The 458833-nt window shown below is 63.8% G+C and carries 415 protein-coding genes, 8 tRNA genes, 3 rRNA genes, 1 other RNA gene and 8 pseudogenes (2 of these 435 only partly in view); 173 read left to right on the forward strand and 262 right to left on the reverse strand.

What is annotated here, in order from left to right; all coding sequences use genetic code 11:
• The 3 genes in view from KH389_RS24010 to nrdR are tightly spaced (at most 43 nt apart) and all read right to left on the reverse strand, a layout consistent with a single transcriptional unit that may run on beyond the window.
• On the reverse strand, positions 1 to 530 hold the 5' portion of the coding sequence (locus tag KH389_RS24010; protein ID WP_043861895.1) for a riboflavin synthase. 133 nt of this gene lie to the left of the window's left edge; only the first 530 of its 663 coding nucleotides appear in the window; its start codon is at positions 528 to 530; its stop codon lies beyond the left edge, outside the window.
• A 43-nt stretch (positions 531 to 573) separates the two neighbouring features.
• Entirely contained in the window at positions 574 to 1710 is a 1137-nt protein-coding gene (gene ribD, locus KH389_RS24015; RefSeq protein ID WP_213606395.1) for a bifunctional diaminohydroxyphosphoribosylaminopyrimidine deaminase/5-amino-6-(5-phosphoribosylamino)uracil reductase RibD, read from the reverse strand.
• Positions 1707 to 2171 (reverse strand): transcriptional regulator NrdR, encoded by a 465-nt coding sequence (gene nrdR, locus KH389_RS24020; RefSeq protein WP_043861897.1) that lies wholly within the window; start codon positions 2169 to 2171, stop codon positions 1707 to 1709. The genes ribD and nrdR overlap by 4 nt, the downstream gene beginning before the upstream one ends.
• Positions 2172 to 2279: 108 nt before the next feature.
• Here nrdR and KH389_RS24025 point away from each other — a divergent pair, with 108 nt between their 5' ends.
• Genes KH389_RS24025 through trxA (KH389_RS24035) form a run of 3 tightly spaced genes read left to right on the forward strand, consistent with a single transcriptional unit; the run spans position 2280 to position 4289 of the window.
• Entirely contained in the window at positions 2280 to 2726 is a 447-nt protein-coding gene (locus KH389_RS24025) for a YbaY family lipoprotein (protein ID WP_043861898.1), read from the forward strand.
• On the forward strand, positions 2723 to 3385 hold the full coding sequence (locus KH389_RS24030) for a class I SAM-dependent methyltransferase (protein ID WP_054916423.1): 663 nt from the start codon (positions 2723 to 2725) through the stop codon (positions 3383 to 3385). The genes KH389_RS24025 and KH389_RS24030 overlap by 4 nt, the downstream gene beginning before the upstream one ends.
• Positions 3386 to 3416: 31 nt before the next feature.
• The gene (gene trxA, locus KH389_RS24035; RefSeq protein ID WP_054916424.1) at positions 3417 to 4289 is read left to right on the forward strand and encodes a thioredoxin; all 873 of its coding nucleotides are present in this window, start codon (positions 3417 to 3419) and stop codon (positions 4287 to 4289) included.
• A gap of 79 nt (positions 4290 to 4368) precedes the next feature.
• Here trxA (KH389_RS24035) and KH389_RS24040 read toward each other — a convergent pair whose 3' ends face one another.
• The gene (locus tag KH389_RS24040; RefSeq protein WP_213606396.1) at positions 4369 to 4710 is read right to left on the reverse strand and encodes a hypothetical protein; all 342 of its coding nucleotides are present in this window, start codon (positions 4708 to 4710) and stop codon (positions 4369 to 4371) included.
• A gap of 125 nt (positions 4711 to 4835) precedes the next feature.
• Between KH389_RS24040 and KH389_RS24045 the strand changes: the two genes are divergently transcribed.
• The 5 genes from KH389_RS24045 to KH389_RS24065 all read left to right on the forward strand — a co-directional run bounded on the left by KH389_RS24045 (position 4836) and on the right by KH389_RS24065 (position 8703).
• Positions 4836 to 5399: a DUF2796 domain-containing protein gene (locus KH389_RS24045; protein WP_213606397.1), complete on the forward strand. Its 564-nt coding sequence runs from the start codon at positions 4836 to 4838 to the stop codon at positions 5397 to 5399.
• A 1-nt stretch (position 5400) separates the two neighbouring features.
• Positions 5401 to 6120, forward strand: coding sequence for an ABC transporter ATP-binding protein (locus KH389_RS24050; protein ID WP_043861902.1), 720 nt, complete (start codon positions 5401 to 5403; stop codon positions 6118 to 6120).
• Positions 6120 to 7385: an ABC transporter permease gene (locus tag KH389_RS24055; RefSeq protein WP_043861903.1), complete on the forward strand. Its 1266-nt coding sequence runs from the start codon at positions 6120 to 6122 to the stop codon at positions 7383 to 7385. The genes KH389_RS24050 and KH389_RS24055 overlap by 1 nt, the downstream gene beginning before the upstream one ends.
• A gap of 11 nt (positions 7386 to 7396) precedes the next feature.
• Positions 7397 to 7909 (forward strand): DUF3299 domain-containing protein, encoded by a 513-nt coding sequence (locus tag KH389_RS24060; protein WP_043861948.1) that lies wholly within the window; start codon positions 7397 to 7399, stop codon positions 7907 to 7909.
• Between the two features lie 110 nt (positions 7910 to 8019).
• On the forward strand, positions 8020 to 8703 hold the full coding sequence (locus KH389_RS24065; protein WP_043861904.1) for an OmpW/AlkL family protein: 684 nt from the start codon (positions 8020 to 8022) through the stop codon (positions 8701 to 8703).
• Between the two features lie 102 nt (positions 8704 to 8805).
• Here the strand turns inward: KH389_RS24065 and KH389_RS24070 are convergent, their stop codons facing one another.
• A complete protein-coding gene (locus tag KH389_RS24070) occupies positions 8806 to 9735 on the reverse strand; it encodes an NAD-dependent epimerase/dehydratase family protein (protein ID WP_054916426.1) in 930 nt (309 codons plus the stop codon).
• Positions 9728 to 10612: a sugar nucleotide-binding protein gene (locus tag KH389_RS24075; protein WP_043861906.1), complete on the reverse strand. Its 885-nt coding sequence runs from the start codon at positions 10610 to 10612 to the stop codon at positions 9728 to 9730. The genes KH389_RS24070 and KH389_RS24075 overlap by 8 nt, the downstream gene beginning before the upstream one ends.
• Positions 10613 to 10866: 254 nt before the next feature.
• On the opposite strand from KH389_RS24075, the gene KH389_RS24080 reads away from it, so the two are divergent.
• A complete protein-coding gene (locus KH389_RS24080) occupies positions 10867 to 11709 on the forward strand; it encodes an alpha/beta hydrolase (RefSeq protein WP_054916428.1) in 843 nt (280 codons plus the stop codon).
• A gap of 12 nt (positions 11710 to 11721) precedes the next feature.
• Here KH389_RS24080 and KH389_RS24085 read toward each other — a convergent pair whose 3' ends face one another.
• Complete coding sequence (locus KH389_RS24085; RefSeq protein WP_043861908.1) at positions 11722 to 12540, reverse strand: helix-turn-helix domain-containing protein; 819 nt, start codon at positions 12538 to 12540, stop codon at positions 11722 to 11724.
• A 168-nt stretch (positions 12541 to 12708) separates the two neighbouring features.
• Between KH389_RS24085 and KH389_RS24090 the strand changes: the two genes are divergently transcribed.
• A complete protein-coding gene (locus KH389_RS24090) occupies positions 12709 to 14157 on the forward strand; it encodes an alanine/glycine:cation symporter family protein (RefSeq protein ID WP_078481653.1) in 1449 nt (482 codons plus the stop codon).
• 80 nt (positions 14158 to 14237) lie between these two features.
• Positions 14238 to 15230, forward strand: a complete 993-nt coding sequence (locus tag KH389_RS24095) for an asparaginase (protein ID WP_213606398.1) — start codon at positions 14238 to 14240, stop codon at positions 15228 to 15230.
• Between the two features lie 14 nt (positions 15231 to 15244).
• On the opposite strand, the gene KH389_RS24100 is transcribed toward KH389_RS24095, so the two are convergent.
• The 7 genes from KH389_RS24100 to fdnG form a co-directional block, all read right to left on the reverse strand.
• Positions 15245 to 15340 (reverse strand) — tRNA-Sec (locus KH389_RS24100).
• A gap of 6 nt (positions 15341 to 15346) precedes the next feature.
• Positions 15347 to 17260: a selenocysteine-specific translation elongation factor gene (gene selB, locus KH389_RS24105; RefSeq protein ID WP_213607555.1), complete on the reverse strand. Its 1914-nt coding sequence runs from the start codon at positions 17258 to 17260 to the stop codon at positions 15347 to 15349.
• The gene (selA, locus tag KH389_RS24110) at positions 17257 to 18681 is read right to left on the reverse strand and encodes an L-seryl-tRNA(Sec) selenium transferase (protein WP_213606399.1); all 1425 of its coding nucleotides are present in this window, start codon (positions 18679 to 18681) and stop codon (positions 17257 to 17259) included. The genes selB and selA overlap by 4 nt, the downstream gene beginning before the upstream one ends.
• 103 nt (positions 18682 to 18784) lie before the next feature.
• A complete protein-coding gene (fdhE, locus tag KH389_RS24115; protein WP_210014652.1) occupies positions 18785 to 19705 on the reverse strand; it encodes a formate dehydrogenase accessory protein FdhE in 921 nt (306 codons plus the stop codon).
• Positions 19702 to 20355, reverse strand: a complete 654-nt coding sequence (locus tag KH389_RS24120; RefSeq protein ID WP_088514373.1) for a formate dehydrogenase subunit gamma — start codon at positions 20353 to 20355, stop codon at positions 19702 to 19704. Before KH389_RS24120 ends, fdhE begins: the two co-directional genes overlap by 4 nt.
• Positions 20352 to 21299 (reverse strand): formate dehydrogenase subunit beta, encoded by a 948-nt coding sequence (gene fdxH, locus KH389_RS24125; RefSeq protein WP_213606400.1) that lies wholly within the window; start codon positions 21297 to 21299, stop codon positions 20352 to 20354. The genes KH389_RS24120 and fdxH overlap by 4 nt, the downstream gene beginning before the upstream one ends.
• On the reverse strand, positions 21299 to 24364 hold the full coding sequence (gene fdnG, locus KH389_RS24130) for a formate dehydrogenase-N subunit alpha (protein WP_146094976.1): 3066 nt from the start codon (positions 24362 to 24364) through the stop codon (positions 21299 to 21301). Before fdnG ends, fdxH begins: the two co-directional genes overlap by 1 nt.
• Positions 24365 to 24557: 193 nt before the next feature.
• Between fdnG and KH389_RS24135 the strand changes: the two genes are divergently transcribed.
• Positions 24558 to 25130: a hypothetical protein gene (locus KH389_RS24135; protein ID WP_100634175.1), complete on the forward strand. Its 573-nt coding sequence runs from the start codon at positions 24558 to 24560 to the stop codon at positions 25128 to 25130.
• Positions 25131 to 25304: 174 nt separating this feature from the next.
• On the opposite strand, the gene KH389_RS24140 is transcribed toward KH389_RS24135, so the two are convergent.
• Both KH389_RS24140 and KH389_RS24145 read right to left on the reverse strand, forming a co-directional pair.
• Entirely contained in the window at positions 25305 to 25820 is a 516-nt protein-coding gene (locus KH389_RS24140; RefSeq protein WP_043861918.1) for a single-stranded DNA-binding protein, read from the reverse strand.
• Between the two features lie 9 nt (positions 25821 to 25829).
• Positions 25830 to 27224: an MFS transporter gene (locus tag KH389_RS24145; RefSeq protein ID WP_054916437.1), complete on the reverse strand. Its 1395-nt coding sequence runs from the start codon at positions 27222 to 27224 to the stop codon at positions 25830 to 25832.
• 129 nt (positions 27225 to 27353) lie between these two features.
• Between KH389_RS24145 and uvrA the strand changes: the two genes are divergently transcribed.
• Entirely contained in the window at positions 27354 to 30188 is a 2835-nt protein-coding gene (gene uvrA / locus KH389_RS24150) for an excinuclease ABC subunit UvrA (RefSeq protein WP_043861920.1), read from the forward strand.
• 99 nt (positions 30189 to 30287) lie between these two features.
• Here the strand turns inward: uvrA and bfr are convergent, their stop codons facing one another.
• The 56 genes from bfr to tyrS form a co-directional block, all read right to left on the reverse strand.
• Positions 30288 to 30752, reverse strand: a complete 465-nt coding sequence (gene bfr, locus KH389_RS24155) for a bacterioferritin (RefSeq protein ID WP_043861921.1) — start codon at positions 30750 to 30752, stop codon at positions 30288 to 30290.
• A gap of 155 nt (positions 30753 to 30907) precedes the next feature.
• Complete coding sequence (locus KH389_RS24160; RefSeq protein WP_043861922.1) at positions 30908 to 32356, reverse strand: catalase; 1449 nt, start codon at positions 32354 to 32356, stop codon at positions 30908 to 30910.
• Positions 32357 to 32531: 175 nt separating this feature from the next.
• Positions 32532 to 32918 (reverse strand): 50S ribosomal protein L17, encoded by a 387-nt coding sequence (rplQ, locus tag KH389_RS24165; protein ID WP_002555463.1) that lies wholly within the window; start codon positions 32916 to 32918, stop codon positions 32532 to 32534.
• Positions 32919 to 32961: 43 nt separating this feature from the next.
• Entirely contained in the window at positions 32962 to 33963 is a 1002-nt protein-coding gene (locus KH389_RS24170) for a DNA-directed RNA polymerase subunit alpha (RefSeq protein WP_003186012.1), read from the reverse strand.
• Between the two features lie 22 nt (positions 33964 to 33985).
• The gene (gene rpsD, locus KH389_RS24175; protein ID WP_043861923.1) at positions 33986 to 34606 is read right to left on the reverse strand and encodes a 30S ribosomal protein S4; all 621 of its coding nucleotides are present in this window, start codon (positions 34604 to 34606) and stop codon (positions 33986 to 33988) included.
• Positions 34607 to 34621: 15 nt separating this feature from the next.
• Positions 34622 to 35011: a 30S ribosomal protein S11 gene (rpsK, locus tag KH389_RS24180; protein WP_002555466.1), complete on the reverse strand. Its 390-nt coding sequence runs from the start codon at positions 35009 to 35011 to the stop codon at positions 34622 to 34624.
• 30 nt (positions 35012 to 35041) lie between these two features.
• On the reverse strand, positions 35042 to 35398 hold the full coding sequence (rpsM, locus tag KH389_RS24185) for a 30S ribosomal protein S13 (RefSeq protein ID WP_043861924.1): 357 nt from the start codon (positions 35396 to 35398) through the stop codon (positions 35042 to 35044).
• 131 nt (positions 35399 to 35529) lie between these two features.
• Positions 35530 to 35646 carry a 50S ribosomal protein L36 gene (gene rpmJ / locus KH389_RS24190; protein WP_002555468.1) on the reverse strand — a complete coding sequence of 39 codons (117 nt, stop codon included), beginning with the start codon at positions 35644 to 35646 and terminating at the stop codon, positions 35530 to 35532.
• Between the two features lie 28 nt (positions 35647 to 35674).
• On the reverse strand, positions 35675 to 37006 hold the full coding sequence (secY, locus tag KH389_RS24195; RefSeq protein ID WP_043861925.1) for a preprotein translocase subunit SecY: 1332 nt from the start codon (positions 37004 to 37006) through the stop codon (positions 35675 to 35677).
• The gene (gene rplO, locus KH389_RS24200) at positions 37007 to 37441 is read right to left on the reverse strand and encodes a 50S ribosomal protein L15 (protein ID WP_010220318.1); all 435 of its coding nucleotides are present in this window, start codon (positions 37439 to 37441) and stop codon (positions 37007 to 37009) included. It lies immediately after the preceding gene.
• Between the two features lie 3 nt (positions 37442 to 37444).
• The gene (gene rpmD / locus KH389_RS24205) at positions 37445 to 37621 is read right to left on the reverse strand and encodes a 50S ribosomal protein L30 (protein WP_010220317.1); all 177 of its coding nucleotides are present in this window, start codon (positions 37619 to 37621) and stop codon (positions 37445 to 37447) included.
• 2 nt (positions 37622 to 37623) lie between these two features.
• Positions 37624 to 38124, reverse strand: a complete 501-nt coding sequence (gene rpsE, locus KH389_RS24210; protein WP_043861926.1) for a 30S ribosomal protein S5 — start codon at positions 38122 to 38124, stop codon at positions 37624 to 37626.
• Positions 38125 to 38127: 3 nt separating this feature from the next.
• Entirely contained in the window at positions 38128 to 38478 is a 351-nt protein-coding gene (rplR, locus tag KH389_RS24215; RefSeq protein WP_043861927.1) for a 50S ribosomal protein L18, read from the reverse strand.
• Between the two features lie 10 nt (positions 38479 to 38488).
• The gene (gene rplF, locus KH389_RS24220; protein ID WP_043861928.1) at positions 38489 to 39022 is read right to left on the reverse strand and encodes a 50S ribosomal protein L6; all 534 of its coding nucleotides are present in this window, start codon (positions 39020 to 39022) and stop codon (positions 38489 to 38491) included.
• 12 nt (positions 39023 to 39034) lie between these two features.
• A complete protein-coding gene (gene rpsH / locus KH389_RS24225) occupies positions 39035 to 39427 on the reverse strand; it encodes a 30S ribosomal protein S8 (protein ID WP_010220313.1) in 393 nt (130 codons plus the stop codon).
• Positions 39428 to 39635: 208 nt separating this feature from the next.
• Positions 39636 to 39941, reverse strand: a complete 306-nt coding sequence (gene rpsN, locus KH389_RS24230; RefSeq protein WP_043861929.1) for a 30S ribosomal protein S14 — start codon at positions 39939 to 39941, stop codon at positions 39636 to 39638.
• Between the two features lie 13 nt (positions 39942 to 39954).
• Positions 39955 to 40494, reverse strand: a complete 540-nt coding sequence (rplE, locus tag KH389_RS24235) for a 50S ribosomal protein L5 (protein WP_043861930.1) — start codon at positions 40492 to 40494, stop codon at positions 39955 to 39957.
• Positions 40495 to 40514: 20 nt separating this feature from the next.
• Entirely contained in the window at positions 40515 to 40829 is a 315-nt protein-coding gene (gene rplX, locus KH389_RS24240; RefSeq protein WP_008374158.1) for a 50S ribosomal protein L24, read from the reverse strand.
• An 11-nt stretch (positions 40830 to 40840) separates the two neighbouring features.
• A complete protein-coding gene (rplN, locus tag KH389_RS24245; protein WP_002555479.1) occupies positions 40841 to 41209 on the reverse strand; it encodes a 50S ribosomal protein L14 in 369 nt (122 codons plus the stop codon).
• Between the two features lie 23 nt (positions 41210 to 41232).
• Positions 41233 to 41499, reverse strand: coding sequence for a 30S ribosomal protein S17 (gene rpsQ / locus KH389_RS24250; protein WP_008374160.1), 267 nt, complete (start codon positions 41497 to 41499; stop codon positions 41233 to 41235).
• Between the two features lie 2 nt (positions 41500 to 41501).
• On the reverse strand, positions 41502 to 41693 hold the full coding sequence (gene rpmC / locus KH389_RS24255) for a 50S ribosomal protein L29 (RefSeq protein WP_002555481.1): 192 nt from the start codon (positions 41691 to 41693) through the stop codon (positions 41502 to 41504).
• Entirely contained in the window at positions 41693 to 42106 is a 414-nt protein-coding gene (gene rplP, locus KH389_RS24260; RefSeq protein ID WP_003255479.1) for a 50S ribosomal protein L16, read from the reverse strand. Before rplP ends, rpmC begins: the two co-directional genes overlap by 1 nt.
• A 12-nt stretch (positions 42107 to 42118) precedes the next feature.
• Positions 42119 to 42805, reverse strand: a complete 687-nt coding sequence (gene rpsC / locus KH389_RS24265) for a 30S ribosomal protein S3 (RefSeq protein WP_010220308.1) — start codon at positions 42803 to 42805, stop codon at positions 42119 to 42121.
• A 13-nt stretch (positions 42806 to 42818) separates the two neighbouring features.
• A complete protein-coding gene (rplV, locus tag KH389_RS24270; protein ID WP_213606401.1) occupies positions 42819 to 43151 on the reverse strand; it encodes a 50S ribosomal protein L22 in 333 nt (110 codons plus the stop codon).
• A gap of 11 nt (positions 43152 to 43162) precedes the next feature.
• Complete coding sequence (rpsS, locus tag KH389_RS24275) at positions 43163 to 43438, reverse strand: 30S ribosomal protein S19 (RefSeq protein WP_002555486.1); 276 nt, start codon at positions 43436 to 43438, stop codon at positions 43163 to 43165.
• Between the two features lie 16 nt (positions 43439 to 43454).
• Entirely contained in the window at positions 43455 to 44279 is an 825-nt protein-coding gene (rplB, locus tag KH389_RS24280; RefSeq protein ID WP_078481646.1) for a 50S ribosomal protein L2, read from the reverse strand.
• A gap of 14 nt (positions 44280 to 44293) precedes the next feature.
• A complete protein-coding gene (rplW, locus tag KH389_RS24285; RefSeq protein ID WP_009397515.1) occupies positions 44294 to 44593 on the reverse strand; it encodes a 50S ribosomal protein L23 in 300 nt (99 codons plus the stop codon).
• Entirely contained in the window at positions 44590 to 45192 is a 603-nt protein-coding gene (rplD, locus tag KH389_RS24290) for a 50S ribosomal protein L4 (RefSeq protein ID WP_010220305.1), read from the reverse strand. The genes rplW and rplD overlap by 4 nt, the downstream gene beginning before the upstream one ends.
• 12 nt (positions 45193 to 45204) lie before the next feature.
• On the reverse strand, positions 45205 to 45840 hold the full coding sequence (gene rplC / locus KH389_RS24295; RefSeq protein WP_043861931.1) for a 50S ribosomal protein L3: 636 nt from the start codon (positions 45838 to 45840) through the stop codon (positions 45205 to 45207).
• A gap of 81 nt (positions 45841 to 45921) precedes the next feature.
• Complete coding sequence (gene rpsJ / locus KH389_RS24300; RefSeq protein WP_003186070.1) at positions 45922 to 46233, reverse strand: 30S ribosomal protein S10; 312 nt, start codon at positions 46231 to 46233, stop codon at positions 45922 to 45924.
• A 143-nt stretch (positions 46234 to 46376) separates the two neighbouring features.
• The gene (tuf, locus tag KH389_RS24305; RefSeq protein ID WP_043861932.1) at positions 46377 to 47570 is read right to left on the reverse strand and encodes an elongation factor Tu; all 1194 of its coding nucleotides are present in this window, start codon (positions 47568 to 47570) and stop codon (positions 46377 to 46379) included.
• A 30-nt stretch (positions 47571 to 47600) separates the two neighbouring features.
• The gene (fusA, locus tag KH389_RS24310; RefSeq protein WP_043861933.1) at positions 47601 to 49748 is read right to left on the reverse strand and encodes an elongation factor G; all 2148 of its coding nucleotides are present in this window, start codon (positions 49746 to 49748) and stop codon (positions 47601 to 47603) included.
• Between the two features lie 30 nt (positions 49749 to 49778).
• A complete protein-coding gene (gene rpsG / locus KH389_RS24315; protein ID WP_008089143.1) occupies positions 49779 to 50249 on the reverse strand; it encodes a 30S ribosomal protein S7 in 471 nt (156 codons plus the stop codon).
• Positions 50250 to 50369: 120 nt separating this feature from the next.
• Complete coding sequence (gene rpsL / locus KH389_RS24320; protein ID WP_003186084.1) at positions 50370 to 50741, reverse strand: 30S ribosomal protein S12; 372 nt, start codon at positions 50739 to 50741, stop codon at positions 50370 to 50372.
• 203 nt (positions 50742 to 50944) lie between these two features.
• A complete protein-coding gene (gene rpoC / locus KH389_RS24325) occupies positions 50945 to 55144 on the reverse strand; it encodes a DNA-directed RNA polymerase subunit beta' (protein ID WP_054916698.1) in 4200 nt (1399 codons plus the stop codon).
• A 64-nt stretch (positions 55145 to 55208) separates the two neighbouring features.
• Positions 55209 to 59282, reverse strand: coding sequence for a DNA-directed RNA polymerase subunit beta (gene rpoB, locus KH389_RS24330; RefSeq protein ID WP_043861935.1), 4074 nt, complete (start codon positions 59280 to 59282; stop codon positions 55209 to 55211).
• Positions 59283 to 59501: 219 nt separating this feature from the next.
• Positions 59502 to 59867, reverse strand: coding sequence for a 50S ribosomal protein L7/L12 (rplL, locus tag KH389_RS24335; RefSeq protein ID WP_043861936.1), 366 nt, complete (start codon positions 59865 to 59867; stop codon positions 59502 to 59504).
• Between the two features lie 78 nt (positions 59868 to 59945).
• Positions 59946 to 60446: a 50S ribosomal protein L10 gene (gene rplJ / locus KH389_RS24340; RefSeq protein ID WP_043861937.1), complete on the reverse strand. Its 501-nt coding sequence runs from the start codon at positions 60444 to 60446 to the stop codon at positions 59946 to 59948.
• A gap of 200 nt (positions 60447 to 60646) precedes the next feature.
• The gene (rplA, locus tag KH389_RS24345; RefSeq protein ID WP_043861938.1) at positions 60647 to 61342 is read right to left on the reverse strand and encodes a 50S ribosomal protein L1; all 696 of its coding nucleotides are present in this window, start codon (positions 61340 to 61342) and stop codon (positions 60647 to 60649) included.
• Complete coding sequence (gene rplK, locus KH389_RS24350) at positions 61342 to 61773, reverse strand: 50S ribosomal protein L11 (RefSeq protein WP_028944937.1); 432 nt, start codon at positions 61771 to 61773, stop codon at positions 61342 to 61344. The genes rplA and rplK overlap by 1 nt, the downstream gene beginning before the upstream one ends.
• 119 nt (positions 61774 to 61892) lie before the next feature.
• Positions 61893 to 62426: a transcription termination/antitermination protein NusG gene (nusG, locus tag KH389_RS24355; protein WP_043861939.1), complete on the reverse strand. Its 534-nt coding sequence runs from the start codon at positions 62424 to 62426 to the stop codon at positions 61893 to 61895.
• A gap of 9 nt (positions 62427 to 62435) precedes the next feature.
• Positions 62436 to 62804 carry a preprotein translocase subunit SecE gene (secE, locus tag KH389_RS24360; protein WP_043861940.1) on the reverse strand — a complete coding sequence of 123 codons (369 nt, stop codon included), beginning with the start codon at positions 62802 to 62804 and terminating at the stop codon, positions 62436 to 62438.
• 45 nt (positions 62805 to 62849) lie between these two features.
• Positions 62850 to 62925: transfer RNA gene (locus tag KH389_RS24365), tRNA-Trp, on the reverse strand.
• A 53-nt stretch (positions 62926 to 62978) separates the two neighbouring features.
• Positions 62979 to 64172, reverse strand: coding sequence for an elongation factor Tu (tuf, locus tag KH389_RS24370; RefSeq protein ID WP_213606403.1), 1194 nt, complete (start codon positions 64170 to 64172; stop codon positions 62979 to 62981).
• Positions 64173 to 64257: 85 nt separating this feature from the next.
• A tRNA-Thr gene (locus tag KH389_RS24375) sits at positions 64258 to 64333 on the reverse strand.
• 26 nt (positions 64334 to 64359) lie between these two features.
• Positions 64360 to 64433, reverse strand: a tRNA-Gly gene (locus tag KH389_RS24380).
• A 23-nt stretch (positions 64434 to 64456) separates the two neighbouring features.
• A tRNA-Tyr gene (locus KH389_RS24385) sits at positions 64457 to 64541 on the reverse strand.
• Positions 64542 to 64685: 144 nt separating this feature from the next.
• Entirely contained in the window at positions 64686 to 65108 is a 423-nt protein-coding gene (locus KH389_RS24390) for a hypothetical protein (RefSeq protein ID WP_054916720.1), read from the reverse strand.
• Between the two features lie 7 nt (positions 65109 to 65115).
• Positions 65116 to 65862, reverse strand: coding sequence for a pantothenate kinase (locus KH389_RS24395; RefSeq protein WP_043861943.1), 747 nt, complete (start codon positions 65860 to 65862; stop codon positions 65116 to 65118).
• Positions 65852 to 66811, reverse strand: coding sequence for a bifunctional biotin--[acetyl-CoA-carboxylase] ligase/biotin operon repressor BirA (gene birA, locus KH389_RS24400; RefSeq protein ID WP_116052331.1), 960 nt, complete (start codon positions 66809 to 66811; stop codon positions 65852 to 65854). Before birA ends, KH389_RS24395 begins: the two co-directional genes overlap by 11 nt.
• Positions 66812 to 66978: 167 nt before the next feature.
• Positions 66979 to 67094 (reverse strand): 5S ribosomal RNA (gene rrf / locus KH389_RS24405).
• A 138-nt stretch (positions 67095 to 67232) separates the two neighbouring features.
• Positions 67233 to 70123: ribosomal RNA gene (locus KH389_RS24410) — 23S ribosomal RNA — on the reverse strand.
• A 224-nt stretch (positions 70124 to 70347) separates the two neighbouring features.
• Positions 70348 to 70423: transfer RNA gene (locus tag KH389_RS24415), tRNA-Ala, on the reverse strand.
• 7 nt (positions 70424 to 70430) lie between these two features.
• A tRNA-Ile gene (locus tag KH389_RS24420) sits at positions 70431 to 70507 on the reverse strand.
• An 84-nt stretch (positions 70508 to 70591) separates the two neighbouring features.
• A 16S ribosomal RNA gene (locus KH389_RS24425) occupies positions 70592 to 72128 on the reverse strand.
• Together the 16S, 23S and 5S rRNA genes with 2 tRNA genes alongside form the textbook arrangement of a ribosomal RNA operon.
• A gap of 558 nt (positions 72129 to 72686) precedes the next feature.
• A complete protein-coding gene (tyrS, locus tag KH389_RS24430; protein WP_054915947.1) occupies positions 72687 to 73886 on the reverse strand; it encodes a tyrosine--tRNA ligase in 1200 nt (399 codons plus the stop codon).
• A gap of 210 nt (positions 73887 to 74096) precedes the next feature.
• Here tyrS and KH389_RS24435 point away from each other — a divergent pair, with 210 nt between their 5' ends.
• Positions 74097 to 75509: a peptidoglycan DD-metalloendopeptidase family protein gene (locus tag KH389_RS24435; RefSeq protein ID WP_043859836.1), complete on the forward strand. Its 1413-nt coding sequence runs from the start codon at positions 74097 to 74099 to the stop codon at positions 75507 to 75509.
• 3 nt (positions 75510 to 75512) lie between these two features.
• Positions 75513 to 76604: an anhydro-N-acetylmuramic acid kinase gene (locus KH389_RS24440; RefSeq protein WP_043859835.1), complete on the forward strand. Its 1092-nt coding sequence runs from the start codon at positions 75513 to 75515 to the stop codon at positions 76602 to 76604.
• Between the two features lie 55 nt (positions 76605 to 76659).
• On the opposite strand, the gene erpA is transcribed toward KH389_RS24440, so the two are convergent.
• Positions 76660 to 77010 carry an iron-sulfur cluster insertion protein ErpA gene (gene erpA, locus KH389_RS24445; protein ID WP_043859834.1) on the reverse strand — a complete coding sequence of 117 codons (351 nt, stop codon included), beginning with the start codon at positions 77008 to 77010 and terminating at the stop codon, positions 76660 to 76662.
• A 156-nt stretch (positions 77011 to 77166) separates the two neighbouring features.
• A complete protein-coding gene (gene argC / locus KH389_RS24450; protein WP_058541847.1) occupies positions 77167 to 78201 on the reverse strand; it encodes an N-acetyl-gamma-glutamyl-phosphate reductase in 1035 nt (344 codons plus the stop codon).
• Between the two features lie 139 nt (positions 78202 to 78340).
• Here argC and hemJ point away from each other — a divergent pair, with 139 nt between their 5' ends.
• The 8 genes from hemJ to KH389_RS24490 all read left to right on the forward strand — a co-directional run bounded on the left by hemJ (position 78341) and on the right by KH389_RS24490 (position 83694).
• A complete protein-coding gene (gene hemJ / locus KH389_RS24455; RefSeq protein WP_043859832.1) occupies positions 78341 to 78766 on the forward strand; it encodes a protoporphyrinogen oxidase HemJ in 426 nt (141 codons plus the stop codon).
• A 22-nt stretch (positions 78767 to 78788) separates the two neighbouring features.
• A complete protein-coding gene (locus KH389_RS24460; protein WP_054915948.1) occupies positions 78789 to 79745 on the forward strand; it encodes an NAD(P)H-dependent flavin oxidoreductase in 957 nt (318 codons plus the stop codon).
• 27 nt (positions 79746 to 79772) lie between these two features.
• Entirely contained in the window at positions 79773 to 80234 is a 462-nt protein-coding gene (locus KH389_RS24465) for a DUF805 domain-containing protein (RefSeq protein WP_213606405.1), read from the forward strand.
• A gap of 72 nt (positions 80235 to 80306) precedes the next feature.
• Positions 80307 to 81080 (forward strand): SDR family NAD(P)-dependent oxidoreductase, encoded by a 774-nt coding sequence (locus tag KH389_RS24470; RefSeq protein ID WP_043859830.1) that lies wholly within the window; start codon positions 80307 to 80309, stop codon positions 81078 to 81080.
• 73 nt (positions 81081 to 81153) lie between these two features.
• Positions 81154 to 81492 carry a histidine triad nucleotide-binding protein gene (locus KH389_RS24475; RefSeq protein ID WP_058541844.1) on the forward strand — a complete coding sequence of 113 codons (339 nt, stop codon included), beginning with the start codon at positions 81154 to 81156 and terminating at the stop codon, positions 81490 to 81492.
• 65 nt (positions 81493 to 81557) lie between these two features.
• Positions 81558 to 82205: a 2-polyprenyl-3-methyl-6-methoxy-1,4-benzoquinone monooxygenase gene (gene coq7, locus KH389_RS24480; RefSeq protein ID WP_213606406.1), complete on the forward strand. Its 648-nt coding sequence runs from the start codon at positions 81558 to 81560 to the stop codon at positions 82203 to 82205.
• Entirely contained in the window at positions 82202 to 83242 is a 1041-nt protein-coding gene (locus tag KH389_RS24485) for a DUF2157 domain-containing protein (RefSeq protein WP_078480909.1), read from the forward strand. Before coq7 ends, KH389_RS24485 begins: the two co-directional genes overlap by 4 nt.
• Complete coding sequence (locus KH389_RS24490) at positions 83239 to 83694, forward strand: hypothetical protein (RefSeq protein ID WP_213606407.1); 456 nt, start codon at positions 83239 to 83241, stop codon at positions 83692 to 83694. The genes KH389_RS24485 and KH389_RS24490 overlap by 4 nt, the downstream gene beginning before the upstream one ends.
• A gap of 34 nt (positions 83695 to 83728) precedes the next feature.
• Here the strand turns inward: KH389_RS24490 and KH389_RS24495 are convergent, their stop codons facing one another.
• The gene (locus KH389_RS24495) at positions 83729 to 84151 is read right to left on the reverse strand and encodes an OsmC family protein (protein ID WP_043859826.1); all 423 of its coding nucleotides are present in this window, start codon (positions 84149 to 84151) and stop codon (positions 83729 to 83731) included.
• 189 nt (positions 84152 to 84340) lie between these two features.
• On the opposite strand from KH389_RS24495, the gene crp reads away from it, so the two are divergent.
• Positions 84341 to 84985: a cAMP-activated global transcriptional regulator CRP gene (gene crp, locus KH389_RS24500; RefSeq protein WP_213606408.1), complete on the forward strand. Its 645-nt coding sequence runs from the start codon at positions 84341 to 84343 to the stop codon at positions 84983 to 84985.
• Here crp and KH389_RS24505 read toward each other — a convergent pair.
• The 13 genes from KH389_RS24505 to KH389_RS24565 form a co-directional block, all read right to left on the reverse strand.
• On the reverse strand, positions 84982 to 85686 hold the full coding sequence (locus tag KH389_RS24505) for a lipoate--protein ligase family protein (RefSeq protein ID WP_054915952.1): 705 nt from the start codon (positions 85684 to 85686) through the stop codon (positions 84982 to 84984). The genes crp and KH389_RS24505 overlap by 4 nt on opposite strands.
• Positions 85687 to 85738: 52 nt before the next feature.
• Positions 85739 to 86575 (reverse strand): indole-3-glycerol phosphate synthase TrpC, encoded by an 837-nt coding sequence (trpC, locus tag KH389_RS24510; RefSeq protein ID WP_054915953.1) that lies wholly within the window; start codon positions 86573 to 86575, stop codon positions 85739 to 85741.
• Positions 86572 to 87621 (reverse strand): anthranilate phosphoribosyltransferase, encoded by a 1050-nt coding sequence (gene trpD / locus KH389_RS24515; protein ID WP_213606409.1) that lies wholly within the window; start codon positions 87619 to 87621, stop codon positions 86572 to 86574. The genes trpC and trpD overlap by 4 nt, the downstream gene beginning before the upstream one ends.
• A gap of 12 nt (positions 87622 to 87633) precedes the next feature.
• Complete coding sequence (locus KH389_RS24520) at positions 87634 to 88227, reverse strand: aminodeoxychorismate/anthranilate synthase component II (protein WP_043863771.1); 594 nt, start codon at positions 88225 to 88227, stop codon at positions 87634 to 87636.
• 62 nt (positions 88228 to 88289) lie between these two features.
• On the reverse strand, positions 88290 to 89771 hold the full coding sequence (gene trpE / locus KH389_RS24525; protein WP_213606410.1) for an anthranilate synthase component I: 1482 nt from the start codon (positions 89769 to 89771) through the stop codon (positions 88290 to 88292).
• Positions 89772 to 89841: 70 nt separating this feature from the next.
• Positions 89842 to 90657: a phosphoglycolate phosphatase gene (locus tag KH389_RS24530; protein WP_043863769.1), complete on the reverse strand. Its 816-nt coding sequence runs from the start codon at positions 90655 to 90657 to the stop codon at positions 89842 to 89844.
• Positions 90654 to 91328 (reverse strand): ribulose-phosphate 3-epimerase, encoded by a 675-nt coding sequence (gene rpe / locus KH389_RS24535; RefSeq protein ID WP_043863783.1) that lies wholly within the window; start codon positions 91326 to 91328, stop codon positions 90654 to 90656. The genes KH389_RS24530 and rpe overlap by 4 nt, the downstream gene beginning before the upstream one ends.
• A 160-nt stretch (positions 91329 to 91488) precedes the next feature.
• The gene (locus KH389_RS24540; RefSeq protein WP_043863768.1) at positions 91489 to 92316 is read right to left on the reverse strand and encodes an ABC transporter permease; all 828 of its coding nucleotides are present in this window, start codon (positions 92314 to 92316) and stop codon (positions 91489 to 91491) included.
• Positions 92317 to 92327: 11 nt separating this feature from the next.
• Positions 92328 to 93575 (reverse strand): ABC transporter permease, encoded by a 1248-nt coding sequence (locus KH389_RS24545; protein WP_043863767.1) that lies wholly within the window; start codon positions 93573 to 93575, stop codon positions 92328 to 92330.
• A gap of 65 nt (positions 93576 to 93640) precedes the next feature.
• Positions 93641 to 94672 (reverse strand): ABC transporter substrate-binding protein, encoded by a 1032-nt coding sequence (locus KH389_RS24550; RefSeq protein ID WP_054915954.1) that lies wholly within the window; start codon positions 94670 to 94672, stop codon positions 93641 to 93643.
• Positions 94673 to 94712: 40 nt separating this feature from the next.
• Positions 94713 to 95837 (reverse strand): ABC transporter ATP-binding protein, encoded by a 1125-nt coding sequence (locus tag KH389_RS24555; protein ID WP_043863765.1) that lies wholly within the window; start codon positions 95835 to 95837, stop codon positions 94713 to 94715.
• 270 nt (positions 95838 to 96107) lie between these two features.
• A complete protein-coding gene (locus tag KH389_RS24560; protein WP_043863764.1) occupies positions 96108 to 96737 on the reverse strand; it encodes a response regulator in 630 nt (209 codons plus the stop codon).
• A gap of 2 nt (positions 96738 to 96739) precedes the next feature.
• Positions 96740 to 99142 (reverse strand): PAS domain-containing sensor histidine kinase, encoded by a 2403-nt coding sequence (locus KH389_RS24565; RefSeq protein ID WP_100634758.1) that lies wholly within the window; start codon positions 99140 to 99142, stop codon positions 96740 to 96742.
• A 94-nt stretch (positions 99143 to 99236) separates the two neighbouring features.
• Here KH389_RS24565 and KH389_RS24570 point away from each other — a divergent pair, with 94 nt between their 5' ends.
• Positions 99237 to 100241 carry an alpha/beta hydrolase family protein gene (locus KH389_RS24570; protein WP_100634759.1) on the forward strand — a complete coding sequence of 335 codons (1005 nt, stop codon included), beginning with the start codon at positions 99237 to 99239 and terminating at the stop codon, positions 100239 to 100241.
• Here KH389_RS24570 and KH389_RS24575 read toward each other — a convergent pair.
• Genes KH389_RS24575 through KH389_RS24585 form a run of 3 tightly spaced genes read right to left on the reverse strand, consistent with a single transcriptional unit; the run spans position 100238 to position 102697 of the window.
• Positions 100238 to 101002: a TerB family tellurite resistance protein gene (locus tag KH389_RS24575; RefSeq protein ID WP_043863761.1), complete on the reverse strand. Its 765-nt coding sequence runs from the start codon at positions 101000 to 101002 to the stop codon at positions 100238 to 100240. The two genes, KH389_RS24570 and KH389_RS24575, sit on opposite strands and share 4 nt — an antisense overlap.
• A gap of 1 nt (position 101003) precedes the next feature.
• Positions 101004 to 101675: an N-acetylmuramate alpha-1-phosphate uridylyltransferase MurU gene (gene murU, locus KH389_RS24580; protein WP_054915957.1), complete on the reverse strand. Its 672-nt coding sequence runs from the start codon at positions 101673 to 101675 to the stop codon at positions 101004 to 101006.
• Positions 101672 to 102697 carry an aminoglycoside phosphotransferase family protein gene (locus tag KH389_RS24585; RefSeq protein ID WP_213606411.1) on the reverse strand — a complete coding sequence of 342 codons (1026 nt, stop codon included), beginning with the start codon at positions 102695 to 102697 and terminating at the stop codon, positions 101672 to 101674. The genes murU and KH389_RS24585 overlap by 4 nt, the downstream gene beginning before the upstream one ends.
• Positions 102698 to 102827: 130 nt before the next feature.
• Here KH389_RS24585 and KH389_RS24590 point away from each other — a divergent pair, with 130 nt between their 5' ends.
• The 11 genes from KH389_RS24590 to KH389_RS24640 all read left to right on the forward strand — a co-directional run bounded on the left by KH389_RS24590 (position 102828) and on the right by KH389_RS24640 (position 116866).
• Positions 102828 to 105632, forward strand: coding sequence for an LPS-assembly protein LptD (locus KH389_RS24590; RefSeq protein ID WP_213606412.1), 2805 nt, complete (start codon positions 102828 to 102830; stop codon positions 105630 to 105632).
• Positions 105613 to 106929, forward strand: coding sequence for a peptidylprolyl isomerase (locus tag KH389_RS24595; RefSeq protein WP_043863757.1), 1317 nt, complete (start codon positions 105613 to 105615; stop codon positions 106927 to 106929). Before KH389_RS24590 ends, KH389_RS24595 begins: the two co-directional genes overlap by 20 nt.
• Positions 106926 to 107915: a 4-hydroxythreonine-4-phosphate dehydrogenase PdxA gene (pdxA, locus tag KH389_RS24600; protein ID WP_054915959.1), complete on the forward strand. Its 990-nt coding sequence runs from the start codon at positions 106926 to 106928 to the stop codon at positions 107913 to 107915. The genes KH389_RS24595 and pdxA overlap by 4 nt, the downstream gene beginning before the upstream one ends.
• Complete coding sequence (gene rsmA / locus KH389_RS24605) at positions 107912 to 108703, forward strand: 16S rRNA (adenine(1518)-N(6)/adenine(1519)-N(6))-dimethyltransferase RsmA (protein WP_213606413.1); 792 nt, start codon at positions 107912 to 107914, stop codon at positions 108701 to 108703. The genes pdxA and rsmA overlap by 4 nt, the downstream gene beginning before the upstream one ends.
• 114 nt (positions 108704 to 108817) lie before the next feature.
• Positions 108818 to 109198, forward strand: coding sequence for a Co2+/Mg2+ efflux protein ApaG (gene apaG, locus KH389_RS24610; protein ID WP_043863754.1), 381 nt, complete (start codon positions 108818 to 108820; stop codon positions 109196 to 109198).
• Positions 109198 to 110073 (forward strand): symmetrical bis(5'-nucleosyl)-tetraphosphatase, encoded by an 876-nt coding sequence (locus tag KH389_RS24615; RefSeq protein WP_054915960.1) that lies wholly within the window; start codon positions 109198 to 109200, stop codon positions 110071 to 110073. The genes apaG and KH389_RS24615 overlap by 1 nt, the downstream gene beginning before the upstream one ends.
• A gap of 11 nt (positions 110074 to 110084) precedes the next feature.
• On the forward strand, positions 110085 to 110414 hold the full coding sequence (glpE, locus tag KH389_RS24620; protein WP_078480890.1) for a thiosulfate sulfurtransferase GlpE: 330 nt from the start codon (positions 110085 to 110087) through the stop codon (positions 110412 to 110414).
• Positions 110415 to 110695: 281 nt separating this feature from the next.
• Complete coding sequence (locus KH389_RS24625) at positions 110696 to 112618, forward strand: PrkA family serine protein kinase (protein ID WP_043863751.1); 1923 nt, start codon at positions 110696 to 110698, stop codon at positions 112616 to 112618.
• Between the two features lie 123 nt (positions 112619 to 112741).
• Complete coding sequence (locus KH389_RS24630) at positions 112742 to 114013, forward strand: YeaH/YhbH family protein (RefSeq protein WP_043863750.1); 1272 nt, start codon at positions 112742 to 112744, stop codon at positions 114011 to 114013.
• On the forward strand, positions 114010 to 115572 hold the full coding sequence (locus KH389_RS24635) for a SpoVR family protein (RefSeq protein ID WP_043863749.1): 1563 nt from the start codon (positions 114010 to 114012) through the stop codon (positions 115570 to 115572). The genes KH389_RS24630 and KH389_RS24635 overlap by 4 nt, the downstream gene beginning before the upstream one ends.
• 64 nt (positions 115573 to 115636) lie before the next feature.
• A complete protein-coding gene (locus tag KH389_RS24640) occupies positions 115637 to 116866 on the forward strand; it encodes a multifunctional CCA addition/repair protein (protein WP_213606414.1) in 1230 nt (409 codons plus the stop codon).
• Between the two features lie 48 nt (positions 116867 to 116914).
• Here the strand turns inward: KH389_RS24640 and folK are convergent, their stop codons facing one another.
• Complete coding sequence (gene folK, locus KH389_RS24645; RefSeq protein ID WP_043863747.1) at positions 116915 to 117424, reverse strand: 2-amino-4-hydroxy-6-hydroxymethyldihydropteridine diphosphokinase; 510 nt, start codon at positions 117422 to 117424, stop codon at positions 116915 to 116917.
• Positions 117415 to 117768, reverse strand: coding sequence for a dihydroneopterin aldolase (gene folB / locus KH389_RS24650; protein ID WP_043863746.1), 354 nt, complete (start codon positions 117766 to 117768; stop codon positions 117415 to 117417). Before folB ends, folK begins: the two co-directional genes overlap by 10 nt.
• Before the next feature lie 74 nt (positions 117769 to 117842).
• Here folB and plsY point away from each other — a divergent pair, with 74 nt between their 5' ends.
• Positions 117843 to 118412 carry a glycerol-3-phosphate 1-O-acyltransferase PlsY gene (gene plsY, locus KH389_RS24655; RefSeq protein ID WP_043863745.1) on the forward strand — a complete coding sequence of 190 codons (570 nt, stop codon included), beginning with the start codon at positions 117843 to 117845 and terminating at the stop codon, positions 118410 to 118412.
• Between the two features lie 26 nt (positions 118413 to 118438).
• On the opposite strand, the gene tsaD is transcribed toward plsY, so the two are convergent.
• Positions 118439 to 119464, reverse strand: coding sequence for a tRNA (adenosine(37)-N6)-threonylcarbamoyltransferase complex transferase subunit TsaD (gene tsaD, locus KH389_RS24660; protein ID WP_054915962.1), 1026 nt, complete (start codon positions 119462 to 119464; stop codon positions 118439 to 118441).
• A gap of 202 nt (positions 119465 to 119666) precedes the next feature.
• Here tsaD and rpsU point away from each other — a divergent pair, with 202 nt between their 5' ends.
• The 7 genes from rpsU to KH389_RS24695 all read left to right on the forward strand — a co-directional run bounded on the left by rpsU (position 119667) and on the right by KH389_RS24695 (position 129046).
• Complete coding sequence (gene rpsU, locus KH389_RS24665; protein ID WP_002551877.1) at positions 119667 to 119882, forward strand: 30S ribosomal protein S21; 216 nt, start codon at positions 119667 to 119669, stop codon at positions 119880 to 119882.
• A 321-nt stretch (positions 119883 to 120203) separates the two neighbouring features.
• On the forward strand, positions 120204 to 122183 hold the full coding sequence (dnaG, locus tag KH389_RS24670; RefSeq protein WP_043863743.1) for a DNA primase: 1980 nt from the start codon (positions 120204 to 120206) through the stop codon (positions 122181 to 122183).
• 67 nt (positions 122184 to 122250) lie between these two features.
• On the forward strand, positions 122251 to 124104 hold the full coding sequence (gene rpoD, locus KH389_RS24675; protein ID WP_213606415.1) for an RNA polymerase sigma factor RpoD: 1854 nt from the start codon (positions 122251 to 122253) through the stop codon (positions 124102 to 124104).
• A 127-nt stretch (positions 124105 to 124231) separates the two neighbouring features.
• Entirely contained in the window at positions 124232 to 127972 is a 3741-nt protein-coding gene (locus KH389_RS24680; protein ID WP_043863741.1) for a bifunctional diguanylate cyclase/phosphodiesterase, read from the forward strand.
• A 13-nt stretch (positions 127973 to 127985) separates the two neighbouring features.
• A tRNA-Ile gene (locus tag KH389_RS24685) sits at positions 127986 to 128062 on the forward strand.
• Between the two features lie 262 nt (positions 128063 to 128324).
• Positions 128325 to 128618: a hypothetical protein gene (locus KH389_RS24690; RefSeq protein WP_213606416.1), complete on the forward strand. Its 294-nt coding sequence runs from the start codon at positions 128325 to 128327 to the stop codon at positions 128616 to 128618.
• Between the two features lie 2 nt (positions 128619 to 128620).
• Positions 128621 to 129046, forward strand: a complete 426-nt coding sequence (locus KH389_RS24695; protein WP_213606417.1) for a hypothetical protein — start codon at positions 128621 to 128623, stop codon at positions 129044 to 129046.
• Positions 129047 to 129149: 103 nt separating this feature from the next.
• On the opposite strand, the gene KH389_RS24700 is transcribed toward KH389_RS24695, so the two are convergent.
• Entirely contained in the window at positions 129150 to 129755 is a 606-nt protein-coding gene (locus KH389_RS24700) for a hypothetical protein (protein ID WP_213606418.1), read from the reverse strand.
• A 110-nt stretch (positions 129756 to 129865) separates the two neighbouring features.
• Here KH389_RS24700 and KH389_RS24705 point away from each other — a divergent pair.
• The 3 genes and pseudogenes from KH389_RS24705 (at position 129866) to KH389_RS24715 (ending at position 133597) form a co-directional block, all read left to right on the forward strand.
• Positions 129866 to 131016, forward strand: a pseudogene (locus tag KH389_RS24705) (IS3 family transposase).
• A 445-nt stretch (positions 131017 to 131461) separates the two neighbouring features.
• Entirely contained in the window at positions 131462 to 131857 is a 396-nt protein-coding gene (locus tag KH389_RS24710; RefSeq protein WP_244988660.1) for a plasmid mobilization relaxosome protein MobC, read from the forward strand.
• A gap of 1131 nt (positions 131858 to 132988) precedes the next feature.
• The gene (locus tag KH389_RS24715) at positions 132989 to 133597 is read left to right on the forward strand and encodes a sce7726 family protein (RefSeq protein ID WP_213606419.1); all 609 of its coding nucleotides are present in this window, start codon (positions 132989 to 132991) and stop codon (positions 133595 to 133597) included.
• On the opposite strand, the gene KH389_RS24720 is transcribed toward KH389_RS24715, so the two are convergent.
• From KH389_RS24720 to KH389_RS24735, 4 genes are all read right to left on the reverse strand, one after another.
• On the reverse strand, positions 133586 to 134659 hold the full coding sequence (locus KH389_RS24720; protein WP_213606420.1) for a beta family protein: 1074 nt from the start codon (positions 134657 to 134659) through the stop codon (positions 133586 to 133588). The genes KH389_RS24715 and KH389_RS24720 overlap by 12 nt on opposite strands.
• Complete coding sequence (locus KH389_RS24725; RefSeq protein ID WP_201012840.1) at positions 134646 to 135212, reverse strand: ImmA/IrrE family metallo-endopeptidase; 567 nt, start codon at positions 135210 to 135212, stop codon at positions 134646 to 134648. The genes KH389_RS24720 and KH389_RS24725 overlap by 14 nt, the downstream gene beginning before the upstream one ends.
• 7 nt (positions 135213 to 135219) lie before the next feature.
• Positions 135220 to 135807 (reverse strand): hypothetical protein, encoded by a 588-nt coding sequence (locus tag KH389_RS24730; RefSeq protein WP_213607557.1) that lies wholly within the window; start codon positions 135805 to 135807, stop codon positions 135220 to 135222.
• Between the two features lie 470 nt (positions 135808 to 136277).
• On the reverse strand, positions 136278 to 137069 hold the full coding sequence (locus tag KH389_RS24735) for an AraC family transcriptional regulator (RefSeq protein ID WP_213606421.1): 792 nt from the start codon (positions 137067 to 137069) through the stop codon (positions 136278 to 136280).
• Positions 137070 to 137156: 87 nt separating this feature from the next.
• On the opposite strand from KH389_RS24735, the gene panB reads away from it, so the two are divergent.
• The 11 genes from panB to KH389_RS24790 all read left to right on the forward strand — a co-directional run bounded on the left by panB (position 137157) and on the right by KH389_RS24790 (position 148776).
• Positions 137157 to 137978, forward strand: coding sequence for a 3-methyl-2-oxobutanoate hydroxymethyltransferase (gene panB, locus KH389_RS24740; RefSeq protein WP_043863699.1), 822 nt, complete (start codon positions 137157 to 137159; stop codon positions 137976 to 137978).
• Positions 137979 to 138055: 77 nt separating this feature from the next.
• A complete protein-coding gene (locus KH389_RS24745; protein WP_054915967.1) occupies positions 138056 to 138514 on the forward strand; it encodes an Lrp/AsnC family transcriptional regulator in 459 nt (152 codons plus the stop codon).
• A 247-nt stretch (positions 138515 to 138761) separates the two neighbouring features.
• A complete protein-coding gene (locus KH389_RS24750) occupies positions 138762 to 140444 on the forward strand; it encodes a flavin monoamine oxidase family protein (protein ID WP_043863697.1) in 1683 nt (560 codons plus the stop codon).
• A gap of 12 nt (positions 140445 to 140456) precedes the next feature.
• Positions 140457 to 141257 (forward strand): carbon-nitrogen hydrolase family protein, encoded by an 801-nt coding sequence (locus KH389_RS24755; RefSeq protein ID WP_043863696.1) that lies wholly within the window; start codon positions 140457 to 140459, stop codon positions 141255 to 141257.
• 42 nt (positions 141258 to 141299) lie between these two features.
• On the forward strand, positions 141300 to 143636 hold the full coding sequence (gene pqqF / locus KH389_RS24760; protein ID WP_213606422.1) for a pyrroloquinoline quinone biosynthesis protein PqqF: 2337 nt from the start codon (positions 141300 to 141302) through the stop codon (positions 143634 to 143636).
• A 120-nt stretch (positions 143637 to 143756) separates the two neighbouring features.
• Positions 143757 to 143828, forward strand: coding sequence for a pyrroloquinoline quinone precursor peptide PqqA (pqqA, locus tag KH389_RS24765; RefSeq protein WP_008365141.1), 72 nt, complete (start codon positions 143757 to 143759; stop codon positions 143826 to 143828).
• Positions 143829 to 143895: 67 nt separating this feature from the next.
• Positions 143896 to 144807 carry a pyrroloquinoline quinone biosynthesis protein PqqB gene (gene pqqB, locus KH389_RS24770; protein ID WP_054915970.1) on the forward strand — a complete coding sequence of 304 codons (912 nt, stop codon included), beginning with the start codon at positions 143896 to 143898 and terminating at the stop codon, positions 144805 to 144807.
• A gap of 8 nt (positions 144808 to 144815) precedes the next feature.
• Positions 144816 to 145571 (forward strand): pyrroloquinoline-quinone synthase PqqC, encoded by a 756-nt coding sequence (gene pqqC, locus KH389_RS24775; protein WP_058541826.1) that lies wholly within the window; start codon positions 144816 to 144818, stop codon positions 145569 to 145571.
• Positions 145568 to 145843, forward strand: coding sequence for a pyrroloquinoline quinone biosynthesis peptide chaperone PqqD (gene pqqD, locus KH389_RS24780; protein WP_043863692.1), 276 nt, complete (start codon positions 145568 to 145570; stop codon positions 145841 to 145843). The genes pqqC and pqqD overlap by 4 nt, the downstream gene beginning before the upstream one ends.
• A complete protein-coding gene (gene pqqE / locus KH389_RS24785; protein WP_213606423.1) occupies positions 145815 to 146975 on the forward strand; it encodes a pyrroloquinoline quinone biosynthesis protein PqqE in 1161 nt (386 codons plus the stop codon). The genes pqqD and pqqE overlap by 29 nt, the downstream gene beginning before the upstream one ends.
• The gene (locus KH389_RS24790; RefSeq protein ID WP_213606424.1) at positions 146941 to 148776 is read left to right on the forward strand and encodes a S9 family peptidase; all 1836 of its coding nucleotides are present in this window, start codon (positions 146941 to 146943) and stop codon (positions 148774 to 148776) included. The genes pqqE and KH389_RS24790 overlap by 35 nt, the downstream gene beginning before the upstream one ends.
• 97 nt (positions 148777 to 148873) lie before the next feature.
• Here KH389_RS24790 and KH389_RS24795 read toward each other — a convergent pair whose 3' ends face one another.
• The 3 genes from KH389_RS24795 to KH389_RS24805 all read right to left on the reverse strand — a co-directional run bounded on the left by KH389_RS24795 (position 148874) and on the right by KH389_RS24805 (position 151162).
• The gene (locus tag KH389_RS24795; protein ID WP_011063854.1) at positions 148874 to 149032 is read right to left on the reverse strand and encodes a YqaE/Pmp3 family membrane protein; all 159 of its coding nucleotides are present in this window, start codon (positions 149030 to 149032) and stop codon (positions 148874 to 148876) included.
• 163 nt (positions 149033 to 149195) lie between these two features.
• Positions 149196 to 150467: an aspartate aminotransferase family protein gene (locus KH389_RS24800; protein WP_043863689.1), complete on the reverse strand. Its 1272-nt coding sequence runs from the start codon at positions 150465 to 150467 to the stop codon at positions 149196 to 149198.
• Positions 150464 to 151162: an MOSC domain-containing protein gene (locus KH389_RS24805; RefSeq protein ID WP_058541823.1), complete on the reverse strand. Its 699-nt coding sequence runs from the start codon at positions 151160 to 151162 to the stop codon at positions 150464 to 150466. Before KH389_RS24805 ends, KH389_RS24800 begins: the two co-directional genes overlap by 4 nt.
• Before the next feature lie 102 nt (positions 151163 to 151264).
• Between KH389_RS24805 and KH389_RS24810 the strand changes: the two genes are divergently transcribed.
• Positions 151265 to 152185: a LysR family transcriptional regulator gene (locus tag KH389_RS24810; RefSeq protein WP_043863687.1), complete on the forward strand. Its 921-nt coding sequence runs from the start codon at positions 151265 to 151267 to the stop codon at positions 152183 to 152185.
• A gap of 229 nt (positions 152186 to 152414) precedes the next feature.
• On the opposite strand, the gene KH389_RS24815 is transcribed toward KH389_RS24810, so the two are convergent.
• The 9 genes from KH389_RS24815 to bioB form a co-directional block, all read right to left on the reverse strand.
• Entirely contained in the window at positions 152415 to 154193 is a 1779-nt protein-coding gene (locus KH389_RS24815) for an acyl-CoA dehydrogenase C-terminal domain-containing protein (RefSeq protein WP_100634783.1), read from the reverse strand.
• A gap of 122 nt (positions 154194 to 154315) precedes the next feature.
• Positions 154316 to 155599 carry a GGDEF domain-containing protein gene (locus KH389_RS24820; RefSeq protein WP_043863685.1) on the reverse strand — a complete coding sequence of 428 codons (1284 nt, stop codon included), beginning with the start codon at positions 155597 to 155599 and terminating at the stop codon, positions 154316 to 154318.
• A gap of 198 nt (positions 155600 to 155797) precedes the next feature.
• Positions 155798 to 157603: a phenylacyl-CoA dehydrogenase gene (locus KH389_RS24825; RefSeq protein WP_043863684.1), complete on the reverse strand. Its 1806-nt coding sequence runs from the start codon at positions 157601 to 157603 to the stop codon at positions 155798 to 155800.
• Between the two features lie 268 nt (positions 157604 to 157871).
• On the reverse strand, positions 157872 to 158168 hold the full coding sequence (locus tag KH389_RS24830) for a hypothetical protein (protein WP_043863683.1): 297 nt from the start codon (positions 158166 to 158168) through the stop codon (positions 157872 to 157874).
• A 119-nt stretch (positions 158169 to 158287) separates the two neighbouring features.
• Positions 158288 to 158968: a dethiobiotin synthase gene (gene bioD / locus KH389_RS24835; RefSeq protein WP_100634785.1), complete on the reverse strand. Its 681-nt coding sequence runs from the start codon at positions 158966 to 158968 to the stop codon at positions 158288 to 158290.
• Position 158969: 1 nt separating this feature from the next.
• Positions 158970 to 159794 (reverse strand): malonyl-ACP O-methyltransferase BioC, encoded by an 825-nt coding sequence (gene bioC / locus KH389_RS24840; RefSeq protein ID WP_078480862.1) that lies wholly within the window; start codon positions 159792 to 159794, stop codon positions 158970 to 158972.
• A complete protein-coding gene (locus KH389_RS24845) occupies positions 159787 to 160518 on the reverse strand; it encodes an alpha/beta fold hydrolase (protein WP_213606426.1) in 732 nt (243 codons plus the stop codon). Before KH389_RS24845 ends, bioC begins: the two co-directional genes overlap by 8 nt.
• Positions 160511 to 161683, reverse strand: coding sequence for an 8-amino-7-oxononanoate synthase (bioF, locus tag KH389_RS24850; protein ID WP_213606428.1), 1173 nt, complete (start codon positions 161681 to 161683; stop codon positions 160511 to 160513). The genes KH389_RS24845 and bioF overlap by 8 nt, the downstream gene beginning before the upstream one ends.
• 7 nt (positions 161684 to 161690) lie before the next feature.
• The gene (bioB, locus tag KH389_RS24855; RefSeq protein WP_043863678.1) at positions 161691 to 162749 is read right to left on the reverse strand and encodes a biotin synthase BioB; all 1059 of its coding nucleotides are present in this window, start codon (positions 162747 to 162749) and stop codon (positions 161691 to 161693) included.
• Positions 162750 to 162838: 89 nt separating this feature from the next.
• Between bioB and KH389_RS24860 the strand changes: the two genes are divergently transcribed.
• From KH389_RS24860 to rarD, 4 genes are all read left to right on the forward strand, one after another.
• Positions 162839 to 163576, forward strand: coding sequence for a ComF family protein (locus tag KH389_RS24860; RefSeq protein WP_054915979.1), 738 nt, complete (start codon positions 162839 to 162841; stop codon positions 163574 to 163576).
• A 59-nt stretch (positions 163577 to 163635) separates the two neighbouring features.
• Positions 163636 to 164391 (forward strand): TOBE domain-containing protein, encoded by a 756-nt coding sequence (locus KH389_RS24865; RefSeq protein WP_043863676.1) that lies wholly within the window; start codon positions 163636 to 163638, stop codon positions 164389 to 164391.
• A 166-nt stretch (positions 164392 to 164557) separates the two neighbouring features.
• A complete protein-coding gene (locus KH389_RS24870) occupies positions 164558 to 165532 on the forward strand; it encodes a serine/threonine protein kinase (RefSeq protein WP_088514285.1) in 975 nt (324 codons plus the stop codon).
• Between the two features lie 63 nt (positions 165533 to 165595).
• Positions 165596 to 166483, forward strand: coding sequence for an EamA family transporter RarD (rarD, locus tag KH389_RS24875; protein ID WP_054915981.1), 888 nt, complete (start codon positions 165596 to 165598; stop codon positions 166481 to 166483).
• A 15-nt stretch (positions 166484 to 166498) separates the two neighbouring features.
• Here the strand turns inward: rarD and KH389_RS24880 are convergent, their stop codons facing one another.
• On the reverse strand, positions 166499 to 167023 hold the full coding sequence (locus tag KH389_RS24880; protein ID WP_058541817.1) for a glycine cleavage system transcriptional repressor: 525 nt from the start codon (positions 167021 to 167023) through the stop codon (positions 166499 to 166501).
• A gap of 302 nt (positions 167024 to 167325) precedes the next feature.
• On the opposite strand from KH389_RS24880, the gene KH389_RS24885 reads away from it, so the two are divergent.
• Entirely contained in the window at positions 167326 to 169503 is a 2178-nt protein-coding gene (locus KH389_RS24885) for a malate synthase G (RefSeq protein WP_213606430.1), read from the forward strand.
• A 54-nt stretch (positions 169504 to 169557) separates the two neighbouring features.
• Here KH389_RS24885 and KH389_RS24890 read toward each other — a convergent pair whose 3' ends face one another.
• Positions 169558 to 170010, reverse strand: coding sequence for a response regulator (locus KH389_RS24890; RefSeq protein ID WP_054915983.1), 453 nt, complete (start codon positions 170008 to 170010; stop codon positions 169558 to 169560).
• A gap of 202 nt (positions 170011 to 170212) precedes the next feature.
• Here KH389_RS24890 and KH389_RS24895 point away from each other — a divergent pair, with 202 nt between their 5' ends.
• From KH389_RS24895 to KH389_RS24925, 7 genes are all read left to right on the forward strand, one after another.
• The gene (locus KH389_RS24895; protein WP_043863670.1) at positions 170213 to 172147 is read left to right on the forward strand and encodes a DUF294 nucleotidyltransferase-like domain-containing protein; all 1935 of its coding nucleotides are present in this window, start codon (positions 170213 to 170215) and stop codon (positions 172145 to 172147) included.
• A 10-nt stretch (positions 172148 to 172157) separates the two neighbouring features.
• Positions 172158 to 172868, forward strand: coding sequence for a 3'-5' exonuclease (locus KH389_RS24900; protein WP_043863669.1), 711 nt, complete (start codon positions 172158 to 172160; stop codon positions 172866 to 172868).
• A gap of 108 nt (positions 172869 to 172976) precedes the next feature.
• Positions 172977 to 173495: an RNA polymerase sigma factor gene (locus KH389_RS24905; RefSeq protein ID WP_213606432.1), complete on the forward strand. Its 519-nt coding sequence runs from the start codon at positions 172977 to 172979 to the stop codon at positions 173493 to 173495.
• Entirely contained in the window at positions 173492 to 174460 is a 969-nt protein-coding gene (locus KH389_RS24910) for a FecR domain-containing protein (RefSeq protein WP_054915985.1), read from the forward strand. The genes KH389_RS24905 and KH389_RS24910 overlap by 4 nt, the downstream gene beginning before the upstream one ends.
• Before the next feature lie 144 nt (positions 174461 to 174604).
• Complete coding sequence (locus KH389_RS24915; protein WP_213606433.1) at positions 174605 to 177040, forward strand: TonB-dependent siderophore receptor; 2436 nt, start codon at positions 174605 to 174607, stop codon at positions 177038 to 177040.
• A gap of 8 nt (positions 177041 to 177048) precedes the next feature.
• Complete coding sequence (locus KH389_RS24920) at positions 177049 to 178152, forward strand: PepSY-associated TM helix domain-containing protein (RefSeq protein ID WP_078480853.1); 1104 nt, start codon at positions 177049 to 177051, stop codon at positions 178150 to 178152.
• Positions 178142 to 178321 (forward strand): hypothetical protein, encoded by a 180-nt coding sequence (locus KH389_RS24925; protein WP_043863664.1) that lies wholly within the window; start codon positions 178142 to 178144, stop codon positions 178319 to 178321. The genes KH389_RS24920 and KH389_RS24925 overlap by 11 nt, the downstream gene beginning before the upstream one ends.
• 75 nt (positions 178322 to 178396) lie before the next feature.
• On the opposite strand, the gene KH389_RS24930 is transcribed toward KH389_RS24925, so the two are convergent.
• The 8 genes from KH389_RS24930 to glnE all read right to left on the reverse strand — a co-directional run bounded on the left by KH389_RS24930 (position 178397) and on the right by glnE (position 188458).
• A complete protein-coding gene (locus KH389_RS24930; RefSeq protein WP_213606434.1) occupies positions 178397 to 179839 on the reverse strand; it encodes a lipopolysaccharide kinase InaA family protein in 1443 nt (480 codons plus the stop codon).
• Positions 179839 to 180591, reverse strand: a complete 753-nt coding sequence (locus KH389_RS24935; protein ID WP_054915989.1) for a lipopolysaccharide kinase InaA family protein — start codon at positions 180589 to 180591, stop codon at positions 179839 to 179841. The genes KH389_RS24930 and KH389_RS24935 overlap by 1 nt, the downstream gene beginning before the upstream one ends.
• Positions 180588 to 181322, reverse strand: a complete 735-nt coding sequence (locus KH389_RS24940; RefSeq protein ID WP_078480851.1) for a lipopolysaccharide kinase InaA family protein — start codon at positions 181320 to 181322, stop codon at positions 180588 to 180590. Before KH389_RS24940 ends, KH389_RS24935 begins: the two co-directional genes overlap by 4 nt.
• Positions 181322 to 182128, reverse strand: coding sequence for a lipopolysaccharide core heptose(I) kinase RfaP (gene rfaP / locus KH389_RS24945; RefSeq protein ID WP_213606435.1), 807 nt, complete (start codon positions 182126 to 182128; stop codon positions 181322 to 181324). The genes KH389_RS24940 and rfaP overlap by 1 nt, the downstream gene beginning before the upstream one ends.
• Positions 182125 to 183249, reverse strand: coding sequence for a glycosyltransferase family 4 protein (locus KH389_RS24950; protein ID WP_213606436.1), 1125 nt, complete (start codon positions 183247 to 183249; stop codon positions 182125 to 182127). The genes rfaP and KH389_RS24950 overlap by 4 nt, the downstream gene beginning before the upstream one ends.
• Positions 183249 to 184307 carry a lipopolysaccharide heptosyltransferase I gene (gene waaC / locus KH389_RS24955; protein ID WP_054915991.1) on the reverse strand — a complete coding sequence of 353 codons (1059 nt, stop codon included), beginning with the start codon at positions 184305 to 184307 and terminating at the stop codon, positions 183249 to 183251. Before waaC ends, KH389_RS24950 begins: the two co-directional genes overlap by 1 nt.
• 1 nt (position 184308) lies before the next feature.
• A complete protein-coding gene (gene waaF / locus KH389_RS24960) occupies positions 184309 to 185358 on the reverse strand; it encodes a lipopolysaccharide heptosyltransferase II (RefSeq protein WP_043863657.1) in 1050 nt (349 codons plus the stop codon).
• Positions 185359 to 185521: 163 nt separating this feature from the next.
• Complete coding sequence (glnE, locus tag KH389_RS24965) at positions 185522 to 188458, reverse strand: bifunctional [glutamate--ammonia ligase]-adenylyl-L-tyrosine phosphorylase/[glutamate--ammonia-ligase] adenylyltransferase (RefSeq protein WP_088514276.1); 2937 nt, start codon at positions 188456 to 188458, stop codon at positions 185522 to 185524.
• Positions 188459 to 188840: 382 nt separating this feature from the next.
• Between glnE and aceE the strand changes: the two genes are divergently transcribed.
• From aceE to KH389_RS24990, 5 genes are all read left to right on the forward strand, one after another.
• The gene (gene aceE, locus KH389_RS24970; protein ID WP_043863655.1) at positions 188841 to 191486 is read left to right on the forward strand and encodes a pyruvate dehydrogenase (acetyl-transferring), homodimeric type; all 2646 of its coding nucleotides are present in this window, start codon (positions 188841 to 188843) and stop codon (positions 191484 to 191486) included.
• Positions 191487 to 191499: 13 nt separating this feature from the next.
• Positions 191500 to 193137 carry a dihydrolipoyllysine-residue acetyltransferase gene (gene aceF, locus KH389_RS24975; RefSeq protein ID WP_213606437.1) on the forward strand — a complete coding sequence of 546 codons (1638 nt, stop codon included), beginning with the start codon at positions 191500 to 191502 and terminating at the stop codon, positions 193135 to 193137.
• A 317-nt stretch (positions 193138 to 193454) separates the two neighbouring features.
• A complete protein-coding gene (locus KH389_RS24980) occupies positions 193455 to 196148 on the forward strand; it encodes a sensor domain-containing phosphodiesterase (RefSeq protein WP_043863653.1) in 2694 nt (897 codons plus the stop codon).
• A gap of 69 nt (positions 196149 to 196217) precedes the next feature.
• Positions 196218 to 196883, forward strand: coding sequence for a peptide-methionine (S)-S-oxide reductase MsrA (gene msrA / locus KH389_RS24985; RefSeq protein ID WP_043863652.1), 666 nt, complete (start codon positions 196218 to 196220; stop codon positions 196881 to 196883).
• Between the two features lie 9 nt (positions 196884 to 196892).
• Positions 196893 to 197525 carry a glutathione S-transferase gene (locus tag KH389_RS24990; RefSeq protein WP_054915994.1) on the forward strand — a complete coding sequence of 211 codons (633 nt, stop codon included), beginning with the start codon at positions 196893 to 196895 and terminating at the stop codon, positions 197523 to 197525.
• 179 nt (positions 197526 to 197704) lie between these two features.
• Here the strand turns inward: KH389_RS24990 and creD are convergent, their stop codons facing one another.
• The 4 genes from creD to rloA2 form a co-directional block, all read right to left on the reverse strand.
• A complete protein-coding gene (gene creD, locus KH389_RS24995) occupies positions 197705 to 199039 on the reverse strand; it encodes a cell envelope integrity protein CreD (protein WP_213606439.1) in 1335 nt (444 codons plus the stop codon).
• Between the two features lie 94 nt (positions 199040 to 199133).
• Positions 199134 to 200567 (reverse strand): two-component system sensor histidine kinase CreC, encoded by a 1434-nt coding sequence (creC, locus tag KH389_RS25000; protein ID WP_213606440.1) that lies wholly within the window; start codon positions 200565 to 200567, stop codon positions 199134 to 199136.
• Positions 200567 to 201247, reverse strand: coding sequence for a two-component system response regulator CreB (creB, locus tag KH389_RS25005; protein ID WP_123753443.1), 681 nt, complete (start codon positions 201245 to 201247; stop codon positions 200567 to 200569). Before creB ends, creC begins: the two co-directional genes overlap by 1 nt.
• A 141-nt stretch (positions 201248 to 201388) precedes the next feature.
• On the reverse strand, positions 201389 to 201889 hold the full coding sequence (gene rloA2, locus KH389_RS25010) for a retropepsin-like aspartic peptidase RloA2 (protein ID WP_043863647.1): 501 nt from the start codon (positions 201887 to 201889) through the stop codon (positions 201389 to 201391).
• A gap of 180 nt (positions 201890 to 202069) precedes the next feature.
• Here rloA2 and KH389_RS25015 point away from each other — a divergent pair, with 180 nt between their 5' ends.
• Positions 202070 to 202960: an acyltransferase gene (locus tag KH389_RS25015; protein WP_043863646.1), complete on the forward strand. Its 891-nt coding sequence runs from the start codon at positions 202070 to 202072 to the stop codon at positions 202958 to 202960.
• On the opposite strand, the gene KH389_RS25020 is transcribed toward KH389_RS25015, so the two are convergent.
• The 12 genes from KH389_RS25020 to glyA all read right to left on the reverse strand — a co-directional run bounded on the left by KH389_RS25020 (position 202957) and on the right by glyA (position 217441).
• The gene (locus KH389_RS25020; protein ID WP_043863645.1) at positions 202957 to 204114 is read right to left on the reverse strand and encodes a glutathionylspermidine synthase family protein; all 1158 of its coding nucleotides are present in this window, start codon (positions 204112 to 204114) and stop codon (positions 202957 to 202959) included. The two genes, KH389_RS25015 and KH389_RS25020, sit on opposite strands and share 4 nt — an antisense overlap.
• A 9-nt stretch (positions 204115 to 204123) precedes the next feature.
• Positions 204124 to 204819 (reverse strand): DUF1190 domain-containing protein, encoded by a 696-nt coding sequence (locus KH389_RS25025; protein WP_058541810.1) that lies wholly within the window; start codon positions 204817 to 204819, stop codon positions 204124 to 204126.
• A 15-nt stretch (positions 204820 to 204834) separates the two neighbouring features.
• A complete protein-coding gene (locus KH389_RS25030) occupies positions 204835 to 205263 on the reverse strand; it encodes a DUF350 domain-containing protein (protein ID WP_043863643.1) in 429 nt (142 codons plus the stop codon).
• 71 nt (positions 205264 to 205334) lie between these two features.
• Entirely contained in the window at positions 205335 to 205901 is a 567-nt protein-coding gene (locus tag KH389_RS25035; RefSeq protein WP_043863642.1) for a DUF2780 domain-containing protein, read from the reverse strand.
• Between the two features lie 172 nt (positions 205902 to 206073).
• On the reverse strand, positions 206074 to 208428 hold the full coding sequence (locus KH389_RS25040) for a glucose/quinate/shikimate family membrane-bound PQQ-dependent dehydrogenase (protein ID WP_213606441.1): 2355 nt from the start codon (positions 208426 to 208428) through the stop codon (positions 206074 to 206076).
• A 195-nt stretch (positions 208429 to 208623) separates the two neighbouring features.
• Positions 208624 to 209823, reverse strand: coding sequence for a formaldehyde dehydrogenase, glutathione-independent (gene fdhA, locus KH389_RS25045; RefSeq protein ID WP_043863640.1), 1200 nt, complete (start codon positions 209821 to 209823; stop codon positions 208624 to 208626).
• A 124-nt stretch (positions 209824 to 209947) separates the two neighbouring features.
• Positions 209948 to 210805 carry a formyltetrahydrofolate deformylase gene (purU, locus tag KH389_RS25050; protein ID WP_043863639.1) on the reverse strand — a complete coding sequence of 286 codons (858 nt, stop codon included), beginning with the start codon at positions 210803 to 210805 and terminating at the stop codon, positions 209948 to 209950.
• Positions 210802 to 211434: a sarcosine oxidase subunit gamma gene (locus KH389_RS25055; RefSeq protein WP_100634804.1), complete on the reverse strand. Its 633-nt coding sequence runs from the start codon at positions 211432 to 211434 to the stop codon at positions 210802 to 210804. Before KH389_RS25055 ends, purU begins: the two co-directional genes overlap by 4 nt.
• Positions 211435 to 211564: 130 nt before the next feature.
• On the reverse strand, positions 211565 to 214582 hold the full coding sequence (locus KH389_RS25060) for a sarcosine oxidase subunit alpha (RefSeq protein ID WP_213606442.1): 3018 nt from the start codon (positions 214580 to 214582) through the stop codon (positions 211565 to 211567).
• Complete coding sequence (locus tag KH389_RS25065; RefSeq protein ID WP_043863636.1) at positions 214579 to 214908, reverse strand: sarcosine oxidase subunit delta; 330 nt, start codon at positions 214906 to 214908, stop codon at positions 214579 to 214581. Before KH389_RS25065 ends, KH389_RS25060 begins: the two co-directional genes overlap by 4 nt.
• Before the next feature lie 13 nt (positions 214909 to 214921).
• Entirely contained in the window at positions 214922 to 216172 is a 1251-nt protein-coding gene (locus tag KH389_RS25070; protein WP_043863635.1) for a sarcosine oxidase subunit beta family protein, read from the reverse strand.
• A gap of 15 nt (positions 216173 to 216187) precedes the next feature.
• Entirely contained in the window at positions 216188 to 217441 is a 1254-nt protein-coding gene (glyA, locus tag KH389_RS25075; RefSeq protein WP_213606443.1) for a serine hydroxymethyltransferase, read from the reverse strand.
• A gap of 177 nt (positions 217442 to 217618) precedes the next feature.
• On the opposite strand from glyA, the gene KH389_RS25080 reads away from it, so the two are divergent.
• Positions 217619 to 218662, forward strand: coding sequence for a threonine aldolase family protein (locus KH389_RS25080; RefSeq protein ID WP_213606444.1), 1044 nt, complete (start codon positions 217619 to 217621; stop codon positions 218660 to 218662).
• 84 nt (positions 218663 to 218746) lie between these two features.
• On the opposite strand, the gene KH389_RS27885 is transcribed toward KH389_RS25080, so the two are convergent.
• From KH389_RS27885 to KH389_RS25095, 4 genes and pseudogenes are all read right to left on the reverse strand, one after another.
• Complete coding sequence (locus tag KH389_RS27885) at positions 218747 to 219484, reverse strand: methyl-accepting chemotaxis protein (RefSeq protein ID WP_370409087.1); 738 nt, start codon at positions 219482 to 219484, stop codon at positions 218747 to 218749.
• A 171-nt stretch (positions 219485 to 219655) separates the two neighbouring features.
• A pseudogene (locus tag KH389_RS27890) lies at positions 219656 to 220684 on the reverse strand (cache domain-containing protein); the annotation flags it as partial.
• Positions 220685 to 220843: 159 nt separating this feature from the next.
• Complete coding sequence (locus tag KH389_RS25090; RefSeq protein WP_043863631.1) at positions 220844 to 221146, reverse strand: cell division protein ZapA; 303 nt, start codon at positions 221144 to 221146, stop codon at positions 220844 to 220846.
• A complete protein-coding gene (locus KH389_RS25095; RefSeq protein WP_043863630.1) occupies positions 221143 to 221373 on the reverse strand; it encodes a hypothetical protein in 231 nt (76 codons plus the stop codon). Before KH389_RS25095 ends, KH389_RS25090 begins: the two co-directional genes overlap by 4 nt.
• Positions 221374 to 221651: 278 nt before the next feature.
• On the opposite strand from KH389_RS25095, the gene KH389_RS25100 reads away from it, so the two are divergent.
• From KH389_RS25100 to KH389_RS25110, 3 genes are all read left to right on the forward strand, one after another.
• Complete coding sequence (locus tag KH389_RS25100; protein WP_043863629.1) at positions 221652 to 223277, forward strand: methyl-accepting chemotaxis protein; 1626 nt, start codon at positions 221652 to 221654, stop codon at positions 223275 to 223277.
• Between the two features lie 382 nt (positions 223278 to 223659).
• Positions 223660 to 225081 carry a purine-cytosine permease family protein gene (locus KH389_RS25105; RefSeq protein ID WP_244988661.1) on the forward strand — a complete coding sequence of 474 codons (1422 nt, stop codon included), beginning with the start codon at positions 223660 to 223662 and terminating at the stop codon, positions 225079 to 225081.
• Entirely contained in the window at positions 225078 to 225923 is an 846-nt protein-coding gene (locus KH389_RS25110; protein ID WP_078480831.1) for a nitrilase-related carbon-nitrogen hydrolase, read from the forward strand. Before KH389_RS25105 ends, KH389_RS25110 begins: the two co-directional genes overlap by 4 nt.
• Here KH389_RS25110 and gbcB read toward each other — a convergent pair.
• Positions 225920 to 227020, reverse strand: coding sequence for a glycine-betaine demethylase subunit GbcB (gene gbcB / locus KH389_RS25115; RefSeq protein WP_043863626.1), 1101 nt, complete (start codon positions 227018 to 227020; stop codon positions 225920 to 225922). The two genes, KH389_RS25110 and gbcB, sit on opposite strands and share 4 nt — an antisense overlap.
• 282 nt (positions 227021 to 227302) lie before the next feature.
• Between gbcB and gbcA the strand changes: the two genes are divergently transcribed.
• Positions 227303 to 228595 carry a glycine-betaine demethylase subunit GbcA gene (gene gbcA, locus KH389_RS25120; protein WP_104572846.1) on the forward strand — a complete coding sequence of 431 codons (1293 nt, stop codon included), beginning with the start codon at positions 227303 to 227305 and terminating at the stop codon, positions 228593 to 228595.
• Between the two features lie 712 nt (positions 228596 to 229307).
• On the opposite strand, the gene etfB is transcribed toward gbcA, so the two are convergent.
• The 6 genes from etfB to KH389_RS25150 all read right to left on the reverse strand — a co-directional run bounded on the left by etfB (position 229308) and on the right by KH389_RS25150 (position 237049).
• On the reverse strand, positions 229308 to 230078 hold the full coding sequence (gene etfB / locus KH389_RS25125) for an electron transfer flavoprotein subunit beta (RefSeq protein WP_043860354.1): 771 nt from the start codon (positions 230076 to 230078) through the stop codon (positions 229308 to 229310).
• A gap of 10 nt (positions 230079 to 230088) precedes the next feature.
• A complete protein-coding gene (gene etfA / locus KH389_RS25130) occupies positions 230089 to 231309 on the reverse strand; it encodes an electron transfer flavoprotein subunit alpha (protein ID WP_043860355.1) in 1221 nt (406 codons plus the stop codon).
• Positions 231306 to 233255 carry a dimethylglycine demethylation protein DgcB gene (dgcB, locus tag KH389_RS25135; protein WP_043860356.1) on the reverse strand — a complete coding sequence of 650 codons (1950 nt, stop codon included), beginning with the start codon at positions 233253 to 233255 and terminating at the stop codon, positions 231306 to 231308. Before dgcB ends, etfA begins: the two co-directional genes overlap by 4 nt.
• 158 nt (positions 233256 to 233413) lie before the next feature.
• Complete coding sequence (gene dgcA, locus KH389_RS25140; protein ID WP_213606447.1) at positions 233414 to 235474, reverse strand: dimethylglycine demethylation protein DgcA; 2061 nt, start codon at positions 235472 to 235474, stop codon at positions 233414 to 233416.
• Between the two features lie 15 nt (positions 235475 to 235489).
• A complete protein-coding gene (locus tag KH389_RS25145; protein ID WP_054916693.1) occupies positions 235490 to 236020 on the reverse strand; it encodes a 4-vinyl reductase in 531 nt (176 codons plus the stop codon).
• A gap of 51 nt (positions 236021 to 236071) precedes the next feature.
• Positions 236072 to 237049 carry a dipeptidase gene (locus KH389_RS25150; RefSeq protein ID WP_043860376.1) on the reverse strand — a complete coding sequence of 326 codons (978 nt, stop codon included), beginning with the start codon at positions 237047 to 237049 and terminating at the stop codon, positions 236072 to 236074.
• Between the two features lie 246 nt (positions 237050 to 237295).
• On the opposite strand from KH389_RS25150, the gene KH389_RS25155 reads away from it, so the two are divergent.
• The 5 genes from KH389_RS25155 to KH389_RS25175 all read left to right on the forward strand — a co-directional run bounded on the left by KH389_RS25155 (position 237296) and on the right by KH389_RS25175 (position 241150).
• Positions 237296 to 238852 carry an AAA family ATPase gene (locus KH389_RS25155; protein ID WP_185061955.1) on the forward strand — a complete coding sequence of 519 codons (1557 nt, stop codon included), beginning with the start codon at positions 237296 to 237298 and terminating at the stop codon, positions 238850 to 238852.
• Positions 238853 to 238860: 8 nt separating this feature from the next.
• A complete protein-coding gene (locus tag KH389_RS25160) occupies positions 238861 to 239832 on the forward strand; it encodes a hypothetical protein (protein WP_116052369.1) in 972 nt (323 codons plus the stop codon).
• Positions 239833 to 239920: 88 nt separating this feature from the next.
• On the forward strand, positions 239921 to 240331 hold the full coding sequence (locus tag KH389_RS25165) for a lysozyme inhibitor LprI family protein (RefSeq protein WP_213606449.1): 411 nt from the start codon (positions 239921 to 239923) through the stop codon (positions 240329 to 240331).
• An 8-nt stretch (positions 240332 to 240339) separates the two neighbouring features.
• Positions 240340 to 240759: a DUF3010 family protein gene (locus KH389_RS25170; RefSeq protein WP_043860360.1), complete on the forward strand. Its 420-nt coding sequence runs from the start codon at positions 240340 to 240342 to the stop codon at positions 240757 to 240759.
• Between the two features lie 130 nt (positions 240760 to 240889).
• Entirely contained in the window at positions 240890 to 241150 is a 261-nt protein-coding gene (locus tag KH389_RS25175) for a hypothetical protein (RefSeq protein WP_043860361.1), read from the forward strand.
• 102 nt (positions 241151 to 241252) lie between these two features.
• Here the strand turns inward: KH389_RS25175 and gbdR are convergent, their stop codons facing one another.
• Together gbdR and KH389_RS25185 are read right to left on the reverse strand one after the other, a co-directional pair.
• On the reverse strand, positions 241253 to 242356 hold the full coding sequence (gene gbdR / locus KH389_RS25180; protein ID WP_043860362.1) for a choline metabolism transcriptional regulator GbdR: 1104 nt from the start codon (positions 242354 to 242356) through the stop codon (positions 241253 to 241255).
• Positions 242357 to 242749: 393 nt separating this feature from the next.
• Entirely contained in the window at positions 242750 to 244126 is a 1377-nt protein-coding gene (locus tag KH389_RS25185; protein ID WP_213606451.1) for an L-serine ammonia-lyase, read from the reverse strand.
• A 350-nt stretch (positions 244127 to 244476) separates the two neighbouring features.
• Here KH389_RS25185 and KH389_RS25190 point away from each other — a divergent pair, with 350 nt between their 5' ends.
• The 3 genes from KH389_RS25190 (at position 244477) to choV (ending at position 247518) form a co-directional block, all read left to right on the forward strand.
• Positions 244477 to 245424 carry a choline ABC transporter substrate-binding protein gene (locus tag KH389_RS25190; protein ID WP_043860364.1) on the forward strand — a complete coding sequence of 316 codons (948 nt, stop codon included), beginning with the start codon at positions 244477 to 244479 and terminating at the stop codon, positions 245422 to 245424.
• A gap of 70 nt (positions 245425 to 245494) precedes the next feature.
• Entirely contained in the window at positions 245495 to 246343 is an 849-nt protein-coding gene (gene choW, locus KH389_RS25195; protein WP_173925098.1) for a choline ABC transporter permease subunit, read from the forward strand.
• Positions 246340 to 247518 (forward strand): choline ABC transporter ATP-binding protein, encoded by a 1179-nt coding sequence (choV, locus tag KH389_RS25200; RefSeq protein ID WP_043860366.1) that lies wholly within the window; start codon positions 246340 to 246342, stop codon positions 247516 to 247518. The genes choW and choV overlap by 4 nt, the downstream gene beginning before the upstream one ends.
• A gap of 67 nt (positions 247519 to 247585) precedes the next feature.
• On the opposite strand, the pseudogene KH389_RS25205 reads toward choV, so the two are convergent.
• The 6 genes and pseudogenes from KH389_RS25205 to betT all read right to left on the reverse strand — a co-directional run.
• Positions 247586 to 248536: pseudogene (locus KH389_RS25205) on the reverse strand (RHS repeat-associated core domain-containing protein); the annotation flags it as partial.
• A gap of 45 nt (positions 248537 to 248581) precedes the next feature.
• Positions 248582 to 249169: a hypothetical protein gene (locus KH389_RS25210; protein WP_143516602.1), complete on the reverse strand. Its 588-nt coding sequence runs from the start codon at positions 249167 to 249169 to the stop codon at positions 248582 to 248584.
• Between the two features lie 12 nt (positions 249170 to 249181).
• Positions 249182 to 253855, reverse strand: coding sequence for an RHS repeat-associated core domain-containing protein (locus KH389_RS25215; RefSeq protein ID WP_213606452.1), 4674 nt, complete (start codon positions 253853 to 253855; stop codon positions 249182 to 249184).
• Entirely contained in the window at positions 253852 to 256701 is a 2850-nt protein-coding gene (locus tag KH389_RS25220; RefSeq protein ID WP_213606453.1) for a type VI secretion system Vgr family protein, read from the reverse strand. The genes KH389_RS25215 and KH389_RS25220 overlap by 4 nt, the downstream gene beginning before the upstream one ends.
• 87 nt (positions 256702 to 256788) lie before the next feature.
• Complete coding sequence (locus KH389_RS25225) at positions 256789 to 257307, reverse strand: Hcp family type VI secretion system effector (RefSeq protein ID WP_043859617.1); 519 nt, start codon at positions 257305 to 257307, stop codon at positions 256789 to 256791.
• Positions 257308 to 257766: 459 nt separating this feature from the next.
• Positions 257767 to 259770 carry a choline BCCT transporter BetT gene (betT, locus tag KH389_RS25230; RefSeq protein WP_054915558.1) on the reverse strand — a complete coding sequence of 668 codons (2004 nt, stop codon included), beginning with the start codon at positions 259768 to 259770 and terminating at the stop codon, positions 257767 to 257769.
• Between the two features lie 423 nt (positions 259771 to 260193).
• Between betT and betI the strand changes: the two genes are divergently transcribed.
• From betI to selO, 6 genes are all read left to right on the forward strand, one after another.
• Entirely contained in the window at positions 260194 to 260859 is a 666-nt protein-coding gene (gene betI / locus KH389_RS25235; RefSeq protein ID WP_043860369.1) for a transcriptional regulator BetI, read from the forward strand.
• 29 nt (positions 260860 to 260888) lie between these two features.
• Positions 260889 to 262361 carry a betaine-aldehyde dehydrogenase gene (betB, locus tag KH389_RS25240; RefSeq protein WP_043860370.1) on the forward strand — a complete coding sequence of 491 codons (1473 nt, stop codon included), beginning with the start codon at positions 260889 to 260891 and terminating at the stop codon, positions 262359 to 262361.
• Between the two features lie 81 nt (positions 262362 to 262442).
• Positions 262443 to 264140, forward strand: a complete 1698-nt coding sequence (gene betA, locus KH389_RS25245) for a choline dehydrogenase (RefSeq protein WP_213606454.1) — start codon at positions 262443 to 262445, stop codon at positions 264138 to 264140.
• Positions 264141 to 264400: 260 nt separating this feature from the next.
• Positions 264401 to 266143: a potassium/proton antiporter gene (locus KH389_RS25250; protein WP_043860372.1), complete on the forward strand. Its 1743-nt coding sequence runs from the start codon at positions 264401 to 264403 to the stop codon at positions 266141 to 266143.
• Between the two features lie 36 nt (positions 266144 to 266179).
• Positions 266180 to 269512: a mechanosensitive channel MscK gene (gene mscK, locus KH389_RS25255; RefSeq protein ID WP_043860373.1), complete on the forward strand. Its 3333-nt coding sequence runs from the start codon at positions 266180 to 266182 to the stop codon at positions 269510 to 269512.
• Positions 269509 to 270969 (forward strand): protein adenylyltransferase SelO, encoded by a 1461-nt coding sequence (selO, locus tag KH389_RS25260; protein WP_078481683.1) that lies wholly within the window; start codon positions 269509 to 269511, stop codon positions 270967 to 270969. Before mscK ends, selO begins: the two co-directional genes overlap by 4 nt.
• Before the next feature lie 103 nt (positions 270970 to 271072).
• On the opposite strand, the gene KH389_RS25265 is transcribed toward selO, so the two are convergent.
• On the reverse strand, positions 271073 to 271558 hold the full coding sequence (locus tag KH389_RS25265) for a DUF4265 domain-containing protein (protein WP_213606455.1): 486 nt from the start codon (positions 271556 to 271558) through the stop codon (positions 271073 to 271075).
• 155 nt (positions 271559 to 271713) lie between these two features.
• On the opposite strand from KH389_RS25265, the gene trxC reads away from it, so the two are divergent.
• A complete protein-coding gene (gene trxC / locus KH389_RS25270) occupies positions 271714 to 272148 on the forward strand; it encodes a thioredoxin TrxC (protein ID WP_213606456.1) in 435 nt (144 codons plus the stop codon).
• On the opposite strand, the gene KH389_RS25275 is transcribed toward trxC, so the two are convergent.
• Complete coding sequence (locus KH389_RS25275) at positions 272145 to 272915, reverse strand: ParA family protein (RefSeq protein WP_043859929.1); 771 nt, start codon at positions 272913 to 272915, stop codon at positions 272145 to 272147. The genes trxC and KH389_RS25275 overlap by 4 nt on opposite strands.
• A 66-nt stretch (positions 272916 to 272981) precedes the next feature.
• Positions 272982 to 273881 (reverse strand): LysR family transcriptional regulator, encoded by a 900-nt coding sequence (locus tag KH389_RS25280; protein ID WP_213606457.1) that lies wholly within the window; start codon positions 273879 to 273881, stop codon positions 272982 to 272984.
• Between the two features lie 143 nt (positions 273882 to 274024).
• On the opposite strand from KH389_RS25280, the gene KH389_RS25285 reads away from it, so the two are divergent.
• Complete coding sequence (locus tag KH389_RS25285; RefSeq protein ID WP_420831976.1) at positions 274025 to 275266, forward strand: MFS transporter; 1242 nt, start codon at positions 274025 to 274027, stop codon at positions 275264 to 275266.
• A 57-nt stretch (positions 275267 to 275323) separates the two neighbouring features.
• On the opposite strand, the gene KH389_RS25290 is transcribed toward KH389_RS25285, so the two are convergent.
• The 12 genes from KH389_RS25290 to pilM all read right to left on the reverse strand — a co-directional run bounded on the left by KH389_RS25290 (position 275324) and on the right by pilM (position 290826).
• Positions 275324 to 275671 (reverse strand): YgiW/YdeI family stress tolerance OB fold protein, encoded by a 348-nt coding sequence (locus KH389_RS25290; RefSeq protein WP_043859932.1) that lies wholly within the window; start codon positions 275669 to 275671, stop codon positions 275324 to 275326.
• An 87-nt stretch (positions 275672 to 275758) separates the two neighbouring features.
• Entirely contained in the window at positions 275759 to 276259 is a 501-nt protein-coding gene (locus tag KH389_RS25295) for a type II secretion system F family protein (protein ID WP_213606458.1), read from the reverse strand.
• Positions 276260 to 276406: 147 nt separating this feature from the next.
• Positions 276407 to 277471, reverse strand: a complete 1065-nt coding sequence (gene hemE / locus KH389_RS25300; protein WP_043859934.1) for a uroporphyrinogen decarboxylase — start codon at positions 277469 to 277471, stop codon at positions 276407 to 276409.
• Positions 277472 to 277651: 180 nt separating this feature from the next.
• A complete protein-coding gene (locus tag KH389_RS25305) occupies positions 277652 to 279070 on the reverse strand; it encodes an FAD-dependent oxidoreductase (RefSeq protein ID WP_043859935.1) in 1419 nt (472 codons plus the stop codon).
• Positions 279071 to 279103: 33 nt separating this feature from the next.
• Positions 279104 to 283549, reverse strand: a complete 4446-nt coding sequence (gene gltB / locus KH389_RS25310) for a glutamate synthase large subunit (protein WP_078481687.1) — start codon at positions 283547 to 283549, stop codon at positions 279104 to 279106.
• 367 nt (positions 283550 to 283916) lie between these two features.
• On the reverse strand, positions 283917 to 285512 hold the full coding sequence (locus KH389_RS25315; protein WP_043859937.1) for an AAA family ATPase: 1596 nt from the start codon (positions 285510 to 285512) through the stop codon (positions 283917 to 283919).
• A gap of 16 nt (positions 285513 to 285528) precedes the next feature.
• Positions 285529 to 286626 (reverse strand): 3-dehydroquinate synthase, encoded by a 1098-nt coding sequence (gene aroB / locus KH389_RS25320; protein WP_043859938.1) that lies wholly within the window; start codon positions 286624 to 286626, stop codon positions 285529 to 285531.
• 100 nt (positions 286627 to 286726) lie between these two features.
• Positions 286727 to 287245, reverse strand: a complete 519-nt coding sequence (gene aroK / locus KH389_RS25325) for a shikimate kinase AroK (RefSeq protein WP_043859939.1) — start codon at positions 287243 to 287245, stop codon at positions 286727 to 286729.
• Positions 287246 to 287249: 4 nt separating this feature from the next.
• A complete protein-coding gene (locus KH389_RS25330) occupies positions 287250 to 288530 on the reverse strand; it encodes a type IV pilus secretin PilQ (protein ID WP_420831945.1) in 1281 nt (426 codons plus the stop codon).
• Between the two features lie 15 nt (positions 288531 to 288545).
• Entirely contained in the window at positions 288546 to 289451 is a 906-nt protein-coding gene (locus KH389_RS25335; protein WP_213606460.1) for a pilus assembly protein PilP, read from the reverse strand.
• The gene (locus tag KH389_RS25340; protein WP_213606462.1) at positions 289448 to 289978 is read right to left on the reverse strand and encodes a PilN domain-containing protein; all 531 of its coding nucleotides are present in this window, start codon (positions 289976 to 289978) and stop codon (positions 289448 to 289450) included. Before KH389_RS25340 ends, KH389_RS25335 begins: the two co-directional genes overlap by 4 nt.
• A complete protein-coding gene (pilM, locus tag KH389_RS25345) occupies positions 289975 to 290826 on the reverse strand; it encodes a type IV pilus biogenesis protein PilM (RefSeq protein WP_213606464.1) in 852 nt (283 codons plus the stop codon). Before pilM ends, KH389_RS25340 begins: the two co-directional genes overlap by 4 nt.
• Positions 290827 to 291000: 174 nt before the next feature.
• Between pilM and KH389_RS25350 the strand changes: the two genes are divergently transcribed.
• A complete protein-coding gene (locus KH389_RS25350) occupies positions 291001 to 293433 on the forward strand; it encodes a penicillin-binding protein 1A (RefSeq protein WP_173925097.1) in 2433 nt (810 codons plus the stop codon).
• 112 nt (positions 293434 to 293545) lie between these two features.
• Here the strand turns inward: KH389_RS25350 and KH389_RS25355 are convergent, their stop codons facing one another.
• From KH389_RS25355 to rpmE, 3 genes are all read right to left on the reverse strand, one after another.
• On the reverse strand, positions 293546 to 294814 hold the full coding sequence (locus KH389_RS25355) for a malic enzyme-like NAD(P)-binding protein (protein WP_043860148.1): 1269 nt from the start codon (positions 294812 to 294814) through the stop codon (positions 293546 to 293548).
• A 183-nt stretch (positions 294815 to 294997) separates the two neighbouring features.
• Positions 294998 to 295795 (reverse strand): thermonuclease family protein, encoded by a 798-nt coding sequence (locus KH389_RS25360; RefSeq protein ID WP_244988662.1) that lies wholly within the window; start codon positions 295793 to 295795, stop codon positions 294998 to 295000.
• Positions 295796 to 295827: 32 nt separating this feature from the next.
• Positions 295828 to 296043, reverse strand: a complete 216-nt coding sequence (gene rpmE, locus KH389_RS25365) for a 50S ribosomal protein L31 (protein ID WP_043860144.1) — start codon at positions 296041 to 296043, stop codon at positions 295828 to 295830.
• 166 nt (positions 296044 to 296209) lie between these two features.
• On the opposite strand from rpmE, the gene KH389_RS25370 reads away from it, so the two are divergent.
• The 3 genes from KH389_RS25370 to KH389_RS25380 all read left to right on the forward strand — a co-directional run bounded on the left by KH389_RS25370 (position 296210) and on the right by KH389_RS25380 (position 301037).
• On the forward strand, positions 296210 to 298429 hold the full coding sequence (locus KH389_RS25370) for a primosomal protein N' (protein ID WP_213606468.1): 2220 nt from the start codon (positions 296210 to 296212) through the stop codon (positions 298427 to 298429).
• A 177-nt stretch (positions 298430 to 298606) separates the two neighbouring features.
• Complete coding sequence (argS, locus tag KH389_RS25375) at positions 298607 to 300343, forward strand: arginine--tRNA ligase (RefSeq protein ID WP_043860142.1); 1737 nt, start codon at positions 298607 to 298609, stop codon at positions 300341 to 300343.
• Position 300344: 1 nt separating this feature from the next.
• Positions 300345 to 301037 (forward strand): SPOR domain-containing protein, encoded by a 693-nt coding sequence (locus tag KH389_RS25380; protein WP_043860141.1) that lies wholly within the window; start codon positions 300345 to 300347, stop codon positions 301035 to 301037.
• 40 nt (positions 301038 to 301077) lie between these two features.
• On the opposite strand, the gene KH389_RS25385 is transcribed toward KH389_RS25380, so the two are convergent.
• Complete coding sequence (locus KH389_RS25385; protein WP_043860140.1) at positions 301078 to 301500, reverse strand: NINE protein; 423 nt, start codon at positions 301498 to 301500, stop codon at positions 301078 to 301080.
• Positions 301501 to 301656: 156 nt separating this feature from the next.
• Between KH389_RS25385 and KH389_RS25390 the strand changes: the two genes are divergently transcribed.
• Positions 301657 to 302295, forward strand: coding sequence for a C40 family peptidase (locus tag KH389_RS25390; protein ID WP_043860139.1), 639 nt, complete (start codon positions 301657 to 301659; stop codon positions 302293 to 302295).
• Here the strand turns inward: KH389_RS25390 and KH389_RS25395 are convergent.
• Positions 302292 to 303326 (reverse strand): type IV pilus twitching motility protein PilT, encoded by a 1035-nt coding sequence (locus KH389_RS25395; protein ID WP_100634292.1) that lies wholly within the window; start codon positions 303324 to 303326, stop codon positions 302292 to 302294. The genes KH389_RS25390 and KH389_RS25395 overlap by 4 nt on opposite strands.
• 66 nt (positions 303327 to 303392) lie before the next feature.
• Here KH389_RS25395 and KH389_RS25400 point away from each other — a divergent pair, with 66 nt between their 5' ends.
• The 9 genes from KH389_RS25400 to KH389_RS25440 all read left to right on the forward strand — a co-directional run bounded on the left by KH389_RS25400 (position 303393) and on the right by KH389_RS25440 (position 309998).
• On the forward strand, positions 303393 to 304079 hold the full coding sequence (locus tag KH389_RS25400; RefSeq protein WP_054915543.1) for a YggS family pyridoxal phosphate-dependent enzyme: 687 nt from the start codon (positions 303393 to 303395) through the stop codon (positions 304077 to 304079).
• Positions 304080 to 304117: 38 nt separating this feature from the next.
• Positions 304118 to 304936: a pyrroline-5-carboxylate reductase gene (gene proC, locus KH389_RS25405; RefSeq protein WP_116052385.1), complete on the forward strand. Its 819-nt coding sequence runs from the start codon at positions 304118 to 304120 to the stop codon at positions 304934 to 304936.
• A gap of 10 nt (positions 304937 to 304946) precedes the next feature.
• Complete coding sequence (locus KH389_RS25410) at positions 304947 to 305537, forward strand: YggT family protein (RefSeq protein WP_043860135.1); 591 nt, start codon at positions 304947 to 304949, stop codon at positions 305535 to 305537.
• A 95-nt stretch (positions 305538 to 305632) separates the two neighbouring features.
• On the forward strand, positions 305633 to 306772 hold the full coding sequence (gene metX, locus KH389_RS25415) for a homoserine O-succinyltransferase MetX (RefSeq protein ID WP_213606470.1): 1140 nt from the start codon (positions 305633 to 305635) through the stop codon (positions 306770 to 306772).
• A 7-nt stretch (positions 306773 to 306779) separates the two neighbouring features.
• Positions 306780 to 307400, forward strand: a complete 621-nt coding sequence (gene metW, locus KH389_RS25420; protein WP_043860133.1) for a methionine biosynthesis protein MetW — start codon at positions 306780 to 306782, stop codon at positions 307398 to 307400.
• Between the two features lie 26 nt (positions 307401 to 307426).
• On the forward strand, positions 307427 to 307861 hold the full coding sequence (locus KH389_RS25425) for a DUF4426 domain-containing protein (RefSeq protein ID WP_043860132.1): 435 nt from the start codon (positions 307427 to 307429) through the stop codon (positions 307859 to 307861).
• Complete coding sequence (gene rdgB, locus KH389_RS25430; RefSeq protein WP_043860131.1) at positions 307858 to 308454, forward strand: RdgB/HAM1 family non-canonical purine NTP pyrophosphatase; 597 nt, start codon at positions 307858 to 307860, stop codon at positions 308452 to 308454. Before KH389_RS25425 ends, rdgB begins: the two co-directional genes overlap by 4 nt.
• The gene (gene hemW, locus KH389_RS25435) at positions 308451 to 309665 is read left to right on the forward strand and encodes a radical SAM family heme chaperone HemW (RefSeq protein ID WP_043860130.1); all 1215 of its coding nucleotides are present in this window, start codon (positions 308451 to 308453) and stop codon (positions 309663 to 309665) included. Before rdgB ends, hemW begins: the two co-directional genes overlap by 4 nt.
• Positions 309666 to 309674: 9 nt before the next feature.
• Positions 309675 to 309998 carry a DUF3392 family protein gene (locus tag KH389_RS25440; RefSeq protein WP_043860129.1) on the forward strand — a complete coding sequence of 108 codons (324 nt, stop codon included), beginning with the start codon at positions 309675 to 309677 and terminating at the stop codon, positions 309996 to 309998.
• Positions 309999 to 310083: 85 nt separating this feature from the next.
• Here the strand turns inward: KH389_RS25440 and trmB are convergent, their stop codons facing one another.
• The 4 genes from trmB to KH389_RS25460 all read right to left on the reverse strand — a co-directional run bounded on the left by trmB (position 310084) and on the right by KH389_RS25460 (position 312332).
• Positions 310084 to 310806, reverse strand: a complete 723-nt coding sequence (gene trmB / locus KH389_RS25445) for a tRNA (guanosine(46)-N7)-methyltransferase TrmB (RefSeq protein ID WP_043860128.1) — start codon at positions 310804 to 310806, stop codon at positions 310084 to 310086.
• A 9-nt stretch (positions 310807 to 310815) separates the two neighbouring features.
• A complete protein-coding gene (locus KH389_RS25450) occupies positions 310816 to 311610 on the reverse strand; it encodes a thiazole synthase (protein WP_043860127.1) in 795 nt (264 codons plus the stop codon).
• Positions 311611 to 311658: 48 nt separating this feature from the next.
• Entirely contained in the window at positions 311659 to 311859 is a 201-nt protein-coding gene (gene thiS / locus KH389_RS25455) for a sulfur carrier protein ThiS (protein ID WP_043860147.1), read from the reverse strand.
• Positions 311860 to 311960: 101 nt separating this feature from the next.
• On the reverse strand, positions 311961 to 312332 hold the full coding sequence (locus KH389_RS25460) for a DUF423 domain-containing protein (protein WP_043860126.1): 372 nt from the start codon (positions 312330 to 312332) through the stop codon (positions 311961 to 311963).
• 34 nt (positions 312333 to 312366) lie between these two features.
• Here KH389_RS25460 and mtgA point away from each other — a divergent pair.
• Positions 312367 to 313124: pseudogene (mtgA, locus tag KH389_RS25465) on the forward strand (monofunctional biosynthetic peptidoglycan transglycosylase).
• 95 nt (positions 313125 to 313219) lie between these two features.
• Here mtgA and rpoH read toward each other — a convergent pair.
• The 4 genes from rpoH to ftsY all read right to left on the reverse strand — a co-directional run bounded on the left by rpoH (position 313220) and on the right by ftsY (position 317342).
• Positions 313220 to 314074: an RNA polymerase sigma factor RpoH gene (gene rpoH, locus KH389_RS25470; RefSeq protein WP_043860124.1), complete on the reverse strand. Its 855-nt coding sequence runs from the start codon at positions 314072 to 314074 to the stop codon at positions 313220 to 313222.
• A gap of 111 nt (positions 314075 to 314185) precedes the next feature.
• Positions 314186 to 315217 (reverse strand): permease-like cell division protein FtsX, encoded by a 1032-nt coding sequence (gene ftsX / locus KH389_RS25475; protein WP_043860123.1) that lies wholly within the window; start codon positions 315215 to 315217, stop codon positions 314186 to 314188.
• The gene (gene ftsE / locus KH389_RS25480) at positions 315214 to 315885 is read right to left on the reverse strand and encodes a cell division ATP-binding protein FtsE (protein ID WP_043860122.1); all 672 of its coding nucleotides are present in this window, start codon (positions 315883 to 315885) and stop codon (positions 315214 to 315216) included. The genes ftsX and ftsE overlap by 4 nt, the downstream gene beginning before the upstream one ends.
• The gene (gene ftsY / locus KH389_RS25485; RefSeq protein WP_213606472.1) at positions 315882 to 317342 is read right to left on the reverse strand and encodes a signal recognition particle-docking protein FtsY; all 1461 of its coding nucleotides are present in this window, start codon (positions 317340 to 317342) and stop codon (positions 315882 to 315884) included. The genes ftsE and ftsY overlap by 4 nt, the downstream gene beginning before the upstream one ends.
• A 229-nt stretch (positions 317343 to 317571) precedes the next feature.
• Here ftsY and KH389_RS25490 point away from each other — a divergent pair, with 229 nt between their 5' ends.
• The 4 genes and pseudogenes from KH389_RS25490 (at position 317572) to KH389_RS25505 (ending at position 322294) form a co-directional block, all read left to right on the forward strand.
• A complete protein-coding gene (locus KH389_RS25490; RefSeq protein WP_043859990.1) occupies positions 317572 to 318927 on the forward strand; it encodes a M16 family metallopeptidase in 1356 nt (451 codons plus the stop codon).
• Positions 318928 to 319030: 103 nt separating this feature from the next.
• Positions 319031 to 320398: pseudogene (locus KH389_RS25495) on the forward strand (M16 family metallopeptidase); the annotation flags it as partial.
• Positions 320398 to 320994 carry a 16S rRNA (guanine(966)-N(2))-methyltransferase RsmD gene (gene rsmD, locus KH389_RS25500; RefSeq protein ID WP_043859992.1) on the forward strand — a complete coding sequence of 199 codons (597 nt, stop codon included), beginning with the start codon at positions 320398 to 320400 and terminating at the stop codon, positions 320992 to 320994. The pseudogene KH389_RS25495 and the gene rsmD, both read left to right, overlap by 1 nt.
• 304 nt (positions 320995 to 321298) lie before the next feature.
• Positions 321299 to 322294 (forward strand): hydrolase, encoded by a 996-nt coding sequence (locus KH389_RS25505; RefSeq protein ID WP_213606474.1) that lies wholly within the window; start codon positions 321299 to 321301, stop codon positions 322292 to 322294.
• Here the strand turns inward: KH389_RS25505 and KH389_RS25510 are convergent, their stop codons facing one another.
• Positions 322295 to 323149, reverse strand: coding sequence for a sulfurtransferase (locus KH389_RS25510; protein WP_054915562.1), 855 nt, complete (start codon positions 323147 to 323149; stop codon positions 322295 to 322297).
• 36 nt (positions 323150 to 323185) lie between these two features.
• Complete coding sequence (locus tag KH389_RS25515; protein WP_043859994.1) at positions 323186 to 323851, reverse strand: TetR/AcrR family transcriptional regulator; 666 nt, start codon at positions 323849 to 323851, stop codon at positions 323186 to 323188.
• A gap of 88 nt (positions 323852 to 323939) precedes the next feature.
• Here KH389_RS25515 and KH389_RS25520 point away from each other — a divergent pair, with 88 nt between their 5' ends.
• The 3 genes from KH389_RS25520 to KH389_RS25530 all read left to right on the forward strand — a co-directional run bounded on the left by KH389_RS25520 (position 323940) and on the right by KH389_RS25530 (position 326447).
• Positions 323940 to 325367, forward strand: a complete 1428-nt coding sequence (locus KH389_RS25520; protein WP_420831946.1) for a coniferyl aldehyde dehydrogenase — start codon at positions 323940 to 323942, stop codon at positions 325365 to 325367.
• Between the two features lie 239 nt (positions 325368 to 325606).
• Complete coding sequence (gene coaD / locus KH389_RS25525) at positions 325607 to 326086, forward strand: pantetheine-phosphate adenylyltransferase (RefSeq protein ID WP_043859996.1); 480 nt, start codon at positions 325607 to 325609, stop codon at positions 326084 to 326086.
• A gap of 109 nt (positions 326087 to 326195) precedes the next feature.
• On the forward strand, positions 326196 to 326447 hold the full coding sequence (locus KH389_RS25530; protein WP_011531711.1) for a YfhL family 4Fe-4S dicluster ferredoxin: 252 nt from the start codon (positions 326196 to 326198) through the stop codon (positions 326445 to 326447).
• A gap of 9 nt (positions 326448 to 326456) precedes the next feature.
• Here KH389_RS25530 and mutM read toward each other — a convergent pair whose 3' ends face one another.
• Together mutM and KH389_RS25540 are read right to left on the reverse strand one after the other, a co-directional pair.
• Positions 326457 to 327269, reverse strand: coding sequence for a bifunctional DNA-formamidopyrimidine glycosylase/DNA-(apurinic or apyrimidinic site) lyase (mutM, locus tag KH389_RS25535; RefSeq protein WP_058541780.1), 813 nt, complete (start codon positions 327267 to 327269; stop codon positions 326457 to 326459).
• 3 nt (positions 327270 to 327272) lie between these two features.
• The gene (locus KH389_RS25540; RefSeq protein WP_043859998.1) at positions 327273 to 328139 is read right to left on the reverse strand and encodes an HDOD domain-containing protein; all 867 of its coding nucleotides are present in this window, start codon (positions 328137 to 328139) and stop codon (positions 327273 to 327275) included.
• A 137-nt stretch (positions 328140 to 328276) separates the two neighbouring features.
• Between KH389_RS25540 and KH389_RS25545 the strand changes: the two genes are divergently transcribed.
• The gene (locus tag KH389_RS25545) at positions 328277 to 328816 is read left to right on the forward strand and encodes a type 1 glutamine amidotransferase domain-containing protein (RefSeq protein ID WP_043859999.1); all 540 of its coding nucleotides are present in this window, start codon (positions 328277 to 328279) and stop codon (positions 328814 to 328816) included.
• A 76-nt stretch (positions 328817 to 328892) separates the two neighbouring features.
• Positions 328893 to 330089, forward strand: coding sequence for a class I SAM-dependent rRNA methyltransferase (locus tag KH389_RS25550; RefSeq protein ID WP_043860000.1), 1197 nt, complete (start codon positions 328893 to 328895; stop codon positions 330087 to 330089).
• Positions 330090 to 330182: 93 nt separating this feature from the next.
• Here KH389_RS25550 and KH389_RS25555 read toward each other — a convergent pair whose 3' ends face one another.
• Positions 330183 to 331856, reverse strand: a complete 1674-nt coding sequence (locus tag KH389_RS25555) for a DUF4153 domain-containing protein (protein WP_213606476.1) — start codon at positions 331854 to 331856, stop codon at positions 330183 to 330185.
• Positions 331857 to 332091: 235 nt separating this feature from the next.
• Between KH389_RS25555 and KH389_RS25560 the strand changes: the two genes are divergently transcribed.
• The 3 genes from KH389_RS25560 to KH389_RS25570 all read left to right on the forward strand — a co-directional run bounded on the left by KH389_RS25560 (position 332092) and on the right by KH389_RS25570 (position 337282).
• On the forward strand, positions 332092 to 333456 hold the full coding sequence (locus KH389_RS25560; RefSeq protein ID WP_213606477.1) for an APC family permease: 1365 nt from the start codon (positions 332092 to 332094) through the stop codon (positions 333454 to 333456).
• Positions 333457 to 333715: 259 nt separating this feature from the next.
• Positions 333716 to 335557 carry a dihydroxy-acid dehydratase gene (gene ilvD, locus KH389_RS25565; RefSeq protein ID WP_043860003.1) on the forward strand — a complete coding sequence of 614 codons (1842 nt, stop codon included), beginning with the start codon at positions 333716 to 333718 and terminating at the stop codon, positions 335555 to 335557.
• A 333-nt stretch (positions 335558 to 335890) separates the two neighbouring features.
• On the forward strand, positions 335891 to 337282 hold the full coding sequence (locus KH389_RS25570) for an L-cystine transporter (RefSeq protein ID WP_043860004.1): 1392 nt from the start codon (positions 335891 to 335893) through the stop codon (positions 337280 to 337282).
• Positions 337283 to 337350: 68 nt separating this feature from the next.
• On the opposite strand, the gene KH389_RS25575 is transcribed toward KH389_RS25570, so the two are convergent.
• On the reverse strand, positions 337351 to 337869 hold the full coding sequence (locus KH389_RS25575; protein WP_043860005.1) for a dihydrofolate reductase: 519 nt from the start codon (positions 337867 to 337869) through the stop codon (positions 337351 to 337353).
• A gap of 76 nt (positions 337870 to 337945) precedes the next feature.
• On the opposite strand from KH389_RS25575, the gene KH389_RS25580 reads away from it, so the two are divergent.
• Both KH389_RS25580 and KH389_RS25585 read left to right on the forward strand, forming a co-directional pair.
• On the forward strand, positions 337946 to 339325 hold the full coding sequence (locus KH389_RS25580) for a DUF2868 domain-containing protein (RefSeq protein ID WP_244988663.1): 1380 nt from the start codon (positions 337946 to 337948) through the stop codon (positions 339323 to 339325).
• Entirely contained in the window at positions 339318 to 340682 is a 1365-nt protein-coding gene (locus tag KH389_RS25585) for a DUF3482 domain-containing protein (RefSeq protein WP_058541772.1), read from the forward strand. The genes KH389_RS25580 and KH389_RS25585 overlap by 8 nt, the downstream gene beginning before the upstream one ends.
• Positions 340683 to 340760: 78 nt before the next feature.
• Here KH389_RS25585 and KH389_RS25590 read toward each other — a convergent pair whose 3' ends face one another.
• The 6 genes from KH389_RS25590 to KH389_RS25615 all read right to left on the reverse strand — a co-directional run bounded on the left by KH389_RS25590 (position 340761) and on the right by KH389_RS25615 (position 349198).
• On the reverse strand, positions 340761 to 341876 hold the full coding sequence (locus KH389_RS25590) for a TIGR03364 family FAD-dependent oxidoreductase (RefSeq protein WP_213606479.1): 1116 nt from the start codon (positions 341874 to 341876) through the stop codon (positions 340761 to 340763).
• A 112-nt stretch (positions 341877 to 341988) separates the two neighbouring features.
• Positions 341989 to 343014 (reverse strand): putative 2-aminoethylphosphonate ABC transporter substrate-binding protein, encoded by a 1026-nt coding sequence (locus KH389_RS25595; RefSeq protein WP_054915526.1) that lies wholly within the window; start codon positions 343012 to 343014, stop codon positions 341989 to 341991.
• A 39-nt stretch (positions 343015 to 343053) separates the two neighbouring features.
• A complete protein-coding gene (locus tag KH389_RS25600; protein WP_213606481.1) occupies positions 343054 to 344772 on the reverse strand; it encodes a putative 2-aminoethylphosphonate ABC transporter permease subunit in 1719 nt (572 codons plus the stop codon).
• A 1-nt stretch (position 344773) separates the two neighbouring features.
• Positions 344774 to 345838 (reverse strand): putative 2-aminoethylphosphonate ABC transporter ATP-binding protein, encoded by a 1065-nt coding sequence (locus KH389_RS25605; RefSeq protein ID WP_213606483.1) that lies wholly within the window; start codon positions 345836 to 345838, stop codon positions 344774 to 344776.
• 190 nt (positions 345839 to 346028) lie between these two features.
• Positions 346029 to 346898, reverse strand: a complete 870-nt coding sequence (locus KH389_RS25610; RefSeq protein WP_213606485.1) for a LysR family transcriptional regulator — start codon at positions 346896 to 346898, stop codon at positions 346029 to 346031.
• An 8-nt stretch (positions 346899 to 346906) separates the two neighbouring features.
• Positions 346907 to 349198: a heavy metal translocating P-type ATPase gene (locus tag KH389_RS25615; protein ID WP_213606487.1), complete on the reverse strand. Its 2292-nt coding sequence runs from the start codon at positions 349196 to 349198 to the stop codon at positions 346907 to 346909.
• An 84-nt stretch (positions 349199 to 349282) separates the two neighbouring features.
• Here KH389_RS25615 and cadR point away from each other — a divergent pair, with 84 nt between their 5' ends.
• From cadR to KH389_RS25630, 3 genes are all read left to right on the forward strand, one after another.
• Positions 349283 to 349726 carry a Cd(II)/Pb(II)-responsive transcriptional regulator gene (cadR, locus tag KH389_RS25620; RefSeq protein ID WP_043863455.1) on the forward strand — a complete coding sequence of 148 codons (444 nt, stop codon included), beginning with the start codon at positions 349283 to 349285 and terminating at the stop codon, positions 349724 to 349726.
• A 420-nt stretch (positions 349727 to 350146) separates the two neighbouring features.
• Positions 350147 to 350425 carry a hypothetical protein gene (locus KH389_RS25625; RefSeq protein ID WP_058541768.1) on the forward strand — a complete coding sequence of 93 codons (279 nt, stop codon included), beginning with the start codon at positions 350147 to 350149 and terminating at the stop codon, positions 350423 to 350425.
• Entirely contained in the window at positions 350418 to 350693 is a 276-nt protein-coding gene (locus KH389_RS25630; protein ID WP_058541767.1) for a DUF3077 domain-containing protein, read from the forward strand. Before KH389_RS25625 ends, KH389_RS25630 begins: the two co-directional genes overlap by 8 nt.
• Positions 350694 to 350824: 131 nt before the next feature.
• On the opposite strand, the gene KH389_RS25635 is transcribed toward KH389_RS25630, so the two are convergent.
• Genes KH389_RS25635 through KH389_RS25645 form a run of 3 tightly spaced genes read right to left on the reverse strand, consistent with a single transcriptional unit; the run spans position 350825 to position 353454 of the window.
• On the reverse strand, positions 350825 to 351796 hold the full coding sequence (locus KH389_RS25635; protein ID WP_213606489.1) for a thymidylate synthase: 972 nt from the start codon (positions 351794 to 351796) through the stop codon (positions 350825 to 350827).
• 48 nt (positions 351797 to 351844) lie between these two features.
• The gene (gene lgt, locus KH389_RS25640; protein WP_213606491.1) at positions 351845 to 352657 is read right to left on the reverse strand and encodes a prolipoprotein diacylglyceryl transferase; all 813 of its coding nucleotides are present in this window, start codon (positions 352655 to 352657) and stop codon (positions 351845 to 351847) included.
• Between the two features lie 14 nt (positions 352658 to 352671).
• The gene (locus KH389_RS25645) at positions 352672 to 353454 is read right to left on the reverse strand and encodes a sulfite exporter TauE/SafE family protein (RefSeq protein ID WP_043863452.1); all 783 of its coding nucleotides are present in this window, start codon (positions 353452 to 353454) and stop codon (positions 352672 to 352674) included.
• Positions 353455 to 353583: 129 nt separating this feature from the next.
• Here KH389_RS25645 and KH389_RS25650 point away from each other — a divergent pair, with 129 nt between their 5' ends.
• Positions 353584 to 354330 (forward strand): NRDE family protein, encoded by a 747-nt coding sequence (locus KH389_RS25650; protein ID WP_116052393.1) that lies wholly within the window; start codon positions 353584 to 353586, stop codon positions 354328 to 354330.
• 85 nt (positions 354331 to 354415) lie between these two features.
• On the opposite strand, the gene ptsP is transcribed toward KH389_RS25650, so the two are convergent.
• Positions 354416 to 356695 (reverse strand): phosphoenolpyruvate--protein phosphotransferase, encoded by a 2280-nt coding sequence (gene ptsP / locus KH389_RS25655; RefSeq protein WP_043863450.1) that lies wholly within the window; start codon positions 356693 to 356695, stop codon positions 354416 to 354418.
• Positions 356696 to 356717: 22 nt separating this feature from the next.
• Positions 356718 to 357197, reverse strand: a complete 480-nt coding sequence (locus tag KH389_RS25660; protein WP_043863449.1) for an RNA pyrophosphohydrolase — start codon at positions 357195 to 357197, stop codon at positions 356718 to 356720.
• A gap of 140 nt (positions 357198 to 357337) precedes the next feature.
• Here KH389_RS25660 and KH389_RS25665 point away from each other — a divergent pair, with 140 nt between their 5' ends.
• Complete coding sequence (locus KH389_RS25665; protein ID WP_043863448.1) at positions 357338 to 357994, forward strand: histidinol-phosphatase; 657 nt, start codon at positions 357338 to 357340, stop codon at positions 357992 to 357994.
• Positions 357995 to 358068: 74 nt separating this feature from the next.
• Here the strand turns inward: KH389_RS25665 and KH389_RS25670 are convergent, their stop codons facing one another.
• Positions 358069 to 358497, reverse strand: a complete 429-nt coding sequence (locus tag KH389_RS25670; protein ID WP_043863447.1) for a DUF2269 family protein — start codon at positions 358495 to 358497, stop codon at positions 358069 to 358071.
• 40 nt (positions 358498 to 358537) lie between these two features.
• On the reverse strand, positions 358538 to 360052 hold the full coding sequence (ilvA, locus tag KH389_RS25675; RefSeq protein WP_054915520.1) for a threonine ammonia-lyase, biosynthetic: 1515 nt from the start codon (positions 360050 to 360052) through the stop codon (positions 358538 to 358540).
• Between the two features lie 136 nt (positions 360053 to 360188).
• Between ilvA and rpiA the strand changes: the two genes are divergently transcribed.
• Positions 360189 to 360860: a ribose-5-phosphate isomerase RpiA gene (rpiA, locus tag KH389_RS25680; protein WP_213606493.1), complete on the forward strand. Its 672-nt coding sequence runs from the start codon at positions 360189 to 360191 to the stop codon at positions 360858 to 360860.
• A gap of 87 nt (positions 360861 to 360947) precedes the next feature.
• On the opposite strand, the gene KH389_RS25685 is transcribed toward rpiA, so the two are convergent.
• The 4 genes from KH389_RS25685 to KH389_RS25700 form a co-directional block, all read right to left on the reverse strand.
• The gene (locus tag KH389_RS25685; protein ID WP_213606495.1) at positions 360948 to 361850 is read right to left on the reverse strand and encodes an SdiA-regulated domain-containing protein; all 903 of its coding nucleotides are present in this window, start codon (positions 361848 to 361850) and stop codon (positions 360948 to 360950) included.
• A 77-nt stretch (positions 361851 to 361927) separates the two neighbouring features.
• The gene (locus KH389_RS25690) at positions 361928 to 362860 is read right to left on the reverse strand and encodes an SdiA-regulated domain-containing protein (protein WP_213606497.1); all 933 of its coding nucleotides are present in this window, start codon (positions 362858 to 362860) and stop codon (positions 361928 to 361930) included.
• 162 nt (positions 362861 to 363022) lie between these two features.
• Positions 363023 to 363688, reverse strand: coding sequence for a fumarylacetoacetate hydrolase family protein (locus tag KH389_RS25695; protein ID WP_043863442.1), 666 nt, complete (start codon positions 363686 to 363688; stop codon positions 363023 to 363025).
• Between the two features lie 38 nt (positions 363689 to 363726).
• On the reverse strand, positions 363727 to 365124 hold the full coding sequence (locus KH389_RS25700) for an FAD-binding oxidoreductase (RefSeq protein WP_043863441.1): 1398 nt from the start codon (positions 365122 to 365124) through the stop codon (positions 363727 to 363729).
• Between the two features lie 172 nt (positions 365125 to 365296).
• Between KH389_RS25700 and serA the strand changes: the two genes are divergently transcribed.
• Positions 365297 to 366526 carry a phosphoglycerate dehydrogenase gene (serA, locus tag KH389_RS25705; protein WP_043863440.1) on the forward strand — a complete coding sequence of 410 codons (1230 nt, stop codon included), beginning with the start codon at positions 365297 to 365299 and terminating at the stop codon, positions 366524 to 366526.
• Positions 366527 to 366596: 70 nt separating this feature from the next.
• Here the strand turns inward: serA and KH389_RS25710 are convergent, their stop codons facing one another.
• Positions 366597 to 367070 (reverse strand): DUF4399 domain-containing protein, encoded by a 474-nt coding sequence (locus KH389_RS25710; protein WP_213606499.1) that lies wholly within the window; start codon positions 367068 to 367070, stop codon positions 366597 to 366599.
• A 228-nt stretch (positions 367071 to 367298) separates the two neighbouring features.
• Here KH389_RS25710 and KH389_RS25715 point away from each other — a divergent pair, with 228 nt between their 5' ends.
• On the forward strand, positions 367299 to 367838 hold the full coding sequence (locus KH389_RS25715) for a transporter substrate-binding domain-containing protein (protein ID WP_116052395.1): 540 nt from the start codon (positions 367299 to 367301) through the stop codon (positions 367836 to 367838).
• On the opposite strand, the gene KH389_RS25720 is transcribed toward KH389_RS25715, so the two are convergent.
• A complete protein-coding gene (locus tag KH389_RS25720) occupies positions 367835 to 368323 on the reverse strand; it encodes a 2-thiouracil desulfurase family protein (RefSeq protein ID WP_100634264.1) in 489 nt (162 codons plus the stop codon). The genes KH389_RS25715 and KH389_RS25720 overlap by 4 nt on opposite strands.
• A gap of 1 nt (position 368324) precedes the next feature.
• A complete protein-coding gene (locus KH389_RS25725) occupies positions 368325 to 368957 on the reverse strand; it encodes a 2OG-Fe(II) oxygenase (RefSeq protein WP_043863436.1) in 633 nt (210 codons plus the stop codon).
• Between the two features lie 114 nt (positions 368958 to 369071).
• Between KH389_RS25725 and KH389_RS25730 the strand changes: the two genes are divergently transcribed.
• Positions 369072 to 369821 (forward strand): DUF2059 domain-containing protein, encoded by a 750-nt coding sequence (locus KH389_RS25730; RefSeq protein WP_043863435.1) that lies wholly within the window; start codon positions 369072 to 369074, stop codon positions 369819 to 369821.
• On the opposite strand, the gene bipL is transcribed toward KH389_RS25730, so the two are convergent.
• Entirely contained in the window at positions 369822 to 370751 is a 930-nt protein-coding gene (gene bipL / locus KH389_RS25735; RefSeq protein WP_058541761.1) for a phospholipase BipL, read from the reverse strand.
• A gap of 163 nt (positions 370752 to 370914) precedes the next feature.
• On the opposite strand from bipL, the gene KH389_RS25740 reads away from it, so the two are divergent.
• Positions 370915 to 371472 (forward strand): DUF6436 domain-containing protein, encoded by a 558-nt coding sequence (locus KH389_RS25740; RefSeq protein ID WP_213606501.1) that lies wholly within the window; start codon positions 370915 to 370917, stop codon positions 371470 to 371472.
• On the opposite strand, the gene KH389_RS25745 is transcribed toward KH389_RS25740, so the two are convergent.
• The gene (locus KH389_RS25745) at positions 371469 to 372017 is read right to left on the reverse strand and encodes a sugar O-acetyltransferase (RefSeq protein ID WP_043863432.1); all 549 of its coding nucleotides are present in this window, start codon (positions 372015 to 372017) and stop codon (positions 371469 to 371471) included. The genes KH389_RS25740 and KH389_RS25745 overlap by 4 nt on opposite strands.
• 100 nt (positions 372018 to 372117) lie before the next feature.
• Between KH389_RS25745 and KH389_RS25750 the strand changes: the two genes are divergently transcribed.
• Positions 372118 to 374490: a penicillin acylase family protein gene (locus KH389_RS25750; protein ID WP_213606503.1), complete on the forward strand. Its 2373-nt coding sequence runs from the start codon at positions 372118 to 372120 to the stop codon at positions 374488 to 374490.
• 102 nt (positions 374491 to 374592) lie between these two features.
• On the opposite strand, the gene KH389_RS25755 is transcribed toward KH389_RS25750, so the two are convergent.
• The 7 genes from KH389_RS25755 to KH389_RS25785 all read right to left on the reverse strand — a co-directional run bounded on the left by KH389_RS25755 (position 374593) and on the right by KH389_RS25785 (position 382892).
• Positions 374593 to 375486 (reverse strand): ABC transporter permease subunit, encoded by an 894-nt coding sequence (locus tag KH389_RS25755; protein ID WP_043863430.1) that lies wholly within the window; start codon positions 375484 to 375486, stop codon positions 374593 to 374595.
• Positions 375483 to 376364: an ABC transporter permease subunit gene (locus tag KH389_RS25760; RefSeq protein ID WP_173925095.1), complete on the reverse strand. Its 882-nt coding sequence runs from the start codon at positions 376362 to 376364 to the stop codon at positions 375483 to 375485. The genes KH389_RS25755 and KH389_RS25760 overlap by 4 nt, the downstream gene beginning before the upstream one ends.
• A 35-nt stretch (positions 376365 to 376399) precedes the next feature.
• Positions 376400 to 377542: an ABC transporter ATP-binding protein gene (locus tag KH389_RS25765; protein ID WP_043863428.1), complete on the reverse strand. Its 1143-nt coding sequence runs from the start codon at positions 377540 to 377542 to the stop codon at positions 376400 to 376402.
• Between the two features lie 58 nt (positions 377543 to 377600).
• Positions 377601 to 378695 carry a polyamine ABC transporter substrate-binding protein gene (locus KH389_RS25770; RefSeq protein ID WP_043863427.1) on the reverse strand — a complete coding sequence of 365 codons (1095 nt, stop codon included), beginning with the start codon at positions 378693 to 378695 and terminating at the stop codon, positions 377601 to 377603.
• Between the two features lie 164 nt (positions 378696 to 378859).
• On the reverse strand, positions 378860 to 379957 hold the full coding sequence (locus KH389_RS25775; protein WP_043863426.1) for a polyamine ABC transporter substrate-binding protein: 1098 nt from the start codon (positions 379955 to 379957) through the stop codon (positions 378860 to 378862).
• Positions 379958 to 380126: 169 nt separating this feature from the next.
• Complete coding sequence (locus KH389_RS25780) at positions 380127 to 381485, reverse strand: aspartate aminotransferase family protein (RefSeq protein ID WP_043863425.1); 1359 nt, start codon at positions 381483 to 381485, stop codon at positions 380127 to 380129.
• A 48-nt stretch (positions 381486 to 381533) separates the two neighbouring features.
• Entirely contained in the window at positions 381534 to 382892 is a 1359-nt protein-coding gene (locus KH389_RS25785; RefSeq protein WP_213606505.1) for a glutamine synthetase family protein, read from the reverse strand.
• A gap of 603 nt (positions 382893 to 383495) precedes the next feature.
• Here KH389_RS25785 and KH389_RS25790 point away from each other — a divergent pair.
• Positions 383496 to 384872, forward strand: coding sequence for a glutamine synthetase family protein (locus tag KH389_RS25790; RefSeq protein WP_043863423.1), 1377 nt, complete (start codon positions 383496 to 383498; stop codon positions 384870 to 384872).
• A gap of 75 nt (positions 384873 to 384947) precedes the next feature.
• Here KH389_RS25790 and argA read toward each other — a convergent pair whose 3' ends face one another.
• Together argA and argE are read right to left on the reverse strand one after the other, a co-directional pair.
• Entirely contained in the window at positions 384948 to 386246 is a 1299-nt protein-coding gene (gene argA, locus KH389_RS25795) for an amino-acid N-acetyltransferase (RefSeq protein WP_043863422.1), read from the reverse strand.
• A gap of 123 nt (positions 386247 to 386369) precedes the next feature.
• Entirely contained in the window at positions 386370 to 387527 is a 1158-nt protein-coding gene (gene argE / locus KH389_RS25800; RefSeq protein WP_043863421.1) for an acetylornithine deacetylase, read from the reverse strand.
• 120 nt (positions 387528 to 387647) lie between these two features.
• Here argE and KH389_RS25805 point away from each other — a divergent pair, with 120 nt between their 5' ends.
• Complete coding sequence (locus tag KH389_RS25805; protein ID WP_054915510.1) at positions 387648 to 389015, forward strand: CYTH domain-containing protein; 1368 nt, start codon at positions 387648 to 387650, stop codon at positions 389013 to 389015.
• 3 nt (positions 389016 to 389018) lie between these two features.
• Here KH389_RS25805 and KH389_RS25810 read toward each other — a convergent pair whose 3' ends face one another.
• The gene (locus KH389_RS25810) at positions 389019 to 389483 is read right to left on the reverse strand and encodes an Lrp/AsnC family transcriptional regulator (RefSeq protein ID WP_043863419.1); all 465 of its coding nucleotides are present in this window, start codon (positions 389481 to 389483) and stop codon (positions 389019 to 389021) included.
• A gap of 126 nt (positions 389484 to 389609) precedes the next feature.
• Between KH389_RS25810 and KH389_RS25815 the strand changes: the two genes are divergently transcribed.
• The 5 genes from KH389_RS25815 to KH389_RS25835 all read left to right on the forward strand — a co-directional run bounded on the left by KH389_RS25815 (position 389610) and on the right by KH389_RS25835 (position 393625).
• Positions 389610 to 389951 (forward strand): hypothetical protein, encoded by a 342-nt coding sequence (locus KH389_RS25815; RefSeq protein WP_043863418.1) that lies wholly within the window; start codon positions 389610 to 389612, stop codon positions 389949 to 389951.
• Positions 389952 to 390040: 89 nt separating this feature from the next.
• Positions 390041 to 391783: a GspE/PulE family protein gene (locus tag KH389_RS25820; protein WP_054915508.1), complete on the forward strand. Its 1743-nt coding sequence runs from the start codon at positions 390041 to 390043 to the stop codon at positions 391781 to 391783.
• A gap of 83 nt (positions 391784 to 391866) precedes the next feature.
• The gene (locus KH389_RS25825) at positions 391867 to 392787 is read left to right on the forward strand and encodes an SPFH domain-containing protein (protein WP_043863416.1); all 921 of its coding nucleotides are present in this window, start codon (positions 391867 to 391869) and stop codon (positions 392785 to 392787) included.
• Between the two features lie 2 nt (positions 392788 to 392789).
• Positions 392790 to 393239: an NfeD family protein gene (locus KH389_RS25830; RefSeq protein ID WP_213606507.1), complete on the forward strand. Its 450-nt coding sequence runs from the start codon at positions 392790 to 392792 to the stop codon at positions 393237 to 393239.
• Positions 393240 to 393310: 71 nt separating this feature from the next.
• Positions 393311 to 393625 carry a DUF2388 domain-containing protein gene (locus KH389_RS25835; protein WP_043863414.1) on the forward strand — a complete coding sequence of 105 codons (315 nt, stop codon included), beginning with the start codon at positions 393311 to 393313 and terminating at the stop codon, positions 393623 to 393625.
• A gap of 62 nt (positions 393626 to 393687) precedes the next feature.
• Here KH389_RS25835 and gcvP read toward each other — a convergent pair.
• From gcvP to KH389_RS25880, 9 genes and pseudogenes are all read right to left on the reverse strand, one after another.
• A pseudogene (gene gcvP / locus KH389_RS25840) lies at positions 393688 to 396560 on the reverse strand (aminomethyl-transferring glycine dehydrogenase).
• 83 nt (positions 396561 to 396643) lie between these two features.
• A complete protein-coding gene (gene gcvH, locus KH389_RS25845; protein WP_043863412.1) occupies positions 396644 to 397027 on the reverse strand; it encodes a glycine cleavage system protein GcvH in 384 nt (127 codons plus the stop codon).
• Positions 397028 to 397072: 45 nt separating this feature from the next.
• The gene (gcvT, locus tag KH389_RS25850) at positions 397073 to 398155 is read right to left on the reverse strand and encodes a glycine cleavage system aminomethyltransferase GcvT (RefSeq protein ID WP_058541754.1); all 1083 of its coding nucleotides are present in this window, start codon (positions 398153 to 398155) and stop codon (positions 397073 to 397075) included.
• Positions 398156 to 398273: 118 nt separating this feature from the next.
• Positions 398274 to 399896 carry an ABC transporter permease gene (locus KH389_RS25855; RefSeq protein ID WP_196932021.1) on the reverse strand — a complete coding sequence of 541 codons (1623 nt, stop codon included), beginning with the start codon at positions 399894 to 399896 and terminating at the stop codon, positions 398274 to 398276.
• A gap of 151 nt (positions 399897 to 400047) precedes the next feature.
• The gene (locus tag KH389_RS25860) at positions 400048 to 401049 is read right to left on the reverse strand and encodes an extracellular solute-binding protein (protein ID WP_043863409.1); all 1002 of its coding nucleotides are present in this window, start codon (positions 401047 to 401049) and stop codon (positions 400048 to 400050) included.
• Between the two features lie 105 nt (positions 401050 to 401154).
• Positions 401155 to 402372: a 2-octaprenyl-3-methyl-6-methoxy-1,4-benzoquinol hydroxylase gene (locus tag KH389_RS25865; protein ID WP_167400227.1), complete on the reverse strand. Its 1218-nt coding sequence runs from the start codon at positions 402370 to 402372 to the stop codon at positions 401155 to 401157.
• A gap of 36 nt (positions 402373 to 402408) precedes the next feature.
• Positions 402409 to 403605: a 2-octaprenyl-6-methoxyphenyl hydroxylase gene (ubiH, locus tag KH389_RS25870; protein WP_116052403.1), complete on the reverse strand. Its 1197-nt coding sequence runs from the start codon at positions 403603 to 403605 to the stop codon at positions 402409 to 402411.
• Positions 403602 to 404936, reverse strand: a complete 1335-nt coding sequence (gene pepP, locus KH389_RS25875; RefSeq protein WP_043863469.1) for a Xaa-Pro aminopeptidase — start codon at positions 404934 to 404936, stop codon at positions 403602 to 403604. The genes ubiH and pepP overlap by 4 nt, the downstream gene beginning before the upstream one ends.
• 26 nt (positions 404937 to 404962) lie before the next feature.
• Positions 404963 to 405517, reverse strand: a complete 555-nt coding sequence (locus tag KH389_RS25880) for a YecA/YgfB family protein (protein WP_043863406.1) — start codon at positions 405515 to 405517, stop codon at positions 404963 to 404965.
• Between the two features lie 153 nt (positions 405518 to 405670).
• On the opposite strand from KH389_RS25880, the gene KH389_RS25885 reads away from it, so the two are divergent.
• From KH389_RS25885 to KH389_RS25900, 4 genes are all read left to right on the forward strand, one after another.
• Positions 405671 to 405880: a TIGR02449 family protein gene (locus KH389_RS25885; RefSeq protein ID WP_043863405.1), complete on the forward strand. Its 210-nt coding sequence runs from the start codon at positions 405671 to 405673 to the stop codon at positions 405878 to 405880.
• Positions 405877 to 406194 carry a cell division protein ZapA gene (locus tag KH389_RS25890; protein WP_043863404.1) on the forward strand — a complete coding sequence of 106 codons (318 nt, stop codon included), beginning with the start codon at positions 405877 to 405879 and terminating at the stop codon, positions 406192 to 406194. Before KH389_RS25885 ends, KH389_RS25890 begins: the two co-directional genes overlap by 4 nt.
• A gap of 19 nt (positions 406195 to 406213) precedes the next feature.
• A non-coding RNA gene (gene ssrS / locus KH389_RS25895) (6S RNA) lies at positions 406214 to 406391 on the forward strand.
• Positions 406392 to 406477: 86 nt separating this feature from the next.
• A complete protein-coding gene (locus tag KH389_RS25900; RefSeq protein WP_043863403.1) occupies positions 406478 to 407083 on the forward strand; it encodes a 5-formyltetrahydrofolate cyclo-ligase in 606 nt (201 codons plus the stop codon).
• A 16-nt stretch (positions 407084 to 407099) separates the two neighbouring features.
• Here KH389_RS25900 and KH389_RS25905 read toward each other — a convergent pair whose 3' ends face one another.
• The gene (locus KH389_RS25905) at positions 407100 to 407249 is read right to left on the reverse strand and encodes a hypothetical protein (protein ID WP_167400226.1); all 150 of its coding nucleotides are present in this window, start codon (positions 407247 to 407249) and stop codon (positions 407100 to 407102) included.
• Positions 407250 to 407432: 183 nt separating this feature from the next.
• Between KH389_RS25905 and KH389_RS25910 the strand changes: the two genes are divergently transcribed.
• The 4 genes from KH389_RS25910 to KH389_RS25925 all read left to right on the forward strand — a co-directional run bounded on the left by KH389_RS25910 (position 407433) and on the right by KH389_RS25925 (position 412784).
• Positions 407433 to 407882: an EVE domain-containing protein gene (locus KH389_RS25910; protein WP_078480689.1), complete on the forward strand. Its 450-nt coding sequence runs from the start codon at positions 407433 to 407435 to the stop codon at positions 407880 to 407882.
• A gap of 95 nt (positions 407883 to 407977) precedes the next feature.
• Positions 407978 to 408943 carry an HlyD family secretion protein gene (locus KH389_RS25915; RefSeq protein WP_043863401.1) on the forward strand — a complete coding sequence of 322 codons (966 nt, stop codon included), beginning with the start codon at positions 407978 to 407980 and terminating at the stop codon, positions 408941 to 408943.
• Positions 408940 to 411675: a ribosome-associated ATPase/putative transporter RbbA gene (gene rbbA / locus KH389_RS25920; protein ID WP_213606509.1), complete on the forward strand. Its 2736-nt coding sequence runs from the start codon at positions 408940 to 408942 to the stop codon at positions 411673 to 411675. Before KH389_RS25915 ends, rbbA begins: the two co-directional genes overlap by 4 nt.
• Positions 411675 to 412784 (forward strand): ABC transporter permease, encoded by a 1110-nt coding sequence (locus KH389_RS25925; RefSeq protein ID WP_213606511.1) that lies wholly within the window; start codon positions 411675 to 411677, stop codon positions 412782 to 412784. The genes rbbA and KH389_RS25925 overlap by 1 nt, the downstream gene beginning before the upstream one ends.
• Here the strand turns inward: KH389_RS25925 and KH389_RS25930 are convergent, their stop codons facing one another.
• Positions 412785 to 413195 (reverse strand): flagellar basal body-associated protein FliL, encoded by a 411-nt coding sequence (locus tag KH389_RS25930; protein WP_054915500.1) that lies wholly within the window; start codon positions 413193 to 413195, stop codon positions 412785 to 412787.
• A gap of 156 nt (positions 413196 to 413351) precedes the next feature.
• Between KH389_RS25930 and KH389_RS25935 the strand changes: the two genes are divergently transcribed.
• Positions 413352 to 414329 carry an NADPH:quinone oxidoreductase family protein gene (locus KH389_RS25935; RefSeq protein WP_043863397.1) on the forward strand — a complete coding sequence of 326 codons (978 nt, stop codon included), beginning with the start codon at positions 413352 to 413354 and terminating at the stop codon, positions 414327 to 414329.
• A gap of 61 nt (positions 414330 to 414390) precedes the next feature.
• On the opposite strand, the gene KH389_RS25940 is transcribed toward KH389_RS25935, so the two are convergent.
• The 7 genes from KH389_RS25940 to trxA (KH389_RS25970) all read right to left on the reverse strand — a co-directional run bounded on the left by KH389_RS25940 (position 414391) and on the right by trxA (KH389_RS25970) (position 420932).
• Entirely contained in the window at positions 414391 to 414921 is a 531-nt protein-coding gene (locus tag KH389_RS25940; protein WP_054915498.1) for a CbrC family protein, read from the reverse strand.
• An 11-nt stretch (positions 414922 to 414932) separates the two neighbouring features.
• Positions 414933 to 415574: an energy transducer TonB gene (locus KH389_RS25945; protein WP_213606514.1), complete on the reverse strand. Its 642-nt coding sequence runs from the start codon at positions 415572 to 415574 to the stop codon at positions 414933 to 414935.
• A 51-nt stretch (positions 415575 to 415625) separates the two neighbouring features.
• Positions 415626 to 416276 carry a gamma-glutamylcyclotransferase gene (locus tag KH389_RS25950; protein ID WP_043863394.1) on the reverse strand — a complete coding sequence of 217 codons (651 nt, stop codon included), beginning with the start codon at positions 416274 to 416276 and terminating at the stop codon, positions 415626 to 415628.
• A gap of 276 nt (positions 416277 to 416552) precedes the next feature.
• Positions 416553 to 417521 carry a CDP-6-deoxy-delta-3,4-glucoseen reductase gene (locus KH389_RS25955; RefSeq protein ID WP_043863393.1) on the reverse strand — a complete coding sequence of 323 codons (969 nt, stop codon included), beginning with the start codon at positions 417519 to 417521 and terminating at the stop codon, positions 416553 to 416555.
• Positions 417521 to 418987: a 4-hydroxy-3-polyprenylbenzoate decarboxylase gene (gene ubiD, locus KH389_RS25960; protein ID WP_054915496.1), complete on the reverse strand. Its 1467-nt coding sequence runs from the start codon at positions 418985 to 418987 to the stop codon at positions 417521 to 417523. Before ubiD ends, KH389_RS25955 begins: the two co-directional genes overlap by 1 nt.
• A gap of 125 nt (positions 418988 to 419112) precedes the next feature.
• Complete coding sequence (gene rho / locus KH389_RS25965; RefSeq protein ID WP_043863391.1) at positions 419113 to 420372, reverse strand: transcription termination factor Rho; 1260 nt, start codon at positions 420370 to 420372, stop codon at positions 419113 to 419115.
• Between the two features lie 230 nt (positions 420373 to 420602).
• Positions 420603 to 420932 (reverse strand): thioredoxin TrxA, encoded by a 330-nt coding sequence (trxA, locus tag KH389_RS25970; protein WP_043863390.1) that lies wholly within the window; start codon positions 420930 to 420932, stop codon positions 420603 to 420605.
• Between the two features lie 240 nt (positions 420933 to 421172).
• Between trxA (KH389_RS25970) and ppx the strand changes: the two genes are divergently transcribed.
• Complete coding sequence (ppx, locus tag KH389_RS25975) at positions 421173 to 422675, forward strand: exopolyphosphatase (RefSeq protein WP_043863389.1); 1503 nt, start codon at positions 421173 to 421175, stop codon at positions 422673 to 422675.
• Here the strand turns inward: ppx and ppk1 are convergent.
• Together ppk1 and hemB are read right to left on the reverse strand one after the other, a co-directional pair.
• Entirely contained in the window at positions 422662 to 424896 is a 2235-nt protein-coding gene (ppk1, locus tag KH389_RS25980) for a polyphosphate kinase 1 (RefSeq protein ID WP_043863388.1), read from the reverse strand. The genes ppx and ppk1 overlap by 14 nt on opposite strands.
• A 19-nt stretch (positions 424897 to 424915) precedes the next feature.
• On the reverse strand, positions 424916 to 425926 hold the full coding sequence (gene hemB, locus KH389_RS25985) for a porphobilinogen synthase (RefSeq protein WP_043863387.1): 1011 nt from the start codon (positions 425924 to 425926) through the stop codon (positions 424916 to 424918).
• A 207-nt stretch (positions 425927 to 426133) separates the two neighbouring features.
• Here hemB and KH389_RS25990 point away from each other — a divergent pair, with 207 nt between their 5' ends.
• Together KH389_RS25990 and elbB are read left to right on the forward strand one after the other, a co-directional pair.
• Positions 426134 to 426775 (forward strand): DedA family protein, encoded by a 642-nt coding sequence (locus tag KH389_RS25990; RefSeq protein WP_213606516.1) that lies wholly within the window; start codon positions 426134 to 426136, stop codon positions 426773 to 426775.
• A gap of 116 nt (positions 426776 to 426891) precedes the next feature.
• Complete coding sequence (gene elbB / locus KH389_RS25995; RefSeq protein WP_043863385.1) at positions 426892 to 427560, forward strand: isoprenoid biosynthesis glyoxalase ElbB; 669 nt, start codon at positions 426892 to 426894, stop codon at positions 427558 to 427560.
• Between the two features lie 4 nt (positions 427561 to 427564).
• On the opposite strand, the gene KH389_RS26000 is transcribed toward elbB, so the two are convergent.
• Both KH389_RS26000 and KH389_RS26005 read right to left on the reverse strand, forming a co-directional pair.
• Positions 427565 to 428026: a YaiI/YqxD family protein gene (locus KH389_RS26000; protein ID WP_043863384.1), complete on the reverse strand. Its 462-nt coding sequence runs from the start codon at positions 428024 to 428026 to the stop codon at positions 427565 to 427567.
• A 98-nt stretch (positions 428027 to 428124) separates the two neighbouring features.
• Positions 428125 to 429642: pseudogene (locus KH389_RS26005) on the reverse strand (FTR1 family protein); the annotation flags it as partial.
• Between the two features lie 434 nt (positions 429643 to 430076).
• Between KH389_RS26005 and KH389_RS26010 the strand changes: the two are divergent.
• Genes KH389_RS26010 through KH389_RS26025 form a run of 4 tightly spaced genes read left to right on the forward strand, consistent with a single transcriptional unit; the run spans position 430077 to position 433218 of the window.
• Positions 430077 to 431468 (forward strand): COG3014 family protein, encoded by a 1392-nt coding sequence (locus KH389_RS26010; protein ID WP_054915494.1) that lies wholly within the window; start codon positions 430077 to 430079, stop codon positions 431466 to 431468.
• Between the two features lie 14 nt (positions 431469 to 431482).
• The gene (locus KH389_RS26015) at positions 431483 to 431857 is read left to right on the forward strand and encodes a YcfL family putative periplasmic lipoprotein (RefSeq protein WP_043863382.1); all 375 of its coding nucleotides are present in this window, start codon (positions 431483 to 431485) and stop codon (positions 431855 to 431857) included.
• Positions 431858 to 431886: 29 nt separating this feature from the next.
• Positions 431887 to 432474, forward strand: a complete 588-nt coding sequence (gene lpoB / locus KH389_RS26020; RefSeq protein ID WP_043863467.1) for a penicillin-binding protein activator LpoB — start codon at positions 431887 to 431889, stop codon at positions 432472 to 432474.
• Between the two features lie 3 nt (positions 432475 to 432477).
• Positions 432478 to 433218, forward strand: coding sequence for a hypothetical protein (locus KH389_RS26025; protein WP_043863381.1), 741 nt, complete (start codon positions 432478 to 432480; stop codon positions 433216 to 433218).
• 123 nt (positions 433219 to 433341) lie between these two features.
• Here the strand turns inward: KH389_RS26025 and KH389_RS26030 are convergent, their stop codons facing one another.
• From KH389_RS26030 to KH389_RS26040, 3 genes are all read right to left on the reverse strand, one after another.
• Complete coding sequence (locus KH389_RS26030) at positions 433342 to 433974, reverse strand: LysE family transporter (protein ID WP_043863380.1); 633 nt, start codon at positions 433972 to 433974, stop codon at positions 433342 to 433344.
• Between the two features lie 85 nt (positions 433975 to 434059).
• On the reverse strand, positions 434060 to 434647 hold the full coding sequence (locus KH389_RS26035) for a mechanosensitive ion channel family protein (RefSeq protein WP_043863379.1): 588 nt from the start codon (positions 434645 to 434647) through the stop codon (positions 434060 to 434062).
• Complete coding sequence (locus KH389_RS26040; protein WP_213606517.1) at positions 434647 to 436557, reverse strand: ATP-binding cassette domain-containing protein; 1911 nt, start codon at positions 436555 to 436557, stop codon at positions 434647 to 434649. The genes KH389_RS26035 and KH389_RS26040 overlap by 1 nt, the downstream gene beginning before the upstream one ends.
• A 50-nt stretch (positions 436558 to 436607) precedes the next feature.
• On the opposite strand from KH389_RS26040, the gene KH389_RS26045 reads away from it, so the two are divergent.
• Entirely contained in the window at positions 436608 to 437084 is a 477-nt protein-coding gene (locus KH389_RS26045) for a TIGR02444 family protein (RefSeq protein ID WP_058541743.1), read from the forward strand.
• Here the strand turns inward: KH389_RS26045 and KH389_RS26050 are convergent.
• Positions 437060 to 437980, reverse strand: a complete 921-nt coding sequence (locus KH389_RS26050) for an AlgP family protein (protein WP_213606518.1) — start codon at positions 437978 to 437980, stop codon at positions 437060 to 437062. The genes KH389_RS26045 and KH389_RS26050 overlap by 25 nt on opposite strands.
• Before the next feature lie 227 nt (positions 437981 to 438207).
• Here KH389_RS26050 and KH389_RS26055 point away from each other — a divergent pair, with 227 nt between their 5' ends.
• On the forward strand, positions 438208 to 438873 hold the full coding sequence (locus KH389_RS26055) for an FKBP-type peptidyl-prolyl cis-trans isomerase (RefSeq protein WP_213606519.1): 666 nt from the start codon (positions 438208 to 438210) through the stop codon (positions 438871 to 438873).
• A 25-nt stretch (positions 438874 to 438898) separates the two neighbouring features.
• Here the strand turns inward: KH389_RS26055 and KH389_RS26060 are convergent, their stop codons facing one another.
• The 8 genes and pseudogenes from KH389_RS26060 to KH389_RS26095 all read right to left on the reverse strand — a co-directional run.
• Positions 438899 to 439369 (reverse strand): Rsd/AlgQ family anti-sigma factor, encoded by a 471-nt coding sequence (locus KH389_RS26060; RefSeq protein ID WP_043863375.1) that lies wholly within the window; start codon positions 439367 to 439369, stop codon positions 438899 to 438901.
• 232 nt (positions 439370 to 439601) lie between these two features.
• Entirely contained in the window at positions 439602 to 440123 is a 522-nt protein-coding gene (locus KH389_RS26065) for a disulfide bond formation protein B (RefSeq protein ID WP_043863374.1), read from the reverse strand.
• 210 nt (positions 440124 to 440333) lie between these two features.
• Entirely contained in the window at positions 440334 to 441572 is a 1239-nt protein-coding gene (locus tag KH389_RS26070; RefSeq protein ID WP_058541740.1) for a heme biosynthesis HemY N-terminal domain-containing protein, read from the reverse strand.
• Complete coding sequence (locus KH389_RS26075) at positions 441569 to 442702, reverse strand: uroporphyrinogen-III C-methyltransferase (RefSeq protein ID WP_213606520.1); 1134 nt, start codon at positions 442700 to 442702, stop codon at positions 441569 to 441571. Before KH389_RS26075 ends, KH389_RS26070 begins: the two co-directional genes overlap by 4 nt.
• Positions 442703 to 442748: 46 nt before the next feature.
• Positions 442749 to 443516, reverse strand: coding sequence for a uroporphyrinogen-III synthase (locus tag KH389_RS26080; RefSeq protein WP_213606521.1), 768 nt, complete (start codon positions 443514 to 443516; stop codon positions 442749 to 442751).
• Positions 443513 to 444454, reverse strand: a complete 942-nt coding sequence (gene hemC, locus KH389_RS26085) for a hydroxymethylbilane synthase (protein ID WP_043863370.1) — start codon at positions 444452 to 444454, stop codon at positions 443513 to 443515. The genes KH389_RS26080 and hemC overlap by 4 nt, the downstream gene beginning before the upstream one ends.
• A 117-nt stretch (positions 444455 to 444571) precedes the next feature.
• Positions 444572 to 445318 (reverse strand): LytR/AlgR family response regulator transcription factor, encoded by a 747-nt coding sequence (locus KH389_RS26090; protein WP_043863369.1) that lies wholly within the window; start codon positions 445316 to 445318, stop codon positions 444572 to 444574.
• A pseudogene (locus tag KH389_RS26095) lies at positions 445315 to 445422 on the reverse strand (sensor histidine kinase); the annotation flags it as partial. The gene KH389_RS26090 and the pseudogene KH389_RS26095, both read right to left, overlap by 4 nt.
• Before the next feature lie 218 nt (positions 445423 to 445640).
• Between KH389_RS26095 and argH the strand changes: the two are divergent.
• A complete protein-coding gene (gene argH / locus KH389_RS26100) occupies positions 445641 to 447035 on the forward strand; it encodes an argininosuccinate lyase (RefSeq protein WP_043863368.1) in 1395 nt (464 codons plus the stop codon).
• Positions 447036 to 447077: 42 nt separating this feature from the next.
• Here the strand turns inward: argH and KH389_RS26105 are convergent, their stop codons facing one another.
• Entirely contained in the window at positions 447078 to 447740 is a 663-nt protein-coding gene (locus tag KH389_RS26105) for a glutathione S-transferase family protein (RefSeq protein WP_043863367.1), read from the reverse strand.
• A gap of 145 nt (positions 447741 to 447885) precedes the next feature.
• Here KH389_RS26105 and KH389_RS26110 point away from each other — a divergent pair, with 145 nt between their 5' ends.
• From KH389_RS26110 to KH389_RS26120, 3 genes are all read left to right on the forward strand, one after another.
• Positions 447886 to 448170 (forward strand): hypothetical protein, encoded by a 285-nt coding sequence (locus tag KH389_RS26110; RefSeq protein ID WP_043863366.1) that lies wholly within the window; start codon positions 447886 to 447888, stop codon positions 448168 to 448170.
• 88 nt (positions 448171 to 448258) lie between these two features.
• On the forward strand, positions 448259 to 448507 hold the full coding sequence (locus KH389_RS26115) for a TIGR02647 family protein (RefSeq protein WP_043863365.1): 249 nt from the start codon (positions 448259 to 448261) through the stop codon (positions 448505 to 448507).
• 197 nt (positions 448508 to 448704) lie between these two features.
• Positions 448705 to 451554 (forward strand): class I adenylate cyclase, encoded by a 2850-nt coding sequence (locus tag KH389_RS26120; protein WP_213606522.1) that lies wholly within the window; start codon positions 448705 to 448707, stop codon positions 451552 to 451554.
• Here KH389_RS26120 and rnk read toward each other — a convergent pair whose 3' ends face one another.
• The 3 genes from rnk to cyaY form a co-directional block, all read right to left on the reverse strand.
• The gene (gene rnk, locus KH389_RS26125) at positions 451555 to 451974 is read right to left on the reverse strand and encodes a nucleoside diphosphate kinase regulator (RefSeq protein ID WP_043863363.1); all 420 of its coding nucleotides are present in this window, start codon (positions 451972 to 451974) and stop codon (positions 451555 to 451557) included.
• A 153-nt stretch (positions 451975 to 452127) separates the two neighbouring features.
• On the reverse strand, positions 452128 to 452343 hold the full coding sequence (locus KH389_RS26130) for a DUF1289 domain-containing protein (RefSeq protein ID WP_043863362.1): 216 nt from the start codon (positions 452341 to 452343) through the stop codon (positions 452128 to 452130).
• A 1-nt stretch (position 452344) separates the two neighbouring features.
• A complete protein-coding gene (gene cyaY / locus KH389_RS26135) occupies positions 452345 to 452677 on the reverse strand; it encodes an iron donor protein CyaY (protein WP_213606523.1) in 333 nt (110 codons plus the stop codon).
• A 195-nt stretch (positions 452678 to 452872) separates the two neighbouring features.
• On the opposite strand from cyaY, the gene lptM reads away from it, so the two are divergent.
• From lptM to KH389_RS26165, 6 genes are read left to right on the forward strand one after another with little or no spacing between them, the layout of a single operon-like run.
• Positions 452873 to 453007, forward strand: coding sequence for an LPS translocon maturation chaperone LptM (gene lptM, locus KH389_RS26140; protein ID WP_043863360.1), 135 nt, complete (start codon positions 452873 to 452875; stop codon positions 453005 to 453007).
• 13 nt (positions 453008 to 453020) lie between these two features.
• Positions 453021 to 454268, forward strand: coding sequence for a diaminopimelate decarboxylase (lysA, locus tag KH389_RS26145; RefSeq protein ID WP_043863359.1), 1248 nt, complete (start codon positions 453021 to 453023; stop codon positions 454266 to 454268).
• A gap of 4 nt (positions 454269 to 454272) precedes the next feature.
• Positions 454273 to 455103, forward strand: a complete 831-nt coding sequence (gene dapF / locus KH389_RS26150; RefSeq protein WP_043863358.1) for a diaminopimelate epimerase — start codon at positions 454273 to 454275, stop codon at positions 455101 to 455103.
• 13 nt (positions 455104 to 455116) lie between these two features.
• Positions 455117 to 455854, forward strand: coding sequence for a DUF484 family protein (locus KH389_RS26155; protein ID WP_213606525.1), 738 nt, complete (start codon positions 455117 to 455119; stop codon positions 455852 to 455854).
• Complete coding sequence (gene xerC, locus KH389_RS26160) at positions 455854 to 456753, forward strand: tyrosine recombinase XerC (RefSeq protein ID WP_043863356.1); 900 nt, start codon at positions 455854 to 455856, stop codon at positions 456751 to 456753. Before KH389_RS26155 ends, xerC begins: the two co-directional genes overlap by 1 nt.
• Positions 456750 to 457445 (forward strand): HAD family hydrolase, encoded by a 696-nt coding sequence (locus tag KH389_RS26165; protein WP_213606527.1) that lies wholly within the window; start codon positions 456750 to 456752, stop codon positions 457443 to 457445. Before xerC ends, KH389_RS26165 begins: the two co-directional genes overlap by 4 nt.
• A gap of 160 nt (positions 457446 to 457605) precedes the next feature.
• Here the strand turns inward: KH389_RS26165 and sutA are convergent, their stop codons facing one another.
• Positions 457606 to 457929 carry a transcriptional regulator SutA gene (gene sutA / locus KH389_RS26170; protein ID WP_043863351.1) on the reverse strand — a complete coding sequence of 108 codons (324 nt, stop codon included), beginning with the start codon at positions 457927 to 457929 and terminating at the stop codon, positions 457606 to 457608.
• A 465-nt stretch (positions 457930 to 458394) separates the two neighbouring features.
• Positions 458395 to 458833: the 3' portion of an ammonium transporter gene (locus tag KH389_RS26175; protein WP_043863350.1), read on the reverse strand. Its footprint extends 887 nt past the window's final position; the window shows 439 of its 1326 coding nt (coding positions 888–1326); its start codon lies beyond the right edge, outside the window; the stop codon is at positions 458395 to 458397.

Here is a 458833-nt window from a genome sequence, read left to right on the forward strand (position 1 = left end):
CGCCCGGTGCGGTAGTCGGCCATGATGGTTTCAGCGAGGGTGTGCGGCACGATGGTCAGCTCGAACTCGGCGCCATCGACCTGGTTGACCGTGAGGCTGGTGCCATCGACGGTGATCGAGCCCTTGTGGGCGATGTACTTGGCCAGCTCGGCCGGCGCGCGCAGGCGGAACTGGATGGCGCGGGCGTTATCGCTGCGCGAGATGACTTCGCCGACACCGTCGACGTGGCCGCTGACCAGGTGGCCGCCCAGGCGGCTACTGGGGGTCAGGGCCTTTTCCAGGTTGACCCGGCTGCCTACCTTGAAGTCGGCAAAGGCGGTGCAGTCGAGGGTTTCGCGGCTGACGTCAGCCCAGAAACCGTCGCCAGGCAGTTCGACGGCGGTCAGGCACACGCCGTTGACGGCGATGCTGTCGCCCAGTTTCACGTCGCCCAGGTCGAGCTTGCCGGTTTCGACATACACGCGCACGTCGCCGCCTTTGGGGGTGAGTGAACGGATGCTGCCGATGGATTCGATGATGCCGGTGAACATGAGTCCTCCTTCAGAACGGGTCGCGCAAGGCGCAGGCCGCGAATTATACGCCGGGCGCAGGCACAGGAATGGCAGTGACTCGCCAGTCATCGCCTACGGCGCGCATGTCGGTGATGTTGAGGGCCTGCGCTTCGCTCATTCTGGCCAGGGGCCAATCGAGCAATGGGCGGGCACTGGAGCCGAGAAACTTGGCAGCGATGAAGAGCTGGTATTCGTCCACCAGGCCCTGTTGCGCGAAGGCACCGGCCAGGCCCGGGCCGGCCTCCACCAGCACCTCGCTGGCACCACGCCGGGCCAGTTCGCGCAGCAGCGCGGGCAGGTCGACGTGCCCGTCGGTGCCGGGCAGGCTCAGCAGGTCATGGCCGGCCTGGGCGTACTGCGCAACTGGCGCGGCGGCCGTCACCACCAGCACCGGGCCGGCCAGGAAGAACGGCGCCGTCAGCGGCAGGCGCAGGCGCCCGTCGATGAGCACGCGCAACGGTGGGCGGGCCATCGCCAGGGCGGTGCTGTCGGCGTCCAGCCCAAGCTCGTCGGCGCGCACGGTCATGCGCGCGTTGTCGGCCAGCACGCTCTGGGCGCTGGTCAGCACCACGCTGGAGCGCGCGCGCAGACGCTGCACCGCCGAGCGTGCGGCCGGGCCGGTGATCCACTGGCTCTCGCCACTGGCCATGGCGGTGCGCCCGTCCAGGCTCATCGCCAGTTTGACCCGCACAAAGGGCAGGCCGTGTTCCATGCGTTTCAGAAAGCCCGGGTTGAGTGCGCGGGCCTCGGCCTCCAGCACACCGCTGGCAACCTCGATACCGACGTCGGCCAGGCGCTTGAGCCCCTGCCCCGCCACTTGCGGGTTGGGGTCCTGCATGGCCGCCACCACCCGCGCCACACCGGCCTTGACCAGCGCCTCGGCACACGGCGGCGTGCGCCCGTGGTGGCTGCACGGCTCCAGGGTCACATAGGCACAGGCGCCACGGGCCAGCTCGCCGGCCTGGCGCAGCGCGTGCACCTCGGCATGCGGTTCGCCGGTGCGCACGTGCCAGCCTTCGCCGACCACCTGCCCGTCACGCACGATCACGCAACCGACCCGCGGGTTGGGATGGGTGGAATAGAGACCCTTGCGCGCCAGTTCCAGCGCACGGGCCATGTAGTGGGCGTCGAGCACGTCGCGTTCGCTGGGCAGGCTCATTGCTTGGAAGGCTCGCGCGCCAGGCGGTCGATTTCTTCACGAAATTCGTCCAGGTCCTGGAAGCGACGGTACACCGAGGCGAAGCGGATGTAGGCCACTTCGTCGAGCTTTTGCAGCTCGGCCATCACCAGTTCGCCGACGACCAGCGACTTGACCTCGCGCTCGCCGGTGGCGCGCAGCTTGTGCTTGATGTGGGCCAGCGCCGCTTCGAGGCGCTCGACGCTCACCGGGCGCTTTTCCAGCGCCCGCTGCATGCCGGCGCGCAGTTTTTCTTCGTCGAAGGGCTGGCGGCTGCCGTCGGTCTTGATCAGGCGCGGCAGCACCAGTTCGGCGGTTTCGAAGGTGGTGAAGCGCTCACCGCAGGCCACGCATTCGCGGCGACGGCGCACTTGTTCGCCCTCGGCAACCAGTCGCGAGTCGATGACCTTGGTGTCGTTGGCACCGCAGAAGGGACAGTGCATGGTGGCAGGCAACAAAAAAAGGGAGGGTCATGGTAGCGCATCCCACTGGCAAGACAAGCCAAAGCAGTTACCATCCAGTGAGGAAATATCCCCCCGAAGGAATTGATCATGCCCTTTAGAGCGCTCGTTGTGCTCAGTTTTGCCGCCCTGCTGGCCGCCTGCAGCAGCGATGAACCCAAGCCGGTGCTGGCCCCCAAGGCCCCGGTAGCGGCCAAGCAACCTGTGGCCCTGGGCCCGCTGCCGGCCTACCAGCGTGAAATCAGCGGCACCCTGCTCGGCATCCCGTCGGGCGCCGAGGTCGAGCTGGCGCTGCTGGTGGTCGACCCGCGCGGCCGCCCGCAACGCCTGCTGGCCAGCAGCAACCTGGACGCCAACGGCCAGGACCTGCCGTTCCAGCTGCGTTTCAACCCCGAGGCGTTCCCTGCCGGTGCGCGGGTGGAGCTGCGCGGGCGTGCCAGCCAGTCCGGGCAGCTGATCCTGCACCTGCAACCTGTGGCGGTCAGCAGCCCGCAAACCCAGGCCACCGGCCCGCTGCGCCTCGAAAAAGCGCCGTGACCGCGCCGATCCACCTGCAACAGGCGTTGAGCGGGCTGCTGGGGGACGCACGGCTGGTGGTCAGCGAGCTGCCGGCCTGCGACCTCAAGCTGTGGCTGATCGATGCGCACAACATGGACCGCGCGTTCAGCCCCGAGGAAACCCGGCGCATCCTGCACGAGCCGCCCTACTGGGCCTTCTGCTGGGCCAGCGGCCTGGCCATGGCGCGCTACCTGGCCGCCCGCCCCGAGTGGGTGGCCGGCAAACGCGTGCTGGACTTCGGCGCAGGCTCGGGCATTGCCGGCATCGCCGCCGCCCGCGCCGGGGCGCTTGAAGTGGTGGCCTGCGACCTCGACCCGCTGGCGCTGCAGGCAAGCCGCGCGAATGCCGCGCTCAACCAGGTGCAGTTGGGCTACTCCAGCGATTTCTTCGCCGAGGCCGACCGCTTCGACCTGGTGCTGGTGGCCGATGTGCTCTACGACCGCGCCAACCTGCCGCTGCTCGATGCGTTTCTCAGCCGCGGGCACCAGGCGCTGGTGGCCGACTCGCGGGTGCGCGACTTCCGTCACCCCCTGTACCGCCAGCTCGACACCCTGCACGCCCTGACCCTGCCAGACCTGGCCGAACCCCACGAATTCCGCCAGGTGAGCCTGTACCACGCCAGCCGCAGCGCTTTATAGTGTTGCCATTCAAGGATTTGCGAGAGTCGCGATGAGCCAGGAAACCCCGTACATCTTCAATGCCACCAGCGCCGACTTCGACCAGTCGGTGATCCAGAACTCCCACGTCAAACCCGTGCTCGTCGACTTCTGGGCCGACTGGTGCGCGCCGTGCAAGGTGCTGATGCCGCTGCTGGAGAAAATCACCGCCGAATACCGGGGTGAGCTGCTGCTGGCCAAGGTCAACTGCGATGTGGAACAGGACATTGTCGCGCGCTTCGGTATCCGCAGCCTGCCGACGGTGGTGCTGTTCAAGGATGGCCAGCCGGTCGACGGCTTTGCCGAGGCACGCCCGGAATCGGAAATCCGCGCAATGCTCGAACCGCATGTGCAACTGCCGCCACCGGCAGCGGCCGACCCGCTGGTAGTGGCCCAGGGGCTGTTTGCCGAGGGACGCTTCAGCGAGGCCGAGGCGCTGCTCCAGGCCCTGCTGACCGAAGACAACAGCAATGCCGCGGCACTGATCCTGTATGCCCGTTGCCTGGCCGAGCGTGGCGAGCTGGGCGAAGCGCAGACCGTGCTCGATGCGGTCAAGAGCGATGAGCACAAGGCTGCACTGGCCGGTGCCAAGGCGCAGCTGACGTTCCTCAAGCAGGCCGCCAGCCTGCCGGACGTGGCAGACCTGAAGTCACGCCTGGCACAGAACGCCGAGGATGACGAGGCGGCGTATCAGCTGGCAGTGCAGCAGCTCTCGCGCCAGCAGTACGAGGCGGCGCTGGACGGGCTGCTGAAACTGTTCAAGCGCAACCGCGGGTATGAAGGCGGCCTGCCGCACAAGACCCTGCTGCAGGTGTTCGACCTGCTGGGCAACGAGCACCCGCTGGTGCTGGATTACCGCCGCAAGCTGTTTGCTGCGTTGTACTGAGGTCAACCGCCCGCTCCCACAAGGTTACCTACCCGCGCTGTGGGAGCGGGCTTGACCCGCGATGGGATCAACGCGGTGTTCAGCCGACCCAGTGATAGACCGGCGCATCCGCCCCGCTTTCCACCCTCACCTCGCTGCTATGGCGCAAACGCACCAGCAGGCGCTTGCCGGCCGCCGTATTGCCCGCCAACCCCTCCAGCGCCTCCAGCAACTGGGGCCCGTTCAACTGACCGGCCTTGCGCAACACCTCGCGCGCCGCCTGCCACACTGCATCGTCCGGGCGCACCGGCGCCGTCGGTACAGCAGCAACCGCCGGCGCCCCGGCCGCCTGCAACTGCCCGCCCAGCTGCGCCCACTCATGGGGCTCCAGCTCCACGCTCAAATCCACCGGCCATTCGCCGATGTGTCCACGAATACGCACGTTCGCACCCTCCATTCGATCAGGCGCCCATGCTCCCACGAAGTTTCATCCAGCGACACTGGTACGCGGCCGACAAGTTGTTATAACATTTCGAAACTCTTTCAGCGCCTTCCGGAGTTCCGCCCATGCGTCGTCTGCTGCTTGCCTTGCCGTTCGCCCTGCTGCCCCTGAGTCTGGTTTACGCCCATGACGACCATGACCATGAGCATGGCAGCCTGGGCGCCCATGAACATGGCGTGGCGCACCTGAACGTCGCACTCGACGGCAATGCCCTGGAGCTGGAATTCGACAGCCCGGCGATGAACCTGGTGGGCTTCGAACATGCCGCCACTTCCGCCACCGACAAGGCCAAGGTCGCGGCCGTGCGCGCCCAGTTCGAAACACCCTTGGCGCTGTTCGGCCTGAACAAGGCAGCCGGTTGCAGCGAAACCGACCAGGACCTGCAAAGCCCGCTGTTCGGCGACAAGCCGGTGCATGACGAGGATGGCGACGCCCACGATCACGAACACAGCGACATCAACGCCCATTACAAACTCGAATGCACCACCGCGGCCCAGCTCACCCGCCTGGACCTGGCGCCACTGTTCAAGGCCTTCCCCGCCACCCAGAAGATCCAGCTGCAGCTGGTGGGCCCCAATGGCCAGAAGGGCGTGGACCTGACCCCGACCCACAGCGCGATCGACTTCTGACATGGGCCAGGCACTGATCGAACTGTCCCGGCTGGGTTTCGCCTGGCCCGGCCAGCCTGAGCTGCTGGACATACCGGCGTTGCGCCTGCAGGCCGGCGAGTCGCTGTTCCTCAAGGGCCCCAGCGGCAGTGGCAAGACCACCCTGCTGGGCCTGCTGGGCGGGGTGCAGAAGGCCGACCGCGGCAGCATCCGCCTGCTCGGCCAGGAGCTGGGCGCGCTCAGCCAGGGCCAGCGCGACCGTTTTCGCGTCGATCATACCGGCTACATCTTCCAGCAGTTCAACCTGCTGCCGTTTCTGTCGGTACGCGAAAACGTCGAGCTGCCGTGCCGTTTCTCGCGCAGCCGGGCGCAACGCGCCGGCCAGCGCTACGGCAGTGTGGACAAGGCCGCCGCCAGCCTGCTCGCCCATCTGGGCCTGAAGGACCCGGCACTGCTGGCACGGCGCGCCGACAGCCTGTCGATCGGTCAGCAGCAACGGGTGGCCGCCGCCCGCGCGCTGATCGGCCAACCCGAGCTGGTGATTGCCGACGAGCCGACTTCGGCGCTCGATGCCGACACCCGTGAAGCCTTCATCCGCCTGCTGTTCGCCGAATGCCGCGCAGCCGGCTCCAGCCTGTTGTTCGTCAGCCACGACCAGAGCCTGGCACCGCTGTTCGATCGCCAGCTGTCGCTTGCCGAACTCAACCGCGCCGCGCGCCCTGCCAGCGACCTGGAGGCCTGATGTACCTGCTCCGCCTTGCCCTGGCGAGTCTCGCCAACCGCCGCTTCACTGCCCTGCTCACCGCCTTCGCCATCGCCCTGTCGGTGTGCCTGCTGCTGGCGGTGGAGCGGGTACGCACCGAGGCCCGCGCCAGTTTTGCCAGCACCATCAGTGGCACCGACCTGATTGTCGGTGCGCGCTCGGGCTCGGTGAACCTGCTGCTGTACTCGGTGTTTCGCATCGGCAACGCCACCAACAACATCCGCTGGGACAGCTTCGAGCACTACGCCAGCAACCCGCGGGTGAAGTGGGCCATCCCGATCTCGCTGGGCGACTCGCACCGCGGTTACCGGGTGATGGGCACCACCGAAGCCTACTTCGAGCATTACCAGTACGGGCGCAAGCAGCACCTGCAGCTGGCCAGCGGGCGTGCCTTCGCCAGCGACCCGTTCGAGGTGGTGCTGGGCGCCGAGGTGGCCGACGCGCTGCATTACAAACTCGGCGACAAGCTGGTACTGGCCCATGGCGTGGCCGCCATCAGCCTGGTCAAGCATGACGACAAGCCGTTCACCGTGGTGGGCGTGCTGCAACGCACCGGCACCCCGGTGGACCGCACCCTGCACATCAGCCTTGGCGGCATGGAGGCGATCCACGTCGACTGGCACAACGGCGTGCCCGCCCGCGGCGCCGGCCGCGTCAGCGCCGAACAGGCCCGTGGCATGGACCTCACACCCAAGGCCATCACCGCGTTCATGCTGGGCCTGAACAACAAGATCAGCACCTTCACCCTGCAACGCGAGATCAACGAGTTTCGCGGCGAGCCGCTGTTGGCGATTCTGCCCGGCGTGGCCCTGCAGGAGCTGTGGAGCCTGATGGGCACCGCCGAACAGGCGCTGTTCGTGGTGTCGCTGTTCGTGGTGCTGACCGGCCTGATCGGCATGCTCACGGCGATCCTCACCAGCCTCAACGAGCGCCGCCGCGAAATGGCCATCCTGCGCTCGGTGGGTGCACGCCCCTGGCATATTGCAGGGCTGCTGGTGATGGAGGCGTTCACCCTGGCGCTGGCGGGGATTGCCGCCGGGCTGGGCCTGCTCTACCTTGGCATCGCCCTGGCCCAGGGCACGGTGCAGGCCAACTACGGCCTGTACCTGCCGCTGGCGCTGCCCAGCGCCCACGAGTGGAGCCTGCTGGGGATCATCCTCGGCGCCGCCGTGCTGATGGGCAGCATTCCGGCCTGGCGGGCCTACCGCCAGTCGCTGGCCGACGGTTTGTCCATTCACCTGTGAGAACGCCCGTGATACGTCGTGCCCTGCTGTTGTTGCTGTTGATTGCCCCGCCCCTGTGGGCAGGTGAGCCGCGCACGCTGGAATGGCCGCAATTGATCCCCGAGGGTGCACCGGTGATCGTGCCGCAGATGACCCCACTGCACGACCTTTCGCAGTTGAGCAACGCGCTGGCCGGCGAAAGCGGCCCGGCGGCGCAGCAGCAGGCGCCCGACGCGCCGGTGGTGAAGGCACTGGATGGCCAGCAGGTGAAGCTGCCGGGCTACATCGTGCCACTGGAAGTCAGCGAGGAAGGCCGTACCACCGAGTTCCTGCTGGTGCCGTACTACGGCGCGTGCATTCACGTGCCGCCCCCACCGTCGAACCAGATCGTGCACGTGTTCAGCGAAATCGGCATCAAGGTCGAGGAGCTGTACCAGCCCTACTGGATCGAGGGGCCGATGCAGGTCAAGGCTTCCAGCAGCGAGCTGGCCGAGGCCGGCTACCAGATGGAAGCCGAGAAGATCTACGCCTATGAACTACAATAGAAGCCCCGCGCCAGGGCGTTTGCGGTTTCATTGAGCTGCGTCAAGAATCACCGCCTGTCAGCTCCTTACCATTGGACACATTAAATTCTAAACGTCCTTTGGGAGCTTCCATGAACAAGTCCTTGCTCAGCGCCTCGCTCATTGCCCTCGCGCTTGCAGCCCCTGTTGCCCACGCCCACCAGGCGGGCGATTTCATTCTGCGTGCCGGTGCGATCACCACCGCACCGAACGAGGACAGCGGCGATATCAAGCTCGACGGCACCAAGGTTGGCGGCACCAAGGCCACCCTGGACAGCGACACCCAGCTGGGCCTGGCCTTTGCCTACATGCTGACCGACCACATCGGCCTGGAACTGCTGGCAGCCACCCCGTTCCAGCACGAAGTGGGCGTAAAGGGCCTGGGCGCGGGCCTGGACGGCAAGCTGGCGAACATCAAGCAACTGCCACCGACCCTGTCGCTGCAGTACTACCCGATGGAGCCGACCTCCAAGTTCCAGCCTTACGCCGGTATCGGTCTTAACTACACCCTGTTCTTCGATGAAGACCTGAGCAGCAGCCGCAAGGCCCAGGGCTTCAGCAACATGAAGCTCAAGGACTCGGTCGGCCTGGCCGGCCAACTGGGCATGGACTACATGCTGACCGACAACCTGCTGGTCAACGCCGCGGTCTGGTACGTGGACATCGACACCAAGGCCACCATAGACGGCCCAAGCGCGCTGGGCGTGGGCAAGACCAAGGTGAGCGTGGATGTGGACCCATGGGTCTACATGGTGGGTGTGGGTTACAAGTTCTGACCATGAAAAAGCCCCGATCATTCGGGGCTTTTTTTTGGCTGCGATTCCCGTCAGGGAGATACCGCCTGCAGGAGCCGGCGTTGCCGGCGAAGCTTTTTACGTTCAGCGCCCCAGCAGGTGCGCCAGCCCATCGGCCAGTGGCGTCGGCTCGGGCAGGTCGAAGCGCGCCAGCAGCCGCGCATTGTCGGCCCGCGAATGACGGATATCACCCGCGCGCGCCGGCCCGTGATTGACCTCGGGCAACGGCCCTACCACCTTGCGCAGTGCGTCGAGCAACTGGTTCAGCGTGGTGGCGCGGTTCAGCCCCACGTTCACCGCGCCCTCCTGCACCTGCGCCTGTTCCAGCGCCTGCACCAACACCGCCACCAGGTCGGCCACATACAGGAAGTCACGGGTCTGCTCGCCATCGCCAAACAGGTTGATCGGCGTGCCGTTGAGGGCGCGCTCGCAGAAGATGCTGATCACTCCCGAATACGGCGACGACGGGTCCTGGCGTGGCCCGAAGATATTGAAGAAGCGAAACACCACCGGCTCCAGCCCATGCTGGCGACGATAGAAGTCCAGGTACTGCTCGCTGGCCAGCTTGTCCACCGCATAGGGGGTCAGCGGCGCCTTGGGCGTGTCCTCGTCGATGGCCTGGCCTTCACCGTTGTTGCCGTACACCGCAGCGCTGGAGGCAAACAGCACGCGCTTGATGCCGGCCACACGCATCGCCTCGCACACGTTCAGCGTGCCGATGAAGTTGCTCTGGTGGGTCCTGACCGGGTCTTCCACAGAGGCCTGCACCGAGGCCACCGCCGCCAGGTGCACCACGGCCTGGCAGCCCTCGGCGGCCCGGGCCACCAGGGCGGCATCGGCCACGTCGCCCTCGATCAGTTGCAGGCGCGGGTTGTCCAGCTGCAGGTTCAGACGCCGACCGGTAGACAGGTCGTCGAGCACGCGCACCGCGTACCCCTTGGCCAGCAGCGCGTCGCTCAGGTGGGAGCCGATGAAGCCGGCCCCCCCGGTAATCAGGATAGGAGCATCAGCCATGACGATAGAACCGGTCCAGTAGGGTCGGCAGGCCGGCGCGCCAGGCACGCGGCTTGATGCCGAAGGTGTGGAGGATTTTCTTGCAGGCCAGCACCGCGTGCTGGGGTTCTTCGGCAGCATCCGGGCGGGCGGCGTGGGCCTGCGCAGTGGGCGCTTCGACGGCCAGCTGACGCAGTTGCCCGGCTTCGCTGAGGATCGCCTGACCCAGCGCCAGCGGCGTGGTCGCCTCGTTGCCGGCGTAATGGTAGGTGCCCCATAGTGGCGCGCCACAGTCCAGTTGCTTGAGCACCGCCAGGATCACCCGCGCTGCATCGTCGACCGGGGTCGGGTTGCCACGCCGGTCGTCGGCCAGCAGCAGTTCCTGCGAGTGCTCGGCGCGGGTCAGAAAACGCCCCAGCACGCCGTCGACGCTGTCGTCGAGCACCCAGCCAAAGCGCAGCAGCACGTGCTGCGGGCAGGTCGCGCGCACGCTCTGTTCGATGCGCCACAACGCCTGGCCACGTTGGCCGAGCGGTACCGGCTCGTCCTTTTCGCTGTAGGCCGTGGCCCGCGAACCGTCGAATACCCGGTAGCTGGAGGGTTGCAGCAAGATGATGTTGTGGTGCTGGCACAGTTCGGCCAGGCGCTCGACCGCACGCTCCTGCGAAGCCAGGCGCTGCTCGCTCACCGATTCGGCCTGGAACCAGTCGAAGTAGTAGGCCAGATTGATCAGCGCATCGGGGCGGGTGTCATCGAGCAGCTGGGTCAGGCTCGCGGCATCCCAGCCCTGGTCAGGTGGGCGCGGCGCCAGAAAGCCGATATCTTCCTCGGCCCCGAGGCGAATCAGCGCTTGCCCAAGGGCATTTCCACCACCCAACAGCATCAGGCGCATTCGCATAGAGTCAGCAGGTCCGGTCAGATAAATTGAGGGAAAGCGGATATTTTGCGGCTTCCAGCAAGCGAAGTCCAACGCGGGGCCGACTGACGCCAAAGTCTAGAGTGTGTCAGCGCAAAGTGTGACGGGTTCAACGTAGTTCAAGAAATAACCTGCGCGCCCACCAGAAATGCCCGACTGCATCTACTGTAAAAGCGTCAGCCTCGCTGGTTCATGTCGACTTGTCGACCCTTCACCCCGGGCAAGAGGACCGCTTCATGCCGATCAAGACGGCCGCACACGGACGTGAGCGTTGGCAATTCGACGAACCCAGCCCGGGCCGCGAGTGCCTGGTGGTCGAAACGTTCGACGGCTACAGCCAGGAAGGTCGCCTGCTGATCCCCGATATCGAGCACGCGCCGCCGCTGTTCATGCTCGGCGGCGCACGCAGCGACTTCACCCACCTCAACCCGCTGCTGTACCGCCTGCAGGCCCTGGGCATCGGCTCGCTGACCGGCAACCTGTCGGGGCACAGCCTGGCCAGCCTGCCGGGGGCCCGGGCGCCCTCGCTGCACACCAACCTGGCCGAGGCGCTGCGCTTCTTTCGCCACGTCGAGCATCGCTGCAACACCGTGATCGGCCACAGCCTGGGCGCAGCGCTGGCGCTGAAAGTGGCAGCGCACCATGCACGCCAGGTGAACAAGCTGGTGCTGCTGTGCCCGGCGGTCTATGCCGACAGCGCCTACGATGCACCCTTCGGCCCGGCCTTCACCCGCGCCATCAGCACCCCCCACGGGTTTCTCGACAGCGACAGCTACAAGTTCCTGCGCAGCTATCGCGGCCAGGTGCTGCTGGTGCTGGGACAATACGATGGCCTGCTGGCCGCCCACCACGGGCGAACCCCGGGCACGTCGGCAGGCCATGTGGAAATCGACGGCATGCTGCGCTACAGCCCGATCCCGGCCGAAGTCATCCAGGCGCTGAGCGACACCCTACCCCCCGGGCATTTCGAACAGCTGACCCTGCCCGACTGCGACCACGGCATCGCCGCCCACCTGCGCGCCCATCCCCCACAGGCCGGGGCCCTGGCGCAGCAGGTGGCGGCATTCATTCGCCGCTGAGCACGGCGCCCTTCACTCGATCTCGAACAGGCCGTTGCGAATCGGCCCGACGTTGAGCCGTGCGCGCACATCGTCATCGATGCGCGGGTCATCCGGGCGGTACAGCCGGACCTGGCGGTAGGCATTGATGCGGTTGATTTCCGGGCCCAGGTATTCCCATACCACGCGGGTACACGCCGGAGTGCGCCGGTCACCGCTGGAGACGCCGGTCTTGAGGCCGTTGAGCCGGGTGATGCGGCTCTTGAAGCTGGGAATCAGGATGGTCTGGCTCATCTCGTTGACCGTCAGCGATTCGTAGTCGATCAGAAACACCCGGTCCTGCAACTGAAAGGCCGCGCCCAGATAGCGGCAGCGCACCCAGTCTTCGGCCTGCACGTCGGTGCTGCTGGAGCGCTCCTGGCGTTCCTGTCGCTCGAACAGGAACGTGCCGCGTTCTTCGCGCAGGTGCACCAGCGACAGCAGGATGCTGCCCGGCACCGACATGCAGTTGGAATATTCGAAGTAGTAGCCGCAGTAGCGCGACAGATTGCCCTCGTGCTCGCGCAGCGGGCGCAGAAGTTCCAGCAACGGGTCGGCCTGGGCCGGGCTGGCAAGCGCCGAGCTGCGCGCACCGATCAGGCGCGCGAACTGTTCTGGCGGCAGGCCCAGTTCGTAGTCCTCGACGCCGAAGAAGTCGCCGATGCGCTTGAGGTTGTACGCCGTCGGCTGGCTCTGCCCGCTCAGGTACTTGTTGAACTGCGCCCGGTTGATCGACAGCTGCCGGCAAACCTCGGAAATAGAGCGGTAATGGCTGCACGCCAGCTTGAGGTTGGGGCCCAGGTGTTGACTCATTGATCAGGTACCGATTGATGCGATAGGCGCCAGTTTAGCATCAGGTCGCATCAATTCAGAGCAACCCGCGAAATTGTAACGACGTTTGTCATGACCAACCATGCGCCCCCAGGCAAACGGCGCACGCCGTCAGCCACTGTCATTCAGAACAAGAACCGAGGTCACGCCATGCTCGAAGTGCTCAACGATTTCCTTTCGGGGAAGCTCCTTATTGTGCTTATCGTCGGACTGGGAAGCTATTTCACCCTGCGCTCGCGATTTGTGCAGTTTCGCCATTTCATCCATATGTTCGGCGTATTCAAGGAATCGTTGCGCGGCCAGGCGGGCCAGTTGAGTTCGTTCCAGGCACTGATGCTGAGCCTGGCCGGGCGCGTGGGTGCCGGCAACATCGCCGGTGTCGGTATCGCCGTGACCCTGGGCGGCCCGGGCGCGGTGTTCTGGATGTGGGTGACGGCGCTGGTGGGCATGTCCAGCAGCTTCTTCGAATGCACCCTGGCGCAGGTCTACAAGCGCGCCGACGGTGATGGCCTGTACCGCGGCGGCCCGGCCTACTACATCCTGCACGGCCTCAACCTGCGCGCCATGGCAGTGGTGTTCTCGGTGTTGCTGCTGGTGACCTACGGCTTCGCCTTCAACGGCCTGCAGTCGTACACCGTGACCCACTCGCTGCAGAACGCCTTCGGCTTCGCCCCGGAGCACACCGGGATTGCCCTGGCCGTGCTGCTGGCCATCGTGTTCCTGGGCGGGATCAAGCGCATCGCCTCGGTGTCCGACCTGCTGGTGCCGGTCAAGACCCTGGCCTACATCGGCGTTACCCTGTACGTGATCGGCAGCCAGATCGAACACGTGCCGGCCATGCTCGAAACCATCTTCAAGAGCGCCTTCGGCCTGGACCCTGCATTCGGCGGCCTGCTGGGCAGTGCCATCGTGATGGGCGTCAAGCGTGGCGTGTTCGCCAACGAAGCGGGCCTTGGCAGTGCGCCCAACGTGGCCGCCGTGGCGGCAGTGAAACACCCGGGCGCCCAGGGCGTGGTGCAGGCATTCAGCGTGTTCCTCGATACCTTCGTGATCTGCACCTGCACCGCGCTGCTGATTCTGCTGTCGGGCTTCTACACCCCGGGCTTCGAAGGTGACGGCATCGTGCTGACCCAGAACTCGCTGGCTGCCGTGGTCGGTGACTGGGGTCGCCTGTTCGTCAGCGTGGCGCTGTCGCTGTTCGTGTTCACCTGCATCCTCTACAACTACTACCTGGGCGAAAACAGCCTGCAGTTTCTGACCCGCAACCGTGCGGTGCTGATGGTCTACCGTGCCCTGGTGCTGGCGCTGATCGTGTGGGGCTCGGTGCAGAACCTGTCGACCGTGTTCGCCTTCGCCGACATCACCATGACGTGCCTGGCCTTCGTCAACCTGATCGCCCTGGCGCTGCTGTTCAAGATCGGCCTGCGCGTGATGCGCGACTATGACGACCAGCGCAAGGCAGGCATCAAGCAGCCGGTATTCGACTCGGCCAGGTTCCCCGACCTGGACCTGGACACCCAGGCCTGGCCTGCTGTCCAGCCCGCTGAAAGCGCACGCCCTGCCAGCGTGGGCGAAGCTCAAGCTCAAGCGCAACGCTGAGCAACCCTGTGCCGCCGCCCCGTTCGCGGGCGGCAGCCGATTCGCGATGCCCCTTTTCTCACCTGCCTGGAATGCTCACCATGCGCGCGGTCAAGAACCTTCTCGTCCTCTACACCGGCGGCACCATCGGCATGCTGCAAACGCCCCATGGCCTGGCGCCGGCCGGTGGCTTCGAGGCACGCATGCGCGCCTGGCTGGACACGCATCCGACGCCACCCCGGGTGCACTGGCGCCTGCAGGAGATGTCACCGCTGCTCGACAGCGCCAACATGCAGCAGGCCAACTGGCTGGCCATGCAGGCGGCCATCGTCACGGCGGTGACGCGTGACGGCCACGACGGCATCCTGCTGCTGCACGGCACCGACACCCTGGCCTACAGCGCAGCAGCGTTGTCGTTCCTGCTGCTGGGGCTGGATGTGCCGGTTGTGCTCACCGGCTCGATGCTGCCGGCCGGCGCACCGCACAGCGACGCCTGGGACAACCTGCACGGCGCCCTGGCCCTGTTCGAAAGCGGCCTGCAAAGCGGCGTGCAGCTGTATTTCGCAGGCCAGCTGCTGCACGGCGCACGGGCCAGCAAACTGCGCAGCGAGGCCTTCGATGCGTTTGCCGCGCCGGCGCGCCACCGCGAAGGCAGCCGCGCCAGCGCGTTACCCGCGATACTCGGCTATGCCCAACCGCGGGTGCCGGTGAAACTGGCGGTGCTGCCGGTGTACCCCGGCTTGCAGGCCGAGCAGGTGCAGGCACTGGTGGTGAGCGGCGTGCGCGGCCTGCTGCTTGAATGCTATGGCAGCGGCACCGGCCCATCGGAAGATGCAGCACTGATGCAGGCGTTGCAGAAGGCGCGCCAGGGTGGCGTGCTGATTGCCGCCATCAGCCAGTGCATCGAGGGCAGTGTGCTGTTCGATACCTACGCCGCCGGCAGCCGCCTGCGCGAGACCGGCCTGGTATCGGGCGGTGGCATGACCCGCGAGGCGGCGCTGGGCAAGCTGTTCGCCCTGCTGGGCGCGGGGCTGGACATCGACACCGCCGAGCGCTGGTTCGCCCTGGACCTGTGCGGTGAACGGGTGGCCTGAGGCCCCGCGAAAAATGGCGGAAGGCAGCCGGAGTCGAACCTGCCCGGGAACGGCTGCCGTCCCCAACCGGGTTTGAAGCCCGGCCGCGCCACCGGGCGCGATTGCCTTCCTTGAATTCAGTTGTCGCCCGGTTGAGCCAGGGCATTGTCGCGGCGGATGCGGCGCTGGTCGCCCAGGCGCCGGGTCAGGCCGATGCGATCGAAGTATTCCAGCACCTGGATGCTGCGCTTGCGCCCGATACCCAGCGCATCACGAAAAACCGTCACCTGCACCTCATCACCCGCCATGCGCAACAGCATAGCCGCCATTTGCCGCACTGTGGCCTCGGGATAGAACAGATCGCGCACCACCTGGTGCACCTGGCCCAGACGCGCCATCTTGCGCAGCAGCAGCCGTACCTCGGCTTCTTCGCTGCCGGTGGCGCGGGCCAGGTCGCGCACCCAGGGCGGATCGAAACGCGCCGCCAGCAGCAACGGTTGCACCTGTTGCCACAGCGCCGTGTCGGCCTCGTTCAGGCGCGCCTGGTGCGTGGGCAGGTGCAGCCACGGGCCACTGCTGGCAATCGCCTGCTCGCCCAGCAACTCGTCCACCAGGCTGATGAACGCCGGCCGCTCCAGTGCCAGGCTGGCGAAACGGCGCAGGCGGTCGCGGTCAGGGCCGAGCTGGTCGGGTTCGAGCTCGTGAAAACGCGCCAGTTGCGCCAGCACCCGGGCCTTGAGCGCCTGCCATTGCGTCGTGTCGAACAGCAGCGGCCCCTGCCGCGTGGCCACCACCTGCACCTGCGCATCCAGCCGCCAGTGGTTGCGCAAGCGATTGAACTGGCGCTCCAGGCGCTGTGGGTCGAGCCCGCCCGTGCCTTGCGCAAGCAGCGCCGGCAAGGCCTGTTCCAGGCTGTCGGCCGCCGCCAGTGCCTGCAGCTGCGCCAGCCGCTGCGGGCTGCGGCGCTGGCGGGCCGGGGCGAATGGATCGAGTACGCGCCCGCCGCCAAGGGTGCGCTGGGCACTCTGGTCGCGCAGCACCACGGGGTCGCCATGCACCGCCTGCACCGGCGCGTTGACCAGCAGCTGCGCGAACATGCGCGCCCCGGGCGCCAGCCGCTCGCCTTCCAGCAATGCGACGCGGGCGGTGACGTCCTGGGTGCCCAGGTGCAGGTGCACCGGGCTGAAATGCTCGAGTGCACGGGCTTCCCCGGCCAGCAGGTGCAGTTCGATATCCAGCCGCTGAGTGGGCGCATGCAGCCACTCGGCCAGCAGCCAGTCGCCGCGGTGGATATGCTCCAGCGCCAGCCGCTCGGCACTGATGTTCAGGGCCACGCGCTGCCCGGCGAAGGCCTGGGTCGCGACCTGGTTCTGCGCGTGCAGGCCGCGCACCCGCACCGGTTTGCCCGCCTTGCCCAGCAGCAGGCTGTCGCCCACCTGAACCTGCCCGGACAACGCGGTGCCCGTGACCACGATACCGGCCCCGGCCACGCTGAAGGCCCGGTCGATGGCCAGGCGAAAAGCGCCACCCTGGCTACGCGGCTGCAGGGCGTGCTGCGCGGCGAGCAATGCCCGACGCAGTGCCTCGATACCCTGGCCGCTGACACTCGACACCGCGAACTGCGCCGCCCCGGCATACGGTCCCGGCGCAAGCAGCCCGCGCACCTGGGCCTGCACCGCCTGCACCCGCGCCGGCTCGACCCGGTCGCATTTGGTGATGGCCACCAGCGCCTGCGCGATGCCCAGCAGTTCGACGATGGCCAGGTGCTCGCGGGTCTGGGGCATCACCCCGTCGTCGGCCGCCACCACCAGCAGCACCAGGTCGATACCCTGGGCGCCGGCCAGCATATTGTGGATAAACCGCTCGTGGCCCGGCACGTCGACAAAGCCGGTCAAAGGCGCATCCGCCGCCAGCGCTGCATAACGGTAGCCAAGGTCGATGGTGATGCCGCGTTCACGCTCTTCGCGCCGATGGTCGCCAGCCTGGCCGGTGAGGGCTTCGAGCAGCGCGGTCTTGCCATGGTCGATGTGCCCGGCGGTGCCGACGATCACGTGGGCAGTACCGCCAGTTGCGCCAGCTGCGCCAGCCACGCGGGTTCGTCATCCAGCTGGCGCAGGTCGAGCCACAGCGCGTCGTCGTCCAGGCGCCCGAGCACCGGGATGGGCAACGCGCGCAAGGCCGCTTCCAGCGCCAGCAGGCTGCGCCCGCGCAGGCGCTTGGACACCTGTGGGCGCATGCACAGCGCAGCACTGGGCAGGCGTGCCACCGGCTGGCTGCCGCTGCCGATCATGCCCAGTGCAGGCAGCGCGGCAACGCTCCACGACGCGCCCAACGCCTGTGCCATGCGCGGCGCCAGGCGTTCGGCCTGGGCCAGGAACTCGGCTTGCGGCCGGGTCAGCAGGCGCAGGCTGGGCAGGCGCTCGGCCAGGCGGTCGGGGTCGCGGTACAGGCCCAGCACCGCTTCCAGCGCGGCGAGGGTCAACTTGTCGACCCGCAGGGCACGCTTGAGCGGGTTCTTCTTGATGCGCGCGATCAGCGCCTTGCTGCCCACGATGATCCCGGCCTGCGGACCGCCGAGCAGCTTGTCGCCGCTGAAGGTAACGATATCGGCGCCATCGGCCAGGGCCTGACGCACCGTGGGTTCGGCGGGCAGGCCCCAGCGGGTCAGGTCGAGCAGGCTGCCGCTGCCCAGGTCTTCGAGCAGCGGCAGGCCGTGCTGGTGGGCCAGTTGCGCCAGCTCGGCGGTGGGCACATGGCTGGTGAAGCCTTCAATGCTGTAATTGCTGCAATGCACGCGCATCAGCAGGCCGCTGCGCGGGTTGATTGCCGCTTCGTAGTCGCGGGCGTGGGTGCGATTGGTGGTGCCCACCTCGTGCAGCCTGACCCCCGCGCGGGCCATGATGTCGGGGATGCGGAATGCACCACCGATCTCGATCAGTTCGCCGCGCGAAATGATGCCCTCCTTGCGCGCGCCCAGGCTGTTGAGCGCCAGCAGCACGGCGGCGGCATTGTTGTTGACCACGGTCACGGCCTCGGCGCCGGTGAGCTCGCGGATCAGGCCTTCGATCAGGTCGTCACGGTCGCCGCGCTTGCCGCTGTCCAGGTCGAACTCGAGGTTGAGGGGGTGGCGCGCGGCAAGCTGGACGGCCTCGATGGCGGCTTCGGGCAGCAGCGCGCGGCCCAGGTTGGTGTGCAGCACGGTGCCGGTGAGGTTGAACACCCGGCGGATGTGGCTGCGGTGCCGGGCGGCGAGGCGTTCGTTGGTGCGGCCGGCGAGCACCTCGGGGGCCAGTTCGGCAGCGCCGAGCTGGCCGTGGCGGGCGGGCTCGCGCAGGTCATCGAGCAGTTGGCGCAAGGTGGCGAGCACGGCGTCGCGGCCGTAGCGGTCCACCAGGGGAACGCAGGCGGGGCTGCGCAGGAGGGTGTCGATGGAGGGTAGACGGTGGGTGCACTGAGTGACGTTGGAGGACATGCAAAAACGCTCCGGCCTATGTAGGAGCCGGCCTTGCCGGCGAATGGAACACCGCGCAGGGACGGATCCCACAGTGTAGTGCGCCCTTCGCGCAAGGCCGGCCCTACAGGCCTGGGGCCAGCAACAGGTTCGGCGCCAGGCGCTGGTAGCCCTCCTGATCCAGGCGCATGTCCAGTGCCAGACTGGCCAGGTCTGCCGACAGGGCCTCCGATTGCGCATCGCTTTCAAGGTAGACCAGCTTCAGGTAACTGTGGCATTCGGGGCAGCATTCGGCCCGCAACGGCGCCTGCCCGGCGACATGGCGGTCATCCTCCAGGCTGAAGTACTGCAAGCCCTTGCTTTGCTCGCAATACACGCACTTGACCCGCACCGCGTGCCATTCACAGGCACACAACGCACACACCAGGTAGCGCAGGCCGTTGTACTTGCCGCGGTGGCGGATTACCCCCGCCATCGCCGGCGAACCACATGCCGGGCACTGCCCCAGGCTGTCGCCGGGCTTGAGTTCGACGCCGGGCATGGCCAGCAGCCAATGGCTCCACGCCGCCTGCAGCGCGGCCCCCAGAAACGGCACCAGCGCCGCCGGCACCGCGCTGTACTGCCCGCCCAGCAGTGCCAGCGCCCACACCATGCGCTGCCCTGCCCCGGCCTCGCGCAATTGCGTCTGGGCCTGATGCGCCAGCGGCGAAGACGCCTCGTAGCGTTGCAACAGGGCATCCAGCCAGCCCTGCCAGGCGCCCTCGCGCACCAGGCTGTCGGCGGCCAGGGGCGCCAGGCCGTGGGTCACGCACAGTTGCAGGCGCTGCGGGTCGGGCATGGCCGCTGCCGGCGGGTTGTCCAGCAACCCCTGCTGCACGCGGCACAACCCGGCCACGAAGCGCAGGTAGTCGCCCAGCGCATGCCCCTCGGCCAGCAGGTCGAGGCGTTCGGCACGCAGCGCAAACAGCTGAGGCGGCGGCGGGTGCAGAAACGGCGGCGAACTGGCCGACGCCTGGATCTGATCGGGTTCCATCACGGTACTCAAGGCTTGGCTCCTTTGTGCGTGTCGGGCCGCTCGTCCCGAGTGACCTCCCGGTACCATAGCGCATGGTGCTTGCGCGCCCACGCGCGGCTGACCCAGCCATGCAGCATGGCGCTGACCGAGCCCTTGATCCAGATGCCGGCATAGATGTGCACGATGATGCTCAGCACCAGCACGAAGCCGGCCAGGGCATGCAGCAGGGTGGCCAGGCGAATGGTGTCGATACCGAAGTACGCGCTGAAGTAGGCACGCCAGATCACCACGCCACTCACCAGCAGCACCAGCATGCACGCCAGCAGGGTCCAGAACAGCAGCTTCTGCCCGGCGTTGTACTTGCCCACCGGTGGTACGCCCTCCTCCTCGTTGCGGATCACCCGGTCGACCCGGCGCAGCCACTGCCGGTCGGTGGCGGTGATGAAGTTGGCCCGCCAGAAGCGCAGCACCAGCCCCAGGAACAGCACGAACATCAGCACGCCCATGAACGGGTGCAGGATGCGTGTCCACGGCCCGCCGCCGAACAGGTGGCTGAGCCAGAACAGCGCCGGGTGAAACAGCGCCAGCCCCGACAGTGCCGCCATGAAGAACAGGATCGCCACCAGCCAGTGGTTGGTGCGCTCGTTGGCGGTGTAACGCAGTATCGGCTTGTGCTTCATGGCCGTTGCTCCCCTGGTGCGGCGGGCTTGCCCGGGTCATACACATGCACCGACGGGTCGACCTGATGCACGCTGGTGTCAGGATGCTCGTCATCCTCTTCCTCGACCCGCTGCGGGCCGATGCGTACGTAGTGGAAGAACCCGGCCAGCACCGCCGCACCCATGGCCAGCAGCGCCAGCGGTTTGCTCACGCCCTTCCATAGCCCGACCAGCGGGCTGATCACCGGGTTGTCGGGCAGCCCCGCGTACACGCGCGGCGTGTCGGCGTGGTGCAGCACGTACATCACATGGGTGCCACCCACGCCGTCCGGGTCGTACAGACCGGCATGCTCGAAGCCCCGCGACTTGAGGTCGACGATGCGTTCGGCGGCGTGCTCCTGCATGTCGGTCTTGCTGCCGAACACGATGGCGCCGGTGGGACAGGTCTTCACGCAGGCCGGCTCCAGCCCCACGGCCACGCGGTCGGAACACAGGGTGCACTTGTAGGCCTTGTGATCCTTCTGCGAGATGCGCGGGATGTTGAACGGGCAGCCGGTGATGCAGTAGCCGCAGCCGATGCAGTGGTCCTGGTTGAAGTCGACGATGCCGTTGGCGTGCTTGATGATCGCCCCCGGGCTGGGACAGGCCTTGAGGCACCCGGGGTCGGCGCAGTGCATGCAGCCATCCTTGCGGATCAGCCACTCCAGGTTGCCGTCGGCGGTCTCGTGCTCGGTGAAGCGCATCAGCGTCCAGCTTTCAGCACTGAGGTCCTGCGGGTTGTCATAGGTGCCGTGGTTGTGACCCACCTCGTCGCGCAGCTCGTTCCATTCCGAACACGCCACCTGGCAGGCCTTGCAGCCGATGCACTTGGTGGTGTCGATCAGCTTGGCGACCTGCTCCTGCTGGCGCACCGAGGGGGGCAGCGTGGTGGTGGCCGAACGGGCAATGATGTCTTGGCTGGCCATCAGATTTTCTCCACGTTGACCAGGAACGACTTCGATTCCGGGGTCTGTGTATTGCCATCGCCGAGGAACGGCACCAGGGTGTTGGTCAGGTAGCCATGCCGCGTCAGCCCGGTGAAGCCCCAGTGCAGCGGGATACCGACCTGGTGCACGGTCTGGTTGTTGACCTGCAGCGGACGAATCCGCTTGGTGACGACCGCCACCGCCTCGATATGCCCACGCTTGCAACTCACCCGCACCCGGTCGCCGGCCTGGATACCCTTCTGCTGCGCCAGCACTTCACCGATCTCGACGAACTGCTCGGGCTGGGCGATGGCGTTCAGGCGCGCATGCTTGCTCCAGAAGTGAAAGTGCTCGGTCAGCCGGTAGGTGGTGGCCGCGTAGGGGTAGTCCTTGGCCTGGCCGAGGGTGTCCCACACCGAGTCGAAGATGCGTCCGGCCGGGTTGCTGGTGGCCTTCTTGTTGGTGGGGTGCAGCGGGTTGATCCCGATCGGCGTCTCGAAGGGTTCGTAGTGCTCGGGGAACGGGCCTTCGGCCATCTTGTCGACGGCGAAGAACCGGGCCACCCCTTCGGGGTTCATGATGAACGGGTTCATGCCCGCCTCGGGGGGCACGTCGGCCTTGTAGTCCGGGGTGTCGGTGCCGGTCCAGGCCTTGCCGTTCCACCATACCAGGCGTTTTTTCGGGTCCCAGGGCTGGCCTTGCGGAGTGGCCGAGGCACGGTTGTAGAGGATTCGCCGGTTCATCGGCCAGGCCCAGGCCCAGCCCAGGTTCTGCTTCATGCCATACGGGTCGCTGTTGTCGCGCCGAGCCATCTGGTTGCCCTGCTCGGTCCAGCTGCCGCAGAAGATCCAGCAGCCGGACGCGGTACTGCCATCGTCCTTGAGCTGGGCGAACCCCGACAGTTGCTGGCCGCCCTTGAGCGCGGCGCCGGTGGCATCGACCTGATCGGTCACGGCCACGCCGTTGAGCTCCCTGGCCAGCTCTTCGGGGGAGGGTTCATCGGCGACCTTGTACGGCCAGCTGAGGTTGAGCAGCGGTTCGGCAAACGCGCCACCCTCGGCGCGGTAGCGTTCACGCAGGCGCAGGAACAGGTCGCTCATGATGCGCACGTCGGTACGGGTTTCGCCCGGGCCGTCGGCGCCCTTCCAGTGCCACTGCAGCCAGCGGCTGCTGTTGACCAGCGAACCGTCCTCCTCGGCGAAGCAGGTGGTGGGCAGGCGGATGACCTCGGTGGCGATGTCGGCCGTGCTGACGTCGTTGTACGGCCCTGCGTTGCGCCAGAACTCCGAGGTTTCGGTGGCCAGCGGGTCCATCACCACCAGCCACTTGAGCTTGCTGAGCGCGGCAGTGACGCGGTTCTTGTCGGGCAGCGCAGCAATCGGGTTGAAGCCCTGGCACATATAGCCGTGCACCTCGCCCCTGCCCATCATGTCGAACATCTTGAGCACGTCGTAGCCTGGGATGTCGAGCTTGGGCAGCCAGTCGTAGCCCCAGTGGTTCTCGGCAGTGGCGTTGGCGCCATACCAGGCCTTCATCAGGCTGACATGGAACTTGCCGTAGTTCTGCCAGTACGACAGCTGCCCTGGGCGCAGCGGCTTGAGGGCGCGCTTGGCGATGTAGCCGTCGTAGTCCTGCTCGGCATCACCGGGCAGGGTCAGGTAGCCCGGCAAGGAGTTGGACAGCAGGCCCAGGTCGGTCAGGCCCTGGATGTTGGAGTGCCCGCGCAGGGCGTTGACCCCGCCACCCGGCATGCCGACGTTGCCCAGCAGCAGTTGCACCATCGCCGCGCTGCGGATGATCTGCGCGCCGATCGAATGCTGGGTCCAGCCCAGGGCATAGAGGATGGTCATGGTCTTGCCGGGGGTGGAGCAGGTGGCGATCTCTTCCCAGATCTTCTGCATGCTGGCCTGGGGCATGCCGCAGGTCATGCTGGCGAGCTCCGGGGTGTAGCGGCTGTAGTGCTGCTTCATCAGCTGGTAGACGCAGCGCGGGTCCTGCAGGGTCGGGTCGACCTTGGCGAAACCGTCTTCACCCAGTTCGTAGCCCCAGCCGGACTTGTCGGCATAGGTACGCTTGGCCGCATCGTAGCCACTGAACAGCCCGTCCTCGAAGCCGAAGCCGGCTTTGACGATGAACGACACGTCGGTGTAGTTGCGCACGTACTCGTGCTGGATCTGGTCAGTGCTGAGCAGATAGTTGATCAGGCCGCCCATGAAGGCGATGTCGCTGCCGGTGCGAATCGGCGCGTAGTAATCGGCCACCGAGGCGGTACGGGTAAACCGTGGGTCGACCACGATCAGCCGCGCCTGGTTGTGCGCCTTGGCTTCGGTCACCCATTTGAAACCGCACGGGTGCGCTTCTGCTGCGTTGCCGCCCATCACCAGGATCAGGTTCGCGTTGGCGATATCGGTCCAGTGATTGGTCATGGCACCACGGCCGTACGTCGGGGCAAGACTTGCCACCGTCGGGCCGTGTCAGACACGCGCCTGGTTGTCGAACCCCAGCATGCCCAAACTGCGAATGACCTTGTGGGTCAGGTAGCCGGCTTCGCTGGAAGCCGCCGAGGCCGCGAGGAACCCGGTGCTGAGCCAGCGGTTGACGGTCTGGCCCTGGGCGTTCTTCTCGATGAAGTTGGCGTCGCGGTCGGCCTTGACCAGCTCGGCCACGCGGTCCATGGCCTCATCCCAGCTGACGCGCGTCCACTCGTTGCTGCCCGGCTTGCGCACCTGCGGGTACTGCAAGCGGCTGGGGCTGTGGATAAAGTCCAGCAGGCCTGCACCTTTGGGGCACAGGGTGCCGCGGTTGACCGGGTGATCGGCGTCGCCTTCGACGTGGATGATGCTCTGCGCCACGTTCTTGCCCGCATCGCCCTGGCTGTACAGGATCAGGCCGCAGCCGACCGAGCAGTAGGGGCAGGTGTTGCGGGTTTCCTTGGTGCGGGCCAGCTTGAAGTGGCGTATCTGTTCGGCGAAGGCCGGCGTGGGGGCCATGCCCAGCGCCGCCAGGCTCGAACCTCCAAGGCCGATGGCGGCGACCTTGAAAAATTGCCGACGGTTGAGATCCATCGTGCACTCCTGATCAGGTGGTGGACGCGCGGAGCATTGCCGGCGTCTCGTGAACAGTCACGGTGGCGGCCACTGGGTGGTCGTCAATATTCACTCTAGCCAAGATCGGGCCAAGCACCATTAAAACGGATTATCGATGCGTGCAACGGGTGCATAATCGCCAGCCTGACCACCATCGCCAAGGGACTGCATGATGCAATTGGACAAGAACGGGTTGCCGCTGCTGGAGCAGTTTGGCGAAGAAGGTTTTGTGGACTGCGTGTTTCAGGTGCAGCACCTGATGCAGGATGACGTGCACTACCACTTTGACCTGCGTGCCGCGTTCGCCGGGTACTCGGTGGGTGTGCGGGCGCGGCTGCGGCGCGACGTGCAGCCGGGATTCGATGGCGAGATGAACGTGATACAGGCGCACTTCTACAGCGACGGGCTCGAGATCTCGTCGCTGGGCCTGGAGACCGAGCGGTTCATCGAGGCGCTGGCACAGCTGTATGAAATCGAGCTGGTCGATGGCCCCGGGGCGGTCGGCGAGCGCTTCAGCGTGATTGCGCTGCACCAGGCGGACACCGGGCTTGAAGCGGGTGCGGTGCGCCTGAAGGTGTTCGGCAACGACCGTTCGGATTCGGCGCCAGGCAGCTACTACGAAAGCTTCTTCAATGTCGACCTGCCAGCCGGTCATGTGTACTGGAACGAGAAGGACGTGGAGTATCGCGCACCGATGCTCAATGCACTGGCCGGGCTGGTGGGCCAAGGCGTGGCCGCGGCGTGAGTGCTCACGGGCCGCTTCACCTCCTGGCGGCCCGCTAGAGGTACCGCGAGGCCCGCACGTGCGCTGAACATCGCAAGCGTGTCAGGGCCACCGCCCACCGAGGTTTCCCCAGAACGCAAAACGCCCGATGCAGCGCATCGGGCGTTTGTCTTGAAGCGCGGCGTTGGCCAGGGCTCAGAACGGGATGTCGTCATCGAAGCTGTCGAAGTCGGCAGCCGGCTGCGGCGCAGGCTGTTGCGGCGCAGGGCGCTGCTGAGGGGCCTGCTGCGGACGCTGCTGAGGCGCCTGCTGACGTGGGGCCTGGTTGTAGTTGTTGCCACCCTGCTGCGAACCGTCCTGGTTCTGCGGACGACCACCCAGCAGCTGCATGGTGCCCTGCATGTCGACGATGATCTCGGTGGTGTAACGCTTGATGCCGTCCTTTTCCCACTCGCGGGTCTGCAGCTTGCCCTCGATGTACACCTGCGAACCCTTGCGCAGGTACTCGCCGGCAATCTCGGCAACCTTGCCGAACATCGACACACGGTGCCACTCGGTACGCTCGACCTTCTGGCCGGTCTGCTTGTCGGTCCACTGCTCGCTGGTGGCCAGGCTGAGGTTGGTCACCGCGTTGCCGTTGGGCAGGTGGCGAACTTCAGGGTCCTGGCCGCAAGTGCCGACCAAAATGACTTTGTTAACCCCACGGGCCATAACGTTCTCCTAGGCTTGGCACGCCGCGGGCGCCGGGTTTACCAGCAGCTCCAGGGCCGTACGATCCAAAATTTGTGTATCCAGTTTGATATAGATGGCGGCTTCCTCTGCCACCACCACTGCGTCGGTCACACCCGGCACGGCCTTGAGGCGCTCGGTCAAGCCCGCTTCGCGCATCGCTTCTGGCGACAACGGCAAGCGCAGGCTCGTCACGTAAGGTGGTTCGCGCATAGTAACAGCTATGGCCAACCAAAGGGCACAGAGGCCTGCGCACCCCAGGAAAACCACGCTCAAGCCGCCATGCTGGAACAACCAGCCACCCATGATCCCGCCCAGCGCCGCCCCCAGGAACTGGCTGGTGGAATACACCCCCATCGCCGTGCCCTTGCCACCGGCCGGCGACACCTTGCTGATCAGCGAAGGCAACGAGGCTTCGAGCAGGTTGAAGGCGGTGAAGAAGATCACCGTGCCGATCACCAGTGACTGCAGGCTGTTGCCCAGCTCCCAGAAAAACAGCTCTGTGAGCATGAGCACACTGACCGCGCCCAGCAGGACACGTTTCATCTTGCGCTTTTTTTCACCGTAGATGATGAACGGAATCATTGCGAAGAATGAAACCAGCAAGGCGGTGAGGTAGACCCACCAGTGCTCCTCTTTCGGCAACCCGCCACGCTCCACGAACGCCAGCGGCAAGGCGACGAAGCTGGCCATGAGGATGGCGTGCAGCACGAAGATGCCGACGTCCAGGCGCAGCAGGTCGGGGTGACGCAGGGTCGGCCCCAGGGCCTGCTTGGCCACGCCCGACTCGCGGTGCGCCAGCGGGCCGTTGGAGGCCGGCACCACGAAGGCGATCAGGCCGATGCCCACCACCGCCATCGCCGCGGTGGCCAGGAACAACCCCGACAGGCCGAAGGCCCGCGTTACCAGAGGCCCCACGACCATCGCCACGGCGAACGACAGGCCGATGCTCATGCCGATCATGGCCATGGCCTTGGTGCGGTGCTGTTCGCGGGTGAGGTCCGAGAGCAACGCCATGACTGCCGCGGAGATGGCGCCCGCACCCTGCAGGATGCGCCCGGCGATCACGCCCCAGATCGAGTCGGCCTGCGCTGCCAGCACGCTGCCCAGGGCAAAGATCACCAGCCCCAGGTAGATCACCGGCCGACGGCCGATGCGGTCGGAAATGACCCCGAACGGAATCTGCAATACGGCCTGGGTCAGGCCATAGGCACCGATGGCCAGGCCGATGAGCGCCGGCGTGGCGCCCGCCAGGTCCATGCCATAGGTGGCCAGTACCGGCAGCACCATGAACATGCCCAGCATACGGAAGGCGAACACCAGGGCCAGGCCGCCTGCGGCGCGGGTCTCGCTGCCGCTCATGCGTTCGCTGTGGGGATCGTGCATGGATAAACCTCGTGTGAACCGGCGGCGATTCTACCAGTCGGATCGGTTAACGGCATATACGCGACGCTTTGCCGCGTGGTGGCAGCGCGCCGTATACTCCTCCGTTTATGCCCGCCAAGCGAGGCCGCAGTGGACAAGATCCTGATACGTGGGGCACGTACCCACAACCTTAAGAACATCGACCTGACCCTGCCCCGGGACAAACTGATCGTCATCACCGGTCTGTCCGGGTCCGGCAAGTCATCGCTGGCGTTCGACACCCTCTACGCCGAAGGCCAGCGTCGCTACGTGGAATCGCTGTCGGCGTATGCCCGCCAGTTCCTGTCGATGATGGAAAAGCCAGACGTCGACACCATCGAGGGGCTGTCGCCGGCCATCTCGATCGAGCAGAAGTCGACCTCGCACAACCCGCGCTCGACCGTGGGCACCATCACCGAGATCTACGATTACCTGCGCCTGCTGTATGCCCGTGTGGGCACCCCACGCTGCCCCGACCACGACATCCCGCTCGAAGCCCAGACTGTCAGCCAGATGGTCGACCTGGTGCTGGCCCAGCCCGAGGGCAGCAAGCTGATGCTGCTGGCTCCGGTGATTCGCGAGCGCAAGGGCGAGCACCTGGCGGTGTTCGAAGAGCTGCGTGCCCAGGGCTTCGTGCGCGCCCGGGTCAACGGCAAGCTGTACGAGCTGGACGAGTTGCCCAAGCTCGACAAGCAGAAGAAGCACAGCATCGATGTGGTGGTCGACCGCTTCAAGGTGCGCGACGACCTGCAGCAGCGCCTGGCCGAATCGTTCGAGACGGCCCTTAAGCTGGCCGATGGCATCGCCCTGGTGGCGCCGATGGACGACGAGCCGGGTGAAGAGATGATCTTCTCGGCGCGCTTCGCCTGCCCGATCTGCGGCCACGCGATCAGCGAGCTGGAGCCCAAGCTGTTCTCCTTCAACAACCCGGCCGGCGCCTGCCCGACCTGCGACGGCCTGGGCGTGAAGCAGTTCTTCGACATCAAGCGCCTGGTCAACGGCGAGCTGACCCTGGCCGAGGGCGCGATTCGCGGCTGGGACCGGCGCAATGTGTATTACTTCCAGATGCTCGGCTCGCTGGCCGCGCATTACGGGTTCAGCCTGGAGGTGCCGTTCAACGAGCTGCCGGCCGACCAGCAGAAGGTGATCCTGAACGGCAGTGGCAAGCACAACGTCGACTTCAAGTACCTCAACGACCGGGGCGATATCGTCAAGCGCTCGCACCCCTTCGAGGGCATCGTGCCGAACCTGGAGCGGCGCTACCGCGAGACCGAATCGGCCACCGTGCGTGAAGAGCTGGCCAAGTTCCTCAGCACCCAGCCCTGCCCCGACTGCCGCGGCACCCGCCTGCGCCGCGAGGCGCGCCATGTGTGGGTGGGCGAGAAGACCCTGCCGGCGGTTACCAACCTGCCGATCGGCGATGCCAGCGACTACTTCGGCGGCCTCAAGCTGACCGGGCGCCGTGGCGAGATCGCCGACAAGATCCTCAAGGAAATCTGCGAACGCCTGCAGTTTCTGGTGAACGTGGGCCTGGACTACCTGACGCTGGATCGCAGCGCCGATACCCTGTCGGGCGGCGAGGCCCAGCGTATCCGCCTGGCCAGCCAGATCGGCGCCGGCCTGGTGGGGGTGATGTACATTCTCGACGAGCCATCCATCGGCCTGCACCAGCGCGACAACGATCGCCTGCTGGGCACCCTCAATCACCTGCGCGACATCGGCAACACGGTGATCGTGGTGGAGCACGACGAGGACGCCATCCGCATGGCCGACTACGTGGTGGATATCGGCCCGGGCGCGGGCGTGCATGGCGGCCAGATCGTGGCCGAGGGCACCCCGGCCGAGGTGATGGCGCACCCGGACTCGCTGACCGGCAAGTACCTGTCGGGCCGCGTGAAGATCGCCGTGCCGGCCAAGCGCACCCCGCGCAACAAGAAGCTGTCGCTCAAGCTCAAGGGCGCACGCGGCAACAACCTGCAGAACGTCGACCTGGAGATCCCGATCGGCCTGCTGACCTGCGTGACCGGCGTGTCCGGTTCGGGCAAGTCGACGCTGATCAACAACACCCTGTTCCCACTGGCGGCAACCGCGCTCAACGGTGCCAGCACGCTGGAAGCTGCGGCCCACGACAGCTGCGATGGCCTGCAGCACCTGGACAAGGTGGTGGATATCGACCAGAGCCCGATCGGGCGTACACCGCGCTCCAACCCGGCGACCTACACCGGGCTGTTCACGCCGATCCGCGAGCTGTTCAGCGGCGTGCCGGAGTCGCGCTCGCGCGGCTACGGGCCAGGGCGTTTCTCGTTCAACGTCAAGGGCGGGCGCTGCGAGGCGTGCCAGGGCGATGGCCTGATCAAGGTCGAGATGCACTTCCTGCCCGACATCTACGTGCCGTGCGACGTGTGCAAGAGCAAGCGTTACAACCGCGAAACGCTGGAGATCAAGTACAAGGGCAAGAACATCCACGAGGTGCTGGAAATGACCATCGAGGAAGCCCGCGAGTTCTTCGATGCGGTGCCGGCACTGGCGCGCAAGCTGCAGACGCTGATGGACGTGGGCCTGTCGTACATCAAGCTGGGCCAGTCGGCGACCACCCTGTCCGGTGGTGAGGCGCAGCGGGTCAAGCTGTCACGCGAGCTGTCCAAGCGCGATACGGGCAAGACGCTGTACATCCTCGATGAGCCGACCACTGGCCTGCACTTTGCCGATATCCAGCAACTGCTGGACGTGCTGCATCGCCTGCGTGACCACGGCAACACCGTGGTGGTGATCGAGCACAACCTGGACGTGATCAAGACCGCCGACTGGCTGGTGGACCTTGGGCCGGAAGGCGGCTCCAAGGGCGGACAGATCATCGCCTGCGGCACGCCGGAGGAGCTGGCCGAGATGAAGCAGTCGCACACGGGGTATTACCTCAAGCCGCTGCTGGCGCGCGACCGGGCCTGAACTGCAGGAGCCGGCCTTGCCGGCTCCTGCACAGCGGCATGCGGGCACAAAAAAAGGCCATCGGGTACGCCCCGATGGCCTTTTTCGTTGCGCGGCGGATTACATCTGCGATTGCAGGTAGTTCTCCAGGCCCAGCGACTTGATCAGACCCTGCTGCTTCTCCAGCCAGTAGGTGTGATCTTCTTCGGTGTCGGCCAACTGCACGCGCAGGATGTCACGGCTGACGTAGTCCTTGTGCAGCTCGCACAGCTCGATGCCTTTGCACAGCGCAGCGCGCACCTTGTACTCAAGGCGCAGGTCGGCGGCGATCATCTCGGGCACGGTGGTACCGATGTCCAGGTCGTCCGGGCGCATGCGCGGGGTGCCTTCGAGCATGAGAATGCGGCGCATCAGGGCGTCGGCGTGTTGTGCCTCTTCTTCCATCTCGTGGTTGATACGCTCGTAGAGCTTGCTGAAGCCCCAGTCTTCGTACATGCGCGAGTGGATGAAGTATTGGTCACGTGCCGCCAGTTCGCCCGTCAGCAACGTGTTGAGATAATCGATTACGTCCGGGTGACCTTGCATTGCCCTGACTCTCCCTGTGTGAAAGCCATAGTTTGAACCAGGATGACTGTAAGGTCACTGCAAATTGCGCTAAAACCGCTAAAAAAGTGGGTAAACAGTAGTCAATTGCATTGAAAAACCGCCCAGATGAGGGCGGTTCTTCTTATCACTTCGACTTAGGCCAGATTGAGACCCAATGCCTTTGCGATTCCCCCTCCGTAGGCCGGATCGGCCTTGAAGAAGTGCTGCAGCTGACGCTCCACCACATCGCGCGAGACGCTGGCCATGGTGCCGGCGATATTGGCGATCAGCAGGGCCTTCTGTTCATCGTTCATCAGGCGGAACAGCGCACCGGCGTGGCTGTAGTAGTCGGTGTCTTCACGATGATCGTAACGGTCTGCTGCGCCACCGAGGGCCAGTGCAGGCTCAGCGTACTGCGGGGCCTGCTTGGGTGCGTCGGCGTAGCTGTTGGGCTCGTAGTTGGGCGCCGCACCGCCGTTGCTGCCAAAAGCCATCGAACCATCGCGCTGGTAGCTGTTCACCGGGCTGCGTGGGGCGTTTACCGGCAGTTGCTGGTGGTTGGTACCCACACGGTAACGGTGAGCGTCTGCGTAGGCGAATACGCGGCCCTGCAACATGCGGTCTGGCGACAGCCCCACACCGGGGATCATGTTGCTGGGGCCGAACGCGGCCTGCTCGACTTCGGCAAAGTAGTTGAGCGGGTTGCGGTTGAGCTCCAGTTCGCCCACCTCGATCAGCGGATAGTCCTTCTGCGACCAGGTCTTGGTCACGTCGAACGGGTTCTCGGCACGGCTGGCGGCCTCGGCTTCGCTCATGACCTGGATGCACACGCTCCATTTCGGGAAGTCACCGCGCTCGATTGCTTCGAACAGGTCGCGCTGGGCGTAATCCGGGTCGGTACCGGCCAGGCGGGCCGCCTCGGCAGGCGCCAAGTTCTTGATGCCCTGCTTGGTCTTGAAGTGCCACTTGACCCAGGTACGCTGGCCCTGTGCGTTGATCAGGCTGTAGGTGTGGCTGCCGAAACCGTGCATGTGACGGTAACCGTCCGGGATGCCGCGGTCGGAAAACAGGATGGTGACCTGGTGCAGCGATTCGGGCGAATGCGACCAGAAGTCCCACATCATCTGCGGGCTTTTCAGGTTGCTTTGAGGCAGGCGCTTCTGGGTGTGGATGAAGTCCGGGAACTTCAACGGATCACGGATGAAGAACACCGGCGTGTTGTTGCCCACGATGTCCCAGTTGCCTTCCTCGGTGTAGAACTTGAGTGCAAAACCCCGAGGGTCACGCTCGGTATCGGCCGAACCCCGCTCGCCACCCACGGTGGAGAAACGCAGGAAGGTCTCGGTCTGCTTGCCGACGCTGCTGAACAGCTTGGCGCAGGTGTACTGGGTGATATCGCGGCTGACGGTGAACGTGCCATAGGCACCCGACCCCTTGGCGTGCACACGGCGCTCAGGGATGTTCTCGCGGTTGAAGTGCGCAAGCTTTTCAATCAGGTGGAAGTCTTCCAGCAACAACGGACCCCGCGGGCCTGCCGAACGCGAGTTCTGGTTGTCGGCGACCGGCGCGCCACTGGCGGTGGTCAGCGTTTTGTTCTGGCTCATGCACTCTCTCCTTAATCAGACTTTTGCGGCCGGCTAATCGGCGTAGGCAGAAGTATCGACCAGGAACATGACACCATCAAATTCATTACATGACTGAGATCAATAGATTATTTCAATTCATGCAGAAACAAAAAACCGGGCACTGGGCCCGGTTCCTTGTTACAGACTGTTCGCCTTACTCAGCAGCTTCAACCGAGCCACCAACAGGACGATCAACCAGCTCGACGTACGCCATAGGTGCGTTATCGCCAGCGCGGAAACCGCACTTGAGGATACGCAGGTAGCCGCCCTGACGGGTGGCATAGCGCTTGCCCAGATCGTTGAACAGCTTACCGACGATTTCTTTCGAACGGGTACGGTCGAAAGCCAGACGACGGTTAGCAACGCTGTCTTCCTTGGCCAGGGTGATCAGCGGCTCGGCAACGCGGCGCAGTTCCTTGGCTTTTGGCAGAGTAGTTTTGATCAGCTCGTGCTCGAACAGCGACACCGCCATGTTCTGGAACATGGCCTTACGGTGAGAGCTGGTACGGCTCAGGTGACGTCCACTTTTACGATGACGCATGGGTTCATTCCTTACCAAACACTACGTTCGGTGATTACGACGATCAGGCAGTCGCCTTGTCGTCCTTCTTAAGACTTGCAGGCGGCCAGTTGTCGAGGCGCATGCCGAGGGACAGACCACGGGAGGCCAGAACGTCCTTGATTTCGGTCAAGGATTTCTTGCCCAGGTTCGGAGTCTTCAACAGTTCTACTTCGGTACGCTGAATCAGGTCGCCGATGTAGTAAATGTTCTCCGCCTTAAGGCAGTTGGCCGAACGCACGGTCAATTCCAGATCGTCAACCGGACGAAGCAGGATCGGATCGATCTCGTCTTCCTGTTCGACTACCACTGGTTCGCTGTCACCCTTGAGGTCGACGAATGCAGCCAACTGCTGTTGCAGGATGGTTGCAGCACGACGGATTGCCTCTTCAGGATCCAGAGTACCGTTGGTTTCCAGATCAATAACCAGCTTGTCCAGGTTAGTACGCTGCTCGACACGGGCGTTTTCCACCACGTATGCGATACGGCGAACCGGGCTGAACGAAGAGTCGAGCTGCAAGCGACCAATGCTGCGGCTTTCGTCTTCATCGCTCTGACGCGAATCGGCCGGTTCATAACCACGACCACGAGCTACGGTGAGCTTCATGTTCAAGGCGCCATTGGACGCCAGGTTAGCGATTACGTGATCGGGGTTAACGATCTCGACATCATGATCCAGCTGAATATCGGCAGCGGTAACCACCCCCGAACCCTTCTTCGACAAGGTCAGCGTAACTTCGTCACGACCGTGCAGTTTGATAGCCAGGCCTTTCAGGTTCAACAGGATTTCAATGACGTCTTCCTGAACACCTTCGATGGCGGAGTACTCGTGGAGTACACCGTCGATCTCGGCCTCGACTACTGCACAGCCAGGCATGGAGGACAACAGGATGCGGCGCAGCGCGTTGCCCAGGGTATGGCCAAAACCACGCTCGAGAGGCTCGAGAGTGATTTTAGCGCGGGTTGGACTGACGACCTGCACATCGATGTGGCGGGGCGTCAGGAACTCATTTACCGAAATCTGCATGGATGCACCTATTTTCTAGCCCTTACTTGGAGTAGAGCTCGACAATCAGGCTTTCGTTGATGTCGGCAGACAGATCACTGCGAGCAGGAACGTTCTTGAAAACGCCCGACTTCTTCGCGGTGTCTACATCTACCCACTCAACGCGGCCACGCTGGGCGCACAGTTCAAGGGCTTGAACAATGCGCAGCTGGTTCAGCGACTTCTCGCGAACCGCGACCACGTCACCCGGACGAACTTGGTAGGACGGAACGTTTACAGTCTTGCCGTTAACGCTGATCGCTTTGTGCGAAACCAGCTGACGGGATTCGGCACGAGTAGCGCCAAAGCCCATACGATAAACGACGTTATCCAGACGGCATTCGAGCAGTTGCAGCAGGTTCTCACCAGTAGCGCCCTTCGAGGAGGCCGCTTGCTTGTAGTAACCGCTGAACTGACGCTCGAGCACGCCGTAGATACGACGGACTTTTTGCTTTTCACGCAGCTGGGTGCCGTAGTCGGACTGACGACCGCGGCGCTGACCGTGAATACCTGGGGCTGCTTCGATGTTGCACTTCGATTCCAGAGCGCGAACGCCGCTCTTCAGGAACAGATCGGTGCCTTCACGACGAGACAGTTTGCATTTTGGACCAATGTAACGTGCCATTTATCTGTCTCCTGATTACACGCGGCGCTTCTTCGGCGGACGGCACCCGTTATGCGGGATTGGCGTCACGTCGGTGATGCTGGCGATCTTGTAGCCACAGCCGTTCAGAGCACGAACAGCGGACTCACGACCTGGACCTGGACCCTTGACGTTGACGTCGAGGTTCTTCAGACCATATTCCAGCGCAGCTTGACCAGCACGCTCAGCAGCTACTTGAGCAGCGAACGGGGTGGACTTGCGGGAACCGCGGAAACCCGAACCGCCGGAGGTAGCCCAGGACAGGGCGTTACCTTGACGATCGGTAATGGTCACGATGGTGTTGTTAAAGGACGCATGGATGTGGGCGATGCCATCAACCACTGTCTTTTTAACTTTTTTACGAGGACGAGCAGCAGGTTTTGCCATGTCTATATTCCTGTCGATTCGCTGGTGCGATTACTTGCGGATCGGCTTACGCGGACCTTTACGGGTACGCGCGTTGGTCTTGGTACGCTGACCGCGTACTGGCAGACCCCGACGATGACGCAGGCCGCGGTAGCAACCCAGGTCCATCAACCGCTTGATTTTCATGTTGATGTCGCGACGCAGGTCACCTTCAGTGGTGAACTTCGCAACTTCGCTACGCAGCTGTTCAATCTGCTCGTCGCTCAGATCTTTGATCTTCACGGCTGGGTTGACCCCAGTGTCTGCACAGATTTTCTGTGCAGTTGTGCGACCGACACCATAGATGTAGGTCAGCGAGATAACAGTGTGCTTGTTATCTGGAATGTTAACGCCTGCAATACGGGCCATTCAGTGGGACTCCAATTGACAGCTACCTACGCCCCGGAAGCCAAGAAATAGGGCGCGAGATAATATCGCTGTAGAAACAAATAATCAACCCAGCAGCGCACTAGCTGCTGGGTTTGAAGCACAGATCACACTCAGCCTTGGCGCTGCTTGTGACGTGGTTCCGCGCTGCAAATCACTCGCACAACACCTTCGCGGCGAATAATTTTGCAGTTACGGCACAGCTTTTTCACCGATGCACGAACTTTCATCACCAACTCCTCGAACCTTAAGGGTCTCTCAGCGCAGCATTCCGCTGCCACCGTAGCCTTTCAGGTTGGCTTTCTTCATCAGGGATTCGTACTGGTGCGAAACGAGGTGCGATTGTACTTGGGACATGAAGTCCATCACAACCACTACCACAATCAGCAACGAGGTCCCGCCAAGGTAGAACGGAACGTTTGCCGCTACCACCAGGAACTGGGGCAACAGACACACGGCCGTCATATAAAGAGCACCGAACATGGTCAAGCGGGTCAGAACGCCATCAATGTAGCGCGCCGACTGCTCGCCTGGACGGATGCCCGGAATAAAGGCACCGGACTTCTTCAGGTTTTCCGCTACGTCTTTCGGATTGAACATCAACGCCGTATAGAAGAAGCAGAAGAAAATAATCCCTGCACTAAACAGCAGAATATTCAACGGCTGACCAGGAGCGATCGACTGCGAGATGTCCTGCAGCCAGCCCATACCTTCAGACTGACCAAACCAGGCACCCAGCGAAGCCGGGAACAGCAAAATGCTGCTTGCGAAAATGGCTGGGATGACCCCGGCCATGTTCACCTTCAGCGGCAAGTGGCTAGTCTGCGCAGCGAAGACCTTGCGGCCCTGCTGACGCTTGGCGTAGTGAACGGCGATTCGACGCTGACCACGCTCAATGAACACCACAAAACCGATAATCGCTACTGCCAGCAAACCGATAGCGACCAGAGCGAAAATGTTGATATCGCCCGTACGTGCAGACTCGAAAGACTGCCCGATTGCTCTCGGAAGACCGGCGACGATACCTGCGAAAATCAACATCGAGATACCGTTGCCTACACCGCGCTCCGTGATTTGCTCACCCAGCCACATCATGAACATCGCACCCGCCACAAACGTGGAGACAGCGACGAAATGGAAGCCAAAGTCAGCAGAAAACGCTACACCCTGACCGGCCAGGCCGATGGACATGCCAACAGCCTGGACCAGCGCCAGGATAACGGTGCCGTAGCGGGTGTACTGGCTGATCTTGCGACGGCCAGCTTCACCTTCCTTCTTCAACTGCTCCAGCTGCGGGCTGACGGCGGTCATCAGCTGCATGATGATCGATGCCGAAATGTACGGCATGATCCCCAGTGCAAAGATGCTCATCCGTTCCAGCGCGCCGCCGGAAAACATGTTGAACAAGCTAAGAATGGTCCCCTCATTCTGTCGAAACAGTTCCGCCAGCCGGTCCGGGTTGATGCCTGGAACTGGGATGTGTGCGCCTATCCGATAGACGATGATCGCCAGAAACAGAAAACGCAGACGAGCCCAAAGTTCAGACATCCCGCCTTTACCGAGCGAAGAGAGAGCACCTTGCTTAGCCATTTATTCCTCGAACTTGCCGCCAGCTGCTTCGATAGCCGCACGCGCACCTTTGGTGGCTGCGATACCCTTGATGGTGACCGCGCGAGTAACTTCGCCGGACAGCATGATTTTCACACGCTGTACGTTTTGGTTAATCACGTTGGCATCCTTCAAGGATTGCACGGTGACAACGTCGCCTTCCACTTTGGCCAACTCGGACAGACGCACTTCTGCGCGGTCCATGGCTTTCAGGGAAACGAAGCCGAATTTCGGCAGACGACGGTGCAGCGGCTGTTGACCGCCTTCAAAGCCTGGAGCGATGGTGCCACCGGAGCGGGAGGTCTGACCTTTGTGGCCACGGCCACCGGTCTTGCCCAAACCACTACCGATACCACGACCCGGACGATGCTTCTCGCGACGGGAACCCGGCGCTGGACTCAGATCATTGAGTTTCATCGATTAACCCTCGACGCGCAGCATGTAGTAAGCCTTGTTGATCATCCCGCGATTCTCGGGAGTATCCAGGACTTCTACAGTGTGACCGATGCGGCGCAGACCCAGACCCTTAACACACAGTTTGTGGTTAGGGAGACGGCCGGCGGTGCTTTTGATCAGCGTTACTTTGACGGTAGCCATGATCAGCGGATCTCCTCGACGCTCTTGCCGCGCTTGGCAGCAATGGATTCAGGAGATTGCATAGCCTTCAGACCCTTGAAAGTGGCATGAACCACGTTCACTGGGTTGGTCGAGCCGTAGCACTTGGCCAGGACGTTCTGAACGCCAGCAACTTCCAGGACAGCACGCATCGCGCCACCGGCGATGATACCGGTACCGTCGGAAGCAGGCTGCATGTACACCTTCGAAGCGCCGTGGGCGGACTTGGTGGCGTACTGCAGAGTGGTGCCGTTCAGGTCTACCTGAATCATGTTGCGACGGGCAGCTTCCATGGCTTTCTGGATCGCAGCAGGTACTTCGCGCGATTTGCCACGGCCGAAACCAACGCGACCCTTGCCATCACCTACCACGGTCAACGCGGTGAAGGTGAAGATACGGCCGCCTTTTACGGTTTTGGCTACGCGGTTAACTTGAACCAGCTTCTCGATGTAGCCTTCGTCGCGCTTTTGATCGTTATTTGACATAACTTAGAACTCCAGTCCGCCTTCACGAGCACCATCTGCCAGCGCTTTAACGCGGCCGTGGTACTTGAAGCCAGAACGGTCAAAGGCAACTTGAGATACACCGGCGGCTTTCGCGCGCTCAGCTACCAGCTTGCCAACCTTAGTGGCCGCGTCGATGTTGCCAGTGGCGCCATCACGCAGGTCTTTGTCCAAAGTCGAGGCGCTGGCCAGGACTTTGCTGCCGTCGGCCGAAATGACCTGGGCATAGATGTGCTGCGAGGAGCGGAACACGCAGAGACGCACGACTTCGAGTTCGTGCATTTTCAGGCGTGCTTTGCGAGCGCGACGCAGTCGAGTAACTTTTTTGTCGGTCATTTGCTATGCCCTACTTCTTCTTGGCTTCTTTACGACGGACGACTTCGTCCGCGTAACGCACACCCTTGCCTTTGTACGGCTCTGGTGGACGGAAGTCGCGGATTTCAGCGGCCACCTGACCTACCAGCTGCTTGTCGATACCCTTGATCAGGATGTCGGTCTGGCTAGGGGTCTCAGCGGTGATGCCCTCAGGCAGTTCATAATCCACTGGGTGCGAGAAGCCGAGCGCCAGGTTCAGCACGGTGCCCTTGGCTTGCGCCTTGTAACCAACACCGACCAGCTGGAGCTTGCGCTCGAAGCCTTGGCTTACGCCCTGGACCATGTTGTTCACGAGTGCACGGGTAGTGCCGGCCATTGCGCGAGTTTGTTGGTCGCCGTTGCGAGCAGCGAAACGCAGCTCACCAGCTTCTTCAACAACTTCAACGGACGAGTGAACGTTCAGTTCGAGAGTGCCCTTGGCACCCTTCACCGAAAGCTGTTGGCCGACGAATTTGACTTCGACACCGGCTGGCAGCTTAACGGGGTTCTTAGCGACGCGAGACATGCTTATCCCCCCTTAGAACACTGTGCAGAGTACTTCGCCGCCGACACCGGCAGCGCGCGCAGCACGATCAGTCATCACACCTTTGTTGGTGGAGACGATAGACACGCCCAGACCGCCACGTACTTTCGGCAGTTCTTCGACGGACTTGTACTGACGCAGGCCTGGACGACTTACGCGCTTGACTTCCTCGATGACCGGACGGCCTTCGAAGTATTTCAGCTCGATGGACAGCGAAGGTTTGACTTCACTGCTGACCTGATAACCCGCGATGTAACCTTCGTCTTTCAGAACTTTGGCTACAGCCACCTTCAGGGTCGAGGACGGCATGCTTACGACGGACTTTTCAGCCATCTGGGCATTACGGATTCGAGTTAGCATGTCCGCTAACGGGTCCTGCATACTCATGGGCTAGACGCTCCTGATACAAGAAAAATTAGCCTTTCGGCTACTACAGTCACCTGAACACAACGGGCAAAAAACCCGGGCTCAGGTGAGCCGGTCATTCTAGACACATCCCAGAAACGAAACAAGCCCCATAAGGGGCTTGTTTCGTTGCAAGATCACCGGCGGTCGGAAGATCACTCCCCCGCCGCCAGGGCCCTGCCGGTACGTCTTACCAGCTGGCTTTGACCAGACCTGGAACGTCACCGCGCATTGCTGCTTCACGCAGCTTGTTACGGCCGAGGCCGAACTTGCGGTAAACGCCGTGTGGACGACCGGTGATGCGGCAGCGGTTACGCATGCGCGAGGCGCTTGCGTCACGTGGCTGCTTCTGCAGAGCGATCGAGGCTGCCCAACGTTCTTCTGGAGTTGCATTCAGATTAACGATGGTAGCTTTGAGCTCAGCACGCTTCTTGGCGTATTTAGCAACCGTGAGCTGACGCTTCAGCTCGCGGTTTTTCATGCTCTTCTTGGCCATTTTCCTACTCCAATCAGTTGCGGAACGGGAATTTGAAAGCGCGCAGCAGAGCGCGACCTTCGTCATCCGTACGAGCAGTGGTGGTCAGGGTAATGTCCAGACCGCGCAGAGCATCGATCTTGTCGTAGTCGATTTCCGGGAAGATGATCTGCTCTTTCACGCCCATGCTGTAGTTGCCACGACCGTCGAAGGACTTGGCATTCAGGCCGCGGAAGTCGCGAACCCGAGGCAGGGAGATCGCCAGCAGGCGGTCCAGGAATTCGTACATACGATCACGGCGCAGAGTGACTTTGACGCCGATCGGCCAGCCCTCACGGACTTTGAAGCCCGCGATGGATTTCCGAGCGAAAGTCACAACGGCTTTTTGACCGGTGATCTTCTCGAGGTCAGCTACAGCGTGCTCGATGACTTTCTTGTCGCCGACAGCTTCGCCCAGACCCATGTTCAGGGTGATCTTGGTAACGCGCGGAACTTCCATCACGTTCGCCAGCTTAAGTTCTTCCTTAAGCTTGGGAGCAATTTCCTTCCGGTAAATCTCTTTCAGTCGTGCCATGGTCTTCTACCTAGCAGTGTTCAAGCATCAACCGCTTTTTGGGTCGACTTGAAGACACGAATTTTTTTGCCTTCTTCTACTTTGAAACCAACGCGGTCAGCCTTGTTGGTTTCGCCGTTGAAGATGGCGACGTTGGAAGCGTGCAGTGGCGCTTCTTTCTCGACGATACCGCCTTGTACGCCCGACATAGGGTTAGGCTTGGTATGACGCTTCACCAGGTTGATCCCACCAACGACCAGACGGTCGTCAGCGAGAACCTTGAGCACCTTACCGCGCTTACCTTTGTCTTTGCCGGCGATCACGATGATCTCGTCGTCACGACGAATCTTTTGCATGTCGGATCTCCTTACAGCACTTCTGGGGCGAGCGAGACGATCTTCATGAACTTCTCAGTACGAAGTTCACGGGTCACTGGCCCAAAGATACGGGTGCCGATCGGCTCTTGCTTGTTGTTCAGCAGAACAGCAGCATTGCCATCAAAGCGGATGATGGAGCCGTCAGCACGACGGACACCGTGGCGAGTGCGGACTACAACAGCAGTCATCACCTGGCCTTTCTTCACTTTACCGCGAGGAATTGCTTCCTTGACGGTTACCTTGATGATGTCACCGATACCGGCGTAGCGACGGTGCGAACCGCCGAGCACCTTGATGCACATGACGCGACGAGCGCCGCTGTTATCGGCCACATCGAGCATGGATTGAGTCTGAATCATAAAATTTCTCCGACCCCTAGCCCTTAGACTTCAACAGCGCGTTCGAGAACTTCAACCAGTGCCCAGGACTTGGTCTTGGCCAGCGGACGAGTCTCGCGGATGGAGACCTTGTCGCCGATGTGGCACTGGTTGGTTTCGTCGTGCGCGTGCAGCTTAGTCGAACGCTTAACGTATTTACCGTAGATCGGGTGCTTTACGCGACGCTCGATCAGTACGGTGATGGTTTTGTCCATCTTGTCGCTGACGACACGGCCAGTCAGCGTACGGACGGTTTTTTCAGCTTCAGCCATGATCACTTACCTGCCTGCTGGTTGAGCACAGTTTTCACGCGAGCGATGTCACGCTTAACTTGCGAGAGCAGGTGCGACTGCCCCAACTGGCCAGTTGCCTTCTGCATACGCAGATTGAACTGGTCGCGCAGCAAGCCGAGCAGTTGCTCGTTCAGCTGCTGTGCTGATTTTTCACGAAGTTCATTCGCTTTCATCACATCACCGTCCGCTTAACAAAGGAGGTGGCGAGAGGCAGCTTTGCAGCCGCCAAGGCGAATGCCTCACGCGCCAGCTCTTCAGAAACACCCTCGATCTCGTACAGGACCTTGCCTGGCTGGATCTGGGCAACCCAGTACTCCACGGAACCCTTACCTTTACCCATCCGCACTTCGAGAGGCTTCTTGGAGATCGGCTTGTCCGGGAATACACGGATCCAGATCTTGCCGCCACGTTTTACGTGACGGGTCAGGGCACGACGTGCCGATTCGATCTGGCGAGCGGTGAGACGACCGCGAGCAACAGCTTTCAGAGCAAACTCGCCGAAGCTGACTTTGCTACCGCGCAGTGCCAGACCACGGTTGTGGCCAGTCATCTGCTTGCGGAATTTTGTACGCTTTGGTTGCAACATTTGGCGTACCCCTTACTTAGCAGCTTTTTTACGAGGCGCTGGTGCTTGTGGTTTCAGTTCTTCTTGGCGACCACCAATAACTTCGCCTTTGAAAATCCAAACCTTCACACCGATCACACCGTAAGTGGTGTGAGCTTCGTAAGTGGCATAGTCGATGTCGGCACGCAGGGTGTGCAGTGGCACACGACCTTCGCGATACCATTCAGTACGTGCGATTTCAGCACCGCCGAGACGACCGCTCACCTGGATCTTGATGCCCTTGGCACCAATACGCATGGCGTTCTGTACGGCGCGCTTCATGGCGCGACGGAACATCACACGACGCTCCAGCTGCTGAGCTACGCTCTGAGCTACCAGCATACCGTCGAGTTCCGGCTTGCGGATCTCTTCGATATTGATGTGCACAGGCACACCCATTTGCTTGGTCAGGTCCTGACGCAGTTTCTCAACATCTTCACCTTTCTTCCCGATAACGATACCTGGACGAGCGGTGTGGATGGTGATGCGTGCAGTTTGAGCCGGACGATGGATATCGATACGGCTAACGGACGCGCTTTTTAGTTTGTCTTGGAGGTACTCACGCACATTCAGATCTGCGAGCAAATAGTCCGCATAAGTCCGACCGTCTGCGTACCAGACGGAGGTGTGCTCCTTGACGATTCCCAGGCGAATGCCAGTGGGATGTACTTTCTGACCCATCTGATCGACTCCGTTACTTGTCCGCAACCTTGACAGTGATATGGCAAGACCGCTTGACGATGCGATCAGCGCGGCCTTTGGCACGCGGCATGATGCGCTTCAGCGAACGCCCTTCGTTGACGAAAACGGTGGAGACCTTCAGGTCATCAACGTCTGCGCCTTCGTTATGCTCGGCGTTGGCTACGGCCGACTCGAGGACTTTCTTCATGATTTCAGCGGCTTTTTTGCTGCTGAAGGCCAACAGGTTGAGCGCTTCGCCCACCTTCTTCCCGCGGAACTGGTCGGCGACCAAGCGGGCTTTCTGGGCGGAGATGCGAGCGCCCGACAACTTAGCGGCTACTTCCATTTCCTTACCCCTTAACGCTTGGCTTTCTTGTCAGCCACGTGCCCGCGGTAGGTGCGGGTACCGGCGAACTCGCCCAGTTTATGGCCGACCATGTCTTCGTTCACGAGAACTGGGACGTGTTGGCGACCGTTGTGTACCGCGATGGTCAGACCGACCATTTGTGGCAGGATCATCGAACGGCGCGACCAGGTCTTAACTGGTTTGCGATCGTTCTTTTCCGCCGCCACTTCGATCTTCTTCAGTAGGTGAAGATCGATAAAAGGACCTTTTTTCAGAGAACGTGGCACTGTCGTATCCCTCTATTTACTTGCGACGACGGACGATCATTTTGTCGGTACGCTTATTACCACGAGTCTTCGCGCCCTTAGTCGGGAAGCCCCATGGCGATACCGGATGACGACCACCGGAGGTACGACCTTCACCACCACCATGTGGGTGGTCAACCGGGTTCATGGCAACACCACGAACGGTTGGGCGAACGCCACGCCAGCGTTTGGCACCAGCTTTACCCAGCGAACGCAGGCTGTGCTCGGAGTTCGAGACTTCGCCCAGGGTCGCACGGCACTCAGCCAGGACTTTACGCATTTCACCAGAGCGCAGACGCAGGGTCACATAGACACCTTCGCGAGCGATCAGCTGAGCCGAAGCACCAGCGGAACGAGCGATCTGTGCACCTTTGCCCGGCTTCAGTTCGATGCCGTGAATGGTGCTACCCACTGGAATGTTGCGCAGTTGCAGGGAGTTGCCTGGCTTGATTGGAGCCAGAGCACCTGCGATCAGCTGGTCGCCAGCACTCACGCCTTTAGGGGCGATGATGTAGCGGCGCTCGCCGTCTGCGTAGCAGAGCAGTGCGATGTGAGCAGTACGGTTCGGGTCGTATTCGATACGCTCGACAGTGGCGACGATGCCGTCCTTGTCGTTGCGACGGAAGTCGACCATACGGTAATGCTGCTTATGACCACCACCTACGTGACGCGTAGTGATGCGGCCATTGTTGTTACGACCACCAGACTTCGATTTCTTCTCGAGCAGCGGTGCGTGAGGAGCGCCTTTATGCAGCTCCTTGTTGACCACCTTGACCACGAAACGGCGGCCAGGGGAAGTCGGTTTGCATTTAACGATTGCCATGATGCACCCCTTCCTTACTCAGCACTGCTGCTGAAATCGAGATCTTGGCCGGGTTGAAGGGAGATGATCGCCTTCTTCCAGTCATTACGCTTGCCCAGACCGCGAGCGGTACGCTTGGTCTTACCCAGAACGTTCAGGGTAGTCACGCTTTCCACTTTCACGCTGAACAGGCTTTCGACGGCCTTCTTGATTTCCAGCTTGGTTGCGTCGGTAGCAACCTTGAAAACGAACTGGCCTTTCTTGTCAGCCAGAACCGTGGCCTTCTCGGAAACGTGCGGGCCAAGTAGAACTTTAAATACGCGTTCCTGGTTCATCCCAGCAGCTCCTCGAATTTCTTCACGGCCGACACGGTGATCAACACCTTGTCGTATGCGATCAGACTGACCGGATCGGAACCCTGTACGTCACGTACATCGACGTGCGGCAGGTTGCGAGCAGCCAGGTACAGATTCTGATCAACAGCATCAGAAACGATCAGTACGTCGCTCAGACCCATGCCGTTCAGTTTGTTCAGCAGGTCTTTGGTTTTCGGTGCTTCAACAGCGAAGTCCTGAACCACGACCAGACGGTCGGTACGCACCAGCTCGGCGAGGATGGAACGCATTGCTGCGCGGTACATCTTCTTGTTGAGCTTCTGCGAGTGGTCTTGAGGACGAGCTGCGAAAGTGGTACCGCCGCCACGCCAGATTGGGCTACGGATAGTACCGGCACGAGCGCGGCCAGTGCCTTTCTGACGCCATGGGCGCTTGCCGCCACCAGCAACGTCGGAACGGGTTTTCTGCTGCTTGGTGCCCTGACGGCCGCCGGCCATGTAGGCCACGACTGCTTGGTGTACCAGCGTCTCGTTGAATTCGCCGCCGAAAGTCAGTTCGGAAACTTCGATCGCTTGAGCGTCATTTACATTTAGTTGCATGTCAGCTTCCCCTTAACCGCGAGCCTTGGCAGCCGGACGCACAACCAGATTGCCGCCAGTAGCGCCAGGAACGGCACCCTTGACCAGCAACAGATTGCGTTCAGCGTCGACGCGCACTACTTCGAGGGACTGAACGGTCACGCGCTCGGCGCCCATGTGACCGGACATTTTTTTGCCCTTGAATACACGACCAGGAGTCTGGCACTGGCCGATAGAGCCCGGGACGCGGTGGGAAACGGAGTTACCGTGGGTATTGTCTTGACCGCGGAAATTCCAACGCTTGATGGTACCGGCAAAGCCTTTACCTTTCGACTGACCGGTAACGTCTACCATTTGGCCAGCAGCGAAGATTTCTGCATTGATCAAGTCGCCAGCCTGGTACTCGCCTTCTTCAAGACGGAATTCCCAGACACCGCGACCAGCGGCAACGTTCGCTTTAGCGAAGTGACCTGCTTGAGCAGCAGTCACACGCGAAGCGCGACGCTCGCCAACAGTGACTTGCACTGCGCGATAGCCATCAGTTTCTTCGGTTTTGAACTGGGTGACGCGATTCGGCTCGATCTCAATGACCGTGACCGGAATGGAGACACCTTCTTCGGTGAAAATACGGGTCATACCGCATTTACGACCGACTACACCAATAGTCATGTTGTAAACCTCATGAGTGTACGGGGCTTTCACCCGCTATGGCCGCCCATTTCAGAGCGTTACACGACTAAGACCCGAGTCTTAGCCGAGGCTGATCTGCACTTCCACGCCTGCCGCAAGATCGAGCTTCATAAGAGCATCAACGGTTTTATCCGTTGGCTGGACGATGTCCAGTACGCGCTTATGAGTACGGATCTCGTACTGGTCACGCGCGTCTTTGTTGACGTGCGGGGAGACCAGAACGGTGAACCGCTCTTTACGGGTAGGCAGTGGAATTGGACCACGCACTTGAGCACCAGTACGTTTCGCGGTTTCCACGATTTCCTGGGTGGATTGGTCGATCAGGCGATGGTCAAAAGCCTTCAACCTGATACGGATTTGCTGATTTTGCATTGGATTTCAGACTCCAGGCTGCTATTCCCACCGGGCGCACTACGCCCGTTAAAAGGAGGCGTGATTCTATAGACACCCCCACTGAGTGTCAACCCAATAAAAAAGCCCCCGCAAAAGCGGGGGCCTTTCTAAACGATCAACGATTACTCGATGATTTTGGCTACGACGCCGGCGCCGACGGTACGACCGCCTTCACGGATAGCGAAGCGCAGACCGTCTTCCATCGCGATGGTCTTGATCAGAGTGACAGTCATCTGGATGTTGTCACCTGGCATTACCATTTCAACGCCTTCTGGCAGCTCGCAGTTACCAGTCACGTCAGTAGTACGGAAGTAGAACTGTGGACGGTAGCCTTTGAAGAACGGAGTGTGACGGCCGCCTTCTTCCTTGCTCAGAACATAGACTTCTGCGGTGAACTTGGTGTGCGGCTTGACCGAACCTGGCTTGACCAGAACCTGGCCACGCTCAACGTCGTCACGCTTGGTGCCGCGCAGCAGCACGCCGCAGTTCTCGCCAGCACGACCTTCGTCCAGCAGCTTGCGGAACATCTCAACACCGGTGCAGGTGGTGGTGGTGGTGTCACGCAGACCAACGATTTCCAGGGCGTCTTGAACGCGGACGATGCCACGCTCGATACGACCGGTAACAACGGTACCACGACCCGAGATCGAGAATACGTCTTCGATTGGCATCAGGAACGGCTTGTCGATAGCGCGCTCAGGCTCTGGGATGTAGGTATCCAGAGTCTCAACCAGCTTCTTGACAGCGGTGGTGCCCATTTCGTTGTCGTCTTTGCCTTCCAGCGCCATACGAGCCGAACCGATGATGATCGGGGTATCGTCGCCTGGGAAGTCGTAGGTGGACAGCAGGTCGCGAACTTCCATCTCGACCAGTTCCAGCAGCTCAGCGTCGTCTACCAGGTCAGCCTTGTTCAGGAAGACCACGATGTACGGAACGCCAACCTGACGGGACAGCAGGATGTGCTCACGGGTTTGTGGCATCGGACCATCGGCAGCCGAGCAAACCAGGATCGCGCCGTCCATCTGGGCAGCACCGGTGATCATGTTCTTCACGTAGTCAGCGTGACCTGGGCAGTCGACGTGAGCGTAGTGACGAATGGTCGAGTTGTACTCAACGTGAGCGGTGTTGATGGTGATACCGCGAGCTTTCTCTTCTGGAGCGCTGTCGATCTTGTCGAATTCAACGACTGCGGAACCGAAAACTTCGGAGCAGACGCGAGTCAGAGCTGCGGTCAGAGTGGTTTTACCGTGGTCAACGTGACCGATGGTGCCAACGTTGACGTGCGGAAGGGAACGATCAAATTTTTCTTTAGCCACGACAATTAACTCCTAGCCTAAAGGACTGAATCAGCCTTGTTTTTTAACGAGCGCTTCGACGATGTTCGACGGAGCCTCAGCGTATTTGGAGAATTCCATGGAGTAGCTCGCGCGACCCTGGGACATGGAACGAACGTCGGTCGCATAACCGAACATCTCTCCGAGCGGAACTTCAGCACGGACAACCTTGCCGGACACCGAATCTTCCATACCCTGGATCAGACCACGACGACGGTTCAGGTCACCCATCACGTCACCCATGTAGTCCTCAGGGGTCACAACTTCTACCTTCATGATCGGCTCAAGCACCTTACCGCCGCCTTTGGCTGCGAGTTGCTTGGTCGCCATGGAGGCCGCCACCTTGAACGCCATCTCGTTAGAGTCGACGTCGTGGTAGGAACCATCAAACACGGTTGCCTTCAGGCCGATCAGCGGATAGCCGGCAACGATGCCGTTCTTCATCTGCTCTTCGATACCCTTCTGGATCGCCGGGATGTATTCCTTCGGAACCACACCACCCACAACCTCGTTGGTGAAAACCAGGCCTTCGGTGATGTTGCCGTGTGCGTCCACGTCTGGCTGCGAGAAGCGGATCCAGCAGTGACCGAACTGACCGCGACCACCGGACTGACGAACGAACTTGCCTTCGATTTCGACGTTGTCTTTGGTGATCTGCTCGCGATAGGAAACCTGCGGCTTACCGATGTTGGCTTCGACGTTGAATTCGCGCTTCATGCGGTCAACGAGGATGTCCAGGTGAAGCTCGCCCATACCCGAGATGATGGTCTGGCCGGTTTCTTCGTCGGTCTTGACGCGGAACGACGGGTCTTCCTGAGCCAGCTTGCCCAGTGCGATACCCATCTTTTCCTGGTCCTGCTTGGTTTTCGGCTCGACAGCTACCGAAATCACAGGCTCAGGGAAGTCCATACGCTCGAGGATGATCGGCTTGTCGGCGTTGCACAGGGTGTCACCAGTGGTGACGTCCTTCATGCCGATCAGAGCAGCGATGTCGCCGGCCAGTACTTCCTTGATTTCTTCACGCTGGTTGGCGTGCATCTGCACCATACGACCAACGCGCTCTTTCTTGCCCTTGACCGAGTTGATCACGGAGTCGCCGGACTGCAGCATACCCGAGTAAACACGGACAAAAGTCAGAGTACCAACGAACGGGTCGGTGGCAATCTTGAACGCCAGAGCCGAGAACGGCTCGTTGTCGTCGGCATGACGCTCGTCGTAGTCGGCGTCGACCAGCTCTTCCTTTGGCTTCTCGATCAGGTCAGGGTGGATACCCTTGATCGCAGGAATCTCGGTAGGAGCAGGCAGGAAGTCGATAACGGCGTCGAGAACCAGGGGAACGCCCTTGTTCTTGAACGACGAACCACAGACAGCCGGAACGATCTCGCTGGCCAGGGTACGCGCGCGCAGACCGGCCTTGATTTCTTCGACGGTCAGCTCTTCGCCTTCCAGGTACTTGTTCATCAGCTCTTCGCTGGACTCGGCAGCCGCTTCAACCATGTTGGAGCGCCACTCTTGAGCCAGCTCCAGCATATCGGCAGGAATTTCTTCCTCGCGATAGGTGGTGCCTTTGTCGTCTTCGTTCCAGTAGATAGCCTTCATCTTGATCAGATCGACCTGACCCTGGAAGTTCTCTTCCGAACCGATGGCCAGCTGAACAGGAACCGGGGTGTGACCCAGACGGTTCTTGATCTGACCTACGACGCGCAGGAAGTTGGCACCGGCACGGTCCATCTTGTTCACGTATACAACACGTGGAACGCCGTACTTGTTGGCTTGACGCCATACGGTTTCGGACTGTGGCTCAACGCCGGAGGTACCGCAGAACACAACGACAGCGCCGTCGAGTACACGCAGCGAACGCTCAACTTCAATGGTGAAGTCAACGTGGCCGGGGGTATCGATGACGTTTACGCGGTAGTTGTCATACTGACCCTTGGAGCCTTTCCAGAAGGTAGTGACAGCAGCGGAGGTAATGGTGATACCCCGCTCCTGCTCCTGCACCATCCAGTCGGTGGTCGCGGCGCCATCATGCACCTCGCCCAGTTTGTGGCTCAGGCCTGTGTAGAACAGGATCCGCTCGGTAGTAGTGGTCTTGCCCGCGTCAACGTGCGCGCAAATACCAATGTTACGGTAGCGGTTGATTGGTGTAGTACGAGCCATAGAGCCCTCGCAAAAATAGTGATGCCTGAATTAGAAGCGGTAGTGCGAGAACGCTTTGTTGGCTTCGGCCATACGGTGTACGTCTTCACGCTTCTTGACTGCAGCACCTTTGCCTTCAGCAGCATCCAGCAATTCGCCGGCCAGGCGCAGGGCCATAGACTTCTCGCCGCGCTTGCGCGCGTAGTCTACCAACCAGCGCATTGCCAGGGCGTTACGACGGGACGGACGAACTTCGACCGGAACCTGGTAAGTAGCACCGCCAACACGGCGCGACTTCACTTCGACCAGCGGAGCGATGGCGTCGAGAGCTTTCTCGAAGATTTCCAGGGGATCGCTGTTCTTGCGTTCTTTGACCTTGTCCAGCGCACCGTAAACGATACGCTCGGCAACGGCCTTCTTGCCGCTTTCCATCACGTGGTTCATGAACTTGGCGAGAATCTGCGATCCGTATTTTGGATCGTCCAGAATCTCACGCTTGGCTGCTACACGACGTCTTGGCATTGATAAGCCCTCAAACGGTCTTCAGGTTAGCTCGGGACAGGGAACCCAGAGGTTGCGTGCCCGACCTTACTCTTATCGACTCAATAAAATTGATAACTGCAAATTGCTGCAAACGGCCGATTACTTCGGACGCTTGGTACCGTACTTCGAACGACCTTGGTTACGACCTTTGACGCCGGAGGTATCCAGGGAGCCGCGAACGGTGTGGTAACGAACACCTGGCAAGTCTTTTACACGACCGCCGCGGATCAGTACCACGCTGTGCTCTTGCAGGTTGTGGCCTTCACCACCGATGTACGAGGAAACCTCGAAACCGTTGGTCAGACGCACACGGCATACTTTACGCAGTGCCGAGTTAGGTTTTTTCGGCGTGGTGGTGTACACACGGGTGCACACGCCACGACGTTGCGGGCAGTTCTGCAGCGCAGGAACGTCGGATTTCTCGACGATACGCTTACGCGGCTGACGTACCAGCTGGTTGATAGTTGCCATCTACTAGCTCCACTGTTGTCTTGCGACGCTATTGTCTTGCAAGAAAAGCAAAATGGCAGGACGAAGTCCCACCAAATTTAGGGGTACAAGAGTCTAAAGAGGATCTTGCCCCTCGTCAAGGCAAGGCCCCGACATCCCCCACCCTCCCCTTCGCAACAGATTATGTCGCGAAGATCGGGTGAGGGCCGCCAGGGCCCTACGCTTTAGTTGCCGCTGGAGTTCAGCGCTTCGGTCAGTGCAGCTTCCACTTCACTGGCGCTAACACGCAACGGCTTGTCGGCATCACGGCGACGCTTGCGCTCGCTGTGGTAGGCCAGACCGGTACCGGCCGGGATCAGACGACCCACGACCACGTTTTCTTTCAGGCCGCGCAGGTAGTCGCGCTTGCCGGTTACCGCCGCTTCGGTCAGTACGCGGGTGGTTTCCTGGAAGGAAGCCGCCGAGATGAACGATTCGGTGGACAGCGAGGCCTTGGTGATACCCAGCAGTACACGAGTGAACTTGGAGACAAACTTGTCTTCCGCGCCAAGGCGCTCGTTCTCTACCAGTACCTGGGTCAGTTCCATCTGGTCGCCCTTGATGAAGCTGGAGTCGCCCGACTCGGCAATCTCGACCTTACGCAGCATCTGACGCAGGATGGTCTCGATGTGCTTGTCGTTGATCTTCACGCCTTGCAGACGGTAAACGTCCTGGATCTCGTTGACGATGTACTTGGCCAGCGCGCTAACACCCAGCAGACGCAGAATGTCGTGCGGATCGCTAGGACCGTCCGAGATGACTTCGCCGCGGTTCACTTGTTCGCCTTCGAAGACGTTCAGGTGACGCCACTTCGGAATCAGCTCTTCGTACGGATCGCTGCCATCGTTCGGGGTGATGACCAGACGGCGCTTGCCCTTGGTCTCTTTACCGAAGGCGATGGTACCGCTGACTTCAGCCAGAATCGAGGCTTCTTTCGGACGGCGCGCTTCGAACAGGTCGGCAACGCGCGGCAGACCACCGGTGATGTCACGGGTCTTGGACGTTTCTTGCGGGATACGCGCGATAACGTCACCAACACCGATCTGTGCACCGTCAGCCACACCGACCAGGGCGTTGGCTGGCAGGAAGTACTGAGCCGGTACGTCGGTACCTGGCAACAGCAGATCCTTGCCGCTGGCGTCGACCATCTTGATTGCAGGACGGATTTCCTTGCCTGCAGCCGGACGGTCTTTGACGTCCAGAACCTCGATGTTGGTCAGGCCGGTCAATTCGTCGGTCTGACGCTTGATCGTGATGCCTTCTTCCATGCCCACGAAGGTCACGGTACCTTTCATTTCGGTAACGATCGGGTGGGTGTGCGGGTCCCACTTGGCGACGATGGCGCCAGCGTCGACCTTGTCGCCTTCCTTCACCGAAATCACGGCGCCGTAAGGCAGCTTGTAACGCTCGCGCTCACGACCGAACTCGTCGGCAATCGCCAACTCGCCGGAACGCGATACGGCAACCAGGTTGCCGTCGGCACGCTCAACCTGCTTGAGGTTGTGCAGACGAACCATACCGCCGTTCTTCACCTGGACGCTGTCGGCAGCCGAGGTACGGCTTGCAGCACCACCGATGTGGAACGTACGCATGGTCAGCTGGGTACCCGGCTCACCGATCGACTGTGCAGCGATAACGCCGACAGCTTCACCGATGTTCACCTGGTGACCGCGAGCCAGGTCGCGACCGTAGCACTTGGCGCAGATGCCGTAGCGGGTTTCGCAGCTGATCGGCGAACGCACGATCACTTCGTCGATGCTGTTCAGCTCGATGAACTCGACCCACTTCTCGTCGACCAGAGTACCGGCCGGAACGATGACGTCGTCGGTGCCAGGCTTGAACACGTCACGGGCGATTACACGACCCAGTACGCGCTCACCCAGCGGCTCTACAACGTCGCCGCCTTCGATGTGCGGGGTCATGACCAGACCCTGCTCGGTGCCACAGTCGATCTCGGTAACCACCAGATCCTGCGCCACGTCTACCAGACGACGGGTCAGGTAACCGGAGTTCGCGGTTTTCAACGCGGTATCCGCAAGACCCTTACGCGCACCGTGAGTCGAGATGAAGTACTGCAGTACGCTCAGACCTTCGCGGAAGTTCGCGGTGATCGGCGTCTCGATGATCGAGCCGTCCGGCTTGGCCATCAGACCACGCATACCGGCCAACTGACGAATCTGAGCTGCCGAACCCCGGGCCCCGGAGTCAGCCATCATGTACATCGAGTTGAAGGACTCCTGCTCGACTTCGTTGCCTTCGCGGTCGATGACCTTCTCTTTCGAGAGGTTGGCCATCATCGCCTTGGACACTTCGTCGTTCGCCTTGGACCACAGGTCGATGACCTTGTTGTACTTCTCGCCCTGGGTTACCAGGCCGGAGGCGTACTGGCTCTCGATCTCTTTCACTTCGTCGGTGGCAGCACCGATGATGCGGGCTTTTTCATCCGGGATAACGAAGTCGTTAACACCGATGGAAACGCCGGAGATGGTCGAGTAGGCAAAACCGGTGTACATCAGCTGGTCAGCGAAGATGACGGTCTCTTTCAGACCAACCACGCGGTAGCACTGGTTGATCAGCTTGGAGATCGCCTTTTTCTTCATCGGCTGGTTGACCACGTCGTACGACAGACCTGGCGGTACAACCTGGAACAGCAGTGCACGGCCGACAGTGGTGTCGACGATGCGGGTGTTCTTAACGCTGCCGCCATCACGATCGTTCACGGTTTCGTTGATACGAACCTTGATCTTGGCGTGCAGGGCCGCTTCGCCGGCGCGGAATACGCGGTCGACTTCCTGCAGGTCGGCGAATACGCGACCTTCGCCCTTGGCATTGATGGCTTCGCGGGTCATGTAGTACAGACCCAGTACAACGTCCTGCGAAGGAACGATGATCGGCTCACCGTTGGCTGGCGACAGGATGTTGTTGGTCGACATCATCAGCGCGCGCGCTTCGAGCTGGGCTTCCAGCGTCAGCGGCACGTGCACGGCCATCTGGTCACCGTCGAAGTCGGCGTTGTACGCGGCACAGACCAGCGGGTGCAGCTGGATGGCCTTGCCTTCGATCAGTACCGGCTCGAACGCCTGGATACCCAGACGGTGAAGGGTCGGTGCACGGTTGAGCAGTACGGGGTGTTCGCGAATCACTTCGGCAAGAACGTCCCACACCTCTGGCAACTCGCGCTCGACCATCTTCTTGGCAGCCTTGATGGTGGTCGCCAGACCACGCATTTCCAGCTTGCCGAAAATGAACGGCTTGAACAGCTCGAGGGCCATTTTCTTCGGCAGACCGCACTGGTGCAGACGCAGGGTCGGACCTACGGTAATTACCGAACGACCCGAGTAGTCAACGCGCTTACCGAGCAGGTTCTGACGGAAACGACCTTGCTTACCCTTGATCATGTCGGCCAGGGATTTCAGAGGACGCTTGTTCGAGCCGGTGATGGCGCGGCCGCGACGGCCGTTGTCGAGCAGTGCGTCGACCGCTTCCTGCAGCATGCGCTTTTCGTTGCGCACGATGATGTCAGGCGCAGACAGGTCGAGCAGGCGCTTCAGACGGTTGTTACGGTTGATCACCCGACGGTACAGGTCGTTCAGGTCGGAGGTCGCGAAACGACCGCCATCCAGCGGAACCAGTGGACGCAGGTCTGGCGGCAGAACCGGCAGAACGGTCAGGACCATCCACTCAGGCAGGTTGCCCGAGCCCTGGAAGGCCTCCATCAGCTTCAGTCGCTTGGACAGCTTCTTGATCTTGGTTTCCGAGTTGGTCTGCGGAATCTCTTCGCGCAGGCGGCCAATCTCGTGCTCCAGGTCGATAGCGTGCAGCAGTTCGCGGACGGCCTCGGCACCCATGCGGGCGTCGAAGTCATCGCCGAACTCTTCCAGCGCTTCGAAGTACTGCTCGTCGTTCAGCAGCTGACCTTTTTCCAGGGTGGTCATGCCCGGGTCGATAACGACATAGCTCTCGAAATAGAGAACGCGCTCGATATCACGCAGGGTCATGTCCATCAGCAGGCCGATACGCGACGGCAGCGACTTCAGGAACCAGATGTGGGCAACAGGCGAGGCCAGCTCGATGTGCGCCATGCGCTCACGACGAACTTTTGCCAGCGCGACTTCAACACCGCACTTCTCGCAGATCACGCCACGGTGCTTCAGGCGCTTGTACTTGCCGCACAGGCACTCGTAGTCCTTGACTGGGCCAAAGATCTTGGCGCAGAACAGGCCGTCACGCTCAGGCTTGAACGTACGGTAGTTGATGGTTTCCGGCTTTTTTACTTCACCGAACGACCACGAACGGATCATCTCAGGCGAGGCCAATCCGATACGGATGGCGTCGAACTCTTCGACTTGACCCTGGTTTTTCAGCAAATTCAGTAGGTCTTTCAAGGCCTTTCCTCCTGGCGGAGCAGGGAGCGGGCTTTTCAGCCGCGCTCCCGATTCGCGTCACGTGTTATTCGGTTTCCAGATCGATATCGATACCGAGCGAACGAATCTCTTTGATCAACACGTTGAAGGACTCGGGCATGCCCGGCTCCATACGGTGATCGCCGTCCACGATGTTCTTGTACATCTTGGTCCGACCGTTCACATCGTCCGACTTCACTGTGAGCATTTCTTGCAGGGTGTATGCCGCGCCGTATGCTTCCAGCGCCCACACTTCCATCTCCCCGAAACGCTGACCACCGAACTGCGCCTTACCACCCAGCGGCTGCTGGGTAACCAGGCTGTAAGAACCAGTGGAACGCGCGTGCATCTTGTCGTCCACCAAGTGGTTCAGCTTGAGCATGTACATGTAACCAACGGTCACTGGACGCTCGAACTTGTTGCCGGTACGACCGTCGAACAGCTGCATCTGACCGCTTTCCGGCATGTCTGCCAGTTTCAGCATGGCCTTGATTTCGCTTTCCTTGGCACCGTCGAAGACTGGAGTGGCCATTGGCACACCGCCTTTGAGGTTCTTCGCCAGGTCGAGGATTTCCTGGTCGGAGAAGTCTTCCAGGCTTTCCTGACGACCACCGATCTCGTTGTAGATCTCGGTGAGGAACTTGCGCAGCTCGATGACCTTGCGCTGCTCTTCGAGCATGCGGTTGATCTTCTCGCCCAGGCCCTTGGCCGCCAGGCCCAGGTGGGTTTCGAGGATCTGACCGACGTTCATACGCGAAGGTACACCCAACGGGTTGAGTACCACGTCCACCGGCGTACCGTTGGCGTCGTGCGGCATGTCTTCGACCGGCATGATCACGGAGACCACACCCTTGTTACCGTGACGACCGGCCATCTTGTCGCCCGGCTGGATGCGACGACGGATTGCCAGGTAGACCTTGACGATCTTCAGTACGCCCGGTGCCAGGTCATCGCCCTGCTGCAGCTTGCGCTTCTTGTCTTCGAACTTGTCGTCCAGCAGACGGCGACGATCAACGATGTAGGCCTGGGCCTTCTCGAGTTGCTCGTTCAGCGCGTCTTCGGCCATGCGCAGTTTGAACCACTGGCCGTGCTCCAGACCGTCCAGCACTTCGTTGGAGATGACCGAACCTTTCTTCAGGCCGGCACCACCTTCGACGACCTGACCGTTCAGGGCGCTGCGCAGACGTTCGAAGGTTGCGCCTTCAACGATGCGGAACTCTTCGTTCAGGTCCTTGCGGATCTCGTCCAGCTGCATCTTCTCGATGGACAGCGCACGGCTGTCGCGCTCGACGCCATCGCGAGTGAAGACCTGTACGTCGATGACAGTACCCTTGGTGCCGGTCGGCACACGCAGGGAGGTGTCTTTGACGTCGCTGGCCTTCTCGCCGAAGATCGCACGCAGCAGTTTTTCTTCTGGCGTCAGCTGGGTCTCGCCTTTTGGCGTGACCTTGCCGACCAGAATGTCGCCAGCGCCGACTTCAGCACCCACGTAGACGATACCGGCTTCGTCCAGCTTGTTCAGCGCAGCCTCACCCACGTTCGGGATGTCCGCGGTGATTTCCTCTGGGCCAAGCTTGGTGTCACGGGCCACACAGGTCAGTTCCTGGATGTGGATCGTGGTGAAGCGATCTTCCTGAACCACACGCTCGGACAGGCAGATGGAGTCTTCGAAGTTGAAGCCGTTCCACGCCATGAACGCGATGCGCATGTTCTGACCCAGAGCCAGCTCACCCATGTCGGTGGACGGGCCGTCGGCCATGATGTCGCTACGCTGAACCACATCACCCTTGCTCACCAGCGGACGCTGGTTGATGCAGGTGTTCTGGTTCGAGCGGGTGTACTTGGTCAGGTTGTAGATATCGACACCAGCTTCGCCGGTTTCAACTTCGTCATCTGCAACACGCACCACGATACGGCTGGCGTCGACGGAATCGATCACACCGCCACGACGAGCCACGACGCAAACGCCGGAGTCACGCGCAACGTTGCGCTCCATGCCGGTACCTACCAGCGGTTTGTCGGCGCGCAGAGTCGGTACAGCCTGACGCTGCATGTTCGAACCCATCAACGCACGGTTGGCGTCGTCGTGCTCGAGGAACGGAATCAACGACGCGGCAACAGAAACTACCTGCTTTGGCGAAACGTCCATCAGGGTGACGTCTTCCGGCGCCTTGACGGTGAATTCGTTCAGGTGACGGACCGCTACCAGTTCGTCGATCAGTTGCTTCTTCGCGTCCATCGTGGCCGAAGCCTGTGCGATGACGTGATCAGCTTCTTCGATCGCCGACAGGAACACGATGTCGTCGGTAACCACACCCTCTTTCACCACGCGGTACGGGCTCTCAAGGAAGCCGTACTGGTTGGTGCGGGCATAGGCCGCCAGGGAGTTGATCAGACCGATGTTCGGACCTTCAGGGGTCTCGATCGGGCACACGCGGCCGTAGTGGGTCGGGTGTACGTCACGGACTTCGAAGCCTGCGCGCTCACGGGTCAGACCACCAGGGCCGAGTGCCGAGACACGACGCTTGTGGGTGATCTCGGACAGCGGGTTGTTCTGGTCCATGAACTGGGACAGCTGGCTCGAACCGAAGAACTCCTTCACCGCCGCCGCTACCGGCTTGGCGTTGATCAGGTCTTGCGGCATCAGGCCTTCGCTTTCAGCCATGGACAGACGCTCTTTGACCGCGCGCTCTACACGCACCAGGCCAACGCGGAACTGGTTCTCGGCCATTTCGCCGACACAGCGCACGCGACGGTTACCCAGGTGGTCGATGTCGTCGACGATGCCTTTGCCGTTACGGATGTCGACCAGGGTCTTGAGGACCTCGACGATATCTTCCTTGCTCAGCACGCCCGAACCTTCGATCTCGGTACGACCGATACGACGGTTGAACTTCATGCGACCAACAGCCGACAGGTCGTAACGCTCGGCGCTGAAGAACAGGTTGTTGAACAGGGTCTCTGCGGCATCCTTGGTTGGCGGCTCGCCAGGACGCATCATGCGATAGATCTCGACCAGCGCTTCCAGTTGGTTGCTGGTGGAGTCGATCTTCAGGGTATCCGAGATGAACGGACCGCAGTCGATGTCGTTGGTGTACAGGGTCTCGATGCGAACGACCTGAGCCTTGGCGATCTTCACCAGTGCTTCGGTGGTCAGCTCGGTGTTGCATTCGGCCAGGATTTCACCGGTAGCCGGGTGCACGATCGCCTTGGCGGTGGTGCGGCCCAGAACGTATTCCAGCGGCACGTCCAGGGATTTGACACCAGCCTTTTCCAGCTGGTTGATGTGGCGAGCGGTAATACGACGACCCTGCTCGACAATCACCTTGCCGCTGTCGTCATGGATGTCCATGACCGCGATTTCACCACGCAGGCGTTGTGGCACCAGTTCCAGGCTGAGCTTTTCGCCCGCCACGTGGAATACGTTGGTGGTGTAGAACGCGTTCAGTACTTCTTCGGTGGTGTAGCCCAGCGCGCGCAGTAGTACGGAAGCCGGCAGCTTGCGACGACGGTCGATACGGACGAATACACAGTCTTTCGGATCGAATTCGAAGTCCAGCCACGAGCCGCGGTAAGGAATGATCCGCGCCGAGTACAGCAGCTTGCCCGAGCTGTGCGTCTTGCCACGGTCGTGGTCGAAGAACACGCCTGGCGAGCGGTGCAGCTGGGAAACGATAACACGCTCGGTACCGTTGATTACGAAGGTACCGTTTTCAGTCATCAGGGGGATTTCACCCATGTAGACTTCTTGCTCTTTGATGTCCTTGATCGCTTTGTTCGACGATTCTTTGTCGAAAATGATCAGGCGGACTTTCACGCGCAGCGGTACCGCGTAGGTTACCCCGCGCAGTACGCATTCTTTGACATCAAAGGCCGGTTCGCCCAGACGATAGCCAACGTACTCCAGGGCAGCATTGCCGGAGTAGCTGATGATCGGGAAAACCGATTTGAAGGCCGCATGCAGGCCCACGTCGCGGAACTGATCTTTAGTCGCTCCCGCCTGCAAGAATTCACGATACGAATCCAGCTGGATGGCCAGGAGGTAAGGCACATCCATGACGTCCGGCAACTTGCTAAAGTCCTTGCGGATACGTTTTTTCTCAGTGTATGAGTAAGCCATCAGCGTTCCCCAGCTTGGTCACCTGCTTGTTTGGCTTCTCCCGACGGGAGCAGCCAGAAAATCGTGCAAACCCCATGGTTTGCGCCACCGTCATCGGTGGTTACCGCTCGTCATCGGCGCCGACCTGATCGGCTGCCAATAACGGAAAAAGGCCGGTGGCAAAAGCCACCAGCCATCAGCCTTTCGCTTGTCGCTCGGGCTGGAGACGCACAGTCGAAATTACTTCAGTTCGACGGTAGCGCCTGCTGCTTCCAGGTCAGCCTTGGCTTTGTCAGCGGCTTCTTTCGAAACGCCTTCAGCAACGACTTGAGGAGCGGTATCAACCTTTTCCTTGGCTTCTTTCAGGCCCAGGCCGGTCAGTTCACGAACAGCCTTGATCACGTTTACTTTCTTGTCGCCAGCGGCAACCAGAACAACGTTGAACTCGGTTTGTTCTTCAACAACGGCAGCGGCAGCAGCTGGGCCAGCAGCGGCAACAGCAGCGGTAACGCCGAAGGTTTCTTCCATTGCTTTGATCAGCTCAACAACTTCCAGAACGGTTTTCTGGCCGATTGCTTCGATGATTTGCTCGTTAGTCAGAGACATGACTTAAATCCTGTATTGGGGTGACAGCCTACGCAGCCATCAAATTAAACGTATGATTTCGAAAGGGCTTGCGGTGCCTTAGGCAGCAGCAGCTTCTTTCTGGTCGCGAACGGCTGCCAGAGTACGAGCCAGCTTGCTGGTCGCGCCTTGGATCACGCTCATCAGCTTCGCAATGGCCTCGTCGCGGGTCGGCAGGGAAGCCAACACGTCGATCTGGTTTGCGGCAAGGAACTTGCCGTCGAACGCAGCTGCCTTGATCTCGAACTTGCTCTGACCCTTGGCGAACTCAGCGAACAGACGGGCAGCAGCGCCCGGGTGTTCGTTGGAAAACGCGATCAGGGTAGGGCCGGTGAACACGTCGTTGAGGACACTGAATTCAGTGTCGGCAACAGCGCGCTTGAGCAGGGTGTTACGTACAACACGTACGTAAACGCCAGCTTCACGAGCCTCTTTACGGAGTCCGGTCATTGCGCCTACAGTCACACCACGGGCATCAGCCACGACAGCGGACAGAGCGACTTTGGCAGCCTCGTTGACTTCAGCGACGATGGCCTTCTTGTCTTCGAGTTTAATTGCCACGGGTAAAACTCCTGCTTGTTACCGTTTCATCCAGCCGAAGCCGAATGTCGTTTTGGTGTCTGACTCGGTAAGGAATCAGGGGCACCATCTGCGTAGGCTTGAGGTTTAAGGCTTGCGCCGCCTACGGTCTTGGATAGCCCCCGCCAGGCAGGGACCCCAATTTTTGCTGACGGGCGCAATTGCTCGCGCCCATCGCGGTCTTACGCGTTCAGGGAACCTTGATCGATTACCAGACCTGGGCCCATGGTGGTGCTCAGGGTAACGCGCTTGACGTAGATACCTTTCGAGGAAGCTGGCTTGATACGCTTCAGATCAGCGATCAGGGCTTCAACGTTTTCCTTCAGCTTGACGGCTTCAAAGCCGATCTTGCCAACGGAAGTGTGGATGATGCCGTTTTTGTCGGTACGGTAGCGAACCTGACCAGCCTTGGCGTTTTTGACCGCGGTGGCTACGTCTGGAGTTACGGTGCCAACTTTAGGGTTAGGCATCAGGCCGCGAGGACCCAGAACCTGACCCAGCTGACCTACAACACGCATTGCGTCCGGGGAGGCAATAACGACGTCATAGTTCAGGTCGCCGCCTTTCATTTCGGCAGCCAGATCGTCCATGCCTACACGGTCAGCGCCGGCAGCCAGAGCGGCCTCGGCAGCTGGACCCTGGGTGAACACGGCAACACGTACGGTCTTGCCAGTGCCGTGTGGCAGCACGGTAGCGCTACGAACGACCTGGTCGGATTTACGTGGGTCAACGCCCAGGTTAACGGCTACGTCGAAGGACTCGCTGAACTTCACGGTAGACAGTTCGGCCAGCAGCACTGCTGCTTCTTCGAAGTTGTAGACTTTGCCCGCTTCGATTTTCGAAGCGATAGCCTTTTGGCGTTTGGTCAGCTTAGCCATTACACACCCTCCACGTTGAGGCCCATGCTGCGAGCGGAACCGGCGATGGTACGCACGGCCGCTTCCATGTCAGCAGCGGTCAGATCAGCATTTTTGGTTTTTGCGATCTCTTCCAGCTGAGCACGGGTCACAGTACCGACTTTGACGGTGTTCGGACGCGCAGAACCGCTGGTCAGGCCAGCTGCTTTCTTCAGCAGAACCGAAGCAGGGGTGCTTTTGGTTTCGAAAGTGAAGCTACGGTCACTGTATACAGTGATGATCACAGGAGTCGGCAGGCCGGCTTCTTGACCCTGGGTACGGGCGTTGAAGGCCTTGCAGAATTCCATGATGTTCACACCGTGTTGACCCAGTGCTGGGCCGACGGGTGGACTTGGGTTGGCCTGGCCGGCCTTTACTTGCAGCTTGATGTAAGCCTGAATCTTCTTAGCCATGAGCTACTCCAATATCGGGTACAAGCGCCAGAAGGCTCCCCGGATTACTTGCGTTTTATCCCAGTGACGACAAAACCCCGCAGCACATGGGGCTGCGGGGTATGGGATGCGTCGTTCTGCTAGACCTTTTCGACCTGGCTGAACTCAAGCTCCACCGGAGTAGAGCGACCGAAGATGAGCACCGCTACCTGGAGCCGGCTCTTCTCGTAGTTAACCTCTTCGACCGTGCCGTTGAAATCAGCAAACGGACCGTCTACAACACGAACCACTTCACCTGGCTCGAACAGCGTTTTCGGCTTCGGCTTGTCGCTGCCATCGGCAACGCGACGCAGAATGGCCTCGGCTTCTTTATCGGTGATGGGTGCAGGCTTGTCTGCGGTACCACCAATGAAGCCCATGACACGAGGGGTGTCCTTGACCAAGTGCCAAGTCCCTTCGTTCATGTCCATCTGAACCAGCACGTAGCCCGGGAAGAACTTACGCTCGCTTTTGCGCTTCTGGCCATTGCGCATTTCAACCACTTCTTCAGTGGGGACCAGAATCTCGCCGAAGCCATCTTCCATGCCAGCCAGCTTTACGCGCTCGATGAGCGAGCGCATCACATGCTTCTCGTAACCCGAGTAAGCATGCACAACATACCAACGCTTAGCCACAGGACACCCTTAGCCAACAATCAAGGAAATCAACCAGCCGAGCAGGGAATCGAGCCCCCACAACAGCAGCGCCATGACCAGGACAACAGCCACCACAATAAGGGTGGTCTGCATGGTCTCTTGGCGGGTTGGCCATACGACTTTACGAATCTCGGTGCGAGCTTCCTTTGCCAGCGCAAAGAACGACCTGCCCTTTGCAGTCTGCAAGGCAACAAAGCCAGCAACAGCAGCAAGAGCGAGGAGTGCAATAACGCGATACAGAATCGGCGAAGCGGAGTAATATTGATTTCCGACCACGCCTACCACCACCAAAGCGACAACAGCCAGCCACTTGAGCAGATCAAAACGAGAGTCTTGGGCTTCAGACTTGGGAGTCATCTAGGAGGATCCTGTGAAAAGAAAGCCAGACACACAAGGTGAATCTGGCAGGTCAGGAGGGAATCGAACCCCCAACCTACGGTTTTGGAGACCGTCGCTCTGCCAATTGAGCTACTGACCTAAAAGCTTATCAGGCCGACCATTATGCCGGCCTGATCGAGAGAAATCAACTACTTATTCAATAACCTTTGCCACTACACCCGCACCGACGGTACGACCGCCCTCACGGATAGCGAAGCGCAGACCGTCTTCCATCGCGATGGTCTTGATCAGAGTGACAGTCATCTGGATGTTGTCACCTGGCATTACCATTTCAACGCCTTCTGGCAGCTCGCAGTTACCAGTCACGTCAGTAGTACGGAAGTAGAACTGTGGACGGTAGCCTTTGAAGAACGGAGTGTGACGGCCGCCTTCTTCCTTGCTCAGAACATAGACTTCTGCGGTGAATTTGGTGTGCGGCTTGACCGAACCTGGCTTGACCAGAACCTGGCCACGCTCAACGTCGTCACGCTTGGTGCCGCGCAGCAGCACGCCGCAGTTCTCGCCAGCACGACCTTCGTCCAGCAGCTTGCGGAACATCTCAACACCGGTGCAGGTGGTGGTGGCGGTGTCACGCAGACCAACGATTTCCAGGGCGTCTTGAACGCGGACGATGCCACGCTCGATACGACCGGTAACAACGGTACCACGACCCGAGATCGAGAATACGTCTTCGATTGGCATCAGGAACGGCTTGTCGATAGCGCGCTCAGGCTCTGGGATGTAGGTATCCAGAGTCTCAACCAGCTTCTTGACAGCGGTGGTGCCCATTTCGTTGTCGTCTTTGCCTTCCAGCGCCATACGAGCCGAACCGATGATGATCGGGGTATCGTCGCCTGGGAAGTCGTAGGTGGACAGCAGGTCGCGAACTTCCATCTCGACCAGTTCCAGCAGCTCAGCATCGTCTACCAGGTCAGCCTTGTTCAGGAAGACCACGATGTACGGAACGCCAACCTGACGGGACAGCAGGATGTGCTCACGGGTTTGCGGCATCGGACCATCAGCGGCCGAGCAAACCAGGATAGCGCCATCCATCTGAGCAGCACCGGTAATCATGTTTTTTACATAGTCGGCGTGACCCGGGCAGTCAACGTGCGCATAGTGACGAATGTTCGAGTCATACTCGACGTGCGCAGTATTGATGGTGATGCCACGTGCCTTTTCTTCCGGGGCGCTGTCGATCTTGTCGAAGTCAACCTTGGCAGAACCGAAAACCTCGGAGCAAACGCGAGTCAGCGCGGCGGTCAACGTCGTCTTACCATGGTCAACGTGACCAATGGTGCCGACGTTCACGTGCGGCTTGTTACGTTCGAACTTTTCCTTAGCCATCGAGACTGTCCCCCGGTAGAAGTAATAAGCAGATCAAACCGACCATTAAAACAAAGGCAGATATTTTCATATCTGCCTTGTCATATGGAGCTCTTGAGCGGATTTGAACCGCTGACCTCACCCTTACCAAGGGTGTGCTCTACCAACTGAGCTACAAGAGCGTAACACTGTGCAACAACAGCAAACCTGGAGCGGGTAGCGGGAATCGAACCCGCATCATCAGCTTGGAAGGCTGAGGTTCTACCACTAAACTATACCCGCGGAGCTTGCAGCTCTCGCTAAACTGGTGGAGGGAGAAGGATTCGAACCTTCGAAGTCGTAGACGTCAGATTTACAGTCTGATCCCTTTGGCCGCTCGGGAACCCCTCCAATGTGGCCGGCATTTTCTACTCTTGCCGTCCTGCTGTCAAGCTTTTTCTCATTAAAATCTTGAGGTTAGCTACTTTGACAACTGCTTCACTGCGTTACCAACCTAGTGGTCATCGCTGTGGAGCGGGCGCCATTCTATGCAAACTATTCGATAGTTGCAACGCCTTCGCACAACATTATTTTATCTTTTAAGTCTTTGAAATCATGGGAAAGTCCGGCGAGCACCGTTGCGTCCAGCAGGCGACGGCTTTCAGGCGCTATCTGCAGCCACCACCCCTGACTGTCTGGCAGCCTCCCCACTACCTTGCGCGCCCGGATATCCAGGCTGATCAGACGCTGACGAAGGCTATCCAGTAGCTCGGGGCTAGCCAATGCCCCAAGGTAGAGACACTCATTGTCCTTCTGCGATGGCGCCTCGCGAGACTCGCTGAGCAGACGAATACCCTGCTGACTTCCCTTGTAGAGCGACAGCGATGTCACCTCTTTCGCCCTCAACGGTGCCTCCTGCTGGTGCCAGACGTAGTAGACGACATTGAGGACCAGCAATAACAGAAACAACCAGCGCATACACACCTCACTCCAGCGGACAGGCCATCGCCAGGCCTACGAACACCAGGTCGGGAACGATTCGGGCTTGCGGTACCACCTGGTGCAACAGGCCTGCGTCGCCACCGGTAATGAACAGGGTAAAATCCTCACCCCACAATGAGCGCGCCTGCTCGAGCTGAGTCAACACAAATCCATGCAGCATGAGCGTACAGCCGCGCTCTACCGCCTCGACGGTAGAGCGCCCAGGCTGCAGACTCGACAATGCACGCTCGGCGGACTCGTCGTCATAGCGGATACGCCGGGTATGGGTACGCAATTGATTGCGCATCAATGGCATCCCAGGGCAGATGAAACCTCCCAGGTGTTCCCCCTGCGCCGATACGAAATCCGATGTGACAGCAGTCCCCAGATCGATGACCACGCATGCCCTTCTGGCCAGATGGTACCCGCCAAGCAAAGCCAGCCACCGATCGAGCCCAAGACGCTCGTAATCGTCATAGCCATTAGTAACCCCGGCCAATGCAGTTGCCGAGCGCGCGCGCACTATCGACAGCCCGAACGCCTTCACCAGGGCATCACCAAGATGATCGGTCTCTTCTTCTGTACGTACACTGACCAGGCGGCAACGGGCCGGGGTATCGCCCGCAAGCGCCTCAACAGCCTCGATCAGCGCCTGGTTGGTATCGACGATGCCGCCACCAACAACCGATGCGTCGGTGCGGATAACCCGCCACTTGATAAAACTGTTACCGCAATCGAGCTCAAGAATCATCGCGCAACCTCAAACTGAGCTCACCACCACTAAAGCTCTTCTCAACACCTTCGACCTGAAGACGCAGCGCGCCCTGACGATCGATACCGAGCACAACGCCGTCGACCCTGGTGACGCCGGCTATCAACGATACTGCACACCCCTGCCACAGGTGCCCTTGCTCCCACTCCGCCTGCAAGTCGGTAAAACCCGACTGACGATGTCGCTCCAGGTGAACCTGCAGATTCTCATTGAGCAGCGCAACCAGCTGGTTGCGATCAACCTGCTGCCCTGTCTCGAGCCGGACGGATGTCCATGCCTGATCGACCTCGCTGTTGGTCTGCATATTCACGTTCACACCAATACCCAGCACCACATGACAGACATCAGCGGGATCCCCCACAAGCTCAAGAAGAATACCTGCGATCTTGCGACCGTTGGCCAGCACATCATTTGGCCACTTCAAGCCCGCAGCATTCACTCCGACGGACTGAAGGGTACGCATGACCGCCAAACCCACCACAAGGCTCAGGCCTTCCAGTTGCCGCATGCCACCGTCGATACGCAGCACCAGGCTGTAATAGAGATTCTGCGCAAAGGGGCTTGACCAGTTTCTGCCACGGCGACCGCGCCCTGCGCTCTGATGCTCAGCCAGAACCAGAAAGGGTGCCTGGCGACCGGCACTGATCGCGCGCAACGCTTCGGCATTTGTCGAGTCAATCTCTTCATGGATGTGCATTGGCCAGAGCCGGCCGGTGCCGGCACCCTCGATGGCGCTGACGTCCAACAGCGACAAGGGCGCAGCCAATCTGTAGCCCCGCCCTCGCACCTTGTACACCGGCAGACTCAATTCAGCCTCGAGATGCTGCAATTGCTTCCACACGGCGCTGCGGCTGATGCCCAGGGCAGCACCCAAGGCCTCGCCGGAATGGAATCGACCATCCTTGAGGAGTTTCAACAACTTCAGCATGCCAATCTCGACTCACAATGAGGCACGCATGATAGCTATGCGCTGAAGGATTGCATACCTGTTGTAGGACGCGTCCTTACGGAGAAATAGCTGCGTGATCGCAGCTTTTTCAGCCCACAAAAACAAAACCCCTACCTGCAGATGCAGATAGGGGTTTCGGAATTTAATCTTGACGATGACCTACTCTCACATGGGGAAACCCCACACTACCATCGGCGATGCATCGTTTCACTACTGAGTTCGGGATGGGATCAGGTGGTTCCAATGCTCTATGGTCGTCAAGAAATTCTGTTGCCAGAAGGTCTTGTTCAGACACTCCAGCGAATCGGGTATGTGATGTTTGTGAGCTACAAATCTTCGGCTTACTGTGTCTTCACAACACCGCAATCTGGTCGTTCGACGCAAATTGCTTGGGTGTTATATGGTCAAGCCTCACGGGCAATTAGTATTGGTTAGCTCAACGCCTCACAGCGCTTACACACCCAACCTATCAACGTCGTAGTCTTCGACGGCCCTTCAGGGAGCTCAAGGCTCCAGTGAGATCTCATCTTGAGGCAAGTTTCCCGCTTAGATGCTTTCAGCGGTTATCTCTTCCGAACATAGCTACCCGGCAATGCCACTGGCGTGACAACCGGAACACCAGAGGTTCGTCCACTCCGGTCCTCTCGTACTAGGAGCAGCCCCTCTCAAATCTCAAACGTCCACGGCAGATAGGGACCGAACTGTCTCACGACGTTCTAAACCCAGCTCGCGTACCACTTTAAATGGCGAACAGCCATACCCTTGGGACCGGCTTCAGCCCCAGGATGTGATGAGCCGACATCGAGGTGCCAAACACCGCCGTCGATATGAACTCTTGGGCGGTATCAGCCTGTTATCCCCGGAGTACCTTTTATCCGTTGAGCGATGGCCCTTCCATACAGAACCACCGGATCACTAAGACCTACTTTCGTACCTGCTCGACGTGTCTGTCTCGCAGTCAAGCGCGCTTTTGCCTTTATACTCTACGACCGATTTCCGACCGGTCTGAGCGCACCTTCGTACTCCTCCGTTACTCTTTAGGAGGAGACCGCCCCAGTCAAACTACCCACCATACACTGTCCTCGATCCGGATAACGGACCTGAGTTAGAACCTCAAAGTTGCCAGGGTGGTATTTCAAGGATGGCTCCACGCAGACTGGCGTCCACGCTTCAAAGCCTCCCACCTATCCTACACAAGCAAATTCAAAGTCCAGTGCAAAGCTATAGTAAAGGTTCACGGGGTCTTTCCGTCTAGCCGCGGATACACTGCATCTTCACAGCGATTTCAATTTCACTGAGTCTCGGGTGGAGACAGCGCCGCCATCGTTACGCCATTCGTGCAGGTCGGAACTTACCCGACAAGGAATTTCGCTACCTTAGGACCGTTATAGTTACGGCCGCCGTTTACCGGGGCTTCGATCAAGAGCTTCGCGTTAGCTAACCCCATCAATTAACCTTCCGGCACCGGGCAGGCGTCACACCCTATACGTCCACTTTCGTGTTTGCAGAGTGCTGTGTTTTTAATAAACAGTCGCAGCGGCCTGGTATCTTCGACCGGCATGAGCTTACGGAGCAAGTCCTTCACCCTCACCGGCGCACCTTCTCCCGAAGTTACGGTGCCATTTTGCCTAGTTCCTTCACCCGAGTTCTCTCAAGCGCCTTGGTATTCTCTACCCAACCACCTGTGTCGGTTTGGGGTACGGTTCCTGGTTACCTGAAGCTTAGAAGCTTTTCTTGGAAGCATGGCATCAACCACTTCGTCGCCTAATGGCAACTCGTCATCAGCTCTCGGCCTTAAGATCCCGGATTTACCTAAGATCTCAGCCTACCACCTTAAACTTGGACAACCAACGCCAAGCTGGCCTAGCCTTCTCCGTCCCTCCATCGCAATAACCAGAAGTACAGGAATATTAACCTGTTTTCCATCGACTACGCTTTTCAGCCTCGCCTTAGGGACCGACTAACCCTGCGTCGATTAACGTTGCGCAGGAAACCTTGGTCTTTCGGCGTGGGAGTTTTTCACTCCCATTGTCGTTACTCATGTCAGCATTCGCACTTCTGATACCTCCAGCAAGCTTCTCAACTCACCTTCACAGGCTTACAGAACGCTCCTCTACCGCATCACCTAAGTGATACCCGTAGCTTCGGTGTATGGTTTGAGCCCCGTTACATCTTCCGCGCAGGCCGACTCGACTAGTGAGCTATTACGCTTTCTTTAAAGGGTGGCTGCTTCTAAGCCAACCTCCTAGCTGTCTAAGCCTTCCCACATCGTTTCCCACTTAACCATAACTTTGGGACCTTAGCTGACGGTCTGGGTTGTTTCCCTTTTCACGACGGACGTTAGCACCCGCCGTGTGTCTCCCATGCTCGGCACTTGTAGGTATTCGGAGTTTGCATCGGTTTGGTAAGTCGGGATGACCCCCTAGCCGAAACAGTGCTCTACCCCCTACAGTGATACATGAGGCGCTACCTAAATAGCTTTCGAGGAGAACCAGCTATCTCCGAGCTTGATTAGCCTTTCACTCCGATCCACAGGTCATCCGCTAACTTTTCAACGGTAGTCGGTTCGGTCCTCCAGTCAGTGTTACCTAACCTTCAACCTGCCCATGGATAGATCGCCCGGTTTCGGGTCTATACCCAGCGACTAAACGCCCTATTAAGACTCGCTTTCGCTACGCCTCCCCTATTCGGTTAAGCTCGCCACTGAATATAAGTCGCTGACCCATTATACAAAAGGTACGCAGTCACCTAACAAAGTAGGCTCCCACTGCTTGTACGCATACGGTTTCAGGATCTATTTCACTCCCCTCTCCGGGGTTCTTTTCGCCTTTCCCTCACGGTACTGGTTCACTATCGGTCAGTCAGTAGTATTTAGCCTTGGAGGATGGTCCCCCCATATTCAGACAAAGTTTCTCGTGCTCCGTCCTACTCGATTTCATGACTAAGAGATTTTCGCGTACAGGGCTATCACCCACTATGGCCGCACTTTCCAGAGCGTTCCGCTAATCTCAAAGCCACTTAAGGGCTAGTCCCCGTTCGCTCGCCACTACTAAGGGAATCTCGGTTGATTTCTTTTCCTCAGGGTACTTAGATGTTTCAGTTCCCCTGGTTCGCCTCTTGCACCTATGTATTCAGTACAAGATACCTGACTTATGCCAGGTGGGTTCCCCCATTCAGAGATCTCCGGATCAAAGTCTGTTTGCCGACTCCCCGAAGCTTATCGCAGGCTACCACGTCTTTCATCGCCTCTGACTGCCAAGGCATCCACCGTATGCGCTTCTTCACTTGACCATATAACCCCAAGCAATCTGGTTATACTGTGAAGACAACATTCGCCGAAAACTTGTAATTACTCACAAATTTTACCTTAGCCTGAACACACACCAGTGAAAGTGCTGTCCAGTCTATCTTTCTATCACATACCCAAATTTTTAAAGAACGATTCTGATAAAGTTCAGAAATCAATATTCGAAGCGAATATTCATTTCTAAGCTTTGACAAACTAGCAAGCGGGGTGGTGGAGCCAAGCGGGATCGAACCGCTGACCTCCTGCGTGCAAGGCAGGCGCTCTCCCAGCTGAGCTATGGCCCCAGCAAATTGGTGGGTCTGGGCAGATTCGAACTGCCGACCTCACCCTTATCAGGGGTGCGCTCTAACCAACTGAGCTACAGACCCAATCGAAGGTTGCTAACCTAATCGTCTTCTTCAATGAATCAAGCAATTCGTGTGGGAGCTTATGAGACAGCTGATGTCGTCGATTAAGGAGGTGATCCAGCCGCAGGTTCCCCTACGGCTACCTTGTTACGACTTCACCCCAGTCATGAATCACACCGTGGTAACCGTCCCCCCGAAGGTTAGACTAGCTACTTCTGGTGCAACCCACTCCCATGGTGTGACGGGCGGTGTGTACAAGGCCCGGGAACGTATTCACCGCGACATTCTGATTCGCGATTACTAGCGATTCCGACTTCACGCAGTCGAGTTGCAGACTGCGATCCGGACTACGATCGGTTTTGTGAGATTAGCTCCACCTCGCGGCTTGGCGACCCTCTGTACCGACCATTGTAGCACGTGTGTAGCCCAGGCCGTAAGGGCCATGATGACTTGACGTCATCCCCACCTTCCTCCGGTTTGTCACCGGCAGTCTCCTTAGAGTGCCCACCATAACGTGCTGGTAACTAAGGACAAGGGTTGCGCTCGTTACGGGACTTAACCCAACATCTCACGACACGAGCTGACGACAGCCATGCAGCACCTGTCTCAATGTTCCCGAAGGCACCAATCCATCTCTGGAAAGTTCATTGGATGTCAAGGCCTGGTAAGGTTCTTCGCGTTGCTTCGAATTAAACCACATGCTCCACCGCTTGTGCGGGCCCCCGTCAATTCATTTGAGTTTTAACCTTGCGGCCGTACTCCCCAGGCGGTCAACTTAATGCGTTAGCTGCGCCACTAAAATCTCAAGGATTCCAACGGCTAGTTGACATCGTTTACGGCGTGGACTACCAGGGTATCTAATCCTGTTTGCTCCCCACGCTTTCGCACCTCAGTGTCAGTATGAGCCCAGGTGGTCGCCTTCGCCACTGGTGTTCCTTCCTATATCTACGCATTTCACCGCTACACAGGAAATTCCACCACCCTCTGCCCTACTCTAGCTCGCCAGTTTTGGATGCAGTTCCCAGGTTGAGCCCGGGGATTTCACATCCAACTTAACGAACCACCTACGCGCGCTTTACGCCCAGTAATTCCGATTAACGCTTGCACCCTCTGTATTACCGCGGCTGCTGGCACAGAGTTAGCCGGTGCTTATTCTGTCGGTAACGTCAAAACAGCAAGGTATTCGCTTACTGCCCTTCCTCCCAACTTAAAGTGCTTTACAATCCGAAGACCTTCTTCACACACGCGGCATGGCTGGATCAGGCTTTCGCCCATTGTCCAATATTCCCCACTGCTGCCTCCCGTAGGAGTCTGGACCGTGTCTCAGTTCCAGTGTGACTGATCATCCTCTCAGACCAGTTACGGATCGTAGCCTTGGTGAGCCATTACCTCACCAACTAGCTAATCCGACCTAGGCTCATCTGATAGCGCAAGGCCCGAAGGTCCCCTGCTTTCTCCCGTAGGACGTATGCGGTATTAGCGTTCCTTTCGAAACGTTGTCCCCCACTACCAGGCAGATTCCTAGGTATTACTCACCCGTCCGCCGCTGAATCGAAGAGCAAGCTCTTCTCATCCGCTCGACTTGCATGTGTTAGGCCTGCCGCCAGCGTTCAATCTGAGCCATGATCAAACTCTTCAGTTCAATACTGCTTGGGTTTTGAGAAAACCCTAAACTTGGCTCAGCATTCTCAAATGACTTACTTTCAAATCTTTCGATTTTCGTGCAGTCACTTGTGATGCTGATAATCTTTCTGACTATCAGTCTGAGCTCACAAGCACCCACACGAATTGCTTGATTCAGTTGTTAAAGAGCGGTTGGTCAAGAACTTTTCGTCTCAACCGAGGCGCGCATTCTACGCTTTCCTCAGAGTCTGTCAAGCGTTTATTTTGAAGTTTTTCGTTTCACTTCAAACACTTGACTCGCTTCGATCTCTCGTAGCGGGAGGCGAATTCTACAGCGTTACAACCTGCTGTCAACCACCTTTTTCACCGCTGCCGATCTTTCGATCGAAGCACCTCCAGCCTGACCTGAAACGTCCAACTCATTGATATTCAAGGAGTTTTTCGTTCCGACTGCGCCGGAAGTGGGGCGAATTATAGAGAGATTAAATCGTGCGTCAAGGGCTAATTTGAAACTTTCGCAAAACAAAGCAAACCAGCCCTTCTCTATATAGGAAGGGCGGCTTACGCCGCCCTCTCTTTATTCAGCCTTCAGACTGATACGTGCAAACGCCTTCTTGCCCGCCTGACACACATGGGTGGAGCCCAGCTCGAAGACGAAGCCACGATCAACGACCTCACCATCGACCTTCACGCTTCCTGCCGCCAGCAGATCACGGGCTGCCGCCGAGTTCTTGACCAGGCCCGCCTTGTTCAGCACAGCAGAAATCGGCATAGCCTCGGCAGCCAGCACGTCGATCTGCGGCAGGTCCTCCGGCAGCTCGCCATCCTTCATGCGATTACCCGCTGCGCGGTGGGCATTGGCCGCAGCCTCCTCACCATGGAAGCGTGCCACGATCTCTTCAGCCAGCTTGATCTTGATATCCCGCGGGTTGGCACCAGCAGCCACTTCAGCACGGAACCCATCGATCTCTTCCATGGAGCGAAAGCTCAGCAGCTCGAAGTAACGCCACATCAACGTATCAGGGATCGACACCAGCTTGCTGTACATCACCCCTGGTGCTTCCTGGATACCTACATAGTTACCCAGCGACTTGGACATCTTCTTCACGCCATCCAGCCCTTCGAGCAATGGCATGGTGACGATGTTCTGCGCCTCCTGGCCGTAGCCACGCTGCAGCTCGCGCCCCATCAGCAGGTTGAACTTCTGGTCGGTACCGCCCAGCTCGACATCGGCCTTCAGCGCCACCGAGTCATAGCCCTGCACAAGCGGGTAGAGGAACTCGTGAATCGCGATCGGCTGATTGCTGGTATAGCGCTTGTCGAAGTCGTCGCGCTCGAGCATGCGCGCCACGGTGTACTGTGAAGCCAGGCGAATGAAGTCGGCCGGGGTCAGCGCGTCCATCCAGGTAGAGTTGAACGCAACCTCGGTCTTGGCCGGATCAAGAATCTTGAACACCTGCTGCTTGTAGGTCTCGGCGTTCTCCAGCACCTGCTCGCGGGTCAGCGGCGGGCGTGTGGCGCTCTTGCCGCTCGGGTCACCGATCATGCCGGTGAAGTCGCCGATCAGGAAGATCACCTGATGCCCCAGTTCCTGGAACTGGCGCAGCTTGTTAATAAGGACGGTGTGCCCCAGGTGCAGATCCGGCGCAGTCGGGTCGAAACCCGCCTTGATCCGCAGCGGTTGCCCGCGCTTGAGCTTCTCGACCAGTTCGGCCTCGACCAGTACCTCTTCCGCACCACGCTTGATCAGCGCTAGCTGCTCTTCAACCGACTTCATAACAGACCCGCAAGGCTCAGATTCAAAGGGCCCCAACCATACAAGATCAGCCATCAAATACAAGTTTTTGCCCCGGATGTGACCGCACACCCGACTGATGACGTCTGCGCGCTTGCGCTGAAGGGGATTTGGTTATATTTTATACAGTTATTTCATCTTCATCATGTCATTCATCTTTTCCAATCCATCTTTTTCAAAGTCAATCTACCTATGACCAACGAACCGACTAAAGCGCCTCCGCTTTATCCGAAGAGCCACCTGTTGGCCGCCAGCGGTATCGCCGCCCTGCTCAGCCTGGCCTTGCTGGTGTTCCCCTCCAGCGAGGTCGAAGCCAAGAAAACCACCCTTAACCTCGAGCTGGAATCCCCTGCCGAGCAGTTGAAGCAACAGGAAACCACCCAGGCCGACGTCCGCGAAGAAACCACCGCCTCGCCGTTCGCCCAGATTGACACTGCCCCCGCGCCCACCGAAGAAACCGCCAAGACCGAACCCACCCCAACTGCCGAACCCGCCAAGGATCCAAGCCACCGCGAAGTCACCGTGGCCCGTGGCGACACCCTGTCGACACTGTTCGCCAAGGTCGGCCTGCCGGCCAATGTGGTGCACGAGGTGCTTGCCAGCAACAAGCAGGCCAAGCAATTCAGCCAGCTCAAGCATGGCCAGGTACTGGAAATCGAACTGGACAAGGACGGCCAACTGGCCAGCCTGCACAGCAAGGTCAGCGATCTCGAGACCATCCGCCTGACCAAGGGCGACAAGGGCTATGCCTTCAACCGTGAAATCACCAAGCCTGTGGTTCGCTCGGCCTACGTGCACGGCGTCATCAAGAGTTCGCTGTCGGCTTCCGCGCAGCGTGCCGGCCTGAACCATTCGCTGACCATGGACATGGCCCGCATCTTCGGCTACGACATCGACTTCGCCCAGGACATCCGCCAGGGTGACGAATTCGACGTGATCTACGAACAGAAAGTGGTCAATGGCAAGGTGGTCGGCAACGGCAACATCCTGTCGGCACGCTTCACCAACCGCGGCAAGAGCTTCACTGCGGTGCGCTATACCAACAAGCAGGGCAACACCAGCTACTACACCGCCGACGGCAATAGCATGCGCAAGGCGTTCATTCGTACCCCGGTGGACTTCGCCCGCATCAGCTCGCGCTTCTCGGCAGGTCGCAAGCACCCTATCCTGAACAAGATCCGCGCCCACAAGGGCGTCGACTATGCAGCGCCGCGCGGCACGCCGATCAAGGCCGCCGGTGACGGCAAGGTACTGCTGGCCGGTCGTCGTGGAGGCTACGGCAACACCGTGATCATCAAGCACGGCAATACCTACCAGACCCTGTACGGGCACATGCAGGGCTTCGCCAAGGGCATCAAGACCGGCGGCACGGTCAAGCAGGGCCAGGTGATCGGCTACATCGGCACCACGGGGCTGTCCACCGGGCCGCACCTGCACTACGAGTTCCAGGTCAATGGCGTGCACGTCGACCCGCTCGGACAGAAGCTGCCAATGGCCGATCCGATCGCCAAGGCTGAACGCCAGCGCTTCCTGCAGCAAAGCCAGCCGCTGATGGCGCGCATGGAACAAGAGAAGGCCACCATGCTGGCCTCGGCCAAGCGCTAAGCCATGGCCCTGTATCTGGGAGTGATGTCCGGCACCAGCCTCGATGGCCTGGACATCGCCTTGATCAGACAGGAGCAGCGTCTCACGCTGCTCGCTACCCATTACATTCCGATGCCCCAGGCGCTGCGCGACGACTTGCTCGCGCTGTGCGCCAGCGGCCCCGACGAAATTGCCCGCGCCGCCCTGGCCGAGGCTGCCTGGGTGAGACTGGCCGCCGAGGGCATTCAGCAATTGCTGGCCGAACAGCACCTGCAGCCTGCAGATATCCGCGCTATTGGCAGCCACGGACAGACCATTCGCCACGAGCCTGCCCAGGGTTTCACCGTGCAGATCGGCAACCCGGCGCTGCTGGCAGAGCTGACCGGGATTACAGTGGTCAGCGATTTTCGCCGCCGCGACGTGGCTGCCGGCGGCCAGGGGGCCCCCTTGGTGCCGGCCTTTCACGAAGCGCTGTTCGACAATCAGGGCGAGCGCCTGGCAGTACTCAACGTCGGCGGCTTCAGCAACCTGAGCCTGATCGAGACCGGCAAGCCGGTCAGCGGCTTCGACTGTGGCCCGGGCAACGTACTGCTGGATGCCTGGATCAACGAGAAACAAGGTCACGGCTATGATGCCGACGGCGCCTGGGCGGCCACAGGCCACGTCATCCCCGGGCTGCTCGCCAGCCTGCTCAGCGATCCGTTCTTTGCCGGCACCGGTCCCAAGAGTACCGGCCGCGAGGTGTTCAACCTGACATGGCTGCGCAAGCACCTGGCCGGCCAGCCTCCCGGCAGCGATGCCGACGTGCAGGCCACCCTGCTCGAACTTACCGCCCATAGCATCGTCAGCTCGCTGCAGGCGGCGCAGACAGCCACCCAGGCGCTGTTGGTCTGTGGCGGCGGCGCCCACAACGGCACACTGATGAAGCGTCTGGCCTGCCTGCTGCCCAACGCCCGGGTCAGCAGCACTGCCATCAACGGCGTCGATCCAGACTGGGTGGAAGCCATGGCGTTCGCCTGGCTGGCACACTGCTGCCTGGAGGGCATCGCCGCCAACCGCCCCAGTGTTACTGGCGCCAAGGGCCTGCGCGTCCTGGGCGCGATCTACCCCGCCTGAACGCACACAGCAAAACGCCGCGCAGAGGCGCGGCGTCAGCAGTACTGCCTGTAACTCAGATCGAGAACGAAGAGCCGCAACCGCAGGTGGTGGTGGCGTTCGGGTTCTTGATGACGAAACGCGAACCTTCCAGACCTTCCTGGTAGTCCACTTCCGCGCCCGCCAGGTACTGGAAGCTCATCGGGTCGACCACCAGGGCAACACCCTCGCGCTCGACGATGGTGTCGTCTTCAGCCACATCTTCGTCGAAGGTGAAGCCGTACTGGAAGCCCGAGCAACCGCCACCGGTCACGAACACGCGCAATTTGAGGCGATCATTGCCCTCTTCATCGACCAGGGTCTTCACCTTGTGCGCGGCACCCTGCGTGAATTGCAAAATCGTGGGGGTGAAGGATTCGACGCTCATGCTGACTTTCTCCCGGCGCTGTTGCCGCCTTAATGCGTGATGACGCGCATTATCCGCTTCTCCGAGAAAATCGGTCAACAATAGAAGCAGCGGCAGGCCGCAAGCGACAAGCGGCAAATGCCGCCCTATGCCCGATTGCAGCCTGCCAGTTGCGCCTTAAGGCATCAGCCCGGCGTGGGACAGGCCCATACGCTCGTCCAGACCGAACAGAATGTTCAGGTTCTGTACCGCCTGGCCCGAGGCCCCCTTCACGAGGTTGTCGATTACCGACAACACCACCACCAGATCACCCCCTTGCGGGCGATGCACGGCAATGCGGCATACGTTGGCCCCGCGCACACTGCGGGTTTCCGGGTGGCTGCCGGCTGGCATCACGTCGACGAACGGCTCATTGGCGTAGCGTTTTTCGAACAGCGCCTGCAGGTCGACCGAGGTGTCGGCGACGGTGGCATACAAGGTCGAATGAATACCGCGGATCATCGGCGTCAGGTGAGGCACGAACGTCAGGCGGACATCACCACCGGCTGCCCGGCGCAGGCCCTGACGGATCTCGGGCAGATGGCGGTGGCCTTTCACCGCGTAGGCCTTCATGCTTTCACCGGCTTCACAGAACAGCGAGCCAACGCTGGCACCGCGGCCCGCACCACTGACCCCAGACTTGCAGTCGGCAATCAGGCGCGAGGCATCAGCAATGCCCGCTTCCAGCAACGGCAGGAACCCCAGCTGGGTCGCGGTGGGGTAGCAACCCGGCACGGCGATCAGGCGGGCGCTGCGGATCTGCTCGCGGTTCACTTCCGGCAGGCCATACACCGCATCCTTGAGCAGCTCTGGCGCGCCGTGGGGCTGGCCGTACCACTGCGCCCACTCATCGGCGTCCTGCAGTCGGAAGTCGGCCGACAGGTCGATGACCTTGGTGCCGGCTGCCAGCAACTCGCCGGCCAGTGCATGGGCCACGCCGTGCGGGGTGGCGAAGAACACCACGTCACAGGCCGCCAGGGTCTTGGTGTCCGGCACGCTGAAAGCCAGGTTGTCGTAGTGGCCACGCAGGTTCGGGTACATCTCGGCCACCGGCAGGCCCGCTTCGGAACGCGAGGTGATGACTGCCACTTCAGCCTGTGGATGCTGTGCCAACAGACGCAGCAGCTCGACACCGGTGTAACCCGTGCCGCCGACGATACCGACCTTGACCATATACCTGCCCCTTTCAACGAACCGACTGGAAAACCACGGATAATATGGGCCCACAGCCTTGGTAACAACCGTTCGGGTGACGCCTGCACACACAAGCCACTACTATCTGACGACCGTGAACCTGAAGGACTACCTAAAAATGCTGTTTCTCTGGATCAAAGCCCTGCACATCGTCAGTGTCGTCTGCTGGTTTGCCGGCCTGTTCTACCTCCCTCGCCTGTTCGTCTATCACGCCCAGAGCCAGGACACCATCAGCCAGGAACGCTTCGTCACCATGGAGCGCAAGCTGTACCGCGGCATCATGGGCCCGGCAATGATCGCGACCTTCGTGTTCGGCATCTGGCTGCTCAGCCTCAACCCCGACTTCCTCAAGCAGGGCTGGATGCACGCCAAGCTGACCCTGATCATTCTGCTGACCGGCTACCATCACATGTGCGGCGCCAACGTGAAGCGCTTCGCGCGCGGCGAAAACACCCGCAGCCATGTGTACTTCCGCTGGTTCAATGAAGTGCCTGTGGTCATCCTGTTGCTCATCGTCATCCTGGTCGTGGTCAAACCGTTCTGATTCTCCACTCCGAGAGCCCGCCATGTCATTGCCCGCCCTGCTTGAACAACGCCTGCGCCTGCCCGTGGTGGTAGCGCCGATGTTCCTGATTTCCAATCCACAGCTGGTCCTGGCCTGCTGCAGCAATGGCGTGGTGGGCAGCTTCCCGGCGCTCAACCAGCGTGACAGTGCCGGCTTCAGGGCCTGGCTGGAGCAGATAGAGGCGGGTCTGGCCGGGCTCGACAACCCCGCGCCCTATGCGGTGAACCTCATCGTGCACCCCAGCAACCCGCGCCTGCAGGCCGATCTTGCGATCTGCATCGAGCACCGCGTGCCCATCGTCATCACCAGCCTGGGTGCGGCAAAGGAAGTGGTCGATGCCGTCCACGGCTATGGCGGCCTGGTGTTCCATGACGTCACCACCCGGCGCCATGCCGAGAAAGCCGCCGAGGCCGGCGTGGACGGCCTGATCGCCGTGGCGGCGGGCGCCGGTGGTCACGCCGGTACGTGGAGCCCTTTTGCCCTGATTGCCGAAATTCGCCAGTTCTTCGACAAGACGCTGCTGCTGGCAGGCTGCCTGAACCGCGGCCACGAAGTTCTGGCCGCGCAACTGCTGGGCGCAGATCTCGCGTACATGGGCACCCACTTCATTGGCAGTACCGAAAGCCAGGCGCCTGACGCCTACAAACAAATGCTGCTGGATGCCAAGGCAGCCGATATCATCCACACCGCCGCAGTGTCCGGGGTGCCGGCCAGCTTCATGCGTCAGAGCCTGGAAAATGCCGGGTTCGACCTCAACGCTCTGGGCAAGTCGGGCGAAAGCCGGCTCAAGCCACTGGATGACGAGGCCAAGGCCTGGAAGACCGTATGGTCCGCCGGCCAGGGCGTCGGCGCCATCGACAGCCTGGGCACGGTTGATCAACTGATCGCTCGACTCGACCACGAATACCGCCAGGCCCAGGCCGCGGCGATCCAGCTGGGCCAGCACCGGCCTGGCTGAACCACTCTCAACGGCAAAGGAAGCCCGATGCGCGACACCTACATCAACCCCCTTCAACTGAACAACGAAAAGCTCAGGGTCATGAGCGTGCGCGGCCGCATTGGCAGGGTGCGGCTACTGGCCTGGAGCCTGGTGCTGATTGGCGCAGTGTTCGGGACGGTGCTACTGGTCGCACTGATGTCCTCGCTCTCCAAAGACCTGGCCGCCGCCATCGTGCCGATGTTGCTGGCCGCCAAGATCTTCAGCCTGGTGTTCATCGCCCGGCGCCTGAACGACCTGGGCTTCAATGGCTGGTACAGCCTGTTGACCCTGATCCCCTACTACATCGGCAACCTGGTTTTCCTGGCCCTGCTGTTGATTCCCGGCAACCCCGCCAGCAATCGTTACGGGCCGCCACCGCCCCCCAACACCAAGGCGGTTATCGTGGTGGCCTCGCTGTGGATACCGTTCATGGCGTGGGGTATCTACATGACTGTCCTCAACGGCTGACCGCAGCCTTTACCCGCTCCAGTCTGTAAACTAGGCGCCAGCCGCACCGCCCCCTGCCGATTGGAGAACTGCATGACCCGTTACGCCATGATCACCGGCGCCTCCAGTGGCCTGGGCCTGGCATTGGCCGAGGCCCTCGCGCGCCGGGGGCGCAACCTGATACTGGTGGCCCGGCAGCGCGATCTGCTGGAAAGCATCGCCCTGGAACTGACCCAGCGCTTCGGCGTGGAAGTGCTGCTGCGCGCCTGCGACCTGGGCGAGCCATTGCGCCTGTCCGGCTTTCTGCTGGAGCTCGAGGAAGGCGACAGACAGATCGACCTGCTGGTCAACTGCGCCGGCATCCGCACCTACGGACACTTCCTGGCCCAGGAATGGGGCGACGAGCAGGACATCATCGAGGTCAACATCCTCGCCCTCACCCGCCTGTGCCATGCGCTGGGCAACGCGATGGCGGTGCAGGGTGGCGGGCAGATCCTCAATGTCGCGTCGCTGGCCGCCTTCGCCCCCGGCCCCTGGATGACCACCTATGCGGCGAGCAAGGCTTATGTGCTGCATTTTTCCGAAGGCCTGCGCGAGGAACTCAAGCAGACCGGCATCAAGGTTTCGGTGTTATGCCCCGGCCCGGTTCGATCGCCGCTGCGGCGCATCCCCCGGCTGGACAACGGCAACCGCTGCATGAGCCCCGAGGAAGTGGCCCTGTACACCGTGCGCGCACTGGAAAAGAACCGCGCACTGATCATCCCCGGTCGGCGCAACCGCTGGCTGGCCGCCAGCCCGCGTTGGCTGTCGCGCTGGCTTGCGCGCAAGCTGGCCGGTGCAATCAACCGGGCCTACTGCCCACGCTGAAGCGAATCGGCACTGGGCGAGCAAGCGGCGCCTGAGTACACTCAAGCCCGAACCCCACCATGGAGCAAGCGTTGTGGAAACTCTGTTCACCAAGATCATCAACCGGGAGATTCCGGCCAGGATCATCTACGAGGACGACCAGGTTCTGGCCTTCCACGATATCGCCCCCCAGGCGCCGGTGCACTTTCTGGTCATCCCGAAAAAGCCGATCCGCACCCTCAACGACCTCACCGAAGAAGACAAAGGTCTGGCCGGTCATATCCTGTTCACCGCCCAGCGACTGGCCAAGGAACTGGGTTGCGAGGAAGGTTTCCGCGTGGTGATGAACTGCAACGAGCAGGGTGGACAGACCGTCTACCACATCCACATGCACGTGCTCGGCCAGCGCCAGATGACCTGGCCGCCGGGCTGATCCAACGCAAGCCCTGTCATCTGGATTGGGTTAGACTGTCGGGCACATTCTTGCGGAGGTGCCCGATGGCTACCGAACGTCACTATTCGCCGCTCGACCGCTTGTTGCTGCAGGCCGATACCGCCATGCGCACCTTGCTCCCCTTCAGCGGCCAACCGTCCCGCCCGACGCCTGCGATCATCCAGCCAGACGCCGACCTGAGCGACGACCAGACCCGCCACGTCGCCGGCCTGATGCGCATCAACCACACCGGTGAAGTCTGTGCCCAGGCGCTGTACCAGGGCCAGGCCCTGACTGCCAAGCTGCCGCAGGTACGCAAGGCGATGGAACATGCCGCCGAGGAAGAAATCGACCACCTGGCCTGGTGCGAGCAACGCATCCGCCAACTGGGCAGCCACCCGAGCGTTCTCAACCCGCTGTTCTATGGCATGTCGTTCGGCATCGGCGCTGTCGCCGGCCTGATCAGCGACAAGGTCAGCCTCGGTTTCGTCGCGGCCACCGAGCACCAGGTGTGCAAGCACCTGGACGAGCACCTAGAACAGATCCCGGCCGAGGACGAAAAGTCCCGCGCAATCCTCGAACAGATGCGCGTTGATGAAGAGCAGCACGCCGAGTCGGCACTGGATGCCGGCGGCTTTCGCTTCCCCGCACCGGTCAAGTTCGGCATGAGTCTGATGGCCAAGGTCATGACCAAGAGCACCTATCGAATCTGATGGAACACTTCGATGCCAGGGACCTGGCCCGCGCCGTCGATGCCGGCGTACTGAACCCGGGCCAGGACAAGGCCCTGCTTGAATTCCTCAAGCGCCAGCCCGCACAACGGCCCAGTTTCCAGCTGGCCCATGTCGCGTTCTACTTCGGCGCCCTGCTGATCATGGGGGCCATGGGCTGGCTGCTGAGCGAGGCCTGGATGCGCATCGGCGACAGCGCACTGTTGCTGATCGCGTTGGCCTACATGGCCGTGTTGACTGGCGGTGGCCTGGCACTTCAGCGCCGCGGCCAGCGTATTCCTGCCGGTCTGCTGGCAGCGGTGGCGGTCAGCATCGTACCGCTGGCGGTGTTCGCCCTCGAGCGCCTTACCGGCTTCTGGCCCCTGGACGATACCCAGACTCACTACCACAGCTACTACACCTACGTGCAGGGCGGCTGGCTGCTGATGGAAGCGGCCACCGTGATCGCCGGCCTGCTGATGCTGCGCCTGATCCCCTTCCCGTTCATCGTGATGCCCATCGCCGTGGCGCTGTGGTTCATGTCAATGGACCTGACCGAGTGGATCTACGGCGAGCCGTTCAACTGGGCGCAACGCCAGAAGGTTTCGCTTTGGTTCGGCCTCGGTCTGTTGCTGGTGTTCCTCGGCATCGATGGCCGAACCCGCGAGGACTATGCGTTCTGGGGTTATCTGGCCGGGCTGCTGGCCTTCTGGGGCGGGCTGACCTCGATGGACAGTGACAGCGAGTTCGGCAAGGCGCTGTACTGCCTGATCAACCTGGGGCTGATGGCGGTCGCCGTGCTGCTGCGCCGGCCATTGTTCATGGTGTTCGGGGCCATGGGCGTTTCGGCCTACCTTGGCTACCTGTCGTATGACGTATTCGCCGACTCGCTGCTGTTCCCGGTAGTGCTGAGCATGATCGGCCTGGGGGTCATCGGCCTTGGCCTGCTCTACCAGAAGCATCGCGAACGCCTGAGTACAAACCTTCGCGCACTGCTGCCGAATGGCCTGCTCGACCTGTTGCCGGGGCTTCGTCGATGAGGGTGCGCCTGCTGCTGATTCGAGCGCTGCAAAGCATGGGGTTGGTGCTGGTGGGCTACCTGTTCATCTTGGCGATGACCGCAAGCCTGCGCGAAACGCCCTTCAGCATGGCACTGCCCTATCTGGGCGATTCCGACAACAGCGCGCTGGACCTGGCGCTGTTCTGTGTACCCGGAATGCTGCTGTTCGTGTTGCTGGGCAGCATCATCCGCCGGCGCCGCGTATTGGGCGGCGTGTTTGCTGCCATTGCGGCCGTCAGTGCCTGGCTGCTGTGCGAGCTGTTCTCCACCGCGTTCGGCAATACCTGGAGCACAAGCGAAGTACTCGGGCTGCTGGTGCTGAACCTGCACTGGTGGTTGCTGGCGCTGGTACCGGGGCTGATGCTGCTGTTTGCGCTGGAGCGCTTCGCCAGCAAGGCTGGCTCCTATAAGGGAAGCGGCATCCGCCTGTAGGAGCCGGCGTTACCGGCGAATGGCCACGCAACGATCAACCCAGCTCGACAATCTCGTAGGCGTGGGTGATCTCGACCCCGGCGCGCCCCAGCATGATCGATGCCGAGCAGTACTTCTCGGCCGACAACTCCACCGCGCGCTTGACCTGGGCCTCCTTCAGGCCGCGGCCCTTGACCACAAAGCGCAGATGAATCTTTGTGAACACCTTGGGGTCCTCGTCGGCCCGCTCGGCCTCGAGAAACGCCTCGCAGCTCTCTACCGCCTGGCGCGATTTCTTCAGAATGCTCACCACGTCGAAATTGCTGCAGCCACCCAGGCCCAGCAGGAGCATCTCCATCGGCCGCACGCCCAGGTTGCGCCCACCACTCTCGGGTGGGCCATCCATGACCACTACATGGCCACTGCCCGATTCGCCAAGAAACATGGCTTCGCCTGCCCACTGGATACGCGCCTTCATCACCCGGATTCCCTTGCTTTGAAAAAGGCTGTCAGCTTAGACCTTGCGCGCACGTGCGAAAAGGCTAAGCGTTCGAGTAAATATGCCGATACACCTACAGGCGTCTGATAAGCTGGCGCCAAACTGCTGGCACCTGCGCCCAGCGGTCGACAAGAATGCCCACGCGTCGCGTCTTTCCAGGATTCAGCCATGGTTGCAACAACCCTTCCAGCCAAGATCAAGAACATCGACAAGTTGCTCGCCCACTGCCAGCGTCGCCGCTTTGCAGCCAAGAACAACATCATCTGCGCTGGTGATCGGGCCGATACCCTGTCGTTCATCATCAAGGGCTCGGTGACCATCCTGATCGAGGACGAGGAAGGCCGCGAGATGATCATCGCCTACCTCAACAGTGGCGATTTTTTCGGTGAGCTGGGCCTGTTCGAACCCATCGGCAAGGAACACCAGCGCAGCGCCTGGGTACGCGCCAAGACCGAATGCGAAGTGGCTGAAATCAGCTACGAGAAATTCCGTGAACTGGCCCGCCAGGACCAGGACATCCTTTACGCCCTGGGCAGCCAGATGGCCCAGCGCCTGCGCAACACCACGCAGAAGGTCGGCGACCTGGCGTTTTTCGACGTGACCGGTCGGGTGGCCCGTTGCCTGCTGGAGCTGTGCAAGCAGCCCGATGCCATGACCCACCCCGACGGCATGCAGATCAAGATCACCCGCCAGGAAATCGGCCGCATCGTCGGCTGCTCGCGAGAGATGGTCGGCCGCGTGCTCAAGGACCTCGAAGAACGTAACCTGGTGCATGTCAAAGGCAAGACCATGGTGGTCTTCGGCACCCGTTAATCGCGCTCGATCGCCGCGATCACCTGCGAGTAGGCCTGCTCCAGGCGCGCCAGCAGCGGTGCCTGGGGCACCACTTCATGCAGGGCGATATGACTGTCGGCGCGGCAGCGCTGCTCAAGCTCGCAGCATTCATTAAAGCGATTGACTGCCGCCACCATCGACTCGCGCTCGTTGTCCAGCAGCAAGGCGCCATGCACCAGCACCACCGGGCGCTTGCCGCCCAGACCCTGACGCCAGCGCTGCGCCGTGCCGACCAGCTTGCGACCATTGAGGTTGACGTTGTAGCGCCCATCGCAGAACGCCCCCTCGATCTCCCCCACCGACGCCAGCCCGCCCCATTCGCGCAGCACCTCGCAAAGCGGCAGGCACAGCCGCTCGTAGGCCTTCTCGATACGACCGTGATCACCCTCGCTGCGCGGCGCCACATACACCAACGCGATATTGATCGTCGCAGCCGACTGCGGCACTGGCTCACCGCCGGTCTCGCGCAGCAGCACCGGCCAGCCGGCAACGGCCAATTCGGTGCAGGCGGCCTCGAAACCTTCCAGCCGGCTCATGCGCCGCGGCATCACCAGCGCGCGGTCCGTCGGCTGCCAGAACAGCAGGCCATGTTGCTTTTCGCCCTTGCACACAGCCGCCAGCAGGTCCTGCTCGGCCTGCAGGCCCGCCTCCACCGTCACCGCAACAGCTTGATCAGTCATCACACCCACCTTGTCGATACAAAAAAGCCGGCAACGCCGGCTTCAGTGTGGATCAGTCCAGGCCTTGCGCCGGGTTGTGCACCACGCGCTCGGGGAAGAACAGGCGCTGCAGTTCCAGCCCCGGGTGCTCGGCACGCATGAACGCTTCGCCCACCAGGAACGAGTAGACCTCGTTGATCTCCATCAGCTCGACGTCTGCCCGATTGAAAATGCCACTTTCGGTGATTGCCAGGCGATCACGCGGGATGCGCGGCAGCAGGTCGAGGGTGGTTTCCAGGCTCACCTCGAAGGTGTGCAGGTTGCGGTTGTTCACGCCCACCAGCGGTGTATCCAGGGTTTTCAGCGCACGCTCCAGCTCGTCGCCGTCGTGCACTTCGACCAATACATCCAGCCCTACGCTCTTCGCCGTGGCCGCCAGCTCGGCCATCTTCACGTCATCCAGCGCCGAGACGATCAGCAGCACGCAATCGGCACCCAGCGCACGGGCCTCGACGATCTGATAAGGATCGATCATGAAGTCCTTGCGGATCACCGGCAACGTGCACGCGGCGCGCGCCTGCTGCAGGTATGCATCGGCGCCCTGGAAGTAATCGATATCGGTAAGCACCGACAGGCAGGTGGCCCCGCCCTTTTCATAACTGACGGCAATGTCGGCCGGCACGAAGTCTTCGCGAATCACGCCCTTGCTCGGCGATGCCTTCTTGATCTCGGCGATCACTGCCGGCTGCTTGCGCTTTGCCTGCTCGATCAGCGCATTGGCGAACCCGCGCGGCGCATCGGCGACGGCCGCCAGGCGCTCGAGTTCAGCCAGGCTGACGCGGGCACTGCGCTCGGCCACTTCCTGAACCTTGCGCGCCAGGATGTTTTCCAGAACCGTCGGTACGCTCACTCTTCATTCTCCTGCTTGAATACCGCGGTAAAGGCGCCCAGCTCTTCGAGCTTTTCTCGCGCCAGCCCGGTGTGCAGTGCATCATGGGCCAGCTCGACGCCTTGCTTGAGGCTCATGGCATGGTCGGCGGCATACAGCGCAGCGCCGGCATTGAGCACGATCATTTCTGCCGCCTTCTGACCGTTTTCGGTCTTGCGGCGCCCCAGGGCATCGCGAATCAACTCCAGCGACGCGGCCGGGCTGTCTACCGCCAGGCCGTGCAGGCTCTGGCTCTTCATGCCCAGGTCTTCGGGCTCTACCCAGTACTCGGTGATTTCGCCGTTCTTCAGTTCCGCAACGAAGGTCGGCGCGGCCAGGCTGAATTCGTCCAGGCCGTCCTTGGAGTGCACCACCAGCACATGCTTGCTGCCCAGGCGTTGCAGCACCTCGGCCAGCGGCCGACACAATGCCTGGGTGAACACGCCGACCACCTGGTGCCTGACCCCGGCCGGATTCGTAAGCGGGCCGAGCATGTTGAACAGCGTGCGCAGCCCCAGGTCACGACGCGGGGCGGCGGCATATTTCATCGCCTTGTGGTGGGTCTGGGCGAACATGAAGCCGATACCGACGCTGTCGATGCAACGCGCGACCTGCACCGGCGTCAGGTTCAGGTAGATACCGGCGGCCTCGAGCAGGTCGGCGCTGCCGCTCTTGCCCGATACCGCACGGTTGCCGTGCTTGGCCACGGTGCAGCCGGCAGCGGCCACGACAAATGCCGAGGCGGTGGAAACGTTGAAGATATTGGCGCCGTCGCCTCCGGTACCGACCACATCGACCACCTGGTCCAGGGTCTGCAGTTCTACCTGGTCGGCCAGCTCGCGCATCACCGATACCGCACCGACGATCTCGTCGATGCTTTCGCTCTTCATGCGCATGCCCATCATGAAGGCGCCGATCTGCGCCTCGCTGCACTGGCCGGTCATGATCTCGCGCATCACATCGCGCATTTCCTCGGTGCTCAGGTCCAGGTGACCGACGATGCGGCCCAGCGCGCTCTTGATATCCATGGTGTCAAATCCTTAGCGGCGGCCGCCGGTCTGCTTGAGGAAGTTGGCGAACAGCTCGTGGCCCTGCTCGGTGAGGATCGACTCGGGGTGGAACTGCACCCCTTCGATGTTCAGTGTCTTGTGACGCAGGCCCATGATCTCGTCGACCGAGCCGTCGTCCAGGGTGGTCCAGGCAGTCACTTCCAGGCACTCGGGCAGCGTTTCGCGCTTGACCACCAGGGAATGGTAGCGGGTCACCGTCAACGGGTTGTTCAAGCCTGCGAACACACCCTGGTCGATGTGCGACACGGGGCTGGTCTTGCCGTGCATCACCTGGCGCGCCCGTACCACATCACCGCCAAAGGCCTGGCCGATGGACTGGTGGCCCAGGCACACGCCCAGGATCGGCAGTTTGCCGGCAAAGTGCAGGATGGCTTGGAGCGATACACCGGCCTCGGTCGGGGTGCACGGGCCAGGGGACACCACAATGCGCTCGGGCTGCAGTGCCTCGATCTGGGCGATGGTCAGTTCGTCATTGCGAATGACCTTGACCTCTGCACCCAGTTCGCCGAAGTACTGCACGACGTTGTAGGTGAAGGAGTCGTAGTTGTCGATCATCAGTAACATCTGGGTCAACCTCTTGAGTCTGGCGACTCTGAATTCTGTGTTGCGCCGCAGCGGCGCCCTTCTCAGCTGAGCGGTGTCTGTTCAGCCAAGGCTACCGCGCGGAACATCGCCCGACGCTTGTTGATGGTTTCTTCCCACTCCAGCGCCGGCACCGAGTCGGCGACGATGCCGCCACCGGCCTGCACATGCAGCTCACCGTCCTTGATCACGGCGGTGCGGATGGCAATGGCGGTGTCCATGTTGCCGTTCCAGGCCAGGTAGCCGACGGCGCCGCCGTACACGCCACGCTTGACCGGCTCCAACTCGTCGATGATTTCCATGGCGCGGATCTTCGGCGCCCCCGACAGGGTACCGGCGGGCAGAATGGCACGCAGCGCGTCCATCGCGCTCAGGCCCTGCTTGAGCTGGCCGGTGACGTTGGACACGATGTGCATCACGTTGGAGTAACGCTCGATCACCATCTTCTCGGTGACCTTGACCGAGCCGGTTTCGGAAACGCGGCCGGTGTCGTTGCGGCCCAGGTCGATCAGCATCAGGTGCTCGGCGATCTCCTTGGCGTCCGACAGCAGGTCCTGCTCCAGCGCTCGGTCGGCCTCCTCGTTGGCACCACGTGGCCGGGTGCCGGCGATCGGGCGCACGGTGACCAGGTTGTCTTCGACCCGCACCAGCACTTCCGGCGAGCTGCCCACCACATGGAAGTCGCCGAAGTTGAAGAAGTACATGTACGGCGTGGGGTTGAAGCAGCGCAACGCGCGATACAGGTCGATGGGCGCGGCCTTGAAGTCGATGGACATGCGCTGCGAGGGCACCACCTGCATGCAGTCGCCGGCCAGGATGTACTCCTTGACGGTATCGACGGCGCGTTCGTAGTCGGCCTGGGTGAAGCTTGAGCGAAACTCCGGCTCAGCAGCCAGAGGGCCACCCAGGGCCAGGCCGCGACGCGGGGCGATCGGCTGGCGCAGTTGTTCAAGCAGTTCTTCAAGACGCGCCAGGCCATTCTCGTAGGCGTTGTCCTGGGCGGGGTCGGCCAGCACGATGGCGTGCATCTTGCCGGCCAGGTTGTCGAACACCACCACGGCGTCCGACACCATCAGCAGGATGTCCGGCACGCCCAGCGGATCGGGATTCGGACACTTGCCCAGGCGCTTCTCTACATAGCGCACGCAGTCGTAGCCGAAATACCCCACCAGGCCACCGTTGAAGCGTGGCAGGCCGTCGATGGTCGGTACGTTGTAGCGTTCCTTGAACGCCTCGACGAAGGCCAGCGGGTCTTCGACTTCATGCTGCTCGATCTCGACACCGTCATGGGTGATGCGCACCTGATGGTCATGCACGCGCAACACGGTGCGACATGGCAGGCCGATGATCGAATAACGCCCCCACTTCTCGCCGCCCTGCACCGATTCGAGCAGGTAGGAGTTGGGCTGGTCGGCCAGTTTCAGGTAGATCGACAGCGGCGTGTCGAAGTCGGCCAGGGTTTCGCAGGCCAGGGGAATGCGGTTGTAGCCGGCAGTGGCCAGGCGCAGGAATTCTTCGCGGGTCATGATAGCCTCGTGGCAATGGGGCAATAGGTCGTACAGGCAAACGCGCCGGATCAGGCCGGCCAGAAAAAAGTCAGGCGCGCCAACGCCAACGGGCCAGGGCCTTGATGACTTTCATCCAGAGTTTGCCGGGTGCCACCACGATGGAATCTCTATCAGGGGGGGATTGATCGTCCGACATTAGCTCAGTGGCCGAATCTAAGCAACCAGGCAGCAGCGCGCGCAGGTCATCGATCACCAGCGCGGGCGACTCCTCGCTGATCGGGCGGCCATGGTTGTAGCCGTAGCTGAGCGCCACGCATTGCACCCCTGCCGCCCGGGACGCCAGCACATCACTGCGCGAGTCGCCCACGAACAGCGCCTGGGCCGGCGCCACGTTGGCCATCTGCATCACGAACAGCAATGCGGCGGGGTCGGGTTTCTTCTGCGGCAGGGTGTCGCCGCCGATGATCCAGCGAAAGTATCGCCCGATCTTCATCTGGTCCAGCAAGGGGGCGACGAAGCGCTCCGGCTTGTTGGTGATCAGGGCCATTTCCACGCCCTGCTTGTGCAGCCACTTGAGGGTGTCACGCACGCCGGGGTAGACCACCGTCAATTCATGGTTGTCGGCATAGGCCTGCATGAACAGCTCGAGCCCGCGCGCGGCCTCATCGTCGTCCACCCCGGCATGCTCGATGCTGCCGGCCAGGGCGCGGCGCACCAGCACCTGCACGCCATTACCGACCCATTCGCGCACGGCGGCGACACCGGCGGGCTGGCGCCCCATTTCGAGCAGCATGTGATCCACGGCGGCCGCCAGGTCCGGCACCGAATCGATCAGGGTGCCATCCAGGTCGAACATCACCAGCTTGGGCAGGCCCCCGGGGAACAGCTGCTCGAAGCCGCTCATGGGCGGGCCAGGGCCAGTTCGGCGTGCATCCTGGCGATCACCTCTTTGTAGTCCGGGGCATTGAAGATCGCCGAGCCGGCCACGAAGGTGTCGGCGCCAGCAGCGGCGATTTCACGGATATTGTTGACGTTGACCCCACCGTCGATCTCCAGGCGGATATCACGCCCGCTGGCATCGATCAGTGCGCGGGCTTCGCGCAGCTTGTCGAGGGTGGCCGGAATGAACTTCTGGCCGCCAAAGCCCGGGTTGACGCTCATGAGCAGGATCATGTCGACCTTGTCCATCACGTACTTGAGCGCATCCAGCGAGGCAGCCGGGTTGAACACAAGGCCCGCCTTGCAGCCGCCGTCACGGATCAGCTGCAGCGAGCGATCGACGTGCAGGGTGGCGTCGGGGTGGAAGGTGATGTAGGTGGCGCCGGCTTCGATGAAGTCGCCGATGATGCGGTCCACCGGGGTGACCATCAGGTGTGCGTCGATCGGCGCGGTCACGCCGTACTTGCGCAGGGCGCTGCACACCATCGGACCGATGGTCAGGTTGGGAACGTAGTGGTTGTCCATCACGTCGAAGTGGACGATGTCGGCGCCGGCTTCGAGCACCTTGTCGACTTCTTCGCCCAGGCGGGCAAAGTCGGCTGAGAGGATGGAGGGGGCAATAGCGTAGGGCTGCATGGCGCACCTGTTGGGCAGAATCACGGTGGCGCGCATTGTACCTCAGGCAAACCGTCAGGGGCTGACTGGCATCAAGCCTGGATCAGGATCGGTGGTGCCCACTTCGCCGGCAAGGCTGGCTCCTACAGGAGCCAGCCCTGCCGGCGAAGGGTCATCTGTTTCAGCCCGGCTGTTGGGTACGCAGCTTCTCGCCACGCCCGCGCAGCCATTCCAGGGTCAGCAACAGCACCACCGAGAACGCGATCAGCAAGGTCGCCGCTGCAGCAATGGTCGGGCTCAGGTTCTCGCGGATACCGCTGAACATCTGGCGTGGCAGCGTGGCCTGCTCCGGCCCGGCGAGGAACAGCGTCACCACCACCTCGTCGAACGATGTCGCGAAGGCGAACAGGGCCCCCGAGATCACACCCGGGGCGATCAGCGGCAGGGTCACCCGGCGGAACGTGGTGACCGGCGAGGCGCCCAGGCTGGCCGCAGCCCGTACCAGGTTGTGGTTGAAGCCTTGCAGGGTGGCCGACACCGTGATGATCACGAACGGTACACCCAGCACCGCATGCACCAGAATCAGCGAGGTGAAGCTGTTGCCCAGGCCCAGCGGGGCGAAGAACAGGTAGCTGGCCACACCGATGATCACCACCGGTACTACCATCGGCGAGATCACCAGCGCCATCACCAGCGATTTGCCGGGGAAGTCGCCACGGGTCAAGCCGATCGAGGCCAGGGTGCCGAACACCATCGCCAGCAGCGTCGCGGCCGGGGCCACGATGATGCTGTTCTTGAGGGCGCGCATCCACTCGGCCGAACCGAAGAAGTCTTGGTACCACTGCAGCGAGAAGCCTTGCAGCGGATACACCAGGAAGCTCCCCGAGTTGAACGACAACGGGATGATCACCAGTACCGGCAACACCAGGAACAGCAGCACCAGCCCGCAAAGGATGCGCAAACTGTAGTACCAGACCCGTTCGACGGGCGACATGTAAGGGCTCAGCATGACAACGCTCCTCAGCTCAGACGCAGGCGGCTTGCGCCAACCAGCCAGCTATAGATCAGGTACAACAGCACGGTGGCCAGCAACAGCAACCCGCCCAGTGCGGTGGCCATGCCCCAGTTGATGCTGGTGTTGGTGTAGAAGGCGACAAAGTAGCTGACCATCTGGTCGTTCGGGCTGCCCAGCAGTGCCGGGGTGATGTAGTAGCCGATCGCCAGGATGAACACCAGCAGGCAACCTGCGCCGACGCCGGCATAGGTCTGCGGCAGGTACACCCGCCAGAAGCTGGCGAAAGGATGGCAACCCAGGGAGATCGCCGCACGCATGTAGGTCGGGGAAATGCCCTTCATCACGCTGTAGATCGGCAAAATCATGAACGGCAGCAGAATGTGGACCATCGAGATGTACACGCCGGTACGGTTGAACACCAGTTCCATCGGCTTGTCGATCAGCCCCAGCGCCATCAGGCCGCTGTTGATCAGCCCCCCGGACTGGAGCAGCACGATCCACGCCGCCACCCGCACCAGGATCGAGGTCCAGAACGGCAGCAACACCAGGATCATCAGCAGGTTGCTCTGCCGGGTCGGCAGGTTGGCCAGCAGGTAGGCCAGCGGGTACGCCAACGCCAGGCAGATGACGGTGATCACCAGGCCCATCCACAGGGTGCGGGCAAAGATGTCGAGGTAGATGGCCTGGTCCGGGGTGGTCGGCGCCAGCTCGCCCAGGTCATCGATACGATGGTCCACCGAGGCCAGCAGGTAGAACGGCGTCACGCTGCTGGTGTTGCGGCGGATCGCCTGCCAGTAGGCCGGGTCGCCCCAACGCTCGTCCAGCTCCTGCAACGCATCCTTGTAGGATTGCGGCTCGGTCTTGAACGGCAGGGCCCTGGCAGTCTTGGCCAGCAGGCTGCGGTAGCCGGCCAGCTCCATGTTCAGACGCTTGGAAACATCGCCCAGGGTCTGGTTCTTGCGCGATTCGGCGAGGTCTTCGCTGAGGGCCTTGTACACGTCCTCGCCAGGCAGGCTCTTGCCGTCCCATTCAGCCACCGCGGCGACGGTGCGCGGCAAGCCGCCAACCACCTCGGGGTTGCCGACGCTCTTGTACAGCAGCGCGGCGATCGGCACGATGAAAACCAGCAGCAGAAACACTGCCAGCGGTGCGATCAATGCTTTTGCCTTCCAGCGGTTGACGCGTTCAGCACGCGCCAGGCGCTTCTTGAGGTTGGAACCTGCGCCTTCGTTCAGGGGCACTGCGATGGCCATAGCGAACTCCGAAAATCTTGGAAACAAGAGGCGTCAGCACGATGCCGACGCCCCATTGGCACGGCTTACTTGGCCGCCCAGGCGTTGAAGCGTTGTTCCAGCTGCTCGCTGTTGTCAGCCCAGAACACCACGTCGATCTGCACCTGATTGGCGATGTTCTCCGGCGTGGTCGGCATGTCCTTCTTGACCTCGTCCGTCAGCAACGCCACGGCCTTGCTGTTGGCCGGACCGTAGGCGATGTTCGAGGAGAACACCTTCTGCTGCTCGGGCTGGATCGAGAAGGCGATGAACTTCTTGGCGTCCTCGAGGTTTTTCGCACCCTTCGGAATGGCCCAGGCATCGAAGTCGTAGATACCGCCGTTCCATACCACCTTCAGGTTGCTTTCCTTCTGCACCGCAGCGATGCGACCGTTGTAGGCCGAGCTCATCACCACGTCGCCCGAGGCCAGGTACTGCGGCGGCTGTGCACCTGCTTCCCACCACTGGATGTTTGGCTTGAGGGCGTCGAGCTTCTTGAAGGCGCGGTCCTGGCCTTCCTTGGTGCCCAGCACCTTGTAGACGTCTTTAGGTGCCACACCGTCGGCCATCAGCGCGAATTCCAGGGTGTACTTGGCACCCTTGCGCAGGCCGCGCTTGCCCGGGAATTTCTGGGTATCCCAGAAATCCGCCCAGCTGGTGGGCGCAGTCTTGAGTTTGTCGGCGTTGTAGGCCATGACGGTCGACCACACGAAGAAGCCCACGCCACACGGCTGGATGGCGCCGGCCACATAGTCGGACTCATCGCCGAACAGGGCCGGGTCGAGCTGCTCGAACATGCCTTCGTCACAACCGCGAGCCAGTTCCGGCGACTCCACTTCCACCAGGTTCCAGCTCACGCTCTTGGTGTCGACCATGGCCTTGACCTTGGCCATTTCACCGTTGTAGTCGGCGGGGATGATCTTGCCGTTGCCGGCCTTTTCCCACGGCTCGTAGAACGCCTTGACCTGGGCGGCCTTGTTGGCCCCCCCGAATGCGACCACGGTCAGGTCGGCGGCGATGGCCTGGCTTGCTGCGAACAGGCCCAGGGTCAGAGCGGTCAGCTTCAAGTGTTTGTTCATTATTGTTCTCTCCGCGTTGCTGGGATGGGTGAGGCGATCCTCACTGGGCTTCCAGAATAGGATCGAGTGCGCGACCGTGCTCGACCTCCCAGCCCAGTGGCACCACATCGCCCACGGCCAGGGCCGGGTCGAGTTCGGCGATGGGTTGCTTCACGAAGAAGTCCGCCTTGCCGCACACTTCCAGACGCACCCGCACGTGGTCGCCCAGGTAGATGAATTCGGCCACCCGCCCAGAGAAGCGGTTGACGCAGCTTTCGCTGTGACCGTTCAGGCGCACGCGCTCCGGACGGATCGACAGGGTGACCGGCTCGCCCGGCTGGCCGACGTTGACGGCCAGTGCCTCGACCTTCTCGCCACGGGGCAGCGCCACCAGGCAGCGATCGCCGGTCTGGCTGAGCAGGCGCCCGTTGATACGGTTGTTCTCGCCGATGAAGTTGGCCACGAAGGTATTCTTCGGCTCTTCATACAGGGTGCGCGGGTCGGCGATCTGCTGGATTTCGCCCTGGTGGAACACGGCCACGCGGTCGGACATGGTCAGCGCTTCGCCCTGGTCGTGGGTCACGTAGACCACGGTCACGCCCAGACGCTGGTGCAGGTGCTTGATTTCCATCTGCATGTGTTCGCGCAGCTGCTTGTCGAGGGCGCCGAGTGGTTCGTCCATCAGTACCAGTTGCGGTTCGAACACCAGGGCGCGAGCCAGCGCAACACGCTGCTGCTGGCCGCCGGAAAGCTGGCCGGGGTAGCGCTGGGCGAAGGTTTCGAGCTGCACCATGTTCAGCACGCGCTTGACCCGCTCGCTGATGTCGGTCTTGCTCAGGTTGCGCACGCTCAGCGGGAAGGCCAGGTTCTCGGCCACGGTCATGTGCGGGAACAACGCATAGTTCTGGAACACCATGCCGATGTCGCGCTTGTGCGGCGGCACGTTGTTGATCGAACGCCCGTCCAGCAGGATCTCGCCGGCGGTAGGGGTTTCGAACCCTGCCAGCATCATCAGGCTGGTGGTCTTGCCCGAGCCCGAGGGGCCGAGCAGGGTCAGGAACTCGCCTTTGCGAATATCCAGATTCAGGTCTTTGACGATCAGCGACTCGCCGTCGTAGCTCTTCTGCACACCACGGAAGCTGACCAGCACTTCGCCGGTTGCAGCGTTCGAATTCACCTCACTCATACCTGCACCTTCTTGTTGGATGACTGCTGTGACCCAAGACTAGAGAAGGCAGAAGGTGGCGCAAATCGGGGGTGCTGAGAGAATGCCATCAGCCGGATGGAAACTTGCGGGTAGGGATTGCCCTACAAGGGTGGCGTTTTCAGACACGTTGATAGCCGTGCTGCCCCCTTCGCTGGCAAGCCAGCTCCCACAAGATTTGTCGGTACACGCCGAACCTGTGGCGGCTGGCTTGCCAGCGAAGGGATCAACCCTATGTCGTTTTTGGAACACTCACACCAGCTTGTGCTCCATCGCATACTTCACCAACTCCGCCAGCGAAGTCACATTCAGCTTCTGCATCAGGCGCGCCTTGTGGGTGCTGATGGTCTTGTTGCTCAGCGCCAGCTGCTGGGCAATGTCGTTGACGTTCGCCCCCTGGGCCAACCGTTCGAACACCGAGAACTCGCGCTCCGACAGCATCGAGTGCAGGGGGCGCGAATCCGTCAGCCCCACCTCGAACACCATGCGGTCGGCCAGGTCCGGATCGATGTAGCGCCCGCCCCCCGCCACCCGGCGAATCGCGGTCAGCAGCAGCGCCGGATCACTGTCCTTGGTCGCGTACCCCGCCGCGCCGATCTTCAGCGCCCGCGCCGCCATCTGCGCTTCGTCATGCATCGACAGCACCAGGATCGCCGGCGGCGCGCTCAACGCGCGAATTCGCGGTATCGCCTCCAGCCCGTTCACCCCCGGCATCGAGATATCCAGCAACACCACCTCGCATTCGGTGTGGCGCAAGGCTTCGAGCAACTGCTCGCCATTGCCGGCCTCGCCCACCACCTGCATGTCCTTGGCCAGGCCGATCAACTGCTTGATGCCCTCGCGCACGATGGTGTGGTCTTCGGCAACCAATACTCGAATCACTGTCAGCTCCTGTCGTTGTTCAGGGGGATGCGTACGCTCAACGTGGTGCCCTCGCCCGGTTCGCTGTCCAGGCGCATGCTGCCGCCCAGCATCAGCACGCGCTCGCGCATGCCCACCAGGCCGAACGAGGTCGGGCGCTGGTCACTCTGCACGAAACCCACGCCGTCGTCGCTGATGGTCAGGCACAGCATCGCACCGTCCAGGCCCAGGTTGATCTGCACAGTATGCGCGTGGGCGTGGCGCATGACGTTGGTCAGGGCCTCCTGCAGAATGCGGAACAGGCTGGTGGCCTTGGCGTCGCTGAGCGGCGGCAGGTTGTCCGGTACCTCGACCAGGCACGGGATCTGCGTACGGGCCTCGAAACGCCGGGCCTGCCACTCGATGGCCGAGGCAATGCCGGCATCCAGAATCGGCGGGCGCAAGGCCGTGGCGACGTCGCGCACCAGCTGGAACAGCTGCGCGATCAGGCGCTTCATGCTGCCCAGGCGCTCGTTCAGGCCCGGGTCCAGCCCGGCATAGGCCAGCTCGCACATCGAGGTTTCCAGCTTGAGCACGGTCAGCATCTGCCCGAGCTCATCATGCACCTCGCGGGCGATCCGCGCTTTCTCTTCCTCGCGCACGCTCTCCAGGTGCGCCGACAGTTCGCGAAGTTGCTCCTGAGAGCGCGCCAGTTCCAGCTCGGCGCGCTTGCTCTGGCTGATGTCCCATACCACCCCGTCCCACACCACGCGGCCGTCGCGCAGATTGCGGGTACTGGCCTTGATGTCGGCCCAGCGCTGCTCACCCTGGCGCGTGACGATGCGGCCCTGCCACGACCAGTCCTGGTCGGTGGCCAGCGCCTGGTCCTGCACGCGGTGATAGTCGGCGCGGTCTTCGCTGTGCACCAGGTTGCGCAAGCCCATGTCCGGGTGCTGCAGTTCGATGGGCGAGTAGCCGACCAGGGCCTCGCTGCCTTCGCTGATATAGGGGAACTCCAGGTCGCCGATCGCCGGGTTGCGCTCCAGCCGGAACACCAGCCCCGGCACGTTGCCGGCAATGCCCTTGAGCCGAGCCTCGCTCTCGCGCAGCGCCGCCAGGGCACGGCGGCGCTCGGTGACGTCATTGATGAACACCACCAGGTATTCGGCATCGCGAAAGCGCAAGAAGCTCAACGACACATCCACCGGTACCAGGCTGCCATCGGCGCGCAGGCACTGGGTCTCGAAGCGCTGCGCCGCCTCGTCGCTGGCCCGTGCACGCTTCCACAGGTCCAGCCAGCGGTCCATGTGCAGGTTGGGCTCGATATCGATCAGCGGGCGATCGTTCAGCGCCCCCGAGGTATAGCCGAGCATGTTTTCGACCGCGCGGTTGGCGTAGCGCACATGGCTGTCCCAATGCACCCACAGGATGCCCACGGTGCTCTGGTCGAGGGAGAACTGGCTCAGGCGCAGCGCCTCTTCGCGGGCCAGGCGCTTGGCGATGTTTTCCCGCGCAGCCAGCAGATTGAGTTCCAACTGCTGTTGCTGGCGCCGCTGCCAGATCACGATGAAGACGCAGCTGAAGAACAGCGCCGCGAACAGCAACGCCAGGTTCTGCCAGAACCCCGGTGACTCGCTCAGGCGCGGGTAGCGGGGTTGCAGCCAGCGGTTGTGCAATTGCTCCAGGTCCTTGGCCGGGATGGCCTGCAGGCCGACCTCGATGATGTCGGCCAGTATCGGCCAGTCACGCCGCGAGCCCACCCGCAGCAACTGCGGCAAACCGATGTCGCCCACCACCACCAGATCGCTGAATTCGTTCTCGCGCGACAACCGGCTCAACTGCGCTTCATCCAGCACCGCGTAGCGCACCTGCTCGCTGAGCAACAGCTGCAAGGCCTGGCGCTCGGCCGGCACGCCTTGAAGATTCAGGTTGGAATAGGTCGCGCGCAGATAGTCGGCCAGTGAACTGGGCATGCGCACTGCCACCCGCTCGTTTTCGGCGAGCCGCTCCAGGTCCACTGCCATCGAGCCGTTGCGCGGGCCCACGATCAACTGCGGTACGCGCATGTAGGGGTCGCTGAACAACCAGCGACGCAGGCTGGCCGGGGTCTGGGTCAGCCCTGGCGCCAGGTCGATCTCGCCGCCGGCCAGGGCATGCTCGAGCGCGGCCTGGTCGGGGAAGTTGCGCCACGTCAGGTCCAGGTCCAATGCCCTGCCCAGCCAGTTCATCAGCTCGACGTTGACACCCGACAGCTGCTGCAGGCGCCGGTCGAACTGCGCGAACGGAGCCTGCAACACCAGGCCCACCCGCAAGCTGCGGTGCTGGTCGAGCCATTGCTGTTGCGCCGGGGCCAGGCGTACCGCAGCCGGTACGGATGCCTGCTCCGCGTTCGCCATAAAGGGCCAGCACAAGCAGCCGATAAACAACAGGCAGCGCAAACGCATCATCTTGAATCTCGTCAATGAAGGGACCGCCATCGAACATGGCCGTCGTCGACAAATACCATTAGGCTGCCGGTATCACTCTGGCCTGGATCGATCAATGTTCGTACTCAAACGCACGGCGCTTTCGGCGCTATGCCTGTCCTTGATACTACCTTGTACCGCACAAGTTCTGGCGCAGGAAACGCCGGCCGCCGACGCCGATGCCGCGCCGGCCACGCGCCAGGCGCTGTCCGAGCGCAGCCAAGAAGACGCCCAGGCCCTGGAGCGGCAATTGCCCAAGGACGAGCAGCAAACCCTGCAGGCCGGCAGCGACAGCTTCCTGGCCCTGTGGAAACCTGCCAACACCCCGGCACCCGAAGGCGTGGTGATCATCGTCCCGGGTGCCGGCGAGAGCGCCGACTGGCCACGCACCGTCGGCCCCCTGCGGCGCAAGTTCCCCGATGCAAAGTGGGCCAGTCTGAGCCTGAGCCTGCCGGATCTGCTGGCCGAGAGCCCGGTGGCCCGCAAGGAAACCCCGGCACCGCCCCCGCAACCGGACAAGGACGTGAAGGGCGCACCGGCCAAGGCCACGCCGGCCGATGCCAATGCCAACATCGCCCAGGCCACCGCAGCAGAAACCGAAAACAGCGAAAGCGCCGAAGCGCCCGCCAGTACCGATCCGGCGGCCAGTGAAAAGGCCGACGCCGAGCGTATCTTCGCCCGCCTGGATGCCGCCGTCGCCTACGCACAGCAGCAGAACGCACGCAGCGTGGTGCTGCTGGGCAGCGGCAGCGGTGCCTATTGGTCAGCCCGTTACATCAGCGAACGGCAACCGCCGCAGGTGCAAAAGCTGGTGATGGTCGCTGCGCAGAACCCGGCCCGCGTCGAACACAGCCTCGACAGCCTGGCCGCCACGCTCAAGCTGCCGACCGCCGACTTCTACTATGCCAACCAGGCCGGCGCCAGGCAGGCGGCCGTGAACCGCCTGCAGGCCAGCAAGCGACTCAAGGACAGCAGCTACCACCAGGTCGCCCTGACGGCCATGCCCGGCAACCAGGCTGCCGAGCAGGAGCAACTGTTCCGCCGCATTCGCGGCTGGCTGAGCCCGCAAGCGGTCGACTAGAAGCCGCGCCGCTTGCGTACCACCGCGTAGGCCTGATGCAGGTCGCGGGTACGCTCGGTGGCGTCGCGCACCTGTGCCGGGCTCGCGCCGCTACCCACCAGTTTGTCCGGATGATGCCGGCTGAGCAGGCGCCGGTAGGCCTGCTTGACCTGTACAGGCTCGGTCTCGGGTAACACCCCCAGCAAGCGCAGGGCCTCGGGATAGCTGATGCCCTGATTGCCCAGGGCCGCCCGGTGCGGCTCGTAGTCGCTGGCCAGTGCCTGCACCCGGGTCGTCGACCAGCCCAACTGCTGCCCCCACTGCATCAACAGTTCGCGCTCGTGACGCCCTACCCGGCCATCGGCCCAGACCATGCGCCAGCAGGCACGCAGCAAGCCTTCGGCAGCATGGGGTTGCTGCTTGAGGCGACGCAGGTGCGGATGCAGGCGCTCGCTGCCGCTCTTGCCCCGGTTGAATGCGGCAATCGCGCGCAGACGTGCCGGTTCGCTCATCTCCAGGCGCTGCATTTCCTGACGCGCCTGCTGGATATGTCCGTCGACCACCCGCCCTTCACTCTTGGCCAGGCGCCCAAGCAGCACGAACAGCACTTCGTCGTCGCGCAGCACCGCGCGCCCGCCCAGACGCTCGCGCAGGTGCGCCCAACTGTGCAGTTGCAGACGGCGGTCCATCGCCTGACCGAGCAATGCCCCCAGCAACGCCCCTGGAATGCTGGCGATGGCAAAACCCGCTCCGGCACCAATCACTGTGCTCGGCCACAACATGTCAGCGGCGCTCGGCGAGCAGGCGCTCGACTTCGGCAAGGCGTTCGAGGGTACCCACATCCACCCACTGGCCAGTGAAATGCTCCCCACTGACCAGGCCCTTGGCCATCGCCTGGCGAAACAGCGGTGCCAGCTTGAAGGCGCCGGCCTGGCAACCGTCGAACAGTTCCGGGTGCAGCACGGCGATCCCGCTGTAGGTCAAGGTCGGCGAAACCGCGTCGGCATCCTTGACCTGCCCGGCCTGCAGGCGGAAATCACCTTTGCCGTGATGGCCCGGGTTGTCCACCAGCACCAGGTGCGCCAGCCCGGACAGCGACGCAGGCAGGCGGCTGAAGTCGTACTCGGTCCAGATGTCGCCGTTGATCAGCGCAAAAGGCGCGTCGCCAAGCAGCGGCAGCGCCTTGTAGATCCCGCCACCGGTTTCCAGTGGTTCGCCTTCGGCGGAATAGCGGATGCTCAGGCTAAGTTGCGCGCCATCGCCCAGGTGCTCTTCGATCTGCTGCCCCAGCCAGGCATGATTGATCACCACCTCGGTGAAGCCCGCCCTCGCCAGGGCGCGCAGGTGATACTCGATCAACGGCACGCCGGCCACCGGCACCAGTGGCTTGGGTGTATGCAGGGTCAGCGGGCGCATGCGCTCGCCCTTGCCTGCGGCCAGAATCATCGCCTTCATGCGCGCGCCCCGCCTGCGGCCTGCAGGCTGTCGATCAGTTCATCCAGCTCGGCCAGCTCAGGGCGGCGGGCGATCACTTCATCTATATAAGCAAAGAACCGCGGCACATCGGCCAGGTAGCGCGGCTTGCCGTCACGGTGGCAGATGCGCGCGAAGATGCCGATCACCTTGAGGTGGCGCTGCACGCCCATCAGGTCGCTGGCACGCTGGAAGTCCTCGAAATCGGCCTGCACCGGTACGCCCAGAGCCTGCGCCCGCTGCCAGTAGTCCTTGAGCCAGCCCTCTACCCGTGCCTGCGGCCAACTGAGGAAGGCGTCCTTGAACAGACAGGTGATGTCGTAGGTCACCGGGCCGTACACCGCATCCTGGAAATCCAGCACGCCCGGATTGGGCACACTCTGCATCAGGTTGCGCGGCATGTAGTCACGGTGCACCAGCACCTTGGGCTGGGCCAGGGCGCTGTCGATCAGCAGGGTGCTGATGCGTTGCCAGGCCGCCTGCTGCTCATTATTCATCTGCAGGCCCAGTTCACGGCCCACGTACCACTCTGGGAACAGCTCCAGCTCACGGCGCAGCAGGGCCACGTCATAACTGGGCAACGGCGCCTGCATCGGCAGTTGCTGGAAGGCCAGCAGCGCCTGGATGGCATCGTCGAACAGGCCATCGGCGTTGTCGCTGGTGATCACATCGAGGTAGGTGTGGTTGCCCAGATCACTCAGCAGCAGGAAGCCGCGCTCGAGATCCTCAGCGTGAATTTGCGGCACATTGACCTCGGCGCTGGCCAATAAACGAGCAATTTCCACAAAAGGCCGGCAGTTTTCCTGCGGCGGCGGGGCATCCATCACAATAAAACTGCGTCCTTCGGCGGCCCAGCGGAAGTAGCGGCGAAAGCTCGCGTCGCTGCTGGCAGCGGTCAGGCAGCCCGCTGGAACCGGACCCCAGCCCTGTTTATGGAAAAGATTTGCCAGCTGTTCGGCCAGCCATACATTCAGGTGTTGCAGGCGTACATCATGTTCGGGCATTACATGGGTCTCCGACGGCCCTAGCCGTCAAGCGGGTCATGCTTTATTATCCAGCATCTTTTTCAGACCATCGAGAGGCGTGCGGCCCCACACGCGGGCAGATGGCACGCAGGAAGCCCGGACTAATAAGATGGCATTGAAATCCCCCGCGTTTCGTAAAAAATTCCCGTTGCTCGTCACCGGCGGTCTGCTGGCGATGCAACCCCTGGCCACGTCGTACGTGGTGGCTGCCGAGCAGTTCGACTGCCAAGTTTCCGCTGCCGGAGGTTGGGACTGCAAGCCCAAGACCAGCACCGCGAACCTGCCACCACGCCCTGTGCATGACGGTGCGGCGGTCAGCTCGGCCGGCGAAACGCCTGCCCAGAGCGCCGACGGCAGTGCCGAAGCGGCGGGCAAAGGCCCAGCACTCGTCACCGAAACCAAGGGGCGCGGCCTGAAGGCACGCAGCGCCGACTACAGCCATCTGGACTGGGTACCACGCGATCAGCTGACCCCTGCCCAGCTCGCCGAAGCCGGCCCGTATTGCTCCGGTGCCTACATCGAGCCAACCCGTCCGGGCATGGATGACACCACGCCCAAGGACGAGGCGCCGACCTTCATCGGTGCCAAGGTATCGCGCTACCAGCAGGAGCAGCAGATCGCCACCCTCGCCGGTGACGTGGTGATGCGCCAGGGCAGCATGCAGGTCGAGGCCGACGAGGCCAATCTGTATCAGGCCGAGAACCGTGGCGAACTGAGCGGCAACGTCAAGATCCGCGACAATGGTTCGCTGGTGGTTGGCGATCACGCCGACATCCAGCTCGACACCGGTGAAGCCAAGGTCGACAACGCCGAGTACGTGATGCACAAATCGCGTATCCGCGGTAACGCGCTGTACGCCAAGCGTGCCGAAAACGCGATCATTCGCCTCAAGGACGGTACCTACACCACCTGCGAGCCGAACAGCAACGCCTGGCAGCTCAAGGGCAACAACATCACGCTGAACCCGGCCACCGGTTTCGGTACCGCGACCAACGTCACCTTGCGGGTCAAGGATGTACCGGTGTTCTACACCCCGTACATCTACTTCCCGATCGATGACCGTCGCCAGTCCGGCTTCCTGCCGCCATCGTTCAGTACCAGCAGCGACACCGGCTTCATGCTGGTCACGCCGTACTACTTCAACCTGGCACCGAACTACGACGCCACCTTGTATCCACGCTACATGGCCAAGCGCGGCCTGTTGATGGAAGGCGAGTTCCGCTACCTGACCAAGTCCAGCGAAGGGCAGTTCGGTGGTGCGTGGCTGAATGACGAGGAGGACGAGCGCAAGCGCCAGTCCGACTACAAGGAAAAACGCTGGCTGATCAACTGGCAGCACAAGGGTGGCCTGGACGAGCGCCTGATGACCGAAGTCGATTACACCGACATCAGCGATCCGTACTATTTCCAGGATCTGGAATCGGATCAGATCGGCGTACAGAGCCAGGACTACATCAACCAGCAAGGTGCGTTGACCTATCGAGGCGACGATTACACTGCGCGGTTGAATGTGCAGGACTACAAGCTGGCGACCATCAGCAAGATCACTCCTTACGGGCGCCTGCCGCAGGTTACGTTCAACGGCAAGCTGCCGTACAACCCTGGTGGCCTGGACTTCGCCTACAAGACAGAGTTCGTACGCTTCGAGCGTGATCTACGTAACGGCAATTTCATTGATAAAAATGGTAACCCAGAACTTCGTTATGACGAACGAGTCAGGGGCTTGGCTCGCTCCAACGGCAATCGAATCAACGCCGTACCTGAGGTCAGCCTTCCGATGGAATGGAGTTATGGCTTTATCAAGCCGTCCGTTAAGTATGCCTACACCCGGTACGACCTTGATCTAGACCAGCAAGGCAAAGACTTTCTGGCTAGTAACCAGAACTTGAACTCGAACACTCGAGAGTCGTTCAACAGCTCACAAAGTCGTAACGTACCGATCTTCAGTGTCGACAGCGGCCTGTATTTCGACCGTGATACCCAGTGGTTCGGCAACAACTACCGTCAGTCTCTGGAACCACGTCTGTTCTACCTGAACGTGCCATACAGGGATCAGAACGACATCCCGGTATTTGATACCAGCGAAAGCACGTTCAGCTACTCATCCCTGTTCCGTGACAATCGCTTCAGTGGTTCAGACCGCATCGGCGACGAGAACAAGCTGTCGCTGGGCGTAACAAACCGCTGGATTGAAGAAAACGGCTTTGAACGTATGCGCTTCAGCATCGGTCAAGCTATGTACTTCAAGGACCGCAAGGTTCAGTTGCCCGGCATCTACTATAAAAACCGTGAAGACGCGCAAGCCAATGTTTCGCCCTACGCGCTGGAGCACGAATATCGCTTTAACCGAGACTGGAGCTTGAGATCCGACTTCAACTGGGACCCGGACAGCCACAGCACACGCTCCGGCAGCACCATGTTCCACTACCAGCCGGAAGACAATGTCAACAAGATCGTCAACCTGGGTTATCGCTATCGTAACGACACAGTGCGTTACAACCAGAGTACCGGCCAATGGCAGGTGGGTGGTGGCGACTACGGCACCCCAGGCCAACCGGGCTACGTCAAGGACTACTACAAGATCCAGCAGCATGACTTCTCCGTCATGTGGCCGATCGTTCCGCAGTGGACCGCAATCGCCCGCTGGCAGCACGACTACAACCGCAACCGCACCCTGGAAGCCATGGGCGGTTTCGAGTACGACAACTGCTGCTGGAAGCTGCGTCTGATCAACCGCTACTGGGTCGATTACGACGAGTCCAGCCAGGACGCACCCTCCAACGAAAAAGGCGACCATGGGATCTTCCTGCAGATCGTGCTGAAAGGCCTCGGTGGTGTAGTGGGTAAAAAGGTCGAAACTTTCCTCGACGAAGGCATTCAAGGTTACCGTGCACGTGAAGACCAAGCTTATTGACTGTCTGCGCCCGCTGATGCTGGGCGCTGTATTACTGAGCAGCACCGCGCACGCCGCGGTGCAGACCCTGGACAAGGTGGTGGCCATCGTCGACAACGACGTGGTCATGCAAAGCCAGCTGGACCAGCGCGTGCGCGAGGTCGAACAGACCATCGCCAAGCGCGGCGGCGCCACACCTCCGCCCGGCGTGCTCGACCAGCAGGTGCTGGAGCGCCTGATCGTGGAAAACCTGCAACTGCAGATTGGCGATCGTTCCGGCATCCGCATCACCGACGAAGAACTCAACCAGGCCATGGACACCATTGCCCAGCGCAACGGCATGAACATGAGCCAGTTCCGTGCGGCCCTGGCCCATGACGGCCTGTCGTTCGATGACGCCCGCGAGCAGGTCCGTCGCGAGATGATCATCAGCCGCGTGCGCCAGCGCCGGGTAGCAGAACGCATCCAGGTTTCGGAACAGGAAGTGAAGAACTTCCTCGCCTCGGACCTGGGCAAGATGCAGTTGTCCGAAGAGTTCCGCCTGGCCAACATCCTGATCCCGACCCCGGAAAGCGCCAACTCGGCGGCTATCCAGGCGGCTGGCCAGCAAGCGGCCGCGATCTACCAGCAGCTCAAGCAAGGCGCCGACTTCGCCCAGCTGGCGACTGCCCGTTCGGCCAGCGAGAACGCACTGGAAGGTGGCGAGATGGGCTGGCGCAAAGCCGCCCAGCTGCCACCTCCTTTCGATCGCCTGCTCAGCACCATGGCTGTGGGTGACGTGACCGAGCCTGTACGCACACCGGGTGGCTTCATCATCCTGAAGCTGCAGGAAAAGCGCGGCGGCCAGACACAGCTGCGCGACGAAGTGCATGTTCGCCACATCCTGATCAAGCCAAGCGAAGTGCGCAGCGAAGCCGCCACCCAGCAACTGGCGGAAAAGCTCTATGAACGCATCAGCGCCGGCGAAGATTTCGCCGAGCTGGCGAAGAGCTTCTCCGAAGATCCGGGTTCAGCGCTCAATGGCGGCGACCTCAACTGGGTCGATCCGAACGCACTGGTACCCGAGTTCCGCGAAGTCATGGCCAGCACCCCTCAGGGTCAGCTGTCCAAGCCGTTTCAGACCCAATACGGCTGGCACGTACTGGAAGTCCTGGGCCGTCGCTCCACCGACAGCACCGAACAGGCACGCGAGCAGCAAGCCATGAACGTGCTGCGCAACCGCAAGTACGACGAAGAGCTGCAAAGCTGGCTGCGTCAGATCCGCGACGAAGCCTATGTTGAAATCAAGCTTCCTGGCGCCGACCAGGCAGCCCAGTGAAACACCAGCGCTTCGCCCTGACACCCGGCGAGCCGGCCGGCATAGGACCTGACCTGTGCCTGCTGCTCGCCGAGCACGCCCAGCCCCACCCCCTGATCGCCATTACCAGTCGTGACCTGCTCGTCGAGCGGGCCGCGCAACTGGGCGTGGCCGTCACGCTGCTGCCTGTCAGCCCCGACGCCTTCCCGGATGCGCCTGCCCCTGCGGGCAGCCTGTACGTGTGGGACACGCCGCTGGCAAGCCGGGTAGTCGCCGGGCAGCTGGACAAACGCAACGCCGCCTTCGTACTGCAAACCCTGACCCGTGCGGGCCAGGGCTGCCTTGACGGGCACTTTGCCGGGATGATCACCGCGCCCGTGCACAAGGGCGTGATCAACGAAAGCGGCATTGCGTTTTCCGGGCATACCGAATTCCTCGCCGAGCTGACCCACACTGCGCAAGTGGTGATGATGCTTGCCACCCGCGGGCTGCGCGTGGCCCTGGTGACCACGCACCTGCCGCTGCGCGCAGTGGCCGACGCCATCACCGCCGAACGCCTGGAGCGGGTCACGCGGATCCTGCATGCCGACCTGCAGAGCAAGTTCGGCATCGCCCAGCCACGCATCCTGGTGTGCGGGCTCAACCCGCATGCGGGTGAAGGCGGCCACCTGGGCAGCGAAGAAATAGACATCATCGAACCGACATTGGCGCGCCTGCGCAGCGAAGGCATGGACCTGCGCGGCCCGTTGCCTGCCGACACCCTGTTTACCCCCAAATATCTGGAGCACTGCGACGCAGTGCTGGCGATGTACCACGACCAGGGCCTGCCGGTGCTCAAGTACAAGGGCTTCGGCGCCGCCTTGAACGTTACCCTGGGCCTGCCGATCATTCGCACATCGGTGGACCACGGCACTGCCCTGGACCTTGCCGGCACCGGCAGGATCGACACCGGCAGCCTGCAGGTAGCACTGGAAACCGCCTACCAGATGGCCGAGACCCATTTATGACCGAGCAATACCAACACAAGGCGCGCAAGCGCTTCGGCCAGAACTTTCTGCACGACGCCGGCGTCATCGACCGCATCCTGCGCTCGATCAGCGCCAAGGCAGGTGAGCGCCTGCTGGAAATCGGTCCGGGCCAGGGCGCCCTGACCCAGGGCCTGCTCAACAGCGGCGGCCAGCTGGATGTGGTGGAACTGGACAAGGACCTGGTACCGATCCTCAACCAGCAGTTCGCCGGCCGTGACAACTTCCGCCTGCACCAGGGCGATGCGCTCAAGTTCGACTTCACCAGCCTGGGCGCCGCGCCGCGCAGCCTGCGGGTGGTCGGCAACCTGCCGTACAACATCTCCACCCCACTGATCTTTCACCTGCTGGCCAACGCTGGGCTGATCCGCGACATGCACTTCATGCTGCAGAAGGAAGTGGTCGAGCGCCTGGCCGCCGGCCCGGGCGGTGGCGACTGGGGCCGCCTGTCGATCATGGTGCAGTACCACTGCCGCGTGGAACACCTGTTCAACGTCGGCCCGGGGGCGTTCAACCCACCGCCCAAGGTCGATTCGGCCATCGTGCGCCTGGTACCCCACACCACCCTGCCGCACCCGGCAAAGGATCATCGCCTGCTCGAGCGCATCGTGCGCGAAGCGTTCAACCAGCGCCGCAAGACACTGCGCAACACCTTGAAGGCCCTGCTCAGCAGCGACGAGATCGCCGCCGCCGGTGTCGATGGCAGCCTGCGCCCCGAGCAACTGGACCTGGCCGCCTTCGTGCGCCTGGCCGACAAGCTGGCCGAATAGCCGCAGTAACACCTGATAACGGCCGGTCATGCCCGCATGACTGGCCGGCAACCCCGCCGATAGCCTAGACTGATGCCATTGCCGTATTCGCGTCTGTTGCCAAGGCCCTCTTGAATGTCCGATCCCCGCTATCAGGTCGACGTCGACGTCGTCACCCGCTTCCTCAAAGAACATTCCGATCCCGAAAACGACCGCTTTGCCTTTGCCTACACCATTACCGTGCACAACAACGGTTCGGTGGCGGCCAAGCTGATGTCGCGTCACTGGCTCATCACCAATGGCGATGGCCAGGTGGAAGAGGTCAAGGGCGCCGGGGTGATCGGTCAGCAGCCGCTGATCGAGCCTGGCCAGAGCCACACCTACAGCAGTGGTGCCGTGCTCAGCACCCAGGTGGGCACCATGGAAGGCAGCTATCAGATGTTCGCCGAGGATGGCATCCGTTTCGAGGCCCCGATCAAGGCGTTCCGCCTGGCCGTACCCGGGTCGCTGCACTGATGGCGGTGTATGCCGTCGGCGATCTCCAGGGCTGCCTGCAACCGCTCAAATGCCTGCTCGAGCGGGTGAACTTCAACCCGTCGGTCGACCGCCTGTGGCTGGTCGGCGACCTGGTCAACCGCGGCCCCGAGTCGCTGGAAACCCTGCGCTATCTGTACGCCATGCGCGACTCGCTGGTGTGCGTGCTGGGCAACCACGACCTGCACCTGCTGGCCGCCTGGCATAACATCGAGCGCCTGAAGAAAAGCGACACCCTGCGCGAGATTCTCGACGCCCCGGATGCCGACGAACTGCTCGACTGGCTGCGCCGGCAAAAGCTGCTGCATTACGACGAGCAGCGCGGCGTGGCGATGGTGCATGCCGGCATTCCACCGCAGTGGACCCTGGGCAAGGCGCTGGAGCTGGCTGGCGAGGTCGAAGAAGTGCTACGCGATGACAATCGGCTCAAGCTCTATCTGGACGGCATGTACGGCAACGAGCCGAACAAGTGGAGCAAGAACCTGGGCGGGGTCGAACGCCTGCGGGTCATCACCAATTATTTCACCCGCATGCGCTTCTGCACCGCCGAGGGCAAACTGGACCTCAAGGGCAAGGAAGGCGCCGACACCGCCCCACCCGGCTACAAACCGTGGTTCGCCCACAAGGGCCGTCGCTCGCGTCACGTGAAGATCATCTTTGGACACTGGGCAGCCCTCGAGGGCCGCTGCACCGAGCCAGGCGTGTACGCACTGGATACCGGCTGCGTGTGGGGCGGTGCGATGACTCTGTTCAATGTCGATACCGGCCAGTACCACCGCTGCGAGTGCACCGAAGAAGGCACCGTTCGCCCGCTGGCCAGCCCCGTGCAACCGGCTAGAATAGCCGATCAATCCTGAAGGACCCGCCCATGAGCGAATTCAAACGTATCCCTCCAGAGCAGGCTCAGGCGCTGCGTGCGCAAGGCGCCGTGGTGGTCGATATCCGCGACCAGCCCACCTTTGCCAACTGCCACATCACCGGCGCCCGCCACCTGGACAACCAGTCGGTCGCCGATTTCATCCGCGGCGCCGACCTCGACGCCCCCACCGTGGTGGTCTGCTACCACGGCAACTCCAGCCAGAGCGCGGCCGCGTATCTGGTCAGCCAGGGTTTTTCCGACGTCTACAGCCTCGACGGCGGCTTCGAGCTGTGGCGCGCCACCTTCCCGGCAGAAACCGCCCAGGGCTCTGCCGAATAATTTTTTTGTTGGCCTGCAGCCCGCGCCCTGCGCGGGCTCGCGCCAGACCAGACGAACGGTCGTGGCGAACTAATCGCCCAACCGCCCTTGACCTCGCCGATTACCAACTATCCTTAAGCCCAGGCCATCCAAAAAGGGGAGAGCCGGTACACCGGCGTGCGGGTCATCGGTAAGGTTCCAAGGGTGTTCTGGGGGGTATACAGCAGGCGGCAGTGCCGTCTGCATGCCAGCATCAACTGATCGATCCGACGTCGGCTCCACGTATCGAGCGAGGTGACGTCATGAGTATTTTTAGCCACTTCCAACAACGTTTCGAGTCCACCCGTCAGGAAGAGCTCTCGCTGCAGGAGTATCTTGAGCTCTGCAAGCAGGACCGTAGTGCCTATGCGTCGGCGGCCGAACGCCTGTTGATGGCTATTGGTGAGCCGGAACTGGTCGACACGTCGAACAATTCGCGGCTGTCGCGGATCTTCTCCAACAAGGTGATCCGGCGCTACCCCGCCTTCGAAGACTTCCATGGCATGGAAGAATGCATCGACCAGATCGTTTCCTACTTCCGCCATGCCGCACAGGGCCTGGAGGAAAAGAAACAGATCCTCTACCTGCTCGGCCCGGTGGGTGGCGGCAAGTCGTCCCTGGCTGAAAAACTCAAGCAACTGATGGAAAAGGTGCCCTTCTACGCCATCAAGGGCTCGCCGGTGTTCGAGTCCCCGCTGGGGCTGTTCAACGCCACCGAGGACGGCGCCATCCTCGAAGAGGACTTCGGCATCCCGCGCCGCTACCTGAACACCATCATGTCGCCCTGGGCGACCAAGCGCCTGGCCGAGTTCGGCGGCGACATCAGCCAGTTCAAGGTGGTCAAGCTCTACCCCTCGATCCTCAACCAGATCGCCGTGGCCAAGACCGAGCCGGGCGACGAGAACAACCAGGACATCTCGGCGCTGGTGGGCAAGGTCGATATCCGCAAGCTCGAGGAATTCCCGCAGAACGACGCCGACGCCTACAGCTATTCGGGCGCACTGTGCCGGGCCAACCAGGGCCTGATGGAATTCGTCGAGATGTTCAAGGCACCGATCAAGGTCCTGCACCCGCTGCTCACCGCCACCCAGGAGGGCAACTACAACAGCACCGAGGGCCTCGGCGCCATCCCCTACTCCGGGATTCTGCTGGCCCACTCCAACGAATCGGAATGGCACAGCTTTCGCAACAACAAGAACAACGAGGCGTTCATCGACAGGATCTACATCGTCAAGGTGCCGTACTGCCTGCGCGTGAGCGACGAGATCAAGATCTACGACAAGCTGCTGTTCAACAGCTCCCTGGCCAAGGCCCACTGCGCACCCGACACCCTGAAGATGCTGGCCCAGTTCACGGTGCTGTCGCGCCTCAAGGAGCCGGAGAACTCGAATATCTACTCCAAGATGCGCGTGTATGACGGCGAGAACCTCAAGGACACCGATCCGAAGGCCAAGTCGATCCAGGAGTACCGCGACTCGGCCGGTGTCGACGAAGGCATGAACGGTCTGTCGACCCGCTTCGCCTTCAAGATCCTGTCCAAGGTGTTCAACTTCGACCCCCATGAAATCGCGGCCAACCCGGTGCACCTGCTGTACGTGCTGGAGCAGCAGATCGAACAGGAACAGTTCCCGGCCGAGGTGCGCGAGCGCTACCTGCGCTACCTCAAGGAATACCTGGCACCGCGCTACATCGAGTTCATCGGCAAGGAAATCCAGACCGCCTACCTGGAGTCCTACAGCGAATACGGGCAGAACATCTTCGACCGTTATGTGCTGTACGCCGACTTCTGGATTCAGGACCAGGAGTACCGCGACCCCGAAACTGGCGAGATCCTCAACCGCATCGCCCTCAACGAGGAGCTGGAGAAGATCGAGAAACCGGCTGGCATCAGCAATCCGAAGGATTTCCGCAACGAGATCGTCAACTTCGTGCTGCGCGCGCGGGCCAACAACAACGGCAAGAACCCAACCTGGCTGAGTTACGAAAAACTGCGGGTGGTGATCGAGAAGAAAATGTTCTCCAACACCGAAGACCTGCTGCCGGTCATCAGCTTCAACGCCAAGGCGAGCAAGGAGGACCAGCAGAAGCACAACGACTTCGTTACGCGAATGGTCGAACGCGGCTACACGGACAAACAGGTCCGGCTGCTCTCGGAATGGTACCTGCGGGTCAGGAAATCGCAATAAGCGGCAAGCGTCAGGCTGTCAACTGCAAGCCCGGAGTATGCGCCGGGCCTGCAGCGACAGCGCTGCCCATCTTGAAGCTAGAAGCTTGAAGCTTGCAGCTACTGCCTACTCCCGGAGGGGCCTATGAGCTATGTGATCGACCGACGCCTGAACGGCAAGAACAAGAGCACGGTCAACCGCCAGCGCTTTCTGCGGCGTTACCGTGACCACATCAAGAAGGCCGTCGAAGAGGCCGTGAGCCGTCGCTCCATCACCGACATGGAGCATGGCGAACAGATCAGCATTCCTGGCCGGGATATCGACGAACCGGTACTGCACCATGGACGCGGCGGCAAGCAGACCGTCGTACACCCGGGCAACAAGGAGTTCACCGCCGGCGAGCATATCGCGCGCCCGCAGGGCGGCGGTGGAGGCGGCGGCAAGGGCAAGGCCGGCAATTCCGGCGAAGGCATGGACGAGTTCGTCTTCCAGATCACCCAGGAAGAATTCCTCGAGTTCATGTTCGAAGACCTCGAGCTGCCCAACCTGGTCAAGCGTCACCTGACCGGCACCGACACCTTCAAGACCGTGCGCGCGGGCATCAGCAATGAAGGCAACCCCTCGCGCATCAATATCATCCGCACCCTGCGCTCAGCCCATGCGCGGCGCATTGCGCTGTCGGGCAGCAGCCGCGCCAAACTGCGCGCCGCCCAGGAAGAGCTGGCACGCCTGAAGCGCGAAGAGCCGGACAACTTCGGCGATATCCAGGAAATCGAAGGGGAAATAGAACGTCTGAGTGCACGTATCCACCGCGTACCCTTTCTCGACACCTTCGACCTCAAGTACAACCTGCTGGTCAAGCAGCCCAACCCCAGTTCCAAGGCCGTGATGTTCTGTCTGATGGACGTGTCCGGCTCCATGACCCAGGCCACCAAGGACATCGCCAAGCGCTTCTTCATCCTGCTGTACCTGTTCCTGAAGCGAAACTACGACAAGATCGAGGTGGTGTTCATCCGCCATCACACCAGCGCGCGCGAAGTGGACGAGGAAGAGTTCTTCTATTCCCGCGAGACGGGCGGCACCATCGTCTCCAGCGCCCTGAAACTGATGCAGGAAATCATGGCCGAGCGCTATCAGGCCAGCGAATGGAACATCTACGCGGCCCAGGCTTCGGACGGTGACAACTGGAACGACGACTCGCCCATCTGCCGCGAGATCCTCACCAAGCAGATCATGCCGTTCGTGCAGTACTACACTTACGTCGAGATCACCCCTCGCGAGCACCAGGCCTTGTGGTTCGAATACGAACGCATCGGCGAAGCCTTCGCCGATACCTTCGCCCAGCAGCAGCTGGTGTCGGCCGGCGATATCTACCCGGTCTTCCGTGAACTCTTCCAGCGCAGGTTAGCCACATGACCGCCAGAGAGCAGAAGCGCCAACCCCTTTCCACCGGGTCCGAGTGGACGTTCGAGCTGATCCAGGCATACGACCGCGAAATCAGTCGCCTGGCCGAGCGCTACGCCCTGGACACCTACCCCAACCAGATCGAGGTGATTACCGCCGAGCAGATGATGGACGCCTATGCGTCGGTCGGCATGCCGCTGGGCTATCACCACTGGTCATACGGCAAGCATTTCCTGAGCACAGAAAAATCGTACAGTCGCGGCCAGATGGGCCTGGCCTACGAAATCGTGATCAATTCCGACCCCTGCATCGCCTACCTGATGGAGGAGAACACCATCTGCATGCAGGCGCTGGTGGTAGCGCACGCGTGCTACGGGCACAACAGCTTCTTCAAGGGCAACTACCTGTTCCGCACCTGGACCGACGCCAGCTCGATCATCGACTACCTGGTGTTCGCCAAGCAGTACATCACCCAGTGCGAGGAGCGCCACGGCATCGACGCGGTGGAAGACCTGCTGGACTCCTGCCATGCCCTGATGAACTACGGCGTCGACCGCTACAAGCGGCCCTACCCGATCTCCGCCGAAGAAGAGCGTCGCCGCCAGAAAGACCGCGAAGAACACCTGCAAAAGCAGATCAACGACCTGTGGCGCACCATTCCCAAGGGCACCGACAAGTACAACGAGAAAGACAATGCGCGCTTCCCGGCCGAACCGCAGGAAAACATCCTGTACTTCATCGAGAAGCACGCCCCGCTGCTCGAACCCTGGCAACGCGAGATCGTGCGCATCGTGCGCAAGATCGCACAGTACTTCTACCCGCAACGCCAGACCCAGGTGATGAACGAAGGCTGGGCGACCTTCTGGCACTACACCCTGATGAACGACCTGTACGACGAGGGCCTCGTGACCGAGGGCTTCATGATGGAGTTTCTGCAGTCGCACACCAGCGTTGTGTTCCAGCCAGGCTTCGACAGCCCCTATTACAGCGGCATCAACCCCTATGCCCTGGGTTTTGCCATGTACCGCGACATCCGGCGCATGTGCGAGCACCCCACAGAGGAAGACCGCCGGTGGTTCCCCGAGATTGCCGGCAGCGACTGGCTGTCGACCATCAAGTTCGCCATGAGCAGCTTCAAGGACGAGAGCTTCATCCTGCAGTACCTGTCGCCCACGGTGATTCGCGACCTCAAGCTGTTCAGCATCCTGGACGACGACCAGAAGGACGACCTGCTGGTACCGGCCATCCACGACGAAGCAGGCTACCGCACCATCCGCGAGATCCTGGCCGCGCAATACAACCTGGGCAACCGCGAACCCAACGTGCAGATCTGGAGCATAGACCGGCGTGGCGACCGCTCGCTGACGCTGCGTCACCAGCAACATGACCGCAAACCGCTGGGCGACTCCACCGACGAGGTGCTCAAGCACCTGCACCGCCTGTGGGGCTTCGACATCCATCTGGAGACCCTGCAAGGCGACCAGGTGATGAAGACCCACCACGTCCCCCCAAAGGGCGAACACGGCGAAGGTGACTACGGACGGCTGGACCTGGCTGTCGTCCACCTGTAGCCGCCCGCGCCAACCTCCGTTGTGGCCAGACAGGGTATCCTGTGGCCTCAACGGAGGTTTTTTCATGCAGATCTATAAAGTCGGTGGTGCTGTGCGCGACCGCCTGCTGGGCAGGCCGGTCACCGATATCGACTGGGTGGTGGTGGGTGCGACGGTCGAGCAGATGCAGGCCCAGGGCTACCGTCCGGTGGGGGCCGACTTCCCCGTCTTCCTTCACCCTCACAGCGGTGAAGAATATGCACTGGCGCGTACGGAGCGCAAAAGCGGGCGCGGCTATGGCGGCTTCACCTTCCATGCCAGCCCCGAGGTCACACTGGAAGAAGACCTGGTGCGGCGCGACCTGACCATCAATGCAATGGCCGAGGACGAACAGGGCCAGATCACCGACCCGTACAAGGGCCAGCAGGATCTCCAAGACCGGATTTTACGCCACGTTTCCCCCGCGTTCGCCGAAGATCCCCTGCGCGTGCTGCGCGTAGCGCGTTTCGCTGCGCGCTATGCCGGGCTGGGTTTCCAGGTAGCCCCCGAAACCCTCGCACTGATGCGCGAGCTGAGCGAGTCGGGTGAACTGCAGGCCCTTACCGCCGAGCGCAGCTGGAAGGAAATCGCCCGCGCCCTGATGGAAGAGCAACCCCAGGTGTTCATTCAGGTGCTGCGTGATTGCGGGGCGCTGAAGCAGTTGATGCCCGAACTCGACGTGCTGTTCGGCGTTCCGCAACCTGCGGCGCATCATCCTGAAATCGACACCGGCGTGCATACCCTGTCGGTGCTGGAGCAGGCGGCCCGTCACAACCAGCCGCTGACGGTACGCTGGGCCTGCCTGCTGCATGACCTGGGCAAAGGCCTGACCCCCGAAGAGGAGTGGCCGCGGCATATCGCCCATGAGCACCGCGGGCTGAAGGCGATCAAGGCGGTCAACCAGCGCTTCAAGGTACCGCGCGACTGCCAGGAACTGGCCTTGCTGATGGGCGAGTACCATACCCATGGCCACCGGGCCCTGGAGCTGAAGGCATCGACCTTGCTGGAGTTGCTGCAGCGCTTCGACGTGTACCGGCGCCCGCAACGCTTTGAAGAGTTCATCGCCGCGTGCGAGATGGACGCGCGCGGGCGACTGGGGTTGGAGGAGCGTGATTATCCACAGGCCGCCTACCTGCGTGGCGCAGCAGACGCCGCGCGGGCAGTGGCGGTGCAGCCACTGGTAGAGAAGGGCTTCACCGGCCAGGGCCTGGGCGAGGCGATCAAGCGCGAGCGGCTGAATGCGCTCAAGGCCTACAAGGAAAGCGCCAAACCCTGAATCGTTAGGCCGGCAAGGGCGGCGATTCCTGATTGCCGCCCCTGACCGTTAGTCCAGCGGCAGCGCCTTGCCATTCCAGGTGAATGGCACCGGTTCGAGTACCTGGTCGATCTGCGCCTGCTGCCACAACTGGGCCATGCTCTTGCCTGCTCCAGGGTGCACCAGTTCCGGCGCGATCAACGACAATGGCCACAAGACGAACGCATTCTTGAGAATTTCGGCCCTTGGCAACACTAGGCCGTCGAAACTGCCGTGCAGGTCACCATACATCAGCACGTCGATATCCAACGGCAGCCCCTTGCGATCCGGAGCATAACGGCCGTTGTCGGCCTCGATGAACTTCAGGCGACGGTCCAGTTCAAGCAATGGCAGGTCGGTCAGGCCGGTGACCACCAGATTGAAAAACGGCCCGCTCTTGATGCCCACCGCCTGGCTTTCGAACACCGTCGAGCAGCGCATGTCCCTGAGCATCGCAGCCAGCGCATCGAGCCCGGCGCCGAGGTGCCGCTCGCGCTCGATGTTGCTGCCAAGGCCTAGGTATACCGGGGTCAGAGACATCCGCGCTCGATCTCCACGCCCACCCCGCTTGCCGCCGCGATGGCGCCAGGCTTGGTCAGCTTCAGTTGCAGCCAGGGAATCTGGAACTCGTCCATCAGCACCTTGGCCAGGCGTTCGGCGAACGTCTCGACCAGCTCATAGCTGGCCTGTTCGGCAAATGCCTGGATACGTGCCGTGACGCTGGCATAGTCCAGGGCCAGGCTCAGGTCGTCGCCGGCCGCCGCCGGGCGATTGTCCCAGGCGAACCGCAGGTCCAGGCGCAGGCACTGGCGAATACCGCGTTCCCAGTCATAGGCGCCGATCACGGTGTCGACTTCCAGCCCTTCGATGAACACTCTGTCCAAGCACTTCTCTCCACAGCACGACAAGGGCGCCTTGCGCCGCTAGAATCAGGGCGTCCTCGCCTGGAATAGTTAGCATGTTTTGGTTACTGGCGTCGCTCGCCTACCTGCTCGGCTCGCTGTCCTTCGCCATCGTTCTCAGCCGCCTGAGCGGCAGCCCCGACCCGCGTGCCTGCGGCTCAGGCAATGCTGGCGCCACCAACATGCTGCGTCTGGCAGGCCGCAAGCTGGCGATCCTGACCCTGCTTGGCGACCTGTGCAAGGGCCTGTTGCCCGTGCTGATCGCCAGCCTGGTCGGCCTCAACGAGCAGCAGCAGGCCTGGATAGGCCTGTGCGCGGTGGTCGGCCACCTGTTTCCGCTGTACTTCCGCTTTCGCGGCGGCAAGGGCGTGGCCACTGCCGCCGGCGTGCTGCTGGGGCTCTACCCCCCGGCCGCCCTGCTGGCCATCAGCGCATGGCTGCTGACCTTCTACCTGACCCGCACCAGCTCGCTGGCCGCCTTGATCGCAACGCCCCTGGCCCTGCCCCTGCTGGCCTGGCGCGAGCCCGAGGCGTTGCTGCCGATGAGCGTGCTGACCGTGCTCATCGTATGGCGCCATCGCGGCAATCTACGCGACCTTTTTGCCGGGCGCGAACGGCATTTCTGAGGCGTTCACATGAGCGGCGCTCATGCTCACAGCCCCTGCAACTGCTCCATCGGCCAGCGTGCCTGCACGCTGATCGCCAGGGTTTCCCGCTGCCCGGCCGCCAGACGCTGGCACCCGGCATAGGCGATCATCGCGCCGTTGTCGGTGCAGAACTCGGGGCGCGCGTAGTACACATTGCCCTTGAGCCCGGCCAGCATCTCCTCCAGCGAGGCACGCAGGGCCTTGTTGGCACTCACTCCACCTGCGATCACCAGGCGCTTGAGCCCGGCCTGCTTGAGGGCGCGCTTGCACTTGATGGTCAAAGTCTCCACCACCGCCTGCTGGAACGCCAGAGCAATGTCGCAACGGGTCTGCTCGGTGTCGTCCCCGGTACGCTGGCACTGCTGCCAGGTGTTCAGGGCAAAGGTCTTCAGGCCGCTGAAGCTGAAATCCAGGCCCGGACGATCGGTCATCGGCCGCGGGAACACGAACCGACCCGGCACGCCCTGCAGCGCCAGGCGCGCGATCTCCGGGCCACCGGGATAGTTCAGGCCCATCATCTTGGCCGTCTTGTCAAACGCTTCGCCGGCCGCATCATCGAGGGACTCGCCAAGCAGTTCGTACTGGCCGATGCCATCTACACGTACCAACTGCGTATGGCCGCCCGACACCAGCAAAGCGACGAACGGAAATTCCGGCGGTTGCGCCTCGAGCATCGGTGCCAGCAGGTGGCCCTCCATGTGGTGCACGCCCAGGGCCGGGATGCCCCAGGCAAAGGCCAGCGCCTGGGCGCACGAAGCCCCCACCAGCAGCGCCCCGACCAGGCCAGGGCCTGCCGTGTAGGCGATGGCGTCGATCTCGGTGGCCACGCAGTCGGCCTCGGCCAGCACCTGGCGGATCAACGGCAGCATGCGCTTGACGTGATCACGCGAGGCCAGCTCCGGCACAACCCCGCCATACGCGCGGTGCAGGTCGATCTGACTGAACAGTGCATCGGCCAGCAGGCCGCGTTCGCTGTCGTATAATGCGACACCAGTTTCGTCGCAGGATGTTTCCAATCCCAGTACTAGCATGGGTTTGCGCCTTGTTGGGGCTGAATTCGAAGGCGCGCATGATAGTCCTCGCTCCCGGTGCCGACCAGCGGTTTTCGATCAGAGGCTTTGCATTCAGGCCAGCTAAGGGTTAACATCCGCAACCCTTAAAAACCGACGTTCTCCAGTGCACATATTTGCCACGAGTTCGTTGACCCCCGGTAATGAATGAAGGTAGCTCTGGATGCCAGCCGTCAAAGTTAAAGAGAACGAACCCTTCGACGTAGCTCTGCGTCGTTTCAAGCGCTCCTGCGAAAAAGCCGGTGTACTGGCTGAAGTTCGTAGCCGCGAATTTTACGAGAAGCCAACTTCCGAGCGTAAGCGCAAGGCAGCAGCCGCTGTCAAACGCCACGCCAAGAAAGTTCAGCGCGAACAGCGCCGCGCCGTTCGTCTGTACTGATACAGCCGTTCGTCGCCAGCTTCTGCCATGCCCGGTGCAAGCCGGGCTGTCGGCAGTTGATGCTGTTTCCTCTGGCCTGGACCTTCGGGTCGAGCGCCTGAGATGCCCAAACTGCTATGCAGCAAGGGCAAGCCTGCCTTACACGTCAGACCTGGCCTTACCGCCAGCAGTGCACGTCACCCCTGACGAGCCTTCACCGGCTGCAGACGAGCACACCCCCTTTCCTTTTTTGTGTCACGTCATTCGAGCTTGCATCGAATGCGTCGCTGTTCCCGCAGCATTAGCGATTACACTTGATTGTCGCCTGATGACGAGAGTGCCATGGCCGGGCTGATTCCCCAGAGTTTTATTGACGACCTCCTCAACCGCACCGACATCGTCGACGTGGTGAGTTCGCGTGTAAACCTGAAAAAGTCCGGCAAGAATCACACGGCCTGCTGCCCGTTCCACAAGGAGAAGACCCCCTCCTTCAGCGTCAGCCCCGACAAGCAGTTCTACTACTGCTTCGGTTGCGGCGCCGGCGGCAATGCCCTGGGCTTCATCATGGACCACGACAACCTGGACTTCCCCCAGGCTGTCGAAGAGCTGGCCAAGGCCGCCGGCATGGAAGTGCCGCGCGAAGAGAGCAGCCGCGGGCAAAAGCCCCGCCAGCCCACCGATTCGCCGCTGTACCCGCTGCTCGAGGCCGCTGCCGAGTTCTATCGCCAGGCCCTGAAGAACCACCCGACACGCCGCTCGGCCGTCGAATACCTCAAGGGCCGCGGCCTGTCCGGCGAAATCGCTCGCGACTTCGGCCTGGGCTTCGCGCCGCCGGGCTGGGACAACCTGTTCAAGCACCTGAGCAGCGACGCCCTGCAGCAAAAGGCCATGGTCGACGCCGGCCTGCTGATCGAGAATGCCGAGACCGGCAAGCGCTATGATCGCTTCCGCGACCGCGTGATGTTCCCCATCCGCGACAGCCGTGGCCGGGTCATCGCCTTCGGTGGGCGGGTGCTGGGCGACGACAAGCCCAAGTACCTGAACTCCCCCGAAACCCCTGTGTTCCACAAGGGCCAGGAGCTCTACGGACTGTACGAGGCACGCAAGTTCAACCGCAACCTCGACGAGATCATCGTGGTCGAGGGCTACATGGACGTCATCGCCCTGGCCCAGCAAGGTTTGCGCAATGCCGTGGCCACCCTTGGCACCGCCACCAGCGAAGACCACCTCAAGCGCCTGTTCCGCGTGGTGCCCAGCGTGCTGTTCTGCTTCGACGGCGACCAGGCCGGCCGCAATGCCGCCTGGCGCGCCCTGGAAGCCACGCTGTCGAGCCTGCAGGACGGGCGCAAGGCGCGCTTTCTGTTCCTGCCCGAAGGCGAAGACCCGGACACCCTGGTGCGTGCCGAGGGCACCGACGCCTTCCGTGCGCGCATCAACCAGCATGCTCAGCCGCTGGCCGATTACTTCTTCCAGCAACTGACCGAAGAAGCCGACCCGCGGTCGCTCGAAGGCAAGGCGCACATGGTGACCCTGGCCGCGCCGTTGATCGACAAAGTGCCCGGTGCCAACCTCAAGGCCCTGATGCGCAACCGCCTGCGCGAAATAACCGGCCTGGACCTGCACCAGGTCGAACAGCTGGCCCACAGCGCCCCCAGCGAGGCGCCACCGGCGTACGACCCGGGCATCGACTACGATGCGATTCCCGACTACAGCCCGGATTACAGCGACTTCCACCAGCCCGAGCATTTCCAGCCGCAGCAGCAACAATGGACGCCAAGCCAGGGCGGGCAGAAGAAGAAGTGGGAAGGCAAGCCCTGGGACAAGAAGGGCAAGCCGTGGGACAAGAACGGCAAACGCGACTTCCAGCCACCGCCGCGGGTGCCGACGTCGGTGGAACCGCCGACCTTGAGCGCCCTGCGCACCCTCATGCACCACCCACAACTGGCCAAGAAGGTCGAGGATGCCAGCCATTTCGCCGCTGAAGAGCATGTGTATGCCCAGTTGCTGGTGGCGTTGCTCGAAGCCTTGCAAAAGAATCCTGAGCTACGCTCCTTACAGCTGATCGCGCGTTGGCACGGCACCGAACAGGGCCGATTGTTGCGCGCATTGGCAGAAAAGGAATGGCTGATCGATGCCGATAACCTTGAACAACAGTTTTTCGACACCATAACTAGTTTGTCCGCTCGCCAACGCGAGCGCAGCCTGGAACATCTGCTCAGGAAAGCACGTCAAAGTGAGTTGAGCGCAGACGAGAAAAATCAGCTGCGTGACCTGTTAAGCCGGAATGTTCCCGCACAAACCCCGACCTCAACTGGCGCGTGAGGTCCTAGCTCGGGTATAATCCTCGGCTTGTTTTTTGCCCGCCAAGACCTTCAGTGGATAGGGTGTTATGTCCGGAAAAGCGCAACAGCAGTCTCGCATCAAAGAGTTGATCACCCGCGGTCGTGAGCAGGGCTACCTGACTTACGCGGAGGTCAACGACCACCTGCCAGAGGATATTTCAGATCCGGAGCAGGTGGAAGACATCATCCGCATGATCAACGACATGGGGATCAACGTATTCGAGAGTGCTCCGGATGCGGATGCCCTTTTGTTGGCCGAGGCCGATACCGACGAAGCCGCCGCCGAAGAAGCTGCCGCAGCGTTGGCGGCCGTGGAGACCGATATCGGTCGCACGACAGACCCGGTGCGCATGTACATGCGTGAAATGGGTACCGTCGAGCTTCTGACCCGCGAAGGCGAAATCGAAATCGCCAAGCGTATCGAAGAAGGTATCCGTGAAGTGATGGGCGCCATTGCGCACTTCCCGGGCACCGTCGACTACATCCTCGGCGAATACGACCGCGTCACCACCGAAGGTGGCCGTCTGTCCGACGTGCTCAGTGGCTACATCGACCCGGATGACGGCATCGCGCCGCCGGCCGAAGTACCGCCGCCTGTCGATCCGAAAGCCCCGGCCAAGGCCGATGCGGACGACGACGAGGAAGAAGAGAAGGAAGGCGCCAGCGATGAAGAGGACGAGGTCGAAAGCGGCCCCGATCCGGTCGTCGCCCAGCAGCGTTTCGGCGCTGTCGCCGACCAGCTGGAAGCAACCGCCAAGGTCCTGAAGAAGCACGGTCGCCACAGCAAGCAAGGTATTGCCGAGCTGCTGCAACTGGCCGAGCTGTTCATGCCGATCAAGCTGGTACCCAAGCAGTTCGAAGTACTGGTGGAGCGCGTGCGCAGCGCCCTGGAGCGCCTGCGCGCCCAGGAACGCGCCATCATGCAACTGTGTGTGCGTGATGCCCGCATGCCACGTGCCGACTTCCTGCGTCTGTTCCCGAGCAACGAAGTGGACACCACCTGGAGCGGCGATCTGTCCAAGCGCAGCGCCAAGTGGGCCGAAGCACTGGGCCGCCTGGACGCCGATATCGTGCGTTGCCAGCAAAAGCTGATCGACCTGCAGGAAGAGACCGGCCTGACGATCACCGAGATCAAGGACATCAACCGTCGCATGTCGATCGGTGAGGCCAAGGCCCGCCGCGCGAAGAAAGAGATGGTCGAAGCCAACTTGCGTCTGGTGATCTCCATCGCCAAGAAGTACACCAACCTTGGCCTGCAATTCCTCGACCTGATCCAGGAAGGCAACATCGGCTTGATGAAAGCGGTGGACAAGTTCGAATACCGTCGTGGCTACAAGTTCTCGACCTATGCCACCTGGTGGAACCGTCAGGCGATCACTCGCTCGATCGCCGACCAGGCCCGCACCATCCGTATTCCGGTGCACATGATCGAGACGATCAACAAGCTCAACCGCATTTCCCGGCAGATGCTGCAGGAAATGGGTCGTGAACCGACCCCGGAAGAGCTGGGTGAGCGCATGGAGATGCCTGAGGACAAGATCCGCAAGGTACTGAAGATCGCCAAAGAGCCGATCTCCATGGAAACCCCGATCGGTGACGACGAAGATTCGCACCTGGGTGACTTCATCGAGGACTCGACCATGCAGTCGCCAATCGATGTGGCCACGGTCGAAAGCCTGAAGGAAGCGACCCGGGACGTGCTCTCCGGCCTGACCGCACGTGAAGCCAAGGTGCTGCGCATGCGTTTCGGTATCGACATGAACACCGACCACACCCTCGAAGAGGTAGGCAAGCAGTTTGACGTGACCCGCGAGCGGATCCGTCAGATCGAGGCCAAGGCGTTGCGCAAGCTGCGCCACCCGACGCGAAGCGAGCATCTGCGCTCCTTCCTCGACGAGTAATGACGAACCCCGGCAAATGCCGGGGTTTTTCTTTTTCAGGCCCTGACGTTTTAACCCCTGCGTTCTTCGCCCTTCGGTCAAACCCCCGTCTACACTCGAATCTATCCACTTGAGTGACGAGGCCGCTATGCCCAGACTGCCGGCCCTCGTGCTGCCCCTCCTGCTGATGTGGAGTGCAGCGGCCGGCGCCTTGACCCTGAACGACGAAGAGAAAGCCTGGCTCAGTGCGCATCCGCAGCTGCGCCTGGGCGTCGACGCATCCTGGCCACCCTTCGAATACCGTGACCAGGACGGCAAGTACCAGGGATTGGCCGCCGACTACATTGCGTTGATCCAGGAGCGCCTGGGTGTTGTGTTCACGCCGATCGAGCCGAGCAGTTGGTCGGCCGTGCTCGAACAGGCCCGGCAGGGCCAGCTGGACCTGCTGCCCGGCATCATGTCCACCCCCGAACGCCAGGGCTACCTGGCCTTCACCCGCCCTTACCTCGACTTCCCCATCGTGATCCTGGCCCACGAAGGCGGGCCCAGGCCCCGTGACCTCAAGGAGCTGTACGGCCTGAAAGTCGCCGTGGTGGAGAACTACGCCCCACACGAACTGCTGCGTACCCACCACCCCGACCTCAACCTGGTGGCGCTGCCCAATGTCAGCTCGGCGCTTCAGGCCCTGGCCACCGACGAAGTCGATGCTGTGGTCGGCGACCTCGCCTCCAGCGTCTGGAGCCTGCGCCAGCTAAAGCTCGAAGGGCTCTACGTCAGCGGCGAAACCCCTTACCGCTACCAGCTGGCCATGGCGGCCCCGCGCCAACAGAAGATGCTGATCGGCATCCTCGACAAGGTGATTGCCGACATGAGCCCGGCCGAGCTCAGTCATATCCAGGAGCGCTGGGTCGGCAAAGTGCTGGAAAACAGCAACCGCTGGCGCGACCTGCTGCTCTACGGCCTGCCCGGCATCCTGCTGCTGGTGGCGATACTGGCGGCGGTGATGCGCGTCAACCGTCGGCTAAGCTCGGAAATTTCCCGGCGCATAGCCCTGGAACAGGAGCTGCGCAGCAGCGAGTACCACTACCGCGGCCTGGTCGAGAGCCTCTCGGCGATTGCCTGGGAAGCCGATGCCAACAACTTCACCTACAGCTATGTCTCGCCCCACGCCGAAGACCTGCTCGGCTACCCGATCAGCCAATGGCTCAAGCCCGGCTTCTGGCGCGACATCCTGCACCCGGACGACGCCCTCTGGGCCCAGGCCTACTGCGACAGCGAAACCGCCGCCGGCCGCGACCACAGCCTGGACTACCGGGTGATCCGCGCCGATGGCAGGGTGCTGTGGGTACGCGACATCGTCAGCCTGATCGAGCATGGGCACACCCCGGTGATGCGCGGGCTGATGATCGACATCAGCGAAACCAAGAACACCGAGCAGGCCCTGCGTCTGTCGGAGCAGAAATTCGCCTCGGTGTTCCAGCAATGCCCCGACATCCTGCTGATCGCCCGGGTCAGCGATGGCTGCCTGCTGGAGGTCAACGAAGCCTTCGAGGACCAGATCGGCCTGAGCCAGGACCAGGTGATCGGCCGCACCGCCGCCGAGCTCAACCTGTGGGGCATCGAAGACCAGGGGCCAGCCCCGCTGCAGCGCCTGCAGGGCGGCAACATCCGCAACCTCGAAATGCCTTTTCGGCGCAGCAACGGCCAGCTGTTCACCGGGCTCACCTCGGCGGAGATCTTCGACCTGGACAGCACCCCGGCGCTGGTGGTGGCGGTGCGCGACATCAGCCAGCTCAAACAGACCCAGGAGCAACTGCAGACCTCCGAAGAAAAGTTCGCCAAGGCCTTCCACGCCTCGCCTGACGGCCTGCTGCTGTCGCGCCAGAGCGACGGGCTGCTGATCGAGGTCAACGACGGGTTCTGCCGCATCACCGGCTTCGATAGCCAGGTACTGGACCACAGCACCCTGGAGCTGGGCATCTGGGTAGACCTCAACGAGCGCCGGCAACTGCTCGAGCTGCTGAACCGAAACGGCTTCGTACGCGACTTCAGCTGCCACATCCGCCGCGCCGACGGGCAGATCCGCCTGTGCGAAGTCTCGGCGCGGCCGCTGCCGATTGCCGGCGTGGACTGCATGCTGACCATCGCCCGCGACATCACCGAACGCCATCTGATGCAGGAAAAACTGCAACTGGCGGCCACTGTGTTCGAAAACACGGCCGAAGGCGTACTGATCACCGACATCGACCAGCACATCAGTGCGGTCAACCGCGCGTTCAGCGAAATCACCGGCTACAGCGAGTTCGAAGCGCTGGGCCAGACCCCGCGCCTGCTCGCCTCGGGCCAGCACGACAGCGCCTTCTACGCCGCCCTGTGGCACCAGCTGACCGCCGAGGGTCACTGGCAGGGCGAAATCCAGAACCGGCGCAAGAGCGGCGAGCTCTACCCTGCGTGGCTGACCATCAGCGCCGTGCGCAATCACGAGCGTGAGATCACCCACTTCGTCGCCGTGTTCGCCGACATCTCCAGCCTCAAGCATGCCCAGGCCGAGCTCGACTACCAGGCCCACCATGACCCCCTCACCGGCCTGCCCAACCGCACCCTGTTTGAAAGCCGGCTGCAGGCCGCACTCAGCAGCCCACAGCCTTCGGGTCGCCAGGGCGCGGTACTGTTCCTCGACCTGGACCGCTTCAAGCACATCAACGACAGCCTCGGCCACCCGGTCGGCGACCTGCTGCTCAAGGCAATCGCGCAGCGCCTGAAAGAACAGGTGCGCGACAACGACACCGTGGCACGCCTGGGCGGGGACGAATTCATCATCCTGCTGCCCGGCCTGCACCAGCCAAGCGATGCCGAGCATATCGCCAACAAGCTACTGGCCTGCTTTGGCGCACCGTTCCAGGCCGGCGAACACGAGTTCTTCACCAGTGCCAGTATCGGCACCAGCCTGTACCCCCAGGACGGCACCGACGTGGCCTCGTTGATCCGCAACGCCGATGCGGCCATGTACCGCTCCAAGGCCAAGGGGCGCAACCGGGTCGAGAGCTACACCCGCGACCTGACCGCCCAGGCCGCCGAGCGCATCGCGCTGGAGCACGAACTGCGCCGCGCCATCGAGCGCAAGGAACTGAGCCTGAGCTACCAGCCCAAGTTCAGCCTCAAGACCCAGAGCCTGGTGGGCGCCGAGGCACTGATTCGCTGGCGCCACCCGACCTTCGGCGACGTACCGCCGGAGCACTTCATCTCGCTGGCGGAAGAAAATGGCATGATTCTGCAGCTGGGCGACTGGGTGTTGGAGCAGGCGTGCCGGCAGATGCAAGCGTGGAAGCACAGCTACCTTGCGTTCGGGCCACTGTCGGTCAACCTGGCGGGCGCGCAGTTGCGTCAGCCGTTGCTGGTACAGCGCATCGAGCAATTGCTGCGCACTCACCAGCTCAAGGCCGGCGACCTTCAGTTGGAGATCACCGAGAACTTCATCATGAGCCAGGCCGAGGAGGCGCTGGCCATCCTGCACCAGCTCAAGCGCATCGGTGTACAACTGGCCATCGACGACTTCGGCACCGGCTACTCCTCGCTCAGTTACCTCAAACGCCTGCCTCTGGACATCCTCAAGATCGACCAGTCGTTTATCCGCGGCCTGCCGGATGACCCGCACGATGCGGCAATTGCGCGGGCGATCATTGCGCTGGGGCGCAGCATGCAGCTGACCATCATCGCCGAGGGCGTGGAGAACCAGGCGCAGCAGCAATTTCTGGCGGCCGAGGGTTGCGAACAGATCCAGGGCTACATCGTCAGCCTTCCGCTGGCGGCGCCTGAATTCGCCGCGACCTTTCTACGCCGGGCAGTTTCGGATCTTTCGGATAGCACAGCCTCGAAACCCTCGCTATAATCCGCGACCACTGGGGCCTATAGCTCAGTTGGTTAGAGCAGAGGACTCATAATCCTTTGGTCCACGGTTCAAGTCCGTGTGGGCCCACCAATAAAATCAGTGGCTTACGCTAATTCAGGTAAGCCACTGTGATGTAGCTAGGAAGTTTTTTACCCGTTTCCTCCCCGTTTCCGTTTCTTAGAATATGGGGCACGGGCGTCTCACGCCTGCTTGTGCAGCGCATAGGGGGCGAGAGCATGGCTATCAGACCCAACGCAGCTCCATCCGTACGTGCTCAGTGCAGTAACGTTTGCCGAGAGAGTGCTAAGAGGACGGCATGGGGGCAAGCTGACCCAGACGTAAGGAGACAAAAATGCATGTGGTAATTTCATGGGATATCCATGGCCAGCATCACTGGAATGAAATCAATGAAAAGCTTAAAGCTTGCATTGCTTCACGCTCTTGGGTAAAGCCTCTTAACACACTATATGTCGTACAAGTTTGGTCAATTCAAGATCGAGACGCAATCATTGAAGCGATGACTAATGTCGCAAGACAGCACCCAAGCGATGTTCAAATTTTATGCACACCAGTAATGACTGGTGGCTCTTACAATGGCTGGCTGCCTGAAAACATGTGGAATGAGATAAATTTACGGACGAATTAAGCATGACCAGATTTATTCCGAGGCCGCATGGTAGCTCAACCTCAATTCATGCCGACCCTAGTACGATCGCCCCATCAGCACCAACTCAGAACCCGAATACATCAGAAGCTTTCAACGTAGTAGTCTCAATTCCAGACAACATCCAGATTCGCATGGTAGACGCAAGCGCTCTTGGCGACTATGAAGTCTGGGTTTTTATTGCCTCAATAGTATCGAATTTTGTAATTGGCTTTTTAATTTCCTACATCCAGGAAGCGAAAGCCGGGTCTGCGAGCGCAACTTATGTACTCTGGAATACTATCGCATTCAGCATATTGCTAGCAATTTCTTTAGGCGTGGCTATTTTCAAAAGGATAGCGCTTAGAAAGAAGGGACGACAAATTTCACTTAAAACAAGCGGTGCTACGGACGTAACGGTGAGAAACTGAAGGCTAGCTGTTCGTAAGTCGGCGCAAAAGTATAAGAAATCTTGACCACCACGACCGCTGGGAGGATAAATAGCTTTATCCTCCCACTGGCCTAGCTCGCACATTACGTACTTTTAAACATGCCGTGGATACCCATAAACTGGATATTCAAGAAGTGGTCATTTTTTATAAGAGTAGCTATCTGATTCGTTCTGAACATGACAGGGCGAGCGTTGATTGAGCCGTCCCACGCCTGAAACGAAAATTTCTCTGCCTCTTCATACCCAACCCCCCAATACTCTACGAACGCATTGAGGAACGTCGCGATAGCAATGAGCGCCGCCTTTGCATCTTCGTGAGTATAAAGCTCGAAGTCTCCAGCAAGCAGCTTATGCTTGGTATCCTTCCCCTTTCTTGGCGGGGGCTTTATTTCTGTATGAGTTATGCCCTCAGGCCCAACTTTTGTCTCAATTATTGCCTTCCTAGAGTTTACCTTAGGATGAACCATGTTGTTTCTATTAACGATCATTTTGACGACAGCCTGGATATGAGCATCACCACGAGGCAGCTCTTTATTTGTGTGCCACTGCAATAAAAAATCAAATTTATCCAGCGTCTTAAGCTTATCTAGCTCCTTCGAAAACTTGTCGTTAATCTCAATTGGTTGAAGAAACGAGTTAGCCGCTGCCTCAAGCGCACAGTTCACGGACAGGATCGACGCCTTAGCCATTGCGCTATTCAGATCCGAGTTATCACAGGCGACGGCAGCCTCATACTGTAGTGGTCTAATGATTCCCGACACCCATTTAGGCGAGAATGCTCGCCATAGAGAGGTGTCTGATGACCAAGCAACGTCGTACCTTTACGCCCGAGTTCAAACGCGAAGCTGCCAGCCTGGTGCTCGACCAAGGCTACAGCCACATCGAAGCAGCCCGTTCGCTCGGCTTGGTGGAGTCGGCCCTGCGTCGATGGGTCAACCAGCTCCAGCAAGAGCGAGGCGGTGTCACTCCGACCAGCAAGGCGCTGACGCCCGAGCAGCAAAAAATCCAGGAATTAGAAGCCCGAATCAATCGGCTGGAACGGGAAAAATCGATCCTAAAAAGGCCACCGCGCTCTTGATGGCCGAGGAACACGAGCGTTCGCGTTAATCGATCAGCTCCGCTCTGAAGAGCCTGTTGATCTGTTGTGCTCGGTATTTGAAGTCACCCGATCTTGCTACTACGCGCACTGCCGAAAACGTCGAATTCCCGACGTTGAGCAGCTGGTTTTACGCAGCCGAGTGAACGAACTGTTCACCTAAAGCCGCAGCGCGGCGGGCAGCCGAAGCATCATGTTCATGATGCGCGAGGACGGCATAGAAATTGGGCGCTTCAAGGTGCGTAAGCTGATGAGCGAAATGAAGCTAATCAGTAAGCAACCCGGTTCACATGCCTACAAAAAAGCGACGGTCGCGACCAGATATCCCGAACGTGCTGGATCGAGCGTTCACCGTATCGGCACCAAACGAAGTTTGGTGCGGTGACATCACTTATGTCTGGGCTCAAGGTCGCTGGCACTATTTGGCTGCCGTCATCGATCTATTCGCCCGCCGCGTGGTGGGCTGGGCATTTTCAGCGAAGCCCGATGCCGACCTTGTGATCAAGGCATTGGATATGGCCTATGAACAGCGTGGTCGGCCACAGAGCGTGCTGTTTCACAGCGACCAAGGCAGCCAACACGGCAGCCGAAGCTTCCGTCAGCGGCTGTGGCATTATCGGTTCAAACAGAGCATGAGTCGACGGGGAAACTGCCACGACAACGCGCTGATGGAGCGGTTGTTTCGCAGTTTGAAAACAGAATGGGTGCCAACAGTGGGATACATGAGTGCTTTCCTGGCACAGCAGGATATTGGTCGGTTTTTGATGCAGCGCTACAACTGGCAACGGCCACACCAATTCAACGGCGGACTAGCGCCCGCCGTGGTTGAAGAAAAACTTAACGCCCGTGATTAGTTGACCACTACACTGGGCCGTCTGTCCGGCCTGTCGATCTGTTTAGAAATCGCACCCAGCACGGTTGTACCGTTCTTGGGGTGACTATGCGCCAGTCTTACCCGGTGTAGGCCCCGTCTTTTAAGGGCCGCGTCCATAATGCATTGAGCATCAGCGAGACGAGACGAGACGAGACGATTACAGCGTTCATTGAATTAGACCAAAGCACTGCACTTTGGGGATATCTATTATCTCACTTTGGCTCACTATCTGACAGTGCCATACATCCCAAATTCTTCGTCATGAGGAAATCTCGATTGCTACAAACTGCAGGATAGGCTAACCGCCGGTAAAGTGTGCGCACACTATATTGAACCAAGCGACATGTGGTCCACCTACTCAACGGAGACTAATGTATGGACAAGTCCGGTCGAACCATAAATAAAAGGAGGGGATCGAGCATCAGTTGCTGAGGCCAAATAAGAATGCGCAAACAAAAACGCATCAGCAGATTGAGATCGGGAGTGAGGGAAAGGTACGCTTTGAGATACTGCTTACCAACTCTGAAAAAACAGCCATCAAAGAAATGGCAGATGTTGAGCGTTGTTCTTCACGCCGCTGGATCATTGATGCTATCCGGGTAGGCCTAACCCACGAGCCTCAATTCAAGATGACTGAAATAGACGCATTGGATGAGTCTAATTACCATCTACTTGCACTTGGCCGCAATCTCAACCAGATAGCCCGACAACTGAATGAAGGGCACTACGAACCAATTACCGTGGAGAGAATCAACGCCATTAGTCATATCATAGAAAAGCATGCAGACATGGTAAGTAGTGCCATTCGCGCTAGCTTATAACGTTGGCGAATAACTCCGATGACGTGAGTGGGTGATACTCCCTTGAAACTATCAAACTCAGCTCCAAAATAAATCTGTCACTAGGAGCCCAGCACTAGCACCACAGGCATCCGCATGAAGCGGCTATAACCACGTTGGCAATATATGATTGCCAAATCTCTACCTAGGACACTAAAATTCCAAGCTTTTATTCAGAAAGGACCGCAGAGTACGCTCTCGCACCGAAATTCATAAAGCTATAGGAGCCTCTAGGACCCGCAGTACCTGTTTTTTCTCTGGACGTAGAGAGGACACACTTATCGCATTTGACTCATTATCTGGAGAACGCTTTCACCTAGATGCGTTTTTTGCAAGACGTCCAAAGATCAATGAAGCTAACAGTCTCACCATTAACGGAAAAATCAACAAAAGGCTTTTCCGTGTCGCTGAATGCGCGTCGAAGCTGGGAATTAAAACTGTATGTGGAAACTCCTTAACCAATAATATTTTTGATCAGTCGCACGCGGCATCACTGTGGTTTGACATTAGTCATATGGCCGCTGAGCAGGACATTCAGTTTACGTGTGAGGTAAGTCGTGATTTAGCGCTAGAATCGCTTCATGGTGATATACAGCCTGCAACCCCATCTACCCTCATCTCTGGCGTCGCCAACAGCCGAGTCATGGATTGGGCAGAAGTAACGAATATTATGCGTGAACTACCAAGGCTCGCGGACGACTTTCAAACTAGGCAATTTATATTTCTTTCACAGACGTGGCGTGTGAAACCGCTTTACTTTGTAATACGTCGAACATAGCGGAGATTCCACGAACACAGTAAATTTAAAACTGCTTCAAAAGCACGCAAAGTAAACCATTGAATTCTGATATATTTCTACTTATGAGAAGCTAGACCACACTACGAATTACATTGACATAGCTAACCAGAGATAAGCAAAATAGCCTTTCGACAGAATGGTGAATGCGTGATGTAGCCCTTAGCTGCGCTGACATTCGCCAGAGACACGCGATTGACGCGTCCTCTGCAGCGACGACAAACGCGAAACTGTACATATAACTCTACGAATAGCTCCTTTTAGATTACATCAAAAATGAAAGCAAGACAGATGAAATTATTGAAAATGAAACAAGCATGAAAGAGATTGATATTAAAAAAATGCTTGGATACCACTTACTCAAAGAAAATACTACACAAGCTATTTTCTATGAGTACTCGTTCCATTTTGGACGCCGACGAGCAGATTTGATTAGCGCTGAAGAAGGAATGATTATTGGATATGAGATCAAATCCGCATTTGATCGAATTGACAGGCTCGCCGACCAATTGAGTTCGTACACGCAGCTTTTTGATTTTGTGTATGTTGTGTGCGACAGTAAAAACATCAGCGCAATTCGAAAGCTCACGCCCGAACGCATTGGAATTTATCTATGCACACCAACAGGGGTAAAAAGAATACGAAAAGCAAAGCAGATTAAGAACTTTGACTGCATAACAACTCTTGACGCCGTGCCTATTGACTGCTTGCGCCGAACATTTAAAACGACTGGAAAGTCAAAGCTGGAAATCTGCGAACAGATCTCTAAAACTAGCAAAAGAGAGGAAATTAAGATTTTCTTCAGGCAATACATCATCCAGAAGTACGGAGCTCAAACCGCCCATCTCCAAGGAGAGTTAAGCAGCAGCATAATGCTGGATGATGTATACTCGCTAAGTTTAGCACCAAACAAATTAGGCACTTAGCAGTTTAACGCGTCTAATCATATAGTTACAGGCCCTAACAGATATCCAGAACGACGGACTGATCCCCGACGGAGTGTTTTTAGATGCGCTATCTATTTCAGCGTCACCCCAGCTATGATTGGTTGAGTACATAGGATCAACTAGAACTTGCTTCGCACACAAAACATAAGAACCGGCATCCCTACGCTTTCGGTAGTAATAGAAAGTCGTATCCGTACCGAAGTCTATTCGAGGTACGAAGGTTCCACCCCGCATTTCAATTTGCTTAACGTTAATAGACGCAAAATCACCAAACTGAAGACTAGGTCTATTGTGCTTCAGCGAAACAAATAGCGAATGTTCATAAATTTCAAACTTCCCATATGCATCCCCTTTGCCCTCTTGAGCCACCTGATAGGGAAAAGAACCTGCAACGCAAACTACTCTCTCTAACCATTCCTGAGAGTTTGGCATCCTGGATATCGTATCAAAGGCTCTTTGATAGGCATCGGCCACGGCAGCCAGGCCATCGTCCTTCACTTTTTCTCTAATACATCCTTCATCCAAAAGAACGTATAACCGAGAATCCTTTAACTCAGAGGCAACGGTACTTATAATTTCCTCATATTCTTCGGCGTCCAAATGTGCAGGAAGACGCAGCGCCATCTTCTTGTACTTATTTGTTACAGAAGAAACGAATGACTTGGCCTCATTCAAGTCCTCATCTAATTCATAGTTAATATGAATCACTGGAACAATATTTGGACCACAATTCAAATCCAACCAAATCCGCCAACTTTCATAGCCATTAGCCGGACAAAGAATGCTTTCAGTTTGTTCGTTTTTTTGTTTTTCGTCAGTTGTCACATCCAAAATATAGGGCATATCACCCTGGATATTTTTGATTTGATCCAAACGTTTTAGGATGTCGCCAAATGAGTTTTTCTTAGTTATTCTAGACTTGGTTATTTCATAAACAGGAAGCATCTTACGCCTGTACAAAACGTCGACCGCTGAGATAGCTCTAAGCTCCGCATCCTTCGTTTTAAGCACAGGAAAATAAATTAAGCTATTCCAATCCATGCCCTTTCATTCCTAAATTTTTTGCTCGAACTCGCACAGCAAGAGTCGAAACTTTAAAGTACTGGGCTATAGCCTCGATGCTCCCAGCAAACAATCGAACTTTTTCTTTGAATGTTGGCTCAGGCATTAGAAGCTCACTAGCGAAGCGATTAGCTTCAGCTTCCATAGGATTACTTTCGCCATTTCGGAAAAAGTTTAGATCTTGAAATTCTTTTTGCTGCCATCTATGACGGCAATAATGGCCAATTTCATGAGCAATTGTGAAACGCTGCCTATTCGGGTGGTGAAGTGCATTCACCTTGACAACCCAACCGTCTTTATTTTCTAAACGACTCAACACCCCAGAAATTTCATCTTTCATGGGGACACTAAGTAGCTCGACACCTAAAACCGACAGTAACTTTTGCACATCCAAAGGAGAGGTTTCAACGCCTTTACGCTTAGCCAGCTCGAGCAGTTGAGCCACGGTAAACGTTTCAGCAGAGCTGCTGTCATCACTCACATTCGAGGACGCAACTAAATTAGGCTTAACGTTTTTCCGAATAAAGGCCATTTCTCACCTACTCACTAAGCTTGCCGTCGCCACCAGAACAGTTTTCGGTCTCATCCATTTCTGCGAGCCGATTACTCACTTCCAGTATAGCATCTTTATGAGCATTTATTCTAGCTTCGTGATCAGAGAGCGAATCCAGTATATCCCCGTATGTAGCATTGATTTTTACAATCTCTTTCTTTGCTCTCTTCTCGATTATTTTTGTAAACTCACCAGCTTTACAATATTCATCGAAGTGGGCCTTTGATTCTTTAACAACCTCAGCCTTGGACGAGCTTCTTATAATCACAAATGCCCCACCCACAATCGCCGCATTCAAGGCAATTAGAACACTTATCATAGTCTGATAAAACGACACCTGCATCGACCAAAGACTGTCTACGGATATTAGAGATTTTTCTTTAACCATTCTGGCAATCACCAATTGCTCGTACGGATCAAGCTCAGTGATTTCTTTGCTCGGAACATACTGCGAATGGCTGATAATCATCTCGCTGATCGGTGCAAAATGAAGTATGGCTAATGCTGCCAACAGGCCTATACAAGTGGCTAACAATGTAGGGGCAAGAATATGCTTGGCTTGCAAGTCGTTCATCCTTGATAGCAGAGCAGTGACGAGGCGAATAGGGCTCATAGACATCAGAGGGCCTCGGGCGGTAAATGCAAAAGATGGCGTTTTGATCCTACTAGGCAGATTCGCCTATGTCCATGCACCGTATAGCCTATTGATATCATCGATACTCATGCTTCTGCGAGGGGGCAGATCAATCGGCCAATGCTACCTACTCGGTATCAGGCCCCATCAATGCCTAATAGGTGCAGCGTGGGTACATCACGGTACAGTACTCAGCTTTAGCAACCTCCGCAAAACTACGCTCAATGCCGCGAAATACGGGGCCTGCAGCTATGCCAACCTACGTTCACCTACGAACGATTTCGCTAGGCATAACACATCGCTCAGCAACTCATAATCCTTTGGTCCACGGTTCAAGTCCGTGTGGGCCCACCATACTCAAAGCCGCGCATTACGCGGCTTTTGCGTTTCCGGCCCTCAGAACCTCACAATCACATCCCCAAACTGGCCGCATACACCCCCGGCGTCTTCCCATAGTGGCGCTGAAACAACCCGATGAACGCCGACACCGAGTCATACCCCAGTTCATTCGCCAGCCGAGTCACGCTCATGCCCTGCGCCAGCAACGGCAATGCGGCCAGCAAGCGCAGGCGCTGGCGCCATTCACGGAATGAAAGCTGGGTCTGCGCCTGAAACAGGCGCACCAGCGTGCGCCGCGATGCCCCCACCTGCTGCGCCCATTGCTCGAGGGTGCGGTTGTCCCCAGGCTCGACCTGCAGTGCATCGGTGATCCGGCGCAGGCGCGGGTCGCTGGGCAGCGGCAGGCTGAACGGTGCTTCGGCCAGCCCCTGCAACTCGTCCACCAGCACCTGCAGCAGGCGCGCCTGCGGCCCGTCGTCAGGGTAGTCGGCGGGAAAGTGGCTGACCCGTTCGATCAGCTCGCGCACCAGCGGCGTCACCTGCAGTACCGCGCAGTCACGGCGAGCGCCCGGCAGCACCGCGGCATCCAGGTACAGCCCGCGAAACGCCAGCGCCTGCTCACTGAACGCCGTGTGCTGCACCCCTGGCGGAATCCACAACGCGCACTGCGGCGGCAGCAGATAGCTGTGGCGCTCGGTCAGCACCTGCATGATCCCGGCGCTGGCATAGGTGAACTGCACCCAGTCATGGCTGTGCATCTGCACTTCATAACCTGCCGGTATGCCGAACATGCGCCGCTGCACCGGGCGCGAAAGCGCCAGCGGTACGGGCGGCACCTGCGGTATCTGTCCCGCTTGCGGCATCAGCTGTCCCCTTTGCTCAAGTGAGCCAAAAGTGCCGATGGTAGCCTGCGCCGCGACCCGTTGCACAACCTGATCGGAGACTTGTCGATGAGCACCCATGTACGTCAAAACCGCCTGACCATTCCCGCCATCCAGCAGCGCAAGGGCGCCGGCAGCCTGGTGGTGCTGACCGCCTACAGCCTGCCCATGGCCCGCTGGGTGGATGCCCATGCCGACCTAATCATCGTCGGCGACTCGGTGGGCATGGTGCTGTACGGCATGCCCAGCACCCTGGGCGTGACCCTGGACATGATGATTGCCCATGGCCAGGCGGTGATGCGCGGGGCAGAGCGCGCCTGCGTGGTGGTCGACCTGCCGTTCGGCTGCTATCAGGCCTCGCCGGAGCAGGCATTTGTCAGCGCCGCCCGGGTGCTGCGCGAAACCGGTGCACAGGGCATCAAGCTCGAAGGCGGCGCCGAAATGGCCCACACCGTCGAATTTCTGGTGCGCCGTGGCATTCCGGTGATGGCGCACGTGGGCCTGATGCCGCAGCAGGTCAACAGCATGGGCGGCTTCAAGGCCCAGGGGCGGGATGAACAAAGCGCAACCAAGGTGCGCGACGATGCCTTGGCCATGCAGGCGGCGGGGGCGTTCTCGGTGGTGCTCGAGGGCATCGCCGAGCCGCTGGCCCGCAGCCTGAGCGAAGCGTTGCACATCCCCACCATCGGCATTGGCGCATCCCCTGCGTGCGATGGGCAGGTGCTGGTGACCGAGGACCTGCTGGGCCTGTTCGGCGAGTACCAGCCGCGCTTCGTCAAACGCTATGCCGAGCTGCAACCGCAGATCGAACAGGCACTGGAGCACTACGCCCGCGAGGTGCGCAGCGGGGAGTTCCCGGGGCTGGAGCACTGCTTCAAGGCCGCGCCCTGATAGCACCAGCGTGGACAGTGGGTCGATTAGCTGCCTTAATCGGCCCACTTCCCAAGCGAAAGAAACGATCCCTGTCCATGCCCACCCGCCCTGTCGCCCTCGATGAAATCGACCGTCAACTGATCGCCGCCCTGCAGATCAACGCCCGCGAAAGCGTGGCCATGCTTGCCCGGCAACTGGGCATTGCCCGCACCACCGTGACCTCGCGCCTGGCGCGCCTGGAGAAAACCAACGTCATCAGCGGTTACGGCGTGCGCCTTGGCCAGCGCGTGATCGACGGCGGCCTGCAGGCCTATGTGGGCATCACTGTGCGCCCCCGCTCGGGCAAGGAGGTGGTACGCCGCCTGAGCGCCATGGGGCAGATCCAGCAGTTGTGTGCGGTCAGTGGCGAGTTCGACTATGTGGCGTGGCTGCGCAGCGATTCGCCCGAACAACTGGACCAGTTGCTCGACCAGATCGGCAGTGTCGAGGGCGTGGAGAAAACCACCACCTCGATCATCCTCAGCAGCAAGGTGGACCGCGGCCAACCGGTTTGACATGGGTTAGCGGGGAACAGATAGGGCCCTTCGCTGGCAAGCATGCTAACGGTGCTCGCAAACCTGTAGGAGCCGGCCTTGCCGGCGAAGGCATCACTCTGCTCAAGCATCCCGTCACAATGACAAAAATCCCCACAAAACGACGACACTCTGCATCTTAATAACCAACACCCTCCCCTCGTAGAATGACCGCCAGCATTTCCTATACTCAAGCTCCGCTCCCCGCGCAGCCCTGGCAAGGTCTCCCATGAACAAGAACAATCGCCACCCCGCCGACGGCAAAAAACCGGTCACCATCTTCGGCCCGGACTTCCCCTTCGCCTTCGACGACTGGATCGAGCACCCGGCCGGCCTGGGCAGCATTCCCGCCGAGCGCCACGGTGAGGAGGTGGCCATCGTCGGTGCCGGCATCGCCGGCCTGGTGGCCGCCTACGAGCTGATGAAGCTGGGCCTCAAGCCGGTGGTGTACGAGGCGTCTAAAATGGGCGGGCGCCTGCGCTCGCAGACCTTCTCTGGCGCCGAAGGCATCGTCGCCGAGCTGGGTGGCATGCGCTTCCCGGTGTCTTCCACGGCCTTCTATCACTACGTCGACAAGCTGGGCCTGGAGACCAGACCCTTCCCCAACCCGCTGACCCCCGCCTCCGGCAGCACGGTGATCGACCTCGAGGGCCAGACCCACTACGCCGAAAAACTCAGCGACCTGCCGGCACTGTTCCAGGAAGTCGCCGATGCCTGGGCCGATGCGCTGGAGGATGGCGCACGCTTCGGCGACATCCAGCAGGCAATCCGCGATCGCGACGTGCCGCGGCTGAAGGCGCTGTGGAACACCCTGGTGCCGCTGTGGGACGACCGCACCTTCTACGACTTCGTCGCCACCTCCAAGGCCTTCGCCAAGCTCAGCTTCCTGCACCGCGAAGTGTTCGGCCAGGTGGGCTTTGGCACCGGCGGCTGGGACTCCGACTTCCCCAACTCGATGCTCGAGATCTTCCGCGTGGTGATGACCAACTGCGACGATCACCAGCACCTGGTGGTGGGCGGTGTCGAGCAGGTGCCCCTGGGCATCTGGCGGCATGTGCCGCAACGCTGCGCCCACTGGCCGCAAGGCACCAGCCTCAGCTCGTTGCACCGTGGCACGCCACATTCAGGGGTGAAAAGCATCGCCCGCGCCGACGATGGGCGCCTGGCCGTTACCGACACCTGGGGCGTCACCCGCCATTACGCCGCGGTGCTCACCACCTGTCAGAGCTGGCTGCTGACCACCCAGATCGAGTGCGAGGAGTCGCTGTTCTCGCAGAAGATGTGGATGGCCCTGGACCGCACCCGCTACATGCAGTCGTCCAAGACCTTCGTGATGGTCGACCGCCCGTTCTGGAAGGACAAGGACCCGCAGACCGGCCGCGACCTGATGAGCATGACCCTCACCGACCGCCTCACCCGCGGCACCTACCTGTTCGACAACGGCGACGACAGGCCGGGGGTGATCTGCCTGTCGTACTCGTGGATGAGCGATGCGCTAAAGATGCTCCCGCACCCGGTGGAAAAACGCGTGAAACTGGCGCTGGACGCCCTGAAGAAGATCTACCCCAAGGTCGATATCGCCGGGCACATCATCGGCGACCCGATCACCGTGTCGTGGGAAGCCGACCCGCATTTCCTGGGGGCGTTCAAGGGCGCCCTGCCCGGCCATTATCGTTACAATCAGCGCATGTACGCGCACTTCATGCAGCAGGACCTGCCTGCCGAGCAGCGCGGCATCTTTATCGCAGGCGACGACGTCTCCTGGACCCCGGCCTGGGTCGAAGGCGCGGTGCAGACTTCGCTCAACGCGGTATGGGGCATCATGAACCACTTCGGTGGCCGCACCCACGCCGACAACCCCGGCCCTGGCGATGTATTCAACGAGATCGGCCCGATCGCCCTGGCCGACTGAAAGGAGAGACCCATGCGCATAGCCCTGTACCAGGGCCAGCCCCACCCGATGGACGTGGCCGGCAACCTCGAGCGCCTGCACCAGCAGGCGCAGCTGGCGGCGGCACGCGGCGCCGAACTGCTGGTGTGCCCCGAGATGTTCCTCAGCGGCTACAACATCGGCAGCGAAGCGGTCGCACGCCTGGCCGAGCCGCAGGACGGCGCATCGGCCATGGCCGTGGTGGAAATTGCCCAGGCCAACCGCATCGCCATCGTCTACGGCTACCCCGAGCTTGGCGAGGACGGCCAGGTGTACAACAGCGTGCAGTTGATCGACGCCCACGGCAGCAGCCTGGCCAACTACCGCAAGACCCACCTGTTCGGCGGGCTGGACCGCGCCATGTTCAGCCCCGGCCCCGACCATTTCCCGGTGGTCACGCTCAATGGCTGGCAGCTGGGCCTGTTGATCTGCTACGACATCGAGTTCCCGGAAAACGCCCGCCGCCTGGCCCTGGCCGGGGCCGAGCTGATCGTAGTGCCGACAGCCAACATGCAGCCCTACGATTTCATCTGCCAGTTCACCGTGCGCGTACGCGCCCAGGAGAACCAGTGCTACCTGGTGTATGCCAACTACTGCGGCGCCGAGGAGCAGATCCACTATTGCGGCCAAAGCAGCATCATCGGCCCGGACGGCAGCCTGCTGGCCATGGCCGGGCATGAGCCCACGCTGCTGGTGGCCGACCTCGAGCTGCAACGGGTGCACGAAGGCCGCGCCAGCACACCGTACCTGCACGACCTGCGTGTGGAACTCCACGGCGGCCCGCGCAAGCACTGATTTATCCGCTAGCATGACGGTTCGCACGTTACCGGAGCCGTCATGTCCTGCGCCCACCTCACCCTGCCCAACGGCCTGCACGTCACCCTGCGCCATGCACCGCGGCTCAAGCGCTGTGCAGCGGCAGTGCGGGTGCGCGCCGGCAGCCACGATGCTCCCAACGCCTGGCCGGGGCTGGCGCACTTTCTCGAACACCTGTTCTTTCTCGGCAACCCGCGCTTTGCCATCGACGACGCCCTGATGCGCTACGTGCAGCGCCAGGGCGGCCAGGTCAATGCCAGCACGCGGGAGCGCACCACCGACTTCTTCTTCGAAGTGCCGGCTGCCGCCTTCGAGGGGGGCATCGAGCGCTTGTGTGAAATGCTCGCCAACCCCCAGGCCGACCGTGCGCAACAGCTGCGCGAGCGCGAAGTGATCCATGCCGAGTTCATTGCCTGGGCGCGCAACCCCGAAGCGCAGCGTCAGCACGCACTGCTGCAGAGCGTGTCGGCGCAGCATCCGCTGAGCGGTTTTCACGCTGGCAACCGCTACAGCCTGCCGGTACCCGACGCGGCCTTCCAGAGCGCCCTGCAAGCTTTTCACCAACGCTACTACCAGGCCGGGCAGATGACCTTGAGCCTGGTCGGCCCACAGCCGCTGGCCACCCTTGAAGCCCTGGCCATGCAGTACGGCGCCGTCTTCGCACCCGGGCAGCCCATCGAACAAGGCCCGGCACCGGCGCTGCAGCTTCGCGCTGCGCGGGTTGAACAGCTGCCCGGGCAACGGGATGTGCTGCTCGGCTATGAACGGCTGCCCGCCGGCGCTGCCCAGGCGATCGCCTTTCTCGACACCTGGCTTTCGGACACCCGCCCGGGCGGGCTGCTGGCCGCTTTGCGCGAACGGCACTGGCTGGAGGATTTCAGTTTTTCGGCATTGCATCAGTTCGCCGCACAGGCACTGCTGCATGCACGCTTCAAGCTCAATGACGCGGCACCTGCCGACCAGGTCGAAGACCTGTTCCGGGACTGGCTGAGCTTCTTGCGCGATGCCGACCTGACGGCGCTGAACAGCGAATATGCACGTATCCAGCAGTCACGCGCGCTGGCCGCCGGCGCCCTGGAACTGGCGCGCCGCGACAGCAGCGGCCAGCCATTCAGTGCACTCGACGCCCAGGGCCTGGCGGCACTGCAAGGCCTGCTCGAACCCTTCACCGAGCAAGCCCGCCAGCCCTGGCGACTGCCACCTGCCGAGCCCTTGCTGGCCGTCGGGTTCAGCGATGTACCCGCCACGCCGACACCCGCCGGGGTTATCCACAGCCCGGCGCTGCCGGCTGTGCGGCAGTACGGCGTGATCTACCTGCGCTGGCAGGTGCGCTCGGCGTTGCGCGCGCGGCTGTGGCGCGTACTCGAAGGTGCCCTGCGCCCACTGGTCGAGCGCGCCACCCGCGCCTCGGTGGAGCTGCAATGGAGCGAGTGCGAGCACCTCTGGCAACTGCGCTGCGCCGGGTCACCGCCCGCCGTGGTCGCAGTCGTCGAGCAGGCATTGGCGCTGCTGCGCCTGCCTGCCGCCCAGGACTGGAGCGCAGGCTCAGGCACCGAGCCGGCGCTGATCCCGATCCGCCTGCTGCTAAAGCAGTTGCCGGGCTATATCGTCGGGCGTGCCCCGGGGCCATTGCCGACCTGCCTGATCGCCCAGCCCGAGCTGGATGCGCTCTGGCAGAATGCCCGCTGGCAGGGCATGACCTGCGGCTTCACCGAAGCGGTGCAGCCGGCGCTGAATGCGCTGCTGGCCCAGGTACCGGGACAGCCGGGCATGGCCGAGCCGATCACCGGCGATGCCACAGGGCCCTGGCAGCATGTGCCGCTGCCCGAAGGCGAGCACGCACTGCTGGTGTTCTGCCCCGCCCCGCCCGGCAGCGAGGCGGTGTACCGGCTGCTGGCACATCGACTGCAAGGGCCCTTCTACCAGCGCCTGCGGGTGGAGCTGCAACTGGGCTATGCAGTGTTCAGCGCATTGCGCCAGGTGCAGGGCCATACCGGCCTGCTGCTGGGCGTGCAGTCGCCCAAGGCCGACCCGGCACAGATTCTCGAGCACATGCGCTGCGTGGTCGCAGGCTTCACCCATGACCTGACCGATGATGCCGAGGCGCGTCAGGCCCTGGCGGCGCAGTTCCACGAACCGGACATGGGCAATGCCGACGTCGCCGAATGGGCCTGGCAGGCCCGGCTGGCCGGCAGCGACGCCCCCAGCCTGGACACGCTGCGACAACAGCTGCTGGCCGTCACCGCACAGCAGCTCGAACACGCCGCCCGGCACCTGTTCGACAACGCCCTGTACCTGGCCAGCGCCGCACAGGGCGGATTGTTACCGGCAACGCAACAGCCTTTCTCGCAGGTTTAACCAAACTGTCCATTAATTTTAGTAAGATGGCGCTACCCGGGCCGTTGTAACCCCTTGTTTCAAAGGGGGGCCTAAATATGTAGCCACCCGCCCCCAGACCTATCCGGAAGGAGTACTCCCATGTGGACCAAACCTGCTTACACTGACCTGCGTATTGGCTTTGAAGTGACCATGTATTTCGCAAGTCGCTGAGTCTGCTTGCGGTACAACGCCTCGGTCAGCCGGGGCGTTTTCATTTTTGGACGCAGCAGGAGTGGCCATGTACATCCAGATTCTAGGTTCCGCCGCCGGCGGCGGTTTCCCGCAGTGGAACTGCAACTGCGACAACTGCAAGGGCTTTCGCGACGGCACCTTGCGCGCCAGCGCACGCACCCAGTCCTCGATCGCACTGTCCGACGACGGGGTGCACTGGGTGCTGTGCAACGCCTCGCCGGACATCCGCGCGCAACTGCAAGGCTTCGCCCCCATGCAGCCGGCCCGCGCCCTGCGCGACACCGGGATCAACGCGATCATCCTGCTCGACAGCCAGATCGACCACACCACCGGCCTGCTCAGCCTGCGCGAAGGTTGCCCGCACCAGGTGTGGTGCACCGACATGGTCCACCAGGACCTGAGCACCGGCTTCCCTCTGTTCACCATGCTCAGCCACTGGAACGGTGGCCTGCAGTGGAACCGCATCGAGCTCGAAGGCAGCTTCGTGATCGAGGCGTGCCCGAACCTGCGCTTTACCCCGTTCCCGCTGCGCAGCGCCGCGCCGCCCTACTCGCCGCACCGCTTCGACCCGCACCCGGGCGACAACCTGGGGCTGATGGTCGAAGACCTGCGCACCGGCGGCAAGCTGTTCTACGCCCCGGGCCTTGGCCAGTTCGACGACAAGCTGCTGCAACTGATGCACGACGCCGATTGCCTGCTGGTCGACGGCACGCTGTGGGAGGATGATGAGATGCAGCGCCGCGGTGTCGGTACCCGCACGGGCCGCGAGATGGGTCACCTGGCACAGAATGGCCCCGGCGGCATGCTCGAGGTACTCGAAGGCTTCCCCGACCAGCGCAAGGTACTTATCCACATCAACAACACCAACCCGATTCTCGATGAAGACTCCGCCGAGCGCGCCGAACTGGCCCGCCGCAACGTCGAAGTGGCCTTCGACGGCATGAGCATCGAGCTGTAGGAGCCCCCATGAGCGAAGCCGTACCGCTTTCCCCCGCCGCGTTCGAGCAGGCCTTGCGCGCCAAGGGCGCCTACTACCACATCCATCACCCCTACCACGTGACCATGTATGAAGGCCGCGCCAGCCGCGAGCAGATCCAGGGCTGGGTCGCCAACCGCTTCTACTACCAGGTCAACATCCCGATGAAGGATGCGGCGATCCTGGCCAACTGCCCGGACCGCGAGATCCGCCGTGAGTGGATCCAGCGCCTGCTCGACCACGACGGCGCCCCCGGCGAAGACGGCGGCATCGAAGCCTGGCTGCGCCTGGGCCAGGCCGTGGGCCTGGACCCCGACCAGCTACGCTCGCAGGAGCTGGTGCTGCCCGGCGTGCGCTTCGCGGTCGACGCCTACGTCAACTTCGCCCGCCGTGCCAGCTGGCAGGAAGCGGCCAGCAGCTCGCTGACCGAACTGTTCGCCCCGCAGATCCACCAGTCACGCCTGGACAGCTGGCCACAGCACTATCCCTGGATCGACCCGGCCGGCTACGAGTACTTCCGCACCCGCCTGGGCCAGGCCCGGCGCGATGTGGAGCATGGCCTGAGCATCACCCTGCAGCACTACACCACGGTGCAGGGTCAACAACGCATGCTGGAGATTCTTCAGTTCAAGCTCGATATTCTGTGGAGCATGCTCGACGCCATGAGCATGGCCTATGAACTGAACCGCCCGCCCTACCACAGCGTCACCAGCGAGCGGGTGTGGCACAAGGGGATCACCTTATGAGTTTCGACCGTTCGAAGACGCCGCACTGGCGCCCCGGCTACCGCTTCCAGTACGAACCGGCGCAGAAGGGCCATGTGCTGCTCTACCCCGAAGGCATGATCAAGCTCAACGAAAGCGCCGCGCTGATCGGCGGGCTGATCGACGGCAAGCGCGATGTGGCCGCGATCATTGCCGAGCTGGACGTTCAATTCCCCGGTGTACCCGAACTCGGTGACGACATCGAGCAATTCATGGAGGTCGCCCGTGAGCAACACTGGATCGTCCTTGAGTGAGGTACCGGCCAAGCCCGCAGTCGGCCTGCCGCTGTGGCTGCTGGCCGAGCTGACCTACCGCTGCCCGCTGCAATGCCCGTACTGCTCCAACCCGCTGGACTTCGCCGAGCAGGGCAAGGAGTTGAGCGCCGAGCAGTGGTTCAAGGTGATGGCCGAGGCGCGTGAAATGGGCGCCGCGCAACTGGGCTTTTCCGGCGGCGAGCCACTGGTGCGCCAGGACCTGGCCGAGCTGATCGGCGAGGGGCGCCGCCTGGGCTACTACACCAACCTGATCACCTCCGGCATCGGCCTGACCGAACAGAAGATCGCCGACTTCAAGCGCGCCGGGCTGGACCACATCCAGATCAGCTTCCAGGCCAGCGACGAACAGGTCAACAACCTGCTGGCCGGCTCGAAGAAAGCGTTCGCGCAGAAGCTGGAGATGGCGCGCGCGGTCAAGGCCCACGGCTACCCGATGGTGCTGAACTTCGTCACCCACCGGCACAACATCGACAAGATCGACCGCATCATCGAGCTGTGCATCGCCCTGGAAGCCGACTTCGTCGAGCTCGCCACGTGCCAGTTCTACGGCTGGGCCAAGCTCAACCGCGCCGGCCTGCTGCCCACCCGCGCGCAGCTGGAGCGCGCCGAACGCATCACCAACGAATACCGCGAGAAACTGCAGGCTGCGGGCAACCCGTGCAAGCTGATCTTCGTCACCCCCGACTACTATGAAGAGCGGCCCAAGGGCTGCATGAACGGCTGGGGCAGCATCTTCCTCACCGTCACCCCGGACGGCACCGCACTGCCGTGCCATGGCGCACGCCAGTTGCCGGTACAATTCCCCAACGTGCGCGAACACAGCATGCAGCACATATGGTATGACTCGTTCGGCTTCAATCGTTTTCGCGGTTACGACTGGATGCCCGAGCCGTGCCGCTCCTGCGACGAGAAAGAAAAGGACTTCGGCGGCTGCCGCTGCCAGGCCTTCATGCTGACCGGCGACGCCAGCAATGCCGACCCGGTTTGCGCCAAATCGGCGGACCACGGGATCATCCTCGCTGCTCGGGAGGAGGCCGAAACCGCCACCCAGACCATCGACCAGATGACCTTCCGCAATGATCGAAACTCTCGTCTCATCGCCCGCGGCTGAGCGTTTCAGCGCACAACAGGCGGTTGCCGCCGGCACCGACTACGCCGAACTCAAGCGCAGCCCGCTGGGGCTGTTCTGGAACGAGTTTCGCCCCCAGGACGGTGGTTGCCGCATCTGGCAGTGGCGTGACGGCCAGGCCCGCTGCCTGACTCCCGATGGCTTCAGCGTGCGCAGCCGCGTCTACGAGTATGGCGGCGGCGGTTTCTGCCTGAGCGACGACGGGCTGGTGTTCGTCAACGAAGCCGACCAGCAGCTCTACAGCCAGGGGCTCGGCGGCGGGCAGCCGCAGCCGCTGACCCACGGCCCGTGCCGCTACGGTGACCTGCGCTGGGGCGCCGGCCAGGTGCTGGCGGTTGAAGAAGACGCCGATGTGCACCGGCTGGTATCGATCGCCGCCGGCACCCGCACGGTACTGGCCGAAGGCGCCGACTTCTATGCCGCTCCCACCCTCAGCGCCGACGGCCAGCGCCTGGCCTGGATCGAATGGAGCCGCCCGCACCAACCCTGGACTGCCACCCGCCTGCTGTGCGCCGAACGCCGCGATGCACACACCTGGGAAGCGCCGCGCTGCATCGCCGGCAGCGAGGCGCAACCGGAATCGCTGCAGCAGCCGCGCTTCGATGCCGACGGTCGCCTGTACTGCCTGTCGGATCGTGACGGCTACTGGCAACCCTGGGGCGAAACCCCGCAGGGCTGGGCAGCACTGCCGGCCGAGCGCGCCGACCATGCTGGCGCACCGTGGCAACTGGGCGCCAGCACCTGGCTGCCCCTGGACGACGGCGGGTATCTGGCGAGCTGGTTCGAGGGCGGCTTCAGCCGCCTGGGCGTGCATCATGCCGATGGCACCCTGGAAGACTTCAGTGACGTCTACACCCGCTTTCGCTGCCTGGAGATCGACGACCGGTACCTGTATGCCATCGCCGCCTCTGCCGTCAGCACGCCCGCCGTCATCGCCATCGACCGCCACAGCCATGCCGTTCAGGTGCTGGCCGGCGGTGCGATGCCCTTGCCCAGCGAACAGGTCAGCCAGCCGCGCAGCATCACCTACCCCAGCGGCGATGCCCAGGCGCACGCCTTCTTCTACCCGGCCATGAATGGTGTCGAGGCGCCGCCGCTGGTGGTGTTCGTGCATGGCGGACCGACCTCGGCGTGCTTCCCGGTGCTCGACCCGCGCATCCAGTACTGGACCCAGCGCGGCTTTGCAGTGGCCGACCTCAACTACCGTGGCAGCAGCGGCTATGGCCGCGCCTATCGCCAGGCCCTGCACCTGCGCTGGGGCGAAGTGGACGTGCAGGATGCCTGCGCGGTGGTCGACTTCCTGGCAGGGCAAGGGTTGATCGACCCGACGCAGGCGTTCATCCGCGGGGGCAGCGCCGGGGGCTACACCACGCTGTGTGCGCTGGCGTTCCAGAATGTGTTCCGTGGCGGGGCGAGCCTGTACGGGGTCAGCGACCCGCTGGCGCTGACGCGCGCCACGCACAAGTTCGAAGGCGATTACCTGGACTGGCTGATCGGCGACCCGCAGCAGGATGTGCAGCGTTATCAGGCGCGCACGCCACTGCTGCATGCCGCGCAGATCAAGGTGCCGGTGATTTTCTTCCAGGGCGAACTGGATGCGGTGGTGGTACCGGAGCAGACCCGTTCGATGCTGGCGGCGCTGAAGGCCAACGGGGTGCGTGCCGAAGGGCATTTCTACCCGACCGAGCGGCACGGGTTCCGGACGGCAGCGAACCTGGCGCATGCGCTGGAAGAAGAGTGGAAGTTCTACCGGGAGGTTCTGTCACGGCCATTGCCATTGTAGGAGCCAGCCTTGCTGGCGAATGTCCCAGCGCGGTCCTAACCGTACAGGCCCATTCGCCGGCAACGCCGGCTCCTACAGGCGATGGCCGCGACGCGGTCTAGCGCTTGGCGATGATGTACACCGCGTGCACGATCCCCGGAATGTAACCGCACAAGGTGAGCAGGATGTTCAGCCAGAAGGCGCCACCAAAACCCACCTGCAGGAACACGCCCAGCGGCGGCAACAGAATGGCGAAGATAATTCGGATCAGGTCCATCGGGCAGCTCCTTGTCTAAAGTCCTAACTACAGACTGCAAGCACCCCCCACTGGTTCAAATAGCCATCCCCCATAAAAAAACGCCCCAGGCCAAAAGGATCAGGCCCGGGGCGATGCGCAGGAACGCGAGACGGTTCGTTGAATTCGGTACGGCGCTACCGGGTCAGGCACGCCGCTGGTTGAGTTGCGCCGTGTGCACACGGGCAAAGGCACGCGCCAGGCGCAGCAGCATTTCGTCGATGTTGCCGCGGCTGACGGTCAGCGCCGGCGAAAAGCGCAGCACATTGGCCTGCGCCGCATTGAGCAGCAGCCCTTCCTGCAGCGCCGCCTTGACCAGGGCTGCGGCCGAGTCGTCGCTCAGCTCCAGGCCCCACAGCAAGCCCTGGCCGCGCACCTCGCCCTGGCCATAACGCCCCGCCAGGTGGCTCAGGCCATCACGCAGGTGCCGCCCCGACGCCTGCACCTGCTCCATGAAGCCCGGCTCCAGCACGGCATCGAGAATCGCCAGGCCCGCCGCACTCATCAGTGCATTGCCATGGTGACTGCCTTCCAGCTCGCCGGCCTCGGCGCAGCAGGCCGTACCCCGCGCCAGCAGGGCGGCCAGCGGCACACCGCCGCCCAAGCCCTTGCCCAGGGTGATGATGTCGGCGCGCACGCCGTAGGTCTGCTCGGCCAGCAGCGCGCCGCAACGGCCCACGCCGGTCTGCACCTCATCCAGGATCAGCAGGATGCCCAGTTCGCGGCACAGGCGCTCGACACCCTTGAGGTACTGCTGGGTGGCCGGGATCACCCCGGCCTCGCCCTGGATCGGCTCGAGCATGATCGCCACGGTACGCGAGTCCACTGCTGCATGCAGCGCGGCCAGATCGTTGAACGGCACCTTGCTGAAACCCGGCAGGCCCGGCTCGCAGCGGTTGCACGCCGACGGGTCGGAGGCCGACAGCGCCCCCAGGCTGCGCCCGTGGCAGCTCTGGCGCGCAGTGATGATGTGGTAGGCGCCATTGCGATGCAGCTGGCCCCACTTGCGCGCCAGCTTGATCGCACCTTCGCAGGCTTCGGCACCACTGTTGAGCAGGTAGGCCTGATCACTGCCGGTGCTCTGGCACAGGCGGTTGACCAGGCTCAACAGGCCACGGTTATGAAAGCCGGCGCCGGGGTTGATCAATGCCTGGGCCTGGCTGCTCAGTGCCTGCACCAGCGCCTTGGGGCTGTGCCCGAGGCTGTTCACCGCGCAACCCTGGGTGAAATCCAGATAGGCGCGGCCTTCGTTGTCCCACAGCCATGAACCCTGGCCGCGCACGAACACCTGTGGCGCACGCTCGGTGGCCGGCATCAGGCATTCCCGCGACAGCTGCTCGGCCTGGGCCAGTGCCACCGGCGCCGGTGCCTGCTCGGCAGCGCGCGCCGCCTGGCGACGCAGATTGAACAGGTTCATGCGCGCAGCCCTTCCAGCGGCAGGCCAAGCAGGCGCGCGGCCCAGTCCTCGACCTGGCCGCTGCGCAGGCGCTTGATCGCGATGTCGCGCCAGCGTGACGAGAGGGCCGGACAATCCACCAGCTTTTTCAAACCCGCATGCTCCAGAGGTTCACGGTAAAAAGTATGCAGTGCCCAGGCCACGGTCAGGCCCGGATAGCTGCGTTGTATCAGTTCGAACGGCTCGTCGGCGCTGACGAAGCCAGGCTTGAGCACCCGGTAGAACCAGCCGCAGCGCAGCGCGTCCTGCGCCTGTTGCGGCAGGTTCGGCAAGCCCCAGCGATGGCTCAGGCGGTAGCACGGCGAGCGCGGCTGGCTGACCTGCAGCAGCGCCCCGCCCCAGCGGAACATGTCGCCCAGGCAGACGTGCTCTTCGGTAAGGCCGCGGGTCGAGAGGTTTTCGCCAAAACCCGGCGCGCACCAGTCGATCTGTGGATAACGTCGCCGCCACCAGGCGTAGTGCTCGGCCGGATAGTGGTGCAAGGCCCGCTCGGGGCCGGTATGGAAGCGCGGGTCGCCGTGTTCGTCGCTGCCCAGCCCCTGTGGCCATAACCACAGCCTTCTTGCAACCTGTTCCTTATCGATATCGGTGAGTAACCCATAACCGACATTTTTTGCCTTGCCTATGTAAACGCCATCCACATACACGGTATTCATCGCGCCTTCTGGCCCTGTAAACCTTGTGAATACGGGATAGACTAGGCTTCTCGCGGGCCTTCGGCCATTTCGTTTTTCGAGCTTTTTTGATAAGTATTGCTTATGGATTTTCGCCAACTGCGTTATTTCGTCGCGGTGTACGAAGAAGGCCATGTGGGCCGGGCCGCCGAACGCCTTTCACTGTCGCAGCCAGCGCTGTCGCAGCAGATCCGCCAGCTCGAGCACAGCCTCGATGTGAGCCTGTTCGAACGGGGCAACAAGCGGCTGCTGCCGACCCTGGCCGCACACACCCTGTACAACCACGCCCTGCCCCTGCTCGACGGCCTGCAGCGCGCCCGCGAGGCGTTGCGCAACTTCCGCGGGCAGGCCTTGCGGACCCTGGCCATCGGCGTGCTGCAGACGGTACGGCCGAGCCTGGTGCCGCAACTGCTCGACCGCCTGCGCAAGGCGCAACCACACCTGGTGGTGCAGATCTACGAACTGTCGGGGCTGGAGATCGAACGGCGCCTGCTCAACGGCACCCTGGACATCGGCATCAGCTACCTGCCGCCGCGCCAGCCGGGCCTTCACGGCCTGCTGCTGTACGAAGACGAGTTGCAACTGGTGATCCCGCACACGCACCCGCTGCGCGAATTCAAGAAGGTCTCGCTCAAGCAGGCCGCCGAACTGCCCATGCTGATGCTGGGCGAAGAGTTCCAGGTACGCCAGATCTGGCAGGCGCAACTGGCCAACCTCGGGCGCCGCCCGCAGGTGCAGGCCGAGATGAACAACATGGGCGGGATTCTTGACAGCCTGGCGCATACCTCGCTGGCAACCGTGTTGCCGGGGCGTGCGCGCGACGCCACGGACGATCCAGAGCTGCTCTGGAAGCCGCTGAGCGAGCCGCGGGTGCCATTGAAGGTAGGCCTGGTGTTTCGCGATGCGCAGCGCCAGCAGGCGTCGGTGGAGTTGCTGCGCAATCTGCTGGAGGAAGAGATCGACCCTCGCCAGATCGGCGGTTCACCTCTGGATGTGCTCGGCTAGAAAAAACCCGGGCAAAAGAAAACCCCGCCGAAGCGGGGTTTTGCAGACTGTTTCCCTGACATCCTTTTCGTCCCGCCGTCCTGGCAGGAAATCCTTCCGTGTCCCTGTTATGTACTGTGCGCATCCTGCGCGACGTCCATGAGGTGAAGATTAGCTGTGGATCCAATCTTACGGAAGAGGCCAAACGTCACCACGTCATGTAAGCAAATGCTTACATGACGCCGTCAGCTCAAAACTGTTCCGCGTCGAGCAGGTACAACGACTCGCTGCCCGCCTTCACCGAAGCGCTGAGCGAGTGAATACGCGGCAGCAGGCGGGCGAAGTAGAAGCGCGCGGTGCCCAGTTTGCTGGCGTAGAAGTCGTCCTCACCCTGTTTGGCCAGGGCCGTGCGGGCCATCAGTGCCCACATGTAGGCATAGGCGGTGTAGCCGAAGGCGTGCAGGTACTCCACCGACGCCGCGCCGATTTCGTTGGGGTTCGCCTTGGCGCGGTCGAGCACCCAGGCGGTCAGTTCGTCGAGGCTGTCCAGCGCCGTCTCCAGCGGTTTGACGAACTCGCCCAGCGCCGTGTCGGCGGTGGCGATGAAATGGCGGATCTCGTCGGCGAACAGCTTGTAGAACGCCCCGCCGCTGCCCACCACCTTGCGGCCCATCAGGTCCAGGGCCTGGATGCCGTTGGTGCCTTCGTAGATCTGGGTGATGCGCACGTCGCGCACCAGTTGCTCCTGGCCCCACTCGCGAATGTAGCCATGGCCGCCGAACACCTGCTGGCCATGCACGGTCACTTCCAGGCCCAGATCGGTGAGAAACGCCTTGGACACCGGCGTCAGCAGCGCCACCAGGTCTTCGGCGCGCTTGCGGGCCTCGCGGTCTTCGCTGAACTTGGCGGTATCGAGCTGCATCGCAACATAGGTGGAGAAAGCCCGGCCGCCTTCGTTCAGTGCCTTCATGGTCAGCAGCATGCGCCGCACATCGGGGTGCACGATGATCGGGTCGGCAGTCTTGTCCTTGGCCTGGGGCCCGGTAGGTGCACGGCTCTGCAGGCGGTCGCGGGCGTATTCGATGGCGTTCTGGTAGGAACGCTCGGCCGATGCCAGGCCCTGGATGCCGACCCCCAGACGCTCGTAGTTCATCATGGTGAACATCGCTGCCAGGCCCTTGTTCGGCTCGCCGACCAGGTAGCCCACGGCGCTGTCGAAGTTCATCACGCAGGTGGCCGAGGCCTGGATGCCCATCTTGTGCTCGATGGAGCCACAGGTGGCCGGGTTGCGCTCGCCCAGGCTGCCATCGGGGTTGACCAGGAACTTGGGCACCAGGAACAGCGAGATGCCCTTGGGCCCGGCCGGGGCGTCAGGCAGCTTGGCCAGCACCAGATGGATGATGTTCTCGGTCAGGTCGTGTTCGCCGCCGGTGATGAAGATCTTGGTGCCGGTGACCTTGTAGCTGCCGTCGGCCTGCGGCTCGGCGCGGGTACGGATGATGCCAAGGTCGGTACCGGCGTGGGGCTCGGTCAGGCACATGGAGCCGGCCCAGACCCCGGCGTACATGTTGGGCAGGTACCGCGTCTTGAGCTCTTCGCTGGCATGGGCGTTGATCGACAGGCAGGCACCGGCGGTCAGCATCGGGTACAGGCCGAAGGCCAGGCTCGAGGAGTTGACCATCTCTTCGACCTGGGCAGAGATCACCTTGGGCATGCCCATGCCGCCATAGGCAGGGTCGCCGCCCACGCCCACCCAGCCGCCATCGGCGTAGGTGCGGTAGGCATCGATGAAGCCGGCCGGGGTGCGCACGGCGCCGTTGTCCCAATGGCAGCCCTCTTCGTCGGCGCTGCGGCTCAGCGGAGCGATGCGCTGGCTGGTGACCTTGCCGGCTTCCTCGAGCACCGCCAGTGCGGTTTCTTCGTCGACCGCCTCGGCCAGCCCGGGCAGTTGTGCCCACAGCCGGGATACTTCGAAGACTTCGTTGAGGACGAAGCGCATATCGCGCAGGGGCGCTTTATAGTCAGCCATGGCAACCTCTCACACCTTGAGTCGGGACGGCCCCGCAGGGCCGCTACACAGTTGCGAGCCAGTGTAACCTAACAACTTTTGTGACACATAGGGTCATCTGGCGACCGCATAGTCACTTCTGGTCACGCCGTGCGCACCGCTCCACGCTTGCTCTGGTGGCCGTAGGTCATGGTGCAGTTACGCCCCGCTCCCTTGGCACTGTACAGCGCCTGGTCGGCCGACTTGAGCACCTCATCGGGGCTGCGGTGCTCGGGCAGGCGCTCGGCGGCACCGATGCTGATGGTCACCGACACGCTGCTGGCCCCGGCCGCCCCACGGCGTTGTCGCCCCTGCTGGTCGTCCTGGGGGCGGCTGTCCTGGTTACGCAGCTGGATATTGTAGTTGGCGATCACCTCGCGCACCGCCTCCAGGTGCGGCAGGCATTCCTCGATGGTCTTGGCCGCGAACACCAGGGCGAACTCCTCGCCGCCATAGCGGTAGGCGCGGCCCCCGCCGGTGACCTTGGACAGTTTGCTGGCCACCAGGCGCAGCACCTGGTCGCCCACGTCGTGCCCGTGGGTATCGTTGAATTTCTTGAAGTGGTCGACGTCGGTCATCGCCAGCACATAGTTGCGCCCCAGACGCTGCATGCGCTCGTTGAGCGCGCGGCGCCCCGGCAGGCCGGTGAGCTCGTCGCGAAATGCCATCTGGTAGGCCTCGTGGGAGACCGCGGCGGCGATCATCAGCATCACCTGGCTGCACATGATGTTCAGGGTGAAGGGCAGGATGAAGGTCTGCGGCAGCATCCAGAAGATCCCCATCAGACCGATCACCTGCGCCGCATGCAGCGGGCGCGGTTCGCGCAGGTACTGCACCACCAGCAGGATGAAGGCGAGCAGAAACACCGGGTAGGCCAGCTGGATCAGGCTCATCCACTGACCGTGCAGCGCCGGCCAGCGGATTTCCGCGAGCCAGTTGAGCAGCGCCTGCGGGTAGCTCTGCTCCAGCCCCAGCGCCGTGCTGCCGACCGCCAGCAGCACGGCAAAGCGCGCCACCATGTCCTGGAACAGGTGCGTGCGCTCCTGCCAGGCGCCGTACAGCGCAAACAGGATGGGCAGCAACAGGCACACCAGGTGGAACACCACGGCGGCGTCCTGGCGTACCACGCCATTGTCGCGGTAGTAGTCGGTCTGGGTGTCGAGCAGGAAGTAGGCGATATACACCGTGACCATCAGGAACAGTTCACGCTGACGGCGGTAGACCGTGCAGTAGGCCCCGCCCAGCAGCAGCACCAGGGTTGGCAGCACGTTGAACAGCGAGGTGAAGAAGACGTTGAGGTCTCTGACATAAGCAGCGGCGAGCCCCGACACCAGCAGGAACAGTGACGGCAGAAAATGGCTCAGTCGTACAGCGGATAAACGAAACAAGGGAATCTCCGACCCGGCAGATCAAGTAATGGCATTGTGCCTTTAATGTGTCGGCAGCGCACATGAATAGATGAATATGCCGGCAGCACTTGTAACGGCAGGGTAGGAGCAGGGCTTAGCACGTATTCGTTTCAGGTTCTGACTAGCGCATAAAAAAACCCGCCGGTAAGGGCGGGCTTTCTTGCTTCAGGCGATGACTCAGTACGAGAGGCCGAAGTGCTCTTCGTTCATGTCCATCAGGTTGCTCGCGCCCGACAGCATGGTTTCCACATGCGTGCGGGTCCGCGGCAGGATGCGCTGGAAGTAGAAGCGAGCGGTCTGCAGCTTGGCGGTGTAGAACGCCTCTTCGCTGGTGCCGGCAGCCAGTTTCTCGGCGGCCAGGCGCGCCATGTCGGCCCAGAAGTAGGCCAGGCAGGCGTAACCGGAGTACATCAGGTAGTCCACCGAGGCGGCACCGACTTCTTCGCGGTCCTTCATAGCGGCCATGCCGACCTTCATGGTCAGTTCGCCCCACTCCTTGTTCAACTTGGCCAATGGCGCGACGAACTCGCTGATGGCCTCGTTGCCTTCGTTGTTCTGGACGAACTTGTGCACGATCTTGGTGAAGCCCTTGAGCGCCTCGCCCTGGGTCATCAGCACCTTGCGGCCCAGCAGGTCCAGCGCCTGGATGCCGGTGGTGCCTTCGTACAGCATCGAGATGCGGCTGTCGCGAACGTTCTGCTCCATGCCCCACTCGGCGATGAAGCCGTGGCCGCCGTAGATCTGCACGCCGTGGTTGGCCGACTCGAAGCCGACTTCGGTCATGAACGCCTTGGCGATCGGGGTCATGAAGGCCAGCAGTGCGTCGGCCTTCTTCTTCTCTTCTTCGTCCTGGCTGTACTTGACGATGTCGACCTGCTTGGCGGTGAAGTACACCATCGCGCGGTTGCCTTCGGCGAAGGCTTTCATGGTCAGCAGCATGCGACGCACGTCCGGGTGGACGATGATCGGGTCAGCCGCCTTGTCCGGCGCCTTGGGGCCGGTCAGCGAACGCATCTGCAGGCGGTCGCGGGCATACTTCAGGCCACCCTGGAACGCCACTTCGGCGTGGGCCAGGCCTTGCAGCGCGGTACCCAGGCGAGCGGTGTTCATGAAGGTGAACATGCAGTTCAGGCCCTTGTTGGCCGGGCCGATCAGGTAGCCGGTGGCGGCGTCGAAGTTCATCACGCAGGTGGCGTTGCCGTGGATGCCCATCTTGTGTTCGATGGAGCCACAGGAAACGGCGTTGCGCTCGCCCACACCGCCTTCGGCGGTCGGCAGGAACTTGGGCACGATGAACAGCGAGATGCCTTTGGTGCCGGCCGGTGCATCGGGCAGGCGCGCCAGCACGATGTGCACGATGTTGTCGGCCATGTCGTGTTCACCGGCCGAGATGAAGATCTTGGTGCCGGTGACCTTGTAGGAACCGTCGGCCTGAGGTTCGGCCTTGGTGCGCAGCATGCCCAGGTCGGTACCGCAGTGCGGTTCGGTCAGGCACATGGTGCCGGTCCATTCGCCGGATACCAGCTTGGTCAGGTAGGTGTTCTGCTGCTCGGCGGTGCCGTGCTCGGAGATGGTGTTCATCGCGCCGTGCGACAGGCCCGGGTACATGCCCCACGACCAGTTCGACTCGCCGACCATTTCGCTGACCGCCAGGCCCAGCGACTCGGGCAGACCCTGGCCGCCGTGATCGACGTCATGGGCCAGGCTCGGCCAGCCGCCTTCGACGAACTGCTTGTAGGCTTCCTTGAAGCCGGTGGGGGTCTTAACGCCCGACTCGCTCCAGGTGCAGCCTTCCAGGTCGCCCACACGGTTCAGCGGGGCCAGTACCTGTTCACAAAACTTGGCGCCTTCCTCGAGGATCGCATCGACCATGTCGGGGGTGGCGTCCTGGCAAGCCGGCAGGCTCTGATAGTGCGCTTCGTAGCCCAGCAGTTCATCGCGAACGAAACGAATATCACGCAAGGGGGCTTTGTAATCAGGCATAGCGATGAACCTCTGCTGATGGATCCTTGAATAGGGAGACCGCGACATACACCGACCAGCTCTAGGCGGCTTTCGGTCAAACAGTTGTTTGAAACATACGTTTACGCTGAAACCTTGTCAAGCACCCCCATGAGGGCATTTCTGCCATGGCAGGCTACGCTCCGGCCCCGCTCGCCAGAACGCAGGCACGACAAGGCGCCCGGCCTTGGGCCAGGGCGTCGAGTCAGGATGTAGGGGTAAAACCGGGAAGATGCGAGGGCCGGCTGGCTCAGGCGTAGGTATCGATCAGCGTGCCGAGCATTTCGTCGGAGGCCTTGGCCACTTTGACACCCAGCTCGACCTGATGCTTGCCCAGGGCAAGTTCGACGGTGCTGGTGGCCAGGTCCATCTGCTGGCTGCGGTCGACCGAGCGCAGGCGTTCGGCCTGGTAGTCGCTGGACTGGCTGGTGGCAGCACGTTCGACAGTGGTGTTGGCGATCTGGCTGGCGGCCTGATCGACGCGGTTCTGGCCGCTCTGAATGGCGCCCAGGCCGGCATAGAATGCGGAACTGCCCGAGATTTCCATTTCAAACTCTCCAGGTGACGGAAGGCACAGATGATATCAACGGCCCCTATTGAAGCAGACAACCCGGCAAAAGGCCCGTCAAAAACACTAATGGCACAGTGCCCTTCAATAGACTCAGCCTAGTCGAGCAAATCCAGCTGCAGGTATGCGGCCACCGCCTCGGCACTGGCCACCTTGAGTTTTGGCACCCGGCCCAGGCAGGGGGCCGGCAGGCGTTCGGCAAGCGAAGCCAGGTTCTCCTCCAGGCGCGAGGTGCGCGGCTCGATGATGTTCGCCACCCAGCCGGCCAGTTGCAGGCCATCGCGGGCAATCGCCTCGGCACTGAGCAGCGCATGGTTGATGCAACCCAGGCGCACGCCTACCACCAGGATCACCGGCAGCTTGAGCGCAATCGCCAGGTCCGACAGATTGGCCTGATCGGACAACGGCACCCGCCAGCCACCCGCCCCTTCGATCAGGGTGAAATCGGCGTTGTGCGCCAGCACCGCGCGCATCGGCGCCAGCAACGCCTGCACGCTCAGCGCAACACCCGCCTCGCGGGCCGCCAGGTGCGGGGCGATGGCGGGCTCGAAGGCAAACGGGTTGAGCTGCGCATAGGGCAGCGTGAGGCTGCTTTGCGCGATCAGGGCCAGTGCATCGGCGTTGCGCAGGCCCTTGGGGGTCACCTCGCAGCCCGACGCTACAGGCTTGGCCCCAAGGGTACTCAGGCCGGCAAGACGTGCCGCATGCAGCAGGCCGGCGGCAATGGTGGTCTTGCCCACATCGGTATCGGTGCCGGCGATGAAATAGGCAGCATGCATCTCAATCCCCCTGGTGCTGCGGCTTGTGCAGTACCGCATAGACTACCTGATAGGTGGCGGGCAGTCCCTGCGGCTGGCGAAAGCGCTCGTAGGCCTGCAGCAGGCCCTGCATGCGTGCCCTGCCGGTCAGGCCGGCGGGGCGACCGGGGTTGAGGTTGTGTGCGCCCAGCGCCTTGAGCTCATGGGTCAGGCTGCGCACATCGGGGTAATGCAGTACATGGGGCCGGGCCTCCAGCCCGAGCACCTGCAGCCCGCTGTCGGCACACAGACGCTGGTAGTCCGCCAGAGGGCGGAAGCGATTGACGTGCACCAGCCCGTCCACCGCCTGCCAGCTTTCACGCAACTCGAACAGCGTGCCCACGCACAGGCTGGCGAACGCCAGCACGCCCCCAGGCTGCAGAACCCGCTGCGCTTCACGCAGCACCGCAGCCAGGTCGGCGCACCACTGCACCGCCAGGCTGGAGAAGATCAGCCCGGCGCTGCCATCACGCAGCGGCAGACGCTCGGCATCGCCCGCCACATGGTAATGCGCGCCCCCCAGCTCACGGGCATGCAGCAGCATGCCTTCGGCGATATCCACCGCTACACCCAGCCCTTGTGGATAACGTTGCTGCAAGTGCCGGCTGAAATGCCCGGTGCCACTGCCCAGATCGATCCAGCAACGCGGTTGCAAATCGGCGGGCAGCTGCGCCAGCAGATGAGCGCCCACCGCCCGCTGCAACGCGGCGACACTGTCGTAGCTGGCTGCAGCACGGGAAAACGAGGCCGCCACCTGGCGCTTGTCGGGCAAGGCGCCGGGCAGCCTGGGCAGGGAAAGATCAGTCATCGCCACTCTCGTGCAGGAAGGTCTTGATAAAGGTCGCCAACGCCTGGGCGTGCTCCAGCAGGAAGGCGTGGGCGCTGTCCTCGACAATGCCCACCTCGACGTCCTGCAGCAGTTCGAACAGCGCCTTGGCCGCCTCGACCGGCACCAGCGCGTCGCTGCCTGCGAACAGGTGCAACTGCGGGCCGCCGAAGTTGCTCAGCGCAGCCCGGGTATCGAGTTTCCGCAATACCTCCAGGCCCGTGGCCAGGTACAGCGGGTCGGTTGCCGGCACCCCCACCTCCAGCAACCGCGCCAGGCTGCGCGGCGCCTGGGCGCCCTGGCTGCACAGCGACTTGAAGCGCTTGAGCGTCACTTGCGTATGGCTACGGCAACCGTCGAGAAAGGTATTGAAGGTGTCGGTCGGCATGCCATGGGGCCAGTCCGCACGGGCCACGAAGCTGGCGTTGCTGCCCATCGTCACCAGCCCGCAGCAGTGATCGCCGCGTCGCGCCGCCAGCTCGGCGGCGAGCATGCCGCCCAGCGACCAGCCTCCCAGCCAGGTGTCGGTAGGCAGCGTGCGGTCCAGGTGATCCAGCCATACAGGCACGTCACTGCCATCCAGCTCCGGCAGAGGCATCAGCTCCACGTGCAGCTTGGCATCCAGGGCGCGCAAGCTCGCGGCCAGCGGCTCCAGTGCAGCGGTACCCAGGCCCCAGCCCGGCAACAGAATCAGTCGATCACGCATCAGCAGGCTCCAGCAGCGAATGACACTCGGCCAATGCATTCAACAATAGCTGTACCTGCGAGGCGCTGTGGGCGGCGGTCAGGGTCACGCGCAGCCGGGCACTGCCGGCCGGCACCGTCGGTGGACGGATCGCCGTGACCATCAGCCCGCGTTCGCGCAACATCGCCGACAGCCGCATGGCCCTTGCGGCATCGCCGATCAGAATCGGCTGGATCGGCGTGAAACTGTCCATCAGGTGCAGGCCGATCTGCTCGGCGCCCTGACGGAACTGGCGGATCAGCGCAGCCAGGTGCTCGCGGCGCCAGTGCTCGTCACGCAGCAGTTGCAGGCTCCTGAGCGTGGCGCAGGCCAGGGCCGGTGGCTGGCTGGTGGTATAGATGTACGGGCGGGCGAACTGGATCAGGCACTCGATCAATTCCTCACTGCCGGCGACGAACGCACCGGCGGTACCGAAGGCCTTGCCCAGGGTGCCGACCAGCACCGGTACCTGCCCCATGTCCAGGCCGAAATGCTCCACCACGCCACCGCCGTGGCGGCCCAGGGTGCCGAAGCCATGGGCATCGTCGACCATCAGCCAGGCGCCCCTGGCCTGCGCCTGGGCAGCCAGCGCCGGCAGGTCGGCGATGTCGCCGTCCATGCTGAACACGCCATCGGTGACCACCAGCGCATTGCCGCTGGCCTTGTCCAGGCGCTTGCCGAGGCTGTCGGCATCGTTGTGCAGGTAGCGGCTGAAGCGCGCGCCACTGAGCAACCCGCCATCCAGCAGCGAAGCATGGTTGAGGCGATCCTGCAGCACGCTGTCGCCCTGCCCCACCAGCGCGGTCAACGCACCCAGGTTGGCCAGGTAGCCGGTGGTGAACAGCAGCGCGCGCGGGCGACCGGTAAACTCGGCCAGTGCCAGTTCCAGTTCATGGTGCGGCGAGCTGTGGCCGATCACCAGGTGCGACGCCCCGCCGCCCACGCCCCAACGCTCAGCGCCGGCACGCCAGGCGTCGATCACCTCGGGGTGGTTGGCCAGGCCCAGGTAGTCGTTGCTGCAAAACGCCAGCAACGGCGTGCCGTCCACCATCACCTGCGGCCCCTGCGGGCTCTGCAGCAGGGGGCGCTGGCGATACAGCGCCGCAGCGCGCCGTTGTTCCAGGCGCGCACTCAGATCAAAGCTCATGGCGACCTCAGGCGGAGGCGGCGTCGTAGAACAGCTCGCTGCTCTTCTGCTCGATCAGCGCCTGCTCGATGGCCGCCTGGTGCACCTCGTCGGCGTGCTCTTCGCGCGCTTCAGGCTGGATGCCCAGGCGCGCGAACAGTTGCATGTCCTTGTCGGCCTGCGGGTTGGCGGTGGTCAGCAGCTTCTCGCCGTAGAAGATCGAGTTGGCCCCGGCGAAGAAGGCCAGTGCCTGCATCTGTTCGTTCATCGCCTCGCGCCCGGCCGACAGGCGCACATGGGACTGCGGCATGAGGATGCGCGCCACTGCCAGCATGCGGATGAAGTCGAACGGGTCGACGTCTTCGGCATTCTCGAGCGGCGTGCCCGCCACCTTCACCAGCATGTTGATCGGCACCGATTCGGGGTGCTCCGGGAGGTTGGCCAGCTGGATCAGCAGCCCGGCGCGGTCGTCCAGCGATTCGCCCATGCCCAGGATCCCCCCCGAACAGATCTTCATCCCGGCATCGCGCACATAGGCCAGGGTCTGCAGGCGCTCGCCGTAGGTGCGGGTGGTGATGATGCTGCCGTAGAACTCCGGCGAGGTGTCCAGGTTGTGGTTGTAGTAGTCCAGGCCGGCCTGGGCCAGGGCCACGGTCTGCTCCTGGTCGAGCTTGCCCAGGGTCATGCAGGTTTCCAGGCCCAGGGCCTTGACCCCTTTGACCATCTGCAGCACGTAGGGCATGTCCTTGGCCGACGGGTGCTTCCACGCCGCGCCCATGCAGAAGCGCGTGGAGCCGATGGCCTTGGCCCGGGCGGCCTCCTCCAGCACCTTCTGCACCTCCATCAGCTTCTGTTTTTCCAGGCCGGTGTTGTAGTGACCGGACTGCGGACAATATTTGCAATCTTCCGGGCAGGCGCCGGTCTTGATCGACAGCAGGGTCGAGACCTGAACGCGGTTGGCGTCGAAATGCGCGCGGTGAACGGTCTGCGCCTGAAACAGCAGGTCGTTGAACGGTAGCTGGAACAGTGCTTTGACTTCGGCCAGGGACCAGTCGTGACGAAGCGTTGCAGTTGTGCTGGCGCTCATGGGTGTTTCCTTGTTTAGGCTTGTACTGGCGCCGGGACAGGAAAGCCCGCCAGCGCATCACGGATAGCTCGCATAGTTAAGGAAGCGCCATGCACTGTCAACCACACCTTAAACAACTGGTTTACAACTGGCTAAATATCAACCAAGCATGTTTGCTGTGCGATGAACCTGCCCAGCAGTCACACCCCATTTGCGTGGCCTGCGAGGCCGAACTGCCCTGGCTGGAAGAATGCTGTCGAACCTGCGCGCTGCCCTTGCCGATGCATGGCCTGACCTGCGGCCAGTGCAGCCGCCGCCCACCCGCCTTCACCCGGGTCGAGGCGCCCTGGCACTACGGCTTCCCGGTGGATGCACTGATCACCCGCTTCAAGCACCAGCGCCAGTGGCCGCTGGGCCGATTGCTGGCGCAACTGCTGGGCAACTGGCTTGCCTACCGCTTTGCCGAAGACCTGCCGCGGCCCGGCCTGCTGTTGCCGGTACCGCTGGCGCGCCGGCGCCTGCGCGAACGCGGCTTCAACCAGGCTGCGATGCTTGCCCAGTGGTTGGCCGGGCAGTTGGAGATCGCCTGCGAGCCACGTCTGCTCCAACGTCCGCAAGAAACGGCGGCCCAGCAGGGGCTGACGGCCAAGGCGCGCAAGCGCAACCTGCGCCACGCCTTTGCCCTGGCCGATTCGGCGGCGATCAGGGGGCAGCATGTGGCGATCGTCGACGATGTGCTCACCACCGGCGCCACTGCGCAGGCGTTGGCCAGCCTGTTGCGGGCGGCGGGTGCCACGCGGGTGGACGTATACTGCCTGGCACGCACGCCCAAGCCCGGCGGCGCTTGACTTGCGCCGGGGCGGCGGGCACTTTCTGGGCCATCCCTGCCCCGACTGCGTGCCCGCCCATGTCCCTGCCTGCCCTGTTGACCCAACATATCGTCCGTCGCCCGCAACGCATCGCCCTGCTTGCCCACATCGCCGAGCAGGGGTCGATCACCCGGGCGGCCAAGAGCGCCGGCATCAGCTACAAGGCCGCGTGGGATGCCATCGACGAGCTCAACAACCTGGCCGCCAGCCCGCTGGTGGAACGCAGCGTGGGCGGGCGCGGCGGCGGTGGGGCGAAACTGTCGCTGGAGGGGCAGCGGGTGTTGCGCCTGTACCAGAAGCTGCAACTGTTGCAGGCGCAGGTGCTGGAAGCGGCCGAAGACTCCGACGATCTCGACCTGCTCGGGCGCCTGATGCTGCGCACCAGTGCGCGCAATCAGTTGCATGGGCGGGTCAGCGCCATTCGCGCGCAGGGCCGCATCGACACCGTGGAGCTGACCCTGGCCGGGGGGTTGCGCATCGAGGCACAGATCACCCATGACAGCACCTTGCGCCTGGAGCTGGAACCGGGCACGCCGGTGGTGGCGCTGATCAAGGCCGGCTGGCTGGAGGTGGCGATGCCCGGGCCGGCGCAGGTCAACCAGTTGAGCGCCGTGGTACAGGAACTGATCGATGACCCGCAAGGGACTACCGAGGTGCGCCTGAGCCTGAGCAACGGCCAGACGCTGTGCGCATTTGCCGAGCCGCAGTGGCTGCTGGACAACCGGGTGGCGGTAGGCAGTGAAGTGGCAGTGCGGTTCTCGCCGGCGTATGTGCTGCTGGGTACGCCGCTCTAGATTATTGGGGCTGCAGCACAGCCCATCGCGGGTCAAGCCCGCTCCCACAGGTTCAGCGATTTCCTTGTGGGAGCGGGCTTGACCCGCGATGGGGCATGCAGCGTCCCCGGGGTGCTGTACCATGGCTCTCATACGCCCGGCCACCCGTCGCGCTGCAGGAGTTCCCATGTCACACCCCTTCGATACCCTTACCCCCGACCTGGTCCTGGACGCTGTCGAAAGCATCGGCTTTCTCAGCGACGCTCGTGTTCTGGCACTCAACAGCTACGAGAACCGTGTCTACCAGGTGGGCATCGAAGACGCCGAACCGCTGATCGCCAAGTTCTATCGCCCCGGCCGCTGGAGCAACGCGGCGATTCTCGAGGAGCACGCCTTCACCGCCGAACTGGCCGACTGCGAAGTCCCCGTGGTCGCCCCGCTGGTGCACAACGGCCAGAGCCTGTTCGAGCATGCAGGCTTTCGCTTCACACTGTTCCCGCGCCGTGGCGGCCGCGCGCCGGAGCCGGGCAACCTCGACCAGCTGTACCGCCTCGGCCAGTTGCTCGGTCGCCTGCACGCGGTCGGCGCCACGCGCCCGTTCGAACACCGTGAAGCGCTGGGCGTGGCCAACTTCGGTCACGCCTCCCTCGCCACCCTGCTCGAAGGCAACTTCGTGCCGCGCAGCCTGCTGCCGGCCTACGAGTCGGTGGCCCGCGACCTGCTCAAGCGCGTGGAGGACGCCTACGCCCGCACCCCGTACAAGAGCATCCGCCTGCACGGCGACTGCCACCCGGGCAACATGATGTGCCGCGATGAGGTGTTCCACATCGTCGACCTGGACGACTGCCGCATGGGCCCCGCCGTGCAGGACCTGTGGATGATGCTCGCCGGCGATCGTCACGAGCGCCTGGGCCAGCTGGCCGAACTGATGGATGGCTACAACGAGTTCCATGATTTCGACCCCCGCGAACTGGCCCTGATCGAACCGCTGCGCGCCCTGCGCCAGCTGCACTACAGCGCCTGGCTGGCGCGCCGCTGGGACGACCCGGCGTTCCCGCGCAGCTTCCCGTGGTTTGGCAGCGAACGCTACTGGGGCGACCAGGTCCTGGCCCTGCGTGAGCAGACCGCCGCACTGGCCGAAGAGCCGCTGAAATTGTTCTAGAACCTGCTGCCAGACTGTCTACAATAGCCGGGTTTTAGATAGCTGCCTAAGCAAGGAATCAGCATGCAAGCCGCCAACCCGCGCCGCGGGTACATACTGGGCCTGACCGCCTACATCATCTGGGGCTTGTTCCCCATCTATTTCAAAGCCCTGCAGAACGTGCCCGCCGTGGAAATCATCGTGCATCGGGTGCTGTGGTCGGCCCTGTTCGGCTCGATCCTGCTGCTGTTCTGGAAGCACCCGGGCTGGTGGCGCGAACTGCGCGACAACCCGCGGCGCCTGGCAATCCTGGCCCTGAGCGGATCGCTGATCGCGGGCAACTGGCTGACCTATGTGTGGTCGGTGAACAACGGGCGCATGCTCGAGGCGAGCCTGGGTTACTACATCAACCCGCTGGTCAACGTGCTGCTGGGCATGTTGCTGCTGGGCGAGCGTCTGCGCCGCCTGCAGTGGGTGGCGGTAGGCCTGGCGGCAGTGGGGGTGGCGCAGCAGGTGTGGCAGGTGGGCAGCCTGCCATGGGTGTCGCTGGTACTGGCGCTGAGCTTCGGCTTCTACGGGCTGATCCGCAAGCAGGCGCCAGTGGCGGCGTTGCCGGGGCTGGTGGTGGAAACCTGGATGCTGGTACCGCTGGCCATCGGCTGGCTGCTGCTCAACCCCATGGCCCACAGCGCCCAGGCCAGCTTCTACAGCACCAGCGACGCGCTGTGGCTGGCCGCCGCCGGGCCCGTCACGCTGATACCGCTGGTGTGCTTCAACGCCGCCGCGCGGCATCTGCCTTACACCACTCTGGGCTTTCTGCAGTACCTGGCGCCGACCCTGGTGCTGCTGCAGGCGGTGCTGCTGTTCGACGAACATCTGTCGAGCAGCACACTGGTGGCGTTCATGTTCATCTGGGCCGGCCTGGCACTGTACAGCGTGGATGCCTGGCTGAGCATTCGCCGGCGCACCTGAGCGCTACGCCACCCCCTACGCCGACTCTTCGGGGCGCAGCTTGAGCTCCACCATCAGGTCGTCGGCCAGGGCCTCCAGGCGCTTTTGCAGGTCATCCAGCGACAGCGTCAGCGGCAGGGCCAGCAGCGCATCGGCGTGAAACAGCGGCTCGCTGCTCATCGGCGCGGGCCGCACGTCGGTACTGAAGCGCTCCAGGTTCACCCCCTGTTCGGCCAGCAGCCGGGTGATGTCGCGCACGATGCCGGGGCGATCGTTGCCCACCAGCTCCATCGCGATCGGCTTCCAGGTGCACGACGGCTCGATGCCGCTTTCGGCGATCAGCACGCGAATCCCGTGCTTGCCCAGCGCCTGCAACGCCTCCACCAGTTCGTCATAGGATTCGGCCGGTACCGCGACGCGCAGGATGCCGGCGAATTGCCCTGCCATGCGCGACATGCGACTCTCCAGCCAGTTGCCGTTATGCTCGGCGATGCATTCGGCCACCCGCTCCACCTGGCCGGCGCGGTCAGGGGCAATCACGGTCAAGACAAGATGATCCACGCGCCAGTCCTCTCTCCAGCCCCCGAATACCGGGGGCGCCGATCAAGTATAGGCAAGGCGCGGCAACCTGCCGCAGCGGGCTCGAACAACAAATCGTGTACTGTTTTTAGATTTATCTGGAACAATTCACTCGATTTTTGAGAACATGCCCGCTCCCAGAACGACGTTTTGCGACCAAATGGTCGCAAAACGGCGTATTTAGTCTGATTTTCCCAAGCGCAGCGCTTCATGTAGTATGCCGCGACGCGCACTACAAAAATGTTGAAACAAGAGCTGAATAGCTGAGCAGAGTGAGGCAAGCAATGACTGAACACGTTCAAGTCGGTGGCCTTCAGGTCGCCAAAGTCCTGTTCGACTTCGTGAACAACGAAGCCATTCCCGGAACCGGCGTCAACGCCGAGCAGTTCTGGATCGGGGCAGAGAAGATCATCAACGACCTCGCTCCAAAGAACAAAGCCCTGCTGGCCAAGCGTGACACCCTGCAGGCGCAGATCGACGCCTGGCACCAGGCGCGCAAGGGCCAGGCCCACGATGCTCCGGCTTACAAGGCCTTCCTCCAGGAGATCGGCTACCTGCTGCCAGAAGCGGCGGACTTCCAGGCCTCCACCCAGAATGTCGATGACGAGATCGCTCGCATGGCCGGCCCGCAGCTGGTAGTGCCGGTGATGAACGCACGCTTCGCCCTCAACGCCTCCAACGCCCGCTGGGGCTCGCTGTACGACGCGCTGTACGGCACCGACGCCATCAGCGAAGCCGGTGGCGCCGAGAAGGGCAAGGGCTACAACAAGGTACGCGGCGACAAGGTCATCGCCTTCGCCCGCGCCTTCCTCGACGAGTCTGCGCCACTGGCGACCGGCTCCCACGTCGATGCCACCCGCTACAGCATTGCCGATGGCAAGCTGGTGGTCACCCTCAAGGGTGGCAGCAACAGCGGCCTGCGCGACGACGCGCAACTGGTCGGCTACCAGGGCGATGCCACGGCCCCTGTCGCCGTGCTGCTGAAAAACAACGGCCTGCACTTCGAGATCCAGATCGATGCCAGCACCCCGGTCGGCCAGACCGACGCCGCCGGAGTCAAGGACGTGCTGATGGAAGCCGCCCTGACCACCATCATGGACTGCGAAGACTCCGTGGCCGCGGTGGATGCCGACGACAAGGTGGTGATCTACCGCAACTGGCTGGGCCTGATGAAGGGCGACCTGGCTGAAAGCGTGAGCAAGGCCGGCCAGACCTTCACCCGCACCATGAACCCGGACCGCGAGTACACCGCGCCCAATGGCGGCTCGCTGAGCCTGCATGGCCGTTCGCTGCTGTTCGTGCGCAACGTCGGTCACCTGATGACCATCGACGCGATCCTCGACAAGGATGGCAACGAAGTGCCCGAAGGCATCCTCGATGCGCTGGTCACCAACCTGGCTGCGGTGCACAACCTCAACGGCAACACCACCCGCAAGAACAGCCGCACCGGCTCGGTGTACATCGTCAAGCCGAAGATGCACGGCCCTGAAGAAGCCGCCTTCACCAACGAGCTGTTCGGTCGCGTCGAAGACGTGCTGGGCCTCAAGCGCAACACCCTGAAGGTCGGCATCATGGACGAGGAGCGCCGTACCACGGTCAACCTCAAGGCTTGCATCCAGGCCGCCAGCGAGCGCGTGGTGTTCATCAACACCGGCTTCCTCGACCGTACCGGCGACGAGATCCACACCTCCATGGAAGCGGGCGCCGTGGTGCGCAAGGGCGCCATGAAAACCCAGAAGTGGATCGGTGCCTACGAGAACAACAACGTCGACGTGGGCCTTGCCACCGGCCTGCAGGGCCGCGCGCAGATCGGCAAGGGCATGTGGGCCATGCCTGATCTGATGGCCGACATGCTCGAGCAGAAGATCGCCCACCCACTGGCCGGTGCCAACACCGCCTGGGTGCCGTCGCCGACCGCCGCCGCGCTGCACGCGCTGCACTATCACAAGGTCGACGTGTTCGCCCGCCAGGCGGAGCTTGCCAAGCGTGCGCCGGCCTCGGTCGACGATATCCTGACCATTCCGCTGGCCACCGACACCAACTGGTCGGACGAAGAGATCCGCAACGAACTGGACAACAATGCCCAGGGCATTCTTGGCTATGTAGTGCGCTGGATCGACCAGGGCGTGGGTTGCTCGAAAGTGCCGGACATCAACGATGTGGGCCTGATGGAAGACCGCGCCACCCTGCGGATTTCCGCGCAGTTGCTGGCCAATTGGCTGCGTCACGGCATCATCAGCGAGGCGCAGGTGATCGAAGGCCTCAAGCGCATGGCGCCGGTGGTCGACAAGCAGAACGCCAACGACCCGCTGTACCGCCCGATGGCACCGGACTTCGACAGCAACATCGCCTTCCAGGCGGCGGTCGAGCTGGTGATCGAGGGTGCGAAGCAGCCGAACGGTTATACCGAGCCGGTACTGCATCGCCGTCGTCGCGAGTTCAAGGCGCGCAACGGGCTGTAAGCTCGTTACAGCGCTGCCTGACGCACCCCTTCGCTGGCAAGCCAGCGAAGGGGTTCAGCCGATGCCCAGCTCATGCCTCACCAGCTTCACCAGCTTTTCCAGCTTCTCCTGGTCGAGCGGCTTGAGCAGAAAGTCGACCACGCTCAGGTGCATTGCCGCAATCGCGTCCTGCACCTTGGCATCGCCCGACACGATGATGATCGGCAACGCGGCCTGGTCCGACTCACGAATCTGCTCGATGAACTCGATGCCCCCCACCGGCTGCATGCGCAGGTCGGTAATCAGCAGCCCGATCCTGGGTTCGCGCTTGAGGTAGTCGAACGCCACCGTGGTGTTTTCTGCGGCAAGGCAACGAATGCCATGGGCCTTCAAGTAACTCGCCAGCGCTTCGCGCGACCCTTTGTCGTCTTCGACGATCAGCACCTTGGGCAGCGCGGTCCCGCGCGCAGTCACGCTCGCCAGCGCCTTGCGCTCGGCTTCGCTCAGTATGTCGTCGGCTTCGGGCATGGCTGTTCCATCGTAAAAATATCCGTTGAATCAAGTTCAGACCGCAAACGCATGTGCCGCAACCCGCCTTTCGTCGGATAATTGACGCTTACCCACTTTAGACAAACGTCCAATGGGCACTGCGCACCCCGCGGCCGACCATGCAGCACGATAAAAACAAATGCTCGGCCCTCGGCGCCGACGCACAGATGCGGTAAAGCTCATGAGCAAGATGGACGCCTTCGACCAGGCCGGCAAAACCGCAGTACTGCAGAATATTCACGGCACCATGCAGTTCCTGCAACGCTTTCCTCCCTTCAACCAGATGGAAAACGCCCACCTGGCGTACCTGGTGGAACAATGCCAGCTGCGCTTCTACGCCAGCGGTGAGAGCATCATCAAGCCTGCCGACGGACCCGTCGAGCACTTCTACATCGTCAAGCAGGGACGCGTGGTGGGCGAGCGCAACCATGCCGCCACCGGCACCGAGACCACCTTCGAGATCACCGGAGGCGAGTGCTTCCCGCTGGCCGCCCTGCTGGGCGAGCGCGCCACCCGTACCGAACACCTGGCCGCCGAAGACACCTTCTGCCTGCAACTGAACAAGGCGGCGTTCATCCGCCTGTTCGCACTCTCAGAAGTGTTTCGGGATTTTGCCCTGCGGGGTGTCAGCAGCCTGCTCGACCAGGTCAACCAGCAGGTCCAGCGCCGCGCAGTTGAAACCCTCGGCAACCAGTATTCGCTCAATACCCGCCTGGGTGAGCTGGCCATGCGTCATCCGGTCACCTGCGCCCCAGATACGCCCGTACGCGAGGCCGTACGCCTGATGCACGAGCAGCAGGTGGGCAGCATCGTGATCGTCGACGAGCAGCGCGCACCGGTCGGCATCTTCACCCTGCGCGACCTGCGCCAGGTGGTGGCCGATGCCAGTGCCGACTTCGCCGCGCCGATCGCCGCGCACATGACCGCCGCGCCTTTCTACCTCAGCCCCCAGGCCAGCGCCTTCGACGCCGCCATCGCGATGACCGAGCGCCATATCGCCCATGTGTGCCTGGTGCAGGACCAACGCCTGTGCGGGGTGGTCTCCGAGCGCGACCTGTTCTCGCTGCAGCGGGTCGACCTGGTACACCTGGCGCGCACCATCCGTCACGCCGCGCGGGTCGAGAACCTGGTGTCGCTGCGCGGCGAGATCGGCCAGCTGGTCGAGCGCATGCTCGCCCATGGCGCATCGTCCACCCAGATCACCCACATCATCACCCTGCTCAACGACCACACCGTGTGCCGGGTGATCGAACTGGCGATCCAGGACAAGGGCGACCCCGGCGTGCCGTTCAGCTGGCTGTGCTTCGGCAGCGAAGGCCGCCGCGAACAGACCCTGCACACCGACCAGGACAACGGCATCCTGTTCGAGGCACGCGACGCGGCCCAGGCTGCCGAGATCCGCGCCCGCCTGCTGCCGCTGGCGCAGCACATCAACCAGGGCCTGGCGCAGTGCGGCTTCACCCTGTGCAAGGGCAACATCATGGCCGGCAACCCCGAGCTGTGTCTGTCGAGGGCCGAGTGGGCACGGCGCTTTGCCGCGTTCATCCGCGAAGCCACCCCCGAGAACCTGCTGGCCTCGAGCATCTATTTCGACCTGCGCGTGGTGTGGGGTGACGAACAGGCGTGCGAACAACTGCGCCAGGGCATCCTCGACCAGGTCGCCGACAACCGCCTGTTCCAGCGCATGATGGCCGCCAACGCCCTGCGTCAGCGCCCGCCCGTGGGGCGCTTTCGCGAGTTCGTGCTGACCCGCAGCGGCAACGATAAGGCCGCCACCCTCGACCTCAAGGTGCAGGGCCTCACGCCCTTCGTCGACGGCGCGCGCCTGCTGGCGCTGGCCAATGGCGTGCACGCCAACAACACCCTGGAGCGCCTGCGCCAGCTGGTAGGCAAGGAAGTGATCGACCCGCTCGATGGCGGCGCCTATGAAGAGGCCTACCACTTCATCCAGCAGACCCGCATGCAGCAGCACCAGTTGCAGACCCGCCAGAACCTGCCCTACTCCAACCGCGTCGACCCCGACAGCCTCAACGACCTGGACCGGCGCATCCTGCGCGAATCGCTGCGCCAGGCCCAGCGTCTGCAAAGCAGCCTGGCCCTGCGCTACCAACTATGAGCGACCTGTCATGAGCCTGTTCGCCTGGCTGCGCCCCAGCCAACCCGCACTGGACGCCGCCCAGCAGCAGCGTCTGGCCCAACTGCCCGGCCCAGCCCCGCTGCAGGACCACACCCTGCGCGCCCAGCGCTGGGTGGTGCTGGACCTGGAAACCACCGGCCTGAACCTGAACCGCGACCAGGTGCTGTCGATTGGCGCGGTGGTGATCGAGGACGGCGCCATCGACTTCAGCCAGCAGTTCGAGCGCACCCTGCACCGGCATGACCACAAGCCGGGCCCCAGCGTGCTGATCCATGGCCTGGGGCCCAGTGCGATTGCCGCCGGCTGCGTGCCGGCCGATGCACTGCTCGACCTCATGGCGTTCATCGGCGACAGCCCGCTGCTGGCGTTCCACGCCGGCTTCGACCAGCGCATGCTCAGCCGCGCCCTGAAGGACAGCCTGGGCTACCGCCTGCAGCACCCGTTCATCGACGTGGCCGAGCTGGCCCCGCTGCTCAACCCCGACGTGGTGTTGCGCGACGCCGGGCTCGACGACTGGACCGCACACTTCGGCCTGCAGGCCGGTGAACGCCACCACGCCAGCGCCGATGCACAGGTCACTGCCGAACTGGCACTGATCCTGTTCAGCCAGGCGCGACGCCAGCACATCGACAGCCCGCTGCTGCTGGAGCATCGCCTGCAAGGCTGGCGCCGGCGACGGCAACACAGCCACGGCTTCTGACCAGCCCCCGGATACGTCATCCGATGAGCGTTAATTGCACAGTGCCAGCGGCTCTGACACAATCGCGAATAATTCTCGTTAGTTAACGCATCTATTCCGGGGAACACCTTGCCGTCAGTGCAAAGCCCACACGGTGAGCTGGTTGGTGCGCTGTACCGTGACCATCGCGGCTGGCTGCTGGGCTGGCTGCGGCGCAACGTCGCCTGTGCCGAGCGCGCCGAAGACCTGAGCCAGGACACCTTCGTGCGCCTGCTCGGGCGCGAGCAACTGCCCGCACCACGCGAGCCGCGGGCGTTCCTGGCCGCGGTGGCGCGCGGCCTGCTGTTCGACCACTTTCGCCGGGCGGCACTGGAGCAGGCATACCTCGCCGAACTGATGCTGATCCCCGAAGCCGAGCAGCCCTCACCGGAAGAACAGCACCTGATCCTCGAAGACCTCAAGGCCATCGACCGCCTGCTGGGCAAGCTGTCGAGCAAGGCGCGCGCCGCGTTCCTGTACAACCGCCTCGACGGCATGGGCCATGCCGAGATCGCCGAGCGCCTGGGCGTGTCGGTGTCGCGGGTGCGCCAGTACCTGGCCCAGGGCATGCGCCAGTGCTATGTGGCGCTGTACGGCGAGCCGAAATGAACGGCTTCAGTAGCAGGCCGGTATCGGCCAAGGTGCTCGATGCCGCCATCGCATGGCAGCTGTGCCTGGATGCGGGCAGCGCCGAGGAGCGTGCCGATTTCGAGCGCTGGCACGCGGCAGACGAAGAACATGCGCGGGCCTGGATGCAGCTGGGCATGCTCAACCAGCGCTTCGCCGCGGCGGCCGGCCCGGCGCGCAAGGCCCTGGGCGAAACCCGGGCCGGCCTGCGCCAGCGCGTGCGCAAGCTGGGCAGCGGGCTGGCCAGCATCGTGCTGGTGGGCGGCCTGCTCGGCTGGCTGAGTACCCACCAGAGCCTGGACTACTGGCTGGCCGACCAGCGCACGGCCACCGGCGAGCAGCGCAGCCTGCGTCTGGAGGACGGCACCCTGCTCAGCCTCAACACCCATTCGGCGGTGGATGTTCGCTTCGATGGCCAGCAGCGCCTGATCGTGCTGCGCGAAGGCGAGATTTCCATCGAGACCGGGCACAAGGATGACCGTCCGTTCATCGTCGCCACGGCCGACGGGCGCCTGCGCGCACTGGGCACACGCTTCCTGGTGCGCCTGGAAGACCAGGGCACGCGCCTGAGCGTGTTGCAGTCGGCGGTGGCAGCCAAGCCGCAGGACAGCGGCGACGAGCAGATCGTGCGCGAAGGCCAGCAGGTGATGATGAGTCACGACCAGCTGGGCAGCATCGATCCGCTGGCCCTGGGCGCCGACGCCTGGACCCACGGCATGCTGGTGGTCGACAACGTGCGCCTGGATGCGCTGGTGCAGGAGCTGGGGCGTTACCGCAGCGGCTACCTGGGGGTGTCGCCGGAGGTGGCCGGGTTGCGCATTACCGGCAGCTTCCCGCTGCACGACACCGACCTTGCGCTGCAGTCGCTGCTGCCGACCTTGCCGGTGCAGGTGCAAAAGCGCACGCCATGGTGGGTGACGATCGTGGCCAAGGGCGAGACCCCGTAAAACGCCTTCGCCTGCAACGCCCTCCTGCAGGAGCGGTCGTTGCCGGCGAAGGCCTCAACATTATTTTTTACCCACCCCCTGACACTTTTCCCTTTTCACTCGGCATGGAAGCTAGTTAGCACTATTGCGCCGAGGAACCGCTGCATGTCCCGTCCCCTTGAAAAGCTGTTGCGTCATTGCCTGCTGACCCTGGCCCTGACCAGCACCGCCGCCATCGCCGCCGAATCGAGCGCCGCGCGCAGCTACAGCCTGCCCGCCGGGCCGTTGTCGACCACCCTCAACCTGATCGCCAGCCAGGCCGGCATTGCCCTGACCCTGGACCCGAGCCTGGCCAGCGGACGCACCTCGGCGCCGGTCAGCGGCCAGTACGACGGCCTCGGCGCCCTGCAGGCCGCCCTGCGCGGCACCGGCCTGCAACTGCAGCAGAGCAGCGCCGGCACCTACAGCCTGATCGCCGCCCCCGAAGGCAGCCTGGCCCTGCCGGAAACCAGCATCAACGCCGCCGGCGACTACGAGAGCGCCTGGGGCCCGGCCACCGGCTACGTCGCCACCCGCACCGCCGCCGGCACCAAGACCGACACTCCGATCGTCGAGGCGCCACGCTCGATGTCGGTGATCACCCGCGAACAGCTCGACCAGCGCCAGGTGCTCAACCTCAACGACGCGCTGCGTTACACCGCGGGCGTGCAAAGCAGCGGCTATGGCTCGGACTCGCGCGCCGACTGGCTGCGCGTGCGCGGCTTCGACCCCACCCAGTTTCTCGACGGCCTGCCGCTGCCCAAGGGTTCGTTCGCCAACCCCAAGGTCGAACCCTGGAACCTGGAACGCATCACCGTACTGCGCGGCCCGGCCTCTTCGGTGTATGGCCAGACCCCGCCCGGCGGCATGCTCGACATGCTCAGCCGACGCCCGCAGGCCGAAAGCGTGCACCAGATCGAAGCCCAGGTCGGCAGCAACGAACACCGGCAGATCAACTTCGACAGCACCGGCAAGATCGACGACGCCGGCCAGTTTCTGTACCGCGTCAGCGGCGTGGTACGCGACAGCAACGCACCGGTCGACCATATTCCCGACAAGCGCTACAACCTCGCCCCCAGCCTGACCTGGAACGTCGACGACGACACCAGCCTGACCTTCATCTCGCAGTTCACCCGCGACGATACCGGCATCACCGGGCAGTTCCTGCCCTTGCAGGGCACCCGGCTGGCCTCGCCTGCCGGGGCAAAGATTTCCCACCACAAGAACCTCGGTGAGCCGGGCTGGGATTTCTACGACCGCACCTACTACGCCCTGGGCTACGCCTTCGAGCACCGCCTCGACGACGTATGGCAGCTGCGCCAGAACCTGCGCTACACCAAGAGCGACCTGTCGTTTCGCGCGGTCAACGTGGCCACCTTCAACACCGTAGAACCCGACGGCACGGTCAACCGCGAGGCCGGCATCGTCAACGAAGACATCAGCCAGTTCGCCGTCGACAACAACCTGCAGGCCAACTTCAGCACCGGCGCGCTGGAGCACACCCTGCTGCTGGGCCTGGACCACCAGCGCTCCAACACCAACTACCAGTGGCTGTATGGCGGCTCGTACAACTACGACGCCAACGGCAACATCAGCGGTATCAACGTGCCGCCGATCAGCGTGATCCGGCCGGTGTATGGCGCCGACATGTCCAACGTGAACTATTTCGCGCTGCAGGACTACGGCCAGAAAACCCGCCAGACCGGCGTCTACGTGCAGGACCAGATCGCCCTGGACAACTGGCGCCTGACCCTGGGCGGGCGTGAGGACTGGATTCACACCGGCACCACCTTCCACAACAAGGGCGACGCCACCAGCACCCAGCGCGACAAGGCCTTCACCGGCAACGTGGGCCTGAGCTACGTGTTCGACAACGGCCTCACCCCGTACCTGTCCTATACCGAGTCGTTCCAGCCGACCACCGGCGCCAACGTGGATGCGGCGCAGTCGTTCAAGCCCACCGAAGGCCGCCAGTACGAAGTGGGCGTCAAGTTCCAGCCGGTGGGCAGCAACACCCTGCTGACCGCTGCCGCCTACGACCTGCGCCAGAGCAACGTGAAGGTCACCGAAGGCAGCATCTCTCGCAGTGTCGGTGAATTGCAGGTGCGCGGCATCGAGCTGGAAGCCACCAGCGCCGTCACCGACAACCTCAAACTGGTCGGCTCCTACACCTACACCGATACCGAGATCCGCAAGGGCGTGCCTGGCGAAGTCGGCAACCGCATGGCGCTGATCCCGCGCAACCAGGCCACCCTGTGGGCCGACTACACCTGGCACGCCGGCCCGCTGGACGGCTTCGGCATGGGCGCCGGGGTTCGCTATGTCGGCGATACCTACGGCAACACCGCCAACACCGAGGTGGCGCATGTAGGCTCCTACACCGTGTACGACGCTGCCGTGCACTACGACCTGGGTCGCCTGGACAGCAGCATGAAGGGGCTGAGCGTGGCGGTGGAAGCCAAGAACCTGTTCAACAAGGACTACCTGGCCAACTGCGACGGGTTCTGGTGCTACTACGGCGACCAGCGCAACGTGGTCGCCAGCGTGAACTACACGTTCTAGGGCCAACGATGAAGAGCCAAACCATACGTCGCTGGTCGTGGGTGCATACCTGGAGCAGCCTGGTGTGCACGCTGTTTCTGCTGTTGCTGGCACTGACCGGGCTGCCGCTGATCTTCCACCACGAGATCGACCACCTGCTGGGCGATGCGCCCGAGCTCAAGGTAATGCCGGCCGACACACCCAGACTCGACCTGCAGGCCCTGGTGCTCAAGGCCCAGGCCCATCGCCCGGGCGAGGTGATGCAGTACTTCGGCTGGGACGAGGACGACAGCAACGGCGTGATCGCGATCATGGCCGCCACCGCCGGTACCGAGCCCAACTCGTCGCACACCTTCATGCTCGACGGGCGTACTGGCGAGGTGGTGGAGATGCCCTCGGCCAACGGCGGCTTCATGCTGACCATGCTGCGCCTGCATGTGGACATGTTCGCCGGCTTGCCGGGCAAGCTGCTGCTGGCCTTCATGGGCCTGCTGTTCGTGGTGGCGATCATCTCCGGGGGGGTGCTGTACGCGCCATTCATGCGCAGGCTGAAGTTCGCCACGGTACGCCACGACAAATCGCGGCGCCTGCGCTGGCTCGACCTGCACAACCTGATCGGCATCGTGACCCTGACCTGGGCGCTGGTGGTGGGCGTGACCGGGGTGATCAGCGCGCTGTCCGACCTGGTCATCGCCGCCTGGCGCAACGACAGCCTCAGCGCGATGATCGCACCGTACCGCGATGCACCGCCGCTGACCGCACTGGCCCCGGCCAGCCGTCTGCTGGACATTGCCGCCGAGGCGGCGCCGGGCATGCAGCCGGACTTCATCGCCTTCCCCGGCACGCGCTTTTCCAGCGAGCACCACTATGCGGTGTTCATGAAGGGCAGCACCCACCTGACCGCTCACCTGCTGACCCCGGTACTGATCGATGCCAGCACCCTGCAGGTGACGGCGATTGGCGAGCGGCCGTGGTACATGGACGCGATGGGCCTGTCGCAGCCGCTGCACTTTGGCGACTACGGCGGCCGGCCGATGCAGATTCTATGGGCGCTGCTGGATGTGCTGACGATCATCGTGCTCGGCAGCGGCGTGTATTTGTGGTGGGTGCGCAGGCGACGTGATGAAGCGTGAATCGAGGTTCTGGAAGGTGTTCGGCATGCCGGGCCTGATTGCCCTGCTGGGCGCAGTGGGGCTGTTCGCGGCGCTGCTGGGGGATGGCCCGTGGGATGTGCTGGCGTGGGTGGGGCTGGCCCTGCCGGTGGGATACAGCCTGCGAGGTTTTTGGCCGGCCGCGCGATAGTCTTGGTCGGCAAGGCCGGCGCCTGCAAGGTTTCACGTCGTCTGCAGGAGCCGGCCTTGTCGGCAAAGGCGCAGGTCAGTCAGCCAGTTTCGGCAGGCACTCATCCAGCCGCTGGTGCAACGCACTGTCCGCCGGCCAGTTGCGCAACAACCGCGCCCGGTCACGGGCGAAGGCCTTGGCGAAACTGAGTTGGGTGGCGTGCTGGCACATCGCATCAAGGTCGATCAGCGACCATTGACCGTCCTGCCAGAACAGGTTGTGACCCTTCAGATCGCCGTGGCTGATGCGTTCGCCCATCAGCTGCTGCAACAGGGTCTGCAGCGCTTGCAGCTGCTCCTCTGGCACCTCGGCGCTGTCGACGTAGGGCGCAAAGCTCTCGATCAGGTCCGGCCCGTCGGCATACTCGGTCACCAGGTACGCACGGCTGCGCAGCCCCAGCACGCGCTGCTCCAGCACCGCCAGCGGCCTGGGCGTGGCGATGCCGAGGAACTCCAGGCGATGCCCTTCGATCCACGAATGCCAGGCCCGGCTGGGGCGCCAGAAGCGCTTGAACCAGTGGGCGGTGTTCTTGATGTTGTAGCGCTTGAGCACCAGGCTGCGACCGCCCGCCTCGACCCGTGCCACGCTCGCCGCGCCGCCAGTCTTGTACAGGTGGCCCTGGTCGATTAGCGCGTCGGCCTGCTCCAGCACCGGCAGCATGGCCGCCACCTCCGATCGACGGATCGCGCGCAGGCCCGAGGCCCCGCGCTGCACGCTGAACAGCGTGCACTCGCGACCGGCCTTGTCCAGGTAGTCCTTCAGACGCCAGCTGCGCACCTTGTCGATCTGCTTCTGCAAGGCTTCCAGCGGCAGCGCATGCTCGCCGTTGACCAGCACGTAGTGCACCAGCAGTTCCTCGACGAAGGGCTCCAGGCGCTTGGGCAACTGCGCAAAGAATACCCCCAGGTTCTGCAGCACCTGCTGACGCGACAGCGGCTGGCCCGGGGTTTCGGCCTTCACCCCCGCGCCATCGATCAGGTACAGCTCCCCGCCATGGCGCAGCAGGTTGTCCAGGTGCAGGTCGGCCTGCCACAGGCCCTTGGCATGCATCTGCGCCACGGCGCGCAGGGCTTCGCCCAGCACTTCCTGCTGGGCATCGGCAAGCACCGGCAGGCCCTCGACCGCCGCCCAGGCATCCGCCAGGCTGTGGGCGTGCTCAAGAAATTCGAACAGCAGCCAGCCGCCCTCGTCTTCACGCAGGCCGTCGGCCAGCAGCAACGGCGTGGTCAGCCCCTGGCTGGCCAGCAGGCGCGCACCGTCCAGTTCGCGCTGGAAGTGGCGGGCGGCGCTGCTGCCCACCAGCAGCTTGGCCAGCACCGGCTTGCCACGCCAGATCCCGGCACCGACATACCGCTGCCCCGGCAGCACCCGCAGCAGGCTGAGCAGTTGCAGCTCGGCCGGCCCGGCGGCGTCGGCCAGGGCAATGCTCAATGGCAGTTGCGGGCTGCGCCCGGCGTCCTTGAGTTCAGACAAACGCATCAGCGGGCCTCTTTTTCACGACGGCGATGCAGCAGGCGCTGCAGCCAGGTATCCACCAGCGTACTGTCGGCCGGTTGCTCCAGGTAGGCGGCCAGCATCAGCCGTACATCGCTCTCGCTCCATGCGCCAGCACGACGCAGCAGCGGCTCCAGGTCCTTGAGGCGATCACGCTGGCCCAGCAGCAGCGGCCGGGTTTTCTCCAGGTCGATCAACTGCGCCTGCCAGCCTTCGCTGCGCTCGCGCAAAAAGATGTGCTTGGGGTAGAAGCAGCCATGCACCTGCCCCGCCGCGTGCACCGTGCGGGCCAGTTCGCCACAGGCGCGCAGGATGCCCTGGCGCTGCTCCAGGGCCAGTTGCGGCCACTGCCCGAGCAGGTGGTCAAGATCGCTCCAGTCATCCAGCGCACGGGTCATCAGGATCGCGCGGCGCTCGCCGTCGACCCGGCGCTCGGCGTAGAACACCGCCTGCAAGGCCGGGATCTGCAGCTTCTGGTAGCGCTTGATGTTGCGAAACTCGCGGGCGAAGGTCGGCTCGCCGAAGGGGCTGTGCAGGGTGCGCGTGAGGTAGTCGCTCTGGCGCTTGAGGTAGAACCCTTTGCCCTCCAGCTCCAGGCGGTACACGCGGCTCCAGCCGCCGCGCCCGGTGTTGGGCTCGTCCACGGCGTCCAGCTGCAGCGCCCACAGCGCCTCGAAGCTGTTCAGGCCGTGGCGTTCAAGCAGTGCAGCTTCGGCACTGGCCAGGAAATCACTCATTCGCGCCCCTCGAAAAACGTCACGACGTGCCGCACGCGGCGCTTGTCCGACGCGTTCAGGCGATCGCGACGGCGATATTGCAGGTAGAACCGCAGGCGCTGGGTGGCCGACAGGTGATACTTGGCCACCTTGTCCAGGCAGGCGAGGTCCTTGGTGATGCGATAGCGCAGCATGAAGCCGACCCAGAACGCACCGGTCGGGCAGTCGATGAAGAACAGCATGCCCTTGTCATCGACCAGCAGGTTGCGCCACTTGAGGTCGTTGTGGGTGAAGTGATGGTCGTGCATCACCCGCGTGTGGCGGGCCAGCTGTCGGCTGACATGGTCGACCCAGCCGGCATCTGCCAGGCGCGGATCGTTGCGCTTGGCCAGCGCCGAGAGGTCCTCGGTGCGCGGCAGCTCGCGCGTGATCATGGCGCCCCGGTGGAAGGCGAAGCCGCGCCGTTCCAGGCCGCAGGCCACCACCTCGGCGGTGGGGATGTCCCACTTGGCGAACTGCTTGAGGTTCTGCCACTCGGCCTTGATCCGCGGGCGCCCCAGGTAGCGGCGCAGGCCCTTGCCGGCGCCGGTGTAGCGCTTGACGTAGTAGTTCACCCCGCCGCGCTCCACGCGAATCACTTCGCTGAGCGGGTCGTGGGTGAGGCGTTCGCCCTTGAGCGCGAACACCGCATCGATGCTGCCGAAATCCTGTGCCAGGGCCGAGTAGGCCGGCTCCAGTGTCCAACCCGCCATCAGAGCGCGTCCCCATACCGTTGTTTACGCTCGTAGAGCTTGTTTGCCTTGCCCTCCAGCCAGCGCAGCAAGGTGGCGTGCTCGGCCAGGATCTGGCGCAGCGGCTGCTGGAAGTAGCCGCGCAGAAAGCGCAGCTTGTCGCGTCGGGTCAGGCCGATGTCCAGCGCCGAGAAGTACAGCGCGGCCAGGTCCTTGTCGCGCCAGCGTCGGGAAATGCTGGCGCGGGTCTGGGCCCGGTGCAGGTCGATCATCGACAGCCTGAAGTCGTCCGGGGTTACCGGGCGGTCGGTGTGCAGCAGAAAGTGGCAGATGTAGCAGTCGCGGTGGTTGACCCCGGCGCGGTGCATCATGCCGGTCATGCGCGCCACCTCGGCGATCAGCGCGCGCTTGAGACGCGGCGCCGGCGGCGTCCTGACCCAGTCGAGGCTGAAGTCCTCGAGGCTGACGGTGGGCGCCAGCTCCTCGGTGACGATGAACGAATGCTGGGTCGCCGGGTTGCTGCCGCGTTCGCCGTAGGCCACCGCGGTCATGGTCGGCACCCCGACTTGGTGCAGGCGCTGGATGGCCTGCCATTCCTGGCCGGCACCGAGCACCGGCAGCTTGGCGGTGAACAGGTTCTTGAAGATCTCGCCCCAGCCGATGCCGCGGTGGATCTTGACGAAATAACCGTTGCCCTCGACCTCGGTGCGCAGCGTGCGCCGGCCTTCCAGCTCGCGGTACACCTCGCCTTGCAGGGCCTCGACGGCGTCGAAGGCATCGCGCCCGGCCCACAGGCGCTTGAAGGGTTCAGCCAGTATCAGTTTCATGCGCGCTCCTGCGCCAGGATCACGTCGGCCGCATGCTGCGGCATGCTGTACAGGTCGGCGGTGTCGGCGAATGCCAGGCCGTTGCGGCCCCAGTCGGCACGCGCCGCATCGTCTTCGAGCATACGTTGCAGGTAGCGGTTGAGTTGCTCCTGCTCGAACGGCTCGTCGAGCACCAGGCCGGCATCGGCCTCAGCGATGTAATGGGCATAGCCGCACACTGCCGAAACCAGTACCGGCAACCCGGCCACCACGGCTTCGAGCAGCACGGTGCCGGTGTTCTCGTTGTAGGCCGGGTGGATCAGTGCGTCGGCCCCGAGCAGAAAGCGCGGGATATCGCTGCGGCCCTTGAGGAACTGCACCTGCTCGGTCAGCCCCAGGGTCGCGCTCTGCAGCTGGAACACCTTGGGGTCGTCCTGGCCGATGACCATCAGCCGGGTGCGCTTGCGCAGGCTGTTGGGCAAGGCGGCCAGCGCCTTGAGGCTGCGGTCCACGCCCTTGGTCTTGAAGCCCGAGCCGATCTGCACCAGCAGGCGCTCGTCGTCCGCCAGGTTGAACTCGCGGCGAAACTCGGCGCGGATCTCGGCGGCATTGGCCGGCGCCCGGCGGTCCTGGCTGATGCCCGGGGGCAGCAGGTGGAAGCGCTCGGCGGGGGTGCCGTAGTGCTTGACGAACAGCGGCTGCTGGACCTCGGAGATCATCAGGATCTGGGTCTTGGCGTCCTTGCCGAACACCGCACGCTCGTACTCGGCAAAGTGGCGGTAGCGGCCCCAGCGGCGGTACAGCGAGTGGCGCAGGTTCTGCGCCTTGTCCTCGAAGCAGCCGTCGGCGGCGTAGTACACGTCCAGCCCCGGCATCTTGTTGAAGCCGATCAGGCGGTCGACCGGGCGCCTGGCCAGGTCGGCCTGCATCCAGTCGGTGAGCTTCTCGTTGCGCCGATGGTTGAACAGCGCCTTGACCGGCGCCACCAGCACTTCGAAGCCCTCGGGCACGTCGCCCTCCCAGATCAGGGCATACACCCGGATCTGGTGGCCACGGCGCTGGCACTCCAGGGCGATGCGCATGAAGTCACGCTGCAGGCCGCCGAAGGGGAAATACTTGTAGAGCACAAAGGCCAGTTGCATCAACGCACATCCTCTGCCCGCAGCAACGCGCTCAACTGGCTCGCCACACGCTCGGGGTTCAGGCGAGTGAAGCACAGCGGCCACTCGCGTTTGAGATCGAACCGGCGCCGGTCGTCGGCGCTCGGCTTGTAGGTGCACTTCTTCTGCAGGCACGGGGCGCAGGGGAAGTCACTGCCCAGGTGCACCTGGGCCTTGCCGTAGGCCCCGGTCAGGCCCGGGTTGGTAGGGCCGAACAGCGACAGGGTAGGCACATCGAGTGCCGCCGCCAGGTGCCCAAGGCCGGTGTCGACGGCCACGCAGGCCTTGGCGGCAGCCAGCACCCGGGCGACCCCGGCCAGGTTCAGCCTGGGCAGCACCTGGGCGTTCTTCAGGCCCTGGGCGATGCGCTCGGCGCGGGCCTTTTCGGCCGGGTTGCCCCATGGCAGGCAGATATGCAGGCCGGCACGCCCCAGGCGTTCGGCCAACTGGCGCCAGTACAGTTCGGGCCAGTGCTTGGTGTCCCAGGTGGTGCCATGCAGGAACACCACGTAGGGCTTGGTGGGTATCTCTTCCAGGCGCGAGCGATCCAGGCCGTAGTCACCCAGCCCCGAGGGCAGGTCGTAGCCCAGCGCCAGGGCGAACAGCTGGCGCACCCGCTCCACCGCATGCTGCCCGCGGGCCACCGACAGGCGCCGGTCGTAGAAGCGGCTGGCCAGCCCCTCGCGTGCCGAGTAGCGGTCCAGCCCGGCCACCGGCGCCTTGACGTAGCGGGTCAGCCAGGCGCTTTTCACCAGGCCCTGGGCGTCGATCACCAGGTCGTACTTGCGCTCGCGCAGGCGCTTCTTGAACTGGCGCCATTCGCCGTTCTTCAAGGTTTGCCAGAGGTTCTTGCGCCAGCGACGGATGGCCACCGGGATCACGTGATCGACCGCAGGGTGCCAGGTGGGGATTTCGGCGAAGCCTTCCTCGACCACCCAGTCGAAGCGGATGCCGGGAATGGCGTGCGCCGCGTCGGTCAGTGCCGGCAGCGCGTGGATGACATCCCCCAGCGAGGAGGTCTTGATCAGCAGTACCCGCAACTTAATCGACCTCGACCGTGACGTCGACCAGCGACGGACCGTTGAGCCGCTGCAACGCCGAGGCCACCGCCTCCGGTTCCAGCAGACGCAGGCAATTGTAGTGGCCGAAGCGGCAGGTGCGGTCGAAGCACGGGCTGCATTCCAGCCCCAGGCGCACCACCTCGACCTGGTCGGCCAACGGTGGGGTGAAGCCCGGCGAGGTCGACCCGTACACCGCCACCAGCGGGCGATTGAGCGCTGCAGCCACGTGCATCAGCCCCGAATCGTTGGACACCACCGCATCGCTGCACGACAGCAGGTCGATCGCCTCGGCGAGCGAGGTCTCGCCGCTGAGGTTCACCGACTCTTCACGCAGGCCCGGGATCAGCCACTCGCGGATCGATTCACCCACCGCATGGTCGTTTTTGGAGCCGAACAGCCACACCTGCCAGCCTTCGCGAATCTTGATTTCCGCGACCTTGGCGTAATGCTCCGAGGGCCAGCGCTTGGCCTCGCCGAACTCGGCGCCGGGGCACAGCGCCAGCACCGGGCGGTCCAGGCTCAGGCCGAACTTGGCCAGCGCCGCATCGCGGCTGGCGGTCTCGATCTGCAGGCTGGGGCGCGGGTAGGGTTTGGGCAGCTCGGCACCGGCGGGGTAGCCCAGGGCCATGAAGCGCTCGATCATCAGCGGGTAGCGCGCCTTGTCGAGGGTGCGCACATCGTTGAGCAGGCCGTAGCGCAGCTCGCCACGCCAGCCGGTGCGCTGCGCGATACCGGCAAAGAACGGCACCAGCGCAGACTTGAGCGAATTGGGCAGCAGGATCGCCTGGTCGTACTGACCGGCCAGCGACTTGCCGATGCGCCGGCGCGTGGCCAGTTCCAGCGCGCCGTGGCCGAGCGGGAAGCTCAAGGCCTGGCGCACTTCGGGCATGCGCTCGAGGATCGGGCGGCTCCATTCGGGTGCCAGCACATCGATCACGCACGCGGGGTGACGCTGCTTCAGCACATGGAACAGCGTCTGCGCCATTACCATGTCGCCCACCCAACTGGGCCCAATGATCAAAATTCTCATGCTTTATCCAGAAACGATCAGGGAGGCTACAGCCTGTTTTCCAACAGCCTGGCCTCCCCTCTTTATAATCAGGCGTGGTGCGACCAGTGTACGCCACTCAGTGTAGGACGTGGTCGCCGCCGCTTCATTGCGCCGTATCGCCTGGTGGCTGTTCAGCCCGCGTTCAGGTCAACCCCAGCTCGCCCCAGATGCGCCGTACCTGCCGGCGCTCGTCGACGAACTGCCCGGCGTCGATCACCCCGGCCTGCTTCTGCAAGGCCTGGCGGTGCGCGGCGGAGCGGAAGGCCTTGTACACTTCACGCAACAAAATTGCATCGCTGGCCGGCATCAGCCCGACCTCCTCCAGCCCTTCGAGAATGCGGATGTTGTCGGTGTAGCGCAGCAGTGCCGGGTGCGTGTGGGACCAGGCCAGGGCCGCGTATTGCACCATAAATTCAATATCGACGATACCACCGGCATCCTGCTTGATATCGAAGGCAACCCCGCTGTCGAAGGCGTTGGGCCCAAGCCCGGCCTGGGTCGCCCGGGTGCCGAGGTTGTCGCGCATCTTGGCGCGCATGTCGCTGACTTCGGCCCGCAGCTTGTCCAGGTCGCGGGCCTGTCCCAGCACCTGCGCCCGCACCCCCTCGAAGGCCGCCCCCACCTGCGGGCAGCCCACCAGCACCCGCGCACGCACCAGTGCCTGGTGTTCCCAGGTCCAGGCCTCGTTGCGCTGGTAGCGCTCGAAGGCGCCCAGCGAACTCACCAGCAAACCCGAAGCGCCGGACGGGCGCAGGCGCATGTCCACGTCATACAGCTGGCCGGAGTTGGTCTGGGTGGTCAGCAGGTGAATGATGCGCTGACCCAGGCGGGTGAAGAACTGCGCACTGTCGATGGGCTTGGCGCCATCGGTCTCGGCCTGGGGGTCACCGTCGTGGATGAACACCAGGTCCAGGTCCGAGCCGTGGCCCAGCTCGATGCCGCCGACCTTGCCGTAGCCGACGATGATGAAGCCGGGGTCGCACAGGCTGCCATCGCTGCGCCTTGGCTGGCCATGACGCGCCACGGTCTGGCGCCAGGCCAGGGCCAGCACCTGGTTGAGAATGGCTTCGGCCAACCAGGTCAGGTAGTCGCTGACCTTCATCAGCGGCAGGTTGCCGGCGATTTCCGAGGCGGCCACGCGCAGGCTGTGGGCCAGCTTGAAGTGACGCAGCGCTTCCATCTGCTGTTCAAGGTCATCCTCGGGGATGCGCGTGAGACGCTCGCGCAGCTCGGCGGCCAGCTCCGGTGCTTGGGGCGGGCTGAACAGGCGGCCTTCGTTGAGCAGTTCATCGAGCAGCAGCGGGAAGCGCGTGATCTGCTCGGCGATCCACGGGCTGGCGGCGCACAGGGTCAGCAGGCGGCGCAACGCACCGGGGTTTTCGGTCAGCAGCACCAGGTAGGCCGAGCGCCGCGCCACGGCCTCCACCAGCGGCAGCACGCGTTCGAGCACCAGGTCCGGGTCGGCGTGCTCCACCGCCTGCGCCAGCAGGCGCGGTATAAAGGCATCGAGGCGTTCGCGGCCCAGGCGCTGCATGGCACGCAACTGCGGGCTGGCGCGCAGGCTGGCCAGCTGCTTGAGCGCCCTGGCCGCATCGGCGAAGCCGGCGTCGGTCAACTGGCGGCAGGCGGCCTCTTCGTCCTGGGCTTCTTCCCACAGCGGCAGCCACTCGCCACCGACCACCACTTCGCCCTCTTCGCCTTCCTCTTCATCGGGGTCGGCGATCACCTGGCGGAAGTGCCAGTCGATGCGCCCGCGCCAGTGCATCAGTTGCGCGTGGAAGCTCGCCCAGTCGGCAAAACCGAGCATGAAGGCGATACGTGCGCGGTCCAGTTCGTCGTCGGGCAGCATCTGGGTCTGGCGGTCGGCGATGGCCTGGATGGCGTGTTCGGTATAACGCAGGAACTCATAGCCCTCGCGCAGCTCGCTCACCACCGCCGGCGGCAGGTAGCCCTGGCCTTCGAGCGTCGCCAGCACCTTGAGCAACGGTCGCTGCTGCAGGCTCAGGTCGCGCCCGCCGTGGATCAGCTGGAACGCCTGGGCGATGAACTCCACCTCGCGGATGCCACCGGCGCCCAGCTTGATGTTCTCGGCCATGCCCTTGCGCCGCACCTCCTGCTGGATCAGCTGCTTCATGGTGCGCAGCGCCTCGATCGCCGAGAAGTCCAGGTAGCGCCGGTACACGAACGGGCGCAGCAGGTCCTGCAGCTGCGCGCCGGCCTGCTGGTCGCCGGCCACTACGCGGGCCTTGATCATGGCGTAGCGTTCCCAGTCGCGGCCCTGGTCCTGGTAGTACTGCTCCAGTGCATTGAAGCTGAGCACCAGCGCGCCGGACGAGCCGTAGGGGCGCAGGCGCATGTCGACGCGGAACACGAAGCCGTCGACGGTGATCGGGTCCAGCGCCTTGATCAGGCGCTGGCCCAGCCGGGTGAAGAACTCCTGGTTGTCCAGCGGGCGCTTCACGCCCACGGTTTCGCCGCCCTCGGGGTAGGCGAAGATCAGGTCGATGTCCGACGACAGGTTCAGTTCCACCGCCCCCAGCTTGCCCATGCCCAGCACCACCATCTGCTGGGGCAGGCCGCTGCGATTGCCGGTGGGGGTCCCGAACTGCGCGCACAGGCGCGGGTACAGCCATTGATACGCCTGGTCGATGGCGGCATCGGCCAGGTCGGACAGGTCGCGGCAGGTCTGCACCAGGTCGGCCTGGCGGGTCAGGTCGCGCCAGATGATGCGCACCTGCTGGCGGGTGCGCTGGCGGCGCAGGTTGCGCGCCAGTTCGTCTTCGCTGCCGGCGGCCTGCGCCGCACCGGCCACCTGGGCACACAACTCGCCGGCGGCGAAGGCGCGGTCGAGCTCGCCGCTGGCGGCCAGGGCCAGCAGCATCGCCGGGTCGCGCACGCTCTGTTCAAGCACGAAATCGCTGGCTGCCGCCACGCGGGCGAACTCGGCCCAGCGCTGCTCGTTCCAGTCGTCCAGGCTCAGCCCGTCGACGGCCGCGACGGCGTTGCGCAAAGAGGTGGCATTACGGCTGACCAGCGGTTGCAGGGCAGCGGGCAGTTCGGCCAGCAGGGGCAGGCTCATGGTCTATCCTTGATCGGCGAAAAGGGTTGGTGGCACTTGGGCAAGGGAACTCGGCGTACGGTTCGACTGTCGTACAAAGGTCATAAATAGCTGAAAAACGTAATTCTTTGATAGAAATCATCGCAAACAACCGCATGCCGACCAGTTTTTAACCACCGGTATCGTTTTATCCCACAACCCGAACAGGGGCTACGAGCCTTATCCGTGTAGTTTTACTACTGCTTTTTTACTGTCAACGCATGTAATGAGGATCGATTTGTAGTAAAACTACACGCCGCCGGTACAACGCCCGGTAATCCAAGAATTTCATGTCGTCTGCCCAAAAGGCCAGTCGCAAACTCAGGCAACCGATTCTGGAAGCCTTTCCGCCCTGGAGCAAGCCATGCAAGACCTCGATCCCGTCGAAACCCAGGAATGGCTGGACGCCCTGGAGTCGGTTCTCGACAAAGAAGGCGAAGACCGCGCTCACTATCTGATGACCCGTATGGGCGAGCTGGCCACCCGTAGTGGCTCCCAGCTGCCGTATGCCATCACCACGCCATACCGCAACACGATTCCCGTCACCCACGAAGCACGCATGCCTGGCGACCTGTTCATGGAACGCCGCATTCGCTCGTTGGTCCGCTGGAACGCGCTGGCCATGGTAATGCGCACCAACCTGAAAGACTCGGACCTGGGCGGCCACATCTCCAGCTTCGCCTCCAGCGCCACGCTGTACGACATCGGCTTCAACTACTTCTTCCAGGCCCCGACCGACGAGCACGGCGGCGACCTGATCTACTTCCAGGGCCATGCCTCGCCGGGCGTCTACGCCCGTGCCTTCATGGAAGGCCGCATCAGCGAAGACCAGATGAACAACTTCCGTCAGGAAGTCGATGGTCAAGGCCTGTCGTCCTACCCGCACCCGTGGCTGATGCCTGACTTCTGGCAGTTCCCGACCGTGTCGATGGGTCTGGGCCCGATCCAGGCGATCTACCAGGCACGTTTCATGAAGTACATGGAAAGCCGCGGCTACATCCCTGCCGGCAAGCAGAAGATCTGGTGCTTCATGGGCGACGGCGAGTGCGACGAGCCGGAATCCCTGGGTGCGATCTCCCTGGCAGGCCGCGAGAAGCTGGACAACCTGATCTTCGTCATCAACTGCAACCTGCAGCGCCTCGACGGCCCGGTTCGCGGCAACGGCAAGATCATCCAGGAACTCGAAGGCGTGTTCCGTGGCGGTGGCTGGAACGTCAACAAGGTGGTCTGGGGCCGTTTCTGGGACCCACTGCTGGCCAAGGACGTCGACGGCATCCTGCAGCGGCGCATGGACGAAGTCATCGACGGCGAGTACCAGAACTACAAGGCCAAGGACGGCGCGTTCGTCCGTGAGCACTTCTTCAACACCCCGGAACTCAAGGCCATGGTCGCCGACCTGTCCGACGACGAGATCTGGAAGCTCAACCGTGGTGGCCACGACCCGTACAAGGTCTATGCAGCCTACCACCAGGCGGTCAACCACAAGGACCAGCCTACGGTCATCCTGGCCAAGACCATCAAGGGTTACGGCACCGGTGCTGGCGAAGCCAAGAACACCGCGCACAACACCAAGAAGGTCGACGTCGACAGCCTGCGTCACTTCCGCGATCGTTTCGACATCCCGGTCAAGGACGAAGACCTGGAGAACCTGCCGTTCTTCAAGCCTGAAGAAGGCAGCGCCGAAGCCCGTTACCTGAGCGAGCGCCGTTCTGCCCTGGGCGGTTTCGTGCCACAGCGCCGGGCCAAGAGCTTCAGCATCCCGACCCCGCCACTGGAAACCCTCAAGGCGATCCTGGACGGCTCGGGCGACCGTGAAATCTCCACCACCATGGCCTTCGTGCGCATCCTCGCGCAGCTGGTCAAGGACAAGGAAATCGGCCAGCGCATCGTCCCGATCATCCCGGACGAAGCGCGTACCTTCGGTATGGAAGGCATGTTCCGCCAGCTGGGCATCTACTCGTCCGTCGGTCAGCTCTACGAGCCCGTCGACAAGGACCAGGTGATGTTCTACCGCGAGGACAAGAAGGGCCAGATCCTCGAGGAAGGCATCAACGAAGCCGGCGCCATGTCGTCGTTCATCGCCGCCGGTACCTCGTACTCGAACCACAACCAGCCGATGCTGCCGTTCTACATCTTCTACTCGATGTTCGGCTTCCAGCGTATCGGCGACCTGGCATGGGCCGCTGGCGACAGCCGCACCCGTGGCTTCCTGATCGGCGGTACTGCCGGGCGTACCACCCTCAACGGTGAAGGCCTGCAGCACGAAGACGGTCACAGCCACATGCTGGCCGCGACCATCCCGAACTGCCGCACCTATGATCCGACCTACGGCTACGAGCTGGCGGTGATCATCCAGGACGGCATGAAGAAGATGACCGAAGAGCAACAGGACGTCTTCTACTACATCACCGTGATGAACGAGTCCTACCAGCAGCCTGCCATTCCGGCCGGTGTCGAGGAAGGCATCATCAAGGGCATGTACCTGCTCGAGGAAGATACCAAGGACGCAGCGCACCACGTCCAGCTGATGGGCTCCGGCACCATCCTGCGCGAAGTGCGTGAAGCGGCGAAGATCCTGCGTGAAGAGTTCAACGTCGGTGCCGACGTGTGGAGCGTCACCAGCTTCAACGAACTGCGTCGCGACGGCCTGGCCGTGGAGCGCAGCAACCGCCTGCACCCTGGCCAGAAGCCCAAGCAGACCTACATCGAGGAGTGCCTGGGCGGCCGCAAGGGCCCGGTCATCGCCTCTACCGACTACATGAAGCTGTTCGCCGAGCAGATTCGTCAGTGGGTACCGAGCAAGGAATTCAAGGTCCTGGGTACCGATGGCTTCGGTCGCAGCGACAGCCGCAAGAAGCTGCGTCACTTCTTCGAAGTCGACCGTCACTTCGTGGTGCTGGCTGCCCTGGAAGCCCTGGCTGACCGTGGCGAGATCGAACCGAAGGTCGTGGCCGATGCCATCACCAAGTTCGGCATCGACCCGGACAAGCGCAACCCACTGGACTGCTGAGGAGTATTTTTAAGTGAGCGAACTCATTCGCGTACCTGACATCGGCAGCGGTGAAGGTGAAATCATCGAGCTGTTCGTCAAAGTCGGCGACCGTATCGAAGCCGACCAGAGCCTGCTGACCCTGGAGTCGGACAAGGCCTCCATGGAGATCCCGGCCCCCAAGGCCGGTGTGATCAAGGCCCTGAAGGTCAAGCTGGGCGACCGCCTGAAAGAAGGCGACGAACTGCTGGAACTGGAAGTCGAGGGCGCCGCTGCGGCGCCCGAGGCACCGGCTGACGCTGCGCCTGCCGCCGAACAAAAGCCTGCTGCCGCCCCGGCTGCAGAGGCTGCCCCGGCACCGGCCGCTGCACCTGCGGCTGCCACTGTGCAGGACATCCACGTGCCGGACATCGGCTCGTCGGGCAAGGCCAAGATCATCGAGCTGCTGGTCAAGGTCGGCGACAGCGTCGAAGCCGACCAGTCGCTGATTACCCTGGAGTCCGACAAGGCCTCGATGGAAATCCCGTCGCCGGCTGCCGGCGTGGTGGAAAGCATCGGCGTCAAGCTCGAAGACGAAGTCGGCACTGGCGACTTCATCCTCAAGCTCAAGGTCCAGGGCGCCGCCGCGCCAGCAGCGCCTGGCGCTGCTGCACCGGCTGCCAAGGCTGAAGCGGCCCCGGCTGCTGCGCCTGCCGCCGCACCGGCTGCCAAGGCCGAAGCCGCACCGGCCCCGGCCGCTGCGCCAGCGCCAAGCGGTGCCAAGGTTCACGCCGGCCCTGCCGTGCGTCAGCTGGCCCGCGAGTTCGGCGTCGAGCTGAGCGCCGTGGCTGCCAGCGGCCCGCACGGCCGCGTGCTCAAGGAAGACGTGCAGGTGTACGTCAAGGCCATGATGCAGAAGGCCAAGGAAGCACCGGCTGCCGGCGCGACCGGTGGTGCGGGCATCCCGCCGATCCCGGCAGTCGACTTCAGCCGCTTCGGTGAAACAGAAGAAGTGCCGATGACCCGCCTGATGCAGGCTGGCGCCACCAACCTGCACCGCAGCTGGCTGAACGTGCCGCACGTGACCCAGTTCGACAGCGCCGACATCACCGAGCTGGAAGCCTTCCGCGTTGCGCAGAAGGCCGTGGCCGAGAAAGCCGGCGTCAAGCTGACCGTGCTGCCCTTGCTGCTCAAGGCCTGTGCGCACCTGCTCAAGGAACTGCCGGACTTCAACGCGTCGCTGGCCCCTAGCGGCAAGGCGATCATTCGCAAGAAGTACGTCAACGTCGGTTTCGCCGTGGATACGCCAGACGGCCTGCTGGTCCCCGTGATCAAGAACGTCGACCAGAAGAGCCTGCTGCAGCTGGCTGCAGAAGCGGCGGCCCTGGCTGAAAAGGCCCGCACCAAGAAGCTTTCTGCCGACGACATGCAGGGCGCCTGCTTCACCATCTCCAGCCTCGGTCACATTGGCGGCACCGGCTTCACGCCGATCGTCAACGCGCCGGAAGTGGCGATCCTGGGTGTGTCCAAGGCCACCATCCAGCCGGTGTGGGATGGCAAGGCGTTCCAGCCAAAGCTGATGCTGCCGCTGTCGCTGTCGTACGATCACCGCGTGATCAACGGTGCCGCTGCCGCGCGCTTCACCAAGCGCCTGGGCGAGCTGCTGACCGACATCCGCACCATGCTGCTGTAACTGCTGCCCGCCGTGCTCCCCTGCCGGGGAGCACGGACACTGTTTTCGAGCTGCCACGCTCGTACCTCAACCCCGCCATCTGGCGGGGCTTTTTTTGCCTGCGATTCATGCCGTGCCGCTCAACGTCCCACCTTGAGCGGCACCGCCAGACGCAATCCGTCGCGGCATTACTGAAGAATTTGTACCTGTCAGCCGATACAGATCAAGCCAGGCCACTCTATTGCTTGTCAGCCTCAAGCACATGATGCAACCTTGCTCAAACGCGTAGCAGCACTTCGCCCAGCCCGCGCCAACAGCCTTCTTGAAGCGAGCTTCCCATGAAAAGCCAACCTGATGCCGCCAGCCGTACGGTGGCCGAGGTAGTGACGCAGTTGCCGGTGCCTTCGCGGCTCGGCATGCTGCGTTTCGAGCGGCTGAATGAGGCCAGCTGGGCCATGCTGTTCCTCGACCCGGGCTGCGAGCGTCAGTTCGGCCAGGCGGCCGTCGACCTGTGTGCGCTGATCGGCTCGCCCTATGCCAGCCTGATGGAGCCCGAGGCACGCTACAAGCTGCACGACACCATCGAGCTGCAACTGGCGCAGCGTCCGTACTACCTGGTGCGTTATACCCTGCACACCAGCCTGGGCCCGCTCAATATGCTGGAGCTGGGCGAAGCCTACCGGCAGCACAACCGCCAGTTGCTGCGCGGCTATCTGCTGGTGCTCGATGCCCAGCCCAACGACACACCCGACCTTTCGGCGGCAGAACTCGAAACCCGCAACAACCGCCTGCAGATCGCCCTGCAGCTCAACCAGCAGGCGCAGCAGGAACAGCTCGAGCACCTGGAGCGTGTACGCGCCCAGCAAGACCTGATCCTGCGCCTGGCGCGCCAGCGCTACAGCGCCGACAACTCGCTGCAGGAAGCCGCCGAGCTGATCACCCGCAGTGCCTGCGAAATCTACAGCATCGACTGCGCCAGCATCTGGTACCTGGAAGGCCAGCAACTGGAACCGATCTCGGCGTTCTACCGCGCCACCCAGGAGTACCGCCTGCCCGAGGCGATCGATGCCGGGCGATTTCCCGACTACCTCGAGGCGCTGCACACCAGCCGCGCCATCGATGCGCACAACGCGGCGCGCGACCCACGCACCCGCGAAATCTCCGAGAGCCTGCGCCAGCGCGGTATCCACGCCATGCTCGATGCCAGCATCCGCATCGACGGCCAGGTGGTCGGCGTGCTCTGCCTGGAACACAGCGGCTCGACCCGGGCCTGGCAATCGGATGAAATCGCCTTTGCCGGCGAGCTGGCCGACCAGTTCGCCCAGGTCATCAACAACCACAACCGGCGCACCGCCACCAGCGCCCTGCACCTGTTCCAGCGCGCGGTGGAACAAAGCGCCAACGCCTTTCTGCTGGTCAACCGCGATGGCGTGGTGGAATACGTCAACCCCAGCTTCACCGAGATCACCCAGTACACACCCGAAGAGGTGCATGGCCACCGCCTGTCCGAGCTCACCGCACTGGAGAACCTCAGCGAGCTGCTGTTCGACTCGCCATCGAGCCTGGCCATGGGCAACAGCTGGCAGGGCGAATTCAAGAGCCGGCGCAAGAACCTCGAGCCCTACTGGGGCCAACTGTCGATCTCCAAGGTGTATGGCGACAACCGCGAGTTGACCCACTACATCGGCATCTACGAAGACATCACCCAGAGCAAGCTGGCCCAGCAGCGCATCGAACGCCTGGCCTACACCGACAACCTCACCAGCCTGGGCAACCGCCCGGCGTTCATCCGCAGCCTCGACGAGCGCTTCGAGCGCGACAGCGACAGCCCCATCTGCCTGCTGCTGGTGGACATCGACAACTTCAAGCGCATCAACGACAGCCTCGGGCACCAGACCGGCGACAAGCTGCTGATCAGCCTGGCCCGGCGCCTGCGCAACAGCCTGAGCCCCGGTGGCAGCCTGGCGCGTTTTGCCAGCAACGAGTTCGCCGTGCTGCTGGAGGACAGCAGCCTGGATGCCGGCCAGCAGGTGGCCCAGCAGTTGCTCAACACCCTCGACAAGCCGATGTTCGTCGACAACCAGCTGATCAGCGTGACCGGCTCGGTGGGCCTGGCGTGTGCGCCGCTGCACGGGCGCGACCCGCAGACCCTGATGAAGAACGCCGGCCTGGCCCTGCACAAGGCCAAGGCCAACGGCAAGCACCAGGTGCAGGTGTTCACCGAGGCGCTCAACGCCGAGGCCAGCTACAAGCTGTTCGTGGAAAACAACCTGCGCCGCGCCCTGACCCAGAACGAACTGGACGTGTTCTACCAGCCCAAGCTGTGCCTGCGCAGCGGCCGCCTGCTCGGCCTGGAGGCCTTGCTACGCTGGAACCACCCGGAGCGGGGCATGATCCGCCCCGACCAGTTCATCAGCGTGGCCGAGGAAACCGGGCTGATCATCCCCATCGGCAAGTGGATCGCGCGCCAGGCCTGCCGCATGAGCCAGCTGCTGAGCACCGAGGGCATGGGCAACCTGCAGGTGGCGATCAACCTGTCGCCCAAGCAGTTCTCCGACCCGGAGCTGGTCAGCTCGATCGCCAACATCCTCAAGGAAGAAGCCCTGCCGCCACACCTGCTGGAACTGGAACTGACCGAGGGCCTGCTGCTCGAAGCCACCGAGGATACCCACCGCCAGCTCGACGAGCTCAAGCAACTGGGCCTGACCCTGGCCATGGACGACTTCGGCACCGGCTACTCCTCGCTCAGCTACCTGAAGAAATTCCCGATCGACATCATCAAGATCGACCGCAGCTTCATCCACGAGATCCCGGACAACCAAGACGATATGGAAATCACCTCGGCAGTGGTGGCCATGGCTCACAACCTCAAGCTCAAAGTGGTGGCCGAAGGCATCGAGACCGCCGAACAGCTGGCGTTCCTGCGCCGCCACCGCTGCGACGTCGGCCAGGGCTACCTGTTCGACCGGCCGATCCCCGGCAGCGAGCTGATCGAAAAACTCAAGCGCTATCCGCGTGGCCCAATCGCCTGACAGCGGCGAAACACTCGGGCACACTACGGGTCTACCCCCTACACATCCTGCCTTGAAGAGGAACCGCCCATGGTCCTGCGCTCGGAGATTCTGGTGAACAAAAACGTACTGCCTGCCGCCGAACAGGCGCTGCCGGGTCGCGAGACCCCGATGACGCTGCCCGAGAAGCATTTCGTGTTCGAAGACACCCCGCTGCTGGGCCCGTTCTTCGAAGACGTCGATTTCGCGATCTTCGGCCTGGGCTGCTTCTGGGGTGCCGAGCGGCGCTTCTGGCAGCGTGAAGGTGTGGTCAGCACCGTGGTCGGCTACGCCGGCGGTTTCACCCCCAACCCCACCTACGAAGAAGTCTGCTCGGGCCTGACCGGCCACACCGAAGTGGTGCTGGTGGTGTTCGACAAGGCCAAGGTCAGCTACCAGGACCTGCTGACCATGTTCTGGGAGCTGCACAACCCCACCCAGGGCATGCGCCAGGGCAACGACGTCGGCACCCAGTACCGTTCGGCCATCTACTGCACCAGCCCCGAACAGCTGGAACTGGCCGAGGCCAGCAGGCAGGCCTACCAGGCCGAGCTGAACAAGGCCGGTTTCGGCCAGATCACCACCGAGATCGCCCAGGCACCGACCGTGTACTTCGCCGAGGCCTATCACCAGCAGTACCTGGCCAAGAACCCGAATGGCTACTGCGGCATCGGCGGCACTGGCGTGTGCCTGCCACCCAGCCTGCAAGGCAACTGAGGCCACGCCATGAGCACACCGAGCATGACCCTGTTCCATGCCGCCGCCTCGCCGTTCGTGCGCAAGGTTCGCGTGCTGCTGCACGAAACCGGGCAGGCCGAGCGGGTAGCCCTGCATCCCGTCGACCTGAGCCCGATCAAGACCGATGCCGAGCTGAACCTGGGCAACCCGGCGGGCAAGATCCCGGCGTTGCGCCTGGAGGACGGCACGGTGCTGCATGACAGCCGCGTGATCGTCGAGTTTCTCGACCATCAGCATGTGGGCAACCCGCTGATCCCGCGCGAGGGCCCGGCGCGCTGGCGGCGCCTGACCCTGGCGTCGCTGGCCGATGCGATCATGGACGCGGCGGTGGTGGCGCGCTACGAGACCTTCCTGCGCCCTGAGGACAAGCGCTGGACGCCGTGGGTCGACGCCCAGCAGGACAAGATCCGGCGCGCGCTGGCGCACCTGGAAGACGAGCACCTGGCCGAACTGGCCTCGGTGTTCGACGTAGCGGCAATCGGGGTGGCCTGCGCGCTGGGCTACATCGACCTGCGCCTGCCGGACCTTGGCTGGCGCGAGCGCCAGCCGAACCTGGCAGCCTGGTATGCCGAGGTGAGTCAGCGCGAATCGATGCTAAAGACCGCCCCTTCTGTGGCCTGATCGGGCCTCATCACGGGTCAAGCTCACCCCCACAGATCTGCTGCTGCCCTTGAGGCTTGTACCGGACCTGTGGGAGCGGGCTTGACCCGCGATGAAGTCGACGCTGATCTCGGCAGCCCAGATCAATCTGATTTCCCCCACCATCACAGCCCCCAGCGTGCGTTCCTCTCTCAACCCGCTCATTTCAAGATCCCCTGCCCAACCTGATACCAGTCCAGGCGGCGTGTCAGCACCATGAACACCCCAAGCAGGCCGAACAGCAGCAACGAGCCCATCAGCAGCGCGTAGTCCTCGGCGCCCAGCAGCCCGTAGAGCATCGCGTACAGCACCAGCAACCCCGCCGCAAACCCCAGCCCGCGCACCAGGCTGCGCAGCACGTGGCACAGGTAGAAGCCGATCAGCAGCACGCAGCCGCCCGCCGACAGCGCATACGCCAACCCGAACCCCAGGTGCTCCGACAACGACAGCAACAGCAGGTAGAAGAACGCCAGGGCCACACCCACCAGCGCGTACTGGATCGGGTGCACGCTGAGGTTCTTGAGAATCTCGAACAGGAAGAACCCGGCAAAAGTCAGCGCAATGAACAGCAACGCATACTTGATCGCCCGCTCGCTCTTGAGGTACTGGTCCACCGGGTCGACGAAGCTCACGCCGAAACTGCGCCCGTGAAAGTCGTCGCAGGCGTTGTTGACCACGCACTGGGTCAGCGCATCCTCCAGGTTGGTGGAGAAGAACGAGGTCTGCCAGCGCGCGCTGAAGCCGTGGGCGTCGATCTCGCGGCTGATGGGCAGGTAGTTGCCGATGAAGCTTGGATGCGGCCAGTTCGCCGCCATGTTCACCGTGGTGCTGCGCCCTACCGGCAGCACATGCAGGCGCCCGGTGCCCTGCAGGCTCAGGTCGAAGGCGTAGTCCAGGCGGGTCTCGGCGCGGCCGTCGAGGTCGGGCAGCGTCACGTGCACACCGCCGCCCAGCCAGCCCAGCCCCGTGCCCGCGGCGAAGGCCAGCAACTGGCCATTCACGTTCAGTTCCAGGCTCTTCTCGATACCGCGGATATCGCTGATGCCCACGGCCAGAAACGCCGGGTCGAAGCGGTAATCGTCGAAGTCTTCGGTGATGCCCCACTGCGCCGGCACCTTGAATTGCCCGCTGATGCGGTTGTCGGCGTGGAACAGGCGCGCCTGGTAGATGCCCCGCGAACGCAGCTCGGTGTCGACCTTGGCGTCGACCTCCAGGGTTTCGGGCAGAAAGTACAGATGCCCGGCCACCGTGCTGGTCTGCTGCTGGGTGCTGCCATCCACGGTTTTCCAGGTGCGCTGGATCTTGCGGTACGGCACCACCAGCAGCGGCCCGCTGATCTGCTGGCTGTAGCTGGAGCTCTGGGCGATGTCCTCGACCACACTGTCGCGCTGCTGCTGGCGGTCCTGGATCAGGCCGCCGATCATCAGCAGGGGTATCAGCAGCAACACGATCAGAAAGGCGATGGCGCCCAGTTTGATGCTCAGGGTTCGGTTCATGGGCAATGGCTCCGGTTTCGATGGAGCCAGTCTGCCCGCCGTGCATGGAGCGGGTTGGGCGCTTGTGTGGAGTTATGTGGAGAGTGCGTGGAGCTCAGCCCAGCCGCTCGTTGGGCAGCCACAGGCGCACCCGCACGCCGTCCTCGACGTTGGCCACCTCCAGCGAGCCGCCATGCAGCTGCATCACTTCCTCGACGAAGTTCAGCCCAAGGCCTGTGCTCTTGCGCCCCGTGCCCGGGCGCGGCAGCGAGTAGAAGCGCTCGCTGAGCCGGCCCAGGGCATAGTCCGGGATCGCCGCCCCCTGGTTGTACAGGCTCAGCGCCAGCCGTGGGCCCCGTGTCTCCAGGTCGACCACCAGCAGGCCGCCCGGCGGGGTGAAGTCCAGGGCGTTCTCCAGCAGGTTGCCGATGGCCTGGCGCAGCAGAAACGGCTCGCACAGCAGCCGCACGCTGGCCGGTACCCGCTGGCGCACCTGCAGGCCGGCGCTTTCGATGCGCGCGCTCTGGGCCAGCAGCACCTCGTCCACCAGCGCCGCCAGCGGCACCTGCTGCTGGTCTTCCAGGCCCTGGCGCTGCTCGACCTGGGCCAGGTCCAGCAGCCGCTCGATCAACTGCTGCATGCGCGCGCTCTCGCTTTCGATATTGCTGGCAAAGCGTTGGCGCTGCTCGTCGCTCATCGGCCCCTGCAGCAGCTCGCTGGCCCCGCGAATCGCCGCCAGCGGGCTTTTCAGCTCGTGGGTCAGGGTGTGCACGTAGCGCTCCACATACGCCCTGCCCTCCAGCTGCGTGCGCATGCGCTCCACCGCACCGGCCAGTTGCGCCAGCTCGCCGCCGCGGTAATGCGGCAAGGCCACGCGTTCACCCTCGCTGACCGCCTGCGCATAGCGCGTCAGCCGACGTAGCGAGCGCGCCAGCCACCACGACAGCCCGGCGCCCACCAGCAGGCCCAGCACGATCAGGCCAAGGCCCAGGTTGAACAGGCGCCGCTCGGAGCGATCGATGTACGGCTGCAACGACTTGTTCGGCTTGGCCACGGTGACCACGCCGATGATCTTGCCGGCATCGATGATCGGCGCCGCCACGTGCATCACCGACGACTCCGGGTCGTCCGGATCGCTGCGGGTGGAGCGGGCGCCATACTCGCCGCGCAGGGTCAGGTACACGTCGTTCCAGCGCGAATAGTCCTGGCCCAGGGCTTCGCCGCTGGAGTCGAGCAACACCTTGCCGTTGACGTCGGTGACGTAGATGCGGTGGTTGACCTCGTTCTTGGCCAGGCCCCAGATATCGGCCCTGGGCTGGCGCTTGCCGTAAGCCTTGAGCAGCTCGGGCAGCCGGCCCTGGCCGAGGGTGCCGGCCTTGACCTCGTCGCGCAGAATCTCGGCCAGCAGGTTGGCGGTGTCCACCAGGGTTTCCTCGGTGGACTGGCGCACACCCGGGCGCACCTGTTCGCGCACGGTGTTGAGGATGAAGTAGCCGGTCAGCCCGACGAACAGGAAGTACACCAGGAAGATGCGGATGCCCAGGCGCATCAGCTGTGCCCGGGGCTGTAGCTGTAGCCCAGGCCGCGGTGGGTCTGGATAGGTTCGGCGTCGGCCTGCACGGTCCGCAGCTTGGCGCGCAGGCTCTTGATGTGGCTGTCGACGTTGCGCTCGTAGCCGGCCTCGGCCGGCACGCCGGTGGCATCCAGCAGTTGCTCGCGGCTGAACACCCGTTCGGGTTGTTCGAGCAGGCATTGCAGCAGGCGAAATTCGTGCCGGGTGAGGTTGAGCGATTGACCGCGATAACTGATTTGCAGGCGCTGGGAGTCGATGCTGAAGGGCGTCTCGGGGGCCTCGGGTTCGCTGCGCGGGGTCATGCGCTTGAGGATGGCGCGTACCCGCGCCGCCACTTCACGCGGGCTGAAGGGTTTGACCACATAGTCGTCGGCACCGATCTCCAGGCCCACCACGCGGTCGATCTCCCCATCGCGGGCGCTGAGGAACATCACCGGCACCTCGCTGAAGCGGCGCAGCTGGCGGCAGGTTTCGAAGCCGTTGATATCCGGCAGGCCGATATCGAGGATGATCAGGTCAGCCGGGCGCTGACGCTGCTGTTCCAGCGCGGCGCTACCCAGGGTCACCCATTCGGTGCTGTGACCGTCGCCTTGCAGGGCAAAGATCAGGGTGTCGGCGATGGCCGCTTCGTCTTCGACAATCAGTATGTGGGGCATGGGCGGTGCAGGCCTGGCAGGTTTGGGTGCACTTGTAGGGGATTATCCCTCGACTGACAAGGCCCTGTCGCGGCTCAAGCCCGCTCCCACGGGAGAACGACGGCCCTTGTGGGAGCGGGCTTGAGCCGCGATGGATTCAACTCAGCATTCAGGCTTGCCCGCCGTGAACCGGCGCGCCGGGTTCACCGCCGCGCCGAACTCGCGCAGCGCCTTGGCCCCGATCAGCAGCGGGTAGTTGAAGCTGCTGCGGTCGGTCAGGTTGACCTCCACCGTGCGCTTGACGTCGCCCAGGCACAACTCCAGCTCCACCACCGGACGCTTGGCCGGGTCGGGTGCTTCGCCGTCCTCGTCTTCATCGGCGCGGCTCTTGATCTTGCTGATGCGCGCCACCTTGTGTTCATACACCTTGCCGTCGGCATCCTTGGTCGCCAGGCGGAACCGCACCCAGTCCTCACCATCACGCTTGAAGCGCTCGATGTCCTTGGCCGACAGCGACGCGGTCAGCGCGCCGGTGTCCATCTTGGCCTTGAACGTCTGGTCGAGGTCCGCCACGCCAATGTATTCATAACGGCCATACAGGGTCGGCTCGGCGGCCATCACCGGCAAGGCCAGCAGGGAAAGCAGTGCAAGTACGGATTTCACCGGGTCAGCTTCCTTGAGAAAAGTCTGTGTTTAGACTGCCGCAGCAGCATAGGTTCGTCGCCACAGGGTATTCAACACAATGTGAAACATTTGTCCGCGCCGTGGGCTGCCCAGAATTTGGCCTGAACCGAATCCCTGCTTATCATGGCCGACCGCCTAACCGAAAATCAGAGTTTTCTTATGCGCCGCCTGCTTACCGGCAGTCTTGTGACCCTGCTGCTCTTGCTCAACACCCTGGTGCTGATCGGCCCGTTGCTGGTCTTCGCCCTGCTCAAGCTGGTACTGCCCGGCCGCTACCGCGACTACGCCTCGTGGGCGGTGATGTGGATCGCCGAGACCTGGGCCGAGATCGACAAGCTGATCTTCGCCCTGTGCATCCCCACCCGCTGGGACGTGCGCGGCGCCGCCGACCTGCGCCTGGACACCTCCTACCTGATGGTCAGCAACCACCAGAGCTGGGTGGATATTCCCGCGCTGATCCAGGTGTTCAACCGGCGCATTCCGTTCTTCAAGTTCTTCCTGAAAAAGGAACTGATCTGGGTGCCGTTCCTGGGCCTTGCCTGGTGGGCGCTGGACTACCCGTTCATGAAGCGTTACAGCAAGGCCTTCCTCGAACGCCACCCGCACCTCAAGGGCCAGGACCTGGAGATCACCAAGGCCGCCTGCGAGCTGTTCAAGCGCCAGCCGGTGACCGTGGTCAACTACCTCGAAGGTACCCGCTTCACCCCGGCCAAGCGCGATGCCCAGGGCTCGCCGTTCCGCCACCTGCTCAAGCCCAAGGCCGGCGGCGTGGCGTTCGTGCTCGCCGCGCTGGGCGAACAGCTCGACGCCCTGCTCGACGTGACCCTGGTGTACCCCGGCGACACCGCGCCGGGGTTCTGGGACCTGGTCAGCGGTGCAGTGCCGCGAGTGATCGTGGACATCCAGGTACGCGCACTGGACCCGGCCCTGTGGCGCGGCGACTACGAGAACGACCCGCAATTCCGGCGCAGCGTACAGGACTGGGTCAACCAGCTGTGGCACGACAAGGACGCGCGCATCGAGCAACTGCGCCAGGAGCTGCGCCGCTAGCCGATGATCGCGTGGGGCACGAAGCGGCTGCTGTCCTTGGTGATCAGCGAGTTGTCCTCGCGAATGCCGATGCCTGCCGGCTGATCGCCAACCACCCAGCTGCCGATCACCGTGTGGCTGCCGGCAAACCGTGGCAAGGCATGAAACTGCTGGATCACGTGGGGGCCACTGCCATACGGCCCCTCCTCCTTCACCCGCTGCCCGTCAGGGGTATGAATCTCCACATTCGCCCCCTCCCGCGAGAAGAACGGCTTGCGCACCCACCCCGGCGCCAGCGGCCGTTCGGGCGTGGCGTCGATGAATGCGGGCAGCAGGTTCGGGTGCCCTTCGTGCTGCTCCCACAGCAGCGCCAGCATGCCCTTGTTCGACAGCAGCGCCTTCCAGGGCGGCTCGACGAACAGCGTGCCGCTGCCGGCAATCGCCGGGCCATAGCGGTCGTGGAACATGTCTTCCCACGGGTAGAGCTTGAACAGGCTGGGGATCGGCGCCCCACTGCGGTCGATGAAACGCCCGGCCGGGTTCAGGCCGATGTCTTCCACATCGATCAGGCGTGTATCGAGCCCGGCGGCGGTGGCAATGTCGCACAGGTACTGCACCGTGCCACGATCCTCCAGCGAGTCCCTGACCGAGGCAAAGTAGAACGGCGTGGCAAAGGTGTTGGCGCCGAACACCTGGCCGAGCTTCTCTTCAAGGCTGTTGAACTGGTCGGCATCGGCCGGCAGTACGCCGCGCTGCATCTGCTGCTCAAGCCACAGGTACTGGAAGAAGCCGGCCTCGTACAGCGAGGTGGGTGTGTCGTAGTTGGCTTCCAGCAGCTTGGCCGGGCCATGGCCGTCGTAGCTCAGGTCCATGCGCCCGTAGAAATGCGGGTGCCCGTCGCGCCATGAGCGGCGGATCAGGTCGCGGTAGTCACGCGGGATGGCCAGGCGGTCGAGCAGCTCTTCGCTGTCCACTGCCCGCGCCACCAGGTCCATGCACAGCTCGTGCAACTGGCGGGTGGGTTCTTCGAGGTCGTCCTCGATCTGGCGCAGGGTGAACTGGTAGCACGCCGACTCGTCCCAGTACGGCTCGTCGCCGAAGGTGTGGAACCTGAAGCCGTAGTGTTCGGCGGTGGCTTTCCAGTCCGCGCGCGGGGTGCAGGCAATACGTTTCATCGCCCGCCCTCAGGAACCGAAACCGAAGCCGCCACGGCCTGGTACATGGGCCGCGAAGCCGGGGTGGCTGCCCACCGTCCAGGGCCGTGCCGAGGCCATGAAGCGCGCCGGCAGCACCGACGCATGGGCATCGGCACCAGCCCCGCCGTTGAAACGGCTGGACGGCGCGTGGTCCTCGACCAGCCCGGCATACTGGTTGCCGCTGTTGACCTGGTCGGTCAGCGAGCTGGCCCTGAACCCTTCGCGCCCTTCACGCTCGTGGTAGATCGCCTCCGACAGGTAGCGCGGCTCGACATTGACGTAGTCGTAGCGGCCACCGCCGCCGCCATACACGGCCGACGAGGTGGTGCTGGAGGTCTGGTTCAGCCCGTCGTCATACACCTGGCGCTCGGTGGTCAGGGCGAAGCCTTGCATGCGCGGCATGTGAAAGCTCGCGCCCTGACCTGGCTCGCACTGCTCGAAGCTGGCCAGGCAGTCTTCCAGGCGGGTGAAGCGTGGGGCGTTGGCATCGTGGTGCTGGCGGGCGACGTTCCAGGCGTTGTCGCACACCGAACGGCTTACCCCGGCCAGGGCGCAGCTGTCGACGTCCTGGTAACGCTTGACCTCGCTGACCACGCGGGTGGCGCTGCGATCACTGTCACAGGCGGCCAGCGCCAGCGGCAGGCTGCCCAGGGCAATCAGCCGAATGCTCGTGCTGCGTTTCATGGCTGTGCTCCGCTGTCAGGCCGCTGGGGTCATGCACGCGGCATTGAGCATGCCGATGCCGATGGCCACGGCGGCCAGCAGGATGGCGGCCGCGTTTTCCTGACGGCGGATACGCTCGTCCATGCCCTTGACCACCACGCTGACCACCACGAACGCGAGCAACTGCACGGCGCCGGCGATCACCGACCACAGCAGGAAGTCGAGCAGCGAGATCGAATGGGAGATGGCCCCGGACACGGGGATGGCGAAACCCAGCAGCGCACCGCCCAGGGCGATGGCGGCAGCGCTGTTGCCTTCGCGGATCAGGGCAAATTCGTTGTAGGGGGTCAGGCGGGTATAGATGAACGCATAGAGCGCGAACAGCACGGCGGCGCCGGCCATGTAGAACAGAAAACCCAGCACGGCATCGGCCGGCAGGGACATCTTCAGGGCATCCATGAACATCGGGGTCGCACTTCCTTGCTTGAACGGGGCGGGACGTATACCACACCGCCCCGCCTCGGCAAACCGCCGGCTTACACCGAAGGCACGGCGGCCGGGGTGCCCCAGATGCCGCCCAGGCTCTGCAGCAGCGAACCGGCCACGCCCTGCTGGCCCAGGTACTGCAGGATCAGCGGGGCGAACTGGGCGATCATGCCGGTGTTCATGCCCAGGGCGCCGAAGGCGTTGTTCAGGTCGTCGGTGTCCTTGACGTTGCCCAGTGCGTTGCTCAGGGCCGAGGAATTGCCGCTCTTGCCGAGCAGCTCGCCCAGGCCGCTGAGGCCGCCCAGGGCATTGTCGCCGGACAGCAGGTCAAGGCCGGGCACGGCCTTGCTCAGTTGCGAGTAGTCGCTGCTGCTGAGCTGATGCCTGGCCAGGCCCAGCAGCGCGCCGGTGCCGCCAATGGCCTGTTCGGGGGTGATATCGAGTTGGTCGCCCAGGGTATTGAGCAGGTTGGCCGAGGGGGCCGGGGCTTGAACGGCAGCGTCCTGCTGTTTGTTGCCTTGCATGGCAGATACGGCGTTGGCGGCATCGTTGAGATTGAAGGCCAGGGCCGAGGTGGTGGCGAGTGCCAGCAGGGAGAGCAGTGCGAAACGTTTCATGGGGCGGACCTCGTAGGAAAGCGAGGTTTCGACCCGTATCTGCGGTGAATGTTCCGCCGTCATCGACTGTAGGAGCCGGCCTTGCCGGCGAAAACAGCACCGCGATATCAGGGGTACGCGGTGGCCGCTTTCGCCAGCAAGGCTGGCTCCTGCAACAGAATGGCAACCCGCCCTAGGGCAAGGCGTACGCAATCACGTAATCACCCCGATCCGGGGACTGACGCGCACCGCCAGCACTGATCAGGATGTATTGCTTGCCGGTCTTGGGCGACACGTAGGTCATCGGCCCCGACTGGCTGCCCACCGGCAGACGCGCCTTCCAGATCTCGTTGCCGTTGCCCGAGTCGAACGCACGCAGGTAGAAGTCCTGGGTGCCGGCAAAGAACAGCAGGCCCGACTGGGTCGACAGCGAAGCGCCCAGGGTCGGCATGCCGATCGGGATCGGCAGGTGCATGCGGATGCCCAGCGGCCCGGTGTCCTGCACGGTACCGACCGGCACCTGCCACATCAGTTTCCTGGTCTTCAGGTCGATGGCCGACATGGTGCCGAACGGCGGCTTCTGGCAAGGAATACCGGCCGCGGACAGGAAGCGCTGGCGCATCGCGCCATACGGCGTACCGTCCTGCGGCACCACACCCATCTCGATGCCGCTGGCACCTTTGGGAATGTCTGCACGCGGGATCATGTAGTTGGCCAGGCCCAGACGCATGTCGTTGACGAACATGTAGTTGCTGGTCGGGTCGACCGACACGCTACCCCAGTTCATGCCACCCAGCGACCCGGGGAACTGCAACGCCGGGTCCAGCCCTGGCGGGGTGTACACGCCCTCGTGGCGCATGCCCTTGAACGAGATGCGGCACAGCATCTGGTCGAACGGGGTCGCGCCCCACATGTCCGACTCTTTCAGGGTCTGGTTGCCGATCGACGGCATCTCTACCGAGAACGGCTGAGTCGGCGAATAACGCTCGCCCGGCACGTTGCCCTGGGGCACCGGCTTCTCTTCGACCTTGGCAATCGGCACGCCGGTTTCACGGTTGATCACGAAGATCTCGCCCTGCTTGGTCACCTGGGCCAGCGCCGGTTGCACGCCACCCTTGTCATCCGGGATGTCGTACAGCAGCGGCTGGGCCGGCAGGTCGAAGTCCCACAGGTCGTGGTGGGTGGTCTGGAAGTGCCAGCGCACCTGGCCGTTCTTCACGTCCAGCGCCACGATCGAGGAGCTGTACTTGTCGTCCAGTTCGGTACGGGTGCCGGCGAAGAAGTCCGGGGTGGCGTTGCCGGTCGGCAGGTACACCAGGCCCAGCTTGGCGTCATAGGACATCGCCGACCACACGTTGGGCGTGCCACGGGTGTAGGTCTGGCCTTCGGGCGGACGCTTGGTGATGTTCGGGTTGCCCGGGTCCCAGGCCCAGGCCAGCTCGCCGGTCCGCACGTCAAAGGCACGCACCACGCCCGGCGGTTCGCCGGTGGAGAAGTTGTCGGCCACGCGGCCACCGACGATCACCACATCGCCGGCCACCAGCGGGGTGGAGGTCTGCTGGTAATAGCCCGGTTTGATCTCGCCCATGTCGACGCTCAGGTCGACCACGCCGTTATCGCCAAAGTCGGCACATGCTTCGCCGTTTTCGGCGTTGATCGCGATCAGGCGGGCATCGCCGGTGGGCAGGAACAGGCGCTTGGCGCAGGCCTGCGGGCCGGCGTCGGCGGCCAGCGGGGTTTCGGAGTAGCCCAGGCCACGGCAACGCTGCCAGTTCGGCGCGCTGCCCTTGGGGTCGAACATCCAGCGCTGCTTGCCGGTGTCCACGTCCAGGGCGAAGACCTTGCCGTAGGCGGTGCAGGAATACAGGGTGTCGCCGATCTGCAGCGGCGTGTTCTGGTCTTCGGCACCGGCGCCGGTGCTTTGCGGCACGTCACCGGTATGGAAGGTCCAGGCCACCTGCAGCTTGTCGACGTTGCCCTTGTTGATCTGGTCCAGCGCGGCAAAGCGGTTGCCGGCGGTGGTGTTGCCCCAGTGCGCCCAGTCCTTCTGCTCGGTGCCCGGCTTGACCGGCTGCACCGCAGGCTCGCTGCTGGCGGTGACCACGTGGGTGGGCACGAACATGTAGCCCAGGGTGGCGACCACGCCAACGGCCAGCACACCGGCCACCGCGAACGCGCCACGCCCGGCCGCACGACCGTCGGCGCGTTGCAGGCTCGGGAACACCAGCGCGATGACCAGGCCGATCACGGCAAAGGTCAGTACCCGCGAGACCAGCGGCCAGAAGTCCAGGCCGGCATCCCACACCGCCCAGATCGCGGTGAGTACCAGGGCCACCGCGTACAGCCAGGCGCCCGACGGCTTGCGCCGCGCGATCAGCACACCGCTGACCAGCATCGCCAGGCCCATCAGAAGGAAGTACCAGCTACCACCGAGGCTGCTCAGGTACGCACCGCCCCCTGCCAGCACCAGGCCGATCAGGGCGATCAGGATGCCCAGACCTCCCAGCAGCCACTTTGCGGTGCCCGGAGCACCTGCCTGTTCGTTCATGTGATTACCGTCCTAAACGTAGTGAAAAACCACCGTCAACAGTTGGCCGACCCAATCCCGAGCATAGTCGGCGCATTTAGGTAGCTTGCTTGTTAACCAGTTAGTACGTTTAAGGGTAACAAAAAATTGCGGGCTACTGCGACAATTTGTCTGTCAGCCCGGCTTCAGGGGCCTGAAACCGGGTAGACATTGGTCTTACGCTGCGCTGAACAGCGTGTGCGGGTCGATCACGAATTTCTTCGGCACGCCGGCATCGAACTCGCCGTAGCCCTCGGGCGCCTGATCCAGGCTGATGACCTGCACGCCGACCACCTCGGCGATGTTGATGCGGTCCCACATGATGGCCTGCATCAGGGCGCGGTTGTACTTCATCACCGGGGTCTGCCCGGTGTGGAAGCTGTGGGACTTGGCCCAGCCCAGGCCGAAACGGATGCTCAGGCTGCCCATCTTGGCTGCGGCATCCACCGCACCCGGGTCTTCGGTCACGTACAGGCCGGGGATGCCGATCTTGCCGGCGACCCGCACCACCCCCATCAGCGAGTTGAGCACCGTGGCCGGCGCCTCGTGCTGGGCCCCGGCATGCCCGTGGCCACGGGCCTCGAAGCCCACCGCATCGACCGCGCAGTCCACCTCCGGCTCGCCCAGCAGGTTGGCGATCTGTTCGTGCAGCGGGGTGTCCTGGGACAGGTCGGCGACCTCGAAGCCCTGGGCCTTGGCATGGGCCAGACGTACCGGGTTCACATCACCGATGATCACCACCGCCGCGCCCAGCAGCCGCGCCGAGGCGGCAGCGGCCAGGCCGACCGGGCCGGCACCGGCCACGTACACCGTGCTGCCGGGGCCGACACCTGCGGTGACCGCACCGTGGTAGCCGGTGGGCAGGATGTCGGAGAGGCAGGTCAGGTCGCGGATCTTCTCCATGGCCTTGTCGCGGTCGGGCAGCTTGAGCAGGTTGAAGTCGGCGTAGGGCACCAGCACATACTCGGCCTGCCCGCCGGTCCAGTCGCCCATGTCGACATAGCCGTAGGCGCCGCCGGCGCGGGCCGGGTTGACGCTCAGGCACACGCCGGTGTGTTGTTCCTTGCACGAGCGGCAGCGCCCGCAGGCCACGTTGAACGGCACCGAGACCAGGTCGCCCAGTTGCAGGTTCTCGACGTCACGGCCTTTCTCGATGACCTCGCCGGTGATTTCGTGCCCCAGCACCAGGCCGGTCTGGGCGGTGGTACGACCGCGCACCATGTGCTGGTCGGAGCCGCAGATATTGGTGGAGACCACCCGCAGGATCACGCCGTGTTCGATCTTGCGCCCACGTGGGTCCTGCATTTTGGGATAGGGGATTGTTTGCACCTCGACCTTGCCTGCGCCCAGGTACACCACACCACGATTGCCAGACATGCTTTCACCTCGCTCGATTGTTGTTATGTCGCGCTGAATGTTCTGTCCGTCTTTCGGGCCTCATCGCGGGTCAAGCCCGCTCCCACGGTCCCTGTGGGAGCGGGCTTGACCCGCGATGCACCCGCTACAGCACCACCGTGCGATTGGCGTTCAAAAACACCCGCCGCTCGATGTGATACCCCACCGCCCGCGCCAACGTCAGGCATTCGATATCGCGCCCGCGGGCAATCAGGTCTTCAGGGTAGTGGCTGTGATCCACGGCTTCCACGCCCTGGGCAATGATCGGGCCCTCGTCCAGGTCGTTGTTGATGTAATGCGCCGTGGCCCCCACCAGCTTCACGCCCTTGTTGTAGGCCTGGTGATACGGCTTGGCGCCCTTGAACCCCGGCAGCAGCGAGTGATGGATGTTGATCGCCCAGCCATCCAGGCGTCGGCACAGCTCCGGCGACAGCACCTGCATGTAGCGCGCAAGGATCACCAGCTCGGCGCCGGACGCCTCGATCACCTGCAGCACCTTGCGCTCCTGCGCCGGCTTGTCCTGCGGGTCGAGGGCAAAGTGGTAATAGGGGATGCGGTGCCAGTGCGCCAGCGGCTCCAGGTCCGGGTGGTTGGAAATCACCGCCACCACGTCCATCGCCAGCTGGCCGATGCGCTGGCGGTACAGCAGGTCGTTGAGGCAATGATCGGCCTTGGACACCATGATCACCACCTTGGGCCGGTGCCTGGGCGCAGTCAGCTCGAAGGTCATGCCGAACGCTTCGCCACGGGCGGCCAGGCCTGCGCGAAAGGCCTGCTCGTCGAATGCCTCGGGCTGGCGAAACTCCACCCGTATGAAGAACCGCGCCGACAGCCGGTCATCGAACGAATGATGCTCGGTGACGTAGCACTGCTGCTCGTACAGGTAGCGCGTCACCGCGTCCACCGTACCCAGCAGGCTGGGGCAGTCGGCGGTAAGGATCCAGGTGTCCGGCGCACGGCTCATGAGGCGATGCTCAGGCCATGTTCGGCGCAGGCATCCTGCAGCCACAGCCACCAGTAGTCGCTGAAGCTGCGCCGGATCAGCAGCTCCCAGGTGTCCTCCCCGGTGCGCCGGATCACCAGCTGGGACTTGGCGAACACCGTGCCCACCGCCTTGCCCACCGGGAAGTTGTTGGGGTGCACGTCGTAGCTGGTGGACTTCATCAGCACCTCGCGCACCCTGGGCCCGCTCAGTTCGAGCAGGGTCTGCCCGCCGCTGACGTTGACCACCTGGATGTGTTGCCCGTCGAGGGCTTCGCGCAGCTTCTGCTCGGCGGCCAGCTCCTCGCCACCGGGCACGATCAGCAGCCACTCGTCGGGGCCCATCCACTGCAGCGAGGCCTCGCCGCTGGCGACCACGGTGAGTGCGACCGGCAGTTCCAGGCCCAGCGCTTGTTGCACGCCGCTGACGAAAGCCGGGTCGTGGGCGTTGCCGCGCAGGGTCAGGTGGCCGAGGAACTTCTTCTCGCGCAGGGTCACGCCGGGGTTCTTGCGGCCCTTGCCGACCAGGCTGGGCAGGTCGGCGTGATGCAGGGGTGATTCGGCCCTGGCGTCAGTCTCGGGGCGTTGCGGGTAGACGTTGATTGCGCTCATTACATACCTGCCTTGAATTCAGTAGTGCTGTGATCTCTTTGTAGGAGCCGGCCTTGCCGGCGAAGCCCGCGACCCGGTTGCAACCCGGTGCGCGGTGGTCGCTTCGCCAACAAGGCTGCTCCTGCAACCATCAGATGTTCTGCCGCTCACCCTTCGGATCAAAGAACACCGAGGCGCAGATCTCGGCCTCGATCACGCTGCCATCGGCCTGCGGCGAAAACACCCGCTCGCCCATGCGTTTGAGCCCGCCCTTGACCACCCCCATGGCAAACGAATAGCCCAGCGAGTTGCTCGCGTAGCTCGAGGTCACGTGCCCCACCATGTCCATCGGAATCGGCTGTTTGGGGTCCAGCACCAGCTGCGCGCCCTCGGGCAACCACTGGCTCGGGTCCACCGGCTTGAGCCCCACCAGCTGCTTGCGGTTCTCGCGCACGCAGTCTTCCCGGTTCATGCCGCGCCAGCCGATCCACGAGAACGGCTTGGTGCGCCCCACGCACCAACCCATGTTCAGGTCGTCCGGGGTCATCGAGCCGTCGGTGTCCTGGCCAACAATGATGAAACCTTTCTCGGCGCGCAGCACGTGCATGGTCTCGGTGCCATAGGGGGTGAGGTTGTACGGCTTGCCGGCGGCAACGATCTGCTCCAGCACGCCCATCGCGTAATTGGCCTGCACGTTCACTTCATACGACAGCTCGCCGGTGAACGAGATGCGGAACACCCGCGCCGGCACCCCGCCCACCAGGCCCTCCTTCCAGCTCATGAACGGGAAGGCGTCCCTGTCCAGGTCGATGTCAGTCACTTCAGCCAGCAGCTTGCGGCTGTTGGGCCCCGACAGGGTCAGCGTGGCCCAGTGGTCGGTGACGGAGGTGAAGTACACCTTCAGCTCTGGCCATTCGGTCTGCTGGTAGATCTCCAGCCATTGCAGCACCCGCGCCGCGCCGCCGGTGGTGGTGGTCATCAGGAAGTGGTTGTCGCCCAGGCACGCGGTCACGCCATCGTCGAAAACCATGCCGTCTTCCTTGCACATCAGGCCGTAGCGCGCCTTGCCCACGTCGAGCTTGGTCCAGGCGTTGGTGTAGATGCGGTTGAGGAACTCACGGGCGTCCGGGCCCTGAATGTCGATCTTGCCCAGGGTCGAGGCATCCAGCAGGCCGACGCTGTCGCGCACCGCCTTGCATTCACGGGCCACCGCCGCCTGCAGGTCTTCGCCGCCGCGGGGGAAATACCACGGGCGCTTCCACTGGCCGACGTCCTCGAACTCGGCGCCGTTCTTCACATGCCAGGCATGCAGCGCGGTGAAGCGCACCGGCTCGAACAGGTGGCCGCAATGGCGCCCGGCCACCGCGCCGAAGGTCACCGGCGTGTAGTTGGGGCGAAACATGGTGGTGCCCATCTGCGCAATGCCGATGCCCAGCGAGCGTGCGGCGATCGCCAGCCCGTTGATGTTGCCCAGCTTGCCCTGGTCGGTGCCGAACCCCAGCGCGGTGTAGCGCTTGACGTGCTCCACCGACTCGAAGCCTTCGCGGGTGGCCAGTTCGATAGCGGCCGCAGTCACATCGTTCTGCTGGTCGACGAACTGCTTGGGTGCCCGCGCGGTGTTGCGGTCATGGGGCACCTGGAAGAGCGCCACGGTGGGCTCCTCCGGACGCACCAGCACCTTGGGCAGGACGCCCTCCACTGCCTTGAAGCCGGCCTCGGTGGCCGCACGCACGCCGCCTTCGAAACCGTCGGCCAGCGCATCGCCCAGGGCGAACACGCCATTGACGCCACCCACGCACACGCGCTTCTGCGGCGCTTCGCCGGGCACGAAGCCGAGAATGTCGTCGCGCCACAGCGGCTTGCCGCCCAGGTGCGAAGCCAGGTGCACCACCGGGCTGTAGCCGCCCGACGTCGCCACCAGGTCGCAGTCCAGCCATTCGCCGGGGCTGGTGACCTGGTGTGCGGCCACGTCGATGGCTGCCACCCGCGCTGCCGTCACATGCTTGCTGCCGCGCGCCTCGATCACCGCGCTGGAGGTGAGGATGCGAATGCCCTTGGCACGTGCCTCCTCCACCAGCGAGCCACGCGGGTTGTGCCGCGCATCGGCGACCGCGACCACCTTGAGCCCGGCGTCGTGCCAGTCCAGCGCCACGCGATAGGCGTGATCGTTGTTGGTCGACAGCACCAGCTTGCGCCCCGGCGCCACGCCATAACGGCGCACGTAGGTAGATACCGCGCCGGCGAGCATGTTGCCCGGCACATCGTTGTTGCCGTACACCAGCGGCCGCTCGTGGGCACCGGTGGCCAGCACCACACGCCCGGCGCGCACACGGTGCATGCGCTGGCGCACCCGGCCGATGGGTGCGCGGTCGCCCAGGTGATCGGTGAGGCGCTGGTGGATCGTGAGGAAGTTGTGGTCGTGGTAGCCGTTGACCGTGGCCCGCGCCAGCAAGGTGACCTCGGGCATGCCCTGCAGCTCGTCGATCACCTTGGCCACCCACTCGGCGGCGGGCTGGCCGTCGAGGGTCTCGCGGGTATCGAGCAGGCTGCCGCCGAACTCCTCCTGCTCGTCGGCCAGGATCACCCGCGCCCCGCTGCGCCCGGCTGCCAGTGCCGCAGCCAGCCCGGCGGGGCCTGCGCCGACCACCAGCACATCGCAGTGGTGGTTCATGTAGTCGTAGCTGTCCGGGTCGTTTTCCAGCGGCGAACGGCCCAGGCCCGCGGCCTTGCGGATGTACTTCTCGTAGGTCATCCAGAACGACTGCGGGTACATGAACGTCTTGTAGTAGAACCCCGGCGGCATCAGCTTGCCGCCGACCTTGCCGAGGATGCCCATCACGTCGGTGTTCACGCTGGGCCAGCCGTTGGTGCTGGTGGCCACCAGCCCGGCGTACAGCGCCTGCTGGGTAGCGCGCACGTTGGGTACCTGGGTGGCCTCGCTGGCACCGATCTGCAGGATCGCGTTGGGCTCTTCGCTGCCGGCGGCGATGATGCCGCGTGGGCGCGAGTACTTGAAGCTGCGCCCCACGATGTCGACGCCATTGGCCAGCAGCGCGGCGGCCAGGGTGTCGCCCTGGTAGCCCTGGTAGCGCTGGCCGTTGAAGGTGAAGTCGAGGACCTGGCTGCGGTCGATACGACCGCCGTTGGGCAGACGATAGCGCTGGCTCATACCTTTTCTCCCTGGCCGGTGACAGCCAGCTGCGGGACGTTTTCCTGGGCGCGCGCCTGGGGCCTGGCACCAATCGGATAGGTTTCGAGAATCTCGTAGGTCACGGTGTCGCGGGTGGCGTTGAAGTACTGGCGGCAGCCCGCGGCATGGATCCACAGCTCGTGGTGCAGGCCGCGCGGGTTGTCACGAAAGAACAGGTAGTCGCCCCACTGCTCGTCGGTGCAGGCATTCGGGTCCAGCGGGCGCGGAATGTGGGCCTGGCCGGCGGCATGGAATTCTTCCTCGGAGCGCAGTTCGCCGCAGTGGGGACAGAAGATGTGCAACATGGAGTGTCTCCTGTTAGTGGGCGACAGCGGCAGCGCCGTGCTCGTCGATCAGGGCGCCGTTATGGAAACGGTCGATGGAAAACGGCTTGGCCAGTGCATGCATCTCGCCGGTGGCCAGGCTTGCGGCGAACACGTGGCCCGAGCCCGGCGTGGCCTTGAAACCGCCGGTACCCCAGCCGCAGTTGAAGAACATGTTCGCCACCGGGGTCTTGGAGATGATCGGGCAGGCGTCCGGGGTGGTGTCGACGATGCCGCCCCACTGGCGGTTCATGCGCACCCGCGACAGGATCGGGAACATCTCGACGATGGCCTGCAGGGTATGTTCGATCACCGGGTACGAACCGCGCTGGCCGTAGCCCACCCAGCCGTCGATGCCGGCGCCGATCACCAGGTCGCCCTTGTCCGACTGGCTGATGTAGCCGTGCACCGCGTTGGACATGATCACGCTGTCGATGATCGGCTTGAGCGGCTCGGACACCAGTGCCTGCAGCGGGTGCGACTCGATGGGCAGGCGAAAGCCGGCCAGCCTGGCCATGTGCCCGGAGTTGCCGGCGGTGACCACGCCCACGCGCCGCGCACCGATGAAGCCCTTGTTGGTCTCGACGCCGACCACCGCGCCGTTTTCCTTGCGAAAGCCGATCACCTCGGTCTGCTGGATCAGGTCCACGCCCAGGGCATCGGCGGCACGCGCATAGCCCCAGGCCACGGCATCGTGACGCGCCACGCCGCCGCGCCGCTGCACGGTGGCGCCGAGAACCGGATAACGGGTGTTTCTGGAGCAGTCCAGGTGCGGAATCTCGTCGGCCACCTGCTTGCTGTTCAGCAGTTCGCCGTCCACGCCGTTGAGCCGGTTGGCGCTGACCCGGCGCTCGGAGTCGCGCATGTCCTGCAGGGTGTGGCACAGGTTGTAGACCCCGCGCTGGGAGAACATGACGTTGTAGTTGATGTCCTGGGACAACCCCTCCCAGAGCTTCATCGCGTGCTCATAGAGGTGCGCCGACTCGTCCCACAGGTAGTTGGAGCGCACGATGGTGGTGTTGCGCGCGGTGTTGCCGCCGCCCAGCCAGCCCTTCTCGACCACCGCCACATTGGTGATGCCGTGCACCTTGGCCAGGTAGTAGGCGGTGGCCAGGCCGTGCCCGCCGCCGCCGACGATGACCACGTCGTAGACCTTCTTCGGGGTGGGCGTGCGCCACATGCGCTGCCAGTTCTCGTGGTGGCTGAGCGAGTGCTTGAAAAGGCCGAAGCCCGAATAGCGTTGCATGGTCTGTTACTCCACTCAGCGGTAAACCGGAAAATCCGCACACAGTGCCGACACGCTCCTGGCCACGTCGGCCTCGACATCGGCATCGCCCAGGTGGTCGAGGATGTCGCAGATCCAGCCGGCCAGCTCCGTGCACTGGGCCACCTTGAAGCCACGGCTGGTGACGGCCGGGGTGCCGATGCGCAGGCCCGAGGTGACGAACGGCGACTGTGGGTCGTTGGGCACGGCGTTCTTGTTGACGGTGATGTGGGCGCGTCCCAGGGCGGCATCGGCGTCCTTGCCGGTCAGGCCCTGGCGGATCAGGCTGACCAGGAACAGGTGGTTGTCGGTGCCACCGGACACCACGTCGAAACCACGCTCGATGAACACCGCAGCCATCGCCCGGGCGTTGTCGATCACCTGTTGCTGGTAGGCCTTGAAGCCGGGCTCCAGGGCCTCCTTGAAGCACACCGCCTTGGCCGCGATCACATGCATCAGCGGGCCGCCCTGCCCGCCGGGGAACACCGCGGCGTTGAGTTTCTTTTCCAGCGCTTCGTTGGCCCTGGCCAGGATCAGCCCGCCACGCGGGCCACGCAGGGTCTTGTGGGTGGTGGTGGTGACCACGTCGGCATAGGGCAGCGGGTTGGGATACAGGCCCGCCGCGACCAGCCCGGCGACGTGGGCCATGTCGACGAACAGGTAGGCGTTGACCTTGTCGGCGATCTGGCGAAAGCGTGGGAAATCGAGGGTTTTGCTGTAGGCCGAAAACCCGGCAATGATCATCTTCGGCTGGTGCTCGACGGCCAGGCGCTCGACCTCGTCGTAGTCGATCAGGCCGGTGCGGGTGTCGATGCCGTATTGCACGGCGTTGTACAGCTTGCCGCTGAAACTGACCTTGGCACCGTGGGTGAGGTGGCCGCCGTGGGCCAGGCTCATGCCCAGCACGGTGTCGCCGGCCTGCAGCAGGGCCAGGTACACCGCGGCGTTGGCCTGGCTGCCGGAGTGCGGCTGGACGTTGGCATAGTCGGCGCCGAACAGCTGCCTGGCACGATCGATGGCCAGTTGCTCGACCTTGTCCACGTGCTCGCAGCCGCCGTAGTAGCGCTTGCCCGGGTAGCCTTCGGCGTACTTGTTGGTCAGGCCGCTGCCCTGGGCCTGCATCACGCGCTTGCTGGTGTAGTTTTCCGAGGCGATCAGTTCGATGTGGTCTTCCTGGCGCTGTTCCTCGGCGTTGATCGCCGCCAGCAGTGCATCGTCGTAACCCTGGATCTGGTCGTGCTTGGTGAACATCGCATCTCTCCCGGCAGTGGCATGGACAGCGCCCTTTGGCTGCGATGGTAGGGCTGGCGCGGGCCGTCCAGATGCCTGCGCACGCCACGCAAAGGTGCGTTTACGACATGGGCCTTGTAGTCGGCGATTTGATAGTTGGTTTAGAGTGCTTGCCTGCGTCGACCACAGGACAGTGCAATGACAGAAAAAAGCCAGCAATTTGCCAGCGACAACTATTCCGGCATCTGCCCCGAAGCCTGGGCGGCGATGGACAAGGCCAACCAGGGCCACGAACGCGCCTACGGCGACGACCAGTGGACCGCCAAGGCCTCCGACCACTTTCGCAAACTGTTCGAGACCGACTGCGAGGTGTTCTTCGCCTTCAACGGCACCGCCGCCAACTCCCTGGCCCTGTCGTCCCTGTGCCAGAGCTACCACAGCGTGATCTGCTCCGAGACCGCCCACGTCGAGACCGACGAATGCGGCGCGCCGGAGTTCTTCTCCAACGGCTCCAAGCTGCTCACCGCCCGCAGCGAAAACGGCAAGCTCACGCCGGAGTCCATCCGCGAAGTGGCGCTCAAGCGCCAGGACATCCACTACCCCAAGCCACGCGTGGTAACCATCACCCAGGCCACCGAAGTGGGCAGCGTGTATCGGCCCGAAGAGCTCAAGGCGATCAGCGCCACCTGCAAGGAGCTGGGCCTGAACCTGCACATGGACGGCGCGCGCTTCAGCAATGCCTGCGCGTTCCTGGGCTGCTCGCCGGCCGAACTGACCTGGAAGGCCGGCATCGACGTGCTGTGCTTTGGCGGCACCAAGAACGGCATGGCGGTGGGCGAGGCGATCCTGTTCTTCAACCGCAAGCTGGCCGAAGACTTCGACTACCGCTGCAAGCAGGCCGGGCAACTGGCGTCGAAGATGCGCTTTCTGTCGGCGCCGTGGGTAGGGTTGCTCGAAGACGGTGCGTGGCTGCGCCATGCGCAGCACGCCAACCACTGCGCGCAGTTGCTCAGCGGGCTGGTGGCGGACATCCCGGCGGTGCAGTTGATGTTCCCGGTAGAAGCCAACGGGGTGTTTCTGCAGATGCCGGAGCCGGCACTGGAAGCGCTGCGCGCCAAGGGCTGGCGGTTCTACACCTTCATCGGCAGCGGCGGCGCACGGTTCATGTGCTCGTGGGACACCGACGAGGCACGGGTGCGCGAGCTGGCGGCGGATATTCGTGCAGTAACGCTGGGTCGCTGATGGCCCCTTCGCCGGCAAGGCCGGCCCCTACAGACACCGCCAACCTGTAGGAGCCGGCCTTGCCGGCGAAGCAATCACCCTGATCTAGAGCCTGAACCCACCCATCTGCCGCGCCAGGTCATCAGCCAGCCCGCGCAACGCCTGGCAATCCACCCGACACGCCTCCACCTGCGCCACCGTCTGGCGCGCCAGGTCGGAAATCCCCTGCACGTTGCGGTTGATCTCCTCGGTCACTGCCGACTGCTCCTCGGTGGCAGTGGCCACCTGCAGGTTCATGTCGGTGATGTGCTCCACCTGCCCGGTAATGGTGGTCAACGACGCTCCGGTCTGCTGGCTCGACGCCACGCCGGTGCCGGTCGCCGCCTGCCCCGCCTGCATCGACGCCACCGCGCTGCCCGCCCCCTGCTTGAGGCGCTGGATCATCTGCTGCACCTCGTCGGTGGACACCTGGGTTCGCTGGGCCAGGGTACGTACCTCGTCGGCCACCACAGCGAAGCCACGGCCCATCTCCCCGGCCCGCGCCGCCTCGATCGCCGCGTTCAACGCCAGCAGGTTGGTCTGCTCGGAAATGCTGCGGATCACCGCCAGCACCTCGTCGATGGACGCCACCTCCTGTGCCAGTTGGCCAACCGCACTGGCCGCCACGCCGATCTCGCCCGACATGCCTTCGATGTGCGCAATCGAGCGCTGCACCACCTCGCGCGCCTGCAACGCTTCGGTGCGCGCGGTCTGCGAGGCGTGCGCGGCCTGGCCGGCATTCTGCGCGATGTCCTGCACGGTGAGGCCCATCTGGTGCACGGCAGTGGCCACCATCTCGGTCATCTCCTGCTGGCGATGGGAGCGCGCGGCGGTGTCCTCCACCACCGCGCTCACCTGCCCCACGGCGCTGCGCAGGTGCTCGGTGGTGCGCAGCACCTCGCCGATCAGGTCGCGCTGGCTGTCCAGAAAACGGTTGAAACCCCGGGCCAGGTCGCCCAGTTCATCGGCCCGCGACTCGTCCAGGCGCTGGGTCAGGTCGCCACCGCCCTGGGCAATCGCGGTCAGCGCACCGGTCACCCGGCGCAGCGGGCGCACGATGCCGCGCGCCAGCCATACCACCAGCAGCAGCGACAGCAACGCCACCGCCGCGCCGATCAGGCTGGTGAGCCACACGGCCTGGTTCACCTGGGCGTAGATCTGCGCCTCGGGCACCTCGGCCACCAGGGTCCAGTTCAGGTCGCGCAGCGGCAGGCTCAGGGCCAGGTAGGTCTCGCCATCGCGCTCGAAGCGGCTCTGCTGCAGGCCCTCGTGCGGGGTCAACGCACGCTGGGCGGCGCCTTCGCCGATCTGCTCGGCCAACTGGCGCTTGCCGCTGAACTCGGACTGCGGGTGCACCTGGATCAGTCCATCGCCGCGCACCAGGAACACCCGGCCGCGCTCACCGAAACTGAAGTCGTGGATCAGTTGGGACAACTCGGTCATGCGCAGGCCCAGCCCGGCAATGCCCACCAGCTGGCCGGCTTTTTCCACCCGAAAGTCGATGAACAGCGCCAGGTCGCCACTGCTGATGTCCGTGTCGATATTGAGCAGGCGCGGCTTGCCACTGTCGATGAACCCGAAGAACCACGAGTCCTTCGGGTTGTCGCGGCTCAAGGTGCGGTCCAGCCCGCCCTGGTTGTAGTAGTGATTGCTGCGCGTGGCGGCGAACAGCGCGGTGAACGCCTGGTTGTGCACACGCACCGACTCCAGGTACTCGACGAACGCACCGGCCTGTTCGGGGGGCTCCCCCGCTGCCAGCCAGTCGCGCAACAGGGTGTTGTTGGCAATGTCGGCCGCCGCCGTCAGAGGCCGGCCCAACATGCGCTCGATATCGTTGCGCATGGCCTCGATGCTCGCCGGCAGCGCCGTCTCCACCAGGTAGCGCTCGGTCAGTCGATTGACCGCCACGGTGTAGATACCAACCACGATCAGAATGCTCGCCACCAGGGCCGCGCCCATGCTTGCGATCAATTGCCACTGGATACTGCGCCGCCAGAACTGCATGAATTTCCCCTGAGTTAAACCAGCCGTGTACCGCGAACACCAGGCCAATTGTATACAACAGAAAATACAATGCTAGCAGTCAGCCACACTCGGGCCGCTCACTGCCCCCAGGGGTCAGTGAGCCAGCACAGTAAAGAGGGAATGCACGCGAGGGGGAAATCAGCTGTTGCCGATTGTCCGGGCAATGACGTCGACCGTGGCGCTGACTTGCTCTTGATAACGGTCGAGGGCTTCCTGATGTGCCTGTTGCAGTTCGATCTGCTGCGAGCACAGGTTCAGGGCGGCCAGCACCAGCAACTTGTCGCCGATCAGCGACGGGTACTTGCGCTTGGTATCGGCCAGGGAGGCCTTGAGCATCTGCACCGCCTGCGCCAGGGTCTGCTCCTGACCTTCAGGGGCCTTGATCGAATAGTCATTGCCCATTATCGACACGACATTGATCGACTGCGCGGTGGTCTTCATGCGGTAACGGCGCCGCCACCGGCACGTTCAACCAGCGCCTGGATACGCGCGGCGGTTGCACCTTGCTTCTCTTCCTGCTCCATCAGGCTCAGTTGCAGGCTTTCGTTCTCGTCCTTGGCCTGGGCCAGTTCGTCGCTCAGCTGCGCGTTGCGCTCGGCCAGGTCGAGGTTCTTCTGCACCAGGTCGTTGACCAGTTGCTCCAGTTGACTCAGGGATGTTTCCAGCATGATTGCGTTCTCACGGTTTTTCAGGGGGCGCACACGATAAAGAAATCTCACCGCACTCGCCAGGGATATCGGGGCCAGAGCCTCGACCGGGTGCAGATTGACCCGTCGATCGGCAACCGGTTCCAGCGCTTGGTCGGATGCCGGGGTGAAAAAAATGACCGGTGGTTCACATTTAGTTACATGCCCCCTCAAGTCTGCCCTGCTTTGACCGATAGGCAATAAGAGTTGCCCCACGACGCATGGACCGCGCGCATTCCTATTCCCTGCCGGATAAAACCATGTCATTACGTAACATGAACATCGCCCCGCGCGCACTTCTGGGGTTTTCGCTGATCGGCGCCCTGATGCTTGCATTGGGCATCTTTGCCCTCAACCAGATGGGGCAGATACGCAAGGCCGGCGAAGCCATCGAACAGATCAGCGTGCCCAGCATCACCAACCTCGACCAGCTCACCCAACTCACCCTGCGCCTGCGCACGTTGTCCTACCGCCTGCTGCTCAACCGCGAAGCCGCCACCCTGCAGGACACCGTGCAACTGCTGGCCAAGCGCAATGCCCAGATCGACGAAGCGCGCCGGGCCTACGAGCCACTGATCGAAGGCGACGAGGAACGGGGCGCGTACAACCAGTACGTGCAGCTGCTCAACCAGTACCGCCAGCTCGAAAACCGCATGGTAAGCCTGTCGCAGGCCGGTGATGTGGAAGCACTGCGCAGCCTGATCAACCACGACCTGCTCGACAACTCCGAGCAGATCAGCGCAGTCACCGATCGCCTGGTCAAGATCAACACCGATCAGACCCGTGTGACCAACCAGACCGCCGCCACGCAATACGACACGGCCTTCACCCTGGTGATCGTGCTGCTGGTGGCCGCCACCGCACTGACCCTGCTGTGCGCGCTGCTGCTCACCCGCAGCATCGTCAAGCCGATCGACGAAGCGCTGCAGGCGGCCGAGCTGATCGCCGATGGCAACCTGACCAAACCGATCAACACCACCGGTACCGACGAAGCGGCGCGCCTGCTGCACGCCATGGGCAAGATGCAGCACAAGCTGCGCGACACCCTGCAGCAGATTGCCGGCTCCGCCACCCAGCTGGCCTCGGCGGCCGAAGAGCTGAATGCAGTCACCGACGAAAGCGCACGCGGCCTGCAGCAGCAGAACAACGAGATCCAGCAGGCCGCCACTGCCGTCACCGAGATGACCAGCGCGGTGGAAGAAGTGGCACGCAACGCGGTGAGCACATCCGAGGCGTCCAAGCAGGCCACCCGCTCGGCCGGCGACGGTCGCGACCTGGTCATGGAGACCGTCAGCGCCATCGAGCGCATGAGTGCCGACGTGCAGGGTACTGCCGAGCTTATCGGCAACCTGGCCGGCGAGTCGCGTGACATCGGCAAGGTGCTCGATGTGATCCGCGGCCTGGCCGACCAGACCAACCTGCTGGCCCTCAACGCCGCCATCGAGGCGGCGCGTGCCGGTGAAGCCGGGCGCGGCTTCGCCGTGGTCGCCGACGAAGTGCGCGCTCTGGCCCACCGGACCCAGCAGTCGACCAGCGAAATCGAGCGCATGATCGGCAGCATCCAGGGCGGTACCGAACAGGCGGTGAACTCGATGCGCCACAGCACCGAACGCGCCGAGTCGACCCTGAGCATCGCCCGCGGCGCCGGCCTGTCGCTGGAGACCATCACCACCGCGGTGGCCGAAATCAACGAACGCAACCTGGTGATCGCCAGCGCCGCCGAAGAGCAGGCCCAGGTGGCCCGCGAAGTGGACCGCAACCTGGTGAACATCAACGACCTGTCGGTGCAGTCGGCCACCGGGGCGCACCAGACCAGCGCCGCGAGTGCCGAACTGTCTCGCCTGGCGGTGGGCCTGAACGGCCTGGTCGCACGCTTCAGCGTGTAGGTCGCCACCGGGCCCCGGCGCAGTGCGCGCCGGGCGCCCGGTTTTTTTCGATCGGCCCCCGCTCGCCGTCGAAAACACTATCTCGTCAGACTTATCTAAAGTTGCTCACAAACTATTCCTAATATTAAGTAGGAATATTCACTGCACTTTAACTTCGGCATAAAAAACCTCACGCCGCACGATAACTTTTCGCAATAACCTCCCCGCATTGCAGACTGGCATAAATACCAGTTTACAAATCAGAATGGCTCTACATCGGACATTACAGACACTTTCAGGCAAGTACCTGCGCGCTCGCTGAAAGTGTGTCGTTGTTCCGTTAGTTGCAGCTTCATCTAACCTCATCAGCATTGAAACTTTCGCCCGAATGCCTGGGAACGCCATGAACAATGCGGCACCTGCACCTGAAACGTCAGGCCTGAAGATAGAAACCCGTACCATCCACCCGGTGCCCCTCGACGAGCGTCACGGCAAGGCCTGGCACCTTGGCCCCTTCTGGTTCACCGGCAACTTCGTACTCACCACCATGGTCACCGGCTTCGTCGGGCCCGCCCTGGGTCTGGCCGCCTGGCAGGCGGTGCTGGCGATCCTGCTCGGGGTGGCCCTGGGCACCCTGTGCATGGCCCTGCATGCCAACCAGGGCCCGCGCCTTGGCCTGCCACAGATGATCCAGTCCCGTGCCCAGTTCGGCCTGCGAGGCGCCGTGCTGCCGTTCATGGCGGTGGTGTGCGTGTACATCGGCTTCAACGTGTTCAACGTGATCCTGGCCACCGATGCGCTGACCACTGTGCTGCCGGGCAGCGATGCCTTCTGGTACGCACTGCTGATCGCGGTGGCCGTGGTGATCGCCGTGGTCGGGCACGACCTGCTGCACACCGTGCAGCGCTGGCTCACCTACCTGCTGATCGGCGTGTTCGGCCTGCTCACCCTGGCAGCGCTGCTGTTGCTGGAGGCCGACACCGTTCAGCGCCAGCTGCAGTTTTCCTGGTCGGGCTTTCTCATCCAGCTGTCGGCCGCCGCCGGCTACCAGATCAGCTACTCGGTGTATGTCTCGGACTACTCGCGCTACCTGCCGCCCAGCACCTCGGCGCGCAAGGTGGTGCTGTGGACCTATCTGGGCGCCGCGGGCTCTGCGGTGTGGCTGATGTCGCTGGGCGCGCTGGTAGCCTCGGCAGTGGTGGCGCCCGAAGCCATCAGCAGCCTGCAACACCTGGGCAACCGCTTCCTGCCCGGCTTCGGCACCTTCGCGATCCTGATGGCGGTGCCGGCGCTGGTGGGCATCATGGCCGTCAACTGCTACGGCGCGCTGCTGACCGGCATCAGCGCGATCACCGCGTTTCGCCCGCTGGCGCCGGGGCTGGCCGGACGCGCCCTGGGCCTGGGCGGCATTGGCGCGCTGGTGTACCTCACCGCCATCGCGTTGCCCGACAGCTACCTCGACAGCTTCAACCTGTTCCTGCAACTGATGCTGTATGTACTGGTGCCCTGGAGCGCAATCAACCTCACCGACTACTACCTGTTGCGCAAAGGCAACTACGTGATCCCGGCCATGTTCGACCCGGCGGGCGAATACGGCCAGTGGGCCTGGCCCGGCATCCTGGCCTACCTGGGGGGGCTGCTGGCGATGCTGCCCTTCGTGTCGCTGGCCGGCGTGCAAGGGCCGGTGGCGGTGGCGTTGTCCGGCGCCGACCTGGCCTTCGTTCCCGGCTTCATCGTTTCGGCCCTGCTGTACTGGCTCCTGATGCGCCACCTGCCCGGCATCCCGCCGCCCCCGGTCGCCGAGCGCAAGGCGCCGCAGCCATGACCCCATCCCCGCAAACCGTGCGTGTCGGGTGCTACCAGTTGGCGCCCACCATTGCCAATCCAAGCTACAACCTCGACCGTACCCGGGTGGCCATCGCCGAGGCCGCCGAGCGCGGCGCGCAACTGCTGGTACTGCCCGAGCTGGCGCAGAGCGGCTACGCGTTCTACGACCGCGAAGAGGCCCACGCGCTGTCCGAGCCCCGTGACGGGCCGACCCTCGAGGCCTGGGCCCGGCAGGCCGCCAAGTACCAGATCATCGTGGTGGGCGGCTTCTGCGAGCGCCTGCCCGACGGCCAGGTGGCCAACAGCTCGGTGCTGATCGAGCCCGACGGCCGACGCACCTTCTACCGCAAGGCCCACCTGTGGGACCGCGAAACGCAGATCTTCACCCCCGGCAGCGAGCCGCCGCCGGTGGTGGACACCCACCTTGGGCGCATCGGCATGATGATCTGCTACGACCTGGAGTTTCCCGAATGGGTGCGCCTGGCGGCGCTGCGCGGTGCCCAGCTGCTGTGCGCACCGGTGAACTGGCCGGACACCTCCCGGCCCGGCTTCCAGCGCCCGGCCGAGGTCATCCGGGTTCAGGCCAGCGCCTCGGTCAACCGGCTGTTCGTCATTGCCTGCGACCGCTGTGGCGAGGAGCGCGGGGTTGGCTGGGTGGGCGGCTCGACCCTCACCGATGCCGACGGCTATGTGCTCAAGGGCGGCAAGCGTGTCGGCAAGAAGCAGCTGCTGCTGGCCGACATCAGGCTGGGCCAGGCACTGGACAAGCAGATCAGCGACCACAACCACGTGCTGGCCGACCGGCGCCCTGCGCTGTACCACGAGCTGCTGCGCGACTAGAACTCGATGCGCACGTCACCACGCGGCACGCTGCAGCACGACAGGATATAGCCTTCGGCCTCGTCGTCCTCGGTGATGCCGCCGTTGTGCTCCATGTCCACCTCGCCACCCAGCTTGAGCACCTTGCAGGTGCCGCAGATACCCATGCCGCAGGCCTTGGGGATCATCAGCCCGAGCTTGGCGGCTGCCGCATGCACCGTCTCGCCCGGCGCCACGCGGATGCTCTTGCCGCTGGCGGTGAACTCCACCTGGTGCTGGTCGGCCACGTCCACTTCGGCGGCCTCGGCGGCCTGCTCGGCGTTCTCTACCGCATCGGCCTTGGCCTCGGGCGGCGTGGCGCCGAACGACTCCTCATGGTAGCGCTGCATGTCATAGCCGCTGGCTTCGAGCATGCGCTTGACCGCGTTCATGTAGGGCGTGGGCCCGCAGCAGAAGATCTCGCGTTCCAGGTAATCGGGCGCGATCAGCTCCATCAGCTTCTGGTTCAGGTAGCCGCGATAACCGGCCCATGCCTCGCCCAGGCCATGCTTCTCGCAGATGATGTGCAGGCTGAAGTTGTCGATCCGCGAGGCCATGTGCTCCAGCTCGCGGTGGTAGATGATGTCCTTGGGCGAACGCGCGCTGTGCACGAACACCATGTCGACATTGGCATTGGTGTCATAGAACCAGCGCGCCATGGACATCACCGGGGTGATGCCCACCCCGCCGCTCAGGTACAGCACCCTGGGGCTGGGGAAGTCCATCGCGTTGAACAACCCCACCGGCCCGTGCACGGCCAGCTCCTGGCCTTCATGCAGGGTGTCGTGCAGCCAGTTGGAAACCTTGCCGCCGGGTACGCGCTTGATGGTCACCGAAAAGCTGTAGGGCACCGAGGGCGAGCTGGAGATGGTGTACGAGCGCATGATCGGCTGACCGTCGATTTCCAGCTCCAGGGTCACGAACTGCCCGGGCTTGAAGAAGAACAGGATCGGCTGGTCGGCCATGAAGCAGAAGGTGCGCACATCCCAGGTTTCCTGAATGACCTTGACGCAGCGCACGGTATGCCGGCCGTTGGCCCAGGTCTGAGTGGTCACCGGGTTGAGGAAGTTGTTCGACATGCTCGTCTCCGCGGCCGATCGGGGCCTGTTATGGCGACGATGATGCGCAAGGTGCAGGCGGCGCACATTCCTGTTCGCGACATCGGCGTACTTATCGCGACCAGCCCCCGCCCACAAGGGCTCGCGCGTCGGAAACGGATCTGGCCATGTCGCCCATGGGCATGGTTGCCGGCGCGGGCGAACGCACACTCCATCGCACATCAACCTGCTGTCTGAGCCCTGCGTCGCCACACGAACGATTAGCCACTTTCGCGGCCCGCACGGGCCATGAGGACCTGAACGATGGACGTCACCGCAACCTTGAGCCTGGGCGACCCACTGGACGCTGCACGCAAGGCCACCGCCGACATGCTGCAGACCCGCGAGCGCACCTTCTCGCTGCCGCAACCCTTCTACACCGATGAGCGGCTGTTCCAGATCGACATGCAGGAGATTTTCCACAAGGAATGGCTGATTGCAGGCATGACCTGCGAGATCCCGGCCAAGGGCAACTACCTGACCCTGCAGATCGGCAAGAACCCGATCATCGTGATCCGCGGTGCCGAGGGCAAGGTGCATGCCTTCCACAACGTGTGCCGCCACCGTGGCTCGCGCCTGTGTACCAGCGACAAGGGCAAGGTGGCCAAGCTGGTGTGCCACTACCACCAGTGGACCTACGAGCTGGACGGGCGGCTGCTGTTCGCCGGCACCGAGATGGGCGACGACTTCGACATGCAGCAGTACGGTCTCAAGCCGGTGAACGTGAAGACCGCCGGTGGCTACATCTTCGTCAGCCTGGCCGACAACCCGCCGGCCATCGATGACTTCCTCACCACCCTGGCCCATTACATGGAGCCCTACGACATGGAGAACACCAAGGTGGCGGTGCAGACCACCCTGATGGAAAAGGCCAACTGGAAGCTGGTGCTGGAGAACAATCGCGAGTGCTACCACTGCAACGCCTCGCACCCGGAGCTGCTCAAGACCCTGCTCGAATGGGACGACGTCACCGACCCGCGCGCCGACCAGGCGTTCAAGGATCACGTGGCGGCCAGCGCTGCGGCGTGGGACGCGGAGAAGATCCCCTATGCGCATGCCAGCTTCGGCCTGCGCAACCGTATCGTGCGCATGCCCCTGCTCAAGGGCACGCTGTCGATGACCCTGGACGGCAAGCTGGGCTGCCAGAAACTGATGGGGCGCATCCAGAACCCCGACCTGGGCTCGATGCGCATCCTGCACCTGCCGCATTCGTGGAACCACTGCATGGGTGATCACATCATCGTGTTCACGGTATGGCCGATCAGTGCCCAGGAGAGCATGGTCACCACCAAGTGGCTGGTGCACAAGGATGCGGTTGAGGACGTGGACTACGACCCGGCACGCATGCGCCAGGTGTGGGACGCGACCAACGACCAGGACCGGCGCCTGGCCGAAGAGAACCAGCGCGGCATCAACTCGACGGCGTACCAGCCGGGGCCGTATTCGAAAACCTACGAGTTTGGCGTGGTGAATTTCGTGGACTGGTACAGCGAGCGGATGCTGAGCAACCTGGGCGCGGCGCCGGCGCCGTATCTCAAAGGTGTGGCGGCGCAGTAATACTGGGGCCGCTTTGCGGCCCATCGCGGGTCAAGCCCGCTCCCACAAGGGCCGCGTAGATCTTGTGGGAGCGGGCTTGGCCCGCGATGAGGCCGGTGCCAACTGTACAAATTTTGAACAACACCCGCAAACCCCAGCCCCTACTGCCCCATACCTACTCCACCAACACTTTATCCACAGCCACACCCACAGCAATTGTGGGCAACCCTTGTGGAAAACTTCCGCCCAGCGCCCTTCAATCCACAGCGTGCAATAGATCAAAAAGTGATCAAACCTCTGTAAGCCTTTGAATACGTGCCCCCCAGCACTGCACGAACACCTTATCCACAAAGCCGCCAACAGACTTTGTGTGCAAGTATCCCTCTTTGCAAAACCCATGTGGATAAACCGCCGAAACCCCCGATTTTCGCTGCCGCGTGAGTATTTCGCGGTGGATTGACGAGGTTTTGTGCGTTTTTTGATCAAATAGCTGAACACCTTTAACCACGTGGCCTGCAGCCATGTCCGAACAGATTATCCACAGAGCCGCCAACAAGGATTGTGAGCAAAACTGCCGTCTCGCTGAACGACGGGCATGAAAAAACCGCGAAAAATTCGCGGCGTGCATTGATCACTATTTGAACAATAGCCTGCAGGCCACGTATTACGTGGCCTGCAGCCATAGGCAAACACTTTATCCACAGAACCGCCAACAGACTTTGTGCACAACCCTTCAGCGCAGCACACCCTCCTCCACCAACAGCTTCAGGATCGCCTCGGCGCCTTCGCTCGGGGTCACGCCCTTGAGTACCTGTCCACCGCCGCCACTGGCCTTCGCCGTGGCGGCTTTCATGCGGTCGGCACCGCTCTTGGCCTTGATTACCTTGAGGCGTTTGGGCCGGGGTCTGGCCGGCTGCAATACAGCATCTGTGAATAACTCGTCCTCCACCACCGCCACCTCATGGGCCGCCAACAGCCCGCGTTGCGCCGGCCCATAGGCGCTCTGGCGCGGCACCGGCGCGGCGTTATCCACAGTGGCGAGCATCGGCAGGCGCACGCTCAGGCGGCGCCGCTGCCCCCGTGGCAGGGCCTGCAGCACCTGGGCCACGCCATTGTGGATGGATTCCACCTGCGCCAGCCCCACCACCAGCGGCCAACCCAGGCGCTCGGCCAGCAGAAACGGCAGCATGCCCGAGCCTTCGCCGGTTTCGGCCTGGCTGCCGCTCAGCACCAACTGCGCCCCCGCCTCGCGCAGGTAGTCACCGAGCACGCCCAGCACATCGGCGCCTGCGGGCTGCTGCAACACGTCCAGCTGCGCCAGCCCCATGCCCAGGTACGCGCGCAGCGCAGGCTCGTGCGGGTCGCCGGCATGCAGCACCTGCAGGTTATCCCCAGCCAGTTGCAACCCCAGTTCCACAGCCCGCGCATCCTGTTCGGCGCGGCGCATGCGCCCCGAGGTGGGGTGGGCGCCGATCGAGACCAGGCTGATGACCTTGGTGTTCATGAATGCCCCCTCAGGCCGCATCGCGCCGGGCGCTGTTGCGATAGTTGTCCACAGCCTCGATCAGCGCCTGCAAAATCGCCGCGCTGTCGCCGATGACCGCCAGGTCGGCACGCTTGATCATGTCGCAGCCGGGGTCCAGGTTGATCGCCACCACTTTGTCGCAGGCACCGATGCCCTGCAGATGCTGGATCGCCCCGGAGATACCCACAGCCACATACACCCGCGCCGTGACCCAGGTACCGGTGGCCCCCACCTGGCGATTGCGCGGCATGAAGCCATCGTCCACCGCCACCCGCGAGGCCCCTTCGGTGGCCCCCAGCGCGGCGGTGGCCCTGTGGAAAAGTGCCCAGTCCTTGACCCCGTTGCCGCCCGACAGGATGAATTCGGCCTCGGCCATGGCGATGGTGGCCGGGTCCACCGGCACCGGTCCGAGGTCTTCGATACGCGCCAGGCTGCGCGCCGCGCCTGTGGACAACTCCACCGGCAGGGCTTCATGGCGGGTTTCGCTGACCGGCTCCGCACATTCGGCCGCCGCCAGGATCAGGCGCGCCAGCCCGCGTACCAGGTCCTGCTGGCCAGCCCCGGCGCGCCCGCTGCACAGCCCGTCCTTGACCTGCCACACTCGCGTGGCCGGGCGCTCGCCCAGCGCCGCGGCAAGGCGCCGGCCCAGCTCGCCGCCACCGCTGCGGCTGTCGGGCAGCAGCCAGTGGCGCGGGTTGAACTGGTTATCCACAGCCCGCAGGCCTTGCACCCGCTGCTCCGGTGCATAACCTGCGAACGCGTCACCGTCGATCTGCAGCAGGCGGTCGACGCCGAACGTGCCGAAGGCGGTTTCCTTGTGCTCGCCAAACACCACTGCCAGCACCGCGCCGTCGCTGCCGGCCAGGCCGTGGGCCAGCCCGAGCACATCCCGGTCGTGGCTGCTCAGGCGCCCGCCGACCATGTCCGGCACCACCACGATGTAGAACGCCGGCAACGGCACCTGATGCAGCGGCACCAGCACCTCGGCGGCGGCGCTGCGCTTGCTCGTAGCGCCCTGGCTGGCGCCGCTGCGATCGATGCGCTTGATCCCATTGGGGCCGATGAAACCCACCGCATGCGGGTTCTTGCGCAGCACGCCATTGGGCCCCATCCACTGCGTCTGTTGGGCCTGCATGGCTGCGTGCAGCGGGTGCAGACGGTTGCGTGCAATCCACTCGGCACGCGGGTCACGCCGGATGATGTCGCTCATGGGTCCACCTGCGCAGGTTCTGGTTGGCTTGCTACCGGCGTGCTGGCAACCGTCGCTTCACGCAGCGCGTCGGCCACCAGCTCGGCCAGGTCCTTGATCTGCGGGCGTGGTTCGACCACGCCTTCGAGCATCGCGGTGCACTGCGGGCAGCCCACGGCCACCACCTCGGCGGCGGTCTCGCGGATGTCCTGCATGCGCATGTCGGGAATGCGCTGCTTGCCCGGAATGTCGGTGATCGGCGCACCGCCACCGCCGCCGCAGCAACGCGAGCGAAAGCCGGAGCGCGCCATCTCGCGCACCTCGATGCCCAGCGCACGCAGCACCTGGCGCGGCGCCTCGTACTCGCCGTTGTAGCGGCCCAGGTAGCACGGGTCGTGATAGGTCACGCTGGCGCCCTTGTGCGGCGCCAGGTCGAGGCGGCCGGCGGCGATCAACTCGGCGATGAAGCTGCTGTGATGCTGCACCTGGTAGTGCCCGCCCAGCGCGCCGTATTCGTTCTTCAGTACATGGAAGCTGTGCGGGTCGCAGGTGACGATGCGCGTGAAGCGGTACTGCGCCAGGGTCCGGATATTGCGCCGGGCCAGTTGCTGGAAGGTGGCCTCGTCGCCCAGCCGGCGGGCCACGTCGCCGCTGTCGCGTTCCTCCAGGCCAAGCACGGCAAAGCCTACATTGGCCGCCCTGAGCACCTTGACGAAGGCGCGCAGGGTGCGCTGGTTGCGCATGTCGAAGGCGCCGTCACCCACCCACAACAGCACGTCGGTGCCGTGCACCTCGCCCAGCACCTCGAGGTCGAGGTCGGCGGCCCAGTTCATGCGCCCGCCCGGGGCGAAGCCGCCGGGGTTGTCGGTGGCGATCAGGTTGTCCAGCACCTCGGCGCCCTTGTTCGGCGTGGCGCCTTTTTCCAGGGTCAGGTGGCGACGCATGTCGACGATCGCATCCACGTGCTCGATCATCATCGGGCACTCTTCCACGCACGCCCGACAGGTGGTGCACGACCACAGCGTGTCGGCATCCACCAGGCCGTCGACGATCGGCTGGTGCGGGTTGCCGCCGTGTTCGCCGAGCGGTTTGCCGGGGTACGGGCTGCCGGCAAACTTCGCATCGGTGCCACCCGCCAGGCCCACCACCATGTCCTGGATGAGTTTTTTCGGGTTCAGTGGCTGGCCGGCGGCGAACGCCGGGCACGCGGCCTCGCATTTGCCGCATTGCACGCAGGCGTCGAAGCCAAGCAACTGGTTCCAGGTGAAGTCCCTGGGTTTTTCCACACCCAGCGGTGCGCTCGGGTCTTGCAGATCCAGCGGCTTGAGCCCGGTGGAGCGTCCGCCGCCGAAGCGTTCGGCGCGCCGGTGCCAGGCCAGGTGCAGGGCACCGGCGAAGGCGTGCTTCATCGGCCCGCCCCAGGTCATGCCGAAGAACAGCTCGCTCACACCCCACAGCACGCCCAGCCCGAGCAAGGCCACCAGCACCCAGCCACCGGTACCTTCGGGCAGGATGCCGGCTACCGGCAGAGTGGCGATGAAGAAGCTGGCGGAAAACACCAGCAGGCTTTTCGGCAGGCGCATCCAGGGGCCTCTGGACAGGCGCGCGGGCGGGTTCAGCCGGCGCCTGTAGACGAACAGCGCACCGCCGAACATCAAGGCGGTGGCCACCAGCAGGGCGTAGCCGAGGAGGCGGTTGTGCAGGCCGAAACCGTGCACCAGGATCGCCAGTACGGCGGCCAGCACGAAGCCGCCGGCGGTGGCGACGTGGGTGTTGGCCATGTACCTGTCGCGGGCAACCACGTGGTGCAGGTCGACCATGTACCGGCGTGGCATGGCCAGCAGGCCCTTGAGCAGCTCGACCCGCGATGGCCGGCCTTGGCGCCACATCCGCACGCGCCGCAGCGCGCCGAGCACGGCCAGGCCGAGGGCGGCAAACAGCAGCAGGGGTAGCAGGGTGTTCAACATGGGAAGCTCCCACACTCGATATGATCGGTTGCACACACTGTGGGAGCGGGCTTGACCCGCGATGGCGGCACGCCTGACACACCGCAGTGCTTGCATCGCGGGTCAAGCCCGCTCCCACAAAAAGCCCGAGCGACCGGGACAATCGGTTCACAGAGCGATCAGAAATCCTTGCACAGGCGCAAGGCGTCGTAGATCGCCGCATGGGTGTTGCGCTGCGCCACGCAATCGCCGATCCGGTACAGCAGGTACCCCTCCCCCGGCTGGCTCAATATCGGCTGCGGCTCAATCGCGAACAGCGCCTCCACATCGATCTGGCCCTTGTTGCGCGAGCCCTCCTTGAGTGCGTAGTACAGGGTCTCGTCGGGGCGCACACCGTTCTCGATCACCACCTGGTCGACCACCCGCTCCTCCCGTGCCCCGGTGTATTCGTTCTCCAGCACTGCCACCAACTTGTCGCCCTCGCGGTAGACCTTCTCCAGCATCAGGTCGCCGGTCATGATCACTTCCTTGGGGTACAGGCTGCGGTAGTAGGTGGGGAACGAGGTGCCGCCAATCGCCACTCCCGGCTTGATGTCGTCGGTGACGATCTCCACCTGGCTGCCCTTGTCGGCCAGAAAATCCGCCACCGACATGCCGGTGAATTCGCAGATGGTGTCGTACACCAGCGCGGTCTTGCCCGGCGCCACCGTGCCGTCGAGCACGTCCCAGCTGCTGACCACCAGGCCCTCGGCCGCGCCCCAGTGCTCGTTCTGCTCGATGAACGGGTGCCCGCCCACCGCCAGCACCACCACGTCGGGGCGCAGGTCCATGAGGGTGTCGACGTCCGCCGCCGTACCCAGGCGCAGGTCGACCTTCAGCCGCGCCAGCTCCAGCTGGTACCAGCGCGTGATGCCGGCGATCTGGTCGCGTTGCGGAGCCTTGGCGGCGATGCTGATCTGCCCGCCGATCGCCTCCTTCTTCTCGAACAGGGTCACGTCATGCCCACGCTCGGCCGCCACCCGCGCCGCCTCCATGCCGGCCGGGCCGGCACCGACCACCACCACCTTGCGTCTGGGGCCGGTGGATTTCTCGATGATGTGCGGCACGCCCATGTATTCCCGCGAAGTGGCGGCGTTCTGGATGCACAGCACGTCCAGGCCCTGGTACTGGCGGTCGATGCAGTAGTTGGCGCCCACGCACTGCTTGATCTGGTCGATCTGGCCCATCTTGATCTTGGCGATCAGGTGCGGGTCGGCGATGTGCGCGCGGGTCATGCCGACCATGTCCACGTAGCCGCCCTCCAGAATGCGCGTGGCCTGGTTGGGGTCCTTGATGTTCTGCGCGTGCATCACCGGCACGCTCACCACCTCCTTGATGCCCGCCGCCAGGTGCAGGAACGGCTCGGGCGGGAAGCTCATGTTGGGGATCACGTTGGCCAGGGTGTTGTGGGTGTCGCAGCCCGAGCCGATCACGCCGAAGAAGTCCAGCATGCCGGTAGCGTCGTAGTACCTGGCGATTTCCTTCATGTCCTCGTGGCTGAGGCCATCGGGGTGGAACTCGTCGCCGCAGATGCGCATGCCCACGCAGAAGTCGGGGCCGACTTCCTCGCGCACCGCCTTGAGCACTTCCAGGCCGAAGCGCATGCGGTTCTCGAAGCTGCCGCCCCATTCATCGGTGCGCTTGTTGACCCGCGGGCTCCAGAACTGGTCGATCATGTGCTGGTGCACTGCCGACAGTTCCACCCCGTCCAGCCCGCCTTCCTTTGCGCGGCGCGCGGCCTGCGCGTAGTTGTCGATCACGCGCCAGATCTCCTCCGGCTCGATGGTCTTGCAGGTGGCGCGGTGCACCGGTTCGCGGATGCCCGAGGGCGACATCAGGGTCGGCCAGTGATAGCCGTCCCAGCGCGAGCGCCGGCCCATGTGGGTAATCTGGATCATGATCTTGGCGCCGTGCTTGTGCATGGCGTCGGCCAGGTTCTGGAAGTGCGGGATGATGCGGTCGGTGGCCAGGTTGACCGAGGCCCACCACTGCTGCGGGCTGTCGATGGCCACTACCGACGAACCACCGCAGATGGCCAGGCCGATACCGCCTTTGGCCTTCTCTTCGTAGTACTTCACGTAGCGCTCGGTGGTCATGCCGCCGTCGGTGGCGTACACCTCGGCGTGTGCGGTGCTCAGTACCCGGTTGCGGATGGTCAGCTTGCCGATCTGCAGCGGCTGGAACATTGCTTCGAAAGCCATGGCGGGTTCCTCGACTTACAGGGGCTTGACGATGAACAGGCCGTCGTCGTGGCCGTGTTCCGAACCGCCGTAGACCTGCTCGGCGACCGTGCGAAGGGGGCTGCCGCGGGCCGCCAGGATCTGGTCCATGGCGCCGGCGAACCAGCCGGTGAACATGTAGTCGACCTTGCGCCCGACCTTGCCGTACACATAGACGAAGGCCGAGTGTTCGAGCCTGACGCTGGCGGTACCCCTGTCGAGGTCGATGTCCTGGATCGTGAACAGCCCCCAGCCGCGTTGCGACAGGCGCTTCATGTAGTGCTCGAACACCGCCACGCCCTGCAGGCCGTGGCATTCGGCCTCCTTCTCGCACCAGTGCCAGGCCGACTTGTAGCCGGCCTTGTACAGAATCTCGGCGTAGGCGTCGGCGCCCAACACCTCTTCAATGCCCATGTGGTTGTTGACGAAGAAATGTCGCGGCACGTACAGCATCGGCAGCGCGTCGCTGGTCCACACACCGGTTTCGCTGTCGACTTCGATGGGCAATTGCGGGGCGATCTTGGCCATGGAAACTGAACTCCATAAAAGAAAAAGGATGCGGCTGGGTGAGGCGTGGGGTTACTCGCCCCAGACGTCTTTCAGGACATTGACCCAGTTCTCGCCCATGATCTTGCGCACCACCCGCTCGGGGTGGCCGCGCTTGAGCAGGGTTTCGGTGAGGTTGGGAAATTCGCCCACGGTGCGGATGCCCAGCGGGTTGATGATCTTGCCGAAGCTGGTGAGGCGGCGCGCATAGCCCTTGTCGTGGGTCAGGTACTCGAAGAAGTCCTGGCCGTGGCCCTGGGTGAAGTCGGTGCCGATGCCGATGGCGTCTTCACCCACCAGGTTCATCGTGTATTCGATGGCCTCGGCGTAGTCGTCGATGGTCGCGTCGATACCCTTGGCCAGAAACGGCGCGAACATGGTCACGCCGACAAAGCCGCCATGGTCGGCGATGAACTTCAACTCGGCATCGGACTTGTTGCGCGGGTGCTCCTTGAGCCCGGAGGGCAGGCAGTGGGAATAGCACACCGGCTTTTTCGATTCGAGGATGACTTCCTCGCTGGTTCGGGAGCCGACGTGGGACAGGTCGCACATGACCCCCACGCGGTTCATCTCGGCGACGATTTCGCGACCGAAGCCGGACAACCCGCCGTCGCGCTCATAGCAGCCGGTACCCACCAGGTTCTGGGTGTTGTAGCACATCTGCACGATGCCCACGCCCAGCTGCTTGAAGATCTCCACGTAGCCGAGCTGGTCCTCGAAGGCATGGGCGTTCTGGAAGCCGAAGAGGATGCCGGTCTTGCCCTGCTCCTTGGCCTTGCGGATGTCGGCGGTGGTGCGTACCGGCAGTACCAGGTCGCTGTTTTCGCGAATCAGCTTCTGGCTGGCGACGATGCTGTTGATGGTGGCCTGAAAGCCCTCCCACACCGAGACAGTGCAGTTGGCGGCAGTGAGGCCGCCCTTGCGCATGTCCTCGAACAGCTCGCGGTTCCACTTGGCGATGATCAGCCCGTCGATAACGATGCTGTCTGCGTGCAATTCGGCCGGGCTCATCAGGCTGTCCCCTTGTATGACGTTGCGGCGCCGAATCGTCTGCCGGCGCTTTGGGGCCAGCATATGCCTAGGCGCCAGGTCGCCAGGATGCAAAAACGACAGGGGAATTGCCGAAAACGTCAAGGTGCGACAAAGGCCGGCATGGCCATTGGCCGTTGGCCGCTTTCGCGACGCGCAAGAATCGGCTCAAATAGCGGTTTGCCCGACGCCCGCCCGGCGTCGTGTTCAGACAAGGAATGCCAGACCATGCTGACGTCGATCGAACAGGACGGCCACGTCCTTCACCTGCGCACGCGGGAAAGCTTCAACCTGTTCGACATTGATTCGGTGTCGCTGATCATCGGGCCCAACGGGTCGGGCAAGAGCCGCTTTCTGCAGCGCACGGTAGAGCAGTTCGCCAGCCGCAGGCTGCCGGATTTCGGCAGTGACTGCCAACTGGTGTTCAACTATGTCGATCAGCGCAAGCCTCAGGACTGGGGCGTTGTGTATTACACGCCGGTGCAGAACCGGATCGCCTTTCGCGCGCAGAAGCACTTTGTCGATGCATCACAGCGTCGGGAGCAGGATCTGCTTCAACTGTATGAACACCGCGAAATCATCGAGAGCTTCGGGCTGAAGATAAACCTGCTGGTCAAATTGCGTGCAGATGAAAAAAAGGTCGGTGATTTTCTGGCCTTGGCACTGGTGGAGGATGAAAAGGGCCGCTATGCCAGCAAGCGCCACCAGCCGCAGCTGCGATCGATACGCGATCTGAAGGCGCGCCTGGAGCGGTTTTCCGACTTCAACGGCGATCAGCGCGAGCTGACGTACCTGCAGAATCAGTACAAGCGTGAACTTAGCCTTCTGAGTGGCTATGTGCTGGACGACCTGCGCACGAGGGAGCCCGCGGCATCAAACGTCCTGACGGCACTCTGCGCCACGTTCCACCACATGCAGAAACAGAACTACGACATTCTGAGCTACATCGCGCTGATCGACGAACACTTGCCCTCAAGCTACTTCCAGCACATTGACCCTGGCTCCTTGCAACAAAAGAAACACGTGGGAAGCCGCCGCCTGTTCAGGTACATCCTCGAACGCCTGGACAACTTCGCATTCGAAAAAGGCCCACGTGGCGTGTACCAGTACGCCTTGACCAATGAGCAGGAGCGCCTGCATTTTGCCTCGGATCGGGAAGGGCCGTTCGAAATGGTCCTGCCTGGCATGAGCTCCGGCCAATGGGCGATCTTCAACCAGATCATTTCCCTGTACGAAGCGATCAAGCGCCTGGCCGCGCCGCCAGCCGGCAACCGCGCCTCCCCGCGCGAGCCGATCACCAAACTGCTGGTGCTGATCGATGAAGGCGACGCCTTTTTGCACCTGGCGTGGCAACGCAAGTACATCTGGCAAATGAACAAATTTCTCAGCGAGTGCAAGCACACCTTCGGACTGACCCTCCTGCAATTGATCATCGCCTCCCATTCCCCGCTGCTGGCTTCCGATGTGCCCGGCGAATTTGTGTGCCAGTTGAACCTGGAGGACCACGCGCAAAACAAAGGCCGGGCCGCGAGCAACGATGACTTCATCGAGCCCGACACCACCTCGCCCTCCTTTGCCGCACCGCTGCACGCCATCCTCAACCGCTCCTTCGGCGCTGTCACTATCGGCGAATTCGCCGTGCGCCGGATTAATGCCGCGATTGCCGCGCTGAAAGCCGGCACATATGGCCCTCAGGAGAAGTACCTGATATCGGTGGTGGACGACCCGATCATCCAGCGCGAACTGCAGCGCCTGGTGCCGCACACAGAGCACCAAAGCCAATGATCATTTCCATGCCCGACAACTGGCGTGCGGCAAGGCCGCGGCATACGCAGTACCTGCAGGAACGGATTACGGCGTTCGTCAACAACGATCGTCCCAAGGCAAAGAACTGGTACAGCCGCACCTTTGTGGCTGATGTCGAAAAGGCCATCCTCTCGGACAGCCGCGCGCAAATGGAATGGTCCATTCATGAGTTGCTGGACTGTCGGCAGTTCATGACGGATGAGGTCTACGCCGATCTGCTCAGCGACCTCAAGCGCGTGTTCAATTACGACACGTTCAGTGCCAAACCCCGAAAGCCCATGCCTGACCACTGGGACGCCTACGCCTTGTGTGCCAGCTCGCAACTCGCCACCTGCCCGTACTGCAACTACAACTATGCGCACACCCTGTTCAGGGACGGCCAGGGGGCGATGCGTCCAACGCTCGACCACTTTTATCCCAAGGCGCTTTACCCGCACCTGGGCCTGACCCTCGCCAATCTCATCCCCAGTTGCTACGCGTGCAACTCGTCGCTCAAAGGCGAAGCGGACTTCTTCCTCCACAAGCACTTGCACCCTTATTTCGACCAGGAGTCCGTCAACTTCGAGTGCTACCACCCGGAACACGACTTTGTTTCGGTGCTCATGGCGTTTGATGCCATCCAGGGCTCGCTGTGCGTAGAACTGCAGCCCCGTGCCGATTGTGACCTGACCCGCAACAGCGTCTCGCTGTTTGCCCTGCGCCAGCGTTATGCCCGGTTCAGCAAGGAAGGCATCAATTTCATCGCCGCCCAATTCGCTATCGAGGCCCTGTTGAGCAACCTGAACACGGCCAGCCGCTGGGACCCGGGCGAATACCTGGACCTGGAGCAGGTAACGCTGCGTACCCGCCTGTTGCGTTTCGAGCGCTCGGAGTACAGGGAGTACCCTTTGGGCAAGATGTACGCCGATCTTTTCGACCAGTTTCATCGAGGCTGGGAGGACCTGAATGAAACCGCTTAGCGTCGGGCGACGGGTCTCTGTCATTTAGCCTGGCACTGAGCGAGAATCGACCCCCACCTTCCACACACCGGTTGCGAGGATGTCGCTGATGAAATCGATGGTATGGCTGCTGCTGGCGCCGTTGGCCTTTGCCGTGCACGCCGAGGAAAGTGACGCTCCCACCCCGTGCGACAACGTCGAGACGGCCCAGCAGAACTACGCCTGCGCCGCCTACAGCCGTACGGTTGCCGAACGCGAGCTGAACGCCGCCTTCGGCGACCTGCTCGAACGCATCAAGGAACAGTATGCCGGCCAGGGTGCGAAGATCACCGAACTGAGCAGCCGCCTGAACGCCGCCCAGAACCTGTGGAAGCAAGTACGCGACGCCGACTGCAAGGTCGAGACCTTCGACAGCACACCGGGCAAGGAGTACGACGCCGCACTGAACACCTGCCTGGCGCAACGCAGCGACGACCGCTCCGAATACCTGCAGTCCCTTGGCCTGCAAAACTCCGATTGAGGCACCCCATGAAAATCTGCGGCATCGAAATCAAGGGCAGCGAAGCCCTGCTGGCCGTGGCCAGCCTGGACGCCGGCCAGCCCGTGCACGTTGGCGTGGCCACCAAGAAGATCGGCCTGGAGGATGACGAGGATGCCGCCCAGGTAAAGGCATTCGCCGCACAGGTCAGAGCCTTTGTCAGCGAGCATGGCATCGGGCAATTGGCGATCAAGAAGCGCAGCAAGAAGGGCGACTTTGCCGGCGGCCCGACCACCTTCAAGATCGAGGGCGTGCTGCAGTTGCTGGACAACTGCACGGTGGAGCTGGTGTCGCCACAGACCGTCAGCGCCCAGGCCAAGAAGCACAATCTCGAGCTGCCGGGAACGCTGAACAAGTATCAGCATGAGGCCTACAAGAGCGCCTGTGCGGCGCTGCTCAAGCGCGGCTGAGGGCGCCTGCGCACGTCACTGATCTAGCCAAAAACGACCTGTTCATAGGTATGCCGGCCATGCCCCTTGTCGCCACCGCGCAGCGCTCCCAGAATCGGGGCACCCTTCGCCTCGAACAAGGACAACCGCCATGATGCACGCCGATTTGATCGATCAGGACGACCTGCTGGGCCAACTGCGCGCCCTGGGCTTCGAGATGCCTGCCGGCGCCAGCGCCGAGCAGGCCTGCGAATGTGCGGTACGCGGCTTGAGCGCGGAACGCGCCCGGGCCCTGCGCGGCCTGGTGGAGCAGTTGTACACCGGCAGCGCGACGATCCTGCCGGCGGTGCGCCAGGCGATCGACAAGCAGTTGCTGCCGGCGCTGGCGAACCACAAAAGCCTTCACGGTTGACCCCATCGCGGGCCAAGCCCGCTCCCACAGGCGCTTCACTGCCCTTCAGAGCAGCGATGTACCGGTGGGAGCGGGCTTGACCTGCGATGCGGTCGGCCTGGTCTACAGCCTCACACTGGCAAACGTCGACTCATTGCGCGCCTGACTCAGCGCCGACATCGGCCCGGCCAGCGGCGACAGCACCAGCGCCTGCGGCAGCGGCATCATCGCCACCTGCTGGGCCGTGTTCGAGCCTACCCGCTCATCACGCGGCGGTATCCCGAAGTATTCCCGGTAGCACTTGGAAAAGTGCGGCGTGGACACGAACCCGCACACCGACGCCACCTCGATGATCGACATCGGCGTCTGCTTGAGCAGCTGCCGCGCACGAATCAGCCGCAGCTTCAGGTAATAGCGCGACGGCGAACAATGCAGGTACTTCTGGAACAACCGCTCCAGCTGACGCCGCGACACCGCCACGTACACCGCCAGTTCGTCCAGGTCGATCGGCTCTTCGAGGTTGGCCTCCATCAGCGCCACGATTTCCTGCAGCTTGGGCTGGTTGGTACCGAGCATGTGCTTGAGCGGCACGCGCTGGTGGTCCTGCTCGTTGCGGATACGCTCGTACACGAACATCTCCGAGATCGCCGCCGACAGCTCGCGGCCATGATCGCGGCTGATCAGGTGCAGCATCATGTCCAGCGGCGCGGTGCCGCCCGAGCTGGTGAAGCGGTTGCGGTCCAGGGTAAACAGGCGCGTGCTCATGCTCACCCGCGGGAAGGCCTCCTGCATCGCGGCCAGGCACTCCCAGTGCACGCTGCAATCGAAGCCATCGAGCAGCCCCGCACAGGCCAGCGCCCAGCTGCCGGTACACACCGCCCCCAGCCGACGCGACTGGCGGGCCTGGCTCTGCAGCCAGGTCACATGTTCACGGGTCACGGTGCGCTGGATGCCGATGCCGCCACACACGATCACGGTGTCCATCGCCGGCGCCGCATGCATCGCCGAATCAGGAGTGATCTGCAGGCCGTCGCTGGCCCACACCTGACCGCCATCCACGCTCAGTGTGCTCCAGCGATACAGCTCGCGACCCGACAACTGGTTGGCCATGCGCAGCGGCTCGACCGCGGAGGCCAGGGAGATCAGCGTGAAGTTGTCCAGCAGCAGGAAACCGATGGATTGGGGGGTGCGGTTCTGGTTTGGGGTTGCGGAGTTGTACGACGTCATCGCGATCTCTCCTCACACAATGCAGGGTGTGCCTCAGGCTCGGGCTTTTTGTCATGGCCCCGGTTCGATTGCAGGGGCTTTGCCAAACCCAACGCAAATGCCATGCCCAAACTTGAATACGCATTCAACAACACCTGAAAACGACATCGCGATGTGTCTAGTTCGCCCACGCCCGCAGGGTCGCTTTTAAACGCAAAAGGCCGGGCCAAAGCCTGTCTGTAGTCCCGTTGTGAAATTGGGTAGCACTTGTGGGAAGGATGCCCAGAAACGACAACGCGCGGTGTCACCGCGCGTGCTGGAAGGGGTGGCCTGGCCAGTGAATCGCCATCGGCCGGGGCGCGCCAAAACGCAGCGCACGCTCAAAGCGATGGGCCAAAACGGCGCAGCCACGCCTCAGCATTCGATGGCGTTCACCGCCAGGCCGCCGCGAGAGGTTTCCTTGTACTTGTCGTGCATGTCGGCGCCGGTGTCGCGCATGGTGCGGATCACCCGGTCGAGGGAGATGAAGTGCTCGCCGTCACCGCGCAAGGCCATCTGCGCGGCGTTGATCGCCTTGACCGCGGCAATCGCGTTGCGCTCGATGCACGGCACCTGCACCAGCCCGCCGACCGGATCGCAGGTCAGCCCCAGGTTGTGTTCCAGGCCGATCTCGGCGGCGTTCTCCAGTTGCGCCGGGGTGGCCCCGAGCACTTCGGCCAGGCCCGCCGCCGCCATTGCGCAGGCCGAGCCGACCTCACCCTGGCAGCCGACTTCGGCGCCGGAGATCGACGCATTCTTCTTGCACAGGATGCCCACCGCCGCCGCGCCCAGAAAGAAGTCCACCACGCTGGCTTCGCTGACCTCGTCGCTGAAGCGCATGTAGTAGTGCAGCACCGCCGGGATGATGCCTGCCGCGCCGTTGGTGGGGGCGGTGACCATGCGCCCGCCTGCGGCGTTTTCCTCGTTGACCGCCAGCGCATACAGGTTGACCCACTCCATGGCACTGAGGGTGGAGCCGATCACGTTGGGCTTGCCCAGTTCCTGCAGGCTGCGGTGCAGGCGTGCCGCGCGGCGGCGCACATTGAGCCCGCCCGGCAGGATGCCCTCGTGGCGCAGGCCGTTTTCGACACAGGCCTGCATGGCCCGCCACAGGGTCATGAGCCCGGCACGAATTTCAGCCTCGCTGCGCCACACCTTTTCGTTCTCCAGCACCAGTTGCGACACGCGCAGGTCGTGCTGCCGGCACAAATCCAGCAGCTCCACGGCACTGTTGAAGTCGTAGGGCAGCACGGTGGTGTCGGCGTCCAGCACACCGCTGGCTGCCTGCGCCGCGTCCACCACGAAGCCGCCGCCCACCGAGTAGTAGGTATCGCGGTGCAGCTCGCCCTGCTCGCCCTCGGCGATCAGGGTCAGGGCGTTGGGGTGGTACGGCAGGTTCTCGTCCAGCAGGCGCATGTCGCGGGCCCAGACGAAGCCGACCGGCCAGCGTCCGTCCAGCAGCAGGCTGTCGGTTTCGCGCAGCGTGGCGATGCGCGGGGCGATCTGCGCCGGGTCGATGGCGTCCGGCCATTCGCCCATCAGGCCCATGATCACCGCGTTGTCACTGCCGTGACCGATGCCGGTGGCCGACAGCGAGCCGTACAGGCGCACCTCGATACGCCGCACCCGGGCCAGCAGGTTGCGCTCGCGCAGCCCCTGCACGAACAGCGCCGCGGCGCGCATCGGGCCGACGGTGTGCGAGCTTGAAGGGCCGACACCGATCTTGAACAGGTCGAACACACTGATGGCCATGCCGCGTACCTCTGGCTGCTACGCTGAAAAGGCGGCAATCCGCCGGTTTCGCGCATCATCAGGCTTTTGTCAGCGACCACGACGTCTGCAACCGACGCGCTCTTGTCCAGCAGCGCCGCCCGTTGCCAGGGCAGGACCTGCGCCGTTTTTTTGCGGTGCACATGCGCCAGAACCGCGTTTTTCGAGGCCGACGACACTGTAAGCGACCTCATTGGCACTGGATGCGACCCTGCCTGTACTGGATACGACGCACCCGGTAGGCGTTTGATTTTCGCTGTTAGATGATCGGTACCGACTCGATTGCACGGCCCCTGTCCCGTGGGACATCCGAAAAAAACCAGGAGTCCACCATGAAAGGTTCACCCCCGCTGTTGCTGGCCGCGCTGCTGAGCCTGCCGGCGCTGGCCCAGGCCGTGGAGCCCGAGCAGTGCCACACCGTCAACTTCTCCGACGTCGGCTGGACCGACATCACCGTGACCACTGCAGTCACCAGTGCGGTGCTCCAAGCGCTCGGCTACAAGACCCGCACCACCATGATCTCGGTACCGGTGACCTACAAGTCGCTGGCCGACGGCAAGAACATGGACGTGTTCCTCGGCAACTGGATGCCGACCATGGAAAACGACATCAAGCCGTACCGCGATGCCGGCACCGTCGAGACCGTGCGTGCCAACCTGGAGAATGCCAAGTACACCCTGGCCGTGCCCCAGGCGCTGTATGACAAGGGCCTGAAGAACTTCGCCGACATCGCGAAATTCAAGAAGGAGCTGGACGGCAAGATCTACGGCATCGAGCCGGGCAACGACGGCAACCGCACCATCCAGAGCATGATCGACAAGAATGCCTTCGGCTTGAAGGACGCCGGCTTCAAGGTGGTGGAGTCGAGCGAGGCCGGCATGCTCGCGCAAGTCGACCGTGCCCAGCGCCGTGGCACCGACGTGGTGTTCCTCGGCTGGGAACCGCACCCGATGAACACGCGCTTCAAGATGAAATACCTCGAAGGCGGCGACGACTTCTTCGGCCCCGACTACGGCAAGGCCACCGTGCTCACCAACACGCGCAAGGGCTACAGCCAGGAGTGCAGCAACGTCGGCCAGTTGCTCAAGAACCTCTCCTTCACCCTGGACATGGAAAGCACCCTGATGGGCAAGGTGCTCGACGACAAGGTCAAGCCCGACGCCGCCGCCAAGGCCTGGCTCAAGCAGAACCCGCAGGTGCTCGACACCTGGCTGGCCGGCGTGACCACCGTGGATGGCAAACCGGGCCTGGAGGCGGCCAAGGCCAAGCTGACGCAGTAAGCACGCCCCGCGCCGGGGGGCGATTGCCCGGCGCGGGTTGTTTCCAATCCCTTGCAGGTGGACGCTCGCTATCATGCTGATCGATCAAAAAATACCCCTGGGCCAGCACATCGCGGCCTTCGTCGAGTGGTTGACGCAACACGGCGCCAACTACTTCGACGCCTTCGCCGAGGCGCTGGAGTTCATGATTCACGGGGTGACCGGGGCGCTGACCTGGTTCAACCCATTCGTCCTGATTGCCCTGGTGGCCCTGATCGCTCACCTGATCCAGCGCAAATGGGCGCTCACCGTATTCTGCGCGCTGTCGTTCCTGCTGATTCTCAACCTCGGCTACTGGCAGGAAACCATGGAAACCCTGGCCCAGGTGCTGTTCGCCACCTTCGTGTGCGTGGCCATCGGCGTGCCGCTGGGCATCCTGGCGGCACACAAGCCGATGTTCTACACCGCCATGCGCCCGGTACTCGACCTGATGCAGACGGTGCCCACGTTCGTGTACCTGATCCCGACCCTGACCCTGTTCGGCCTGGGCGTGGTGCCGGGGCTGATCTCGACGGTGGTGTTCGCGATTGCCGCGCCCATCCGCCTGACCTACCTGGGCATCCGCGACGTGCCGCAGGAACTGCTGGATGCCGGCAAGGCGTTCGGCTGCTCGCGGCGCCAGCTGCTCTCGCGCATCGAGCTGCCGCATGCCATGCCCAGCATCGCGGCGGGGGTCACCCAGTGCATCATGCTGTCGCTGTCGATGGTGGTGATCGCCGCGCTGGTGGGCGCCGACGGTCTGGGCAAACCGGTGGTCAACGCACTCAACACCGCCGATATCGCGCTGGGCTTCGAGGCGGGGCTGGCGATCGTGCTGCTGGCGATCATGCTCGACCGTATCTGCAAGCAACCGGACGCACCGGCAAGGAGTGAAGCATGAGCATCATTCGCTTCGAAGAGGTCGACGTGATCTTCTCGCGCCACCCGCGTGAGGCGCTCAGCCTGCTGGACCAGGGCCTCACGCGTGAACAGATCCTGAAGAAGACCGGCCTGGTGGTCGGCGTCGAGAAAGCCAGCCTGGACATCAACAAGGGCGAGATCTGCGTGCTGATGGGCCTGTCGGGTTCAGGCAAGTCGAGCCTGCTGCGCTGCATCAACGGCCTGAACACGGTGAGCCGCGGCAAGCTGTTCGTCGAGCATGAAGGCGCACAGATCGACATTGCCCACTGCACCCCGGCCGAGCTGAAGATGATGCGCACCCAGCGTATCGCCATGGTGTTCCAGAAGTTCGCCCTGATGCCCTGGCTGACGGTACGCGAGAACATCAGTTTCGGCCTGGAGATGCAGGGCCGGCCCGAGAAGGAGCGGCGCAAGCTGGTGGACGAGAAGCTCGAGCTGGTGGGCCTGACCCAGTGGCGCAACAAGAAGCCCGACGAGCTGTCGGGCGGCATGCAGCAGCGCGTGGGCCTGGCCCGGGCGCTGGCGATGGACGCCGACATCCTGCTGATGGACGAACCGTTCTCGGCGCTCGACCCGCTGATCCGCCAGGGCCTGCAGGACGAGCTGCTTGAGCTGCAACGCAAGCTGGCCAAGACCATCGTGTTCGTCAGCCATGACCTGGACGAGGCCCTAAAGCTCGGCAGCCGCATCGCGATCATGAAGGACGGGCGCATCATCCAGTACAGCAAGCCCGAGGAGATCGTGCTCAACCCGGCAGACGAGTATGTGCGTACCTTCGTCGCGCATACCAACCCGCTCAACGTGCTGTGCGGGCGCAGCCTGATGCGCACGCTGGACAAGTGCAAGCGCATCAACGGTTCGGTATGCCTGGACCCGGGTGGTGATTCTTGGCTGGACCTGGCCGAGGGCAACACCATCAGGGGCGCGCGCCAGGGCGTCAACGGCATGGCCTTGCAGAACTGGGCGCCCGGCGAGGCGGTGGAGGGGCTGGAGCGAAAGCCGACGCTGGTGAATGCCAATATCGGTATGCGCGAGGCGTTGCAGATTCGGTATCAGACGGGGAACAAGCTGGTGTTGCAGGAGGGGAATCAGGTGGTGGGGATATTGGGCGACAGCGAGCTGTATCACGCGTTGTTGGGCAAGAATCTGGGATGAAGCGGATGGCTTCTTCGCCGGCAAGGTCAGCGCATGACTTGCCAGCGAAGGGGCCGTGAGGGCAAGACGCCTGTGCCACCGGCCCAAAGGTGCCCGGTTCAAACAGGTAGTGCACCGTTCGCACGGTGTCGCCGTCGTATTGCGCCGGGCTGCTTTCCCACGCCAGGCGGTCGCCGTCCCAGCCGTACAGCGTGAAACCACACCCCAGCTCGCGCTGCTTGCGCTCATGCTCGTTGCGGTTCCACTGCGAGCCGGCCTCACGGCGTGGCTTGTAATGTGCGCTAGAGTGTTTGAACAATCGCCGGCCCAAGGCATCGTAGGCAAACTCCACCGCCAGTCGCGCATCCTCGAAATGCACCAGGCGGCCGAACAGGTCCCAGCGCAGGCGACTGTGGCGGCCGTTATGCCAACGCTAAATCTGGTTGCCTCGGTCGTCTTATTCGTAATGGGTACCGGCGTACTCACGCAGCAGGTAGTCCATCAGCTTGGCGCGCTTGGGGTCCTAGCCCAGCGGGCGGTGGGCCTGCTGCACAGTGTCATCCAGCAGGTTGCCGGCCGGATCGAACGCAAAGGGCTCCACCCCCAATCGGCTGACGGCACTCAGCAACCGGCCAACCGGGTCGTAGCGATAAGACAAAGGCCCCCGCCGGGTGTCGTCGATATCCGTAAGTTGACCCGCCGCGTCGCAGGCTATACGTACGCTTGAGCACCGTACTTTTGTCATCGCTACGGCCCAGCAACTGTTCGTGCAACCGCCTCATCGGATCCCAGCTCTGAGTCAACAGCAGATGATTGCCCCCTGATGACGCGCCACCTCGCGGTGCAGGTCGTCACGCTGTAGCTCAAGAGGTCGTGCTCATCTAGGCGCATGCCCCAGCAAGTGACCGCTGCCGTAGGTCAGCCAGCTGACCCGGTGCCCATTGGCGCGCACTGTCGCAACCCACTGGTTTACCACGTCATACTCTTGCGTCCACATCGCCACCACCGCGATATGCAAGCTCAGGTTGTGCTGCTGTTCAGGTACCCGTTATTACGATTTTAGTTTCCGCTGATAACTGTGACTTCAAGAGGACCGTAGAAAGTCAACCAGCTTACGAAGTGCACCTATTCGAGTTTCCTTTGAAATTGCATGCAGTTTTTCAGCCGAATAGAACTCCATTGTCGCACGTACCATTCCAGTTGAAAGATCAGAGAATCTAGTCGAAAAAAAATCGCTTTCGAGCGTAACAACCCTATACGACCCCCTTTTACTCCTCCGACTAAATCTCAGTACTTTCCCTCCCTGTAAAATAACGGCCCCATCCTTTAGATCGTCATCAAAGAAATAGAACTCAAAACCATTACCCCACTTTAAGCTCCTATGGTATTTAAGAAGCGACACCAGCCTAACACCAACAGTTTCGAACCCCAAACCTAGCCTTTCATCACAAAAAAAATAATTCTTAACATTTATATCTACCCATTTACCACCATGATTTATAGAGTTCCACCTTTCGTACATATGAAAATCTGAAACAAACCCTGTTAGATCATATCCTCCCATCACAAGATCACTCACCCCCCATCCTTTGAGCCGAAAAACATCGGGAGAATCATCTAGCGCCTCACTTAAAAACAACTCGAACAACTTAAACAGATCAACCTTTAACATAATATTTCCACCCTACCTCACAACCGGATTAGTACCTGACTCATGATGTCGAGTCAAAATATCTCTAACCTGCACAAACTCGGACGACCTGTCCACATCTGGATATTTACTTATGGCGGCCTCAGACGCCTTGATCATTCGACGTGAATTTTTAGGGTCATCAAGATACTCAACAACGCATTTACATATCTTTTTCCACTGCGACGAAGATACATTCCTAGTGACTTTATCAGCCGGCTGCAGCACTATATTTTTCTGGTCTGCACTAGGCGCTAAGGTGACGTGTCCTCCTTTTCGTAATCCATCCCCGCCCACATTTACATGTACACCTCTAGCGAGGGCATCAGGGGAGGCGGTATTCGCTGAAATTTCATATCCAGCCAATCCCAGCGGATCCACCCACCCAACCGGATTCGGCGCATACACATACAGATTCAACCCACCCGCATAACTGATCGGGTCTTTACTGACAAACCGCCCCACCCCGGGATCATAGTAGCGATGCCGGTTGTAGTGCAGGCCCGTCTCATGGTCGTGGTACTGCCCTTGGAAGCGAATCGGGTTCTTCACCCCTTGCTGCTGCGCCCATTCCGAACGCTGCTCCTTCACTTCTCCCCAGGCCTTGTACTGCGCCGACCACGCCACCTGGCCGAAGTGATCGGTCAGTTCCTGAGGCGTACCCAGGTGATCACACTGGTACCACGCCAGCGCAGCGAAGGGCTTGGCCAGCGGCACAAAGGTCCAGACCGGATCGTCATCGATGTTGTACGGCTGACTAGAAGTCGGCTGGGCAATCAACCGAATCCCTTCATGCCGCACCGCCTGCGCCACCGGCACGAAGCTGCCCGGCTCGAACAGGTAGTGCACCGTACGCCCGGTGTCGCCCTCGTACTGCGCCGGGCTGCTCTCCCACGCCAGATTGTCGCCGTCCCAGCCGTACAGCGTGAAACCACACCCCAGCTCGCGCTGCTTGCGCTCATGCTCGTTGCGGTTCCACTGCGAGCCGGCTTCGCGGCGCGCTTTGTAGTGCGCGCTGGAGTGCTTGAACAGGCGCCGGCCCAGTGCATCGTAGGCAAACTCCACCGCCAGTCGCGCATCCTCGAAGTGCACCAGGCGATCGAACAGGTCCCAGCGCAGGCGACTGTGGCGGCCGTTATGCCAGCGCTGAATCTGGTTGCCACGCTCGTCGTACGCGTAATGCGTACCGGCGTACTCACGCAGCAGGTTGTCCACCAACTTGCTGCGTTTGGGGTCCTGGTCCAGCGGGCGGTGCGCCTGCTGCACGCTGTCGTCGCGCAGGTTGCCTGCGGGGTCGAATGCAAAGGTCTCCACACCGAGGCGGCTGGCAGCCTGCAACAGCCGCCCCACCGGATCGTAACGATAGGCCAGCGGCCCGCGCCGGGTATCGTCGATGTCGGTCAGTTGCCCGGCCGCGTCATACACATACGCACGCTTGAGCAGCGTGCTGTTGTCATCGCTACGGCCCAGCAATTGCTCCTGCAGACGCCCCATCGGATTCCAGCGCTGGGTCTGCAGCAAGTGATTGCCTTGATGACGCGCCACCTCACGGTGCAGGTCGTCACGTTCATAACTCAACAGGTCATGGTCATCCAGACGCAAGCCGAGCAAATGACCACTGCCGTAGGTCAGCCAACTGACCCGATGCCCGTCCGGGCGCAACGTCGCCACACGCTGGTTGAGCACGTCGTACTCGTGCTTCCACACTGCAACCACCGGGGCCTGCAACCCGAGGTAATGCTGGTGCTCGCGCACCAGGTTGCCGGCCGGATCATGGAACCACTGCACACGGCTCTGATCGTTGCTGGCCATGATCAGCTGGCCGTTGCCGTCGTAGGCGAACGTCTCTCGCTGGCTCAGGTTGCTCTGGCTGCTGAGGCTGGCGCTGCGCTCGGTAAGCCGGCCCATCGCATCGAAACGCAGGCTGATGCTGCGCTCGCCATCAAGGGTGCTGTGCAAGCGGCCGGTAGACGCCTCGTAGGTGTAGCGCGTGGCGCGCCCGTCAAAGCCTCGCTCTTCCAGCAACCGGCCCATGGGGTCGTAGTGAAAGTGCGCGCGGCGTTCGTTTTCGTTCTCCAGGGCCACCAGCCGCCCCACCGGATCCCAACGGTAGTGCAGGGTCTGTTGCGCTGCATCGACCCGCTCGCTGATCAGGCCGGCGGCGTTGTAGCGCCAGGTGGTACACCGGTCCAGGGCGTCGAGGTGAGCGAGCAGACGCCCCTCGGCATCGCGCTCGAAGCGCTCCTCGGTGTTGTCCGGGTGCGTGACCAGCGACAGCTGTCCCGCCTTGTAGGCGTACTGGGTCGTGTGCCCGGCCGCGTCGGTGAACTGCACCAGGTTGCCGTTGTCGTCGTACGCCCATGCACTGAGCTTGCCCGAGCAGTCGGTGTACTTCAGCAACTGGCCGGCGGCGTTGTACTCCATGGCCTTTTCATTGCCGTTGGCATCCTTGATCGCGCTTACCAGACCGCTTGGGGTGTAGGCGTACTCGGTCTTGTTGCCCAGCGGATCGGTCGCTTCGAGCAGGTGGCCGCGCTCGTTGTAGTCGCGCAGCCACAGGCCGCCTTCGGCATCGCGGATCTTGATCAGCTGGCTCTGGTCGTCATAGGCGTAATGCACTGTCGTGTGGTCGGCACGAATATGCTGCAGCAGGTCGCCACAGTCGCTATAGGTGTAGCGATCCTGACTGCCATCGGGGTGCACGTGCCGGATGACGTTCTTGGCCTGGTCGCGAAAGAACCATTCGCTACGATCATCCGGATGGCGGATGCGGTAGGTGTAGCCCAGCAGGTCGTAGTAGTGCCAGGTCTCATGCCCCAGCGCATCGGTGACATAGGTGAGCCGGATGTTCTCATCCCACTCCAGCCGCGTGTCGAAGCTGCCGTCGTCTGCCCATTCACGTACTGCCCTGGCATCCGCGCCACTGCCTTGCCATTGCAGGTTCATGCCGCGCCCGGTGCGGTCGGTGTAGCGTGTTATCAGGTGATGCTGGTACTGGTAGTTCCAGGCCGCGCCATGTTCGTCCTGCGCATGGCACAGGTCGCCGGCCGCATCGTAGTGGTAGGCGCACAGCTGTCGCAGCACCTGCCCGTCGCGGATCTCCCACAGGCCGGTCAGACGGCCGTGCTCGTCGATCAGGGTGCCCAGGTGCAGGTGGACGTCGGTCAGTTCGTCCTGGTAGGTGATCACATCCGACAGCACCGGCAGGTCGTTGTGGCGGTGCTCATGGTGCAGCATGACGCCCGCGCCGTTGCGCAGCACCACCTGCTTGAGCACAAAGCGCTGACCGTGGCGCACATACGTTTCCTTGCGGTCGTAGCCCCGGCACAACAACAGCTGATGCTCGCCAGTACGAATCAGCGTGAAATTCTCGACCGCGTCGTAATGAAAACCACTGACCTTGGGTATCGGGTAGGCGTGGCTGCGCCCATCCGCGTCATGAAACACCAGACCGTCATCGACACAATCGAACCGCGTGGTGAACTCGGTGATCCAGCGCGCGCCCATCACATCTTTGTCATAGGCTTCCAGTGCCGAGCAGTAGGTACGGGTCCACTCCAACGCAAACGGCCCTGGCAGGCTGAAGTCGGTGTGCTGCAGCGACTCTGCGCCCGTGGCAAAGCTGATGCTCTTGCAAGTGCCGGGACAGCTGCCGTTTTTCTGCGGCTTGGGCCGACGCCGGCCGCGCATCTGGCGGCGTACCACCTCCAGTGCGCCCATCCCAGCTATCAACGTCACGGTACTGACCGCCTCGGGTTTGACGTTGCCAGCCACACTGTTGTTGTGAACCCACCATTCATCCGCCGCATCCGCCATGGCCATGCGCAGGGATTCGAGGGAGTTGGGGTCGTTCGGGTCGGCAAGTTTCTTCAGTTGCTGGCGCACCCGGGGGCCCATGTCCCGTAGCGTTCTGATGTACGGCGCTACCAGTGCCTTGGCCTTGTCGGGCACAAACTGCTTGGCGACCGCATTGGCCAGGCCTTTGGCCCCGGCCTTGTAGCTGCTCGCCACTGCGCTGAGGAAGTTGGCGACGGTGGACTCGGGGTCGTGCCACCACGTGCTCAACTCCAACTCGGCGCTGTCCAACTCACCCTGGGCATCGAACGTGCCATTAACCATTGCGTCGAGGCCGCTGGCCAGGTCGTTGAGCATCCCTTCGCAGAACGTGCCGCAATCCTCCAACAGCGTGGGCAGCATACCCTCGGTCTGGTCGAGGAAATTGTCGATGGTGCCAACGATCGAGGCGTTCAAATGCCCGACAGCCACTGCGATCAGTGCGTCGCCCAGTGTTTTCTTGCCGTGCTGACGCGCCAGCGCCAGCATCGGGCGCAGGGTCATGCGTGCGGCTGCCATATTGGGTGGGGCGGGAATCACGCCGATAAGGTTGATCCCAAGGCTGACCCAGACCAGCGGGTCCACCTCGACGCTTTCGCTCAAGGTGACGATGTCACTGAGCGTATCGACCAGCGCCATGATGTTGCCGATCACCGGCACACAACCGGCAAAATGCTGCAGCCGCTCAAGGGTGATCATGTCGTCGCTGATTGCGCGCAGCCAATCATCGATATGCGCCGCCGCCAGGCCCATGTCTTCAAGGGCCACCTGATCCAGTGGGACGATGGCTACCTGAGGTTCACGATGGTTTGCAGCCGTACTTTCAGTGGTCATGACAGCATCTCGCCCATCAGCAACGCCGGGGTTTCAAAAGAAGAGGTAGAGGACAACGTCGCGGGCAGACCTGGCAGGTCACTCGCCCTTTTCGCGGTACCCAACAGCTCGACGGCAGAGGGTGCGGCCGCCATCAGCAACTGCGGCACGCCCTTGCTCGCGGCCTGTACGGTGGTCTGCACCTGTTGCACGGCCTGCACGCCGCCTTTCACGGCATGCATCGCCCCCATTGCAGCACTCGCCAGCGTCTTGGCTTGCGCCGCGACATTTTCGCCACGCGGCACAATGGGCTTGGCCGGTGTGGCGAAGTAGCTGCCAACACTCCAGGTGTCCGCAGGGTCACGGCCGAATCGCACACTGACGGGCCCCGACGCAGCGCCGGCCACACTCATGAAGCCCTTGGCATCAAGTGCACCCGGGAGGCGGGTGCCCATCGCGTCGACTACCTCGAAGTCGCCTTCCTTGACGCCTTCAAGGGTGGCGTACTTATTGAACAGCTCCAGGCTGCCCTTGCCCGGCTTGGGCGGCTCGGGGAAGGTCCCGGCCAGGCTCTTGGGCCCCATATGGGCGAAGTTCGCCGCGTGCGCGGTGTACGGCCCGGTGGTCACGTGGGTGATGCCGCTGGCGTTGTAGGTGGTGGCACTGCCGCCGCCCTGTACCACCAGTTCGGTCTTGGCTGTCAGCGTGATGCGGTCGGCATTGGCAGTGATGTCGAGCTTGGCCAGCAGGTTGATGTTGTCTTTCAGCGCTTTGATATCGATGTCGCCCGACGCCGCCACCAACCGCCAGCCCATGTTCTGCACGAACAACCGCATGCCCTGGCTGGCACTGGCCAAGAGGCGCTTGCCGATCGAGAGACTCGTATGCCCGGTGCTGCTCAACGCCAGATGTTCACCGGTCGCGACATGCGTCGAGCGTGGCGTGGTCAGGGCGATGCCCGCCGGGCTGGCCAGCACCAGGTGCGGTTCGCTGAACTCGGGAAACTCGTTGGCGCTCTGGTTGGTCGGGCCGCTGCCGACGATGCCCTGGTGCTGCGCATGCAGGGCCTTGGCCACCTCGTCCTGGTCGCCCGCCTCCTGCGCCTGTACCTCGCGCGCCTGCTGGCCAAAGCCGTCCTGCTGCTCGCTGGCGGTGGCCAGGCGTTCGGCGGTCTCGGGCAGGTCCTTGTGGTGCTTGGCTTCGTGATGGCGCGGCTCGGTGGTCAGCAGCAGGCCCGCCGCCGCACGCACGGCGCCATGCCGGTCGGTGCGCAGTTCAAAACCCTCACCGCGCGGCTGGCCGCCCGAGGGGCGCGGGTGGGTCAGGTAGCCCAGGTTGATCGCACTGGCGCCGTGGTCGCTGCGCAACGCGATGCTGATCTCGCTGGTGGTGTCGTCGATGCGCAGCTCGTTGCTGCGGCTGCCCTTGTATTCCTTGCTCTTGACCGTGGCCAGGGTCTTGAAATCGGGCAGCCGGTACGGCGGCAGGTTGGCGCCGTGGTACAGGCAACCGGTGATCAGCGGCTGGTCGGGGTCGCCTTCCAGAAAGGTGATCAGCACCTCCATGCCGATACGCGGCAGCGAGATGGCGCCGAAGCTGCTCTGGCTGGCCCAGTTGGAGGCCACGCGCATCCAGCAGGTGGTCTTGTCGTCCGACTGGCCTTCGCGGTCCCAGAAGAACTGCACCTTGACCCGGCCGTACTCGTCGCAATAGATCTCTTCGCCTTCCGGGCCGGTCACTACAGCACGTTGCGCACCCAGCACTTTGGGCTTGGGATGCCTCAGCGGCGGTCGATACGGCACCTCCCACGGCGTGGCGCAGAAGCGGTTGCGATAGCCCTGGTGGAAGTCGTCCTTGAGGTCGGTGACGTCGCTGCTGATCACCTCCTCGAGCACCTGCGGCTGCTTGCCTTCGTGGATGATTTCGGTGAGCAGCCACAGGTCGTTCCAGGCCGGGTTGGCATGCTCGGTCAGGCTCAGAAAATGCCCGCTGACCAGGCTCGGCTGGTCGCTGCGGCCCTCGACCAGGCGGTAGTCGCTGCGGTGGCGCTCCAGGGCGCGGGTGGCCAGGTGCTTGCCGCGCGCGCGGTCGCTGAAGCGCGCCGGGTAGTCGTAGTCTTCCAGGTCCGGCGCGGCGCCGCTGTCGGCGTCGCTTTCGAGCTGGATGCGCGGTTTGGTGAAGTCGTAGTCGCGCCGCGTGGTGCGGCTGGTGCGCGTGGCCAGGCGCAGGCCGAAGCGCTTGATCACCGGCACGTCGGCCACCAGCCCGGTGTCCTGCTGGTAGGCCACCGGGGCCAGTGTGGGGAATACGGTCTGGTCGTCGCCGAACACCAGCGCATGGCCCTGCGGGCTGTGCTGGAAGTGGTAGTGGATGCCCTCCTCCTCGCACAGGCGCTGGATGAAGTGCAGGTCGGACTCGTCGTACTGCACGCAGTACACCCGCTCGGGGTACACCGCGCCGAGCACGAAGCGGTGGTCGCTGGCGAGGATGCCGTGCTCCTCGAGCACCTGGGCGATGATCTGCGGCACCGTCTTGTGCTGGAAGATGCGCTGGTTGATGCGGTGCGCCAGGTACGCCAGCTGCGGGCGCAGCACCAGCCGGTAGCGCGACAGGCGCCGCCCGGCTTCGCCCTGCGCGGCGCTGTAGACCAGCCCGTGAATGCCGCTGCCGCTGGGCGACAGCTGCAGGAAGGCGAGCGTGTGCAGGAGGGATTCGAGGTTCAGCGACGCCCGTTCACTGACCAGCTCCAGTTCGAATTCGAACGGCTGGCTGAGCGCTTCGCGCCCGCTGAACGACAGCACCTGAAAGTCGCTGTCGACCCCGTCCAGGGTCAGGGTGAAATGGGGCTGGTTGGCCGCTGAGAACATCCGATGTTCCTCCCGCTGCAAAAACTGGGGTGACAGGCTGCCCCGGCCGGCCATGCTGGCTGGCCGGGGCAGTGAACTAACGCAGGCTTAGCCGGCGACCGGGGTGCGCCAGTCGTCCGAGCCGGAGGTACCGGACACTTCGTGGGTCCAGGTGATCTTGCGGTAGGTGAAGTGCACGTCTTCAAGGTGGGTGAAGTGCGCGTTCGCCGGGTCCTGGCAGTTGTGCATGTAGTCCTTGATGTCGACGATGATCGCGTCTTCGAGCTTGGTGGTGAAATAGTGCTCCTGGGTGCCGGCCGCCGAGGTGCGGTACCAGTGGATGACGATTTCGGTCAGGCGCTCGCCGGAGGTCAGCGCGGCCAGCAGCAGGGGCGACGCCTTGTCGAAGACCTTGGTGATGACCACCGGCTTGTGCACGCGCTGGCCGGTCGGCTGACCGGACTGCGGGTCGCGCGGGATGATCACTTCGTGGTTGAAGCCCTGGACCATGACCTGGTCTTCGTGGCCTTCCTGGTAGGTGTTGCCGACCGAATCGGCGGTGAAGGCACCGGCGGTGATCAGGCCTTGTTTGGTGCCGGTGACGGACATGTAGGCAGGTGTTGCCATGGGGGTTTGCTCCTTGCAAAAAGTGAAGCCGGACAGGCGAAAAATGCCGTGCGGCTGCAAGGAGACAGTTCAAGACCCGTGCCAACTTAAATTTAGTTGTTGTTAATCAGTAGCTTGTGTTTTTACTGTACGTTTTTTGAGCACTTTTAGGCGAGAAAACCCGAAAAAGTGCGCAACTTCTTGCGCAGTACTGTGCAAGAAGTTGCGCAGTTGGCTGCAGACCACGTTTATTATGGCCCGCAGCAATGTATGCACAGGGTTATCCACATTTGAGTGCGCAAGAAGTTGCGCAGTTGTTAAAAGTCGAGAATCGACTTTTTCGTGCTTTCCCTGGTCGCCAGCCAGCAAACCTTTTAATTTATTTATCGTTCGTCAGCGCTGTAGAACGCCAACGCATCGCCAGCAAAAAAAAGGCCCTGCCGTCACCGGCAGGGCCCTTCTTCATTCAGCTATCTGCCATCAGCTGTACACACGCCCCAGCAACTGGCGATGGCTCTCGAACTGATCCAGCACGTCGCGGGTGATCTGCTCGACGGTAAAGCCCATCAGGTCGTACTCCTGGCTGCCGTTGTGCAGGTACACCTCGGCCCGGTAGTAACGCTGGCGCACGTCGCCTTCACCCTGCGCCGGCGCTTCGCTCGGCGCCGCCAGGTAGCCGTCCAGGCTCACTTCGTAGACGAACGGGTTGCCCTCCTCCATCTCGATGCGCAAGCCCATCGCCTCGCGAGACTGGCCGACGCGGCTCTGCACCTGCAGGCCCATGCCCTGCAACTGCACCGCCGCCTCTTTCAGCGCCGGGCTCACCTGCTTGTCCATGAAGCGCTGCACCATCGCCTGGGTCGGCTGCAGGTCCAGCTGGGTGAGGCGCTCGCTGAAGCCGCGACGGCCACGCGCCGCCAGTTCGGCCTGCTCCTGCTCGACCTGGGTGTCCTGTTTCATGGCCTTGAACAGGCCGAACATGAACACCACCAGCACCACCGAGAACGGCAGCCCGGCCAGTACCACCATGGTCTGCATGGCCTGGAAGTTGCCCACCAGCAACAGCCCGATGGTCACCAGGGTGATGATCGCCGACCACAGGATACGCAGCCAGTGCGGGGCATCCTCGTCCACGTCGCCGCCCTTGCACGACAGGTTGGCCATCATCACCGCGCCCGAGTCAGCCGGGGTGAGGAACAGCACGAAGCCGACGAACACCGCCACACCAACCACGATCTTGGCCGCCGGGAAGTGCTCCAGCAGCTGGTAGATCGACATCGCCGGTTGTTCCACCGCCGTGCGCCCAAGCTCCACCGCACCGTGGTTGATCACCAGGTCCAGCGCGGTGTTGCCGAAGATCGACAGCCACGCCAGGGTAAAGCCCAACGGAATCAGCAGCACGCCGGCCACCAGCTCGCGCACGGTGCGGCCACGGGAGATACGCGCGATGAACATGCCCACGAACGGGGCCCAGGAAATCCACCAGGCCCAGTAGAACAGGGTCCACAGGCCCAGCCAGCCTTCGGACCTGGCGTTGTTGCCTTCGTACACGTAGAGGTCGAAGGTCTTGAGGATCACGCCGTTGAGGTAGTCGCCGATGTTCTGCACGAACCCGTTGAGCAGGTGCAGGGTGTCACCGAACAGCAGCACGAACAGCAGCAGGCCGCTGAACAGCAGGATGTTCAGGTTGGACAGGCGGCGAATGCCGTTCTCCACGCCCGACACCGCCGCGATCGTGGCCACGGTGCTCATCACCAGGATCACCATCAGCAGGTTGGTGTTGCTGTGCTGCATGCCGAACAGGTACTCCAGGCCCGAGGACACCTGCATCGCACCGATGCCCAGGTTGGTCACCAGGCCCAGCAGGGTCACGAACATGCCGAAGATGTCCACGGTGTGCCCGGCAGCCCCCTTGACCCAGCGCTCACCCACCAGCGGGTACAGCGCCGAACGCAAGGCCAGTGGCTGGTTGTGGCGGTAGGCGAAGTAGGCCACGGCCAGGCCCACCAGCGCATAGATCGCCCAGCCGTGCAGGCCCCAGTGCAGGAAGGTCAGCTGCATGCCCTGGCGTGCGGCCTCCAGGCTGGCCGGCGCACCGGCAGGCGGGTTGAAGTAGTGGTCCAGCGGTTCGGACGCGCCAAAGTACAGCAGCGAGATACCGATACCGGAGGAGAACAGCATGCCGGCCCAGGCACCGTAGCTGAAGTCGGGCTTGTCGTCCTTGCCGCCAAGCTTGAGCTTGCCGTAGGAGGAAAACGCCAGCCCGATGACGAACAGCAGGTAGCCGCCGATCACCAGCATGTAGTACCAGCCGAAGCTGCGCGACAGCCAGGCTTGGGCTTGGCCGAGAATTTGACCGGCCGTGTCCGGGGCGGCGATCAGCAAGGCAGTCAACAACAGGATCAGCAGCGCCGTGGTGTAGAACACCACGCTGTTGACCCGGACCCTCTCGGCAGGGGTCTTTATCAGGGAGGCAGAACTCATTGCACAGATGCTCCAGGCAGTGCGAGAGAAAACACGAAACGACCCGTCACCCGCGCAATTGGTGCAATAGCCCCACTGCGTCAGGTGTTATAAAAGCACCTTGAAAAACCGTGATCCCAAACCGATTGCGTTGAAAAAAACAGAAAAAGGGTCCCGATCCGAGGGCCCGCCGAACGGTGCGACACCGCTGGGCAATTCTGATCAACGTTTCGTTTAAACCCGTGCACGCCTTGCATTACGGGGGTTACACGTCTTTTTAGGGTGCCAATCGGCGTCAGTGACGGGCCACAAAAACCTGTCAATGGCGCGAATTGTCGCAGAGCTTATTCTTTGTTGATTGAACGTTCAATCAAAACAAAATAGACTGGTCTTCGCCGAGTCAGCCGCCTGTCGTCTGCCCGAAGGCCTGAGGAGATTTGCCAGATGCCCAAGGTCGGTATGCAACCCATTCGCCGCCAGCAGTTGATCGAAGCCACGTTGATGGCGGTAGACCAGGTCGGCATGGGGGACGCCAGCATTGCGCTGATCGCCCGTTTGGCCGGTGTGTCGAACGGCATCATCAGTCACTACTTCCAGGACAAGAACGGCCTGATCGCAGCGACCATGCGGTACTTGATGAACGTGCTGATCGACAACGTCGCGGCACGTCGCCAGGCGCTCACGGAGGACACCCCGCGCGCCCACCTGAAGGTGATCGTCGAGGGCAACTTCGACGCCAGTCAGGTCAACGGCCCGGCAATGAAAACCTGGTTGGCCTTCTGGGCCGCCAGCATGCACCAGCCGTCTTTGCACCGGTTGCAGCGGATCAACGATCACCGCTTGTATTCCAACCTGTGCTGCCAGTTCCGCCGTGTGTTGCCGCTGCCCGAAGCCCGCAGCGCGGCCCGCGGGCTGGCTGCCCTGATCGACGGGCTGTGGCTGCGCGGCGCGCTGTCGGGAGATGCCTTCGATACCGACCAGGCGCAGCAGATCGCTTACGAATACATGGATTCACAACTGGCTAAACAGAGCAGCCCGGCTCTACAGGACCCGGCCTCTGAACCACTGCGCGTCGCGAGTGCCAAACAAGCAGGAGCACAGCGCGGATAGCCGACACACACTGCACTTGCGAGGACACTATGGCCCGTTTCGAAACGCAAAAACTCTACATTGACGGTGGTTATGTCGACGCTTCCAGCGGCGCCACCTTCGACGCCATCAACCCGGCCAACGGCGAAGTCCTCGCCCAGGTGCAACGTGCCAACCAGGCCGACGTGGAGCGCGCAGTGGAAAGCGCCGAGCGCGGCCAGAAAGTCTGGGCGGCCATGACCGCCATGCAGCGTTCGCGCATCCTGCGCCGCGCCGTCGACATCCTGCGCGAACGCAACGACGAGCTGGCTGCACTGGAAACCCTGGACACCGGCAAGTCCTACTCCGAAACCCGCTACGTCGACATCGTCACCGGTGCCGACGTGCTCGAATACTACGCAGGCCTGGTGCCGGCCATCGAAGGCGAGCAGATCCCGCTGCGCGACAGCTCGTTCGTGTACACCCGTCGCGAGCCGCTGGGCGTGACCGTGGGTATCGGCGCCTGGAACTACCCGATCCAGATCGCCCTGTGGAAATCCGCCCCGGCCCTGGCCGCCGGCAACGCGATGATCTTCAAGCCCTCGGAAGTCACTTCGCTGACCACCCTGAAACTGGCCGAGATCTACACCGAGGCCGGCCTGCCGGACGGCGTGTTCAACGTACTGACCGGCAGCGGCCGCGACGTCGGCACCTACCTCACCGAACACCCGCGCATCGAGAAGGTCTCGTTCACCGGCGGCACCGCCACCGGCAAGAAGGTCATGGCCAGCGCCTCGAGCTCCTCGCTCAAGGAAGTCACCATGGAGCTGGGCGGCAAGTCGCCGCTGATCATCTGTGAAGACGCCGACCTGGACCGCGCCGCCGACATCGCGATGATGGCCAACTTCTACAGCTCGGGCCAGGTGTGCACCAACGGCACCCGCGTGTTCATCCCGGCCTCGCTCAAAGCCGCCTTCGAAGCCAAGATCGCCGAGCGCGTGGCGCGCATCCGCATCGGCAACCCGCAGGACGAGAACACCAACTTCGGCCCGCTGGTCAGCTTCGCCCACATGGAAAGCGTGCTGGGCTACATCGCCAAGGGCAAGCAAGAAGGTGCCCGCGTACTGTGTGGCGGCGAGCGCCTGACCGACGGCGAGTTCGCCAAGGGCGCCTTCGTGGCCCCGACCGTCTTCACCGACTGCCGTGACGACATGACCATCGTCAAGGAAGAGATCTTCGGCCCGGTGATGAGCATCCTCTCCTACGAGACCGAAGAAGAAGTCATCCGTCGCGCCAACGACACCGACTACGGCCTGGCCGCCGGTGTCTGCACCAACGACATCAGCCGCGCGCACCGCATCATCCATCAGCTGGAAGCGGGCATCTGCTGGATCAACGCCTGGGGCGAATCGCCGGCCGAGATGCCGGTCGGTGGCTACAAGCAATCCGGTGTCGGCCGTGAAAACGGTGTCAGCTCGCTGGCCCAGTACACGCGGATCAAGTCGGTACAGGTCGAGCTGGGCAACTACGCCTCGGTGTTCTAAGCACCCGTGTAGCCGCGCCCGGGCCGCCAGGTCCGGGCGCCTCCCCCGCTCCCCTGCTCACTGCCTATGAGGGTACGCAACATGTCCCACGTTTTTGACTACATCATCGTCGGGGCCGGCTCGGCCGGTAACACCCTGGCGACCCGCCTGACCGAAGACGAAGGCGTCACCGTATTGCTGCTGGAAGCCGGCGGCCCGGACTGCCGCTTCGACTTCCGCACCCAGATGCCGGCCGCACTGGCCTTCCCGCTGCAGGGCCGACGCTACAACTGGGCCTACGAGACCGACCCGGAGCCGCACATGGACGGCCGCCGCATGGAATGTGGCCGCGGCAAGGGCCTGGGCGGCTCCTCGCTGATCAACGGCATGTGCTACATCCGCGGCAACGCCATGGACTACGACGGCTGGGCCAAGCTGCCAGGCCTGGAAGACTGGTCTTACCTGGACTGCCTGCCGTATTTCCGCAAGGCCGAAACCCGTGACATCGGCCCCAACGACTACCATGGCGGCGAAGGCCCGGTGAGCGTCACCACGCCAAAAGCCGGCAACAACCCACTGTTCCACGCCATGGTCGAAGCCGGCGTGCAGGCCGGTTACCCGCGCACCGAAGACCTGAACGGCTACCAGCAGGAAGGTTTCGGCCCGATGGACCGTACCGTGACGCCCAAGGGCCGTCGCGCCAGCACCGCCCGCGGCTACCTGGACACCGCCAAAAAACGCTCGACCCTGACCATCGTCACCCATGCCCTGAGCGACCGCGTGCTGTTCGAAGGCAAGCGCGCCGTGGGCGTGACCTACCTGGTGGGCGCCAGCGAGGAGCGCGTCGAAGCCCGTGCCCGCAAGGAAGTCATCGTGTGCAGCGGCGCCATCGCCTCGCCACAGTTGCTGCAGCGCTCCGGCGTGGGCCCGGCGGCCCTGCTCGAAAGCCTGAACATCCCGGTGGTGCACGACCTGCCGGGCGTGGGCGAGAACCTGCAGGACCACCTCGAACTGTACCTGCAGTACGCCTGCACCCAGCCGGTGTCGCTGTACCCGTCGCTGCTCTGGTACAACCAGCCGGCCATCGGTGCACAGTGGCTGTTCGCGGGCACCGGCATCGGCGCCAGCAACCAGTTCGAAGCCGGCGGCTTCATCCGCTCGCGCCCGGAATTCGAATGGCCGAACATCCAGTACCACTTCCTGCCGGTGGCGATCAATTACAACGGCAGCAACGGCGTGCAGGAACACGGCTTCCAGGCGCACATGGGCTCGATGCGTTCGCCTAGCCGCGGGCGTATCCAGCTCAAGTCCAAGGACCCGCGCCAGCACCCGAGCATCCTGTTCAACTACATGGCCACCGAGCAGGACTGGCAGGAGTTCCGTGACGGTATCCGCCTGACCCGCGAGATCATGGCGCAGCCGGCGCTGGACGCCTACCGTGGCCGCGAGATCAGCCCCGGTGCCGACGTGCAGACCGACGAGCAGCTGGACACATTCATCCGCGAGCACGCCGAGACCGCGTTCCACCCATCGTGCTCGTGCAAGATGGGCATCGACGAGATGGCGGTGGTCGACGGCCAGGGCCGCGTGCATGGCATGCAGGGCCTGCGCGTTGTGGATGCCTCGATCATGCCGATCATCACCACCGGCAACCTGAACGCGCCGACGATCATGATGGCCGAGAAGATCGCCGACAAGATCCGTGGCCGCCAGCCATTGCCGCGCAGCACGGCCAAGTACTATGTGGCCAATGGTGCACCGGTGAAGGGCAAGCCGATGCGTGAGGTGCCGCAGGCTTAAGACCCTGCTACCCCCATCGCGGGTCAAGCCCGCTCCCACAGAGACCAATGTGATCCTTGTGGGAGCGGGCTTGACCCGCGATGGGGGCGGTACATTCACAGCAGATCAAGCACCCCTGCGGTGCTTTTTTTGTGCCCGCGATAATCGCTTTACAGCCCGCCAACCTCACAGGTTAGAATCCTTGGCACGCGACCTGCTAGCTGAAGTCAGGCAAAAAGCAAGTCGCGCCTCTTTCTGCAATCCCCCCTGGAGTACTGCCTTTGGATGCGTCCACCATCAATAGCCTGTTCTTGATCGGCGCATTGCTGGTAGGTGCAAGTATCCTGGTCAGTTCACTCTCCTCGCGCCTGGGCATCCCGATCCTGGTGATCATCCTGGCAGTGGGCATGGTTGCCGGCGTCGACGGCGGCGGCATCATCTTCAACAACTACCCGACCGCCTACCTGGTGGGCAACCTGGCACTGGCCGTGATCCTGCTCGACGGCGGCCTGCGCACCCGCGTCTCGAGTTTCCGCGTGGCCCTGTGGCCGGCGCTGTCGCTGGCCACGGTGGGGGTGATGATCACCACCGGCCTCACCGGCCTGGCCGCCGCTTGGCTGTTCGACCTGAGCCTGATGCAGGGCCTGCTGATCGGCGCCATCGTCGGCTCCACCGACGCCGCCGCGGTGTTCTCGCTGCTGGGCGGCAAGGGCCTCAACGAGCGGGTGACGGCCACCCTGGAAATCGAGTCGGGCAGCAACGACCCGATGGCGGTGTTCCTCACCGTGACCCTGATCGAGATGATCGCCAGCGGCCAGAACGGCCTGCACTGGGGCCTGCTCGGCCACCTGGTGCGCGAATTCGGCATCGGCAGCCTGCTGGGCCTGGGCGGCGGCTGGCTGATGCTGCAGCTGGTCAACCGCATGAACCTGGCCGGCGGCCTGTACCCGATCCTGGTGATCAGCGGCGGCCTGGTGGTGTTCGCGCTCACCAACGCCCTGCACGGCAGCGGCTTCCTGGCCGTGTACCTGTGTGGCCTGGTACTGGGTAACCGGCCGATCCGCAGCCGCCACGGCATCCTGCACATGCTCGACGGCATGGCCTGGCTGGCCCAGATCGGCATGTTCCTGGTGCTGGGCCTGCTGGTCACACCCCACGACCTGCTACCCATCGCGCTGCCGGCCCTGGGCCTGGCGCTGTGGATGATCCTGTTCGCGCGGCCGCTGTCGGTGATGATCGGCCTGCTGCCATTCAAGGCCTTCCATGGCCGCGAAAAGGTGTTCATCTCGTGGGTCGGCCTGCGCGGCGCGGTGCCGATCATCCTTGCGGTGTTCCCGCTGATGGCCGGGCTGCCGCATGCCCAGCTGTACTTCAACCTGGCCTTCTTCATCGTACTGGTGTCGCTGCTGGTGCAAGGCACCAGCCTGCCGTGGGTGGCGCGCCTGCTCAAGGTGACCGTGCCGCCCGACCCGGCGCCGATCTCGCGCTCGGCCCTGGAAGTGCACATCACCAGCGAGTGGGAGCTGTTCGTGTATCGCCTGGGTGCGGAGAAGTGGTGCATCGGTGCCGCCCTGCGCGAGCTGAAAATGCCCGAAGGCACGCGTATCGCTGCCCTGTTTCGCGGTCAGCAACTGCTCCATCCGTCGGGAAGTACCACCCTCGAAGTCGGCGACCTGCTGTGCGTGATCGGCCACGAACACAACCTGCCGGCGCTGGGCAAGCTGTTCAGCCAGGCGCCGCAACGCGGCCTGGACCTGCGTTTCTTCGGCGACTTCGTGCTCGAAGGTGACGCAGAACTGGGGGCTGTAGCGGCGTTGTACGGTTTGCAGCTCGACGGCCAGGACCCGCACCAGCCGCTGGCGCACTTCATCGAGCAGAAGGTCGGCGGCGCACCGGTGGTGGGCGACCAGATCGAATGGAACAACACCCTGTGGACCGTTGCGCTGATGGAAGGGAACAAGATCCTCAAAGTGGGTATCAAATTCCCCGAAGGTTCTCGACCCGGCCCCGGGTTGTTCCTTTAAACTTCGATTCTCTGCCCGGTTCTACGACGTCTGCCTATGTCCCTGCGCACTGTTGTTAGCGCAGCCCTGCTCGGGCTGTGCCTGTCCCTCTCCTTCGCCCAGGCGGCGGAACCCCCCACCACGGCAAGCGTCCAGCACAGCCTGGACAAGATCGCCGAGCGCAAGCTGCCGGAGGCCGACCAGAAGGCCCTGCAGCAAGTGCTGGAGCAGACCCTTGGCCTGCTGGCCTCGCGCGACGACTACGACAAGCGCCTGGCCGCGCTCAAGCAGCAACTGGCCGACGCCCCGCGCCAGACCAGCGAAAACCAGCGCGAGCTGACCCGGCTCAAGGACACCAAGACCCTGCCCGTGGCGCAGCGCTACGCCAGCATGGGCGTGCCGCAACTGGAGCAGTTGCTGTCCGAGCGCACCACCCAGCAGGGCGAGCTGCAGAAGGCGCTGTCCGAAGCCAACAGCCTGATCATCAACTCCCAGACCCGCCCCGAGCGCGCCCAGGCCGAGATCAGCAGCAACCAGACCCGCACCCAGCAGATCAACAGCATCCTCAAGCTGGGCAAGGACAACGGCAAGAGCCTCTCGGCCGACCAGCGCAACCAGCTCAATGCCGAACTCGCCTCGCTCAACGCGCTGACCCTGCTGCGCCGCCAGGAACTGGCCGGCAACAGCCTGCTGCAAGACCTGGGCAACAGCCAGCACGACCTGCTGATCGAGCGCGCCACACGCCTTGAGCAGGAGATCCAGGACCTGCAGACGCTGATCAACCAGAAGCGCCTGGCGCAGTCGCAGCAGACCGTCACCGAACAGTCCATCGAGGCACAGAAGGCCGGCGGCAGCAGCGTGCTGGCCACCGAAAGCGCCACCAACCTGAAGCTGTCCGACTACCTGCTGCGCAGCACCGACCGCCTCAACGAGCTGACCCAGCAGAACCTGCAGACCAAGCAGCAGCTCGACAGCCTGACCCAGGCCGACCAGGCACTGGACGAACAGATCAGCGTGCTCAAGGGCAGCCTGTTGCTGTCCAAGATCCTCTACAAGCAGAAGCAGGCCCTGCCGCACCTGAAGGTCGATCGCGACCTGGCCGACCAGATCGCCGACATTCGCCTGTACCAGTTCGAGGTCAACCAGCAGCGCGAGCAGATCAGCAGCCCCAGCAGCTACGTCGACAAGCTGCTGGCCACCCAGCCGCCCGACAGCGTCACCCCGCAGTTGCGCAAGGCCCTGCTGGAGGTGGCGATCACCCGCAGCGATTTGCTGGAGCGGCTCAACCGCGAGCTGAGCGCCCTGCTCAACGAATCCATCACCCTGCAACTGAACCAGAAGCAGCTGCTGAGCACCGCACAGAACCTGCGCGGCACCCTCGACGAACAGATGTTCTGGATCCCCAGCAACAAGCCGCTGGACTTCGAATGGCTGCGCAGCGTGCCCGAACGCCTGCAAAAGCAGGTGGTGAGCCTGCCGTGGGGGTCGGGCATCAACGAACTGGCCGACGGCCTGACGCAGCGCCCGCTGCTGTTCCTGCCGCTGCTGTTGCTGATCGGCGCCCTGCTGTGGCGGCGCAAGTACCTGTATGCGCGGCTGAACAAGGTTCACCAGGATGTGGGCCACTTCAAGCGTGACAGCCAGTGGCACACGCCCCAGGCCATTCTGATCAATATCCTGCTGGCGATGCCGCTGAGCCTGGGCCTGGCGCTGTGCGGCTATGCGCTGCAGATCGACGCCCGCGGCCAGAACGCCAACCTGGGCGCCGCGCTGTGGCAGATCGCCCAGGCCTGGCTGGTGTTCTACACCGCCTACCGGATTCTGGCGCCCGGCGGCGTGGCCGAGCTGCACTTTCGCTGGGAAAAGGCCCAGGTCGAGTTCCTGCGCGGCTGGATCCGCCGCCTGGGCAGCGTGGTACTGGCGCTGGTCGGCGTGGTGGCGGTGGCCGAGCACCAGCCCTCGGCGCTGGCCGACGACGTGCTCGGCATCGGTGTGGTACTGACCTGTTACGCACTGATGGCCTGGCTGCTCAGCCGCCTGCTGCTGAGCAGCCCCGCGCACCGCAATACCTCGCTGTTTCGCAAGGCCGTGGGCGTGGCGTTCACGGCGCTTCCGGTGGCGCTGTTCATTGCCGTGTGCTTTGGCTACTACTACACCGCACTCAAGCTCACCGACCGCCTGATCGACACCCTGTACCTGCTGATGTTCTGGCTGGTGATCGAGGCAGCCTTCGTGCGCGGCCTGGCCGTGGCCGCCCGGCGCCTGGCCTACCAGCGCGCACTGAGCAAGCGCCAGGCCACCAAGGAAGGGCTCGATGGCGAGGTGATCGTCGAGGAGCCGACCCTGGACATCGAGCAGGTCAACCAGCAGTCGCTGCGCCTGATCCGTCTGGCCCTGCTGGGCGGCTTCATCGCCGCGCTGTACTGGGTGTGGGCCGACCTGATCAGCGTGTTCGCCTACCTCGACAACATCACCCTGTACGAGTACACCAGCGGCACCGGCGCGGCCATGAGCATGGTGCCGATCAGCCTGGGCGACCTGCTCGGGGCACTGGTGATCATCGGCATCACCTTCGCCCTGGCCGGCAACCTGCCGGGGCTGCTCGAGGTGCTGGTGCTGTCACGCCTGAACCTGGCCCAGGGCAGCGCGTATGCGACCACCACGTTGCTGTCGTACGTGATTGCCGGGGTGGGCTTCGTCACCACGCTGTCGACCCTCGGCGTCAGCTGGGACAAGCTGCAATGGCTGGTGGCGGCGCTGTCGGTGGGCCTGGGCTTCGGCATGCAGGAGATCTTCGCCAACTTCATCTCCGGCATCATGATCCTGTTCGAGCGCCCGGTGCGCATCGGCGACACCATCACCATCGGCAACCTGTCGGGCACGGTGAGCAAGATCCGCATCCGCGCCACCACCATCACCGACTTCGACCGCAAGGACATCATCGTCCCCAACAAGACCTTCATCACCGGCCAGTTGATCAACTGGTCGCTGACCGACACCATCACCCGCGTCACCCTCAAGCTGGGCGTGGACTACGGCTCGGACCTGGACCTGGTACGCACCCTGCTGCTGCAGGCAGCCAACGAGAACCCGCGGGTGCTCAAGGAACCAGCACCGATCGTGTACTTCCTGAACTTCGGCGAGAGTACCCTGGACCACGAACTGCGCATGCACGTGCGTGACCTGGGCGACCGCAACCCGGTACTGGACGAGATCAACCGCTACATCAACAAGGAATTCAAGCGCCAGCACATCAACATCTCGTTCCGCCAGATGGAGGTGTACCTGAAGAACATGCAGGGCCAGGAGTACAAGATGGTACCGGTCGAAGCGCCGAACAAGACCGTGCTGCCCGAGCCCCCCACCGATGCGCCAGGAGATGGCCGTTGAAATCCCTCGACGAACTGACCTTCGACAACCGCTTCGCCCGCCTGGGCGATGCGTTCTCCACCCACGTGCTGCCCGAGCCGATTGCCGAGCCGCGCCTGGTCGTGGCCAGCGACGCGGCCATGGCACTGCTCGACCTGGACCCTACCGAGGCGCATTCCCCGGTGTTCGCCGAGCTGTTCAGCGGACACAAGCTGTGGGCCGAGGCCGAGCCGCGGGCGATGGTGTATTCGGGGCATCAGTTCGGTTCGTACAACCCGCGCCTGGGTGACGGTCGCGGGCTGTTGCTGGGCGAGGTGTACAACGATGCCGGCGAGCACTGGGACCTGCACCTCAAGGGTGCCGGGCAGACGCCGTATTCACGCATGGGCGATGGCCGTGCGGTGTTGCGCTCGTCGATCCGCGAGTTCCTCGCCTCCGAGGCCCTGCACGCGCTGGGCATCCCCAGCAGCCGCGCGCTGTGCGTGATCGGCTCGAGCACGCCGGTGTGGCGCGAAACCCAGGAGCGCGCGGCGATGGTGCTGCGTCTGGCGCCCAGCCATGTGCGCTTTGGCCACTTCGAATACTTCTACTACACCCGCCAACCCGAGCAGCAGCGCGAGCTGGCCGAGCACGTGCTCAACCTGCACTTTGCCGAGTGCCGCGAGCAGCCCGAGCCGTACCTGGCGATGTTCCGTACCATCGTCGAACGCAATGCCGAGCTGATTGCGCGCTGGCAGGCCTATGGTTTCTGCCACGGGGTGATGAACACCGACAACATGTCGATCCTGGGCATCACCTTCGACTTCGGGCCGTTTGCCTTCCTCGACGACTTCGATGCCGGCTTCATCTGCAACCATTCCGACGACCAGGGGCGCTACAGCTTCAGCAACCAGGTGCCGATCGCACACTGGAACCTGAGCGCGCTGGCCCAGGCGCTGACGCCGTTCATCAGCGTCGAGGCGCTGAAGGAAACGCTGGGGCTGTTCCTGCCGTTGTACCAGGCCCATTACCTGGACCTGATGCGTCGACGCCTGGGGCTGACCGAGGCGCGCGATGACGATTCGGCGCTGGTCGAGCGCTTGCTGGGGCTGATGAACAAGGGCGCTGTGGACTACACGCTGTTCTTCCGCAAGCTGGGTGATCAGCCGGCGGCGCAGGCCGTGCGGGTGGTGCGCGACGATTTCGTCGACCTGGCCGGGTTCGATGCCTGGGCGGTGGAGTACCTGGCGCGCCTGGACCAGGAGCCGGGCAATGCCGAAGGCCGACGCGCGCGGATGCACGCGGTGAACCCGCTGTACATTCTGCGCAACTACCTGGCGCAGCGTGCCATCGAGGCGGCTGAAGGCGGGGATTACGAGGAAGTGCGACGCCTGCACCAGGTGCTGACACGGCCGTTCGAGGAACAGCCGGGGATGCAGGCCTACGCCGAACGCCCGCCCGAGTGGGGCAAGCATCTGGAGATCAGTTGTTCATCCTGAGAACGCAGCGCCTGCTTCGCGGGTCAAGCCCGCTCCCACAGGTACTGCGGTGTTCTTGTGGGAGCGGGCTTGACCCGCGATAGAGCGCGCAGCGCTCGCAGCTTCAGTTGTCGACCCACCAGTTCAGCAACGTCTCATCCTCGTCGTCATCGAGGTTCTGGTAGATGTTGGCGTAATACCACTGCACCCCCGTCGCCTCCCGAAACCGGTCGAACACCGGGCGAATCGCCTCGAACCCATTGCTCGCCGGCACTGCCAGCGTCAGGTTGCCTTTGTAGCGACCGTCCAGCGTGCCGCCCAGCAACGTCTGCACCTCGCTTTCCAGCGTGTCGACGGCATCCTGGGGCAGCTCGTTGGCGTAGACATGGATGCAAAAATTGCCACCCCGGCGCACCACCTCGACATGCTGATCGGGGATGGCCGTGCAGATGATGTCGCCGCGCGCCATGTTCAGCGCCAGCCCCGGCGACGACAGCAGTTCATAGGTATGTTCGCCCACTTCGCGCACCGGCACGCTTTCGAACACCGGCTCGCCGTTCTTCTTTCTGTCGACGAATACACGAATGTGCGGTGAATGCTGGCAATCCATCGGTCTGTCCCTGGCCTGTTCAGAAAGGCCGCATGCTAAACCATTACAGCCTCTTCGCCAGCATCGCTGGCTTATCTGGCAGGCTATGGCATCTTGCAATCCACCCTCATCACCTCCAGATACCCAACATCACCTGACGCATCCGGACTCCCACCATGACCGACCCCCTCCACATCCCCTGTCCCCACTGCAACGGCCTCAACCGCATCCCCGCCACACGCCTGAGGGACGCACCCAAGTGCGGGCGCTGCAAGGGTGAGGTGCTATTGCATAAACCATTCGAATTGAAACAGGGCGACTACGCCAGCCAGATCAAGGGCGACCTGCCATTGCTGATCGATGTGTGGGCCGACTGGTGCGGGCCCTGCAAGGCGTTCGGCCCGGTCTTCGAACAGGCCGCCGGCCAACTGGCCGGACGCTGCCGCCTGGCCAAGCTCGACAGCGAAGCCAATCAGCAACTGGCCGGGCAACTGGGCATACGCTCCATCCCCAGCCTGATCCTGTTCAAGAACGGCCGCGAAGTGGCGCGCCAGAGCGGCGCCTTTCCACTCCAGCAACTGCTGGAATGGCTGCGCAGCCAAGGGGTCTAGGCGTTTTCCAGCAGCGTATGCAGTTCGACGAACTGCTGGGTCAGCTTGTGCCGCGGTTCCAGGTGAATCAGCGGCAGGCTGGCCTGGTGGGACTCGCGCATCTTCACCGAGCTGTTGAGATACACCGGCAGCACCGGCAAGCCTTCGGCAATCAGTTCGTCGAGCATCTGCTGCGGCAGGCTGGCGCGCGCCTGGAACTGGTTGACCACGATGCCCTCGACTTCCAGGCCCTCGTTGTGGTCTTCCTTGAGCTCTTCGATCTCGGCCAGCAGGCCGTACAGCGCCTGACGCGAGAAGCTGTCGCAGTCGAAGGGGATCAATACGCGATCGGCGGCTATCAACGCTGAAACCGCATAGAAGTTCAACGCAGGCGGGGTGTCCAGGTAGATGCGGTCGTAATCGTCGGAGAGCTCGTCCAGCAGCTTTCGCAGCTTGTTGATCTTGTGCTTGGCCTCGAGCTTGGGCTGCAGGTCGGCCAGCTCTGCCGTGGCGGTCACCACATGCAGGTTGTCGAACGGGGTTTCATAGATGTCGACCTTGTTTTTCTTGGCGAACGGCCCCGAGGACAGGGTCTGCTTGAAGAAGTCGGCAATACCCATGGGAATGTCCTCGCCGGTCAGGCCGGTGAGGTACTGGGTCGAGTTGGCCTGGGCGTCCAGGTCGATCAACAGGGTTCGATAGCCTTCGTTGGCACTGACTGCCGCCAGGTTGCAGGCAATGCTCGACTTGCCCACGCCACCTTTCTGATTGAACACCACGCGCCGCATGAACAGACCTCCATGTGAAAGGAACTACCGAGTATGTGGGGGTTGCGCCGGTTTAGCCAGTGCCTTTCAGCCCTGCGCCTGGGCCTGGCGGATCAACAGTTCGGTGAACGCCCGGGCCATCGCCGACACGTCCTCGCGCCGCTGCGCCAGCCATACCGCTGTCACCGCGTCGGCGTCGAGCAAGGTGCGGTATACCACCCCGTCGATGCGCATGCGCTTGAACGACGCCGGCAGCACCGACACCCCAAGCCCCGCCGATACCAGGCCGATGATGGTCATGGCCTCGCCTGCCTCCTGGGCAAAGTGCGGGCTGAAGCCGGCCGAGCGCGCCAGGCTGAGCAACTGCGCGTGCAGGCCGCTGCCGTAGCTGCGCGGGAAGAACACGAACGGCTCCTGGGCCAGGGCCGCCAGCGGCAGGCCCTGCTCGTTGCCCTGGGCCAGCGGGTGCGCGGCATTGAGCACCGCCACCAGCGGCTCGCGGAACAGTTCGGTGATCACCACGCCATCGGGCACGCTCATCGGGCGCATCAGGCCGACCTCGATGGACTCGTCGAGCAAGGCATCCACCACGTCGCGGCTGCTCATTTCCTTGAGGTTCAGGTGCACCGCCGGGAAGCGCTGGCGAAACGCATTGATGGCCTTGGGGATGCTGGAGTTGAACGGCGCCGAGGAGGTGAAGCCGATCTTCATCTCGCCCAGCTCGCCGAGCTGGGCACGCCGCGCCACGTCGGCGGCCTTGTCGACCTGCGCCAGCACCTGGCGCGCCTCGTCGAGAAACAGCCGGCCGGCTTCGCTGAGTGCCACCCGTCGGTTGGTACGCTCGAACAGGCGTGCACCCAGCTCCTGCTCCAGGGCCTGGATCTGCTGGCTCAGCGGCGGTTGAGAGATGCCCAGTTGCTGTGCGGCACGGCCAAAATGCAGCTCTTCGGCCACGGCGATGAAGTAGCGAAGGTGGCGCAGTTCCATGGCAACTCCAATAGGTCGTAAAACCTCTTAAACAGGTCGAACAATATATTGGAAAAGATCAATAGCCAGCTATATGCTTTTTTCACTGCCTGCGAGGCCGTGCCCCTTTCGAGGTCCCCGTGAAAACTGCTGTTGCCCATGAGCTGCCCCCTGCCCCGGCGAACACCGCCGCCCCCCTGAACGAAAGCTGGATCGAGAAAGGCACCCCTGCGTTCATGCGCACGGTGCTGGCATTGTTCTGTGGCGGCTTTGCCACCTTCGCCCTGCTGTACTGCGTGCAGCCGATGATGCCGCTGCTGTCCCACGAGTTCTCCATCAATGCCGCCCAGAGCAGCCTGGTGCTGTCGGTGTCGACCGGCCTGCTGGCGTTCGGGCTGCTGGTGACCGGGCCGATTTCCGACCGCGTCGGGCGCAAGCCGGTGATGGTGTTCGCCCTGTTCTGCGCCGCGCTGTGCACCATCGCCAGCGCATTGATGCCCAGCTGGCACGGCGTGCTGGCCATGCGTGCCCTGGTGGGCCTGTCGCTGAGCGGGCTGGCGGCGGTGGCCATGACCTACCTGAGCGAAGAGATTCATCCGCAGCACATCGGCCTGGCCATGGGGCTGTACATCGGCGGCAACGCCATCGGCGGCATGAGCGGGCGCCTGATCACCGGGGTACTGATCGACTTCGTCAGCTGGCACACCGCGATGCTGGTGATCGGCGGCCTGGCACTGGTCGCGGCGGCAGTGTTCTGGAGGATCCTGCCCGAGTCGCGCAACTTCAGTGCACGCTCGATGAACCCACGCAGCCTGCTGAACGGCTTCACCCAGCACTTTCGCGACGCCGGGCTGCCGTGGCTGTTTCTGGAAGCGTTTCTGCTGATGGGCGCCTTCGTCACGCTGTTCAACTACATCGGCTACCGGCTGCTCGCCGAGCCGTACCACATGAGCCAGGCGCTGGTGGGGCTGCTGTCGGTGGTGTACCTGGCAGGCATCTACAGCTCGGCGCAGATCGGCGCACTGTCGGACAAGCTGGGGCGGCGCAAGGTGTTCTGGATGAGCATCCTGCTGATGTTCGGTGGGTTGCTGCTGACGCTGTTCTCGCCCCTGGTGCTGGTGATCGTCGGCATGCTGGTGTTCACCTTCGGCTTCTTTGGCGCGCATTCGGTGGCCAGCAGCTGGATCGGCCGGCGTGCGCTCACGGCCAAGGGGCAGGCCTCTTCGCTGTACCTGTTCAGCTACTACGCGGGGTCGAGCGTGGCGGGCACGGCAGGCGGGGTGTTCTGGCATTACGGTGGATGGAACGGCATCGGGCTGTTCATCGGCAGCCTGCTGGTGATCGCACTGCTGGTGGCGTTGCACCTAAGCAAGCTGCCGGCGCTTCCGGGGAATGTGAAGGGCTGATACCCCTCGCCGGCAAGGCCGGCTCCTACCAGGAGCCGGCCTTGCCGGCGAAGCTGTTCAGTTGATGATTTCGACCAGGTCGACATCGATCTCGCGGGACATCAGGTTCTTCTCGACCTCACCGGTCAGCTTGACCTTGGTCTTGTCGTTGAAGGCCACCGCCGGCAAGTCTTCGTTGTCGATCTCGACGGTGATGGTGCCGCTGGCATCCTTGAATTCGTACTTGTCGTCGTTGTTGAGCTTCTTGACCACAAAGCCCTGCAGTACCACCGGGGTATCGTCGGCGGCGTCGTTGGCTGCCGCGACCGTGGTGACCGGCTGGGCGCCAGGGCCGGTGTAGCCGGCGGCCATCGCGCCAGTGGTGAACAGCGGGGCAAGCAGCAGAGCCAGGTAACGAGTTTTCATGGTGGGCATTCCGTTTCAAGTGGGGATGCGCTCAGGTTAATCCCCACGCCTGAACTGAAGCTTAATGCGCGATGGTGGGAAACCCGATCAGGCCAGCAACGCGGTGAGGCTCAGAATCGGCATAAGGATGGCCAGCCCGATGAACAGCATCACACCGCCCGTCATCGCCAGCATCAATGGCTCAAACAAGCCCAAGGCTCGTTCAACCCTTACGCCCGACAGCAAACCGTGCCACCTCAGGCGACGCCGCAGTGCATGCAACGCGAGCCGTGCGAACACGCCGGCGGCGACCATCACACCGGCAAACGGCAGCGCAAAGCGCTGCCCGCTCTCGTTCAGCGCCATCGAAATGCGGATCGTGGCCGGCAACGCCTGCTGGTGATGGGCGAATATCTGCACGACATCAGGGATCACGACACCCAGCAGGAACGCGAAGATGGCCAGCACGGCGCACATCAGTATCGCCGGATACAGCAACGCCAGGCGGATGCCCTGACGCGTCAGTTGCTGGTTGTCACCGTGCTCGGCAAGCCGTTGGCAGGTTGCCGCCAGCAGGGGATGCTGTACTGCGCGGGTATCCTTGGGCACGGGTTCCTTCCTTGAATGGCACGGCTGTGCATCGAGGTCGGAATGGTAAGGGAGGGGGCTTGGACGGGCAGTAGGACGGATCGGCGGGGGAGCGTGAAAAGTCAGTGGCGGGGCCGCGATACGCGGCACCCGCCAGGCAGTTGCCCGTTACTGGTGGTACTGCGCAGACAGTTCGTGCACGGCGTGGATGAAGGCACCGGCATGTTCCGGATCGACTTCCGGGGTGATGCCATGGCCCAAGTTGAACACGTGGCCGGTACCGTGGCCATAGCTGGCCAGGATACGCCCGACTTCGGCGCGGATGGCCTCGGGCTTGGCGTAGAGCACGGTCGGGTCCATGTTGCCCTGCAGGGCCACCTTGCTGCCCACGCGCTGGCGCGCCTCACCGATGTCGCAGGTCCAGTCCAGGCCCAGGGCGTCGGCGCCGGCATCAGCAATGCTTTCCAGCCACAGGCCGCCGTTCTTGGTGAACAGGATCACCGGCACCTTGCGCCCTTCGTGCTCGCGGATCAGGCCGCTGACGATCTTGCGCATGTAGGCCAGGGAGAACTCCTGGTACGCCGCCGCCGACAGGTTGCCACCCCAGGTGTCGAAGATCTGCACGGCCTGTGCGCCGGCCAGGATCTGCCCGTTGAGGTAGCTGACCACCGACTGCGCGAGCTTGTCGAGCAGCAGGTGCATGGCCTGCGGGTTGTCGTAGAGCATGGCCTTGGTCTTGCGAAAGTCCTTGGACGAGCCGCCTTCGACCATGTAGGTGGCCAGGGTCCACGGGCTGCCGGAGAAGCCGATCAGCGGCACACGGCCGTTGAGCTCGCGGCGGATGGTGCTGACCGCATCCATCACGTAGCCCAGGTCCTTTTGCGGGTCGGGGATCGGCAGCGCCTCGATGTCGGCCAGGGTGCTGATGACTTTCTTGAAGCGCGGGCCTTCGCCGGTTTCGAAATACAGGCCCTGGCCCATGGCATCAGGGATGGTCAGGATGTCCGAGAACAGGATCGCGGCGTCCAGCGGGTAGCGGTCCAGCGGCTGCATCGTGACCTCGCAGGCGAACTGCGGGTTCATGCACAGGCTCATGAAGTCACCGGCCTTGGCGCGGCTGGCGCGGTACTCCGGCAGGTAGCGGCCGGCCTGGCGCATCATCCACACCGGGGTGACGTCTACGGGTTGCTTGAGCAGGGCGCGCAGAAAACGATCGTTCTTCAAGGCAGTCATGTCGGCATCCGGAAAAAAAGTGGGGGCATTTTCTCAGACACCAACGTAAAAGGCACGGTATGAACCGTGCCTTTTGTCTATCGACCTGTGGTAGGTCAATAGATTTAGTTAAAAGCTTCGCCGGCAAGGCCGGCTCCTACAGGTTTGGCAGGAGCCAGCCTTGCCGGCGAAGAGGCCCGATCAGACCTCCAGGTAGTCCAGAATCCCCTCGGCGGCATTGCGCCCCTCGAAGATAGCCGTCACCACCAGGTCCGAACCGCGCACCATGTCGCCACCGGCAAACACCTTGGGGTTGCTGGTCTGGTGCTTGAAGCGGTTCTGCTCCGGCGCCACCACACGGCCCTGGCTGTCGGTCTGGATGCTGAACTGCTCGAACCACGGCGCAGGGCTGGGGCGGAAACCGAAGGCGATGACCACGGCGTCCGCCGGGATGATCTCTTCGGAACCCGGGATCGGCTCGGGGCTGCGACGGCCACGGGCATCCGGCTCGCCGAGACGGGTCTCGACCACCTTCACGCCCTCGACCTTGTCTTCACCCACGATCGCGATCGGCTGGCGGTTGTAGAGGAACTTCACGCCCTCCTCCTTGGCGTTCTTCACCTCCTTGCGCGAGCCGGGCATGTTCGCTTCGTCACGCCGGTAGGCACAGGTCACGGCCTTGGCGCCCTGGCGGATGGAGGTACGGTTGCAGTCCATCGCGGTGTCGCCGCCGCCCAGCACCACGACCTTCTTGTCCTTCATGTCGACGAAGTCTTGCGGGGACTTTTCAAAGCCCAGGTTGCGGTTGACGTTGGCGATCAGAAAATCCAGCGCGTCGTGCACACCCGGCAGGTCTTCGCCAGGGAAGCCACCCTTCATGTAGGTGTAGGTGCCCATGCCCATGAACACCGCATCGAACTCCTCGAGCAGTTGGTCCATGGTGACGTCCTTGCCCACCTCGGTGTTCAGGCGGAACTCGATGCCCATGCCGGTGAAGACTTCGCGGCGGTTGCTGAGCACGGTCTTTTCCAGCTTGAACTCGGGGATGCCGAAGGTCAGCAGGCCGCCGATCTCGGGGTTCTTGTCGAACACCACCGGGGTTACCCCGCCGCGCACCAGCACGTCGGCACAACCCAGGCCCGCAGGGCCGGCACCGATCACCGCGACGCGCTTGCCGGTGGGCACCACCTTGGACATGTCCGGGCGCCAGCCCATGGCGAAGGCGGTGTCGGTGATGTACTTCTCCACCGAGCCGATGGTCACCGCGCCGAAGCCGTCGTTGAGGGTACAGGCACCCTCGCACAGGCGGTCCTGCGGGCACACCCGGCCGCACACTTCAGGCAGGGTGTTGGTCTGGTGCGACAGCTCCGCAGCGGCGAGGATGTTGCCCTCCGACACCAGCTTGAGCCAGTTGGGAATGAAGTTGTGCACCGGGCACTTCCATTCGCAGTACGGGTTGCCACAGCCCAGGCAGCGGTGGGCCTGTTCGGCCGACTGCTGGGGTTTGAAGGGCTCGTAGATTTCCACGAACTCTTTCTTGCGTTGACGCAACAGTTTCTTCTTCGGATCCTTGCGCCCGACCTCGATGAACTGGAAGTCATTACTCAGACGTTCAGCCATGTTCAAAACCTCATCAAACTCTTCAGGCGCATATCACTGCGGGTTGGCACGGGTGCTGGACAGCAGGTTCTTCAGGTTGGCCGCCTTCGGCTTGACCAGCCAGAAGCGACGCACGTAATCATCCAGGTTTTCCCAGAGCTCACGACCCCATTCGCTGTTGGTTTCTTCGACGTATTCACCCAGCACGCGCTGCAGGTGGCTGCGATAAGCCTCCATCGCCTCGCCGCTGATACGCTGGATCTCCACCAGTTCGTGGTTGACCTTGTCGACGAAGCTGTTGTCCTGGTCGAGCACGTAGGCAAAACCACCGGTCATCCCGGAACCGAAGTTGTAACCGGTCTTGCCCAATACGCAGACAAAGCCCCCGGTCATGTATTCACAGCAGTGATCGCCCGTGCCCTCGACGATGGCGTGGGCACCGGAGTTGCGCACCGCGAAGCGCTCACCCGCGGTACCGGCGGCGAACAGCTTGCCGCCCGTGGCGCCGTACAGACAGGTGTTGCCGACGATGGCGCTGTGCTGGGTTTCGAACGGGCTGCCCGCTGGCGGCACGATCACCAGTTTGCCGCCGGTCATGCCCTTGCCGACATAGTCGTTGGCATCACCTTCGAGGTACATGTTCAGGCCACCGGCGTTCCACACCCCGAAGCTCTGCCCGGCAGTGCCCTTGAAACGGAAGGTCAGCGGCGCCTTGGCCATGCCCTGGTTGCCGTGCAGGCGGGCAATTTCACCGGAGATCCGCGCGCCGATGGAGCGGTCGCAGTTGCAGATATCCAGCTCGAACTCGCCGCCGGCCAGGTCACGGATCGCCGGCAGGGCCATCTGCACCATCTTCTCGGCCAGCACGCCCTTGTCGAACGGCGGGTTGCGGTCCACTTCGCAGAACTGCGGCTTGTCGGCCGGAACGTGCGGGCTGCCCAGCAACGGGCTGAGGTCCAGGTGCTTCTGCTTCTCGGTTTCACCGGGGAGCATTTCCAGCAGGTCGGTACGCCCGATCAGCTCGCCCAGGCTGCGCACGCCCAGCCTGGCCAGCCATTCACGGGTTTCCTCGGCCACGTAGGTGAAGAAGTTGACCACCATGTCGACGGTGCCGATGTAGTGGTCCTTGCGCAGTTTTTCGTTCTGCGTGGCCACGCCGGTGGCGCAGTTGTTCAGGTGGCAGATGCGCAGGTACTTGCAGCCCAGGGCGATCATCGGTGCGGTGCCGAAGCCGAAGCTCTCGGCGCCGAGGATCGCGGCCTTGACCACGTCCAGGCCGGTTTTCAGGCCGCCATCGGTCTGTACCCGCACCTTGCCGCGCAGGTCGTTGCCGCGCAGGGTCTGGTGGGTTTCGGCCAGGCCCAGTTCCCACGGGGCACCGGCATACTTGATGGAGGTCAGCGGCGAGGCGCCGGTACCACCGTCGTAGCCGGAGATGGTGATCAGGTCGGCATAGGCCTTGGCCACGCCGGCGGCGATGGTGCCTACCCCGGCTTCGGCCACCAGCTTGACCGAGACCAGCGCCTGCGGGTTGACCTGCTTCAGGTCGAAGATCAGCTGCGAGAGGTCTTCGATCGAGTAGATGTCATGGTGCGGCGGTGGCGAGATCAGGGTCACGCCCGGCACCGCATAGCGCAGCCTGGCGATCAGGCCGTTGACCTTGCCGCCCGGCAGCTGGCCACCCTCGCCCGGCTTGGCGCCCTGGGCCACCTTGATCTGCAGCACTTCGGCGTTGACCAGGTATTCGGGGGTGACGCCGAAGCGGCCGGTGGCCACCTGCTTGATCTTGGAACTGCGGATGGTGCCGTAGCGGGCCGGGTCTTCGCCGCCCTCACCGGAGTTGGAGCGCGCACCCAGGCGGTTCATCGCCTCGGCCAGGGCTTCGTGGGCCTCAGGCGACAGCGCGCCCAGGGAAATACCCGCCGAGTCGAAGCGCTTGAGGATGGCCTCCAGCGGCTCGACTTCGCTCAGGTCCAGCGGCTGCTCCAGGGTTTTCACCTTGAGCAGGTCGCGGATCATCGACACCGGACGCTTGTCGACCAGTGCGGTGTATTCCTTGAACTTGGCGTAGTCGCCCTGCTGCACGGCGGCTTGCAGGGTATTGACCACGTCCGGGTTGTAGGCGTGGTATTCACCACCGTGCACGAACTTGAGCAGGCCGCCCTGCTGGATCGGCTTGCGCGGGCTCCAGGCTTCGGCGGCCAGCAGCTTCTGCTCGTTCTCGATGTCGACGAAGCGCGCGCCCTTGAGGCGGCTGGCCACGCCACGGAAGCTGAGGTTGACCACTTCCTCGGACAGGCCCACGGCTTCGAACAGCTGCGCGCCCCGGTAGGAACCGATGGTCGAGATGCCCATCTTGGAGAGGATCTTGAGCAGCCCCTTGGAGATGCCCTTGCGGTAGTACTTGAACACTTCGTCCAGGTCACCGAGCACTTCGCCGGTGCGGATCAGGTCGGCCAGCACTTCGTAGGCAAGATACGGGTACACCGCCGAGGCGCCGAACCCGATCAGCACCGCGTAGTGGTGTGGATCGCGGGCGGTGGCGGTCTCGACCAGGATGTTGCTGTCGCAGCGCAGGCCCAGTTCGGTCAGGCGATGGTGCACGGCGCCCACGGCCAGCGACGCATGCACCGGCAGCTTGCCGGGTGCGATATGACGGTCGCTCAGTACCAGCTGGGTCTTGCCGCTGCGCACGGCTTCTTCGGCCTGTTCGGTGATGTTGCGCACGGCCGCTTCCAGGCCGATGCTTTCCTCGTAGTTGAGGTCGATCACCTGGCGTTCGAAGCCCGGGCGGTCGAGGTTCATCAGCGAGCGCCACTTGGCCGGCGAAATCACGGGCGAGCTGAGAATCACCCGCGAGGCGTGCTCGGGGGATTCCTGGAAGATGTTGCGCTCGGCACCCAGGCAGATCTCCAGCGACATCACGATGGCTTCGCGCAGCGGGTCGATCGGCGGGTTGGTGACCTGCGCGAACTGCTGGCGGAAGTAGTCGTAGGTGGAACGCACGCGTTGCGACAGGATCGCCATCGGCGTGTCGTCGCCCATCGAGCCCACGGCTTCCTGGCCCTGCTCACCCAACGGGCGCAGCACCTGGTCACGCTCCTCGAAGGTGACCTGGAACATCTTCATGTACTGCTTGAGCTGGTCGCCGTCGTAGCTGGCCACGCCCTGGTCGTCGCTCAGGTCGGCCTGGATGCGCAGGGCATTCTGGCGCAACCAGCGCTTGTACGGGTGGCGCGACTTGAGGCGGTTGTCGATCGCATCGGTGTCGAGGATCTGGCCGGTCTCGGTGTCGACCGCGAAGATCTGCCCCGGGCCCACGCGGCCCTTGGCGATGACGTCTTCGGGCTTGTAGTCCCACACGCCGATTTCCGACGCCAGGGTGATATAGCCGTTCTTGGTGGTGACCCAGCGCGCCGGGCGCAGGCCGTTGCGGTCGAGCAGGCACACGGCATGGCGGCCTTCGGTGAGCACGATGCCCGCCGGGCCGTCCCAGGCTTCCATGTGCATGGAGTTGTATTCATAGAACGCGCGCAGGTCGGGGTCCATGGTCTCGACGTTCTGCCAGGCCGGCGGTACCAGCATGCGCACGCCACGGAACAGGTCGATGCCACCGGTGACCATCAGCTCGAGCATGTTGTCCATCGACGAGGAGTCGGAGCCCACGCGGTTGACCAGCGGGCCGAGCTCTTCCAGATCCGGGATCAGGTCGTTGGCGAACTTGGTACGCCGCGCCTGGGCCCAGTTGCGGTTGCCGGTGATGGTGTTGATCTCGCCGTTGTGGGCGAGGAAGCGAAATGGCTGGGCCAGCGGCCATTTGGGCAGGGTATTGGTGGAGAAGCGCTGGTGGAACACGCAGATCGCGGTCTGCAGGCGCTCGTCGCTCAGGTCCGGATAGAAGGCGGTGAGGTCCGCCGGCATCATCAGGCCTTTGTAGATGATGGTCTTGTGCGAAAAGCTGCAGATGTAGTGTTCGGCATCGGCGGCGTTGGCCACCGACGAGCGACGCCGGGCACTGAACAGCTTGATCGCGAATTCCTGATCGCTTAGGCCTTCGCCACCGACGAACACCTGCTCGATCTGCGGCAGGCGCTCCAGCGCCAGGCGACCGAGCACGCTGGTGTCGATCGGCACCTTGCGCCAGCCCACCAGGCTCAGGCCGGCAGCGAGGATCTCGCGGTTCATGTTGTCGCGCGCGGCTTCGGCCTTGGCGGTGTCCTGGTTGAAGAACACCATGCCGACCGCGTACTGGCGGGGCAGCTCGCTGCCGAACTGTTCCAGGGCCACGGCCCGCAGGAACCGATCGGGCTTCTGCATCAGCAGCCCGCAGCCGTCGCCGGTCTTGCCGTCGGCGTTGATCCCACCACGGTGGGTCATGCAGGTCAGGGCCTGGATAGCCGTTTGCAAAAGGTGGTGGCTGGGTTCGCCCGTCATATGGGCGATCAGGCCGAAACCACAGTTATCCTTGAATTCTTCGGGATGGTACAGACCTGTTTTCATAGACACTTTCTCACCAGGTTCGCCTCTCACCAAGGCAAATCTCTTTTTAATACAACCACTTACCATCCACGCCGAACGAACGTCAGCTTTGCGGGGGCAATACGGATGCCATTGTTGCACAGCGACAGTGAGGCCCACAAATTTACTGACGCATCAGTGAAAATCCATGTCGCATTTTTGAATGTTTTTATACAAGAATCCGTGGTAACGGAATTGCTTGAGTCTGAAGCGTTTCAGCCTGGACTGCAACACGGGCTTGTGGCCGGCAGTCTGGGACAGAAAAGCCTGCCGCGTGTTACGCAGCAGGCTAGACCGGGGTTCAGGAGTCGCTCAGCAGGTGGCGGGGGTAGTGCCACCCGACCATGTATCAGCGGGTCGCAGCCAGTTCTTGTTGGACGCTGGCAACGGTACGAGGCCAAGGTTTACCAGCCTGGACCTTGGCTGGCAAGGTTTTGATTGCAGCGACGGCTGCATCGCGGCTGGAGAAGTTGCCGTAGGTGATCACGTACAGGGGTTTGCCCTGCAGGGTTTTCTTGAAGTAGCGATAGTCGCCACCCTCGGCCTTGACGAACGCCTGGGCCGATGCCTCGGAACTGGTGCCCAGGATCTGCACCACGTAATTGCCTGGCGCCTGGCCGCTGTACCAGCTACCGCCCGCAGCGGGCTTGGCAGCGGGTTTTTCCGCAGGTTTGGGTGCCGGCTTGGCCGTGGCCACCTGCACGGGCGCAGGGGCGGGCTTGGCGGCAGGTGCAACCGGCTTGCTGGCCACTGGCGCGGCAGGCTGTTGCGCCGGTACAACCGGCTGGGCCATCGTAGGCGCCGGGCCTGCAGTGACACCGGCGGGCGGTGCAGTGGTGGTAACGGTAGGCGGCTGCAGTGCAGTGTCGCCAGCCGGGCCGGATTCCTCGCCATCACCCATGCCGGCCGCCTCGGCCAGCGGGCCGCGCATCACCGGCTGGGACTGGCCCACCAGTGGCAGCGGCATCGGCTGCGAAGAACCGGCGAACTCGATGGCCGGGCCACCGTTGTTCGACTGGGCATTGCCCGGCTTGCCCTGGCCCAGGGGCAGTTGCGCCTGCTCGGCAGGCGCAGTGGCCGGCGCCTGGTCGCCCTTCTTGGGCATCAGCACGGCTGCCGCCACGGCAACCACTACCACGGCAGACAACGCCAGCACGTGTTTCTTCGGCATATTGAACCCCATTGATGGTCGCTTCACCGGCGAGCGGGTGGCGAGCATGGCTTCGATCATGGTATCGCGGGCCACCTGGTTGATTGCTCCAGGCCAGCCGTCCGAGTTTTCGTGAATCTCGGCGATCTGCTCGCTGGTGAACACCTCGATGCCACGCCCGGCACCTTCCAGACGCTGCTCCAGGTATTCCCGGGTTTCGTCCTCGGTGTAGGGCTGCAACTCGATGACGTGGAAACGCTCCTGCTCGGCATTGAGTTCATCCAGGGCTGCGATCAGTGACGGCTCGCCGAACAGGAACACGTGCGGGCGACCTTCCGGTGTGCCCGCCGCCAGTTCCAGCAAGGCTTGGAGTGCCGACTCGCCAAGTTGTTCCGCATCGTCCACCAGCAAGTAGACTTCCTGACCGGTCAGCGCCAGCTGCACGATCTGGGCGAGGATCTCGGTGACTTGCGCCTTGGCCACGTTCAGCGACTGCGCTACCTGGGCCAGCAGGCCGGCTGCATCGCCGGCGCCACGCGCCGAAACCACCACGCTGAGCACCGACTGCTTGTTGGTGCTGGCCACCAGGGCCTGGCGCAGCAGGGTCTTGCCGCTGCCCAGAGGGCCTGTGACCACCAGCAGCAACTGGCTGTAGCGGGCCAGGTGATGCAACTGGCCCAGCACCGGCTTGCGCTGGGCAGGGAAGAACTTGAAGCCAGGCACCCGCGCAGCGAAGGGGTCATGGTTCAACTGGTAATGGCCGAGAAAGGCCTCGTCGGCATGCAAACTAGTCATCGAACTCTCGTCAACCTCAAAGCTGGGCCACGATTGCGCGGTAATCCGCCGCCAGCGTGGCCTGAAGAATCTCTTGCGGATAGTCGTCGGTCACCACGGCTTCGCCCATATGGCGCAGCAGGACCAGGCGCAGACGACCGTCGAGCACCTTTTTATCGACCGCCATGTGTTCCATGAAATGGGCCGGGGTCATTTCGGCCGGAGGCACCACCGGCAGGCCGGCGCGCTGGAACAGGCGAATGCCGCGGTCGCGCTGCGCCTGGCTGATCCAGCCCAGGCGCATGGACATTTCCAGGGCCATTACCGTGCCAGCCGCCACGGCTTCACCGTGCAACCACACACCATAGCCCATGTGGGTTTCGATGGCGTGGCCAAAGGTGTGACCGAGATTGAGCGTGGCACGCACGCCCGACTCGCGCTCGTCAGCCCCCACCACGGCCGCCTTGGCCTCGCAGGAGCGCTGGATGGCGCGGGTCAGTGCAGCCTGGTCGAGCGCACGCAGCGCATCGACATTGTCTTCGAGCCAGCCCAGAAACGGCTCGTCGCAGATCAGGCCGTACTTGATCACCTCGGCCAGGCCCGCCGACAGCTCGCGCGGCGGCAGGCTCTTGAGGCTGGCGGTATCGATCAGCACTGCGTTGGGCTGATAGAAGGCACCGACCATGTTCTTGCCCAGCGGGTGGTTGATGCCGGTCTTGCCGCCCACCGACGAGTCCACCTGGGACAGCAGCGTGGTGGGCACCTGGATGAAGTCCACGCCGCGCTGGTAGCAGGCGGCGGCAAAGCCGGCCATGTCGCCGATGACCCCGCCGCCCAGGGCGATCACGGTGGTGCGACGGTCGTGACGTGCCGTCAGCAGGGCGTCGAAGATCAGTTGCAGGGTTTCCCAGTTCTTGAAGGCCTCGCCGTCGGGCAGCACCACCGGCAGTACCGAATAGGCCCCCAGGCTGTGGGTGAGGCGTTGCAGGTAAAGGGGCGCGACAGTCTCGTTGGATACGATGGCGACCTGCTTGCCGGCAATGTGCGGCGCCAGCAGTTCAGGCTGATCCAGCAGGCCTTCGCCGATGTAGATCGGGTAGCTGCGTTCGCCCAGTTCGACCTTAAGTGTCTGCATGTGTCCCCACAAAGAACAAAGGCGCGGCATCGAAGACCCGACCCGCGCAATAACGAAGTGCCCTGCCAGGGCATGACTGGCCGCCGAGGATAGTCAAGCCTTAACGGGGCGGCAACTTCTGCAAGCGCTCCAGAATATCCAGAACCACCATGCGCGGCGGCCGCTCGTCGGTTTCCACCACCAGGTCGGCGATTTCCCGATAAAGCGGGTCGCGCAACTCGAGCAAGGCACGCAGCGTGGCCTCCGGGTTGGCCGTGCGCAGCAGCGGACGGTTGCGGTCGCGGGCGGTACGCCCCACCTGCTGCTCCACCGAGGCGTGCAGATAGATCACGCGCCCCCCGGCATGCAGCGCCGCACGGTTGGCATCGCGCATCACCGCGCCGCCGCCGGTGGCCAGCACCACGCCGTCGGCCTCGCACAGCTCGGCGATCATCGCCTGCTCGCGATCACGAAAGCCGGGCTCGCCTTCCTTGTCGAAGATCCACGGGATGTTGGCGCCCGTGCGCAGCTCAATTTCCTTGTCGGAATCCTTGAACGGCAGGCGCAGCTCTTTGGCCAGCAAGCGACCGATGGTGCTCTTACCGGCACCCATCGGCCCTACAAGTATCAAATTTCGCACAGAATCAACGACTCACAGCAATCGCCCGGTCACTCATGATACGCGGAGTCAGGAAGACCAGCAGCTCGGATTTTTTCTCTTGGATGACAGCGCGACGAAACAGCCGCCCAACATACGGCACATCGCCGAAAAATGGCACCTTGTCGACAACATTACTTTGCACGGTGGCATACACCCCGCCGATCACGATGGTCTCGCCATCCCCCACCTGAACCTTGGCATTCACCTCGTTCTTGCGGATCGGCGGCACGCTGTTGAGGGCATTGAGGTAGTCCGGCTCGTCCTTGGTGACCTTGACCGTCATGATCACCCGGTTGTCGGCCGTGATCTGCGGGGTCACCTCCAGCGACAGCGAGGCCTCGCGAAAGGTGGTGGACGTAGTGCCGTTGGCCCCCGACTCCTGATACGGCACCTCGGTACCCTTGAGGATGCGCGCGGTTTCCTTGTCGGCGGTGACCACCTTGGGCTGGGAGATGATTTCGCCATTGCCGGTCTTTTCCATCGCGCTGAGCTCCAGGTCGAGCAGCACACTGTCGCGCACCAACCCCAGGCCGATACCCGAGGTGGCCCGTTCCACCCCCAGGTCGACGAACGGCAGCCCGTCGGCGGCCAACCCGCCTGCGCGCAGGCCGCCGCCCAGTTGCACCGCCCCGCCCCAGCGCACCCCCAGGCTTTTTTCGTAATCGACATTGGCCTCGACGATGCGCGCCTCGATCATCACCTGGCGAACCGGTACATCGAGCTGCGCGAGCAGCCGCCGCAGGTAGGCCAGGCGTGCCGACGGCTGGCTGGCAATGATGGTGTTGGTGCGCTCGTCGACCGTGATCGCGCCGGGGTCGTCGTCCTCGACCATGGCCTGGAACAGCTGCACGATGTCCCCGGCCCGCGCATGGCTGACCGTGAGCAGTTCGCGCACCAGCGTGGGCGGGGCCTGCGCAGCACGGGTCAGGGTATCGTGCCCGGCCAGTTCGGCCAAAGGCGCCACCAGCAGCACGTTGCCCTCCTGACGCCGACCCAGGCCCTTGCTGCGCAGCACCAGGTCCAGTGCCTGTTCCCAGGGCACCTCGTGCAGGCGCAGGGTCACCTTGCCCTGTACTGCATCACTGGCCACCAGGTTGACCCCGGTGAAGTCGGCCAGCACCTTGAGCACCGAACGCACCTCGACATCCTGGAAACTCAACGACAGCGACTCGCCGCCATACCCTGCCCCCTCGGCCCCAAGCCCTGCACCTGCTACCGGCAGCGCCACCATCAGTACCGCACACAGGCGGAACATCCTGTTCATCCACGACCTCCCTGGTCAGTTGACGACGTGTCGAGCCACCCCATTGGCTTCGATCACCTGCGAGCGCTCCACCCAGCCGGCGCCCTCGACCCATACCTGCTCCTCGAGCTCGACCTGCTGCGCATCGATGCGCACCACCCGCCCCTTGTCCGGCCCCAGCCGGTCACCTTCGCGCAACGGGTACAGCGCCCCCGCAACACGGATCAACGCGACCCCGCCGCGACGGTCGGCCAGGTGCCCGACCAGTTCCATCTGTTCCAGCGGCACGTGTTCCAGCGCAAATTCGAGCGCTGCGGGCGGCGGCGCGGCAAAGGGATCGCGCGCCTCCGCCAGCACCGGCGCCGGCTGCGCCACGGGGTCGACCGGCAGGCCGGACGCATAGGCCTTGAGGTGCATCTGCAGACGCAGCTGCCCACGCCCCGCCTGCGGCGCCAGGTGAAGGTCATGCAGGGTCACGCGTTCAGGCAGTGTGGCCAGGGCGTCGACAAAACCGGCCAGCGCGGCGAAGTCGCCCACCACCTGCAGGTGCACCGGCATTTCGGCATGCAGGGCCTGCGGGTGCGCCGGCAACACTTTCACCTGCTCGAACACCAGGCCCCGCCCGGCCCGGGCGACAGCCTGCAGCAGGCCAGGCATGCCGCCCGCTGGCAGCAGCCGGGCCTGGGCCTCCCGCAGGCGTTGCTCCAGGCCGAGCAAGCGGGCCTGCTGCTCGTCCAGCCGGGCGACCTGCTCTGCCTGCGCCTGCCAGGCCTGCTGCAACTCGGCTCCACGCGCCAGCGCCCGCTCAAGCGAAGCGTTCGCCCCGCGCAGGTGCAGCCCATAACCGCTACCGAGCGCCAGCAGCAGGCAAGCCGCCAGCAACAGCGCCTTGTACCGCCGAGGCCACGCTGCCATCAGGTACCAGTCGAGAGCCGGGCTCATGGCTGCACCTGCGCACGGAGGTGGAACACCTCGCCGGCGGCGGTGGCCTTGATCTCCTGCAACTGCACAGCGCCCAGGCCAGGGGCCTGATCCAGATTGCGCAGCAGTTGAGTGACCGACGCCCGCCCCTGTGCCACCCCCTCCAGGCGCAGCGCGCTGCCCTCGAGCGCCAGTGCAGTCAGTTGCAGCCCTTGTGGCACCCGCGTGGCCAGCGGTGCAAGCACCTGACCACCTGGGGATGCGGCGCGCAGCACGGCATCCAGCCCCTGGATGCGCTCCTGCAGCGCATCGCCCCGGGCGGTCAGGTCGGCCAGTTCCGCCAGCGGGCCCTCAAGCCGTGCGATGGCATCGCGCAGGGCCGCATTGGCCTGCCCCTGCTGCGCCAGGCGATAGGCGCCATGCCGGTCCAGCAGCACCACGATGGCGACCCCCAGCAGCAGAGCCACCAGCATCAACCCCTGCAACTGCCGCACACTGCGCTGGCGTTGCCAGGCCCGCCACGGCAGCAGGTTGATATCGCGCCTCACGGTGCACGCCTCATCGCCAGCCCATAGGCCAGCGCCAACGCGGGTTCGGCGGCATCGAACACCGTGGTTTCGATACCCAGCCGACGCTGCACTTCCAGCGCCCGGGCCGAATCGGCAGCCGCCCCGGTCAGCACCAGCCGCGCCGGTGCAGGGCCCTCCAGGGCCTGCAACCAGCGTTCGATGCAGGCAGCCAACGCCTGCGGCACATCGGCCGCTGCACCCGCGTCGGCACGCCATGCCTGGTGCTGTGCATGCAGCGCCCAGTGCCCTGGCTCGACCCGCACCACGGCGACCGCGTCATCGTCCGCCCCGACCGCGCGCAACAACGCCAGGCTGTCGGTCTCGACCACCCGCGCACGCAGGCCTGCCAGCTCCAGTGCCGCCTCCAGCCCATCGAGCCAGCCCTGATGACAGGCATACACCCCCACCGCCTCGTAGCACGGGTCGTGCGCGACCGAGCCGCGGCACTCGAAATCGAAGGCCGCCTCGTCCAGGGCAAAGGGTATGAAAGGTTCGGCCTCATGGCACAGGCGGGCAAACAGGGCATCCTCTGCCAGCCCCGCCGGCACCTGCACGGTCTTGCTCAGCACGGCCGTGGCCGGAATCGCCAGCGCCGCCTCGCGCAAGGTGGCACCGCTGCGGGCCAGGGCATCGCCCAGCACCTGCGCCAGCTGTGCCGGGTCGGCCACCCGGCCGTCCTGCAGCACGCCCGCCGCCATCGTCTGCACGGCCTGCGCACGCACCTCGAAGGACCCTGCCACCTGCCGCAGCTGCAGCAATCGCACCGCGCAACATGAAATATCGATACCCAGCAGTGAACCGGCATCCTTGCCGAAACGTCCAAACATTGGCTTTCCCTGGCATCCGCCTGCTTCGACCGGCCCCCAGACAGGGCACCGGTCAGCCCGTGCACCGCGCAACCCACGCGGCACAGTGAAAATTGCTTATAATGCCCAGCGTTTTTTCTCGTCGATCAGCCCTGCGCTCAATCCATATTTCAAACTGGACACCCCAAAGCCTTGATACGCCTGCTGAAGTTCTTCTGGTGGTCTTTCGTCGCAGTCATCTGTGCCGTCGTGCTCGGTCTGAGCGGCGCGTTTCTGTATCTTAGCCCCAGCCTGCCCTCGGTAGAGGCCCTGAGAAGCATCCAGTTGCAGATCCCTTTGCGGGTATACAGCAGCGATGGAAAGCTGATTGCCGAGTTCGGCGAGATGCGGCGTTCTCCCATCCGTTTCGCCGACATTCCCCCGCATTTCATCCAGGCTTTGCTGTCCGCCGAAGACGACAACTTCGCCAATCACTATGGGGTCGACCCCAGCAGCCTGATGCGCGCTGCAACACAATTGCTCAAGTCCGGACACATCCAGACCGGCGGCAGCACCATCACCATGCAGGTGGCGAAGAACTTCTTCCTCAGCAGCGAACGCAGCTTCTCGCGCAAGACCAACGAAATCCTGCTGGCCCTGCAGATCGAGCGCGAGCTGACCAAGGACGAGATCCTCGAGCTGTACGTGAACAAGATCTACCTGGGCAACCGTGCCTACGGCATCGAAGCCGCAGCGCAGGTGTACTACGGCAAGTCGATCCGTGACGTGAGCCTGGCGCAGATGGCGATGATCGCCGGCCTGCCCAAGGCACCGTCGCGCTTCAACCCGCTGGCCAACCCGACGCGCGCCAAGGAACGCCGCGACTGGATCCTGGGGCGCATGTACAAGCTGGGCAAGATCGACGAAGCCAGCTACCAGGCTGCCCTGGCCGAACCGATCAACGCCAGCTACCACGTGCCGACGCCCGAGGTGAATGCCCCGTACATCGCCGAGATGGCCCGCGCCGAGATGGTCGGCCGCTACGGCAGCGACGCCTACACCGAAGGTTTCCGCGTGACCACCACGGTGCCGAGCGACCTGCAGGAAATGGCCAACAGCGCCGTGCTCGATGGCCTCAGTGCCTACGACCACCGCCACGGCTACCGCGGCCCCGAGTCGCGCCTGCCGGGCAAGACCCAGGCCGCCTGGCTGCAGGAACTGACCAAGCTGCGCCCACTGGGCGGGCTGGAACCGGCCATCGTCACCCAGGTCGACAAGACCGGCCTGCAGGTGCTGACCAAGTCGGGCCAGACCGAGACCGTGGCCTGGGATACCATGAAATGGGCCCGCCCATTCCTCAACACCAACAGCCAGGGCCGCGCCCCGCAGCAGCCGGGCGATGTGGCCCAGGTCGGCGACGTGATCCGCGTGCAACGCACCGGCGAAGGCGAACTGAAGTTCAGCCAGGTGCCGGGCGCCCAGAGCGCACTGGTGACCCTGGACCCGAACAACGGCGCCATCCGCGCTCTGGTGGGCGGCTTCTCGTTCGAGCAGAGCAACTACAACCGCGCCATGCAGGCCAAGCGCCAGCCGGGCTCGAGCTTCAAGCCGTTCGTCTACAGCGCGGCGCTGGACAACGGCTACACCGCCGCCAGCCTGGTCAACGACGCCCCCATCGTGTTCGTCGACGAGTACCTGGACAAGGTGTGGCGACCCAAGAACGACACCAACACCTTCCTTGGCCCGATCCGCATGCGCGAGGCGCTGTACAAGTCGCGCAACCTGGTATCGATCCGCCTGCTGCAGGCCATGGGCGTGGACAAGACCATCGACTACATCGCCCGTTTCGGCTTCAACAAGCAGGACCTGCCGCGCAACCTGTCGCTGGCGCTGGGCACCGCGACCCTCACGCCGATGGAGATCGCCACCGGCTGGAGCGCGTTTGCCAACGGCGGCTACAAGATCACCCCGTACCTGATCGACCGCATCGAAAGCCGCAATGGCGAGACGCTGTTCACCGCCAACCCGCCCAGCGTGCCTCGGGGGCATCAGGACGAGGCCGGGATTGGCGCCGCCGAAACGCCGATCGTCACCGATGCGGCACTGGGCGCCGACGTGAGTGCGGTGGCGCCGCAGGTGCCGGCGGTGGCCGAGCAGATCATCGACGGACGCACCAGCTACATCCTCACCAGCATGCTGCAGGACGTGATCAAGCGTGGCACCGGGCGACGTGCCCTGGCGCTGGGGCGCACCGACCTGGCGGGCAAGACCGGTACCACCAACGAGTCCAAGGATGCGTGGTTCTCCGGCTACAACGCCGACTACGTGACCACCGTATGGAGCGGCTTCGACCAGCCCGAGACCCTGGGCCGTCGCGAGTATGGCGGTACCGTGGCGCTGCCGATCTGGATGAGCTTCATGGGCGCCGCGCTCAAGGACAAGCCGATGCACACGCTGCCGCAGCCTGAAGGCATCCTCAGCCTGCGGGTGGACCCGGTGAGCGGCCGTGCGGCCACGCCGAGCACGCCTGATGCGTACTTCGAGCTGTTCAAGGCCGAAGACACCCCGCCGTCGGTCAACGAGCTGGGTGGCAGTGCGCCAGGCAGCCCGCTGCCGGCGGACGAGTCGGCGCCGATCGATCTGTTCTGATGGGGTAACCCGGGGGCTGCCCTGCAGCCCATTGGCCAGCACAATTACCAGCCCCAAACAAAAAGCCCCGACTCTCGCGAGCCGGGGCTTTTTGCTACAACGCTACAACGGCTCAGCCGTTGAACACGTCATCCACGCTCTTGAGCGGGTAGTTCTTCGGATACGGCAGGGTCGCCACACCGCTTTCGATCGCAGCCTTGGCCACGGCATCGGAAACCACGGTGATCAGGCGTGCGTCCATCGGCTTCGGAATGATGTACTCACGACCGAATTCCAGCGCGTCGACGCCGTAGGCAGCGCAGACTTCCTTGGGCACCGGCAGCTTGGCCAGGTCTTTCAGGGCGTTGGCGGCAGCGATCTTCATCTCTTCGTTGATGCGCTTGGCGCGAACGTCCAGGGCACCACGGAAGATGAACGGGAAGCCCAGTACGTTGTTGACCTGGTTCGGGTAGTCGGAACGACCGGTGGCCATGATCACGTCGCTGCGGGTGGCGTGGGCCAGCTCCGGCGAAATTTCCGGGTCCGGGTTCGAGCAGGCGAACACGATCGGATTCGGTGCCATCGACTTGAGGCCTTCAGGGCTCAGCAGGTTCGGACCGGACAGGCCGACGAACACGTCAGCGCCTTCCAGGGCATCGGCCAGGCTGCGCTTGTCGGTAGCGTGGGCGAACACCGCCTTGTACTGATTCAGGTCGTCACGGCCAGCGTGGATCACGCCGGTACGGTCGACCATGAAGATGTTTTCGATCTTCGCGCCCATGCTCACCAGCAGCTTCATGCAGGAGATGGCCGCAGCACCGGCGCCCAGGCAGACGATCTTGGCATCGGCGAGGGTCTTGCCCGCGATTTCCAGGGCGTTGATCATGCCGGCCGCGGTCACGATCGCGGTGCCGTGCTGGTCATCGTGGAACACCGGGATGTCGCACTGCTCGATCAGCGCGCGCTCGATCTCGAAGCACTCGGGTGCCTTGATGTCTTCCAGGTTGATGCCGCCGAAGGTGATCGAGATGCGCTTGACGGTGTCGATGAAGGCCTGCGGGCTTTCGGCATCGACTTCGATGTCGAACACGTCGATACCGGCGAAACGCTTGAACAGAACACCCTTGCCTTCCATCACCGGCTTGGACGCCAGTGGGCCCAGGTTGCCCAGGCCGAGGATGGCGGTGCCGTCGGAAATGACTGCTACCAGGTTGCCCTTGCCGGTGTACTGGTAGGCCAGCTCCGGGTCACGGGCGATTTCACGTACTGGCTCGGCAACACCCGGGCTGTAGGCCAGCGCCAGGTCGCGAGCAGTCGCGGTCGGTTTGGTGAGCTCTACGCTCAGTTTCCCCGGACGAGGCTGAGCATGGTATTCGAGAGCGGCAGTTTTCAAATCTGACATGATGGGCATTCCGCTTTTACTGTTCTGACGGACCGCCGAGGATACGCAAAGAGCAATGGGCCGACAAGACTGCCCGGTCACTTGTGTCAAGGCCTTTAGCCTACGACTTTAAGCCAAGAGCCGCAGCCCGCAAGGCTTTCAGTGTGTACAATCCATTTTTAAAATGTTCACAATTTATTATCTTTATTGTCTTTCCAGCATCGTCGGGTCGGTGAGTGGCAGCATCCAGCGCGCCTGACCCGGCTTGAGCCCGCCCTTGCGGGAACGATCCAGCACCCAACCGCGGGCTTCGACGCGTCGGCCTTCGAGACCGCCGGTGAAATCAGGCGCAAAATTGCGCGACAACCTGGCCGGCACCTGAAGCACCAGCGAATGGCCCAACTCGATCCAGATGGCGCCACCCCTGTGCTCGACCGACTGAACCTGGCCAGCGACCAGCGCAAAGCCGGCCTGGCGCAGGTGCCCCGGCGCGATCACCGGCGGCTGGCCCCACAGCCCCGCGCGGGCGCTGCGGGCGGCCTGTTCAGCCTGTTGATGGCAGTCGCGCAGGGCGATGTTGGGCGCTACCGCGATGCGATAACCCAGACCCTCACCCAGCAGTTGTTCTTCCAGATTGTGACCAGAGCGGTCGAACACATGGGCCAGGGTGCGCTTGTATTTGTCGCGCGGCTCTGTACCCGGCAGCAGCTCGACCCGCCCGCCACTGGCCTTGACCAGGGCCTGCAAACGCTGGCGCGCGGCCACCGCATAGGGCTCGCTGGGCCGCCCCTTGCGCCCGATCTCGGGAGCATTGATGCCGATCAGGCGCACATTGCGCCCATCCTTCAGACGCAAGGTATCGCCGTCGATCACCTGGCGTACCGCAACGCTCTGCACCCCGCCCTGGAGGTCGGCCGGCAGCGTACACAGCGCCTGCGCCGGCAACTGCCAGATCGCGGCCACAAAAAAGGCGCCCACCAGGGACGCCTTCTTCAACAGCATTGCCAAGCCCATGGGGCCAGCTTCGCGCCGTCTTACTTCTTGGCACCGAACATGCCGAAACGGTCGGCGAACTTCTGTACGCGGCCGCCGGTGTCCAGCACTTTCTGCTTACCGGTGTAGAACGGGTGGCACTCGTTGCAGACGTCGGTGGCCAGTGGGGCGCACAGGGTCGAACGGGTCTGGAACACATTGCCGCAGCTGCAGGTGACTGCGACTGCTTCATAATTCGGATGAATTTCTGGTTTCATGGTCACTTCCTCGACTGCGTGCCGCCACCCAACACCATTGTTGAATACCGCACGTAATTAGGCGGCGAATAATACCAGAGCATGCCATCAGCGCAAGTTGTCGCTTGTACCGACTGTCGTCTGCTAGGCTCGGCGGCTACCGAATTGCCCTTCAGAGACCCTGCGCGTGTCCGACGTCATCCTTCGCCTTGCCTTGCCCTCGCCCCTGCGGCGGTTGTTCGACTACAGGGCCCCGGCAAGCATGGCGCACACCGCATTCACCCCCGGCATGCGCCTGCGCGTGCCGTTCGGGCGCCGCGAGATGATCGGCATCCTGGTGGAGGTGTGCGAGCACAGCGAGGTGCCCGCAGACAAACTCAAGCCCGCCATCGCCCTGCTTGACCCGGTATCGCCGATACCGCCAGCCCTGTTCAAGCTGTGCGTGTGGACCGCGCAGTACTATCAGCACAGCCTGGGTGACACCCTGAGCTGGGCGCTGCCGGTGCTGCTGCGCCAGGGCGAGCCGGCCGAAGCGCACCAGGAACGCTTCTGGCAGGTGGCCCCGGGGGCGCGCCACGACGACCCGCGCATCGCCCGCGCACCGCGCCAGCGCGATGCCCTGGCCACCCTCGCGCAGCATCCGCACGGCGTGGCCCACGGCCTGCTGAGCAAGCTCAAACTGAGCAAGGACAGCCTCGACCTGCTGCTGGCCAAGGAGCTGGTGCAGGTGGAGGTACGCCGGCATGCCCCGCCGGCGCGCCACGAACACTGGCTGGCACAGCCCGAACTGCCGCTCAACGATGAACAGAAGGCGGCGTTTCAGGCGGTGCAGGCAGGGTTCGGCAGCTTCCATGCCTTTCTGTTGGCCGGGGTCACCGGCAGCGGCAAGACCGAGGTCTACCTGCAACTGATCCGCGAGACCCTGGAGGCCGGCAAGCAGGCGCTGATCCTGATTCCGGAGATCAACCTCGGGCCGCAGACCCTGGCGCGCTTCGAGCAGCGCTTCAATGCGCGCATTGCCCTGCTGCATTCGGCAGTCAACGACCGCGAACGCCTCAAAGCCTGGCTGGCAGCCCGTGATGGCGAGGCCGACATCATCATCGGTACCCGCTCGGCGCTGTTCACGCCCATGAAGAACCCGGGCCTGATCATCATCGACGAGGAGCACGACGGCTCCTACAAGCAGCAGGAAGGCCTGCGCTATCACGCCCGCGACCTGGCCCTGGTGCGCGCGCACCAGGAGCACATCCCGATCCTGCTGGGCTCGGCCACGCCATCGCTGGAAAGCCTGCACAACGCCTACTCCGGCCGTTACGGCCTGCTGCGCATGAACCACCGCGCCGGCGGCGCCAAGGCGCCGCGCTTCCTGCGCCTGGACGTCAAGAGCCGGCCCCTGGACAGCGGCATCAGCGGGCCGATGCAACAGGCCATCGGCCAGACCCTGGCCGCAGGCCAGCAGGTGCTGGTGTTCCTCAACCGTCGCGGCTTTGCCCCCACGCTGCTGTGCCACGACTGCGGCTGGCTGTCGGAATGCCCGCGCTGCGATGCGCGCATGACCGTGCATCAGCGCTCCGGCGAACTGCGCTGCCACCACTGCGGCTATGACGAACGCGTACCGCGCCAGTGCCCGCAGTGCAACCATGTGGACCTGCGCCCGGTAGGTGCAGGCACCGAGCGCGCCGAAGAGCGCCTGAGCATTCTGTTTCCGGATATACCGGTGCTACGCGTGGACCGCGACAGCACCTCGCGCAAGGACGCGATGAACCAGCTGTTCGCCACAGTGCAGCGCGGCGAGCCGTGCATCCTGGTCGGCACCCAGATGCTGGCCAAGGGGCACCACTTTCCGCGGGTCACCCTGGTGGCGATCCTGGATGCCGATGGCGGGCTGTTCTCCGGGGATTTTCGCGCCAGCGAGCGCATGGCCCAACTGATCGTGCAGGTGGCAGGGCGTGCCGGGCGTGCAGAGGAGCCAGGCAAGGTGATCATCCAGACGCACCTGGCCGACCATCCTCTATTGGTACAGCTTACCGAGCAGGGCTATTTCGCGTTTGCCGAACAGGCCCTGAGCGAGCGCCGCGCCGCCGGCCTGCCGCCCTTCGCGCACCTGGCGCTGCTGCGCGCCGAGGCGCACAAGCCGGGGCAGGCCGAGAGCTTTCTCGACGAGGCCTGCAGCGCCGCCGAGCAGTTGCTGGCAGAGCACGACCTGCACGGCATCGAGCTGCTGGGCCCGGTGCCGGCGCCGATGGAGCGACGGGCGGGACGTTTTCGTGCGCAATTGTTGTTGCAGGCCAATGCAAGGGCATCCTTGCATCGTCTGATGAGCGCCTGGCTGTTAGTGTTGGAGCAGATGCCGAGCGGGCGACAGGTGCGCTGGTCGCTGGATGTGGACCCGGTCGACCTGTACTGACCGCTTCGTCGGCAACGCCGGCTCCTACAGGTTTGATGAGCCCTGGCCCTCTGCAGAGCCTGCATTGTCGGCCAAAGGGCCCTAAAGGTTGGCAACCTCGCCCCGGCAACGGATAATACCCAGTTTTTCCACCTGCGCATCCAGGCGCCGCCGCGCTTGCGGTCGAAAGAGAAGCCCATGAAAGACACCATTCGCCAGCTGATCCAGCAAGCCCTCACCCAACTCGTCAACGACGGTGTGCTGCCTGACGGGCTGACGCCGGCGATCCAGGTGGAAAACGCCCGGGACAAGACCCACGGCGATTTCGCCAGCAACATCGCGATGATGCTGGCCAAGCCCGCCGGCCTCAAGCCGCGCGACCTGGCCGAGAAACTCATCGCCGCCCTGCCCGCCGACCCGCAGGTCAGCAAGGTGGAGATCGCAGGCCCGGGCTTCCTCAACTTCTTCCAGAACACCCAGGCCCTGGCCTCGCGCCTGGATGCCGCACTGGCCGACGCCAGGCTCGGCGTGCACAAGGCCGGCGCCACGCAGAAGGTCGTGATCGACATGTCGGCGCCCAACCTGGCCAAGGAAATGCACGTCGGCCACCTGCGCTCGACCATCATCGGCGACGCCGTGGCCCGTGTGCTGGAGTTTCTCGGTGACGATGTGGTACGCCAGAACCACGTGGGCGACTGGGGCACCCAGTTCGGCATGCTGATGGCATACCTGGAAGAGAACCCGATCACCAGCGAAGAGCTGTCGGACCTGGAGAACTTCTACCGCGCCGCCAAGAAGCGGTTCGACGAGTCCAGCGAGTTCGCCGACCGCGCCCGTGGCCTGGTGGTCAAGCTGCAGGCCGGCGACCCCGAGTGCCTGAAGCTGTGGACCCGCTTCAAGGACATCTCGCTGTCGCACTGCCAGAAGACCTACGAGCTGCTCAACGTCAAGCTGACCATGGCCGACGTGATGGGCGAAAGCGCCTACAACGACGACCTGGCCAATGTGGTCGAGGACCTCAAGGCCAAGGGCATGCTGGTGGAAAGCAACGGCGCCCAGTGCGTGTTCCTCGACGAGTTCAAGAACGCCGAGGGCGAGCCGCTGCCGGTGATCATCGTCAAGGCCGACGGCGGCTACCTGTACGCCACCACCGACCTGGCCGCCGTGCGCTACCGCAGCGGCGTGCTCAAGGCCGACCGCGCCCTGTACTTCGTCGACCAGCGCCAGGCCCTGCACTTCCAGCAGGTGTTCGCGGTGGCCCGCAAGGCCGGCTTCGTGACCCACCCGATGGACATGGAGCACATGGGCTTCGGCACCATGAACGGCGCCGACGGCCGCCCGTTCAAGACCCGCGACGGCGGCACCGTGAAGCTGATCGACCTGCTCAACGAAGCCAAGGAGCGTGCCTACGCCCTGGTCAAGGAGAAAAACCCGCAGTTGCCAGAAGAAGAACTGCGCGCCATCGCCAAGGTGGTGGGCATCGGCGCGGTCAAGTACGCCGACCTGTCCAAGCACCGTACCAGCGACTACAGCTTCAACTTCGAGCTGATGCTCAACTTCGAAGGCAACACCGCGCCGTACCTGCTGTACGCCTACACCCGCGTGGCCGGCGTGTTCCGCAAGCTGGGCAAGGGCTTCGACCAGGTCGAAGGCGAGATCCGCTTGCAGGCACCGCAGGAACAGGACCTGGCCGCGCGCCTGGCGCAGTTCGGCGAAATCCTGAACAACGTCGCCGAAAAAGGTACCCCGCACGTACTGTGCAGCTACCTCTACGACGTGGCCGGCCTGTTCTCCAGCTTCTACGAGAACTGCCCGATCCTCGCCGCAGAAACACCCGAACAGCAGCAGAGCCGCCTGCGCCTGGCCGCCCTGACCGGTCGCACCCTCAAGCAGGGCCTGGAACTGCTTGGCCTGGAAACCCTGGAGCGCATGTAAGTTGGCTGCCAAGAAAAAACCTGCTCCCAAGCGCGGCGCAAGCCGCTACCAGGCACCGGCCAAGCAACCGATACCGGGCTGGATGTGGCTGGCCATCGGCCTCACGGTCGGTGCGTTCATCGTGTTCCTGATGAAACTCGAGCCCAGCCGCGACGAGGTCAAGCGCACCAAGCCTGAAGCCCAGCAGAAGGCCGAGAAGATCGCCGAGGCGAACAAGACCGCGCCGAGCCCGCAGCAGCCGGTCAAGCCCAAGTACGATTTCTACACACTGCTGCCCGAGTCGGAAGTGATCGTGCCGCCCGAAGCCGTGCCGGAGAAAACCCCGCCGGTACCGGCGCAGCCACCGGTGACCCCGGCCGAGGCAGCCAAGATCGACACCGCCCGCGCCCAGGCCGCGCTGCTGGGACAGACCCCGCCACCGGCACCGCCGGTGATCAAGCCGGCCGCCACCACGCAGTTCTACCTGCAGGCGGGCTCGTTCCGCAAAGAGGCCGATGCCGACAAGGTGCGTGCGCAGATCATCCTGCTCGGCCAGGCGGTGAAGGTGGAGTCCGGTACGGTGAAGGAAGAGACCTGGTACCGCGTGCTGGTCGGCCCGTTCAGCAATCGCGAACAGCTGACCGTGGCGCAGAAGCAACTGGCCGGCAGCGGCTTCAACAACCTGCTGCTGCAACAGCGCCAGATACGCCAGTAACCCCGATGTTCGGCGGCCCGCAGCAGCGGGCCGCCTGCTTTCAGGCCCGCGCCTGCACGTTCTTGAGCGATACCTGGGTGTTCAGCGTCCAGAAGTCGTACAGCACCCCCAGCAGAAACAGCCCGCCGGTAAAGGCATAGATCACGCCGCTGATCCACTTGCCCTGGTACATGCGGTGCACGCCGAATATCCCCAGGAAGGTCAGCAGGATCCAGGCCAGGCTGTAGTCCAGCGGGCCGGCGTGAAAGCGCAGGTCGGCCTCGCTGTCCATCTTCGGGATCAGGAACAGGTCGATCAGCCAGCCGATACCGAGCAGGCCCAGGGTGCAGAACCAGATGGTGCCGGTCACCGGCCTGCCGTAGTAGAAACGGTGCGACCCGGTAAAACCGAAGATCCACAGCAGGTAGCCGAGGACCTTGCTGTGGGTGTCCTGGGGCTGCGCCTGTTGCTGATAACTGTTCATTCATAGCCTCCACGGTTTAGAGAGAAATTTTCTAAGAAAAAATGTGACTTTTACGTGCTCAGCCGACGTATGGCGCCTCTGCAATCGACCAACGGACCAGAATTCGATCAAAAAGCTGTTATAAAGTTGCGCGCTTAACCAACAAGAGCCCTGCCCATGCGACCTTTTTTCAAGACATGGCTGACTGTTTGCCTTTTATTGCCACTGGCCGCCCACGCCACCAACCGTGAGCAACGTCTTCCCAACGGCTTCAACGTGCACACCACCAGCACTGCAGCCGTACGCTCGACCAAGGGCGCCCACGCCAAGGTCACCTCGTCCGCCGCCTCTTCCAAGGTCGCCAAGACCACCCGCCAGGTCGCCTCGATGCCGGCCAAGCAGAGCAGCGATGTGCTCAGCCGCGCGGTGAACGTGCTGGGCACTCCGTACCGCTGGGGCGGCAGCAGCCCGAGCAAGGGCTTCGACTGCAGCGGGCTGGTCAAGTACGCCTTCAACGACATCGACGAGGTCGACCTGCCGCGTACCTCCAACGCCATGGCCAGCGGCCACGGCGTGAAAGTCGACCGCAAGGATCTCAAGCCCGGCGACCTGCTGTTCTTCAACATCAAGAGTCGCCGCGTCAACCACGTGGCCATCTACCTGGGCAACGACCGCTTCATCCACGCGCCACGGCGCGGCAAGCGGGTCAGCATCGATACCCTGAACAAGCCCTACTGGCAGAGCCACTACGTGGTCGCCAAGCGCGTACTGCCCAAGGAGCAGCCGCAAACCCAGCTGCGCCTGGCCAAACGCTAGACCTGATCGGGCGAACGCGCGTTCGCCCTGGCCGTTTCCAGGCTGACGATTCCCCGCCTCACCAGGCCCTGCAGGCTGCTGTCCAGGGTCTGCATGCCCAACGCCGCGCCGGTCTGCATGGCCGAATACAGCTGCGCCACCTTCCCCTCGCGAATCAGGTTGCGCACCGCCGGCGTGGCCAGCAGGACCTCGTGCGCGGCCACTCGTCCGCCTTGCACCCTGGGCACCAGCACCTGGGCCACCACCGCCTGCAAGGCGTCGGCGAGCATCGTGCGCACCAGGGCCTTCTCCTGCGCGGCAAACACGTCCACCAGCCGGTCAATGGCCTTGGCCGCCGAGGCGGTGTGCAGGGTCGCCAGCACCAGGTGGCCGGTTTCGGCGGCGGTCAGGGCCAGGCGGATCGTCTCCAGGTCGCGCAGCTCGCCAAGCATGATCACGTCCGGGTCCTGGCGCAGCGCAGCCCGCAGCGCCTGGGCGAACCCCTGGCTGTGACGCCCCATCTCACGCTGGCTGAGCTGGCTGCGCAGCGGGCTGTGGATAAATTCGAGCGGGTCTTCCAGGGTCAGGATATGCACGGCGCGCTCGCGGTTGAGGTGATCGACCAGCGCCGCCAGGGTGGACGACTTGCCTGAGCCGGTGGGGCCGGTCACCAGCACCAGCCCGGCCGGCGACTCGGCAATGCGACGAAACACCTCCGGCAGCTGCAGGCTCGCCAGCGTCGGCACCTGGTCGGGTATCAGGCGCAGTACCGCCGCCGGCCCGCGCACCTGCACGAAGGCGTTGACCCGAAAGCGCCCCAGCCCGGGCACGGCCACGGCAAAGTCCAGGTCCTGCAGCCTGGCGAAGTCCTCCTGCTGCTGTGGGCTCATGAGCTGCGCCAGCAGGGCATGCAGGTTGTCGCTGCTCAACGCCGCCGGCCCCAGCGGCTGCATCTGCCCGTCACGGCGGATCATCGGCGCACTGCCGGCCGCCAGGTGCAGATCGGAGGCGCCTTCCCTGAGCGCCAGGGCCATCAGCCCGGTCATGTCCATAACACTCCCCAAACATCGCCAAGCAGGTAGAATGCCGCAGACCCGAACAGCCGCTGGCGTTGATCCATGTCCACCATAGCAGACAACCTTTCCACGCTTGCCGACCGCATCCGCAGCGCTGCACAGGCCGCCGGGCGTGACCCCGGGCAGGTCCGCCTGCTGGCCGTGAGCAAGACCAAGCCGGCTGCCGCGATACGCGAAGTGTATGCGGCCGGCGTGCGCGACGTGGGCGAAAACTACTTGCAGGAAGCCCTGGCCAAGCAGCTCGAATTGACCGACCTGCCCTTGACCTGGCACTTCATCGGCCCCATTCAATCGAACAAGACGCGAGCAATCGCCGAGCACTTCGACTGGGTACATTCGGTGGACCGACTGAAAATCGCACAACGCCTCAGCGAACAACGCCCTGCCGGGCTGCCCGCACTGAATGTGTGCGTGCAGGTCAACGTCAGCGGCGAGGCCAGCAAATCGGGCTGCAACCCCGACGAGCTGCCGGCGCTGGCCCAGGCCATCGCGGCGCTGCCGCACCTGAAGCTGCGCGGCCTGATGGCGATTCCCGAACCCACCGACGACCCGGCCGCCCAGGCGGCCGCATTCGCCCGTGTACGCCAATTGCAGGACAGCCTGAACCTGGGCCTGGACACCCTGTCGATGGGCATGAGCCACGACCTGGAAGCAGCGATTGCCCAGGGCGCGACCTGGGTGCGCATCGGCACCGCCCTGTTCGGTGCCCGCGACTACGGCCAGGCCTGACCCATGCATCGTTCACCTTCTTCAACCAAGGACCTGACATGAGCAAGACTCGAATTGCCTTCATCGGCGCCGGCAACATGGCCGCCAGCCTGATCGGCGGCTTGCGCGCCCAGGGTGTGGACGCCGCGCAGATCCGCGCCAGCGACCCGGGTGCCGAGACGCGCGCCAGGGTGCACGCCGAACACGGCATCCAGCTGTTCGAAGACAACGCCCAGGCCGTCGATGGCGCCGACGTGGTGCTGATCGCGGTCAAGCCGCAAGCCATGAAGGCGGTGTGCCAGGCGCTCAAGCCAAGCCTCAAGCCCAACCAGCTGGTGGTGTCGATTGCCGCCGGCATCACCTGCGCCAGCCTGCGCAACTGGCTGGGCGAGCAACCGCTGGTACGCTGCATGCCCAACACCCCGGCGCTGCTGCGCCAGGGCGTCAGCGGTCTGTACGCCACCGAGCAGGTATCGGCCGAACAACGCGCCGAAGCCGAGCAACTGCTCTCGGCAGTGGGCGTGGCCCTGTGGGTCGACAGCGAACAGCAACTGGATGCAGTGACCGCGGTCTCCGGTAGCGGCCCGGCGTATTTCTTCCTGCTGATCGAGGCGATGACCGCAGCCGGCGAAAAACTCGGCCTGCCCCGCGACGTCGCCTCCCGGCTGACCCTGCAAACCGCCCTGGGCGCGGCGCACATGGCCGTGGCCAGCGATGTCGAGGCCAGCGAACTGCGCCGGCGCGTCACCTCCCCCAATGGCACCACCGAGGCGGCGATCAAGTCGTTCCAGGCCAACGGGTTCGAGGTGCTGGTAGAAAAAGCACTGGGCGCCGCGGCGCACCGCTCGGCCGAAATGGCCGAACAACTGGGCAACTAAGGAGCTCTGCATGAATGCACTTTCGGGCGCCGCGATCTTCGTGGTGCAAACACTGGTCAGCCTGTACCTGGTCATCGTGCTGCTGCGCTTCGTGCTGCAGCTGGTCAAGGCCAACTTCTACAACCCGCTCAGCCAGTTCGCGGTGCGCGCCACCCAGCCGCTGCTCAAGCCGATCCGGCGCATCATCCCCAGCGTGTTCGGGCTGGACACCTCGTCGCTGATCCTGTCGATCGTGATCCAGGCGCTGCTGATGGCGTTCGTGCTGATGGTCACCTACGGCACCTTCGGCGACATCCCGCACCTGCTGATGTGGGCCGTCATCGGCGTCACCTCGCTGTTCCTGAAGATCTTCTGGGTCGCGATGATCGTGATGGTGATCGTGTCGTGGATCGCCCCCGGCAGCCACAACCCCGCCGCCGAGCTGGCCTACCAGATCAGCGAGCCGGTGCTGGCACCGTTTCGCAAGCTGGTGCCCAACCTCGGAGGCCTGGATATTTCGCCGATCTTCGCCTTCCTGGCGATCCAGGTGATCCAGTCGTTCGTGATGCCGCCGCTGGCCGCCTACGCCGGAATGCCGCAGGAACTGTTCCGCATGATCTGACCCGCACCACCCCCGGCCGCAAGCCGCGCCATGTTGCTTGCCGCTGGGGGTGGCGGTCTTTAGACTTACGCCTCATTCAAGCGTGAGCAGGGTCGATGTCCACTGTCTTTCCCGAAGATTCGGTCGGTCTGGTAGTACCGCAACTGGCGCGATTCGATGAGCCCCTGGCCCTGGCCTGCGGTCGCTCGCTGGCCAGCTACGAGCTGGTCTTTGAAACCTACGGTACCCTCAACAGCGCGGCCAGCAATGCCGTGCTGATCTGCCATGCCCTGTCCGGGCATCACCATGCCGCCGGCTACCACAGCCCCGACGACCGCAAGCCGGGCTGGTGGGACAGCTGCATCGGGCCGGGCAAGCCGATCGATACCAACCGCTTCTTCGTGGTCAGCCTGAACAATCTCGGCGGCTGCAACGGCAGCACCGGCCCCAGCAGCGTCAACCCGGCCACCGGCCAGCCCTACGGCGCCGACTTCCCGGTACTCACCGTGGAAGACTGGGTGCACAGCCAGGCGCGCCTGGCCGATCGCCTGGGCATCGGCAAGTGGGCCGCCGTGGTGGGCGGCAGCCTGGGCGGCATGCAGGCGCTGCAATGGACCATCACCTACCCCGACCGCGTGCGCCACTGCCTGGACATCGCCTCGGCACCCAAGCTGTCGGCGCAGAACATCGCCTTCAACGAAGTGGCGCGCCAGGCCATCCTCACCGACCCCGAGTTCCACGGCGGCTCGTTCCAGGCCGAAGGCGTGATCCCCAAGCGCGGGCTGATGCTGGCGCGCATGGTCGGGCACATCACCTACCTGTCGGATGACTCGATGGGCGAGAAATTCGGCCGCGAGCTCAAGAGCGACAAGCTCAACTACGACTTTCACAGCGTCGAGTTCCAGGTCGAAAGCTACCTGCGCTACCAGGGCGAGGAGTTCTCCGGGCGTTTCGATGCCAACACCTACCTGCTGATGACCAAGGCGCTGGACTACTTCGACCCCGCCGCCAGCCACGGCGGCGACCTGGCCGCGACCCTGGCCCACGTCACCGCCGACTACTGCGTGATGTCGTTCACCACCGACTGGCGTTTCTCGCCGGCGCGCTCGCGGGAGATCGTCGATGCGCTGATCGCCGCGCGCAAGAACGTGTGCTACCTGGATATCGACTCGCCGTATGGCCACGATGCCTTCCTGATCCCGACCCCGCGCTACATCACGGGATTCACGAACTACATGAACCGCATCGTCTGCTGAGGACCCCATGAGAGCCGACCTGGAAATCATCCAAGACTGGATCCCCGCCGGCAGCCGGGTACTCGACCTCGGTTGCGGTACTGGCGAGCTGCTCGCCTCGCTGCGTGACACCAAGCAGGTGGCTGGCTACGGCCTGGAAATCGACCCCGACAACATCGCCCAGTGCGTGGCCAAGGGCGTCAACGTCATCGAGCAGGACCTGGACAAGGGCCTGGGCAACTTCGCCAGCAACAGCTTCGACGTGGTGGTCATGACCCAAGCCCTGCAGGCCGTGGAGTACCCCGACCGGATCCTCGACGAAATGCTGCGCGTGGGCCGCCAGTGCATCATCACCTTCCCCAACTTCGGCCACTGGCGCTGCCGCTGGTACCTGGCGACCAAGGGTCGCATGCCAGTGTCGGACTTCATGCCGTATACCTGGTACAACACGCCGAACATCCACTTCTGCACCTTCGAGGATTTCGAGGCGCTGTGCAGCGAACGTCGCGCCCAGGTGCTCGACCGCCTGGCGGTCGACCATATGCACCGGCATGGGTGGGCGAGCAAGCTATGGCCTAATCTTCTAGGGGAGATCGGCATTTACCGTGTCAGCAGCCCGGGCCTGCAGGAACACAAGGTCGCGGTTTGAACAACCCACACTGGAGGAGACAGATCATGGGTCGCTTGTTGAGCTTTTTACTGGTTGCCTGCCTGAGCACGACGGCGCTTGCTGCCGATGCGATCAAGGGCGAGCGCAAGGAAGTCTTCGGTGACACCACGGTGCACTACAGCACCTTCATCTCCACCTTCCTGCAGCCGGACATCGCCAAGGCGGCGCAACTGGTGCGCAGCAAGAACCAGGGCGTGATCAACGTGTCGGTGATCAAGGCCGGCAAGCCGCAGGTGACCCAGGTCAGCGGCAGCGTCAAGGACCTGAGCAGCCGCACGGTGCCGCTCAGCTTCAAGCAGATCACCGAACAGGGCGCGATCTACTACATCGCCCAGTTCCCGGTGGAGCAGCAGGAAACCCGCACCTTCACGATCAATGTTGCAATTGGTGGCAAGACCGAGACCATCAGTTTCAACCAAGAGCTCTTCCCAGGCGAATGATGAACATCCAGCAACTCGTATTGGCCAGCCACAACGCCGGCAAACTCAAGGAACTGCAGGCCATGCTCGGTGACACCGTGCAACTGCGTTCGATTGGCGAATTCAGCAGCGTCGAGCCGGAGGAAACCGGCCTGTCGTTCGTCGAGAACGCCATCCTCAAGGCGCGCAATGCCGCACGTATCTCCGGGCTGCCGGCCCTGGCCGACGACTCGGGCCTGGCGGTGGACTTTCTCGGTGGTGCGCCGGGCATCTACTCGGCGCGCTACGCCGATGGCCAGGGCGACGCGGCAAACAACGCCAAGTTGCTCGAGGTACTCAAGGACGTGCCGGACGCCGAGCGCGGCGCGCAGTTCGTATGCGTGCTGGCGCTGGTACGCCATGCCGACGACCCGCTGCCGATCCTGTGCGAGGGCCTGTGGCATGGGCGCATCCTGCACCAGGCCAGCGGTGCCCACGGCTTTGGCTACGACCCGCTGTTCTGGGTACCGGAGCGCGACTGCTCCAGCGCCGAGCTGAGCCCCGCCGACAAGAACCAGATCAGCCACCGCGCCCGCGCCATGAGCCTGCTGCGTCAGCGCCTGGGCCTGCAATGACCGACCGCACGCCGGCACAGCCACTGCATCTGGGCGAGGCTGGCTTCAGCTCCAACGCACCACGGGCGGCACTCGCGCAGCTGCCGCCGCTGTCGCTGTACATCCATATCCCGTGGTGCGTGCGCAAATGCCCGTACTGCGACTTCAACTCCCATGCCGCCACCCCGCAGCTGCCGGAAGAGGCCTACGTCGACGCCCTGCTCGCCGACCTCGACCAGGAGCTGGGCGCGGTGTACGGGCGACCGATCAGCTCGATCTTCTTTGGCGGCGGTACCCCGAGCCTGTTCAGTGCCCGTGCGCTGGGCCGCCTGCTGGCGGGCGTGGAGCAACGCATCCCGTTCGCCGCCGACATCGAGATCACCCTGGAGGCCAACCCCGGGACCTTCGAGCAGGAGAAGTTCAAGGCCTACCGGCAACTGGGCATCAATCGCCTGTCGATCGGCGTGCAGAGCTTCCAGCAGGCCAAGCTCCAGGCGCTGGGGCGCATCCACAACGGTGACGAGGCGGTGCGTGCGGCCGGCATGGCGCGTGCGGCGGGGTTCGACAACTTCAACCTGGACCTGATGCACGGCCTGCCCGACCAGTCGCTGGACGATGCGCTGGGCGACCTGCGCCAGGCCATCGCGCTCAACCCTACCCACCTGTCGTGGTACCAGTTGACCCTGGAGCCGAACACGGTGTTCTGGAACCAGCCGCCGCTGCTGCCCGAGGACGACATCCTGTGGGATATCCAGGAGGCCGGGCAGGCGCTGATGGCCGAGCACGGCTACCGCCAGTACGAAGTGTCGGCCTACGCCCAGCCAGGGCGCCCGGCGCGGCACAACCTCAACTACTGGAGCTTTGGCGACTTCATCGGCATCGGCGCCGGTGCCCACGGCAAGCTCAGCCACCCGGACGGGCGCATCGTGCGCACCTGGAAGACCCGGCTGCCCAAGGACTACCTGAACCCGGCCAAGGCGTTCAAGGCGGGCGACAAGCTGCTGGCGGTGGACGAACTGCCGTTCGAGTTCCTGATGAACGCCCTGCGCCTGACCGAGGGCGTGGAGGCCGCGCTGTTCGCGCAGCGTACCGGCCTGCCGCTGGAACAACTGGCGGCTGCGCGCCGTGAAGCCGAACAAAAGGGCCTTTTGCAGGTCGAACCGACGCGGCTGGTGGCGACACCGCGGGGCCAGCTGTTTCTCAACGACCTGCTGCAGTATTTCTTGACCTAAGGATAGCGAATGGACCTGGTACTCGACCTGCTCTCGACCGTCTCCCGCTGGAGCCGCAGTAACCTGTCGGAGATCTCTCTGGCGCTTGTAGGCTGTTTGCTGGTGTTGTTCGGCACCGACATCAAGGGCTGGGTCGAACAGCGCCTGGGCGGGCTGGCAGGTGCGTTGCGCGTGCCGTTCATGGCCCTGCTGGTGCTGATCGGCAGTGGTGCGGCGTTGATCTATGCCACGCCGTGGGTGGTACGCGGGCTGAGCCAGTTCAACAACTATGCACTGGCGCCGGTGCTGCTGGTGGTGCTGGTGTTGCTTGGCGTGGTCGCAGACCGCCGCTAGAAGCTTCGCCAGCAAGGCTGGCTCCTACAGGATCTCGCTGAATCTGTAGGAGCCGGCCTTGCCGGCGAATGGCCGTGATGCGGTCTTAAGCCAGCTTCTCGAACTTCAGATCCCACACCCCATGCCCCAGGCGCTCGCCACGGCGTTCGAACTTGGTGATCGGACGCTCGGCAGGGCGAGGTACGCACTTGCCGTCTTCGGCCAGGTTCCTGTACCCCGGCGCGACATTCATCACTTCCAGCATGTACTCGGCGTACGGTTCCCAGTCGGTCGCCATGTGGAACACCCCGCCCACCTTCAGCTTGCTGCGCACCAGCTCCGCAAATTCCGGCTGCACGATGCGACGCTTGTGGTGACGGCTCTTGTGCCACGGGTCCGGGAAGAACAGCATCAGGCGGTCCAGGCTGTTGTCGGCCACGCACTTGTTCAGCACTTCGATGGCATCGCAGTCATACACCCGCAGGTTCTGCAGGCCCTGGGTCAGCACGCCATTGAGCAGCGCGCCCACGCCCGGTCGGTGCACTTCGACACCGATGAAGTCCTGCTCGGGCGCGGCGGCAGCCATCTCCAGCAGGGAATGGCCCATGCCGAAGCCGATCTCCAGGGTGCGCGGCGCCGAACGGCCGAACACCTGGTCGTAATCCACCGGGCTGTCGGCCAGTGGCAGCACGAACAGCGGCGCGCCCTGGTCCAGGCCGCGCTGCTGGCCTTCGGTCATGCGCCCGGCACGCATCACGAAACTCTTGATGCGGCGGTGTTGGCGTTCTTCGCCTTCGGCGGTGATCGGCGATTCTTGCGATTCAGTCATCAGGGGCTCTTACTTGATCAGACCATCCAGCGGCGACGAGGCGCTGGCATAGAGTTTTTTCGGCATGCGGCCGGCCAGGTAGGCCAGGCGGCCTGCCACGATGGCGTGCTTCATGGCTTCGGCCATCATCACCGGTTGTTCGGCATGGGCGATGGCGGAATTCATCAGCACTGCCTCGCAGCCCATTTCCATGGCAATGGTGGCGTCCGACGCGGTACCCACACCGGCATCGACCAGCACCGGCACTTTCGATTCCTCGAGAATGATGCGCAGGTTGTACGGGTTGCAGATGCCCAGGCCCGTACCGATCAGGCCTGCCAGCGGCATGACCGCGATGCAGCCGATTTCGGCCAGCTGACGCGCGATGATCGGGTCGTCGCTGGTGTAGACCATCACGTCGAAACCGTCCTTGACCAGCACTTCGGCGGCCTTGATGGTTTCGATCACGTTGGGGAACAGCGTCTTCTGGTCGGCCAGCACTTCGAGCTTGACCAGATTGTGCCCGTCGAGCAGTTCGCGGGCCAGGCGGCAGGTGCGCACGGCCTCGACCGCGTCGTAGCAGCCGGCGGTGTTCGGCAGGATGGTGTAGCGGTCCGGTGGCAGCACGTCGAGCAGGTTCGGCTCGCCCGGGTTCTGGCCCAGGTTGGTGCGGCGCACGGCGACGGTGACGATCTCGGCACCCGAGGCCTCGATGGCCAGGCGGGTTTCTTCCATGTCGCGGTACTTGCCGGTACCGACCAGCAGGCGCGACTGGAAGGTACGACCGGCCAGCGTGAAGGGCTTGTCGCTACGAACATTGCTCATCGGTAATCCTCTTGAAGGTTGAGGGACTTGCAGGTGAAGCGCGTGGGCCTAGCCGCCGCCGATGGCGTGAACCACCTCGACCTGGTCGCCTTCGCGCAGGGCGGTGGCGTCGTGCTGGCTGCGCGGCACGATGTCCAGGTTCAGCTCCACCGCCACCCGGCGACCTGCGAGGTCGAGCCGGGTCAGCAGGGCCGCGACGCTTTCGCCGTCGGGCAATTCGAAAGGTTCACCGTTCAGTTGAATGCGCATGCGCACGGCCGCCATTGTTTTTAGGGGCCCGCATTCTAGCCCCTATCCGGGGCTGAACCCAAGGCCAAGCGGCGCCATTCGTCTCGATCCGGACCCGCGGGTCAACCCAGGCGCCAGGCCGCCAGGCCCAGGCACAGCCAGCCGCCGAGGAAGGCCAGGCCGCCAAAAGGGGTGATGATGCCGAGCTTGCCGATGCCACTCAGGGTCAACAGGTACAGGCTACCGGAAAACAGCACGATGCCCAGGCAGAACAGACCACCGGCCCAGGCCGTGAGTCGCCCGGGCAGGTGCGCCCAGAGCACTGCCACGCCCAGCAGGGCCAGGGCGTGCACCAGCTGGTAGGTGACGCCGGTATGGAAGATCGCCAGGTACTCCTGGCTCAGGCGGCCCTTGAGGCCATGGGCGGCGAAGGCACCGAGGGCCACACCGGTAAAGCCGAAAAAGGCGGCGAGCAACAGAAAGCTGCGAAGCATGCGCAAGACTCCTTGGGGGCACAGGGTCTGTATAATGGCCCGCTCATTCGGTTCGGCCAAGCCATCTCTATGCTTTCATCCCTGATCCGCCGCCTCACCCGCGCCCTGCTCTGGTTCGCCGTTGCCAGCGTGTTGCTGGTGCTGCTGTTTCGCTGGGTACCGCCGCCGGGCACCATGCTGATGGTCGAGCGCAAGGTGGAATCGTGGGTCGACGGCCAGCCCATCGACCTGCAACGCGACTGGCGCCCATGGGGCGAGATCTCCGATGAACTGAAGGTGGCGGTGATTGCCGGCGAGGACCAGAAGTTCGCCGGGCACTGGGGTTTCGACTTCAATGCCATCCAGGCCGCACTGGCACACAACGAGCGTGGTGGCACGCTTCGCGGCGCCAGCACGCTGAGTCAGCAGGTGGCCAAGAACCAGTTCCTGTGGGCAGGCCGCAGTTGGCTGCGCAAAGGGCTGGAGGCATGGTTTACCGCACTGATCGAGCTGCTGTGGTCCAAGGAGCGCATCCTGGAGGTGTACCTCAACAGCGCCGAGTGGGATGACGGCGTATTCGGCGCCCAGGCAGCGGCCCGCCATCACTTCGGTACCGATGCGAGCAAGCTGACGCGCCAGCAGGCCAGCCTGTTGGCGGCGGTACTGCCCAGCCCGCGCAACTGGAGCGCAAGCCGGCCCAGCAGCTATGTGGCGCGACGGGCGGCGTGGATTCGTCAGCAGATGAGCCAGCTGGGCGGCAGCGGCTACCTGGTGCAACTGGATGAGCCGCGCAAGGCGCCCTGGGCCAACTGAAACAAAGAGGGCCCCTTCGCCGGCAAGGCCGGCTCCTACAGGGATTGTTGTAGGAGCCGGCCTTGCCGGTGAAGGGGCCCTCAGGGTCCCGCAGATCAGGCAGCGATCAGGGCTTTGACCTTGTTCATCGCATTCTTCTCCAGCTGCCGGATACGCTCGGCCGACACGCTGTACTTGGCCGCCAGGTCATGCAGCGTGGCCTTCTCTTCGGCCAGCCAGCGCTGGTACAGGATGTCGCGGCTACGGTCGTCCAGGCCTTGCAGCGCCTCGTGCAGGTTGTTCGAGGAGCTGTCGCTCCAGTCCGCATCCTCCAGCTGACGTGCCGGGTCGTAACGGTGGTCTTCGAGGTAGTTGGCCGGCGACTGGAACGCGCTGTCGTCGTCCGCCTCGCTGGCCGGGTCGAAGGCCATGTCCTGACCGGTCAGGCGGCTTTCCATCTCGCGCACTTCACGCGGCTCCACACCCAGGCTTTCGGCCACACGATGCACTTCATCGTTGTTCAGCCAGGCCAGACGCTTCTTCTGGCTGCGCAGGTTGAAGAACAGCTTGCGCTGCGCCTTGGTGGTCGCGACCTTGACGATGCGCCAGTTGCGCAGGATGAATTCGTGAATTTCGGCCTTGATCCAGTGCACGGCAAAGGACACCAGGCGCACACCCATCTCGGGGTTGAAACGCTTGACCGCTTTCATCAGGCCAACGTTGCCTTCCTGAATCAGGTCGGCCTGGGCCAGCCCGTAGCCCGAATAGCTACGCGCGATATGTACGACAAAACGCAGGTGGGCGAGCACCATCTGCCGAGCCGCCCCCAGATCCTGCTCATAGTAGAGACTCTCGGCCAGTTCACGCTCCTGCTCGGGCGTCAGCAATGGAATGCTGTTGACCGTGTGCACATAGGCCTCCAGGTTCGCACCCGGGACCAAGGCATAGGCAGGTTGCAACGAAGTGGTCATACGAAAAAACCTCCGACTCACTGAATTGTGCCATCAGGCACTGCCATCATTGACCGGGAACCGCGAAACAAGTTCCCGAAATACACGATAGTCAATGACGGCTGGAAGACACTATCGCGGTGCAAGCTCACGCAGATGCCGAGCGACCGCAATCCAAGCACCGATATACCCTAACAGCACCGCCCCAAGCAAGAGCGACAGACCATCGGCAGGCGGCACCCCGGCCAGCGAGAAATCGCTGCCGTACAGACCCGATAGCCCGACGACCGCGTCATCCAGCCAGTTGAGGCCGAACGCCAGCACCCCCCAGGACAGTACGCCTGCCCCCAGGCCATACAGCGCGCCCATGTACAGGAACGGCCGGCGCACGTAGGCATCGGTACCGCCCACCAGCTTGATGACCTCGATTTCGGTACGGCGGTTCTCGATATGCAGGCGAATGGTGTTGCCGATGACCAGCAGCAGCGCCGACACCAGCAGCACGGTCAGGCCGAATACAAAGCGATCACCCAGCTTGAGGATCGCCGCCAGCCGCTCCACCCACACCAGGTCGAGCTGGGCCAGCTCCACCTTGGGCAGTTCGGCCAGGCGTTGGCGCAGGGCCTCCAGCGCTGGCTTGTCGACTTCGGCCGGGGTCACCACGACCACGCCAGGCAAGGGGTTCTCCGGCAGCTCGCGCAAGGCCTCGCCCAGCCCGGACTGCTGCTGGAACTCGTCGAGGGCCTGTTCACGGCTGACATACTCGGCATCGGCCACCCCCGGCATGCCCTTGATCTGGGTACGCAGGGCTTCGCCTTCGCTCACGCTGGCGTCAAGTTTGAGGTACAGCGAAATCTGCGCTGCACGCTGCCACGAGCCGCCAAGGCGCTCGACATTGCTCAGCAGCAGCGACAGCCCCATCGGCAGGCTCAGGGCCACGGCCATCACCAGGCAGGTGAAGAAGCTGCCGATCGGCTGCTTGCCCAGGCGACGCAGGCTGTCGAGCAGGCTGGAGCGATGGCTTTCCAGCCAGGCGTGCAGCAGCGTGCTGAAATCCGGGCCGTCATCGTCATCATCACGGCGCTTTTTCTGTTTCTGAGGGCTTGGCTCGGCTGCCGCAGGGGCCACCCGCTCGGACACCTTGGGACTACGTGTTGCACTCATTGCCCGGCCTCCCCATCGCCGATCAAGCGGCCGCGCTGCAGGGTCAGCATGCGATGGCGCATGCGCGCGATCAGCGCCAGGTCGTGGCTGGCGATCAGCACGCTGGTGCCCAGGCGGTTGATATCTTCGAAAACACCCATGATCTCGGCCGCCAGGCGCGGGTCGAGGTTGCCGGTGGGTTCATCCGCCAGCAACAGGGCCGGACGGTGCACGATGGCACGCGCAATGCCCACCCGTTGCTGCTGGCCGGTGGACAGGTCGCCGGGGAACAGCTGGGCCTTGTCCGACAGGGCCACACGCTCCAGCGCCGCGTCCACACGCTTGGCCACCTCGACCTTGGACAGGCCCAGGATCTGCAGCGGCAGGGCGACGTTGTTGAACACGGTACGGTCGAACAGCAGCTGGTGGTTCTGGAACACCACGCCGATCTGGCGACGCAGGAACGGGATCTGCGCGTTGCTGATCTGACCAAGGTCCTGGCCGGCCAGCAGCAGCTTGCCGCTGGTCGGGCGCTCCATGGCCAGCAGCAGGCGCAGCAAGGTGCTCTTGCCCGCGCCGGAATGGCCGGTGACGAACAGGAACTCGCCCCGACGCACCCGAAAACTCAATTCATGCAGGCCAACGTGACCGTTAGGGTAACGCTTGGCGACCTGTTCGAATCGGATCATGAAGGCTCCCGCTCGGCGAACAAGGCTTGTACGAAGGGCTCGGCTTCGAAGGTGCGCAGGTCATCGATGCCTTCGCCCACACCAATGTAGCGGATCGGCAGGCCGAACTGCTTGGCCAGGGCGAAGATCACCCCGCCCTTGGCGGTGCCGTCGAGCTTGGTCAGCGCCAGGCCGGTGAGCTCCACGCTCTGGTTGAAGTGCTTGGCCTGGTTGATGGCGTTCTGGCCGGTGCCGGCGTCCAGCACCAGCAGCACCTCGTGCGGCGCGTCGGCGTCCAGCTTGCCGATCACGCGGCGAACCTTCTTCAGCTCTTCCATCAGGTTGTCTTTGGTGTGCAGGCGACCGGCGGTGTCGGCGATCAGCACGTCGATGTTGCGCGCCTTGGCCGCCTGCACCGCGTCGAAGATCACCGAAGCGGAGTCGGCGCCGGTGTGCTGGGCGATCACCGGGATCTGGTTGCGCTCGCCCCATACCTGCAGCTGCTCCACCGCGGCAGCACGGAAGGTATCGCCGGCGGCCAGCATGACCTTCTTGCCTTCGAGCTGGAGCTTTTTCGCCAGCTTGCCGATGGTGGTGGTCTTGCCGGCGCCGTTGACGCCGACCACCAGGATCACGAACGGCTTGTTCGCGGCATGCACCTTCAGCGGCTGTTCGACCGGCTTGAGCAGGTCGGTCAGCTCGCCCTGCAGCGACTTGTACAGGGCATCGGCATCGGCCAGCTGCTTGCGTGCGACCTTCTGGGTGAGGCTCTGCACGATCACCGAGGTGGCCTCGACGCCAACGTCGGCGGTCAGCAGGCGGGTCTCGATCTCTTCGAGCAGGTCGTCGTCGATGACCTTCTTGCCCAGGAACAGGCTGGCCATGCCCTCGCCAATGCTGGCGCTGGTCTTGGACAGGCCCTGCTTGAGGCGGGCGAAGAAGCCGGCCTTGGTGGTGGTTTCAGGCGCCGACGGGGCGGCCTCGGGAACAGGCAGGGCGACCTCGGTGGCCGCAACAGGTGCGGGCGGCACCACTGCAGGCGGCTCGACCACCGGCTCGGGTGCGCTGTACTGCGGTACAGGCTCGATCACCGGCTCGGGCGCGGCGTACTGCGGCGCAGGCGCTTCAACAGGCTCGGGCGCAGCGTACTGCGGGGCAGGCTCGGGGGCTGGGCGCTCGGGAATCGGCGGGGGGACGTGGGGCTCGAGGTCGGCCACCAGCGCCACCGGCTCTTCGGGCACCGGCAGCACCAGGCTGCTGGGGTGATCCTCGACGGCGACGGGCGCGCTCGCGACCGGGGCGGGCTCGACGGCTACCGGCTCAGGCAAAGTCGGGGCGATAGGCTCCAGCGCCTCTGGCACTGGGGTTTCGGGCTGTTCGACAACAGGTTGCTGGGGCTTTTTGCGCAGCCAGCCGAACAGGCCTTTCTTTTCACCGGCCGCGGCCGGGGTCTTTTTGTCGTCGTTGGAACCAAACATGGAAGACGGCTATCTCAGGGTAGCGATGCGCCAGTGTGGCGCCTCAAAATTCTTCTAACGCAGAACAGACTATGGTCAAGCCGACTGGTTCATGCGCAACATTTTGTCGGGACGCCTGCAACGCTTGATCTCGACAGGCATGGTCGTCAGGCAACCGGATCAGTATCCTAGCACCTCCTAGCCCGCCGACGCTAAGGCCATGCGGGCAGCCCTACAGGTTGAATCATCAATGAATGCTCTAGCCCGCCGCGCCGCCGGCCTGCTGCTCAGCACAATTGTCATGCCCCTGGTGGCGGTTGCCGCCGACGTCCAGCCCACCCATGAATTCACCCTCGACAACGGCCTCAAGGTCATCGTGCGTGAAGACCATCGCGCCCCGGTGGTGGTATCGCAGGTCTGGTACAAGGTCGGCTCCAGCTATGAGACCCCGGGTCAGACCGGCTTGTCCCATGCTCTGGAACACATGATGTTCAAGGGCAGCAACAAGCTGGGGCCTGGCGAAGCCTCACGCATCCTGCGTGACCTGGGCGCCGAAGAGAACGCCTTCACCAGCGACGACTACACCGCCTACTACCAGGTGCTGGCCCGCGACCGCCTGGGCGTGGCCCTGGAACTGGAAGCCGATCGCATGGGCAGCCTGCGCCTGCCGCCCGAAGAGTTCAGCCGCGAAATCGAGGTCATCAAGGAAGAGCGCCGCCTGCGAGTCGACGATCAGCCCAACTCCAAGGCCATGGAGCTGTTCAGCGCCATGGCCCACCCGGCCAGCGGCTACCACACCCCGACCATCGGCTGGATGGCCGACCTCGAACGCATGAAGGTCGAAGAGCTGCGCCACTGGTACGAAGCCTGGTACGTGCCCAACAACGCCACCCTGGTGGTGGTCGGCGACGTCACCGCCGACGAGGTCAAGGGCCTGGCCCAGCGTTACTTCGGTGCCATCCCCAAGCGCGCCACACCCCCTGCCAAACTGCCGCTGGAACTGGCCGAGCCGGGCCTGCGCCAGCTCACCGTGCATGTGCGCACCCAACTGCCGAGCCTGATCTACGGCTTCAACGTGCCGGGCCTGGCCACCGCCAAGGACCCGCGCAGCGTGCACGCCCTGCGCCTGATCGCGGCCCTGCTCGACGGCGGCTACAGCGCGCGCATGGCCACCCGCCTGGAACGCGGCCAGGAACTGGTGGCCGGCGCGTCGGCCAGCTACAACCCGTTCACCCGTGGCGACAGCCTGTTCGTGCTCTCCGCGGTGCCCAACACGCAGAAGAAAAAGACCCTGGCCGAGGTCGAAAGCGGCGTCTGGAAGCTGCTCGACGAGCTGAAAACCACCCCGCCAACCGCTGAAGAGCTGGAGCGCGTGCGCGCCCAGGTGATCGCCGGGCTGGTCTACGACCGCGACTCGATCAGCAGCCAGGCCACCACCATCGGCCAACTGGAGACCGTCGGGCTGTCGTGGAAGCTCATCGACAAGGAGCTCGACGAGCTCAAGAGCGTGACCCCGGCCGACATCCAGAGTGCCGCCCGCACCTATTTCACCCGCGAACGCCTGAGCGTTGCGCATGTATTGCCCGAGGAGCAGGCGCATGACTGAGCACACCACCCCACGCCACACCCCGAAGGGCCGCGGCGTATTCGGCGCGTTGCTGCTGAGCGCCGTGTGCCTGGCCGGCCCCGCCCATGCCGACACCGCGGCCGCCAAGCCCGGCGCCAACCTGCAATCGCTGGCCGAGCTGGACGGCAAGGCACCGAGCCGACGCAACCTCGACATCAAGACCTGGAACACCGCCGAAGGCGCCAAGGTGCTGTTCGTCGAAGCCCACGAACTGCCGATGTTCGACCTGCGCCTGACCTTCGCCGCCGGCAGCAGTCAGGACGGTAACCTGCCGGGCCTGGCCACCCTGACCAACGCCATGCTCAACGAAGGCGTGGCGGGCAAGGACGTCGGCGCCATCGCCGCCGGCTTCGAAGGCCTGGGCGCGGATTTCGGCAACGGTGCCTACCGCGACATGGCGGTGGCCTCGCTGCGCAGCCTGAGCGCCAAGGACAAGCGCGAGCCGGCCCTGAAGCTGTTCGCCGAAGTGGTGGGCAAGCCGACCTTCCCTGAAGACGCGCTCAAGCGCATCAAGAACCAGATGCTCGCCGGCTTCGAGTACCAGAAGCAGAACCCCAGCAAGCTGGCCAGCATCGAGCTGTTCGAGAAGCTCTACGGCAAGCATCCCTACGGGCACCCCAGTGATGGCGACGCCAGGAGCATCCCGCCGATCACCCTGGACCAGCTGCGCGCTTTCCATGCCAAGGCCTATGCCGCCGGCAACGTGGTGATCGCACTGGTCGGCGACCTCAGCCGCACTGAAGCCGAGGCGATTGCCGCGCAGGTCTCCGCCGCGCTGCCCAAGGGCCCGGCGCTGCCCAAGCTGGCACAACCGAGCGAACCCAAGCCGGGCGTCAACCACATCGACTTCCCGTCCAAGCAGACCCACCTGATGCTGGCCCAGCTGGGCATCGACCGCGCCGACCCGGACTACGCGGCCCTGTCGCTGGGCAACTCGATCCTCGGCGGCGGCGCCTTCGGCACCCGCCTGATGAGCGAAGTGCGCGAAAAGCGCGGCCTGACCTACGGCGTGTACTCGGTGTTCAGCCCGATGCAGGTGCGTGGCCCGTTCATGATCAACCTGCAGACCCGTGCCGAACTCAGCGAAGGCACGCTCAAGCTGGTACAGGACATCCTGCGCGACTACCTCAAGACCGGCCCCACCCAGCAGGAGCTGGACGATGCCAAGCGCGAACTGGCCGGCAGCTTCCCGCTGTCCACCGCCAGCAATGCGAGCATCGTCGGCCAACTGGGGGCCATCGGCTTCTATGACCTGCCGCTGAATTTCCTCGAGGACTTCATGCAGAAGTCCCAGAGCCTCACCGTCGAGCAGGTGCGTGCTGCCCTCAACAAGCACCTGGCCGCCGACAAGATGGTCATCGTGACCGCCGGGCCGAAGGTGGCGCAACAGCCGCTGCCACCGCCCACTGACAAACCCGCCGAGCAGCCGCTTGGCGTACCGGAGCATTAATGGCCAGTCCATCCGCCAAATCCAAGGCCGCCGCCCACGGCGGCCAGGGCCAGTTGCGCATCATCGCCGGCGAGTGGCGCAGCCGCCGCCTGAGCTTTCCTGACGCACCGGGCCTGCGCCCTACCCCCGACCGGGTGCGCGAAACCCTGTTCAACTGGCTGACCGCGCACATCGAGGGCGCCCGCGTGCTGGATGCCTTTGCCGGCAGCGGCGCGTTGTTTCTCGAAGCGCTGTCGCGCGGCGCGGCCTCGGCCGTGGCGCTGGACAGCAACCGCGCCGCCATCGAGAACCTCAAGGACAACCTGGAGCTGCTGCGCTGCCCCACCGGGCAGGTGATCCAGACCGACGTGGTGCGCTACCTGCAAGGCGAACCCAAGGCCCCGTTCGACGTGGTGTTCCTCGACCCGCCCTTCCACCAGGACCTGCTGCCGGCCACCTGTGCGCTGCTCGAAGAGCGCCACTGGCTGGCCGAGCACGCGTGGATCTACACCGAAAGCGAAACCGCGCCGTCGACCCTGCAACTGCCGGGCAACTGGCGCCTGCACCGGGAAAAGAAGGCCGGTCAGGTGCACTATGCCTTGTGGGAGCGCGGCTGAACGTCGCCCCGCCTCCAGCAAACTGCGGCCGCCGCCTGAGGTGCTTTGCCTGATCGTGCTCCGGCGCTCCCCAGGCACGGCACCGATCACCAACCGGCTTGTGCGTGCCGCCTGCACCACCGCCGGGCTGCTGACCCTCAGCAGCCCGGCACTCGCCCAGCACACCCTTCCACGACCTCAGCCTCGCCAACCCACAGCCCTTGCCCGAAGTGACGCCTGCTGAATATGCTTTGGCGGCAGCAGACCTGCGCTTGCGCACATACACTGATCACAGGGTCTGCCGCCCGCTCAAGAGACCTCGACGATGTCCAGCGCCACCCCACCCCCGTTCAAGCCAGCCACCGGCCTGCGCAACCCCCATGTGCAGACGCTCTGGGGCCCGCTCTGGCGCAAGTCGCCACCGCTGGCGCATCGGCGCGAGCGCCTGTGGCTGGCCGACGGCGATTTCCTCGACCTGGACTGGCACGGCCCGCTTGCCACCACCACGCCACTGGTGGTGGTACTGCACGGCCTGACCGGCTCGTCGACCTCCCATTACGTCATCGGCCTGCAGCGCGCCCTGGCGGCGCAGGGCTGGGCCAGCGTGGCGGTCAACTGGCGCGGATGCTCGGGCGAGCCGAACCTGTTGCCGCGCAGCTACCACTCCGGCGCAAGCGAAGACCTGGCCGAAGTCATCGCCCACCTGCGCACCCAGCGCCCGCAGGCACCGCTGTACGCGGTGGGTTATTCGCTGGGTGGCAACGTGCTGCTCAAGCACCTGGGGGAAGCGGGTACGGCCAGCCAGTTGCAGGCGGCCGTGGCGGTGTCGGTGCCGTTTCGCCTGGACCAGTGCGCCGACCGCATCGGCCTGGGGTTTTCACGGGTGTACCAGGCGCACTTCATGCGCGCCATGCTGGGCTACGTGAAGGACAAGCAGCGCCACTTCCAGCACCACGGTCACCATGAGGGCCTGGCAACCCTGGATCGCCTCGGCCCGCTGAAAAACCTGCGCACCTTCTGGGATTTCGACGGCCGCGTGACCGCGCCGCTGAACGGCTTCAGCGACGCCCACGACTACTACCAGCGCTCGTCGAGCCGCTACTACCTGGGTGAAAACCGCACGCCCACGCTGATCATCCATGCCCAGGACGATCCGTTCGTGTTCAGCCACAGCCTGCCAGGGGCCGCCGAACTGGCCAGTCAGACCACCCTGGAGCTGCACCGTCATGGCGGTCACGTGGGCTTTGTCGACGGCAGCCTGCGCCAGCCCGGCTACTATCTGGAGCGGCGCATTCCACAGTGGCTGGCCAGCGGGGCCTGATCAGTCGCCCTTGGCCACCGGACGCTGCGGGTCGGTGATCCACTCGCTCCACGAACCGGCGTACAGCCGCGCCAGCGGATAACCGGCCAAAGCCAGGGCGAACAGGTTATGGCAGGCCGTCACCCCCGAGCCGCAATAGGCCACCAGCGCCTGCGGCTGGCGCGTACCGAGCAAGGCGGCAAAGCGCTGCTTGAGCTGCTGGGGCGACAGAAAACGACCATCGGGCCCCAGGTTGTCGGTGAAGGCCGCGCAATGCGCACCGGGGATATGCCCGGCCACCGGGTCGATGGGCTCCACCTCGCCGCGAAAACGCGGCAGCGCACGGGCGTCGAGCAGGGTCAGGTCGGGCGTGCCCAGGCCATTGGCCAACTCGGCGGCGTCCAGCACCAGGCTCGCATCGGGCTGCCCGCTGAAGTTGCCTTCACGCTTGTCACAGGCATCCAGGCTCAGCGGCAAACCGGCCGCGTGCCAGGCCTTGAGCCCGCCATCGAGGATCGCCACCCCGTCGCGCTTGCCCAGCCATGCCAGCAACCACCAGGCCCGCGCGGCAAAGGCTCCGGGGCCATCGTCGTAGAGCACCACGTCGCTGTCGTTGTCGATGCCCCAGCTGCGCAGCCGTTGGATCAGTTGCTGCGGGTCGGGCAAGGGGTGGCGACCGGTCACACCCTTGACCACCGGCCCGCTCAGGTCACGCTCCAGGTCGGCGAAGTGCGCGCCGGCGATATGCCCTTCGGCATAGCTGCGCTGGCCATAGTCGACGTCTTCCAGGGCAAAGCGACAATCGAGAATCACCAGCTTCGGAGCGCCCAGGCGCTCTGCCAGTTGCTGGGGTGCGATCAGTTGCGCGAGTGGCATGTCGGTCTCCATATCGATTCAAAGGGGGTGGGCGGCCTACTGTTCCAGTGCCTGGTCCAGCGGCACGTAGAATTCCTTGCACAGCGCATCCACTGCAGGGCGCGCGCTGGCGGTGACGAAACCGAGCTCCAGCACCAGCACCTGGTACACGCCGCGCTTGATCGCCTCTTCGCTCAGGTGCGCGGAGTGCTCGCGGGTGGTGCACAGAAAGCGCACCCAGGAGGTCAGCACGATCCAGGCATTGAGGGTCAGCGATTCGATCTGCACGGTGTCCATGGCCACGATGTCGGCCTCGACGAAACCTCGGTAGATGGCCTGGCCCTGCAGCAGGCAGCGCTGCGAAAAACGTCGGTAGCGCGCAGCCAGGGTCGGGTCGTGGCCGAGCAGGTGTTCGAGGTCGCGGTGCAGGAAGCGGTAGTTCCACATCGCCGACAGCAGCGCCTCGAGGTAGAAGCGCTTGTCCTCGACGGTGGCGGCGCGCCCCTGGGGCGGGCGCAGAAAGCCTTCCACCAGCGCCTCGTACTGGGTGAACAGCACGGCGATGATCGCCTGCTTGTTGGCGAAGTGGTAATAGAGGTTGCCAGGCGAGATTTCCATGTGCGCAGCAATGTGGTTGGTGCTGACACTGCGTTCACCCTGCTGGTTGAACAGCTCGAGGCTGTTCTGCACGATGAGCTCGCGGGTCTTGATGCGCGGTGCCATGGTCAGCTCCAAAGGCATGAGCTTGAAGGAATAGGCTTATCTTACGGCGTATCCGCCACGGGATGTACCACCTGCACAACCGGCGTATATGCTCCAGGCACACTTGCCCTGCCATGGAGCCCGCATGCCCCTCCAGACCCTGTTCGAACAGCAGCGCCGGGCCTTTGCCGGGCTGCCCATGGCGCCGGCGGCGCAGCGCCTGCAGTGGCTTGCCAGCCTGCGCCGGCTGCTGCTGGCGAACCAGTCGGCCCTGGTCGCGGCGATCGACCGCGACTTTGCCGGGCGCAGCGCCGACGAGACCCAGCTGGCCGAACTGATGCCCAGCGTGCAGGGCATTCGCCACGCCGAGCGCCACCTCAAGGGCTGGATGAAGCCGGTGCGGCGCACGGTGGGCCTGGCGTTCCAGCCGGCCAGCGCGCGGGTGCTGTACCAGCCGCTGGGCGTGGTGGGCATCATCGTGCCGTGGAACTACCCGCTGTTTCTGGCCATCGGCCCGCTCACCGCGGCGCTGGCAGCGGGCAACCGGGTGATGCTCAAGCTCAGCGAAGCCACCCCGGCCACCGCGGCACTGCTTCAGCGCCTGCTGGGCGAAGTGTTTCCCGACGACCTGGTCAGCGTGGTGCTGGGCGATGCTGGCGTGGGCGAGGCCTTCTCGCGCCTGCCGTTCGATCACCTGCTGTTCACCGGCGCCACCAGCATCGGCCGCCAGGTGATGGCGGCGGCAGCCACCAACCTGACCTCGGTGACCCTGGAGCTGGGCGGCAAGTCGCCGGCCATCGTGTCGGCCAGTGTACCGCTGGCCCAGGCGGCCGAGCGCATCGCCTTCGGCAAGACCCTCAACGCCGGGCAGACCTGCGTTGCCCCGGACTACGCGCTGGTCCCGCGCGAGCGCCTGGAGGGCTTCGTGCAGGCCTATCGCGAGGCAGTGCTGCGGTTTTATCCACAGGTGCGAAACAACCCGGACTACAGCGCGATCATCAATGTGCGCCACCTGGCGCGCCTGGAAGGCTATTTGCGCGATGCCCGCGACAAGGGCGCCAGCGTGCTCGACCTGTACCCTGGCGAAGCCCGCGAAGGTCGGCGCCTGCCGCCGCAGGTGCTGCTGCAGGTCGATGACAGCATGCAGGTGATGCAGGACGAGATCTTCGGCCCGCTGCTGCCGGTGGTGCCCTATGACAGCCTGGCCGAGGCGCTGGCCTATGTGAACCAGCGCCCGCGCCCGCTGGCGCTGTACTACTTCGGCCACGACCGTGCCGAGCAGCGGCGGGTGCTGGAGCAGACCCATTCCGGCGGCGTGTGCCTGAACGACACCCTGCTGCACGTGGCCCAGGACGACCTGCCGTTTGGCGGGGTCGGGCCGTCGGGGATGGGCAACTACCACGGGCACGAGGGCTTCAAGACCTTCAGTCATGCCCGGGCGGTGTTCGCCAAGTCGCGGGTGAATGCGGCGCGGCTGATCTATCCGCCGTATGGGAAGGCGCTGCAGCGGTGGGTCTATCGTCTGTTCATTCGCTGACGTTGCAGCGACCCCATCGCGGGTCAGGCCCGCTCCCACAAAGAGATGCATAGCCTGTGGGAGCGGGCCTGACCCGCGATGGGGTCGATACTTTCAAGGCACCAGACACTCGGCCTGCAGCGGGTGACAAGCATTATCACGCCTGTCTATAGTGCCTTGAGCCGGCGATGGCGACTTGGCCGACCGCAGCTGCTGCGATACCATCCGACTCCCAAACGCACTCCTGCCAGGACGACGCGATGAACCGAGTGTTGTACCCAGGTACATTCGACCCTATTACCAAAGGCCATGGCGATCTGGTCGAGCGGGCCTCCCGGCTGTTCGACGAGGTGATCATCGCGGTCGCCGCCAGCCCCAAGAAGAACCCGCTGTTCCCCCTGGAACAACGGGTAGAGCTGGCGCGTGAGGTCACCAAGCACCTGCCCAACGTGCAGGTCATCGGCTTCTCCACGCTGCTGGCGCATTTCGCCAAGGAGCAGCAGGCCAATGTGTTCCTGCGCGGCCTGCGCGCGGTTTCGGACTTCGAGTACGAGTTCCAGCTGGCGAACATGAACCGGCAACTGGCGCCCGACGTCGAAAGCCTGTTCCTGACGCCGTCCGAGCGCTATTCGTTCATATCCTCGACCCTGGTGCGCGAAATCGCGGCGCTGGGCGGCGATATCACCAAGTTCGTGCACCCGGTAGTGGCTGACGCCCTCACCGAGCGCTTCAAGAAGTAGCCGCGCCCGCATCGAAAACCGCGCCCGCGTGCACTGCGGGCGTTAATGCGGCACAATTGTGCCCATTGGTTTTCATATGCCCGGGCCTGACGCCCCGGCCGGAGTCCCCATGTCCCTGATCATCACCGACGATTGCATCAATTGCGACGTCTGCGAACCCGAGTGCCCGAACGCCGCCATCTCCCAGGGCGAAGAGATCTACGTGATCGACCCCAACCTGTGCACCCAGTGCGTTGGCCATTACGACGAACCGCAGTGCCAGCAGGTCTGCCCGGTCGACTGCATCCCGCTGGATGAAGCGCACCCGGAAACCGAAGACGAGCTGATGGCCAAGTACCGCAGGATCACCGGCAAGGCCTGATACAGGCCGCTAGGTCTGGCAGCGCGGGCAGAACACGCTGGCGCGCTGGCCCAGGGTCACGTTGCGCAGCACCGTGCCGCACACCTTGCACGGTTCTTCCCCGCGCCCGTACACGAACAGTTCCTGCTGGAAGTAGCCCGGCTGGCCGTCGCCGCCGATGAAGTCGCGCAAGGTGGTGCCGCCACGCTCGATGGCGGCGGCCAGGATGCGCTTGATCTCGATGGCCAGGCGCAGGTAGCGCGCCCGCGAAATGCCCCCGGCCGGGCGCCGCGGGTCGATGCCCGCCGCGAACAGCGCCTCGGTCGCATAGATGTTGCCCACCCCCACCACCACCGCGTTGTCCATGATGAACGGCTTGACCGCCATCGAGCGCCCGCGCGACAGCTGGAACAGCCGCTCGCCATCGAACAGGTCGGTCAGCGGCTCCGGGCCCAGGCGCAGCAGCAGCTCGTGCTGCAACGGGTCGGGGGCCCAGAGCATCGCGCCAAACCGGCGCGGGTCGGTGTAGCGCAGCGCCAGCCCCGACTCCAGCTCGATGTCCACATGCTCGTGCTTGGCCGCCGGCAGGCCGATCTCCACCAGCCGCAGGTTGCCCGACATGCCCAGGTGGCTGATCAGCGTGCCCACCTCGGCGTTGAGCAGCAGGTACTTGGCACGCCGCTCCACCGACACGAAGCGCTGCCCCGACAGGCGTACGTCGAGGTCTTCGGGTATCGGCCAGCGCAGTCGCCGTTCACGCACCACCACACGGCTGACACGCTGCCCTTCAAGGTACGGCGCAATGCCGCGGCGGGTGGTCTCGACTTCAGGTAGCTCGGGCATGGGTCAGTGCGCACCCATTTCGCGGATGGTCTGCTTGAGGTTCTCGAAGTCGTACTCCGACAGGCCCACGTAGTCGAGCACCAGGTGCCCGACGGTGTTCCATTCGTGGTCCACGCTCTGGTTGCCCAGCACCCGGTACGAGCTGCAGATGTGCTCGGCCATCTTCAGAATGGCCAGCAGGTTCTTGAGCTGGGTGTTGCGCGCCGAGTCGTCGCTGAACACCGCCAGGGCATTGTGGTGGTTGGCGATGGCGGCACTCACGTGCTCGGGCAGGCGCCACGACTTGGCCGTGTAGTAGCCGACCACGGCGTGGTTGGTGTTGAACGTGCGGTTCTCGGTGTCGACCACGCGCTTGTCGGGGCCGGCCTCGGCGTAGGCCTGCTCCAGGGTATGCATGTAGTCGGGGAAGCGCTTGTGCATCAGCGGCACGCCGCAATCGTGGAACAGCCCCAGGGCATAGGCTTCGTCCACCGCCTGCGAGCCGATGCGCTTGGCCAGGGTCAGGCAGGTCATGGCCACGTCCTGGGCGGTATCCCAGAAGCGGTTGAGCGTGACGATGGTGTCGTCGCTCATCTCGCCCTTGATCGACTGCGCGTTGATCAGGTTGATGATCGAGCGGCTGCCCAGCAGGTTCACCGCGCGCTGGATCGAGGCGATCTTGTTGGTCAGCCCGTAGTACGGCGAATTGACCAGCTTGAGCAGTGCGCCGGAAAGGCCCGGGTCCTGGGAGATCAGCTTGGCGATGGTCTCCAGGTCCGGGTCGGGCATGTACTGCTCGAACTGCAGGTCGACCATGATCTGCGGCTGGGGCGGTACGCTGATGCCCTGCAGGGCTTGCTGGATCTGTTCGGCGGTAAGTTCCTGGGACATAGATACACACTCGGGGCTGAAGGGCGATTCTAACCCTGCAGGCGGGCCGGGAAACACCCGTTGATGGATTCAGAAGGAACTTTGCCTGCCCCAGGGCTGCCTGCTTACTACAGGTTCAACTCAACAGGAGCACGCAGATGACGACCCAACTGAACGGCAAGCGCGTGGCCATGCTGGTCACCGACGGCTTCGAGCAGGTAGAACTCACCGGGCCCAAGCAGGCCCTCGAGCAAAGCGGCGTGCGCGTCGACATCCTCTCGGCCAAACCGGGCACGGTCAAGGGCTGGAACCACGACAAGCCCGCCGACGACTTCACTGTGGACAACACCTTCGACAAGGCCGACGTCGCGGTCTACGACGCCATCGTGCTGCCCGGCGGCGTGCAGAACTCCGACACCATACGCATCGACCCCGGCGCCCAGAAGCTGGTCAAGGCCCACGACGCCAGCGGCAAGCCCCTGGCGGTGATCTGCCATGGCGCCTGGCTGCTGGTGTCGAGCCAGTTGGTCAAGGGCCGCAAGATGACCAGCTACAAGACCGTGCGCGACGACATCACCAATGCCGGCGGGCAGTGGCAGGATCAGGCCGTGGTCATCGACCGCAACCTGATCAGCAGCCGCCAGCCCGACGATATTCCCGCCTTCAACACCCAGCTGCTGCGCGCTTTGGGCGCCTGATCGGCTATTTGTCGCCGGCCGAGCCGCGTGCCCGGCCGACGCGCTATACTCCCGCTCTTTTTTCCGGAGCGACGTCATGTCCCTGCCCAGCCTTCGCCTCAAAGCCAACGCCGACCGCCGCCTGCGCGCCGGCCATCTGTGGGTGTACAGCAACGAAATCGACGTCGCCGCGACCCCGCTGCATGGCTTCAAGGCCGGCGACCAGGCGGTGCTCGAAGGTGCCGGCGGCAAGCCGCTGGGCATCGTCGCCATGAGCCCCAACAACCTGATCTGCGCGCGCCTGCTGTCGCGCGACGCCAAGCTGGCCCTGGACAAGTCGCTGCTGGTGCACCGCATCAACGTGGCCCTGTCGCTGCGCGAGCGCCTGTTCGACAAGCCGTTCTACCGCCTGGTGTACGGCGACTCGGACCTGCTGCCGGGCCTTGTGGTCGACCGTTTCGGCGACATCCTGGTGGTACAGCTGGCCTCGGCCACCATGGAACAGCACAAGGACGACGTGATCGCCGCCCTGGTGCAGGTGCTCAAACCCACCGGCATCCTGTTCAAGAACGACTCGGCGGCGCGTGATGCCGAAGGCCTGAACCGCTACGTCGAAACCGTGTTCGGCCTGGTGCCGGAGTGGGTGGCGCTGGAAGAGAACGGCGTCAAATTCGAAGCGCCGGTGATGGAAGGCCAGAAGACCGGCTGGTTCTACGACCACCGCATGAACCGCGCACGCCTGGCACCCTACGTCAAAGGGAAGCGCGTGCTCGACCTGTTCAGCTACATCGGTGGCTGGGGCGTGCAGGCCGGTGCGTTCGGCGCCAGCGAAGTGTTCTGTGTGGATGCCTCGGGCTTTGCCCTGGATGGCGTGGAGCGCAATGCGGCGCTCAACGGCATTGCCGAGAAGGTCACCTGCGTGGAAGGCGATGTGTTCGAGGCGCTGCGCGAGCTCAAGGCCGCTGAAGAGCGTTTCGACGTGATCGTGGCCGACCCGCCCGCGTTCATCAAGCGCAAGAAGGACCTGAAGAACGGCGAAGGCGCCTACCGCCGCCTGAACGAGCAGGCCATGCGCCTGCTGAGCAAGGACGGCATTCTGGTCAGCGCCTCGTGCTCGATGCACCTGCCCGAAGACGACCTGCAGAACATCCTGCTGACCAGCGCCCGCCACCTGGACCGCAACATGCAGCTGCTCGAACGCGGCGGCCAGGGCCCGGACCACCCGGTGCACCCGGCGATCCCGGAAACGCGCTACATCAAGAGCATCACCTGCCGGCTGCTGCCCAACAGCTGATCGCGCTGAATGAAAATCCCGGCCAGGTGCCGGGATTTTTTTTGCCTGTAACGGCCTTTCGCCGGCAAGGCCGGCTCCTGCAGGCAGGTGCACTCAATCGCGCTGCGGGTAAGGCATCATTCCCAGTTCTCGCCCGTCGATCACCAGGGTCTTGTAGCGCGGTTTCGCCAGCTTGAGCGTGCCCGCCCGAATCTGCTCGATCAGTGCGCGCCCCGTGCCGATCCCGTCCACCCGCGCATAATCACGCCAGAAGCCCTCGTGACGCGCATATACGAACGCCGACGTCGAGTACTCGTGCTTGGGAACCACCAGCACTTCGTTGACCCCATCGTCATCCAGGTCCACCTGCCAGGCAGCACACCCCGAACTGCCGCATTGGCTCTCGATCAGGGTCAGGTTGAGCATCTGCGCACTGTCCTCCGGCGCAGGCCCGATCCATTCCAGCTTGGGTCCGTACTCACGCGGCGACATGCTCACCGGTTCGGCCTCCAGCAGTCGATCGGCCAGCAGCTCGCGGCTTGACGCATCCAGGATCTGCCCCTCCTTGACCAGGCGCGACAACCGCTCGAACTGCTCGATCCCCGGCTTGCCGAGCCGGTAGCGCAATGCGCGCGCATCGAACGCATCCGCCGAGGTGCGCCCGCTCAACAGCCGCTCCATCTGGTTGGTGGCGCTGTAGGTCAACGGGTTGAGCACCGGCGTGAACACCAGCATCAGCACCACGAAACTCAGCAGCGCGATCAACGGGTTGCTGCGCCGCAAGCTGCCCAGCCACACCGCCTGGCGCGGGCGAATGGCCCACAGCGCGGCCAGGCTGTGCACCAGCGCGATGCCGATCAGCAGCATCGCCAGAAAGCGCTGCGGGGTCAGGCCGTACTGGTCGATGCGCAGCCAGCTCGAGTAGCACGCCAGCGCCATCAGCAGCGGCAGGCACACAAGGCTGGCGTTCACCAGCAGCTTCAGGGGCCTGGCATAACCGGCATCGTGCTCGCCGTCCTGGAACACGCCGTTGAGCAGAAACAGCGTACTGCCCACCAGGCACAGCAGGATGCTGGTGGAGTAACCGGTGTTGAAGATCGGCGCGACCCCGGTCACCGCCAGCGCCAGAGTGAACACCACCGCAATCAGCGAACACAGCGGCAGCAGGTAGCGGCACACAGTGAGCAGCACATTGCGCAGCAGGCCGATGGCCTTGTCGTTCTGGCGCCCCATGCGGATGCCCAGCGAGAAGAAGATCGGCAGGCACACGCAGATGAATTCGAGCGAGGCGAAGATATCGCTGAGCACCGGCGCGCCCAGAATCGTGAACAGCCGCCCGCACAGCCACAGCAGCAACCAGAACGCCAGGGTCACCAGCAGCGCCAGCAGCACGATGAAGGCATTGTTCCAGGCGTGCTGGTACAAGTCCTGATAGCGCAGGCGATTGCCGTCGCGGGTCGGCCAACTGAGGATGAACGCCGCGCCGATATAGGCCAGCACCAGCGAGGCCGGTATCCAGCGCATCCATAGCCAGCCGTCGGCCGATTGCGCATACAGCCAGGCGGACACGCTGGCCATCAGCAACGCCAGGCCGGCCACCAGCAGCCAGGTGCCGCGCTGACGCACCGCGCCGCCCAGCAGTTGCAGATTGATGCCGCCCACCAGGGCCAGCGTGGCGCAGAACACCGCGAGCACAGGGTTGCGGTAATGGATGAAGGTGAGCAGCAGCGCCCCCTGTACCAGGGCGATGGCGAGGTAATACAGCACGGAGCGGTTTAGCACGGGCATTCCAAGTCCTTTTGCGAGGGGTGATGCACAAGGCGCGCAGTCTAGGGCCAGGCGACCCCGCACGGCTAGAGCATGTCGACTTCATTGCAGTGCCGCACAGGCCCCATGCAGCCATGCACATATATCGATAAAAATCCAGGCCAATAATCCATAAGGGCAAATTTTTCATTGATCCAGGCGACATAAGCAGATAAAAATCGACTCAATCAAAATAAAAACAATGCAGGTTCGACCCATGTCCTCTATCGACCGCTCTCATCCTGGCACTTCAGATACCGCTCGACTGCGCCGCGTGCTGGGGCTGCCCGCCCTGGTGTTCTTCGGCCTGGTGTACATGGTGCCGCTGACCATCTTCACCACCTACGGCATCGTCACCGAGCTCACCGGTGGCCGCACCGCAGGCGCCTACCTGGTGACCCTGCTGGCCATGCTGTTCACCGCGACGTCCTACAGCTTCATGGTCAAACGCTTCCCGGTGGCGGGCTCGGCCTACTCCTATACCCACCTGGCGTTCGGCCCCAACATCGGCTTTCTGGCCGGTTGGTCGCTGCTGCTCGACTACCTGTTCATCCCGATGATCAACTACCTGCTGATCGGGCTGTTCCTCAACATCGCCTTCCCGGCCCTGCCGGTTTGGGGCATCATCGTCGCCGCCATCGCCCTGGTGACCGTGCTCAACGTGATCGGCATCCATTCGGTGGCCAAGGCCAGCAACCTGATCGTGGGCGCGCAGATCATCTTCATCGGCGTGTTCGCCGCACTGTCGATCAAGAGCCTGCACGGCGCGCCCATCGACCTGCTGTCGCCCCTGCTCGGTGACGGCACCCGGCCCGGGTTCAGCCACCTGATGACCGGGGCAGCGGTACTGTGCCTGTCCTTCCTGGGCTTCGACGCGGTATCGACCCTTGCCGAGGAAACCCGCGACCCGCAACGCGATGTGCCGCGCGCCATCCTGCTCACCACCCTGGGCGCCGGGCTGCTGTTCACCGTGCTGGCCTACGTCAGCCAGCTGGTACTGCCGGGCAGCCACTTCGCCAACGTCGATGCGGCAGCCAATGAAGTGATGTTCAAGGCCGGCGGGCAGTTCCTCGCCAACTTCTTCACCGCGGCCTTCGTGGCCGGCAGCCTGGGTTCGGCACTGGCCTCGCAGGCTGCGGTGTCGCGCATCCTGTACACCATGGGCCGCGACCAGGTGCTGCCACGGCGCTGGTTCGGGCGCCTTTCGCCACGCTTCGGCACCCCGGTGTTCGCCACCCTGGTGGTATCGGTGTTCTCCCTGCTGGCACTGGTGATCGACCTGACCACCCTGGCCTCGCTGATCAGCTTTGGCGCGCTGGTGGCGTTCTCGGCGGTGAACCTGGCGGTGGTGCGCACGCACCTGGTCGATCAAGCCTGCCACCGCAACCTCTCGGGGCTGCTGCGTTACGGCGTGGTGCCGCTGGTGGGCATGAGCCTCACGCTGTGGCTGTGGACCAGCCTGTCGGCACTGACCCTGACCATCGGCATGACCTGGTTCACCCTCGGCCTGGTGTACCTGGGCGTGCTGACCGGCGGCTTTCGCAAGCGCGTGAAGCTGGTGCACTTCTCCGAGGCCGGCTGAACGCCATGGCGGTTGGGCGGCCCGCGCGCAGCGAAAACGCCCAACCGCCCAATGCGCCATTCCTTCCCGCCGCCAGCGGTGTAGAATCGGCCTATTCATCGCCAGTCATCCCCGGCGGGTTTATGAGCTCTGGTCGAGCCCTCGGCGATCCCGTGGTGTTTTCGGCCTCATCCGTACCAGCGGCCACCTGCCTTCGGTGCAAAGGACAAGAGAAGCTCACTCCCCTTTTTGTTACCTGATTAGCCGCCAGGAGTGCTTCATGCCTGATTACCGCTCGAAAACGTCCACCCACGGTCGCAACATGGCCGGCGCACGCGCCCTGTGGCGCGCCACCGGCATGAAAGATGCCGACTTCAAGAAGCCGATCATTGCCATCGCCAACTCCTTCACCCAGTTCGTCCCGGGCCACGTGCACCTGAAGGACCTGGGCCAGCTGGTGGCCCGCGAGATCGAGCGCGCCGGTGGCGTGGCCAAGGAATTCAACACCATCGCCGTGGATGACGGCATCGCCATGGGCCACGACGGCATGCTGTACTCGCTGCCCAGTCGCGAGATCATCGCCGACTCGGTCGAGTACATGGTCAACGCCCACTGCGCCGACGCCATCGTGTGCATCTCCAACTGCGACAAGATCACCCCCGGCATGCTGATGGCCGCCCTGCGCCTGAACATCCCGGTGATCTTCGTGTCCGGCGGCCCGATGGAAGCCGGCAAGACCAAGCTGGCCAGCCACGGCCTGGACCTGGTCGACGCCATGGTGATTGCCGCCGACAGCTCGGCCAGTGACGAAAAGGTCGCCGAATACGAGCGCAGCGCCTGCCCTACCTGCGGTTCGTGCTCCGGCATGTTCACCGCCAACTCCATGAACTGCCTGACCGAAGCCCTGGGCCTGGCCCTGCCGGGCAACGGTTCGACCCTGGCCACCCACAGCGACCGCGAAGAGCTGTTCCTCAAGGCCGGCCGCACCATCGTCGAACTGTGCCAGCGCTACTACGGCGAGAACGACGAGTCGGTACTGCCGCGCAACATCGCCAACTTCAAGGCGTTCGAGAACGCCATGATGCTCGACATCGCCATGGGCGGCTCGACCAATACCATCCTGCACCTGCTGGCCGCCGCCCAGGAAGCCGAGATCGACTTCGACCTGCGCGACATCGACCGGTTGTCGCGCAGCGTGCCGCAGCTGTGCAAGGTGGCGCCGAACATCCAGAAGTACCACATGGAAGACGTGCACCGCGCCGGCGGCATCTTCAGCATCCTCGGTTCGCTGGCCCGTGGCGGCCTGCTGCACACCGACCTGCCGACCGTGCACAGCCGCAGCATGGAAGAAGCCATCGCCAAGTGGGACATCACCCAGACCGACGACGAAGCGGTGCACCACTTCTTCAAGGCCGGCCCGGCCGGCATCCCGACCCAGACCGCGTTCAGCCAGTCGACCCGTTGGGAAACCCTGGATGACGACCGCGAGAACGGCTGCATCCGCAGCTTCGAGCACGCCTACTCCAAGGAAGGCGGCCTGGCCGTGCTGTACGGCAACATCGCGCTGGATGGCTGCGTGGTGAAGACCGCAGGCGTCGACGAGTCGATCCATGTGTTCGAAGGCAACGCCAAGATCTTCGAAAGCCAGGACAGCGCGGTACGCGGCATTCTGGCCGACGAAGTGCAGGCCGGCGACATCGTGATCATCCGCTACGAGGGGCCGAAAGGCGGCCCGGGCATGCAGGAGATGCTGTACCCGACCTCTTACCTGAAGTCCAAGGGCCTGGGCAAAGCCTGTGCGCTGCTGACCGACGGGCGCTTCTCGGGCGGCACCTCGGGCCTGTCCATCGGCCATGCTTCGCCGGAAGCGGCAGCAGGGGGCGCGATTGGCCTGGTGCGCGACGGCGACAAGGTGCTGATCGACATTCCCAACCGTTCGATCAACCTGCTGGTCAGCGATGAAGAGCTGGCGGCGCGGCGTGTCGAGCAGGACAAGAAGGGCTGGAAGCCGGTCGAGCAGCGTCCGCGCAAGGTGACCACCGCACTCAAGGCCTACGCCCTGCTCGCCACCAGCGCCGACAAAGGCGCTGTGCGCAACAAGGCGATGCTGGACGGTCTGTAAGGTCTGGCAAAATAAAGAACCGGCGCCCAGGCGCCGGTTTTTTTTGCCTGCGGTGCGGTGTTCGCCGGCAACGCCGGCTCCTACAGACGCCGTGGCCCCCGTAGGAGCCGGCGTTGCCGGCGAAGAGGCCGGTACAGAGGGCGGCAACATCTGCCCCTTACACCCCAGCCCCGCATCTGTTTTCGTCCGTCTTTGCTTGCCGAGGAATATGGTTATTCCAAAACCATCTATCTAAATTCCATTTAGATCTAATTTCGTTGTTTTTCAGGCTGTTAGCATTTCTGTTCGCAATCGCGCACAGACGCGACGCCCCGCCCTTTGTCTGGAGCTTCAATGAACCTGCCGCTGTTTCTCAACCTGCTGGTGTTCGCAGCCTTGCTGCTGGGCCTGGCGCAAACCAGCAAGACCTCCTGGAGCCTGGCCAAGAAAGTGCTGGTCGGCCTGATCGTCGGCGTGCTGTTCGGCAGTGCCCTGCATGCCATCTACGGTGCCGGCAGCCCGGTCCTGAAAAGCACCATCAGTTGGCTCGACCTGGTCGGCAACGGCTATGTGGGCCTGCTGCAGATGATCGTCATGCCGCTGATCTTCGTCTCGATCCTCAGCGCCGTGGCACGCCTGCACAACGCCTCGTCGCTGGGCAAGATCAGTTTCCTGACCATCGGCACCCTGCTGTTCACCACGGCCATCGCCGCGTTGATCGGCATCGGCCTGACCAACCTGTTCGGCCTCAGCGCCGAAGGCCTGGTGGCCGGCGTGCAGGAAACCGCGCGCATGCAGACCATCCAGAGTGACTACGCGGGCAAGGTTGCCGACCTCAACATCCCGCAACTGCTGCTGTCGTTCATCCCCACCAACCCGGTGGGCGACCTGGCCCGGGCCAAGCCGACCTCGATCATCAGCGTGGTGATCTTCGCCGCGTTCCTCGGTGTGGCCGCCTTGCAACTGCTCAAGGACGACGCCGACAAGGGCAACCGTGCGCTGGTGGCCATCGACACCCTGCAGGCCTGGGTGATGCGCCTGGTACGCCTGGTGATGAAGCTCACCCCGTATGGCGTGCTGGCGCTGATGACCAAGGTGGTGGCCAGCTCGAACCTGGACGACATTCTCAAGCTGGGCAGTTTCGTGGTGGTGTCGTACATCGGCCTGGGCCTGATGTTCTTGGTGCACGGTGTGCTGCTGGGCCTGGGCGGGGTCAACCCGCTGCGGTTTTTCCGCAAGGTATGGCCGGTGCTGACCTTTGCCTTCACCAGCCGCTCCAGTGCGGCGAGCATTCCGCTGAGCATCGAGGCGCAGACCCGTCGCCTGGGCATCCCTCAGGCGATTGCCAGCTTTGCCGCCTCGTTCGGCGCGACCATCGGCCAGAACGGTTGCGCAGGCCTGTACCCGGCGATGCTGGCGGTGATGGTGGCCCCGGCGGTGGGCATCGACCCGCTCGACCCGCTGTGGATCGCCACGCTGGTGGCCATCGTGACCCTGAGTTCGGCCGGGGTGGCCGGGGTGGGTGGCGGTGCGACCTTCGCCGCGCTGATCGTGCTGCCGGCGATGGGCCTGCCGGTGGAGCTGGTGGCGCTCTTGATCTCGGTCGAGCCGCTGATCGACATGGGCCGCACGGCACTGAACGTGAGTGGTGCGATGGTGGCCGGTACCCTGACCAGCCAGGCCATGGGGCAGACCGACAAGGTGCTGCTGGAGGCCGATGAGCATGCGCAGTTGACGCATAGCTGAAGACCCCTTCGCCAGCAAGGCCGGCTCCTACAGCAATCGTGTAGGAGCCGGCCTTGCCGGCGAATGCATCAACGCCGCTCCCACACCTCGAAGTGATAAGCCGGCTTGTCCCCTTCAGCCGCATTGGCCTGGGTCGATTTCATCGCCCACTGCTGTGCATCCACCTCGGGGAACCACGCATCCCCCACCGGGCTGAGCTCGACCCGCGTCAGGTACAGCCGATCCGCCAGCCCGCGTTCCAGCGCCTGCCCGTACAGCTGCGCACCGCCGATCAGCATCAGCTCGTTCACACCGTGCTCCAGCGCCCACTGCTCGGCCCGCACGATGGCCTCATCCAGCGAACCGAACACCTCGGCGCCCTCCAGCACCAGGCCCGGCTGACGGCTGACCACCAGGTTCAGACGCCCCGGCAAGGGGCGCCCCAGCGAATCCCAGGTCTTGCGACCCATGATGATCGGCTTGCCCAACGTGGTGGCCTTGAAATACTTGAAATCCCCCGGCAAATGCCAGGGCATGCTGTTGTCGATGCCGATGACGCGGTTCTCGGCGAGGGCCGCGATCAGGCTGAGAGGCAGTGATGTTTTCATGCCCGCGAGGATAGCAAAGCCCGCTGGCCGATGCGTGGGTTATGCTTTGGGCAGTTTTGATCAATGGAAGCTGGGTGTGACTGGACTGACTGACCTGGACAAACGCTGGCTCACCGAAGCCGTGCGCCTGCGTGAAGAACATGCCGGCGCGCTGGAAGACCAGGAAGCCAACCGCCGCGCGCGCCAGCAAGGCGGCGACCTGGCTGCACGCATCGAACACCGCGCCCTGTGGCTGGCCGAACGCGACGGCCTGCGCGCCGCGCTGGGGCGCTGGAAAGCCGGGGCGCGCCTGGCGCTGCTGGCCCTGCTGCTGCTCGCCGTGCTCAGCGGCGCCGGCCTGGCCTTCGCCGGGCTGGGCGACGGTCAGCGCCCGGTCAACGTGTTCTGGGCGCTGGGCAGCCTGCTGGGGCTTAACCTGCTGATGCTGCTGAGCTGGGCTCTGGGCTTTGCCCTGGCCGGCGACCATGGCGCCAGCCTGGGGCGGCTGTGGCTATGGCTGAGCGAAAAGTTCGCCCGCGATGCCAAGGCCGCGCACCTGGCCCCTGCCCTGCTGGTGCTGCTGCAACGCCAGCGCCTCAACCGCTGGCTGCTCGGCCTGCTGGTGCACGGCCTGTGGCTGCTGGCGCTGGCCAGCGCCCTGGTGGTGATGTTGATGCTGCTGGCCACCCGGCGTTATGGCTTTGTGTGGGAAACCACCATCCTCGACCCCGACACCTTCGTCGGCCTGACCCAGGCCCTCGGCACCCTGCCCGCGCTGCTGGGTTTCAGCGTGCCGGACGCGGCCATGATCCGCGCCAGCGGCGCCAGCCAACCGGCGCTGGAGCTGGCACGCCAGTCGTGGGCCGGCTGGATGCTCGGCGTGCTGGTGGTGTACGGCCTGCTGCCGCGGCTGGTGCTCGCGGCCCTGTGCCTGTGGCGCTGGCACAGCGCGCGCCGGCGCCTGGGCCTGGACCTCAACCTGCCCGGCTACAGCGCCCTGCGCGACGTGCTGATGCCCAGCAGCGAACGCCTGGGGGTCAACGACCCTGCCCCGCAGGCCTTGCCCGAAATCACCCGCAGCGAAGGCGACGCACCGGCCGAGGGCGCCTTGCTGGTGGGCCTGGAGCTCGACGACCAGCGCCCCTGGCCGCCCGCCCTGCCAGCCTCGGTGACCAACGCCGGCATCCTCGACAGCCGCGAATCACGCAACAGGCTGCTCGAACAGCTGAGCCGCTTCCCGCCCGCGCGCCTGGCCATCGCCTGCGACCCGCGCCGCTCGCCCGACCGGGGCAGCCTGGCGCTGCTGGCCGAGCTTGCGCGCAGCGCCGGGGCCACGCGCATCTGGCTGTTGCAGGCGCCACCCGGCCAGGCACTGGACGCCGACCGCCTGGGCGACTGGCACCAGGCGCTGGAGCAACTGGGCCTGGCCTACGCCGACAGTGCCCCCCTCAACTGGCTGGAGCATGGCCATGACTAAGCCGTTGAAACTGGCCGTGGTCGGCCACACCAACGTCGGCAAGACCTCGCTGCTGCGCACGCTCACCCGCGACGTGGGTTTCGGCGAAGTCTCGCACCGCCCCAGCACCACCCGGCATGTGGAAGGCGCACGGCTGTCGGTGGAGGGCGAGCCGCTGCTGGAGCTGTACGACACCCCGGGCCTGGAGGATGCCATCGCGCTGCTCGATTACCTGGAGCGTCTCGATCGGCCCGGTGAGCGGCTGGACGGCCCGGCGCGGGTCGAGCGTTTTCTGCAAGGCAACGAGGCGCGCCAGCGCTTCGAGCAGGAGGCCAAGGTGTTGCGCCAGCTGCTGGCCAGTGATGCCGGGCTGTACGTGATCGACGCCCGCGAGCCGGTGCTGGCCAAGTACCGCGATGAACTGGAAGTGCTGGCCGGTTGCGGCAAACCGCTGCTGCCGGTGCTCAACTTCGTGGCCAGCAACGAGCATCGCGAGCCGGACTGGCGCGAGGCCCTGGCACGCCTGGGGCTGCACGCACTGGTGCGCTTCGACAGCGTGGCCCCGCCGCAGGATGGCGAGCAGCGCCTGTACGAAAGCCTGGCCTTGCTGCTGGAGAATGCGCGCCCGGCCTTGCAGCGCCTTATCGATGACCAGCAGGCCCAGCGTGTAGCACGCCAGCACAGCGCCAAGCGCCTGATTGCCGAACTGCTGCTCGATTGCGCAGCGTGCCGGCGTAGCGTGATCGCCAGGCCGGAGGCCGAGGCAGCGGCGATCAGCGAGCTGCATCAGGTGATTCGCCAGCGTGAACAACGCTGCGTCGAGGCGCTGCTCAAGCTGTATGCGTTTCGCAAGGACGACGCCAACACCGGCGAGCTACCGCTGCTGGACGGGCGCTGGGGCGATGACCTGTTCAACCCCGAGACCCTGAAATTGCTGGGCGTGCGCCTGGGCAGCGGGGTTGCCGCGGGCGCGGCGGCCGGTGCCGGGGTCGACCTGCTGGTCGGCGGCATCACCCTGGGGGCGGCCGCACTGGCCGGGGCGATTGCCGGGGGTGCGCTGCAGACGGCACGCAGTTACGGTTCGCGGCTGATGGGCAAGCTGAAGGGCCAGCATGAACTGACGGTGGACGACGGGGTGCTGCGCTTGCTGGCGTTGCGTCAGCGTCAGTTGCTGGCAGCGCTGGAGGGGCGCGGGCATGCGGCGACAGCTCGCATCAAGCTGACGTTGCCCAGCGACAAGGGCTGGCGCGAGGGCAAGTTGCCGGAGGCGCTGAGCAAGGCGCGGGCGCACCCGCAGTGGTCGTCGATGAACCCAGGGGCCAAACTCGGCCAGGCGGAGCGGCAGGAGCAGATCGACAGTCTTGTGCAGGAGCTTTAAGGCCAATCGCGGGTCAAGCCCGCTCCCACAGAGAGTGTGCGATCCCTGTGGGAGCGGGCTTGACCCGCGATGGCGGTCTCAGATCAGACGTGCAATATGCCCCTCCGCCAACGCCGGCCCCACGCTCATCCCCACCCCGCTGTGCATCAGCGCCGCACTCACCCCCGGCGCTACCGCCAGCAGCGAAAACGGCCCCGGCCCACCCGAGCCGTACACCCCCTGCCAGCGCTCCAGCACCTCGATGCGCCCACCCAGCGTCTGCTCGGCCAGCTCGATCATCCAGTTGTCCACCTGCTCGGCATTGAACGGCGACGCATCGCTGCCGTAGGCATGCGAATCGCCGATGATCAGCTCGCCATGGGGCGTCGGGCTGATCAACAGGTGAATGCCGTTTTCCAGCAGGTGCGGGCTGCCGGCCTGTATCTCGGCGCGCAGGGCCTGCGCCTGCGGCAGGTCGGCATACGCTCCGTAATGCAGGCAGCTCAACCCGGTCAGCAGCGAATGCTGCAGGTCCAGGCCGAAGCATGGCCGGGCGCGCAGCATCTGCAGGCGACATACCTGCGGCTGCAACTGCGCCATCGGCTCGGCGAGCAGCGTCTGGTAGTCGTGCCCGCTGCACACCACGATATGCTCGCCGCTGAAGCGACCGGCGGTGGTGGTCAGAAACCCCGGCTCCACCTCGCGCACCAGCGTGGAAAAGTGGAACTCGACGCCCAATTGCTCGCGCAGGTAGTTGACCAGCGCAGGGATGGCCTCGCGCGAGTACACCTGCTGATCGTCCAGCCCACGCAGGGCGGCGCGATGATGGCGGAACTGGCCGTCGTACAGCGCATCGAGCGCGGCGCCCTGCAGCAGTTCGACCGGGTAGCCGTGCTCGAGTGCACGCCCGTTGCAGAAGGCTTCGAGCAGGTCTTGCTCCAGCGCGGTGCGGGCCAGCAGCAGCGAGCCGTTGCGCTTGAGCGCAAAGCCGGCGTGCTCGGCCCAGTGGGCCCAGATGACGCGGCTGGCCTTGGCCAGTTCGAGCATCTGGCCGGGCGGCTGGCCGCTGACCAGGGCCTGGCCGAAGTTGCGAATGGAGGCGCCCAGCGGGGTGGCGCTGCGTTCGAACACCTTGACCCGCAGGCCGCGCCGGGCTGCGGCGTAGGCGTGGGACAGGCCGAGGATGCCGGCGCCGACGATGAGAAAATCTGACATGGGGGTTCCCTTCAGGATTGTGGTGCGGCCATCGCGGGTCAAGCCCGCTCCCACAAGGACGGCGATGATCCCTGTGGGAGCGGGCTTGACCCGCGATGAATGCGAAGCGGATTTACTGCTGCGCCACCTTCTCCGACTTGCCGTCATAGCGCTTGCGCCACTCGGCCAGAATGCTGTCGCGGTTCTTCGATGCCCAGCCGAAGTCGTTCTTGATCAGACGCTGCTCGTAATCGGCCGGCAACTCGGTCTGCGGCTTGGCAATGCCCGGCTGCGCCAGCACCGCGAAGTTCTCCTTGTACAGCTCCATCGCCGCCGGGCTCGCCGAGAAGTCGGCCAGGCGCTTGGCCGCGGCTTCATGCTGACTGCCCTTGATCAGCGCAGTGGCCTCGATCTCCCAGCCCAGGCCTTCCTTGGGCAGCACGATATCCAGCGGCGCGCCCTGGCGCTTGAGCTGCACCGCCGGGTACTCGAACGAGATGCCGATCGGGAACTCTCCCGCCGCCGCCAGCTTGCACGGCTTGGAACCGGAGTGAACGTACTGGCCGATGTTCTGGTGCAGCTCGTCCATGTACTGCCAGCCCTGCTTCTCGCCGAAGGTCTGCAGCCATGCGCTCACATCCAGAAAACCGGTGCCGGACGAGGCCGGGTTGGGCATCACGATCTTGCCCTTGTACTCGGGCTTGGTCAGGTCCTGCCAGCTCACCGGCTTGCTCAGCCCCTGCTTCTCGGCCTCGATGGTGTTGAAGCAGATGGTCGCCGCCCACACGTCCATGCCCACCCACGCCGGCGGGTTGGCCGCATCGCGGTAGTTGGCGCCGATCTTGTCCAGGTCCTTGGGGGCATAGGTCTGCAGCATGCCCTGCTGGTCGAGGATCGCCAGGCTCGACGCCGCCAGGCCCCACACCGCGTCGGCCTGCGGGCGATCCTTCTCGGCCAGCAGCTTGGCGGTGATGATGCCGGTGGAGTCACGCACCCACTTGATCTCGATATCCGGGTTGGCCTTCTCGAAGGCCTGCTTGTAGGTCTTGAGCTGTTCGGCCTCCAGCGCGGTGTACACGGTGAGCTGGGTGTCGGCGGCCTGGGCCTGCACGGTCACGGCAGCGAGCACGGCAGCGGCAAGAGCAAGTGGCTTGAACATGGTGCGGTTCCTTTGAGCAGTACAGGGTTGGAAGAGCAATCAGTGGCCCGGCGCGCGCTGGCGCCAGGCCTGGGAGCGTTTGAGCAGGCCACGCGAGGCCCACGCCAGCAGCAGTGACACGCCGGCGCTGGTCAGCAGGATCAGGGTGGACATGGCGGCGGCGCCGCCGACGTTGCCGGCATCGTCCATGTTCAGTACCGCTACCGCGGCCAGGATGGTGTCGGGGCTGTAGAGGAAGATGGCCGCCGACACGGTGGTCATCGCCGAGACGAACAGGTAGCGGATGATGTCCAGCAGCGCTGGCAGGCAGATCGGCACGGTAACCCGCGCAAAGTGGCGGTACAGCGGGGCCTTGAGCGACAGCGCGGCGGCCTCGAACTCGCTGTCGAGTTGGCGCAGTGCAGTGGTGGCGGTCATCTGCGCGGTGGTCAGGTAGTGCGCGATGGTGCACACCACCAGCAGCGTCATGCTGCCGTAGAACACATGCAGCGGGTTGCCCGGCAGGTTGAAGAAGAACACGTAGCCCAGCCCCAGCACCAACCCCGGCACGGCCATCGGCACGAAGCTGAGCAGGCGCAGCAGCAGGTTGAGACGGCCTCTGGTCTTCTCCATCAGGTAGGCGCCGCTGAAGATCACCGCGCTGCCGATCAGGGCGGTGCCCAGCGCCATGGTGATGCTGTTGCGGTAGGCCAGCCAGCCGCCGCCGGCGGTGTCGTCGAACTGGTAGTGCTTGAGCGACAGCGACAGGTTGTAGGGCCAGAACTTGACCAGCGAGGAGTACACCGCCATGCCCACCACCAGCAGCAGAATGGCGCACACCAGCAGCACGATGGCCAGGAAGCACGCATCACGCCGGCGGCTGGGGGCCGGCTCGAACACCTGGGCGCGACCGCTCATGGCATCGCCCTGGCGCCGGCGCAGCCAGGCATCCACCGCAAAGCTGAGCAGCGCCGGCACCAACAGCACCATGCCGATCAGTGCACCACGGCCGAACTGCTGCTGGCCCACCACCGCCTTGTAGGCTTCCAGCGCCAGCACCTGGTAGTCGCCACCCACTACTACCGGCACGCCGAAGTCGGTGATGGTGAGGGTGAACACCAGGCAGAACGCGGCGAACACGGCCTGGCGCGTGGCCGGCCAGGTGATGCTGGTGAACGCGCGGCGTGGCCCGGCGCCCATGCTGGAGGCCGCATCGAACAACCGTGCATCGGCCAGCGACAGTGCCGAGAGCAGGATCATCAGCGCATGCGGGAAGGTGTAGATGGCCTCGCCCAGCACGATGCCCCAGAAGCCATAGATATTGTCGCTGAGCAGCCCGCGCAGCAGGCCCTGGTTACCGAACAGGTACACCAGCGCGATGGCCGGCAGCATCGAAGGCGCCAGCAGCGGCAGCAGCGAGATCCCGCGCCAGATGCGCTTGCCCGGAATCAGCGTGCGTTGCAGCGCATAGGCGAACAGGTAGGCGGTGGGCACCACGATGGCCGCCACGCTCAGCGCGACGGTGAGGCTGTTGCCCAGCAGCCAGTGGAAGTTGGCGCTGGCGAACAGTTCGCGGGCCGCGACCAGCCCGCCGCCCTGCCCGGCATCGCTGCTGAAGCCGCGCCAGAAGATCGCCAGCAACGGCAGCAGCACCGCGACGGTCAGCAGCACCAGCAACAGCCATTTGCCGCCGGTCACGAACAGGCGATCACCCAGCGCGACGCCGCCGGTGGTCTTGGCCTTCGCAGGTGCGATCGGCAGGCTTATCGGCGCGCCCATGTCAGGCAAACACCTGCAGGCTGCGCGGTGGCAAGGCCACCCAGATATCCTGCGAGCCCAGGCGCGGCATCGACTCGGGCGCCACCTCGGCGGTGAGTGCGTGGCCGGGCAGTTGGTTGAACTCGAAACTCATGCGGCAGCGATTGCCGAGGAAGGTGATTTCCCGCACGCGGGCCGGGAACAGGTTTTCTTCATGCACCGGTGGGTTGACGCTGATCGCCTCGGGGCGGCAGAACAACCGGCCACTGTTGGCCGCGCCCGCACCGGGGGCCAGGCGCAGGTTCATGTCACCCACCTGGGCATGGCTGTCGCTGCGCTGCTGGAATGGCAACCAGTTGCCCTGGCCGACGAACTCGGCCACGAACGGCGTGGCCGGCTTGTCGTAGATGGCCTGCGGGGTGTCGTACTGCTCGACCTGGCCGTTGTTCATCACCGCAATGCGGTCGGCCATGAGCATGGCCTCGTCCTGGTTGTGGGTGACCATCAGGGTGGTGATGCCAAGTTGGCGTTGCAGCTGACGCAGCTCGCTGCACAGGTGGTCGCGCACGCGGGCATCGAGGGCCGACATGGGTTCGTCGAGCAGCAGCAAGGAGGGTGCCGGAGCGAGTGCGCGGGCCAGGGCCACACGTTGTTGCTGGCCGCCGGAGAGCTGGCCGGGGTACTTCTTCTCGCTGCCGCGCAGGCCGACCAGGTCGAGCATGTCGGCCACGCGCTGACGGGATTCGTCGCGGCTGCTGGCGGTCAGGCCGTAGGCGATGTTGGCTTCGACGGTGAGGTTGGGGAACAGCGCGTAGGACTGGAACAGAATGCCGTAGTCGCGGGCCTGGGGCGGCAGCTCGGAAATGTCGCGGTCACCGATGTAGAGGGTGCCGCGGTCCTGGCGTTCGAGCCCGGCGATGCAGCGCAGCAGGGTGGTCTTGCCGCAGCCGGAGGGGCCGAGCAGGCACACCAGTTCGCCGGCGGCGATGTCCAGGGACACGTCGTGCAGCGCGGTGAAGGCGCCGAAGCGTTTGTGGATGCCGCGCACTTTCATCTGTGCGCCGGGGGTTGCGAGTACGTTGTTCATGCCGGGACCTCACTGAACGAGTGAGGGCCATGCTAGGCGGGCAATGCGAAGGTTCTGTGGCGGTGGGGCAAAAGCGGGTGATAGTGGTATAGGCAGATTTTGTAGGGTTGCTGCGCAGCCCATCGCGGGTCAAGCCCGCTCCCACAACGATCAGCGCGTACCTTGTGGGAGCGGGCTTGACCCGCGATGGCTATGGACCAGACGCCGATACTTCCTGGGCCAGGCCGAGAAAGGCAGCAGGCAACCGCGCCTGGCGCCGTTCCTTGAGGCAGTACAGGTACTCATGCATCACCGGCGCACCCTCCAGCGCCAGCACCTTCAGCTCCGGGTTATGCGGCACCTCGTGGCGGGCGATGATGCTGATGCCGATGTTGCGCAGCACCGCCTCGCGGATCGATTCGCGGCTGCCGATCTCCAGCAGCGAGCCCACCTTCACCCCCGCCTCGTCGAGCATCTGCTCGGTGAGCCGGCGCGTGGTCGAGCCCTGTTCGCGCATCAGCAGGCAATGCCCGCCCAGCGCACTCAGCGGCACCGCCTCACGCGAGGCCAGGGGATGGTTGCGGTGCACTGCCACCACCAGCGGGTCGACGCCCAGCACCCGCCGCACCAGCCGCGCATCCTCCACCAGCTGTGACGAGGCCGCCATGTCCACGCGGTAATCCTCCAGCCACTCCAGCACCTGCTGCGAGTTACCGATCTCCACCGACAGCTCCACCTGCGGCAGGCGCTCGCGGAAGATCTTCACCAGGTCGAGAATGTAGTACGGCGCGGTGGCCGCAATGCGCAGGCCGCCCTGCCCCTGGCCGCTGTTGCGCAGGAAGAACTCGATATCCGACTCCTGCTGCATCAGCGCCTTGACCATCGGCATCAGCCGCGTGCCGTCGTCGCTCAGGGTCAGGCGGCGACCACCGCGAAAGAACAGCTCGACCCCGTGCTGGGCCTCCAGGTTGCGGATCTGCGTGGTCACCGTCGGCTGGCTGAGCCCGAGTTTCTTCGCCGCCAGGGTAATGCTGCCCAGGCGGGCCACCATGTAGAACGCCTTCAACTCGGAACTCAACATACCGCCTCTTACTTTCTGAGCAGGCGCAAGCCGTTGAATACCACCAGCAAGCTCACGCCCATGTCGGCGAACACCGCCATCCACAAGGTCGCCATGCCGGTGAAGGTGATCGCCAGGAAGATCGCCTTGATGCCCAGGGCCAGAACGATGTTCTGCACCAGGATCGCCGCGCTTTGCCGCGAGAGCCTGACGAACGCCGGGATTTTGCGCAAGTCGTCATCCATCAGTGCCACGTCTGCGGTTTCGATCGCGGTGTCGGTACCGGCCGCCGCCATGGCAAACCCGATCTCGGCGCGCGCCAGCGCCGGGGCATCGTTGATGCCGTCGCCGACCATGCCGACCCGATGGCCCTGGGCGTACAGGTCTTCGATGGCCTTGAGCTTGTCGGCCGGCAGCAGGTTGCCGCGAGCCTCATCGATGCCCACCTGCGCGGCGATGGCCTCGGCGGTGTGCGGATTGTCGCCGGTGAGCATGACGGTCTTGATACCCAGTGCATGCAACTGCGCAATCGCCTCGCGGCTGCTTTCCTTGACCGTATCGGCCACGGCGAACAGCGCCAGCGGGCCGGAGGCGTCGAGCAACAGCACCACGGTCTTGCCCTGGCGCTCCAGCTCATCGAGCTGGGCTTCCAGTTCGGGCGAGCACAGGCCCAGTTCCTCGACCAGGCGATGGTTGCCCAGGTGGTACAGCACGCCGTCGATCTTGCCGCCCACGCCACGGCCCATCAGGGCCTGGAACTCGCTGACCTCGGCCAGCGGCTGATCGGCGTATTGCTGTGCGATGGCCATCGACACCGGGTGATCGGAACGAGCGCCCAGGCTCGCGGCAATGTGCTGGGCGCGGCCTTCGAAGCGCGCATCGAGCACGCGGTAGTCGGTTTGCACCGGTTTGCCGTGGGTGATGGTGCCGGTCTTGTCCAGCGCCAGGAAGCTGAGCTTGCGCCCGCCCTCCAGGTACACGCCGCCCTTGATCAGGATGCCCTTGCGCGCTGCGGCGGCCAGGCCGCTGACGATGGTCACCGGGGTCGAGATCACCAGCGCGCACGGGCACGCCACCACCAGCAGCACCAGCGCACGGTAGATCCAGTCGAACCACAGGCCGCCGAAGAACAGCGGTGCCACCACGGCCACCGCCAGTGCCAGCACGAACACCACCGGGGTGTAGATGCGCGAGAACTGGTCGACGAAGCGCTGGGTCGGGGCGCGGGCGCCCTGGGCTTGCTCCACGGCCTTGATGATGCGGGCCAGGGTCGACTGGCCGGCGGCGGCGGTCACGCGGTACTCCAGCGCACCGGACTGGTTGATGGTGCCGGCGAACACCTTGTCGCCGGGGCCCTTCTCCACCGGCAGGCTTTCGCCGGTGATCGGCGCCTGGTCGATGCTGGACTGGCCTTGCAGCACTTCGCCGTCCAGGCCGATACGTTCGCCTGGGCGCACGCGCACGGTGGCGCCAAGGGCCACCTGGCGCACGTCGACCTCCTGCCATTGGCCGTTGGCTTGGCGCACGGTGGCCAGGTCCGGGGCCAGTTGCATCAGGCCGCCGATGGCGTTGCGTGCACGGTCCAGCGAGCGCGCCTCGATCAGTTCGGCCAGGGTGAACAGCACCATCACCATGGCCGCTTCCGGCCACTGGCCGATCAGCACGGCGCCGGTCACGGCGATGCTCATCAGTGCGTTGATGTTCAGGTTGCGGTTCTTCAGGGCAATCCAGCCCTTCTTGTAGGTGCCCAGGCCGCAGCCGAGGATGGCCGCCAGCGCCAGCAGGGCCACGGCCCATTCCGGGGCGGCATTGGTAAAGTGGACGATCTCGGCGGCGAGTGCGGCGACACCGGACAGCGCCAGCGGCCACCAGGCTTTCTTCGGCGCAGCCACTGCGTCGCTGCCGGCCTCGCCCGCATCGTCGAGCGGTTCGGCGTGCATGCCCAGCGAGGTGATCGCCTGCTCGATGCCGCGGGTGTCGGGGTGGGTATGCGTGACGCCGAGGATACGGTTGATCAGGTTGAATTCCAGCTGCTCGACGCCGTCGAGCTTGCCCAGCTTGTTCTGGATCAGGGTCTGCTCGGTCGGGCAGTCCATGGCCTCGATCCGGAAGCGGCTCAGCCGCGCATCGCTGCTGGTGGTTTCACGCAACTGCACCAGGGCCGGTGCGGCGGCGCCGGAGCAGCAGCTGCCGTGGGCAGGCGCGGCAGGCGCGGGGCTGGCGTGGTCGTGGTCCGCGTGGTCGTGGGCATGATCGTGGCTATGTTCATGCTTGTGATCGTGCGCGTGGCCGACGTGGTCGGGGCTGACAGGCTGGTTCATGTGGTTCATCCCTAAAGGTCCTGTTGCCAAGTGAACACCCTGTAGCCACTATAGGGTCAAGCAACCAACCGAGGTATTTTGCAGATGAAGATCGGAGAGCTGGCCAGGGCCACCGACTGCCCGGTGGAAACCATTCGCTACTACGAGCGTGAAAGCCTCTTGCCAGAGCCTGCGCGCAGCGAGGGCAACTACCGGCTGTATACCCAGGCGCACGTGGAGCGGCTGACCTTCATCCGCAACTGCCGCACGTTGGACATGACCCTGGAAGAGATCCGCAGCCTGCTGCGCCTGCGCGACAGCCCGGAGGACCAGTGCGAAAGCGTGAATGCGCTGATCGACGAGCATATCCAGCACGTGAAGGCGCGCATCGACGGGTTGGTGGCATTGCAGGGGCAGTTGCTGGAGTTGCGCCAGCATTGCCGGGCGCAGGAAACGCAGTGCTCGATCCTGCAGCATCTGGAGGTGAACGGTGCGGTGACAGCCCCGGAGGCTGAGCATTCGCATGTGGGGCGCAGTCATGGGCACTGACTGAGGGCCCTTTCGCCAGCAAGGCTGGCTCCTACAGGGGATCGCGGTGATCCTTGTAGGAGCCAGCCTTGCTGGCGAAGCGGTATAGCGCGCTTACACGGCCATCCTTCGTCTGCGATCACATGGGTCAAAAAATTTCCAGTCTAAATGCTTTCAGAACTATCCTACGCAAGCTGCCACCCTTTCTCCGTTGCTGAGAAGGCACATCAAGGCTAGTTTTCCCTAGTCGTCGATTTGGCGACCGGGTGTGAGAGCCCGTCCTTGACCTGATGGCAGCTTTGTCATGGCAGCTGTGCGCGGGCAGACTTTGGTCTGGCCGGGTTCCTAGGTCTCCGGTCTCTCACCCCGCGTACGGCTGCCACCCTACATCCTGTGAGAGGGATTGGGCGGTAGCTCCTGAGTGAACCTAGGAGTTACGCCATGAAAAAGATCGTCCCCGACCCGCCTGTTCTACACCCATTCACCAGCCCCTACTTCTCCATCCACAGCGACCTCGTTACCGCTGACTCCCTTGCCTTCGCTAGCGAATTGATGCGCGGCATCCATGAAACCACCAATGAATTCTGTAGAACCCACGCCAATGATCCAAGCCACAGTATGCTACTGAGTGTGCTGCATTCGGCCGAGATGGCTAAAGCGTTGGTAGAGCATGCACTAGCCAACCTGCTAACTCTGGAACAAGGATTTCTGCATGAGTAACGGCCCGCAAGCTGGCACAGGCGAGACGATAGGTGCCGCGACGTTCATTCGAAGCCAAAACCCACCTACAGAACTCTTCCGAATCGTCCCCGGCATCCCCTGCGATTACGCACTGGAGCAGGCTTCGATCATGCTCGGCTGCGTGCACAAGCTCATTCTGAACGGTGTGATGGATGACGATGGCGCAGCGGTGTGGGCAGCTTATTACCTCAGCGGGTTCGCCAAGGCGCTGATCGATGATGCGGAGTTGGGGATGAAGCAGGCGTAACGGCGCATTGTGCGCCAAGGCTACAAACTGGACGTTAATTGACAGCCCTTTCGCCAGCAAGGCTGGCTCCTACAGGGGATCGCGGTGACCCTTGTAGGAGCCAGCCTTGCTGGCGAAGCGGTATGGCGCGCTTAAACCGCCATCGGCGCCGTCATCGGCGCATGGTGCTCGTAGCCTTCCAGGCTGAAGTCGCTCGGCTCGATCTTCTCCAGCCACTCCGGCTCGTACACACCCGTCTTGGCATACTCCGGGACACGCTCGGAGATCACCAGCTTCGGCGCCGCCAGCGGCTCGCGCTTGAGCTGTTCGGTGAGCATGTCCAGGTGGTTCTCGTACACGTGCGCATCACCGATGAAGTAGGTGAACCAGCGCGGCGTGTAGCCGGTCAGGCGGCCCACCAGCGACAGCAGCGCGGCGCCTTCGGTGAGGTTGAACGGCGTGCCCAGGCCCAGGTCGTTGGAGCGGATGTAGAGGGTCAGGGAAATCTCCTTGGTCTCCACATTCGGGTGGAATTGGTACAGCAGATGGCACGGCGGCAACGCCATCTCGTCCAGCTGCGCACAGTTCCAGCCATGGAACAGGATGCGGCGGCTGCCCGGGTCGTTGTGGATGGTGTCGATGCACTGGCGAATCTGGTCGATGGCCTTGTACAGCACCACGAACGCCTCGCCCTCTTCTTCTGCCTCGGCAATCTTCACGAAGCCATTGCTCTGCGCCAGCTCGATGGCCGCCGGGTTGCTCAGCGGGATGCGCTTGTAGGCCGGCCACTGGCGCCATTGCACGCCGTAGATCTCGCCCAGGTCGTCATGCCCCTGGCGGAACGGGTTGGCCAGCCACTGGGCGTTCTCGTTGGCGTTCTGGTCCCAGACCTTGCAGCCCAGTTCACGGAATTCGCCGGCGTTCTTCACGCCACGCAGAAAGCCCACCATCTCGCCGATCGCCGACTTGAACGCCAGACGGCGGGTGGTGATGGCCGGGAAACCCTTCTGCAGGTCGAAACGCAGCATGGCGCCCGGCAGGCTGATGGTGCGCACGCCGGTACGGTTGCCCTGCAGGGTGCCGTTCTCGATCACATCACGCACCAGCTCTAGATATTGCTTCATGTCTTACCTGTCTCGATACCGGCAGGGGCCAGGCCCCTGCCGGGAAAATTAAAGCGCGGCGCCCTTGGCACTCGGCGCGCGGCGGTAGGCCAGCCAGATCAGCGCGATACCGGCGACGATCATCGGCACGCACAGCACCTGACCCATGGTCAGCCAGCCGAAGGCCAGGTAACCCAGCTGCGCATCCGGCACGCGCACGAACTCGACGATGAAGCGGAAGATGCCGTAGAACAGCGCGAACATCCCGGAAACCGCCATGGTCGGGCGCGGTTTGCGCGAGTACAGCCACAGAATCAGGAATAGTGCCACACCTTCCAGGGCGAACTGGTACAGCTGCGACGGGTGACGCGGCAATTGTGCCGGGTCGCTGAACGGCGGGAACACCATGGCCCACGGCACGTCGGTGGCCTTGCCCCACAGCTCGGCGTTGATGAAGTTGCCGATGCGCCCGGCACCCAGGCCGATCGGCACCAGCGGCGCAACGAAGTCCATCAGCTCGAAGAACGACTTGTTGTTGCGCTTGCCGAACCACAGCGCCGCCAGCATCACGCCGATGAAGCCGCCATGGAACGACATGCCGCCCTTCCACACCTCGAAGATCAGCGTCGGGTTGGCCAGGTACGCGCTCAGGTCATAGAACAGCACGTAGCCCAGGCGCCCGCCGACAATCACGCCCATGGACAGCCAGAACACCAGGTCGGAGAGTTTCTCGCGGCTCCAGGTGAGGTCGAAGCGGTGCAGCCGGCGCGACGCCAGCAGCCACGCGCCGCCGATGCCGATCAGGTACATCAGGCCGTACCAGTGGATTTTCAGCGGCCCGATGGCCAGTGCCACGGGATCGATCTGCGGGTAAGGCAGCATGGTGACTCCTCTCGTTAAAGCAAAAAGCTCAGGCCTACACAGAACAGCAGTGCGGCGAACAGCCGCTTGAGCAGGCGTGGCGACAGTTTATGCGCCAGGCGCGCACCGAAACGGGCAAAGAACATGCTGGTCAGGGCAATCCCGAGCAGCGCCGGCAAATACACGAAGCCCAGGCTGTTGGGCGGCAGGTGCGCCTCGTCCCAGCCCAGCACGATGAAACTCAGGGCACTGGCCACCGCAATCGGAAAACCACAGGCCGAGGACGTGGCCACCGCCTGCTGCATGGGCAGGCTGCGCCAGGTCAGGAAGGGCACGGTGAGCGAGCCGCCGCCGATGCCGAAGATCGCCGAGGCCCAGCCCACCACGCCGCCGGCGGCGGTCAGGCCAAGCTTGCCGGGTACGCCGCGGCTGGCCTTGGGCTTGAGGTCCAGGGCCATCTGCACGGCCACCAGCAGGGCGAACACGCCGATGATCTTCTGCAGGTGCGGGCCCTGGATCAGCGAGGCGGTCTTGGCCCCTACCCCGGCGCCGAGCAGGATGCCCACGGTCATCCACACGAAGATCGGCCACTGCACCGCACCACGGCGGTGGTGCTCGAGGATGGCGTTGACCGAGGTGAAGACAATGGTCGCCAGCGACGTGCCGACTGCCAGGTGGGTCAGCACCGAGGCGTCGAAGCCCTGCAGGGTGAAGCTCAGCACCAGCACCGGCACGATGATGATGCCGCCGCCCACGCCGAACAGCCCGGCCAGTACACCTGCACAGGCGCCCAGCACCAGATAGATCACAAATTCCATTGTCGACCCCCAAAATCAGTTCGGCATGGTAACGGAAGGTGGGCCTGTGGCTCTAGTGAAGACACGTTTAGTCGATGGATAGCGAACGCCAGTGTGGGTAGAGTGGCTGAAAACACTGGGAGCGAACCTATGTGTCTGATTGCTTTTGCATGGCGCCCGGGGCATGCCCGGCCGCTGATCGTCGCGGCCAACCGTGACGAGTTCTATGCCCGCCCCAGCCAGGCGCTGGGGGCGTGGGAGGATGCGCCGGGGGTATATGCCGGACGTGACCTGGAAGCTGGCGGCAGCTGGCTAGGGGTCGGACCGGGCGGGCGCTTTGCGGCGCTGACCAATATTCGGGACCCGCAGCAGGCGCAGGGTGCGCGCTCGCGCGGCGAGCTGGTGGCGGGGTTTCTGCGCGGCGAGCTGGGGGTGGAGGCTTACCTGGACCATGTGGCCAGCCGCAGCAGCCAGTATTCGGGATTCAACCTGCTGGTAGGGGACGCCGGGCAGCTGGGGTACCTCAATGCGCAGGAGGCGGCGCCGGTGCTGCTGGCCGAGGGGGTGTACGGCTTGTCGAATGCCGGGCTGGATACGCCGTGGCCGAAACTGCTGAAGATGCGGGCTGCGCTCGAAGACCAGCTGCAGGACCCGCGACCACAGCGGCTGCTGGCGTTGCTGGGGGATGAGCAGCAGGCCGAAGAGGCCGAGCTGCCGCAGACCGGTGTGGGGCTGGCGACCGAGCGGTTGCTGTCGAGCGTGTTCATTGCCAGCCAGAACTACGGGACGCGGGCGAGTACGGTGTTGATTGTCGAGGCGGATGGCAGCAGGTTGATGGTGGAGCGCAGCTTTGGGCCGTTTGGAGGGCAGCTGGGAGAGGTCACCCTGCAGGTTTGACGCTTTCGCCGGCAAGGCCGGCTCCTACATCGACCTCCTGTAGGAGCCGGCCTTGCCGGCGAAGGGCCGCGAAGCGGTCCCGGCTTCACAGGGTCTTGGAAGCCCCAGGATTGATCATCCGCGACAGCCCCAGGTTCTTCAGCGCCAGTTGCAGCGAGCTGTGGATAACCTGCGGGTTATCGATACCCATCGCCTGCTCCAGCAATTCCCTGGATTTGCTCATGCTGATCTGACGCAGCATCCATTTCACTTTCGGCAGGTTGGTGGCGTTCATCGACAGGCTGTCGAAGCCCATGGCCATCAGCAGCACCGCCGCTGCCGGGTCGCCAGCCATCTCGCCACAGATGCTCACCGGCTTGCCCTCGGCATGCGCCGCGGTCACCACGTGCTGCAAGGCCTGCAGCACCGCAGGGTGCAGGTAGTCATAGAGGTCGGCCACCCGCGGGTTGTTGCGGTCGACCGCCAGCAGGTACTGGGTCAGGTCGTTGGACCCCACCGACAGGAAGTCGACCATGCGCGCCAGCTCGCGGGTCTGGTAGACCGCCGCCGGAATCTCGATCATGACCCCCACAGGCGGCATCGGCACGTCGGTGCCTTCGTCGCGCACCTCGCCCCAGGCGCGGTGGATCAGGTGCAATGCCTCTTCCAGTTCGTGTATCCCGGAGATCATCGGCAGCAGGATGCGCAGGTTGTTCAGGCCTTCGCTGGCCTTGAGCATGGCGCGGGTCTGCACCAGGAAGATCTCCGGGTGGTCCAGCGTCACGCGGATACCGCGCCAACCCAGGAACGGGTTGTCCTCCTTGATCGGGAAGTACGACAGCGCCTTGTCACCCCCGATGTCCAGGCTGCGCATCGTCACCGGCAACGGGTGGAAGGCCGCCAGTTGCTCGCGATAGATCGCCAGCTGCTCCTTTTCGCTGGGGAAGCGCTGGTTGATCATGAACGGCACTTCGGTACGGTACAGCCCCACCCCTTCGGCGCCGCGCTGCTGCGCCCGCGCCACGTCGGCCAGCAGCCCGGTATTGACCCACAGCGGCATGCGGTAGCCATCGAGCGTCTCGCACGGCAGTTCGCGCAAGGCGTCCAGGCCCTGGGCCAGCTGGCGCTCCTCCTCGACCACTTCGGTGTAGTGCTTGCGCAGCACTTCGCTGGGGTTGGTGTAGACGTCGCCCTTGTAGCCGTCGACGATCATCTGGATGCCGTCGACCTTCGAATATGGCAGATCGACCAGGCCCATCACCGTGGGGATGCCCATGGCACGCGCCAGGATCGCGACGTGGGAGTTGCCCGAGCCGAGAACCGACACCAGCCCCACCAGCTTGCCTTCGGGTACTTCGCCGAGCATGGCCGGGGTCAGCTCTTCGCTGATCAGGATGGTGTTGTCGGGGTACACCAGGGTCAGCTGGCGGGCTTCCTGCAGGTAGGCCAGCAGGCGCCGGCCCAGGTCTTTGACATCGGAGGCGCGCTCGCGCAGGTAGGCGTCGTCCATCAGCTCGAAGCGGTTGACGTGCTCGCCCACCACCTGGCGCAAGGCGCCCTGGGCCCACTGGCCGGTCTTGATGACCTCCACCACCTCGCCGCCCAGGGCGACGTCTTCGAGCATCATCAGGTACACGTCGAACAGCGCACGCTCTTCGGGGCGCAGCTGGGTGGCGAGCTTGGCCGAGAGGTTGCGCATGTCGCTGCGCACGCCTTCGAGGGCGTTGTTGAACAGTTTGAGTTCGGCGTCGATGTCGGTGACGGTCTTGTCCGGCACCACGTCCAGGTCGGCCGGCGGCAGCATCACCACCGCCGTGCCCACCGCCGCCCCCGGCGAGCCCGGCACGCCGACGAACTTGGCTTCCTGGATACCCTTGCCCTGGCGCCCCAGGCCGCGAATCGAGCCGGTGGCCTCGGCATGGGCGATAACCCCGGCCAGCTGCGCACTCATGGTGACCAGGAAGGCTTCTTCGCCCTCGTCGAACTGGCGACGTTCCTTCTGCTGGATGACCAGCACGCCCACCACGCGGCGGTGGTGGATGATGGGTGCACCGAGGAAGGAGGCAAAGCGCTCTTCGCCGGTTTCGGCAAAGTAGCGATAACGCGGGTGATCGGCGGCGTTTTCCAGGTTCAGCGGTTCTTCGCGGGTACCCACCAGGCCCACCAGGCCTTCGTTGGGGGCCATGCTGACCTTGCCGATGGAGCGCTTGTTCAGGCCCTCGGTGGCCATCAGCACGAAGCGGTTGCTCTCCGGGTCGAGCAGGTAGACGGAACACACCTGGCTGCCCATGGCTTCTTTGACGCGTAACACAATGATCCCCAACGCCGTCTTGAGATCCTTGGCGGAGTTAACTTCCTGGACGATCTTGCGCAGCGTATTGAGCATGGCTCGGGGTCGAACTCCGTCGTCAGTCGCGCGCCAGCAGGCGCGGGGCAAGCTCTTTGAGAGCGCGGCGGTAAACCTCGCGCTTGAATGTCACCACCTGGCCCAACGGATACCAATAGCTGACCCAGCGCCACCCATCGAATTCCGGTTTACCGGTCAAATCCATCCGCACCCGCTGCTCGTTGGACACCAGGCGCAGGAGGAACCATTTCTGTTTCTGGCCGATGCACAGCGGTTGGCTGTGGGTACGCACCAGGCGTTGGGGTAAACGATAACGCAACCAGCCACGGGTGCAGGCAAGAATTTCAACATCCTGCCGCTCCAGGCCCACTTCTTCATTCAGCTCGCGGTACAGGGCGTCTTCCGGCGTTTCCTCGGGGTTGATCCCGCCTTGTGGAAACTGCCAGGCATCCTGGTTGATCCGTCGAGCCCATAGCACCTGCCCGAGATCATTGGTCAGAATGATCCCGACATTGGGGCGAAAACCATCGGGGTCGATCACGGCAGCAACCTCGCAAACGCATGTCGCCGCATTGTTCCACAAAGCTTGCAACGCCAGCAACGCGCCGCTCCACCTTATGTGCATAGCAGATAAAAGTCCGTATTCTGTGGGCCTTTTCAGATGTTATGCGAGTGACTTCGATGCGCCTGGCTTTATTCGATCTGGACAACACGCTTCTGGGTGGCGACAGCGACCACGCCTGGGGCGATTACCTGTGCGAACGCGGGATTCTCGACCCCATCGCCTACAAGAACCGCAACGATGCGTTCTACCAGGACTACCTGGCCGGCAAGCTGGACCAGGGCGCCTACCTTGAATTCACCCTGGAGATCCTGGCCAGGACCGAAATGGCGCAACTCGACGAATGGCACCGCGACTTCATGCGCGACTGCGTCGAGCCGATCATCCTGCCCCAGGCCCTGGCGCTGCTGCAAAAGCACCGTGACGCGGGCGACAAGCTGGTGATCATCACCGCCACCAACCGCTTCATCACCGGCCCGATTGCCCAGCGCCTGGGCGTGGAGACCCTGCTGGCCACCGAGTGCGAGATGGTCGACGGTCGCTACAGCGGGCGCAGCATCGACGTGCCGTGCTTCCGTGAAGGCAAGGTGACGCGCCTGAACCGCTGGCTCGAAGAGAATGGCTTGAACCTGGACGACAGCTACTTCTATAGCGACTCGATCAACGACCTGCCGCTGCTGGAGCAGGTGGCCAACCCGGTGGCGGTGAACCCGGACCCGACCCTGCGTGCCGAAGCCGAGAAACGCGGCTGGCCGGTGATCAGCCTGCGCGATTGAGGTGTGACCATTCGCCGGCAAGGCCGGCCCCTACAGCGCAACGGGTGTAGGAGCCGGCCTTGCCGGCGAAGGCATCAGACGGGTTTTGCACCCATCAGCCCGGCAATCGCGATGAAGCACACGGCGCAGAACACCGCCAGGCCCAGCGTCACCTTCGGGTTGCCTGCGCCCGGCGCCGTGCGCAGCCGGTTAAGGCGCACACTCAGCCAGAACCAGCAGAACGCCCCCACCGTATAGATCAGGCTGGAGCCCAGCACCCAGGTCTGCCCCAATGGCCAGCCGATCAGGTGCACCAGCCACCAGCCACTGAACGGCATGCTCACCAGGCATACGCCCATCAGCAACCATACGAACAGCAAAGGCCGCTGCAACAGGCGCGTGTGCGCAGTCACGTCACCCTTGCGTCGTGCCAGCCAGACCCACAGCGCCAGGCCCAGGGCACTGCCCAGCAGCACGACCGTGGCCAGTACGTGGGCGATTTTCAGGCTTGTCAGCAATTCCATGTCTTCTTATTCCTCAGGCGTTGCCCAACAGCGTAGCCGCTCAGCCCAGAAACAGCCGGTACGCCGGGTTGTCGGTTTCATCCCAGTACGGGTAGCCGATCTTGGCCAGTGCCGCCGGCACCAGGTGGCGCTCATCATCCGGCACCTGCAGCCCGGCCACCACGCGACCATCGGCCGCGCCATGGTTGCGGTAGTGGAACATCGAGATGTTCCAGCGCCCACCCAGCTTGTTGAGGAAGTTGAACAGCGCGCCCGGCCGCTCCGGGAACTCGAAGCGCAGCACCAGCTCGTCGCTGACCCGCGCAGCGTGCCCGCCCACCATGTGGCGGATGTGCAGCTTGGCCAGCTCGTTGTCGGTCAGGTCCAGCACCGGAAAACCCTGCGCGGTCAGGCTGTGCAGCAGGGCACTGCGCGGGTCGGTGTCGGGGTGGGTCTGCACCCCGACAAAGATGTGCGCCTCGCCGTCGGCGTGGTAGCGGTAGTTGAATTCGGTGATCTGGCGCTTGCCGATGGCCTCGCAGAACGCCTTGAAGCTGCCCGGCTGTTCGGGGATGGTCACTGCGATGATCGCCTCGCGGCCCTCGCCCAGTTCGGCGCGCTCGGCCACATGGCGCAGGCGGTCGAAGTTCACGTTGGCACCGGAATCGATGGCCACCAGGGTCTGCCCGGTCACACCTCGCAGCTCAACGTATTTCTTGATGCCGGCAACGCCCAGCGCGCCGGCAGGTTCGGTGATCGAGCGGGTATCGTCGTAGATGTCCTTGATGGCCGCGCAGATCTCGTCGGTGCTGACGGTGATCACCTCGTCCACATGATCCTTGCAGATGTCGAAGGTGTGCTGGCCGATCTGCGCCACCGCCACGCCATCGGCGAACAGGCCCACCTGGGGCAGCACCACGCGCTCGCCGGCGGCCATGGCGGCCTGCAGGCAGTTGGAGTCGTCCGGCTCGACGCCGATCACCTTGATCTCGGGGCGCAGGTATTTGACGTAGGCGGCAATGCCGGCGATCAGGCCGCCGCCGCCCACCGGCACGAAGATCGCGTCCAGCGGCCCGGGGTGCTGGCGCAGGATCTCCATGGCCACGGTGCCCTGCCCGGCGATGGTGTGCGGGTCGTCATAGGGGTGGATATAGACGAAGCCCTTTTCGTCCACCAGCTTGAGCGAGTAGGCCAGCGCCTCGGGGAACGAATCGCCATGCAGCACCACCTTGGCGCCCCGCGAGCGCACGCCTTCGACCTTGATCTCGGGGGTGGTCTTGGGCATCACGATGGTGGCCTTGATCCCCAGTTCACGGGCGGCCAGCGCCAGGCCCTGGGCATGGTTGCCGGCCGAGGCGGTGACCACGCCCCGCGCCAGTTCCTCGGCGCTCAACTGCGCCAGCTTGTTGTAGGCGCCGCGGATCTTGAACGAGAACACCGGCTGCAGGTCCTCGCGCTTGAGCAGCACGTGGTTGCCCAGGCGCTTGCTGAGCTGGCCGGCCGGTTGCAGCGGGGTTTCGACGGCGACGTCATAGACGCGCGAGGTGAGGATCTTCTTGACGTACTGTTCGAGCATCGGGAACGCATCACTGGGCAGCTGGGCGGGGCCTCGGAGTCTACCGCAGCGCCCGGTCGGGCGACCACAGCCAGTCTGTGGTTTTAGCCGCTATACTACGCGCCCTCACGATACCCCTGCCCGCTCCGGAGCCCGCATGACCCAGGACCAACTCAAACAGGCTGTCGCCCAGGCCGCTGTCGATTTCATTCTGCCCAAGCTCGATGACAGGAGCATCGTCGGCGTCGGCACCGGTTCGACCGCCAACTGCTTCATCGACGCCCTGGCGCTGCACAAGGGTGCGTTCGATGGTGCGGTCGCCAGCTCCGAGGCCACGGCTGCACGCCTGAAGGGCCACGGCATTCCGGTGTACGAGCTGAACACGGTCAGCGACCTGGAGTTCTATGTGGACGGTGCCGACGAGAGCGACGAGCGCCTGAACCTGATCAAGGGCGGTGGCGCAGCCCTGACCCGCGAGAAGATCGTCGCGGCCGTGGCCAAGACCTTCATCTGCATTGCCGACGCGAGCAAGCTGGTGCCGGTACTGGGCGCCTTCCCGCTGCCGGTCGAGGTGATCCCGATGGCGCGCAGCCATGTGGCACGTCAGCTGGTGAAACTGGGCGGCGACCCGGTGTACCGCGAAGGCGTGGTGACCGACAACGGCAACATCATCCTGGACGTGTTCAACCTGCAGATCACCAACCCGGTGGAGCTGGAAACCCAGATCAACGCGATCGTGGGCGTGGTGACCAACGGCCTGTTCGCGGCGCGCCCGGCGGACCTGCTGCTGCTGGGGACCGCGGACGGCGTGAAGACCCTGACCAGGTAAGCTTGCGGGGCGGCCTCATCGCGGGCCAAGCCCGCTCCCACAGGTTCGGTGTGATCTTGTGGGAGCGGGCTTGACCCGCGATACAGCCTACTCGGTCTTCTTGAATACGTAGAACAGGTTCGGCTCGCTCACCACATACAGCGTCCCGGCATCGTCCAGCGCAATCCCCTCGGCCTGCGGCACGCTCGCCTTCAACCCGGCAGACCCCTTGCGCAGCGACAGGCTGCTGATCGGCTTGCCCTTCACGTCCAGCTCCAGCACCAGTTGCGATTCGTCCGACAGGGCCAGCAGATGCCCGCTGCGCTCGTCGAACTGCAAGCTCGACAGGTCTCTCACGAACAACCGCGAATCACGCTTGCGGTCCTGCACCACGTGCACCGCATAGGGCTGCTCCGGATTGTCATGGGGAAACCCGTGCACCTCGTAGATCAGCATCGGGTCGCGCTCCTTGGCCACGAACAGGCGCTTGCCGCCCGAGTCGTAGGCCAGCCCCTCGAAACCCTTGTTGCCGTTCAGGCCGATGCCCAGGGTAAGCTGCTCGGCATCCTTGGCATCCAGGAACGCGGTATCGGGCGCCACATGCACCCGGATCAGGCGCTGCTCGCGCTCGTCGGTGATCACGAAACTGCCCGGCCCCACATACTCCACCGCCTCGGGGTCGCCGAAACCGGTCAGGGGGATGCGCCGCACGATGCGCCCCTCCAGCGACAGCTCGATCAGCTCGGGGTTCTTGTTGGTGACCGTGTACAGGCTGTTGCGGTCCGGGTCGAAGGTCAGCGCCGAAATATCCGCCTCCAGCCCCTCGACCGGGCGTGCCTCGACCACCACCTGGTAGCGGCTCAGCCCCATGCCCTGCTCGGCCGGCTGCCACCAGGCCTTGAGGTCGAACCAGGCACGCTCGAACACGCGGTGCTGCTGCCCCGCCACGCCCAGGGCGGCAAGGGCCAGCAGACTGAAAACAAGAAAGACCAGGGGCAGGTAACGACGCATTCGGGAAGACTCGGCAGGGTTCGGGCGTCATCTAACCATAGCCAACTGAATCGAAGCTTAATGCCACTATGCGGGAGTCACTGCTTGCGAAAGCGGTAGAACAGGTTCGGCTCACTGACGATGTACAGGGTGCCCTGGTCGTCCATGGCCACGCCCTCGGCGCGAGGGATGCGCTTTTTCAGGCCGTTGAAACCGCCGAGCAGGGTCATGAAGCTGACCTGCTCGCCCCGCTCGTCCAGCTCCAGCAGCATGTTCGAGTCGGCCGACAGCACCAGCATGTGCCCGGTACGCGGGTCGACCCCCAGCGCCGAGAGGTTGCGCAGGTCCAGCTCGTCACTGGGCAGCGGCTGCTTGTCGCCGGTCAGCGGCGAACGGCCGTCGGTGCGCCAGGTGAACAGCCGCGGCGGACGCTCCTCGCCCAGCACGAGGCGCTGGTTGCGCGGGTCCCAGGCAATCGCCTCGAAGGCCTTGTTCTGATTGGCCGAAGGGCCCAGGTCGTATTGCGTGAAATCCTTGATGTTCAGTGCCTGGGTGCTGTCGTCCAGGCTGACGATGGTCATGGTGTGATCACGCTCGTCGACAATGGCCAACCGCCCGTCCGCCAGCACCGCAACCCCCTCGGGGTTGCTCCAGCCGTGAAGTGGCAGCTTGCGCAACACATCGCCGTCCAGGGTCAGCTCGACCAGGAACGGGTTCTTGCCCATGACGGCGAACAGGGTCTTGCGCTTTGGGTCGTAGGCCAGGTCGGAGGCCTCGTCGTCCTCCATGCCCGGCAGCACCTTGGCGTCGATATCGACCGTATAGCCCGGCAGCCAGATACTGGCCTGCTGTTCGCTCACCGACTCGAAACGCTCCTGCAGCCACAGCAGGCCACGGTCGTCCCAGTGCATGGCGATAGCCACGCCATAGCCGATCACCGCAGCCGTCACCAGCCAGGTAGACCAGCGCAACAGGAGACGACGCTTGCGCACAGGAGGGAGCGAACCGCTGGAAGGATAAGGTGTGGCCATCAGGTATTCCCGTTGTTTTTTTAGCCTGGCACGCAACACGCAGGCACGTTCACAAGGTTGATTCGCGGGGATTATCCGGATCATTTGTGAAAAAAACGGCAACGCCCGATCAAAGGCCGGGGAAAAGGTGGCAGTCGGCTATCGACTGCCACCCGGGGCAGGTCAGCGAACGCTGCCCTCGAAACGGCTCACACCGGGCAGTTCCAGCACCAGCTCATCGCCAGCGCTCAGCGGCCCGACGCCGGCCGGCGTACCGGTAAGAATCACGTCACCCGCCTGCAGCGCGAACTGCGAGGCCATGTGCTGGATCATCGGCACGATCGGGTTGAGCATCAGCGCGCTGTTGCCGTCCTGGCGCACCTCGCCGTTGATGCTCAGGCGAATGCCGATATCGGCCAGGTCCTCGAATGTGCTGCCAACCACGAAGGGCGTCAGCACGCAGGCGCCGTCGAAGCACTTGGCGCGCTCCCAGGGCAGGCCCTTTTCCTTGAGCTGCGCCTGCAGGTCACGCAGGGTCAGGTCCAGTGCCGGGGCGAAGCCGGAGATGGCGTCGAGCACTTCTTCTTCGGTAGGCGCCGGCGACAGCGACTTGCCCAGCAGCACCGCGATTTCCGCCTCGTAGTGCACCGAGCCACGCTCGGCCGGGATCTTGAACCCGCCTTCCAGCGATACCACGCAACTGCCCGGCTTGATGAACAGCAGCGGCTCGGTCGGAATCGGGTTGTCCAGCTCTTTGGCGTGCTCGGCGTAGTTGCGACCGATGCACACCACCTTGCCCACCGGCAGATGAGTACGCGTGCCGTCTACATACTGGTGCTGATAGTTCATTGCCGACTCCTGGAACGATGTTATTGGCGCTGCGGGGTTCACTCGACGGCGAAGATCTTGCCCGGGTTCATGATCCCGTTGGGGTCGAACACCGCCTTCACTGCCTTCATGTACTCGATCTCGACCGGCGAACGGCTGTAGGTCAGGTAGTCACGCTTGGTCATGCCCACGCCGTGTTCGGCCGAAATCGAGCCGTTGTACTTCTCTACCGTCTCGAACACCTGCTTGTTGACCACCGCGCAACGGGAGAAGAACTCGTCCTTGCTCATGTCGTCGGGCTTGAGGATGTTCAGGTGCAGGTTGCCGTCGCCGATGTGGCCGTACCACACCACCTCGAAGTCGGGGTAGCGTTCGGCGACGATCGCGTCGATATCCTTGAGGAACGCCGGCACCTTCGACACGGTTACCGAAATGTCGTTCTTGTACGGGGTCCAGTGCGAGATGGTCTCGGAGATGTACTCGCGCAGCTTCCACAGGTTCTGCAGTTGCTGCTGGCTCTGGCTCATCACGCCGTCCAGTACCCAGCCCTGCTCGACGCAGTGCTCGAAGGTGGCCAGGGCTTCGTTGGCCACTTCCTCGGTGCTGGCTTCGAATTCCAGCAGCGCGTAGAACGGGCAATCGGTCTCGAACGGCGCAGGCACGTCACCGCGGCCCAGCACCTTGGCCAGGGCCTTGTCGGAAAGAAATTCGAAGGCGGTCAGGTCGAGCTTGCCACGGAAGGCGTGCAGCACCGGCATGATGGAGTCGAAATCAGGCGTGCCCAGCACCATCGCGGTGAGGTTGTTGGGTGCCCGGTCCAGGCGCATGGTGGCCTCGACCACGAAGCCCAGGGTACCTTCGGCGCCGATGAACAGCTGGCGCAGGTCGTAGCCGGTGGCGTTCTTGATCAGGTCCTTGTTCAGCTCGAGCAGGTCGCCCTTGCCGGTCACGACCTTGAGGCCAGCTACCCAGTTGCGGGTCATGCCGTAGCGAATCACCTTGATACCGCCGGCATTGGTGCCGATATTGCCGCCAATCTGGCTGGAACCTGCCGACGCGAAGTCGACCGGGTAGTACAGGCCCTTGTCCTCGGCAAAATTCTGCAGCTGCTCGGTGATCACGCCAGGCTGGCACACCACGCTGCGGTCGAATTCGTTGAAGTCGAGAATCTGGTTCATGTAGTCGAACGCCACCACCACTTCGCCATTGGCAGCTACTGCTGCAGCCGACAGGCCGGTGCGCCCGCCCGACGGCACCAGGGCGACCTGGCGCTGGTTGGCCCAGCGCACGATGGCCTGAACCTGTTCGGTGCTCTTGGGGAACACGATGGCCAGGGGGGCTGGAGCAAAATGCTTGGTCCAGTCCTTGCCGTACGCATCAAGTGAAGCAGCGTCGGTCAGGACCTTTCCAGGCTCAACCAGGGTCATCAGCTCATCCAACAGCGCACGATCGGTCATCTACAGAACTCTCGAACAATTCATGGTCACCCTGAGCACGTTTCACGTGCCAGGGATGGGCGTAAACAGGGGTGCCTATGCTAGCATACGCACCCCCGCAGATCGTGCCGAAAGCCGATGCTGCGAGCGCTTCTTTCCCTGCCATTTTTCTCCGGGACACAGGTTTACGCAGATGAGCAAGACTTCTCTCGATAAGAGCAAGATCAAGTTCCTTCTCCTCGAAGGCGTCCACCAATCCGCCGTGGACGTCCTCAAGGCCGCCGGGTACAGCAACATCGAATACCTCACCGGCTCCCTGCCGGATGCGCAACTGAAGGAAAAGATCGCCGATGCCCACTTCATCGGCATTCGCTCTCGCACCCAGCTGACCGAAGAGGTCTTCGACTGCGCCAAGAAACTGGTCGCTGTCGGCTGTTTCTGCATCGGCACCAACCAGGTCGACCTGGACGCCGCTCGCGAGCGCGGCATCGCCGTGTTCAACGCGCCTTACTCCAACACCCGTTCGGTTGCCGAGCTGGTACTGGCCGAAGCGATCCTGCTGCTGCGCGGCATCCCCGAGAAGAACGCTTCCTGCCACCGTGGCGGCTGGATCAAGAGCGCGGCCAACTCCTTCGAGATCCGTGGCAAGAAGCTGGGCATCGTCGGCTACGGCTCGATCGGCACCCAGCTGTCGGTACTGGCCGAAAGCCTGGGCATGCAGGTGTTCTTCTTCGACCCGCTGACCAAGCTGCCGCTGGGCAACGCGACCCAGGTCGCCAGCCTGCACGAGCTGCTGGGCCTGGCCGACATCGTCTCGCTGCACGTTCCTGAGCTGCCATCCACCCAGTGGATGATCGGCGAGAAGGAAATCCGCGCGATGAAAAAGGGCGCGATCCTGATCAACGCCGCCCGTGGCACCGTGGTCGAGCTGGACCACCTGGCCGCCGCGATCAAGGACAAGCACCTGATCGGCGCCGCCATCGACGTGTTCCCGGTAGAGCCGCGCTCCAACGACGAGCAGTTCGAAAGCCCGCTGCGTGGCCTGGACAACGTGATCCTGACCCCGCACATCGGTGGTTCCACCGCCGAGGCCCAGGCCAACATCGGCCTGGAAGTGGCCGAGAAGCTGGTCAAGTACAGCGACAACGGTACCTCCGTGTCGTCGGTCAACTTCCCTGAAGTGGCCCTGCCGGCGCACCCGGGCAAGCACCGCCTGCTGCACATCCACCAGAACATTCCGGGCGTGCTCAGCGAGATCAACAAGGTGTTCGCGGAAAACTCGATCAACATCTCCGGTCAGTTCCTGCAGACCAACGAGAAGGTCGGCTACGTGGTGATCGACGTCGATGCCGAGTACTCGGACCTGGCGCAAGAGAAGCTGCAGCACATCAACGGCACCATCCGTTCGCGCGTGCTGTTCTAAACGCTTCGCCGGCAACGCCGATCCAAATGAAAAAGGCGACCCTCGGGTCGCCTTTTTTCATGCCCGCGATTTACTTCAAGGTCACGGTGATCTTCTTCGATTCCACGCTTGGCTTGAACGGCACGTGGAACTTGTCGCCCAGCACCAGTTGCAGGGTGTGCTTGCCAGGGGCCAGGGTCAGCTGGGTTTCGGTCTGCGCCTTGCCAAAGTGCAGTACCTGCGGGCCGGCGGGCAGCGGCTGGCCGTTTTCCGGCATCAGGCTGGTGGGCAGCACCTGGTCGGCAGCCGGCGCCTTGTCGACGTCCACCAGCAGGTGATGATGGCCGCTATGCGGGGTGGCGTCGCCGGCCGGCTTGAGTTCCATGCCTTCGATGCCAAACTTGACGGTGAAGGTCTTGTCGACGGTGGCGCCATCGGCCGGGGAAACGATGAATACCTTGGCATCCTTGGGTGGTGCCTGGCTCACCAGGCCTTCGGCGGCGGCCAGCGCGGACACGCCCATCAACAAACCAGCGACGGCAGCACGCGAAAATAGGCTTTTCATTCACTTCTCCTGTGATTTACTTCGGTAACCCTTACCCCTGAATACCAGGGCAACGGTTCATTACGATAGATCAATTGCGCCAAGGCAAGCTTTAAAAACGCCACGGAAAAATCTTCCCTGGCATCTAACATCCTCGGCCAAGTGCGGTCCTAGACACTGTTCGACCGCGACACACACAAAAAGTCGCGGCGACCGGACTCACTGCCAAAGACCAGGAAAGGGGCTTAGATGCGTTTGACTATTGGGGTACTGCTCACGGCCCTGCTGACCCCGTTGGCCCATGCCGAGCTGATCGACGAGGTCAACGATCGAAATGAACTGCGTATCGCGATCAGCGCCGATTCCTCGACCAATATCCGCAAGCAAGGCCAGTGGACCGGCTTCGAGATCGGGTTGGGCCAGGCGTTGGCCAAGGAGTTGGATGTAGGGGTGGAGTTCGTGCCCGTCGACCATGACGAGTTGCTGGACGGTGTGGAAAGCGGCCGTTACGACATCGCCCTGGACCAGATCACCGCCAGCCCCGAGCTCAAGCAGCGCCTGGGTGTCAGCGAACCCTATACCGACGGTGACGACGACAGACGCTATGTGATGCCCTTCCAGAAGGACAACCCGGCCTTCGAGAAAGCCTTGAACGCCGCCCTGCAGCGCATCAAGGACAACGGGCGCATGACCGAGCTGGCGCAGCAGGCGGCGCGGCCCGCTGTCGAGCCCCAGGCCCAGACCCACACCGAAGCGGCGGATGCTGCCGTGGACACCGACGCACCTTAAGCGTCGAGGGCTCCCAGGGCCTGCACGGCCGCGTCCAGCTCCAGTTCGCTGAACACCTGCACCCCGGCCCGGCGCAACAGCGCCGTGGTCACGCCCTCACCTTCCACCCTGGTGCCGCTGAACGTACCGTCATAGGTCAGCCGGTTGCCACAGGACGGGCTGCCCGACTTGAGCACGGCCACCCTTATGGCGTGGCGCTGCACCAGTGCCAGCGCCAGGTGCGCGCCCTGCACGAACGGCGCGGTCACGTCCTCGCCGGCTACCGTCACCACCCGGGCCTGGCCCTCCAGCACCGCACTGCCCTGCCCACCGGGAATTTCCGCAGGTGGCCGCGGGGTCGGCAGGCCGCCGGCGACCTCGGGGCACAACGGCACCACGCGACCCTCCCGCTGCCAGCCCTGGAGCACATCCGGATGCCCGCTGGCGCGACCGTCATAGCGCACCGGCTGCCCCAGCAGGCAGGCGCTGACCAGAACCTTGTGCATGCTAGAAGGGCTCGTTGCCGCGCCGACGGAACCAGCCGGTGAGCGACAACCGCTCGCGGTTGGCCGGCAGCACTTCGTGGGGGATCTCGCCGGAGAGGAACACCACCAGGCAACCGCCGGTCGGCTGCACATCGTGTTCCACATTGTCCTTGAGGGTCATGCGCAACTGCCCGCCATGTTCGGGCAGCCAGTCTTCGTTGAGGTAGATCACCGCCGAGACCATGCGCCGGTCGTCGTCGCGAAAGCGGTCCAGGTGCTTGCGGTAGAAGCCGCCGGGCGGGTACAGGGCGAAGTGGCACTCGAAGTCTTCCAGGCCCAGGAACAGGCCGCGGTTCATCGCTTCGCGCAGGCCGTCCATCAACCCCAGGTACTGGTCGCAGGCGTCCGAGTCACCGGGTTCGAGCCACTGGATATGGTCGTTGCGAATACCTTCGCGCACTTCCTGCGCGGGCCCTCGCCCGACCCCCGCAGGGGCCAGTTCGCCCTCGGCGGCGCGGCGGCGGCACTCGGCCGCCAGTGCCCGCGTCAGCGGGGCCGGCAGGAACAGGTCGTGCTGCGACCAGCCACGGGTGGCCAGGTCGTCGACGATGCGCGACAGCAAGGGGTGATCAAGGGATATCTGCATGCCGCGCATAGTATCGAGCCGCCAGCAAAACCGACAGCGCCACTTGGCCGAGAGTGTGCATTGGCGTCTCGACAAAGCCCCGCCGGGCCACGGACAATAGCGGCCTGCCGACAGGAGTCCTGAATGCGCCGTTTGTTTTTTCTGCTGTTGATGATCTGCACCACGCCTGTCCTGGCAGATACCCACGACCAACTGTACAAGGTTGCCGGGTGGCCGGAGCAGCGCGCCCACTTCACCGATGCCCTCGATGCCGCCCAGCAGCGCTATCGCAGCAGCCTGCCGCCTGCAGTCTTCCAGGCCCTGGTGAACAACAGCAACCAGCGTTTCGAACCCACCGCCGTCGACCGCCGCGCCGAAGCCCAGTTGCGCGCCAACCTCAGCGACCCCAAGCCTGCGCTGGCGTTTTTTCAATCCCCCCTGGGGCGCAAGATCGTGGCGGCCGAGCTGCTGGCCACCCGCCGTGACCAGTTGGCCAAGAATGCCAAGGGCCTGCCCAAGATCGAGGCCAGCGACAGCCGCCTGCTGATCATCGGCCACCTGGCCCAGGCCCTGCCGGCCCGCGAGGCCGGTGCCGAGGTCAGCCTGGCGATTGCCGGGGTGGCGGCCGACAGCCTGAGCCAGATGATCCCCGGCCTGCTCGGTGGCAGCCAGGCCCAGGGCCTGCTCGACGGGCAGCGCCAGCGCCTGATGCAGCAGATCGAGGCCGACCTGAACAACACCCTGCTGTATGTGTATCGCGGGCTGTCGGATGCCGAACTCGATGCCTTTGCAAGCTTTGCCGAATCGCCCGAAGGCAAGGCGTACTATGCCGCCGCCCTGGCCGCAATCCGGGCTGGCCTGGCGGTCGGTCAGAGCACCTCGGACCTGCAGTGATCAGCCCAGGCGCTGGCCGATGAAGGCAAAGTAGTCTCGGCGTATTGCCGGCAGTTCGTTGACCAGGTGGTGGCGGGCTTCGGGCATCAGCAGAATCTGCGGTTCGGCGAACTTGGCCTTGAGCACCTCAAGGTTGTACGGCCAGTCCACAGTCATGTCGGCCTGCCCCTGCACGATCAGCGGCTGGCGCGGGCTGCATGGCGCCACCTCGATACGTTTGACCCACGCCATCAGCGCCCCGACCCAGGCGGTGGGCAGGCGCCGCGGCTGCAGCGGGTCGGCCTGCAGGAACGGCAAAAAGGTCGGGTCGTTGCTGTTCTCGCTGAAGCGCCGCTCGATGCCGGTGACGAAGTGGCGCAGCACCTGATAGCTGAATTTCGACCAGCGCCACGCACGCGGGCGTACCAGCGGCGCCAGCAGGATCACCTGGCCCTGGGCCGGGCTGTGCGCGCCGTGGTGCAGCAGGTGGTCGACCAGGATGGCGCCGCCGGTGCTCTGCCCGCACAGGTGCCAGGGTTGCGGCAGGTTCAGCGCCTGGCCCTGCTCGAACAGCGCCTGCAGCACGTCCTGATACACCGCAAAGTCATCGATGCTGGCGCGCTCGCCACTGGACAGCCCATGGCCCGGCAGGTCGCAGGCGATGACCGCGAACTGCCGGGCCAGAGCCCATTCGATGGCGTGGCGGTAGAGGCCCATGTGGTCGTAGAAACCGTGCAGCAATACCAGCGTCGCCACAGGCGCGGCGGGCAGCCAGACCTGGGCGACCAGCTCGAAGCCTGCGGTGTCGAAACGCCCCAGCCAGCTGTCGACGCCGGGAATGTCCAGGCTGTAGAAATGCCGGTACGCCTGCGCCTGGGTCGACAACGGCTGACGCGCGGCCAGCGGTTGCAGGCTGGCACGCAGGGAGTCGGGCTGGAATGACGCGGGCATGGAAGTTACCAACAACGGGGCAAAGGATTGACCTGTGATATTCATCTGTTGCGAACGGCGTGGCAAGCTGGGGGACTTTTTTGTTGCCTGTGCCGCCCCCTCGCCCGTAGGCGCCGGCCTTGCCGGCGAAAAGATACACCCCTTTCCAGAATTGGTACCCCCGATGCCCCGCCACCTGCTCACCGGCCTCACCCTGCTCCTCTGCGCCGCCGGCCTGTGGTGGGCCTACGACAGCTTCCAGGGCCGCTACCTGCGCCCCTTCGACAACCACACCGCACTGTTCGCCGGCGACACTCTGCGCCTGCCGGAAGACATCGCCGGCCCCGGCCCCGGCCGCCTGGTGCACTTCTGGGACCCGGCCTGCCCCTGCAACGTCGGCAACCAGCAGCACCTGGCCGAGCTGACCGAGCACTTCGCCGCCCAGGGCGTGGAGTTCTACGTGGTGCAAAAGCCCGGTACCCACGGCCAACTGCCCGCCACCCTCGGCGCGCTCAAGCCACTGGCCGATCTGCCCGGCGCCGAGCACCTGCCGGCAAGCCCTGCGGTAGCGATCTGGGACCGCAACGGCCAGCTCGCCTACTTCGGCCCCTACAGCGAGGGTGCCACGTGCAATTCGAGCAACAGCTTCATCGAGCCCATTCTGCTGGCCCTCACCCAGGGCCGCAGCGTGAACGCCACCCACACCCTGGCGGTGGGCTGCTATTGCCCCTGGGCCGGCTAGCGTACCCGTGCCGGATTGCCCATCGCTGTCGCCCCCGCCGGCACATCGCGGGTCACCACTGCGCCCGCGCCGATGATCGCATCATCACCAATGCTCACCCCTGGCAGAATCAGCGCACCGGCACCGATCCACACGTTGCTGCCGATGTTCACCGGGCGCCCGCTCTCCAGCCCCGAACGGCGGATGGCCGGATCGCGCGGATGGTCGGCGGTGAGGATCTGCACACCGGGGCCGATCTGGCAGTCATCGCCGATGTGCACCTGCACCACGTCGAGGATCACGCAGTTGAAGTTGACGAACACGTTGGCGCCCAGCGTGATGTTGTAGCCGTAGTCGCAATGAAACGGCGGCCGGATCACCGCGCCTGCCCCCACCTTGGCGAAGTGCTCGACCAGCAGGGCATGACGCTGCTCGTTGAGCAGTTCGGGGGAATGGTTGTAGCGGTACATCCAGTGCTTGTTGGCGATCTGCTCGGCCTGCAGCTCGGGACAGCCGGCATGATAGAGCTGGCCGGCGAGCATTTTCTGCTTTTCACTGAGGTTCATCGGACCGTGGCTTCCTGGGATGGGTTAAGTTGCAGGGTCTATCCTGTGCCGAACATCTGACCGGCCAGGGCAAGGAACGATCCTCGCACAAGGAGCCCCGATGAAACGCAGCCTTACCCTTCTTGCGGTGCTCATCGCCGCCGTCGCCGGCGGCGGCTACTGGTATGCCCACAGCAAGTTGCCGCAACGCACCGGCGAAGTCACCGTGGCCGGCCTGCAGGCGCCGGTAAGCGTGCGCTACGACCAGCGCGGCGTACCGCACATCCAGGCGCAGAACGAAACCGACCTGTACCGCGCACTGGGCTACGTGCACGCCCAGGACCGCCTGTTCCAGATGGAAATCACCCGGCGCCTGGCCAATGGCGAACTGGCCGAGGTACTGGGCCCCAAGCTGGTGGAGACCGACACCCTGTTCCGCAGCCTGCGCATTGCCGAGCAGGCGCGCAGCATGGTCGCCCGCCAGGACAGGCAATCCCCGGCCTGGCTGGCCCTGCAAGCCTACCTGGAGGGCGTGAACGCCTGGCAGGACTCGCACCCCAGGCCCGTGGAGTTCGATGTGCTGGGCATCACACCGCGCCCGTTCACCGCCGAGGACACCCTGAGCATCGCAGGGTTCATGGCCTACAGCTTCGCCGCCGCGTTTCGTACCGAGCCGCTGCTGACCTACGTGCGCGATCACCTGGGCAAGTACTACCTCAGCGACTTCGACCTGGGTTGGGACCCCGAAGGCGCGGTGCAGACCCCGCCACACCTGGCCGCCGCCGACTGGCGCAGCCTGGGCCGCATCGCCCAGGTCAGCCACCAGGCGCTGGGCGATGCGGGCCTGCCGCAATTCGAGGGCAGCAACGCCTGGGCCGTCAGCGGCAGGCTCACCGCCAGTGGCAAGCCGCTGCTGGCGGGCGACCCGCATATTCGCTTCTCGGTGCCGTCGGTGTGGTACGAGGCCGAACTGTCGGCGCCGGGCTTTCACCTGTACGGCTACCACCAGGCGCTGAACCCGTTCGCCTCGCTGGGACACAACCGCGAGTTCGGCTGGAGCCTGACCATGTTCCAGAACGACGACCTCGACCTGATCGCCGAGCAGGTCAACCCGGACAACCCCGAACAGGTGAAGATCCACGGCCAGTGGCACGACCTCACCTCCACACAGCAGCAGGTCCGGATCAAGGGGGAAGACCCGCTCACCCTCACCCTGCGCCGCTCGCCGCACGGGCCGATCATCAACCCCGCCGTCAGTGGGCATGAAAACGGCACGCCGATCGCGATGTGGTGGGCATTCCTGGAAACCGAGAACCCGATCCTGGAGGCCTTTTACGACATCAACCGCGCCAACACCCTGGACAGGATGCGTGCGGCCGCCGCCAAGATCCACGCCCCCGGCCTCAACCTGGTATGGGCCAACGCACAGGGCGATATCGGCTGGTGGGCGGCAGCGCAGTTGCCGATCCGCCCGGATGGGGTGAACCCGGCGTTCATTCTCGACGGCAGCACGGCCCAGGCCGACAAGCTCGGCTTCTACCCGTTCAGCGCCAACCCGCAGCAGGAGAACCCCGCCGCGGGCTACATCGTCTCGGCCAACTTCCAGCCGGTGTCGCCCACCGGCATGGTCATCCCCGGCTACTACAACCCGCCGGACCGCGGCCGCCAGCTCAACAACAACCTGGCCTCGCCCGGCGTGAAGTGGGACCTGCACAACAGCCAGGCGTTGCAGCTGGACACGGCCACCGCCTATGGCCCGCACCTGCTCACACCGCTGCTGTCGGTACTGCGCCAGGTGGTCACCGACGTACACGAGCGCGAGCTGGTCGAGCAACTGGCCGCGTGGCGCGGCGACTACCCGGTGGAATCGACCAGCGCCACACTGTTCAACCAGCTGCTGTACGAATTCGCCCGCGCCGCCACCCATGACGAGCTCGGTGACGAATGGTTCGAGACGCTGCTGTCGACGCGCATGGTGGATACCTTGCTGCCGCGCCTGGCCGCGGACGTGGATTCGCAGTGGTGGGCGCGCAAGGGCAGCAACGCGCACAGTGACCGCGAAACGGTGGTCAAGCTGGCCTGGGACAACACCCTGGCGCACCTGCGCACCACCCTGGGCAAGGACCCGGCGAACTGGCAGTGGGGCAAGGCGCACACGTTGACCCACGGGCACCCGCTGGGTGCGCAGAAGCCGCTGAACCTGCTGTTCAACGTGGGGCCATTCGCGGCGCCGGGCGCGCATGAGGTACCGAACAACCTGTCATCCAGAATCGGCCCGGCACCGTGGCCGGTGACCTACGGGCCATCGACGCGGCGCGTGATCGATTTCGCCGATGCGGGGGCGGCGCTGAGCATCAACCCGCTCGGGCAGAGCGGCGTGGTGTTCGACAGGCACTATGCCGATCAGGCGCAGGACTATATCGACGGCAGGTATCAGCGGGCGCTGATGGGGTTGGCGGGGGAGACCGAGGGGACGTTGCGGCTGGTGCCCTAGTGCTGCTGTGCAGCCCATCGCGGGTCACGCCCGCCCCCACAGGGGTCTGCGGTGTTCGCAAAACCTGTGGGAGCGAGCGTGACCCGCGATGGCTTTTTCAGATCAGGCCGAGACCTGCGCCGCAGTGGCGCGGCGCACGTCCGGCTGCTTCCACGAATCCGCGGCGCTTTCTTCGATGGCTTGCTGGATCGCGCGCTTGCGGCGCTCTTCGGCACGGCGGCTGAAGTACCAGACCATGAAGGTCACCAGCGACACGCTGAGCAGGATCAGGCTGGCCACCGCGTTGATCTCCGGCTTCACGCCCAGGCGCACCGCCGAGAACACTTCCATCGGCAAGGTGGTCGAACCCGGCCCGGACACGAAGCTGGCCAGCACCAGGTCGTCCAGCGACAGTGCGAACGACATCATGCCGCCCGCCGCCAGCGACGGCGCGATCATCGGGATGGTGATCAGGAAGAACACCTTCCACGGCCGCGCGCCCAGGTCCATGGCCGCCTCTTCGATGGACAGGTCCAGCTCGCGCAGGCGGGCCGACACCACCACCGCCACATAGGCGGCGCAGAACGTGGTGTGAGCGATCCAGATGGTGACGATGCCGCGCTCCTGCGGCCAGCCGATCATCTGCGCCATGGCCACGAACAGCAGCAACAGCGACAGACCGGTGATCACCTCAGGCATTACCAGCGGTGCGGTGACCAGGCCACCGAACAGCGTGCGCCCCTTGAAGCGGGTCACGCGGGTCAGTACGAACGCCGCCAGGGTACCCAGCGCCACCGCGGCCACCGCGGTGTAGCAGGCGATCTCCAGCGAGCGCATCACCGAGCCCATCAGCTGGGTGTTGTCGAGCAGGCCCACGTACCACTTCACCGACCAGCCCCCCCACACCGTCACCAGCTTGGAGGCGTTGAACGAGTAGATCACCAGGATCAGCATGGGCAGGTAGATGAACAGCAGGCCTACCACCAACATCAGTTTGGAGAAACTGAAACGCTTCATGCCCTGCCCTCCATCTCTTTGGCCTGGCTGCGGTTGAACAGCAGGATGGGCACGATCAGGATTGCCAGCATCACCACCGCCAGGGCGGATGCCACCGGCCAGTCACGGTTGTTGAAGAATTCCTGCCACAGCACCTTGCCGATCATCAGGGTTTCCGGGCCGCCCAGCAGCTCGGGGATCACGAACTCGCCCACCACCGGGATGAACACCAGCATGCAGCCGGCCACGATGCCGTTCTTGGACAGCGGCACGGTGATTTTCCAGAAGCTGTTGAAGGTGCTCGAACCCAGGTCGGACGCCGCTTCCAGCAGGCTCTGGTCGTGTTTGACCAGGTTGGCGTAGAGCGGCAGGATCATGAACGGCAGGTACGAATAGACCACGCCGATATACACCGCTAGGTTGGTGTTGAGGATCTGCAGCGGCTGATCGATCAGCCCCAGCCACATCAGGAAGGCATTGAGCAGCCCGTTGTTGCTGAGGATGCCCATCCACGCATACACGCGGATCAGGATCGCCGTCCAGGTCGGCATCATGATCAGCAGCAGCAACACGGTCTGCATTTCCTTGCGCGCGTTGGCGATGGCGTAGGCCATCGGGTAGCCGATCGCCAGGCACAGGATCGTGCTGATCAGGGCCATCTTCAACGAGCCCAGGTAGGCCGCGATGTACAGCTCGTCCTCGGTCAACAGGCCATAGTTGGCCAGGTTGAGTACCAGCTGCACCTTGTCTTCGAGGTAGGTGAAGATCTCGGTGTACGGCGGGATCGCCACGTCGGCTTCGGCAAAGCTGATCTTCAGCACGATGAAGAACGGCAGCATGAAGAACAGGAACAGCCACAGGAACGGCACCCCGATCACCAGGTGACGCCCTTCGGGTATCAATCGCTGAAACGCTCGCTTGAGCTTGCGCGCTGTCATGACCGCAGGACCACGCCGCTGTCGTCTTCCCACCACACGTAGACCTGGTCATCCCAGGTCGGCCGGGTGCCCTGGCGCTCGGCGTTGGCGACGAACGACTGCACGATCTTGCCGCCTGGCAGCTCCACGTAGAACACCGAATGGCCACCCAGGTAGGCGATGTCGTGCACCTTGCCATGGGACCAGTTGAACTCGAAGCTCGGCTGCTCGGTGGTCACCAGCAGTTTTTCCGGACGCAGCGCATAGGTGATGCGCTTGTCTTCGACCGAGGTGGTCACACCGTGGCCCACGTAGATCTTGCGCTCGAGCTCGGGGCTGGCGATCAGCGCGTGGCCCTCGGCGTCCTCGACCACTTCGCCTTCGAACAGGTTGACGTTGCCGATGAACTCGCACACCAGGCGGCTGGTGGGGGTTTCGTAGATATCGATGGGGCTGCCGATCTGGGCAATCCAGCCCAGGTGCATGATCGCGATGCGCTGGGCCATGGTCATGGCCTCTTCCTGGTCGTGGGTCACCATCACGCAGGTCACGCCCACGCGCTCGATGATCTCCACCAGTTCCAGCTGCATCTGCGAACGCAGTTTCTTGTCCAGCGCACCCATCGGCTCGTCGAGCAGCAGCAGCTTGGGCCGCTTGGCCAGCGAACGGGCCAGGGCCACACGCTGACGCTGGCCACCGGAGAGCTGGTGCGGCTTGCGCTTGGCGTACTGGGTCATGTGCACCAGCTTGAGCATCTCGGCCACCCGCGCCTCGATCTCGTCCTTGCTCATGCGGTCCTGCTTGAGGCCGAAGGCGATGTTGTCGGCCACGCTCATGTGCGGGAACAGCGCGTAGGACTGGAACATCATGTTGATCGGCCGCTCGTAGGGCGGCATATCGGTGATGTCCACGCCATCGAGGAAGATCCGCCCTTCGGTCGGGCGCTCGAACCCTGCCAGCATGCGCAGCAAGGTGGACTTGCCCGAGCCGGAGCCACCGAGCAGCGCGAAGATCTCGCCCTTCTTGATCTCCAGGGACACATCGTCCACCGCTACGGTTTCGTCGAACTTCTTTGTAACCCGGTCGATCTTGACCAGCACCTGTTTAGGTTGCTGATCGCCTTCTAGGGCTTTCTTATAGGCACCGGAGGCAACTGCCATGTGTGAAACTCCCAACAAGATTTTGGTGCCCGCCCCTGCCGTGACGGGCCCTGGATAGTTACTTGCCCGACTTGATCTTGGTCCAGCTTCGGGTCATCAAACGTTGCACTTTGGGGGGTAACTCTGAGTTGACGTACAGCTTGTCCAGCACCTCTTGCGGTGGGTAAACCGCTGCGTCGGTTCGCACGCTCTGGTCCATGAGTTCGCCAGCCTTGGGGTTCGGGTTGGCGTAACCGACGTAATCGCTGACCTGGGCGATGACCTCAGGCTTGAGCAGATAGTTGATGAAGGCGTGGGCCTCTTTGACGTTCTTGGCGTCCTTGGGAATCGCCAGCATGTCGAACCAGAGGTTGCCGCCTTCCTTGGGGATCGCGTAGGCGATTTCCACGCCCTTGCCCGCCTCTTCGGCGCGGGACTTGGCCTGGAACACGTCGCCGGAGAAGCCGGCGGCCACGCAGATGTCGCCGTTGGCCAGGTCCGAGATGTACTTGGACGAGTGGAAGTAGGTCACGTAGGGCCGTATGGCCAGCAGCTTCTTCTCGGCGTCGGCGTAGTCCTTGGGGTTGGTGCTGTTGGGGTCGCGGCCCATGTAGTTGAGCACCGCCGGCAGCATCTCGTCGGCCGAGTCGAGGAACGCCACGCCGCACTTGGAGAGCTTCTTGATGTTTTCCGGCTCGAACAGCACGGCCCATGAATCGATGGTGTCGGTTCCCAGCGCGGCCTTGACCTTCTCGACGTTGTAGCCGATGCCATTGGTGCCCCACAGGTAGGGGACCGCGTACTGGTTGCCCGGGTCGTTCTTCTCCAGGCGCTTCATCAGGGCCGGGTCGAGATTGGAATAGTTGGGCAGCAGCGTCTTGTCGAGCTTCTGGAACGCGCCCGCCTTGATCTGCTTGCCGAGGAAATGGTTGGACGGCACCACCACGTCATAGCCGGTGCGACCGGCCAGCAGCTTGCCTTCCAGGGTTTCGTTGGAATCGAAGACGTCCTGCACCGGCTTGATGCCGGTCTCCTTTTCGAAGTCCGCAAGGGTGGTCTGGCCGATGTAGTCCGACCAGTTGTAGATATGCACCGTGGGCGCCGCCTGGACACTGATCGCCAGCGTCAGGCTCGCTGTGGCCAGGACGGCCTTGCGAAAATGTGAAGTAGACAAGTGGGAGGTCCTCTACAAAAGTGCCCGAGTCGTTTGGCAGATACGCCTGCGGTACCGGCAAACCGGCGCGCAACTTACCTTCGATACACCCATCGAGCAAAAAGAATTTGCCCTCGAGCCCCGTTCAGGCACTGTTTTTCAGTGCCTGACGGGAAAAACCGGATTTATTTGCCCGATTTGATCTTGGTCCAGCTGCGGGTGATCAGGCGCAGGGTGCCTGCATCCAGGTCGCTGATCGCGTACAGGTGCTTCTTCACTTCATCCGACGGGTAGATGCTCGGGTCGCCGGAGATGTCCTTGTCCACCAGAGCGGTGGCTGCCTTGTTGCCGTTCGGGAAGCGCACGGCGTTGGTGATCTCGGCCATGACTTCCGGCTGCATCAGGAAGTCCATGAACTTGTAGGCTGCTTCGACATTGGTGGCGTCCTTGGGAATCGCGACCATGTCATAGAAGGTGCCGGCGCCTTCTTTCGGAATGCTGTAGGCCAGCTTGACCTTGTCGCCCGCTTCGTGGGCACGGGCCTTGGACTGCTCCAGGTCACCCGAGTAACCCACGGCCACGCAGATGTTGCCGTTGGCCAGGTCCGAGATGTACTTGGAGGAATGGAAGTACGCCACCGATGGGCGAATGCTCAGGAACAGGTCTTCGGCGGCCTTCAGGTCTGCCTTGTCCTTGCTGTTGGTCGGCTTGCCCAGGTAATGCAGGGCCGCCGGGATCATTTCGGTCGGTGCGTCGAGGAAACTCACGCCGCAGCTCTTGAGCTTGGCGATGTTTTCCGGCTTGAACACCACGTCCCACGAGTCGATCTTGTCGACGCCCAGCGCGGCCTTGACCTTCTCGGGGTTGTAGCCGATGCCGATGCTGCCCCACATGTACGGGAAGGCATGCTTGTTGCCCTGGTCACTGGCATCGCCCACGGCCTTGAGCAGGTCTTCGTCGAGGTTCTTCCAGTTCGGCAGCTTGGACTTGTCCAGCTCCTGGTACACACCGGCCTTGATCTGCTTGGCCAGGAAGTTGTTGGACGGTACCACCACGTCGTAGCCCGACTTGCCGGCCAGCAGCTTGGCTTCCAGGGTTTCGTTGCTGTCGAACACGTCGTAGACCACCTTGATGCCCGACTGCTTCTCGAACTTGGCGATGGTGTCCGGCGCAATGTAGTCGGACCAGTTGTAGACGTGCAGCACCTTGTCGTCCGCCTGAACAGCACCGGCCATCAACCCCGCGAGGGTAGCGGCCAACAGCGTCTTGCCCATTTTCTTCATGCGTAATGCTCCAGAATTTTTTATAGAAACCATCTGTTCAGCGACCGACTCGTTCGGCGCAAGCGCTGGGCGACTGAAACAGTCGCTAGTCTGGCAAGATCCACGGCGCGGTTTCAACCAGAGTGCGCCGCAGATCGCCATTCAACCCAAGGCTGAGCCTAGCACCTGCTCACTTCAACGCTTCGAGCGTCAGGTCCAGGCATTTGCGTGCCTTTTCCACCAGCTCGTCGATCTCCTCGCAGGTGATGACCAGCGGCGGCGCGATGATCATGGTGTCGCCCACGGCGCGCATGATCAGCCCGTTGTCGAAGCAGAACTGGCGGCAGATCATGCCCACGCCCTTGCCCTCGTAACGGGTGCGGGTCGCCTTGTCCTTGACCAGCTCGATCGCGCCGAGCATGCCCAGGCCACGGACCTCGCCCACCAGCGGATGATCGTTCAGCTCACGCAGACGTTTCTGCAAATACGGTGCCGTTTCTGCCTGAACGCGCTCGATGATTTTCTCGTCGCGCAGGATCCGCAGGTTTTCCAGGGCCACCGCTGCCGCCACCGGGTGGCCGCTGTAGGTGAAGCCGTGGTTGAAGTCGCCGCCCTCGCTGAGCACGGCCGCCACTTCGTCACGCACGATCACGCCGCCCATGGGGATGTAGCCCGAAGTCAGGCCCTTGGCGATGGTCATCAGGTCGGGCTTGAGGCCGTAGTAGTCGGTACCGAACCACTGGCCGGTACGACCGAAACCGCAGATCACCTCATCGGCAATGAACAGGATTTCGTACTTGGCGAGGATTTCCTTGATCTTCGGCCAGTAGGTTTCTGGTGGGATGATCACCCCGCCAGCACCCTGGATCGGCTCGGCGATAAAGGCGGCCACGTTGTCTTCGCCGACCTCGAGGATCTTCTTCTCCAGTTGCTCGGCGGCCCATACGCCGAACGCGTCCGGGGTCATGTCGCCGCCTTCGCCGAACCAGTACGGCTGCGCAATATGCACGATGCCCGGCAGCGTACCGCCCTGCTCGTGCATGCCGCTCATGCCGCCCAGGGCAGCGCCGGCCACGGTGGAGCCGTGATAGCCGTTGACCCGACCGATGATCACCTGCTTCTGCGGCTTGCCCTTGAGCGCCCAGTAATGGCGGACCATGCGCAGGTTGGTGTCGTTGCCTTCGGAGCCGGAGCCGGTGAAGAACACATGGCTCATGCCCGCAGGGGCCACCTCGGTGATCGCCCGGGCCAGCTCCAGCGCCGGCGGGTGGGCGGTCTGGAAGAACAGGTTGTAGTACGGCAGCTCGCGCATCTGGCTGGCTGCCGCCTCGGCCAGTTCTTCACGGCCGTAGCCGACGGCCACGCACCACAGCCCGGCCATGCCGTCGAGGATCTTGTTGCCCTCGCTGTCCCACAGGTGCACGCCCTTGGCCTTGGTGATGATCCGCGGGCCTTTTTCCTTCAGCTGCTTGTAGTCGCTGAACGGCGCCAGGTGATGATCACGACTCAGGTCTTGCCACTCGCGGGTTTGCGGGTTCTTGACGCTCATGTGCTTCTCCGATGACTGACGGCCGCGCTCCTGCGGCCCCGGGGTTTATCAGACCGCGAACAGCAGGAACTCGCGTTCCCAGGAGCTGATCACGCGTTTGAAATTTTCATGCTCGGCGCGTTTGGTGGCGACGTAGCCTGCGATGAATTTCTTGCCCAGGTACGGCTCCAGCGCGCTGCAGTTCTCCATGCGTTCAAGGGCGTCCTCGATGGTCAGCGGCAGGCGCAGGTTGCGCCGCTCGTAACCGCGGCCCTTGACCGGCGCGCTGGGGTTGATGCCTTCGACCATGCCGATGTAGCCGCACAACAGGCTGGCGGCAATCGCCAGGTAAGGGTTGGCGTCGGCGCCGGGCAGGCGGTTTTCCACACGCCGGTTCTGCGGGCCGGCATCCGGCACGCGCAGGCCCACGGTGCGGTTCTCCTCGCCCCACTCCACGTTGACCGGCGCCGAGGTGTCGGGCAGGAAGCGGCGGAACGAGTTGACGTTGGGGGCAAACAGCGGCAGCACCGACGGGATGAACTTCTGCAGGCCACCGACGTGGTGCAGGAACAGCTGGCTCATGCTGCCGTCTTCGTTGGAGAAGATGTTCTTGCCGGTGTTCACGTCGATGATGCTCTGGTGCAGGTGCATCGCACTGCCCGGCTCGCCGGTCATGGGCTTGGCCATGAAGGTGGCGGCGACGTTGTGCTTGAGCGCGGCCTCGCGCATGGTGCGCTTGAACACCAGGAACTGGTCGGCCAGCGACAGCGCGTTGCCGTGACGGAAGTTGATTTCCATCTGCGCGGTGCCGTCCTCGTGGATCAGCGTGTCCAGGTCCAGGTGCTGCAGTTCGCACCAGTCGTAGACGTCCTCGAACAGCGGGTCGAATTCGTTGGCGGCCTCGATGGAGAACGACTGGCGACCGGTTTCGGGGCGACCGGAGCGACCGATGGGCGGCTGCAGCGGGAAGTCCGGGTCCTCGCAGCGCTTGGTCAGGTAGAACTCCATCTCCGGCGCCACGATCGGCTGCCAGCCTTTGTCGGCGTAGAGCTTCAAGACCTTCTTGAGCACGTTGCGCGGCGACAGCTCGACCGGGTTGCCCTGCTTGTCGTAGGTGTCGTGGATCACCTGCGCGGTGGGCTCGATGGCCCATGGCACCAGGAATACCGCGTTCTCGTCGGGGCGGCAGATCATGTCGATGTCGGCCGGATCGAGCAGCTCGTAATAGATGTCATCGTCGACGTAGTCGCCGGTCACCGTCTGCAACAGCACACTTTCGGGCAGGCGCATGCCCTTTTCGGCAATGAACTTGTTGGTGGGGGAGATCTTGCCGCGCGTGATACCGGTGAGGTCGCTGATCAGACACTCGACTTCGGTGATCTTGTGCTCTTTCAACCAATCGGTGAGCTGGTCGAGGTTGTTACTCATAAATACCTCAGGAGGTAAATGTCTGGACTGACGTCAGGACGCCCAGGCTGGGCCGTCCTGCTCATTCTGGATGCCGCACGACGCTAAAGCAAAGCACCTGCCACGGGGCGAACGCGCAGGGCAATACCCGCTGGGCCGCCTGGCCGGCTATAGTGGTGGCAGTCGATTACAGAAGAGGGTGCGATACCGGGCATGCAGCCCAGGCCGTCAATTATTGCGGCCAGGTGGCGGCGCACGGCCACGCGGTATCTGCCGTGGGTGCGGCGGGCGTGCAGACCGATCCGCGCGGTGCGGCCGGTGACGCCGATTGTCGGCTGGCGAGACATGTAACCCCCGGTATTATTGCTGTTATGGGTTGCAACCGAGCTTAGCCTTGTTCATTTTTTTACACAACACCCCTGTAAAAAATAGAATACGGCCCGCTCAAAGTCGCTGTCTCGCTACCAAAGCAGGCCTTGTCGACGCCCTCATTTGCAGCAAAAATGCCGCTTCAGCGCCGTTTTAGGGCATGATGGGGCTGGCTTGACTTCAGCAGGGCTTTCGCGTTGACTGAACCTGCAAGCCCCCATTGATTGATATTTTTAACAACAAAGGTGTTGCATCATGTCGGTACCCCCGCGTGCCGTTCAGCTTAACGAAGCGAACGCGTTCCTTAAGGAACATCCTGAGGTTCTCTACGTTGACCTTCTGATTGCAGATATGAATGGTGTGGTGCGTGGCAAGCGCATCGAACGCACGAGCCTGCACAAGGTTTACGAGAAAGGCATCAACCTGCCGGCCTCCCTCTTCGCCCTGGACATCAACGGTTCCACCGTCGAAAGCACCGGCCTGGGCCTGGACATCGGCGATGCCGACCGTATCTGCTATCCCATCCCCGGCACCCTCTCCAACGAGCCCTGGCAGAAGCGCCCTACCGCGCAGCTGCTGATGACCATGCACGAGCTCGAGGGCGAGCCGTTCTTCGCCGACCCGCGTGAAGTGCTGCGCCAGGTGGTGAGCAAGTTCGACGACCTGGGCCTGACCATCTGCGCCGCGTTCGAGCTGGAGTTCTACCTGATCGACCAGGAGAACGTGAACGGCCGTCCACAGCCGCCGCGCTCGCCGATCTCGGGCAAGCGTCCGATCTCCACCCAGGTGTACCTGATCGACGACCTCGACGAGTACGTCGACTGCCTGCAGGACATTCTGGAAGGTGCCAAGGAACAAGGCATCCCGGCTGACGCCATCGTCAAGGAAAGTGCCCCGGCGCAGTTCGAAGTGAACCTGCACCACGTGGCCGACCCGATCAAGGCCTGCGACTACGCGGTACTGCTCAAGCGTCTGATCAAGAACATCGCCTACGACCATGAGATGGACACCACCTTCATGGCCAAGCCGTACCCTGGCCAGGCGGGCAATGGTCTGCACGTGCATATCTCGGTGCTGGACAAGGATGGCAAGAACATCTTTACCAGCGAGGATCCCGAGCAGAACGCCGCATTGCGTCACGCGATCGGCGGTGTGCTCGAGACCCTGCCGGCGTCGATGGCGTTCCTGTGCCCGAACGTCAACTCGTACCGCCGTTTTGGTGCCCAGTTCTACGTGCCCAACTCCCCGACCTGGGGCCTGGACAACCGTACCGTGGCCTTGCGCGTACCGACCGGCACGCCGGACGCCGTGCGCCTGGAGCACCGTGTGGCCGGTGCCGACGCCAACCCGTACCTGCTGATGGCAGCCGTACTGGCGGGCGTGCACCACGGTCTGACCAACAAGGTCGAACCGGGCCCGGCGATGGTGGGCAACTCCTACGAGCAGAACGAGCAGAGCCTGCCGAACAACCTGCGTGATGCACTGCGCGAGCTGGACGACAGCGAGATCATGGCCAAGTACATCGATCCGAAGTACATCGATATCTTCGTGGCCTGCAAGGAAAGCGAGCTGGAGGAGTTCGAACACTCCATCTCCGACCTTGAGTACAACTGGTACCTGCACACCGTGTAAGGTCCATTCGCCGGCAAGGCCGGCTCCTACAGGGTCGATGTGACCGTGTAGGAGCCGGCCTTGCCGGCGAAGCCCTTAAAGCGCCTTCTCGAAGATCTTCGAATTGCGCTGGTAGTTGTACAGCGAAGCCCGCGCCGCAGGCAGCCGCTCCACCTCGCTGGGCACGAAGCCGCGTTCGCGGAACCAGTGCGCCGTGCGCGTCGTCAGCACGAACAAGGTCTTCAAGCCCATCTCCCGCGCCCGTGTCTCGATGCGCTCCAGCAACTCGTCGCCACGCCCGCCATGCCGGTATTCCGGGTTCACCGCCAGGCACGCCAACTCGCCCGCCTCCGAATCGGCGATCGGGTACAGCGCCGCGCAGGCAATGATCATCCCCTCGCGCTCCACCACACTGAACTGCTCGATCTCGCGCTCCAGCACCTCGCGCGAACGCCGCACCAGGATGCCCTGCTCTTCCAGCGGGCTGATCAGGTCCAGCAGGCCGCCGACATCCTCGATGGCCGCCTCGCGCACCTTCTCGAACTGTTCCTGAGCCACCAGCGTGCCGCCACCGTCACGGGTGAACAGCTCGGTGAGCAGCGCACCGTCCTCGGCATAGCTGACGATGTGGCTGCGCGCCACACCGCCACGGCAGGCTTCGGCGGCCGCGTCCAGCAACTCGCCCTGATAGTCCGAGCCCAGGCGCTGCAGATGCGCCGGCACCTGCTGCGGGCGCAGCTCACGCACCAGCCTGCCGCTCTCATCCATCAGCCCGCGCTCGGCGCCGAACAGCAGCAGCTTGTCGGCCCCCAGCTCGATGGCCGCACGGGTGGCGACGTCTTCGCAGGCCAGGTTGAAGATCTCGCCGGTGGGCGAATAGCCCAGCGGCGACAGCAGCACGATGGAGCGCTCGTCGAGCAGGCGATTGATGCCCTTGCGATCGACCCGGCGCACTTCGCCGGTGTGGTGATAATCGACGCCTTCGAGCACGCCGATGGGGCGCGCCGTGACCAGGTTGCCGGCGGCCACGCGCAGGCGCGAACCCTGCATCGGCGACGCGGCCATGTCCATCGACAGGCGCGCCTCGATGGCGATGCGCAGGTGGCCGACCGCGTCGATCACGCATTCCAGGGTGGCCGCATCGGTGATGCGCAGGCCGTGATGGTAGTGCGCGCTCAGGCCGCGGGCGGCCAGGCGGCTTTCGATCTGCGGGCGCGAACCGTGCACCAGCACCAGGCGCACGCCCAGGCTGTGCAGCAGCACCAGGTCGTGGACGATATTGCCGAAGTTGGGGTGCTCGACCCCGTCACCGGGCAGCATGACCACGAAGGTGCAGTCGCGGTGGGCATTGATGTAAGGCGAAGCATGACGCAGCCAATTGACGTATTCGGGCATAACCAGAGCCTGTAGAAACCTGTGGAAAAAGGACAAGAACGGAAAAGCACACAGCGCTCGAAGGGTTATCGTCGCAACAGGTCTGGCGTCACGCGCGTTCTCCTTGGGTAAAAACGGTTGAAATCAGCGGGCAATTACCGGGTTGAGGCAATAATGCCCGATCAACTCACGCAATAGACGCACGGTAGGCTCCAGGCGTGACATTTCGAGGTACTCGCCCGGCTGGTGGGCACAGCTGATGTCGCCGGGGCCCAGCACCAGGGTTTCGCAGCCCAGACGTTGAAGATAAGGCGCCTCGGTACCAAAGGCCACCGCCTCGGCCGTATGCCCGGTAAGACGCTCGGCCACGCGCACCAGTTCGGCGTCGGCGGCCTGCTCGAACGGCGGCACCTCGGGAAACAGCGGCGCGTAGTCGATCTTCACCTGGTGCTGTTCGGCCAGCGGCGCCAGCTTGCTGCGGATCGCCGCACGCAGCACTTCCGGGTCCATCCCCGGCAACGGACGCAGGTCGAATTCCAGGGCGCACTGCCCGCAGATACGGTTGGGGTTGTCGCCACCGTGGATGCAGCCGAAGTTCATGGTCGGCTGCGGCACGCTGAACTGGGCGTTGCTGTACTGCTGCTGCCATTGCCGGCGCAGGCCCATCAGCTCGCCCATCACCGCATGCATCGCCTCCGAGGCGCTGTGGCCCAGGCTCGGGTCGGACGAATGACCGCTGCGCCCGAGGATATCGATGCGCTCCATCATCACCCCCTTGTGCAGGCGGATCGGGCGCAGCCCGGTCGGCTCGCCGATCACCGCTGCACGGCCCAGCGGGCGGCCGGCGTCGGCCAGGGCGCGGGCGCCGGACATCGAACTTTCCTCGTCGCAGGTAGCCAGGATCAGCAGCGGCTGCCTGAACGGCTGCTCGAGCAGCGGGCGTACCGCCTCGATCACCAGGGCGAAGAAGCCCTTCATGTCGCAACTGCCAAGGCCCACCCAGCGCCCGTCAACCTCGGTCAGCTTGAGCGGATCGGTCTGCCACAGCTGCGGGTCATAGGGCACCGTGTCGCTGTGCCCGGCCAGCACCAGGCCGCCGGGGCCGCTGCCGTAGCTGGCCAGCAGGTTGAACTTGCCCGGCGTCACCTCCTGCAGCTCGCAGGCAAAACCCAGGTCACCCAGCCAGGTGGCCAGCAGGTCGATCACCGCGCGGTTGGACTGGTCCAGGCTCGGCTGGGTGCAACTGACCGACGGCGTGGCGATCAGGGCGGCGAACTGGTCTTTGAGCGGCGGCAAAGGCATGCGCATTCTCCTCGGTACGAGGCCCATCATAGGGCTATCGGGCACCTGGAATAAACCGTCAGCGGCCGACTCCTGTACACTGCACGGCCAAGACGCACCCAGTCATCGAGCCTGCCAGCAATGAACAAAGAAACCGAACTCAAACTGCGGGTCAGCCGCGAGACCCTCGCTGCCCTGCGCGAACACCCGTTGCTGAAGAAGCGCAACAAGTCCGGCTGGCAGCAGCGCGAGCTGCTCAATCAATATTTCGATACCCCAGAACGCGACCTGGCCGCAGCCAAGGTGGCCCTGCGCCTGCGCCGTGACGGCGACGTGGTGATCCAGACCCTCAAGGCCCGTGGCCACAGCACCGCCGGGCTGTCGGTACGCAACGAGCACGAATGGCAGCTGCCCAAGGCCAAGCTCGACCTCAAGAAGCTCGACGAGCAGGTATGGCCGGCCGAGCTGGCCGACCTGGACAAGAAGACCATCAAGCCGCTGTTCAGCACCGACTTCACCCGCGAGTACGCCGAAATCGCCTGGGGCCGTGGCAAGGCCAAGGTGGTCATCGAGGCTGCGCTGGACCTGGGCCATGTAGTGGCCGGCAAGCAGAAGGAAGCCATCTGCGAGCTGGAGCTGGAACTGCGTGAAGGCGACCCGGCCGCACTGCTGGAACTGGCCGCCGAGCTGGCCGCCAGCCTGCCGCTGATGCCGTGCGACATCAGCAAGGCCGAACGCGGCTACCGCCTGCTCGACCCCTCGAGCTTCGCCGTGAGCCTGCCGCCTGCTGAACTGAACGCCGAGATGCCGCTGGACGATGCCTTCGCGGCACTGGCCTGGCACCTGCTGGGCAGCAGCCAGCGCCTGGCCGAGCAGTACCTGTTCAACGGACACTGGCGCCTGCTGCAGGACTGGGTCCAGAGCCTGGCCGAACTGCGCGCCCTGCTCGGCAGCCTGGGCCAGGCCGCGCCACGCCCGACCACCAGCGCCCTGCGTGCCAGCCTCGACGCCCTGCTCGAGGACTGGCGCCCGCTGGTGCTGGCCGGCAACGACGACGAAGACGTGCGCCGCGCGGCGCCCGAGCAGTTCGCCGAAGAACTGCTCGACACTCGCTGGGGCCAGTTCTCGCTGGACACCTCGCGCTGGCTGCTGGCCCGTGGCTGGACCGTCGAGCGCAACAAGCGTGGCGACCGCCAGGGCGCTGCGCAACTGGGCAACTGGCTCAAGGTGCTGCTGTCGGACGAAGCCAACGCGCTGCAACTGCCGCTGTACCACCGCCAGCCTGAAGACCTGGCCGAACAGCTGCCGCGCATCGAGCGCCTGCTGGCCTGGCTGCACCATGCCCGCCAGGTGCTGGAAAGCCCCGACCTGGACCGCCTGTTCGGCGAGCTGAACAAGCTGCACGAACTGGCCAGCCTGCCAATCAGCGACGACGTGCTCGAAGCCCGTGTGCATCAGGCCATGGCGGTGTTCCAGAGCCGCGGCTGGAAGCACCTGCTGCGCAAGTGACGGCTACACCGGCAAGCTGGTCGTGGACTTGATTTCGGACAAGGCCACGATCGAGTTGACCTCCTGGATCCCCGGCACCATCGACAGCTTTTCGAAGAAGAATCGTTCGTAGGCTTCGATGTCCGGGGTGACGATGCGCAGCAGGAAGTCCACTGCGCCCATCAGCACATAGCATTCCAGCACCTCGGGAAACTCGCGGATCGCCTCGGTGAATTCGGCGAAGTTGGTCCGCCCGTGGGCGTTGAGTTTGACCTCGGCGAAAATCTGCGTGTTCAGGCCGATCTTCTTGCGATCGAGCAGGGTCACCTGCCCGCGAATCACCCCCTCCTCCTTGAGCCGCTGGATCCGCCGCCAGCACGGCGACTGCGACAGGCCGACCCGTTCGGCAATCTGTGCGCTGGACAGCGACGCATCCTCCTGCAGCAGAGCCAGGATACGTCGATCGTAGGCGTCCAGTTGGCTTTGCATGTTTTATCCCCTCAAGGCGCCATTAATGAATCGAACAATGCGCAGATTACGCAGATCGCTCGATCATAGAGAAAAAATACCCGGTTGAAGATGTAAAAATTCCTCCATCGAAACCGGAGATTTCCCATGAGCGCCCACGAACGGCTGGACAGCCCCGTCACCCCGCTGCGCAGCGATGTCTGGGCCGCCAATGCTGCGCACAGCAGCGTGCGCTACAGCCTGCAGGTGGAAGCCGAGCCGGACAGCCTGTGCCGCGTGCTCAACCTGTTTGCCCTGCAGTTCCTCACCCCGCACCAGGTACAGATGCAGCAGCAGGACGACCTGTTGAACCTGGAGATCGGCGTAGCCGGGCTGAGCTGGCACCGCGCCGAACTGATTGCACAGAAAATGCGCAACCTGATCTGTGTCGCCCAGGTCAGCGTCGAGCCTCTGGCGGCCTCGCGCATGCCATTGCAGCAGGCACGCTGAACAGAAAAATCCGGCAACCCTTGCGACAGGCCCTGTGGTCCGCTGGCAGCTAGCCTTGGCTGGCCGTCCGACCTTCGCAAGGAAGCCCCATGCCTGCCACGCCGCCCGATCGCTGGCTCGACCTCGACACCCTGCTCGCCGAACTGCTCGCCCAGCAACGCATCAGCCCCGCCTGTGCGCGCCCCTGGCCGCAGGCTGCCAATGAACCCACACATCCGCTGGAGCGCATCGCCCGACGCGGCCTGAACGACCTGCAACGCCCCGGCCATACCCTGGACCTCGATGCCCTGGGCGAATGGCTGGGCCGCCAGGCCGGCCAGCGCCATGTGCGCATCGACCCCCTGGCACTGCAGGCAGCCAGCCTCGGCGGGCTGATGTCGGCCGCATTCGCGCGGCGTCACCAGATTCTGGCCATCGCGGTGGATGCCCACACGGTGACCGTCGCCAGCGCCCAGCCCTACGTACGCAGCTGGGAGCGCGACCTTGGGCAGGTGCTGCAACGCAGGGTGCAGCGGGTGCTGGCCAGCCCGGTGCAGATCCGTGAGCTGAGCCAGGCGGTGTTTCGCCTGGCCCACTCGGTCAGTGGTGCCAGCCAGCAGGCCGTGCCCGGGCCCGAAGGCGCCAGCCTCGAGGCACTGCTTGACCTGGGCAACAGCGCAGGCGACGTCGATGCCAACGAGACGCACATCGTCGGCATCGTCGACTGGCTGTTGCAGTACGCCTTCGAGCAGCGCGCCAGCGATATCCACATCGAGCCGCGCCGCGACCAGGGCCACCTGCGCCTGCGCATCGACGGCCTGCTGCACCCGGCCTACCAGTTCCCGCCGGCGGTGACCCTGGCGGTGGTCAGCCGGCTCAAGAGCCTGGGGCGCATGAACGTCGCGGAAAAGCGCCGCCCGCAGGATGGCCGCATCAAGGCCCGCTCGGCCGCCGGCGCCGAGGTCGAACTGCGCCTGGCCACCCTGCCCACCGCGTTCGGCGAGAAACTGGTACTGCGTATCTTCGACCCGCACCTGCTGCATCAGGACTTCACCCAGCTGGGCCTGGACGGCGAGGCGCTGCAGCACTGGCAGGCGATGCTGCGCCAGCCCCACGGCATCATCCTGGTGACCGGGCCGACCGGCTCGGGCAAGACCAGCACCCTGTACGCCACCCTCAAGCAACTGGCCACGCCACAGGTCAACCTGTGCACCCTCGAAGACCCGATCGAACAGCTCGAGCCGGCCTTCAACCAGATGCAGGTGCAGCCCGGCATCGACCTGGGCTTTGCCAACGGTGTGCGTGCGCTGCTGCGCCAGGACCCGGACATCATCATGATCGGCGAGATCCGCGATGCCGACACCGCGCAGGTGGCGATCCAGGCCGCGCTCACCGGCCACCTGGTGCTCTCGACCCTGCACACCAACGATGCCTGCGGCGCCGTCGGGCGCCTGCTGGAACTGGGCATCGCGCCGTACCTGATCCGTGCCACGCTGGTCGGCGTGCTGGCCCAGCGCCTGGTGCGCACGCTGTGCCCGGCGTGCAAGGTGGCGCAGCCGCTCGACATGGCGCACTGGCGCGAACTCGACCCGCAGGCGCCGCTGCCCACCGCTACCTGCCAGGCTGAAGGCTGCCGCGATTGCCGGTACACCGGCTACCGGGGCCGCACCGGCCTGTTCGAGCTGCTGCCTGTGAGCCCACGCCTGCGCGAGCAGCTGTCGGGCGACGTCGACCTGGCAAACCTGCGCCGCCAGGCCCGGGCCGAGGGGCTGGGCAGCCTGCGCACCAGCGGCGCGCAAAAAGTCGCCGCAGGGCTGACTACACTGACAGAAGTGATTCGCGTTACTGCATGAAATGAAATGATCCGGCGCTGGCCTGCACAGCTGACCACATGCCAAGCTTGCGCACTTTCAGTCCTGCTGACCAAGGAAACGTCATGCAAATCGGAATGGTAATGCTGTTGTTCGTGGGCCTGGCCCTGGCGCTGGTGTTCATGGGGTTCAAGGTGGTGCCGCAGGGTTTCCAGTGGACCGTGGAACGCTTTGGCCGCTACACCACCACCCTCAAGCCGGGCCTCAACATCATCGTGCCGGTGATGGACCGCATCGGGCGCAAGATCAACATGATGGAAAGCGTGCTGGACATCCCGCCGCAGGAAGTCATCACCGCCGACAACGCCACCGTGCAGATCGATGCGGTGTGCTTCTTCCAGGTGGTCAACACGGCGCAGGCCGCCTACGAGGTCAACAACCTCGAGCACGCCACCCGCAACCTGCTGCAGACCAACATCCGTACCGTGCTCGGCTCCATGGAACTGGACGCCATGCTCAGCCAGCGCGACGCCATCAACGAGCGCCTGCTGCGCACCGTGGATGAAGCCACCGCACCGTGGGGCATCAAGATCACCCGTATCGAGATCAAGGACATCAGCCCGCCGGCCGACCTGATGGCCGCCATGTCCGGGCAGATGAAAGCCGAGCGGGTCAAGCGTGCGCAGATCCTCGAAGCCGAGGGCCTGCGGGCGGCTGCCATCCTCACCGCCGAAGGCAAGAAACAGGCGCAGATCCTCGAGGCCGAGGGTGAGCGTCAGGCGGCCTTCCTGGAATCGGAGGCCCGCGAGCGCCAGGCCGAAGCCGAAGCCCGCGCCACCCAGGTGGTGTCCGAGGCCATCGCCAACGGCAATGTGCAGGCCATCAACTACTTCGTGGCGCAGAAATACGTCGACGCGCTGGGCAAGCTGGCCTCGGCCAACAACAGCAAGGTGGTGCTGATGCCGCTGGAAGCCAGCCAGGTGATCGGCGCCGTCGGCGGCATCGGCGAGATCGTGCGGGCCACCTTCGACGGCAAGAAGGGCTGAGCATGTGGGACTACCTGCAACACCTGTCGTTCTGGGACTGGCTGGCGCTCGGTACGCTGCTGCTGATCCTGGAGGTGTTCGGCGCCGGCGGCTACCTGCTGTGGATCGGGGTGGCGGCGGCGGGCGTGGGCGTGATTACCTTCGTCGTCCCGCAGTTGCCGTGGACCTTGCAGTTCCTGCTGTTCGGCCTGCTGTCGGTATTCACCGCAGTGTTCTGGTGGCACCGTCAGCGCAGCAATGCCAGCCCCAGCGATGCGCCGGGGCTGAACATGCGCGGCCAGGAACTGATCGGCCGGACCTTCGTGGTGCAGGAGGCCATCGTGGGCGGTCGCGGCAAGATCAAGGTCGGCGACGGGGTGTGGATGGTCCGCGGGCCGGACATGCCGGTGGGCACCCCGGTGCAAGTGCTGTCGCAGGACGGCGCGATACTGCAGGTTGGCCCCGCACCGTAGGCCCTGGGGAACTTGCCTGGGGAAATCACGATCCAACGCACCATAATAGCCCCCACACTGGAGTAAGCCCCATGCGCGTCAAACTTGCGGTTGCCACCCTTGCCTTGTTGTCGCTGCCGGTTGGCTCGGCGATGGCTGATGGCTTCTGGCGTGATGTGATTTCGTCCGGTGCCACCACCGGCTCCACCTACCTGACCTTCAAGGACCACAAGCTGGTGGTGGCGGCGCAGGAAGATGCCAGCAGCTATGTGGCCAGCAACGGCCAGATCAGCGGGCCGTATCTTGAGGCTGCCATGCAGCGTGTGCGTGCCGAGCAGCCAGGGCTGCAGGTCAGCGACATGGAGCTGGCCAATGCGATCCTGGCGCAGAATGCCGTGACCGAGTAATCACCTCGCCGGCAATGCCGGCTCCTACAGGAGCCAGCCTTGTCGGCCACGAGGCCCTGGCCTCAGCGATAATCCTCCACCGGCACACACGCACAGAACAGGTTGCGGTCCCCGTACACGTTGTCCACCCGGTTCACCGCCGGCCAGTACTTGTGCAGCCGCGCATGGTGGCTCGGCGCAACACCCTGTTCGATCGAGTAAGGTCGTTCCCACACCCCCAGCACATCCGCCAAGGTATGCGGCGCCCGCTTGAGCGGGTTGTCCTCGGCTGGCCAGTTGCCGTTCTGCACCTCTGCAATCTCGGCCCGAATCTTCAGCATCGCCTCCACGAAGCGGTCCAGCTCGGCCTTGGACTCGCTCTCGGTCGGCTCCACCATCAAGGTGCCCGGCACCGGGAACGACATGGTCGGCGCATGGAACCCGTAGTCCATCAGGCGCTTGGCCACATCCTCTTCGGTGATGGCGGTCAGCGTCTTCAAGGGCCGCAGGTCGAGGATGCACTCATGCGCCACCCGCCCATTGCGCCCGCGGTACAGCACCGGGAACGCCCCGCCCAACTGCTGGGCCAGATAATTGGCCGACAGGATCGCCACCTCGCTGGCATCGGCCAGTTGCGGCCCCATCATGGCGATGTACATCCAGCTGATCGGCAGGATGCTCGCACTGCCCCAGGGCGCCGCACTGACCGCGGTGTTCTGCGGGTCGGGCCCGGGCACCGGCACCACCGGATGGCTGGCCACGAACGGTGCCAGGTGTGCACGCACGCCGATCGGGCCCATGCCCGGCCCGCCACCGCCATGGGGAATGCAGAAGGTCTTGTGCAGGTTCATGTGCGATACATCGGCACCGATGTCCGCCGGCCGCGCCAACCCGACCTGGGCATTGAGGTTGGCGCCATCCATGTACACCTGGCCACCGTGGCTGTGGATAACCTCGCAGATCTCACTGATGCCTTCCTCGTACACACCGTGGGTCGACGGGTAGGTGGCCATCAGGCAGGCCAGACGCTCACCTGCCGCCTGGGCCTTGGCCTTGAGGTCGGCCAGGTCGACGTTGCCCGCCACATCGCATTCCACGATCACCACCTGCATGCCGGCCATCTGCGCAGACGCCGGGTTGGTGCCGTGCGCCGAGGCCGGGATCAGGCAGATATCGCGCTGACCCTGCTGGCGGCTGCGGTGGTACTTGCTGATCGCCAGCAGCCCCGCGTATTCACCCTGGGCACCGGAGTTGGGTTGCATGCAGATGGCATCGAAACCGGTGATCGCGCACAGCCAGCGCTCCAGCTCGTCGATCATCGCGGTATAGCCCTGGGCCTGGCTGAGCGGCGCGAACGGGTGCAGGTTGGCGAAGGCCGGCCAGGTGATGGGGATCATCTCGCTGCTGGCGTTGAGCTTCATGGTGCACGAGCCCAGCGGGATCATCGACTGGTTGAGGGCCAGGTCCTTGTTCTCCAGCTGCTTGAGGTAACGCAGCATCTCGGTTTCGCTGTGGTGCAGGTTGAACACCGGGTGCGTCAGAAACGCCGACTGGCGCTGCAAGGCGTCGGGGATGCCGCTGTGCTGCGCCTGGGCATCCAGCTCGGCCACGCTCAGCCCATGGTCGGCGCCCAGAAAGATGCCGAACAGGCGCAGCACCGTGGCCTCGTCGCAGGTTTCATCCAGGCTTACGCCCAGGTGCCCGCGGCCCAGGATGCGCAGGTTGATCTGCGCGGCCTCGGCGCTCTGGATGATCGCGGTCTGGCTGCCGCCGACGTCCAGGGTCAGGGTGTCAAAGAAGTGCTCGTTCAAGCGCTTGAGCCCCTTGGCTTGCAGGCCGGCAGCCAGGATCACCGTGAGCCGGTGCACCCGCTGGGCGATGCGCCTGAGCCCTTCGGGCCCGTGGTACACGGCATAGAACCCGGCGATGTTGGCCAGCAGCACCTGCGCGGTGCAGATGTTGGAGTTGGCCTTCTCGCGGCGGATGTGCTGTTCGCGGGTCTGCAGGGCCATGCGCAGCGCCAGGTTGCCGCGCGCGTCCTTGGAAACGCCGATGATGCGCCCTGGCATGGCGCGCTTGAAGTCGTCGCGGCAGGCAAAGTAGGCCGCGTGCGGGCCCCCGTAGCCCATGGGCACGCCAAAGCGCTGGGTCGAGCCGAGCACCACGTCGGCGCCCTGCTCGCCCGGCGGGGTCAACAGCACCAGGCTCAGCAGGTCGGCGGCGACGCAGGCCAGCGCCTGCTGGGCATGCAGCTGCTCGATGGCCGGGCGCAGGTCGTGCACCCCGCCGTGGGTGTTGGGGTATTGCAGCAGCGCGCCGAACACCCGGTGCTTGTCCAGGTTGTCCAGCCCATCGACGATCAGCTCGAAGCCGAAGCCCTCGGCGCGGGTCTGCAATACGGACAGGGTCTGCGGGTGGCAATGTTCATCGACGAAGAACGCATTGCTGCGCGACTTGGCCATGCGCCGTGCCAGAGCCATGGCTTCGGCAGCAGCCGTCGCTTCGTCGAGCAGCGAGGCATTGGCCAGGTCCAGCCCGGTCAGGTCGATGACCATCTGCTGGTAATTGAGCAGCGCCTCCAGGCGACCCTGGGCGATCTCCGGCTGATAGGCGTATAGGCGGTGTACCAGCCGGGGTTCTCCAGCACGTTGCGCAGGATCACCGTGGGCGTCAGGGTAGCGTGGTACCCCATGCCGATCAGGCTGGTCCACACCTGGTTCTGCTCGGCGTAACCGCGCAGTTTTGCCAGGGCGGCCTGTTCATCAAGCGCCGGGGGCAGTTCCAGCGGGCGGTTCAGGCGAATGCCCGGCGGGACGGTCTGCTCAATCAGTTCACTGCGACTGCTCAGGCCCAGGGCCTGCAACATCGCCTGCTGCTCGGCCGCATCCGGGCCAAGATGACGACGCAGGAACGGGTTGGGATCGTGCAGTTGGCTCAGGGACGGCGACTGGGACATAGCGGCTCTCTCTTCCAAGACCAAGCCTCGAGGGGTCGAGGCTTATTGAGTCTAGGAAGGGATTGCCGTTCGTGCGGGAAAAACTACTCGCCGATGGCGGCCTTGTAGCCGGCAGCGTCCAGCAACTGCTCCAGCTCTGCCGGGTTGGACGGCTTGAGCTTGAAGATCCAGCTGGCGTAAGGATCGTTGTTCAGGTTCTCAGGGCTGTCGCTGAGGTCTTCGTTGACCGCGATCACTTCGCCGCTGACCGGCGCGTAGATATCCGAAGCGGCTTTCACCGACTCCACCACCCCGGCGGCGTCCTTGGCCGCGAACACCTTGCCGACCTCGGCCAGTTCGACGAATACCACGTCGCCCAGGGCTTCCTGGGCGTGGTCGCTGATGCCCACGGTGACGGTACCGTCGGCTTCCAGCCTGGCCCACTCGTGGCTCTCGGCAAAACGCAGGTCGGCGGGGATATTGCTCATAGTGTCTTTCCTCAACAGGTCAGCGGTCGGCCCGCCGGAATGAATTCAGATCAGGATCTTGCCCTGGCGCACGAAGGTCGGCTTGACCACCCGTACCGGGTACCACTTGCCGCGAATTTCCACCTCGGCGCGGTCGGCGGTAGCCACCGGCACGCGGGCCAGGGCAATCGCCTTGCTCAGCGTAGGAGAGAAACTACCACTGGTGATCTCCCCTTCGCCAATCTGTGCGATTCGCACCACCTGATGCGCACGCAGTACACCGCGTTCCTCGAGCACCAGGCCGACCAGTTTCAGCTGCACGCCTGCGGCCTGTTCGGCCTCCAGCGCACGGCGTCCGATGAAGTCGCGGTCGGCCGGTTCCAGGGCGATGTTGTGGGCCAGGTTGGAGGTCAGTGGCGAGTGTGCCTCGTCGATGTCCTGTCCGTACAGCGTCATGCCCGCTTCCAGGCGCAAGGTATCGCGCGCGCCCAGCCCGCTGGGGGCAATACCGGCGCCGACCAGGTCGTTGAAGAACGCCGGGGCCTGCTCTGCCGGCAGGGTGATCTCCAGGCCGTCTTCGCCGGTGTAGCCGGTACGCGAGATGAACCAGTCGCGACTGCTGCGGCCTTCGAAGGGGGCCAGTTCACGAATCAGCGCCGCACGGTCACTGCTCACCAGTTCGGCCAACTTGTCCCGCGCATGCGGGCCCTGCACAGCGAAGATCGACAGTTCGGGACGCTCGCGCACCTGCACGTCGTAGTCGCCGATATGGGCCTGCAGCCAGGCCAGGTCCTTGTCGCGGGTGGCGGCGTTGGCCACCAGTCGGTAGCCGTCGTCGGTGCGGTAGACCAGCAGGTCGTCGATCACCCCGCCCTGTTCGTTGAGCAGGGTGCTGTACAGGGCCTTGCCGTGGGCATTCGGGCTGGCCACATCGTTGGCCAGCAACCAGCGCAGCCAGGGCGTGGCCTGGGCGCCGTGCACATCGATCACGGTGAGGTGCGAGACATCGAAGACCCCGCAGTCGCGGCGCACCTGGTGGTGCTCCTCGACTTGCGAGCCGTAATGCAGGGGCATGTCCCAACCGCCAAAATCGACCATCTTGGCGCCAAGCGCCAGGTGCAGGTCATAAAGAGGCGTACGCTGTCCCATGGGTTTCTCCTTCCGGGCGTGGCGAGGCTGCGGCTGAGGGCAGCGTTTCAGCTACCCGGTGCTGATCGGCCGCAGCGAATGCCGCGCATTGTAGCCGCAAGGGCGCAGCCTTACACCCTCAGTGACTCTGACCCGGGTGACGCGCCGAACGCCTTATCAAACCGATGACCGGCAGCAGCCCCACCAGCACCAGCGTCAACGCCGGCAGCGAGGCACGCGACCACTCGCCCTCGCTGGTCATCTCGAATACCCGCACCGCCAGGGTGTCCCAACCGAACGGGCGCATCAGCAGGGTGGCGGGCATCTCCTTGAGCACATCGACGAACACCAGCAGCGCCGCGCTCAGCGCACCCGGCACCAGCAGCGGGAGATACACCTTGAAAAACAATCGCGGGCCGCTGACCCCGAGGCTGCGCGAGGCCTCCGGCAGCGAGGGCCGGATGCGCCCCAGGCTGTTTTCCAAGGGGCCGTAGGCCACGGCGATGAAGCGCACCAGATAGGCCAGCAGTAGTGCCGCCAGGCTGCCCATCAGCAGCGGCCGGCCGGCACCGCCAAGCCAGCTCGAAAGCGGCACCACCAGCTGGTTGTCGAGGTAACTGAAGGCCAGCATGATCGACACCGCCAATACCGAGCCGGGCAAGGCGTAGCCCAGGTTGGCCAGGCTGACCCCGGCGCGCACCACACGGGTGGGGGCCTGACGTCGGGCAAACGCCAGCAGCAGTGCCACCGCCACGGTGATCAGCGCAGCCATGGCGCCCAGGTACAGGGTATGCAGGATGAGCGCGCCATAGCGCTCGTCGAGGTCGAAACGCCCGCGCTGCCAGAACCACACCAGCAACTGCAGCACCGGGATAACGAACGCGCAGGCGAACACCAGCAGGCACCAGCTGCTGGCAGCCAGCGCCTTGACCCCGTGCAGGTGGTACAGCGCCGCCACCCGGGGCCGCTCGTTGCTGCTGCGTACCGCACCGCGGGCCCGGCGCTCGCCGTACAGCACCAGCATGACGGCCAGCAGCAACAGGCTGGCGAGCTGGGCGGCGCTGGAGAGGCTGAAGAAGCCGTACCAGGTCTTGTAGATGGCGGTGGTGAAGGTGTCGAAGTTGAACACGGCCACCGCGCCGAAGTCGGCCAGGGTTTCCATCAGCGCCAGCGCCACGCCCGCGCCGATCGCCGGCCGCGCCATGGGCAGGGCCACGCGCCAGAAGGCTTGCAGCGGCGATTGCCCGAGCACCCGCGCCGCTTCCATCAGGCCCTTGCCCTGGGCCAGGAAGGCGGTACGTGCCAGCAGGTAGACATAGGGGTAGAACACCAGCACCAGCACGATGATCACCCCGCCGGTGGAGCGCACGCGCGGCAGGCGCATGGGGCCGAACCATTCGCGCAGCAGGGTTTGCACCGGGCCGGAGAAGTCCAGCAAACCGACGAAGACGAACGCCAGCACATAGGCGGGGATGGCGAAGGGCAGCATCAATGCCCAGTCGAGCCAGCGTCGGCCGGGGAATTCGCACAAGCTGGTGAGCCAGGCCAGGCTCACGCCCAGCACGGTGACGCCGACGCCCACGCCGAGGATCAAGGTCAGGGTGTTGCCCAACAGGCGGCTCATCTGGGTGTCGAGCAGGTGCGACCAGATCTGCAGGTCGATGCTCTGCCACGACAGCACCAGCACGCTCAGCGGCAGCAGCACCAGCGCGCAGACGGTGAAGACCAGGGGGTACCAGCGGCGTTGGGCGGGGTGTGACACGGGGGGAGATCTCTGGCGAAGGTGAGAGCGACCGCGTTGCGGTCTATCGCGGGTCAAGCCCGCTCCCACAAGGGCCACGGTGATCCCTGTAGGAGCGGGCTTGACCCGCGATGGGCCCCGACAGGGGCCCCGCAAGAATAAAGCCTTGCGCTCAGTTCCAGCCAGCCCGATCCATCAGGCGAATCGCTTCAGCCTGACGCTTGCCCGCCACTTCCACCGGCAGGCTGTCGGCCTTGAACTTGCCCCACGCCGCCACTTCTGCCGAAGGTTCCACCTTGGGGTTGGCCGGGAACTCCTGGTTCACATCGGCGAAGATCTTCTGCGCCTGCGGCCCGGTCATCCACTCCACCAGCTTGATCGCGGCCTCCTTGTGCGGCGCGTGCCGGGTCAAGCCGATGCCCGACAGGTTGACGTGCACGCCACGGTCGGCCTGGTTGGGCCAGAACAGCTTGATCGGCAGCTGCGGCTGCTCCTTGTGCAGGCGGCCATAGTAGTAGGTATTGACGATGCCCACGTCGCACTGCCCGGCCTCGATGGCCTTGAGCACTGCCACGTCATCCGAGAACACGTCGGTGGACAGGTTGTTCACCCAGCCCTTGAGGATCTCTTCGGTCTTCTCGGCGCCGTGGGTTTCGATCAGGGTCGCGGTCAGCGACTGGTTGTAGACCTTCTTGGCGGTACGCAGGCACAAGCGCCCTTCCCATTCCTTGCCGGCCAGCGCCTCGTAGGTGCTCAGCTCCTCGGGCTTGACCCGGTCGGTGGCGTAGGCAATGGTCCGCGCGCGCAGGCTCAGGCCGGTCCAGTCATGGGACGAAGCGCGATACTGCGGGGGAATGTTGGCGTCGATCACGGCCGACTTGATCGGCTGCAGGATACCCATCTGCTCGGCCTGCCAGAGGTTGCCGGCATCCACGGTCAGCAGCAGGTCGGCGGTGGCGTTGCTGCCCTCGGCCTTGATGCGCTGCATCAACGGCGCTTCCTTGTCGGTGATGAACTTGACCTTGACCCCGGTTTCCTTGGTGTAGGCATCGAATACCGGCTTGATCAGCTCGTCGATGCGCGAGGAATACACCACCACCTCGTCCGCCGCCTGTGCGGTACCGCCCAGCAGGGTGAGCGCCAGGGCGGCGAGTAGATGCTTGCGTGGCAACATGAAGGCGGTCCTCGGAATGCGGGAGAGGCGCAAATGGTAGTGAATGCCATTTGCCTTCTCAACCGAACTGCCAAGGGAGGAGTTACCAGATGTTGCGGTGCCGCCTCAGGCCCGTGCCAGCTCCGGCAGGTCGCCGCTCAGCCCCAGCGCCTGGCGCACGAACAGCGCCTTGGCCTCCGGCAGTTGCTCCACCCACTTCAGGCCACTGTTGCGCAGCCAGCGCAGCGGCAGCGGGTCGGCCTGGAACAGGCGCTCGAAGCCCTCCATTGCGGCCATCAAGGCCAGGTTGTGCGGCATGCGCCGTCGTTCGTAGCGGCTCAGCACGCGCACGTCGGCCAGGCGCTCGCCGCGCTCATGGGCATGCTGCAGCACTTCGGCCAGCACCGCCGCATCCAGAAAGCCAAGGTTCACGCCCTGCCCGGCCAGCGGGTGAATGGTGTGGGCCGCATCGCCGATCAACGCCAGGCCCTCGGCCACGTAGCGCTTGGCATGGCGCTGGCGCAGCGGTACGCACAGCCGTGGGTCGGCCGCCAGCACCGTGCCCAGGCGGCCCTCGAAGGCCCGCTCCAGCTCGGCGCAGAAGGCTTCGTCCGGCAGGGCCATGAGGCGCTCGGCCTGCGCAGGCGTGGTCGACCACACGATGGAGCACCAGTGCTGCTGGCCGTCGCGCAGCAGTGGCAGAAACGCCAGCGGGCCGTCATCGGTGAAGCGCTGCCAGGCCGTGGCCTGGTGCGGCTCGGCACAGCGTACGCTGGTCACGATGGCGTGGTGCAGGTAGTCCCACTCACGGGTTTGGCAGCCGGTCAGGCGGCGCACCGCCGAGTTGGCTCCGTCAGCCGCAATCACCAGCGGCGCGCGCAGGGTGCGGCCATCGGCCAGGGTCAGCAGCCAGTCGTCGCCACTGCGGCGCATCTGCTCCAGGCGGGCGTTGGCCAGCAGGCCGATCTCGCTGTCGTGCAGGCGCTGCAGCAGACCGTCCTGCACCACGCGGTTCTCGACGATGTGGCCGAGCACCTCGGCGTGCACGCTGGCGGCCGAAAAGTGGATCTGCCCGGTGCCGCTGCCGTCCCACACGTGCATGTCCGAATACGGGCTCAGGCGCCGCTCGCGTATGTGCTGCCAGGCGCCCACGCGCTCGAGGATGCGCTGGCTGGCCATCGACAGCGCGCTGACTCGCGGCTCGAAGGGCGCCTGTGCATCGAACGGCTTGACCGTCAGGGGGCTGCCGTCGAGCAGCAGGATGTCCAGGCCACTGTGCTGCAAGGCCAGGGCCAGGGCGCTACCGACCATTCCGGCACCGACAATCAACAGATCTGCGCGCATTTCCATGCTTTCAAGCCCGATAAAGAGAAGAAGGGGTCATTGGCCAGGCTGGTCCGGGCGTGTACCCAGGCCCATGGCCTGGCGGGCGAACCAGCGCTTGGCCGGGGGCAGCAGGTCCAGGCCCAGCAGGCCCAGGTTGCGCCCGGTGGCGAGCAACGGCTGGCCGCTGCCGAACAGCCGCGTGACCTTGTCGGAGAAGCCCACGGTCAGGTCCTGGTCCAGGCGCTGGCGCTCGCGGTAGGCCTGCAGGGTCGCCAGGTCGCCCGGTACTTCAGGCCCGGCCAGCAGACCGTCGGCCAGCGACTGCACGTCGCGCAGCGACAGGTTGAAACCCTGCCCGGCAATCGGGTGCAGGCTGTGCGCGGCGTTGCCCAGCACCACCAGGTGCGAGCGCACCTGCTCCTGGGCCTCGACCAGCGACAGCGGGTAGAGGTGACGCGCGCCCACCTGGCGCAAGGTGCCCAGACGGTAGCCGAACACGCCTTGCAGCTCGGCCAGGAAGGCTCGTTCGTCTATCTCGGCCAGCCGTCTGGCATCCATTCCGGCACGGGTCCAGACCAGCGCGCAGCGGTTTTCCGGCAGCGGCAGCAAGGCCATCGGGCCGTCATCGGTGAAGCGTTCGAACGCCTGCCCGCAATGGGCCTCGCTCGGGGTGATGTTGGCGATCAGCGCACTCTGGTTGTACGGGCGCTGGCTGACGTGGATGCCCAACTGCTCGCGCAGCCCGGAACGCCCGCCGTCGGCCAGTACCGCCAGGTCGCAGTCCACCGTGGTGTCGTCATCCAGTGTCAGGCGGTAGCCGTCGGCCAGCGGCTGCATCGCGCTGACCTGCGCCGGGCAGCGCCAAGTCACCACCTCGGCATCCAGCCCCTGCCACAGGCACTGGCCGAGCCAGGCGTTCTCGACCACGTAGCCGAGTGCCGGCACGCCTTCTTCCAGGGCGTCCAGGCGGGTGGCGCCAAAGCGGCCACGGTCGGACACCTGGATCTGGCGGATCGGTTCGGCGCGGCGGCTGATCGGCTGCCACAGGCCCAGACGCTCGTAGATCTGCCGGGTACCGTAGGAAAGCGCCGAGGAACGTGCGTCGTAACTGGGCTGGAAGCTGTCGCCGGGGGCGAACGGCTCGATCAGCAGGATCTTCCAGCCACGCGCCCTGGCCCCGGCCTGCAGGGCCAGCGCCAGGCTGGCACCGACCAGGCCGCCACCGATGATGGCAAGGTTGACCCGGCTCATGCGGCGTGGCTGCGTGCAGCCGCCATCAATGCTTCGATTTCGGCCACCGTGCGCGGTACGCCGGAGGTCAGGATTTCACAGCCCTGCTTGGTCACCACTACGTCGTCCTCGATTCGTACGCCGATACCGCGCCACTTCTTCGCGACGCTCTGGTTGTCGGCAGCAATGTAGATGCCCGGCTCCACCGTCAGGGCCATGCCCGGCTCCAGCACGCGCCACTGGTCGGCGACCTTGTACTCGCCGACGTCGTGCACATCCAGCCCCAGCCAGTGACCGGCGCGGTGCATGTAGAAGGCCCGATGGGCCTCGGCCTCGATCAGCGCCGGCACGTCGCCCTTGAGCAGCCCTAGCTCCACCAGCCCTTCGGTGATCACCTGCACGGTGGCCTCGTGGGCATGGTTCCAGTGCTTGCCCGGTGCAATCGCGGCAAAGGCTGCAGCCTGGGCCTTGAGCACCAGCTCGTAGATCGCTTTCTGCTCCGGCGAGAAGCGCCCGCTGACCGGGAAGGTGCGGGTGATGTCGCTGGCGTAGCAGTCGATCTCGCACCCAGCGTCGATCAGGACCAGGTCGCCGTCCTTGAGCAGCGCGTCGTTCTGCTGGTAATGCAGGATGCAGGCGTTGCGACCCGATGCCACGATCGAGCCGTAGGCCGGCATCTTCGCCCCGCCCTTGCGGAACTCGTAGTCCAGCTCGGCCTCCAGGCTGTATTCGTGCAACCCGGCGCGGCAGGCCTGCATGGCCCGCACATGGGCGCGTGCCGAAATCGCCGCGGCCTCGCGCATCACCTTCACTTCCGTGGCCGATTTATACAGGCGCATGTCGTGCAGCAGATGATCCAGCGCAACGAACTCGTTCGGTGGCTGGGCGCCGAGGTTGGCCTTGGAGCGGATCACGTTGATCCACTCCATCAGGTGGCGGTCGAATTCGGGGTGGCTGCCCATGGCCGAGTACACCCGGTCGCGGCCTTCGATCAGGCCCGGCAGGATGTCGTCGATGTCGGTGATGGGGAACGCATCGTCCGCGCCGTATTCGCGTATCGCGCCTTCCTGGCCGGCGCGCAGGCCGTCCCACAGCTCGCGCTCGGGGTTGCGCTCGCGGCAGAACAGCACGTACTCACCGTGCTCGCGGCCGGGGATCAGCGCAATCACCGCCTCGGGCTCCGGGAAGCCGCTGAGGTACTGGAAGTCGCTGTCCTGGCGGTACACATGCTCCACGTCGCGGTTGCGAATGGCCACCGCGGCCGCGGGCAGGATGGCGATGCTGTTGGGTTCCATCTGCGCCATCAGCGCCTTGCGACGACGGGCATACTCCGCTTTGGGGATATGGGCTATTGGCACGAGGAACCCCTGTTCGGCATTTAGTGCAAGGAAGGCTTGGGCGCAGGCGCCTGTGGCTTGGCCAGCTCGGAGAACAGCAGCATCGGTGCGACGCGCAGGTACTCCATCACTTCCATATAGTCGCTTTCGCCGTCTTCGGATTCTTCCAGTGCATCCTGGACCTGGGAAATGGCATCCAGGTCACCCAGCACTTCCTTGGCTTCGGCACTCAGGCTCAGGCCTGCCGAGTTGAGGCCGAAGCCGTACAGGAAGCCTTTGCACCACTCGCCCAGGGCGATGGCACGCTCGGTCAGCGGGGCATCGTCGGTGGGCAGCAACAGCACGACGGTGACTTCTTCACCGGTGAGTTCGCCCTTGACCATCTCCTGCAGGCCGATCAAAGCGTTACGAACATTGTCTACAGGATCGACTTCCAGCAGGTGGGCCGCATCGGCCAACCAGCCGTCGGCATCGAAGCCGGCGCCGGCGCAGCTGCGCCCGAGCAACAAGCCGTGAAGCTCGGCAGGCGAAACAGGGTGACCGTTGCTGGTGAGCAAGGTGGCAAAAGCGGTGTATGGCGAATTCGTAATGGGCATGGGCAGCTAGGCGCCAGACGGCGCAATGACTAGAATGAAGGCCTTGTATCCTAGCACCGGCAGGCGCGCCAAGACCATCGACGCCGCCAATTCGGGGCATGCCGGAACTTAATGAGCGGGTAAGACCCGTCTGACAAAAGCGAGTGGCACGTCATGCCAGAGAACGACCTGCAAGCGCTGATGGGCCGATTCGAGCTGTTGATCGAACGTGTCGAGCAACTAAAGCGGCAAAATGCACTCCTATTAGCTCAGGAAAAATCCTGGCGCGAGGAGCGCGCCCACCTCATCGAAAAAAACGAGATCGCCCGGCGTAAGGTCGAATCGATGATTTCGCGGCTCAAGGCCCTGGAGCAAGACTCATGAGTTCAAGCAATAGCGTCACCGTTCAGATCCTCGACAAGGAGTATTCGATCATCTGCCCGCCGGAAGAGCGCAGCAACCTGGTCAGCGCAGCGCGCTACCTGGACAGCAAGATGCGCGAGATCCGCAGCAGCGGCAAGGTGATCGGCGCCGACCGTATCGCGGTGATGGCGGCGCTGAACATCACCCACGACCTGCTGCACAATCAGGAGCGCCCGCAGGCGCCCACCGGCGGTGCCACCCGTGAACAGGTGCGCGACCTGCTCGAACGTGTCGATCAGGCATTGGCCGACGACGCGGGTTCAAAACCGGCCTGAGTTTCGGGTATACTCCGACCACTCCCTGGAGTGCTTGCCAGTCGGTCATGTCCCTGAGCCGATACGCACAACCACGGGGGTTGCACGTGGGGCCGGTGTGCATGTCCGCTTGACGGAAAGCCTTAACGCCTCCTGTAATCTCCACCTTGAACTTTCGGGTTCAAGGGCTACACCGACAGCGGTTCGTCGGGGAGCCTGAATTCTCCAGCCTGCGCCCGCCCAGCGGCGCACGCACATGCACTGCCACCCCTGCGTGGCAGTCGCCCCAGGGACCGCCCGTGCCATGACCGACACCGCGCCGCTTACCCGCCCCCAACTTCGTCGTCTGCTCCGTGATGCCCGCCGTGCCCTCAGCCCGGCCGAACAGCGCCGTGCCGCGCGCGGCCTGTACCGGCAACTGGCGCAGCACCCGCTGTTTCGTCGTGCCCGGCACATTGCCCTGTACCTGCCCAACGACAGCGAGATCGACCCGCGCCTGCTGCTGCGCGAAGCTCAACGTCGAGGCAAGCATACCTACCTGCCGGTGCTGCACGCCTGGCCCAGAACCCGCATGGCCTTCCAGCGCTTCGAGCACGGTGAAAAACTGCGCCCCAACCGCTTCCGCATCCCCGAACCACGCATCAATCTCACACGCCAGCGACCCACCTGGGCACTGGACCTGATCCTGCTGCCGCTGGTGGGTTTCGACGAGACGGGTGGGCGACTGGGCATGGGCGGCGGGTTCTATGACCGCAGCCTGGCGTATCAGGGGCGGCGCAAGGCCTGGAAGAAACCCCTGCTGCTGGGGCTGGCGCACGAATGCCAGAAAGTGCAACGACTGGCCCAGGCCAGTTGGGACGTGCCGCTGCAGGGCACGGTATCGGACAGGGGGTGGTACCTGGCACCCTGAACGGGCGCCGCAAGGCTCAACGCTTGACGGGGGTCGGGGCGGCCGGCATCTCGTAGGCGGCTGTTTCGAGTTTCTGTTCCCACAGGCTTTGTGCATAGCCGGTGGTGACCACACCCAGGCCAAACAGAAAAACGAGCACCCAGAGCAAATCCGGTTTGCGATTCATCGATTGCCCCCCTCAGGCAAACTCATCACGATGACAGCAACGGTTTTTATTATGCCGTGCAGCAGCGTCAAGCTTAAAATGCGCGCATTCTCCGACAACCTGGTGCCACACGCAAACGTTGACGCCAACCGGCTGTCGGTTTCATGCAACAGGTTATTTCAAACTTTGTCTGGAGCGTCAACGATGGCCTACTGGCTGATGAAATCCGAGCCCGACGAGCTCTCGATCGAAGACCTCGCCCGCCTCGGCCAGGCGCGCTGGGACGGGGTGCGCAACTACCAGGCGCGCAACTTCATGCGCGCCATGGCGGTGGGCGACCTGTTCTTCTTCTACCACTCCAGCTGCCCCGAGCCCGGCATCGCCGGTATTGCCCGCATCACCACCGCCGCCTACCCCGACCCCACCGCACTGGACCCCGAGAGCCACTACTTCGACGCCAAGGCCAACGCCGAGAAGAACCCGTGGAGCGCAGTGGACGTGGAGCATGTGGAAACCTTGCGCAAGGTGCTGGGCCTTGGCTACCTCAAGCAACAGGCGGCACTGGCCGAACTGCCACTGGTACAGAAGGGCAGCCGCCTGTCGGTGATGCCGGTGACGGACGAACAATGGGCCGCGGTGCTCGCACTACGTTAATTTCGCGTAAGATGCCCACTCGTTTGATACGTATCAACCCGCCACGGTAGGCAAAACGTCAGACTCTGACGTCAAACGCAGCAGGATGCAGGTGCATGTCGATGAGCCAACACACCCCCAAACTCTTTGCCGGCGCGCTGATTGCGCTGCTGGTGGCAGCCGGCGGCCTGGGCTACTGGAAGTCCATGCACGACCGTCTGCCCGAAGGCCTGAGCATGGGCAACGGTCGCCTTGAGGCCACCGAGGTGCAGATCGCCACCAAAGTGCCGGGGCGCCTGGCCGAAGTGCTGGCCGACGAGGGCGACGTAGTGCACAAGGGCCAACTGCTGGCGCGCATCGACACCCGCACCATGGAGGCCCAGCGCAACCAGGCCGAAGCCGAAGTGCTGCGTGCCCGCGAGAACTACGCGGCCGCCCAGGCCACCGTGCAGCTGCGCCAGAGCGAACAGCTGCTGGCCAGCCAGGAACTCAAGCGCGTGCGCGAACTGTTCCAGCGCAAGTACTCCAGCCAGCAATTGCTCGACCAGCAGCAGGCCCGCTACGACACCAGCAATTCAGCCGTGGTGGCAGCGCGAGCGCAACTCGCGGCAATCAAGGCCGCCATCGGTGCCGCCGAGGCCCAGGTGGCCCAGCTCACCAGCGAAATCGACGACAGCAGCCTGCGCGCGCCCATCGATGGCGTGATCCAGCTGCGCCTGGCCGAACCGGGCGAAGTGCTCGGGGCCGGCGGGCGCGTACTGCTGCTGATCGACCCCAGCGACCAGTACATGAACCTCTATCTGCCCGCCTCCACCACCGGCAAGCTGACCGTGGGCGACCAGGCGCGCATCGTGCTCGATGCCCTGCCCGACCGCGCGCTGCCGGCCAAGATCAGCTTCGTGGCAGCCAAGGCGCAGTTCACCCCCAAGCAGGTGGAAACCCGTGACGAGCGCCAGAAGCTGGTGTTTCGCGTCAAGCTGCGCCTGACCGAGCCCAGCGCGGTGCCCCAGGCCAAGCCCGGCATGCCCGGCGCCGGCTATGTGCGTAGCGCCCCCGTGGACTGGCCGGCCAACCTGCAATGACGGCCCTGGCGCTGCAGGCGCGTGGCATCAGCCACCGCTACGGCTCCCTCGAGGCCCTGCAGGACATCTGCTTTGAACTGCCGGCAGGCACCCGCTGCGGCCTGATCGGCCCGGACGGTGCGGGCAAGTCGAGCCTGCTGGGGCTGATTGCCGGGGTCAAGAAGCTGCAACAGGGCGAGTTGCAGGTGCTGGACGGCTCGATCCGCCAGCGCCGCCATCGCAACAGCCTGTACCCGCGCATCGCCTTCATGCCCCAGGGCCTGGGCGGCAACCTGTACCCTGAGCTGTCGATCAGCGAGAACATCCGCTTCTTCGCCACGCTGTTCGGCCTGAGCCGTTCCGAGTGCGACACGCGCATGCACGCGCTGCTGCTGGCCACCGACCTGGAACGCTTTGCCGAGCGCCCGGCAGGCAAGCTCTCCGGGGGCATGAAGCAGAAACTCGGGCTGTGCTGCGCACTGATCCACGAGCCCGACCTGCTGATTCTCGACGAGCCCACCACGGGCGTCGACCCGCTGTCGCGCCGGCGCTTCTGGGAGCTGGTGGAGCAGGTGCGCAGCGAGCGTCCGCAACTGACCCTGCTGGTGGCCACCGCCTACATGGAAGAGGCCGAACAGTTCGAGCACTGCCTGATGCTCGACCGTGGTCGCCTGATCGCACAGGGGCTGAGCCGCGAGCTGGCCGGCGCCACCGCCAGCGGCAAGCTGGACGACGCCTTCACCTGCTACCAGAGCCAGCAGCAGGATGACCGCAGCCGCACCCAGGCGCCGCTGGTGATCCCGCCACGCCCGGCCGACGACGGCGACATCGCCATCGAGGCCCATGAACTGACCCTGCGCTTCGGCGACTTCACCGCAGTGAACAAGGTCAGCTTCGCCATCGGCCGTGGCGAGATCTTCGGTTTCCTGGGCTCCAACGGCTGCGGCAAGACCACCACCATGAAGGTGCTCACCGGCCTGATGCCGGCCAGCGAAGGCAGCGCCACCCTGCTCGGCCGCCCGGTCGACGCCAAGGACCTGGCCACGCGCAAGCGCGTCGGCTTCATGTCCCAGAGCTTTTCGCTGTATGGCGAACTGAGCGTGCGTCAGAACCTCGAGCTGCACGCACGCCTGTTCGACCTGAACAAGGCCGACAGCACCCCGCGCATCGCCGAACTGATCGAGCGCTTCGACCTGGGCGACATTGCCGCCCAGCAGTCCGGCGCCCTGCCGCTGGGCCTGCGCCAGCGCCTGTCGCTGGCCGTGGCGGTGCTGCACCGGCCTGAAGTGCTGATCCTCGACGAACCCACCTCCGGCGTCGACCCGGCCGCACGCGACGACTTCTGGCGCCTGCTGATCGAGCTGTCCCGCGAGCAGGGCGTGACCATCTTCCTGTCCACCCACTTCATGAACGAGGCGCTGCGCTGCGATCGCATCTCGCTGATGCACGCCGGCCGTGTACTGGCCTGCGATACCCCGGCCGCGCTGCAACAGCAGTTCGGCGGCCAGACCCTGGAAGACGCCTTCGTCACCTGCCTGGAACAGGCGCAGAACAGCAGCCCGGCGCCGACCGAGGCCCAACCGGTGAGCACCACCGCCGAGACCGCCAGCCCGCCACCCCGCAGCGGCTTCAGCTTCGTGCGGCTGTTCGCGGTAGCCACCCGCGAAGGCAAAGAGCTGCTGCGCGACAAGGTGCGCCTGGCCTTCGCCCTGCTCGGTGCGCTGTTCATGATGGTGATCTTCGGCTATGGCATTTCGCTGGACGTGGAGAACCTGGCATTCGCGGTCTACGACCAGGACCAGAGCCCGCAAAGCCGTCTGTACCTGGAAGCGTTTCGCGGCTCGCGCTACTTCGCCGAACAGGCGCCGATCCGCGACGCCGCGCAACTGCACAAGCGCCTGCAACGCTCGGAAATCAAGCTGGCGCTGGAGATTCCCCCCGGCTTTGGCCGCGACCTGAATGCCGGGCGCCAGCCGGTGGTGGCGGCCTGGCTCGATGGCGGCATGCCGTTTCGCGCCGAAACCAGCCGCAACTATGTGGAGGCCGTGCATCAGGCCAACCTCGAACAGCTCGCCGCGCTGAGCAGCCGCGCACAACCAGGCCAGGCAGCGGTGAAACTTGAAACCCGCTTTCGCTACAACCAGGACGTGATCAGCGTGAACGCCATCGGCCCCGGGGTGATGGCGCTGATCCTGGCATTCATTCCCGCGATGCTCACGGCACTGGGCATCGTGCGTGAAAAAGAGCTGGGCTCGATCACCAACTTCTACGCCACGCCGCTCACGCGCCTGGAGTTCCTGCTCGGCAAGCAGGCCCCGTACCTGCTGGTGAGCCTGGTCAACCTGGCGTTGCTGGTGGCGATGAACCGCTGGCTGTTCGGCGTGCCCTTCAAGGGCAGCGCGCTGGCCCTGGCCTGCGGCGGGGTGCTGTACCTGCTGGCCACCACCAGCCTGGGGCTGCTGATCTCGGCATTCACCCGCACCCAGATCGCGGCGATCCTGGGCACCATGATCATCACCAGCCTGCCGACCATCCAGTTCTCCGGGCTGATCGTGCCGCGCTCTTCTCTCGATGGCGCGGCAGCACTGATGGGTCAGCTGTTCCCGGCCGGCTACTTCCTCGACATTGCCGTCGGCACCTTCACCAAGGCCCTGGACCTACGCGAACTATGGCCGCAGTGCCTGGCCCTGTTCGGGTTCTTCGCCGGCTTCACCGGGCTGAGCCTGATCATGCTGAAAAAGCAGGAGGTCTGATGCAGCGCCTGGCCCATATCTACCGCCTCGGTCTCAAGGAGCTGACCAGCCTACGCCACGACAGCGTGCTGCTGCTGTTTCTGCTGTATGCCTTCAGCGTGGCCATCTACATGCCCGCCGCCGGCTCTGTGATCGGCGTGCACAACGCCAGCGTGGCCATCGTCGACGAAGACCACAGCCTGGTCTCGCGCAAGCTGGGCGAGGCGCTGCAACCGCCGGAGTTCCAGCCGGCGGTGACGCTGCCCTACGACCAGCTCGACCAGGCCATGAACAGCGGCCAGTACACCTTCGTGATCAATATCCCGGTGAACTTCCAGAGCGACCTGCTGGCCGGGCGCACCCCGGAACTGCAGGTGAACGTCGACGCCACCGCCATGAGCCAGGCGTTCATGGGCGCCGGCTACATCGGGCGGATCTTCGAACGCGAGCTGCTCGACTACGCCAAGCAGGCCGTGCAGAGCCCGGCGCTGCTGAGCCCACGGGCGCTGTTCAACCCCAACCTGGAGGGCGGCTGGTTTCTGGCGGTGATCCAGATCGTCAACAACATCACCATCCTGGCCATCGTGCTGACCGGCACTGCGCTGCTGCGCGAACGCGAGCATGGCACCCTCGACCACTTGCTGGTACTGCCACTGACGGCACTGGAAATCATGCTGGCCAAGATCGGCAGCAACGCGCTGGTGGTGGTGCTGTGCACCTGGGTGTCGCTGGAGGTGGTGGTCAAGGGGGCATTGGGAGTGCCGCTGGCCGGCTCCATGGGGTTGTTCCTGGGCGTGACCGCGCTGTACCTGTTCGCCAGCACCGCGCTGGGGATCTTCCTCGCCACACTGGCGCGCTCGACCCCGCAGTTCGGCTTGCTGGCGATCCCGGTGATCATCCCGATGCTGTTGCTGTCGGGCGGCAGCACGCCGCTGGACAGCATGCCGCAATGGCTGCAGTGGGTGATGCAACTGTCACCCTCCACCCACTTCGTCAGCCTGGGTGCCGCGATCCTGTTCCGCGACGCCAACGCATCGGTGGTGTGGCCGGACCTGCTGGCGCTGGCGGCGATCGGCCTGGCGTTCTTTGCGATCGCCCTGGCACGCTTTCGCCGCAGCCTGGCCTCGTGACTACTGCACGATCAGGTTGTTGAACAGCAGGTCGGCCACAACCGGCCGGCCTTCTTCGCCGTTGAGCACCTGCTGCACCTGCTTGAGGGCTTCCTGGCGAAGGTGTTCCTTGGCCTCGACGTTGCTCATGCCGTCCAGGCTCTGCTGGGTGAACAGGGCCACCAGCTGGTTGCGGATCAGCGGTTCGTGGTGCTTGACCGCGGCCGCATCCACATCGTTGTCCACGCGCAACGCCACATCGGCCTTGTACACGCGCAGCTTGGGGCCGCCATCAAGGGCATAGTTGCCCACCAGTGGCGGGGTCAGGGAGATGTACGACACCTTCGGCGCGCCCTCTCCGTCCTTGGCTTCTTCGGCCATGGCCGCCGCTGGCAGCATCAGGGCCAGTACCATCAAGATCCACGCTTTCACCAATTCGCTCCTCAAACAGTTGGCGCCAGCATACCCAGCGCCTTCGCCAAACCCAAGCCCGGGCTTATGCCGGCTTATCAGGCCGGGGCATGCTCGTTGACCCGACACCCTGCCCACCTACACTTATCGGCCACCACCCGCAAAGGAATAGCCCTGATGAAAGCCGTGTTGTGCAAAGCCCATGGTCCGGCCAGCGACCTGGTCCTCGAAGAGGTCGCCAGCCCCGTGCCCAAACGCAATGAAGTGCTGGTGCAGGTGCATGCGGCGGGGGTCAACTTCCCCGACACCCTGATCATCCAGGGCAAGTACCAGTTCCAGCCGCCACTGCCGTTCTCGCCGGGTGGCGAAGCAGCAGGGGTAGTGCTGGAGGTGGGCGAAAAGGCCGGGCCGTTGCAGGTGGGCGACCGGGTGATGGCGCTGACCGGCTGGGGCAGCTTTGCCGAGCAGATCGCGGTGCCGGGCTACAACGTGATGCCGATCCCGGCGCACATGGACTTCGCCACGGCTGCCGCATTCGGCATGACCTACGGCACCTCGATGTACGCGCTCACCCAGCGCGGGCATCTGCAAGCCGGGGAAACCCTGCTGGTGCTGGGCGCGTCGGGCGGTGTCGGGCTGGCGGCGGTGGAGATCGGCAAGGCCCTGGGCGCGCGGGTGATCGCAGCGGCCAGCAGCGCCGACAAGCTGGCCGTGGCCAAGGCTGCCGGTGCCGACGAGCTGATCAACTACAGCGAAAGCGGCCTCAAGGACGAGATCAAGCGCCTGACCGGTGGCCAGGGCGTGGACGTGGTTTTCGACCCGGTGGGCGGCGAGCTGTTCGAGCAGGCGGTGCGCGGGCTGGCGTGGAACGGACGGATGCTGGTGGTGGGGTTCGCCAGCGGGCAGATCCCGCAGTTGGCGGTGAACCTGACGCTGCTCAAGGGCGCGGCGGTGCTGGGGGTGTTCTGGGGTGCGTTCGCGCAGCGCCAGCCGGCGGATAACGCCGCGAACTTCAAGCAGCTGTTTGCGTGGCATGCCGAGGGCAAGCTGAAACCACTGGTGTCGCAGACCTACCCACTGGCCGATGCCGGGGCTGCAATCGAGCAGTTGGCGGGGCGCAAGGCGGTGGGCAAGCTGGTGGTGTCTGTGCGATAGCCAAGCCCGCTCCCGCGCTGCCCTGTGGGAGCGGATTTGACCCGCGATAGAGGCGTGAACGTCAGCTCATGTCCCAGGCCAGCAGCACCTGCTTGCACCCACGGCACACGAACTTGTAGAACCCGGTATCCCCGCCCGGCGCATACCCCACCGCGGCCCACGACCAGTCCTCCACGGTCATGCCGTTGTACTCGGCCCAGTGCTCCCGGGTCGCCGGCGTGGCCTCACTGATGTCCTCGGCGCTGGCGTCCCCGTGGAACTCGCAGGCGTCACCGCAATGGTGCATCCACTGGCTGTCCTGCCATGTGGGATAGCCCGGCGTGCGATAGGCGATCTCGTCGAGCACCTCAGGCTTTATGCCCGCCTCCCCCATCGCATACACATCATGGAAACTGCCGTCGTAGCGCCTGGCCGCCGAACCATCGGCGATGCACCACGGGCAGATATCGCCCTCGAGTGTCTGCGCGGTGTACAGCGTGCCGTCATACAGGTAACCACGCGCCTGCCCGCAGCACACGCAAGCCTCGCTGCTGGCCACGATGTAATGAACCTTGCCGGGGTAATAGGTAAAGACCGGAAGTGGTGTTGTCATGGCACTCCTTCTCACAGCTGCTTGAGCGCAAGGTCACGCAGTTGCTGCGGCCAGGCGTCGATGAACATCAGGTCGGGCTGCCCGGCGCAGCGCCGCTCGATAGACGGCAGCGCTGCCTCGAACGCCTGCTGCGCCTGCTTGAACTGCAGCAGGGTGGGCGATGCGGGTGACGTCCTGGCCAGCAAGCCGATGGACGTGGCCACGCTGTCCATCTGCCACAGCGGCTGATGCGAGCGGATCTGACGGTAGGTGGCCAGGTAGTAACTGAACAGCTTGCACTGCAGCTGCGGCAACGCGGCCTGGGCATCCAGGGTCATCGCCATGGACTGCTCATCCATGCGAAAGAGCAGGCTCTGCACCACATCGGTTTTCAGCGGCTCGCCCGCGGCCACCGTCCAGGGTTCGAACCGCACCTTTGCGATGGCCGCTTCTGCAGACGCACTGAACAACGCATGATCACTGTGCTTGACGGTTACATGGCTGACCGAGCCATCGCGCGAATCGACCTGGTAGCCGATGCGCACAGCGCCCTCCAGGCCCACCAGCCTCATGGCCCTCGGGTACACCGGGGCCGGGGGCTGCGCGAACGTGGGCACATGCTCGGCCTGCACGGCGCAGCACCAGCACAATAGTATTCCAAACCAGCGTTTCATCCCTGATTCCCAACACGTCCATTGATAAGGGGCGCGATGGTACCGCAGGCTTCACGCCTTGTCCGCCGAATGACAACGCTTGAAGCGTGCCTCCAGGTTGCGGTCGGGCATGGCATGGGTGCGCAGCGCCGAAAGGGTCTGCTCGACATAGTCGCGGGTGGTGCCGTAGCGACCCTTGGCGCTGGCCAGGATATGGCTGAGCAAGGTGTCGGGCAGGTTGCCGGCATAGCACGGCAAGTGCCGCTCCAGCACGAAGCCCAGTGCCTGCACCTTGCTGCCGTCCTCGAGGCGGCAGTTGAGCCAGTGCGGACGGTACGCCGGGTACGGCATCTCGCGCTGCCACAGCGCCAGCAATGAATCCTCCAGGCGCTCTTCGGGCAGCCGATAGGCAAAGCCGCTGCACGAGCCACCACGGTCCAGACCGAACACCAGCCCCGGGCACTCCGGAGTGCCGCGGTGCTCGTGGGACCACAGGTACAGGCCGCGATGATAGCCATGCACGCGTGCGCGCCGGCGCTCGGCCGCGCTGCATTCCGGTCGCCAGATCAGCGAGCCATAGGCAAACAGCCAGACCGGGCCGCCCTGATGGCGGGACATGGTGTGATCAACCGATTGTCGAAGTTGCTCGTGGGTCAGTTGCTGACCGAAGTCGAGCACCGGAGGGTACGCCAAACTCGAGGGTGCAGTTTCAATTGCCGACATGATCGCCGCCAGAATTCCTCGTGAACTACTGAAGTGGCCCACTGTAAAGTCATTGCACTAACAATACATCGACCGTACGGCAGATGGCCGCTCGAATACAAGCCCCCGTTGCAAACAAAGCCCCCAGCACCGGGGCTTTCAGGCCTGCTGTTTCAAGTGTAGTAATAGTTTTTGGCGGTGCTTGCAATAATTAACGCGGCCAGCACTTATAACCAACGAGGCACAATCGGGTTATTTGAATCGGCGCGTTATTGCAACGCGCCGTTATTACCTAAGTTAGCCGCGCGGGGCATAAGCGAATACATCGGCGCGCATCTGGTGTGCGTCCATGCCAGCGTCCACCAGGGCATCGAGGGTGGCGTAGATCATGGTGGGCGAGCCACTGGCATACACGTGCACGCCCGCAAGGTCGGCAATGTCTTCGCAGACGGCCTCGTGCAGCAGTCCGCAGCGCCCCTCCCAGCCGCACAAGTCGCTCACTACCTTGTGCAGGAACAGGTTGGGCAGCGTTGCCCACTCGTCCCAGTGCTCGATCTGATAGAAGTCTTCCGGGCGGCGCACTCCCCAGTACAGGTGCACCGGGTGCTTGAAGCCGCTGGCCCGGCAATGTTCGATCAGGCTGTGCATCTGCGCCATGCCGGTACCGGCAGCAATCAGTACCAGCGGCCCGTCCGGCAGTTCGGCCAGGTGCGTGTCGCCAAACGGCAGCTCCACCCGCGCCATGCGGTTGCGCTGCAACTGTGCGATCAGTTCCAGTGCACTGCTCTCGCGGGCCAGCACGTGCAGCTCCAGGTCACGCCCGCTGTGTGGCGCCGAGGCCAGCGAGAACGCGGCCTTGTCGCCAGCTTCGCGCTCGATCATCAGGTACTGCCCGGCGTGGTAGCGCGGCGGCTTGCCGGCCGGCGCGCGCAGACGCACGCGCCACACGTCGCCGCCCACCTCGACACATTCGCTCAACTGGCAGGCCAGCTTGCGCACCGGCAGCTCGCCCAGGGCCAACACGCCATCCCACAGCAACACGCAATCCTCCAGCGGCTCGGCGATGCAGGTGTACAGCTCGCCATGGTCCTTCACCTCGCCATCCTGGCGCACACGGCCTTCCACCAGCAGTGCCGCGCACACATGGCAATTGCCATTGCGGCAGCTCTGCGGGCAGTCATAGCCCAGACGACGGGCCCCATCCAGTATGCGCTCACCAGGGTTCAGTGCCAGCACCGCCCCGGAGGGCTGCAAGGTAACCTGCATCAGTCTATTCCCAACTGTGTCCACAGCTCATCGATGCGTCGGGTGACGGCCTCGTCCTTGACGATGACACGCCCCCACTCGCGGGTGGTTTCGCCCGGCCACTTGTGGGTGGCATCCAGGCCCATCTTCGAGCCCAGGCCGGAAACCGGCGAGGCGAAGTCCAGGTAGTCGATCGGCGTGTTGTCGATCATCACGGTATCGCGCTTGGGGTCCATGCGCGTGGTGATGGCCCAGATCACGTCGTTCCAGTCCCGCGCGTTGATGTCGTCGTCGGTGACGATCACGAACTTGGTGTACATGAACTGGCGCAGGAACGACCACACCCCCAGCATCACGCGCTTGGCGTGCCCTGGGTACTGTTTTTTCATGGTGACCACCGCCATGCGGTACGAGCAGCCTTCAGGCGGCAGGTAGAAGTCGGTGATCTCGGGGAACTGCTTCTGCAGGATCGGCACGAACACTTCGTTCAGCGCCACGCCCAGAATCGCCGGCTCGTCAGGCGGACGCCCTGTGTAGGTGCTGTGATAGATCGGCTTGGTGCGGTGGGTGATGCGCTCCACGGTGAACACCGGGAAGCTGTCGACTTCGTTGTAGTAGCCGGTGTGATCGCCATACGGGCCTTCGGGCGCCATCTCGCCGGGGTGGATCACGCCTTCGAGGATGATCTCGGCGGTGGCGGGCACCTGCAGGTCATTGCCGCGGCACTTGACCAGCTCGGTACGGTTGCCGCGCAGCAGGCCGGCGAAGGCGTACTCGGACAGGCTGTCGGGCACCGGGGTCACCGCGCCGAGGATGGTCGCCGGGTCGGCGCCCAGTGCCACGGCCACCGGGAACGGCTGGCCAGGGTGCTTCTCGCACCACTCGCGGTAGTCCAGCGCGCCGCCACGGTGGCTCAACCAGCGCATGATGACCTTGTTGCGGGCGATGACCTGCTGGCGATAGATACCCAGATTCTGGCGGTCCTTGTTCGGACCTCGGGTCACGGTCAGGCCCCAGGTGATCAGCGGCGCCACGTCGCCCGGCCAGCAGTGCTGGATCGGCAGCGCGCCAAGATCGACGTCGTCCCCCTCGATCACCACGTCGTGGCAGGGCGCATCCTTGACCACCTTGGGCGCCATCGAGATGACCTTCTTGAAGATCGGCAGCTTCGACCAGGCGTCCTTCAGCCCCTTGGGCGGCTCGGGCTCCTTGAGGAAGGCCAGCAGCTTGCCGATCTCGCGCAATTCGCTGACCGACTCGGCGCCCATGCCCATGGCCACGCGCTCCGGGGTGCCGAACAGGTTGCCCAGCACCGGAATGTCGTAACCGGTAGGGTTCTCGAACAGCAACGCCGGGCCCTTGGCACGCAGGGTGCGGTCGCAGACCTCGGTCATTTCCAGGATCGGGGAGATGGGGACCTGAATGCGCTTGAGTTCGCCGCGCTGTTCCAGGCCGCGGATAAAGTCGCGCAAATCGCGATACTGCATGCGGGAGCCTCGTGTTCGCCGTAGCGGTCGGGGTGCAAAGTGTAGCGCCGAACCCCGCCCGCCAGAATAGACAATGTACAGATAGCAAAAAGCCGGGTTTCCCCGGCTCTTGCGTACCGCCCGTGTTACTTGCGCTTCATCGACAGGAAGAACTCGTCGTTGGTCTTGGTCTGCTTGAGCTTGTCGACCAGGAACTCGATGGCAGCGATCTCGTCCATCGGGTGCAGCAGCTTGCGCAGGATCCACATGCGCTGCAGCTCGTCGTCGGCGGTCAGCAGCTCTTCGCGACGGGTACCCGAACGGTTGATGTTGATGGCCGGGAACACGCGCTTCTCGGCAATGCGACGGTCCAGGGGCAGTTCCATGTTGCCGGTACCCTTGAACTCTTCGTAGATCACTTCGTCCATCTTCGAGCCGGTCTCGACCAGCGCGGTGGCGATGATGGTCAGCGAACCGCCTTCCTCGATGTTACGTGCAGCACCGAAGAAACGCTTCGGCTTCTCCAGGGCGTGGGCGTCGACACCACCGGTCAGCACCTTGCCGGAGCTCGGGATCACGGTGTTGTAGGCACGGGCCAGACGAGTGATCGAGTCGAGCAGGATGACCACGTCCTTCTTGTGCTCGACCAGGCGCTTGGCCTTCTCGATGACCATCTCGGCCACTTGCACGTGACGGGTTGGCGGCTCGTCGAAGGTGGAGGCGACCACTTCGCCGCGCACGGTGCGCTGCATCTCGGTCACTTCTTCCGGGCGCTCGTCGATCAGCAGCACGATCAGGTGGCACTCGGGGTTGTTGCGGGTGATGTTGGCCGCGATGTTCTGCAGCATGATGGTCTTGCCCGCTTTCGGCGGGGCGACGATCAGGCCGCGCTGGCCCTTGCCGATCGGCGCGCACAGGTCGATGACGCGACCGGTGAGGTCCTCGGTGGAACCGTTGCCGGCTTCCATCTTCAGGCGCTTGTTCGGGAACAACGGCGTCAGGTTTTCGAAGAGGATCTTGTTCTTCGCGTTTTCCGGACGGTCGTAGTTGATGGTGTCGACCTTGAGCAGCGCGAAGTAGCGCTCGCCTTCTTTGGGCGGGCGGATCTTGCCGACGATGGTGTCACCGGTACGCAGGTTGAAGCGACGAATCTGGCTGGGCGAGACATAGATGTCGTCCGGGCCGGCCAGGTACGAAGCGTCAGCCGAACGCAGGAAGCCGAAACCGTCCTGGAGAATCTCCAGCACGCCGTCACCGGAGATTTCCTCGCCGCTTTTCGCGTGCTTTTTCAACAGGGAGAAAATCACGTCCTGCTTGCGCGAACGGGCCATATTTTCTATGCCCATCTGTTCGGCCAATTCGAGCAGATCGGTAATCGGCTTTTGCTTGAGTTCAGTCAGATTCATAAGGGGAATGACGTAATCATGTAAGAAGGGGGAATTAAGCTTCTGGCTTAATGAAGCCGCGCCGCAGAGAAGGCGACAGGATCGCGTACTAATTCGAATTGAGGTGCGTCGGCGACGGCGTGCAGGGGGCACTGAAAGAAACAGTGCGAGGCCGAATGTATCACTTGCATTTTCTGGCGTCTAGTCACCAGACAGAGAAAAGCCCCGACGAATGCGGGGCTTTTTTCGACTCAGATATTGGCGTCGAGGAACGCCTGCAGCTGAGACTTGGACAATGCGCCGACCTTGGTCGCCTCGACATTGCCGTTCTTGAACAGCATCAGCGTCGGGATGCCACGCACGCCGTGCTTGGCTGGGGTTTCCTGGTTTTCGTCGATGTTCAGCTTGGCGACGGTCAGTTTGCCCTCGTAGGTAGCGGCGATGTCGTCCAGAACCGGAGCGATCATTTTGCATGGGCCGCACCATTCAGCCCAGTAGTCGACCAGCACCGGACCTTCAGCCTTGAGCACGTCGGCTTCGAAGGTGGCGTCGGTGACGTGTTTGATAAGATCGCTGCTCATGGAAGTCTCCAAGGTCGTAAGCAAAAAAACGTGGCCCATCATAGCCGCCATCGCCGTAGACAGGAAGCCACGCGCGATTGACTGTAACTATAGTTGTGCGAGACGTTGCATATCGACTGTCACACAAAAGTCATAAAAAAGACTCGCAACTGCGTCAGGTCAAGCCTTGCCACACTGCGCGTTGGCGTCGGCGGCGGATCGTGGCACGATTGCCGGGTTATCGACCGAGAACCCATCACCATGCCGCAAAACCCAGCCAAGAATCTGTCCCTGATAGCCGCCATCGACCTGGGCTCCAACAGTTTTCACATGGTCGTGGCCAAGGCCCACCACAACGACATTCGCATCCTGGAGCGGTTGGGGGAAAAGGTTCAGCTGGCCGCCGGCATCGACGAAGAGCGCCAGCTCAGCGAAGAGTCCATGCAACGCGGGCTCGACTGCCTCAAGCGCTTCGCCCAGCTGATCAACGGCATGCCTGACGGCGCGGTGCGCATCGTCGGCACCAACGCCTTGCGCGAAGCGCGCAACCGCGGCGAATTCATCCGCCGCGCCGAAGCCATTCTCGGACACCCGGTGGAGGTGATTTCCGGCCGTGAAGAAGCACGCCTGATCTACCTGGGCGTCTCCCATACCCTCGCCGACACCCCCGGCAAGCGCCTGGTGGCCGACATCGGCGGCGGCAGTACCGAATTCATCATCGGCCAGCGCTTCGAGCCCCTGCTACGCGAAAGCCTGCAGATGGGCTGCGTGAGCTTCACCCAGCGTTACTTTCGCGACGGCAAGATCACCCCGGCGCGCTATGCCCAGGCCTACACCGCCGCGCGCCTGGAGCTGATGAGCATCGAGAATGCCCTGCACCGCCTGACCTGGGATGAAGCCATCGGCTCCTCTGGCACCATCCGCGCCATCGGCCTGGCCCTGAAGGCCGGCGGCATGGGCAATGGCGAGGTCAACGCCGAAGGTCTGGCCTGGCTCAAGCGCAAACTGTTCAAGCTGGGCGATACCGACAAGATCGACTTCGAAGGGGTCAAGCCCGACCGGCGCACCATCTTCCCGGCGGGCCTGGCGATCCTGGAGGCGATCTTCGACGCGCTGGAACTGCAACGCATGGACCACTGCGAAGGTGCCCTGCGCGAAGGCGTGCTGTACGACCTGCTGGGCCGCCACCACCACGAAGACGTGCGCGAGCGCACCCTGACCTCGCTGATGGAGCGCTACCACGTCGACCAGGGCCAGGCGGCACGGGTCGAGCGCAAGGCGCTGCATGCCTTCGACCAGGTGGCCAAGGCGTGGGATCTTGAAGACGGGATCTGGCGCGAACTGCTGGGCTGGGCGGCCAAGGTGCACGAAGTGGGACTGGACATCGCCCACTATCATTACCACAAGCACGGCGCCTACCTGATCGAGCACTCCGACCTGGCCGGCTTCTCCCGTGAAGACCAGCAGATGCTGGCACTGCTGGTGCGCGGGCACCGGCGCAACATCCCCAAGGACAAGTTCGCCGAATTCGGCGACGACGGCGTGAAGCTGATTCGTCTGTGCGTGCTGCTGCGCTTCGCGATCCTGTTCCACCACATCCGCGGCACCCAGCAGATGCCGACGGTCAAGCTGCATGCCGCCGGCCAGAGCCTGGATGTGGAGTTCCCGGCCGGCTGGCTGGAACAGAACCAGCTGACCCAGGCCGATTTCGGCCTGGAAGCCGAATGGCTGGCCCGGGTCGGCTTTACCCTCAGCGTACGATAAGCACCGGGTTGCTCAGGCGCTCGAGCAGAGTGGCCTGGGCACTGCGCGGGTTCTGGTTGCCGGTCGGCGTGCTGCGCACATAGCGGCCGTCCGACTGCAGCAGCCACGCGTGGGTGTTGTCGGTCAGGTACCCCTCCAGCTCCTTCTTCACCCGCAGGATCAGCTTCTTGCCCTCCACCGGGAAGCAGGTCTCGACACGCTTGTCGAGGTTGCGCTCCATCCAGTCGGCACTGGAAAGGAACATCTGCTCTTCCCCGCCATTGAGGAAGTAGAACGCCCGGGTGTGTTCCAGGAAGCGCCCGATGATCGAGCGCACGTGGATGTTGTGCGAAACGCCCGGAATGCCCGGACGCAGGCAGCACATGCCACGCACCACCAGGTCGATGCGCACGCCCGACTGGCTGGCCTTGTACAACGCCTTGATGATCTTGGGGTCGGTCAGCGAGTTGAACTTGGCGATGATGTGCGCCGGCTTGCCTTCCAGGGCGAACTGGGTCTCGCGCGCGATCATGTCGAGCATGCCCTTCTTGAGGGTGAACGGCGCGTGCAGCAGCTTCTTCATGCGCAGGGTCTTGCCCATGCCGATCAGCTGGCTGAACAGCTTGCCGACGTCCTCGCACAAGGCGTCGTCGGAGGTCAGCAGGCTGTAGTCGGTGTACAGGCGGGCGTTGCCGGCGTGGTAGTTGCCGGTACCCAGGTGCGCATAACGCACGATCTCGCCGGCCTCGCGCCGCAGAATCAGCATCATCTTGGCGTGGGTCTTGAACCCGACCACGCCATAGATCACCACCGCACCCGCCGCTTGCAGGCGGCTGGCCATCTGCAGGTTGGACTCTTCGTCGAAACGCGCGCGCAGTTCGATCACTGCGGTGACCTCCTTGCCGTTACGCGCCGCATCCACCAGCGCGTCGACGATCTCGGAGTTGGCGCCGCTGCGGTACAGGGTCTGGCGCACGGCCAGCACGTGCGGGTCTTTCGCCGCCTGACGCAGCAGGTCGACCACCGGGGTGAACGACTCGAAGGGGTGCATCAGCAGGATGTCCTGCTTGCTGATGACACTGAAAATGTTCTCGCTGTTCTGCAACAGCTTGGGAATTGCCGGGGTGAACGGGGTGTACTGCAGCTCCGGGTGGCTGTCCAGGCTGGTGATGCTGAACAGGCGCGTGAGGTTGACCGGGCCATTGACCTGATACACCTCGTGCTCGCTCAGGCTGAACTGCTTGAGCAGGTAATCGGACAGGTGCTTGGGACAGGTATCGGCCACTTCCAGGCGCACCGCATCGCCATAGCGACGCGAGAACAGCTCGCCACGCAGGGCACGGGCCAGGTCTTCGACGTCCTCGGAGTCCAGCGCCAGGTCGGCGTTGCGGGTCAGACGGAACTGGTAGCAGCCCTTGACCTTCATGCCCTGGAACAGGTCGTCGGCGTGCGCATGGATCATCGACGACAGGAACACGTAGTTGTCGCCGGGGCCACCGACGTCTTCCGGCACCTTGATCACCCGCGGCAGCAGACGCGGCGCCGGAATGATCGCCAGGCCCGAATCACGGCCGAACGCATCGATGCCTTCGAGCTCGACGATGAAGTTCAGGCTCTTGTTCACCAGCAGCGGGAACGGGTGGGTCGGGTCCAGGCCGATCGGGGTAATGATCGGTGCGATCTCGTCGCGGAAGTAGCGGCGCACCCAGGTCTTGAGCTTGGTGGTCCAGTGACGCCGGCGGATGAAGCGAATCTGGTGCTTTTCCAGCTCCGGCAGCAGCACGTCGTTGAGGATCGCGTACTGGCGGTCCACTTCGCTGTGCACCAGCTCGCTGATGCGCGCCAGCGCCTGGTGCGGCTGCAGGCCGTCGGCGCCGGCCTGCTCGCGAGCGAAAGTGATCTGCTTCTTCAGGCCCGCCACACGAATTTCGAAGAACTCATCCAGGTTGCTGGAAAAGATCAGCAGGAACTTCAGTCGCTCCAGCAGCGGGTAGGACTCGTCCAGCGCCTGCTCCAGCACGCGGATGTTGAACTGCAGCTGGGACAATTCGCGATGGATGTACAGGCTGCTGTCGTCCAGGCCCGGCACGGCAATCGCCGGCACCGCCGGGGCCGGAGCCACCACGGGCGCCTCGGCTTCGACCACCGGCGCGGGCTCGAGGTCCGGCGGGGTTTCGACCAGTTGCTCGGGCACCGGCTGGGCATCCTTCACTTCGACTTCGGTAAGTGCTTCGTTATTCATCTAGCGTTCCTGAAGGGCGTTACTGCCCTCTCATCAATTGTGCGGCGCGAACAGCGAAATAGGTCAGGATGCCGTCGGCGCCCGCCCGTTTGAAAGCGGTGAGGGATTCGAGGATAACCCCTTCCGAGAGCCAGCCGTTCTGGATCGCGGCCATGTGCATCGCGTACTCGCCACTGACCTGGTAGACGAAGGTCGGCACCTTGAACTCGTCCTTGACCCGCGCAAGGATATCCAGATACGGCATGCCTGGCTTGACCATTACCATGTCGGCGCCTTCGGACAGGTCGGCGGCCACTTCATGCAGGGCCTCGTTGGTGTTGGCCGGGTCCATCTGGTACGAGGCCTTGTTGGCCTTGCCCAGGTTCAGCGCCGAGCCGACCGCGTCGCGGAACGGGCCGTAGTAGGCGCTGGCATACTTGGCCGAGTAGGCCATGATGCGCACGTTGACATGACCGGCCAGCTCCAGGGCTTCACGGATCGCCTGGATCCGCCCGTCCATCATGTCCGACGGGGCCACCACCTGGGCGCCGGCCTCGGCATGCGACAGCGCCTGGCGCACCAGGGCGTCGACGGTGATGTCGTTCTGGACGTAGCCTTCCTCGTCGAGGATACCGTCCTGGCCGTGGGTGGTGAACGGGTCCAGTGCCACGTCGGTGATCACCCCCAGCTCCGGGAAGCGGTCGCGCAGGGCGCGGGTGGCGCGCTGGGCAATACCGTCCGGGTTGTAGGCTTCGGCGCCATCCAGCGACTTCCTGTCCAGCGGGGTCACCGGGAACAGGGCCAGGGCCGGAATACCCAGCTTCACCCACTCCTCGGCGGCCTGCAGTAGCAGGTCGATGCTCAGGCGCTCCACGCCCGGCATCGAGGCGACTTCCTCGCGACGGTTTTCGCCGTCCAGCACGAAAACCGGCAGGATCAGGTCGTCAACAGTCAGTGTGGTTTCGCGCACCAGGCGACGGGAAAAGTCGTCACGGCGGTTGCGACGCAGGCGAGTGGCAGGAAACAAACGGTTAGCGGGGGTAAAGCTCACGGCAGACTCCTGAGCCCGCGCAGGCGGGCGAGCGCGACAGTTATAAGCAGCCATTATGACGCCCGTATGACGACCTGAGGCAACCCTGCGACTTATGGACGCATTCATTCTCCTTGTAGGAAATGTTCACGTCGAGACACATTTGGACACTTTCCCTAAAGCCTCCCAGGGGGTAGGCTGCGCGTTCATTTCGCCAGCACCCAGAAAATGCTTGAACAATTCCTGCAGGATTTCGGCTATTTTGCCCTTTTTCTAGGCACCTTTTTTGAAGGTGAGACCATACTGGTTCTCGCCGGATTTCTTGCGTTCCGTGGCTACATGGATATCAACATGGTGGTGCTGGTTGCCTTCTTCGGCAGCTATGCCGGCGACCAGCTGTGGTACTTCATGGGGCGTCGTCACGGGCGCAAGCTGCTGGCGCGCAAGCCGCGCTGGCAGATGATGGGGGACCGTGCGCTGGAGCACATCCGCCGCCACCCCGACATCTGGGTGCTGAGTTTCCGTTTCGTCTACGGCCTGCGCACGGTGATGCCCGTTGCCATCGGCCTGTCCGGCTACCCGCCGCGCCGCTACCTGCTGCTCAACGGCATCGGTGCCGCAGTATGGGCACTGGCCCTGGGCGCGGCCGCCTACCACTTCGGCGCCATCCTCGAAGGGCTGCTGGGCAACGTGAAGAAGTACGAGCTGTGGGTACTCGGTGCCCTGGTGGTACTGGGCGCCCTGCTGTGGCTGCGCCGGCGCTTCAAGGCCGCCCGCATTGCCCGCCAGGAAGCCGCCGAGGCCCAGGCCGAACTGGCACGGGCCCAGGCCCGGGAGCAGCCCACTGGCGAAGGTGGCGACCGGCCATAGGCCTGGCTGCTCGCTCTCACGACTGAACACTCCCCCTGCATTGCGATCTATGTAGAGAGCCTGGCGAGAATGGCCAAATCAGGGGACATTTAGCGCCTTGAACGGGAGTAGTGAGCATGACCAAGAAAAAAGTTGCGGTGATCCTTTCCGGTTGCGGTGTGTACGACGGTGCCGAAATTCACGAGAGCGTCATCACCCTGCTGCGCCTTGACCAGCGTGGCGCCCAGGTGCAGTGCTTTGCACCGAACATCGCGCAGATGCATGTGATCAACCACCTTACCGGCGAAGAGATGCCCGAAACGCGCAACGTGCTGGTGGAGTCGGCGCGCATTGCGCGCGGCGAGGTCAAGGACCTGCGTGAAGCGAATGCGGACGACTTCGACGCACTGATCGTGCCCGGTGGCTTCGGCGCTGCGAAAAACCTCTCCAACTTCGCCGTGGAAGGCGACAAATGCTCGGTCAACCCCGATGTGCTCGCACTGGCCGAAGCCTTCGCCGAAGCGGGCAAGCCGGTGGGCCTGATCTGCATTTCGCCGGCCCTGGCGGCCAAGATCTACGGGCCAGGCGTGGTCTGCACCATCGGCAACGATGCCGACACCAGCGCGGCCGTGGTCAAGATGGGCGGCACCCATGAAGAATGCGATGTGCACGACATCGTCGAAGACACTCAGCGCAAGCTGGTCAGCACCCCCGCCTACATGCTGGCGCAGAGCATCGGCGAGGCGGCGGGCGGGATCTACAAGCTGGTCGACCGGGTGCTGGAACTGACCCACGAGGCCGACTGAGGCATCACTGCGGGTAGGCGCGTGCCAACCGCGTGAGAATGCGGTCCAGCGCATTGGCGAAGGCCTGTTTCTCACGCTCGCCGTAGGGCGCCTGCCCACCACCGACCTGGCCCTGCTCGCGCAGGTCGGTGAACAGGTTGCGCACCGCCAGCCGCTCGCCCATGTTGCGCTCGTCGAATTCGCGACCACGCGGATCGAGCGCGGCCACCCCCTTCTTGACCAGCCGATCGGCCAGTGGCACATCGCTGCAGATCACCAACTCGCCGGGCACGGCGTGTTCCACCAGGTAGTCGTCGGCAGCATCCGGCCCGCTGGGCACCACGATGAGCCTGACGCAGGCAAAGGCCGGCTTGATCTGGCCCTGGCCGGCGACCAGCACCACCTCGAACTGGCGCTTGAGGGCAAATTTGACCAGTTGGTCCTTGGCCGCCTTGGGGCAGGCATCGGCGTCGATCCAGACACGCATGGTTGGGTTATCCACCGCAAAGAGAACAAGGCGCACAGTATCCCTGCATTGGCGCGGCGTTGCAGCATTCGCCGACAAGCCAGCGCAGGGGCCCTCGATCAGTGCACCGAAACCCGCCGCCCTGCCAGCCAGCTGCGCCCGTACAACACCGCAATGGCCACCAGCGCCAACGCCTGCGCGGCCAGTGAATACGCATCGGCATGAATCCCCAGCCAGTCGAAGTCGAAGAACGCCACCGGCCGCGTACCGAACACCCCCGCCTCCTGCAACGCCTTCACCCCATGCCCGGCGAACACCACCGACAACGCGCACAGCAGCGCCGCGTTGATGCTGAAGAACAGCGACAGCGGCAACTTCGCCGACCCGCGCAGAATCACCCACGCCAGACCCACCAGCAGCACCAGCGCCGTCGCCCCGCCGGCCAGCACCGCATCGTGCGCCGCAGGCCCGGCCTGCAGCCACAGGGTTTCGTAGAACAGGATCACCTCGAACAGTTCGCGGTAAACCGAAAAGAACGCCAGCACGGCAAAGCCGAAGCGGCCGCCGCCCCCCACCAGGCTGCTTTTGATGTAGTCCTGCCAGGCCGCCGCATGGCGCCGGTCGTGCATCCACACCCCCAGCCACAGCACCATCACGCAGGCGAACAGGGCGGTGCAGCCCTCCAGCAGTTCACGCTGTGCGCCCCCCACGTCGATCACGTAGGCAGCCAATGCCCAGGTGGCAAAGCCCGCCACCAGGGCCAGCGCCCACCCCACGTTGACGCTGCGCACCGCCGACTGCTGCCCGGTATTGCGCAGGAAGGCCAGAATCGCCGCCAGCACCAGGATTGCCTCCAGCCCCTCGCGCAGCAGAATCAGCAGGCCGGAGATGAAGCTCAGCGACCAACTCAGGCCATCGCCACCCAGCAGCTTGGCCGATGCTTCGAGCTTGGCCTTGGCCGCCGCCAGGCGTTGCGTCACCTGCTCCACCGGCAAGCCGTCCTGCAACCCCTGGCGGTAGGCCATCAGGTCCTTTTCGGTGTTCTTGCGCAGGTTGGCATCGACGTTGTCCAGGGCGCTTTCCACCAGCTCGAAGCCCTCCAGGTACGCCGCCACCGACAGGTCGTAGGCCTGCTCGTGGTCGCCGGCACGATAGGCGGCCAGGCTCTGTTCGAGGGTGGTGGCGGTGTAGTCGATCAGTTGGCCAGGGCCGCGTTGCGCCGCTGGCGGCTTGGCGCGCTGGGCGCGAAAGGCGGCCGCCGCCTCGCCACCCTGGGTGTCACGCACCTGCGCCGGGGTGAGCTGCGCCAGCTCGGCCAGGCTGAAGCGCCGGTCGGCCTGCACAGCACCAGGCTCGGCGCTGAAGCCGGCAATGTAGCTGGCCACATCCCAGCGCTGGCGCTCGTCGAGCTGGTCGGCGAACGCCGGCATGTCGCTGCCCTCGATGCCCTGCTCCATCACCCGGTACAGCTCGGCCAGGCTCAGGGTGTCGAGCCGCGCCGCCTGGCGCAGATCGCCCGGCGGTGGTTCCAGCCCCAACCCCGCAGGCCCATCGCCGGCGCCGCCGTCACCGTGGCACACCGAACAGTGCTGGGCGTACAGCGGTGCACCGCGGGCCGGGTCCGGGGTAATCACCGGCGCTAGCGGCGCGGCACTGCTCAAGGCACTGCCGAGGGCCAGCAGCGGCCCTAGCAGCCAGGCGAACACACGGGGGCGGGGCGTCATGGGAGCCAATCTCGAACAGGAATGAGGAGGATTGCATTGTTCACTTCCACTTGCGCCGGCTCAAGCACCACCCGGAAGTTTCATGAAAAATTTTGAAACAAGTTTATCTCCTACCCCGGGAATCGACTTATTCCTACACCGCACGGGAAATGTGACTACTGGCACATCCAAGAAAAAATGCAGCACAAGGCCATTAATTAGCCAGTCATTGCGTCTATAATGCCGCGCCTTTCGTTATAGCGAATGGAAATACAGGCTCCTCTGCTAAGAGGATTTGGAACTAGCGTCCAAAGGGATCACCGCCACTCGCCGGCGCCTAACGTCACTTTTCAGGGAAGAGATTCAAGATGGCCTCCCGTGTCCTCACCGTCGCCACGCTGTGCGCGATCGTCCAACTGACGGGCTGCGCAGCGTTTCGCAGCTACGACAGCGAACTCCAGGAAACCAACCAGCAGCTGGCCAGCGGCAACGTCGACGCGGCCCTGGCCCTGCTGGAAAAGAACAACAAGGGTGAGGACAAGGACCTTCTCTACTACTTCGAGAAAGGCGAACTGCTGCGCTCCAAGGGCGACCTGAGCGGTAGCCAGGATGCCTGGCGCGAAGCCGATAGCGTGGTGTTCAAGTGGGAAGAGTCGGTGAAGCTGGACACCGCCAAGTACCTGAGCCAGTTCGGCAGCTACCTGGTCAACGACAAGGTGCGCCGCTACGAAGGCTACGACTACGAAAAAGTCATGCTGACCACCCAGATGGCCCTGAACCTGCTGGCGCAGAATGATTTCGACGGTGCCCGCACCGAAATCAAGAAAACCCACGAACGTGAGGCCGTGATCGCCGAGCTGCGCGACAAGGAATACCTCAAGCGCGAAGAAGAGGCCGAGAAGGAAGGCGTCAAGACCGAGTACAAGGACCTGCAGGGCTACCCGGTGGCCGCCCTGGACGCGCCTGAAGTGGTCGGCCTGAAGAACAGCTACCAGAGTGCGTTCAGCCACTACCTGTCCGGCTACGTATACGAAGCACTGGGCGAAAAAGGCCTGGCTGCACCGGGCTACCGCAAGGCGGCCGAACTGCGCCCGAACACCGCGCTGCTCGAGCGTGCGCTGCTCGACCTCGACAAGCCTGCCGCCAAGGGCGCCGACAGCGACGTGCTGATCGTGGTGCAGAGCGGCCTGGCGCCGGCCCGCGACTCGGTGCGCATCCCCCTGCCCCTGCCAATCAGCGGCAATCTGGTGATCACCCCGCTGTCGTTCCCGATCATCAAGGAAGACACCTCCACCGCGCACTTCAGCGAGATCTACCTGAACGACAAGACGCTCTCGCTGACCGCGCTCAACAGCACCACCGCCATGTCGCGCCGCGCGCTGCGTGACGACATGCCAGGCATCATCCTGCGCACCAGCGTGCGCGCCATCACCCGTGGCGTGGCGCAAAAGCAGCTCAACGACGTCAACCCGCTGGCTGGTCTGGCCGTGGGCATCGCCTCGGCCGTCACCGAAGGCGCCGACACCCGCACCTGGCGCACCCTGCCGGACGACACCCTGGTTGCCCGCGTGCGCCTGGCCCAGGGCGAGCACCAGCTGAGCCTGCCGTCGAACCTGGGCGGCAGCAAGATCGCCGTGAAGATCGATCGCCCCTATCAGGTCGTGGCCCTGCGCGTCGTGGGCAACCGCGTCTACGCCGGTGGCCCGGCCCTGCAAGTCACCCAGCCTGCGCCGGCCGCCGCCGTCGCCAGCCTCAAGTAAGCCAAGGAATCGCCATGCGCCTCAAGCTTCTCGCCGCGCTCGCCACCGCCACCCTGCTGGCCGGCTGCGCCACCCCACCACCGCCCGCACCGGGCAGCGCCGCCAGCAAGGTGGTCGTGATGGGCAAACTGAGCAACATCGATATCGGCCCGATGCGGGTTGCCCGCGAAAACGGCTTCATGACCGTCAAGGTCTCGCTGACCAACACCAGCCGCAGCAACAAGACGATGTTCTATCGCTTTGCCTGGCTGGGCAACGACGGCTTCCCGGTCGCCAGCGAAGAAAGCTGGAAGACCCTGAGCCTGTACGGCTCGCAGTCCACCGTACTGCCAGCGATTGCCCCGGTCCCCCAGGCCACTGACTTCCGCATTGAAGTCCAGGCCCAGTAATTTTCAATTTTCAGGAGATGCTCAACATGATGTTCGCTCGTTTTTCCCTGCTGGCCGTAGTGGTCGCGCTGGCCAGCGGCTGCGCCAACAACTCCCCTGTACTGGGCGGCAAGAACATTGGCTACGGCGACAGCAAGGCCGTTGAACTGGTCACCAACGAGTTCGGTTCCACCGACCTGCAGATGATCGCCGAAAGCATGACCCGCTCGCTGGCCCAGTCCGGCATCCTGCAGGGCCGTCCGGTGGTTCAGGTCTACGACGTGAAGAACAAGACCAGCGAGTACATCGATACCCGCGAGATCACCACCTCGATCAAGACCCAGCTGATGAAGACCGGCACCGCCCGCTTCGCCAGCGACAACAACCAGATGCAGAGCCAGGTCGACCAGCTCAAGCTGCAGAACCAGAGCGGCCTGTACAAGAAGAACACCGTGGCCAAGACCGGCAACATGATCGCTGCCAAATACCGCCTGGAAGGGTCGATCAGCTCGATCGTCAAGCGCAGCAGCGACTACAAGGACGTGTTCTACAAGTTCAGCCTGCAGCTGATCGACGTGGAAAGCGGCCTGGCCGAGTGGATGGACGAAAAAGAAATCCGCAAGACCACGGAGCGCTAAGCAATGCGTGCATGGATGGGCATCATCGGCCTGGCTTGCGCGTTCGGCGTGCAAGCGGCCCCCAAGGTAGCGGTCACCGACCTGGCTTATCAGGAGCGCGTGGAGCAGTACATCCACATGGTCTCGGCGAGCAGCAACTCGAATGCGAGCATGTACCACGCCAACGCGTCGTCCAGCTACAGCGAGTTCGAAAGCAGCCAGAGCTACATCGAGCAGACCGAGCTGCGCAAGTTCAGCGGTGACATCAAGGGCGAGATCCTCAAGTCCGGCATGTTCCAGCTGGTGCAGGGCACGCCGTACACGGCCAAGGCCAAGCAGGACGTGTATGACGTGATCGCGCGGATCAAGGCGGGCAACTACAAGGGCGCCGACTACGTACTGTTCGGCACCCTGTCGGATATCGACTTCCAGCGCGATATCACCTCGATCGACAACACCAACAGCTACTCGGCGATCCTGGGCCTGACCCTGGTGGCCGATTTCAGCCTGATCAACACCCGTACCTACGAGATCACCTCGGCGTTCACCGCCATGGGTGAAGGCCAGGACACCAAGCTGGTGAACAGCCAGGACGTGCGGGTCAGCCTGAACCGTCCGCGGGTGGTGCGTGAAGTGTCCAAGGAACTGGGCATGGATGTGGCCAGACAGCTCAAGGAGCAGCTGGTGGGTGTGATGCCGGATCAGGAACGTGCGCCGATGCGCAACAACCTGCCGCCGGATGAACCGGCGCAGATCTTGCGCTGAGCATGCAAAAGGCGACCCTCGGGTCGCCTTTTTTATTGGGTGTCTGTGCTGGCCTCTTCGCCGGCAACGCCGGCTCCCACAAGAACAGTGGTGACCCGCGATGGAAGGCGCAGCCTTCCGGTCTTAGACCGGCGCCCGGCGAATGGTCGCCAGCAATGTCGCCGCACCCAGGAACAACCCGGCAAACGTGCGGTTCATTCGCCGCTGCTGCCGGGGCGTGCGCAACAGGCGCAGCACCCGCGCCGCCAACCCGGTATAACCCGCCATCACCAGCAGGTCCACCGCCACCATGGTGCCGGCGATCGTCAGGTACTGCGGCAGCAGCTCGGCATGCGGATTGATGAACTGCGGCAGCACCGCAAGCATGAAGATCAGCGCCTTGGGGTTGCTGACGTTGACCAGAAAACCACGGAACACCAGGCTCAGCGGCTTGCCGATGGGGCGTACCGTCGAGTCGTCGGCCAGGTCTGCCGGCAGCGCTCGCCACTGTTTCACGGCCAGGTAGATCAGGTAGGCAACGCCAAACCATTTGATGACCTGGAACGCGGTAGCCGAGGCAGCGAGTACCGCGCCCACGCCGGCGGCAATGATCGCGATCTGCATCACCAGCCCCAACTGCAGGCCCAGCGCGTTCCAGTAGCCGCGCCAGAAGCCGTACTGCAGGCCGCAGGACATGGACGCAATGGCCCCCGCCCCCGGCGAAAGACTGATTACCCAACAGGCAGCAAAAAAAGCCAACCACGTTTCCAGCGACATCACACACCTCGGCCCGGACCCTTGTTCAAGGGTTCCACGCTAATGCGCCGCTGAAAAAATCACCACATTTTTTTGCAGCCGGTGTTCAGGCCCCGGGTTTCGGGCTTTCGCTTACCACGGCCAGGCCGTCCGAACCGCGCCAGCGGCGCACGCTCTTCTGGAAGAACTGGCTGTTGGGCACCTGCACCAGTGCGCCGCCCGCCTCGGGCAGTTCGACCAAGGTGGTGAACAGCAGGTTGATCGCGGTCACGCGGCCCTTGACCCCCGGCTTGTCGAGTGTCTCGACCAGCTCGACAACGTCGCCGATGCGAAACGGCCCCACGGTGAAGATCAGCACCGCGCAGAGCAGGTTGGACAGTACGCTCCACATCGCGAAGAAGGCCACCGCCGCCACCGCGACAAAGCCCGACAGGGCCGTCCACAGCACCGTGGCCGAAACACCCAGGCGCTCCAGCACGAAGATCAGCGCGCTGCCCATGATCAGCCAGCGCAAGCCGCCGCGCAGCGGCACCATCAGCTCCGGCGGCAACGGGTAACGCTCGCTCAGGCGAGTCAGGCAGCGCGCCACCAGGCGTTGCAGCAGGTACGCCGCGACCAGGATCAGCAGTATCTGCAGGCCCATCCAGAAGGGGCCGATCCACTCGACCGGCAGCAATCCCTGCATCGACTCCATCAGGACAACGCCTCCAGCTCGGCCTGCATGCTTTCAAGCACTTCGAGCGCTTGCATCCAGGCTTCTTCCAGCTCGCCTTCGCGCACCTTCAGCTTGGCCTGGCGGGCCAGCAGCTCGCGCAGCTCGTCCTTGCGCGCCGCTTCATACAGCGCGCTGTCGCTCAGGCTGGCATCGACCCCGGCCAGCTCTTCATGCAACTTGGCCAGCTCGGCTTCGAGCTTGTCGGCCTGGCGCTTGTGCGGGGCCAGTTGCTGGCGCAACGCCGCCGCAGCCTGGCGCTGGGCCTTCTTGTCGGTCTTGTCGGGGTTGACCGGTGTGATGCTGACCGGGGCATTGCGCTGACGATACTCGACCAGCCAGCGGGTGTAGTCGTCGAGGTCGCCATCGAAGGTCTCGACCTTGCCGTCTGCCACCAGCAGGAAGTCGTCGGTGGTGCTCTTGAGCAGGTGACGGTCGTGGGACACCACCAGTACCGCGCCACTGAACTCCTGCAGGGCCATGGTCAGTGCCAGGCGCATCTCCAGGTCCAGGTGGTTGGTCGGTTCGTCGAGCAGCAGCAGGTTGGGCCGCTCCCAGGCAATCAGCGCCAGGGCCAGGCGGGCCTTTTCGCCGCCGGAGAAGTTCAGCACCGGCTCGTCGATGCGCGCACCGCGAAAATCGAAACCGCCGAGGAAGTCGCGCAGGGTCTGCTCGCGCTCGGTGGGGGCCAGGCGCTGCAGGTGCAGCAGGGGGCTGGCCTTGCTGTCCAGCGAATCGAGCTGGTGCTGGGCAAAGTAGCCCACCACCAGGTTCTCGCCGCGCACCAGGCGTCCGGCCAGCGGCTCCAGCTCGCCGGCCAGGTTCTTGATCAGGGTCGACTTGCCGGCGCCGTTGGGGCCCAGCAGGCCGATGCGCGCACCCGGGGTGAGCTGCAGCTTGACCTTCTCCAGCACGGTCTTTTCGCCATAGCCCAGGCGGGCTTCGGCAAGGTCGAGCAGCGGGCTGGAGATCTTCTCGGACTCGCGGAAGGTGAAGTCGAACGGCGAGTCGACATGCGCCGCCGAAAGCTCCTCCATGCGCTCCAGTGCCTTGATGCGGCTTTGTGCCTGGCGCGCCTTGGTGGCCTGGGCCTTGAACCGGGCGATGTACTTTTCCATGTGGGCGCGTTGCGCCTGCTGCTTCTCGTACGCCTGCTGCTGTTGCGCCAGGCGTTCGGCACGGGCGCGCTCGAAGGCGCTGTAGCCGCCGCGGTAGAGGGTCAGCTTGCACTGTTCCACGTGTGCCACGTGGTCGACCACCGCATCCAGGAAATCGCGGTCGTGGGAAATCAGCAGCAGCGTGCCGGGGTAGCTCTTGAGCCAGTCTTCAAGCCACAGGATCGCATCCAGGTCCAGGTGGTTGGTGGGCTCGTCGAGCAGCAGCAGGTCGCTGGGGCACATCAGTGCCTGGGCCAGGTTCAGGCGCATGCGCCAGCCGCCGGAGAAGTCGCCGACGCGCCGGTCCATCTGTTCGTTGCTGAAGCCCAGGCCGGCCAGCAGCTTGCGAGCGCGGGCATCGGCGGTATAACCGTCGGCGCTGTCGAGCTCCACATGCAGGCGGGCCAATGCATTGTTGTCGTGCGCGGCCTCGGCGGCTGCGAGCGCAGCCTGTACCTCGCGCAGGCGCACGTCGCCATCGAGCACGTAGTCCACCGCCAGGCGATCGAGGGTATCGACCTCCTGGCGCATGTGCGCGATGCGCCAGTCGCCGGGCAGCTGGCATTCGCCCGAATCGGGCGTGAGCTCACCGCGCAGCAAGGCGAACAGGCTGGATTTGCCGGCGCCGTTGGCACCGATCAGGCCGGCTTTCTGGCCGGCGTGCAGGGTCAACTCGGCGCCTTCTAGCAGGCGCTGGGGACCACGCTGTAAAGTGAGGTTCGAAAGTCTGATCATAATGGCCGCGGAGTCTACCAGCTTCGATGGCAACTGGCGCGAGTAGGACCATGCACACCGACCTGTGGAATTTCGCTCTGCACCTGTACGCCCGGCCGGGCGTGGAGGCTGCCTGCCTGGCCTTGCAGGACGAAGGGGCCGATGTGTGCCTTCTACTGTGCGGGGCGTGGCTTGAAGCCGGCAGGGCCGGGGTGACCCCCGAGCGCGTACAGCACCTGCAACAGCTGGCCGCTGCCTGGCAGCAGCATGTGGTGACACCGCTGCGTCAACTGCGCCGGCAATGGCGTGCAGACGCGCAGCACGACCCGCAGCTGACGCACTTGCGCGAGCAGGTCAAGGCACTGGAACTGGAGGCGGAGCGAACATTGCTGGCGCGCCTGCAACAGGCTAGCGAAGGCTGGATGAATCAGGGTGTGGCAGGTGACTGGCTGGCCGTGCTGGCCCCCCAGGGCACCCGGCACCACGACGCGCTGCAGGTGCTGCGCGTCGTGGCGGTGGCGGATCAGGAAGCAGTCGAGGGCGACTGAGTCACTGGGGTCGTCACGGGTGCAGCGGCAGGCGAAGCAGCAGGTGCGGCTGTGGTGGCCGCAGCAGGTGCTGAAGTCGCCGGTTTGGCAGCAGCGGGTTTGGCGGCCGGCTTGGCAGGGGCCTTGGCAGCAGCAGGCTTGGCAGCTGGCTTGGCCGGAGCCTTGGCAGCGGCGGGTTTGGCAGCTGGCTTGGCGGCTGCAGGTTTGGCAGGCGCCTTGGCCGCAGCAGGTTTGGCAGCTGGCTTGGCGGGCGCCTTGGCAGCGGCAGGTTTGGCAGCTGGCTTGGCGGGGGCCTTGGCGGCTGCGGGTTTGGCAGCAGACCTTGCCGGAGCCTTGGCGGCTGCAGGTTTGGCAGCTGGCTTGGCCGCGGCTGGCTTGGCCTCGGCAGTTTTGGCCGCTGGCTTGGCGGCGGCTTTGGTAGCGGCTGGCTTGGCTGCAGCCTTGCGGGCCGGGGCCTTGGTGGCCGACTTGGCCGCTACCGGAGCAGCCTTGGCCGAACGCGAGGTCAGGGCCTTGGACGCTGCTTCCTGCACCTTGCCGACGCCTTGGGCGAGCTTCAGGCTTTCCTGCGCATCACGCTTGAGCTGCACGATGTACAGGCGGGTTTGCGACTGGCGATCCTTGAGCGAATCGAGCAGGGTTTCCAGTTCGCCTACGGCGCCCTTGGCCTTGTTCTGCGCCTTGTTCTTGCCGGCGACCGCAGCGTCCTGAAGTTTGAGACGCGACTTGTGAAGTTTTTCCTGCGCCTTGCCCCGTTGTTTTTCCAACTTGGCCAACAGTTTTTCAGCATCAGCCAGTGCTTGCGAGCAGGCACTTTCCAGATGCTCGAGCAAACTGCCCGAGAGTTGATGTAGCAGGTGTAATGGCGTACTGACTGGCTTCTTACTGGCCGACATGGCTTACCTCCTGGCTGACGAGAATGCGGCTCATACTAGACCTTCTGCTGCTACCGCCGCTAGGGCATGTTGACAGTAAGTAGGACGCCGCGTTGCATGCCTGGGCAAAGTTGTTATGGCTGCAGCTGCGCACAAGTGTAGATGCTGTTAAAAAGGCTGTCGGAATTTGCTCTATGCAAAGATTCATCCGGCCCTCACCATGCACTCAAACCACCTGGAGTGAGCCTGTGCCACGCTACCTGTTACTGCCCTTGCTGCTCGCCCTGCCCTGCGCATTCGCAGACACCACCGAGCCACCGGCAAGTGCTCACGACCTGTCCTATAGCGTCGGCGCCAGCCTGGGTGAACGGTTGCGCAACGAGATGCCCGAGCTGCAGCTCGATGCCTTGATCCAGGGGTTGCAACAGGCCTACGCGAACAAGCCCCTGGCAATCAGCCAGGCACGGCGCGAAGCGATTCTCAGCCAGCACGAGGCCCAGGCCAGCGAGGCCGCCGAGCAGTCGCAGGTGGAAATGCTGATGGCGTTGGAAACCCGTTACTTGGCCACCGAACGCGCCCGTGCCGGAGTACGAGAACTACCCGAAGGCGTACTGGTGACCGAACTGGTCAAGGGCAATGGTGCCTCACCCAGGGCCGATGGCCGGGTGCAGGTACGCTACGTCGGCAAGCTGCCCGATGGCAGCGTGTTCGACCAGAGCGAACAACCGCAGTGGTTCAGCCTCAAGAGTGTGATCGAGGGCTGGCAGGTGGCGTTGCCACAGATGGCTGTCGGGGCGAAATGGCGTGTGGTGATTCCGTCGGCCAAGTCCTACGGAGCCGATGGCGCAGGCGATCTGATTCCGCCGTTCACGCCACTGATCTTCGAGATCGAACTACTGGGGGTTGCCGACTGAATGTCGGCAACGGAGGAGACAGGGATCAGGCCTGGACGGCCTCTTCTTCCTTGTGCGCGTTGTGCAGCACTTCGATCAGGCAATCCTCAAGCTCGAAGCGCTCGTGGAGCAGGCTGCCCAGCTCGCTGAGCTTCTTGGCGAAGCGCTCCTGGTCGGTACAGTTGCCCTTGTCGCAGTGATCGTTGAAAGCCGACGCGATATCGGTAATGGCACTGATACGAGGGCTGATCTGCTTCGCCAGTTCCAGGCCCTTGTCATCTCCGAACGCCTTGGCTTCAGCCACCAACTGCTCACTGACCTCGAAGTGCCAGGCGGAGACGTAATCGACCAGTATCGCGCAGAAGCCGAGGTTCTTGTCCTTGTCCGCAAAAGCCGGTTTGGCATCGCGCAATGCGCGAAAGGCCGTGACCAGTTCGGCCCGCTCGTCCAGCCAGCGGTCAATCAGCTTGTGAACCCCACCCCAGCGTTCCTGAGCATTCTGACAACTATCTAACATGGCGGTGTCTTCCCTTCTGGGTCATGCCGCTGCGCCCCGTCGTGCGAGGTATGCACAACAAAGGGAGAAAGCAGCAGAACGGCATCGAGCAGCAGTGTTTTGGGTATGCGTGCAAGGGAGATTATTCCCGCGCGCCCTTGCCTTCAAGGTACGCAGGCGACAAGTTTCATACAAGTGTTTAATCGCCGCACCCGCGGCCATCGGTCGATTGCCTGGCCCCCGCCGGCAAGCGTCAGGGTTTCAATGACTTGCCCGTGGCCGCTGGCTGCACGTACAGCAGCCGCGCCAACGCCAGCGCCGCCAGCAGCAGGAAGGCCAGGAGGCTCCACTCCGGCAGGCTCAGGTCCAGAAAGCTCCAGGTGATCGAAGCGCAATCGGCCGAACCGAGCAGCATGGCGTGCAGCACGTCGGCAAGGCTGCCTTGCTCGATGAGCGCACCGAGGGGCATCGAGCAGGCCTCACCCGCCGCCACCCCGCTGCCCTGCAACCAGATCTGGCGCACCGCCAGCAAGCCGCCCCCCAGCGCCAGGCCCAACGCCGCAGCCGCATAGCGACGCGCACCCGGCTGACCCGGTGCATGCAGGCGCGCGGCCAGGCAGACACCGGCAAACACAACCAGCAATACACGCTGGCTCTGGCACAGCGGGCAAGGCACCAGCCCTTTGGTGAATTCGAGGTAAAACGCACCGGCGAGAATCAGTAACGACGCGACGAAAGCCAGGGAGAACAATGAGCGCAAACAGGCCAATGGCATGGCAAGTCCAGGTGCGGGAAAGACATGTAACAACGGTAGAGGAAAATCGAGCCTTGTTTCAAGGCACGACAGGCGCGATAAATCGCTGAAACATAAGGGAAGTGTCGAAGAGTTGAGGTGGATATTTCCTCTGTAACTCAGCGAAAAGTTACCCACCCCCGCAACCAGCCAAACAGTACGGGTTTAACCTGGGGCTAAACCCGTACGACGTCAGGCCCGGACGGCTTCAGGCAGAGGCAAGGCCAGCAGGCGCTCATCCAACAGGCCCAGGCCCTCCTGAAACAGCTGGTTGCTGCGCTCGGTGTCGCCCAGGCCGGCCAGCAGACGGGCCAGCTCGGCGCAGGCCTCAGGGTTGCGCTGCCGGCGCAGGCTGTCTTCGAAGTAGTCGCGCGCCTTGCCCCACAGACGATTCTGCAGGCTCAGACGACCCAGGGTCAGCAACAGGCTGGGATCGTCCGGGTGCTGCTTGAGCCAGCCCTCGGCCGTCTGCAACTGACGCGCCGGGTCGCCGCCTCGCACCAGCCCGTACAGCCGGGCCAGGTGGCTTTCGTATTCGCGCTGCAGGGCCGTACGCAGGACCTTCTCGGCGTCGCTTTCGGCGCCCAGCTGGCGCAGTTGCTCGGCATACGCCAGCACCAGTTGCGGCTCCTGGCGTTGTGCCGAGGTCAGTTGCTGCCAGGCACGTTCAAGGGACTGCTGTGCGGTCTGGTCGTCCTGCTCGCGGCGTGCGGCCAGGCTCAGGTTTTCGCCCCAGGCCCGCCGCTCCAGCTCGGCCAGTTCCGCGGCAGACAACACCTTGTCCTTGCGCAGCTCCGGCAGCAGGCGGATCACCGCGCTCCAGTCGCCACGCTGCTGGTACAGACGCTGCAACTGGCGCAGCACCTGCACGTTGTGCGGGTGGCGCTCGTGCATCGCCTGCAGGGTCACCAACGCTGCCTCGGTGTCGCCTCGGTCGACCTGCAACTGCGCGTGGGTCAGGGCGATGGCCAGCTCGGCTTGCGGCTGGCGCTCCAGGGCACGTTCCAGCAGGTTGTCGCTGTCCTCGGTGCGCCCCAACTCGTTGGCAGCGCGGGCCGCCCCGAGGTAATAGAGCAGCGGCTGGCGTTCGGCCTCGGCAGCGCGATGCAGATGGCGCTGGGCACTGGCCCAGCGGCCCTCGGCCAGGTCCAGTTGCCCCTGCTCGATGGCCAGGCGTGTACGCCGGCTGCGGTTGCGCCGCGACCATGGGTTGACCACCCCGCCCGAGGTGAACACCAGGCCCAGCACGAAGCGCACCATCAGCACCACGAGCACCACGGCCAGCAGCAGGGCCAGGGTCGCCCACAGGCTCGACTCGTAGCGGAAGCTGTCGTAGGCGATCAGCACGTATCCGCTATGCCGGGCCACGGCGATACCCAGCAGGGTCGCGGCGACGATCGCCACCACCACCCACAGGTAGGCACGTTTCATGGGGTGCCCTCCTCATGACCTTGTGCCGCCGGCTGGCGCGTGATCGATTCTTCGGCGGGCAGGTGGCGACGCTCGAGGTAGGCCTGGACCGCACCGAGGCTGTCGGCCAGGTCCGGCGTCACTACCGACACCGGCTCGTTCGCCACCGCGTTGAGCTGTTCGAGCATCGACTGGCTCTGCTCGTTGTCGTGGTTGAAGTTGGCCAGCAGCACGCTGCGCGCTTCATCCAGCGCCTGGGCATAGACCTTCGGCTCGCCGTTGAGCGCGGCCCACTGCGCCTGCTCCAGGGTCAGGCTCAGGGCCAGGCGCACCTGGTTCAGGGCCTGGCCGGCCAGCAACGGCTTGACGTTCTTGTCGGCATTGAAATCGATACGGAAGTAGCGCGACAGCTGCGCCCACCACTGTGACCAGCGGCTGGCACCGTCGCCGTCGGCAGCCAGGCCGAACAGCGGTTCGCCGCCTTCTTCGAATTCGGGGGCCATGGCGGTGAGCTGCACTACCTGCTCGCGCAGCGCGGCCAGCTTGAGGAACAGCCCGGTGCGGTCCGGTTGCTTTACGCTGTTCAGGGTGGCCAGGCTGCGTGCCAGCTGTTCGCGGGCAGCGAACGAGGCCGGGTCGCTCTGCTCGCGCAGGATCTGGTCGGCGCCTTCGACCAGCGCCCGAGCGCTGGTGATGTCCTGCAATGCCGACAGGCGCAGGCTGGCCAGGCGCAGCAGGTGCTCGGCCTCGGCCAGGCGCCAGTCCTTGCGGCTGGCACCGAGCACGGTCTCCAGGCGCTGGCTCAGACGTTGCTGGTCGCCCTGCAATTGCGCCACCAGGCGCCGGCGCTCTTCGAGCTCGGCGGCCGGTGGCAGGTCGGCCAGGCGTGACGACAGTCGCTGCTCGCCCTGCTGCAAGGCCTGGGCCTGGGCATTCAAGGCCTGCAATTGTTCGCTCTGGAGCTGGTTGGCGCCCTGCAGGTGGCGCACCTGCCAGACACCCCAGCCACCGATTGCGACACCTGCCGCACCCAGCAGCAGGGCGAACAGTGCCGGACCGGTGCCGGCCCGCTTGGCAGGGGCGGCGGGCGTTTGCGCGGGCGCTTCTGGCGCCGGCTGCAGATCATCGTTGGGCAAGGCAGTTTCGCTCACGTATCCATCCTTTGCATTGGGGCACCTCGCCAGACAGCTTAGCGCCTTAGGAGGCGGGCGCAGGGGTTTCCTGCAACGCCGCCAGCAAAGCCGTGGCACTGGCACCACGGCAATCCACTACATTCTGTGCGCCAGCGGCGCGGGCCTGCTCGGCAACACGCGGGCTCGGCACGAACAGCGGCCACGCGGCCAGTCGCGACCAGTCGCTGCCAGCCAGCTGGCGCAGGTGTTCAAGACCCTGCCCACTGCTGACCACCACGCCGTTCAGGCGTTCCGCATCGATGCGTCGCATCAGCGTGCCGACCGGGTACTCGGGCAGGCAGCGGCGGTACAGGGGCAGATAATCGACACTAGCACCCTGCGCGGTCAATCGCTCGGCCAACAGCTCGCGACCGTCTTCGCCGCGCATGATCAGAAAGCGCGGCTGGGGCTGTGCGAAAACTTCCTGCAGCCGGGTCAGTTGCAGCAGGGCTTCGCTGTCATCCCCCTGTGGCGGGAAGTGCACTTCGCAGCCATGGGCCTGCAGGATCGCGGCGGTAGCCGCCCCCACCGTGAACCACGGCAGGGCCGGCGTGCGGGGCCAGTACTGGTCGAGCAGGGCCAGGCCGAGCCGGGCTGCCGGCTTGCTGACCACGATGACCGCAGAATAGTCGGCCAGGCCGAGCACGGTGCTGCGCTGCGCATCGGTCACCGGCAGCGCTTCGATCTCGAGCAGCGGCAGGCTGCTGCCGAACACCCCGGCCTGGGCCAGGGTCGCGGCCAGTGCCGCGCAGTCGTCGGGCGGCCGGGTCAGCAGCAGGCGCCAGCCGTTCACGGGTGGCCGGCCTCGCCATACACCGCCTTGAGAATGTCTTCGGCGCCCTGGTTCAGCAGGTCTTCGGCGACGCGTACACCCAGTGCATCCGCGTCTGCGCGCGGTGCACGTGCCTCGGCGCTGAGCAACAGGCCACCGGCCGGCTCGCCCACCAGGCCGCGCAACCACAGCTGCTCGCCCTCGAGCACGGCGTAACAGGCGATCGGTACCTGGCAGCCGCCGTTGAGGTGCTTGTTCATGGCCCGTTCGGCCACCACGCGGTCAGCCGTATCGGCGTGGTGCAGCGGCGCGAGCAAGGCATGGATTTCGGCGTCGGTGGTGCGGCACTCGATGCCTACCGCGCCCTGGCCACCGGCTGGCAGGCTGTCGTCGACGCTGATGCTGGCGGTGATGCGGTCTTCGAAACCGAGGCGGATCAAACCGGCAGCCGCCAGGATGATCGCGTCGTACTCGCCGGCATCGAGCTTGGCCAGGCGGGTGTTGACGTTGCCGCGCAGGAAGCGGATCTCGAGGTCGGGGCGGCGGGTCAGCAACTGTGCCTGGCGACGCAGGCTGGAGGTGCCGACAATGGCGCCTGCCGGCAGTGCATCGAGGCTGGCATAGGTGTTGGAGACAAAGGCATCGCGCGGGTCTTCGCGTTCGCAGATGCAGAACAGGCCCAGGCCTTCGGGGAAGTCCATCGGCACGTCTTTCATCGAGTGCACGGCGATGTCGGCTTCCTGCTCCAGCAGCGCGGTTTCCAGCTCCTTGACGAACAGGCCCTTGCCGCCGATCTTCGACAGTGGCGAGTCGAGCAGCTTGTCGCCGCGGCTGACCATCGGCACCAGGGTCACCACCAGGCCGGGGTGTGCCTGTTCGAGGCGGGCTTTTACATAGTCGGCCTGCCACAGGGCAAGGGCACTTTTGCGCGTGGCAATGCGGATTTCACGAGTGGACATGGATCGATCCGTACGAGATAGATGCGCGGGATGATAACAGCTCAATCCGGGCTGCTAGCAGATCTATGTCAGTGGAGGGGTCGACCGTCCCTGGTCAAGCAGTGCTCCCGCCCCGCCCTAAAGCTGCTGCATCATCTTGCGTACGCCGGCCACATGGCGGCGGCTGACAATCAGGGCATCGCCATTGAGGCCCTTGAGAAAAAGCTGGAAATGCCCCAGCGGCGTGCGCTGCAGGCGTTCGATACGGTCGCGGGCCACCAGCGCGTTGCGGTGGATACGCACGAAGCGCTCGCCGAACTCGTCTTCCAGAGCCTTGAGCGGTTCGTCCAGCAGCACCTCGCCGCCCTCATGACGCAAGGTCACGTACTTGTGATCGGCGATGAAGTAGATCACCTGGTCGATGGGAATCAGCTCGATGCCCTTGCGGGTCCTGGCGCTGATGTGGCTGCGCGGCCCGTTGCCGCTTTCGGCGCCGGGGCGGGTCAGCGCCGCCAGCTGCACGCGGTTCGGGCGCTCGGCCTTGCGCAGCGCGTCGCGCAGGGCATCGGCCTGAACCGGCTTGAGCAGATGGCCCAGGGTGCTGTCCTTGAACGCCTGCACGGTGAATTCGTCATCCCCCGTACAGAACACCACGGCCGGTGGCGCTTCGCGCTCGCACAACCGGGCCGCCACCTGCAGCCCGTCCATGCCGGGCATGCGGATGTCGAGCAGGACCACCTCGGGCTTGAGGCTGTCGATCAATGCCAGGGCCTCTTCGCCATTGGTGGCGCTGGGCTCCAGCACGGTATAGCCCTCCAGCTCGCCGAGCATTCGGCTCAGGCGTTCCCGGGCTTGGGGTTCGTCATCAACGATCAGGACATTCATATAGCGCTGGATTCCTGCGTGAGTCTCGCACAAGGATAGCGTAGACAGGTGAAGTGACGACCGTCACGGCGATCCACGCTCAGACTCGCACGAGGGCTAAAGATTCACTGGGAGGGCGAAACCTGCCAATCCTCTGTCCAACTGTAGACGGTTGCAGGCACGCTGCCGTTCAATCGATAAATATCCTTTTGCATCGCCCCTGTCGTGGCCCCCGGCTGCGACACAAACCCGCAGTTGCGCCGACCGCCGAGCCCCGTGAGCCCCGGCAACCCTGCTATCATCTGCGCCACTTTTTCCGTTCACGCCTTACACGAGTGAATCCATGAGCACCGACAAGACCAACCAGTCCTGGGGCGGCCGTTTCAGCGAGCCGGTCGACGCCTTCGTCGCCCGCTTCACCGCCTCCGTCACCTTCGACCAGCGCCTGTACCGCCACGACATCATGGGTTCGATCGCCCACGCCACCATGCTGGCCAAGGTCGGCGTGCTCACCGATGCCGAGCGCGACAGCATCATCGACGGCCTGACCACCATCCAGGGCGAAATCGAGGCCGGCAACTTCGACTGGCGCATCGACCTCGAAGACGTGCACATGAACATCGAGGCACGCCTGACCGACCGCATCGGCATCACCGGCAAGAAGCTGCACACCGGGCGCAGCCGCAACGACCAGGTGGCCACCGACATCCGCCTGTGGCTGCGCGACGAGATCGACCTGATCCTGGCCGAGATCACCCGCCTGCAAAAAGGCCTGCTGGAGCAGGCCGAGCGCGAAGCCGACACCATCATGCCGGGCTTCACCCACCTGCAGACCGCCCAGCCGGTGACCTTCGGGCATCATCTGCTGGCCTGGTTCGAAATGCTCAGCCGCGACTACGAGCGCCTGGTGGACTGCCGCAAGCGCACCAACCGCATGCCGTTGGGCAGCGCCGCACTGGCCGGTACCACCTACCCGATCGACCGTGAACTGACCTGCTCGCTGCTGGGCTTCGAAGCGGTGGGCGGCAACTCGCTGGACGGCGTGTCCGACCGTGACTTCGCCATCGAATTCTGCGCGGCGGCCAGCATCGCGATGATGCACCTGTCGCGCTTTTCCGAAGAGCTGGTGCTGTGGACCAGCGCGCAGTTCCAGTTCATCGACCTGCCGGACCGCTTCTGCACCGGCAGCTCGATCATGCCGCAGAAAAAGAACCCCGACGTCCCCGAGCTGGTACGCGGCAAGACCGGCCGCGTGTTCGGCGCCCTGACCGGCCTGCTGACCCTGATGAAGGGCCAGCCGCTGGCCTACAACAAGGACAACCAGGAAGACAAGGAACCGCTGTTCGATGCCGCCGATACCCTGCGCGATTCGCTGCGGGCATTTGCCGACATGATCCCGGCGATCAAGCCAAAGCACGCGATCATGCGCGAAGCCGCGCTGCGCGGGTTCTCCACCGCCACCGACCTGGCTGATTACCTGGTACGCCGCGGCCTGCCGTTCCGTGATTGCCACGAGATCGTCGGCCACGCGGTGAAGTACGGCGTGGACACCGGCAAGGACCTGGCCGAGATGAGCCTGGACGAACTGCGCCAGTTCAGCGACCAGATCGAGCAGGACGTGTTTGCCGTGCTGACCCTGGAAGGCTCGGTGAACGCGCGCAACCACATCGGCGGCACCGCACCGGCCCAGGTACGTGCAGCCGTGGCCCGCGGCCAGGCGCTGCTGGCCAGCCGCTGAGGCATTCGCCAGGCCCACCTGGCGGGCCTGGCTGCGCTGAAGTCAGCGCTTGCCGGTACGCACCATCTCGAGGAAGGCCGGCATCTGGGCTTCCTTGTCTGCGGCGTTTCTCTGCACGTTGGGGTTCTGCTTGAAGTGTTCGAGCAGGGCCTTGGCCTGCGGGAAGTCCGCCAGCACATCCATATCGAACACCTTCTTGCCCACCGCATACGCCAGGTCGACGCTGTAGCAGAACAGGATGTCCGCCAGGGTCATCTGCTCGCCCGCCACATAGGGAGCGAAGGCACCGTTGCGCTTGAGGGCGGCAAGACCCGCCAGCAGCTCGGCCTTGGCCTTTTGCTTGATGGCCGGGTCCACCTGGGCACCGAAGAACGCCTCGGGGTAACAGGCTCGGGCCGGCAGCTCGATGTACAGCTCGATCTCCTTGGCCAGTTCGCGCACCTTGGCCTGGGCGAACACGCCCTCGGGTAGCAGCGCCTTGCCGGGCTGGGTCTGCTCGATATAGTCAAGGATCAGGTTGGTCTCACTGAGAAAGCCGTGCTCGGTCTCCAGCACCGGCACCTTGCCGCAGGGGCTGATCTTCAGTGATGCGGGGCCGGGGCCGCCGAAAAACAGCACCTCTTCGAAGGGCACGCCCTTTTCCAGCAGCGCCAGTTTGACCATGTTGTAGTAGTTGCTGACTGCAAAACCGTGAAGCTTGAGCATGAAACATGCCTCCAGGCCGAAAGGGGTTGGCCTGGCCTTTATAGACGCTACCGCAGGCACTGACCAGCATCATGCAGTTGCTCGATAGCCAGGCATTGGCGTGCACTGCATGGCAAACTGGATGCCCATTCCGAGGAGAGCGCCCATGAGCGAGCCCACCGATATCGACAATGACGAAGAAGCGTTCGCCGAATCGACCCTGATCCAGGCCATCGAGAACCAGATCGAGAACGACAACCCGCCAGCGGCCAAGGCCACGTTCAACAAGCTGACGCTGGTGGGCTACGAGCGCGAGGACATCCTCAACCTGATGGCCCACGTGCTGGCCTGCGAGATCGACGCCATGCTCGAGGACGACCGAGCGTTCGATACGCAGTGGTACGAAACCGCCCTGCGTGCGCTGCCTGAGTTGCCACCCGAAAAGGACTGAAGCAATTACCGGCTGGCGTGGCTACACTGCAACTTCATGTACCCCTGCAAGGGTGCTGCCCTCCACTTCAGGAAAGTCCGGAGTATCTATGTCGTTTACCCCCGAGCTGATTGCCGAACTGGAAATACTCGCGCTGTTCAACCTGGACAGCACGCAGGAAGGACTGAAAGTCCATGCCACCGCAGCACCCCAGGCGATTGCCGCCGCCAAGCGCCTGTTCTCCAAGGAACTGATCACCCAGGAAGACGGCGGCTACCTGACCCCGCTGGGCCGCGATGCGGCGCAGAACGTACAGCAGTTGCTGATCATCCTGAACACGGTCGCCGAGCCGGCTTGAGAGCTTCGCTGAAGCCTTCGCCGGCAAGGCCGGCTCCTGCAGATCGGTACAGGAGCCGGCCTTGCCGGCGAAGGCCACAACCGGTCAATACGTCAGGCGCTGACAAAATGGCGCCAGAAATCAAATAGATTTCAGCCCCTCGCCCCGTAGCGGCTAAACTCGCCATTGCTCCCGTGATGGCCAGTTAGAGCCCTGCAATGAACCACCCCCACGAAATTCGACCCGACCTCGACGAAGGCATCGATCGCAAGGTGCTCAGCCAGTTGCGCAAGCGCTTCCTGGCCATCAACCAGGGTCGACTGGCACGCGCCATGGAAGGGTTGTCGAGCCGCCAGCAGCAGGTGCTCAACCTGCTGGCGCTGTTCTTCCACGTCAATCACCCGCTGCTGCCCGGCTACGTATCGGGCACCACTCCGGCGGGCATCTCGTGCTACGAGCCCGACGACGAGGCGCTGGCCGAGGCCCAGCGCCTGACCCGCTCGTTCACCTACCGCAAGCGTCACGGCCAGCCACCGCGCCCGCTGCTGGGGCTGTACCTGATGGGCAGCCTGGGAACCCTGGCCCAGGCCGATGAAAGCGACATGGACGTGTGGCTGTGCCACGCCCCCGGGCTCAGCGAGGCCGAGCTGAGCGAGCTGCGCAGAAAGTGCGTGTTGCTGGAGGTCTGGGCCGCGTCCCAGGGCGCCGAACTGCACCTGTTTCTGATCGAGCCGGAGCGCTTCGTCACCGGCGAGCGCAATACCGCACTGAGTTCCGACGACTGCGGCACCACCCAGCACTACCTGCTGCTGGACGAGTTCTACCGCACCGCGCTGTGGCTGGCCGGGCGCACGCCGCTGTGGTGGCTGGTGCCGGTCTACGAGGAAGGCAGCTACGCGCATTACACCCAGACCCTGCTGTCCAAGCGCTTCATCCGCGCCGACGAGAACCTGGACCTCGGCCACCTGGCCCACATCCCGCCCGGCGAGTTCGTGGGCGCCGGGTTGTGGCAGCTGTTCAAGGGCATCGAGTCACCCTACAAGTCGCTGCTCAAGCTGCTGCTGACCGAGGTGTATGCCAGCGAACATCCGCATGTGCAGTGCCTGAGCCTGCAGTTCAAGCAGGCGGTGTTCGCCAACCGCCTCGACCTCGACGAGCTGGATCCGTACATGATGGTGTACCGGCGTATCGAGCAGTACCTGCAGCACCGCGGCGAGGCCCAGCGCCTGGAGCTGGTGCGACGCAGCCTGTACCTGAAGGTGAACAAGAAGATCAGCCTGCTGGCGCGCCAGCGCAGCGGCGGCTGGCAGCGCGACCTGCTCGAGCGCCTGACCCGCGAGTGGGGCTGGGACGAGCGCCAGCTGATGCTGCTGGACAGCCGCAGCCAGTGGAAGGTGCGCCAGGTGGAAGCCGAACGGCGCATCCTGGTGGCCGAACTCAACCACAGCTACCGTTTTCTCGGCCAGTTCGCACGCAACCCTCAAGCTGCCACGCGCCTCGACCAGCGCGACCTCAACGTGCTGGGCCGACGCCTCTACGCCGCCTTCGAGCGGCGCGCCGGCAAGGTCGAGTTCATCAACCCGGGCATCGCCCCGGACCTGGCCGAAGACACCCTGACCCTGGTCCAGGCACCCAATCGCCAGGAGCCTGGGCAAACCCATTGGAGCCTGTACAGCGGCAACCTGAACGCCCATGAGTGGGAGCAGTTCGTGCCGCTCAAGCGCTGCCGCGAACTGCTCGAACTGCTGGCCTGGGCGCACCGCAACGGGGTGATCGACAGCACCACGCGCCTGGCGCTCAACCCCGGCAGCAGCGACCTGAGCGAGTACGAGCTGTTCAACCTGCTGGGCAGCCTGCAGCAGAGCGTGGCCCTGCCGTTCAAGGAAGTCAGCGAGGCGCGCCTGCTGCAACCGAGCGTGGCGGACGAGATCCTGCTGCTGGTCAACGTCGGCATCGACCCGCTGCAGCATCACCGCGACCTCAACATCCTGATGACCACCGAGCGCACCGACTCGCTGAGCTACGCCGGGGTGCGCGAGAACCTGGTGCTGACTCTGGACCAGGTGACCCTCAACAGCTGGAACGAAGTGCTGGTGCAGCGGTATGACGGCGAGCACGCCCTGATGCGCAACCTGCGTGACTACCTCAACAGCCTGGGCAGCAAGGGCCACCTGCCTACGCTGAACGTGCGCTGCTTCTGCCACAACCGCGCCCAGGCCATCGCCCAGCGGGTCGAAGAGGTGTTCGCCACCGCTCAGGCGCTGCTTGCCGAAGGCCTGGGGCATCGCTACCTGATACAGGTGCAGCAGCACACCCATGTACTGGAATTGCACCACGGGGCAGTCAACCTGGTCAGCCTGGACAGTCAGGATGCACTGTTGGCGTACCTGGGCGAGGAACGTGCCGAGTACACCCCGCTGCACCTGGACGCCAACGTGCTGGAAGACCACGACCTTGCGCTGGTGCTGCCCCAGGGCCAGCCGCAGTGCCTGCAGGTGTTCTACCGGGTGCAGGAGAACTGGGCCGACGTCTACGTGCTGGATGAATTCAATGCGCTGTGGCAGCAACGCCTGCCCTACCACGACGACAGCAGCCTGTTGCTGCCGCTGCAGCGCTTTCTGCAATCGGTGGTGTTCCGGCACAACGCACGGCTGCCGCTGGAAGAGCTGCCGGCACAGGGCGCGCTGGACATCCTCTACTATCAGCTGTCGCTCCCCGGTATCGGCCGGGCACGCCAGCTGGAGCCGCGCCAGGCACCGCCCACCACGCTGGGCAGCACCGCCTACGAAGTGCAGGCGATCATCCAGGCAGGCGTCGAAGACGCCCTGCAGGTGACGTTGTACTGCAACCAGAAGGAGTTTTCGGAGCTCGAGTATGGCGACCAGCTGTATGCGGTGGTCGCCCGCGAGATCGTCGGCCAGCGCCGTGACGCCCAGCGCTACCGCTGCTACATCACCGACCTGGACCTGTCCGACCTGCTTGCCGAAGGCCAGGGCTCGAGCATCCTGTACCTGCGCTACAAGCAGGAACTGGAGCGGGTGCTGAACCAGGCGCTGGAAGCGGCCTGATCAGAGGTCGAAGTCGCCTGCGGCTTCGGGCTGGTACTCGACTTCGAGCAGCTTGAGCTTGAGGGTCTTGCCGCCGGGCACCGGCCAGTCGATCTGCTCGCCCACCGACAGGCCGAGCAATGCGCTGCCCATCGGCGCCAGGATCGAGACCGTGCCTTCGGCGCCGGCGTCCTTCGGGTACACCAGGGTCAGGTGGTAGTCCTTGCCGCTGACTTCATCGCGGCAATGCACGCGCGAGTTCATGGTCACGACACCGGCCGGAACCTCCTCGTGGCTCACTACCTGCTCGGCGCGGTCCAGCTCGTCCTGCAGGGCGAGCACACCCGGCGAGTCCTGCGTCTTTTCATCGAGGCCATCGATCAGACGCTCGAGACGCTGTACGTCCAATCGGGTGAGGATAAGGGAAGGCTTGGTGCTCATGATCCAGTCAGACTCCTTGTTCATGGGTAAAAGTGCTGGGCGTTATAAAGCAAAACCCCGCCCAAGGGCGGGGTTTGCATGTTTTTCGGCCAGGCCGATCAACCTCGACACTACCACAGCACAATAAATACACAAGAGGCTCGCCGTCGCAGCCTAGCCGGCCGCCTGGCGTCGTACCTGTGCCTGGGCGCAGATCTCGCGGCGGCGCTGGTCGTCGGCGCTGCGCCACTGGCGAATGTCCTCGACATGGCGAAAGCAGCCCAGGCACACCTTGGCCTCGTCCAGCCGGCAGAGGCTGATGCAGGGCGACGGCACCGCCGGGCTGACATTGCTGTACAGCGGCTTGGCCGGTTTGGCAGCAGTGCTCATCTCAGATCTCGTCGAAGTCGAGCTTTTCGCCGACCCGCTCCCAGACGATGCGCTCGAGCATCTCGCCGAGCAGCTCCTCGGTCTTCTCACAGGTCCATTTGCCGCTGGCTTCGTCATAGTCGAAATGGAAACCACCCGACTTGTCGGCCAGCCACAGCTGGCGCAGCGGCTCCTGGCGGCTGAAGATCAACCGGCTGCCGTTGTCGAACTTGATGGTCAGAACGCCCGCCGAGTTCTCCATGTCCAGGTCCAGGTCGGTTTCATCGAACAGGTCTTCCAGGGCCTGTTGGGTCGCGTCGACCAGGTCGTGAAAACGCGCTTCGCTCAAACTCATTGCAAGAACCTCGAAAATGTCTGCACACACGCAAGCCGGGCAAGATACGAGCGCCGCGCCACGAATGCAAAGGTTAACGCCCGCAGCCGACACCCTGCACGGGCGCCTGTCCGACGGCGCAGCGGCTACATAGGCAAGGCGCCGGGCGCTCGGTATACTCGGGCGCAATACTGCTTAAATTCAAAGGATTTCGCCATGAAGCGCCTGATTTCCTCCCTCGCGGCGCTAGTCGCGATTGCCTGCCTCGTCTCCGCTTGCGGTCAGAAAGGCCCACTGTACCTGCCTGAAGACGGCAAAGACGGCAAAAAGTCGCAATCGCACCAGCACTGATTAAGGGACCCCCATGGACGCTTTCAACTACCGCGACGGCGAGCTGTTCGCGGAAGGCGTGGCGCTGTCGGCGATTGCCGAACGCTTCGGCACGCCTACCTACGTGTACTCGCGGGCGCATATCGAAGCCCAGTACCGTAGCTACGCCGATGCATTGCAGGGTGTTTCGCACCTGGTGTGCTTCGCCGTAAAAGCCAACTCCAACCTCGGCGTGCTGAACGTGCTGGCACGCCTGGGCGCAGGCTTCGACATCGTCTCGGGCGGTGAACTGGAGCGTGTGCTGGCCGCCGGCGGGCGCGCCGACCGTGTGGTGTTCTCCGGCGTGGGCAAGACCCGCGACGACATGCGCCGCGCCCTCGAAGTGGGCGTGCACTGCTTCAACGTCGAGTCCACCGACGAGCTGGAGCGCCTGCAGGTGGTTGCCGCCGAAATGGGCGTACGCGCGCCGATCTCGCTGCGGGTCAACCCGGATGTCGATGCCGGCACCCACCCGTACATTTCCACCGGCCTCAAAGAGAACAAGTTCGGTATCGCCATTGCCGATGCCGAAGAAGTCTACGTGCGCGCCGCGCAGCTGCCGAACCTGGAAATCGTCGGCGTCGACTGCCACATCGGTTCGCAGCTGACGACGCTGGAGCCATTCCTCGATGCCCTCGACCGCCTGCTGGCGCTGATCGACCGCCTCGGCGAGTGCGGCATCTACCTGCGCCACCTGGACCTGGGCGGCGGCGTGGGCGTGCGCTATCGCGACGAAGAGCCGCCACTGGCCGGCGACTACATCAAGGCCATCCGCGAGCGCGTGGGCGACCGCGACCTGGCGCTGGTATTCGAACCGGGCCGCTACATCGTGGCCAATGCCGGCGTGCTGCTGACCCGCGTCGAGTACCTCAAGCACACCGAGCACAAGGACTTCGCCATCGTCGACGCGGCGATGAACGACCTGATCCGCCCGGCGCTGTACCAGGCCTGGATGGACGTGACCGCCGTGCAGCCGCGTGATGGCGAGCCGCGCAGCTATGACGTGGTCGGCCCGATCTGCGAGACCGGCGACTTCCTGGCCAAGGACCGTGCGCTGAACCTGGCCGAAGGCGACCTGCTGGCCGTGCATTCGGCCGGTGCCTACGGTTTCGTCATGAGTTCGAACTACAACACCCGTGGTCGCTGCGCCGAAGTACTGGTGGATGCCGATCAGGCCTTCGAAGTGCGCCGTCGCGAAACCGTGGCCGAGCTGTTTGCCGGCGAAAGCCTGCTGCCGGAGTGACCCCATGCTGCTGCGTTTTACCAAGATGCACGGCCTGGGCAACGACTTCATGGTCCTCGACCTGGTCAGCCAGCACGCGCACATCCTGCCCAAGCACGCCAAGCAATGGGGTGACCGGCACACCGGCATCGGTTTCGACCAACTGCTGATCGTCGAGGCGCCGAGCAATCCGGACGTGGACTTTCGCTACCGGATCTTCAACGCCGACGGGTCCGAAGTCGAGCAGTGCGGCAACGGTGCGCGCTGCTTCGCGCGCTTCGTGCTGGACAAGCGCCTGACGGCGAAAAAGCGCATCCGCGTCGAGACCAAGAGCGGCATCATCGAACTCGATGTGCGCGGCGACGGGCAGATCAGCGTCGACATGGGCCCACCGCGCCTGGTGCCGTCCGAGATCCCCTTCGACGCCCCTGCCCAGGCCCTGAGCTACCCGCTGGAAGTGGCCGGTCGCACGATCAACCTGGCTGCCGTGTCGATGGGCAACCCCCATGCGGTGCTGCGCGTCGACGACATCAACAGCGCCCCGGTGCACGACCTCGGCCCGCAGATCGAGAACCACCCGCGCTTCCCGCAGCGGGTCAACGTCGGCTTCCTCCAGGTCATCGACCGCCACCGCGCCCAGTTGCGCGTGTGGGAGCGCGGCGCCGGGGAAACCCAGGCCTGCGGCACCGGTGCCTGCGCCGCGGCGGTGGCTGCCATCAGCCAGGGCTGGATGGATTCGCCGCTGCTGATCGACCTGCCCGGAGGGCGCCTGTCCATCGAGTGGGGCGGCCCGGGCCGGCCTGTAGTGATGACAGGCCCTGCCGTACGCGTGTATGAAGGACAGGTTCGCCTATGAGTGAGTACCAGCCATGACCGACCAGCCCCACACGCCCACCGCAGAGCCCGACGCCTCCGACACCCAGGGCTCGACGCCCAGCGTCGGGGCCCAGGACGTGGTGGCTTACCTGCGTGCCAACCCGGCGTTCTTCGCCGAGCATGACGACCTGCTGCTGGAGCTGCAGGTCCCTCACCAGCGCGGCGACAGCGTGTCGCTGGTGGAGCGCCAGCTCAAGCTGCTGCGCGACCGCAACATCGAGATGCGCCACCGCCTCTCGCACCTGATGGACGTGGCCCGCGACAACGACCGGCTGTTCGAGAAGACCCGCCGGTTGATCCTCGACCTGCTCGACGCCGATAGCCTCGAGGCCGTGGTGATGGCCGTCGAGGACAGCCTGCGCCAGGAGTTCAAGGTGCCGTTCGTGAGCCTGATCCTGTTCGGCGATACCGTGGCGCCCGTGGGCCGCTGGGTCAACCCGACCGAAGCGCAACAGGCCATCGGCGGCCTGCTGTGCGCGGGCAAGACAGTCAGCGGCACCCTGCGCGACCACGAGCTGGACTTCCTGTTCGGCGAGGCCCAGCGCCCCGAAGTCGGCTCCAGTGCCGTCGCCGCACTCGACTATCAGGGCCTGCATGGCGTACTCGCCATCGCCAGCCACGACCCGCAGCACTACAAGAGCAGCGTCGGCACCCTGTTCCTGAGCTACATCGCCGAAGTGCTCGGCCGCGTGCTACCGCGCTTTACCCAGACCCTGCGCCCGGTACGCTGATGGAGCGCCAGCTGGACGCGTTCATCGCGCACCTGCGCAACGAGCGCCAGGTGTCGGAGCATACCCAGCTGGCCTATCGGCGTGACCTGGCCAACGTGCTGGCCTACTGCGGGAAAACCGGCATCGCCAGCTGGAGCGCCCTGCAGATCCAGCACCTGCGCCAGTTCGTGGCGCGCCAGCACCATGCCGGGCAGTCGTCGCGCAGCCTGGCGCGCATGCTTTCGGCGGTGCGCGGCCTGTACCGCTACCTGAACCGCGAAGGCCTGTGCGACCACGACCCGGCCAACGGCCTGGCCGCGCCCAAGGGCGAGCGCCGGCTGCCCAAGACCCTCGATACCGACCGCGCGCTGCAATTGCTCGAAGGCGCTGTGGACGACGACTTTCTCGCCCGCCGCGACCAGGCCATGCTCGAGCTGTTCTACTCCTCGGGCCTGCGCCTGTCGGAGCTGACCAACCTCGATCTCGATCAGCTCGACCTGCCAGCCGGCCTGGTGCAGGTGCATGGCAAGGGCAGCAAGACCCGCGTGCTGCCGGTAGGCCGCAAAGCCCGAGAGGCATTGGAAAAGTGGCTGGCGCTGCGCGGCATCAGCGCCCCGCAGGACAACGCGGTGTTCGTCAGCCAGCAAGGCCGGCGCCTGGGCCCGCGGGCGATCCAGCTGCGGGTCCAGGCGGCGGGCAGCCGCGAGCTGGGGCAGAACCTGCACCCGCACATGCTGCGCCACTCCTTCGCCAGCCACCTGCTCGAATCGTCCCAGGACCTGCGTGCGGTGCAGGAAATGCTCGGGCATGCCGACATCGCCACCACGCAGATCTACACTCACCTGGACTTCCAGCACCTGGCGAGCGTCTATGACAGCGCCCACCCAAGGGCCAAACGCAGCAAGGACAGTGACTCATGAGCATTCAGCTGATCACCTTCGACCTGGACGACACCCTGTGGGACACCGCCCCGGTCATTGTCAGTGCCGAGGCCGTGCTGCGCGACTGGCTGGCGGCGAATGCACCCGACCTGGGCGCGGTGCCGGTGGAGCACCTGTATGCCATTCGCGAGCGCCTGGTGCAGGCCGAGCCGGGCCTGCGGCATCGCATCAGCGCCTTGCGGCGCAAGGTGCTGTTCCATGCCATGAGCGACGTCGGCTACAGCGAAGCCAGGGCCCACTCCCTGGCCAACGAGGGCTTTGAAGTGTTCCTGCATGCGCGCCACCAGGTGGATATCTTCCCCGAGGTGCAGCCAGTGCTGGAGGTGCTGCGCCATCGCTACACCCTGGGCGTGGTCACCAATGGCAATGCCGACGTGAGGCGCCTGGGGCTGGCCGACTATTTCAGGTTCGCCCTGTGCGCCGAGGACTTGGGCATCGGCAAGCCCGACCCGCAACCGTTTCTCGAAGCATTGCGCCAGGGCCAGGCCGAGGCCGGCAATGCCGTGCATATCGGCGACCACCCGGGCGACGACATCGCCGGGGCCCAGCAGGCCGGCCTGCGCGCGATATGGTTCAACCCGCAGGGCAAGGCGTGGACGGCCGAGGGGCAGCCGGATGCCGAGATCCAGCGCCTGTCGCAGTTGCCTGAGCTGTTGCTCAGTTGGCGTTAGCCCCGCTGGCCCCATCGCGGGTCAAGCCCGCTCCCACAAGGGTTGCGGTGACCGTTGTAGGAGCGGGCCTGCCCCGCCATAGCGTCAGCAGCGGCAACCCGTAACGCCACCCACAAAAAAGCCCGCAGCGACGGCGGGCTCTTCTGTTCGACGGCACCCCTCAGATAGGACGGCTACCGTACTTGTTGTCTGGCTTCTTGGGCGGATCGGCGACCACGTTGGCCTCCACTTCCTGCACCTTGCCGCCACGCGACAGGAACTCTTCCATCGCCTTGGCGAGCGCGTCGCGCTCCTTCTGCTTGGCTTCCATGCTGGGCATTTCGTCGACCGAGACCGCAGCCTTGGACTTGCCCTTGGCTACCGGTGCGGGGCTGTCGTCACCGCTGTCATCGGCAACGTCGTCGGCAGCCGCTTCCAGGCCTTCATCGGTATCGTCTTCGTCGCCCACTTCGAGGTCGTCGTTTTCCAGATCATCGTCGCTCATGTTCTACCTCATGACTTGCGAAAAGCAGATAAGTTATAGACCAACAGCGCCAGGTGCGGCCACTGCCGGAAAAATCCAGGGCCACGGGTAGCCCGCGGCCAGCGGCGCCCGCCCTACCACCTGGCGAGCACCGTGCGGGCCCGTGCAGGGCCCGACAAAAAGAAAGAGCTGCCGGCATTGCTTCACCAGCTGACCCCGCCGTGAGCGGCCTGTTCAATGCCAAGCCTAGCAAAGGGTATCGAAGTGCGCGGACAGGTCATCCGCACCCTACGGCGCGCATTCTAGCGTGATGTGTGAAAAAGCAAAGTGCCTAAATATCCTTGTTCGCTGTAAGTTTTATGCTTGATGGCCATTACAGCGTCAAGCGCCTGCAAATGCCCCCGTGGAAACCGTTTGCGTGCCCTTGGATGGACAAAATCCAGGCAAAAAAATGCCCGGCAAGCCGGGCATGTTTTTTCGAGCATGTTACAGGTTGTAGCCACGCTCGTTGTGCTGCGCGAGGTCGAGGCCGACCGCTTCTTCCTCTTCGTTGACCCGCAGGCCCATCACCAGGTCCAGCACCTTCAGAATCACGTAGGTGACGATAGCGGTGTAGATCACCGTGAAGCCCACGCCCTTGGCCTGCACCCAGACCTGTGCGCCGATATCTTCGACGGTACCGAAGCCGCCCAGTGCAGGGGCCGCGAACACGCCGGTGAGAATCGCGCCGACGATGCCGCCGATGCCATGCACGCCGAAGGCGTCCAGGGAGTCGTCATAGCCCATCTTGCGCTTGAGGCTGGTGGCGCAGAAGAAGCACACCACACCCGATACCAGGCCGATCACCAGTGCGCCCATCGGGCCTACGGTGCCCGCAGCCGGGGTGATCGCCACCAGGCCTGCCACCACACCGGAGGCGATGCCC

Source organism: Pseudomonas qingdaonensis (genome assembly GCF_018398475.1).
GTDB classification, from domain to species: domain Bacteria; phylum Pseudomonadota; class Gammaproteobacteria; order Pseudomonadales; family Pseudomonadaceae; genus Aquipseudomonas; species Aquipseudomonas palmensis.

Coding starts and splice junctions, on each gene's coding strand:
- ribD (WP_213606395.1), bottom strand. CDS start 1,710: ATGAGCCTGCCCAGCGAACGCGACGTGCTCGACGCCCACTACATGGCC.
- nrdR (WP_043861897.1), bottom strand. CDS start 2,171: ATGCACTGTCCCTTCTGCGGTGCCAACGACACCAAGGTCATCGACTCG.
- KH389_RS24025 (WP_043861898.1), top strand. CDS start 2,280: ATGCCCTTTAGAGCGCTCGTTGTGCTCAGTTTTGCCGCCCTGCTGGCC.
- trxA (WP_054916424.1), top strand. CDS start 3,417: ATGAGCCAGGAAACCCCGTACATCTTCAATGCCACCAGCGCCGACTTC.
- KH389_RS24045 (WP_213606397.1), top strand. CDS start 4,836: ATGCGTCGTCTGCTGCTTGCCTTGCCGTTCGCCCTGCTGCCCCTGAGT.
- KH389_RS24050 (WP_043861902.1), top strand. CDS start 5,401: ATGGGCCAGGCACTGATCGAACTGTCCCGGCTGGGTTTCGCCTGGCCC.
- KH389_RS24055 (WP_043861903.1), top strand. CDS start 6,120: ATGTACCTGCTCCGCCTTGCCCTGGCGAGTCTCGCCAACCGCCGCTTC.
- KH389_RS24065 (WP_043861904.1), top strand. CDS start 8,020: ATGAACAAGTCCTTGCTCAGCGCCTCGCTCATTGCCCTCGCGCTTGCA.
- KH389_RS24070 (WP_054916426.1), bottom strand. CDS start 9,735: ATGGCTGATGCTCCTATCCTGATTACCGGGGGGGCCGGCTTCATCGGC.
- KH389_RS24075 (WP_043861906.1), bottom strand. CDS start 10,612: ATGCGAATGCGCCTGATGCTGTTGGGTGGTGGAAATGCCCTTGGGCAA.
- KH389_RS24080 (WP_054916428.1), top strand. CDS start 10,867: ATGCCGATCAAGACGGCCGCACACGGACGTGAGCGTTGGCAATTCGAC.
- KH389_RS24085 (WP_043861908.1), bottom strand. CDS start 12,540: ATGAGTCAACACCTGGGCCCCAACCTCAAGCTGGCGTGCAGCCATTAC.
- KH389_RS24090 (WP_078481653.1), top strand. CDS start 12,709: ATGCTCGAAGTGCTCAACGATTTCCTTTCGGGGAAGCTCCTTATTGTG.
- KH389_RS24095 (WP_213606398.1), top strand. CDS start 14,238: ATGCGCGCGGTCAAGAACCTTCTCGTCCTCTACACCGGCGGCACCATC.
- selA (WP_213606399.1), bottom strand. CDS start 18,681: ATGTCCTCCAACGTCACTCAGTGCACCCACCGTCTACCCTCCATCGAC.
- KH389_RS24120 (WP_088514373.1), bottom strand. CDS start 20,355: ATGAAGCACAAGCCGATACTGCGTTACACCGCCAACGAGCGCACCAAC.
- fdxH (WP_213606400.1), bottom strand. CDS start 21,299: ATGGCCAGCCAAGACATCATTGCCCGTTCGGCCACCACCACGCTGCCC.
- KH389_RS24135 (WP_100634175.1), top strand. CDS start 24,558: ATGCAATTGGACAAGAACGGGTTGCCGCTGCTGGAGCAGTTTGGCGAA.
- KH389_RS24140 (WP_043861918.1), bottom strand. CDS start 25,820: ATGGCCCGTGGGGTTAACAAAGTCATTTTGGTCGGCACTTGCGGCCAG.
- KH389_RS24145 (WP_054916437.1), bottom strand. CDS start 27,224: ATGCACGATCCCCACAGCGAACGCATGAGCGGCAGCGAGACCCGCGCC.
- bfr (WP_043861921.1), bottom strand. CDS start 30,752: ATGCAAGGTCACCCGGACGTAATCGATTATCTCAACACGTTGCTGACG.
- KH389_RS24160 (WP_043861922.1), bottom strand. CDS start 32,356: ATGAGCCAGAACAAAACGCTGACCACCGCCAGTGGCGCGCCGGTCGCC.
- rplQ (WP_002555463.1), bottom strand. CDS start 32,918: ATGCGTCATCGTAAAAGTGGACGTCACCTGAGCCGTACCAGCTCTCAC.
- KH389_RS24170 (WP_003186012.1), bottom strand. CDS start 33,963: ATGCAGATTTCGGTAAATGAGTTCCTGACGCCCCGCCACATCGATGTG.
- rpsD (WP_043861923.1), bottom strand. CDS start 34,606: ATGGCACGTTACATTGGTCCAAAATGCAAACTGTCTCGTCGTGAAGGC.
- rpsK (WP_002555466.1), bottom strand. CDS start 35,011: ATGGCAAAACCTGCTGCTCGTCCTCGTAAAAAAGTTAAAAAGACAGTG.
- rpsM (WP_043861924.1), bottom strand. CDS start 35,398: ATGGCCCGTATTGCAGGCGTTAACATTCCAGATAACAAGCACACTGTT.
- rpmJ (WP_002555468.1), bottom strand. CDS start 35,646: ATGAAAGTTCGTGCATCGGTGAAAAAGCTGTGCCGTAACTGCAAAATT.
- secY (WP_043861925.1), bottom strand. CDS start 37,006: ATGGCTAAGCAAGGTGCTCTCTCTTCGCTCGGTAAAGGCGGGATGTCT.
- rplO (WP_010220318.1), bottom strand. CDS start 37,441: ATGAAACTCAATGATCTGAGTCCAGCGCCGGGTTCCCGTCGCGAGAAG.
- rpmD (WP_010220317.1), bottom strand. CDS start 37,621: ATGGCTACCGTCAAAGTAACGCTGATCAAAAGCACCGCCGGCCGTCTC.
- rpsE (WP_043861926.1), bottom strand. CDS start 38,124: ATGTCAAATAACGATCAAAAGCGCGACGAAGGCTACATCGAGAAGCTG.
- rplR (WP_043861927.1), bottom strand. CDS start 38,478: ATGACCGACAAAAAAGTTACTCGACTGCGTCGCGCTCGCAAAGCACGC.
- rplF (WP_043861928.1), bottom strand. CDS start 39,022: ATGTCTCGCGTCGCTAAGAACCCCGTTAAGCTGCCAGCCGGTGTCGAA.
- rpsH (WP_010220313.1), bottom strand. CDS start 39,427: ATGAGTATGCAGGACCCGTTAGCGGACATGCTAACTCGAATCCGTAAT.
- rpsN (WP_043861929.1), bottom strand. CDS start 39,941: ATGGCCAAGAAGAGCATGAAAAACCGCGAGCTGAAGCGTCAGCTCACG.
- rplE (WP_043861930.1), bottom strand. CDS start 40,494: ATGGCACGACTGAAAGAGATTTACCGGAAGGAAATTGCTCCCAAGCTT.
- rplX (WP_008374158.1), bottom strand. CDS start 40,829: ATGCAAAAGATTCGTCGTGACGACGAGATCATCGTGATCGCCGGCAAA.
- rplN (WP_002555479.1), bottom strand. CDS start 41,209: ATGATTCAGACTCAATCCATGCTCGATGTGGCCGATAACAGCGGCGCT.
- rpsQ (WP_008374160.1), bottom strand. CDS start 41,499: ATGGCTGAAGCTGAAAAAACCGTCCGTACGCTGACTGGCCGTGTCGTC.
- rpmC (WP_002555481.1), bottom strand. CDS start 41,693: ATGAAAGCGAATGAACTTCGTGAAAAATCAGCACAGCAGCTGAACGAG.
- rplP (WP_003255479.1), bottom strand. CDS start 42,106: ATGTTGCAACCAAAGCGTACAAAATTCCGCAAGCAGATGACTGGCCAC.
- rpsC (WP_010220308.1), bottom strand. CDS start 42,805: ATGGGTCAGAAAGTACATCCCACTGGCATTCGCCTGGGAATCGTCAAG.
- rplV (WP_213606401.1), bottom strand. CDS start 43,151: ATGGAAGTAGCCGCTAAGTTGTCGGGCGCTCGCATCTCCGCCCAGAAA.
- rplB (WP_078481646.1), bottom strand. CDS start 44,279: ATGGCAATCGTTAAATGCAAACCGACTTCCCCTGGCCGCCGTTTCGTG.
- rplW (WP_009397515.1), bottom strand. CDS start 44,593: ATGAACCAGGAACGCGTATTTAAAGTTCTACTTGGCCCGCACGTTTCC.
- rplD (WP_010220305.1), bottom strand. CDS start 45,192: ATGCAACTAAATGTAAATGACGCTCAAGCGATCGAAGTTTCCGAACTG.
- rplC (WP_043861931.1), bottom strand. CDS start 45,840: ATGACTATTGGTGTAGTCGGTCGTAAATGCGGTATGACCCGTATTTTC.
- rpsJ (WP_003186070.1), bottom strand. CDS start 46,233: ATGCAAAATCAGCAAATCCGTATCAGGTTGAAGGCTTTTGACCATCGC.
- fusA (WP_043861933.1), bottom strand. CDS start 49,748: ATGGCTCGTACTACACCAATCAACCGCTACCGTAACATTGGTATTTGC.
- rpsG (WP_008089143.1), bottom strand. CDS start 50,249: ATGCCAAGACGTCGTGTAGCAGCCAAGCGTGAGATTCTGGACGATCCA.
- rpsL (WP_003186084.1), bottom strand. CDS start 50,741: ATGGCAACTATCAACCAGCTGGTACGTCAGCCGCGTAAGCGTATCGTC.
- rpoB (WP_043861935.1), bottom strand. CDS start 59,282: ATGGCTTACTCATACACTGAGAAAAAACGTATCCGCAAGGACTTTAGC.
- rplL (WP_043861936.1), bottom strand. CDS start 59,867: ATGTCTCTGACTAACGAGCAAATCATCGAAGCAATCGGCCAGAAAACC.
- rplA (WP_043861938.1), bottom strand. CDS start 61,342: ATGGCTAAGCTGACCAAACGCCAAAAGGCTATCGCTTCGAAAATCGAA.
- rplK (WP_028944937.1), bottom strand. CDS start 61,773: ATGGCTAAGAAGATTCAGGCTTACATCAAGCTGCAAGTAAAGGCCGGC.
- secE (WP_043861940.1), bottom strand. CDS start 62,804: ATGACTCCCAAGTCTGAAGCCCAAGACTCTCGTTTTGATCTGCTCAAG.
- tuf (WP_213606403.1), bottom strand. CDS start 64,172: ATGGCTAAGGAAAAGTTCGAACGTAACAAGCCGCACGTGAACGTCGGC.
- KH389_RS24390 (WP_054916720.1), bottom strand. CDS start 65,108: ATGCGCTGGTTGTTTCTGTTATTGCTGGTCCTCAATGTCGTCTACTAC.
- KH389_RS24395 (WP_043861943.1), bottom strand. CDS start 65,862: ATGATTCTTGAGCTCGATTGCGGTAACAGTTTTATCAAGTGGCGGGTT.
- birA (WP_116052331.1), bottom strand. CDS start 66,811: ATGCTGAAGTTGTTGAAACTCCTCAAGGATGGTCGATTCCATTCCGGC.
- tyrS (WP_054915947.1), bottom strand. CDS start 73,886: ATGAAGTCGGTTGAAGAGCAGCTAGCGCTGATCAAGCGTGGTGCGGAA.
- KH389_RS24435 (WP_043859836.1), top strand. CDS start 74,097: ATGACCAACGAACCGACTAAAGCGCCTCCGCTTTATCCGAAGAGCCAC.
- KH389_RS24440 (WP_043859835.1), top strand. CDS start 75,513: ATGGCCCTGTATCTGGGAGTGATGTCCGGCACCAGCCTCGATGGCCTG.
- erpA (WP_043859834.1), bottom strand. CDS start 77,010: ATGAGCGTCGAATCCTTCACCCCCACGATTTTGCAATTCACGCAGGGT.
- argC (WP_058541847.1), bottom strand. CDS start 78,201: ATGGTCAAGGTCGGTATCGTCGGCGGCACGGGTTACACCGGTGTCGAG.
- hemJ (WP_043859832.1), top strand. CDS start 78,341: ATGCTGTTTCTCTGGATCAAAGCCCTGCACATCGTCAGTGTCGTCTGC.
- KH389_RS24460 (WP_054915948.1), top strand. CDS start 78,789: ATGTCATTGCCCGCCCTGCTTGAACAACGCCTGCGCCTGCCCGTGGTG.
- KH389_RS24465 (WP_213606405.1), top strand. CDS start 79,773: ATGCGCGACACCTACATCAACCCCCTTCAACTGAACAACGAAAAGCTC.
- KH389_RS24470 (WP_043859830.1), top strand. CDS start 80,307: ATGACCCGTTACGCCATGATCACCGGCGCCTCCAGTGGCCTGGGCCTG.
- coq7 (WP_213606406.1), top strand. CDS start 81,558: ATGGCTACCGAACGTCACTATTCGCCGCTCGACCGCTTGTTGCTGCAG.
- KH389_RS24490 (WP_213606407.1), top strand. CDS start 83,239: ATGAGGGTGCGCCTGCTGCTGATTCGAGCGCTGCAAAGCATGGGGTTG.
- KH389_RS24495 (WP_043859826.1), bottom strand. CDS start 84,151: ATGAAGGCGCGTATCCAGTGGGCAGGCGAAGCCATGTTTCTTGGCGAA.
- crp (WP_213606408.1), top strand. CDS start 84,341: ATGGTTGCAACAACCCTTCCAGCCAAGATCAAGAACATCGACAAGTTG.
- KH389_RS24505 (WP_054915952.1), bottom strand. CDS start 85,686: ATGACTGATCAAGCTGTTGCGGTGACGGTGGAGGCGGGCCTGCAGGCC.
- trpD (WP_213606409.1), bottom strand. CDS start 87,621: ATGGATATCAAGAGCGCGCTGGGCCGCATCGTCGGTCACCTGGACCTG.
- KH389_RS24520 (WP_043863771.1), bottom strand. CDS start 88,227: ATGTTACTGATGATCGACAACTACGACTCCTTCACCTACAACGTCGTG.
- trpE (WP_213606410.1), bottom strand. CDS start 89,771: ATGACCCGCGAAGAATTCCTGCGCCTGGCCACTGCCGGCTACAACCGC.
- KH389_RS24530 (WP_043863769.1), bottom strand. CDS start 90,657: ATGAGCGGCTTCGAGCAGCTGTTCCCCGGGGGCCTGCCCAAGCTGGTG.
- rpe (WP_043863783.1), bottom strand. CDS start 91,328: ATGCAGCCCTACGCTATTGCCCCCTCCATCCTCTCAGCCGACTTTGCC.
- KH389_RS24540 (WP_043863768.1), bottom strand. CDS start 92,316: ATGCTGAGCCCTTACATGTCGCCCGTCGAACGGGTCTGGTACTACAGT.
- KH389_RS24545 (WP_043863767.1), bottom strand. CDS start 93,575: ATGGCCATCGCAGTGCCCCTGAACGAAGGCGCAGGTTCCAACCTCAAG.
- KH389_RS24550 (WP_054915954.1), bottom strand. CDS start 94,672: ATGAACAAACACTTGAAGCTGACCGCTCTGACCCTGGGCCTGTTCGCA.
- KH389_RS24555 (WP_043863765.1), bottom strand. CDS start 95,837: ATGAGTGAGGTGAATTCGAACGCTGCAACCGGCGAAGTGCTGGTCAGC.
- KH389_RS24565 (WP_100634758.1), bottom strand. CDS start 99,142: ATGATGCGTTTGCGCTGCCTGTTGTTTATCGGCTGCTTGTGCTGGCCC.
- KH389_RS24570 (WP_100634759.1), top strand. CDS start 99,237: ATGTTCGTACTCAAACGCACGGCGCTTTCGGCGCTATGCCTGTCCTTG.
- KH389_RS24575 (WP_043863761.1), bottom strand. CDS start 101,002: ATGTTGTGGCCGAGCACAGTGATTGGTGCCGGAGCGGGTTTTGCCATC.
- murU (WP_054915957.1), bottom strand. CDS start 101,675: ATGAAGGCGATGATTCTGGCCGCAGGCAAGGGCGAGCGCATGCGCCCG.
- KH389_RS24585 (WP_213606411.1), bottom strand. CDS start 102,697: ATGCCCGAACATGATGTACGCCTGCAACACCTGAATGTATGGCTGGCC.
- KH389_RS24590 (WP_213606412.1), top strand. CDS start 102,828: ATGGCATTGAAATCCCCCGCGTTTCGTAAAAAATTCCCGTTGCTCGTC.
- rsmA (WP_213606413.1), top strand. CDS start 107,912: ATGACCGAGCAATACCAACACAAGGCGCGCAAGCGCTTCGGCCAGAAC.
- apaG (WP_043863754.1), top strand. CDS start 108,818: ATGTCCGATCCCCGCTATCAGGTCGACGTCGACGTCGTCACCCGCTTC.
- KH389_RS24615 (WP_054915960.1), top strand. CDS start 109,198: ATGGCGGTGTATGCCGTCGGCGATCTCCAGGGCTGCCTGCAACCGCTC.
- glpE (WP_078480890.1), top strand. CDS start 110,085: ATGAGCGAATTCAAACGTATCCCTCCAGAGCAGGCTCAGGCGCTGCGT.
- KH389_RS24625 (WP_043863751.1), top strand. CDS start 110,696: ATGAGTATTTTTAGCCACTTCCAACAACGTTTCGAGTCCACCCGTCAG.
- KH389_RS24630 (WP_043863750.1), top strand. CDS start 112,742: ATGAGCTATGTGATCGACCGACGCCTGAACGGCAAGAACAAGAGCACG.
- KH389_RS24635 (WP_043863749.1), top strand. CDS start 114,010: ATGACCGCCAGAGAGCAGAAGCGCCAACCCCTTTCCACCGGGTCCGAG.
- KH389_RS24640 (WP_213606414.1), top strand. CDS start 115,637: ATGCAGATCTATAAAGTCGGTGGTGCTGTGCGCGACCGCCTGCTGGGC.
- folK (WP_043863747.1), bottom strand. CDS start 117,424: ATGTCTCTGACCCCGGTATACCTAGGCCTTGGCAGCAACATCGAGCGC.
- plsY (WP_043863745.1), top strand. CDS start 117,843: ATGTTTTGGTTACTGGCGTCGCTCGCCTACCTGCTCGGCTCGCTGTCC.
- tsaD (WP_054915962.1), bottom strand. CDS start 119,464: ATGCTAGTACTGGGATTGGAAACATCCTGCGACGAAACTGGTGTCGCA.
- rpsU (WP_002551877.1), top strand. CDS start 119,667: ATGCCAGCCGTCAAAGTTAAAGAGAACGAACCCTTCGACGTAGCTCTG.
- dnaG (WP_043863743.1), top strand. CDS start 120,204: ATGGCCGGGCTGATTCCCCAGAGTTTTATTGACGACCTCCTCAACCGC.
- rpoD (WP_213606415.1), top strand. CDS start 122,251: ATGTCCGGAAAAGCGCAACAGCAGTCTCGCATCAAAGAGTTGATCACC.
- KH389_RS24680 (WP_043863741.1), top strand. CDS start 124,232: ATGCCCAGACTGCCGGCCCTCGTGCTGCCCCTCCTGCTGATGTGGAGT.
- KH389_RS24690 (WP_213606416.1), top strand. CDS start 128,325: ATGCATGTGGTAATTTCATGGGATATCCATGGCCAGCATCACTGGAAT.
- KH389_RS24695 (WP_213606417.1), top strand. CDS start 128,621: ATGACCAGATTTATTCCGAGGCCGCATGGTAGCTCAACCTCAATTCAT.
- KH389_RS24700 (WP_213606418.1), bottom strand. CDS start 129,755: ATGGCTAAGGCGTCGATCCTGTCCGTGAACTGTGCGCTTGAGGCAGCG.
- KH389_RS24715 (WP_213606419.1), top strand. CDS start 132,989: ATGAAAGAGATTGATATTAAAAAAATGCTTGGATACCACTTACTCAAA.
- KH389_RS24720 (WP_213606420.1), bottom strand. CDS start 134,659: ATGGATTGGAATAGCTTAATTTATTTTCCTGTGCTTAAAACGAAGGAT.
- KH389_RS24725 (WP_201012840.1), bottom strand. CDS start 135,212: ATGGCCTTTATTCGGAAAAACGTTAAGCCTAATTTAGTTGCGTCCTCG.
- KH389_RS24730 (WP_213607557.1), bottom strand. CDS start 135,807: ATGAACGACTTGCAAGCCAAGCATATTCTTGCCCCTACATTGTTAGCC.
- KH389_RS24735 (WP_213606421.1), bottom strand. CDS start 137,069: ATGCCGCAAGCGGGACAGATACCGCAGGTGCCGCCCGTACCGCTGGCG.
- panB (WP_043863699.1), top strand. CDS start 137,157: ATGAGCACCCATGTACGTCAAAACCGCCTGACCATTCCCGCCATCCAG.
- KH389_RS24745 (WP_054915967.1), top strand. CDS start 138,056: ATGCCCACCCGCCCTGTCGCCCTCGATGAAATCGACCGTCAACTGATC.
- KH389_RS24750 (WP_043863697.1), top strand. CDS start 138,762: ATGAACAAGAACAATCGCCACCCCGCCGACGGCAAAAAACCGGTCACC.
- KH389_RS24755 (WP_043863696.1), top strand. CDS start 140,457: ATGCGCATAGCCCTGTACCAGGGCCAGCCCCACCCGATGGACGTGGCC.
- pqqF (WP_213606422.1), top strand. CDS start 141,300: ATGTCCTGCGCCCACCTCACCCTGCCCAACGGCCTGCACGTCACCCTG.
- pqqB (WP_054915970.1), top strand. CDS start 143,896: ATGTACATCCAGATTCTAGGTTCCGCCGCCGGCGGCGGTTTCCCGCAG.
- pqqC (WP_058541826.1), top strand. CDS start 144,816: ATGAGCGAAGCCGTACCGCTTTCCCCCGCCGCGTTCGAGCAGGCCTTG.
- pqqD (WP_043863692.1), top strand. CDS start 145,568: ATGAGTTTCGACCGTTCGAAGACGCCGCACTGGCGCCCCGGCTACCGC.
- KH389_RS24790 (WP_213606424.1), top strand. CDS start 146,941: ATGATCGAAACTCTCGTCTCATCGCCCGCGGCTGAGCGTTTCAGCGCA.
- KH389_RS24795 (WP_011063854.1), bottom strand. CDS start 149,032: ATGGACCTGATCCGAATTATCTTCGCCATTCTGTTGCCGCCGCTGGGC.
- KH389_RS24800 (WP_043863689.1), bottom strand. CDS start 150,467: ATGAACCTGTTCAATCTGCGTCGCCAGGCGGCGCGCGCTGCCGAGCAG.
- KH389_RS24805 (WP_058541823.1), bottom strand. CDS start 151,162: ATGAATACCGTGTATGTGGATGGCGTTTACATAGGCAAGGCAAAAAAT.
- KH389_RS24810 (WP_043863687.1), top strand. CDS start 151,265: ATGGATTTTCGCCAACTGCGTTATTTCGTCGCGGTGTACGAAGAAGGC.
- KH389_RS24815 (WP_100634783.1), bottom strand. CDS start 154,193: ATGGCTGACTATAAAGCGCCCCTGCGCGATATGCGCTTCGTCCTCAAC.
- KH389_RS24825 (WP_043863684.1), bottom strand. CDS start 157,603: ATGCCTGATTACAAAGCCCCCTTGCGTGATATTCGTTTCGTTCGCGAT.
- KH389_RS24830 (WP_043863683.1), bottom strand. CDS start 158,168: ATGGAAATCTCGGGCAGTTCCGCATTCTATGCCGGCCTGGGCGCCATT.
- bioD (WP_100634785.1), bottom strand. CDS start 158,968: ATGCATGCTGCCTATTTCATCGCCGGCACCGATACCGATGTGGGCAAG.
- bioC (WP_078480862.1), bottom strand. CDS start 159,794: ATGACTGATCTTTCCCTGCCCAGGCTGCCCGGCGCCTTGCCCGACAAG.
- KH389_RS24845 (WP_213606426.1), bottom strand. CDS start 160,518: ATGCGTGATCGACTGATTCTGTTGCCGGGCTGGGGCCTGGGTACCGCT.
- bioF (WP_213606428.1), bottom strand. CDS start 161,683: ATGAGCTTTGATCTGAGTGCGCGCCTGGAACAACGGCGCGCTGCGGCG.
- bioB (WP_043863678.1), bottom strand. CDS start 162,749: ATGAGCGCCAGCACAACTGCAACGCTTCGTCACGACTGGTCCCTGGCC.
- KH389_RS24860 (WP_054915979.1), top strand. CDS start 162,839: ATGCACTGTCAACCACACCTTAAACAACTGGTTTACAACTGGCTAAAT.
- KH389_RS24865 (WP_043863676.1), top strand. CDS start 163,636: ATGTCCCTGCCTGCCCTGTTGACCCAACATATCGTCCGTCGCCCGCAA.
- KH389_RS24870 (WP_088514285.1), top strand. CDS start 164,558: ATGTCACACCCCTTCGATACCCTTACCCCCGACCTGGTCCTGGACGCT.
- rarD (WP_054915981.1), top strand. CDS start 165,596: ATGCAAGCCGCCAACCCGCGCCGCGGGTACATACTGGGCCTGACCGCC.
- KH389_RS24885 (WP_213606430.1), top strand. CDS start 167,326: ATGACTGAACACGTTCAAGTCGGTGGCCTTCAGGTCGCCAAAGTCCTG.
- KH389_RS24890 (WP_054915983.1), bottom strand. CDS start 170,010: ATGCCCGAAGCCGACGACATACTGAGCGAAGCCGAGCGCAAGGCGCTG.
- KH389_RS24895 (WP_043863670.1), top strand. CDS start 170,213: ATGAGCAAGATGGACGCCTTCGACCAGGCCGGCAAAACCGCAGTACTG.
- KH389_RS24900 (WP_043863669.1), top strand. CDS start 172,158: ATGAGCCTGTTCGCCTGGCTGCGCCCCAGCCAACCCGCACTGGACGCC.
- KH389_RS24910 (WP_054915985.1), top strand. CDS start 173,492: ATGAACGGCTTCAGTAGCAGGCCGGTATCGGCCAAGGTGCTCGATGCC.
- KH389_RS24915 (WP_213606433.1), top strand. CDS start 174,605: ATGTCCCGTCCCCTTGAAAAGCTGTTGCGTCATTGCCTGCTGACCCTG.
- KH389_RS24920 (WP_078480853.1), top strand. CDS start 177,049: ATGAAGAGCCAAACCATACGTCGCTGGTCGTGGGTGCATACCTGGAGC.
- KH389_RS24925 (WP_043863664.1), top strand. CDS start 178,142: ATGAAGCGTGAATCGAGGTTCTGGAAGGTGTTCGGCATGCCGGGCCTG.
- KH389_RS24930 (WP_213606434.1), bottom strand. CDS start 179,839: ATGCGTTTGTCTGAACTCAAGGACGCCGGGCGCAGCCCGCAACTGCCA.
- KH389_RS24935 (WP_054915989.1), bottom strand. CDS start 180,591: ATGAGTGATTTCCTGGCCAGTGCCGAAGCTGCACTGCTTGAACGCCAC.
- KH389_RS24940 (WP_078480851.1), bottom strand. CDS start 181,322: ATGGCGGGTTGGACACTGGAGCCGGCCTACTCGGCCCTGGCACAGGAT.
- rfaP (WP_213606435.1), bottom strand. CDS start 182,128: ATGAAACTGATACTGGCTGAACCCTTCAAGCGCCTGTGGGCCGGGCGC.
- KH389_RS24950 (WP_213606436.1), bottom strand. CDS start 183,249: ATGCAACTGGCCTTTGTGCTCTACAAGTATTTCCCCTTCGGCGGCCTG.
- waaF (WP_043863657.1), bottom strand. CDS start 185,358: ATGAGAATTTTGATCATTGGGCCCAGTTGGGTGGGCGACATGGTAATG.
- glnE (WP_088514276.1), bottom strand. CDS start 188,458: ATGAGCCTGCCCCTGCTGGCCGAACTGCCCGCTGCCCTGCAACCGCTG.
- aceE (WP_043863655.1), top strand. CDS start 188,841: ATGCAAGACCTCGATCCCGTCGAAACCCAGGAATGGCTGGACGCCCTG.
- KH389_RS24980 (WP_043863653.1), top strand. CDS start 193,455: ATGAAAAGCCAACCTGATGCCGCCAGCCGTACGGTGGCCGAGGTAGTG.
- msrA (WP_043863652.1), top strand. CDS start 196,218: ATGGTCCTGCGCTCGGAGATTCTGGTGAACAAAAACGTACTGCCTGCC.
- KH389_RS24990 (WP_054915994.1), top strand. CDS start 196,893: ATGAGCACACCGAGCATGACCCTGTTCCATGCCGCCGCCTCGCCGTTC.
- creD (WP_213606439.1), bottom strand. CDS start 199,039: ATGAACCGAACCCTGAGCATCAAACTGGGCGCCATCGCCTTTCTGATC.
- creC (WP_213606440.1), bottom strand. CDS start 200,567: ATGCGCCTGGGCATCCGCATCTTCCTGGTGTACTTCCTGTTCGTCGGG.
- creB (WP_123753443.1), bottom strand. CDS start 201,247: ATGCCCCACATACTGATTGTCGAAGACGAAGCGGCCATCGCCGACACC.
- KH389_RS25015 (WP_043863646.1), top strand. CDS start 202,070: ATGCGCCGCCTGCTTACCGGCAGTCTTGTGACCCTGCTGCTCTTGCTC.
- KH389_RS25020 (WP_043863645.1), bottom strand. CDS start 204,114: ATGAAACGTATTGCCTGCACCCCGCGCGCGGACTGGAAAGCCACCGCC.
- KH389_RS25025 (WP_058541810.1), bottom strand. CDS start 204,819: ATGAAACGCAGCACGAGCATTCGGCTGATTGCCCTGGGCAGCCTGCCG.
- KH389_RS25030 (WP_043863643.1), bottom strand. CDS start 205,263: ATGTTCATGGATGCCCTGAAGATGTCCCTGCCGGCCGATGCCGTGCTG.
- KH389_RS25035 (WP_043863642.1), bottom strand. CDS start 205,901: ATGAAACGTTTCGCACTGCTCTCCCTGCTGGCACTCGCCACCACCTCG.
- KH389_RS25040 (WP_213606441.1), bottom strand. CDS start 208,428: ATGAACGAACAGGCAGGTGCTCCGGGCACCGCAAAGTGGCTGCTGGGA.
- fdhA (WP_043863640.1), bottom strand. CDS start 209,823: ATGTCTGGCAATCGTGGTGTGGTGTACCTGGGCGCAGGCAAGGTCGAG.
- purU (WP_043863639.1), bottom strand. CDS start 210,805: ATGAGCCGTGCGCCGGACACCTGGATCCTTACCGCCGACTGCCCCAGC.
- KH389_RS25055 (WP_100634804.1), bottom strand. CDS start 211,434: ATGAGCGCAATCAACGTCTACCCGCAACGCCCCGAGACTGACGCCAGG.
- KH389_RS25060 (WP_213606442.1), bottom strand. CDS start 214,582: ATGAGCCAGCGCTATCGTCTGCCCAACGGCGGTCGTATCGACCGCAGC.
- KH389_RS25065 (WP_043863636.1), bottom strand. CDS start 214,908: ATGTTGCACATCTTCTGTCCCCACTGCGGCGAACTGCGCTCCGAGGAA.
- KH389_RS25070 (WP_043863635.1), bottom strand. CDS start 216,172: ATGCAACGCTATTCGGGCTTCGGCCTTTTCAAGCACTCGCTCAGCCAC.
- glyA (WP_213606443.1), bottom strand. CDS start 217,441: ATGTTCACCAAGCACGACCAGATCCAGGGTTACGACGATGCACTGCTG.
- KH389_RS25080 (WP_213606444.1), top strand. CDS start 217,619: ATGACAGAAAAAAGCCAGCAATTTGCCAGCGACAACTATTCCGGCATC.
- KH389_RS27885 (WP_370409087.1), bottom strand. CDS start 219,484: ATGACCGAGATGGTGGCCACTGCCGTGCACCAGATGGGCCTCACCGTG.
- KH389_RS25090 (WP_043863631.1), bottom strand. CDS start 221,146: ATGAAGACCACCGCGCAGTCGATCAATGTCGTGTCGATAATGGGCAAT.
- KH389_RS25095 (WP_043863630.1), bottom strand. CDS start 221,373: ATGCTGGAAACATCCCTGAGTCAACTGGAGCAACTGGTCAACGACCTG.
- KH389_RS25100 (WP_043863629.1), top strand. CDS start 221,652: ATGTCATTACGTAACATGAACATCGCCCCGCGCGCACTTCTGGGGTTT.
- KH389_RS25105 (WP_244988661.1), top strand. CDS start 223,660: ATGAACAATGCGGCACCTGCACCTGAAACGTCAGGCCTGAAGATAGAA.
- KH389_RS25110 (WP_078480831.1), top strand. CDS start 225,078: ATGACCCCATCCCCGCAAACCGTGCGTGTCGGGTGCTACCAGTTGGCG.
- gbcB (WP_043863626.1), bottom strand. CDS start 227,020: ATGTCGAACAACTTCCTCAACCCGGTGACCACTCAGACCTGGGCCAAC.
- gbcA (WP_104572846.1), top strand. CDS start 227,303: ATGGACGTCACCGCAACCTTGAGCCTGGGCGACCCACTGGACGCTGCA.
- etfB (WP_043860354.1), bottom strand. CDS start 230,078: ATGAACACCAAGGTCATCAGCCTGGTCTCGATCGGCGCCCACCCCACC.
- etfA (WP_043860355.1), bottom strand. CDS start 231,309: ATGAGCGACATCATCCGGCGTGACCCGCGTGCCGAGTGGATTGCACGC.
- dgcB (WP_043860356.1), bottom strand. CDS start 233,255: ATGTTGAACACCCTGCTACCCCTGCTGCTGTTTGCCGCCCTCGGCCTG.
- dgcA (WP_213606447.1), bottom strand. CDS start 235,474: ATGGCTTTCGAAGCAATGTTCCAGCCGCTGCAGATCGGCAAGCTGACC.
- KH389_RS25145 (WP_054916693.1), bottom strand. CDS start 236,020: ATGGCCAAGATCGCCCCGCAATTGCCCATCGAAGTCGACAGCGAAACC.
- KH389_RS25150 (WP_043860376.1), bottom strand. CDS start 237,049: ATGAGCCCGGCCGAATTGCACGCAGACAGCATCGTTATCGACGGGCTG.
- KH389_RS25155 (WP_185061955.1), top strand. CDS start 237,296: ATGCTGACGTCGATCGAACAGGACGGCCACGTCCTTCACCTGCGCACG.
- KH389_RS25160 (WP_116052369.1), top strand. CDS start 238,861: ATGCCCGACAACTGGCGTGCGGCAAGGCCGCGGCATACGCAGTACCTG.
- KH389_RS25165 (WP_213606449.1), top strand. CDS start 239,921: ATGAAATCGATGGTATGGCTGCTGCTGGCGCCGTTGGCCTTTGCCGTG.
- KH389_RS25170 (WP_043860360.1), top strand. CDS start 240,340: ATGAAAATCTGCGGCATCGAAATCAAGGGCAGCGAAGCCCTGCTGGCC.
- KH389_RS25175 (WP_043860361.1), top strand. CDS start 240,890: ATGATGCACGCCGATTTGATCGATCAGGACGACCTGCTGGGCCAACTG.
- gbdR (WP_043860362.1), bottom strand. CDS start 242,356: ATGACGTCGTACAACTCCGCAACCCCAAACCAGAACCGCACCCCCCAA.
- KH389_RS25185 (WP_213606451.1), bottom strand. CDS start 244,126: ATGGCCATCAGTGTGTTCGACCTGTTCAAGATCGGTGTCGGCCCTTCA.
- KH389_RS25190 (WP_043860364.1), top strand. CDS start 244,477: ATGAAAGGTTCACCCCCGCTGTTGCTGGCCGCGCTGCTGAGCCTGCCG.
- choV (WP_043860366.1), top strand. CDS start 246,340: ATGAGCATCATTCGCTTCGAAGAGGTCGACGTGATCTTCTCGCGCCAC.
- KH389_RS25210 (WP_143516602.1), bottom strand. CDS start 249,169: ATGTTAAAGGTTGATCTGTTTAAGTTGTTCGAGTTGTTTTTAAGTGAG.
- KH389_RS25215 (WP_213606452.1), bottom strand. CDS start 253,855: ATGACCACTGAAAGTACGGCTGCAAACCATCGTGAACCTCAGGTAGCC.
- KH389_RS25220 (WP_213606453.1), bottom strand. CDS start 256,701: ATGTTCTCAGCGGCCAACCAGCCCCATTTCACCCTGACCCTGGACGGG.
- KH389_RS25225 (WP_043859617.1), bottom strand. CDS start 257,307: ATGGCAACACCTGCCTACATGTCCGTCACCGGCACCAAACAAGGCCTG.
- betT (WP_054915558.1), bottom strand. CDS start 259,770: ATGAGTTCTGCCTCCCTGATAAAGACCCCTGCCGAGAGGGTCCGGGTC.
- betI (WP_043860369.1), top strand. CDS start 260,194: ATGCCCAAGGTCGGTATGCAACCCATTCGCCGCCAGCAGTTGATCGAA.
- betB (WP_043860370.1), top strand. CDS start 260,889: ATGGCCCGTTTCGAAACGCAAAAACTCTACATTGACGGTGGTTATGTC.
- betA (WP_213606454.1), top strand. CDS start 262,443: ATGTCCCACGTTTTTGACTACATCATCGTCGGGGCCGGCTCGGCCGGT.
- mscK (WP_043860373.1), top strand. CDS start 266,180: ATGTCCCTGCGCACTGTTGTTAGCGCAGCCCTGCTCGGGCTGTGCCTG.
- KH389_RS25265 (WP_213606455.1), bottom strand. CDS start 271,558: ATGGATTGCCAGCATTCACCGCACATTCGTGTATTCGTCGACAGAAAG.
- trxC (WP_213606456.1), top strand. CDS start 271,714: ATGACCGACCCCCTCCACATCCCCTGTCCCCACTGCAACGGCCTCAAC.
- KH389_RS25275 (WP_043859929.1), bottom strand. CDS start 272,915: ATGCGGCGCGTGGTGTTCAATCAGAAAGGTGGCGTGGGCAAGTCGAGC.
- KH389_RS25280 (WP_213606457.1), bottom strand. CDS start 273,881: ATGGAACTGCGCCACCTTCGCTACTTCATCGCCGTGGCCGAAGAGCTG.
- KH389_RS25290 (WP_043859932.1), bottom strand. CDS start 275,671: ATGAAAACTCGTTACCTGGCTCTGCTGCTTGCCCCGCTGTTCACCACT.
- hemE (WP_043859934.1), bottom strand. CDS start 277,471: ATGACTGCCTTGAAGAACGATCGTTTTCTGCGCGCCCTGCTCAAGCAA.
- KH389_RS25305 (WP_043859935.1), bottom strand. CDS start 279,070: ATGGCTGAACGTCTGAGTAATGACTTCCAGTTCATCGAGGTCGGGCGC.
- gltB (WP_078481687.1), bottom strand. CDS start 283,549: ATGAAAACAGGTCTGTACCATCCCGAAGAATTCAAGGATAACTGTGGT.
- KH389_RS25315 (WP_043859937.1), bottom strand. CDS start 285,512: ATGACTAGTTTGCATGCCGACGAGGCCTTTCTCGGCCATTACCAGTTG.
- aroB (WP_043859938.1), bottom strand. CDS start 286,626: ATGCAGACACTTAAGGTCGAACTGGGCGAACGCAGCTACCCGATCTAC.
- KH389_RS25330 (WP_420831945.1), bottom strand. CDS start 288,530: ATGAACAGGATGTTCCGCCTGTGTGCGGTACTGATGGTGGCGCTGCCG.
- KH389_RS25335 (WP_213606460.1), bottom strand. CDS start 289,451: ATGAGCCCGGCTCTCGACTGGTACCTGATGGCAGCGTGGCCTCGGCGG.
- pilM (WP_213606464.1), bottom strand. CDS start 290,826: ATGTTTGGACGTTTCGGCAAGGATGCCGGTTCACTGCTGGGTATCGAT.
- KH389_RS25355 (WP_043860148.1), bottom strand. CDS start 294,814: ATGTCAGATTTGAAAACTGCCGCTCTCGAATACCATGCTCAGCCTCGT.
- KH389_RS25360 (WP_244988662.1), bottom strand. CDS start 295,795: ATGCTGTTGAAGAAGGCGTCCCTGGTGGGCGCCTTTTTTGTGGCCGCG.
- rpmE (WP_043860144.1), bottom strand. CDS start 296,043: ATGAAACCAGAAATTCATCCGAATTATGAAGCAGTCGCAGTCACCTGC.
- argS (WP_043860142.1), top strand. CDS start 298,607: ATGAAAGACACCATTCGCCAGCTGATCCAGCAAGCCCTCACCCAACTC.
- KH389_RS25385 (WP_043860140.1), bottom strand. CDS start 301,500: ATGAACAGTTATCAGCAACAGGCGCAGCCCCAGGACACCCACAGCAAG.
- KH389_RS25390 (WP_043860139.1), top strand. CDS start 301,657: ATGCGACCTTTTTTCAAGACATGGCTGACTGTTTGCCTTTTATTGCCA.
- KH389_RS25395 (WP_100634292.1), bottom strand. CDS start 303,326: ATGGACATGACCGGGCTGATGGCCCTGGCGCTCAGGGAAGGCGCCTCC.
- KH389_RS25400 (WP_054915543.1), top strand. CDS start 303,393: ATGTCCACCATAGCAGACAACCTTTCCACGCTTGCCGACCGCATCCGC.
- proC (WP_116052385.1), top strand. CDS start 304,118: ATGAGCAAGACTCGAATTGCCTTCATCGGCGCCGGCAACATGGCCGCC.
- KH389_RS25410 (WP_043860135.1), top strand. CDS start 304,947: ATGAATGCACTTTCGGGCGCCGCGATCTTCGTGGTGCAAACACTGGTC.
- metX (WP_213606470.1), top strand. CDS start 305,633: ATGTCCACTGTCTTTCCCGAAGATTCGGTCGGTCTGGTAGTACCGCAA.
- metW (WP_043860133.1), top strand. CDS start 306,780: ATGAGAGCCGACCTGGAAATCATCCAAGACTGGATCCCCGCCGGCAGC.
- KH389_RS25425 (WP_043860132.1), top strand. CDS start 307,427: ATGGGTCGCTTGTTGAGCTTTTTACTGGTTGCCTGCCTGAGCACGACG.
- rdgB (WP_043860131.1), top strand. CDS start 307,858: ATGATGAACATCCAGCAACTCGTATTGGCCAGCCACAACGCCGGCAAA.
- hemW (WP_043860130.1), top strand. CDS start 308,451: ATGACCGACCGCACGCCGGCACAGCCACTGCATCTGGGCGAGGCTGGC.
- KH389_RS25440 (WP_043860129.1), top strand. CDS start 309,675: ATGGACCTGGTACTCGACCTGCTCTCGACCGTCTCCCGCTGGAGCCGC.
- trmB (WP_043860128.1), bottom strand. CDS start 310,806: ATGACTGAATCGCAAGAATCGCCGATCACCGCCGAAGGCGAAGAACGC.
- KH389_RS25450 (WP_043860127.1), bottom strand. CDS start 311,610: ATGAGCAATGTTCGTAGCGACAAGCCCTTCACGCTGGCCGGTCGTACC.
- thiS (WP_043860147.1), bottom strand. CDS start 311,859: ATGCGCATTCAACTGAACGGTGAACCTTTCGAATTGCCCGACGGCGAA.
- KH389_RS25460 (WP_043860126.1), bottom strand. CDS start 312,332: ATGCTTCGCAGCTTTCTGTTGCTCGCCGCCTTTTTCGGCTTTACCGGT.
- rpoH (WP_043860124.1), bottom strand. CDS start 314,074: ATGACCACTTCGTTGCAACCTGCCTATGCCTTGGTCCCGGGTGCGAAC.
- ftsX (WP_043860123.1), bottom strand. CDS start 315,217: ATGAGTGCAACACGTAGTCCCAAGGTGTCCGAGCGGGTGGCCCCTGCG.
- ftsE (WP_043860122.1), bottom strand. CDS start 315,885: ATGATCCGATTCGAACAGGTCGCCAAGCGTTACCCTAACGGTCACGTT.
- ftsY (WP_213606472.1), bottom strand. CDS start 317,342: ATGTTTGGTTCCAACGACGACAAAAAGACCCCGGCCGCGGCCGGTGAA.
- KH389_RS25490 (WP_043859990.1), top strand. CDS start 317,572: ATGAATGCTCTAGCCCGCCGCGCCGCCGGCCTGCTGCTCAGCACAATT.
- rsmD (WP_043859992.1), top strand. CDS start 320,398: ATGGCCAGTCCATCCGCCAAATCCAAGGCCGCCGCCCACGGCGGCCAG.
- KH389_RS25505 (WP_213606474.1), top strand. CDS start 321,299: ATGTCCAGCGCCACCCCACCCCCGTTCAAGCCAGCCACCGGCCTGCGC.
- KH389_RS25510 (WP_054915562.1), bottom strand. CDS start 323,149: ATGCCACTCGCGCAACTGATCGCACCCCAGCAACTGGCAGAGCGCCTG.
- KH389_RS25515 (WP_043859994.1), bottom strand. CDS start 323,851: ATGGCACCGCGCATCAAGACCCGCGAGCTCATCGTGCAGAACAGCCTC.
- KH389_RS25520 (WP_420831946.1), top strand. CDS start 323,940: ATGCTCCAGGCACACTTGCCCTGCCATGGAGCCCGCATGCCCCTCCAG.
- coaD (WP_043859996.1), top strand. CDS start 325,607: ATGAACCGAGTGTTGTACCCAGGTACATTCGACCCTATTACCAAAGGC.
- KH389_RS25530 (WP_011531711.1), top strand. CDS start 326,196: ATGTCCCTGATCATCACCGACGATTGCATCAATTGCGACGTCTGCGAA.
- mutM (WP_058541780.1), bottom strand. CDS start 327,269: ATGCCCGAGCTACCTGAAGTCGAGACCACCCGCCGCGGCATTGCGCCG.
- KH389_RS25540 (WP_043859998.1), bottom strand. CDS start 328,139: ATGTCCCAGGAACTTACCGCCGAACAGATCCAGCAAGCCCTGCAGGGC.
- KH389_RS25545 (WP_043859999.1), top strand. CDS start 328,277: ATGACGACCCAACTGAACGGCAAGCGCGTGGCCATGCTGGTCACCGAC.
- KH389_RS25550 (WP_043860000.1), top strand. CDS start 328,893: ATGTCCCTGCCCAGCCTTCGCCTCAAAGCCAACGCCGACCGCCGCCTG.
- KH389_RS25555 (WP_213606476.1), bottom strand. CDS start 331,856: ATGCCCGTGCTAAACCGCTCCGTGCTGTATTACCTCGCCATCGCCCTG.
- KH389_RS25560 (WP_213606477.1), top strand. CDS start 332,092: ATGTCCTCTATCGACCGCTCTCATCCTGGCACTTCAGATACCGCTCGA.
- ilvD (WP_043860003.1), top strand. CDS start 333,716: ATGCCTGATTACCGCTCGAAAACGTCCACCCACGGTCGCAACATGGCC.
- KH389_RS25570 (WP_043860004.1), top strand. CDS start 335,891: ATGAACCTGCCGCTGTTTCTCAACCTGCTGGTGTTCGCAGCCTTGCTG.
- KH389_RS25575 (WP_043860005.1), bottom strand. CDS start 337,869: ATGAAAACATCACTGCCTCTCAGCCTGATCGCGGCCCTCGCCGAGAAC.
- KH389_RS25585 (WP_058541772.1), top strand. CDS start 339,318: ATGACTAAGCCGTTGAAACTGGCCGTGGTCGGCCACACCAACGTCGGC.
- KH389_RS25590 (WP_213606479.1), bottom strand. CDS start 341,876: ATGTCAGATTTTCTCATCGTCGGCGCCGGCATCCTCGGCCTGTCCCAC.
- KH389_RS25595 (WP_054915526.1), bottom strand. CDS start 343,014: ATGTTCAAGCCACTTGCTCTTGCCGCTGCCGTGCTCGCTGCCGTGACC.
- KH389_RS25600 (WP_213606481.1), bottom strand. CDS start 344,772: ATGGGCGCGCCGATAAGCCTGCCGATCGCACCTGCGAAGGCCAAGACC.
- KH389_RS25605 (WP_213606483.1), bottom strand. CDS start 345,838: ATGAACAACGTACTCGCAACCCCCGGCGCACAGATGAAAGTGCGCGGC.
- KH389_RS25610 (WP_213606485.1), bottom strand. CDS start 346,898: ATGTTGAGTTCCGAGTTGAAGGCGTTCTACATGGTGGCCCGCCTGGGC.
- KH389_RS25615 (WP_213606487.1), bottom strand. CDS start 349,198: ATGAACCAGCCTGTCAGCCCCGACCACGTCGGCCACGCGCACGATCAC.
- cadR (WP_043863455.1), top strand. CDS start 349,283: ATGAAGATCGGAGAGCTGGCCAGGGCCACCGACTGCCCGGTGGAAACC.
- KH389_RS25625 (WP_058541768.1), top strand. CDS start 350,147: ATGAAAAAGATCGTCCCCGACCCGCCTGTTCTACACCCATTCACCAGC.
- KH389_RS25630 (WP_058541767.1), top strand. CDS start 350,418: ATGAGTAACGGCCCGCAAGCTGGCACAGGCGAGACGATAGGTGCCGCG.
- KH389_RS25635 (WP_213606489.1), bottom strand. CDS start 351,796: ATGAAGCAATATCTAGAGCTGGTGCGTGATGTGATCGAGAACGGCACC.
- lgt (WP_213606491.1), bottom strand. CDS start 352,657: ATGCTGCCTTACCCGCAGATCGATCCCGTGGCACTGGCCATCGGGCCG.
- KH389_RS25645 (WP_043863452.1), bottom strand. CDS start 353,454: ATGGAATTTGTGATCTATCTGGTGCTGGGCGCCTGTGCAGGTGTACTG.
- KH389_RS25650 (WP_116052393.1), top strand. CDS start 353,584: ATGTGTCTGATTGCTTTTGCATGGCGCCCGGGGCATGCCCGGCCGCTG.
- ptsP (WP_043863450.1), bottom strand. CDS start 356,695: ATGCTCAATACGCTGCGCAAGATCGTCCAGGAAGTTAACTCCGCCAAG.
- KH389_RS25665 (WP_043863448.1), top strand. CDS start 357,338: ATGCGCCTGGCTTTATTCGATCTGGACAACACGCTTCTGGGTGGCGAC.
- KH389_RS25670 (WP_043863447.1), bottom strand. CDS start 358,497: ATGGAATTGCTGACAAGCCTGAAAATCGCCCACGTACTGGCCACGGTC.
- ilvA (WP_054915520.1), bottom strand. CDS start 360,052: ATGCTCGAACAGTACGTCAAGAAGATCCTCACCTCGCGCGTCTATGAC.
- rpiA (WP_213606493.1), top strand. CDS start 360,189: ATGACCCAGGACCAACTCAAACAGGCTGTCGCCCAGGCCGCTGTCGAT.
- KH389_RS25685 (WP_213606495.1), bottom strand. CDS start 361,850: ATGCGTCGTTACCTGCCCCTGGTCTTTCTTGTTTTCAGTCTGCTGGCC.
- KH389_RS25690 (WP_213606497.1), bottom strand. CDS start 362,860: ATGGCCACACCTTATCCTTCCAGCGGTTCGCTCCCTCCTGTGCGCAAG.
- KH389_RS25695 (WP_043863442.1), bottom strand. CDS start 363,688: ATGAACTATCAGCACCAGTATGTAGACGGCACGCGTACTCATCTGCCG.
- KH389_RS25700 (WP_043863441.1), bottom strand. CDS start 365,124: ATGACCGATCGTGCGCTGTTGGATGAGCTGATGACCCTGGTTGAGCCT.
- serA (WP_043863440.1), top strand. CDS start 365,297: ATGAGCAAGACTTCTCTCGATAAGAGCAAGATCAAGTTCCTTCTCCTC.
- KH389_RS25710 (WP_213606499.1), bottom strand. CDS start 367,070: ATGAAAAGCCTATTTTCGCGTGCTGCCGTCGCTGGTTTGTTGATGGGC.
- KH389_RS25715 (WP_116052395.1), top strand. CDS start 367,299: ATGCGTTTGACTATTGGGGTACTGCTCACGGCCCTGCTGACCCCGTTG.
- KH389_RS25720 (WP_100634264.1), bottom strand. CDS start 368,323: ATGCACAAGGTTCTGGTCAGCGCCTGCCTGCTGGGGCAGCCGGTGCGC.
- KH389_RS25725 (WP_043863436.1), bottom strand. CDS start 368,957: ATGCGCGGCATGCAGATATCCCTTGATCACCCCTTGCTGTCGCGCATC.
- KH389_RS25730 (WP_043863435.1), top strand. CDS start 369,072: ATGCGCCGTTTGTTTTTTCTGCTGTTGATGATCTGCACCACGCCTGTC.
- bipL (WP_058541761.1), bottom strand. CDS start 370,751: ATGCCCGCGTCATTCCAGCCCGACTCCCTGCGTGCCAGCCTGCAACCG.
- KH389_RS25740 (WP_213606501.1), top strand. CDS start 370,915: ATGCCCCGCCACCTGCTCACCGGCCTCACCCTGCTCCTCTGCGCCGCC.
- KH389_RS25745 (WP_043863432.1), bottom strand. CDS start 372,017: ATGAACCTCAGTGAAAAGCAGAAAATGCTCGCCGGCCAGCTCTATCAT.
- KH389_RS25750 (WP_213606503.1), top strand. CDS start 372,118: ATGAAACGCAGCCTTACCCTTCTTGCGGTGCTCATCGCCGCCGTCGCC.
- KH389_RS25755 (WP_043863430.1), bottom strand. CDS start 375,486: ATGAAGCGTTTCAGTTTCTCCAAACTGATGTTGGTGGTAGGCCTGCTG.
- KH389_RS25765 (WP_043863428.1), bottom strand. CDS start 377,542: ATGGCAGTTGCCTCCGGTGCCTATAAGAAAGCCCTAGAAGGCGATCAG.
- KH389_RS25775 (WP_043863426.1), bottom strand. CDS start 379,957: ATGAAGAAAATGGGCAAGACGCTGTTGGCCGCTACCCTCGCGGGGTTG.
- KH389_RS25780 (WP_043863425.1), bottom strand. CDS start 381,485: ATGAGCGTCAAGAACCCGCAAACCCGCGAGTGGCAAGACCTGAGTCGT.
- KH389_RS25785 (WP_213606505.1), bottom strand. CDS start 382,892: ATGAGTAACAACCTCGACCAGCTCACCGATTGGTTGAAAGAGCACAAG.
- KH389_RS25790 (WP_043863423.1), top strand. CDS start 383,496: ATGTCGGTACCCCCGCGTGCCGTTCAGCTTAACGAAGCGAACGCGTTC.
- argA (WP_043863422.1), bottom strand. CDS start 386,246: ATGCCCGAATACGTCAATTGGCTGCGTCATGCTTCGCCTTACATCAAT.
- argE (WP_043863421.1), bottom strand. CDS start 387,527: ATGCCTTTGCCGCCGCTCAAAGACCAGTTCGCCGCCCTGATCGCCACG.
- KH389_RS25805 (WP_054915510.1), top strand. CDS start 387,648: ATGAACAAAGAAACCGAACTCAAACTGCGGGTCAGCCGCGAGACCCTC.
- KH389_RS25810 (WP_043863419.1), bottom strand. CDS start 389,483: ATGCAAAGCCAACTGGACGCCTACGATCGACGTATCCTGGCTCTGCTG.
- KH389_RS25815 (WP_043863418.1), top strand. CDS start 389,610: ATGAGCGCCCACGAACGGCTGGACAGCCCCGTCACCCCGCTGCGCAGC.
- KH389_RS25820 (WP_054915508.1), top strand. CDS start 390,041: ATGCCTGCCACGCCGCCCGATCGCTGGCTCGACCTCGACACCCTGCTC.
- KH389_RS25825 (WP_043863416.1), top strand. CDS start 391,867: ATGCAAATCGGAATGGTAATGCTGTTGTTCGTGGGCCTGGCCCTGGCG.
- KH389_RS25830 (WP_213606507.1), top strand. CDS start 392,790: ATGTGGGACTACCTGCAACACCTGTCGTTCTGGGACTGGCTGGCGCTC.
- KH389_RS25835 (WP_043863414.1), top strand. CDS start 393,311: ATGCGCGTCAAACTTGCGGTTGCCACCCTTGCCTTGTTGTCGCTGCCG.
- gcvH (WP_043863412.1), bottom strand. CDS start 397,027: ATGAGCAATATCCCCGCCGACCTGCGTTTTGCCGAGAGCCACGAGTGG.
- gcvT (WP_058541754.1), bottom strand. CDS start 398,155: ATGGGACAGCGTACGCCTCTTTATGACCTGCACCTGGCGCTTGGCGCC.
- KH389_RS25860 (WP_043863409.1), bottom strand. CDS start 401,049: ATGTTGCCACGCAAGCATCTACTCGCCGCCCTGGCGCTCACCCTGCTG.
- KH389_RS25865 (WP_167400227.1), bottom strand. CDS start 402,372: ATGCGCGCAGATCTGTTGATTGTCGGTGCCGGAATGGTCGGTAGCGCC.
- ubiH (WP_116052403.1), bottom strand. CDS start 403,605: ATGAGCCGGGTCAACCTTGCCATCATCGGTGGCGGCCTGGTCGGTGCC.
- KH389_RS25880 (WP_043863406.1), bottom strand. CDS start 405,517: ATGCCCATTACGAATTCGCCATACACCGCTTTTGCCACCTTGCTCACC.
- KH389_RS25885 (WP_043863405.1), top strand. CDS start 405,671: ATGCCAGAGAACGACCTGCAAGCGCTGATGGGCCGATTCGAGCTGTTG.
- KH389_RS25890 (WP_043863404.1), top strand. CDS start 405,877: ATGAGTTCAAGCAATAGCGTCACCGTTCAGATCCTCGACAAGGAGTAT.
- KH389_RS25900 (WP_043863403.1), top strand. CDS start 406,478: ATGACCGACACCGCGCCGCTTACCCGCCCCCAACTTCGTCGTCTGCTC.
- KH389_RS25905 (WP_167400226.1), bottom strand. CDS start 407,249: ATGAATCGCAAACCGGATTTGCTCTGGGTGCTCGTTTTTCTGTTTGGC.
- KH389_RS25910 (WP_078480689.1), top strand. CDS start 407,433: ATGGCCTACTGGCTGATGAAATCCGAGCCCGACGAGCTCTCGATCGAA.
- KH389_RS25915 (WP_043863401.1), top strand. CDS start 407,978: ATGTCGATGAGCCAACACACCCCCAAACTCTTTGCCGGCGCGCTGATT.
- rbbA (WP_213606509.1), top strand. CDS start 408,940: ATGACGGCCCTGGCGCTGCAGGCGCGTGGCATCAGCCACCGCTACGGC.
- KH389_RS25925 (WP_213606511.1), top strand. CDS start 411,675: ATGCAGCGCCTGGCCCATATCTACCGCCTCGGTCTCAAGGAGCTGACC.
- KH389_RS25935 (WP_043863397.1), top strand. CDS start 413,352: ATGAAAGCCGTGTTGTGCAAAGCCCATGGTCCGGCCAGCGACCTGGTC.
- KH389_RS25940 (WP_054915498.1), bottom strand. CDS start 414,921: ATGACAACACCACTTCCGGTCTTTACCTATTACCCCGGCAAGGTTCAT.
- KH389_RS25945 (WP_213606514.1), bottom strand. CDS start 415,574: ATGAAACGCTGGTTTGGAATACTATTGTGCTGGTGCTGCGCCGTGCAG.
- KH389_RS25950 (WP_043863394.1), bottom strand. CDS start 416,276: ATGTCGGCAATTGAAACTGCACCCTCGAGTTTGGCGTACCCTCCGGTG.
- KH389_RS25955 (WP_043863393.1), bottom strand. CDS start 417,521: ATGCAGGTTACCTTGCAGCCCTCCGGGGCGGTGCTGGCACTGAACCCT.
- ubiD (WP_054915496.1), bottom strand. CDS start 418,987: ATGCAGTATCGCGATTTGCGCGACTTTATCCGCGGCCTGGAACAGCGC.
- rho (WP_043863391.1), bottom strand. CDS start 420,372: ATGAATCTGACTGAACTCAAGCAAAAGCCGATTACCGATCTGCTCGAA.
- trxA (WP_043863390.1), bottom strand. CDS start 420,932: ATGAGCAGCGATCTTATCAAACACGTCACCGACGCCACCTTCGAAGCC.
- ppx (WP_043863389.1), top strand. CDS start 421,173: ATGCCGCAAAACCCAGCCAAGAATCTGTCCCTGATAGCCGCCATCGAC.
- ppk1 (WP_043863388.1), bottom strand. CDS start 424,896: ATGAATAACGAAGCACTTACCGAAGTCGAAGTGAAGGATGCCCAGCCG.
- KH389_RS25990 (WP_213606516.1), top strand. CDS start 426,134: ATGCTTGAACAATTCCTGCAGGATTTCGGCTATTTTGCCCTTTTTCTA.
- elbB (WP_043863385.1), top strand. CDS start 426,892: ATGACCAAGAAAAAAGTTGCGGTGATCCTTTCCGGTTGCGGTGTGTAC.
- KH389_RS26000 (WP_043863384.1), bottom strand. CDS start 428,026: ATGCGTGTCTGGATCGACGCCGATGCCTGCCCCAAGGCGGCCAAGGAC.
- KH389_RS26010 (WP_054915494.1), top strand. CDS start 430,077: ATGGCCTCCCGTGTCCTCACCGTCGCCACGCTGTGCGCGATCGTCCAA.
- KH389_RS26015 (WP_043863382.1), top strand. CDS start 431,483: ATGCGCCTCAAGCTTCTCGCCGCGCTCGCCACCGCCACCCTGCTGGCC.
- lpoB (WP_043863467.1), top strand. CDS start 431,887: ATGTTCGCTCGTTTTTCCCTGCTGGCCGTAGTGGTCGCGCTGGCCAGC.
- KH389_RS26025 (WP_043863381.1), top strand. CDS start 432,478: ATGCGTGCATGGATGGGCATCATCGGCCTGGCTTGCGCGTTCGGCGTG.
- KH389_RS26030 (WP_043863380.1), bottom strand. CDS start 433,974: ATGTCGCTGGAAACGTGGTTGGCTTTTTTTGCTGCCTGTTGGGTAATC.
- KH389_RS26035 (WP_043863379.1), bottom strand. CDS start 434,647: ATGGAGTCGATGCAGGGATTGCTGCCGGTCGAGTGGATCGGCCCCTTC.
- KH389_RS26040 (WP_213606517.1), bottom strand. CDS start 436,557: ATGATCAGACTTTCGAACCTCACTTTACAGCGTGGTCCCCAGCGCCTG.
- KH389_RS26045 (WP_058541743.1), top strand. CDS start 436,608: ATGCACACCGACCTGTGGAATTTCGCTCTGCACCTGTACGCCCGGCCG.
- KH389_RS26050 (WP_213606518.1), bottom strand. CDS start 437,980: ATGTCGGCCAGTAAGAAGCCAGTCAGTACGCCATTACACCTGCTACAT.
- KH389_RS26060 (WP_043863375.1), bottom strand. CDS start 439,369: ATGTTAGATAGTTGTCAGAATGCTCAGGAACGCTGGGGTGGGGTTCAC.
- KH389_RS26065 (WP_043863374.1), bottom strand. CDS start 440,123: ATGCCATTGGCCTGTTTGCGCTCATTGTTCTCCCTGGCTTTCGTCGCG.
- KH389_RS26070 (WP_058541740.1), bottom strand. CDS start 441,572: ATGAAACGTGCCTACCTGTGGGTGGTGGTGGCGATCGTCGCCGCGACC.
- hemC (WP_043863370.1), bottom strand. CDS start 444,454: ATGTCCACTCGTGAAATCCGCATTGCCACGCGCAAAAGTGCCCTTGCC.
- KH389_RS26090 (WP_043863369.1), bottom strand. CDS start 445,318: ATGAATGTCCTGATCGTTGATGACGAACCCCAAGCCCGGGAACGCCTG.
- argH (WP_043863368.1), top strand. CDS start 445,641: ATGAGCACCGACAAGACCAACCAGTCCTGGGGCGGCCGTTTCAGCGAG.
- KH389_RS26105 (WP_043863367.1), bottom strand. CDS start 447,740: ATGCTCAAGCTTCACGGTTTTGCAGTCAGCAACTACTACAACATGGTC.
- KH389_RS26110 (WP_043863366.1), top strand. CDS start 447,886: ATGAGCGAGCCCACCGATATCGACAATGACGAAGAAGCGTTCGCCGAA.
- KH389_RS26115 (WP_043863365.1), top strand. CDS start 448,259: ATGTCGTTTACCCCCGAGCTGATTGCCGAACTGGAAATACTCGCGCTG.
- KH389_RS26120 (WP_213606522.1), top strand. CDS start 448,705: ATGAACCACCCCCACGAAATTCGACCCGACCTCGACGAAGGCATCGAT.
- rnk (WP_043863363.1), bottom strand. CDS start 451,974: ATGAGCACCAAGCCTTCCCTTATCCTCACCCGATTGGACGTACAGCGT.
- KH389_RS26130 (WP_043863362.1), bottom strand. CDS start 452,343: ATGAGCACTGCTGCCAAACCGGCCAAGCCGCTGTACAGCAATGTCAGC.
- cyaY (WP_213606523.1), bottom strand. CDS start 452,677: ATGAGTTTGAGCGAAGCGCGTTTTCACGACCTGGTCGACGCGACCCAA.
- lptM (WP_043863360.1), top strand. CDS start 452,873: ATGAAGCGCCTGATTTCCTCCCTCGCGGCGCTAGTCGCGATTGCCTGC.
- lysA (WP_043863359.1), top strand. CDS start 453,021: ATGGACGCTTTCAACTACCGCGACGGCGAGCTGTTCGCGGAAGGCGTG.
- dapF (WP_043863358.1), top strand. CDS start 454,273: ATGCTGCTGCGTTTTACCAAGATGCACGGCCTGGGCAACGACTTCATG.
- KH389_RS26155 (WP_213606525.1), top strand. CDS start 455,117: ATGACCGACCAGCCCCACACGCCCACCGCAGAGCCCGACGCCTCCGAC.
- xerC (WP_043863356.1), top strand. CDS start 455,854: ATGGAGCGCCAGCTGGACGCGTTCATCGCGCACCTGCGCAACGAGCGC.
- KH389_RS26165 (WP_213606527.1), top strand. CDS start 456,750: ATGAGCATTCAGCTGATCACCTTCGACCTGGACGACACCCTGTGGGAC.
- sutA (WP_043863351.1), bottom strand. CDS start 457,929: ATGAGCGACGATGATCTGGAAAACGACGACCTCGAAGTGGGCGACGAA.